Raw genomic sequence first — 339,328 nt, 5'->3', positions numbered from 1 at the left:
GCCTTCTCGCGGGTGGCGCCCTTGCCGGTCGCCATCCGCTCCTCGTTCTCCCGCATCCTGCGCAGGATCTCGTCGAGGCCGCGGGCGGAGAGGATACGGTCGCGGGCCAGCACGTCGAGGTCGCCGGTGCGGGGGTCCTGCGGGAGGTAGCCCACCTCGCCGGAGCGGGCGATGGTGCCGCCGACGGGGTTGCCCTCACCGGCGAGGCACTTGGTGAGCGTGGTCTTGCCCGCTCCGTTGCGGCCGACGAGGCCGATGCGGTCGCCCTTGGCGATACGGAAGGAGGCGGACTCGATGAGGATGCGGGCGCCGGCACGCAGCTCGATGCCGGAAGCGGTGATCACGGTAAAACTCCAGGGCGGGTCGGACGGCTGACGGGACGAGGGCGGAGGTGTCTCGACGCCGCTAATGCACAAGGAGAATTGCCATACGGGCCATTCTACTGGCGGTGTGCAACTGCTTTTCCGCATGCATCCACGGCACCGGCCGGACGGTCACCCCGCGTCGCCTCCCCACTCCACCGCGCAACGTAAAAGGGCATAGCGGTGTGAACTATCCGATACTCGGCGGAGGTGCGGAGGCGGTGGGAGCACCGCGGCCGGAGCGGAGGGTGGTGCCCCATGCAGTTCGACGACGACGCCGACCTGGACACGTCCGAGGTCCAGGACGTGCGCGGCAGCCGGATCCCGGGCGGCAGGGCCACCGTCGGCGGCGGCATCGCCGGCCTCATCGCGCTGATCCTGGGGCTGCTCTTCGGTGTCGGCCCGGAGCAGCTCGGCCTGTCGGACGGCGGTCCGGACACGACGCCGACCGCGTCGACGGCGGCACAGGTGCAGCAGTCCTGCCGGACCGGGCAGGACGCGAACACCAGGGACGACTGCCGGACCGTGGCCGTGGTCAACAGCGTGCAGGACTTCTGGCGGCAGGAGTTCCAGCGGCGCCGGGCCACGTACACGCCGTCGCGCACCGTCCTGTTCAGCGACCGGATCGGCACCGCGTGCGGCTCCGCGACCTCGGCGGTCGGGCCGTTCTACTGCCCGGGTGACCGGCAGGTCTACCTGGACCTGGGGTTCTTCGACGAGCTGCGGACGAAGTTCGGCTCCAGCGGCGGCCCGTTCGCCCAGGCCTATGTCGTCGCCCATGAGTACGGACACCATGTGCAGGACCTGATGGGGACGCTGGAACGGTCGCAGGACGGCCGGACCGGCGAGAACAGCAACGCGGTCCGGGTGGAGCTCCAGGCGGACTGCTACGCCGGGGTCTGGGCGCATCACGCGACGACCACGCCGGACGAGTCGACCGGGCGGCCGCTGATCACCTCGCTGACGCAGGCGGACATCCGGGACGGGCTGGACGCGGCGGCCGCGGTCGGCGACGACCGGATCCAGGAGAAGTTCCAGGGCCGCGTCACGCCGGAGTCCTGGACGCACGGCTCGGCCGCGCAGCGCCAGCAGTGGTTCACCACCGGCTTCCGCAGCGGCGACATGGCCGACTGCAACACCTTCCGCTGAGCCCCGGGGCCGTGCCCGTACGGATGCCGTGCCGGGCCGTTGTCAGTGGCGGATGGAAGACTGAGACGCAGATCACAGAACCGGGTCACGGGAGTACGAAAAGAGGTGAGCGTCATGGCAGGCGCACCGGCCGGCGTTCCGACGATCTATCCGACGATTCTGTACGACGACGCGAAGAGCGCGATCAGGACCTTGACGGAGGGCCTCGGCTTCACCGAGGAAGCGGTGTACGAGGGCGAGGGCGGCCAGGTGCTCCATGCCGAGCTGTCCTGCGGCAACGGCAGGGTGATGCTGGGCTCCAAGGGCCGTGAGGGCGTCTTCGCCAAGGCGATGCAGGGCGCGGGCCCCGCCGGTGTCTACGTCGTGGTCGACGAGGTCGACGCGCACCACGCCAGGGCGGTGGAGTACGGGGTGGAGATCCTGATGCCGCCCACCGATCAGGACTACGGCTCGCGCGACTACATGGCGCGGGACGCCGAGGGCAATGTGTGGAGCTTCGGCACGTACGCACCGGGGTCGGCGGACTGACGGCCGGACGGGCCCGGGGCAGGGCCTGTCCGGCGCGGGGTCTCAGACTCCGCCGGTGTGCACCTGGAACGCGGCCCGGCGCACCGCCTTGGCCAGCGCCGGGTCCGGGTGTGCGGCGGCCAGGGCCACCAGCACCTGCACGGTGCGCGGATGGCCGACGGCCCGGACCTCGTCCAGCAGGGCCGGCACCGTGCCCTGGACGGCCGAGTCGAGATGGCGGACCAGCAGCCCGGTCTCGCCGTGGTCGGCGACGGCCGCCGCGGTGTCGACCCAGAGCCAGGTGGCCTCCTCCCGGCTGAGGACGTCCTGGGCGTCCTCGGGGTCGGTTCCGTCGTACTCGGCCAGCCAGAGCAGCGCGTAGGGGCGCAGCGACGGGTCGGCGACGACGGAGCGCACCTCGGGCTCGGCCGGGGCGCCGACGACCCGCAGCGCCTCGAAGGCGAGCCCGCGCAGGAGCGCGTCCTCGCCGCGGGCGACGGCGAGGAGTTCGGCGACGGCGCTGCCGACGGGGCGGGCGGCCAGCCAGGCCCGGTATTCGTCGCGGGCCGGGCCGGGGGTGAGCCGGGCGCAGCCCAGCAGCATGTCGGCGGCGGACTGCTCGATGTTCCCGGCCGGGCTCTGGGCCGCGACGCAGATCTGTTCCAGCTTGACCCAGACCGCCCAGTTGCCGAGCGGGGTGAGGGTGGCGTGGCCGGTGCCGAGGGTCAGCGCCCCGACGGCGGCCAGGCCCTCCAGGGCCCAGTCCAGCAGGAGCGCCACCAGGGCGGCGGGGTGTGCGGCGGGTGCGGTGTCGGCCGGTGCGGGCAGCGGCTGGGGTCCGTAGGGCACCTCGCAGCGCTCCTCGCGCAGTTCCGCGACGCGCTGGCCGAGCAGGTCCAGCAGGGCGGGCACGGTGACCGGGCCGGCCGAGAGCTGGAGGAGGGAGAGGACCTGCGGCACGGCCTCGACGGCCTCGGCCACCGCGGTGGACTCGATGTCCGCGGGTGCCGGGTGGACGAGCGACCAGGCGTCGAAGAGCGCCACCCAGCCGCGGAGCACGGCGGAGTCGTCGCGGTCCCAGGCGCGCAGCCGCCAGCCGGGGCGTGCGGTGTCGCCGTGGAGTTCGACGAGGCCTGCGAGCCTGGCCCGGTCCCAGCCGGAGCGCACCTGGGCCGGGGACAATTCCAGAGCGGTCGCGGCCCGTTGGAGTGCCTGGGCGGCGAGCGGTGGTGCGCCGGGGATCGCGCCGTCGGCCGCCCAGCGGGCGATCCGTACGGCATCGGCGAGGGCCGTCCTGGCCTGTCGGGCCAGTTCCGACCGGGGCGGAGTGCCCTCCGGTGGGCGGGGTGCCGGCCTGGTGCGCCGGGTGGTCACGGCCTTGCGAGCGGTCGCAAGGGGTCGCGGGCGGACAAGTCGCAGCCTGGAGTCGCGCGGGTTACGGGACGTCACGGGAGCAGTCTTGCCCCTGACGGCCCGAAAGCCCAAACGGAACCCGAATTCCCGGTGGAGGGGCTGGTGGACGGGGCCCTGCACCAATCGGCCGAACCCTCGCATCACCTCACATCAGGGGCGTGAGGAAGCGGCGCAGGGCCTCTTCGTAGTGGGCCGGATCGGCATTCCACATTGCCGCATGCGGAGCCTGCGGTACGGCGTGCAGCGCGATCAGCTCCGGGCGGCGGGCGGCGAGGTCGCGGGAGGGCTGCCAGGGGGCGAGCCGGTCGTCGGGTCCGTGGAAGATCAGGGTCGGGGCGCGCAGTGCCGGGGCGAGGGAGCCGTCGAGCAGCCGGGCACCGTGCAGTCCGGTCTGTCCCTCGGCCGCGCGGACGGCGAGCGGCAGCAGGGCGGCCGGGACGCCGCGGGCGAGGGCCAGGGCGCGCAGTGTGGTGGCCCAGTCCAGCACCGGGGAGTCCAGGACGAGGCCGCAGATCCGGTCGCGCAGCGCGGAGTTGACGGCCGCGAGCAGCGCCATGGAGGCGCCGGTGGACCAGCCGTGCAGGACGACCTTCTCGGCTCCGTACCGCACGGCGAAGCGGATCGCGGCGTCCAGGTCGCGCCATTCGGATTCGCCGAGATGAGCGAGGCCGTCGGGGGACCTCGGGGCTCCGGCGTCGCCGCGGTAGGCCAGGTCGAGCACGGGCAGCCGCAGGCCGTGCAGGAACCCCATGACGTTCATGGGGTGTTCCCGGGTGGTGCCGATGCCGTGCACCGTGATGACCCAGGTGTCGCGGGGGCCGGGCAGGAACCAGGCGGGCAGGGTGCCGAGTTCGCCGGGGATCTCGACGTCCCGGTGGTCCAGGCCGAGGGCCGAGGACGGGTCGCCGCTGTGCAGTTGCGGGGTGACCCGGACCTTGGCGCCGGTCTCCAGGCTGCCGCGGTCGACGCGTTCCAGTCTGCGGACGACGGTGTCGGGGGCGTGGTGGGCGTGCTCGATCACCGGGCCGACCACGGCGTGGACACCCTTGCCCGTCAGTCCGTACGTGCCGGGCCGCAGGGAGGTGAAGGAGCGGGTCAGGGTGACCTGCCCGGCCGCCGTGGCGTGCACGGTGAGTCTGCGGTCGGCGGGGAGGGGCCGTCCGGACGGCGCCCTGAGGGCGGCGTCGCTGGCGTACCGGCCGGCCGCGACCGCTGCCGCACCGACGCCGAGGATCGTGGTGACGGCTGCTGCCGTAACTGTTGCCGGGCGCACCGCTTCAGTGTCGTGGCGGGTGCGGGACCCTGCCAGCGGGCGGGGCGGCTCCTACGCCGTCCGGTGGACCGGACCGGCCGGGTCAGCCCGGCTGTCCGTACCCCTTCAGCGCCTCCTGCACATCGTGCAGCTGCTCCGGGGAGAGCAGGCTCGGGCCTCGTCCGGGGACGGAGCTCGCGGCGAGCCAGAGCCGGCAGAGCCATTCCAGCTGGGCGGTCCGGTCGTACGCCTGGTCCAGGGTGGCTCCGTAGGTGACGGTTCCGTGGTTCTTGAGCAGGCAGCCGGTGCGGTCGCGCAGGGCGGCGAGCATGTTCACGGCCAGTTCCTCGGTGCCGTAGCGCGCGTAGGGGGCGACGCGGACGGGGCCGCCCAGCATGGCGGCGGCGTAGTGGACCGGGGGGACCTCGGGAACCAGTGTGGAGACGGCGGTGGCGTGCACCGCGTGGGTGTGCACGACGGCGGCCGCGTCAGTGTTCCGGTAGACGGCGAGGTGGAGGGGGAGTTCGCTGGTCGGGGCGAGTTCGCCGAGTACGCGGTTGCCGTCCGGATCGACGCCGACGGCGTCCTCGGGGCCCAGCCGGTCGTACGGCACTCCGCTCGGCGTGACCAGGATGGTGTCGCCGACCCGTGCCGACACGTTTCCCGAGGTCCCGACGACCAGGCCCTCGGCCGCCGTCCGCCGGGCGGTGGCGACGACGCCGTCCCAGGCCTGTCCGATCGCGTCCCGCTGCTGATCGCTCATGCGCCGATCCTGTCAGCCCCGAGGGCGAACGGGTATGCGATCGGCCACAGCGGCGCCCCGCCGCAAGCCGCCATCGCGCCCCTCCGAAAGCCCCCGTCACTCCTCGTCGGAAGGCCCGACCACTCCCCCGCCGGCAATAAGCGGAATACCTTGACTCCAGTTTGGAACACCACAGCGACCTGCCCAGTTCATCTTCCGTTCACCCAGGTTGCCTACGGTCCACATGCCAATGACGTCGAACGATTGCCTGGGTAAATGGAACACATCACGCTGCTACTCGCGATTGTGATCGTGACAGCTCTAGTGTTCGATTTCACGAACGGTTTCCATGACACCGCGAACGCGATGGCGACCACCATCTCGACCGGTGCACTCAGACCGAAGACAGCGGTGGCCATGTCCGCCGTTCTCAATCTCGTCGGCGCGTTCCTGTCGGTGGAGGTCGCCAAGACGATCTCCGGCGGGATCATCAACGAGGACGGGCTGCGGACAGAAGTCATCTTCGCGGCACTCGTCGGCGCCATTCTGTGGAACCTGCTGACCTGGCTGGTCGGACTGCCGTCCAGCTCCTCGCACGCCCTGTTCGGCGGCCTGATCGGCGCGGCAGTGATGTCGGCCGGCTGGTCGTCCGTCAACGGCGGCACCGTCGTCACCAAGGTGCTGCTCCCCGCGGTCGCCGCCCCGGTCGTCGCCGGTCTGGCCGCGCTGCTGGCCACCAGGCTGACGTACCGGATCGGCGGCAAGGTCCGCAACGACGCCCAGGAGAAGGCCACCGCCAAGGGTTACCGGGCCGGCCAGATCGCCTCGGCCGGACTGGTCTCGCTCGCCCACGGCACCAACGACGCGCAGAAGACCATGGGCATCATCACCCTGGCCCTGGTCACCGGCGGCGTCCTGCACCCGGGCGCCAACCCGCCGGTCTGGGTCATCGTCAGCGCCGGTACCGCCATCGCGCTCGGCACCTACCTGGGCGGCTGGCGCATCATCCGCACCATGGGCAGCGGCCTCACCGACCTCAAGCCGCCGCAGGGCTTCGCCGCCCAGACCAGTGCGGCCACGGTCATCCTGGCCTCCTCGCACCTCGGCTTCTCGCTCTCCACCACCCAGTCCTGCTCCGGCGCCGTGATGGGCGCGGGCCTCGGCCGGCAGGGCGGTGTGGTCCGCTGGTCCACCGCCACCCGGATGTTCGTCGCCTGGGGTCTGACCCTGCCGGCCGCCGGTCTGGTCGGCGCGGGCGCGGAGCTCCTCACCAAGCAGGGCACCTGGGGTGTCGTGGTCGTCGCGGCGCTGCTGGTCGCGGGCTCCGGTGCCATCTGGCTGGTGTCGCGCCGCAAGCCGGTCGGCCACGGCGACGTCGCCCCGTCGGACGGCGTCGCCGAGCCCGCGGGCGTCGTCACCCAGGCCATCGCCGCCGTCAGCCCGCCGCCCACCGCGGCCGCGGCCCAGACGCCGGACCTGAACCTCATGACCACCATTCCGGCCCCGGCCGGAACCACCCAGGACCCGGCGCGACCCGCCACCGTCTGAGCCGGCCGTCTAAGGAATCAGCATGAACATCGACTGGGCAGCCCTCGGCTCCGTATTCGGCGTCTCCCTCGTTGTCACCGTCGCGCTGGTGGGCCTCTTCACCCTGGGCATCGTCGGCCTCTCCAAGCAGCCGGAACCGGCGGCGCAGGGCGGCTCCGGCGGCTCGCTGCTGCTGGCCCGCGCCGGCGCGTACGTCTGCTTCGGGCTGTGCGCGGCGGCCGTCGCGTACGGGATCTATCTGATCGTCGCCTGAGCCGCTCCCGCGCACGCTCTCCCGTCGGGCCGGACACCACGTGTGTCCGGCCCGATGTGCGTCTCAGCACACTGCGCCGTCGCAGGTCAACGGCAGGTTGACGGGCGTTCGCAGAGCGTGGTGGACTGCCGGAGCCAATTACGGCGACAGCAGAGGAAGCCGGTGCGAATCCGGCGCGGTCCCGCCACTGTCACCGGGGAGCGGTCCCCCACACCGGAAGTCACGGCTCGCGCGAGCGGGCTGGAAGGCCGGGGGAACCGCGGATCCGGGAGCCAGGAGACTCTCGTCGCCGGTCACGTCGAACCAGGGCGCGGACCCTGAGTGAGGACATATCGCCATGCCCGGCTGCCGTGCGTCCGCTGTCCCGGTGCTCTCCACGAGAGCCTTTTGTACAAAGGTCCGCCGAGGCGCGACGGCCGGCTGAGCCGTGCGAGCCGACCGCATCTTCGCGTACGGCGCCACGGCCGGCCTGATCGGCGACCTGCTGCTCGGTGACCCCCGCAGGGGACACCCGGTCGCCGCCTTCGGGCGGGCCTCGGCGGGCGTCGAGCGCCGTCTGTGGCGCGATCACCGCGGCTGGGGCGCGCTGCACACCCTCGTCTGCGCCGGAGGCGCCGCGGGCGGTGCCGCGCTGCTCACCCGTGCCGTGCGCCGCGGCCCCGCCGCCTCCGTGGCACTGACCGCCGCCGCCACCTGGTCCGTCGTCGGCGGTACGTCCCTGGGCCGCGAGGCGCGGGCCATCGGCTCCGCCCTGGCCGCCGGTGACATCGAGCTGGCCCGGGAGCGGCTGCCGCATCTGTGCGGGCGCGACCCGCACTCCCTGGACGGACCGCAGATCGCCCGTGCCGTGGTGGAGTCCGTGGCGGAGAACACCTCGGACGCCGTGGTCGGCGCCCTGGTGTGGGGTGCGCTGGCCGGGGTCCCCGGGCTGGCCGGTTTCCGGGCCGTGAACACCCTCGACGCCATGGTCGGGCACCGCTCGCCCCGGCATCTGCGCTACGGCTGGGCCTCGGCCCGCCTCGACGACCTCGCGGGCTGGCCGGGCGCCCGGCTCACGGCCCTGCTCGCCGTGGCCGCCGGGGGGCGCCCGCGTGGCGCGGTCCGCGCCTGGCGGGCCGATGCCGCGAAGCACCCGAGCCCCAACGCGGGCCCGGTGGAGGCCTCGTTCGCGGGTGCGCTCGGCGTACGGCTCGGCGGAACCCTCGCGTACGGCGGCCGGGTCGAGCACCGCCCCGTGCTCAACGGGGAGACGGGCCGGGCGGTGGAGACCGCGGACATCGAGCGTGCGGTGCGGCTCTCGCGCCGGGTGAGTGCGCTGGCGCTCGGCGTGTGCGTGGCGGGACGGCTCGGCACGGCCCTCGCCGCACGGCGGATCGCGGGGCGCCGGAGCACCGCGACCAACCTTGCGGGACCTCGCATCACAGGACGGAGCAACGCATGAGCGGCGGGCTGCTGGTCGCCGGAACCACCTCCGACGCGGGCAAGAGCGTCGTCACGGCAGGGATCTGCCGCTGGCTCGTGCGCCGGGGCGTGAAGGTGGCGCCCTTCAAGGCGCAGAACATGTCGCTCAACTCGTTCGTCACCCGGGAGGGCGCCGAGATAGGGCGCGCCCAGGCCATGCAGGCCCAGGCCGCCCGCGTCGAGCCGAGCGCGCTGATGAACCCGGTCCTGCTCAAGCCCGGCAGCGACCGCTCCAGCCAGGTCGTCCTGATGGGGAAGCCGGTCGGCGAGATGAGCGCCCGCGGCTACCACGGGGGCAGGCAGGAGGCGCTGCTCTCCACGGTCGTGGACTGCCTGGAGCAGCTCCGGGGCACGTACGACGCGGTGATCTGCGAGGGGGCGGGCAGTCCGGCCGAGATCAATCTGCGGCGCACGGACATCGTGAACATGGGCATCGCGCGGGCGGCCCGCTTCCCGGTGGTGGTCGTCGGCGACATCGACCGCGGTGGGGTCTTTGCCTCGTTCTTCGGTACGACGGCGCTGCTCGCCGCCGAGGACCAGTCACTGATCGCCGGCTATCTCGTCAACAAGTTCCGCGGCGACGTGTCGCTGCTGGAGCCGGGCCTGGAGATGCTGCGGGACCTCACCGGCCGGCCGACGTACGGTGTGCTGCCCTTCGCCCACGGCCTCGGCATCGACGAGGAGGACGGGCTGCGGGTCTCGCTGCGCGGCGCCGTGCGCGAGTCGGTCGTCGCGCCGCCGCACGGCGAGGACGTGCTGCGCGTCGCGGTGTGCGCGGTGCCGCTGATGTCGAACTTCACCGATGTGGACGCGCTGGCCGCCGAGCCCGGCGTCGTCGTCAGGTTCGTGGACCGCGCCGAGGAGCTGTCCGACGCGGACCTGGTCGTGGTGCCCGGCACCCGCGGCACCGTGAAGGCGCTGGCCTGGCTGCGCGAGCGCGGCCTCGCCGACGCGCTGGTGCGGCGCGCGGCCGAGGGCCGGCCGGTCCTCGGCATCTGCGGCGGCTTCCAGATCCTCGGCGAGCACATCGAGGACGAGGTCGAGTCGCGGGCCGGACAGGTGGCGGGCCTCGGCCTGCTCCCCGTACGCATCCGCTTCGAACGCGAGAAGACCCTGGCCCGGCCCGTCGGCGAGGCGCTCGGCGCGCCGGTCGAGGGGTACGAGATCCACCACGGCGTGGCGGACGTGCGGGGCGGGGAGCCGTTCCTGGACGGCTGCCGGGTCGGCGCCGTGTGGGGCACCCACTGGCACGGCTCGCTGGAGAGCGACGAGTTCCGCCGCCGCTTCCTGGCCGAGGTCGCCCGTGGCGCCGGCCGGCGTTTCGTCCCCGCTCCGGACACCTGTTTCGCGGCGCTGCGCGAGGAGCAGCTGGACCGCCTCGGCGATCTCGTCGAGGAGCACGCGGACACCGACGCGCTGCTGCGGCTCATCGAGTCGGGCGCACCGTCGGGTCTTCCCTTCATCGCTCCGGGAGCCCCCGCCGCCCCCGCGGCCCCGGGAGGCCGCCGGTGAACAGCGCGTCCCGAGACCGCCTACTTCATGCCCACTCACCCGCAGGAGGGATCGCCCCGTGAGCACGCATTTCCCGTTCACCGCCGTCGTCGGGCAGCAGGACCTGCAACTCGCCCTGCTCCTCAACTCCGTCGCACCGAACATCGGCGGCGTCCTCGTGCGCGGGGAGAAGGGCACCGCCAAGAGCACCGCCGTGCGCGCGCTCTCGGCGCTGCTGCCCGAGGTGGACGTCGTCTCCGGCTGCCGTTTCTCCTGCGACCCCGCGTCGCCCGACCCGGCGTGTCCGGACGGCCCCCACGAGGCCGGGACCGGTGTGTCGCGGGACGCCCGGATGGTGGAGCTGCCGGTCGGCGCGTCCGAGGACCGGCTCGTCGGGGCGCTCGACATCGAGCGGGCGCTCGCGGAGGGCGTGAAGGCGTTCGAGCCGGGCCTGCTCGCCGACGCGCACCGCGGGATCCTCTACGTCGACGAGGTCAACCTGCTCCACGACCACCTCGTGGACCTGCTGCTGGACGCGGCGGCGATGGGTGCCTCGTACGTGGAGCGCGAAGGCGTCTCCGTACGGCATGCGGCGCGTTTCCTGCTCGTGGGGACGATGAACCCCGAGGAGGGCGAGCTGCGGCCGCAGTTGCTCGACCGGTTCGGGCTGACCGTGGAGGTCGCCGCGTCCCGGGAGACCGATCAGCGGGTCGAGGTCGTGCGGCGGCGGCTCGCGTACGACGACGACCCGGCGGCGTTCGCCGCCAAGTGGGCCGACGAGGAGGACGCGTTGCGGGCGAGGATCGTCGCCGCGCGTGCCCTGCTGCCCGAAGTACGGCTCGGCGACGCGGCGTTGCGCCAGATCGCGGCCACCTGTGCGGCCTTCGAGGTCGACGGGATGCGCGCGGACATCGTGATGGCGCGGACGGCCACCGCGCTGGCCGCCTGGGCGGAGCGTACGGATGTGCTCGCCGAGGACGTGCGGCAGGCCGCCCTGCTCGCCCTCCCCCACCGGCGCCGGCGCAATCCGTTCGACGCGCCGGGCCTCGACGAGGACAAGCTCGACGACACCCTGGAGCAGAACGGCGGCGAGGACGACGACCCGGACCCGGACGGCCCGGGTGGCGGCGGCCGCCCCCCGAGGGGCGACGGCCCCGACACGCCGCCGGACCCCGGGGGCGAGTCCGGCGACACGCCCGCTCCGTCCGTACCGGAACAGGGCCGGGAACAAGGGCAGGGGCAGTCCTCCGGGGGCGGTGAGCGGCAGCCGGTGGGCGCCACCGAGCCGTTCCGCACGAAGATGCTGAGCGTTCCCGGGCTGGGAGAGGGCGCTGCGGGGCGGCGCTCCCGGGCCCGTACCGAGCACGGGCGTACGACCGGCGCGCGGCGTCCTCAGGGTGCCCTGACCAAGCTGCACCTGGCGGCGACCGTGCAGGCCGCCGCCCCGCACCAGCGGACGCGGGGCCGGTCCGGGCGCGGTCTTGTGGTCCGGCGGGACGATCTGCGGCAGGCGGTCCGGGAGGGGCGCGAGGGGAACCTCGTGCTCTTCGTGGTGGACGCCTCCGGGTCGATGGCCGCCCGGCAGCGGATGGCCGCGGTGAAGGGTGCGGTCCTCTCGCTGCTGCTGGACGCGTACCAGCGGCGGGACAAGGTCGGGCTGATCACCTTCCGGGGCAGGGACGCCGAGGTGGCGCTGCCCCCGACGTCGTCGGTGGACGCCGCGGCGGCGCGGCTGGAGCTGCTGCCGACCGGTGGGCGCACCCCGCTCGCGGCCGGGCTGCTCAAGGCCCATGAGGTGCTGCGGGTGGAGCGGTTGCGCGATCCGTCGCGGCGGCCGCTGCTGGTCGTGGTGACCGACGGGCGGGCGACCGGGGGGCCCGATCCGGTGGCACTGGCCTCCCGGGCGGCGCGGCTGCACGAGGCGGAGGGCGTCGCGTCCGTCGTCGTGGACTGCGAGTCGGGGCCGGTACGGCTCGGCCTCGCGGGAAGCCTCGCGCGCGATCTCGGGGGCAGCGCCGTCACGCTCGACGAATTGCGGGCCGAGGCGATCGCCGGGCTCGTCAAGAACGTTCAGGAAACCAACAGGAGGGCCGCGTAATGCCGCAGGGACAGCCGACCGCCGTGCCCGACGACGGGCTCACGACCCGTCAGCGCCGCAATCGTCCGCTGCTGATGGTGCACACCGGCATCGGCAAGGGGAAGTCGACGGCGGCCTTCGGGCTCGCGCTGCGCGCCTGGAATCAGGGGTGGCCGATCGGCGTCTTCCAGTTCGTCAAGTCGGCGAAGTGGAAGGTCGGCGAGGAGAACGCGCTGAAGGTCCTCGGGGCCAGCGGCGAGGGCGGGTCCGTCGTCTGGAACAAGATGGGCGAGGGCTGGTCGTGGGTGCAGCGCGACGGCCAGATGGACAACGAGGAGGCGGCGCGCGAGGGCTGGGAGCAGGTCAAGCGCGACCTGGCCGCCGAGACGTACCGGCTGTACGTCCTCGACGAGTTCGCGTACCCGATGCACTGGGGGTGGATCGACACCGACGAGGTGGTCGAGGTGCTGCGCGAGCGCCCCGGTACGCAGCACGTGGTCATCACCGGGCGCAACGCGCCGCAGAAGCTGCTGGACGCCGCCGATCTGGTGACCGAGATGTCGAAGGTCAAGCACCCGATGGACGCCGGTCAGAAGGGCCAGCGGGGCATCGAATGGTGAGGCACCGGCAGTGAACATTCCTCGTCTGGTGATCGCCGCGCCCTCGTCGGGCAGCGGCAAGACCACCGTCGCCACGGGGCTGATGGCGGCCTTCGCGGGTCGGGGCCTCGCCGTTTCCCCGCACAAGGTCGGGCCCGACTACATCGATCCCGGCTACCACACGCTGGCCACGGGCCGGCCCGGACGCAACCTCGACGCGTACATGTGCGGCCCCGACCGGGTCGCCCCGCTGTTCGCGCACGGGGCGCGGGGGTGCGACCTGGCGGTGGTCGAGGGCGTGATGGGGCTGTACGACGGTGCGTCGGGGCAGGGCGAACTGGCGTCGACCGCCCAGGTGGCGAAGCTGTTGCGGGCTCCCGTGGTGCTGGTCGTCGACGCGTCGTCGCAGTCGCGTTCCGTGGCCGCGCTGGTGCACGGCTTCGCCTCGTGGGATCCGCAGGTGCGGCTCGGCGGGGTGATCCTGAACAAGGTCGGCTCCCAGCGGCACGAGGCGCTGCTGCGGGACGCGCTGGAGGAGTCCGGTCTGCCGGTGCTCGGGGTGCTGCACCGGGCCGAGCAGGTGGCCGTGCCGTCGCGCCATCTGGGTCTGGTGCCGGTGGCCGAGCGGCGCGGCGACGCGGTGGGCGCGGTCGCGGCGATGCGGGAGCAGGTGGTGGCGGGGTGCGATCTGGAGGCGCTGATGGCGCTGGCCGGGTCCGCGCCCGCGCTGCCGGGCGAGGTGTGGGACGCGGCGGGGGAGATCGGCGGCTGCGGCGGGCCCGTGGAGCTGTCCGCCCCCGCCGGGCGCCCGGTCGTCGCGGTGGCCTCCGGCGCCGCGTTCACCTTCTCGTACGCCGAGCACACCGAGCTGCTCACCGCCGCCGGGGCCGAGGTCGTGCCGTTCGATCCGTTGCGGGACGAGAAGCTGCCCGAGGGCACCCGGGGGCTGGTCATAGGCGGGGGCTTCCCGGAGGTGTACGCGGGTGAGCTGTCCGCCAACGCGGCGCTGCGCGGGGCCGTCGCCGGGCTGGCGGAGTCCGGGGCTCCGGTGTCCGCCGAGTGTGCCGGGCTGCTGTACCTGGCGCGGTCGCTCGACGGGCTGCCGATGTGCGGGGTGCTCGATGCCGAGGCCCGGATGTCGAAGCGGCTGACGCTCGGCTACCGGGAGGCCGTGGCGGTCTCCGACAGCGTGCTGGCGGTCCCCGGCACCCGGGTGCGCGGTCACGAGTTCCACCGCACCGTGCTGGAGCCGGGTGCCGGGGCCGATCCGGCGTGGGGCATGCACCAGCCGGAGCGGCGGGTCGAGGGGTACGTGCAGCGGGGCGTGCACGCGAGCTATCTGCACACGCACTGGGCCGCGGCGCCCGGCATGGCGCGCCGGTTCGTCGAGCGGTGCCGGGGGTGAAGCGCGTGCGGCGCTCAGTCCGCGATGCCCACCACGAGCCAGATGAAGCCCACCCCGGCCACGGTGCACAGCAGCGTGGAGCGGGCCGGGTGCCGGTGGTGTGCCTCGGGGAGGATCTCGGCGGCGGCGAGGTAGAGCAGCGCGCCGCCGAAGAAGCCGAGATAGCAGCCGAGAAGTTCCGCCGGAAGGGTGAACAGGAGCGTCGTCGCGGCGCCCACGATCGGTGCCAGCGCGTCCGCGAACAGCATGACCATGGCCTTGCGGCGGGCGTTCCCGTACAGGCTGGTGATCGTGTACGTGTTGAAGCCGTCGGCAAAGTCGTGCGTGATGACGGCGAGCGCGACGGCGGCTCCCATGCCGGCGCCCACCTGGAAGGCGGCGCCGAGTGCGACGCCGTCCATCAGGCTGTGGCCGACCATCGCCGCCGCTGCCGTGAGCCCGACCTGCGGCACCCGTTCCTCGCCCGCGCCGTGTGCCGCCTGGCGTACCGCGAGCAGCCGCTCCACGAGGTGGGCGAGGAGGAAGCCGCCGACGAACAGCAGCAGTGCGGCCGGGACGCCGAAGACGGGTTCGCCCGCGGACTCGATCGCCTCCGGCAGCAGGTCCAGGCCGACCACCCCGAGCATCAGCCCGCCGGCGAAGCCGAGCACCAGGTGACGGCGGTCGGTGACGCGCTGGGCGACCCAGCCGCCTGCCAGGGTCATCAGGAACGCGCCGAGCGCGACGAACACCGCCATGCGCTCTTGCTAGCCGATCGCCCCCGGTGCGCGCATCTCAGCACGCCCGCGCCCGCGCATTCCTTACGACCCGCGCGTTCCTTACGACCCGCGCGTTCCTGGCGACCCGCACACTCCTTGTGAACCACGCGCACTCCTCGCACCCCATGCATTCCTTGTGAACCGCGCACTCCTTGAGATCCGTGCGTTCCTTTTGAACCGCTCTCCTTGTGAAGGGAATCCGCTCCATGTCCGCATCCCCCGACGCGGCCGCCTCGGCCACCGCGCCCGGCGCGACGCTCGCCGTCGGGGTCGGCGCGTCCAGGGGCGCACCGGTCGACGAGATCCTCGGGCTGATCCGGGACACCCTGCGCGAGGCCGGGCTCTCGCCGACGGGCATCGCGGAGTTGGTGACCGTGGACGCCAAGGCGGACGAGCCGGGCATCGTCGCGGCGGCCGCGGCGCTCGGCGTACCGCTGCGGACGTACCCCGCCGGGGAGTTGGCCCGGATCGAGGTGCCCGGCCCGTCCGGCGCACCGCTCGCCGCCGTCGGGGCGCCGTCGGTCGCGGAGGCCGCCGCGCTCGCGGCGGGAGGTGAGCTCCTGGTGCCCAAGCGGAAGTCGGCCCCGCGGGGGCGGGCGGCGATGGCGACCTGTGCGGTGGTGCGCCGCGGTCCGCCCGTCCCGGCGGTCGACGCCCTCCCGGCACCGGACGTACCTCCCGGTCCCGGCCGTTGCGTGAAGCCCGGTGCCGGGCGCATAGTCGTTCTGCCGTACTCAGAGGATGAACCGGGACGGCCGCGGCAGCCGGCCCCCGTCCCCACGACGACGGCCATCACCACCATCACCCCCACGGCGGTCATGCACACTCCCACCGAAAGTCCCGACGCGACAGGCGCGGGCGCGCACGATCTGCGGCACCACGGTGACGCGGAAGTACGGGGACGGGACCGGGATCTGACCGATCTCGCCGTCAACGTACGGGCCGGTACTCCCCCGGTCTGGCTGAGGGAACGGATAGCCGGGTCGCTGGGCTCGCTCGCCGCCTACCCGGACGGCCGGGCCGCTCGGGCGGCGGTCGCGGACCGGCACGGGCTGCCGGAGGAGCGGGTGCTGCTGACGGCGGGTGCGGCCGAGGCGTTCGTGCTGATCGCGCGGGCGCTGCCGGTCTGCCGTCCGGTCGTGGTCCATCCGCAGTTCACCGAGCCGGAGGCGGCGCTGCGCGCGGCCGGGCACGATGTGGGGCGGGTGCTGCTGCGGGCCGAGGACGGCTTCCGGCTGGACCCGTCGGCGGTGCCCGAGGACGCGGATCTGGTGGTGGTCGGCAATCCGACCAACCCCACGTCGGTGCTGCATCCGGCGGCGATGGTGGAGCAACTGGCCCGTCCCGGCCGGACGCTGGTGGTCGACGAGGCGTTCATGGACGCGGTGCCGGGCGAGCGCGAGACCCTGTGCGGGCGTACGGACGTCCCGGGGCTGGTCGTACTGCGGAGCCTCACCAAGACCTGGGGGCTCGCGGGGCTGCGGATCGGTTACGTGCTGGCCGAGCCCGGGATCGTCCGCGCGCTGGAGGAGACCCAGCCGCTGTGGCCGGTGTCGGCCCCGGCGCTGACCGCCGCCGAGGCGTGCATGGAGCCGCGGGCCCTGGCCGAGGCGGCCGCCGCCGCGGAGCGGATCGCGGTGGACCGGGCCCATCTGGTGGCGGGGCTCAGGGAGTTCACCGAGGTGCGGGTGGCGGAGCCGGCCGAGGCGCCGTTCGTCCTGGTGCGGCTGGAGCGGGCCGCCGAGGTGCGGGAGCGGTTGCGGCTGCTGGGGTTCGCAGCGCGGCGAGGGGACACGTTTCCCGGTCTCGGTCCCGAGTGGCTGCGGCTGGCCGTGCGCGACCGCGCCACGACGAACCGTTTCCTCCAGGCGTTCGACCAGGCGCTGCAGACGCTGGGCACGACGGTGCGCTGACGGGGCAGCCGGTGAGAAACCGGCACCGGCTGCCCCGCTCGGGCGCCCTGCGGGCAGGTCAGCTCCGGGCGCGCCGCCTGGCCACGACCACCGCCCCGGCGCCCGCCGCCAGCAGTACGGCCGCGCCGCCCGCGAGGTACGGAGTGGTGGAGCTGCTGCCCGTCTCCGCGAGGTTCGATCCGGCGGCCGGTTCGTTGCCGGTGCCGGTCTGGGGCTTCACGCCGCCGCCGCTGGTGCCACCGCTTCCGCTGTTGCCGCCGTCACTGGACCCGCCGCCGCTCGAACCACCGCTGCCCGAACCACCGCCGTTCGACCCGCCGCCGGTCGAACCGCCGCCGGTCGAACCGCCGTCGGTCGAACCGCCGTCGGTCGAACCGCCGTTGCCCGACCCACCATCACTGGACCCGCCGGTACTCGAACCACCGTTGCTCGAACCGCCGTTGCTCGAACCGCCGTTGCTCGTACCACCGTTGTCGCCGCCACCCGGTCCGGTCGCCTTCGGCGTCTCGCAGGTCGCCTCGGCGAGCGTGATCTCGCCCTGCACATCGGCGACGTTCAGCTTGAGCGGGTTGACGGAGACCTTCAGCTGCAACGCGGTCGCCGCGGCGGTGCGCGAGGTGGTGTGCGTCTTCGAGAGGTCCAGGGTCACCTCGCCGACGGCCGGGACCGCGACCCGTGTGGTGCCGCCCGCGGTGAGGTCGATGCGCTTGCCGAGGACCGACACGTGTCCCAGCACGTTCGACTCGGCGACCGGCTTCCTGCCCACCTCGCAGACCGCCCTGGACGTGACCTTCTCCACCTCGATCAGCGAGAGCAGCGGCAGTCCGGGCACATGCACCCGGGCCTTGGCCACATTGCTGTAGCCCTCCGCCCGGTGCTTGTCGGCGGTCGCGTTCGCGGTGGCCACATCGGCGGCGAGCACGCTGACCGGCCTGCCGCCCTCCACGCCGTCGAGCCGCACGCTGAGCGCGGTCTCCTTGGCGCCGGCGGGTGCCTGCACCTCGTTGAGCGTGGCCTTGAGCGGCACGTCGACCGTCTTGTTCAGGAGCGAGACATCGAGTGCGGCACGGAGCACGACCGCGCTCGCCTTCCCGCCACCGGTGGTCGTGGTGGCCGCGGGGGCGGCCTGCGCCGGGGCGGCGACCAGCAGGGCGACGGGAGCGGCTGCGACTGCCAGGGCGGCCAGGCGGAAGGTGTTGCTGTTCAAGTTGGTGGAACCCCCACAAGAGACATGGAGCCACCGGTGCCGTCCAATGGGGGACATCGAGAGCTCCGGTGGCCTCGACCCCGAAATCTTTACGCACGGAGGGTGAACTGGCAGACACCTGACGTGAGTTCACCCCAAAGGGGGGTTTCCGTGCTTGTATTCGAATATCTCGGTACGTTCGTTCCTCCGGGTCACCCGATCCGCTGAGCGCGGACCGCACCGGAGCCGACTGCGCCGGGGTGCGCGCGAAGATGTTTCAACGACAGGGCCGGGATTCGGTAACCGCCTGTCAACACGGCGCACCCCGTCGCGGGGCCGGCGGACTCAGCCGATCACCCGCCCGTTCAGCACCACCCGCCGCGGCGCCGCGAGCACCCGTACGTCCGCCCGCGGGTCCTCGTCGTACACGACCAGGTCCGCCGGGGCGCCCTCCTCCAGCACCGGCCGCCCCAGCCACCGGCGCGCGCCCCAGGTCGTCGCGGACAGCGCGTCCAGGGCCGGGATGCCCGCCTTCACCAGCTCGGCGACCTCGTCCGCCACCAGCCCGTGGGCCAGCACACCGCCCGCGTCGGTGCCGACGAAAACCGGGACCCCGGCGTCGTACGCCGCGCGCACCGTGTCGTAGCGCCGCTCGTGCAGCCGCCGCATATGGGCGGACCAGCGGGGGAACTTGGCCTCGCCGCCCGCCGCGAGCGAGGGGAAGGTGGCGATGTTGACCAGGGTGGGGACGATCGCCACACCGCGCTCGGCGAACAGCGGAATGGTGTCCTCGGTGAGCCCGGTGGCATGCTCGATGCAGTCGATCCCGGCCTCCACGAGATCGCGCAGCGAGTCCTCGGCGAAGCAGTGCGCGGTGACGCGGGCGCCGAGCCGGTGCGCCTCGGCGATGGCCGCCTCGACGGCCTCGCGCGGCCAGAGGGCCGTCAAATCGCCCACCTCGCGGTCGATCCAGTCGCCGACCAGCTTCACCCAGCCGTCGCCGCGGCGCGCCTCCTGGGCGACGTACGCGACCAGTTCGCCGGGCTCGATCTCATGGGCGTAGTTCCGGGTGTACCTGCGGGGCCTGGCGATGTGCCGGCCGGCCCTGATGATCTTCGGCAGGTCCTCGCGGTCGTCGATCCACCGGGTGTCGGCCGGTGACCCCGCGTCCCGCAGCAGCAGCGCCCCCGCCTCCCGGTCGGAGAGGGCCTGCTTCTCGCTGGTCGCCGCGTCCACGGCGCCGTGGTGGTCGAGCCCGACGTGGCAGTGGGCGTCCACCAGACCGGGCAGCACCCAGCCGGTGACCGTCACCGCCCCGTCCGCACCGGCCGGCCGGCCGTACGAGATCCGCCCGTCGACCGCCCAGAGCTCGTCCCGGACGTCGTCGGGGCCGACGAGCACCCGTCCCTTCACGTGCAGCACCTGTGATGCCCTGTGATCACTCATGGCAGCACTGTACGAGGCGGCGCGCGGGGCCCTCGGTACGCTTCGACAAAAGCACCGACCGTACGCGGCACCGCGCACCGACCCGATCCGACCCGAAGAGAGCACCACCGTGACGCACCCCTTCCTCGACCTCGCCCCGCTCACCGCCGCGCACTTCGCGGCCATCGAGAAGCGGGTGGCCGGCCTCCTCGCCACCGAGCAGGACGTCGTCATCATGCAGGGCGAGGCGCTGCTCCCCCTCGAAGGCTGCATCCGGGGCGGCGCCCGGCCCGGCTCGACCGCGCTGAACGTCGTCACCGGGCCGTACGGGCAGACCTTCGGGAACTGGCTGCGGGACTGCGGCGCCAATGTGGTCGATCTCGCGGTCCCCTTCCACACGGCCGTCACCGCCGACCAGGTCGCGCGGGCGCTGGCCGAGCACCCGGAGATCGACTTCGTCTCCCTGGTCCACGCGGAGGCGGCGACCGGCAACACCAATCCGGTCGCCGAGATCGGCGAGGTGGTCCGTTCGCACGGGGCGCTGTTCATGCTGGACGCCGTCGCCTCGGTGGGTGCCGAGCCGCTGCTGCCGGACGTGTGGGGCGTCGACCTCTGCGTGATCGGTGCGCAGAAGGCGATGGGCGGCCCGGCCGGGGTGTCGGCGGTGTCGGTGAGCGAGCGCGCCTGGGAGCGGATCGCCGCCAACCCCGAGGCCCCGCGCCGCTCCTACCTCTCGCTGCTGGACTGGAAGGAGCGCTGGATCGACGGCGGCCGCAAGGCCCTGCTGCACGCCCCCGCCCAGCTGGAGATGCTGGCGCTGGAGGCCTGTGTGGAGCGCATCGAGACCGAGGGCCTGGACGCGCTGATGGCCCGTCACGCGGCGGCCGCCGCGGCGACGCGCGCGGGTGCGGTGGCGCTCGGCGGCGGCCTCTCCCCGTACGTGCACGAGGCCGCGGAGGCGGCGCCGGTCGCGACGACGCTGCGCGCCCCCGAGGGGGTCGACGCCTCCGAGCTGGTCGCACGGGCGCTCGCGGCCGACCCCTCGCTGCCGCTGATCGCGGGCGGGGGTGCGCTGTCCAAGGAGATGATCCGGGTCAATCACTACGGTGTGGATGCGACGCGGGGCGTGGTGCTGTCCTCGCTCGCGGCTCTGGGGGCGGCGCTGGCCGATTCGGGCCGGCAGGTCGATTTCGAAGCTGCCCGCAAGGCCGTTTCGGAAACCTGGCCGAGCGAATAAATCCGGGACGGATCAAATATTTCCCGAACACAGGGGCCAGAATGCGGGGAGCTGCTTTATTCAGAGCAGCTCCCCGCATTCTTCTGCCCGGTTTCCCGGACCCTAAACACCCGAGTTTCCAGAGACTCCGAGCAAGCCCGAACCACACAATTCCGTTGCGTCGCACGAGAGTTACAACCATGTGACCTACTCCACACGGCGACCGTTATGCCGGATAAATAGCCACCAAAACAGAAGAAAACGCTCCCTGCTCGCGCCGGGGCACGCGCCCGCGTGATAACACAGAGGGCCATCCCACCCAACCCCTCGCGTCGATGCAATTTGGAAATTTGCTGGGTAAATTCAATTTGCATGACCGCCGCACCAGCAGATTTTGCAAGTGCCCGAAACGAATTCATCACCATCGACACCCCACGAGTGGAGGACGGGGCCGCGATCTGGCGCATCGCCCGCGACTCCGAGGTCCTGGACCTCAACTCCTCGTACAGCTACCTGCTGTGGTGCCGTGACTTCGCCGCGACCTCCGTGGTCGCCCGGGGCGAGAGCGGCGAACCCGTCGCCTTCGTGACGGGGTACCTCCGGCCGGACCGTCCCGGAACGCTCGTCGTCTGGCAGGTGGCCGTCGACCACGCCCACCGCGGGGCGGGGCTCGCCGGAAAGCTGCTGGACGCACTGACCTCCCGGGTCGCCGCCGAACAGGGCCTGGCCTCGGTCGAGACGACCGTCACCCCGGACAACACCGCGTCGGACCGGCTGTTCACCTCCTACGCACAGCGCCACGACGTGGCCCTGGACCGCGAGGTGCTCTTCGACGGCGGGCTGTTCCCCGAGGGGAACCACCTGCCCGAAGTCCTGTACCGCATCGGCCCGTTCCACACCTGAGCCTCCCGGCGACCCACCCCCCTCTCTCAAGCAGGAGATCCCCTGTGACCATCACCCCGCCCGCGCTGAGTGTCTTCGAGACCCTGGAGTCGGAGGTACGGAGCTACTGCCGCGGCTGGCCCGCCGTGTTCGACCGTGCGCAGGGCGCCCGGCTGACCGACGAGGACGGCCACAGCTACCTCGACTTCTTCGCCGGCGCGGGGTCGCTCAACTACGGGCACAACAACCCGGTGCTGAAACGTGCGCTGATCGACTACATCGAGCGCGACGGCATCACCCACGGCCTGGACATGGCCACCACGGCCAAGCGGACCTTCCTGGAGTCCTTCCAGAACAACGTGCTGCGCCCCCGCGACCTCCCGTACAAGGTGATGTTCCCCGGGCCGACGGGCACCAACGCGGTCGAGGCGGCGCTGAAGCTGGCCCGCAAGGTGAAGGGGCGCGAGTCCATCGTGTCCTTCACCAACGCCTTCCACGGCATGTCGCTCGGCTCGCTCGCCGTCACCGGCAACGCCTTCAAGCGGGCCGGCGCCGGCATCCCGCTCGTGCACGGCACCCCGATGCCGTTCGACAACTACCTCGACGGCAAGGTGCCCGACTTCCTCTGGTTCGAACGGCTCCTGGAGGACCAGGGCTCCGGGCTCAACAAGCCCGCCGCCGTGATCGTCGAGACGGTGCAGGGCGAGGGCGGCATCAACGTGGCGCGCCCCGAGTGGCTGCGGGCCCTGGCCGACCTGTGCCGGCGCCGCGACATGCTCCTGATCGTCGACGACATCCAGATGGGCTGCGGACGCACCGGGTCGTTCTTCTCGTTCGAGGAGGCCGGCATCGTCCCCGACATCGTGACCCTGTCGAAGTCCATCAGCGGCTACGGACTGCCCATGTCCCTCTGCCTGTTCAACCCGGAGCTGGACATCTGGGGGCCGGGCGAGCACAACGGCACCTTCCGCGGCAACAACCCGGCGTTCGTCACGGCCGCCGCCGCGCTGGACGCCTACTGGGCGGACGGCCAGATGGAGAAGCAGACCCTGGTCCGGGGTGAGCAGATCGAGCAGGCGCTGCTCCCGATCTGCGACGAACACTCCGCTCTCGGCGCGCGGTACCGGGGCCGCGGCCTGGTCTGGGGCCTGGAGTTCACGGACGAGGCACGCGCCGCCGCGATCTGCGCCCGCGCCTTCGAACTGGGGCTGCTGGTGGAGACCTCCGGCCCGCGCAGCGAGGTCGTGAAGCTGCTGCCGCCGCTGATCATCACCCCCGACGAGCTGGACGAGGGCCTGCGCACGCTGGCCCGCGCGATCCGCGACACCGTCTGATCCCGGACCCGCCCCGGCGCGGGTTTGACGAGAAGCATCACCGCAGAGAGAAAGGTACCGACCCACCGTGATCGTCCGATCGTTCAGCGACATCGAGAACACCGACCGGCATGTGAAGGCCGCATCCGGCACCTGGGAGAGCAAGCGCATCGTGCTCGCGCAGGAGAAGGTGGGCTTCTCCCTCCACGAGACCACGATGTACGCGGGCACGGAGACGTCGATGTGGTACGCGAACCACATCGAGGCCGTCCTGTGCGTCGAGGGCGAGGCCGAACTCACCAACGACGAGACCGGCGAGAAGCACTGGATCACCCCCGGCACGATGTATCTGCTGAACGGCCATGAACACCACACCATGCGGCCGAAGACCGACTTCCGCTGCGTCTGCGTCTTCAACCCGCCTGTCACCGGGCGGGAGGAACACGACGAGAACGGCGTCTACCCGCTGCTCACCGAGGAGGGCTGAACCATGACCACCGCCGGACGCACCGATCTCTACCCCACGCGCGGCACCGCCGAGATGACCACCCCCCGCCAGGACCCGGTGATCTGGTCCCCGCCCGGCACCCCCGGCCCTGTGGCGGTGCGGGACCTCCAGGGCTTCGAGCGCGACGGCTTCCTCACCGTCGACCAGCTGATCACCCCCGACGAGGTCGCCGCCTGCCACTCCGAGCTGGAACGGCTGATCGCCGATCCGGCGGTGCGGGCCGACGAGCGCTCGATCATCGAGCCGAAGTCGCAGAAGGTACGGTCGGTCTTCGAGGTCCACCGGATCAGCGAGGTCTTCGCCCGGCTGGTCGAGGACGAACGGGTGGTGGGCCGGGCCCGGCAGATCCTCGGCTCGGACGTGTACGTCCACCAGTCCCGGATCAACGTCAAGCCGGGCTTCGGCGCCTCGGGGTTCTACTGGCACTCGGACTTCGAGACCTGGCACGCCGAGGACGGACTGCCGAACATGCGGGCGGTGTCCGTGTCGATCGCGCTGACGGAGAATCACGACACCAACGGCGGGCTGATGATCATGCCCGGTTCGCACAAGTCGTTCCTCGGCTGCGCGGGCGAGACGCCCAGGGACAACTACAAGGAGTCCCTGAAGATGCAGGACGCCGGAACCCCGTCCGACGAGGCCCTGACGAAGCTGGCCGACCGGCACGGCATCAAGCTCTTCACCGGCCGGGCGGGTTCGGCGACCTGGTTCGACTGCAACTGCATGCACGGCTCGGGCGACAACATCACCCCGTACCCGCGCAGCAATGTCTTCATCGTCTTCAACAGCGTGGAGAACGCCGCCGAGGAGCCGTTCGCGGCACCGGGGCGGCGCCCGGAGTTCATCGGGGCGAGGGACTTCACCCCGGTGCGATGAGGTGACCCGCCGGGAGGGGGAGGAGCGGCATCCCCCGCTCCTCCCCCTCCCCCTCCCCCTCCCCCTTCCCGCACCGAAATCGCTGGACCGGCACGGCGGTCGGCGGCGAGGGTGGGCCCCATGACCTCACTCGTACGTCACATCACCATCGACTGCTCCGACCCCTACGGACTCGCCCGCTTCTGGTCCGAGGTGCTCGACGCCCCGGTCTCCGACCAGGACGCCCCCGGTGACCCCGAGGTGCTCGTCGAGGCTCCCGGTACCGCGCTGCTCTTCATCCGGGTGCCGGAGCCCAGGAACGGCAAGAACCGCGTCCACCTCGACATTCAGCCGCAGGACCGGACCCGCGACGAGGAGGTCGAGCGACTGCTCGGCCTGGGCGCCACTCTCGTCGCCGACCACCGCAAACCGAACGGGCGGGGCTGGGCGACGCTCGGCGACCCCGAGGGCAACGAGTTCTGCGTCGAGTGCGGTGCGGCGGAACGGGCGGCCCTGACCGGGACCCGGCTGCCGGTCACGGCGGACGACGTGACCACCGCGGTACGGCTCGCGATCGACGCGCTCCGGGAGTCCCCGGTGGACAAGTGGCACTCCCCGGCGGGGTCGCTGGAGTGGACCTGCTGGGAGACCGCCGAGCATCTGGGCGACGACCTCTTCAGCTACGCGGCCCAACTGGGCCCGCAGCGGCCGTCGGTGGACGCGTACGTCCCGTACCGCTGGAGCGCCGACCGCGAGGGCGGTCCGATGAACGCGGTCTTCGCGGACCGGTCGGCCGGAACCGCCGGGCTGCTCCTGACCCTGGAGGCCTGCGGCGCGCTGCTCGCCTCGATGGTGCGGACGACTCCGCCCGGGATCCGCTCGTACCACTCCTACGGGGTGTCCGACCCGGAGGGCTTCGCCGCGATGGGCATCGTGGAGACCCTGGTCCACACGCACGACATCGCCACGAGCCTGGGGGCCGGCTGGACCCCGCCCGCCGGCCTCTGCGACCGGGTGCTGGCCCGGCTGTTCCCGGACGCCCCGAAGGACGCCGACCGCTGGGCCGTACTGCTCTGGGCCACCGGCCGCGGCGAACTGCCCGGCCGCCCCCGCGTCACCTCGTGGAAGTGGCGCAGCGCACCGCTGGACGAGTCCGGCCAGGAGTAGCGCGGAGCGGGGCCCGGCGGGCGTCCGGGGCCCGGGCTGCTGCGAAGATCGATGGCATGGGGCATCAGCAGATCCTGGACAAGCTGGCCGACCGGGGGCTCGTCCGGGCGATGGACGAGGATCTCGCCCGCTGGGTGAGGCATCAGATGACCTACCCGGGCCGGACGCGCGCCGAGATCGAGCAGGATGTGATCGCTCCGGTGCTACTGAGGTGGCGCTGCCTGCTCGATGCCGAGGACGTCGGTCCGGCGGCGAAGGACATCGCGCGGGTCGCGCTCGCCACGCTGCTGCACAGGTACGGATTCCAGGACCCCGGCACCACGGCCGGCGCCCTGCGGGCGGTGGACGAGCTCAACCGGCACGTCGTGCTCTCCGACGCCTTCGAACGACGTTCCCCCGAGATCAAGAAGCTCCTGGAGTCACCACCGGTCCCGCTGACACGCCGCCCACGCACCCCTCGGGCGCTGACGTTCCTGCGGACCGGTGACGTGATCTCCTTCGAGCTCTCCGGGCGTTTCCACGCCGCCTTCGTGCGCGAGCTGTCCGGCACCAGCGAGTTCCCCGTGATCGAGTTCTACGCCGGAACCTTCACCCGGCCGCCCACCTGGGCGGACCTGTCGGGCCGCGCCGCGGCCGCCGAGCGGGGTCGTGCCCGCTTCGGTGTCGTCGGCCTGACCCACCTGCCCGACCCGGCCCACCAGGTGCTGGCCGTCGAGGCACAGCAGCCCCACCCGCCGCACGGTGAGGACCCCCGGCCGGGCGAGGGCCTCTGGCAGTTGTCCGACCTCATGAGCCTGCAGGAGGACGTGCGGAGGCTCTTCGGCGACAAGGAATAGGCCGATCCGACCTCGTGGGGGCGTCCCAGGGCGCCCGGTCGTCCGGACTGCAGGTCGAGTCGGTCTGCTTGCCGAGCGCTGAGCGTATTTCTACTCCAGCAGCTTTCTCCGGGTGCAGTAGCTTGCCAACTCCCACTGGGAACGGCCAACTGCCGCACAGCAGAACGACTGGAGGATCGTGCATGCCCCGAGAAGCTCCGTACCTCGCAGTGGCCGACGTCCTGCGCGCACGGATTCTCGCAGGGGAGTGGCGGATCGGCGAGCGGCTGCCGTCCCGGGCACGGCTCTCCGAGGAGTACGGGGTAGGGCGCAACGTCATGCAGAGGGCCATGGACCGTTTGATCAACGACGGTCTCCTCGAAGGACGTGCCGGCTCGGGCACCTACGTCCGCACCCCGCGCGAGCGCCTGCGGCTGGTCCGCTCGCTCCACCGGGACCGCGGGTTCGGCTGCTCCCCCAACGCCGGAGCGAGGCAACGGGGCGACGCCGACTCCTGGGATTCACACAGCGAGGTGCGCGTCCCTGCCCCTGAAGAAGTCGCCGTGCGGCTCGGCATCACGCCTGGAGACCTCTGCGTCAACACGCATTACGAGTTCCTCGCCGACGGGCAACCCGTCCAGCTCTCCGAATCCTGGGAGCCGATGGCCATCACGGACGGAACTCCGATCGTGCTGCCCGAGATGGGTCCCCTGGCCGGAAGGGGGCTGGTCGAGCGCATGCGGTCCATCGGCGTGGCCATCTCGACCGTGGTGGAGGTTCCGCGCCCGGCTCGTGCCACCCGGGTACAGGCGAACCTGCTGGGGATCGGAGTGGGGGACCTCGTGCTCCAGATCGAGCGCACCGTCTACGACACCGGCGGACGCCCGGTGGAGACCGCCGACATGGTCATTCCTGACGTGCGTCGGGAAGTGGTCTACGAGTTCGGAGTCGACCGTCCGTAGCCGTTGAAGCCGGTGGAACGGATTTCACTTCTGACAGCAGGGGACACGAATGTCGAAAACCTCCAGGCTCGGACTCCTGCGAGACCGGGATTTCGGGCGTTTGTTCGCTGCCACCGCGCTCGGGCAGCTGGGCGACCGCATCATCTTCCTGGCCTTGCCCCTGGTTGCCGTCATGGCACTGAATGCTGACGAGTTCCAGGTCGGGTTACTGACCGCGATGACCACCGCGGGATCGCTCCTGGTCGGGCTGCCGGCGGGCGCGTGGGTGGACCGCATGCGGAAGCGATCGGTGATGATCAGCACTGATCTCGTGCGCGCGCTGGTCCTGATGACGATACCCGCCGCGTGGTGGGCCGGCCTTCTCACCATCTGGTGGCTCTGCACGGTCTCCTTGCTTCATGGAGTGCTGACGGTCTTCTTCGATGTCGCGTACGTCAGCTATCTCCCGCACTTGGTGGGCCGCAGCAATCTCGTGGAAGGAAACTCGAAACTTTCGGCAATACGCTCGGTGACCAGTATCAGCGGACCGGCGGCGGCAGGACCGCTGATCGGCCTGGTCGGAGCCCCCTCAACCCTCTTGGTCAGTTCGGCCGGGATGGCAGTGTCGGGGCTGCTCGCGATCACTATCCGCAGACGCGAACCAAAGCCGGAGCCGAGCAAGAATCCCCAACTGCGGCGGGAGATCAAGGAGGGGCTCGGGTTCGTCCTCGACCACCCCGCCCTGCGCGCAATCATGCTGGGAGATGCGATATTCAACCTGTTCCTGGTCATGTATCAGACCATGCTGCTGATCTTCTTGGAACGGGAGATGGGTCTCCAGCCCTTCGGTATCGGCCTCGTTCTGTCCGGGATGGGTTGTGGTGCCCTGCTCGGAGCGCTGATGGCAACCACGATCTCGAAGTGGATCGGACCGGGTCCGGTCATCTGGCTCGCAGCGCTGGTCACCTGTCCGTTGACCGTCCTCATGCCGTTGGCGCGACCGGGCTGGAGCGTGTATGCGGCTGCGATCGGGCTTGCGGCTCTTTCGCTGGGCGGGGTCATTCGTGTTGTGGCTCAATCGAGCTTCCAACAGGCCCTGACACCGGACCGACTTCTCGGCCGGATGAGCGCGACAACCCGATTCGTGTCCTGGGGTGGCATTCCTGTCGGTGGGCTCCTGGGTGGAGCCTCGGGTTCCGCGTTCGGGGCAACAAACACCTTGTGGATCGGTGCAGCCGGTATGACGCTGAGCGCTGTCCCCAATTTCCTGTCGCCGCTCCGGACGATGCGCAGAGTGCCCTCCGAGTGAGTGAGCCCCACGGGGAGTCGGGGAATCCTCGCGGGGCTCGGATCACTTCCGACTGGCCTTCACCTCGTCGCGCACTGCGCGAACAGACCGAATCGCTGTGATCATCTTTTGGGATAGCGCGGGGACCTGGTCGAAGAGGTGTCCCACAACAGTGAAAACCCCAACGACCGCAGCTGTCCCTACAGTCACCCAGCCCGCCAGTTCCATGTCGCTCCCTTCGGAGAGGATCGGCAGGGGCACCCGGACTCCGCGCCCGCGCCCCCGATCCGAGGTGTGCGACGTCCGGCCCTTCAGTGCCGTCCCCTCTTCATGAACTACACGGTTCCTTGGGCGACTTGATTGTATCCGTTGCGGCCCGAAGGACCCCTTCGGGCGCCCGGCCGGCAGATTCCTGTGCGGCAAGCGTGCGGTGCGCGGCGTAGAGGTACGTACCCCAGCGCGGCCCGGTCCGGGCTCGGGCGACCCGTTCCGTTTGGATCCTTGGTTCACACCCGTCAGTACGCCGTCAGCCCGGACTGTCACTGCCCGTCGCTACGGTGCCCCTTATGACCGACACCACTTTTTGGGCCTGCCCACCCGACCGAGAAGTTCGGGGATATGGCGATGACTACACCCTCACCCTCCTCCTTCCCCCCTTCCCCGCAGGCACGGTGAACTTTTCTCCCCACGACCCGGAAGAAGCCCGCCACTTCGCCGAAAACTTCGACACCGTCGACGAGATCCTCGAAGAGCTGCCCCCCGGCTCCGCATGCGACTCGCCGGCTCCGGAGACGCGGGCGGACCTGGACATCATCAAGGTGGGCTGCTGGGGCAACGTCATCTCCATAACCGACCCGGCCCTGGCCGACAGCATCGGCGATTCGCCGCTGCTCGGGGCATCCAACACTCTCCGCGAGCGCTACCCGGACGCCAGGATCGTCGGATCAGCCAGTGTTCACTGCGGAGGAGACCACACCGAAGACATCATCCGGCTTCCCGGCGGCTTGATGCTGCACGCCGAAGGCTGGTCCGGCGTGGAACCGTTGGAAGTCACCGGCGACCCTCAGGCCGTAGTACGCGCCCTCGGCCTCAGCTCTGGGACCCTCGCCGAGGAAGCGATCGACCTGGACGGGGAGTCCGATGAAGTCGACTGGCGGGCCCTGGGCCGGCTTGCGCTCGGACCGTGCGACCCGTGGGGCCGCGTGGACCTCCGGATGTCCGTCTTCCGCGTCCGCCACACCAGCAGCTCCACGTTCCGGATGGAAGAGTCCTGGTTCCTTTAACCGGTAACGATCCAGAAGCCGGCTCCAGGTCGCCCACGTGTCTTGATCGATTCGCATTCCCCTGCAGTCCGCATCAGGCGAGGTGATCTCCGGGGCTGGGTGACCGGCGACGCTCATGATCGAAACGAAACGGCCTGGGCCTGGACCTCGTCCAGCGCCGGGTAGTCGACGTAGCCCTTCGCGTCGCCGCCGAAGAAGGTCGACGGGTCCGGGGTGTTGAAGGGGCCGCCGGCCTTCAGCCGGGCGGGCAGGTCCGGGTTGGCTATGAACAGGGCGCCGTACGCGATGAGGTCGGCGGTCCCGTCGTCGACCAGCGAGTGGTCGTCCGGGCCGGTAGGGCCGTCCGTCAGCGCGTTGAGGACGAACGTGCCGGAGAACTGCTTGCGCAGCGCGAGGGTCAGCTCGCGGATCTCCACCGCCTCCAGGACGTGCAGATAGGCGAGGCCGAGCGGCTCGATCTCCCGTACCAGCGCGGTGTAGAGGGCTTCCGGCGCGGGCTCGTCGATGTCGTTGTAAGGGTTCTTGGGCGAGATCCGCAGTCCGGTCCGCTCCGCACCGATCTCGGCGGCGACGGCCTTGACCGCCTCGACGGCGAACCGGATGCGGGCCTCCTCCGAGCCGCCCCACTCGTCGTCGCGCAGGTTGGTGTTGGGGGCGAGGAACTGGTGGATGAGGTAGCCGTTGGCGCCGTGCAGCTCGACCCCGTCGAAGCCGGCGTCGACCGCGTTGCGGGCGGCCGTCGCGAAGTCGGCGATGGTCTGGCGGACCTCGTCGCCGGTCAGTTCGCGCGGGGTGGTGAAGTCCTTCATGCCCGTGCCGGTGAAGAGCTGGCCGGCGGGCCTGACCGCTGACGCGCTGACCGGGGTCAGCCCGTCCGGCAGCACGTCCGGGTGACCGATCCGGCCCGCGTGCATCAGCTGGGCGAAGATCCGGCCGCCCGCCGCGTGCACCGCGTCGGTGACCTTGCGCCAGGACGTGACCTGTTCCGCGCTGTGCAGTCCCGGGGTGGAGGGGTAGCCCTGGCCCACCACCGACGGCTGGACGCCCTCCGTGATGATGAGCCCCGCCGATGCGCGCTGGGTGTAGTACTGGGCGACGAGATCCGTGGCGGTGCCGCCCTCACCGGCCCGGCTGCGGGTCATCGGAGCCATCGCGATGCGGTTGGCGAGCCGGGTGCCGGACAGGTCGATGGGGTCGAACGCGGAGGTCATCGGGGCTCCCGAGGTATTTATGTGGTCGGCCAATTATCTGTGCGGGTGCCACTGTAACCCATTACTTGGCCGACCAATGTAAAGTGTGCGGAAAGCCGCTGGAACCCGGCATCGGATCCGGGCCGGGGCGACGCCCGAGGAGCTCCCATGAAGGCCGGATCAGCCGGACCCGCAGACCCCGCCTGTCCCGGCCCGCCGAGCGCGGCCCTCGGCGGCCCCGTCAGCCACGCCCTCTCCCGGGTCGCCCGGCTGCACCGGACCGCCGCGGGCAGGCTGCTCAAGGGGCTCGGGCTCTACCCGGGCCAGGAGTTCCTGATGATGTGCCTGTGGGACGCCGGTGCGGTGCGTCAGGCCGAGCTGATCAAGGCCGTCGACCTCGATCCGTCCACCGTCACCAAGATGCTCCAGCGGCTCGAACAGAGCGGCCACGTGTGCCGCCGCCCCGACCCGGACGACCGCCGGGCCGTCCTGGTCGAGGCCACCGACGAGAGCTGCGCACTGCACTCCGACGTCCAGCGGGCCTGGGTGGAGCTGGAGGACCACACCCTCGCCGGTCTCGAACCCGCCGAACGCGAGGAGCTGACCCGGCTGCTCGCCAAGGTCGAGGCGAACCTCTGCCGGGAAGCCGGGGAGTGCGGGGAGGCCGGGGACTGCCCCGGGCCCGGCTGATCCCCGGCGGGCGGCGTCAGCCGGCGAGCACGTCCAGGGCCCGGTCCACATCGGCCTCCGTGTTGTACAGGTGGAAGGCCGCACGCAGGCTCCCCGCCCGGTTCGAGACCACCACCCCGGCCCGCGCGAGCTCCGGCTCCCGCGCGCCGAGGCCGGGCACGGCCACGATCGCCGACTCCCCCGGCACCGCCTCGTGCCCCAGCCCGGCCAGCCCCGCCCGCATACGGGCCGCGAGCCCGGTGGCATGGGCGTGGACGGCCTCCACACCGACCTCGTTCAGCAGCGCGAGGGACTGCTCGGCACCGTGGTACGAAAGGAAGGCGGGCGGTTCGTCGTAGCGGCGCGCGGTCCGGGAGAGCTGCCCGACCGGGCCGTACGTGCTGTTCCAGGGGTCCTCGGCGGCGTACATGCCGGCGAAGACCGGCGGCAGGGTCCGCTGCGCCTCCTCGGTGACGGTGAGGAACGACGCGCCGCGCGGGCAGAGCAGGAACTTGAAGCCGCCGGTGACGGTGTAGTCGTAGTCCCCGGCGTCCAGCGGCAGCCAGCCGGCCGACTGGGTGGCGTCGAGCAGCGTCCGGGCACCATGGGTGCCGGCCGCCGCCCGTACCGCCTTCAGGTCGGCGATCCGGCCGTTGGACGACTGCACGGAGGAGAGGGCGACGAGCGCGGTGTCCGGCCCCACCGCGTCGGCCAGCCGGTCCAGCGGGGCGTAGCGCATGCTGAGGTCGCCGCGGACCGCGAAGGGGCTGACGACGGAGCTGAACTCGCCCTCCGGCGCCAGGACTTCGGCCCCCGGCGGCAGCGCTGCGGCGATCAGCCCGACGTGCACGGAGACCGAGCTGCCGACGGCGACCCGGTCGGCGTCGACCCCGCAGAGCCGGGCGAAGCCGGACCGGGCCGCTTCCACCGCTTCGAAGTCGCCGGAATCGGCCCGGCTGCCGGAGCCGACCGCCTCGGCGAGCGTCCGCACCGCCGCCACGGTCCGCCGGGGCAGCAGCCCGCAGGTGGAGGTGTTGAGGTAGGTCGTACTCGGTGCGAACTCGGCGTTCACCGCACGGCTGAGCGAAGTAGTCTCCATGCGCCCAGCCTGCGGCCCCCTCACCTCCTGGTCAATCACGAAGAGTTGAGGGGAACACCCGAGCAATGCTCATGCGTGCCGCCGGGGACGGGCCTCAGGCGCTGCCACCGGCCTGCGGGACCTCGCAGGCGCCGTCCGCGTCGCACGCCGCGGCGTCCTGGCCGATCGCGGTGAGCGGGCGGTCCTTCCACGCCTGCTCCAGCGCCTGGGCGAAGACCTCGGCGGGCTGGCCGCCGGAGATGCCGTAACGCCGGTCGAGCACGAAGAACGGCACCGCGTTGGCGCCCAGCTCGGACGCCTCCCGCTCGTCGGCCCGCACCTCGGCCGCGTACGCCTCCGGGTCGGCGAGCACGGCGCGCGCCTCGTCGGCGTCGAGCCCGGCCTCGACGGCCAGCTCGACCAGTACACCGGCGTCGTAGACGGACCGCTCCTCGGCGAAGTTCGCCCGGTAGGCGAGGTTCAGCAGCTCGTCCTGGCGGCCGCGGGCCTTGGCCAGGTGGAGCAGCCGGTGGATGTCGAAGGTGTTGCCGTGGTCACGGCCCTCGGCGAGATAGCCGAGCCCCTCGGCCTGCGCGTTGGCCGCGACGTTCGCCTCCATGGCCTGAGCCTCTTCGCGGGTGCGCCCGTACTTCTGCGCCAGCATGTCGATGACCTGCGCGGTGTCGCCCTTGGCGCGCCCGGGGTCCAGCTCGAAGGACCGGTGCACGACCTCGACCTGGTCGCGGTGGGCGAACCCCGCCAGGCCCTTCTCGAAGCGGGCCTTCCCGATGTAGCACCAGGGGCAGGCGATGTCGCTCCAGATCTCGACGCGCATTCTCTTCTTCTCTCCGTGTCCTCGTACGTACCGCTCAGGGCGCGGAGCCACCCTCCGCTCCCGTCCACAACACGGGAGCGGACTTCCTCATTCCCCGGCCGGGGAATCGGCCCGCAACGGCCCGTCGCGTCGAGCGTCACGTTCGCCGCGCCAGGTGTGGTGGCGCCGCCACTGGTGGGGGGTCGTCGCAGCCGCGTAGGATCCGGTCGGCCTTGAAAGGACCTGTCGGCCCTGCCCGGGCGTGGAGGCTGCGAGGAAGCTCTCGATGCCTTCAACTCGCGTCAGCCACCACGCACTTCGGGCAGGAACGGTCACAAATCCCATAGGGGGACCGAGTTGTGGGTTCAGCACTCCCGACAATCATTGTCGTGTTCTTCCTCGTCGCGCTGGCGGCATGGATCATCTCCGCAGTGGTGGGCGGCCGGAAGAACAACAGCGATGGCGGCGGGGGCGGCAACTGATCCGTGCGGAGGCGGCAACTGATCCCTTATGAGCCGGGTACGCGCTGTCCATGGCGCAGGGGACGTGGAGTCGGACTGTTCCGGATGGGCCGTGGGGCCGAAGGGCATCCCGGCTCGCCCTTGCCGGCCCGTTGAGCAGCGGCGGCCGACACAGCTGCGTGTCGGCCGCCCGGCCTGCGGCTCTCCCCGTTGTCACTCCCCGTCGTCGAGCTCGACGATCGGCCGGTCGGCGACCACGGCGACCAGGATCATCGGCGCGTCGCCGTCGCACTGGTTGAGGGAGACCGCGACCCAGCGGCCGTCCACCGGCCCCCACACCCGCAGATCCCCGCGACAGTCCGCGTCGCACAGGGCCCGGTACAGCGGCGGCAGGGGCTCACCCGCGAGGTCACGGAAGATCGGCACCCGCATGCCCACCGCACGGTGCGCGCCCCATCGGCGGTCCAACTCGCCCACGAGATCGGCGAGATGGCCTGATGCGGCCTCCTCGGCCTCCTCCCACTCGCGTTCGTACACGCCCACGAGGTCACCGCTCTCCCAGAGCGGCACGATGCGGAAGCCCTCGCCGGCGGTCGCGGACCACTCCCCGGTGTCCGGCTCCCCCTCGTCGACCGTCGGGCCCGTGGCGGGTACGGGCCCGGCGAGCAGCGCCTCGATGTCGGACACCGCACGGCCGGCCTTGAAGGTCTCCCCCGTCCGGACGGTCATCAGCTTCCGTCCCGCAGGTCGTCCGGACCCGTCGTGCGGAACGCGATCCGGTCGAAGGACGCCTCGCAGCCCTCGCCCGTCGGTGACTGGACCAGGAAGCCGACCGTGGCGTCGGCCGCGCGTTCCGGCTCGCCGAGGGCGAAGACGCGGACGAAGGTCCACTTCTCGCCGTCGGTGGAGGCGTGGAAGGCGAACGCGTTGCCCGTGCGGCTCAGGCGCAGCCAGCAGCTGTCGCCGTCCACGGTGAAGGAGTTGACGTCGTCGGAGTGGCCGCGGGTGACGACCGTGCAGACGGTGGGGCGGTCCGGGGAGAGTTCCAGGCAGATCTTGGCCCACTCCCTCTCCCCGACGTGGAGGTAGAGCACCCCGGCGTCGAAGGCGGCTTCGAAGCCGACCCGCACCCGGGCGATCAGCTGGAAGTCGCCCCTGGGCGCGGGGCCGAGGAGGCGGGGGGCGTCGCTCGCGGAGTCCAGGGCTTCGCCGCCCGGCGGTACGAAGCGGTCCTGGCGGGCGCCGGCGCGGCCGGTGAGAGTGCCGTTCTCGTACACCCAGTCGCCGCCGGGGCCGAACTCGTCGAGCCCGAAGGGGAGTTCGGGGAGGTGCGGGGTCATGCGCGGCGCCCGTCCACTCGGCGGGGAAGGCCCTGGGGGTTGTCCTCGCGGAGCTCCGGCGGGAGCAGTGCCTCGGGAGTGGTCTGGTAGGTGACCGGGCGCAGCCAGCGTTCGATCGCGGTGGCGCCGACCGAGGTGGAGGTGGAGGTGGAGGACGGGTAGGGGCCGCCGTGGTGCTGGGCGGGGGCGACGGCGACGCCGGTCGGCCAGCCGTTGACGAGGACCCGGCCGGCCAGCGGGGTGAGGGCCGCGAGGAGTGCGGGGGCGTCGGCGTCGGCGCCGTCCGTGGCGGTGTGGAGGGTGGCGGTGAGGTTGCCGGGGAGCCGGGAGAGCACGGCGGTGATCTCGTCGTGGGAGGTGTAGCGGGCGACGACGGTGACGGGGCCGAAGCACTCCTCCAGGAGTTCGTCGTGCGGGCCCTCGGCGGCGAGGAGGTGCGCCGGTACGGTGAGGAAACCGGCCGAGACGGTGTGGTCGCCGCCCGCGCCGGGGGTGACCGGGGCCTGGACGCCGGGGAGTCCGGCCCGCTTCCGTACGCCCGCGAGGAAGGCGTCACGCATCCGGTGGTCGAGCAGGACCGCGGCCTCGGTGTCGCTGACCGCGGCGGTCAGGGACTCCAGCAGCCGGTCGCCCGCCTCGCCGGCCGGGACCAGGACGAAGCCGGGCTTGGTGCAGAACTGGCCCGCCCCCATGGTCATCGAGGCGCCGAGCCCGGCACCGATCTCCTCGGGGCGCTCGGCGGCGGCCGCCCCGGTGACGACGACGGGGTTGAGGGAGCCCAGCTCGCCGTGGAAGGGGATGGGGCGGGGGCGGGCCGCCGCGGCGTCGAACAGGGCGCGGCCGCCGCGTACCGAACCGGTGAACCCGGCGGCGGAGACCAGCGGGTGCCCGATCAGCCCGACGCCGGCGTCGAAGCCGTGCACCAGGGTCAGCACGTCCTCGGGCAGGCCGGCCTTGACCGCCGCCCTGCGCAGTACGGAGGCGCACAGTTCGGAGGTGGCGGGGTGGTCGGGGTGCGCCTTGACGACGACGGGGCAGCCGGCCGCCAGCGCGCTCGCGGTGTCACCGCCGGGGACGGAGAAGGCGAGCGGGAAGTTGCTGGCCGCGTAGACGGCGACGACGCCGAGCGGGATCTTGTAGCGGCGCAGATCGGGCCAGGGCGGGGTCCGGTCGGCGTCCGCGTGGTCGATGTGGATGTCGAGGAAGGCACCCTCGTCGACGACCTCCGCGAAGGCCCGCAACTGGGCGGCGGTGCGGGCGAGTTCACCGCTCAGCCGGGCCGGCCCCAGCGCGGTCTCGGCGTCGGCCGCCTCGATGACGTGCTCCCCGGCCTCGGTGAGCAGATCGGCCGCGATGCGCAGGAAGGCGGCGCGCACGGTGCGGTCGGCGAGCGATTCACGTACCGCGTGGGCGGCCCGGACCGCACGGTCGACCTCCTCCGCTGTAGCCTCCACCGCAACCTGCTCGCGCGGGTTCCCGGTGCGGGGGTCGACGCTCCAGACTGGTGCTGCTGCCACCGTGATTCCTTCCACTCCACTGCCGCACATGTCAGAAGTTGTTCGGTATTCTGAACAGAGTTCCTGATCGTGAATATGCAGCGACTCTATTTCCGGGCGTTCAATGTTGGCAAGAAGCCACCGGGTTCCGGAAGTCGTCCGGTTCAAGCAGTCGTCGGGTGCAAGAAGTCTCAGGGTTTCGCAAGTGGGCTGGAAAGGGCGTAGGGCGATGTCGGTTGCCGAATCTGGTGGGGCACAGGTCAAGTCCGCCGTACGGACGGTGGAGCTGCTCGAATACTTCGCGGGGCGGCCGGGCATGCATTCGCTCGCCGCGGTGCAGGAGGCCGTCGGCTATCCCAAGTCCAGCCTGTACATGCTGCTGCGCACGCTGGTGGAGCTGGGCTGGGTGGAGACCGACGCGACGGGCACGCGGTACGGGATCGGCGTGCGGGCCCTGCTGGTGGGCACCTCGTACATCGACGGCGACGAGGTCGTCGCGGCCGCCCGGCCCACCCTGGACCGGCTCTCCGACGACACCACGGAGACCATCCACCTGGCCCGGCTCGACGGGACGAACGTGGTGTACCTCGCCACCCGGCAGTCCCAGCACTATCTGCGCCCCTTCACCCGCGTCGGCCGCCGGCTGCCCGCCCACTCCACCTCGCTGGGCAAGGCGCTGCTCGCCACCCACAGCGACGAGCAGGTCCGCAAGCTGCTCCCCGAGACGCTGCCCGCGCTGACCGAGCACACCATCACCGACCGCGAGAAGCTCATCGAGGAGCTGCACACCGTCCGCGAGCAGGGCTACGCGGTGGACCGCGAGGAGAACACCCTCGGACTGCGCTGCTTCGGCGTCGCCGTCCCGTACCGCACCCCCGCCCGCGACGCCATCAGCTGCTCGGTGCCGGTCGCCCGGCTCACGCCCGCGCACGAACAGATGGTGAAGGACGCGCTGTTCGACGCCCGGGACCGCCTCACGCTCGCCACCCGGAGGCTCTGACCGTGCGCATCGCCCTTCGCGAGGTCCGGGCGGACGACCTTCCCCTGTTCTTCGCGTTCATGTCCGACCCGGAATCGGTCAGGACGGCCGGCTTCACCAGCGAGGACCCCGCCGACCGGTGTGCCTTCGACGCCCACTGGCAGCGCCTCCTGGCCGACGGCTCCGTCGTGATCCGCACGGTGCTCGCGGACGGGGCGGTGGTCGGCAGCACCGGGGTGTACGGACCTGCGGGCGACCGCCAGGTCACCTACTGGATCGACCGGGCGCTGTGGGGCCGCGGGCTGGCCACCGCCGCGCTGTCGGCGCTGCTCGACGTCGTGCCCGAACGCCCGCTGCACGCACGTGCGGCGGCCGACAACACCGGTTCGCGCCGGGTGCTGGAGAAGTGCGGGTTCACCGTCACCGGCACGGACCACGGGTACGCCCACGCCCGCGGCGAGGAGACCGACGAGCTGCTGTTCACCCTGTCCGGATGACCGGACGGCGGTCCGCCGCCGTACCGGGGCACGCCGGTCGGGTATGAGAAACCGGTGAGAATCGACGCATTCGGGAACGGTGCGCGGCGTCCCGCTCGTCGTCCGGGCGGGATGAACAGAGCAATCAGGCGAACCTCGGTCTTCTGCCTGCTGCTGGTTCTCGCCCTGATGGGGCGGGCGACCTGGCTGCAGGCGTACCAGGCGAAGGCGCTCGCGGAAAACGACCACAACCGGCGGAAAACCATCGCGCAGTACGCGCAGCCGCTCGGCGACATCATCGTGGCCGGGAACCCGGTCACCGGATCGAAGAGGACGGAGGGCGGTGACCTCGCGTACAAACGCACCTACACACAGGGCGAGCTCTACTCGGCCGTCACCGGCTACAGCTCGCAGGCGTACGGCGCCACGCAGCTCGAAGGGATCTACAGCCATGTGCTGGACGGCACCGACGACCGGCTGAAGGACCCGCTGGACGCGTTGACGCGCAAGCAGGCGGCACCGGGCAACGTCCTGACGACGATCGACCCGGACGTGCAGAAGGCCGCGTACGAGGCGCTCGGTGACGACAAGGGGGCGGCAGTCGCGATCGACCCGAAGACCGGCCGCATCCTGGGCATGGTCTCCACCCCCTCGTACGACCCGTCGACAATCAGCGGGACGGCGGACGGCGAGGCCTGGCAGAAGCTGCTCGACGACGAGGACAAGCCGATGGTCAACCGTGCGCTGCGGCAGCCGCTGGCGCCCGGTTCGACGTTCAAGCTGGTGGTGGCGGCCGCGGCGCTGGAGGACGGGCTGTACGGATCGGTCGACGAGCGCACCGAAAGCCCCAATCCGTACACGCTGCCCGACACCAGCACCGTCCTGAGCAACGAGAATCCCTCGGCGCCCTGCGAGAACGCCACGCTGCGCACCGCGCTCCAGTACTCCTGCAACAACGTCTTCGCGAAGGCCGCCGTCGACCTCGGCCAGGACAAGGTCAGGGCGATGGCGGAGAAGTTCGGCTTCAACACCGACAAGCTCGATGTGCCGGTACGGGCGTCGGAAAGCGTCTACCCGACCGGCATGGACCGCCCGCAGACGGCGCTCACCGGCATCGGTCAGTTCGAGGTCACCGCGACGCCGTTGCAGATGGCCATGGTCTCGGCCACCCTCGCCAACGACGGCGAACTCGCCGCACCGCACATGGTGTCCGCCGTGACCGACTCCAAGAACAACCCGCTCCAGGAGTTCGCGGACGGGGACACCGAGCGGGTCGTCTCCGAGTCCACCGCCGAGCAGCTGCGCAGCGCCATGGTGACCGTCGTCGAGGAGGGCACCGGCACCAACGCCCAAATCGCCGGGGTCGAGGTGGGCGGGAAGACCGGCACCGCGCAGAACGGCGTGGGCAACAGCAAGAGCCCGTACGCCTGGTTCACCTCGTACGCGAAGGACGCGTCCACCGGCAAGGAGGTCGCGGTCGCCGTGGTCGTCGAGGACTCGGGCGCGGCGCGCTCCGAGGTCAGCGGCAACGGCCTGGCGGCGCCGATCGCCCAGAAGATGATGAAGGCGGCGCTGGCGGGCTGACGGACGGGCGGGAGCCGTCCGCCCGGCCGTCCGGCATCTGCCCTAGGCCGACGGGGGACTGCCTCCCTCGCCGGAACCGCGATAGGGCATCCTCCCGATGCCGCCGGGCCCCCTCGGTCAGCAGCCTTGTCCCATGACGAAGGCGCTGGTCGGGAGGGTGCGGTGGGTACGGTGACGGGGTCGGCGACGGTGCGGGTGCTGCGGGACCGTACGGCGGGGCTGTTCCTGGCGGCGGTCGTCGTCTCGGGTTTCGGGACCTCCGCGATGTGGCTCGCGGCCGGGGTCTGGGTCAAGTCGCTGACCGGGTCGGACAGTCTGGCGGCGCTCGCCGTGTTCGCCATGTGGCTGCCGGTGCTGGTCGGGCCGGCGCTCGGCACGGTCGCCGACCGGCTCCCGGGGAAGAAGCTTCTCGTCGGGTCGAATCTCGTCATGGCGGGGCTGCTCGCCTCGTTGACGGCGGTGGACTCGGCCGACCGGGTCTGGCTCCTGTTCGCCGTGCTCGTCATGTACGGAGCGAGTTTCGTGCTGATGGACGCGGCCGAGTCGGCGCTGGTCGCCGGGGCCGTCGACGCCCGGCTGCTGGGTGATTTCAACGGGCTGCGGATGATGGCGGGCGAGGGCATGAAACTGCTGGCGCCGCTGGCGGGTGCCGGGCTGTACGCGCGGTTCGGGGGCGGGGCCGTGGCGTTGCTGGACGCGGCGTCGTTCGTGCTGGCGGCCGGGGTCTGCGCGCTGCTGCCGGCCCCGGAGCGGGCGGCGGCCCGGACCGGTCGGCGGGGAGAACTCACCGCGGGCGTACGGCAGGTGTGGGGTTCGCCGGTGCTGCGGCCGCTGGTGCTGGCGGGATCGGTGACGATGCTGTGCGCGGGGCTCAACGGGGCCGCGCTCTACGCCGTCGTGGACGACTCCCTGGGGCACTCCCCCACGTACGCGGGAGTGCTGTACGCGGTGCAGGGCGCCGGGTCCGTCGCGGTCGGGCTGCTGGCCGGTCCGCTGCTCCGGCGGCTGCCGGAGCGGGTGTTCACGGCGGCCGGGATCGCGCTGTTCGCGGTCGCCGTGGGGGCGCGGGCGCTGCCGTACGACGCGGTGGCGCTGGCGGCGAGCGCGGCCGTCGGGGTCGGGCTGCCGTGTGTGCTGATCGCCGCGATGACGGCGGTGCAGCGGGAGACCCCGCCGTCCGTGCTGGGCCGCACCGCCGCGACGGCCAACACGCTGCTGATGGTGCCGAACGCGGTGGCCCTGGCGCTCGGCGCGGGTCTGATCGCGCTGGTGGACATCCGGGTGCTGCTGCCACTGGTCGGCGCGGCGGCACTCGCCACCGCGGCCCTGCTGGTGAAGGGCCGGCGGGGAAGGCTGACGGACTCCCCCACCGGCCCGGCTCATTCACCGGCCGAGGCGTGAGAGCGCTCCGGCGACGGCGCGAAGGTCGGGGACCGAGGCCAGTCCAGCATGGTACAGCCGCAGCTGGCCGGCGCCGAGCGACGCGGCGTGCGCGGCGTCCCGCTCCAGCGTGGCGGGGCTGCCGCCCATCCCCGTGACCACGGAGAAGTTGGCCGCGAGCACCCCGTCACGGCCGGCGAACGGGCCGAACACGGCCTCGCGCGCCGCGTCGTCGCCGGTGCAGGGCAGCACCACACCGTCCGCCACGGAGAGGATGTGCTCCGGGTCGACACCGACGTTCGCACCGGTGCGGTGGGGCTCGGGGTCGGCGTGCAGCAGCACCTGGAACCCCGGCTCCGCCGCCGCCCGCACGGCGGCGACCGCCGATTCCTGGAGCGTACGGGCGACCTTGCCGCGCCACTGGAGGGTGGCGGCGGCGAGGTCGGCGCCGAGGAGCTTCTCGATGCCCGCCCGCCCGGTCTCCGGGGAGCCGGCACCGGCCCAGGCCGGTTCCAGCGCACCGCGTACGGCCGCGGCCAGGGCGTCGGGGTCCAGGCCGTGTCCGGCGTAGCCGGTCCGGCAGTCGGGGCAGAAGCAGAGCGACATCAGATACTGCGCCGCGTCCCCGAGACCGACGCCCGCGATCTTGTCGTGGGCGTACAGATGCGCGAAGCCGTACCAGCCGCAGGACTCCAGCTCGGTGCCGCGCGCACCGCCGCGCACCGCGGCCTCCGCCGCCAGGGCGGTCAGGTACTCGCGGACCCCGGCCCCGGCGATGCACGGCGCCCAGGGGTAGCGGTCGCCGTACGCGTTGACCACGGAGGTGTCCGGATGTTCGGCGCCCAGCCGGGAGTTGTGCGCCAGGACCACCCAGGTGTGGACCTCCAGACCGGCGGCGGCGAGGGCCTCGGCGGCCTCGGCGAACGGATCGTCCGAGGCCACCCAGGACTGTTCGTAGGGGCGGAGCGGGCGCCCCGCCCACCGGGTGGCGTCCGGCGGGTAGAGCACCGCGGCGTGCTCGGCGGTGACGATGCGGTGTCCGGGGTGGCGCGGGGTCAGCGCCCGGGTGGAGTGGTAGGCGGCGGCGAGCGTCACCTGCTGGACCCCCAGGTCCGCGACGCGGGCGGCCGCGTCCGGGTCGCCGATCACGTCCCAGGGGTAGAGGAAGGCCGAGGTCTTCACCCGCGCCGCTCCTGCCCGTACTTCTCCAGCAGGGCCCGGCCGCGCGCGATGATCGCGGCGAGCTCCTCGACGTGGGCGGCGGGCGGCTCGGTGAGCGGGGTGCGGACCTCGCCGACGTCCAGGCCGCCCAGCCGGACCCCGGCCTTGACGAGCGAGACGGCGTAGCCGCGGCCCTTGGCGCGCAGCTCGACGAGCGGCCGGTAGAAGTGGTCGAGGAGCGCGCCCGTCAGTTCCTCGTCGCCGGTCTCCAGCGCACGGTAGAAGGCCAGCGCGATGTCGGGCGCGAAGGCGAAGACGGCGGAGGAGTAGAGAGCGACGCCGATGCCCCGGTAGGCCGGGCCGGTGAGTTCGGCGGTGGGCAGTCCGTTGAAGTACAGGAAGTCGCTGCCCGGCAGTTCGGTGCGCACGGCGCTGACGATGCGCTGCATCAGGTCGAGGTCGCCGTAGCCGTCCTTCAGGCCGATGATGCCGGGCGTCGCGGCCAGTGCGACGACGGTGGCAGGGGTGAAGACTGCGTTGTCGCGCTGGTAGACGATCGTCTCCAGCGAGGTGGCCGCGGCGAGCGCGGTGTAGTGGCCCAGCAGCCCCTCCTGGTCGGCGACGACGAGATACGGGGGCATGGCGAGGAGCCCGTCCGCGCCCGCTTCCCCGGCGAGCTCCGCGTACTGGATCGCGAGCGCCGTGCCGTACCCGGCCCCCGCGACGACGGGCACCTCTCCGGCGGTCTCCTCGACGGCCGCGGCGACGACGCGGCGGAACTCCTGGGGCGTGAGCGCGTGGAACTCACCGGTGCCGCAGCAGGCGAAGACCGCCGCCGCCCCGGCGTCGACCCCGGCGCGCACATGCGCGCGGAAGGCATCGAGGTCGACGGCGCCGTCCGGTCCGTACGCGGTGACGGGGAAGAAGAGCGGCCCGGCGACACGGCCGAGTCGGGCGGCAAGAGGGGCTGAGGTCACTGGCGCTCCCTGAGCGGGTTCAGGCGTGCACAATTATGATCTGCGTCCATATTCATGAACGCCCACACGCTAAGGCAGCCGCCCGGCGCAGGTCAAGGAGGGGAACGCCCCTGGTGGCCGCCCCTGAGGGCGGAGCCTGCGGCTCCGTGCGAGCGGCGCCACGCCCCGCCCGCGCACTTGACTCCGCACCCCGGGACTTCTTAGCTAGTCCACGCATATGAATGCCGTCCATGGAGGAGATCCGCGCATGCCTGCTCCCCGCACCGTCCTGCTCACCGGTGCCGCCGGCGGCCTCGGCACCCTGATGCGCGGACTCCTGCCCGCGTACGGCTACGGGCTCCGCCTCCTGGACGTCGTCCCCGTCGAGGGCGAGCCGGACGCGATCGCCGCCGACCTCGGCGACCGGGAGGCGCTGCGCGAGGCCGTGCGGGGCGTCGACGCGGTCGTCCATCTCGCGGGCATCTCCCTGGAGGCCTCCTTCGACAAGATCCTCAGGGCGAACATCGAGGGCACGTACAACCTCTACGAGGCCGCCCGCGAGGAGGGCGTGCGGCGCATCGTCTTCGCCTCCTCCAACCATGTGCTCGGCTACACCCCGCGCCCGCTGCCCGGCGACCCGCTGATCCCCGTCGGTGCCCCGCGCCGCCCCGACACCTTCTACGGACTGTCCAAGTCGTTCGGGGAGGACCTCGCCCAGCTGTACTGGGACCGGCACGGAATGGAGACCGTCTCGGTACGCATCGGCTCCTGTTTCCCCGAGCCGACCTCGGTGCGGATGCTCTCGGTCTGGATGAGCCCCGCGGACGGCGCCCGGCTCTTCCACGCCGCGCTCACCGCCGAGGACGTCGGGCACACCGTCGTGCACGGCTCGTCCGGCAACACCCGGCTGTGGTGGGACCTGACGACGGCCCGCGCACTGGGGTACGAGCCGCAGGACGACTCCGAGCCGTACGCGGCCCGGCTCATCGCCGAGCAGGGCGAACTGGACCCGGCCAACCCCGACCATGCCCACCTCGGAGGTCACTTCTGCACCAACCCGCCCATCTGGCCGCGCTGACAGGGGCAGGGTCGGCCAGTGGGCCGGAGGGAGCCCGGGGGCCACGAAAACCGTGCGACACGGCGCCCGCACGACGGGCAGGATGCGGAGCCATGCCGAGACCTTCCGGATTCCTGTACGAGCAGCACGGCGACGCGAGCGTCACCATCACCCACCACGGCCGCCCCGCGGGCACCCTGCGCGGCGGGAGGGCGGAGAAGTTCCTGGCCGAGGTGGGGTAGGGCGACGCGCAACTGGCGATGGCCCGCTGGACGGGGGCGTACAAGCACGGCAACGAGCGCACCGCCCGCAACCACCCCCGCAACCGCTGACGGACCGGCGAACGCAACCGACGGGCGCGGCAGACGAGCGCGGCCTGCGGGGCACGGCGAAGGCAAGCCGCACAGCAGGGGCAAAAGGTGCACTGCGAAGGCAAAAGGTAAGGGAACGGCAAAGCGAGGTCGTTCGTTACCCCGAGCATGACCGCTATGACCCCCGGCTCGAACATCCCTCTCTCCGCCGCCCGCGTGGCAGTGGACGTCTCCGCACCGGTGCGGCTCGACGTTTCGGGCCTGCTGCTCACCGCAGACGGCAAGGTGCGCTCCGACGACGACTTCATCTTCTACAACCAGCCCAGCGGCCCCGGTGTGACCTACCGCTCCGGCGGCGGCACCGCACCGGACGCGATCGTGGTGGACACCAGCGCGGTCCCGCCCGGCATCGAGAAGATCGTCGTCACGGCAAGCCCGGACGCTGCGGGCCAGACCTTCCAGGGCATCGAGCCCACCGCGACCGTGCGCAACGCCGACGACGGCAGCGCGCTCGCCACGTTCACCCCGCCCCGGCTGGGCGCCGAGACGGCGCTCGTGGTCATCGAGGTCTATCTCCGCAACGGCGCCTGGAAGGCCCGCGCGGTCGGCCAGGGCTATGCGAACGGGCTGGCCGGCATCGCCACGGACTTCGGCGTCTCGGTCGAGGAGGAGCCCACCCCGGCACCCGTGGCGCCCCCGGCACCCGCCGCCGCCCCGGTCGACCCCCGGATCGTCGCACCCCCGGTCCCCTCTGCCCCGCCGGCCCCGCCCACCCCGGCGCCCGCACCCGCCACCGGGAAGATCAACCTCGACAAGGGGCGGGTCAGCCTCCAGAAGAACCAGACGGTGTCCCTGGTCAAGGGTGGCCGGCCGCTGCTCTCCCAGGTCAAGATGGGTCTGGGCTGGGAGCCCGCGTTCCGGGGCAAGGACATCGACCTCGACGCCTCCGTGATCGCCTACGGCCCCAACCGGAACCACCTGGACAGCTGCTACTTCGGCAAGCTCTCCATCCTGAACGGCGCGATCAAGCACTCGGGCGACAACCTCACGGGCGAGGGCGCGGGTGACGACGAGGTGATCGTCGTGGACCTGGGCCGGATCCCGGCGGAGGCGACCGGTCTGGTCTTCACGGTCAATTCGTTCACCGGCCAGAAGTTCACCGAGGTCGCCAAGGCCTACTGCCGACTGATCGACGCGGCCACCGGCGAGGAGCTGGTCCGCTTCGACCTGACCGGCGCCGAGCCGCAGACCGGCGTGATGATGGCCAAGCTGATCAAGCAGTTCTCCGGCGAGTGGGAGATGACGGCGATGGGCGACTTCGTGAAGTCGCGCACCGTCCGCGGCATGGTGAAGCCCGCCGCCCAGGCGCTGTAAGCGCGGCAGCGGGCTCCGGAAACGGATTCAGGGGCACCTGTCGGGTGCAGGTGCCCCTGAATACGGAGAGCGTGACGGGAAAAAACGGACGCGCCGCGCGCGTGCTCGCCGCCTCTCTCAGAGCTTGGTCAGCTTGGAGTACGGGCTCAGGATCCTCCCCTGCCGCCCCGAGAAGTCGATGAGTACCGCGTCGTTGTCGCCCTCGACCGCGAGGACGCGGCCGAGTCCGAACTGATCGTGCGACACCCTGTCGCCCACATCGAACAATTCGACCGGTGGGGCCGCCTGGGCCGGGCGGTTGAAGGGACTGGAGGGCAGGTGGCGCCGGGATCCGGCTGACTGTTTCATTACCTTGAGTATGCGCCCTGGGGACGCCCGACGCCATGCCCGTTCACCGCAGGGGCCCCACTGATACCGGATTTGTGATCAGCGGATCCAGGGCCAGTCCGCGTCCCGGCCCGCTTCCAGCAGCGGCACCATGCGGAACGCGGCGTCCGAAAGCCCCCCGAAGGTGTGGCGCATCCCGTCGCCCGAGGGGGCGTGTCCGACCCGGTACCCGGCCAGGTTCCAGGTGTAGACGGGCACGGTGTCGGGCACCGCCGCGGTGGCGTCCGCGGCGTACGAGAACGACGCCTGCTCGTCGGTGACGATCAGCACCCGGTCATGGCCCCGGTAGTGCCGGCGCACCGCCGCCGCGGTGTTGGTGCCGCCGAGGTCGCCGAAGCGCTCCAGGACCTTCAGCACGGACTCGCTCCGGCGATATGCCACCGGTGCGCTGTCCGTACCGAACTGCACCAGATCGGCATCGGCCGCCCGCAGTGCCAGCGCCGTGCCGAAGATCGCGGCCGCGTCGGCCCGGTTGAGCTGCGAGCGGTCCGAGAGCGGCGACCACATCGAGCCCGAGCGGTCGACCAGGACCAGCGTCCGCCCCGGCAGGGCGGGCACGTTGTCCAGCGAGTGGCCGAGCGCCTGCTCCAGCGGGTGGGCCCAGCGCAGCGAGGGCGCGTGCTGGTAGGCGGCGAGGTAGCGGAACGGGAACTGCTGGGACGCGGCGACCGCGGCCGGGTCGCAGATCCGCTCCGCCACCCGCGCGGCGACCTCGTCCGACACGCCAGCCTCGTCGAAGTTGCGCAGGTTGCGGATGAGCGCCATCGCGCCCATCGACGGGATCATCGCTTCCCAGGCGGTGGCGTCCATCGGCCCCTGCAGCCAGCCCGCCAGGGCCTCCCAGGTCATGCCCGCGGCGGCCAGCCGGTCCGCCCCGCCGGCGCCCTCGACCACGGCCCGCCGCTCCCCGACGGGCAGCTCCATCAGCGCGCGGTGGGCGTTCAGGACCCGGTCCGAGACCGGCACCACGGCCGCCTCGGGGTGGTGGCGGCGGTCGAGGGCGTACCGGAACAGCTCGCCCTGCCACGGCTTCTGCGGGTCGGGCGAGGCGTGCACCAGGTTCAGGATGTCGCCGAAGCGATAGCCCTTGGAGGCGGTGTCGTACTTCAGCAGCGACCTGCCGTTGTAGAGCCGGCGCACGGCGTCGGCGATGCCGCGCTTGACCGGCTTGGGCACGGCCCGGCCGTAGCGGGAGGTCCAGTACCCGAGGAGTTCCCCGGGCTCGTCGGCGCGCAGCAGGACGGAGTCGACGACCTGGCGGTTGGACGGTCCGTCCTCGGCGCCCGCGTCCAGCCGCGCCTTCACGTACTCGGCGGCGCCGACGATCGAGGCGGTACGCATCCGGCCGTCGCGGCGCAGCCAGTGCAGCAGGCCGGCGGTCCACTCGGGATCGCCGACGGCGAGCACCCGCACCAGTTCGGCGAAGCGCTCGTCGCGCTGCTCGCCGTCCTCGTAGAAGGTCTGCTGCGAAACGAAATTGGCGACCGCGAGCAGGAAGAGCTCGGAGCGGTTGTCGCGCAGATATCCCCGGCCGCCCTGATGGGTCGGCGCGGTGCGCCCGGTCGTCCGCACGGGCGAGGTGGCGCGGGGCCCGGTGGTGCGGGTGTTGAAGCGTGCCATGAGAATTCCCCCGAATTCATTGGGGGAGGGCACAGCGGAAAAGGGTGCCCGAGATCAGGAGTCGGCGACGGGCTTACTGATGCTCTACCCGATTGAGCTACCGGCCGTGGCCGGGCGGGACTCGAACCCGCAACCCTCAGTTCAATGGAAGTATCCGTCGCCTGCGCACCGGGCACCCCCCGGCGTCTGTGCCTCCCGAGATCAGAGTCGGCGGCGGCGGGTTCGTGAGAGGAAGTAGCCGCAGCCTGCGCACCGGGAGGTGCCATGCAGTCGTGCTGATGAAGTTGTGGTGCCCAGAGTTCAAGGTCGGCGGAACCGACGAAGGTGCTCTGCCGACTGAGCTACACCGGACCGAAATCCGGTGGCGGGACTCGAACCCGCGACATCCCCATTATCAGTGGAAGTAGGTCCTGCCTGCGCACCTGGGCACGGACAGGACTCTAGAGGGATGCCCGGCCGGCGCGCGAGGGAATTACGCGCGCCGAGCTGATAGGGCCATTGCCGGAAATCCGGCGACGGGCCGTCAGCCGCGGTTCGGCTGGCGCTTCCACGGGCCGGTGATGGCGAGCATGATGCCCGGCGTCTGGATGTTGGCGTACAGCGTCCTGCCGTCGGGCGAGAACGTGACACCGGTGAACTCGCTGTACTCCGGCTCCTCCTCGCTGCCGATGTTCAGCTCGTTGCGCGCGATGGGGTAGGTGCGGCCGCTCTCGGTCGCGCCGAAGAGGTGCTGGATGCCCTCGCCGTCCTCGGAGATGACCAGGCCGCCGTAGGGCGAGACGGTGATGTTGTCCGGGCCGTCGAACGCGCCGTCCTTCGACGGGTCGGCGTTCACGCCGAGGAGCACCTTCAGCGTCAGGGTGCGGCGCTTGGGGTCGTAGAACCAGACCTGGCCGTCGTGCTGGACGGGGCTCTCGGAGCGGGCGAACGAGGAGACGATGTAGGCGCCGCCGTCGCCCCACCACATGCCTTCGAGCTTGCGGGCCCGGGTGATCTCGCCGTCGGCGAACTGCTTGCGCACCGAGAGGGACTTGGCGTCACGGTCGGGTACGTCGACCCAGTCCACGCCGTACACCGTGCCGATCTTCGTGGCGCGGGACAGGTCGTCGACGAACTTGCCGTTGCTGTCGAAGCACTTGGTGGCCTGGAGGACACCGGCGTCGTCGGCGAGCGTGCGCAGCTTGCCGCGGCCGTGCCGGAAGCCGTGCGGCGGGCCCCAGCGGTAGAGCAGTCCGTTGGGGCCGGAGGCGTCCTCGGTCAGGTAGGCGTGGCCCTGCTTGGGGTCGATGACGACGGCCTCGTGGGCGTACCGGCCGAACGCCTTGATCGGGTGCGGGTCACGGTTGGCGCGCCGGTCGTACGGGTCGACCTCGAAGACATAGCCGTGGTCCTTGAGCAGGCCGTTCTTGCCGGCCTTGTCCTCGGTCTCCTCGCAGGTGAGCCAGGTGCCCCACGGGGTGGCGCCACCGGCGCAGTTGGTGGAGGTGCCGGCGATGCCGACCCACTCGGCGGTACGGCCGTCGCGGCGGGTCTCCACGACGGTGCAGCCGCCGGCCGCGACCGGGTCGTAGACGAGGCCCTCGGTGAGCGGCACCGGGTGCTCCCAGCCGGCCCGGGTACCGCTGAGCTCGTGGTTGTTGACGAGCAGGGTGACACCGCGCGGGCCCTCGAAGGTGGCCGTGCCGTCGTGGTTGGAGGGGGTGAACTCGCCGCTCTCCAGCTTGGTGACCCCGCAGTGGGTGATGACCTGGTACGAGAAGCCGGCGGGGAGCGCGAGTATGCCCTCGGGGTCGGCGACCAGCGGCCCGTAGCCGGGCTCGCGGTCGTGGCCGTGGCCGTGGTCGTGACCGTGGCCGTCGTGGCCGTGCCCGTGCTTCGGGTCCCCGGCGGCGAGGGCGCCCGGCGCGGTGGCCAGTGCGGCGACGGTACCGGTCAGCGCGATGCCTGCACCGGTGAGGGCGGACTGCTTGGTGAATTCCCTGCGCGTGATGGGCATCACGTACTCCTGGGGCGACTGGGCGGGTTGTTGGCGCGCCCACAGTCGCGCCCTTGTGCCAACGCCAGTTGAACTGCGGGCGACGCCGAGGAGCATCCTTCCTGTGCAGTTGGCCTGAAGCGATGTCCCGAAGTCGCCGTCCACCCCGGACCGGGCCGCTCGCGCCGCCCGTGCGGTACCCGGCCGGGGCCGAGCCCCCGCCCCCGTGCCGTACCCGACCGGAGGTCAGGCCCTCTTGCGCGACCGGGCCTTGAACGCTGCCTTGCGGGCCTCCTTGGCCTTCTTCTTGTCGCTGTGCAGCCGTCCCATCGCTTCGAGGACGTCGGCGGTCGCCGGGTGCGCCACCCGCCACGCCTCGTCGAAGAAGCCGCTGTGCTGGCCCGCCAGGCCCTCGACCAGGCCCTGGAGCTCGTCCAGGTCGCCGTCGGTCTCCAACTGGGCCGCGATCGTGTCGATGGCGAGCCAGAAGATCATCGGCTCCGGCGGTGCGGGGACGTCGGCGGCACCCAGCTCCGCGAGCCAGACCCGGGCGAGGCCGCCCAGCTCGGGGTCGTCCAGCACCGCGCGCACCGCGGGCTCCGCCTCCGCGCCGACCAGGGCGAGGGCCTGCTGGCAGTGCAGCCGGCGCAGCGGTGCCTGCTGGTCCGTGCCGCGGGACGCTGCCAGGAGTTCGGCCGCCGCGCCGTCCGCACCGCCGCGCCGGGCGAGCCACAGCTCGACCTCGCTGCGGGCCGCCGCCTCGGGGTAGTACGCGACCCCGCCGAGCAGCGCGTCGGCGCCCTTGTCCGCGAAGTCGCCGATCGCCGGGGCGTCCACCCCGGCCTCCAGCATCCGGCTCCGCAGGCCGTAGAGGCCGAGGGGGGTCAGCTTCACCATTCCGTACCGGGTGACGTCCTCGTCGTCGGCCGGCGGGGCGGCGTCCTCGCCCTCCTCGAACAGCAACGCCTCGTCCACCGGGCGGTATTCGACGATGCCGATGGGTTCGAGGACCCGGAACTGGTCGTCCAGGCGCATCATCGCCTCGGACACCTGTTCAAGGATGTCGTCGGTGGGTTCGCCCATGTCGTCGGGGACGATCACCGACGCGGCGAGGGCGGGCAGCGGTACGGGGGCCGGGTCCGTGCCGCCGTGGCCGTCCCCGACGGTGAGCAGGTACAGATTTCCGAGGACTCCGTCGAGGAACTCCGCCTCGACCTCCGGGTCCCAGTCCAGGGATTCGAAGTCGATCGAGCCGTCCTCACCGACGAGATCGGCGAGGTCGTCGAAGACGGGCGCGGTGGCGTCGGCGTGGACGGCCTCCAGGCCGTCGAGCCAGATCGACAGGACGTCCTTCGGTGAACCACCGGTGACAAGCGCCAGGGCCTCACCGGCGGTCGCGGTCCCCTCCGCGTCCGGTCCGGCGTCCTCGCCGGGGTCCTCGACGTCGACGAGCCCCGCGTCGACCGCGAGCCGCCACGCCTCGCTCGCCTCCGCCGCCCCGTCCTCGTCGGCCGCCAGGCCGATGTGCTCGGCCGCCGCGGGCAGTTGGGCGTCGACGAGCTCGCCACCGGCGCCGACCCGGGTCTCCGGGCCCGCCCAGCGGGCGAGCCGGACGGCGCGGGCGAGCAGCGGCGCGGCGAGCGCGTCCCGAGCCAGCTCGGCCTCGGTGCGCAGCCGTACGGGCGGCAGGGTGGGGCGCTCTGCGGACATCAGGTGGTTCTCCTCGGGGACGTACGGATCGGGCGTACCGGACGTGCGGACCGGGCGGACCGGGCCTACGGGCCGGACGTACGGATCAGGCGTCCGCACATACGGACCGGACGTACGGACCGGGCATGCTGCACGTACGGATCGGGCGGCCCAAGCGTAGACGTATTTCGCCCCATGCCGCCCGGTTCATGCAACGGACAGTGGCAGTACACCCGGCAGACCTTGACAACTCCCTTGCGCACACAAGAGATTGACGCGCGTAGATCTCCGTCCCGACCCTCGATACCCCCGGAGCCCGTGATGCCTGCCGCATCGTCCAGAACCACCGCTGTCTCCGCCGTAGTCACCGCCGCCCTCGCCGCCGGTCTGCTCACCGGCGCCGCGACCACCTCCGCGTCCGCCTCCACCGCCGGCCTGCCCGTGGACGGCCAGGTCCGGATCCACGACATCCAGGGCTCCACCCGGATATCCCCGCTCGTCGGCCAGCAGGTCGCCGACGTGGCGGGCATCGTCACGGGTGTGCGGACGTACGGTACGAAGGGCTTCTGGTTCCAGGACCCGAACCCCGACGCCGACCCCGCCACCAGCGAGGGCGTCTTCGTCTACACCGGCTCCGTGCCCACCGTCGCGGTCGGTGACGCGGTCACCGTCTCCGGCACGGTCACCGAGTACGTCCCGGGCGGTCTCGACTCCGGCAACCAGTCGCTGACCGAGATCAGCAAGCCCACCGTCACCGTGGTGTCCTCCGGCAACGCCCTGCCCGCGCCGGTGCGGGTCTCGGAGCGCTCGGTCCCCTCCCGGTACACCCCCGAGGGCGACCCCGCCGCCGGCGGCTCCATCAACGCGCTGACCCTGCGGCCGTCCCGCTACGCCCTCGACTACTACGAGTCGGTCGAAGGCATGAACATCAGCGTCGGCACCTCGCGGGTGGTCGGCGCCACCGACGCGCACGCCGAGCTGTGGGTGACGGTGAAGCCGCGCGAGAACGACGCCCGCCGCGGCGGCACCGTCTACGGCTCGTACGGCTCGCAGAACACCGGACGGCTCCAGATCCAGTCGCTGGTGCCGCTGGCCCAGCAGCCCTTCCCCAAGGCCGACGTGGGCGATGTGCTGACCGGTACGACCGAGGGCCCGCTCGACTTCAACCAGTACGGCGGCTACACGCTGACCGCCCGCACCATGGGCACCGTCACCGGCGAGGGCCTGCGCCGGGAGACCACCCGCAAGCAGCGCGGCGGCGAGCTGGCCGTGGCGACGTACAACGTCGAGAACCTCGACCCCGGCGACCCGCAGGAGAAGTTCGACGCGCTCGCCGCCGCGGTCGTCGACAACCTCGCCTCGCCCGACATCTTGGCGCTGGAGGAGATCCAGGACAACAACGGCGCGAAGAGCGACGGCACGGTCGCCGCCGACGCGACGGTGAAGAAGTTCACCGACGCGATCGTGGCGGCGGGCGGTCCGGCGTACGACTGGCGCTCCATCGACCCGCAGGACAAGAAGGACGGCGGCGAGCCCGGCGGCAACATCCGTCAGGTGTTCCTCTTCAACCCGGAGCGGGTCTCGTTCACCGACCGGGCCGGCGGCGACGCGACGACGGCGACCGATGTCGCCCGGGAGCGGGGCCGCGCCGCCCTCACCCTCTCGCCCGGCCGGATCGACCCGGCGAACCCGGCGTGGGAGAACAGCCGCAAGCCGCTCGCCGGGGAGTTCAGCTTCCGCGGCCGTACGGTCTTCGTCGTCGCCAACCACTTCGCGTCCAAGGGCGGCGACGAGTCCATCTTCTCGGAGCACCAGCCGCCGTCGCGCTCCTCCGAGGTGCAGCGGCACGCGCAGGGCCAGGCGGTCAACACCTTCGTCAAGAAGCTGCTGAGCGTCCAGAAGAACGCGGACGTCCTGGTCGTCGGTGACATCAACGACTTCGAGTTCTCCGGCACGGCCGAGGCCCTGACCGCCGGGCGGGTGCTGTACCCGGCGATCAAGTCCCTGCCGCGCTCGGAGCGTTACAGCTACGTCTACCAGGGCAACAGCCAGGTTCTCGACCAGATCCTGACCAGCCCGTCGATCGACGGCTTCCACTACGACAGCGTGCACATCAACGCCGAGTTCGCCGATCAGAACAGCGACCACGACCCGCAGGTGCTGCGCTTCCGTCCGTAGCGGAGGCCCTACGCGCCCGCGCTCGGCCGGATGCTGAGCGCGGGCGTGTACCGGTTGACCCCGCCGCCGCTCACCCCCGGGTACGACCGCACCCGTTCCCACTGCGGTGTGCCCGACCCGATCCCGGCACCGGGAGCGGCCAGCGCGTCGATGTGGGCGGCCGCGCTCTCCCATTCGGCGTAGTTGAGCACCCGCGTCCCGTCGGTGCTCACGTGGAAGTGGCCGGAGATGCCTCCCGGGGCGGGCGCCGGGTCGGTGCCCAGCGCCTCGAACACGGTGTCCACCCAGTCCCGTTGCCGCGCCTTGTCCGCGCCGTCGAACTCCACGTCGACGATCACGACGCAGCCCGGCTCCCGTCCGTCGCCCTCCCGGGGCTGCGTGGAACGGTAGAGCTCCAGGGTGTGCAGCCCGAGCCGCCGGATGCCCGGCACGGCGGCGTCGACGTCCGCGTTGCGCTCGTCCCTGCCGTGCCGGAAGAAGTCCTGGTACGCCTGTTCACCACTCCACTGGCTGTAATGGAACAGGGTCCTGCCGTCCTCACCGGCGTGGACGGTGTACGAAAGAAGTCCCGGATGCGGCCAGTCCCGGCTCTCCCACGCCTCGCGAATGGCCTCGACCGTCCGCCGCATGCGCTCCGGGGTGCCCGCGTCCCAGGTGCTCGCCTTGACGAGTCCGGCGTCGTTACGGGCAAGATCGGGACCGGATTCGAATCGCACGCTCATGACGGGGCCTCCCTGACGGGCGCACCGGGGTGGCGCGCCGTTGCGGACCACCCTGATACGTCAAGTCCGCTTGAGGTCAACAGCACGCCCCGTCGATACCGTCGGACCCACCGGCAGCACAACGAACGGAGTACCGCATGGCACCGCATCTCAGGACGATCGGCCGCGAGGAGCATCTGGCGTTCGTCGCGAGCCGGCCGGCCGTGAGCCATATGCAGGTTCCGTCGTGGGGCGACGTGAAGCCCGACTGGCGTGCGGAGAGCATCGGCTGGTTCGACCGGGACGGCGCGGGCCGGGAGCGGATCGTCGGGGCCGGGCTCGTCCTGTACCGGCCGATCCCCCGGGTGAAGCGCTATCTGGCCTATCTGCCGGAGGGGCCGGTCATCGACTGGCACGACGGCGGTCTGCGTGAGTGGCTGGATCCGATGCTGGCGCATCTGAAGGCGCAGGGCGCGTTCTCGGTGCGGATGGGCCCGCCGGTGGTCGCCCGGCGCTGGGACGCCCGGACGGTGAAGGACGCCATCGCCGACCCGGCCGCCGGCCGCCTGCGCGACGTGGAGCCGGACGTGCGAGAGCCGCGGGCCGACGAGGTCGTGAAGCAGCTGAGCGGACTGGGCTGGCGGCGCGGCGAGGAGGAGAGCGAGGACGGTTTCAGCGCGGGGCAGCCCCGGTACGTCTTCCAGGTCCCGTTCGCCGGGCTGTCGCTGGAGGAGATCCGGGGCAATCTGAACCAGCAGTGGCGGCGCAACATCAAGAAGGCGGAGAAGGCGGGTGTCAAGGTCGTCGAGGGCGACTACGAGGACCTCCCGGCCTTCTACGAGCTGTACCGCGAGACGGCCGGGCGCGACCGCTTCATCCCCCGTCCGCTCGACTACTTCCAGCGGATGTGGACCGCGCTGCGGGCCGAGGACCCCGACCGGATGCGGCTCTACCTCGCCCAGTACGAGGGCGAGACGCTCTCCGCCGCGACGATGCTGACCGTCGGGAACCACGTCTGGTACTCCTACGGCGCCTCGACCGGCCGCAAACGCGAGGTCCAGCCCAGCAACGCCATCCAGTGGCGCATGATGAGCGACGCGCACGAGCGGGGCGCGGCCGTCTACGACCTGCGCGGCATCACCGACACCCTGGACGAGAGCAACCACCTGCTGGGCCTGCTGCGCTTCAAGGTCGGTACCGGCGGCCGGGCCGCCGAGTACATCGGCGAGTGGGACTACCCGCTCAACAAGGTGCTCCACAAGGCGTTCAGCCTCTACATGGCGCGCCGCTGACCGTACCGGGCCGGTGGGCCGTGGGCCGGGCGCCGGGTGCTCCGGCGCCCGTGCCAGACTCCGAAAAATGATCCTTCGCACCGCCACCCGCGCCGACCTGCCCGCCGTCCTCGCTCTGCTCGCCGACGAGGAAAGAGTCGTCGATCCGGCCTCGGTCGTGGTCGACGACGCGTACGAGAGGGCCTTCGCCGCCATCGAGAGCGACCCGCGCAACGAGATGCTGGTGCTGGTGGACGGCGACACCGTGCTGGGCTGTGCGCAGGCGACGTACATACCGGGGCTGGGCAGGGGCGGCGCGGAGCGGGTGCTGATCGAGGCGGTACGGGTCAGGGCCGACCGGCGGGGCGGCGGGCTGGGCCGGGAGCTGATGAAGCAGGCGGTGGAGCGGGCCCGGCTGCGCGGGTGCGGGCTGATGCAGCTGACCAGCGGCAAGCGGCGTGCGGACGCGCACCGGTTCTACGAGTCGCTGGGCTTCGCCCGCAGCCACGAGGGCTTCAAGCTCGCCCTCTGACCCCGCGCCGCCGCTCCGCTACGGGGTGGTCCGCCAGGCGGTCATGTTGAGCTCGTCGAGCAGCCGTACGTCGCTCCCCTCCAGCGGGAAGGTGCGCGCCTCCAGGCCGGGGGCCGGTGCGATCTCCAGGGCGTCGCCCTCGATGAGGTCGCCGCCGGTCGGGGTGGAGACCCAGGCCAGGAGCGAGCGCACGGTCTGACCCGGCTTCAGCATGACCTCCTTGGGCCCCCGGTCGGTGCCCATGTAGGAGGAACCGGGGTTCACCGGGACGGGCAGCGGGTCGCCGGCCTCGTCCAGGGCCCGGACGGACGGGTAGCCATGGACCCGGTACGGCTTGCTGCCGCAGTTGGTGAGGGTGAGTCCGACGGCCCGGTGGCCGAGCGCCGCCTCCACCTCGCCCATGTCGACGACGACGCCGGAGGACGGGCAGCCGGCCGGAACGGTGGGCGTGGGGGCGGGGCCCTGCGCGCCCGGCCGGTCGGAGACCCCGACGGAGACGCTGGGGAACGGCGTCGGCAGCTTGTCGGCGTGCACCCGGTACGGATCGCTCGGCGTCGGCTCCGGCTCGCCCTCGCCCGCCGGCACGAGGAACCCGGCGCATCCGGAGAGCGTCAGCCCCAGCACCCCGGCCAGCAGCCCGGCCGCCAGCGGCCCCCGTCTCCCGGTCCCCGCCCACGTCAGTCCTCGCATGCTCACGCACCCACCCCGATCCCGGCCTGCCGTACAGTCGTTCGATCATGTCAGACCCGTGGGCGCTGATCCGCGACTGTTCAGCCCTGCTTGCCGCTCACCCCAAGCAGATCTAAGTGGACCTTCACGGTCCGGTCGGCCGACACTTCGGGCATGACCTCACCAGTGGCCCCCTTCGGACGCGCGCTCTGCGCCATGATCACGCCGTTCACCGACTCCGGCGAGCTGGATCCGGACGCGGCCGGGAAGCATGCCGCCGCCCTGGTCGCCGACGGCTGCGACGGACTGGTGCTCAGCGGCACCACCGGCGAGTCCCCGACCACCAGCGACGCCGAGAAGACCGCGCTGCTGCGGGCGGTCCGGGCGGCGGTCGGCGACGGTGTGCCGATCCTCGCCGGGGTCGGCAGTGCGGACACCCGGCACACCATCGCCCTCGCCCGGCAGGCCGAACAGGCGGGCGCGGACGGTCTGTTGGTGGTGACGCCGTATTACAGCCGGCCGCCGCAGCCCGCCGTCGAGGCGCATTTCCGGAGTGTCGCCGACGCGAGCGGCCTCCCGCTGATGCTGTACGACATCCCCGGCCGCACCGGCACCCGCATCGAGCCGGAGACCCTGCTGCGGCTCGCGGAGCACCCGCGCATCGTGGCCGTGAAGGACTGCGCGTACGACCTGCTGGGCTCCACGAAGGTGATCGGCGCGACCTCGCTGGCGTACTACTCGGGCTGCGAGGAGCTGAATCTGCCGCTGTACGCGGTGGGCGCTGCGGGCTATGTCAGCACCGTCGCCAATGTGGCGCCCCGTGCGCTGCGGGCGGTCCTGGACGCGTTCGACGCCGGGGACACCGCGCGGGCCGCCCGGCTCAACCACCTGGTCCTCCCGCTCGCCGAGGCGATGATGGCCTCCGGGCTGCCCGGCACGGTCACCGCCAAGGCGCTGCTCGACGCCGGACCGGTCCGCGAACCGCTGCAGCCCGCCGGACGCGGGGCGACCGACGGGCTGCGGAGGGCTTACGAGGAACTGCTGCGCGCCACCGATTGAGAGTGTCCGGCAGTAGGCAGCGCGCGCGACGCCGCGAGGTCTACTGCCGGACACTCCAAGGCCGGGCGGCCTCAGTTGTGGCTGTGCAGGACGTCGTTGAGGCCGTCCCAGACCGCGTTGTTCGGGCGGGCCTCGACGGCGCCGGAGACCGAGTTGCGGCGGAAGAGGATGTTCGAGGCGCCGGAGAGCTCACGGGCCTTGACGATCTGGCCGTCCGGCAGCGTGACGCGGGTGCCGGCCGTGACGTAGAGCCCGGCCTCGACGACGCACTCGTCGCCGAGCGCGATCCCGACGCCGGCCTCGGCGCCGATCAGGCAGCGCTCGCCGATGACGATGCGCTCCTTGCCGCCGCCGGAGAGGGTGCCCATGGTGGAGGCGCCGCCGCCGATGTCGGAGCCGTTGCCGACGACGACTCCGGCGGAGATGCGGCCCTCGACCATCGACGTGCCGAGGGTGCCGGCGTTGAAGTTGACGAAGCCCTCGTGCATGACGGTCGTGCCGGCGGCGAGGTGCGCGCCGAGCCTGACCCGGTCGGCGTCGGCGATCCGGACGCCCTTCGGCGCGACGTAGTCCGTCATCCGGGGGAACTTGTCGACCGAGGTGACCTGGAGGTGCAGGCCCTCGGCGCGGGCGTTCAGCCGCACCCTCTCCACGTCGTCGACGGCGACCGGGCCGAGCGAGGTCCAGGCGACGTTGGTGAGGAGGCCGAAGAGCCCGTCCAGGTTCTGGCCGTGCGGCTGGACGAGGCGGTGCGAGAGGAGGTGCAGACGCAGGTACGCGTCGTGGGCGTCCAGCGGCTTGTCGTCGAGCGAGGCGATGACCGTACGTACGGCGACGACCTCGACACCGCGGCGGGCGTCCACGCCGATGGCCTTGCCGGCGCCCTCACCGAGGAGGTTGACGGCCTGGTCGGGGGTGAGCCGTTCGGTTCCGGCCGGGCCCGGCTCGGCGGTGAGCTCGGGGGCGGGGAACCAGGTGTCGAGAACGGAACCGTCGCCGGCGATGGTGGCGAGGCCGGCGGCGACGGCGCCGGTGGTGCGAGCAGGAGTCGTGTCGGTCATGACACGAAACCTAACCGGCGAGGCACCACCGGGGCCAACCGGTCTCGCCGGATGGGCAGGTCCGGCCCGGGAGCCCGGACCTGCCAGGTCAGCCGGGCTGTGTCTGCCGTTCAAGCACCGGTACGGCGGCCGCCTCGCGCACCGGTCCCCGCAGCCGCCGCGCCGCCAGCACCGCCGCCCCCGCGCCGCAGGCCAGCACCGCGCAGGCCGGCCAGAGCAGTCCGGGCGCATGGGCGTAGAGCGCACCGCCGAGCGGCGGCGCCAGCACCTGGCCGCTGATGGAGGCGCCCGCGTACAGGCTCTGGAAGCGGCCCTGTGCGTGGTCCGGGGCCTGGTCGGCGACGTACGCCGTCGCGGTGGTCTTGTAGAGGATCTCGCCGGCGGTCAGCGACGCCATCATGGTGACGGCGAACAGCGCCCCGGCGCCGGGGATCAGCACCGCGTAGCCCAGCCCCACCAGCAGCAGTCCGGTGCCCACGATGGACAGCGGCGCCCGGCGGCGCAGCACGTGGGCGGCGGGGAGTTCCAGCAGGAGGATGAGCCCGCCGTTGACGGCCAGCAGCCAGCCGTAGAACTGGTCGCCGTGGCCGTGTTCGGCGAGGAAGACGGGCAGGGTCGAGTACTGCTGCCGGTAGACGAGGTCGACGCAGAGGATCGCGGCGAGCAGGACCAGCACGGCGGGCCTGGCCCGCAGTTCCCGCCAGAGGCCCGGCGCGCCGGGGTCACGGTCCGGCCGGGCGTGCGCGGTGCCGTGTGCCGGGAGCACCGCCGCCGCGTACCCGGCGAAGAGCAGGGTCCCGAGTCCGTCGGCGACGAACAGCCAGCCGTACGAGAGGTGGGCGGCGATCAGCGCGCCGAGCGGCGGGCCGACGGCGAACGCGGCGTTGCCCGCGGCCCGCACCAGGGCGAAGCTCTGGCGCCTGCCGCCCTCGGGGACGGAGACCGCGACGAGTGCGGAGTTGGCGGCGCGCACGACGCCCGCCGCGTACTGCGCGAGCGGCAGCACCCCGTACATCGCCGCGACCGGGAGGACCGGCAGGGCGGCCAGCGCCGCCCCGCTGACCAGGGCGCCGGTCAGCAGCATCCGGCGGTGGCCGTAGTGGTCGCCGAACCAGCCGCCGGTGAAGTTCCCCGCGACCAGGCCGATGCCGCCGATGCCCGCGACGACTCCGGCCTGCGGGACGCTCAGCCCGCGCGGGCCGGTCAGATAGACGAAGAGGTAGATGAAGGTGAAGCTGACGACCCCGTTGAGAAAGGAACCGAAGGCCAGCAGCCGCACGGTGCGCGGCACGTCCCGCACGACCCCGGAAAAGCTCATCCCCAGCACCCTCCCCAGTGAGTTTCCTTTGGGAACGGACTATGGCATCGTGGTTTCCTGCAGGTCAATCCGGTAAGCGGCGAATACGGGAGACGGACGGAGGAGCCGATGCCCCAGCGCACCAGCCTGGCCGACGCCGACTGCGCGATCGCCCAGGCGCTCGACGTCGTGGGCGACTGGTGGACCCTGCTGATCGTGCGGGACACGGCGCGCGGGGTGCACCGCTTCGACGCGCTCCAGCAGGAGCTGGGCGTGTCCCGCAAGGTGCTGACCGAGCGGCTGCGGCTGCTGGTCGACGCGGAGGTGCTCTCCCGGGAGCCGTACCAGGACCGGCCACCCCGGTACGAGTACCGCCTCACCCCGCGTGGACGCGCGCTGCTGCCCGTACTGATCGCGCTCCAGGACTGGGGCGACACCTGGGTACTGGGAGAAGGCGAAATGATGGCGACGACCGCGGAGGCCTCGAAGGAGGCGGCCCGGGTGCACGCCCTGGTGGGCACCCGCCTGCCCGAGCTGCGGCTGCTGGACCTCGACGGCGCGCCGCGCGACCCGGTCGCCGGCACCCCGTACACCGTCCTGTACTTCTTCCCCGGCGCCTACGCCCGCCGGGACGCCTATCCGCCGGGCTGGGCCGAGATCCCGGGCGCGAGCGGCTGCACGCTCGAATCGTGCACGTACCGTGACCAGTTGGCCGAGTTCACCGCGGCGGGCGCGACCGTGCACGGGGTCTCCACCCAGCGCCCGGACGAGCAGCGGGGCTTCGCTGACGCGGAGCGGCTGCGGTTCCCGCTGCTGTCCGACGCGGAGCTGGAGCTGACGGCGGCGCTGCGCCTTCCCACCTTCCGCGCGGGCGGCATCAGCCGGCTGAAGCGGCTGACGCTGGTGGTGGACCGCGACCGGACGGTCCGCGAGGCGCTGTATCCGATCACCGACATCGAGGCGAGCGTCCGGGCGGCCCTGGCGGCGGTACGGAACGGGGGCCCGTCCGGCGAATAAGAGCCTGCTGCCGGAGGCTCCGAGGGGGCACCCCCGCGGTCGGATCCGTCAACCGGCGATCCGCCGCAGCATCTCCCGCGCGTACGCCTCGTCGTACTCGCCGCCGGTGAGCAGCACCTGCAGGCAGATCCCGTCCATCAGCGCGATCAGCGCCCGCGCGGTGACCGGATCGGTGCGCCCGGACAGCAGCTCGGCGGTGCCGTCGGTCCACTCGGCGGCGACGGGCCGCAGCGCGGGCCTGCGGAGCGCGGCGAGATACAGCTCGTACTCCAGCTCGGCCCGCCCGCGCCCGCCGGAGAAGTACTCCCCCAGCAGCCGGGCCAGCTCCTCGGCGAGGTCGGCCGCCGGATCGGCCAGCGCCTCGCTCTCCCGCATGACCTCCGCGAAGTTCTCGTTCGACCGGCGCAACGCGGCGATCAACAGCTCGTCCAGCGAGGCGAAGTGATACGTCGTCGAGCCGAGCGGCACATCGGCCTCGGCGGCGACGGAGCGGTGGCTCAGCCCCGCGATGCCCTTGGCGCCGACCACCCTGATCGCGGCATCGATGATGCGGTCGCGCCGCTCGGGGTCGTAACGGCGCACCATCAGTGGGCCCCGCCCAGGTTCAGCACCACCACTCCGGCGATGACCAGCGCTATGCCCGCCAGCTTGACCGGGTTGCCGGACTCGCCCATGAAGAGGATGCCGATGGCGGCGACGGCCGCGGTGCCGATCCCCGCCCAGATCGCGTACGCGGTGCCCACCGACAGCGTCTTCAGCGTCTGGGCGAGCAGCCCGAAGGCCACGAGGTATCCCACGACGGTGATCAGCGAGGGCCAGAGCCGGGTGAAGCCCTCGCTGTACTTCATGGCCGTCGTGCCGGCCACCTCCGCCGCGATCGCCGCGGCCAGCAGTCCGTATCCCATGTGTACGAGTGTACGCATCGCCGCCCGAACGACGGTACGAGCGCTTTCGGCCAGCGGGGACGCTACGGTGTCCCGACCAGCACACCGGACAACGACACATGACGGAGCAGCAGTGGCGCAGGACGCAGGGTGGGGCGGCGGAGCACCGTACGGAGGGCCCCCGGGACCACCGGGATGGGGCGGCTGGATGCCACCGCCGAAGCCCGGGGTGATACCGCTGGCGCCCCTGAAGCTCGGGGACATACTCGGCGGCGCCTTCAGCACGATGGGCCGCTACTGGAAGCAGTTGTTCGGCATCGGCGCGGCCGTGTACGGCGGGGCGGTGGTGATCATGGCCGCCACGGCCCTGATCGCGTACTCCGCGGTCAGCGACCAGCTGCACACGGTCATCTCGCTCAGCGCCGAGGAGGACCCGAGGTCCTCCGAGGTGGTGCCGATCGTGATCGCCCTCGGTGTCGTCTGGCTGGTCGCCATGATCGCCTTCGCGGTCGCCACGGCCATGATGTACGCGACCGTGCCCGCGATCCTGCAGGAGGCGGTACTGGGCAGGCCCACCACCTTCTCCTTCATCTGGCGCCGGGCCTGGGCCCGCGTGCCGGCGGTGTTCGGGACGGTGGTCCTGACCTTCCTGGTCGCGATGGTCCCGACGGTGCTCATGGTGGTCGGCTTCTTCGCGCTGATCATCGGCTCCATCACCCTGGAGTACGGGGGCAACCTGGCGGTGTGGACCGCGCTCGGCTTCCTGGGCGCCCTGGCCACCGCCCCGCTCGCGATCTGGCTCTGGGTGAAGTTCTGCCTGGCGCCCTCGGCCGTGGTGTTCGAGGGGCAGTCCCCGGTGGCCGCCCTGCGCCGCTCCGCGCAGCTGGTGCGCGGCGACTGGTGGCGGGTCCTCGGGATCACCATGCTGGCCCTAGGCATGGCCTACGTCGCGAGCTACGTCATCCAGATCCCGTTCTCGTTCCTCGGCATGTTCTCCGGCATGATCGGCGGCACGACCCTGGACGAGGACCCGAACCCGGCCGCGATCGCCTTCGCCATGAGCGGCTACCTGGTGATCATGGCGCTCGGGCAGCTGATCAGCCAGTTCATCGCGGCGACGTTCCCGCAGCTGGTGACCGGGCTGCTCTACGTCGACCGGCGCATGCGCACCGAGAACCTGGGCCCGGCCCTGGCCGAGGCGGCGGCCGCCGCACCGCCGCCGCCGTACGGACCGTAGGCCCGCGCCCGGGGCCCGCCCGTCCGGTCCGTCAGCCGCCGACGGCGAACCGGACGGCGCGGGACTTCTTCCACTCGGCGTGGTCGAGATCCTTCGCCTCCGTGCCGTCGCCGTACAGGTCGGCCGAACCGGCATCGGTGATCAGCTGCGTCCTGGCGCCCGGAACGGTGAGGTCGGGAACGTCCACGACGGCCTCCCAGCCGCCCGCGTCGGCGGTCGGCAGATCGGCCCGCTTGACCGGGGCGTGCGAGGCGATCCCGTCCCAGGCGTAGAGGGCGTACGGGTCGGAGTTGTCGTCGGCCGCCCAGGAACCGGCCACGATCAGGTACTGGTCGGCGGCGTTCTTGCGGATGTCCCGGATGCTGAGCCCGCCGAGGTCCAGCTCGATCGGCGCGCCCATGACCGCCTTCGCCCCGCTGCCGGCCACCTCGTCGAAGTTGGTGACGGGCACGATCAGGGCCTTGCCGCCCGACTTCGGCGGGACCAGCGGTGCCCGGAAGCCGAGGTACGCGGTGGTCGTCGAGCCGGGCGCGAACTCCAGGCCCTCGATGTTGAACCCGTCGATCTGCTTGGGCACTTCGCCGTCCGCCGTCCCCTCGTCGAAGCCGAGCCGGTTGCCGTTGACCTTGTCCCACGCGACGAGATCGTCCCGGAGCTTCCCGTACTCGCCGCCCACCGTCAGCGCGGTGGCCGCGCCCGAGCCGGTCACCGTCGTGGTGAAGACGGTGTTGCGGTCGGACTTGTACTCGCCGTCCTTGTTGTTGCCGAGCGATCCGGTCCAGTAGATGGTGTCGCCGACCCGGGCCGCGCCCTCGATGTCGACCTCCTTGTCCGCCCCGAGCTCCGGGCCGACGTCCCAGCTCTTCACGGGCGCGCCGGACGCGGAACGGTCGTACAGGCGCAGCGTGTTGGACTCGTCGTCGGCCACTACCATGTACCCGCCACCGACGTCGACGGCTGCCGAGGCGTCCGAGGAGCCGGTGAGGTAGCGGGTGTCGGCGGCGTTCTGCACGGCGGCGGAGGCGGCGTAGTGCAGCGTCCTGGTGGCGGTCTTCCCGCCGAGTCCGGTGACCTTGATCGTGAGGTCGGTGTAGCCGCGTCCGTGCGCGGCGACGGAGAGCCGCCGGGTGGCGCCCGTACCGGTCACGGTCACGTCCCCGGTCCCGGCGACGGACGCCTTGGAGCTGGCGGACGCCGCCACGCCGAGCGCACTCGCGTCGGCCCCGCTCTGCGCAACGGTGACGGTGACCACGGGGTCACCGCTCGCACCGACGGCACCGGAGAGGTGGGAGGCCGAGAAGGCGATCGTCGGCGTTCCGTAACTCGCGGCGTGCGCGGGGGTGTTGATCCCCAGCGCGGCCAGCAGGAGCACTCCGCCCGCGGCGGCGGCCATCCTGCGGTCGGGGAGCGAAAGCTGATGCAGCACGGCATGCCTCTCGTCGGCGTGGTGTCGCGGGTAGGTTCCGCTACCCGTGCCAACGAGGGACACACCTCGTGAGTACGGCAGGTGAAACAACGACGAAAAACGGCCCCCGGCGCGAAGCCGGGGGCCGTTCGTCGTCGGCAATGGGCTCAGACGTTGAAGCCCAGGGCGCGCAGCTGCTCGCGCCCGTCGTCCGTGATCTTGTCCGGACCCCACGGCGGCATCCAGACCCAGTTGATCCGCAGTTCGTTGACGATGCCCTCGGTCGCGGACTTCGCCTGGTCCTCGATGACATCGGTCAGCGGGCAGGCCGCGGACGTCAGCGTCATGTCGAGGGTGGCGATGTTGGCGTCGTCGATGTGGATGCCGTAGATCAGGCCCAGGTTGACGACGTCGATGCCCAGCTCGGGGTCGACGACGTCGTACAGCGCCTCACGGACCTCCTCCTCGGAGGCCGGCTTGGTGGTCAGTACTTCCGGCGTACCGTGATCGCTCATGCCGTCTTCCCTTCGGACAGCGCTTTGGCCGTCGCGTCCTTCCATGCCATCCAGCTCAGCAGCGCGCACTTCACGCGGGCCGGGTACTTCGAGACGCCGGCGAACGCGACCGCGTCCTCCAGCACCTCCTCCATCGCGTCGTCCGGCTCCAGCTGGCCCTTCGACTGCATCAGCTCCAGGAAGGTCTCCTGGATCTTCTGCGCCTGGCCCAGCTCCTTGCCGACCAGCAGTTCGTTCAGCACGGAGGCGCTGGCCTGGCTGATGGAGCAGCCCTGACCCTCGTACGACACATCGGCGATGGTCTCGCCGTCGTACTTCACCCGGAGAGTGATCTCGTCGCCACACGTCGGGTTGACGTGGTGCACCTCGGCGTCGCCGTCCCGCAGGCCGCGCCCGTGGGGGTGCTTGTAGTGGTCCAGGATCACTTCCTGGTACATGGAATCAAGCTTCACCAGTCAACCCTCAGCCGCTCGCCCATTATCCGAAAAAGTTCCGTACGTGCTCCAGACCGTCCACCAGGGCGTCGACCTCGGCGGGCGTGGAGTACAGATAGAACGACGCTCGCGTGGTCGCAGGAATTCCGTACCGCAGGCAGACCGGCCGTGCGCAGTGGTGTCCGACCCGGACCGCGATGCCCTGCTCGTCGAGCACCTGGCCCACGTCGTGCGGGTGGATGTCGCCGAGCGTGAAGGAGATCGTGGCGCCGCGGTCCTCGGCCGTCGCCGGGCCGATGATCCGCAGGTCCGGAACCTCCAGGAGCCGCTTCACCGCGTACTCGGTGATCGCGTGCTCGTGGCGGTAGATGTTCTCCATGCCGATCGCCGAGAGGTAGTCCACGGCAGCGCCGAGGCCGACGGCCTGGGCGATCGGGGGCGTACCGGCCTCGAACTTGTGCGGCGCGGGGGCGTACGTCGACGAGTGCATCGACACGGTCTCGATCATCTCGCCGCCGCCGAGGAACGGCGGCAGGTCCTCCAGGAGCTCCTGCCGTCCCCAGAGCACGCCGATGCCGGTCGGGCCGACCATCTTGTGACCGGTGAAGGCCACGAAGTCTGCCTGCAGCGCCTGCACGTCCAGCACCATGTGCGGGGCGGCCTGCGAGGCGTCGATGCAGACCAGCGCGCCGACCTGCTGGGCCCGGCGGATGATCTTCTCGACCGGGTTGATGGTGCCCATGATGTTGGAGACCAGGGTGAAGGAGACGATCTTCGTCTTCTCCGTGATGATCTCCTCGATGTTGGACAGGTCGAGGCGGCCGTCGTCGGTGATGCCGAACCACTTCAGCTTCGCGCCCGTGCGCTGCGAGAGCAGCTGCCACGGCACGATGTTGGAGTGGTGCTCCATCTCCGTGGTGACGATCTCGGTGTCGTGGTCCACCCGGTAGGGCTCGTCGGCCCAGCCGAGCATGTTGGCCACGAGGTTGAGCGACTCGGAGGCGTTCTTGGTGAAGATCACCTCGTTGCGGCTGGGTGCGTTGATGAACGCGGCGACCTTGTCACGGGCGCCTTCGTACAGCGCCGTGGCCTCCTCCGCGATCGTGTACACACCGCGGTGCACATTGGCGTTGTGCCGCTCGTAGTACTCGTTGAGGGCGTCGAGCACCTGGCGCGGCTTCTGCGAGGTCGCAGCGCTGTCCAGGTAAACGATCTTCTTCCCGTCATGGACCGTACGATCCAGCAGGGGGAAGTCCTTGCGGATCGCCTCGGTGTCGAGGAGGCCCGGCAGCTGTGTCACGCGGAAGCGCCACCCTTCACATATGCCTCGTAGCCCTCGTTCTCCAGCTTGTCGGCGAGCTCGGCGCCGCCGGACTCGGCAATGCGGCCGTTGGCGAAGACGTGCACGAAGTCGGGCTTGATGTAGCGGAGGATCCGCGTGTAGTGCGTGATCAGCAGGGTGCCGACCTCGCCGGTCTCGCGGACCCGGTTGACGCCCTCGGAGACGATGCGCAGGGCGTCGACGTCCAGACCGGAGTCGGTCTCGTCGAGGATCGCGACCTTCGGCTTGAGGAGCTCCAGCTGAAGGATCTCGTGGCGCTTCTTCTCACCGCCGGAGAAGCCCTCGTTGACGTTGCGCTCGGCGAACGCCGGGTCCATCTGGAGCCGGCCCATCGTCTCCTTGACCTCCTTCACCCAGGTGCGCAGCTTGGGCGCCTCGCCGCGGACGGCGGTGGCGGAGGTGCGGAGGAAGTTGGAGACCGAGACACCGGGGATCTCGACCGGGTACTGCATCGCGAGGAACAGGCCGGCGCGGGCCCGCTCGTCGACGGTCATCTCCAGGACGTCCTCGCCGTCCAGGGTCACCGAACCGCTGGTGATCGTGTACTTGGGGTGACCCGCGAGGGAGTACGCGAGGGTGGACTTGCCGGACCCGTTGGGGCCCATGATGGCGTGGGTCTCGCCCTGCTTCACGGTCAGGTCGACGCCCTTGAGGATCTCCTTCGTGGCGTTGTCGGCCTCGACGGAGACGTGCAGGTCGCGGATTTCAAGCGTTGCCATGGGTGACTCAGGACTCCTGGGTGACGGAGACGAGCACATCGTCCCCTTCGATCTTGACGGGGTATACGGGGACGGGGCGCGTCGCGGGAAGGCCGGACGGCTTGCCGGTGCGCAGGTCGAAGCTGGAGCCGTGCAGCCAGCACTCGATCGAGCAGTCCTCGACCTCGCCCTCGGACAGGGACACGTTCGCGTGCGAGCAGATGTCGTTGATCGCGAACACCTCGCCCTCGGTACGGACGACGGACACCGGGACGCCGTCGAGCTCCACCCGCTTGGGGGTGTCGTCCTCCAGCTCACTCAGCGCACAGGCTTTGACGAAGGCCATCAGACGGAAGCCTTCAGCTCGGCCTCGATCTTCTCCAGCAGCCGCGCCTCGACGTCCGGCAGACCGATCTGCTGGACGAGCTCGGCGAAGAAGCCGCGCACGACGAGCCGGCGGGCCTCCTCGGCGTCGATGCCCCGGGACATCAGGTAGAAGAGCTGCTCGTCGTCGAAGCGGCCGGTCGCCGAGGCGTGGCCGGCGCCGACGATCTCGCCGGTCTCGATCTCCAGGTTCGGCACGGAGTCGACCCGCGCGCCGTCCGTGAGGACGAGGTTGCGGTTCATCTCGTAGGTGTCGGTGCCCTCGGCCTTGGCCTGGATGAGGACGTCACCGATCCACACGGCGTGTGCGCCGTCGCCCTGGAGCGCGCCCTTGTAGGCGGCGTTGGACTTGCAGTGCGGGGTGTTGTGGTCGACCAGGAGGCGGTGCTCCTGGTGCTGGCCCTTGTCGGTGAAGTACAGACCGAAGAGCTCGGCCTCGCCGCCGGTGCCCGCGTAGTTGACGCGCGGGTGGAGGCGGACGAGGTCACCGCCGAAGGTGACGACGATCGACTTGAACGAGGCGTCCCGGCCGACCAGCGCGTTGTGCTGGCCGACGTGGACCGCGGTCTCGTCCCAGTCCTGCACGGAGACGACGGTGAGCTTCGCGCCGTCACCGAGGACGTAGTCCACGTTGGCGGCGAGCACCGCGTCACCGGTGTGATCGATGACGACGACGGCCTCGGCGAAGGCGCCCAGCTCGACGACCTGGTGGCCGTAGGCCACGCCGCCCTCGCCGTGCACCGCGATGCGGATCGGCTCGGTGAGCACGGCCTCCTTGGCGACCGTGACGACGGACGCCTGCTCGAAGGACGTGTACGCCTGGGCGGCGACGCGGTCCACCGGGGTGCCGGCCCTGCCGAGCCGGGAGTCGTCACGGCCGACGGTCTCGACGGTGACGCCCTCGGGGGCCTCGATCGCCACCTTCACACCGCCGCCGGTGGCGACGGCCGTGCCGTCGTGCAGCCCGCGCAGCCGCTCCAGCGGCGTGAACCGCCACTCCTCCTCGCGGCCGTGCGGGACCGGGAAGTCCGCGACGTCGAAGGACGGGGGCGCGCTCATGCGCGTGGCGACGGTCGACTCGGCGGCCACCGCGATGGATCCGGTGGTGGTGGAGCCCGCCGGGATGTTCTGAGCCTCAGCCATGGCTGTCGTAGTGCTCGCTTTCTCTGTCGAAATCGGGGGTCGGTCGTCGGGCCTGCTAGCCGACCGAACCCTCCATCTGCAGCTCGATCAGCCGGTTGAGCTCGAGGGCGTACTCCATCGGCAGCTCCTTCGCGATCGGCTCGACGAAGCCGCGCACGATCATCGCCATCGCCTCGAACTCCGTCAGACCGCGGCTCATCAGGTAGAAGAGCTGGTCCTCGGAGACCTTGGAGACGGTCGCCTCGTGCCCCATCGATACGTCGTCCTCGCGGACGTCGACGTACGGGTAGGTGTCGGAGCGCGAGATCGTGTCGACCAGCAGCGCGTCGCAGAGCACGTTGGACTTCGCGCCCGGTGCGCCCTCGCCGATCTCGATCAGACCGCGGTAGGAGGTACGGCCGCCGCCTCGCGCCACCGACTTGGAGACGATGTTGGAGGAGGTGTTCGGCGCCATGTGGACCATCTTGGCGCCGGCGTCCTGGTGCTGGCCCTCGCCCGCGAAGGCGATGGACAGGGTCTCGCCCTTGGCGTGCTCGCCCATCAGGTAGACGGCCGGGTACTTCATGGTGACCTTGGAGCCGATGTTGCCGTCGACCCACTCCATGGTCGCGCCCTCGTAGGCCACAGCGCGCTTGGTGACCAGGTTGTAGACGTTGTTCGACCAGTTCTGGATCGTCGTGTAGCGGCAGCGGCCGCCCTTCTTCACGATGATCTCGACGACCGCGGAGTGCAGCGAGTCGGAGGAGTAGATCGGGGCGGTGCAGCCCTCGACGTAGTGGACGTAGGCGTCCTCGTCGACGATGATCAGCGTCCGCTCGAACTGGCCCATGTTCTCCGTGTTGATACGGAAGTAGGCCTGGAGCGGGATGTCGACGTGGACACCCTTGGGCACGTAGATGAACGAGCCGCCGGACCACACGGCCGAGTTCAGCGAGGCGAACTTGTTGTCGCCGACCGGGATGACGGTGCCGAAGTACTCCTTGAAGAGCTCCGGGTGCTCCTTCAGCGCGGTGTCGGTGTCCAGGAAGATGACGCCCTGCTCCTCCAGGTCCTCACGGATCTGGTGGTAGACGACCTCGGACTCGTACTGCGCGGCGACACCGGCGACCAGGCGCTGCTTCTCCGCCTCCGGGATGCCGAGCTTGTCGTAGGTGTTCTTGATGTCCTCGGGCAGGTCCTCCCAGGACTCCGCCTGCTTCTCCGTGGACCGCACGAAGTACTTGATGTTGTCGAAGTCGATGCCCGACAAGTCGGAGCCCCAGTTCGGCATGGGCTTCTTGTCGAAGAGGCGCAGGCCCTTGAGGCGCAGCTTCAGCATCCACTCGGGCTCGTTCTTCTTCGCCGAGATGTCGCGGACGACCTCCTCGGAGAGCCCGCGCTTGGCGGCGGCGCCGGCCGCGTCGGAGTCGGCCCAGCCGAATTCGTACGTACCCAGACCCTCGAGCTCAGGGTGGGCAGTCTCCGTAGGGAGCGTCATGCGGGGTTCCTCCCGGCCGTGCTTGCAGATGCTGAATTGGTGGTCTGTGGTGCTGAGTGGCCGCTGCGCGGAATGTACGTCGTGCACACGCCGTCGCCGTGGGCGATGGTGGCCAGACGCTGCACATGCGTCCCGAGGAGGCTGGAGAAGAACTCCGTCTCCGCCTCGCACAGCTGCGGGTACTGCTCGGCGACATGTGCGACCGGGCAGTGGTGCTGGCACAGCTGCTCGCCCTGCTGCGGGCCGGGCGCGCTACGCGCCGTAGCAGCGTACCCGTCGACGGACAGGGCCTTGGCCAGCGCTTCGGTGCGGGCCTCGGGGTCCGCGGCCTCGACCGCCGTGCGGTACGCCTCGGACTGGGCCTCGATCCTGGCGCGGGCGAAAGCGGTGACCGCTTCCTCGCCCGCGGTCTCGGCGATCCAGCGCAGGGCGTCCGCCGCGAGCTTGTCGTAGGACTGGTCGAAGGCGTCCCGGCCGCAGTCGGTGAGGGCGAACACCTTGGCCGGTCGGCCACGGGTCCGCGCCCCGTAGACCCGCTGCTCACGGGCCTCCACGACGCTGTCGGTGACGAGGGCGTCGAGATGGCGGCGGACCGCTGCCTGGGTGAGGCCGAGGCGCTTCGCCAGATCGGCGACGGTGGACGGGCCGTGGTCCAGGATGGAGCGCGCGACCCGGTTGCGCGTCGAGCGCTCTCCGGTCGCGAGTTCCTCCTGCGGAGCCTCGCCAACGTATTTCACAACGCCATTGTTGCGTAATTCATCCGGCCCTGACAACCACGGTCCGAAACGATCTACGGTGCCGTCCATCACTTAGGGTTACCTAATCCGGCCCCGGGAGACGGGGGCCGTTCCACCCCTGCCTAGACTTACCCGCCATGAAGAGCGAGTCCGTCGTACAGCTCCGCGGCCTGGTGAAGCGGTACGGCCCCAAGACCGCTGTGGACGGCCTCGACCTGTGTGTGCGCGCCGGCGCCGTCACCGCCGTCCTCGGCCCCAACGGCGCCGGCAAGACCACCACGATCGAGACCTGCGAGGGCTACCGCCGCCCCGACGCCGGTACGGTGCGGGTCCTCGGCCTCGACCCGGTCGCCGACGCCGCGAGTCTCCGCCCCCGGATCGGCGTGATGCTCCAGTCGGGCGGTGTCTACTCCGGGGCACGCGCCGACGAGATGCTCCGCCACATGGCGAAGCTCCACGCCCACCCGCTGGACGTCGACACCCTGATCGAGCGCCTCGGCCTCGGCGGCTGCGGCCGTACGGCCTACCGGCGGCTCTCCGGCGGCCAGCAGCAGCGGCTCGCCCTGGCGATGGCCGTCGTGGGCCGTCCCGAACTGGTCTTCCTCGACGAGCCGACCGCCGGCCTGGACCCGCAGGCCCGCCGCTCCACCTGGGAGCTCGTGCGCGAGCTGCGCACCGACGGGGTGTCCGTGGTCCTCACCACACACTTCATGGACGAGGCCGAGGAGCTCGCCGACGACGTCGCCGTCATCGACGCGGGCAAGGTCATCGCCCAGGGCAGCCCCGAGACGCTCTGCCGGGGCGGCGCCGAGAACACCCTGCGCTTCACCGGCCGCCCCGGTCTCGACATCGGCTCGCTGCTGAAGGCGCTGCCGGACGGCTCCGAGGCGGCCGAGCTCGTCCCGGGCGCGTACCGCATCTCCGGGGACGTGAACCCGGAGCTGCTGGCCACCGTCACCTCCTGGTGCGCCCAGCACGGAGTGATGCCGTCGGGCATCTCCGTGGAGCGGCACACGCTGGAGGACGTCTTCCTGGAACTGACCGGCAAGGAGCTGCGCGCATGAGCGCCGGTACGTACACCCCCCGGCCCGGCGCCGCCCCGCTGGGCCGCATGATCGCCGCGCAGACCGCCCTGGAGACGCGGATGCTGCTGCGCAACGGCGAGCAGCTGCTGCTGACCGTGATCATCCCGACGCTGCTGCTGGTGCTGTTCAGCGCGGTCGACATCGTGGACACCGGCGCGGGCGAGTCCGTGGACTTCCTGGCACCCGGCATCCTCGCGCTCGCCGTGATGTCCACGGCCTTCACGGGCCAGGCCATCGCCACCGGCTTCGAGCGGCGGTACGGGGTGCTCAAGCGGCTCGCGGCCTCACCGCTGCCGCGCTGGGCGCTGATGACCGCGAAGACCCTCGCGGTGCTGGTCACCGAGGTGCTCCAGGTGGTGCTGCTCACGGTGATCGCGTTCGCGCTCGGCTGGTCGCCGCACGGCAACCCCCTCGCCGTCCTGCTGCTGCTCGTGCTCGGCACGGCGGCCTTCTCCGGGCTCGGGCTGCTGATGGCCGGGACGCTCAAGGCGGAGGCGACGCTCGCGGCGGCCAACCTGGTCTTCCTGCTGCTGCTGGTCGGCGGCGGGGTCATCGTGCCGCTGGACAAGTTCCCGGACGCTGTGCAGTCGGTGCTCGGGCTGCTGCCGATCGCGGCCCTGTCGGACGGTCTGCGGGACGTGCTCCAGCACGGCGCGGCGACGCCCTGGGGCAACCTCGGCGTCCTGGCGGTGTGGGCGGTCCTGGGGCTGGGCGCGGCGGCGAAGTTCTTCCGCTGGGAGTGAGCCCGGCAGCCTCCCGCACGTGAGCGCGCGGACGCGCTCCGTCGACGTTTCGGGGCAACTCGTCCCCCTCGTGAAAGCTTGCACAAGCCGCCGCCTACGATGGTGCGCGTGCCCAAGCTGACCCGAGCCGAAGTCGCTCAAGCCGCGCGGAACCCGCTCCTGTACATCGCCGAGCGATGGACCCCCTCCCCCCGTACGGTCCGCCGTGCGGCCATGTCCGCCGTGGTCATGGCCGTACTCATCGTGGTGACCGGCGGCGCGGTGCGGCTGACCGGCTCCGGCCTCGGCTGCCCGACCTGGCCCAAGTGCACCGACGAGAGCCTCACGGCGACGAGCGAGATGGGCTTCCACGGCGCCATCGAGTTCGGCAACCGGATGCTGACGTACGTGCTGTGCGCGGCCGTCGGCTGGGCGATCATCGCCGCCCGGTCCGCCAAGCCCTGGCGGCGCAGCCTGACGAAGCTCGGCTGGGTGCAGTTCTGGGTGGTCATGGGCAACGCCGTGCTCGGCGGCATCGTGGTGCTGGTCGGCCTCAACCCGTACACCGTCGCGGCACACTTCCTGCTCTCCACGGCGCTGCTCACCGTCGCGATGGTGACCTGGCAGCGGGTCGGCGAGGGCGACGAGGCGCCCCGGCCGCTGGTCGGCAAGGCGGTCTCCCAGCTGACCTGGCTGCTCGCGGTCGCCGCGGGGCTGCTGGTCGCGGTCGGCACCGTGGTCACGGGCGCCGGGCGGCACGCGGGCGACTCCAGCGACGTGCACCGCATCCCGATCGACTGGAAGATGATCGCGCAGCTGCACGCCGATCTGGCGTGGGTCGTGGTGGCGCTGACCGTCGCCCTCTGGTTCGTACTGAAGGCCGTCGACGCACCGGCCGGCCCGCTGCACCGCGCCCGTGACCTCTTCCTGGTGCTGATGGCCCAGGGCGTGATCGGGTACGTGCAGTACTTCACCGACACGCCGGAGATCCTGGTCGGTCTGCACATGCTGGGCTCGTGCCTGGTGTGGATCGCGGTCGTGCGGGTGATCCTGTCGCTGCGCGAGCGCCCCGTGGCCGTGGCCGCGGTGCCCGGCCCCGCCGCCGAGCAGCCGGAGCCCGCGGCGGCCGGCTGACCGCGGCGGCCACTGCTCCCTACGACGCACGACGACGATCGCCGGACGGTTCCGAGAAGGAACCCGTCCGGCGATCGTCGTTGTACGGGGAAGTGCTGGTCAGGCCTTGTCGGAGGGGCCGCCGATCTGGATGCCTGCCATCCGCGTCCACTCGTACGGGCCGGTGCGGACCTTCGCGGCGAACTCTCCGTCGAACTCGTCGTGCATCGTGATCCCGGCCTTGCGCGTGGCGCTCTCGGCGATCGCGTACGTGGGGGCGACCAGATCGCCCCAGCCGCCGTCCTCGCCCACGAGCACGATCCGGGCGCCCCGCTGCCCGATGTAGGCGAGCTGTCCCTCCGCGCCGCCGTGCGCCTTGGCGAAGGCGCCGATCTCCTTGGCGAGCTTCGCCGCCCTGCGCTCCGCGCGGGCCGCCTGCTTGCCGCTCTCCACCTGGGTCTCTGCCGTCTCAGCCATGTTCAGGATGCTACCGACGGGTAGCTCGACGCGCGACGGGCGGGGTACGTGGCTTGGGCCACGTACCCCGCCCGTCGGCAGGAATCGTCAGCAGGAACCGAGCAGCGGGACTACCTCAGGAAGGGGTCGACCGCCACGGCGACGAAGAGCAGGGAGACATAGGTGATGGACCAGTGGAACAGCCGCATCTCCTTGAGCTTGGCCCCGGTCACACCGGCCTTGGCCCGGTTCTGCAGGCCGTGCGCCTCCCAGAGCCAGAACCCGCCGGTCAGCAGCGCCACCGCCGTGTAGAACCAGCCGGTGTAGCCCAGCGGGGTCAGCAGCAGCGAGACGGCCACCATCACCCAGCTGTAGATGACGATCTGGCGGGCCACCACCCGGTTGGACGCGATGACCGGGAGCATCGGGACGCCGACCCGGGCGTAGTCGTCCTTCACCTTCATGGAGAGCGGCCAGTAGTGCGGCGGCGTCCAGAAGAAGATGACGGCAAAGAGGATGACGGCCGCCCACGACATGGAGTTCGTCACGGCCGACCAGCCGATGAGGACCGGCATGCAGCCCGCGATGCCGCCCCAGACGATGTTCTGCGAGGTGCGGCGCTTGAGCAGCATCGTGTAGACGACGACGTAGAACAGCAGCGCACCGAGCGACAGCGCCGCCGACAGCCAGTTGACCAGCAGGCCGAACCAGACCGTCGAGATCGCGGCGAGCGCGAAGCCGAAGGCCAGGCACTCACGCGGGCTCACCATGCCGGTGACCAGCGGGCGCTGCGAAGTACGGTCCATCAGCGCGTCGATGTCGCGGTCGATGTACATGTTCAGCGCGTTGGCACCGCCCGCGGAGAGATATCCGCCGACGGTGGTGGCGAGCACGAGCCACAGGTCGGGCACGCCCTGAGCGGCGAGGAACATCACCGGAACAGTGGTGATCAGCAACAGCTCGATGATCCGCGGCTTGGTCAGCGCCACGAATGCCTTGACACGGGCCCCGAACGGGCGATGGCCCCCTGGGCTGGGAGTCAAGGCGACCCCTGCGGGTCGGGACTCGACGGCCGTCACGCACACCCCTGACAGAGAAATCCCAGCAAGCTCCGGGCGTGAAGGCCCGGTAAAGACTTGCGCGAACCAGACCACTGTAGACGTTGGGGACAGGCCCTCCTTCGCGGGGGTGGGTCGTGTTGAGGAGGCGCGGAAGCAGGGGTCCCGCTCCCCCGTGTCGCGGCACCCGGGCCGCGGTTCCCGCCGTCGTGATACTGCGCGTGACCAGCGACCCCGCCGACCGGAGCGGCACAGAAGTAGGAGGACACGCTCATAGGAGGGCCCATAAGTAAGGAGAAGCGCTCATCGGAGTGGCGCAGAAGTGAGCCGTCGCGCTCATACGGGAGGCGAACTCAGCGGGCCGCCTGCACCCTGGAAAGCAGCGGAAAATGCTTGTTCCGACGGGGGTAGGCTCGACAACGCCCGGTGCGGTCACAGTCACCGGTTTACAACAGTGGAGAGGAGCCCTGACTCAGGGTGAGCACCAAGCCGACCACCACAGATCTCCAGTGGACCGAATTGGACCAGCGGGCCGTGGACACTGTCCGTGTCCTTGCAGCGGACGCCGTACAGAAGGTCGGAAACGGCCACCCTGGTACGGCCATGAGCCTCGCTCCCGCCGCGTACACCCTCTTCCAGAAGGTGATGCGCCACGACCCCGCCGACGCGGACTGGGCCGGACGCGACCGGTTCGTTCTGTCGGCCGGTCACACCAGCCTGACCCTTTACATCCAGCTCTACCTGGCCGGGTACGGCCTGGAGCTCGATGACCTCAAGGCCTTCCGCACCTGGGGCTCGAAGACCCCCGGTCACCCGGAGTACGGCCACACCACCGGCGTCGAGACGACCACGGGCCCGCTGGGCCAGGGTGTCGCCAACGCGGTGGGCATGGCGATGGCCGCCCGCTACGAGCGCGGCCTGTTCGACCCGGACGCAGCCCCCGGCACCTCCCCCTTCGACCACATGGTCTGGGCCGTCGCCGGTGACGGCTGCCTCCAGGAGGGCATCTCCGCCGAGGCGTCCTCGCTGGCCGGTCACCAGAAGCTCGGCAACCTGGTCCTGCTGTGGGACGACAACCACATCTCCATCGAGGGCGACACGGAGACCGCGGTCTCCGAGGACACCCTGAAGCGGTACGAGGCGTACGGCTGGCACGTCCAGCGCGTCGACCAGCTGCCCAACGGCGACCTGGACCCGGCGGGTCTGTACGCGGCGCTCCAGGCAGCAAAGGCCGAGACCGGGCGCCCGTCGTTCATCGCGGCCCGCTCGATCATCGCCTGGCCCGCTCCGCACGCCCAGAACACCGAGGCCTCGCACGGCTCGGCGCTCGGCGCCGAAGAGGTCGCGGCGACCAAGCGGGTCCTCGGCTTCGACCCGGAGAAGACCTTCGAGGTCGCCGACGAGGTCATCGCCCACACCCGTGAGGCGCTGGACCGCGGCCGCGAGGCCAAGGGCGAGTGGGAGAAGAGCTTCGCCGCGTGGCGCACCGCCAACCCGGAGCGCGCCGCCGAGTTCGACCGGATCTCCGCCGGCGAGCTGCCCGCGGGCTGGGAGGACAGGCTCCCGGTCTTCGAGCCGGGCAAGGGTGTCGCCACCCGCGCCGCCTCCGGCAAGGTGCTCCAGGCACTCGGCGAGATCATCCCCGAGCTGTGGGGCGGCTCCGCCGACCTCGCGGGCTCGAACAACACCACGATCGACAAGACGTCGTCGTTCCTCCCGGTGGGCAACCCGCTGCCGGGCGCGGACCCGTACGGCCGCACGATCCACTTCGGCATCCGCGAGCACGCCATGGCCGCCGCCATGAACGGCATCGCGCTGCACGGCAACACCCGTATCTACGGCGGCACCTTCCTGGTGTTCTCCGACTACATGCGCAACGCCGTGCGCCTGTCCGCGCTGATGCACCTTCCGGTGACGTACGTGTGGACGCACGACTCGATCGGTCTCGGCGAGGACGGCCCGACCCACCAGCCGGTGGAGCACCTGGCCTCGCTGCGCGCCATCCCGGGCCTGAACATCGTCCGCCCGGCCGACGCCAACGAGACCTCCATCGCCTGGCGCGAGATCCTGCGCCGCTACACCAAGGTGTTCGGCAAGGGCGCCCCGCACGGCCTGGCGCTGACCCGCCAGGGCGTTCCGACGTACGAGGCGAACGAGGACGCGGCCAAGGGCGGTTACGTGCTCTTCGAGGCCGAGGGGTCCGACGGGCAGAGCACAGAGCCGCAGGTGCTGCTGATCGGCACCGGCTCCGAGGTGCACCTCGCGGTCGAGGCGCGCGAGGAGCTCCAGGCGGCCGGCATTCCGACCCGGGTGGTCTCGATGCCGTCGGTCGAGTGGTTCGAGGAGCAGGACCAGGCGTACAAGGACAGCGTTCTGCCGCCGTCCGTGAAGGCGCGCGTCGCGGTCGAGGCCGGCATCGGTCTGACCTGGTACCGCTACGTCGGTGACGCCGGCCGGATCGTGTCGCTGGAGCACTTCGGTGCCTCGGCCGACGCCAAGGTCCTCTTCCGCGAGTTCGGCTTCACCGGCGAGCACGTCGCCGCCGCCGCGCGGGAATCTCTCGCCGCAGCCGCGCGCTGACGCCGATATACGACTAGTAGGAGATGCAATTCTCATGACAGACGCACTCAAGCGCCTCTCCGACGAGGGCGTGGCGATCTGGCTCGATGACCTGTCGCGCAAGCGGATCACCTCCGGCAATCTCGCCGAGCTGATCGACCAGCAGCACGTCGTGGGCGTCACCACCAACCCGTCGATCTTCCAGAAGGCGATCTCCTCTGGCGACGGGTACGAGCAGCAGCTCACCGACCTCGCCACCCGCAAGGTCACCGTCGACGAGGCCATCCGCATGATCACCACGGCCGACGTGCGGGACGCGGCGGACATCCTGCGCCCGGTCTTCGACGCCACGGACGGCCAGGACGGCCGGGTCTCCATCGAGGTCGACCCCCGTCTGGCCCACCACACCGCGGCCACCGTCGCCGAGGCCAAGCAGCTGGCATGGCTGGTGGACCGGCCCAACACGCTCATCAAGATCCCGGCGACGAAGGCCGGCCTCCCGGCGATCACCGAGGTCATCGGCAAGGGCATCAGCGTCAACGTCACGCTGATCTTCTCGCTGGAGCGCTACCGCGAGGTCATGGACGCCTACCTGGCGGGCCTGGAGAAGGCGAAGGCCGCGGGCCTGGACCTCTCCCTGATCCACTCGGTGGCCTCGTTCTTCGTGTCCCGCGTGGACACCGAGATCGACAAGCGCCTGGACACCGTCGGCACCGACGAGGCCAAGGCCCTCAAGGGCAAGGCGGCGCTCGCCAACGCCCGGCTCGCCTACCAGGCGTACGAAGAGGTCTTCGCCTCGGAGCGCTGGGCCGCCCTGGACAAGGCGCAGGCCAACAAGCAGCGTCCGCTGTGGGCCTCGACCGGCGTCAAGGACCCCGCGTACAAGGACACCCTGTACGTCGTCGACCTGGTCGCCCCCGGCACGGTGAACACCATGCCCGAGGCCACCCTGGACGCCACGGCGGACCACGGGGAGGTCACCGGCAACACGATCGCCGGCACGTACGAGCAGGCCCGCGCCGAGCTCGACGCCGTGGCGAAGCTCGGGATCTCCTACGCCGACGTCGTCCAGCTCCTTGAGGACGAGGGCGTCGAGAAGTTCGAGGCGTCCTGGATCGACCTGCTCAATTCGACCGAGGCGGAGCTCAAGCGCCTCGCTCCTTCGGAGGGCTGACCACCTTGTCTGGTGTTCCCGGAGCCAATCCGCTTCGTGACCCCCAGGACCGACGGCTCCCGCGCATCGCGGGGCCGTCGGGTCTGGTGATCTTCGGAGTCACGGGCGATTTGTCCCGTAAAAAGCTGATGCCCGCCGTGTACGACCTGGCCAATCGCGGCCTGTTGCCGCCGGGCTTCTCCCTCATCGGTTTCGCGCGCCGCGAGTGGCAGGACGAGGACTTCGCACAAGAGGTCCACGACGCCGTCAAGCAGCACGCCCGTACGCCGTTCCGCGAGGAGGTCTGGCAGCAGCTCATCCAGGGGATGCGCTTCGTCCAGGGCAACTTCGACGACGACGATGCCTTCGAGCACCTGAAGAACACGATCCAGGAGCTGGACAAGGCGCAGGGCACGGGAGGCAACTTCGCCTTCTACCTGTCCGTGCCGCCGAAGTTCTTCCCCAAGGTCGTCCAGCAGCTCAAGAAGCACGGCCTCGCGGACCAGAAGGAGGGCTCCTGGCGGCGTGCCGTCATCGAGAAGCCCTTCGGCCACGACCTGAAGAGCGCACAGGAGCTCAACCAGATCGTGCACGACGTCTTCCCGCCCAACGAGGTCTTCCGGATCGACCACTACCTGGGCAAGGAGACGGTCCAGAACATCCTGGCGCTGCGGTTCGCCAACACGATGTTCGAGCCGATCTGGAACAGGTCGTACGTCGACCACATCCAGATCACGATGGCCGAGGACATCGGCATCGGCGGCCGGGCCGGCTACTACGACGGCATCGGCGCCGCCCGTGACGTCATCCAGAACCACCTGCTCCAGCTGCTGGCGCTGACCGCGATGGAGGAGCCCGGCTCCTTCCATCCGAAGGCGCTGGTCGCCGAGAAGCTCAAGGTGCTCACGGCGGTGGAACTGCCGGAGGACCTGGGCAAGCACACGGTGCGCGCCCAGTACGAGCACGCGTGGCAGGGCGGCGAGGAGGTCCGCGGCTACCTCGAAGAGGACGGCATCGACCCCAAGTCGAAGACCGACACCTACGCCGCGATCAAGCTGACGATCAACAACCGCCGCTGGGCGGACGTGCCGTTCTACCTCCGTACCGGAAAGCGGCTCGGCCGCCGGGTCACGGAGATCGCGGTCGTCTTCAAGCGGGCCCCGTACCTGCCCTTCGAGTCCGGCGCCACCGAGGAACTGGGCGGCAACGCCCTGGTCATCCGGGTGCAGCCGGACGAGGGCGTGACCGTGCGGTTCGGCTCCAAGGTGCCCGGCACCTCGATGGAGGTCCGGGACGTCACGATGGACTTCGCGTACGGCGAGTCCTTCACGGAGTCCAGCCCGGAGGCCTACGAGCGGCTCATCCTCGATGTGCTGCTCGGCGACGCCAACCTCTTCCCCCGGCACCAGGAGGTCGAACTCTCCTGGAACATCCTCGACCCGATCGAGCAGTACTGGGACAAGCACGGCAAGCCCGCCCAGTACCCGGCGGGTTCCTGGGGTCCGGCCGAGGCCGACGAGATGCTCGCACGAGACGGACGGAGCTGGCGCCGGCCATGAAGATCGATCTGACGGAGACCACTTCCAGCAAGATCAACCAGGCGCTGGTCTCGGCCCGCCGTGCCATCGGCACGCCGGCCATCGGCATGGTGCTCACCCTGGTCATCGTCACCGACGAGGAGAACGCGTACGACGCGCTCAAGTCGGCCGGTGACGCCTCGCGCGAGCACCCTTCGCGGATCATCGCGGTGATCAAGCGGGTCAGCCGCTCGCCGCGCAGCCGCCGGGACGCCCGGCTCGACGCCGAGGTGCGGGTCGGTTCCGACGCGGGCACCGGCGAGACGGTCGTGCTGCGTCTCCACGGCGAGCTGGTCAACCACGCCCAGTCGGTGGTGCTGCCGCTGCTGCTGCCGGACGCCCCGGTCGTGGTCTGGTGGCCCGAGGGCGCGCCCGCCGACCCGGCGAAGGACCCGCTGGGCGCGCTCGCCCAGCGCCGGATCACGGACGCGTACTCGGCGGAGCACCCGGGCCAGGAGCTGGCGATCCGCGCCGACTCGTACACCCCGGGCGACACCGATCTGGCGTGGACCCGCATCACGCCGTGGCGCTCGATGCTGGCGGCCTCGCTCGACCAGCAGTCCGCCCAGGTCGTCTCGGCGACGGTCGAGGGCGAGTCGGAGAACCCGAGCTGCGAGCTGCTCGCCATGTGGCTCGCGGACCGGCTCGGGGTTCCGGTGGAGCGCACCGTCTCCGCCGGTCCCGGTCTGACGGCCGTGCGGATGGAGACCAAGAACGGCACCATCGTCCTGGACCGTCCCGACGGTTCGCTGGCCACGCTCTCGATGCAGGGCCAGCCGGACCGCGCGGTGGCGCTCAAGCGGCGGGACACCGCCGAGCTGCTCGCCGAGGAGCTGCGCCGTCTGGACCCGGACAACACGTACGCGGCGACGGTGAAGTTCGGCGTGGAGAAGCTCGGCGGACCGGCAAAGCCGAAGCCGGCCGAGCCCGCGGCGGACGCCGCCCCGGCCGCCGCGAAGAAGACCGCGGCCAAGAAGGCGGCGTCGAAGTGAGTGCTCCTCAACTTGTCGTGCACCGCGACAAGGAGCTGATGGCGCTGGCCGCCGCGGCCCGGCTGATCACGAAGATCGTGGACGCCCAGACCGCACGCGGCTACGCCTCGGTGGTCCTCACCGGCGGGCGCAACGGCAACGGCCTGCTGGCCGCGCTCGCCGCCGCGCCCGCCCGGGACGCGATCGACTGGTCGCGGCTCGATCTGTGGTGGGGCGACGAGCGGTTCCTGCCCGAGGGCGATCCGGAGCGCAATGTCACGCAGGCCCGCGAGGCCCTGCTGGACTCGGTGGAGCTTGACCCGTCCCGGGTGCACGCGATGCCCGCCTCGGACGGCCCCTGGGGCAACGACGCCGACGCGGCGGCCGCCGCGTACGCCGGGGAGCTGGCCGCCGCGGCCGGTCCCGAGGACCACGGTCCGGTGCCGACGTTCGACGTGCTGATGCTGGGCGTCGGCCCGGACACACATGTCGCGTCGCTCTTCCCGGAGCTGCCCGCGGTACGGGAGACCGAGCGCACCGTCGTCGGTGTGCACGGCGCCCCCAAGCCGCCGCCCACCCGGATCTCGCTCACGCTGCCGGCGATCCGGGCGGCGCGCGAGGTGTGGCTGCTCGCCGCCGGCGAGGACAAGGCGGAGGCCGCGGAGATCGCGCTGTCGGGTGCCGGGGAGATCCAGGCCCCGGCGGCCGGCGCGTACGGGCGCAGCCGCACGCTGTGGCTGCTGGACGCGGCGGCGGCCTCCCGGCTGCCGCGCGCGCTGTATCCGCCCGCCTCGCCCTGACCGTACGTCAGCACGGTTGCGCACAGGCCCGGTTCGCTCCTCGGAGCGGCCGGGCCTGTCGCGTGAAAGGATCGCGCCATGGTGCGTATCGGGACCGTGGTGATGGGCGCGTCGGACGTACGGCGCGCGACGGCGTTCTAGAAGGCGGCGCTCGGCTACGTGGAGCGTGAGCCGGCGACGGACGACGACTGGGTGGTGCTGGTCCCGGCCGAGGGGCCCGGCGTCGGCCTGGCTCTGGACCTCAGCGGTACGCCCGTGCAGGAGGTCCCCCGGGTCCACCTCGACCTCTGCACCGAGGAGCAGGACGCCGAGGTGGACCGGCTGATCGCGCTCGGCGCGCTGCGGGTGGACTGGGATCTGTACCCGGACGACCCGGACTTCGTCGTACTGGCGGACCCCGAGGGCAACAGATTCTGCGTCATCGACACCACGCACGCCTGACCGGGCTCACCCGGCGGGCGGGACGCGCTCCAGGAAGGGCTCCAGCAGACCGGGCACGGCCTTCGCGGCGAAGTCGAGGCCCTCGCGCGCGTCCGTGTCGTACGCCGTGTACGCACCCGCTCCGGCGGCCGTCGTCGCGGTGACGCTCAGGACCCCGGACCGCCGCTGGAAATACGTCTGCCGGAGCGTCCAGCCGATGACTCCGGCCCGCTCCAGCACGGCGGTCGAGCGCCGGACCGTGCCCGACCTCACCACCAGGTAGTCGCCGCTGACGGCGTGCCCGAGGCCGCGGTAGGCGTCGCGGGCCAGGAACACCCCGGCCGGCAGCCCCGCGACGGCGCAGCCGAGCGCGATCCAGAGCAGTACGGGTGTCAGCAGCGCGCCCAGGAGAGCCAGCACCGCCGCCGGGACCAGGACGGCCCAGAACGCCCGGCGCAGCCTGCGGCCGCGGGCGGCGCGGGGGTGGCCGGTCAGCGGGGCGCCGGTCGGGGACGTGGTCTCACGCAGCACGTCGGCGGCCACCGCGTCGGCGACGGGCCTGGGCGCGGCGGGCAGCAGGGTGTTGTGGTCGCCGTGCTGTTCCTCGTCGTCCTTGGCCAGTCCGGTGGTGATCGCGTCGACCCGGGCCGCGCCGAACGTCCTGATGCCGAGCGGTTCAACGAGCTCGACCCCGCGCAGCCGCCGTTCCTCGATGGAGACGGACCGGGAGGTCAGCAGTCCGCGCCGGATGCGCAGAGTGCCGCCGGGCTCGCGCTCCAGCCGGTAGTTCCACCACATCTCGACCCACAGGCCGAGCGCGCCGACGACACCGGCGGCCACCGCGGCGACGACGAGGATCATGATCATGGCGGTCAGCGAGGTGTCCCGGAAGCGCTCGCCGATCCACTCGATCACCTGCCCCTGTGCCCCGAACCAGTCGCTGACCTGCATCACCGCACCGGCCGCCGCACCGCCGAGCGCGGGGGCGACGAAGGAGACCGGTGCGTAGCGGATCCAGCGCGGGTCGAGGGCGACGAGCTCGCCCTCGCGGTGGGTGCCCGGGGTGCCGGTGGCCGTACGTTCCAGCAGTTCGCGGCGGAGCCGTTCGCCCTCGGCCCTGGGGACCGGGTCGAGCTCCAGGGTGGAGTCGTTGCCGGAGTGCTCTCCGGTGCCGATGCGGACGGTGACCAGGCCGAGTACCCGTTGCAGCAGATGGGCGGTGAGGTCGACGCTGCGGATGCGCTCCCGGGCCAGTGAGCGCTTCTTGACCAGGAACAGCCCGGTGTGGAGGTCGACCCGCTCGCCACCGACGCGGTATCGGGTACGGCGCCACCGTACGTAGTCGCCGGCCGCCGCGGAGCCGATCAGCAGGACCGAGCCGACGAGGACCCAGGCGACGGCGGCGGCGAGGCCGAACCGCCCGGACAGGCCGAGCGTGGTGGGAACGGCCGCGCCGGCCGCCACCCCGGCCGTGACGAGTGCGCTGACCAGGACCGTGCGCCGGTCCAGCCGCCGCCAGCCGACGGAGGTGGCCGTGCCGGGCTCCTGAGCCGGGCCCCGGCCTTCCGAGAGCGCCGTCCCGGGGCTCATGTGGCGTCCCCGGGGGTGGCCTGGGTGATCCGGGTAAGCCGCTCGGCCAGCCCGGCCGCCGTTTCGTGGTCGAGGCCCTCGATCCGGACCGCGCCCCTGGCCGACGCGGTGGTCACGGTGACCGTGGCGAGCCGGTACAGCTGTTCGAGCGGTCCGCGCACGGTGTCCACGGTCTGGATCCGGGACATCGGGGCGATCCGCCACTCCTGCCGGAAGACCCCGGTCCTGACGTACACCGCTTCGTCGGTGACCTCCCAGCGGTGGGTGCGGAACCACCACGAGGGGAGGAGGACGGCGCAGCCGGTGCCGAGGACCGCGAGGACCGCGGCGGCCGTCAGCAGCCAGAACCGGGCGGGCCCGATGAACGCGCCCAGCACCGCCAGGACGGCCACGGGGGCGGCGGTCAGCAGCAGCCACTGGGCCCGCCACCACCCCACGGCCCTCGGGTCCAGCGTGTTGTTCGGCGGCCGCAGCCGCACCGTCCCCTCCCCCGTGGTCATCGGCTCAGCGCCCCCGGCGGGCGCGGTACGCGTCGACGAGCGCGGCGGTCGAACTGTCCAGCTGCTCGCCCCCCTTGCCCTCGGTGAGCACCGGTTCGATCTTCTTGGCGAGGACCTTGCCCAGCTCGACGCCCCACTGGTCGAAGGAGTCGATGTTCCAGACGGCGCCCTGGACGAAGACCTTGTGCTCGTACAGCGCGATCAGCTGGCCGAGGACGGACGGGGTCAGCCGGTCGGCGAGGATCGTCGTCGTCGGGTGGTTGCCCAGGAAGGTCTTGTGCGGCACCAGTTCCTCGGCGACGCCCTCGGCCCGGACCTCGTCCGGCGTCTTGCCGAAGGCCAGCGCCTGGGTCTGGGCGAAGAAGTTGGCCATCAGCAGATCGTGCTGGGCGACCAGACCGGGCAGCAGGTCGGCGACCGGCTCGGCGAAGCCGATGAAGTCGGCCGGGATGACCTTGGTGCCCTGGTGGATCAGCTGATAGTAGGCGTGCTGTCCGTTGGTGCCGGGGGTGCCCCAGACGACCGGTCCGGTCTGCCAGTCGACCGGATTGCCGTCCCGGTCCACGGACTTGCCGTTGGACTCCATGTCCAGCTGCTGCAAGTACGCGGTGAACTTGGACAGATAGTGGCTGTAAGGCAGCACCGCGTGCGACTGGGCGTCGAAGAACGCGCCGTACCAGACGCCCAACAGCCCCATCAGCATGGGGACGTTGGATTCGACGGGGGCGGTGCGGAAGTGCTCGTCGACGAGGTGGAAACCGTCGAGCATCTCGCGGAACCGGTCCGGGCCGATGGCGATCATCAGCGAGAGGCCGATGGCGGAGTCGTACGAGTAGCGCCCGCCGACCCAGTCCCAGAACTCGAACATGTTGGCGGTGTCGATGCCGAAGTCCGCGACCTTCCCGGCATTCGTGGACAGCGCCACGAAGTGCTTGGCGACCGCGTCCTGATCGGCCCTCAGACCGGTCAGCAGCCAGTTGCGGGCCGAGGTGGCGTTGGTGATCGTCTCGATCGTGGTGAAGGTCTTCGACGCGATGACGAAGAGCGTCTCGGCCGGGTCGAGATCGCGCACCGCCTCGTGGAGGTCGGCGCCGTCGACGTTCGACACGAAGCGGACGGTGAGATCGCGGTCCGTGAAGGAGCGCAGCACCTCGTACGCCATGGCGGGGCCGAGGTCGGAACCGCCGATGCCGATGTTGACGACGTTCTTGATGCGCTTGCCGGTGTGGCCGGTCCACTCCCCCGACCTGACGCGGTCGGAGAACGCCGCCATCCGGTCGAGCACGGCGTGCACACCCGGCACCACGTTCTCGCCGTCGACCTCGATCACCGCGTCGCGCGGGGCACGCAGCGCGGTGTGCAGAACGGCGCGGTCCTCGGTGGTGTTGATCTTCTCGCCGCGGAACATCGCGTCCCGCAGCCCGGCCACCCCGGTGGCCGCGGCGAGCTCGCGCAGCAGCCGCAGCGTCTCGTCGGTGACCAGGTGCTTGGAGCAGTCGACGTACAGATCGCCGACCGTCAGGGTGTATTCGGTGCCGCGCTCCGGATCGTCCGCGAAGAGCTGCCGCAGATGGGTCGTCCCGAACTGCTCGCGGTGCTTGCCCAGAGCTGTCCACTCGGGCGTCTGGTTGAGCCTGGTTCGGCTTCGTGTGTTCATCCCGGAAATCAGCCCAATTCTTCTCGTGCCTGCAGATGCCCCGCTGCACCTACAAACCTAATTGATCAGAAGGGCCGACGAGGCAATGGAGGCCTGCGGCACGGCGAAAGCGGTCCGGCCGGACACCCTGTGGGTGCCCGGCCGGACAACTTCTAGATTTCGCCCCGGAGTTTCGCCAGCGCCTCGGCGAGAATGGCCTCGCCGTCCGCGTCGCTGCGCCGCTCGCGTACGTACGCGAGGTGCGTCTTGTACGGCTCGGTGCGCGGCGGGTCCGGCGGGCTGTCCCGGTCCTGGCCGGCCGGGAAGCCACAGCGCGGGCAGTCCCAAGTCTCCGGTACCTGCGCGTCACTGGCGAAGCTCGGCTGCGTCTCGTGCCCGTTCGAGCACCAGAAGGAGATGCGGAGGCGCGGCGCGGACTCACCGCGCTCGGCCTCCCCCATCGGCCCCGCTCCGACCCGGCTTCCCCGGATCGCGTTGCCACTTGCCACGGTCGTAACTCCCTGCGTGATGGTGCTCGAAGATGCCCCAGTCTACGTAAGGCCCAACGCGCGTCCAGTGAAAGGAGTTACACCGTCACCGGGAATCGCGTACGACGGGTCAGTTGTCCAGCTTGATCAGCAGACCAAGCACAACAATGCACGCGAACCATCCCAGACCGACGACCACGGTGATCCGGTCGAGGTTCCGTTCGGCGACCGAGGAGCCGCCGACCGACGACTGCATGCCGCCACCGAACATGTCGGAGAGGCCGCCGCCCTTTCCCTTGTGCATCAGCACCAGCAGCATCAGCAGCAGGCTGAAGACGATCAGGGCGATCTCGAACGCCAAAATCACGGCTGGTCCCTACTTTCCGGAATTCCTCTGGACTGCATGTGCTGATTACGGGGGCCGGGAGGTTACACCCTCCGCGGCCCCCGCAAGGGTACGACGGATCCGCGCTACCGCATACTCACTGGTCGCGGAAGCGGACGATCTTGACGAACTCGTCGGCGTCCAGCGCGGCGCCGCCGACCAGCGCGCCGTCGACGTCGGGCTGCGCCATGATCGCGGCGACATTGCCGGACTTCACCGAGCCGCCGTACTGGATACGGACCGCGTCGGCCAGCTCCTGCGAGTACAGCTCGGCCAGCCGGCCGCGGATCGCACCGCAGACCTCCTGGGCGTCCTCGGGGGTGGCGACCTCACCGGTGCCGATGGCCCAGACCGGCTCGTACGCGATCACGATGGACTCGGCCTGCTCGGCCGGGACGTCCTTCAGACCGCCGTCGAGCTGCGCGAGGGTGTAGGAGACCTGGTCACCGGCCTTGCGGATGTCCAGGCCCTCGCCGACGCAGAGGATCGGGGTCAGGCCGTGCTTGTACGCGGCCTTCACCTTGGCGTTGCAGATCTCGTCGGTCTCGCCGTGGTACTGGCGGCGCTCGCTGTGGCCGACTGCGACGTAGGTGCACCGCAGCTTGGCGAGCATCGGGCCGGAGATCTCACCGGTGTACGCGCCGGAGTCGTGCGCCGAGATGTCCTGGGCGCCGTACTTGATCTTCAGCTTGTCGCCCTCGACCAGGGTCTGCACGGAGCGCAGGTCGGTGAAGGGCGGCAGGACGGCGACCTCGACGGCGTCGTAGTCCTTGTCGGTCAGTGCGAAGCCGAGCTTCTGGGTGTGTGCGATGGCCTCGAGGTGGTTGAGGTTCATCTTCCAGTTGCCCGCCATCAGCGGGGTACGAGTGGTCATGAAAGGTCAGTCCTCCAGTGCGGCGAGGCCGGGAAGCGTCTTGCCCTCGAGGTATTCGAGGCTGGCACCGCCACCGGTCGAGATGTGTCCGAATGCATTCTCGTCGAAGCCCAGGGTGCGGACGGCCGCGGCGGAGTCTCCACCGCCGACGACACTGAAGCCCGAGGAGTCGACGAGGGCCTGGGCGACTGCCCGGGTGCCCTCGGCGAAGTCGGGGTGCTCGAAGACGCCCATCGGGCCGTTCCAGAAGACGGTGGCGGCGTCGGCGAGCTTCGATGCGTACAGCTTGTTGGTCTCGGGGCCGTTGTCCAGGCCCATGAAGCCTGCCGGCATGGCGTCCGCGGGCACCGTGCGGTGCTCGGTGGGAGCCTTGCTCCTGAGGTCCGGGAACTGCGCGGAGACCACGACGTCGACGGGGAGCACGAACTCCACGCCCTTGTCCTCGGCGCGCTTGAGGTACTCCAGCACCGCCGGGATCTGGTCCTCCTGGAGCAGCGAGCTGCCGACCTCGTGGCCCTGGGCCTTGAGGAAGGTGTACGCCATGCCGCCGCCGATCAGGATGCGGTCGGCGCGCTCCAGGAGGTGGTCGATGACGCCGAGCTTGTCGGAGACCTTGGAGCCGCCGAGCACCACGGCGTACGGGCGCTCGACGTTCTCGGTGAGCTTCTTCAGGACGCCGACCTCGGTGGCGATCAGGTCACCGGCGGCGTGCGGCAGCCGGGCCGGGAGATCGAAGACCGAGGCGTGCTTGCGGTGCACAGCCCCGAAGCCGTCGCCCACGTAGAGGTCGGCGAGTTCGGCGAGCTGGTCGGCGAACGCGCCGCGCTCGGCGTCGTCCTTGGACGTCTCACCCGGGTTGAAGCGGAGGTTCTCCAGGACGGCGACCTGGCCGTCGGCGAGACCGGCGACCGCGGCGCGGGCGGACTCGCCGACCGTGTCGGTCGCGAACGCCACGTCGGCTCCGATGAGTTCACCGAGGCGGGCGGCGGCGGGCGCCAGGGAGAAGGCGGGGTCCGGGGCGCCCTTGGGGCGGCCCAGGTGCGAGGCGACGACGACTCGCGCGCCGGCCGCGACGAGCTTCTCGACGGTCGGCTGGACGGCGCGGATGCGGCCGTCGTCGGTGATGGTGGTGCCGCTCAGCGGCACGTTGAGGTCGGCGCGCACGAATACGCGCTTGCCGGTGACCCCTTCGGCGATCAGTTCGTCGATCGTCTTCATCTTGCTGGACTCCTTGGAGGGCGGGAGAGCATGCGACGGGGCCCGAACGGCGCGGCGTTGCGCTGTTCGAGCCCCGTGCTCACATCTTGGTGCCTGCCGGTTCGACGGTCAGAGCTGGCTGCCGACGAAGACGGTCAGGTCGACGAGGCGGTTGGAGTAACCCCACTCGTTGTCGTACCAGCCGAGGATCTTCACCGACTTGCCCTCCTGAACCATGGTCAGCGAGGAGTCGAAGGTGCAGGACGCCGGGTCGCCGACGATGTCCGACGACACGATCGGGTCCTCGGTGTAGTACAGGATGCCCTTGAGGTCGCCGTCGTCGGCAGCCTTCTTGAACGCGGCGTTGATCTCGTCCTTGGTGACCTCGCGCTGGAGCTCGACGACCAGGTCGGTGGCCGAGCCGGTCGGGACCGGGACGCGCATGGCGATGCCGTCCAGCTTGCCCTTCAGCTGCGGGAGCACCAGGGCGGTCGCCTTGGCGGCACCGGTGGTGGTCGGGATGATGTTCTCGGCGGCGGCGCGGGCGCGGCGCAGGTCCGAGTGCGGGAAGTCCAGGATGCGCTGGTCGTTGGTGTACGCGTGGACCGTCGTCATGAGGCCCTTGACGATGCCGAAGTTCTCGTCGAGAACCTTGGCCATCGGCGCGACACAGTTGGTCGTGCAGGACGCGTTGGAGATGACGTGGTGGCTGGCCGCGTCGTACTGGTCCTGGTTGACGCCCATCACGATGGTGATGTCCTCGCCCTTGGCCGGAGCCGAGATGAGGACCTTCTTGGCGCCGCCCGCGATGTGCTTCTCGGCATCGGCCTTCTTCGTGAAGATGCCGGTCGACTCGATGACGATGTCGACGCCCAGCTCACCCCAGGGGATGTCGGCCGGGTTGCGCTCGGAGAGAACCTTGATCGTGTGACCATCGACGGTGATGGTGTCGGCGGTGTGGCTGACCTCTGCCTTCAGACGACCCAGGATGGTGTCGTACTTCAGCAGGTGGGCGGTGGTCGCGGTGTCACCCAGGTCGTTGACAGCCACGATCTCGATGTCCGCACCCTGCTCCAGCAGTGCGCGGAAGTAGTTGCGGCCGATGCGACCGAAGCCGTTGATGCCTACGCGGATCGTCACGAACCGATCTCCTCGTTAGGTACGCGGGGTTTTCACCCCGGCGAGTTGTATGAGATGTCCCCGACCGCCTTTGACCCTACCTCTCCGAGGCCCCCGGGGTGACATCGAGCACGGCCGTGAGAAGCGCCGAGGCCCGTACTCCTCGGTAGGAGTACGGGCCTCCGGATACCCGGCCGCACATGCTGTGCCGATTACGGAGCGTCAGCGTCCCGAGGAGCCCCGGGAGTCCGGAATCCGGCCGGATTCCGCGGCTTCGGCGGGTCGGCCAGGGGCAGCTCCGGCGGCCTCGGCGGGTCAGCCCACCAGGCCGTCGGCGAGCTCCTCGCTGAGGGTGGATTCGGTGCCCGGGATGCCCAGGTCCTGGGCCCGCTTGTCGGCCATCGCCAGCAGTCGGCGGATCCGGCCGGCGACCGCGTCCTTGGTCAGCGGCGGGTCGGCGAGCGCGCCCAGCTCCTCCAGGGACGCCTGCTTGTGCTCCATGCGCAGCCGCCCGGCCGCCGCCAGGTGCTCGGGCACCTCCTCGCCCAGGATCTCCAGCGCGCGTCCCACCCGGGCACCCGCGGCGACCGCGGCCCGCGCCGAACGGCGCAGGTTGGCGTCGTCGAAGTTGGCGAGCCGGTTGGCCGTGGCGCGGACCTCGCGGCGCATCCGCCGCTCCTCCCAGGCCAGCACCGCGTCATGGGCGCCGAGCCGGGTGAGCAGCGCGCCGATCGCGTCGCCGTCGCGCACGACGACCCGGTCCACCCCGCGCACCTCGCGGGCCTTGGCCGCGATGGAGAGCCTGCGGGCCGCGCCGACCAGCGCGAGCGCCGCCTCCGGGCCCGGGCAGGTCACCTCCAGCGAGGAGGAGCGGCCCGGCTCGGTGAGCGAGCCATGGGCCAGGAAGGCCCCGCGCCAGGCGGCCTCGGCGTCACAGGTCGCCCCCGAGACCACCTGTGGGGGCAGCCCACGGATGGGGCGGCCCCTGCCGTCCACCAGGCCGGTCTGGCGGGCCAGCTGGTCGCCGCCCGCCACCACCCGCACGACGAAGCGCGAGCTGCGCCGCAGACCTCCGGGCGCCATCACGATCAGCTCCGAGCTGTGCCCGAAGATTTCGAGAATGTCCCGCTTCAGCCGGCGCGCCGCGTTCCCGGTGTCCAGCTCGGCCTCGATCACGATCCGGCCGCTCACCAGGTGCAGCCCACCCGCGAACCGAAGAATCGCCGAGACTTCTGCCTTCCTGCAGCAGGTCCGGGTCACGGGAAGCCGAGAGATTTCGTCCTTCACCGCGGGCGTCATCGCCATGGGCCGATCCTTCCATGCATCCGAAAAATACGGTCGTACGCGGCGGCCAACAGCTCCGGATCATGGATCGGAACGCCGTCGGGTGAGGCCACCGGCGCCAGCTCGACCGCGGCGCCGAGCCGCTTGGCGGCATCGGCGAGGGACTCACGATCGGGCACAGCGGCTTCGTCGGCCAGCACCACGTCCAGGGCGAGTTTAGGGGCGTGTCGTCCCAAAACCTCCAAATGACGCTGCGGGGAGAAGCCATCAGTTTCACCGGGTTGCGGTGCCAGGTTGAGCGAGAGGACCTTGCGGGCCTTGGTCTCGACGAGCGCGTCGAGCAGTTCGGGGACGAGCAGGTGCGGGATCACCGAGGAGAACCAGGACCCCGGGCCGAGCACCACCCAGTCGGCGTCGAGGACCGCGGCGACGGCCTCGGGGACGGCGGGCGGATCGTTCGGGACGAGGTGCACGGACTGCACCTCGCCGGGGGTGAGCGCCACGGTGGCCTGTCCGCGCACGGTGTCCACGTCGTCCGGGCGGGCCGGGTCGTGACCCCGGACCAGCGCCTGGAGCTCCAGCGGAACGGCGGACATGGGGAGCACCCGGCCGTGCGCCCCGAGGAGCCTGCCGACCAGGTCGAGGGCCTGGACATGGTCGCCGAGCTGCTCCCAGAGGGCGACGATCAGCAGATTTCCGACCGCGTGCTCGTGCAGGTCGCCCTTGGACTGGAAGCGGTGCTGGATCACCCGGGCCCAGGTCTGGCCCCAGTCGTCGTCACCGCACAGGGCGGCGAGCGCCTTGCGTAGGTCGCCGGGCGGCAGCACGCCGAGCTCCTCGCGGAGCCGGCCGCTGGAGCCGCCGTCGTCGGCGACCGTCACCACGGCGGTGAGATCGCCGGTGATCCGGCGGAGCGAGGCGAGCGACGCGGACAGCCCCATGCCGCCGCCGAGGGCGACGACCTTGGGCTGTGCGCCGCGCTTGCGGCCGGGCAGCGCGGAGGTGGCTCTGCGCAGCCGCCGCAGGCGCAGATTGCGGCTGGTCACTCGCGCCCCATGTCCCGGTGGACGAGGACGGTCTCGATGCCTTCGGTCGCGAGCCGGGCCGCCAGCTTCTCGGACATGGCGACCGAACGGTGCTTGCCGCCCGTGCAGCCGACGGCGATCGTCACGTAGCGCTTGCCCTCGCGGCGGTATCCGGCGGCGATGAGCTGGAGCAGCTCCGTGTACTGGTTGAGGAATTCCTTGGCACCGGGCTGGTCGAAGACGTAGGCGGAGACCTCCTCGTTGAGACCGGTGAACGGGCGCAGCTCGGGGACCCAGTGCGGGTTGGGCAGGAAGCGGCAGTCGACCACCAGGTCGGCGTCGACCGGCAGGCCGTACTTGAAGCCGAACGACATCACCGTGGCGCGCAGCTCCGGCTCCTCCTCGCCGGCGAACTGGGCGTCCATCTTGGCGCGCAGTTCATGCACGTTGAGGCTGGAGGTGTCGATCACCAGGTCCGCGTCGCCGCGCAGCTCGCGCAGCAGGTCGCGCTCGGCGGCGATGCCGTCGACGATCCGGCCGTCGCCCTGGAGGGGATGCGGGCGGCGGACCGATTCGAAGCGGCGGACGAGGGCGTCGTCGGAGGACTCCAGGAAGACGATCCGCCGGGTGACGTGCTTGGTCTCCAGGTCGGCGAGGGATTCGCGGAGGTTGTCGAAGAAGCGGCGCCCCCGGACGTCGACGACGACGGCGATCCGCGCCACGTTGCCCTGCGAGCGGGCGCCGAGCTCGACCATGGTGGGGATCAGTGCGGGCGGCAGGTTGTCGACGACGAACCAGCCGAGGTCCTCCAGACACTTGGCCGCCGTGCTGCGCCCGGCGCCCGACATCCCCGAGATGATCACCAGCTCGGGGATGGTCATGGTCCCGTCGCCCGTCTCGTTCGTGGTGGCCGTACTCACTTGTGCTGCTCCGTCTGCTCGGTCGGTGCCGTCGTGCCCGGCTTCTTGCCCGCGCCCGGCTTCCTGCTCGTTCTCACGCTCGGTCATGTCGTGGTGCCCCCGTCGTCCTCTTCAATGATCTCTCCTGTCGCCGTGTTCACGGCGGGCGCGGCCGGGGCGGCCGACGCGAGGGCGACAGCCACTGATTCCGCCGTTCTGCGGCCTATCCCCGGAACTTCGCAGATCTCGTCGATTGTCGCTTGCCTCAGCTTCTTCACGGAGCCGAAATGCTTGATCAACGCCTGTTTCCGGGTTTCGCCGAGACCGGCGACTGCGTCCAGGGGGCCGGAGCGGATCCGTTTGGCCCGCTTGGCTCGCTGGTACGTGATCGCGAAGCGGTGGGCCTCGTCACGGACGCGCTGGAGGAGGTAGAGGCCCTCGCTGGAGCGGGGCAGGACGACGGGGTCGTCGTCATCGGGCAGCCAGACCTCTTCGAGGCGCTTGGCGAGGCCGCAGACGGCGATGTCGTCGATCCCCAGTTCGTCGAGGGCCCGCTTGGCGGCGGCGACCTGCGGCTGGCCGCCGTCGACCACGACGAGCTGCGGCGGGTAGGCGAACCGCTTGGGGCGCCCGTCGTCCTCACGGGGTTCGGCGTCCGGGTCGGCAACGGTGGTGCCGGAGGCGGCGCCGGGATCGGTGGTGCCGTTCTGCGGTGCGGGGACCGGGCCGGTCGGGGCGGGGGTCTCCTCCCACTCCCCCGTACGTTCCTTCTCCTGGAGGTACCGCTTGAAGCGGCGGCCGATGACCTCGTGCATCGACCGGACGTCGTCCTGTCCCTCGAAGCCCTTGATCTGGAAGCGGCGGTACTCGCCCTTGCGGGCGAGGCCGTCCTCGAAGACGACCATGGAGGCGACCACGTCGTCGCCCTGGAGGTGCGAGATGTCGAAGCACTCGATGCGCAGCGGGGCGGTGTCGAGGCCGAGCGCCTCCGCGATCTCCTCCAGGGCGCGGGAGCGGGTGGTCAGGTCGGAGGCGCGCTTGGTCTTGTGCAGCCCCAGGGCCTGCTGGGCGTTGCGCTGGACCGTCGCCATCAGGTCCTTCTTGTCGCCGCGCTGCGGGATGCGCAGGCTGACCTGGGAGCCCCGGCGGCCGGCGAGCCACTGGGAGACCGCGTCCGGGTCCTCGGGCAGGGCCGGGACGAGGACCTCCTTGGGGACCGAGTCGCCCGTCTCCTCGCCGTACAGCTGCTGGAGGGCGTGCTCGACCAGGCCCGAGGTGTCGACGTTCTCGACCTTGTCGGTGACCCAGCCGCGCTGGCCGCGCACCCGGCCGCCGCGCACATGGAAGATCTGGACGGCGGCTTCGAGCTCGTCCTCGGCGACCGCGATCAGGTCGGCGTCGGTGGCGTCGGCCAGCACGACGGCGCTCTTCTCCATGGCCCGCTTGAGGGCCTCCACGTCGTCGCGGAGCCGGGCCGCCCGCTCGTACTCCATCTCCTCGGCCGCCGCCATCATGTCCTTCTCCAGGCGGCGGATGTACGTACCGGTCCGGCCTGCCATGAAGTCGCAGAAGTCGTCGGCCAGTTCGCGGTGTTCCTCGGGGGTGACGCGGCCGACGCAGGGGGCGGAGCACTTGCCGATGTAGCCGAGGAGGCACGGACGGCCGGTCCTGGCGGCGTTCTTGAAGACTCCGGCGGAGCACGTACGCACCGGGAAGACCCGGAGCATGAGGTCGACCGTCTCGCGGATCGCCCAGGCGTGCCCGTACGGACCGAAGTAGCGCACGCCCTTCTTCTTGGCGCCGCGCATCACCTGGACGCGCGGGAACTCCTCGTCGAGCGTGACCGCGAGGTACGGATAGCTCTTGTCGTCGCGGTACTTGACGTTGAACCGCGGGTCGAACTCCTTGATCCAGGAGTACTCCAGCTGGAGGGCCTCGACCTCCGTGGAGACGACCGTCCATTCCACCGAGGCGGCCGTGGTGACCATCGTGCGCGTACGCGGGTGGAGCGCGGCCAGGTCCTGGAAGTAGTTGGCCAGGCGCTGGCGCAGGTTCTTGGCCTTTCCGACGTAGATCACCCGGCGGTGTTCGTCGCGGAATTTGTAGACCCCCGGGGAGTCGGGGATCTGTCCCGGCTTGGGGCGGTAGCTGGAGGGGTCTGCCATGTGTCCCACCCTACTTGCGGGCAGTGACAGTCCGGCTGCCCGGAAGTGGTGCCGTGCTCCGGGGCGCGGATCGCGGGAGCGCGCCCCGGAGCACGGGTCAGTGGGTACGGCTGCCGGTCACGGGTTCTCCCGGTGGCGGCGGTTGCGCAGGACGGTGAGCCCGCCGAGGCCGAGCACCACGAGGGCGCCCGCTCCGGCGGCGGCCGAGGCGGCGGCCGGAGCGGTGCCGGACGCCGTGCTCGCCGCGACCGTCCGGCGCTCCGGGCCGTCGTGGGCGGGGGCGGCCGGCGGGGAGTAGCCGCCCGCCTTGCCGGAGCGGGCGTATCCGGAGCCGGGGAGCTTGTCGCCGTACGCCTCCCGTACCCGGGTGCGGTAGGCGGCCAGTGTGGTGCCGCGGGCACCGACCGCGCGGACCGCGTCCTGGTCCAGCGGGAGCACTTTCGTCCCCTTCTGGACGTACCAGGCGTCCACCTGCGGCTCACGGAACACCGTCCCGCCGGGGAGTTTGCGGGCGCCGGCGGCCGCGTACCTCGTCTCGTCGTCGCCGGTGGCGATGTTCACCACCTGCCAGCCGCCCTCCTTCCCTTCCTTCGGAAGGGTCCACAGGGACGCCTTCCGGCCGTCCGAGGAGACGGCCGTGGTGGCGAGGTAGTCCAGCCTGGCGACGGACGCGCCCGGCTTCCCGGCCACGAAGTCCGGATCGAGGGTGTGCACGGGGACGGCGGCGCCCTCGATGCGCGGTGCCGCCGCGGACCTGGTGACCGCGCCCTCGCGGGCGAAGAACCGGGCCAGGGTGTCCAGGGCCGCGGGTTCGGTGGCGGCCTGCCGGGCAGCCGCCAGGGCGGACGGGCCGGCGGTGGGGCCGGTGGCGGCGGCCGCCCCGGGGGCCGCGACGGTGAGCAGGGCGGCGCCGGTCAGGATGCCGGTCGCGGCCAGGGCGGCGGCCGTGGACCGGGCGGTACGTGCGGTCCTGCGGATCATCTCCTCACGCCCCGATCCGGTAGAGGGAGTGGGTCCAGGAGAACTCGTCGTTGTTCACGTACCAGGCGTGCGAGGCCCAGTTGTAGCGGTTGCTGGAGGGCCAGGGATCGCCCCAGTAGACCCAGCTGCCGGAGTCGTCGTACCCGTACAGGACGTGCATGTGGCCACCGCCCGACGACCACTGGATGCGGGTCTCCACGGGGCGGCCCGCGGCGATCTCGGCCTGGACGGTGGGATAGCGCAGCCAGCCGGTGACGTACGAACCGGGGTTGACGCCGGCCCAGTACAGGCCGTCCTGGACATTGCCCAGCGTGGCCTGCGAGTTGGGGCACTCGTAGCCCTGCGCACGGCCGAAGGCGGCGTTGCAGAACTGGTTCTGCGAGTAGTTGCGGCCGAACCAGGTGGCGATGGTGTTGCCGGATGCCGCCCAGCACCAGTTGGTCTTCTGCTGGGCCTGCATGGTGATGTTCAGCCGCTTTGTCGCGGCGAGCCCGGTGACGGCCGGGCCGGTCGTGGTTGTGGCCGGGGCCGGGGCCGGGGCCGCCGAGGCGGTCGCCGTCGGCACGGCGAGGAGCACGGCGGCCAGGGCGGCCAGGGCCGGGAGCCGTCCTGTTCGGATTCTTCGGATACGCATGACGTTCCTCCCGAGGCGGGGGGTGTGGGATCACAGGAGCGCGTCCGGACGCTGCCCGAGGAGCATCAACCGTTGTCGGGGACGGGTCAACACGCTTCAATGCGGGGGAACATCGCGGTGTGAACGGCGTGGCGGATACGTGAACGGCCCTGCCCCGGCCACCTGCGGCACCGCCCCCGCCGACGCGTTCCCCCGCCCCGCGTCGTGAACGTTCACCTGGAGGACCTCATGCGGCACACCGAGGCCGAACTGGCACAGGTGCTGCACACCGGCCCGTTCCATCTGGCCCTGCGCACCGCGCTCTCGGTACGCGGGCTGCCGCTCCAGCGGGTGCAGCACCATCTCGCGCACCGCGGGGTCAAGGTCGGGGTGACGAGCCTGAGTTACTGGCAGCAGGGGGCCAGGCGCCCCCAGCGCGCCGAGTCACTGCGGGCCGTGAAGGCGCTGGAGGAAGTGCTGGAGCTGCCGGGCAACTCGCTGCTCCGGCTGCTGGGAAGCGGGAACGCGCGCCCGGAGGCCGACCGTCCGGCCGCGCGTTCGTACCGTTCCCTGATGGAGTCGTCCGGCGCCGTGGAGCGGCTGCTCGCCGACATGGGGTCGCCGGTGGACGGCGGACTGCACACGGTGGGCCATCACGAGCGGGTACGGATCGGTCCCGGCCGGGAGCTGCGGCGGCGCGATTCGCAGCATGTGGTGCGTGCCCACCGGGACGACATCGACCGCTACCTCGCCGTCCACCGGGGCGATCCGGGCTGCGATCCGGCGCGGGTGGCGGTGACGGCCGGGGAGAACTGCCGGACGGGGCGGGTCCGCTGGGACCGCGGGACCGGGGTGCTCGTCGCGGAGCTGCTCTTCGACACCCGGCTGAGGGCGGGCGACACCTACCTCTTCGACTACGGCTTCGGCGACGGCACGGGAGGGCCGAGCGGCGAGTACGTGCGGGGGTTCAGCTTCGGCGGCGGGCAGTACGTGCTCCAGGTGGCCTTCGACGAGGCCGCGCTGCCGGTACGGTGCCGGCGCTTCGCCCAGGTCTCGGCGGGGGCGCCGCGCGGCGCCCGCACGGACCTCACGCTGACCGGCAGGCACCGGACCGTTCACCTGGTGGAGCAGGGGGTACGGCCCGGTCTGGTCGGCATCGACTGGGACTGGGAGTGAGCCCGTCTCCGGCCGCTGTCTCCCTGACCGGTATCTCCCGGCCGGTGCCTTCCCGGCCGTTGTCTCTCCGACCGCTGCCTTCCCTGCCGGTGTCAGGCGTCGGGGCCCGCGACCAGCTTTCCGCCCTCGACCCTGACCGGGACGGCGGGCAGCGGCGCGGTCGCCGGACCGCGCATCGCCTTGCCGGTCGTCGTGTCGAAGTGGCTGCCGTGGCAGGGGCACGTCCCCACGTTGTCCTCGACCTTGTCCAGCAGGCAGCCCGCGTGGGTGCACTGGGCGCTGAACGCCTTGTACTGGCCCTTGGCCGGGCAGTTCACGATGACCCGCTCGTTGCGGAAAAGCTTGGATCCGCCGACCGGAATCTCGTCCGGCGTGCCGAGCTCGACGGGAGCGGTCGGCGTCGGCGTCTCGGCGTGGCCGAGCTTCGACTCGGTCGAGCAGGCGGCCACTCCCAGCCCGGCGGCGCCGGCGAGAGCGGCACCCTTCAGCACGGTACGGCGGGCGGCGGGCTGGCCGGACATGCGGTCTCCACTGGTTGTAGGGGTGGATGGGCACCGGGCGCGACTGAAGCGCCGCGGGTACCAGGAGTACCGCGGGCATCACAGCTGTCGAAGCCATCGGTGACAGAAGCGACGATACCGGCGGAGACGGACGGCTCTGCGGCCGGGCCGCCCGAGGCCGATCGTCCCTGGTCAGCGGCCCGGCTGTGGCGGTGAACAGGCCTTGGAGGCGAACAGGGCGAGGCAGTCGACAGGGCGAGGCGGCCCCCGGGGATCCGGGAGCCGCCTCGCCCTGTTCCGCCGGAGGCGTCAGGCCTTGCTCGCGCGGGTCGCCTTCTTCGCCGCGGGCTTCTTCGCGATCCCGTCCGTGCTCGTCCGGGCCGTGGCCGTCTTCCTGGCCGGGGCCGACTTCGCGGCGACCGCCTTCTTCGCGGCCGCCTTCCGCATCGGCTTGCGGGCCGCGGGCACCGCGGCCTCGCTCACCCGCTCCGGGTCCAGGATGCCCTGGAGGAACTTGCCGGTGTGGCTGGCCGGGACCCCGGCGACCTCCTCCGGAGTGCCCTCGGCGATGACCAGACCGCCGCCGCTGCCCCCTTCGGGGCCCATGTCGATGACCCAGTCAGCGGTCTTGATCACATCGAGGTTGTGCTCGATGACGATCACCGAGTTGCCCTTGTCGACCAGCCCGGAGAGCACCTTGATGAGCTTGCTGATGTCCTCGAAGTGCAGACCCGTGGTCGGCTCGTCCAGGACGTAGACCGTACGGCCGGTGGAGCGCTTCTGCAGCTCGCTGGCGAGCTTCACGCGCTGCGCCTCACCGCCGGAGAGCGTCGGCGCGGACTGGCCGAGCCGCACGTATCCGAGGCCCACCTCGTTGAGCGTGCGCAGATGACGGGCGATCGTCGGGACGGCCTCGAAGAACTCCAGGCCCTCCTCGATCGGCATGTCCAGCACCTCGGCGATGGACTTGCCCTTGTAGTGGACCTCCAGGGTCTCCCGGTTGTAGCGCGCTCCGTGGCAGACCTCGCACGGGACGTACACGTCCGGCAGGAAGTTCATCTCGATCTTGATGGTGCCGTCGCCGGAGCAGTTCTCGCAGCGGCCGCCCTTGACGTTGAAGGAGAAGCGGCCCGGCAGATAGCCGCGCACCTTCGCCTCCATCGTCTCCGCGAACAGCTTGCGGACATGGTCGAAGACGCCGGTGTACGTGGCCGGGTTGGACCGGGGCGTGCGGCCGATGGGCGACTGGTCGACGTGCACCACCTTGTCGACCAGGTCGTCGCCGTCGACCCGGGTGTGCCGGCCGGGGACCGACTTGGCGCCGTTCAGCTCGCGCGCCAGGTGGGTGTAGAGGATGTCGTTGACCAGCGTCGACTTCCCCGAACCCGAGACGCCCGTGACGGCCGTGAGCAGGCCGAGCGGGAAGGAGACGTCGATGTCCTGGAGGTTGTTCTCCCGGGCTCCGTGCACCGTGAGCCTGCGCTGCGGGTCGACGGGGCGCCGGACGTCGGGCATCGGGATCTGCTTCTTGCCGGTCAGATACTGACCGGTGATCGACTCGCCGTTGGCCAGCAGCTCCTTGAGCGATCCGGAGTGGACCACCTTGCCGCCGTGCTCACCGGCGCCGGGGCCGATGTCGACGACCCAGTCGGCGACCTTGATGGTGTCCTCGTCGTGCTCGACGACGATGAGTGTGTTGCCCATGTCACGGAGCCGGACCAGGGTCTCGATCAGCCTGTGGTTGTCCCGCTGGTGCAGGCCGATGGAGGGCTCGTCCAGCACGTACAGCACGCCGACCAGGCCGGAGCCGATCTGGGTGGCGAGGCGGATGCGCTGGGCCTCGCCGCCGGACAGGGTGCCGGCCGCGCGGTTGAGGGAGAGGTAGTCGAGGCCGACGTCGACGAGGAACTTCAGCCGCTCGTTGACCTCCTTCAGCACCCGCTCGGCGATCTTCTTGTCGCGGGCGTTGAGCTTCATCCGGCCGAGGAACTCGGCGCATTCGCTGATCGACATGGCGGCGACCTCGGCGATGGACCTCTCCATCACCGTCACCGCGAGGACGATCGGCTTGAGCCTGGTGCCCTCACAGGTCGGGCAGGGCACCTCGCGCATGTAGCCCTCAAAGCGCTCCCTGCTGGAGTCGCTCTCGGCGTCGGAGTGCCGCCGCTTGACGAACTGCACCGCGCCCTCGAAGGCGGGGGTGGTGTACGCGCGCTCCCGCCCGTAGCGGTTGCGGTAGCGGACCTCGGTCTGGATCTTGTGGCCGTGGAGCAGGGCCTTCCTGGCGCGCTGCGGCAGCCCGGCCCAGGGGATGTCCGTACGGAATCCGAGGGCGTCGGCGAGGGCGTTGATCTGCCGGCCGAAGTACTCCTTGGTGTGGCCGTGCGACCAGGGGTGGATCGCGCCCTCGTCGAGCGACCTCTCCTCGTCCGGGACGATCAGCTCCGGGTCGACCTCCATCCGCGTACCGATACCCGTGCAGTCCGGGCAGGCGCCGAAGGGCGAGTTGAAGGAGAAGGAGCGCGGTTCGAGCTCCTCGAAGGAGAGGTCGTCGTACGGGCAGTAGAGGTGCTCGGAGTACATCCGCTCACGCTCGGGGTCGTCCTCGGGGAGGTCGACGAAGTCGAGCACGACCATGCCGCCGGAGAGCCCGAGCGCGGTCTCGACCGAGTCGGTCAGCCGGCGCTTGGCGCTGTCCTTCACCGTGAGGCGGTCGATGACCACCTCGATGGTGTGCTTCTCCTGCTTCTTCAGCTTGGGCGGCTCGGAGAGCTGGATGGTCTCGCCGTCGACCCGGGCCCTGCTGTAGCCCTTGGTCTGCAGATCGGCGAAGAGGTCGACGAACTCGCCCTTGCGCTCGCGCACCAGCGGCGACAGCACCTGGAAGCGGCTGCCCTCGGGCAGGCCGAGCACCTTGTCGACGATCGCCTGCGGCGACTGGCGGGAGATGGGGCGGCGGCACTCCGGGCAGTGCGGCTTGCCGATCCGGGCGAAGAGCAGCCGGAGGTAGTCGTAGACCTCGGTGATGGTGCCGACCGTCGAGCGCGGATTGCGCGAGGTCGACTTCTGGTCGATGGAGACGGCGGGCGAGAGGCCTTCGATGAAGTCGACGTCCGGCTTGTCCATCTGACCTAGGAACTGGCGGGCGTACGAGGAGAGGGACTCCACGTAGCGCCGCTGGCCCTCGGCGAAGATCGTGTCGAACGCGAGGGACGACTTGCCCGACCCGGAGAGCCCGGTGAAGACGATGAGGGAGTCGCGCGGGAGGTCGAGCGAGACGTTCTTGAGGTTGTGCTCGCGAGCGCCACGGACGATGAGACGGTCGGCCACGCCGGTCCGCACCTTTCTGGAGAGAAATGGGGGAACTGAGCCCCTGTCCCAGGGTATGGGGGGCGCCACAGCGGTGTACGAAGCTTTCGACTCCGAGCGTATAGCACGCACATTCGATTTACGGACAGCCATGGGCTCCTTCACCCGAACGAGTGGTGAGGCTAGGCTCGGCCTCATGATTGATCATGCGCGCGACCTGGACGCCGTACGTGAAGCAACCGATCGACTGCTCAGCGCCACCGGGAAACTGGACGCTGCCGCGCTCGCCCAACCGTCGCGATTGCCGGGCTGGAGCCGGGGCCATGTTCTTGCGCACCTCTCTCGTAACGCCGACGCGCTCGTAAATGTTCTCCAGGGCCGTCCCATGTACGCAGACAGCGAAACCCGCGACCGCGACATCGAGCGCGACGCGCCCCGGCCGCCGGCCGAGCAGCTGGCCGACCTGGCCGGGAGCGCGGACCGCCTCGGGGCCGCCGCCGCGGTCCCGGCCGACTGGTCCCGCACGGTCACCCTGCGCAACGGCGTGACGGACTCCGCCTCCCGCATCCCGTTCCGCCGCCGGGTCGAGGTCGAGCTGCACCATGTCGACCTGGGCGTCGGCTACGAGCTGGAGGACCTGCCTGAGGATTTCGTCTCCCGCGAGATCGACTTCCTCGCCGAGCGGTTCGACGGGCACCCCGATGTCGTGTCCACGAGGATGACCGCCGACGGGGGCCCGGTGCGGACGACCGGCGGCGGCGCGGAGGGCGGCCCGGTCACGGTCCGCGGCACGGCGCCCGAGCTGCTCGGCTGGCTCAGCGGGCGCCGGGACGGCTCGGTGCTGACCGTCGAAGGCGGCCCGCTCCCTGTCCTGCCCCCGCTATAGGCTGAGACGTATGACGTACAGCGGAGCGGTCAAGGTCGGCGGGCGTGCGGATGTGCACGAGCTGACGGATCTGATGATCTCCAAGGTCGCCGTCGGCCCGATGAACAACAACGCCTATCTGCTGCGCTGCCGGGCCACCGGCGAGCAGCTGCTGATCGACGCGGCCGCCGAGGCCGGGACGCTGCTGCGGCTGATCGGTGACGACGGCATCGCGTCCGTCGTCACCACCCATCGGCACGGCGACCACTGGCAGGCACTGGGCGAGGTGGTGGCGGCCACCGGAGCACGCACCTACGCGGGTCGGTACGACGCCGAGGGCATCCCGGTCCCGACCGATGTCCTCGTCGACGACGGCGGCACGGTCCGTGTGGGTGAGGTCTCCCTGACCGCCCGGCACCTCGTGGGACACACCCCGGGCTCCATCGCGCTGGTCTACGACGACCCGCACGGCGCCCCGCACCTGTTCACCGGGGACTGCCTCTTCCCGGGCGGGGTCGGCAATACGCACAAGGACCCCGAGGCCTTCGCGAGCCTGCTCCACGACGTGGAGACCAAGCTCTTCGACCAGCTGCCCGACGAGACCTGGGTCTATCCGGGCCACGGCCACGACACCACGCTCGGCGACGAGCGTCCGCAGCTGCCGCAGTGGCGCGCCCGCGGCTGGTGAAGACGGCGGCCACGGGCCGGACCTCCCCGTGACAACCCCGGCCGGGGCGGGCAACTTGCCGTTGCCCGCCCCGGCCGGTGCCGGTTCCCGTCCGTGCCGGACGGCCCCGCCGGGCCGTCCGGCACGGTCAGGCGTCGATGCCCGCGCCCTTGTCTGCGCCCGGCACCTTGTCGGCGGGTTCGCCGGACTCCGCCAGGGTCTGCTTCTTGCTGGCGATGAGGCTGGTGATCGTGGTGATCACCAGCACGCCGCAGATGACGCCGAGCGAGACCGGGATGGAGATCTCGGGGACGTGCACCCCGGACTCGTGCAGTGCGTGCAGCACCAGCTTCACCCCGATGAAGCCGAGGATGACCGAGAGTCCGTAGCTGAGGTGGACCAGCTTCTTCAGCAGCCCGCCGATCAGGAAGTACAGCTGCCGCAGCCCCATCAGGGCGAAGGCGTTGGCGGTGAAGACGATGTACGGGTCCTGGGTCAGACCGAAGATCGCGGGGATGGAGTCCAGGGCGAACAGCACATCGGTGGTGCCGATGGCGAGCATGACGACCATCAGCGGGGTCAGGACGCGCTTGCCGTTGTTCCGGATGAAGAGCTTGGTGCCGTGGTAGCGGTCGGCCACCCCGAAGCGGCGCTCGATCGTCTTGAGGAGGCGGTTCTCCTCGAACTCCTCCTCTTCCTCGCCGGCCCGCGCCTCCTGGATGAGCTTCCAGGCGGTGTAGATCAGGAACGCGCCGAAGATGTAGAAGACCCACGAGAAGTTGGCGATCACGGCGGCACCGGCGGCGATGAAGATCGCCCGCAGCACCAGCGCGATCAGCACACCGACCAGCAGCACCCGCTGCTGGAGGTACGAGGGCACCGAGAACTTCGCCATGATCAGGACGAAGACGAAGAGGTTGTCGACACTCAGCGACTTCTCGGTGATGAAGCCGGCGAAGAACTCGCCCGAGGCCTGGCTCTCACCGAAGACCAGCAGGCCGAGCCCGAAGAGGGCGGCCAGCGCGATCCAGACGATCGTCCAGATTCCGGCTTCCTTGGTCGTCACGTCATGGGGCTTGCGCCCGATGAAGAAGTCGACGGCGATAAGGGCTGACAGACCAAGAATGGTCAGCACCCAGAGGGTCCATGAAACGTCCACTGCGCCTCCGGCAGTTCGCTACGGCTACTGATCAGCGTCGTCGCTGCCGGAGGTCTCTTCCACCCGGGCACGCGGGGTGCGCGCACGGGCCGGCGCCCCGGGACCGGTCACGGTCCGTATTGACGGGTACGCCGCGTATGGGAGTACTCCCCTCCGCTCAAAGAACAGTACAGGGAATACCAAGGAAAGGTAAAGGAGAGGGTAAAGATCTTTCAAAAGCGCTGGTCAGGGGGTGCGAGCTCGATACTGGTCTGCCCGGCACCGTGTGAGCGCGGTGCCGGTTGCCCGGCCCCTCAGGGACGCCGGGGGCGGCGGGCCGCCGCCACCTTGGCGAGCACCTCTTCCAGGACCCGGCTGCCCGGCGGCATCCGGGGCGGCTCGTACGTCCAGGCGTGCCCCACCCAGGGGTCGGCCAGGTGGTCGTCGGCGACCGGGGTGACGCGCAGCAGCGAACGCCACAGCGGGTCGAGCACCGGCCCGTACGCGCTGGCGTCCTCCCGGTCCGCGACCATCATCAGATGGACGCCGACCGAGGGCCCCTCGTCGGCGAGGTAGCGCAGCTGGGTGACGGCGCGGTCGTCGAAGCCGTGCGGGAAGTCATTGACGATCAGCAGCTGCTCGCCGGTGTCCAGGTCCGGCGGGAGCGAGTCGGCGGCGCCGGCCCGGATCGCCATCTGCACCAGATCGACGCGGCGGGTGAGACGGGCGAGGACCGAGGACACTCCCCCCGCCCCGGAGGCGGGCGGCCCGGCGAGCGCCCCGGACCGGACCAGCGGTGCGAGCGCCCCGGCGGCCGAGCCCGCGGGGTCGATGACATGGACCGAGAACTCGTCGGCCGGGTAGACGGCCAGCAGCCGGGCCGCGTGCGCGACCGCGCTCTCCATGGCGAGGGTGCGCAGCCGGGCGCTGTCCATCAGGGCCGCGGCATCGGACGTCGTGCGGCCGCTGTCTATCCACATCCCGCGCTCCAGCGGCAGCCGGACCAGCAGCGGGATGTGCAGGCCGGGGTTCTCGGGCAGATGGAGGTCGCCGATGCGCAGCGCCATGGGGATCTCCATCGGGACGCGGTAGGCGTGCCAGACGGGGTTGTCCCAGCCCGCGAACGCAGCGGGCAGCGCGGGTTCCACCACGGCGGACTCGGCGGCGAGCTGGGCGAGGTCGCGGTCGAGGGCCTCGCGGGCCCGTGCGGTCAGCTCGTCGCGCTTGGCGCGGGCCTGCTCGCGGGCCCGGTCCCCCGCGCCGCCGATCCGGCTGCGCGGGTCGGACAGGGTGCGGTCGAGCTCCTGGTCCATGCGGGACTCGGCGAAGTCGACGGCGCTGCGATAGGCGGCGGTGGTGCGGGCCAGGTCCTCGAACATGCCCCAGATCTGGTTGTAGAGGCGCTCGTCCATGGACCAGCCGGTCGCGTCCCCGGCGACGGGCTGTGCGGGGCGGCCCGGCTCGGCGGGCGGCGCGGTGGGAGGGGGCGGCGGGGGTGCGGTCGACTGGCGGCGCGGGTGCGCGTAGTTGATGGGCCCGCCCGTCGTGGCGGTGGGCGGCGCGGCGGCGGGCTCCGCGAGTGGTTCGGGCGGCTGGGGGGCGGGGCGGCGGCCGTCCGGGGGCGGCACGGGGCCGGGTGCGCCTGCGCCGGGTGCGACCCTGTCGGCGTCCGGGGTGCGCGGCGGGGGCGGGGCGACCGAGCGGGCCATCGCCCGGGTGACCGCGTCCTGGATGGAGCGGGCCAGCTCGGCGGCCCGGAGCAGGCCCTGGTCGGCGAGCATGGCGTCGAGGCCGCCCGCGTAGCCCTGGCCGACGGCGCGTACCTTCCAGGCACCCTGTCGGCGGTAGAGCTCCAGGGCCGCGACCGCGGACTCGGTGTCCAGGCCGGTGAGCGTGAAGGTGGCGATCTCGGTGCCGTCGAGCCCGGTGACGGCGACGAACGGGGAGGCGACCGCGCCGAACCGGACCGGCCCGCCGACGCCGGTCGGCAGGGCCAGCAGCACGGTGACCCGGTGGACCTGGGCGGGCAGGGCGTCCAGGTCCACGGCCAGCCGGTGGTCGGCGGCGGCCTGCCTGGACACTTCGAGCCCGGGGAGCTGCGGCGACCCCGGATGGGCGATCCATTCGGTGCCGCGCACCGTGCCGTTCTCGTCGCCGAGCGTGGCACCGGCCACGACGGGCGTGCCGGCCGATACCCGGATCTCCAGACGGGTCTGGGGCAAGGTGTGGTTCTGCCCCCGGACCAGCTCGGCCGTCATTGCCCTGTCCCCTCGACGAATTCGCTGCTGTGTGTTGTGCGTTGCGCGCCGTGTGCGGTGCGGCGCGATGCGGTGCAGCTCCCGGCGGCCGATGCCTCCGGGAGCTGCGGGTACCGATGCGCACCGATCCGGGAGTGCCCTCGCGGATCGGTCCCCTGCCTACAGGTGCGGCAGGATCGCCGGCATCAGGTCCTGGAAGGTGCGGCCGTTGGCGGGGTTGCCGAGGGCGGTCATCTGCCACCCGTTCCCCGAGCGGTGCACCTTCGCCATGATCTGGGCGGTGTACTGCCCGCCGCCGTCCAGCGTGTAGCGGGCGAGCTCCTGGCCGTTGGTCTCGTCGACGATGCGGCAGAAGGCGTTCTGCACCTCCTGGAACGTCTGGCCGGTGAAGGAGTTCACCGTGAAGACGATCTGGTCGATGTGGACCGGCACCCGCTGCAGGTCGACGAGGATCGCCTCGTCGTCGCCGCCGGAACCGGCGCCGCCGACCAGGTTGTCCCCGGTGTGCTTGACCGAGCCGTCGTCACTGACGAGGTGACGGAAGAAGACCACGTCGACCGGCTGCTTGTCGGCGAAGAGCACCGCCGACGCGTCGAGGTCGATCTCCCGTGTACGTGAACCGAACAGACCCCGGCGCGGCGCCGCCTGCCAGCCGAGCCCCATCCGCACCGCGGTCAGGGTCCCCCCGTCGCTCTTCTGCAGGTTGATGGCCTGACCCTTGGTCATATTGACCGTCACGCGCTGTCCCCTCTCCGCTTTCCCCGCAACCATCCGTGCGCGGTTTCCCAGCACCCTACGCAGTTACGCCGGTGGCGCGACCGCTCAGGGCCGTTTTGTGTCGGTCCTGCAACACACCAGGTACTGCGGGCTCAGGCGAGGCCCGCTTCCCGCATCTGGCGCAGCTCCTTCTTCAACTCCCCGACCTCGTCACGCAGTCGCGCGGCCACCTCGAACTGGAGGTCCGCGGCAGCCGCCCGCATCCGTTCGGTCATCTCCTCGATGATCCCGGCGAGCTCGGTGGCGGGCCGGTCGGTGACCGTTTCGCCGCCGCCCTTGGCCTTCTTGGAGCCGGTCGTCTTGATGCCCAGCGCGGGAACGGGGGCCTTGGCGCCCTTCGCCTGGCGGTAGCCGGTGCCGAGCAGCTGCTCGGTGTCGACCTCCTCGCGGGCGATCGTCGCGACGATGTCGTTGATCTTCTTCCGCAGCGGCTGCGGGTCGAGACCGCGCTCGGTGTTGTAGGCGATCTGCTTCTCGCGGCGGCGGTTGGTCTCGTCGATGGCCTGCGCCATCGCCGGGGTGATCTTGTCCGCGTACATATGGACCTGTCCGGAGACGTTCCGGGCGGCGCGCCCGATGGTCTGGATCAGGGACGTTCCCGAGCGGAGGAAGCCCTGCTTGTCCGCGTCGAGGATGGCGACGAGCGACACCTCGGGCAGGTCGAGGCCCTCGCGCAGGAGGTTGATGCCGACCAGTACGTCGTACTCGCCGGAGCGCAGCTCGCGCAGCAGCTCGATGCGGCGCAGCGTGTCGACGTCGCTGTGCAGATAGCGGACCTGGATGCCGAGCTCCAGGAAGTAGTCGGTGAGGTCCTCGGCCATCTTCTTGGTGAGGGTGGTGACCAGGACCCGCTCGTCCTTCTCGGCGCGTGTGCGGATCTCGTGCACCAGGTCGTCGATCTGGCCCTCGGTGGGCTTGACGACCACTTCCGGGTCGACGAGGCCGGTGGGGCGGATGATCTGCTCCACGAAACCGTCGCCCCGGGACAGCTCGTACTTCCCGGGGGTGGCGGAGAGATAGACGGTCTGGTCGATCCGGCTCAGGAACTCCTCCCACTTCAGCGGGCGGTTGTCGAGCGCGGAGGGGAGCCGGAAGCCGTGGTCGACGAGGGTGCGCTTGCGGGAGGCGTCGCCCTCGTACATCGCGCCGATCTGCGGCACGGTGACATGCGACTCGTCGAGGACGAGGAGGAAGTCATCGGGGAAGTAGTCGAGGAGGGTGTTGGGAGCGGTGCCGGGCGAGCGGCCGTCGAAGTGCATCGAGTAGTTCTCGACGCCGGAGCAGGTGCCGATCTGCCGGAGCATCTCGATGTCGTACGTGGTGCGCATCCGCAGCCGCTGGGCCTCCAGCATCTTGCCCTGCTTCTCCAGCTCGGCAAGGCGCTGCTCCAGCTCCTGTTCGATGCCGTTGACCGCCTTCTCCATGCGCTCGGGGCCCGCGACGTAGTGGCTGGCGGGGAAGACGTGGAGGGACTGGTCCTCGCTGATCACCTCGCCGGTGAGCGGGTGGAGGGTGGAGAGCGCCTCGATCTCGTCGCCGAACATCTCGATGCGGACGGCGAGCTCCTCGTAGACCGGGAAGATCTCGATGGTGTCGCCGCGGACCCGGAAGGTGCCCCGGGTGAAGGCGAGGTCGTTGCGGGTGTACTGGATCTCGACGAAGCGGCGCAGCAACTGGTCCCGGTCGATCTCGTCACCGACCTTGAGCTGGACCATCCGGTCCACGTACTCCTGGGGCGTGCCGAGGCCGTAGATGCAGGAGACGGAGGCGACCACGACGACATCGCGGCGGGTGAGCAGCGAGTTCGTCGCGGAGTGGCGCAGCCGCTCGACCTCCTCGTTGATCGAGGAGTCCTTCTCGATGTAGGTGTCCGACTGCGGTACGTACGCCTCGGGCTGGTAGTAGTCGTAGTACGAGACGAAGTACTCGACGGCGTTGTTGGGCAGCAGCTCGCGGAATTCGTTCGCCAGCTGTGCGGCGAGCGTCTTGTTCGGTGCCATCACGAGCGTGGGGCGCTGCAGCTTCTCGATCATCCACGCGGTGGTCGCCGATTTACCGGTGCCGGTCGCGCCGAGCAGGACGACGTCCTTCTCGCCGACGCGGATGCGCCGCTCCAGCTCGGCGATGGCCGCGGGCTGGTCGCCGCTGGGCTGGTAGGGACTGACGACCTCGAAAGGCGCCACCGAACGTTCGATCTTCGAAACGGGCCGCATGGAACCACCGTACGACCCGCCACTGACAACCGGGCCGGGTCAGCCGATGCGCGGGGCCGGTCTCACCATTCTCCCGGTGGCGCGGGGTCGCGCGGCCGGGAGTGGAAGGACGCCGGGTCGGCGTGCGTACCGAACCGCGGCACCTGCCGCTGGGCCGGGATTCCGGGCTTCCGGGCGGCCCCGCCCGGGCCCCCGGGGTCGTTCCAGTCCGGGGTGCCCATCACCATCAGCGGATCGAACATCACGACCACCGCGGCCAGGATCAGGAAGCAGGCGGGCCCGATCAGCAGCGGCACGAGCGGTGCGCTCGACCCGTCGCCCGCGACGGCGTCGGGGTGCAGATGGACGTTGAGCGCGGCCATGCCCGTGTAGTGCATGCCGCTCACCGCGACGCCCATGACGACGCTGGCGCCGAGGCTGGGCAGGAATCCGTGGACGGAGACGGCCGCCCAGAGCGCGGTCGTCGCGGCCACCACGGCGATGACGACGGAGAGGGCCACGGTGACCGTTTCGTACTCGAACTGTCCGTCGAGACGCATTCCGGCCATGCCCAGGTAGTGCATGGTGGCCACGCCCAGCCCGGTGATCGTCCCGCCCGTCACCAGGGCCATTCTGGTGGCGCCCCGGTAGCCGACGATGAAGATGCCGACGCCGACCATGCCGACGGCGACCGCGAGGCTGGCGAAGGTGATCGGCATGTCGTAGCCGATGGCCACCCCTTCCACGGAGAAGCCCATCATCGCGATGAAGTGCATCGTCCAGATGCCGGAGCCGATGGAGGTCGCGCCGAGAGCCAGCCAGCCGGCCTTGAAGGTGCGCTCGGTACGCAGCGAACGGTTCGTACAGCGCAGGCCGAGGGCCGCGCCGAGGCAGGCCATGAGGAAGGCCGCGACGGGCGTCACCGCTCCGTAGCTGAAACCGTCGATCGTGCCCTGCATGCTCGTACGCCCTTCGCGGAAGCCCGGGTTCGGGGTGACCCTAAGGCGCGAGTCCCGGCAAACAAACAGAAGAGCTGCATTTTATCGAGAGGGAATCCGGCCCGTTACCCGGCATCGTCGGCCGCGTTCACGTTGTGGCCATCCTTCGCCTGTCCCCCGTTGGGGCGCGACTGTCACTCTCGGCCCGTCCGCAACTTCTGACGCAAGGAGTACACGTGTACGCACGCACCGCAACCGCCGCCCTCGCCGCCACCGCCCTGATGGGCGCCGGCGCCTATCTGATGTCGACCGCCGATACGCAGACCACCGCCAGGACCACCGCGGCCGGGCACACGACCGCGGTCACCGGCGTCACCGGCGTCAGCACCGTGAGCGCCCGGACCGGGGACACGACGGCGGCCGGTGATGCGGAGCGGGCCGGGGACGCGAAGCGGACCGCGCCCGTCGTCTTCGCCCACCGGGGCGCCTCGGCCTACGCGCCGGAGAACACTCTGGCCGCCGTCGACAAGGCCGACGCCCTCGGCTTCGACTGGGTGGAGAACGACGTCCAGTTCACCAAGGACGGCGTGCTGGTGGTCGTGCACGACACCGATCTGAAGCGGACCACCGACGTCGAGGAGGTCTTCCCGGACCGGACCTCATGGGCGGTCAAGGACTTCACGGCGGCGGAGATCGCCCGGCTGGACGCGGGCAGCTGGTTCGGTCCGCAGTTCGCCGGAACCCGGGTGCCCACGCTCAAGCAGTACCTGGACCGGGTCGAGCGCAACCGGCAGAAGCTGCTCCTGGAGATCAAGAGCCCCGAGATCTACCCGGGCATCGAGAAGGAGACCCTGCGGGTGCTGCGCCAGAAGGGGTGGCTCGACCGTTCGCACGTGAAGAACAGGCTCGTCATCCAGAGCTTCGGCGCGGACAGCGTGAAGAAGGTGCACCAGCTGCGCCCGGACGTCACGACGGGCTTCCTCGGCACTCCCGCGGTGGCCGACCTGCCCTCGTACGCGGCCTTCACCGACCAGATCAACCCCTCCTACACATCGGTTTCGGCCGACTACGTGGACGCGGTTCACGCGCTGAAGGGCGCGCACGGCAAGAAGCTCCGGGTCAACACCTGGACGGTCAACGACGCGGCGACCGCCGCGAAGGTGGCGGGCCTCGGCGTGGACGGGATCATCACCAACAACCCCGATGTGGTGCGCGAAGCCACGAACTGACCGGGCGGACAAGTCCACCGTCCGTCCGGCCGTACGGACCTGTTGTCAGTGGCCGGCCGTACGGTGGTTCACATGAACAGCAACGGGGTTGCCGAGTGGGCCGTCGTCGGGAGCGACATCGGCCCGCTGCTGCTCGCCGCGACCGGCACGGGGCTGGTGAACGTGGTCTTCCACGCCCGTCCCGAGGTGCGGGAGAAGGCGGTCGGGCAGCTGCGGACGCGACTGGGCGCGGAGCCGGTGGAGAGTCCCGGCTCCGCCCGGCTCGCCGAGCCGATACGTCAGCTCGCGGCGTATTTCGCGGGCTCGGCGCGGGAGTTCTCCCTCGACCTCGACTGGTCGCTGACCTCCGGCTTCAACCGCCAGGTGCTCCGCGAGCTGGCCACGGGTGTGCCGTACGGGACGGTCGTCGGGTACGGGGATCTCGCCGGACGGGTCGGGCAGCCGGGCGCCGCGCAGGCGGTCGGGGCGGCCATGGGGTCCAATCCGCTCCCGGTGGTGGTGCCGTGCCATCGAGTGGTGGAGAGCGACGGCGGACTCGGCGGGTTCGGCGGCGGACTCGAAACCAAGCGGCAGCTGCTGGCTCTGGAGGGCGTGCTGCCCCAGCCGCTGTTCTGATCCGGACGCCGGGGCCCTGAGCCCTCGCCCGGTCCCGTGCGCCCTCGCGCCGGGGCCTTGCTGCCCGTGCCCCGCCCGACCCCTGTTTCGTACCTGTGTACGGGCTGGCACACTGCGTCAGTGACCAACGCCCTCGATGAACCTGACACCCCTGCCGGACCCGGCGGGTTCCCCGCCCCGGTCTCTGCGGCCGAGCTGCCCGGGCTGCGGCGCCGAACGTCCGCGGTGCTCATAGTCAGCCAGATACTCGGCGGCCTCGGCGTGCCCATCGGTATCGCCCTGGCCCCCGTGCTGGCCACGGAGGTGAGCGGCTCCGAGGCACTGTCCGGTCTGGCCCCGACCGCCTCGGTGGCCGGAACCGCTCTGCTCTCGCTGCCGCTGGCCGCACTGATGACCTCGCGCGGCCGGCGCCCCGGTCTCGTGGCGGCGTATCTGATCGGTGTACTCGGCGCGGGGCTCGTGGTCCTGTCCACCCTCGTGGACAGCTTCCCCATGCTGCTGCTCGGCATGGCCGGGTTCGGTGCGGGTTCCTCGGCCAATCTGCAGGCCCGGTTCGCCGCCGCGGACCTGGCCGAGCCCGACCGGCGCGGCCGGGCGATCTCCACCGTCATCTGGGCCACCACGATCGGTTCCGTGCTCGGGCCGAACATCGCCGCCCCGGTGGGCCGTCTCTTCCGGGGCTCCGCGATATCCGAGCAGGCTGGCCCGTTCGTCTTCGCGGGCGGGATCTTCCTGCTGGCCGCCGTGGTGGTCGGGGTGCTGCTGCGGCCGGACCCGCTGCTCACGGCGCGGGCGCTGGCACCGCAGGGCGACGGGTCCTCGGCCGGCCGTTCACTGCGCGCCGGGATCGCGGCGGTCCGGGCCTCGCCGATGGCACGGCTGGCGCTGGTGACGGTGGCCGTCTCGCACACGGCGATGGTCTCGATCATGGTGATGACCCCGGTCGACCTGGGCCACCACGGCGCCGGGCTCCAGCTGATCGGTCTGGTCATCAGCGGCCACATCGCGGGGATGTACGCGTTCTCCCCGGTGATGGGCTGGCTCTCGGACCGTTTCGGCCGGCTCGCCGTGATCGGTCTGGCGGTCGGGCTGCTCTCCTGTGCCGCGTTGCTGGCCGGAACCGCGGGCCCCAACCACGGGCAGACCGCGGCCGGTCTCTTCATGCTCGGTCTCGGCTGGTCGGCGGGGCTGGTCGCCGGTTCGGCGCTGCTCACCGACTCCGTGCCGCAGCCCGCCCGCGCCGCCGTGCAGGGTCTTTCGGATCTGACCATGAACACGGCGGCGGGCATCGGCGGAGCGGTTGCCGGGGTCATCGTCGCCCGGGCGAGCTACGGCTGGCTGAACGTGGTCGGAGCATGTCTGCTGCTGCCGATGGCCGCGCTGGCACTGCGCCGGGCGCTCGCCCGGTCCGGCGCTTCCGGCACGGCTTCCTGAGGAAAGCTCCGACGGGTTCCCGCGGGAGCTCCGAAGCGTTCCTGAGAAAGCTTCGCAGGGGTTTCAGAGGCTGATGTGGTACGCCTTGCGCAGCGTCTCGTGCACCGTCCATGTCGTACGGTCGCCCTCGCGCAGCACACAGGCGTCCCCTGGCCCGATCTCCAGCGTCTCGCCGCCCTCGACCACCACGGTCGCGCGCCCGCTGACGACCACGAAGAGTTCGTTGGCCTCGGTGTCGGTGACCACGCCGGGCGTGATCTGCCAGATGCCGCGCACCTGCTTGCCGTCGGGCGACTCCCAGAGCACCTTGCCGGTCACCACGGGCTCACCCGAGACGATCTGCGCTGGATCCAGCGGTTCCGGTTCGAGTTCGGCGTCCGGAATGTGCACGGCGAACGAGGCAGGGGCTTGATCAAATGTGGTCATGGCCGGTCACCTTAGCGACCGCCGGGAGGCGACTCGACAGCAGGATGCACCGGACCGGCAGGCGGACCCACGGGCGGAACGGCAGGCTGAAACCAGCCGGTCCGGCCCGTGCCGCACGGGTCCGCCGCCCCGGCCGCACGTTTGAGGCGGCCGCGCCCGCGACAGGGATGTGGACATGTCATCTAACACGTCGCACCGCGCACACCCCTGCGCCCCCGTCCTCTCCGACGAGGTACGGGCGGCCCTCGCCGCGCACCACCCCGTCGTGGCCCTGGAGTCGACGATCATCGCCCACGGTCTGCCGCGCCCCCGCAATCTGCGGGTCGCCGAGGAGCTCGAAGGGCTCGTACGGTCCGCCGGCGCGGTACCCGCGACGATCGCCGTACTCGACGGAAGGGCCCGCATCGGCCTGGACAAGGCCCAGCTGGACCGGGTCGCCGCGGACCCCGCGATGCGGAAGCTGGGGCACCGGGACCTCGCACCGGCCCTGGCGACGGGCGCGAGCGGGGCGACGACCGTGTCCGCGACGGCGTTCCTGGCCGCCCACGCCGGCCTGCGCGTCTTCGCGACCGGCGGCCTCGGCGGCGTGCACCGGGAATGGACGCGGACCCAGGACGAGTCCGCCGATCTCCGGCTCCTGGCGCGGACCGGCATCACCGTGGTGTGCGCGGGGGTGAAGTCGATCCTGGACGTCCCGGCGACGCTGCAACGCCTGGAGACGCTCGGCGTCACGGTGCTCGGTTACGGCACCGACCGCTTCCCCGGCTTCTATCTGACCAGTTCGGGCGAGCCGGTCGACTGGACGGTGCGCACGCCCGAGGAGGTCGCGGATGTGATGCGGGCACAGGACGTGCTCGGCGGCCCCGGGGCCGCGCTCGTCGTCGCCAACCCCGTGTCCGAGGCGGACCAGTTGGATCCCGCGCTCCACGACCGTGTGCTGACCGAGGCCCTGGCGGAGTGCCGGGAGCGGGGCATCGCGGGCCAGGCCGTCACGCCGTTCCTGCTGGACCGGCTGATGCGGGGAACCGGCGGCGCCTCGCTGGAGGCCAATCTCGCGGCCGTACGCGGAAACGTGTCGCTCGCCGCGCGGATCGCCGAAGCCTGGGCCGCCACGCCCCAGGCTTCGGCGACCGGACGATGACCGAAGGCCGGACGATGACCGAAGGCCGGACGATGACCGAGGGCCGGACGGCAACCGACGGCCGGGCGACGACCGACAGCCGGGCAACGTCCGGCGGCGGCCTGCTCGTCATCGGGGACGTGGTCACGGATGTGGTGGCCCGGCACGGAACGGCGCTGGTCCACGGCACGGACACCCCGGCCCGGATCCGCACCCTCCCCGGCGGCGCGGGGGCCAACGTCGCCTGCTGGGCGGCCCGTTCCGGGTGTGCCGACGTGCGGCTGCTGGCCCGGGTCGGCGCCGACAGCGCGGACTGGCACCGGGACGCACTGCGGCGGGCGGGGGTGCGCTGCCTGCTGGCCGTGGACGAGGACGCGCCGACCGCCACCGTCGTCGCGCTCGTCGATTCCACCGCCGAGCGCACCTTCCTCACCGACAGCGGCGCCGTGCTCCGCCTCTCCCCCGACGACTGGTCACCGTCGATGCTGGACGGCATCGCCCATCTCCATCTCTCCGGCTACCTCCTCTTCGCCGCGACGAGCCGCGCGACGGCCCTGCTCGCCCTGCGGGAAGCACGGCGGCGGCGGATCCCGGTGAGCGTGGATCCGGCCTCGGCCGGTTTCCTCGCCGAGCTGGGCGCCGACCGGTTCCTGACGGCCGTGGAGGGCACCGATCTGCTGCTGCCCAACGCGGACGAGGCCCGGCTGCTCACCGGGCTGCCCGAACCGGCCGATGCCGCGGCCAAGTTGAGCCTCCAGGTGGGCCGGGTGGTCGTCACGCTGGGAGAGCGCGGAGCGCTGCTCGCCGCCGCCGGTGCGGTGACCGGGCGCGTCCCGGCGGTCCGGGTGCGTGGTGCGGTGGACTCGACGGGGGCGGGCGACGCGTTCACCGGCGGCTTCCTCGCGGCGCGACTGGCGGGGGCGGACGACGCCTCGGCCGCGGCGGCGGGATGCCGGGCGGGCGCGGAGGCGGTCACCACCGTGGGCGGCCGTCCGGGACCGTGAACAGGGCCCCTGGGCCACCGCCCGCACCGTGGATCAGGCCGCCGATCCGCGCCATCCGGTCCAGGCCGGGTGGAGCGGGTCGTCGGCGCGCACGACCGCGTCCGCGCGGTCGCCCGGCGCCGCCTCGTCCTCGTACCGCGCGAAAGCGGGCAGCGTCCAGCGCTCCGCCGTCTCGGTACGCCGCCGGAGCGCGCCCGGCGACAGCCGCAGATGGACGCTCAGGTCGAACGGGAACCAGTGCCCCAGCAGCAACGGCCCGTGGACCACCAGCACCCCGCCCCCGGGCAGCGGCCGGTACGGGCTCCGCGTGGCGCGGTCGGTCACCGGATCCCAGAGATCGGGCAGCACCCGCCCGCTCCCGCCGGCCTCCAGCGGCCCGAAGACCTCGCGCCACAGCGCGCCCGTGTCGAACCAGCTGTCGTAGTACGAGTCGGGGTCCTCCTTGCCGTACTCGTACCGGAGGCTCGCCGGCCGCAGGAACCCCTCGGTGGACACGACCAGCACTGCCCGGCCCCGGACCCGCAACGCCTGTGCCACGCGCTCGGCGAGCTCCCCGGTACGGGCCGCCGGAGCACCGTCGACGGCGACCTTCAGCCAGGGGCCGCCGTCGGCGGGCTCCCGGGTGTCGGTGTGTACGGCGAAGGCTTCGGCCAGCCGCTCCCAGGTGATCGCTTCGAATCGCACCCGCCCATCATCGCCCCGGGGCCGGTGCTCAGTGCCGGGCGTCCCACCAGCGAGGGGCGTCCTCGTCGGGTTCGTCGGGGCTCGCGAAGCGGAACGGGACACCGAGCCGCTCCGCCAGTTCCCGGCCCGTCCGCGCCGCCTCGTCGGTCCCCGCCGCGCCGATCCGGAAGCCGGCCAGTACAGCGCTCTCCCACGGCTCGGCCAGGACGGCGGTCAGCACCACGATCCAGCCCCGGGTGTCGCCGTCCCAGACCGCCTCGACGGCCACGGGATCGCGGGGCAGGGCGCCGGCGGCCTCGGCCAGGGTGTCCACGTCCCGGAGGGCCGGGGGCGGCAGGCGGTCGGCGAGTTCGCGGTGGCGCCCGTCGAGCACCTCCACGCATTCGTACAGCTCGGGACGGGGGTCGATGCCGCTCTCCCGCATCGCCTGGACGGCCTGGATGTTCCGGCCCGCCAGGACCAGTTCGTCGACCCGCTCGCGTACCCCGGCGGGGAGCGTCCGCCAGAGGAGCTGTGCCCGGTGGCTGTCGGTGAGGCGCAGTACGCGGTCGGCGAGCGGGCGCAGGTCCGGTTCGCGGCCGGCCACGGTTTCGGCGAGCCTGCGGATGTCGGCGAACCACCGTCCGGATACGCCGTCCGGCGCGTCGATGCGCCGGAAGCCGCGCTCCAGCAGCCCCTGGGCGTTCTGCGGCTGCCCGCGCAGTACGGCCTTCGTCGCGGCGACCGCGTTGGCCAGCGCGCTCGCCGGGTCCGACCAGTCGTCACCGTACGACGCGGGACGGCTCTCGCCCGGTGCGGCCGGTGACGCCCCGACCTCCAGGTCCACGCGCCAGAAGAGCGGAAGCCCGCGGAAGGCGGCGAAGAGCAGACGCCGCTCGCGGGAGTTCCGCACATCGGGGTCCGTACGCAGGGAGTCCAGGGGCGCGACCGATTCGAGTACGTCGCGGACAGCGGCGAGGCAGGGGGCGAACCGGTCGCCGGGCACGGTCCAGACGATGTCGATGTCGCTGTACGCGTCCGCCGTTCCGCGGGCGAGCGAGCCCCGCAGCTCCGCCCGCGAACCGGGACAGTGCGCGGTGAGCGCCCGCAGCAGCTCCTGTGCGAACGCGGCACGCCGCGCCGGGTCGAGTCCGCCCTCGCCCGCCCCGTCCCGCGGGTTCTCCCCGTTCATGGCCGTTCCCTCCCCGTTCATTGCCGTTGTCTCCTCTTCTTGGCCGCCTACGATCTCCCCATGGACCTCGAATTCGCCCGCACGTTCGCCGCCGAGTGGCTGGAAGGCTGGAACTCCCATGATCTCGACCGCATTCTGACGCACTATCACGACGACGTGACGTTCAGTTCGCCGGTGATCGCGCAGATGACCGGCGACGCCTCGGGCACGGTGCACGGCAAGGAGGCCCTGCGCGCCTACTGGGCGACGGGCCTGGAGCGCATCCCCGAGCTGAAGTTCGAGCTGGTGGACGTCCGGGCGAGCGTCCATGCCCTGGTGATCGACTACCGCAACCAGATCGGCGGCCGGGTCAGCGAGGTGCTGACCTTCCGCGACGGCCTGGTGATCTCCGGTTTCGGGGCGTACGGCGAGACGCTCGCCAACTGACGACCGACAGCGGCGGCAGGCCCTGCATTCGCCGGTGGCCACCGCTTCGGGTGGACGAGCGGCGCGCGCTACTTCTTCGCGCCGCAGTCCACCGCCTCGGCGTCGTCGGAGAGTTCGCTGCCCTCGGGCAGCAGGTACGTCACCAGGAGCACGACTGGTTCGGTCCCCAGGTTGCGTCCGATGTGCCGGTGGTCGGTCCCGGACTGCTCGATGAGCGTCGAGCCCGCGGGCGTCACCTCGACCGAGCAGTCGCCGAAAGTGCGCGTCAGCGTCCCGGACTTGACGACGGCGACCAGCTGACCGCGGTGGGTGTGCCAGCCGGTGGAGCCGCCCGGCTCGATCGTGATGGTCCGGAAGGTCACATCGGTGCGGCCGTTCGGCGTCCGCACGTTCAGCTTCCCCGTCGATGTGCCCTTCGCGAGCACGGTGCCGCTCACCCCGCTGCCCGGCGTGGCCACGGCCGCCGACGGCACGAGGCCGAGCGCGGCCACGCAGCCCGCCAGGACCAGGGCCTTGCCGGACAGTCCCCGGCCCGCCCACCGCTTCTTCTCGCCCCTTCGCCGTGCATCACCGCTGTGCACACCCGACTCCTCTGCCTCTGCCTCGGCGTCCGGTGATCGCCCCGGACCGGCCAGCACCCATGATCCATGCGGGAGTCGGAACAGGGAACCACGCGCCATGGCGCCCCGTCAGTCGCCGCGCAGCGCAGCGGCGAGCGGTCCGTCGCCCGACACCTCGACGCGTCCGTCCCCGACGGCCTCGGCGAGGGTCAGCCCGCCCTGCGCCAGCTCCAGGCAGACCTCGACGTCGAGTGCGATGCGGGCGTCGGCACGGTCGGCGGGGCCGTCCCCGTACACCGCCGCTCCGTCCCCCGTACCGCCGGCGCGCACATGGAACTCGCCCTCGTCCAGGTGCACTTCGACGACCCCCTCGTAGGCCGGCCCGTCCAGCGCACGCAGCAGCGGAAGAGCGAACCAGTGGGCCCGCACCGCATCGGTCGTCCGCCGTTCGGCCAGCGCGGGCGCGCCCCACTCGGCGAGCGCGGCGAGCACCGGCATCAGGCCGTGGCCGCGCTCGGTCAGCTCGTAGACCGAGGCGGCGGCGGGCGGCGGGAGCCGGCGGCGGGTGGCGAGGCCGTTCTGCTCCATGTCCCTGAGCCGGGAGGCGAGCACGTCCGTGCTGACGCCCGGAAGGTCGGCGTGGAGGTCGGTGTAGCGGCGGGGGCCCGCCAGCAGTTCACGGACGATCAGCAGCGTCCACCGGTCGCCCACGGAGTCGAGGGCGCGCGCGGTGGCGCAGAACTGGTCGTAACTCCGGCGGCGGACCGGGCGCGTTGTGGGCTGTTGCTGACGTGGCATGCGACGCAGTCTAGACATGTTGTTGGACTTTCCAAGCCCGAGCTTGGTAAAACCAAGTATCGCAATCGGGTCGGGGAGGCACCGCATGGAATTCCGGCAGTCCAGCAAGCTCAACGAGGTCTGTTACGAGATCCGGGGCCCGGTCATCGAGCACGCCAACGCCCTGGAGGAGGCGGGCCACAGCGTGCTCCGGCTCAACACGGGCAACCCCGCGCTCTTCGGTTTCGAGGCGCCGGAGGAGGTCGTCCAGGACATGATCCGGATGCTTCCGCAGGCCCATGGCTACACGGATTCGCGCGGCATCCTGTCCGCCCGCCGGGCGGTGGCGCAGCGCTACCAGGCGATGGGGCTGGTGGACGTCGGGGTCGACGACATCTTCCTCGGCAACGGCGTCTCCGAGCTGATCTCGATGGCCGTCCAGGCGCTGCTGGAGGACGGCGACGAGGTGCTCGTCCCCTCCCCCGACTACCCGTTGTGGACCGCGGTGGTGACCCTCGCGGGCGGCAGGTCCGTGCACTACACCTGCGACGAGGCGTCGGACTGGAACCCCGACCTCGCCGACATGGCCTCGAAGATCACCGACCGCACCAAGGCCGTCGTGATCATCAACCCGAACAATCCGACCGGTGCCGTCTACCCGCGCGAGATCCTCGAAGGCATCCTCGATCTGGCGCGCAGGCACGGCCTGATGGTGTTCGCCGACGAGATCTACGACCAGATCCTGTACGACGACGCCGAGCACCACAGCGTGGCGGCCCTCGCCCCGGACCTGGTCTGCCTCACCTTCAGCGGCCTGTCGAAGACGTACCGCGTGGCGGGATTCCGCTCCGGCTGGATGGTGGTCTCCGGCCCGCAGCAGCACGCCCGCAGCTATCTGGAGGGGCTGACCACGCTCGCCTCCATGCGTCTGTGCCCCAACGCGCCCGCGCAGTACGCCATTCAGGCCGCGCTCGGCGGCCGGCAGTCGATCCGGGAGCTGGTCGCGCCGGGCGGCAGGCTGTACGAGCAGCGCAACCGGGCCTGGGAGAAGCTGAACGAGATCCCGGGGGTGTCGTGCGTGAAGCCGAAGGGCGCGCTGTACGCGTTCCCGCGCCTCGACCCGAAGGTGCACCGCATCGTCGACGACGAGAAGTTCGTGCTGGATCTGTTGCTGCGGGAGAAGATCCAGGTCGTGCAGGGAACCGGCTTCAACTGGCCGCGGCCCGACCACTTCCGGATCCTCACGCTCCCGTACGCTGACGATCTCGACGCGGCGATCAGCCGCATCGGCCGCTTCCTGACCGGATACCGCCAGTGATCGGACGCCCTCGGTGACCTGTTCCACCTGCCGCTTTCCCGTCCACACCCAGTTCGCCTCGTTCGGGCTGGTCGGCCCGATCGTGGAGGACGGGCTCGATCCGGCCACCGACCCGGCCTGGGCGGATTCGGGCGCGGCGTCACCGGCCGATTACGCGCGCTGGTCAGGCCATCTGTGCGGTATGACCTGCCTGCGCATGGCACTCGGCGCCGGAGCCCCGTCCTTGTTCGCGCTGCGCGACGGGGCGCTCGGATACGGCGCGTACACCGAGGACGCACAGGGGGAGATCCGGGGGCTGATCTACGCCCCCTTCGCCGAGTACGCACGCGAGGTGCACGGCGTGGACGCCACGGTGCACCGCCATCTCTCGCCGAAGGAGATCCTCGGCCTGCTGGACGGCGGCCGTACGGTCATGGCCTCGGTGCACTACGGCATCCGGTACCCGGAGCGGCCCGCTCCGGGGCGGGGCGGGCATCTGGTGCTGCTGACGTCCCGTACGGCCGACGGCGGGGGCGTCCACTTCCACAACCCGTCGGGAACGACGGCTCGGACCCGGACCGCGGAGCTCGCGCTGCCCGACTTCGAGCGCTTCTTCGCCGGGCGCGGGGTGTCGCTGCCCGCGAGCGCGTGAGCGGCGCGCCGTCCGGAGACAGGAGCGGGCCCGGGGGCGTAGCCGGCCCCCGAGCCCTGGTGTGCCACCCGTTCGGCACGCCGACACTTTTAAGGACCCGTGTCAGGTTTATGTCGCCGCGTCCTGCCTTTAGACGACCGCAGATCGAAGCTCTGCGAGCCGGAGTCGAACCGGCATCTCGACGCCCATGGGCACGGGCCCGTTTGATTCGGCGATGGGTGGCGAATGCTGAGTCTGGAGCAAGAGTCTGAGATTGATCGCGGTCTGCCTCTACCATTTGGGCCACCCCGGCCCGTTCGTGCGCCGGGGCACACGGAGTGCCGGGGGGAGGACTCGAACCTCCACTTGAACCGCGTCGTCACGACAAGCTTCAGTTTCAGCTTGCGCTCCTGGCGCACCCCGGCCGAAATGAGTCGGCCGGGGAATCAATGGTCGGTCACCCGAAGAGGTAACCGAATACCGCATCACCCACCCGCTGGTCGGTGACGTCCGCGCCGTTGGCTTCCTCGCGGGCGTACTTCACTGCCTGCTGGAGCTTCTCCACCCGGTCCAGCAGCTCGTTGACGCGCCGCGCGGGAAGGGCGCCGGAGAACTTCACCGTCGTCCAGTACCCGATCGGGACATCCTCGTAGTACACCTCGACCTGCGCCGGGTGCTTGTCGGTGGCCTCCGCCTTCACGTGGTTGCGGGGCACCTTCTTGGTACGGAGGGTCCGTACCGGCTCGGTCTTCCAGGAGTCCGTCGACGGGTCCTGGGTCCAGGCCTCCGCGGCGTCGAGCACCGGCAGCTTGCGGACAAAGGTGTTGAGGTCCGTCAACTGCTTCTCCAGGAAGAGCAGATACGAGACCGGCACGTCGCTCACGAGCACCCGCCCGTCGACCTTCACGTCCGCGCGGGCCGTGCAGTTGGCCCAGTCCTTCGTGGCGGTCACATCGAAGAGCCGGGTCAGGGTCGCCGCGGTCTCCCGCAGCACGTCCTCGGCCTTGATCTGCACCAGCGTCGACTCGGGCGGCAGCTGCTCGCCCTCCTCGTCCTTCGGCTGGTACGTCCGGGAGATCCCGGCCAGCAGGCCGGTCTTCTGGAGGCCGTGATGGGCCGCCGTCAGGTCCTGGTGAGCCTTGGACTTGACGCCCTTCTCCACTGCGATGATCTGATTGAGTTTCGCCACGTCGGGGACGCTAGCAGCGCCGACCAACCCGGGCCAAACATTTTTCATATGGCCCGCTCTTCGGACTGATTCAGGCGGGAAGCGCCACGGTGAGGTCGACCTCGACGAGCTGTCCGGAGTAGCCGAGCCCCGCGACGCCGAGGAGTGTGCTCGCGGTGCTGAACGCGGGCCCGATGACGGGCCGGTGAGCCGGCGCCAGGTGGCCCCCAGGACCGCGGCATAGTCGCTGACCACATAGAGATCACCGACCGGACGACCTGCGCCGGTCCGGCCCCCACGGCGTGGAGTGCGACGAGTGCGTTGCCCGCGACCTGGCCGATCTGGGCATCGAGGTCGCCCGGACCGACCCGTACGGGTGGTTTCCGCCGGGCGCCCATGTCCTTGCCACTGTCCGGCGGGAACCGCTTGTCACAGTGAGGCCCGCGTGTCCGCGCCGCGCGGCCCGCGGGCTCTTCCCCGGCATCGCCCATACGGACACCACGCGTGTGCGGACACCACTCGCATACGGACGCCATCCGTATCCGGACACCACCCGTCACCGCCTCCACCAGGCGCCGAACGAAGGGCCCCGCCTTGTCCCGTATCCCCCGCTTCACCGTTGCCCAGGGCCGCACCGGCCCGAAGAAGCGCGCCGCGCTGACCACGGCGGCCGTCACCCTGGCCGTACTGGCCGTGGGCACGCCCGTCGCGTCCGCCACGCTCGACGACGAAGCCCCCGCGGCCTCGCGTTCCGAGGCGTCGGCTCTTGCCGCGCACGGCAGTGCGTACATCGAAACCCGGCTCTTCTTCGGAACCGAACGCCCCGACGGCGGCCCTGATGTGACGGACCGCCAGTTCCTGGCATTCATCGACGCGGAGGTCACGCCGCGCTTCCCGAACGGGCTGACCATCCAGGACGGCCGGGGGCAGTGGCGGGACTCCAACGGGGTCATCGAACGGGAGCGCAGCTACGAACTGACCCTGCTCTACCCCGCGGCCGAGGCCCGCGTGCGCGATGCCCAGATCGAGCGGATCCGTGACGCCTACGAGAAGGCGTACGCCCAGGACTCGGTGGCCCGGCTCGAGGAGCGCACGAGCGCCGACTTCTGAACCCGGGCGTCACCCGGTCGGGGTACTGTGCCCCGGCCGGGTACGCGCCGAACGGGGGAGATCCACATGGGCACGCCAGTACGCCACTTCACGGCCACGACACCGGACGGTCAGGTGTTCACGGTCAACATCGAGCGGGACTTCCGGTACGACCCGTACCGCGACTTCCTTGTCTGCACCCACTGCGACTGGTCGCCGTCGCTGCTGACCATGAAGAAGATCGTCGACATGGCCGGGGAGCATCTGGCATCGGTGCACGGTGCCGACCAGGGCCTGTCCCAGCAGGACAACGAGGGGTTCCGCAAAGCACGGCTGATCATGCTGCCGATCATTGCCGTGCTGCTGATCGCTCTCTTCGTCTATCTGCAGAACTCCTGAGAGCGGGGCGGTACCGGTGCCGGCCGGACTCAGCCCCCGCTGAGCTCCACGAGCGCGCTCACCGGATCGGTGTCCGGAATGGCGCGGGGCCACCAGTCGTCCTCGCCCGGCTCGGATTCGTAGCCGTACCAGCGGCCGTCGTGGCCGAAGCGGAGCTGGAGTGTGCCACCGGGATGGGTGAGGTGGTTGCGCCGAGGCTGGAAGCGGGGGAAACCGGCGGCCGCGAGCGCGGGACGGGCCCGGTCGAAGGGGCCGGCCGGGGGGTCCCAGGGGGTTTCGAGGACGGCCAGCCCTCCGGCACCGCCCTGGCGCCAGGCCGCGACCGCACGGGCCAGGTCGGTGGTGGTGCGGCCGGTGGCGTATGCCAGCTCGCGGTAGAGGGCGCGGGTGGTGGCGGTGAGCCCGGCGGTGGGGCGGGACGCTGCCAGCCGTACCGCGTCCTGCCAGGGGGTGAGTCCGGCGAGCGGGTCGAGGCCGGTGGTGAGGAGCGCGTGCGCGCGGGCCGCCGCGTCCGTGGCGAGGTGGTCGAGGGCCAGCGGGTCCCGTGCGCCGGGCAGGCTCGGGTACGAGGGCGGCTGCGCGGGGTGCGGCAGCACCGGGAGCGGGGCGGGGAGCGGCGGGAGATAGCGGCCGGCGAGGGCCTCGCGGGCCGGCACGGAGGGGGTGGAGGGGGCTGCGGGGCGTTCCCGCGCGGAGTGGGCGGCGTTGCGGCGGCCCAGCTCTTCGAGGAGTTCCCGTTCGCCCCGGCCGCGCAGCAGCAGGAGGACGAACGGGTCGGTGTCCAGGAGTCGCGCCATCTGGTAGCAGAGCGCGGCCACGTGCTTGCAGGGCCAGCCGTGGTCGGGGCAGGAGCAGCCGGGGTCGAGGTCCCCCGCGGCGGGCAGCAGTGCGATGCCGGCCTCGGCCGCCGTGTCGGCCAGCGAGTGCGGCATCTCCTTGGTGAGCAGCGCGGCAAGGTGGCCGGGCCGGGCCGCGACCGCGTCGAGGAAGGTGTCCCAGTCGGGGTCGGCGAGGGTCCGCAGCCGCAGTTCGCAGCGGTAGGGGCGGGGCCGGCTGCCGTGGACGTAGGCGACGACCCGGCCGGGGGTGACGGTGATCGCGGCGACCTTGCCGCTGTCGGCGTACGTGCGGCCGCGGGAGAGCCGGGCCTCGTCCATCGAGAGGGCTTCCAGAGCGGCCACCCAGGCACGGCCCCACCAGCTGTCCGCGAAAGGTTCGTCGCCGTCCCCCGTGCGGGGCGGTACGGCCTCGAAGGTGCGCCGCAGGTCGTCGGGGCCGGGGCGCGGGCGGGCGACGGGCCGGGGGTCGTGGCCGGTGTGCGGGCGGGGGCTCATGCCGGCCTCCGGAGCGAGACGAGATCGGCCAGGTCGCGGTCGCTGAGCTCGGTCAGCGCGGCCTCGCCGGTCCCGAGGACGGTGTCGGCCAGCGCCCGCTTGGCCTCCAGCAGCTCGCCGATCCGGTCCTCGACGGTGCCTTCCGCGATCAGCCGGTGCACCTGGACGGGCTGTGTCTGGCCGATGCGGTACGCCCGGTCCGTGGCCTGTTCCTCGACGGCCGGGTTCCACCAGCGGTCGTAGTGGATGACGTGGGCGGCCCTGGTGAGGTTCAGTCCGGTGCCCGCCGCCTTGAGGGAGAGCAGGAAGACCGGGACCTCGCCGGACTGGAAGCGGTCCACCATCCGTTCCCGTTCGGCGACCGGTGTGCCGCCGTGCAGGAGCTGGGAGGGGACGCCGCGCGAGGCGAGGTGGGCGGAGAGGAGCCTGGCCATCGTCACGTACTGGGTGAAGATCAGGACCGAGCCGTCCTCGGCGAGGATCGTGTCGAGGAGTTCGTCGAGCAGGGCGAGCTTTCCGGAACGGCCGACGAGGCGGGTCGGCTCCTCCTTCAGATACTGCGCGGGGTGGTTGCAGATCTGCTTGAGCGCGGCCAGCAGCTTCATGATCAGGCCGCGGCGGGCGATGCCTTCCGATGCCTCGATGAACGCCATCGTCTCGCGGACCGCCGCCTCGTAGAGCGTGACCTGCTCGCGGGTGAGGAAGACGGGGTGGTCGGTCTCCGTCTTGGGCGGCAGCTCGGGGGCGATGCCCGGGTCGGACTTCTTGCGGCGCAGGAGGAAGGGCCGGACCAGGCGGGAGAGCCGTTCGACCGCTTCGTCGTTGGCGAGCCCGGCGGCCGTGCCGGTGTTCTCGACGATGCGGGCGTGCCGGGCCCGGAACGCCTTGAGCGGGCCGAGCAGCCCCGGGGTGGTCCAGTCGAGCAGGGCCCACAGCTCGGAGAGGTTGTTCTCCACCGGGGTGCCGGTGAGGGCGACCCGGGCCGGGGCCGGGATGGTGCGCAGCGCCTTCGCCGTGGAGGACTGGGGGTTCTTCACGTGCTGGGCCTCGTCGGCGACGATCAGGCCCCAGCTGTGGCCGGCCAGTTGCGCGGCACTGGAACGCATCGTGCCGTACGTGGTGAGGACGAAGCCGCCGCCGGACCCGGCCAGGGTGCGGTCGGTGCCGTGGAAGCGGCGCACGGGGACACCGGGAGCGAAGCGGCTGATCTCCCGGTGCCAGTTGCCCAGCAGGGAGGCGGGGCAGATCACGAGGGTGGGCTCGGGGCGGGCGCGGTGCAGGTGGAGGGCGATGAGCGTGATCGTCTTGCCCAGGCCCATGTCGTCGGCGAGGCAGCCGCCGAGGCCGAGCGAGGTCATCCGGTCCAGCCAGGCCAGGCCGCGCAGCTGGTAATCGCGGAGGGTGGCGTCGAGGCCGGGCGGCGGGGCGATGGTCGTGTGGTCGGCGGTGATGCGCTCGCGGAGCGCGGCCAGCGCTCCTACGGGCACTGCGTCGACCTGTTCGCCGTCCACCTCGGCGGTGCCGGTCAGGGCGACGGCGAGGGCATCGACCGGATCGAGCAGGCCGAGCTCCCGCTTGCGTGCCTTGCGTACGAGCGCGGGGTCGACGACGACCCATTGGTCCCGCAGCCGCACCACCGGGCGGTGGGCCTCCGCGAGTATGTCCATCTCCGCCTCGGTGAGCCGGTCGTCGCCCAGCGACAACTGCCAGTTGAAGGCGAAGAGCTGCTCGGCGTCGAAGAACGAGGTGCCGTCGGTGGCCGAGCCGGGCGCGGGCCGTACGACGGCGGAGGCGGTGAGCGAACGGGCCAGCTCCCTGGGCCAGTGCACGCTCACCCCGGCCGCCGCCAGCCGGGCTCCTGCATCGCCGAGCAGCTCGTACAGCTCGTCCTCCGCGAGGGCGAGCACATCGGGCACCGGCTGGTCGAGCAGTCGCTCCAGAGGCGCCCAGACGCGGGCGGCCCGGCGCAGGGCGAGGACGGCGTCGATCCTGGCGCGCGGGCCGAACGGCTCGCCCGCCCCGCCGTTCCACAGCGCGGCGGCATCGGTGACGTAGGTCGGGTCGGCGAGGCTGTGTATTTGGGTGACGGCCGCGGCGGCGTGCCGCGCGGCGCCGGGGCCGGAGGCGTCGGCCCCGTCGGGACCGGTGGCATCGGAGGTGTCGTACGTACCGGCCGTGTCGAAGAGCTCGTACGCCGACAGGTCCAGGCGCAGCGACACCCGTACACCCGCGTCGAGCCCGGACGCGACCTCGACCGCCCAGTCACGGGCTCCGGGCAGGTGCTGGGCCTCGCGGGCCGCGAAGGGCGCGCCCATCGCGTACGCCGCCGCGGGCGTACGGGGCAGGGTGTCGGCGACCGCGTCGAGGAAGGACCCGAGCAGCCACCGGGGGTCGGGGAGCCGGAGCGGGGTGAGATCCGGCAGCGGTACCGCGTGGCCCTCGGCCGGCATGGCGGCGGCGATCGCCCGGAGATGGGCGATGTCCTCGGCGTCGCGCGGCCCGGCCCGCCATGCGTCGTGGTCGTCGCCCGTCAGACCGGGGAGCAGTCTGCCGCGCGCCGCCAGGTTGAGCGCCTGGAACGCGGCGGCGCCCCAGCAGCGCGTGGCGGGGTGGGCGGACTCCTGGTACCGGGCCCGCATCAGCAGCGGCAGCGCATCGACGACGGGCAGCAGCACCGAGGGCACCGTGTGCCGGCGGACGCCGTCGCCCTGCCCGTGCCTACGGACGACGGTGATCTCCGCCGTGCGCACACCGGGTGCCGGACTCCCCGGGTCCACGGGGTGTGCGCAGAGGTCGCCCGGCTCCGGGAGGAGGCCGCCGGCGGGATCCCAGAAGGCGACGCTCCCGTCCCTCGGCAGCGGCGCGGGCAGGAACACGGCGGCAGAGCGCAGGAGACGGATGGCGGAGGCGTCCTGCTGCTGTTGTGCCGTGGTCATCGGTCCCCCTCCCCTCCCGCGCCGATCCTCTTGATCGCCTTGATCCTCATGACTCCTGCGAGTCTAGGCGGGGGGTCTGACAACCGGTCCTCAGTGCTTGGCCAGCGGCTTCGGACGCGAGGGCCGGGCGGGAACAGCGGCCGGGGGCGGTGGCGCGGGCATGGGCGCGGGCGCCGGGGGCGGTGGCGCGGGCATGGGCGCGGGCGCCGCGGCCGACGGCTGCGGCGATCGCGGCTGGGCCGGGCGCTGGGCCTGGGCGGGGCGCTGCGGCGGGGCAGGACGGGGCGCCTGTGCATGGCGCTGCGGCTGCGTCTGCCGCTGCGGCTTGGCGGCGGCGCTCTGCGGGGGCGGCGCCGGCTGCTGCTGCCTGGGCGTCTGCTGTTGCTGCCCGGGCGCAAGCTGCTGCTGTCCGGGCGCCGGCTGTTGCTGCTGTGCGGGCTGCTGTGCCCGCTCCAGGAAGCGGAGCAGCTCCACCGGGAACGGCAGCACCAGCGTGGAGTTCTTCTCCGCCGCGACCGCCACCACTGTCTGCAACAGGCGCAGCTGGAGCGCGGCCGGCTGGGCGGACATCTCCCCCGCCGCTTCCGCGAGCTTCTTCGATGCCTGGAGCTCGGCGTCCGCGTTGATGACCCGGGCCCGCCGCTCACGGTCGGCCTCGGCCTGGCGGGCCATGGAGCGCTTCATGGTCTCCGGCAGCGAGACGTCCTTGATCTCCACCCGGTCGATCTGCACGCCCCAGCCGACCGCAGGGCTGTCGATCATCAGCTCCAGACCCTGATTCAGCTTCTCGCGGTTGGACAGCAGATCGTCCAGATCGCTCTTGCCGATGATCGACCGCAGCGAGGTCTGTGCCATCTGCGACACCGCGAACCGGTAGTCCTCGACCTGGATCACGGCGCTCGCCGCGTCGACGACCTTGAAGTAGATGACCGCGTCCACCCGCACCGTCACGTTGTCCCGGGTGATCCCGTCCTGCGCCGGCACCGGCATCGTCACGATCTGCATGTTGACCTTGCGCAGCCGCTCGATGCCGGGGATCACCATGGTGAACCCGGGTCCCCGTACATCGTCACGAAGCCTGCCGAGCCTCAGCACGACGCCCCGCTCGTACTGCTTGACGACCTTGGCCGCCGCAGCCAGGTACAGCGTGCCCACCGAGGCCGCCGCCACTATCGCGATCACGAGATCCTGGACCATGTCGGCCCCCTGAAAGCCGAAAACTGACTGAATGCGACTGAATCAAACGAATTCCGTGAACCTCACGAATCATATGAATCAGCCGCTGTTACCACGGTATGCCCAGTCTCAATCAATAGGAACACGGACGGGCCCCCGCCCTGCGCGGCCCTCCCCCGCCCGGCCGCGCACCGGATGCCGGGGCACCGGCGAGGGGGCAGGGTTTCCGGCGTCAGCACGTACTCCGTAGACGAGGACCCGCCCATGCCCGTGATCGCTCACCGAAGCCGCCGCCTCGGCATCGCAGCCGGGACCGCGCTCCTGACCCTCACCGTCGCAGGCTGTTCCGGACTCGGCCGGACCGCGGTCGGGCCGATCACCTACACGACGGGGCGGGGCGCCGTGATCATGGTCAACAGCCCGTCCGTGAAGGGCTGCCACCGCCTCGCCCCCTCGGGCGCCACGGCGGTGAACAACAACACCCTGGTCGACATCATCCTGTACCGCACACGCGACTGCACCGGCCCGGGGACGACGTACCTCGCGACGAAGCTCAGCGATGTCAACGGGCTCTCCGCGCTGCCGTGGCGCAGCTACAGCACGGTCCACTGACCGGACAACCGAGTTCGGTCGACCACGGTCCGGCGGCTACGCGGGCACGGCGCGCACCCATATTCCGTCGTCCGTGAGATACCGGTCGACGGCCAGGCCCGCCGCCGCCAGATGCCCTTCGAACTGTTCCTTCGACAGCTCCCGCGACCGGAACGTCTGGGTCCATCGCGCGTCGTCGAAGATGTACTCGGCATGCACCGAGTCCACCCCGTCCCCCACGGGCTGGGCCGAGACGATCCGTACGGTGTACCCGCCCGGATATCCGTCCGGATAGGTCCTCTCCCTCGGCAGGTTCGTGCGGTAGTCGGCGCCCTCGCGCTGGAAGAGCACGACGCCGCCGTCCTTGACGTGCTTGCGGCAGGTCCGCAGCAGCCCGTCACGCACCCGGTCCTCGCTCGCGTGCACCAGGAACGACGCCAGCATCACCACGTCGAACCTCTCCTCGCCGAGGTCCAGCGACTCGATGGGGCTCCGCACGGTGCGGGCACCGCGGACCTGCTCCAGCATCTGAGCCGATTCGTCCACGGCGGTGACCTCGAAGCCGCGCTCGATCAGCGGATGGGTCACCCGGCCCACGCCGCAGCCCAGTTCCAGAATGCTTGCCCCGGCGGGCACGGCCGCCGCGATCACGTCCGGTTCGTCACGGACGGGCAGCCGTCTGTACAGCTCGACCGCGCACCCGTCCGGGGTGATCGCGCCGGGCCCCGTCCCTGAATATCCCTCACGCACCAGTTGTCCGCTCATGTATGGACGAACGTACGGTCGTTGACGATGGTTCCGTTCCCGTTCCCGTTCCCGTTCCTGTTCCTGTTCCTGTTCCTGTTCCTGTTCACAGCGAACGACGGGCGACCAGTGCCGCACTGATGTGCTGGAGGTCGGCCGGGCGGGCCGGGGAGAGCCCGGTCAGCCGGTCGATGCGGCGGATTCGGTAGTCGACGGTGTTGGGGTGGATGTGCAGGGCGGCCGCGGTGGCCCGCCGGTCCAGGCCCAGTTCGAGATACGTCTCCAGCGTGCGCAGCAGCTCCGGCTTCGCCTCCAGCGGCCGCAGCAGCTGCGCGAGCCCGCGCAGGGCCTCGCTGGGCCGGCTGAGCTGGTATTCGAGCAGGACATCGGCCAGCCGGTACAGGCCGGGCGGCCGGCCGGTACGGGCGACCAGGTCGACGATCTCGGTGTTGCGCGCCACGGCGGCCGGCACCGCCTCCGGTCCGGCGGTCTCCGTGGCGGCGGTGATGGGGACACCGGCGGCCCGGGTCGCCTCCTCGATCAGCTCGCACAGACCGCCGGGTCCGTGCCACGGCGGCGGCTCGGCGACGGGCAGCAGCACCGTGCCGCCGGAGGCGTCGAGGGCGGTGAGCGCCGGCGTACCGGCGAAGTGGTCGAGGGCCGTGCGGACCCGGCGGATCTTGCGCCGGGCCGCGACGCCCGCCCCCGGCCCCGGTAACTGGTTCAGCTCGTCGGGGTGCGGGCCGAGCGCGAGCGTCATCGTGAGGTAGCGGGCAGCCGGGCGCAGCCCGGTGCGGTGGGCGAAGCGGTCCAGGGGTTCACCGGTCAGCAGGGCGGCCATCAAGGCGTGCCGGCCCCCGTGTTCCTGGCTGTCGAGGATCTGCCGGGCCTCCAGATACGCGCTGCTGACGGCGGAGGTCAGTTGCTGCTGGAGGACCATGATGCGGTCCATGATCTCCAGAACGGTGGCGAGATCGCCGGGCAGCGCCCCCTTCGCGGTCTCCTGCCAGCACATCGCCGTGCCGACCTGGTAGGCGGTGAGGATCGCGTCCAGCGGCACGCCCTCCTCGGCGCGCTGGGCCGCCGAGTCCCGCTGCTGGGCGAGTTCGGCGTCCGTGGCGGGGCGGCGGTGCTCGACGACGTCGGCGAAGAGCCGCAGATTGTGCTGGACGATATCGGCGATGTCGCCGGAGATCTCCTCGTGCGGCAGATCGGCGTAGACCGGCAGATCGGCCAGCAGCCGGGCGACGACACGGCCGGTCAGGGCCGGGACCCGGGCGCGCAGCTGCGCGGCCACCGGGCGCCCGGCGATGGACAGCGGCCGGCCCTGTGGCCCGCCCGGGACACCGTGCTCCCCCGTGATCACGAGCGGCCGTTTGTCACGCGTCACAAGTTCCCCCGCAGAAGTCTGCGTTACCCACCAGTTAAACGACGGCAGTCGAGTCTGCATGATGACCGGCGTCACACGCCATGCCACGTTCCGCCCTCACCCCCCACCACCGTCGGAGGATTCCGTGAACATGCCGCAGAACAAGGACATCTGCCGTTCCGTCAGAACCATCATGGGTGCGCTCGCCCTGGCCGGCCTGGCCGTGGGGACCGGTGCGGTCCCGGCTTCCGCGGCCGGTACGGACGACACCACGTCCTATGTAGCGCTCGGCGACTCCATGGCCTCGGGACCGCTCATCCCGGACATCACGGGGCCGGTGGCCTGCGGCCGTTCCACGCACAACTACCCGCACGAACTGGCCGCGCGCCTCGGTGCGTCGCTGACCGACGTCACGTGCAGCGGCGCCTCCTCCAAGCACATGACCGAGAAGCAGTCGCTGTCGCTGCTGGACATCCCGATGGGCTCGGCCCCGCCCCAGTTCGACGCGCTGCGCGCGGACACCGACCTGGTGACGCTGACCATCGGCGGCAACGACGCCGGTCTGGTCGGCATCGCGCAGAAGTGCACCACCCTCGACCCGAACGCCACCCCGTGCAAGGAGAAGTACAACGAGGGCGGCGTGGACCAGGTGGGGCAGCGCATCGCGGAGTTCGCGCCGAAGCTGGGCGCCGTACTGGATTCGATCCACCAGCGTTCGCCGCAGGCCCGGGTGGTCGTCACGGGGTACGGCCTGTACATCAAGCCCGGCGGCTGCTGGCCGCTGCAGCCAGTCCTCCCGGTGGACGCGGACTTCCTCCAGGGCAGCGTCGACCGGATGAACGCGGTGATCGCCCAGCAGAGCGCCGCGCACGGGGCCGAGTACATCGATCTGGCCACGCCCAGCAAGGGCCACGACTCCTGCCAGGCCCCGTCGGACAAGTGGGTCGAGGGCTATGTGCCGACCGCGGCCGCCGCCCCGCTGCACCCCAACCGCAACGGTGAGGCGAACTACGCCGCCATCATCGGCGCGCACCTCCAGGGGAGCTGACCGAAGTTGCTCCATCGCCTGCTGCGCGGGCTGCTGGCGGCGGCGCTCGGCGCCGCCGCCCTGCTCGTCCCGGACGCCTCCGCGGCGCGGGCCGCCGGGGCGTCCGGGCCCGGCTGCGACCCGCTGGCGCCCGTCGAGTGCCTGCTGCCGTTCCCGAACGACTGGTACACCCGGCCCGACCCGGCCACCGACACCGGCCGCCGCGTGTCCTTCGGCGCCACCATGCTGCCGCGCGCCACGGCCGGCCGCCCCATCGACCCGACGGCCTGGAACAGGTCCGACGGCTTCTCCCCCGGCTCGACCCTGATCGCGCACGTCCCCGGCCTCGACCAGGCGGCGACCGGCATGGCCCCCATCACCGACATCGGCCGCTCCCTGGCCCCGGACGCCCCCGTCGTACTGCTGGACACCCGGACCGGCGAGCGGTGGCCGTACTGGGCGGAGCCGGACTCCAACGCCACCGACCCCGCGCGCCGGGCCCTGCTGATCCATCCCGCGCGCAACTTCCGCGACGGTCACCACTACGCCGTAGCCCTGCGGAACCTCAAGGACGGGGCGGGGCGGACCGTCCCGGCCGCCGAGCCGTTCGCCGCCGTCGCCGGGAAGCCGCTGCCCGCCGGGCATCCGCTGCACGCCCGGCAGCATCAGCTCCGCCCGGCCCTGAAGGCGCTGCGCAGGTCCGGGGTCCGGTCCGAAGGGCTTTATCTGGCCTGGGACTTCACCGTCGCGAGCACCCAGAGCCTCACCGGCGATCTCTTCACCATCCGTGACGACGCGTTCCGCCGGCTCGGCGGCCGTTCCCCCGCGTTCACCGTCACCGGGGTCACCGACTTCACGGCCGAGCAGGACCCCCGGATCGCCCGCGAGGTGACCGGCCGGATCGAGGTGCCCAGCTATCTGAACCTGCCCGGCGGCCCGCCCGGCTCCGTACTGCACCGCGGCCGCGACGGCCTGCCGCGGCGGCTCCCGTCGAACACCCAGGCCGCCACGTTCCGCTGCGAGATTCCGCGCGCCGCCTTCCGTACCCCCTCGCACCCCGCCCTCTACGGGCACGGCCTCCTCGGCCGCCGCTCCGAGGTCGGCGCGGGCAACGTCAAGGCGATGGCGGCGGAGCACGATTTCACGTTCTGCGCGACGGACTGGACCGGGATGGCCGAGGAGGACATACCCGTGGTGCTAGGCGCGCTCGCCGACCCGAACCTCTTCCCCGCCGTCCCCGAACGCAGCGAACAGGGCATGCTGAACGCCCTCTTCCTCGCCCGCGCCCTGATCCACAGCGACGGCCTGACCACCGACGCGGCCTTCCGCGACAGCGACGGCCGCCCGCTCGTCGACATCCGGCACGGCATCGGGTACGACGGGAACAGCCAGGGCGGAATCCTCGGCGGCGCACTGGTGGCCGCCTCGCCCGACATCCGGCGCGGGGTCCTCGGCGTCACCGGCATGAACTACGGCCTGCTCCTCAACCGCAGCGCCGACTTCGCCCCGTTCCAGCAGGTCCTGGACCTCTCATACCCGGACAAGCTGCGCCAGCAGATCGTCCTCCAGCTGTTCCAGATGGTGTGGGACCGCGGCGAGACCAACGCGTACGCGAACCACCTCACCGACCGCCATCAGGTGCTGATGCACATCGCGTACGGGGACCACCAGGTCGCCAACGCGGCGGCCGATGTGGAGGCGCGCACCATCGGCGCCCGGCTGATCGCCCCCGCGCTGGTACCGGGCCGCAGCCCGGACACCGTCCCGTACTGGGGCATCGGGACCGTCACCCGCGACCAACTGCCCCACCGGGGCTCCGCGATGACGGTGTGGGACAGCGGAACACCCAGCCCACCGCTCACCAACACCCCGCCGACCGTGCCGAGTTACGGCCACGACCCGCACTCCGACCCCCGCAACTCGTCGGCCGCCCGTCAGCAGAAGGCCACCTTCCTGACCACCGGCCGTGTCATCAATGTCTGCGGCAACACGCCGTGCACCGCCGTCCCCACCTCCTGACCCCCCACCTCCCACCCCCGACAGGGATGCAGACAAGGAGCACCATGCGCACGCACCGCATCACCCAGGCAGCCGTCGCGGCCGTCCTGCTCGCCGGTACGGTCCTCGTACCGCCCGCCCTCGCCGCCACACCGGCCGGCGCACCCGCGACGAGCGCCGAGGCCCGGGCGCGGGCCGCCGCCGTGCCCTTCACCGCGGCCACCGCCAAGCGCGCCGCCGACGGCGGCTACACCATCTCCTGGTCCTCCGCCGCCCGATCGGTGACCGTCACCGCCGTCACCTCCCCCGACGCCACCACCGGCACCCCGGTGGGCACCGCACCCGGCACCGGTTCACTGACCGTCCCCGCCGCAGCCCTCGCCGAGACGGGACGCTGGTACTTCCGGCTGGTACCGGACAGCGGCTCCCCGCTCGTCGTCGCCGACCGTTCGCTCGGGATCGACTCCGCCCGCAACTTCCGGGACATCGGCGGCTACCGCACCACCGACGGCCGCTGGGTGCGCCCGGGTCTGGTCTACCGCTCCAACAAGATCAACAGCCTCACCGACGCCGAACAGCAGCGGCTGCTCTCCCAGCGCCTCACCCTCGATGTGGACCTGCGCAACGCGGTGGAGCGGCACGACGACCCGGACCGGCTGCCCGCCGGTGTGAAGTACCAGGTCGCCGATGTGGTATCGCTCAGCCACGGCATCCGCTTCCACGACTCGGCCCTGATGACCCTGGCCGAGGCCATCGCGGCCGGGCTGTTCTCCGGCTCGTCCGACCTCGGCCAGTCCATCGGCTACCCGTTCATGGTCAACTTCGTCGGCGCCGACTACGCCTTCCACGACCTGCTCACGGCCGTCGCCACGAACGACTCCGGCGCGACGGTCTACCACTGCAGCTCGGGCAAGGACCGCACCGGCTGGAGCACCGCCGTCCTGCTCACCCTGCTCGGCGTCCCGCGCGAGACCGTCGAGGCGGACTTCCTCGCCAGCAACGACTACCTGGGCAACCCGAAGGCCGTCGAACTGAGCTGGCTGCGCGCGGCGTTCGACGAGGTGGACCACCTGTACGGCGACTTCGACACCTACGTACGCGAGGGCCTGAAGATCGACGACGCGACGGTGGCCGCGCTGCGCACCAAGCTGCTGACCGACTGACGCACCCTCACCACCCGGTGTGCCGACGAGCGGTGCCCCCGCCGACCAGCGGCGGACGGCCGCCCGTCAGCACACCGGGTGCCGTCGGCCCGTCAGCGCATCGGGTACCGGCCGTCCCTCAGCACATCGGGTACCGGCCCTCCGGCCAGGCGACCGCGTGCTCAGACTCCAGGCACAGGTCGTCGGCCACCTCGGTGATCACCGCGCGGCCCTCGGTCGCCACCAGCCAGGACGGCGGAAGGTGTACGTCCCCGTGGCGTGCGCCGAGCAGGTTGCCGCAGACCGCTCCCGTGGAATCGCTGTCGCCCGAGTGGTTGACCGAGAGCAGCAGCGCCCCGGCCACCTGATCGGCGCCCGGCAGCACCAGAGCGCAGTACACAGCGATGGCCAGGGCCTCCTCGGCGACCCAGCCCGCCCCCAGCGTCTCCACCTTCTCGCCGGTCGGCGCGCCCTCCGCGGCCAGGTCGACGGCGGCCCGCAGCGCCTTCGCCGTCTCCTCGTGCCCCGGGTGGCGGCGCAACAGCTCCATCGCCCTCAGCACGGCGCCCGCCATCGAGTCGCCCTCCAGGAGGTGCGCGACGATCGCGGCGAGGGCCCCGGCCGCGTACGCGCCGGTCGGATGGCCGTGGGTGATCTGCGCGCACCAGTACGCGAGCCTGAAGCTCTCCTCGGCGTCCTGGCCCACCAGCCCGAAGGGGGCGGACCGCATCACCGTGCCGCACCCCTTCGACCCGGTGTTGACGGGGCCGGGCTCACCGAGCCGGTGCGTCGGCTCGGGGACGTGGCCGGTGGCGAGCCCGGTCAGGCAGGCGTTGCCCGGAGCCCGGCGCGCGTACAGCCAGGGCTGCCGCCGGAGCCAGCCGGTCCGGATCGGGTTGTCACCACCCGCGACGGGCGGCGCGGGGTGGTTCTGGGTGTCCAGCCAGCGCAGGTAGGCGTTGCGTACGAGCGCGGTCTCGGCACCGCCGATCCCCTTCGACGCCGCCCTGGCGTGGGCCCTGATCAGCGCTTCGGCCGTGAACAGGGTCATCTGCGTATCGTCCGTGACCCGTCCGACGACCCCTTCCACGTCCGGGAGGAGCCCCTGTACGCCGTGCTCCCCATGCTCGCGACGGATACCGGCCAGGGACAGGAACTCCACCGGGTTTCCCAGCGCGTCCCCGATCGCCCCGCCCAACAGGCAGCCCCGCACCCGCGACCTGCGGCCGGTGCGGTCCTCCCACGATGTGCCGTTCACGCGCGATCCCCTCAGTCCGACGTCGACATGTCCCAAAACGCCGTCGCGGGTCCATCCTGGTAGGAGAGGCGATCGCCATGCGTACCGGGAATGAACCGACGACAGCCCGCAGTCCACTGCGGCTGCGGCTCTGGCTGAGTCTATGGGGGCTGGCCTGGGCCGTCTTCGGCCTGGCGGCCTTCACGCTGACCGGCCGGCCGGGCTGGGCCGCCGCCTGCGGCCTGCTGCTCCTGCTGGTCCTGGTGGATATGACGGTGATCGTGCACCACATCCACCAGGGCCCGCACTACCAGCCCGGCCGCGACATCCCGCCGTACGAACCCGACCACGGCGGACGCGGCAGGTACGGGCACTGAACCGGGCCGGGCGGGCGCGTACCCGCCCGGCACCGTCGCCTCAGTCCTGGGCCGGGAAACGGGCCGCCTTCAGGTACTCCGGGTTCGGGTCGAGCGCGGCGGCCAGCCGGAAGTGGCGGGCGGCCCGGTCGGTGCGGCCTGCTCGCTCGAAGGTGCGGGCCAGCGCGAAGTGCGCGAAGGCGTTGTCCGGTTCGCGCTCCAGGACGAGCTCGAATTCGAGCTCGGCGGGGCGCAGCTGGGCAGCTGCGAAGAACGCGCGGGCGCGCAGCAGCCGGGCCGCGGTGTTCTCCGGATGGGCCGCGATCACCGAATCGAGCAGCTTCACCGCGCCACGGGGATCGCGCGCGGCCAACAGCTGTTCGGCCGCGCGGAAGTCGATGACGTCGGTCTCCGGGGTCCTCTCGGGCACGCTCTCGTCCTTCCCTTCGTCACCGAGTCCTCGACTCGTCACCGGGTCCTCGACTCGTCACCGGGTCCTCAACGTCCGGGCGCGGTCCGGTATTCTGGTCCTGGCCGATGCCGGGCCGGGGCCGGCCGGCCGCGGACGCCGACGCCCGCCCGGACCGCCGGTGCCGGGGTCAGCCGGCCTCGGCGGCCCGCCCGGTCAGCTCCGACCAGACCTTGCGGACCTGCGGCTCCAGGTTCTCCAGCGGTCCGTCGTTGTCGATGATCAGATCCGCCACGGCTCGCCGCTGCTCCCGGGTGGCCTGGGCGGCCATCCGCGCGCGGGCCTCGGGCTCGGTCATGCCGCGCAGCCGTACGAGCCGGTCGAGCTGGGTGTCGGGGCTCGCGTCCACGACGACGACCAGGTCGTAGAGCGGCGCCAGGCCGTTCTCGGTGAGGAGCGGGACGTCGTGGACGACGACCGAGTCGGGGCCCGCGGCCCGCTCCAGCTCGGCGGAGCGGGCGCCGACCAGGGGGTGGACGATCGCGTTGAGGGTGGCGAGCCGGTCCGCGTCGCCAAAGACGATCGAGCCGAGCTTCGGCCGGTCCAGGGTGCCGTCGGCGGTGAGGATGCCGGCCCCGAACGCGTCGACGACGGCCGCGAGCCCGGGTGTCCCCGGCTCGACGACCTCCCGGGCGATCCGGTCCGCGTCGATCAGCACGGCTCCGTATCCGACGAGCAGCCGTGACACTTCACTCTTGCCGGCGCCGATCCCACCGGTCAGGCCCACTTTCAGCATGCCCGGCAGCCTAGTACGAGGGGTGACCGGCGGCCGGGGCGGTCAGGCGTCCCCCTCGCGCTCCGCGAGGAACCGCTCGAATTCGAGGCCGATCTCGTCGGCGGACGGCAGGTCCACCGGCTCGGCGACCAGGTTGCCCCGGGTCTCGGATCCGGCGACCGCGTCGTACTGGTGCTCAAGGCCCTCGACGAGCGAGACGAGCTCCTCGTCGCCCTGGTCGATCTGGCGGTCGATCTCGGTCTGGGTGCGGTGCGCCTCCGTGCGCAGCGCATGGGCGACGCTCGGCAGGACCAGGCCGGTCGCGGCGGTGATCGCCTCCAGGGCGGTGAGCGCCGCGTCCGGGTACGCGGAGCGGGCGACGTAGTGCGGCACATGGGCGGCGACACCGAGGACATCGTGTCCGGCCTCCATCAGCCGGTACTCCACCAGGGCCTCGGCGGAGCCGGGCACCTGCGCCTCGTCGAAGGGGCTGCGGTGGCCGGGCATGAGGTCCGTGCGGTTGCCGTGCGGGGTGATGCCGACGGGGCGGGTGTGCGGAACACCCATAGGGATCCCGTGGAAATTCACCGCGAGGCGGACGCCGAGGCGCTCGACGATCTGCTCGACGGCGGCGGCGAAGCGCTCCCACTCCACGTCGGGCTCGGGCCCGGAAAGAAGCAGGAAGGGCGCTCCGGTGGCGTCCTGCACGACCCTGACGTCGAGCGTCGGGGTCTCGTAGGCGGCCCAGCGGTCGCGCCGGAAGGTCAGCAGCGGACGCCGTGCGCGGTAGTCGACGAGACGGTCGTGGTCGAATCTGGCCACGACCTGGTGCGGCAGGGTTTCGAGCAGGCCGTCCACGATCTGCTCGCCGGTCTCGCCCGCGTCGATGTATCCCTCGAAGTGGTAGAGCATGACCAGGCCGGCCGACTCCTGCGCGAGCGCCATGTCGACGACGGCCAGGCCTTTCGGCTCCCATTCGTACAAACTCTGCGGATCAGGCACGGTTACCGCTCCTCCTCGTGTTCCTGGAGAAGAACGTCCGGCAGGGCACATGCATTCCCGGACTGTGCCCTTTCACCGGCCGGTTCATGCCCGATCCGACGTGAGAACCCGGGCGCGGCTCCCGAGGCGGACTCCCGTGACGGGCGTCCACCTTCCCTCTGGAGATACAGGCGTTGAAGTTCATGTCGATGAACACCTGGACGAGGAAGCCGAGTTCACGACCGGTCCCGGGCCACCGGGTCCCCGCGCGGGCGGGCAACGGGCCGTCAGTTTCCCGTACACCACACAGGCGTTCCTCCGTTCACCCGGTCCGCCGGTCCACCCTCGCCCGGCATTGGTCCAGACATTGACACCGCGGTACCCCGTCCCTACCGTCACTGGGCAGAAAGTTCAGAGACTCGCCCCACATTCACGTACGAGAACCTCGGACTCCTTCGACGGGAAGGCACCCCCATGCGCACCCGCACTCTCCTCCCGGCCCTGCTGGCCACCGCGCTCGCCACCGGCGGCCTCGCCCTCGCCTCCGCCACCACGGCGGGTGCGGCAACGGTCATCGACGTGAGCACCGCAGCCCAGCTCAAGTCCGCCCTCACCGCCGCCGCCCCCGGCGACACCATCCGGCTCGCCGACGGCACGTACACCGGAAACTTCAAGGCGACCGTCCCCGGCACCGCTGCCGCCCGGATCACCCTCACGGGCTCGGCCAAGGCGATCCTCACGGCCGGCGGGGGCTACGGACTGCACCTCAACGGGGCCTCGTACTGGACCGTCGAGGGCATCACGGTCACCGGCGGCCAGAAGGGCATCATGGCCGACACCGCCACCGGGGTCGTCATCGATTCGGTGACCGTGCACGACCTGGACATGGAGGGCGTCCACTTCCGCAAGTCCAGCAAGAACGGCGTCATCAAGAACTCGCGGATCTACGACACCGGGCACGACGGCCGCGGCATGGGCGAGGGCGTCTACGTCGGCACGGCCGGCGATCTCTCCGACCGGAGCGACGGGGTGCAGATTCTGCGGAACACGATCGGCCCGGGGGTCGGCGGCGAGAACGTCGACATCAAGGAGGGCACCACCGGGGCGAGGATCATCGGCAACACCTTCGACGGCAGCGGGCTGACCGGCGCCAACTACGACGACTCCTGGGTCGACGTGAAGGGCGATGACGTGCTCGTCGAGGGCAACAAGGGCTCCCGTACGACCAACAACGGCTACGAGACCCATACCCAGCAGAGCGGCTGGGGCTGCGGCACCGTCTTCCGTGACAACACCTCGGACCTGACCGGCGCCGAGGGCGACAAGCAGCTCGCGATCAACGTCACCAACTACAACACGGGCTGCCCGACCACCGTCCACAGCAGCAACACCGTGACCGGCGGCAAGGGCCTGACCAACATCACCGTCACCCCGTAACCGCCGCCCGGCGGAAACGAGTGAGGCCCGCTCCCCGAGGGGAGCGGGCCTCACTTTTCAACTACTGCGGTCGATCATCGACCGGAGGGGGTGCAGAGCGTCAGCTCTGGCCGCCCGCCAGCTTCTCGCGCAGGGCAGCCAGGGCCTCGTCCGACGCCAGGGCGCCGGAGTTGTCCGCGGACTCCGAGGAGTACGAGCCGCCACCGCTGCCGCCGGAGGCAGCCGGGGCGCCACCGGCCGGGGCGGCAGCGCCCTCGGCAGCAGCGGCCTCGTCGGCCTCGCGGGACTTGATGACCTGGGCCTGGTGCTGCTCGAAGCGCTGCTGCGCCTCGGCGTACTGCGTCTCCCACGCCTCGCGCTGGGTCTCGTAGCCCTCGAGCCAGTCGTTGGTCTCGGGGTCGAAGCCCTCGGGGTAGATGTAGTTGCCCTGGTCGTCGTAGGACGCGGCCATGCCGTACAGGGTCGGGTCGAACTCGACCGAGGCCGGGTCGGCACCGAAGGACTCGTTGGCCTGCTTCAGCGAGAGGCTGATGCGACGACGCTCGAGGTCGATGTCGATGACCTTGACGAAGATCTCGTCGTTGACCTGGACGACCTGCTCCGGGATCTCCACGTGGCGCTCGGCCAGCTCGGAGATGTGGACCAGACCCTCGATGCCCTCGTCGACGCGCACGAACGCACCGAACGGAACGAGCTTGGTGACCTTACCGGGAACGACCTGCCCGATCTGGTGCGTGCGGGCGAACTGCTGCCACGGGTCTTCCTGCGTCGCCTTGAGCGACAGGGAGACGCGCTCGCGGTCCATGTCGACGTCGAGAACCTCGACGGTGACTTCCTGGCCGACCTCGACAACCTCGGAGGGGTGGTCGATGTGCTTCCAGGACAGCTCGGAGACGTGCACGAGACCGTCGACGCCGCCGAGGTCCACGAACGCACCGAAGTTGACGATCGAGGAGACGACGCCGGAGCGGACCTGACCCTTCTGCAGGGTCGTGAGGAACGTCTGGCGAACCTCGGACTGGGTCTGCTCCAGCCAGGCACGGCGGGACAGGACCACGTTGTTGCGGTTCTTGTCCAGCTCGATGATCTTGGCCTCGAGCTCCTTGCCCACGTAGGGCTGGAGGTCGCGGACACGGCGCATCTCGACGAGGGAGGCCGGCAGGAAGCCACGGAGGCCGATGTCGAGGATGAGACCACCCTTGACGACCTCGATGACGGTACCGGTGACGATGCCGTCCTCTTCCTTGATCTTCTCGATCGTGCCCCAGGCACGCTCGTACTGAGCGCGCTTCTTGGACAGGATGAGGCGGCCTTCCTTGTCCTCCTTCTGGAGAACCAGGGCCTCGATCTCGTCGCCGACCTTGACGACCTCGTTCGGGTCGACGTCGTGCTTGATCGAAAGCTCGCGGGAAGGGATGACGCCTTCGGTCTTGTAACCGATGTCGAGCAGGACCTCGTCCCGGTCGACCTTCACGATGACGCCGTCGACGATGTCGCCGTCGTTGAAGTACTTGATCGTCTCGTCGATCGCGGCGAGGAAGGCTTCCTCGTTACCGATGTCGTTGACCGCTACCTGCGGGGTGGTGGCGGTGGTCTCGGTGCTGCTCGTCATGTGGGAAAGGGCTCCGGTACGGACAGTGAGTCGTAGGTACTGCTACGCCGGGAGCCCGTATCACCTCTGCAGAAGCCGGACAGCTCCGGAAGCACCGAACCCGCTGGACGGGAGACGCCTCGCGAACCGAGGGGACATACAACAGATGCGAGCGCGGCCTGCTAGGTCTGAGGCGCGCAGGCTCGCGGCGCAACTTGTAGCATACGGGGGCAGCCGGGCACGGTCAATGCGCGAAGGCGCACACCGGGGGCGCAACGGCTCATATCCGGCACAACTCGTGTTCCCCGAGGCCAGATCGGCCGCAGGAGACAATCCATGGGCACGGGAGCCGTACTCACAGGTACCCCCAGGTACGTACCGCGTGCGGCGGGGTGAAGGCAAACTACAACGACGGACACGATGAGCCAAGAGATCTACCCGGCCGAACCCGAGGCGACGCGCCGCGACGCGTCACAGGCCGAGAGCAGCCGGGCCAGTCGCGGCTGGTGGGACCGGAACGCCGACGAGTACCAGAGCGACCACGGCACCTTCCTCGGCGACGACCGGTTCGTCTGGGGGCCGGAGGGGCTCGACGAGGCGGAGGCCGGTCTGCTGGGCCCCGCCGGGTCGCTGAACGGCCTGGACGTCCTGGAGATCGGCGCGGGCGCCGCGCAGTGCTCCCGCTGGCTCGCCGCTCAGGGCGCCCGCCCGGTGGCGCTGGACCTCTCGCACCGGCAGTTGCAGCACGCGCTGCGGATCGGCGGCAGCGATGTGCAGGCGGTCCGGCTGGTGGAGGCGGACGCCGGAGTGCTGCCGTTCCGGGACGGCTCCTTCGACCTGGCGTGCTCCGCCTACGGCGCGGTGCCCTTCGTCGCCGACCCCGTGCAGGTCTTCCGCGAGGTGCGCCGGGTGCTGCGCCCCGGGGGCCGCTGGGTCTTCTCGGTGACGCACCCGCTCCGCTGGGCGTTCCCGGACGAGCCGGGGCCCGAGGGCCTCTCGGTCGCGGCCTCCTACTTCGACCGCACCCCCTACGTGGAGCAGGACGAACGGGGCGAGGCCGTGTACGTCGAGCACCACCGGACGCTGGGCGACCGGGTGCGGGACGTCGTGGCCGGGGGCTTCCGGCTGGTCGACCTCGTCGAACCGGAGTGGCCCGCCTGGAACCACCAGGAGTGGGGCGGCTGGTCCCCGCTGCGCGGAAACCTCATCCCCGGCACGGCGATCTTCGTCTGCGAACGGGACTGATCCGGTACCGGCACCGGGGTACGGGAGCGGGGGCGGGCCGTACGAGACTGGGGGCGTGATCCGTACCGACGCCCTGGACCAGTTGCCCGTACGCACCGCTGTGCCCGCCCTGGAGCAGGCGCTCGACGACCGCGGCGTCGCGGTGCTGTGCGCGCCGCCCGGCACCGGCAAGACGACCCTCGTACCGCTGGTCCTGGCCGGTCTGGCCGGCGGCGGTCCGGTGCGCCGGGTGGTGGTCGCGGAGCCGCGGCGGATCGCGGCACGGGCGGCGGCGCGGCGGATGGCGTGGCTCATCGGGGAGCGGGCCGGCGGCCGGGTGGGGTTCACGGTCCGCGGGGAGCGGGTGGTGGGGCGCGACACGGTGGTGGAGGTGGTGACCACCGGGGTGCTGCTCCAGCGGCTCCAGCGCGACCAGGAGCTGGCCGGGGTCGACGCGGTGATCATCGACGAGTGCCACGAGCGCCATCTGGACGCGGACACGGTCGCCGCGTTCCTGCTCGACGTGCGGGAGGCGATCCGGCCCGATCTGCGGCTGGTCGCCGCGTCCGCGACGACGGACGCGCAGGGCTGGGCACGGCTGCTGGGCGATGCCCCGGTGGTCGAGGCGCAGGGGGTCTCGCATCCGGTGGAGGTGGTCTGGGCGCCGCCCGCCGCTCCGGTGCGTCCGCCGCACGGGATGAGGGTCGATCCGGCGCTGCTGACGCATGTGGCCGCGACGGTGCGCCGGGCGCTCGCCGAGCGGGACGGCGACGTGCTGTGCTTCCTGCCGGGCGTCGGCGAGATCGGCCGGGTCGCGGGGCAGCTGGCCGGGGTGGCCGCCGAGGTGCTCCAGGTGCACGGGCGGGCTCCGGCGGCGGTGCAGGACGCGGTGCTGGCCGGGTCGTCCGGCGAGGGGCGGCGGGTGGTGCTGGCGACCTCGGTGGCGGAATCGTCCCTCACGGTGCCCGGGGTGCGGGTGGTGGTGGACTCGGGGCTGGCCAGGGAGCCGCGTACCGATCACGCGCGGGGGCTGAGCGCGCTGACGACGGTGCGGGCCTCGCAGGCGGCCGGAAGACAGCGGGCGGGCCGGGCCGGGCGGGAGGCGCCCGGGGCGGTGTACCGGTGCTGGGCGCAGGCGGAGGACGGGCGGCTCGCCCGGTTCCCGTCCCCGGAGATCAAGGTCGCGGACCTGGCGGCGTTCGCGTTGCAGGCGGCGTGCTGGGGCGATCCGGACGCCTCCGGGCTGGCGCTGCTCGACCCGCCGCCCGCGGGTGCGATGAGCGCGGCGCGCGAGGTGCTGACGGCGGTCGGCGCGGTGGACGCGGAGGGCCGGGTGACCGACCGGGGCGTACGGATGTCCCGTCTGGGCCTGCATCCCCGGCTGGCACGGGCGCTGCTGGACGGCGCCGACGAGGTGGGAGGGCGGCGGGCCGCCGAGGTCGTGGCGCTGCTGAGCGAGGAACCGCCGAGGGAGTACGGGGACGATCTGGCGGCCGCGCTGCGCGCCGCCCGGCGGGGCGGGGACGGGTACGCGGCGCGCTGGCGGCAGGAGGTGCGGCGGCTGTCCTCCTTCGTCACGGACGCGTTCGTCGCGGACGCGGGCGGGGGGTCCGGGCCGGACGACGCGGCCGTGGGCCTGGTGGCCGCGCTGGCGTTCCCGGAGCGGGTGGCTCGGGCCCGGGGCGAGGGGGCGTTCCTGATGGTTTCGGGGACGGGTGCGCAGCTGCGGGACGGTTCGGGGCTGCGCAGCGCGCCGTGGCTGGCGGTCGCGGTCGCCGACCGGCCCGCGCACTCGGCGTCCGCGCGGGTGCGGCTCGCGGCCGTCATCGACGAGGAAACGGCACGGGTGGCCGCCGGGCATCTGCGGTTCGCGGGCGAGGAGGTCCACTGGGCCGGCGGCGACGTGGTGGCCCGCCGGGTGGAGCGGCTGGGCGCCGTCGAGCTGTCGGTGCGCCCGCTGAAGCAGCCGGCACCGGAGCTGGTGCGTGGGGCGCTGGTCGAGGGGCTGCGGCGCGAGGGACCGGTACTGCTGCGCTGGACACGGGAGAGCGAGCAGTTGCGGGAGCGGCTCGCGTTCCTCCACCGCGAGCTGGGCGAACCCTGGCCGGACGTGTCGCGGGACGCGCTGCTGGAACGTACCGACCAGTGGCTGGAGCCCGAGCTGTCCCGGGCCCGGCGGCGCTCCGATCTGGCGCGGATCGACGCGGGGCAGGCGCTGCGGCGGCTGCTGCCGTGGGCGACCGGCGAGGCGGTGCGGCTGGACGAGCTGGCGCCGGAGCGGATCGAGGTGCCGAGCGGTTCCCGTATCAGGGTGGAGTACGGCGGGGCACAGCCGGTGCTCGCGGTGAAGCTCCAGGAGCTGTTCGGTCTGCGGGAGACCCCGCGGGTGGCCGGGGTGCCGGTCCTGGTCCACCTCCTCTCCCCGGCCGGCCGGCCCGCCGCCGTCACCGCCGATCTGGCGTCGTTCTGGCAGGACGGCTACCGGGCCGTACGGGCGGAGCTGCGCGGCCGCTATCCGAAGCACCCGTGGCCGGAGGACCCCACCACGGTGGAGGCGACCCGGTTCACGAAGGCACGGCTCAAGCGGGAGCAGGAGTAGGCACGGGGTCCGCTGTCGGGTCCGGGCGGCGGGAGCGGGCCTCCAGCCACAGGGCGAGGGCGAGCAGTCCGGCACCGAGGACCAGGAAGCCCCACGGCAGGTACGAGGTGAGGAGCAGGACCAGCAGGCGCTGGGACTTGACCAGGTCGACGACCGATTCGACGTAGTCCGGGCGCATCTTCACGTGCCCGGCGAACACGGTCATGGTGTCCTGCGGCATGCCCATCTTCTTGGCGTTGCGCAGCTCCTCCTTGTGGATCTCCTCGCCGTTGACGGGCGCTCCGGTGACCGGGTCGATCCAGAACATCCGCTTGGTGGTGTACCAGCGGGTCATGCCCGTCTTCGCGATCTGTTCCGTGGTGACGCCCTTGATCGGCATCTTCTTCGGCATCGGGACCTTGGTCCACGGGATGGTCTGCTCGAAGTAGTAGACGTCCATGCCATGGAAGGTGCGGGTGCCCTTGTAGTGGATGGGCGAGCTGGTGCGGGTCTGGGCGTCGAAGTACTCGTAGTCGCGCTTCTCGGTGAGGAAGGGCCACTTGAACTCGATGCCCTCGCGCCGGACCGGGTCGCCGTCGACGGATTCGCCGGTGGCGTGGACGGGGGCCTGGCTGTGGGCGTCGAAGATGTAGCGCTCGGGGATCTGGGAGACCATCTTGCCGTCCGGGCCGGCCACGAAGCTGAGGGCGTCCCAGACGACGACGTCGCGTCCGGCACTGCGCTCGATCTTCTCGGACTCCTCGACGTTGCCCTTGAGGGTCTGCACGATGGTGACCTTGGGGACCGTCTTCACCTTCATGTTGTCGTTGTAGTCGAGGAGGGTGGCGGGCTTCGCCTCCAGCACCGTCTCCTGGTACTGGCTGGGCGGGATCTTCGCCAGCCTGGGGAAGGCGTACCAGCGCATCAGTGGCGACATGGCGGCGAAGAAGACGGCGAATGCCAGGAGTACGAGGCTGGCTCGGCGGCGCATGTGGGTGCCCTCCCTCGGCTTCGGTTGCTTCCGGTGGTCAGTGCCGGTGAGGGGCACTAGTTCTTGGGGCCCGGGATGGTGGTCAGCAGGGGTTTGGGTGAGGTCTCTCCGGGCGGGGCTCCGATCGCCGTGATGGTGAAGACGAGCGCGAGGGCTGCGGCCAGCCCGATGGCGGCGGCGACGAGAGCACGCATGCCGGTCCTCCCGGAGAGCATGGATCTGATGGGTCGTCAGGGTTGGGGCACCGTAGCAACGCGGGCGCGAGATGAGAACACGTAGAACAGCCCCTCTGCCGGGTGGTGGCGGAGGGGCTGCTGCGGCGTGCGGAGGAACGAGGTCAGGCGGCGGGCGTCCCGGACGGCTCGGGCGTCTCGGAGGCGTCGGGCGTCCCGGAGGGATCGGGTGTCGCCGAGGGCTCGGACGCCTCGACCTTCAGCTCGACGACGACCGTGGCGCCGCCCTCTGTGGTGAGGCGCAGCTTGTAGGTGCCCGCGGTGCCGTCGGCGTAGATCTTGGGCAGCTTCAGAGTGCCGTCGGCGCCGGTCTTCAGCCCCGTGAGGGTACGGACCGTCTTGCCGTCGGCGTCCTTGAAGTAGGGGCCCTTGTCGTTCTCGGCCGGCTTCTCGGCGTCGGTGATCATGGTGGCGGTGACGGCGACCCCGGACGCGATCTCGCCCTTGTAGGTGGCCTTGACCTCGACGGTGTCGGCGAACTCGGCGCCTGGCGCCGCGGTCAGCGCCTTGTCGTCGGTCCTGGCGATCGCGTCGGCCTGGCGGGCGGTGACGGTCGCGTCGTAGGTGACGGGGGGCAGCGAGCGGCCGGTGGCGGTGGCCCGCACCGTGAACTTCCCGGCCTTCTCGCCCGCCTTCAGCACCGGGGCGGTGACCGTTCCGTCGGCGCCGGTCCGGAGGGTGACCGCCTTCTTCCCGCCGTCGAAGGCGGCGTCGGTGTCACCGGCGACGGTGAAGGTCACGGACACCTTGGCGAGCGGGCCGCCGAGCTTGTTCTTGGCCCGCACCTTGATCCGCTCGGCGAAGGCGTCGCCCGCGGTGGCCGCAAGTGTGCCCGTACCGGCGTTCTCCACGCCCGCGAGGGTCTCGGACGGCTTGGTGGGAGGCGTCGGCTCCGGGGTCGGCTTGGTCGACCCGCCGTCGCCCGGCTTCGAGGGGCCGGGCGACGGCTTGCCGGATCCGGGCGGCGAGGGCGACGGGCTCGGGCTGCCGGGGTCGCGGTCCGTACCGCTGCCGAGGCCGGGCGGGACGGCGCCGGTTCCGTCGGGGATCTCGTGGGTGCCGCGCTTGTAGTAGTCGAACCACGAGCGGACGGTACGCAGATAGGCGTCCGAGTGGTTGTAGCTCAGGACCGCCCGGTCGAGGTCCGCGGCGAGGGACAGATCGCGGGAGCCGGCGCAGAGGTAGCGTCCGGCGGCGAGCGCCGCGTCGTAGATGTTGTTGGGGTCCTTGCGGCCGTCGCCGTTGCCGTCCTGGCCCCAGGTCGCCCAGGTGGACGGGATGAACTGCATCGGGCCGACGGCGCGGTCGTGGGTCGAGTCCCCGTCGTACGCCCCGTTGTCGGTGTCCTTGATCATGGCGAAGCCCCGGCCGTCGAGGACCGGGCCGAGGATCGGCGAGAACGTGGTGCCGTTCGCGTCGACCCGGCCGCCGCGGGCCTGGCCGGACTCGACCTTGCCGATCGCGGCGAGCAGCTGCCAGGGCAGCCGGCAGGCGGCGTCGCTGCCGGCGACGGTCTGCTCGGCCTTCTTGTACGCGGCCAGGATCGAGGCCGGGATGCCGGATTCGGCGCTGCCGGTGACGGGCAGATTCGTGGACGTGCCCGGCTTGTTGGGGGTGTTCAGCGGGGGCAGGTCCGTGTAGTACGGCGAGTTGCCGGTGGCCGCGCTGTCGTCGGGCGGAGGTGTCGACCCGGTGGCCTGCGGGTCGTCGCTCCCGGTGACCAGCGTGGCGCCCGGGGCCCCCGAGGCGGAGAGCGCCGCCACGGCAACGGCGGCCACAGCGGTGGTGGTCGCCCCCTTGCGAAGCCGGCGACCGAATTGCGCTGCCATACCTCAGGCCCCTCCCCTTCGAGAAAGTCCCCGCTCCCCAGCGACAGGACTCAGGCGACCCTACGGCAACTTGTGCCACCGGGACACTGTGCACTGACCGGTTCTTACCTGTTTTTCACGTTCCCGACAGCAAGTTGCACGGCGGCGTACGGGCGGGACACGGCAGGCCTCGGCCGCTCGCGCATACTTGCCGCCATGCCGTTCACACTGAGTCATGCCGCCGCCGTGCTGCCCGGGATGCGGCGGGACGGGACGGCGCGTGGGCCGCTGTTCGCCTCGGCCCTCGTCGCGGGTTCGTTCGCCCCCGACATGACGTACTACGCCGACACCGCGATCCCCGGCGCCATGGAGTTCGGGCAGGTCACCCACTCGGTGTGGGGCGTGTTCACCGTCGACGTGCTGATCACCGCGGCCGTGGTGGCGTTGTGGCTGCTGCTGCGCGAACCGCTGGTGGCGCTGCTGCCGGGCAGCTGGCAGGGGCGCGTCCACGCGTTCGTACGGGGGCGGCCCGCGGCCCGGGATGTCCGGGCGGCCGTGGGGTTCGTGGTGTCGGCGATGGCCGGGGCCGCCACCCATGTCGTCTGGGACGCCTTCACCCATCACGACCGGTGGGGTGTGCGCCTGGTGCCGGTGCTCGACGGGAGCGTCGGCGGATTCCCGGTGTTCCAGCTGGTGCAGTACGGCAGTTCGGCGGTGGCCCTGGCAGTGCTCACCTGGTTCACGGCGTCGGGGCTGCGCGGGACCGGGGCCCGCCCGGCCCCGCCGTCGGTGCCGGTGCTGGACCGGCGGGGCCGGTGGGCGGCGGGAGTGCTGCTGGGCGTCTGCCTGCTGCTCGGCGTCGTCCACCGGTGCGCGCGCTGGTACGCGTACTTCGGGCACATCGACACCCCGCTGGACATCATCCCGACCGCCTGCTTCGGCGCCGGGGCGGGGCTGGCGGTGGGTCTGGTGCTGTACGGGGCCTGGATGCGGCTGCGGATGCGGCGACCGCGCCCTGCCGAACCCGCGGTCGCCGGACGCGCCTGACCCGGACACCGGGACGGGCCGGGGCGGCGTGCCCCGCCCGTCCGGCGCCCTCGCGGGGTCAGTGCGCCGCGGACTCCCAGTCCGTACCGACGCCCACCGAGACATCCAGCGGGGCGCGCAACTGCACGGCCGTGGACATCTCGTGGCGCAGGATCTCCTCCACCCGCGCCCGCTCGCCCTCGGCGATCTCCAGCACGATTTCGTCATGGACCTGGAGCAGCATCCGGGACTTCAGCTTCGCCTCGGTCAGCGCCCGGTCGACCTGGAGCATGGCGACCTTGACGATGTCCGCGGCCGTGCCCTGGATCGGTGCGTTGAGCGCCATCCGCTCGGCCATCTCGCGGCGCTGGCGGTTGTCGCTGTTGAGGTCGGGGAGGTAACGGCGGCGGCCGAAGACCGTCTCCGTGTATCCCGTGGCCCTGGCCTCCTCCACCACCCGGTGCAGATAGTCACGCACCCCGCCGAACCGCTCGAAGTAGGTGTCCATCAGGCCGCGTGCCTCGCCGGCCTCGATGTTCAGCTGCTGGGAGAGGCCGAACGCGGAGAGCCCGTACGCGAGTCCGTAGCTCATGGCCTTGATCTTGCGGCGCATCTCCGGGTCGACCGCCGACTTGTCGACGCCGAAGACCTGCGAGGCGACCGTGGTGTGCAGGTCCTCGCCGGAGGTGAACGCCTCGATCAGGCCGGCGTCCTCGGAGAGGTGGGCCATCACCCGCAGTTCGATCTGGCTGTAGTCGGCCGTCATCAGCGTCTCGAAGCCCTCGCCGACGACGAAGCCCCGGCGGATGGCCCGGCCCTCGTCCGTACGGACCGGGATGTTCTGCAGGTTGGGGTCGGTGGAGGAGAGCCGGCCCGTCGCCGCCACCGTCTGGTTGAACGTGGTGTGGATACGGCCGTCCGCCGCGATCGTCTTGATCAGGCCCTCGACCGTGACCCGCAGCTTGGCCTGCTCACGGTGGCGCAGCATGATCACCGGCAGCTCGTGCTCGGTCTGCGCGGCGAGCCAGGCCAGCGCGTCGGCGTCCGTGGTGTACCCGGTCTTCGTCTTCTTCGTCTTCGGCAGGCCCAGCTCACCGAAGAGGACCTCCTGGAGCTGCTTGGGCGAGCCGAGGTTGAACTCACGGCCGACCGCGGCGTGCGCCTCCTTCACCGCCTGCTGCACCGCACCGGCGAACTGCTGCTCCATACCTTCCAGATGGGCCCGGTCGGCGGCGATGCCGTGCCGCTCCAGACGGGCCAGCAGCGCGGACGTCGGCAGCTCCATGTCGTGCAGCAGCCCGGCCGCGCCGACCTCCGCGAGCCGTGCGGTGAACGCGTCGCCCAGGTCAAGGACCGCGCGGGCCTGCGCCATCAGGGACTCGGCCTCGGCCTGGTCGTCCGCGCCGAAGGCCAGCTGCCCGTCGGACGCCGCGGCGGGAGCCAGCTCACGGCCCAGGTACTCCACCGCCAGCGCGTCCAGCGCGAAGGAACGACGGCCGGGCTTGACCAGATAGGCGGCCAGCGCGGTGTCCATCGTGACACCTTCGACCTGCCAGCCGTGCTCCGGGAAGACCCGCATCGCGCTCTTCGCGTTGTGCATGACCTTGGGCCGGTCCGCGTCGCCGATCCACGCGGCGAACGCCTGCTCGTCGGCCTCGTCGAGCGCGGCCGGGTCGAACCAGGCCGCCGCCCCGTCCGCCGCCGCCAGCGCGACCTCGGTGACCGCGCCACTGCCCACCGCCCAGGTGTCGACCGTGGCCACACCGAGCGGCTGCCCGCCGTGCTCGGCGAGCCACGGCACGAGCTCGCCGGCACCCAGCACCGCACCGTCCAGCTCGACACCCGCGGCGGGCGCCGGCGCCTCGTCCTCGGCCGCGCCCGGGTCGACGGCCAGCAGCCGCTCACGCAGGCTCGGATTGCGGATCTCCAGCACGTCCAGCACACCCGTGACCGCCGTGCGGTCGTACGGGGCACGCTCCAGGTCCTGCGGGGTCTTCGGCAGCTCCACGTCACGGACCATCTCGGTCAGCCTGCGGTTCAGCCGCACCGCGTCCAGGTGGTCCCGGAAATTCTGCCCGGCCTTGCCCTTGACCTCCTCGGCCCGCTCGACCAGCTCGGCGAACGAACCGAACTGGTTGATCCACTTCGCGGCGGTCTTCTCACCCACACCGGGGATGCCCGGCAGGTTGTCCGACGGGTCACCGCGCAGCGCCGCGCAGTCCGGATACTGCTGCGGCGTGAGCCCGTACTTCTCCTCGACCTTCGCCGGGGTGAAACGCGTCAGCTCCGAGACGCCCTTCGTCGGGTACAGCACCGTGATGTTGTCCGTGATCAGCTGGAACGAATCCCGGTCACCGGTGACGATCAGCACCTCGAAGCCGGCCGCCTCGGCCTGCGTGGCCAGCGTGGCGATGACATCGTCCGCCTCGAAGCCGTCGACCGCGAAACGGTCCGCGTGCATCGCGTCCAGCAGCTCGCCGATCAGCTCGACCTGCCCCCTGAACTCGTCCGGGGTCTTCGAGCGGTTCGCCTTGTACTCCGGGAACTCCTGCGAGCGCCAGGTCTTGCGGGAGACGTCGAACGCCACCGCGAAATGCGTCGGCGCCTCGTCACGCAGTGTGTTCGCGAGCATCGACGCGAAGCCGTACACCGCGTTCGTCGGCTGCCCCGACCCTGTCGTGAAATTCTCCGCAGGCAGCGCAAAGAACGCCCGGTACGCCAGGGAGTGCCCGTCCATCAGGAGCAGGCGCGGTCGGTTGTCTGCCGTCTTCTTCGATGCCGTCTCAGCCACGCCCCCGATCCTGCCACGGACCACTGACATTCCCGACCGACCCGGCACGCCCTCTCCCCGTCGGTGCCACGTGTCAGTGCCGCGTGACAGGATCGGCAAAGGAACACCGGCAGCTCAAAGGGGAGCACGCAATGGCCACCAAGCCGCCCACAGGAGACCCGGTCCAGGACGCGCCGCGGGTCGGGCCGGCCCAGCACGCCGCCGCCGGGCTGCCCGCCGTCGCCCACAGCCTGCTCGTCGCACAGCAGCAGATGGGCGTGCGGCGCACCGCGCAGACCCTCCTCAAGGTCAACCAGAAGAACGGCTTCGACTGCCCCGGCTGCGCCTGGCCCGAAGGCGACGAGCGGCACACGGCCGAATTCTGCGAGAACGGCGCCAAGGCCGTCGCCGAGGAAGCGACACTGCGCCGGGTCACCCCCGACTTCTTCGCCGCGCACCCCGTCGCCGACCTCGCCACCCGCAGCGGGTACTGGCTGGGCCAGCAGGGCCGGATCACCCAGCCGATGTACCTCCCCGAGGGCGCCGACCGGTACGAGGCGGTGACCTGGGAGCGCGCCTTCGACATCATCGCCGAGGAGCTGCGCGCACTCGGCTCCCCCGACGAGGCCCTCTTCTACACCTCGGGCCGCACCAGCAACGAGGCCGCGTTCCTGCTCCAGCTGTTCGCCCGCGAATTCGGCACCAACAACCTCCCCGACTGCTCCAACATGTGCCACGAGTCCTCCGGCTCCGCACTGACGGAGACCATCGGCATCGGCAAGGGCAGCGTCTCCCTGGAGGACCTCCACCAGGCGGACCTGATCATCGTCGCCGGGCAGAACCCCGGCACGAACCACCCCCGGATGCTCTCCGCCCTGGAGAAGGCCAAATCGGCCGGAGCGAAGATCATCTCGGTGAACCCGCTCCCCGAAGCCGGCCTGGAGCGGTTCAAGAACCCGCAGACCCCGCTCGGCATGATCAAGGGCGCCGCGCTCAACGACCTCTTCCTCCAGATCCGCATCGGCGGCGACCAGGCCCTGTTCCGGCTCCTCAACAAAATGATCCTGGAGACCGCCGGCGCCGTCGACGAAACCTTCGTACAAGAGCACACCCACGGTTACGAGGAGTTCGCCGCCGCCGCCCGCGAGGCCGACTGGGAAGAGACCCTCACCGCCACCGGCCTCGACCGCGGCACCATCGAAGAGGCCCTGGCCATGGTCCTCGCCTCGAAACGCACCATCGTCTGCTGGGCCATGGGCCTCACCCAGCACAAGCACTCCGTGCCGACCATCCGCGAGGTCGTCAACTTCCTGCTCCTGAGGGGCAACATCGGCCGACCCGGCGCCGGGGTCTGCCCGGTCCGCGGCCACTCCAACGTGCAGGGCGACCGCACCATGGGCATCTTCGAGCGCCCCGCCCCCGCCTTCCTCGACGCCCTCGACGCGGAATTCGGGATCACCTCACCGCGCCACCACGGCTACGACGTCGTCCGCTCCATCCAGGCCCTGCGCGACGGCGACGCCAAGGTCTTCTTCGCCATGGGCGGCAACTTCGTCGCCGCCACCCCCGACACCGACGTCACCGAGGCCGCGATGCGCCGCGCCCGCCTCACCGTCCACGTCTCCACCAAACTCAACCGCTCGCACGCCGTCACCGGCACCCGCGCACTGATCCTGCCGACACTGGGCCGTACCGACAAGGACGTCCAGGCGAGCGGCAAGCAGTTCGTCACCGTCGAGGACTCCATGAGCATGGTCCACGCCTCACGCGGCAACCTCACCCCCGCCGGCCCCCGCCTGCTCTCCGAACCCGCCATCATCGCCCGCCTCGCACGCGCCGTCCTCGGCCCCGGATCACGCACCCCCTGGGAAGAGTTCGAGAAGGACTACGCGACGATCCGCGACCGCATCTCCCGCGTCGTCCCCGGCTTCGAGGACTTCAACGCCCGCGTCGCACGCCCCGGCGGCTTCACCCTCCCGCACGCCCCCCGCGACGAACGCCGCTTCCCCACCACGACCGGCAAGGCCAACTTCACCGCCGCCCCCGTCGAGTACCCCGAACTCCCCGAAGGCAGACTGCTGTTGCAGACCCTGCGCTCCCACGACCAGTACAACACCACCATCTACGGCCTCGACGACCGCTACCGCGGCATCAAGGGCGGCCGCCGCGTCGTCCTGGTCAACCCCGACGACGCCCACACCCTCGGCCTGGCCGACGGCGCGTACACCGACCTCGTCAGCGAGTGGAAGGACGGCGTGGAGCGCCGGGCCCCCGGCTTCCGCGTCGTGCACTACCCCACCGCCCGGGGCTGCGCCGCCGCCTACTACCCCGAGACCAACGTGCTGGTCCCCCTCGGCTCCACCGCCGACACCAGCAACACCCCGGCCAGCAAGTCCGTCGTCGTCCGCTTCGAGAACACCACCGCGTGACCGGACCGAGTGACCGACCACACAGTCCCTAAGCGTCCGCTCAGTCGTCTGATAAGAACGGTGCACACAGCAATGAAGCACTGAACCATCGCAGACGATCGGAGCCGGACCCATGGGCGAGCACACCGCACCCAAGTTCCCCCAGGAGATCATCGACGAGTACGCCGCCCTCGGCGTCGACCTGCCCGCGCTCTTCTCCGCCGGCCACCTCGGCGAACGCATGGGCGTCACCATCGTCGAAGCCTCCGCGGACCGCGTCGTGGGCACCATGCCCGTCGAGGGCAACACCCAGCCCTACGGACTGCTGCACGGCGGCGCCTCCGCCGTACTCGCCGAGACCCTCGGCTCCGTCGGCTCCATGCTCCACGGCGGCGCCGGCAAGCTCGCCGTCGGCGTCGACCTGAACTGCACCCACCACCGCGGCGTGCGCAGCGGACTCGTCACCGGCGTCGCCACCCCCGTACACCGCGGCCGCTCCACCGCCACCTACGAGATCGTCATCACCGACGAACAGGACAAGCGGGTCTGCACCGCACGCCTGACCTGCCTGCTCCGCGACGCCCCCCGCCCCGAAGCCGCCTGACGGGCCGGAACACACCGCACAGCACACCACCACACCACTGCCCGGCCGGAACACAATCCGGCCGGGCAGTGCCATACCCGCCCACAACCACCGCCGCACCGACCACAGTTGGCGACCGAATGCGCCAACACCCTTGACCCGCACCCGCGTTGTGTGGCCCACTCGGCACCCCACATACACCACACCGCGTCGACCACATCACCGCCGATGTGACAGTGCGTAATCACCGCCCGGTCCACGGACACCCCGACGCGACCCCACCCACCCGGCCGCACAGCCGCCGGGCACCTCGCCATGCCCTCGCGCACCACACCCCGCCCCACCTCGCGCGACAGCAGCATGATCGGCTCAAGCCCCTTAGCAGAGCTGCGCGTTCTCAGCATGCGGTCACTTCACCGTCCGGTAAAAAGCCGTACATGTCCGCACAGCCACCTCAAGCCTTCCTCAACGGCATAACAAGACAGTCACATCCTGCGGCGGACCCATCCCGGACCCCCACACCTGCGCCTAGAGTCACCGCCAGTCACCGCGCCGCCGGGCACGTCAGCAACACACCCCTCTACCACCCAGTACGGCCCGGCGAACGTCACGGCACCTCAAGCAGAGGAGGCCGCGCCAGGGAAAGGACCTTTCGTGCGACACCGTTCTTTGCTCATACTCACCACCGTGCTCACGACCGGAGCACTCACCCTCACCGCCTGCGGGTCGCGCGACGACAGCAAGAAGAGCAGCGACGGCGGCGGCACCCAGACCGTCGTCATCGGCGTCGACGCACCGATCACCGGTGACCTGTCCGCCCTCGGCCTCGGCATCAAGAACTCCGCCGACCTCGCCGCCAAGACGGCCAACAAGGAAAACACCGTCCCGGGCATCAAGTTCGAGGTCAAGCCGCTCGACGACCAGGCGCAGCCCTCCGTGGGCCAGCAGAACGCCCAGAAGTTCATCGACGACGAGACCGTCGTCGGCGTCGTCGGCCCGCTGAACTCCGGCGTCTCCCAGTCGATGCAGAAGCCGCTCAACGACGCCAACCTCACCCAGGTCTCCCCCGCCAACACCGGCACGGAGCTCACCCAGGGCGAGAACTGGAAGACCGGCGACAAGAAGCGCCCCTACAAGACCTACTTCCGCACCGCCACCACGGACCAGATCCAGGGCGCCTTCGCCGCGAAGTACCTCTACAACAACGCGAAGATCAAGCAGGTCTACCTCATCGACGACCAGAAGCCCTACGGCGCCGGTCTCGCCGCCTCCTTCAAGAACACCTTCACCGCCCTCGGCGGCAAGATCGCCGGCTCCGACCACGTGAACCCCGACGACCGCGACTTCAACGCCGTCGTCACCAAGGTCAAGAAGTCCGGCGCCAAGGCCGTCTACTACGGCGGCGAGTACCCCGCCGGCGCGCCCCTGAGCCAGCAGCTCAAGGACAGCGTCCAGATCCCCCTCATGGGCGGCGACGGCATGTACAGCGCCGACTTCATCAAGCTCAACAAGAAGGCCCAGGGCGACATCGCCACCTCCGTCGGCAAGCCCGTCGAGGAGCTCGACTCCGCCAAGAAGTTCATCGCGGACTACAAGACCGCCGGATACAAGGACGCCTACGAGGCCTACGGCGGCGGCACCTACGACGCCACCTGGTCGATCATCGAAGCCGTCAAGATCGCCGTCGCCGACAACGGCGGCAAGCTCCCCACCGGCGACGACGCCCGCACCAAGGTCCTGGCGGCCATGGCCAAGGTCAAGTTCGACGGCGTCACCGGCCCCGTCTCCTTCGACGAGTACGGCGACACCACCAACACCATGATGACCGCCTACCAGGTCGACGGCGGCAAGTGGACCTCCAAGCTCAGCGAGGCCTACAAGCCGTAACAAGCTCCCCGGGCCACGCCTGACCCACACCAGACCGCGCGGGAGCGCTACCAGCGCCCCCGCGCGGTGCCATATCCGAACCACTCCACGGAGGCCCTGCGGTGAACGAACTGCCGCAACAGCTGGCCAATGGACTCATCCTCGGCGCGATGTACGGTCTCATCGCGATCGGCTACACGATGGTCTACGGAATCATCCAGCTCATCAACTTCGCCCACGGCGAGATCTTCATGATCGGAGGCTTCGGAGCTCTCACCGTGTACCTCTGGATGCCGGCCGGTGTCTCCCTCCTCGCGATCATCCCCCTCATGATCATCGGCGGCGTCATATGCTCCGTCGCCGTCAGCGCAGCCGCCGAACGCTTCGCCTACCGGCCCCTGCGCACCGCCCCACGACTGGCCCCGCTCATCACCGCGATCGGACTCTCCCTCGCACTCCAGCAGGCCATCTGGAAGTGGTACCCCGACGCCAAGAAGGACCGTTCCTTCCCCCAGTTCAAGGGCGAAGCGATCGACATCTTCGGCGCCCACATCCAGCGCGGTGACCTCTTCGTCCTCATCACGGCACCCATCTGCATGCTCGCCCTCGGGCTCTTCGTCTCCAAGACCCGCTCCGGCCGAGGCATGCAGGCCACCAGCCAGGACCCCGACACCGCCAAGCTCATGGGCATCAACACCGACCGCATCATCGTCATGGCCTTCGCCATCGGTGCCGCGTTCGCCGCCGTCGCCGCCGTCGCCTACGGGCTCAAGAACGGCCAGATCGGCTTCAAAATGGGCTTCATCATGGGCCTCAAGGCCTTCACCGCAGCCGTACTCGGCGGCATCGGCAACATCTACGGAGCCATGCTCGGCGGCGTCGTACTCGGCATCGCCGAATCCCTCGCCACCGGCTACATGAGCAACGTCCCCGGCATGGACCTCTTCGGCGGCGGCGCCTGGAAGGACGTATGGGCCTTCGTCCTCCTCATCATCGTCCTGCTGCTCCGCCCCCAGGGCCTGCTCGGCGAACGCGTCGCGGATCGGGCGTGATACGGATGACCACCAACCACACCACCGCCCCCGGCCCCGCCTTCCTGCCGATCCCCGCCGCCGCGGCCCGCATCGGCACCGTCGTCGGCTCCGTCGTCGCACTGGCCGGCACCTTCCTCGCCTGGACCTGGACCGACGAATTCCCCGGCGACCTCACCGTCACCGGCTACCCCGGCGGCCTCCAGGTCCTCACCCTCATCAGCGCCGCACTCACCCTGCTCCTCGCACTGTCCGGGTACGGCATCCGAGGCCTGCGCTGGCTCACCCCCGGCGGCACCAACAGCCCCGTCCGCCTCCTCGCCCTCGGCACCCTCGGCACCACCGGCTACACCATGGGCGCAATCGCCTACGACCTCGGCGGTGTCGTCAACTTCGAACCCGGCGCCTGGGTCAGCGGCATCGGCGCACTCATCGCCGCCGTCACCGCACTCGGCCTCCCCGGCGACCAGCCGCTCGACGGGGCCGGGGCCACCGCCTGGCAACGCTTCCGCAACAGCCTCGGCGCACCCCAGGCCCCCCGCCCCAAAGACCTCCCCTCCTGGGCCGAAATCCTCATCATCGTCGCCGCGTTCGGCATCGGTCTCTACCTCTTCGCCTACGGCATCGACACCGACTACACCGAACTCTTCATCGGCTTCCTCATCACCGTCGGCTTCGCCTTCACCGCACTCCACCGGGCCGGGCTCGTCTCCCGCCTCACCGCGCTGACCACGAAGCACCGCAACATCACACTCGCCGCCGCCCTCGTCGCAGCCGTCTGCTTCCCCTTCACCCAGCAGAAAGAGGAATACGCGCTCATCGGCGCCAACATCCTCATCTTCGGCACCGTCGCACTCGGCCTCAACGTCGTCGTCGGCCTCGCCGGCCTCCTCGACCTCGGATACGTCGCCTTCCTCGGCGTCGGCGCCTACGCCGCCGCCCTGGTCTCCGGCTCCACCATGTCGGCCATCGGCGTCGAATTCCCCTTCTGGGCCGCCGTACTCACCGGCGCCGGAGCATCACTCGTCTTCGGCGTACTCATCGGCGCACCCACCCTGCGGCTACGCGGCGACTACCTCGCCATCGTCACCCTCGGCTTCGGTGAAATCTTCCGCCTCACCGTGAACAACCTCAACGGCAACAGCGGACCCGACCTCACCAACGGCTCCCAGGGCATCCCCAGCATCCCCGACCTCAACTTCTTCGGATTCGACTTCGGCCTCAAGCACAACATCCTCGGCTTCGACCTCGGCAGGTCCGCCAACTACTACCTGCTGATGCTCGTCTTCACCGCCGTCGTCGTGCTCGTCTTCCGCCGCTCCGGAGAATCCCGCATCGGCCGCGCCTGGGTCGCCATCCGCGAAGACGAAACCGCAGCCACCGCCATGGGCATCAACGCCTTCCGGCTCAAGCTGCTCGCCTTCGCCCTCGGCGCCACCCTCGCCGGACTCGCCGGAACCGTCCAGGCCCACGTCAACTACACCGTGACGCCCGAGCAGTACCAGTTCGCCGGCTCCGTACCCCCCAACTCCGCCTTCCTCCTCGCCGCCGTCATCCTCGGCGGCATGGGAACCCTCAGCGGACCCCTGGTCGGCGCCGCACTGCTCTACCTCATCCCGGCGAAGCTCCAGTTCATGCAGGACTACCAGCTCTTCCTCTTCGGCATCGCACTCATCCTCCTGATGCGCCTGCGCCCCGAAGGACTGGTCGCCGACCGCCGGAAGCAGCTCGAGTTCCACGAGAACGACCAGCCCGACGTACCCGAACCGCGACAGTCCGAAGAGACCGCCGCCGGCATCGCCAAGGCGGGGGCGTGACCACCATGACCACCACGAAGACCGCCACCACCGTCCTCGACGCCAACGGCGTCACCATGCGCTTCGGCGGCCTCACCGCCGTACGCAACGTCGACCTCACCGTCAACGCGGGCGAGATCGTCGGCCTCATCGGCCCCAACGGTGCCGGCAAGACCACCTTCTTCAACTGCCTCACCGGCCTCTACGTCCCCACCGAGGGCAAGGTCAGCTACAAGGGCACCGTCCTGCCGCCCAAGCCCCACCTCGTCACCCAGGCAGGCATCGCCCGCACCTTCCAGAACATCCGGCTCTTCGCCAACATGACCGTCCTGGAGAACGTCCTCGTCGGACGCCACACCAGGACCAAGGAAGGCCTCTGGTCCGCCCTCCTGCGCCTCCCCGGCTTCACCAAGGCCGAGAACGCCAGCCGCGAACGCGCCATGGAACTCCTGGAGTTCATCGGCCTCGCCGACAAGGCCGACCACCTCGCGCGCAACCTCCCCTACGGAGACCAGCGCAAGCTGGAAATCGCCCGCGCCCTCGCCAGCGACCCCGGACTCCTCCTCCTCGACGAGCCCACCGCAGGCATGAACCCGCAGGAAACCCGCGTCACCGAAGAGCTCATCTTCGCCATCCGCGACCAGGGCATCGCCGTCCTCGTCATCGAGCACGACATGCGGTTCATCTTCAACCTCTGCGACCGCGTCGCCTGCCTCGTCCAGGGCGAAAAGCTCGTCGAAGGCTCTCCGACCGAGGTCCAGAGCGACGAACGCGTCGTCGCCGCCTACCTCGGCACCCCCTTCGAAGGCGCCCCCGGCGCCGAAGAAGCCGCCGAGGTCGAAGCCGCCGAAGCCGACGCCGCAGCCAGCGCCGGGGCCGACGCCGACGCCGCGAAAACAGCCACCACCAGCACCAGCACCGAGGAGGAGGACACCCGATGACCGCACTTCTGGAGGTCGAGGACCTCCGCGTCGCCTACGGCAAGATCGAAGCCGTCAAGGGCATCTCCTTCACCGTCGAAGCCGGCCAGGTCGTCACCCTCATCGGCACCAACGGCGCCGGCAAGACCACCACCCTGCGCACCCTCTCCGGCCTGCTCAAACCGGCCGGCGGCCGCATCGTCTTCGACGGCAAACCGCTCAACGACGTACCCGCGCACAAGGTCGTCTCCCTGGGCCTCGCCCACTCCCCCGAGGGACGTCACATCTTCCCCCGGCTCACCATCACCGAGAACCTCCAGCTCGGCGCCTACCTCCGCAACGACAAGGCAGGCATCGAGAAGGACATCCAGCGCGCCTACGACCTCTTCCCCATCCTCGGGGAACGCCGGAAGCAGGCGGCCGGAACCCTCTCGGGCGGCGAACAGCAGATGCTCGCCATGGGCAGGGCCCTCATGTGCCAGCCCAAGCTCCTGATGCTCGACGAACCCTCCATGGGCCTCTCCCCGATCATGATGCAGAAGATCATGGAGACCATCGTCGAACTCAAGGCCCAGGGCACCACCATCCTGCTCGTCGAGCAGAACGCCCAGGCGGCCCTCTCCCTCGCGGACCACGGCCACGTCATGGAGGTCGGCAAGATCGTCCTCTCCGGCACCGGCGCGGACCTCCTCCACGACGAGTCCGTCCGCAAGGCCTACCTCGGCGAGGACTGACACATACGGAAAAGGCCCGCGCCCCGGAAATCCGGGACGCGGGCCTTCTTCGTACTCGCTCGCGTACGGCCTACTCGGCCGCCTTCTTCTTCTCCTCGGCATCCTCGATCAATGCCTCGGCCAACTGCTGCATCGACAGCCGCCGGTCCATCGACGTCTTCTGGATCCACCGGAACGCGGCCGGCTCGGAGAGCCCGTAATCCGTCTGCAGAATGCTCTTCGCCCGGTCCACCAGCTTCCGCGTCTCCAGCCGCTGCGCGAGGTCCGCTACCTCGCTCTCCAGCGCCTTCAGCTCCGCGAACCGCGACACCGCCATCTCGATGGCCGGCACCACGTCGCTCTTGCTGAACGGCTTCACCAGATACGCCATCGCCCCGGCGTCCCGGGCCCGCTCGACGAGGTCGCGCTGCGAGAACGCGGTGAGCATCAGGACCGGCGCGATGGACTCCTCGGCGATCTTCTCCGCGGCGGAGATCCCGTCGAGAACCGGCATCTTCACATCGAGGATCACCAGATCCGGCCGGTGCTCCCGAGCCAGCTCGACGGCCCGCTGCCCGTCCCCGGCCTCGCCGACGACCGCGTAGCCCTCTTCCTCCAGCATCTCTTTGAGGTCGAGACGGATGAGCGCCTCGTCCTCGGCGATGACGACGCGGGTCGTCAGCGGCGGAACGTGCGACTTGTCGTCGTCGGCGGGCTGGGGCGACTCGGGGGCGGTCACGGGGACTCCTCGTTCCAAGGGCAGGTACAGCTTCCATGAGCCTACCTAGCAGCGGAGCGGACATGTCACCCGGTACACTTTCCGGCAGCAACCTTGCCGGGTTGGTGGAATGGCATACACGGATGTCTCAAACACATCTGCCCGAAAGGGCTTGCGGGTTCGAATCCCGCACTCGGCACATGCAAGACAAAGCGGATGTCCACGTTCTCGTGAACATCCGCTTTTTGCTGCACGCAGTAGCGCGCAGTCACACATGGTGTTCGCATGAACTTTCACGGCCCCGAGTTACGGCAGAAAGCACTGACCCTCCTTCGCGGCGGAGCGAAGAACGCGGACGTGGCACGGAGGCTGAACGTCCCCGCAGGCACGATCAGCTACTGGAAACACATGGACCGCGCCAAACGCGGCGAGTGCCCGGGAGCCCATCGCCCGCTCTGCCCCCGATGCGAAGGGGAGCTGGACCGGTCGGCGTACGCCTACCTCCTGGGCCTCTACCTCGGCGACGGGCACATAGTCCAGAACAAGTCCATGCGCACGCCCAGCCTGTCTGTCACTTGCGCAGATTCGTGGCCCGGCCTCATGAGCATGTGCGAGAACGCCATGCGTGCAGTATTTCCCGAGAACTCTGTGTGCAGGGTCCCCAGAAAGGGATGCCACGAGGTAAAGATGTCCTCGAGACACCTTTGGTGCCTCTTCCCCCAGCACGGACCGGGCAAGAAGCACGAGCGCCCCATCGTCCTCGCCTCCTGGCAGCAGGAGATCGTCGATGCCCATCCGTGGGACTTCGTCCGCGGCCTCATCCACTCCGACGGCTGCCGCAACACGAACTGGACAACCCGGATGGTCGGCGGCGTGCGCAAGCGGTACGAGTATCCGCGGTACTGGTTCACCAACGTCTCGGACGACATCCGGCAGCTCTACACCGACACCCTCGACAAGCTCGGCATCGAGTGGAAGCACTGCACGCGCGCGGGCAGGAAATACAACATCTCCGTCGCCCGACGGGCGTCCGTCGCGCTGATGGACGCCCACGTCGGGCCGAAGTACTGACGACCGGCCTACTTCGGGCTGTCGTCCTCGCCGATGTGGTGCACCCGCACCAGGTTCGTCGAGCCGGGGACGCCCGGCGGGGAGCCGGCCGTGATGACCACGACGTCGCCCTTCTCGCAGCGGCCGATCTTCAGCAGCTCCTCGTCGACCTGGGCGACCATCGCGTCCGTCGAGTCCACGTGCGGGCCGAGGAAGGTCTCGACGCCCCAGGTCAGGTTCAGCTGGGAGCGGGTGGCCGGGTCCGGGGTGAAGGCCAGGAGCGGGATGGGTGAGCGGTAGCGGGAGAGGCGCCGGACCGTGTCGCCGCTCTGGGTGAAGGCGACCAGGAACTTCGCGCCCAGGAAGTCGCCCATCTCGGCCGCCGCGCGGGCCACCGCGCCGCCCTGGGTGCGGGGCTTGTTGCGGTCGGTCAGGGGCGGGAGGCCCTTGGTGAGGATGTCCTCCTCGGCGGCCTCGACGATGCGCGACATCGTGCGGACCGTCTCGACGGGGTACTTGCCCACGCTGGTCTCTCCGGAGAGCATCACCGCGTCCGTGCCGTCGATGACGGCGTTGGCCACGTCGGAGGCCTCGGCGCGGGTGGGGCGGGAGTTGTCGATCATCGAGTCGAGCATCTGGGTCGCGACGATGACCGGCTTGGCGTTGCGCTTGGCGAGCTTGATCGCGCGCTTCTGGACGATCGGCACCTGTTCCAGCGGCATTTCGACGCCGAGGTCGCCGCGGGCGACCATGATGCCGTCGAAGGCGGCGACGATGCCGTCGATGTTGTCGACGGCCTGGGGCTTCTCCACCTTGGCGATGACGGGGAGGCGGCGGCCCTCCTCGTCCATGATGCGGTGGACGTCCTCGATGTCGCGTCCGCTGCGTACGAAGGAGAGGGCGATGATGTCGGCGCCGGTGCGAAGTGCCCAGCGGAGGTCTTCGATGTCCTTCTCGGAGAGTGCGGGGACGGAGACGGCGACGCCGGGGAGGTTGAGGCCCTTGTGGTCGGAGACCATGCCGCCTTCGATGACGGTGGTGTGGACGCGGGGGCCGTCGACTTCGGTGACTTCGAGGGTGACACGGCCGTCGTCGACGAGGATGCGTTCGCCGGGGGTGACGTCGGCGGCGAGGCCGTCGTAGGTGGTGCCGCAGGTGTGGCGGTCGCCTTCGACGGGTTCGACGGTGATGGTGAAGCTGTCGCCGCGTTCAAGGAGTACGGGGCCTTCGAGGAAGCGTCCCAGGCGGATCTTCGGGCCTTGAAGGTCGGCGAGGATACCGACGCTGCGTCCGGTCTCGTCGGAGGCCTTGCGTACGTGTTGGTAGCGCTCTTCGTGTTCGGCGTAGGTGCCGTGGCTGAGGTTGAGGCGGGCGATGTCCATTCCCGCTTCGACCAATGCCTTGATCTGGTCGTATGTGTCGACGGCGGGGCCCAGGGTACAGACGATTTTTGCTCGGCGCATGGTTCGACCCTAGACCTTACCTACGGGTAATTATTCAGGGTGTCGTGACTGCTCAACGACCTTTGGATGAAGGGTTATTGACAAGTGTTGAATTGTGCGGCGGGGTGCTCGGATGAGCATTTCTTTTCACAGTTTCGGCGGTGACATGATGAAGCGGGCGTTGACCTGGGCGTAGACCGTCTGGCGTTGTGGTTCGAGGTCGAGGGCGGGGGCTGCTTCGGGTGCTGCTCCGCCGTAGCCGGCTCTGCCGCGCGGGGCGGCGGGTGAGGGCAGGGCGGCCTGGGCGGTGTTCTCCGCGCCGAGGTCGGCGAGTTCGACGAGTGCGGTGAGGTGGGCGCCGAGGGCGTCGGCGTATTCGCGGGCTCGTTGGACGGCTTCGTGGACGGCTTGGCGGCGGGCGGTCGCGTGGGCGGGTGAGTCGAGGCGCAGTCCCCACCAGGGGCCGTTGACGCGGGTCATGTCGAGGTCGGCGATTCTGGTGGTGAATTCGCCCAGTGCGGTGAAGTCGTTGAGGACTGCGGTGATGTGGACGCGGCCGTGGTAGGCGTGGATTTGTTCGTTGCGGCCCTTCTGGGTGAGTTCGGGCGTGATGGAGAATGCGCCGGTTTCGAGTTTCTCCATGGCTTGTCCGTAGGAGCGTGCGAGTTCGAGTACCTGGTTGTTTCGGCGGGTGAGGTCTTCGAGGGCGTTGCGGCGGTCCTTGCCGCGGGCGGTGACGGTGATGGTGAGGCGGGCGGTTTCGGGGTCGACCTGGAGGCGGGCTTCGCCTCGGACGGCGACGCGGGGGTGTTCGGGGGTGCCGTAGGACGGTGGGGTGTCGGTCATGGGTCCACTGTCGCATCCGGGTCGGACAACGGTCCGACGACGGGCGGTCATCAGATCGAAACCCGCGAGGGGTGTTGCGTGGTGTGGCTCCTGGGTCAGAATCTACGCGCGTTGTGCGCGGTGGTCCTTGTTGTCGGGGAGCCGTGTCGTGCGTGAACCGAGCTGTGTGAGAACTGAGATGTGGGAGACGAAATGCCGCTGAACCGTAGGACGTTCCTGGGCACATCGGCGGCTGCCGGTGCGGGTGCGGCGATCGCGGGGGCCTCTGCGGTGCCTGCTTCGGCGCACGGTCAGGGCCATGGGGGCGGGCACGGGCGTCCGCCGAAGCGGTACTCGTTCACGGTGATGGGCACCACCGATCTGCACGGGAACGTCTTCAACTGGGACTACTTCACGGACAAGGAGTTCGACGACAAGGCGCACAACGATGTGGGTCTGGCGAAGATCTCGACGCTGGTGGACCAGGTGCGCCGGGAGAAGGGCCGTCGCAATACGTTGATGATCGATGCGGGTGACACGATCCAGGGCACCCAATTGTCGTACTACTACGCGAAGATCGATCCGATCACGGCGAAGCGCGGTCCGGTGCATCCGATGGCTCAGGCGATGAACGCGATCGGGTATGACGCCGCGGCGCTCGGCAACCACGAGTTCAACTACGGCATTCCGGTGCTGCGGAAGTTCGAGGAGCAGTGTGATTTCCCGCTGCTGGGTGCGAACGCGTTGGATGCGAAGACGTTGCGGCCGGCGTTCGCCCCGTATGTCATCAAGCGGATGCGTACTCCGCACGGTCCGGATGTGAAGGTTGCGATCCTGGGTCTGACGAATCCGGGGATCGCCATCTGGGACAAGGCGAATGTGAGCGGGAAGATGGTGTTCCCGGGGCTGGAGGAGCAGGCGGCGAAGTTTGTGCCGCGGCTTCGTTCGATGGGTGCGGATGTGGTGATCGTTTCGGCGCACTCGGGTAGCAGTGGGACGTCGTCGTACGGTGATCAGATCCCGTATGTCGAGAACGCCGCCGGTCTGGTTGCCGAGCAGGTTCCGGGGATCGATGCGATTCTCGTCGGGCATGCACATCTGGAGATTCCCGAGTATTTCGTGGAGAACAAGCAGACCGGCAAGAAGGTGGTGCTCTCGGAGCCGTTGAAGTGGGGGCAGCGGTTGACGCTGTTCGACTTCGATCTGGTGTGGGAGAAGGGTCGTTGGGTGGTGGAGAAGGCGGGTTCGCAGGTGCTGAACTCCAACACCGTGGCGGAGGATCCGAAGATCACGCGACTGCTGGCGGATGAGCACAAGAAGGTTGTGGCATACGTCAATCAGGTGATCGGTACGTCGACGGCGGCGATGACGACGGCGGAGGCGGCCTGGAAGGACGAGCCGATCATTGATCTGATCAATGTGGTTCAGGCGGAGACGGTGAAGGCGGCGTTGGCGGGTGGTGCGTATGCGGCGCTTCCGGTGCTGTCGCAGGCGTCGTGTTTCTCGCGTACGGCGCAGATTCCGGCCGGGAATGTGACGATCAAGGATGCGGCGGGTCTGTATCCGTTCGAGAACACGCTTGAGGCACGGTTGCTGACCGGTGCTCAGCTGAAGGATTATCTGGAGTTCTCGGCGCGGTATTACGTGCAGACTGCGGTGGGTGCGCCGGTGGACACGGCGAAGTTGACGAATGCGGACAACACTCCGGATTACAACTATGACGCGGTGTCGGGTCTGACGTACGAGATCGATATCGCGAAGCCGAATGGTTCGCGGATCGTGAATCTTTCGTTCGAGGGGAAGCCGATCGATCCGGCGGCCGAGTTCGTGCTGGCGGTGAACAATTATCGGGCCAGTGGTGGTGGTAACTTCCCGCATGTTGCGGGTGCCAAGCAGCTGTGGGCGAATTCGGAGGAGATCCGTAACACGATCATTTCCTGGGTCCAGGCGAAGGGTTCTGTGGATGGTGCGCAGTTCGCTTCGGTGGACTGGCGGCTGACGCGTGAGGGTACGCCGGTGTTCTAGCCGGTTGGTTGCGGTGGGCGGCCGTCTTCTCCTTCGGGAGGGGGCGGCCGCCTTCTGTGTGTGGGTGTGTCAGGTGTTCCGGGCGAGGGGGATGAGGTCGGGGGTCCGGGTGGGGAGGTGTGGGCCCTGGGGGGTGAGACCGAAGGTGGTGAAGGCGGTGCGTTCGGGGAGGGGGTAGGGGTTGGTGCCGGTGAGGTCGTTGAGGATGGTGGCGCTGCGCCAGGCGGCGAGTCCGAGGTCGGGGGCGCCGACGCCGTGGGTGTGTCGTTCGGCGTTCTGTACGTAGACGTTTCCGGTGACGGCGGGGTCGAGGACGAGGCGGAACCGGTCGTCGATGCGGGGGCGTTCGGAGGCGTCGCGGCGCATGTAGGGGTCGAGGCCGGTGAGGATGCGGTCGAGGGAGCGTTCGCGGTAGCCGGTGGCGAGGACGACGGCGTCGGTGGTGAGGCGGGAGCGGGTGTTCTGCTGGGTGTGTTCGAGGTGGAGTTCGATGCGGGTGTTGGCGACGCGTCCTGCGGTGCGTACGGAGACGCCGGGCGTGAGGGTGGTGTCGGGCCAGCCGCCGTGGAGGGTGCGGCGGTAGAGCTCGTCGTGGATGGCGGCGATGGTGTCGGCGTCGATGCCTTTGTGGAGTTGCCATTGGTGGGGGACGAGTTCGTCGCGTACGGCTTCGGGGAGGGCGTGGAAGTAGCGGCTGTAGTCGGGGGTGAAGTGTTCGAGGCCGAGTTTTGAGTACTCCATGGGTGCGAATGCCTGGGTTCGGGCGAGCCAGTGGAGGTTTTCGTGGCCTTGGGGGCGGGCTCGGAGGAGGTCGAGGAAGATTTCGGCGCCGGACTGTCCGGAGCCGATGACGGTGATGTGGGGGGCTTTGAGGAGTTCTTGTCGGTGGTGGAGGTAGTCGGCGGAGTGGATGACGGGGGCGTTCTCGGCTTCGGTGAGGGGTTTGAAGAACTCGGGGATGTGGGGCTCGGTGCCGATGCCGAGGGCGATGTTGCGGGTGTGGGCGCGGCCGAGTGCTTCGGCTTCGCCGTCGCTGTCGAGTTGGGTGAAGTCGATTTCGAAGAGTTCGCGTTGGTTGTTCCAGCGGACGGCGTCGACCTGGTGGCTGAAGTGGAGGCCGGGGAGTTGGTCGGTGACCCAGCGGCAGTAGGCGTCGTATTCGGCGCGTTGGATGTGGAAGCGCTCGGCGAAGTAGAAGGGGAAGAGGCGGCCGCGGCTGCGTAGGTAGTTGAGGAAGGTCCAGGGGCTTGCGGGGTCGGCGAGGGTGACGAGGTCGGCGAGGAAGGGGACTTGGAGGCTGGCTCCGTCGATGAGGAGGCCGGGGTGCCAGTGGAAGGCGGGGCGTTGTTCGTAGAAGGCGGCGTCGAGGGGTTGGGGGTTGGCGGGTACGCCGTGGGCGAGGGCGGCGAGGGAGAGGTTGAAGGGGCCGATGCCGATGCCGATGAGGTCGTGTGGCTGGTCGGTGTCGGGGGTGGGGTGGTCGGTCATCGGGGGGTGTTGCCTTCCGCGAGGTCGTGGGTGAGTCGGGTGACGAGGTCGAGGAGTGTGCGCAGGTGTTGGGGGGTGGTGTGGGGGTTGAGGAGGGTGGCTTTGAGCCAGAGGCGGTTGTCGGTGTGGGCGCGGCCGAGTACGGCTTGGCCGCGGGTGAGGAGGGTGCGGCGGATGGTGGCGACGGTGTTGTCGTCGGTGTCGGTGGGGCGGAAGAGGACGGTGCTGATGGTGGGGCGGTCGTAGAGGTCGAGGGTGGGGTTTTCGGTGATGAGGTCGGCGAGGTGGTGGGCGGTGGTGAGGGTGCGGTCGACGAGGTCGGCGAGTCCGGTGCGGCCGAGGGCTTGGAGGGTGACGGCGATCTTGAGGGCGTCGGGGCGTCGGGTGGTGCGCAGGGAGCGGCCGAGGAGGTCGGGGAGGCCGGCTTCGGTGTCGTCGTCGGCGTTGAGGTAGGGGGCTTGGTGGTGGAGGGGGTCGAGGTGGTGTCGGTGGGGGACGGCGAGGATGCCTGCGGGTGCGGGTTGCCAGCCGAGTTTGTGCAGGTCGAGGGTGACGCTGTGGGCGCGGTCGAGGCCGTGGATCTTGTTGCGGTGGGTGGGGCTGAAGAGGAGGGGGCCGCCGTAGGCGGCGTCGATGTGGAGTTCGGCGCCGTGGGTGGTGCAGAGGTCTGCGATGGCGGTGAGTGGGTCGATGCGGCCGGTGTCGGTGGTGCCGGCGGTGGCGGTGACGAGGAGGGGCTGCTGGTTCGTGGTGAGGGCTTCTTGCAGTGCGGCGAGGTCCATGGTGCCGGTGGGGGCGGGGATGACGATGGGTTCGGGGAGTCCGAGGAGCCAGGCGGCGCGGGTGATGCTGTGGTGGGCGTTGGCTCCGCAGATGGTCTGTACGGAGCCGTTGCGTTCGCGGGCGAGGAGGAGTGCGAGCTGGTTGGATTCGGTGCCGCCGGTGGTGATGAGGGCGTCGGGGGTGGGTTGGTGTGGGTAGATCTCGGCGGCGAGGGCGGCGGTGGTGTCGGCTTCGAGGGCGGAGGCGGCGGGGGCCTGGTCCCAGGAATCCATGGAGGGGTTGAGGGCGGAGGCGGCGAGGTCGGCCGCGGCGGCGAGGGCGAGGGGTGGGGTGTGGAGGTGGGCGGTGCAGAGGGGGTCTGCGGGGTCTGCGGCGCCTTCGGTGAGGGCGGTGACGAGGGTGCGCAGGGCGTGGTGGGGGCCGGTGCCGTGGTCGGGGATGAGGGGGTGGGTGGCGGTGCGCATCCGTGGGGTGACGGCGTCGGGGCCGCCTGCTGGGAGGGGGCCGTCGCGTCGGTGGGCTCCGTCGTGGAGTGCGGTGAGGACGATTTCGATGAGGGGGCGCAGGGCGGCGGGGCCGGTGGTGGTTCCGGCGAGGGGTGGGGGTGGGGTGGGCATGGTGGTGGGGGCCCTTCGGACGCGTGTGAGCAGGCATGGGTGGACATGCCAGCTTGTCCGGGTTTCCGGTGGCGCGGCCGTGGAGCGGGGGGATGTGAACTCGAAAGGGGTATGGGTGGCGGGGTGAGGGGTGTTGCGGGGTGTTCCGGTGGTATGGGTGTGGCCCTGGATACGGGTGTGCCCGGCGTCCCCCTGGGGTGGGGACGCCGGGCACGGGTGGTGCGGGCGGTGCGTGCGTGGGCCTGCGGGCCTCTGGTTCAGCAGCCCCGCAGCCCCGCAGGCCCGTAGGCCATTGGCTCAGTGGATCAGTGGATCAGTGGGCGTTGCGTACGTTGATGGCGCGGCGCAGGTCGTCGATCTGGTCGGTGAGCTTGCGGTTCAGGGCGGGGATGAGGGCCTGGTCGGCGAGGGCCTCTTCGCCGAGGTTGAGGTTCTCGGCGTCGACGGCGTACGCGGGGAAGGCGTAGCGTCCTGCGGCTTCCGCGATGGCGGGGCCCCGGCGGGCGGCGAGGGCGGTTGCCTCGGGGTAGTAGCGGGGCACGTATTCGCGTACGAGGTCGGCCTGTTCGGGCTGCCAGAAGCCCTGGGCGACGGCGGTGAAGAGGTAGTTGGAGAGGCTGTCGTCGTTGAACAGGGCGTGCCAGGCGGTGGCCTTGGCTTCGGGGGTGGGGAGGGCGGCGCGGCAGCGGGCGGCGCCTTCCTGTCCGGTGGCGCTGGGGTCCTGTTCGAGTTCGGCGGCGATGGTGGCTTCGTCGATGGCGCCGAGGACGGCGAGGCGGGTGAGGATGCGCCAGCGCAGTTCGGGGTCGAGTTCGGGTCCGCCGGGGACGGTGCCGTTGGTGAGCCAGTCGTGGATGGTGTCGGGCTGGGTGGCGGCGTCGATGAGGTGGCGTACGGCGATGAGGCGGAGGCCGGGGTTGTGGCCGTCCTCGGTGCGGCGGATGAGGTCGCGGCACAGGGAGGTGAGGATGGCGAGGGCGGCGGGGCGCTTCTCGGGGGCGATGTAGCGGCCGGCGACGTGGGTGGCGGCGAAGGCGAGTACTCCTTGGGCGAGGGCCAGGTCGGTCTCGTGGGGGAGGTGGGTGCGGGCCGCTTCGAGGTAGGTGGTGGGGGCGAGTTCGCCGTCGCGGACCATGTCGCGGGCGGTGTTCCAGATGACGGCGCGGGTCAGTGCGTCGGGGACGCCGGAGAGGCCGTTGAGGACGGTTTCCCAGGATCGGTCGTCGAGGCGGACCTTGGCGTAGCTGAGGTCGCCGTCGTTGAGGACGAGGAGTGCGGGGCGGTTGCCGGGGCGGGTGTGGGGTGTGCCGTCGAGGGGGACGTCGATCTCGAACCGGTCGCGCAGGACGAGGCTTTCGGTGCCGGTGTGGGTGTCCGGGGCGTGGTCGTAGGCGCCGACGGCGATGCGGTGGGGGCGGCTGCCGTTGTGGTCGATGCCGAGGGTCCAGTTGCCGTCGGACTCGGCGACGCGGGGGGTGAGGGTGTCGACTCCGGTGGTGCGCAGCCAGGTGTCGGCCCAGGCGTGGACGTCGCGGTCGGTGGCCGATGCGAGGTTGTCGATGAAGTCGGCGAGGGTGGCGTTGGCGAACTTGTGGCGGGCGAAGTGGGCGTTGATGCCGGCCAGGAAGTCCTTCTCGCCGAGCCAGGCGACGAGTTGGCGCAGGGCGGATGCGCCCTTGGCGTAGGAGATGCCGTCGAAGTTGAGCATGGCGGACGCGGTGTCGGGGACGGCGGCCGGGTCGGGGGCGACGGGGTGGGTGGAGGGGCGTTGGTCTGCGTCGTAGCCCCAGCCCTTGCGGGCGACGCCGAAGTCGACCCAGGTGTCGGTGAAGCGGGTGGCTTCGGCGAGGGTCTGGTAGCCCATGTACTCGGCGAAGGACTCGTTGAGCCAGATGTCGTCCCACCAGGCGAGGGTGACGAGGTCGCCGAACCACATGTGGGCCATTTCGTGGGCGATGACCATGCCGCGGGTCTGGCGTTCGGTGTCGGTGACGGCGGAGCGGTAGATGAATTCGTCGCGGAAGGTGACGAGTCCGGGGTTCTCCATGGCGCCGGCGTTGAATTCGGGGACGAATGCCTGGTCGTAGGAGTCGAAGGGGTAGGGCTCGTCGAACTTCTCGTGGAAGCGGTCGAAGCAGGCCCGGGTGATGTCGAGGATCTCGTCGGCGTCCGTGTCGAGGTACGGGGCCAGGGAGCGGCGGCAGTGGATGCCGAAGGGCAGTCCGGCGTGTTCGGTGGTCACGGAGTGCCAGGGTCCGGCGGCGACGGCGACGAGGTAGGTGGAGATCAGTGGGGTGGCGGCCAGGGCCCAGTGGCCGTCTCCGCGGTGTTCGGCGACGGCGTTGCCGAGGACGGTCCAGCCTTCGGGGGCGGTGACGGTGAGTTCGAAGACGGACTTGAGGTCGGGCTGGTCGAATGCGGCGAAGACGCGCTGGACGTCTTCCATGAAGAGCTGGGTGTAGACGTAGGTCTCGCCGTCGGTGGGGTCGGTGAAGCGGTGCATGCCTTCGCCGGTGCGGGAGTAGCGCATGGCGGCGTCGATGTGCAGTTCGTGGGTGCCGGGGGTGAGGGCGGTGAGGGGGAAGCGGTTCTCGACGAGGTCGGCGGGGTCGAGGGGCTGTCCGTCGAGGCTGATGGAGCGCAGGGTGGCCGGCTTGACTTCGACGAAGGTGTCTCCGGCCGCGGTTGCGGTGAACTGGATGACGGTGCGGGAGTCGAAGGTCTCCTCCCCCGTGGTCAGATCGAGGTCGATCTTGTACCGGTGTACGTCGAGGAACTGGGCTCGGGTCTGCGCTTCGTCGCGCGTCAGTACGGACATGTGTCCATGCTGCCGTACGTGGTGGGCGGACCGCAGGCGGGTTCTCCCACGGCTGAGCGGCGCTGCTCCGGGGGTGGTGGTCAGCCGTGGTCGCCGCGGAAGTTCCGGTACTCGTCGTTCATGAGGTCCCAGAAGGACCGGTAGCGGACGGCTCCGGGCAGCCAGTGGGCGAGGTGCCAGGCTTCCCATTCGCCGTCGGGGGTGACGATGCGCGGGTTGAGCAGGTAGACGTCCAGTGCCTCGGGGGTGTGGCTGATCTTGAGCATGTCGGTCAGGTACTCGGTCCGGATGGCGCAGGGGTCCTGGTCGTCTCCGTAGACGAAGTAGTCCTAGTCGGGAATGCCGACCGGCTCCTGGTCGCCGGACGGGAGGTCGATCAGCTCCGGGTCGAGGTCCTTGAGCCAGCCGGTCTCCCGGACGGGCAGGAGTCGTCGGATGGAGGTCGTCGTGTCGAGCCATCCGTCGCTGGTCTGCAGGAACTCCCGGTAGCTCGGCGGGAGTACGGCGCCCAGGCGCGCTTCGAGCGCTGCCAGTTCCTCCGGTGTCGCGCCCGCCGATCCGAGCCGGCGGGCGGCGCGTACCTCGTCCGGAAAGGGTTGGTGTCTCTCCTGCTCGTGCAGGACGGGGTCGAGCCATTCCTCGCTCCAGCGCCGGAGCAGATCGCGCCAGGGGTGAGTGGCGGTACGGGACTCGGGTACGGGGGCGTCGCTTTGTCTGTCCGGCATGGCTGAACGGTACGCGGGGCCACCGACAGCGGTTCTGGCAGAATGCGCGGCTGATGAGCGAGATCACGGACTGTGTCCTGTGCGGCGGAACGGTCGCTCCCGATGGTTACTGCTGGGACTGCGGTGCCGCCCAGCCGTCGTTCCGTTCGCGGGTGGAGATCAGTACGGGCAGTGGTGCGGCGGGGGTCAGTGACCGGGGCAGGCACCGGGGTGTCAACGCGGACGCGATGGCGCTGGCCACGGTCGGCGGTTGGACGGCCGCTGTCGTGTGCGACGGGGTGTCGATGTCGCCGCGGTCGGAGCGGGCGGCCCGGGTCGCGGCCGAGGTAGGGCTGAACGTGCTGGTGGCGCGGTTGCGGGAGGGTGTGCTGCCGGAGAGTGCGCTGGGCGATGCGGCTGTGCGTGCGGGGCGCGCCGTTGTCGGGCTGGCGGCGTCGGTGGATGCCGCGCCGGCCTGTACGTTCGTCGCCGGCATCGCGGGTCCGGAGGGTGTCTGGAGTGTCTGGATCGGTGACAGCCGTGCCTATTGGCTGCCCGACGAGGGGCCGGGGATGGCGCTGACCGAGGACGACACGGGTGAGTACGAGGCACTCTCCGCGTGGCTGGGGGCCGATGCGGGTGATCCGGCTCCGCGTGTGCGGAGTTACCGGCCCTCGGTGCCCGGCCGGCTGCTGCTGTGCACCGATGGGCTGTGGCGTCATCTGCCCGGTGCCGCCGCGTTGCGGGGTGCCCTCGACCGCTGTCCGGCCGGTGGTGGCGTTCGGGAGGAGGCGCGGTCGTTGGTGGGGTACGCGCTGGAGGCGGGCGGGCACGACAACGTGACGGTGGTGCTCGTTCCCGTCGAGCCCGGCCGGCCGGGTGTGCCGGTGGCCGGGGCTGTGGAGGGTCCGTAGCGGGGCCGTGCAACCGTACGGGCGGCTGTCGCGTCCCGCGTTGGGACGGGCGGTCGAGCCCGGTGCCGGGCGGGAGCGTCGGAGCGGTGGCGGTGGCGGATGGGGCGGGCAGTGTCCGAAGCGGTGCAGGGGGCGGACGGGCAGGGTGCCGGGGGTTCCGGCGGTGGGCGGCGGTGGGTTGTGGGGGTGGCGCCGTGGGGGGTGGCCGCGGGTGCGGTCGCCTGGTGTGTCGCGGGGAGCTGGCGGGCCGCGCACACGCAGAACTATCCCTGGAACGTGTGGATCCCGGTGGGCTACGGGGCGGTCAAGGGGGTGTTCCTGGGGCTGCTGGCCGGTTGGTGCGCCGTGGTGGTGCTCCGGGTCGTCCCGGTGGACCGGTGGCGGGCGGGCGGCAGCGGGGCGATGGGGCGGTACGCGGGGCTGGTCTTCGCCGGAGGGCTGTTTGGCGGTCTGGTGCCCGGGACCGTCCGGGATTTCCTGGGTGAGCCGCAGCCGCGGACCATGTACTACTTCGACGGGCCGAGGCCGGAATCGGAGTGGTACTGGCGGCCGTTGCTGTCCGAGTGGCTGACGTACACGGTGCTTCCGGCGCTCGGTTGTGCGGTGCTGCTGGTCGTGGGTGCTCTGGTGTCGGCCCGGTGCTCGTACCGTGAGCGGTTCGGCTGGGCGGTTCCGGCCCTGGTGGGGGTGGGTCTGCTGTTCCTGCCCGACTGGGCGGCTTCCGGGGCGCCCGAACCCGTGGGCAACGGTGATCATGTCAACGAGTCGGCGGGGGCCGGGCTCGTCGTGCTGGCCACGGGGCTCGGGCTGCTGGTGAGTGCCTGGGGGGTGCGGTCGTGGCGCAGGTCGCGTCGGCCGGTGGGTCCTTCGTCCCCGGCGCTCACGCCTCCGCGTTCGTCGCAGATCCCTCCGCGTTCGTCGCCGATTCCTCCGCGATCCGCTCGTGATGGCGGATGACCTCCGCCACGATGAAGTTCAGCAGCTTCTCGGCGAAGGCCGGATCCAGGTGTGCGCTCTCGGCGAGCTGCCTCAGCCGTTCGATCTGCCTGCTCTCTCTGGCCGGGTCGGCCGGGGGGAGCTGATGGGCGGCCTTGAGGTGGCCGACCTGCTGGGTGCACTTGAAGCGCTCGGCAAGCATGTGGACAACTGCGGCGTCAATGTTGTCGATGCTCTCGCGCAGCCGGTTCAGTTCCGCGCTCACGGACTCGTCGATGTCCCTGGTGGTCATGGTCAGTGAGCTTAGGGCCTGCCCGCCCCTGATCCGCCGGGCAGGCCCTAGACGGCCGGGCCCAGCGGGGTGATCGTCGGCGGGTGCTCCGGGTCCGGAACCTGGTCGCTCCAGCCGCCGGGCACGTTGAGTCCCTGCTGCTCGCGGAAGCGGACCGGGGCGGCGCCGACCCGGCGGGCGAAGAGGCGGGAGAAGTACGCCGGGTCGTCGTAGCCGACGCGTCGGGCGACGGCGGCGACCGGCAGGTCAGTGGCGGCGAGGAGCTCCTTGGCGCGGCCGAGCCGGATGCCGAGGAGGTAGTCCTTGGGGCTGCACCCGGCGCCCCGGCGTACCGCCGTGCGCAGTTCGGCCGGGGTCATGCCGTGCCGGGCCGCGTGCTCGGCGACGGACAGTGGCTGGAAGGCGTCGCGGGCGAGGGCCTGGAGCACGGGGTCGCCGTCGGGGCTGACGTCGGCGCGGGCCCGGCGCAGGGCGACGAGGAGTTCGTGGACGGCGGCGCCGGTCTCGACCTCCAGGAGCGGGTTGCCGCGCCGGGCCGCGCGTACGATCCGTCCGATCGCGGCGCGGGGGCCCGCCGTGTCGGCGAGCGGGACGAGCGGGCGGTCGGGCTCGATGTAGCCGAGTTCGGTGTAGGTGGTGGTGGCGGGGCCGGTGAAGTCGACGAAGCTCTCGTCCCAGCCGGTGCCCGGGTCGGCGCCGTAGTGGTGCGGGGTGCCGGGGGTCAGCCAGATCAGGCAGGGGGCGGTGACGGGGACCCGGCGGCCGTCGGGTCCGGTGAACCAGCCGCTGCCGGAGTTGATGACGACGGCCACGTGGTGGTCGAGGGTGCGTGGGCCGACGGTCGGCAGTGCGCCGTGCTGGAGTCCCACGCCCAGGCAGACCAGGCCCAGCCGGTGGTGGAGCGGGCTGGGGGTGAAGAAACGCATCCAGGTGTGGTACATCAGCTTCCCTTCCTCCCCTTTCATTGCGCCGGCCCTGTTCATTGCGCTGGTCCGATTTCTTTCGCTGGTCCAAACGTTCACTGGTCCGAACAATTGTGTCCAAACAGCAGTGATCTTTGTCCATGGACGGGCCGGACGCCAGGGGGTGAAGGTGGTGGCAACATTCCTCCCGGGTTCGCCCGCTCCGTGGTGCGTGCTGTCGTACGGGCCCGGACCGTGCGGTTCCGGGGGCCGCACGCACAGAGAGTACGAGCACGATGGCTGACTTCACCGTGGGGGACGACCACTTCCGGCTCGACGGGAAGCCCGTACGGCTGCTGTCAGGGGCCTTGCACTACTTCCGGGTGCACGAGGCGCAGTGGGATCACCGGCTGTCGATGCTGCGTGCCATGGGGCTCAACTGTGTCGAGACTTACGTGCCGTGGAATCTGCACGAGCCGCAGCCCGGCCGGTTCCGGGACGTGGCGGCGCTCGGCCGGTTCCTGGACGCGGCGCAGCGGGCCGGGCTGTGGGCGATCGTCCGGCCGGGGCCGTACATCTGTGCCGAGTGGGAGAACGGTGGTCTGCCGGTCTGGGTGACGGGGCGGTTCGGCCGGCGGGTGCGGTCGCGCGACGAGGAGTATCTGGGTGCCGTGGAGCGGTGGTTCACGGCACTGCTGCCGCAGGTGGTGCAGCGGCAGATCGGGCGCGGCGGTCCGGTGATCATGGTCCAGGCGGAGAACGAGTACGGGAGTTTCGGCTCCGATCAGGTCTACCTCCAGCGGGTGGCCGGGATGTTGCGTGAGCGCGGGGTGACCGTGCCGCTGTTCACGTCCGACGGGCCGGAGGACCACATGCTGACGGGTGGCTCGGTGCCGGGGCTGCTGGCCACGGCGAACTTCGGCTCGGGTGCGCGCAAGGCGTTCGAGGTGCTGCGCCGCCATCAGCCGAAGGGGCCGCTGATGTGCATGGAGTTCTGGTGCGGGTGGTTCGAGCACTGGGGTGCGGAGCCGATCGTGCGGAAGCCGGCGCAGGCGGCCGAGGCGCTGCGGGAGATCCTGGAGTGCGGGGCGTCGGTGAACATCTACATGGCGCACGGGGGGACGAATTTCGCCGGGTGGGCGGGGGCGAACCGGTCCGGTCCGATCCAGGACCAGGACTTCCTGCCGACGGTGACGTCGTACGACTACGACGCGCCGATCGACGAGTACGGCCGTCCCACGGAGAAGTTCTGGCTGTTCCGTGAGGTGCTCGCCGAGTACGCGGAGGGGCCGCTTCCGGAGCTTCCGCCCGAGCCGGCCGGGCTTGCGGCTCCGGTGCGGGCCGGGCTGACGGAGTGGGCGCCGCTGGATGCGGTGCTGGATGCGCTGGGTGACGAGGAGGCGGCGCCGTCCGGTGTTCCGCCGACCTTCGAGGAGCTGGGGGTCGACCGGGGTCTGGTGCGCTACCAGGTGGGTGTGCCGGGTCCGCGCCGGCCCTATGAGCTGAGTGCGGCGGGGCTCCGGGACCGGGCCGTGGTGTTTGTGGACGGGGTCCGGGCGGGTGTGCTGACCGAGGAGAACTGCACGCTGGACGAGCCGGTGGCCGGGCCGGCGGAGGTCGAGCTGTGGGTGGAGTCGCTGGGCCGGGTCAATTACGGGCCGCGGCTCGGTGAGTCCAAGGGGATCACGGGCGGGGTGCGGCACGAGCGGCAGTATCTGCACGGGGTGCGGGCGCGGGCGCTGCGGCTGGAGGCGTTCGAGGAGCCGGACGCGTTGGCCGGGGTGGTGTTCGGCGGTACGGAGGAGGCCGGGTCGACCGGGCTGTTCCGGGGGACCTTCGAGGTCTCCGGGGTGGCCGGTACCGGGCATGCGGGGCTCGAACTGCCGGACTGGACACGTGGGTTCGTCTGGGTGAACGGCTTCTGCCTGGGGCGTTACTGGTCGCTCGGCGCGCAGCGGACGCTGTACGTGCCGGGGCCGGTGCTGCGTGAGGGTGTCAACGAGGTATGGGTGCTGGAGCTGGAGGGTGCGGGCGCGCCGTACGCGGAGCTGGGTCCGGGGGTGCCCGTCCGGACGGGCACCCCCGGGGATGTTCAGGTGTGATTCGGGTACCGGCCGGGGCCGGGTCGGAGCGTGGGTGCTGTGATTCGGGTACCGGCCGGGGCCGGGGTCAGAGCGTGGCTGCCGCGGACGCGATGTTGGCGGCGAAGGTCGAGACCTCGCTGTACACGCCGGGGTAGCCGGGTTCGGCGCAGCCCTGGCCCCAGCTGACGATGCCGACCTGGATCCAGGCTCCGGCGTTGTCCTTGCGGAACATGGGGCCGCCGGAGTCGCCCTGGCAGGTGTCGACGCCGCCGGTGTCGATCAGTCCGGCGCAGATCTCGTCGCCGGGGACGAGGTCGCTGCCGTAGGCGTCCTGGCAGTCGGCGTCGGAGACGAACGGCACGGTGGCCTTGAGCAGGTAGCGCTGCTGGGCGCCGCCCTCGGTGGCCGCGCCCCAGCCGGCGATGTCGAAGGTGCCGTTGTTGTACGCGGTGGTGGTGGCGATCTTCAGGGTCGGCAGGTCGATGGGCTTGGCGAGCTTGATGAGCGCCCAGTCCTTGCCCGAGCCGTTGTAGCCGGGGGCCTGGAGGACCTTGGTGGACTTGACCTTGATCGCGCTGGAGGACTGGAGGTCGACGACGCCTGCGGTGGCGGTGATGGAGGTGTTGTTGCCCGTGCCGTTCACGCAGTGCGCGGCGGTGAGGACGATGTCCTTGGCGTAGAGGGCACCGCCGCAGCCCATCGACAGCCGGACCATGAACGGGAATTCGCCCTGGGCGGCGCGGGTTCCGCCGACGACCGGCTGGGGGGCCGCGGAGGCCCCGGCGGGCTGGAGGCTGACGGCCGCGAGGACGACGGCGGCTATGACGGAACATCTCTTCACGGCACGCAGAAGCTGCTTCAAGAGACTGCCTTCTTTCGTGGGGGGTGCTTGTGGGGGGTACTTGTGGGGAGTGCCTGCGCCCGCGCCGGGTGGTGACCACGCGGGCGGCACAGCACCGCACCGCGTCGATGGTCATGACCCCGACAAAGACACGGTTCGGATTATCGGGAAATGATCACGGCGCCCACAAGGATCACTTTCCGGCCAAGATCGCCTACCGCGTTCCGGCTACAGTGAAATCCGGCCTCGTTGAGAGGGGGTGGGACGTGGCGGACGACGGCCGGAGCACCGGAAGTCCGGTGGTCCACGGTTTCCCGCATCTCGAAACGGTCCGGTCCGCGATCACGGCGCTGTACCGGCGGCTGTCGTACGACGGTGTCCGCGGCTACGCCACGAGCCTCGCCCCTGCCGACGCCGCCTTCGACGACCAGGACGACCTGTACCTCGGCACCCAGCGGGTGGCGCGTGCGGTGGTCCAGCACCTGCACCTGCCGGACGCCCGCATGATCGTCGGCTTCCGCGCGATGGAGCACGCCGCCGGGGTCGAACTGACCGCCGGGCCCGAGTACTTCGTCGAACTCAACGACCGCTTCCGCACCCACCGCAGGGACATCGGCGCCGCGCTCTCGCACGAGGTCACCCATGTGCTGCTGCACCGCCTGGGCCTGGAGTTCCCCGGTACGCGCGACAACGAGATCCTCACCGACACCGTGACCACGTACCTGGGCGCGGGGTGGCTGCTGCTCGACGCCTTCCGCGAGGACGGGGTCTCCAGCCAGAAGCTCGGCTATCTCACCCCGGAGGAGTTCGGGTACGTCCTCGCCAAGCGGGCGCTGGCCTTCGACGAGGACCCGTCACCGTGGTTCACCAGCCCGCAGGCCTACGAGGCGTACACCAGGGGGCGCGCACAGGCCCTCCAGGACATCCGGCAGCCACCGCTCACGGCGGCGGGCTGGGCGGGCCGCCGCCGCTACGCGAAGGACCGGCGGCACGCGCAGGACCATCCGGGCGCCCCCGCCGCCCCCGGCGTTCCGTACACCTTCGAGGGCGGCCCGGACGGGCTGCGGGTCTCCTTCCCCTGCCCGGCCTGCCGCCAGCGCATCCGCGTTCCGGTGCGGGGCCGGGTGCGGGCCCGGTGCGGGCTCTGCCGGACCGTCCTGGACTGCAGCACCTGAACCGCGGAGCGGCGACGGCCCCGTGGCCCCGCCTCTCCCCCGCACGGCCCGTCCGGCGGCCCCGCTCAACGTGCCGCCGGGGCCGGAGCGGCCGGAGCGGCCGGAGCGGCCCTACTTCGCCCCGTACACCGGCTGCGCCGGCTCCGCCCGGGCGAGCAGCTTCCGTACCGTCTCCCCCGCCTCCGCCGGCTCCCACCGCGCGCCCCGGTCCGCGGTGGGGCCGGGCCGCCAGCCCTCCATGACCGTGATCCGGCCGGCCTCCACCTCGAAGACCCGCCCGCTCACCCCGTAGCTCGCGGCCGAGCCGAGCCACACCACCAGCGGGGACACGTTCTCCGGGGCCATCGCGTCGAACCCGCCCTCCTTGGGCGCCGCCATCGCCTGCGCGAAGGTCTGCTCGGTCATCCGGGTCCGGGCCGCCGGGGCGATCGCGTTGACCTGGACCCCGTACCGGGCCGTCTCCTCCGCGGCGACCAGGGTCAGGCCGACGATCCCGGCCTTCGCGGCGGAGTAGTTGCCCTGGCCGACGCTGCCGAGCAGTCCCGCGCCGGAACTGGTGTTGATCACCCGGGCGACCGGTGCGCGGCCCGCCTTCGCCTCGGCCCGCCAGTGTGCGCAGGCATGCTTCAACGGCAGGAAGTGGCCCTTGAGATGGACCCGCATCACGGCGTCCCAGTCGTCCTCGTCCAGATTCACCAGCATCCGGTCGCGCAGGAACCCCGCGTTGTTGACCAGGGTGTCCAGCCGTCCGAAGCCCTCCAGCGCGGCCGCGACCAGCGAGGCGGCCCCGTCGGTCGTGGCGATGTCGCCCCCGTGGGCGACCGCCTCGCCGCCCGCCGCGACGATCTCGTCGACCACCTGCTGTGCCGGGCCCGGGGAGCCGCCGTCGCCGCCGGGGCCGACGCCCAGATCGTTGACGACCACCTTCGCGCCCTCGGCGGCGAAGGCGAGCGCATGGGCCCGGCCGAGCCCGCGCCCCGCACCCGTCACGATCACTACGCGGCCGTCGCACAGACCAGTCATCACTCGCCTCCTTGTTGGCGATGCGGGGGCAGGCTGCTACCTTCCACACCTAACAAATGTTTGGTGGAAAGGTAGCTGATTCGCTCATGGGTGTCTCCACCGCAAGTCCCGGCAAGGGCATCCGGCTCGTCACCGTCGACCATCCGCCCGTCAACGCACTGCCCGTGCAGGGCTGGTACGACCTCGCCGACGCACTGCGCGCGGCGGGCCGCGACCCCGAGGTCCGCTGCGTCGTGCTGGCCGCCGCCGGGCGGGGATTCAACGCGGGCGTCGACATCAAGGAGATGCAGCGCGACACCGGGCACGAGGCCCTGATCGGCGCCAACCGGGGCTGCTACGAGGCGTTCGCCGCCGTCTACGAGTGCGAGGTCCCGGTCGTCGCCGCGGTGAACGGCTTCTGCCTCGGCGGCGGCATCGGCCTCGTCGGCAACGCGGACGCGATCGTGGCGAGCGACGACGCCACGTTCGGCCTGCCCGAGCTGGACCGGGGCGCGCTCGGCGCGGCGACCCATCTGGCCCGGCTGGTGCCCCAGCACCTGATGCGCGCGCTCTACTACACCTCGCGCACCGCGACCGCCGCCGAACTGCACGCCCACGGCTCGGTCTGGAAGGTCGTGCCGCGCGAGGAACTCCTCGGTGCGGCACTGGAGCTGGCGGGCGAGATAGCCGCCAAGGACGGGTATCTGATCCGGCTGGCCAAGGCCGCCATCAACGGCATCGACCCGGTGGACGTACGCCGCAGCTACCGCTTCGAGCAGGGCTTCACCTTCGAGGCCAATCTCAGCGGGGTCGCCGACCGCGTCCGCGAATCGTTCGGCAAGGAGGCATGAGGCATGACCACGACCGACAAGACCATGACGGCCGACGACGTGGTCTCCCGGCTCAGCAGCGGGATGACGATCGGCATCGGCGGCTGGGGATCGCGCCGCAAACCCATGGCGCTGGTACGGGCGCTGCTCCGCTCCGGGATCACCGACCTCACCGTGGTCTCTTACGGTGGCCCCGACGTGGGGCTGCTCGCCGCCGCCGGCCGGATCCGGAAACTGGTCGCGGCCTTCGTCACGCTCGACTCGGTCCCGCTCGAACCCCATTTCAGGGCGGCCCGCCAGCGCGGCGCGTTCGAACTGATGGAGATCGACGAGGCCATGTTCATGTGGGGGCTGCACGCCGCCGCGAACCGGCTGCCGTTCCTCCCCGTGCGCGCCGGTATCGGCTCCGACGTGATGCGGGTCAACCCGGGCCTGCGCACGGTGACTTCGCCGTACGAGGACGGTGAGGAGTTCGTCGCGATGCCCGCGCTGCGGATGGACGCCGCGCTGGTCCACCTGAACCGCGCGGACCGGTTCGGCAACGGCCAGTACCTCGGCCCGGACCCGTACTTCGACGACCTGTTCTGCGAGGCCGCGGACGCCGCGTACATGTCCTGCGAACGCCTCGTGGACACGGCCGAGCTGACCGGGAACGCCGCCCCGCAGACCCTCCTCGTCAAGCGGCACTCCGTCACCGGCGTCGTCGAGACCCCGAACGGCGCGCACTTCACCTCCTGCGTGCCCGACCATCCGCGCGACGAGGCGTTCCAGAAGGCGTACGCGACCGCCGCCGCCGACCCCGACGCCTGGGCGGCCTTCAGCGAGCGCTTCCTGCCCGCCGGGGGCGACGAGAAGAGCTACCAGTCGGCCGTCCGGACCTGGCACGAGGAGCAGAAATGACCACGGAGAAAGCGATCGCGGACCCGACCGCGGCCACCCGCGCCGAGTACTGCGTGATCGCCTGTGCCGATGCCTGGCGCGACAACGGCGAGGTGCTCGCCAGCCCGATGGGCCTCGTCCCGTCCGTCGGAGCCCGGCTCGCCAGGCGCACCTTCTCGCCCGATCTGCTGCTGACCGACGGCGAGGCGCTGCTCCTCGCCCCGGACGGTACGACGGAGGGCTGGCTGCCCTACCGCCAGCACCTCGCCATGGTCACCGGCGGCAGGCGCCACGTGATGATGGGGGCGAGCCAGATCGACCGGTTCGGCAACCAGAACATCTCCTGCATCGGCGACTGGGAACAGCCCTCCCGCCAGCTGCTCGGCGTGCGCGGCGCCCCGGCCAACACCCTGAACAACCCGGTCAGTTACTGGATTCCCAAGCACTCCACCCGGGTCTTCGTCGAGCGCGTCGACATGATCTGCGGGGTCGGCTACGACAGTGCCGCCGCGGCCGGTCCCTCGGCGAGCCGCTACCACCGCATCCCGCGCGTGGTGAGCGATCTCGGCGTCTTCGACTTCGCGACCCCGGACCGCTCGATGCGGCTGGCCTCGCTGCACCCCGGCGTCACCGTCGACCAGGTCCGCGAGGCCACCGGTTTCGCGCTCACGATCGCGGACGACGTCCCGTACACCCGGGAGCCGAGCGCCGCGGAGCTGTCCTTGATCCGCGAGGTCATCGACCCGCACGGCACCAGGAACCGCGAGGTCAGGGTCTGATGCGGACGGCGCTCACGGAGCTCGTCGGCATCCGTCACCCCATCGTCCAGACCGGCATGGGCTGGGTCGCGGGCCCCCGCCTGGTCTCCGCCACGGCCCGCGCCGGCGCCCTCGGCATCCTGGCCTCCGCGACGATGACCGCCGAGCAGCTGCGGGCGGCGGTGCGGGAGGTCAAGTCCCGTACCGACGAGCCGTTCGGCGTCAATCTGCGCGCCGACGCGGGCGACGCGCGCGAGCGGGTACGGATCATCATCGACGAGGGCGTGAAGGTGGCGTCCTTCGCACTGGCCCCCTTCAAGGAACTGATCGCCGAACTGAAGGACGCGGGGGTGGTCGTGATCCCGTCGGTCGGCGCCCGGCGCCATGCCGAGAAGGTCGCGGCGTGGGGCGTGGACGCGGTGATCGTGCAGGGCGGCGAGGGCGGTGGGCACACCGGTGAGGTGGCGACCACGGTGCTGCTGCCGCAGGTGGCCGACGCGGTGGACATCCCGGTGATCGCGGCGGGCGGTTTCCATGACGGCCGGGGCCTGGTCGCGGCGCTGGCGTACGGGGCGGCGGGCATCGCGATGGGCACCCGGTTCCTGCTGACCTCGGACTCGACCGTGCCGGACGCGGTGAAGGCCCGCTATCTGGCGGCGGGCGTCAAGGACATCACGGTCACCAGGGCGGTGGACGGGCTCCCGCACCGGATGCTGCGCACGGAGATGGTCGCGGCGCTGGAGCACGCGGGCCGGGTCCGGGCCCTGGCACAGGCGGTGCGCCGGGCATCGGGTTTTCGGCGGATCTCCGGGCTGAGCTGGTCCCGGATGGTGCGCGACGGTCTCGCGATGAAGCACGGCAAGGACCTGTCGTGGAGCCAGGTCCTGCTGGCGGCCAACACACCGATGCTGCTGAAGGCGTCCATGGTCGACGGCCGGACGGACCTGGGGGTGATGGCCTCGGGCCAGGTGGCAGGCCTGATCGAGGATCTGCCCAGCTGCGCGGAGCTGGTGGAACGGGTGATGGCCGAGGCCCACGAGGCGCTGGGCGCGGTGGTACGCGCGGAACGTTCCGAGAACGCGGACGCGTAGGCGGCACCCGGAGGAATCCGGGCACGACGATCCGCGCGGAACGTTCCGAGAACGCGAACGCGTAGGCGGCACCCGGAGGAATCCGGGCACGGCAGTCCGCTCGGACGTTCCAAGAGCACGAACACTTAGGCGGCACCCGGAGGAATCCGGGCGCGACGATCCGCGTGGAACGTTCCGAAGCCGCGAACGCGTAGGCGGCGCCCGGAGAGATCCGGGCGCCGCCCTGTCCGCCGTGTGTGCCTGCGGCTACGCGGCCCTGCGGCCGCGTCCCGCCGCCGCGCCGCCGCGGCCGGCCCCGGAGCGCCCGGCACCCGTGCCGCGCGGCTCACCGTTGCCACGGCCGCCGCCCGAGCCCGCGCCGCGCGCGGAGCCGCCCGTGCCGGCGGTGCGGGAGGCGCCGCCCGTGGAGCGGGCCTCGCCGCCGCCCTGTCCGGCACCACCGCGCCGGCCCCGGCCGCGGCTGCCCGAGCGGAAGCCGGTGCCGCCCGCCGAGGTCCCGCCCGAGCGCGTGCGCTGCTTCGGCGGGGTCGGCTGCGGGGCCTCTATGACGATCGCGATGCCCGAGGGTTCACGGGCCCCGGTGATCCGGGTGAGCTCCTCGTCGCTGGACTTGATCCGGGTGGTCTTCGGGGCGATGCCCGCGTCGGCCATCAGCCGGGTCATGTCCCGCTTCTCCTCCGGCAGCACCAGGGTGACGACGCTGCCGGACTCCCCGGCGCGCGCCGTGCGCCCGCCGCGGTGCAGGTAGTCCTTGTGGTCGGTCGGCGGGTCCACGTTCACGACCAGGTCGAGGTCGTCGACATGGATGCCGCGGGCCGCCACGTTCGTCGCGACGAGCGCGGTGACCTGGCCGTTCTTGAACTGGTCCAGGGTCCGGTTGCGCTGCGGCTGCGAGCGCCCGCCGTGCAGGGCGGCGGCCCGTACGCCGCTGGCGAGCAGCCGCTTTGCGAACCGGTCGGCGGCGCGCTTGGTGTCCACGAACATGATCACGCGGCCCTCACGGGCGGCGATCTTCGTGGCGACGGCCTTCTTGTCGGTCTCGTCGATCACATGGAGCACGTGGTGCTCCATGGTGGTGACGGCGCCGGCGGACGGGTCCACGGAGTGCACGACCGGGTCGGTCAGGAACATCTTGACCAGCCGGTCGATGTTCTTGTCGAGCGTCGCGGAGAACAGCATCCGCTGACCGTCCGGCTCGACCTGCTTGAGCAGGGCGACGACCTGCGGCATGAAGCCCATGTCGGCCATCTGGTCGGCCTCGTCGAGGACGGTGATGGCGACCTGGTCGAGGCGGCAGTCGCCGCGCTCGATGAGGTCCTTCAGCCGTCCGGGCGTGGCGACGAGCACCTCGGCGCCGCGGCGCAGCGTGCCGGACTGCTTGGTGATCGACATGCCGCCGACGACGGTGGCCAGGCGCAGGTTCACGGACGTCGCGTACGGCGTCAGCGCGTCGGTGACCTGCTGGGCGAGCTCGCGGGTCGGGACCAGGACGAGCGCCAGCGGGGCCTTCGGCTCGGCGCGCCGGCCGGCGGTGCGGGCCAGCAGGGCGAGGCCGAAGGCGAGGGTCTTGCCGGAGCCGGTGCGGCCGCGGCCGAGGATGTCCCGGCCGGCGAGCGAGTTCGGCAGGGTGGCGCCCTGGATCGGGAACGGTTCGGTGACGCCCTGCGCGGCAAGGGTCTTCAGCAGGGCTGCGGGCATGTCCAGCTCGGCGAACGCCGCTACGGCGGGCAGTGCGGGGGTCATGGTTTCGGGCAGGGCGAATTCGCCCTGCGGCGGCGTGGCCCTGCGACGGGGCGACGCCTTGCCGGATCCCTTGCCGGAACCCTTAGCGGTTGCCTGTGCCGGGGCCGTGCCGCGCCCCCTCGACGGGCGGTTGCGGGCGGGTCGGTCCTGGCGTTCGGAGCGGGTCATACGGAATTGCCCTCCTGGGGGATTCCTGAGGAGTCCTGGGGATTCCTGAGAACTGCGTGGGACTGCGGGGAACTGCATGGGGCCGCCGGGGCGGGCGCCGTGGGCGGGCGCGCCTGTTCCGGCATGTCCCGGGGACAGCACAAACCGGGGCCCGCACCTTGACGGTGCGGGCCCCGGCTGCGAGGTACGCGTCCGGCGATTAGGCCGGGACGATGTTCTCCGCCTGCGGGCCCTTCTGGCCCTGCGTGACGTCGAAGGAGACCTTCTGGCCCTCCTGGAGCTCACGGAAGCCCGAGGTGGCGATGTTGGAGTAGTGGGCGAAGACGTCGGCGCCGCCGCCGTCCTGCTCGATGAAGCCGAAGCCCTTTTCCGAGTTGAACCACTTCACGGTTCCAGTAGCCATGTCATTCTCCTAAAAGAGGTGCAGTGCCGGAAATCCGCACTTTACGAATTTCAAGTCGCCGCATTGAGCCCCATCCGGAGAAAGCCGGAAAACAATAATGCGCCTGAGGAAGCATTCCCGTCAGGCGCACATAAAGTTCATGGGTACCAAAACTGCAACTCGGCAACCGTAGCACGTTCCGTCGGCGAGCGGTGGGAACACGCCGCGCGGCCGGTCGGTGTGTTCTGGTCCGGGCCCTTGCGGTATCTGGCCGGGAGCGGCGCGAAAGGCCGCCGGAATCCTTGTCGCGACTGGTGTCGCGGCGGCCCGGCGGCCGTGTCCGGACGGGTCCGCGCTCAGAGCCGTTCGATGATCGTCACGTTCGCCTGGCCGCCGCCCTCGCACATGGTCTGGAGCCCGTAGCGGCCGCCGGTGCGCTCCAGTTCGTGCAGCAGTGTCGTCATCAATTTCGCACCGGTTGCGCCGAGCGGGTGACCGAGGGCGATCCCGCCGCCGTTGACGTTGACCCGGTCGGGGTCGGCCCCGGTCTCCTTCAGCCAGGCCAGGACGACGGGGGCGAATGCCTCGTTGATCTCGACCAGATCGATGTCGTCGATGGTCATTCCGGCTTTCTTGAGCGCGTACGCGGTGGCCGGGATCGGTGCCGACAACATGCGGATCGGGTCCTCGCCGCGTACCGAGAGGTGGTGGACGCGGGCGCGGGGGGTGAGGCCGTGTTCGGCCACGGCCCGCTCGGAGGCGATGAGCAGGGCGGCGGCGCCGTCGGAGATCTGGGAGGAGCACGCGGCGGTGATCGTGCCGCCGTCCAGGACCGGCTTCAGCCCCGCCATCTTCTCCAGGGTGGTGTCGCGTCGCGGCCCCTCGTCGGTGGTGACGCCCGCGAGGGCGACGGTCTCGCGGGCGAAGCGGCCCTCGTCGATGGCGCGGATCGCGTGCCGGTGGGAGCGGAGCGCGAACTCCTCCATGTCCTGGCGGCTGATGTCCCACTTCTCGGCGATCAGCTGGGCGCCGTGGAACTGGTTGACCGGTGCGTCGCCGTACCGGGCACGCCAGCCCTCGCTGCCCGCGTACGGGCCCTCGGTCAGCCCGAGGGGTTCGGCGGCCTGGCGGGAGGCGAAGGCGATGGGGATCTGTGTCATGGACTGGGTGCCGCCCGCGACGACCAGGTCCTGGGTGCCGGAGAGGACGCCCTGGGCGGCGAAGTGCAGGGCCTGCTGGGAGGAGCCGCACTGGCGGTCGATGGTCACGCCGGGGACTTCCTCGGGCAGTCCGGCCGCCAGCCAGCAGGTGCGGGCGATGTCGCCGGCCTGCGGTCCGACGGTGTCGAGGCAGCCGAAGACCACGTCCTCCACGGCCGCCGGGTCGATCCCGGTCCGTTCGACGAGGGCCTTCAGGACATGGGCGCCGAGGTCGGCGGGGTGGACGGCGCCGAGGCCGCCCCCGCGCCGGCCGACCGGGGTGCGTACCGCTTCGACTATGTATGCCTCGGCCATGACTGCTGCTCCTTGGTGAGCGCGGGTGGGGTCAGGTGTCGAGGGCGATGCCGTCCAGGACCATCGAGAGGTACTGGCGGGCGATCTCCTCGGGGCTGTGCAGTCCGCCCGGCCGGTACCAGGACGCCGCGACCCAGACCGTGTCGCGGACGAAGCGGTAGGTGAGGCGGATGTCCAGGTCGGCGCGGAAGCTGTGGTCGGCGACGCCGCGTTCCAGCGTGCCGAGCCAGGCCTTCTCGAACTTCTGCTGGGAGTCGGCGAGGTACTGGAAGCGTGGCTGGGTGGCCAGGTGCCTGGCTTCCTTCTGGTAGATGGCGACCGCGGCACGGTGCCGGTCGATCTCCCGGAAGGACTCGGTGACGAGCGCCTCGATGGTCTGCCTGGGGGCCAGCCGGGCGGCGAGCACCGTGTCGTACCCCTCCCAGAGTTCGGCGAGGAAGGTCGAGAGGATCTCGTCGAGCATCGATTCCTTGGAATCGAAGTGGTAGTAGAGGCTGCCCGCGAGCATCCCGGCCGCGTCCGCGATCTTGCGGACGGTGGTGGCGTTGTATCCCTGGGCGGCGAAGACCTCGGCGGCGGTGGCGAGCAGTTCGCGGCGCCGCTCGGGCGAGGGGGTCACCTGGGGCTTCTTCTTGGTAGGCACCCGACCATTCTCCGCCCGGCCGCCCGACGCCCGGCCGCCGCACGCCCGGCCGCCGCGCACCCGGCCGCCGCACGCTCAGGCACGCTGGCTGCTGACGGAGACGACCTCGCCGGTCAGGTACGAGGAGTAGTCGCTGGCGAGGAAGACGATGACGTTGGCGACCTCCCACGGCTCGGCGTACCGGCCGAAGGCCTCCTTCGCGGTCAGTTCGTCCAGGAGTTCGGCGGAGGTGACCTTCACCAGGTGCGGGTGCATGGCGAGGCTGGGCGCGACGGCGTTGACGCGTACGCCGTACTCGGCGGCCTCGATCGCGGCGCACCGGGTGAGCGCCATGACACCGGCCTTCGCGGCGGCGTAGTGGGCCTGGCCGCTCTGGGCGCGCCAGCCGACGACGGAGGCGTTGTTGACGACGATGCCGCCGCGGCCCGCCGCCTTGAGGGAACGCAGGGCGGCCCGGGTGCAGCGGAAGGTGCCGTTCAGGGTGACGTCTAGGACCTTGGTCCACTGCTCGTCGGTCATCTCGGTGAGTTCGGCGGTGCCGCCGAGGCCGGCGTTGTTGACGACGATGTCGAGGCCGCCGTGGGTCCGTTCGGCGAGTTCGAACAGGGCCCGGACCCGGGTCTCGTCGGTGACGTCGCAGGGCAGTGCGGCGACGCGGTCCGCGCCGAACTCCTCGGCGAACGCCTGCTCGGTCTCCTTCAGCCGGCGGGCGTGCGCGTCGCCGATGACGATGCGGGCGCCCTCCTCCAGGAATCTGCGGGCGGTGGCGCCGCCGATACCGGCGCCCGCGGCCGCGGTGATGACGGCGGTGCGGCCGGCCAGCAGCCCGTGCCCGGATACGTACTGCGGTGCGCTCACGCCCGTACCTCCTCGGTCCCGGCCCTTCGGATCCTCGACGGTGCTCGTGCCCGTACGTTAACCTACCAAACACTTGTTAGGGAAGGATGAGCCGATGCCCTCTGCCCACGACCCCTCCGCCTCCGGCCACCGGGACGGCCCGGTGCTCTACGAGCGCCGCGGCCCGGTCGCGTACATCACGCTGAACCGCCCGCGCTACCGCAACGCCCAGAACTCGGCCATGACCTACGCCCTGGACGACGCGTTCTACCGGGCCGCCGAGGACTCCGAGGTCAAGGTGGCCGTGCTGGCGGGCGCCGGGGAGCACTTCTCCGCGGGCCATGACATCGGCACGCCGGAGCGCGACGCGCATCTGCCCTTCGAGCGCCGGGCGGGCCTGTGGTGGGACCACTCCGACAAGGCCGGCGCGGAGAGCCGCTTCGCCCGCGAGTCGGAGGTCTATCTGGGCATGTGCAGGCGGTGGCGCGAGCTGCCGAAGCCGGTCATCGCCTCCGTCCAGGGCGCCTGCGTGGCCGGCGGGCTGATGCTCGCCTGGATCTGCGACCTGATCGTGGCGAGCGAGGACGCCTTCTTCGCCGATCCGGTGGTGCGGATGGGCATCCCCGGCGTCGAGTACTTCGCCCACCCGTGGGTGATGCCGCCCCGGATCGCGAAGGAGTTCCTCTACACCGGCGACCGGATGAGCGCCCGCCGGGCGTACGAGGTCGGCATGGTGAACAAGGTGGTGGAGCGGGAGGAACTCGCCGACCGCACCCACGAGTTGGCGCTGCGGATCGCCGAGATGCCGCGGCTCGGGCTGGCGCTCACCAAGCGTGCGGTCAACCAGGCCGAGGACCTCCAGGGGATGCACACCGGGATGGACTCCGTCTTCGGGCTGCACCACCTCGCCCACGCGCACAACGCGGAGACGGCGGCCGACTCGCTCGGCGGCATGGACATCGCCTCGATGAAGAAGAAGGCGGACGGCTGATGGATCTGTCGGGCACCGAGCAGGAGGCGGCGTTCCGGGACGAGGCGCGCCAATGGCTGCGGGCCAACGTGCCCGCCGTACCGCTGCCGTCGCTGGAGACCGCCGAGGGCTTCGCCGCGCACCGGGAGTGGGAGGCGCGGCTGTACGCGGACCGCTGGTCGGTGGTCTCCTGGCCGGCCGAGTACGGCGGCCGGGGCGCCGACATCTTCCGGTGGCTGGTCTTCGAGGAGGAGTACTACGCGGCGGGCGGCCCCGGCCGGGTCTCGCAGAACGGCATCAACCTCCTCGCCCCGACGCTCTTCGACCACGCCACTCACGAGCAGCGGGCCCGGGTCCTGCCGTCGATGGCGAGCGGCGAGGTGATCTGGGCGCAGGCCTGGTCCGAGCCGGAGTCGGGCTCGGACCTGGCGTCGCTGCGTTCGCGGGCGGTGCGCACCGACGGCGGCTGGCTGCTCTCGGGGCAGAAGACCTGGTCCTCGCGGGCCGCGTTCGCGGACCGGGCGTTCGGCATCTTCCGCAGCGATCCGGGCACGGCGAAACCGCACCACGGGCTGACGTATCTGATGTTCGACCTGTCGGCGCCCGGGGTCTCGGTCCGGCCGATCGGGCGGCTCGACGGCAAGCCGGCCTTCGCCGAACTGTTCCTGGACGAGGTGTTCGTACCGGACGAGGACGTCATCGGGGAGCCCGGCCAGGGCTGGCGTATCGCCATGTCGACAACGGGCAACGAGCGGGGGCTGACGCTCCGCTCCCCCGGCCGTTTCCTGGCCGCCGCCGACCGGCTGGCCATGCTGTGGCGCACCCATGGAGACCCCTCGGACACGGCGATGCGGGACCGGGTGGCGGACGCGGTGATCGGGGCGCGCGCGTATCAGCTCTTCACCGCCGCCAACGCTTCCCGCTTCGCCGCCGGGGCGACCATCGGCGCGGAGTCCAGCCTGAACAAGGTGTTCTGGTCCGAGTACGACATCGCGCTGCACGAGAGCGCACTGGATCTGCTGGGCCCGGACGCGGAACTCGCCGATTCCGAGTGGTCCGAGGGGTATGTCTTCTCCCTCGCGGGCCCCATCTACGCCGGCACGAACGAGATCCAGCGCGACATCATCGCCGAGCGGCTGCTCGGCCTGCCGAAGGGACGGCGCTGATGCGTTTCCTCCTGGACGACGAGCAGCGGGAGTTCGCCCGCTCGCTGGACGCGATGCTGACCGCCGCGGACACCCCTTCGGTGGTACGGGCCTGGGCCGCCGGGGACCACGGACCGGGCAAGGAGCTGTGGGCCCGGCTGGCGGGGGCGGGGGTCTTCGCGCTCGCGGTGCCGGAGGCGTACGAGGGTGTCGGCCCGCTGCCGGTCGAACTCGCGGTCGCCTTCACCGAGCTGGGGCGGCACGCGGTGCCGGGGCCGGTGGTGGAGACGGTCGCGGCGGCGGTGCTGCTGGCGGACGTGGGCGGCCCGGCGGCCGAGGAGTGGCTGCCCCGGCTGGCGTCGGGCGCGGCGTCGGCGACGCTCCGGATGGACGGGCACGGGCCGTACGCGCTGGACGCGGACGCGGTGGACGCGGTGTTCACGGTGAGCGGTGACGAGTTGCGGCTGGCGCCGGGGCCCGGGGTGCTCAGCGTGTCGTCCGACCCCGCGCGGCGGCTGTGGCGCCCCGAGCCGGGCGGGGAGCTGCTCGCCTCGGGGGCCCGGGTGGCCGGGGCGGCGGCGCGGGCGGCCGGGTGGGCGGCGTTCGCGACGGCGGCGCAGGCGCTCGGCACGGGCGAGACCCTGCTGCGGACCACGGTCGAGTACGTGAAGCAGCGCACCCAGTTCGGTGCGGCCATCGGCTCCTTCCAGGCGGTGAAGCACCGGCTGGCGGACACCCTGATCGGGCTGGAGCTCGCCCGTCCGCTGCTGTACGGGGCGGCGCTCGCGCTCGCCGGTGACGCGCCGGACGCCGGTGCGCAGGTGGCGGCGGCCAAGGTGACGGCGGGCGAGGCGGGGTACGCGGCGGCCGGGGCGGCGCTGCAGCTGCACGGTGCGGTGGGGTACACGCAGGAGCTGGATCTGGCGCTGTGGCTGCGGAAGGCGCGGCCGCTGCGGGACGCGTGGGGGACGCCGGGGGCGTGCCGGGCGCGGGTGCTCGCCGACGGGCCGGCCGCACCCGCCGCCCGGCCCGCCGACAGGCTCTCAGGTGGTTTCGCTCAGTGAGCGGTCGTCGTTGCCCCTTCGGAAGGTGCGCAGCGGGTGGCCGGGGCACCATGTGCGGATGATCACGGTGTCGCCGCCTTCGAGCCCGGTGTGCACCACCTCGGTCAGCTCCACGCGGAAGAGGTGGAAGGGTTCGGGCGGCTTCACCTCCTCGATGAAGCGGGCCAGCACGGCGGGGTCGGTCATCTCCACGGCGCGGCCGGAGATCCGGACGTCGCCGTCGGCCATCTCGGCGTCCGGTCCGGGGTTGGCGTGCACCGCGAACCGCGGATCGCGCAGCAGGTCCAGCGCCTTGCGCGAGTTCGGCATCATGCCGAGCCACACCTCGCCGAAGCGGAAGTCCACCTCCAGCCCGGTCACGCGTGGCGATCCGTCCTTGCGCAGGGTCGCCAGGACGTGGTGCTTGTAGAGCTGGAAGCGGGCCCGGACCATTTCGGCGAAGTCCGGCTCGGCCGAGCGGAAGTCTTCCCAGGAACTCGATGTCATGCGCCCATGGAATCCTGGATACCCGACACCTTCCGTCCTGATTTCCCGGCCCGCGCCGACCGGTCCACCCTTCGGCCCATCCGTACCGCCCGTCTCATCGCTCCGACAGGGTGACCAGCAGCGCCCACCCGTGGGTCCGCAGCACCCCCGCCGTTTCGTCCCGTGTCAACAGCGCGTCGTAGCGGTCGAGTTCGAGCTCCGTACCGTCGAGCACCGCGCCGTCCTCCAGCGCGATGGCGAGCACCGCCCCGCCCGGGGGCGCCGCCAGCCGCACGGTGCCGCGCACCACCGCGACCGCCGCGCTCGTCCGCCCCCTGCGGCACATCACATTGAGGTTGACGACCGGGCCGCCGAGCAGTGTGCCGTCGGTCGCCGGGTCACCGGGGAAGTCGTGCGGCCAGTACGGCTCGTCGACGATGTGGTGTTCACCGTCCACCACGAGGTCCAGGCCGGCGCCCTCGACCACGGTCAGGGTGCGGTCGACGCCGGGGAACGTGGAGAACGGCCCGTCCTCGGTCACCTCGGCGAGGCTGACCCGCCAGTCGAAGGCATCCATCGGCGCACCCTCGGGGTGTGCCGCGATCTCCCGGGTGACTCCCCCGCCGTTCTTCCAGGGGGTGGCCGTACGGTCGGCCGCCCGCAGGACCCGGGCCGTCACTTGACGATGCCCTGGGTCCGGGCCGTGGCGAGCCACTGCGGAAATTCGGCGACGAGCCGGTCGTACAGCTCGGCGTCCGGCACCTTGCGTGGGTCGGGTCCGGCGTGGAAGAAGCCCGCGTTGTCTATCGGGCGCTTGGCGGGTACGGCCAGTTCGTCGAGCTTGCGCAGGAAGTCGAACTGATTGCTCCGCTTGTCGCCGAAGCCGATGAACTGCCAGAACAGGGGCAGCTTCGCCGCCTTGCAGAGGTAGCGTTCCGCCGCGTGCTTGCTGATCGGGCCGCCGTCGGTCTGGAAGACGACGAGGGCGGGCGCGGTGGAGCCGCTGTCGAGGTAGTGGTCGATGACGGCGTCCATGGCCAGGTGGTAGCTGGTCCTGCCCATGTGCCCGAGACCGGCCACGATCGCGTCGACCCGGCCGCGGTGGTTGTCCAGGGCGATGTCGGTGACGGCGTCGACCTCCGTGGAGAACAGGACGAGGGGGACCCGGCCGTCGTCGTCCAGATGGGCCGAGAGCCCCAGCACCCGGTCGGCCAGGGCCTGGACGCTGCCGTCCTTGTAGTACTCCCGCATGGAGCCGGAGTAGTCGAGCACCAGATAGACCGCGGCGCGCTCGCCGCTCATGCGGTGCTTGGTCAGCGACACCGAGGCGCTCTTGTAGAGGCTGACCAGCGCGGGGGCGCTCTCCTCGATCTTGCGGAGGCTGATGGCCGGGCCTGTTGCGGCGGCGGGTGAGCCGGCCATGCGGTTTCTCCGATCCTCGACGTCCGGGGAGGTCGAGCGTAAGCCACCCGGGCATGCCCCGGCCGGGCGGTGTTCGCTATGTTGATCTGCCGCCGTCCCCACCGGCCGCTCGTGTCCGCTCACCCGTGAAGGAGCCTGCCGTGGAGGCCGCGGTCACCACCTGTTATCGCCATCCGTCGTACGAGACGTATGTCAGCTGTACCCGCTGCGAACGGTTCATCTGCCCCGACTGCATGCGTGAGGCCGCGGTCGGCCACCACTGCGTGGACTGTGTGAAGGAGGGGCAGCGTTCGATCCGGCAGGCGCGCACCGTGTTCGGCGGCGCGGTGCCGAGGAGCATGGTGCCGATCGTCACGTATGTGCTGATCGGGCTCAACATCGCGGCGTATCTGGGCGAGTTGGTCAGTCCGGGGATCGTCGACCGGTTCGCGATGCTCGGTGCGGGGCTGGACGGCCCGGACGGCGAGCATTACGTCTACGAGGGCGGGGACTTCCCCGGCTTCGATGTGGTCGGGCTGGTCGGCGGTGAGTGGTACCGGCTGATGACCGGGGCCTTCCTGCATCTGCCGCCGGGCGGGTCGTCCTTCGGTTCGCTGCCGTTCGGGGTGCTGCACATCCTGTTCAACATGTACGCGCTGTGGAACCTGGGCCGGGTGGTGGAGGAGCAGCTGGGCCGGGCCCGTTACCTCGCGCTGTACCTGCTGTCCGCGCTGGGCGGTTCGGTCCTGGTCTATCTGATCGCGCCGTTCGACGGCACGGTGGGCGCCTCGGGCGCGATCTTCGGGCTCGGGGCGGCGTTCTACGTCATCAACCGCCGGCTGGGCCGTGACATGCGGGCGGTGAACCGGTTCATGGCCGGTTTCCTGATCTGGATGGTGATCTCGGCCGGATTCGCCTCGTGGCAGGGCCACTTGGGCGGGCTCCTGACGGGCGGCATCGTCACCGTGGCGTACGCCTATGCCCCGGCGAAGCGCCGTACGGTGGTCCAGGCCGCCTCGTGTGTGGTGCTGCTCGCCGTGCTGGTGCTGCTGGTGGTGCTGAAGACCTCCGCGCTGACGGGCTGAGCCGGGGGCCGGTGCGACCGGCCCCCGGACGCGCCGCGGCGCCTGCCGAATCGTCCGGTCGGGGACGGGCAGGCGCCGCGTTCAGTTCCGCACGCCGTTGTGCGGGACGTCGGTGTGTGCCGTGATGCCGTGATCAGACCATCAGTGCACGGTCCGTCGGGCGGATCGGGGCCGGCAGGGCGCTGGCTCCGGTCAGGAAGCGGTCCACCCCGCGGGCCGCGGAGCGGCCCTCGGCGATGGCCCACACGATGAGGGACTGGCCGCGGCCGGCGTCACCGGCGACGAAGACTCCGTCGACGTTGGTGGCGTACTCCCCGTCGCGCGCGACATTGCCGCGCTCGTCGAGCTCCAGGCCGAACTGCTGGACCAGACCGTTGGCCTGGTCGGTGCCGGTGAAGCCCATGGCGAGGGTGACCAGCTGCGCGGGGATGGACCGCTCGGTGCCGGGCTTCTGCTCCAGCTTGCCGTCCTTGAACTCCACCTCGACCAGGTGCAGCGCCTGGACGTTGCCGTCCTCATCGCCCTCGAAGTGGGTGGTGGAGACGGAGTAGACCCGCTCGCCGCCCTCCTCGTGCGCCGAGGTGACCTTGTAGAGCATCGGGAAGGTCGGCCACGGCTGGTTGGCGTTCCGGTCCTCGCCCGGCCGGGGCATGATCTCCAGCTGGGTGACGGAGAGCGCGCCCTGGCGGTGGGCGGTGCCGACGCAGTCGGCGCCGGTGTCGCCGCCGCCGATCACGACGACGTGCTTGCCCTCGGCGGTGATCGGGGAGACCGTCAGGTCGCCCTCCTGCACCTTGTTGGCCAGCGGCAGGTACTCCATGGCGAAGTGCACGCCGTTCAGCTCACGGCCCGGGACGGGCAGGTCGCGCGAGACGGTGGCGCCTGCGGCGATGACGACCGCGTCGTACCGGCGGCGGAGCCTGGCGGCGTCGATGTCCCGGCCGATCTCCGTCTCGGTGCGGAACTTGGTGCCTTCCGCGCGCATCTGCTCGATACGGCGGTTGATGTGCGACTTCTCCATCTTGAACTCGGGGATGCCGTACCGGAGAAGGCCTCCGATGCGGTCCGCGCGCTCGTAGACGGCGACGGTGTGGCCGGCCCGGGTCAGCTGCTGGGCGGCGGCGAGTCCCGCCGGGCCCGAGCCGATGACCGCGACGGTCTTGCCGGAGAGCCGCTCGGGCGGCTGCGGGGTGACGTCACCGTTGCCCCACGCCTTGTCGATGATGGAGACCTCGACGTTCTTGATGGTGACGGCCGGCTGGTTGATGCCGAGCACGCACGCCGACTCGCACGGTGCCGGGCAGAGACGCCCGGTGAACTCCGGGAAGTTGTTCGTGGCGTGCAGACGCTCGGACGCGGCCGACCAGTCCTCGCGGTAGGCGTAGTCGTTCCACTCGGGGATGAGGTTTCCGAGCGGGCAGCCGTTGTGGCAGAACGGGATGCCGCAGTCCATGCAGCGGCCGGCCTGCTTACTGATGACCGGGAGCAGCGAGCCCGGAACGTAGACCTCGTTCCAGTCCTTGACACGCTCGCCCACGGGGCGGGTCTCGGCGACCTCGCGCCCGGTGGTCAGGAAGCCCTTGGGGTCAGCCATTGGTCGCCGCCTCCATCATCTTCTCGGTGGTCTCCTGCTCGGAGAGACCGGCGAGCTCAGCGGCGTCCTTGGCGGCGAGCACTGCCTTGTAGGTGGACGGAATGATCTTGCTGAAGCGGGTCACGGCGGTGTCCCACTCGGCAAGCAGCTTCTCGGCGACCGTGGATCCGGTCTCCTCCTGGTGGCGGCGCACCACGTCGTGCAGCCACTGCTTGTCGGTGTCGGAGGGGACCTCGATGGCACCGAGGTTGCCGACGTTGACGTTGTCGCGGTTCAGGTCGATGACGTAGGCGACACCGCCCGACATGCCCGCGGCGAAGTTGCGTCCGGTCTCGCCGAGAACGACGGCGTGGCCGCCGGTCATGTACTCGCAGCCGTGGTCGCCCACGCCCTCCGAGACGACGGTGGCGCCGGAGTTGCGGACGCAGAACCGCTCACCGGTGCGGCCGCGCAGGAACAGTTCGCCGCCGGTGGCGCCGTAGGCGATGGTGTTGCCCGCGATGGTGGAGTACTCGGCGAGGTGGTCGGCGCCGCGGTCGGGGCGGACGACGATCCGGCCGCCGGAGAGGCCCTTGCCGACGTAGTCGTTGGCGTCGCCCTCCAGGCGCAGCGTGACCCCGCTCGGCACGAACGCGCCGAAGGACTGGCCGGCGGAGCCGGTGAAGGTGATGTCGATGGTGTCCTGCGGCAGACCGGCGCCGCCGAACTTCTTCGTCACCTCGTGGCCGAGCATGGTGCCGACGGTCCGGTTGATGTTGCGGATCGCGATCTGGGCCCGGACCGGCTGGGCACTCTCGGCGCTGTCCGCGTTCAGGGCGTCGGCGGCGAGCCTGATCAGCTCGTTGTCGAGCGCCTTGGCGAGGCCGTGGTCCTGCTCGATCCGCGCGTGGCGGACCGCGCCCTCGGGCAGCTCGGGGACGTGGAACAGCGGCTTCAGGTCGAGGCCCTGCGCCTTCCAGTGCGTGATCGCACGGTCGGTGTCGAGCAGCTCGGCGTGGCCGACGGCCTCCTCGATCGTGCGGAAGCCGAGCTCGGCGAGGATCTCGCGGACTTCCTGGGCGATGAACTCGAAGAAGTTGACGACGTACTCGGCCTTGCCGGAGAACCGCTCGCGCAGGACGGGGTTCTGGGTGGCGATGCCGACCGGGCAGGTGTCCAGGTGGCAGACGCGCATCATGACGCAGCCGGAGACGACGAGCGGCGCGGTCGCGAAACCGAACTCCTCGGCGCCCAGCAGTGCGGCGATGACGACGTCGCGGCCGGTCTTCAGCTGGCCGTCGGTCTGCACGACGATGCGGTCGCGCAGGCCGTTGAGCAGCAGCGTCTGCTGGGTCTCGGCGAGGCCGAGCTCCCAGGGGCCGCCCGCGTGCTTCAGGGAGGTGAGCGGGGAGGCGCCCGTTCCGCCGTCGTGGCCGGAGATCAGGACGACGTCCGCGTGCGCCTTGGAGACACCGGCGGCGACCGTGCCGACGCCGACCTCGGAGACCAGCTTCACGTGGATGCGGGCCGCCGGGTTGGCGTTCTTGAGGTCGTGGATCAGCTGGGCGAGATCCTCGATGGAGTAGATGTCGTGGTGCGGCGGCGGCGAGATCAGACCGACACCCGGGGTGGAGTGCCGGGTCTTGGCGACCCACGGGTAGACCTTGTGGCCGGGCAGCTGGCCGCCCTCGCCGGGCTTGGCGCCCTGCGCCATCTTGATCTGGATGTCGTCCGCGTTGACCAGGTACTCGCTGGTCACACCGAAGCGGCCGGAGGCGACCTGCTTGATGGACGAGCGGCGCGCCGGGTCGTGGAGCCGGTCGGCGTCCTCGCCGCCCTCACCGGTGTTGGACTTGCCGCCCAGCTGGTTCATGGCGATGGCGAGGGTCTCGTGCGCCTCGCGGGAGATCGAGCCGTACGACATGGCGCCGGTGGAGAAGCGCTTGACGATGTCGGAGACGGACTCGACCTCGTCGATCGAGATCGCCTCGCGGTCGCTCTTGAAGCCGAACAGACCACGCAGCGTCATCAGCCGCTCGGACTGCTCGTTCACCCGGTCGGTGTACTTCTTGAAGATGTCGTAGCGCTTGTTGCGGGTGGCGTGCTGGAGCCGGAAGACCGTCTCCGGGTCGAACAGGTGCGGCTCGCCCTCGCGGCGCCACTGGTACTCGCCGCCGATCTCCAGCGCGCGGTGCGAGGCGGAGATGCCGGAGGCGGGGTAGCCCTTGGCGTGCCGGGCGGCGACCTCCTTGGCGATGACTTCGAGGCCGGCGCCGCCGATCTTGGTGGCGGTGCCGTTGAAGTACTTCGCGACGAAGTCCTCGTCCAGGCCGACGGCCTCGAAGACCTGGGCGCCCCGGTAGGAGGCGACCGTCGAGATGCCCATCTTGGACATGACCTTCAGGACGCCCTTGCCGAGCGCGTAGATCAGGTTCCGGATGGCCTTCTCGGGCTCGATGCCCTCGATGAACGTACCGGCGCGGACCAGGTCCTCGACGGACTCCATCGCCAGGTACGGGTTGACCGCGGCTGCGCCGTAGCCGATGAGCAGGGCGACGTGGTGGACCTCGCGGACGTCCCCGGCCTCGACCAGCAGCCCCACCTGGGTGCGCTGCTTGGTGCGGATGAGGTGGTGGTGGACGGCCGAGGTGAGCAGCAGCGACGGGATCGGCGCGTGCTCGGCGTCGGAGTGCCGGTCGGAGAGGACGACCAGACGGGCGCCGTCCTCGATGGCCGCGTCGACCTCGGTGCAGATCTCCTCGATCCGCGCGGCCAGCGACTCGCCGGCGCCGCCGACCCGGTAGAGGCCGGAGAGCGTGGCGGCCTTCATGCCCGGCATGTCGCCGTCGGCGTTGATGTGTATCAGCTTGGCCAGCTCGTCGTTGTCGATCACCGGGAACGGCAGCGTGACGCTGCGGCAGGACGCGGCGGTCGGCTCCAGCAGGTTGCCCGAGGGGCCCAGCGTGGAGCGCAGCGAGGTGACGAGCTCCTCGCGGATGGCGTCCAGCGGCGGGTTGGTGACCTGCGCGAACAGCTGGGTGAAGTAGTCGAAGAGCAGCCGGGGGCGCTCGGACAGCGCGGCGATCGGCGAGTCCGTGCCCATGGAGCCGAGCGGCTCGCCGCCGGTGCGGGCCATCGGCGCGAGGATGACGCGGAGCTCTTCCTCGGTGTAGCCGAAGGTCTGCTGGCGGCGGGTGACGGAGGCGTGCGTGTGCACGATGTGCTCCCGCTCGGGGAGGTCCTCCAGCTCGATCTCGCCGGTCTCCAGCCAGTCTCCGTAGGGCTGCTCGGCGGCGAGGGCGGCCTTGATCTCGTCGTCCTCGATGATCCGGCCCTCGGCCGTGTCGACGAGGAACATCTTCCCGGGCTGGAGGCGGCCCTTGCGGACGACCTTCGCGGGGTCGATGTCCAGGACACCGACCTCGGAGGAGAGCACGACCAGGCCGTCGTCGGTGACCCAGTAGCGGCCGGGGCGCAGACCGTTGCGGTCCAGGACCGCGCCGACCTGGGTGCCGTCGGTGAAGGTGACGCAGGCCGGGCCGTCCCAGGGCTCCATCATCGTGGAGTGGTACTGGTAGAAGGCGCGCCGGGCCGGGTCCATCGAGTCGTGGTTCTCCCACGCCTCGGGAACCATCATCAGCACCGAGTGCGGCAGCGAGCGGCCGCCGAGGTGGAGCAGCTCCAGGACCTCGTCGAAGGAGGCGGAGTCGGAGGCGTCGGGGGTGCAGACGGGGAAGATCCGGTCGAGCTGTGCCTCGCCGCTGTGTCCATTGTCGGCAGAGCCGAACAGGCTGGAGGCGAGCTGGGACTCGCGGGCCTTCATCCAGTTGCGGTTGCCCTTGACCGTGTTGATCTCGCCGTTGTGCGCGACGAAGCGGTACGGGTGGGCGAGCGGCCAGCTCGGGAAGGTGTTGGTGGAGAACCGCGAGTGGACCAGGGCGACCGCGGTGGCGAAGCGGCGGTCGGAGAGGTCCGGGAAGAACGGCTCCAGCTGCCCGGTGGTGAGCATGCCCTTGTAGACGATCGTGCGGGCGGAGAGCGAGGGGAAGTACACCCCGGCCTCCCGCTCGGCGCGCTTGCGCAGCACGAAGGCCTTGCGGTCGAGGGCGATGCCGGTGCTCTCACCGTCCGCGACGAAGAGCTGACGGAACTCGGGCATGGTGGCGCGGGCGCCGTTGCCGAGGATGTCGGGGGTGACGGGGACCTGGCGCCAGCCGAGGACCTTGAGGCCCTCCTCGGCTGCGATCTTCTCCAGCTTGCGGACGGCCTCGGTGGAGTCGTCGGCGGGCAGGAAGGCGATTCCGACGGCGTAGGCACCGACCTCGGGGAGATCGAAGGCGGTCTCTTCGCGCAGGAAGGCGTCCGGCACCTGGAGGAGGATCCCGGCGCCGTCGCCGGAGTCGGGCTCGGATCCGGTGGCGCCGCGGTGTTCGAGATTGCGCAGCACGGTCAGCGCCTGCTCGACCAGCTCATGGCCGGCCACACCGGTCAGAGTGGCCACGAACCCGACACCGCAGGCGTCGTGCTCGTTACGGGGGTCGTACATCCCCTGCTGGGCGGGGCGACCGTCCATGGGCGCCCAGGCGTCGATGCGCATTGGCTCTCCCGTCGTCGTCGTGGCATATGCAGTGCCGAGGGACGACGTTGGCCCTCTGCGAAATTTCGTGCAGATTACATAATGGGGCGCTTCTCAAGAAGCGGATACTTCGTTCCAACATACGGACACCGCCCGAGACGGTGGGGGTGGGTCGCAGTGGAAGATCGGCGCCCGGGGAGACCGCAGAGAGCAGGCGTCGTTGCCTGCGGTGTCTACGGGTCATGCCCGGCGGCAATGGAAATGAAACCGCCGAGTAACGGCTACTTATGTGTAGCCCTGCATAGGGACTCACTTTAAGCCCGTGGTAGCGGTTCCGCCCAGAGGCGGTCACCAAGACGTACATCACACGGGTGGCGGACACGTCACGGGCACCCACCCCCACCTGCGGAGATGGATGCCCGGACCATCGAACCTGCGGACCCCTCGGACGGGGTCAGCCCCCGACGGCCACCCCGAAGAGCGTGCCCAGACCGTAGGTGATGGCCGCCGCGGCCCCGCCCAGCACCAGTTGGCGCAGCCCGCTGTACAGCCAGCTGCGGGCCGTCACCCTGGCCACCACCGCACCGCAGGCGAACAGCCCGGCCAGCGCGAGCAGCACGGCCGGCCACAGCGCGCTCGCGCCGAGCAGGTACGGCAGCACGGGCAGCAGGGCGCCGAGCGCGAAGGCGCCGAACGACGACAATGCGGCGACGAGTGGCGAGGGCAGATCGCCCGGGTCGATGCCCAGCTCCTCGCGGGCGTGTATCTCCAGGGCCTGCTCCGGGTCGCGCGACAGCTGCCGCGCGACCTCGCGGGCGAGCGCGGGCTCGACGCCACGGGACTGGTAGAGCTCGGCGAGCTCCCGCTCCTCGTCCTTGGGGTGCTTGCGCAACTCCCGCCGCTCGACGTCGAGTTCGGCCTCGACGAGCTCGCGCTGCGAGGCCACGGAGGTGTACTCGCCGGCCGCCATGGAGAACGCTCCGGCGGCCAGGCCCGCCAGGCCGGTGATCACGATCGTCTGCTGGGAGACGGCACCGCCCGCGACGCCGGTCATCAGCGCGAGGTTGGAGACCAGCCCGTCCATGGCACCGAACACCGCCGGACGCAGCCAGCCGCCGTTCACATCACGGTGGGTGTGGTTGTCCCGGTGCGCCTCGTGCAGTACGGCGTCGGTCTCGATGATGGACACAGCTCTCCCCTTCTCCGGCAGCGGGTCTTCCTCGCTCCGCCCCCGCTCAACACCATCGAAAGTACGCACGAAAAACGGCTCCCGCCAGCAAGGCAGGCCGTACTTACCACGCTCCGTGAGCAGGTAAGTACGGCCTGCCTTAGTGGTTCTGACTCTTCATCCGACTGGCCCTTTTGTTGCGATTGTCGGCCTCTGTCCGGGCTCCGCGTGGCAGATATCGAGCAGGACGAGAACTGGCTCGGTGCGAGCGGAGGGTCGACGCGATGGAGTTGATCGCAGGAAATCCGGCGGAGCCGCGGACCGGCGGCGCGGAAGCGGCGGTGCCGGACGGCGCGGGGCCGGGCGCGGTGGCTCGGGGCGGCCTGGTCGACCGGGCCCGCGGCTCGCTGCTCGGTCTCGCGGTCGGGGACGCGCTGGGCGCACCGGCGGAGAACCTGCGGCCCTCGGAGATCCGTCGCCGCTGGGGCCGGATCGAGGGCTTCGTGAGCGACGACCCCGCGGGCACCGACGACACCGAGTACGCGATCTTCTCCGGGCTGCTGCTCGCCCGGCACGGCTCCGCGCTGACCGTCACCCATGTGGAGCGGGCCTGGCACCTGTGGATCGCCGATCTCGACGAGGGGCCGTTCCGCGGTGCCGGGTTCAGCGAGCGCGGGACGCTGGAGAATCTGCGCCGGGGGCTCGCCGCCCCGATCTCCGCCCAGCACCGGCACGCCTGGAGCGACGGCCTGGCGATGAGAGCGGCACCGTTCGGTGTCTTCGCCGCCGGCCGGCCGGCCGAGGCGGCCCGGCTGGTCGCGGTGGACGGGCGGGTCAGCCACGACGGGGAGGGCATCTACGGCGGCCAGGCGGTGGCGGCCGGGGTGGCCGCCGCGATGACGGGTACCGGGGTGACCTCGGTGATCGCCGCCGCGCTGTCGGTCGTCCCCATGGACTCCTGGACGGCGCGTTCGCTGCGCCGCGCGGTGGCGGCCGCGCAGCGCGGCTACCCCGACCGGCTCACCATGGAACGCGCGGTGCGCTCCGCGGTGGTGGTCGGCGGCTACCCGTGGACGGACCTGGCGCCCGAGGCGGTGGGCCTGGCCTTCGGGGCGTTCGCGGCGGCGCGCGGCGACTTCCGTACGGCGGTGCTGACGGCGGTCAACATGGGCCGCGACGCGGACACCACGGCCGCGGTGGCGGGGGCCCTGGCCGGCGCCCTGAACGGGGCGTCCGCGATTCCGCGGCGCTGGGGGGACGCGATCGGCCCGGTCCGGGGCAGCTGCCTGCCGACGATGCGGGGTCACCACGTCCTGGAGATCGCGGAGTTGCTCACTCCGGACGAGGCGGACGAGGTGGGTGAGGGTGATACCGACGACGAGGGCCCGGCCCGTGCCCATGCCCGTGCGCGTACGGACACCGGCGAACCCCAGGAGATTCCGCGTACGACGGCCGGCGCACCGCCCATGCACGACACCCCCCGCACCTCCACCGCTCCCGTCTCCCCTTCCCCCTCCCCCGCGACCCGCACCCGCGCCCGCACCCGTCCCGCGATCGCGCACCGGGCCCGGATCGAGGGGCTGTTGCTCGGGCTGGCCTCCGGGGACGCCGCCGGATGGCCCGCCGCCCGGCACCGGGCCGCCAGGATGCCCGAGTGGACCCGGCGGCTCACCCGGGAGCTCGACACCTTCGCCGAGCAGAACGCCACCACCACGCTGCCCGTCCCCATCGCGCTCAACCAGCCGCCCGAACCGCTGCGGCTGGGGCCCTCCGACGATGCCGAATGGGCGGCCTTCGCCGCCGGGACCCTGCTCACATCGGCTGCCGGCCCACTGCACGGGCTCACCCCCGAACGCCGGATGCGGGCCGCCATCGATGTCGCGTGGAACGCCCTGGCCGCCGAGGTCGCCGCAGCCGCCGCCCGTGCGCCCGAGGTCGAATCCGCGGTGCTCCCGCTGCGCGCCCGGATCTCGGTACGGGCCGGGCTCGGCAATCTCGCCGCCGGGCTGCGCCCGCCCGCCACCGGCCACGACAACCCGCACTACTTCGACGACGCGGCCTGCGTTCGGGCCGCCGTGCTCGCCGTCGCCCACCCCGCGGATCCCGGGGCCGCCGCCGACCTCGCCGAGTTCGACGCCCGCTACACCCAGGACGGCGACGGGGTGCACGGTGCCCGCGCGATGGCCGCGGCGATCGCCGAGGCGCTGGGCGGGGCGGACGTGGACACCGCGGTGAACGCCGCGCTCGCCCAGCTCCCCGAAGGCACCGAGATCGCCCGCAACGCCGCCCACGCCGTCCGGATCGCCCGCGACTTCGTCGGGGAGGCGGCGGGCGCCTTCGCCCTCGTACCCGTGCTGGAGCATCAGATCGTCGACCACGTCTACAGCTACGGGATCGCCGCCGCCGAGACGGTCCCGGTCACCCTCGCCCTGGCCACCGCCGCCCGCGGCCAGATCGCCCAGGCCGTTCCCGCCGCCGCCTGCCTGTCCCGGGTGGCCGACTCGGCGCCCGCCCTGGCCGGCGCGCTGACCGGTGCGCTCGGCGGGATCGGTGCCGTCCCGGACGGCTGGCGGGAGGCATGCCGCACCCTCGCGGGCTGTGCGCTGCCCCGTCTCGCGGGGACCGATCTCATCGAACTCGCCGGGCTGCTGGCAGACACGGAACCGAAGCCCTCGGGTGGACAATTCGGACATGACATCCACGATGCCCACGCGGTCCGAGGCCGGACCCACGACACTCACACTCGATGAACGGATCGCCGGCGCTCTCGTCGGCGCCGCCGTCGGCGACGCGCTCGGCGGTCCGGTGGAGGGCCGGTCCCCCGAGCAGATCGTGGCCCGCCACGGCGGGCGGATCGACGGCGTCGTGGGCCCGTGGGACGGCGAGAACTGGCGCACCGCGCGTCCCATCGCCCCGTACCACAAGGGGGACGGGCACGTCACCGACGACACCTTGATGACCCATGTGCTGGTACGGGTCTACGGCGCCGTGCGCGACCATCTCGATGCCTACGCGGTCGCCGGTCACCTCGTGCCCGAGCTGATCTCCGGCCCTCGCTGGATCCCGGAGCTGGAGGCCGAGGCGCTGCCGCTCCAGCGGATCTTCCTCGCCGAGAAGTGGATCGTCGCCCGGCTGCACTACGGCCATGTCGATCCGCGCGAGGCGGGCAACGGCAACATCGTCAACTGCGGCGCGGCGATGTACATGGCCCCGGTCGGCCTGGTCAACGCCGCCCACCCACAGGCCGCGTACGCCGAGGCGCTGGATGTCGCCGGCGCCCACCAGTCGAGCTACGGAAGGGAGGCGGCCGGGGTCTTCGCCGCGGCCGTCGCCGCCGCCTGCACCCCGGGCGCGACCCCCACGAGCGTCGTCGACACCTGCCTGGCGCTCGCCAAGGACGGCACCCGCTCGGCGATCGAGGCGGTGTGCGAAGTGGCCGCCGGACACAGCGACTTCGAGTCGGCGCTGACCCCGCTGCGTACCGCCGTCGCCCCCTTCGACACGGTCGGCCCCGACTACCGCGCCCCGTCCCTCGGCGCCCGCCGCCCGTCCCGGCTGCACGCCATCGAGGAGCTGCCGATCGCGCTCGGGATGCTGCTCGTCGCGGACGGCGACTACCGGCACACGGTCCTCGGCTCGGTCAACTACGGCCGGGACTGCGACTCGATCGCCACGATGGGCGGCGCCGTCGCCGGGGCGCTCCACGGCGAGCGGGCGATCCCCGCCGACTGGGTGAAAACGGTCGCCGGGGCCAGCCGCCTCGATCTGCACGCCCCCGCCCGGACCCTGGCGGACGTCGCCCGCGAGGTGTTCGTACGGGACACCGCCCGGCGTCGCGCGCACGAGTCGGCGTTCGCCGCGCTGGCGGGTACGCCATGACCGTACGGGTGACGTGGGTGCAGCCCGAGGACCTCGTCGGGCACGAACTGCGCCAGGCGGCCGAGGACGGGCGGGACGCTCGGGACATCGCACGCCGGTGGTACGAGGCGGGCGGCGCCCCGGCCCCGGAGCGCGCGGGCGCCTCCACCCCGCCGGCGCCGGAGCTGCGCGTGCTCGCCGAGCGGCTGCTCGATGAACTCGCCCTGCTGGAACCGCCGTCGGGGATCGACGAGCCGACGGACCTGGCCGCGATCCGGGCCGCGTGCCCCGACTGGCCGGCGCCCCGCACCGACGCTCCGCCGGTGAGCCGGGACCGGCTGCACGCCGCCTGGCTGGGCCGGGCGGCCGGCTGCCTGCTCGGCAAGCCGGTCGAGAAGCTTCCGCTGAACGGCATCCGCGCCCTGGCCCGCGCCACCAACAACTGGCCGCTCACCACCTGGTTCACCGCCCGGAACCTGCCCGCCCCGCTGGCCGCCACCTACCCCTGGAACCGTCGCTCCGCACCCAACTCGCTGGCCGAGAACATCGACGGCATGCCCGAGGACGACGACCTCAACTACCCCTTGCTCACGGTGCTGTTGCTCCAGCGGTACGGGCCGTCCTTCACCACCGGGGACCTCGCGAGGCTCTGGCTGGACGAGCTCCCGGCCGGCCGGACGTTCACCGCCGAGCGGGTCGCGTACCGCAATCTGCTGGACGGCATCGAGCCCCCGCACACCGCCGGGTACCACAACCCGTTCCGGGAGTGGATCGGCGCGCAGATCCGGGCCGATGTGCACGGCTGGACCCATCCGGGCGACCCGGCGGCCGCGGCGGAACAGGCACATCGGGACGCCGTCCTCAGCCACACGGCCAACGGGGTGTACGGGGCGATGTTCACCGCCGCGGCGCTCGCCGAGGCGGCCGGGGGCGGGAGCGATGTGCACGGGTGCCTGGCCGCCGGGCTGCGCGTCGTACCGCCGCGTTCGCGGCTCGCGCAGGCGGTGCGCTCCGGCGTCGCGGCGGCCCGCGGCAGCGCCTGCTTCGACAAGGTGGCCGACCGGCTGCACGCCGAGTACGGCAGGTACCACTGGGTCCATGTGCTGCCCAACGCCGCGCTGCTCGCCGCCGCCCTCACCCATGCCGACGGCGACTTCTCGCTCTCCATCTGCCGGGCCGTTTCGGGCGGCTGGGACACCGACTCCAACGGTGCGACCGCCGGTTCGCTCGCCGGACTGCTGGCCGGGGCCCCGTCGCTGCTGCCCGACCGCTGGACCACCCCGCTGAAGAACCGGCTCGCCTCGTCCGTCCCCGGCTTCGACGCCGTCGGCTTCGACGAACTCGCCGAACAGACCCACCGGCTCACCCACAAGGAGGCACTGTGCCCATGACCGGCATCGCGGTGCTAGGCAGCACCAATATGGACCTCGTCGCATACGTCGAACGGGCCCCGGAGCGCGGCGAGACCGTCACCGGACGGGAGTTCCGCACCGTCCCGGGCGGCAAGGGCGCCAACCAGGCCGTCGCCGCCGCCCGCGCGGGCGGCGAGGTGATGATGATCGGCGCGGTGGGCGACGACGAGTACGGCGCCGTGCTCCGGGCCGGCCTGGAGCACGCGGGCATCGACACCGATCTGCTGCACACCGCCGAGGGCCCCAGCGGCACCGCGCACATCGTCGTGGACGACACGGGCGCCAACTCCATCGTGGTGATCCCCGGCGCCAACGGCACCGTCACCGCCATCGGTCCCGGCGAGATGGCCGCCATCGCCGAAGCCGATCTGCTGCTGCTCCAGCTGGAGCTTCCGATGTCCGCGGTGATCGAGGGCGCCCGGGTGGCCCACGCCCAGGGCGTCCGGACCATCCTCACCCCCTCCCCCGTGCAGCCGCTGCCGTCCGAACTCCTCGACTGCGTCGACCTGTTGATCCCCAATGAGCACGAGGCGGCAGAGCTCTCCGGCTTCACCGACCCCCATGCGGCGGCACGGCACCTGCTCAGCCAGGTGCCCGCGGTCATCATCACGCTGGGCTCGAAGGGCTGCCTGTACGCGGCCCGGGGCGGCGAACCCGTCGTCCTCCCCGCGCCCGAGGTCACCGCCGTCGACACCACGGGGGCGGGCGACACCTTCGTCGGTACGCTCGCCGTCGCGCTCGGCGAGCGGCGGCCCGTGCCCCAGGCGCTGGCCTGGGCGTCGGCGGCCGCCGCGCTCTGCGTACAGCGGCCGGGCGCCTCGACCTCCATGCCGTACCGCACCGAGATCGACGCCGCGTGAACGCGCCGGCGCAGGCCCCCCTGACCGGGCTGCGGGTCGTCGACCTCGCCACGCTCTTCGCCGGTCCGCTCTCCGCCACCATGCTCGGCGACTTCGGCGCCGAGGTGATCAAGGTCGAGCATCCGCGCAGGCCCGACCCCTCGCGCGGGCACGGCCCCACGAAGGACGGCGTCGGCCTGTGGTGGAAGCTGCTCGGCCGCAACAAGCGCAATCTGACCCTCGACCTGTCCACCCCCGACGGCCGCGACATCCTGCTCCGGCTGGCCGCCGGGACCGACGTGATCATCGAGAACTTCCGGCCGGGGACGCTGGAGCGCTGGGGCCTGGGCTGGGCAGAGCTGCACGCGGTCAACCCGCGGCTGGTCCTGGTCAGGGTCACCGGGTTCGGACAGTTCGGCCCGTACGCGCACCGCCCCGGCTTCGGCACCCTGGCCGAGGCGATGAGCGGATTCGCCGCGATCACCGGGGAACCGGACGGGCCGCCCACGCTGCCGCCGTTCGGGCTCGCCGACTCGATCGCGGCGCTGGCCACCGCGTACGCCGTGATGGCCGCGCTCGCCGGACGGGAGCGCACCGGCCAGGGGCAGATCGTCGACATGGCGATCATCGAGCCGATCCTGACCGTGCTCGGCCCGCAGCCCATCTGGTACGACCAGCTCGGCTACGTACAGCCCCGCACCGGCAACCGCTCCCGCAACAACGCCCCGCGCAACACCTACCGCACCTCGGACGGGCACTGGGTCGCGGTCTCCACCTCCGCGCAGTCGATCGCCGAACGGGTGATACGCCTGGTCGGCCGGGCCGAACTGATCGACGAGCCCTGGTTCGCCACCGGCACCACCCGCGCCGAGCACGCCGACGAGCTCGACGAGGCGGTCGGCAACTGGATCGCCCGTCACACCCGCCAGGAGGCGGTCTCGGCCTTCGAGAAGGCGGAGGCGGCCATCGCGCCGATCCACGACGTCCAGGACGTGATGGAGGACCCGCAGTACCGGGCCCTGGACTCCGTCACCGAGGTCGACGACCCGGAGCTGGGCCCGCTGCGCATGCAGAACGTGCTGTTCCGGCTCTCCGCGACACCGGGCGCGATCCGCTGGGCGGGCCGGCCGCACGGCGCGGACACCGAGGAGATCCTCACCGCACTGGGCCTGTCGGGCCCGGAGATCGCGGCGCTGCGGGCGGAGCGCGTCCTGTGACGGCGGCGGTCCCGCTCACCTGGCTGTACGTCCCCGGGGACCGGCCGGAGGTGGTGCGCAAGGCGCGGGATTCGGGCGCGGACGTGGTGATCGTGGATCTGGAGGACGCGGTCGCGCCGGACCGCAAGGAGTACGCGCTGTCGGCCACCGCCGAGCTGCTCTCCGAAGCGGCCGGGGACACGGCCGTGCCGGTCCACGTCCGGGTCCACACCGAGGCGGACGTGCTCGCCCTGGCCGGGCTGCCGGGGCTCGCCGAGCTCCGGCTGCCCAAGATCACGCATGCGGCGTCCGTCCATCACATCGCGGCCGTGGCGCCGGGGGTCGCGCTCTGTCCGCTGCTGGAGTCGGCGCTCGGCATCGAGCACGCGTACTCGGTGGCCGCCTCCCACCCCCAGGTGCGTTCCATCGCCCTCGGCGAGGCGGACCTGCGCGCCGATCTGGGGGTACGGGACGACGCCGGGCTCGACTGGTCGCGCAGCCGGGTGGTGGTCGCCGCCCGCGCGGCCGGGCTCGCCCCGCCCGCCCAGTCGGTGTTCCCGGACGTCCGGGACCTGGACGGTCTGTGGGCGTCCTGCGCGCACGGCCGGGCGCTGGGCTTCCTGGGCCGGGCGGCGATCCATCCCCGCCAGCTCCCGGTGATCGAGCGGGCGTTCCGCCCGACGCCGCAGGAGATCGAGGCGGCGGCGGAGATCGTGGCGGCGGCCGTGGCGGACGAGGGCGCGCTGGCGCTGCCGGACGGCCGGTTCGTCGACGCGGCGGTGGTGGCCTCGGCCCGCCGGACGCTGGCGCTGGCCGGCGAGTGAGACCACATGCGTGGGGCCCCGGACCGCGATCGGTCCGGGGCCCCACGAACGGGTTCACACGGCTCAGCCGTTCTTGGCCGCTTCCGCGGTGTCGTTCTTCTCCAGAGTCGTGACGGCGGCCTCGGCGCTCTTGGAGTCCGTGTCGCTCCTGGGGCCCGCGTCGGCCTTGGCTGCCACGTCCTCCTTGGCTGCCGTGCCGTCCCTGGAATCCTCGGCGCTCTCGGAATCCGCGTCGGCCTCGGCGTCACCGGTCTTCGCCGCCTCCGCAGCTTCCGCCGCCTCCTCCGCGGCGCCCGGCTCCACGATCTCCTCGCGCCCCGGCCGCAGCTTCGCCGAGATCACGAAGTACGCCACGGCCAGCACGAAGACGATCAGCGCGGTCCACACGTTCAGGCGCAGGCCCAGGATGTGGTGGGCCTCGTCGACCCGCATGTACTCGATCCAGGCCCGCCCCGCGCAGTACGCGGCGACGTACAGGGCGAACACCCGGCCGTGTCCGAGCTTGAAGCGGCGGTCCGCCCAGATCACCAGCAGGGCGGCACCGACGCACCACAGCGACTCGTAGAGGAACGTCGGGTGGTAGGTGCCGGCGACCCGGTTGGGACCCTCACTGATCTTCAGCGCCCACGGCAGATCGGTCTCCTTGCCGTACAGCTCCTGGTTGAACCAGTTGCCCCAGCGGCCACAGGCCTGGGCCAGGGCGAGGCCGGGGGCCAGCGCGTCGGCCCAGGCGGGCAGCGGGATCCCGCGGCGGCGACAGCCGATCCAGGCGCCCACGGCACCGAGCGCGACGGCGCCCCAGATGCCGAGGCCGCCCTGCCAGATCTTGAAGGCGTCTACCCAGTTCTCACCCTCGCTGAAGTACAGCTGGTAGTCGGTGATGACGTGGTAGAGCCGTCCGCCGACCAGGCCGAAGGGCACGGCCCAGACGGCGATGTCGGCAACGGTGCCGGATCTGCCTCCCCGGGCGACCCAGCGCTTGTTGCCGAACCAGACGGCGATGAAGACACCGATGATGATGCAGAACGCGTAGCCGCGGAGCGGGATCGGGCCGAGATTGATCACGCCGGTCGACGGGCTGGGAATATAGGCAAGGTCCATGGCAAGGTCGACGCTACCTTGCCGGGTGGGGCGTTCGGCAACCCACCCGACAACTTCTGGGTAACGGGCAGGTCATCGATTCCCCTGGCCGGACCCCGCTCGGGGACCAATCAGGAACCCGACGGGGCGGGGGTGACCTTGGCCGGTTTCTTGCCCTTGTTGGCCTCGGCCACCCACTTCTTCAGGTTCGCTTCGGTAATCGGCTCGTTCCCCTTCTTCGGGAAGATCGATTCCCCGTTGAGCAGCGCGGTCGGTGTGCCCTGGAATCCGCCGTTCTGGAAGGCCGTGTTGGACTTCTTGACCCAGCTGTCGTGCGTGCCGTCGTTCACACAGCTGCGGAAATCGGGGGTGTCGAGCCCGGGGACCTTCCCCGAGAGCTCGATCAGCTTGTCGTTGTCGCCGAAGGCGTCGACGGTCTCCTGCGGCTGGTTGCGGTAGAGCACGTCGTGGTAGGCGGGGAACTTGCCCGCGTCCTGTGCGCAGGCCGCGGCGTTGGCTGCCCGCAGCGAGCCGCTGCCGCCGAGATTGCCGTCGATGATCGTGGCGAGGTGGTACTCGACCTTGAGCTGTCCGCTGTTCTCCAGCTGGTGGATCGTGTCGCGGAAGGCGTTCTCGAACTGGGCGCAGACCGGGCAGCGGAAATCCTCCCAGATGGTGAGCGTGGACGGGGCTCCGTCCGCGCCGACCTGGATGGCCAGGCTGTCCTTCCCGGTCGCGCCGGACGGTGCGACCGCGGGGCCCGAAGCCTCGCCCTTGCCGCTCTTGCCGCCCGAATTCGCGGCGATCACGCCGACGACAGCGGCCAGCGCCAGCACGCCCACCACCGCGCTGGTGACGATCAGCGTGCGCCTGCGGCGCTCGCTCGCCCGCTGGCGCTCACGCTGCTGTACGAGCCGGTCTCGCGCGGCCCTTTTTCCCTGTTCGTTCTTCTCGCTCACACCCGCAGCAACGAACCGGGGAGGCACGTGCGTGCCTCCCCGGTCCAGGTCCACCCGTTCGGGTTACACCCGGTTCACCGCTTTCGAACGCCTTCGGCGAGTTCGCCCGCCAGGGAGCGGACGGCGGCCAGGCCGGCCGCCTCGTCGGGGGCGTCCAGGATGGCCTTGACGAAGGCGGAACCGACGATCACCCCGTCGGCGAAGCCCGCGACCTCGGCGGCCTGCTCGGCGTTGGAGACGCCCAGGCCGACGCAGACCGGCAGCTGAGTGGTGGCGCGGGTGCGCAGGACCAGCTCCTGGGCCTGCTCGCCGACCGAGGCGCGGGTGCCGGTGACGCCCATCAGCGAGGCCGCGTAGACGAAGCCGGAGCCGACCGCGGTGATGGTGGCGAGGCGCTCGTCCTTGCTGCTCGGCGCGACGACGAAGACGGTCGCCAGACCGTGCTTGTCGGCGTGCTCGCGCCACAGCTCGGACTCCTGGACCGGCAGGTCGGGCAGGATGCACCCGGCGCCGCCCGCCTCGGCGAGCTCGGCGGTGAAGCGCTCGACGCCGTAACGGTCGATCGGGTTCCAGTACGTCATGACGAGGATCGGGACACCGGTCGCCTCGTGCGCCTCGCGGACGGTGCGCATCACGTCGGCGATCTTCACCCCGCCGCGCAGGGCGATGTCGTCGGCGGTCTGGATGACCGGTCCGTCGAGCACCGGGTCGCTGTGCGGCAGCCCCACCTCGACGATGTCGGCGCCGCCCGCCACGACCGCCTTCACGGCCTCGATCCCGCCGTCGACGGTCGGGAACCCGGCCGGGAGGTACGCGATGAGGGCGGCCCGGTTCTCCGCCTTCGCCTGTGCGAGGGCGGAACTCAGCAGCTCCACGTTGCCGCTCACTTGGTGACCTCCTCTTCCCCGTCGGCCACATCGGCCTCGACGACACCGTCGGTTCCGTCGTACAGCCCGAAGTAGCGGGCTGCCGTGTCCATGTCCTTGTCGCCGCGGCCGGACAGGTTGACCACGAGCAGCCCGTCCTTGCCGAGCTCCTTGCCGACCTCCAGGGCCCCGGCCAGCGCGTGGGCGCTCTCGATGGCCGGGATGATCCCTTCGGTGCGGGAGAGCAGGCGCAGCGACTGCATGGCCGCGTCGTCGGTGACCGCGCGGTACTCGCCGCGGCCGATGTCCTTGAGGTACGAGTGCTCCGGGCCGATGCCCGGGTAGTCCAGACCGGCCGAGATGGAGTACGGCTCGGTGATCTGGCCCTCGTCGTCCTGGAGGACGTAGCTGCGCGAGCCGTGCAGGATGCCGGGCTCGCCCGCGGTCAGGGTCGCCGCGTGCTCGCCGGTCTCCACACCGTGTCCGGCGGGCTCGCAGCCGATGAGCCGGACGTGCGCGTCCGGGATGAAGGCGTGGAAGAGCCCGATGGCGTTGGAGCCGCCGCCGACGCAGGCGATGGCGGCGTCCGGCAGCCGGCCGGTGCGCTCCAGGATCTGGCGGCGGGCCTCGACGCCGATGACCCGGTGGAAGTCGCGGACCATGGCCGGGAAGGGGTGCGGTCCCGCGACGGTGCCGAAGAGGTAGTGCGTGCGGTCCACATTGGCGACCCAGTCGCGGAACGCCTCGTTGATGGCGTCCTTCAGGGTCCTGGAGCCGGACTTCACGGCGATGACCTCGGCGCCGAGCATCCGCATCCGCGCCACGTTCAGCGCCTGCCGCTCGGTGTCGATCTCGCCCATGTAGATGGTGCATTCGAGGCCGAAGAGCGCGCAGGCGGTCGCGGTGGCGACGCCGTGCTGGCCGGCGCCGGTCTCGGCGATGACCCGGGTCTTGCCCATGCGCCTGGTGAGCAGCGCCTGGCCCAGCACGTTGTTGATCTTGTGCGAGCCGGTGTGGTTGAGGTCCTCGCGCTTGAGGAAGATCCGGGCGCCGCCCGCGTGCTCCGCGAAGCGCGGGACCTCGGTCAGCGCGCTGGGCCGGCCGGTGTAGTTGACCATGAGCTCGTTGAGCTCGGCGGCGAAGGCCGGGTCGTGCTTGGCCTTGTCGTACTCGACGGCGACCTCGTCCACGGCGGCGACGAGCGCCTCCGGGATGAACTTGCCGCCGAACGCGCCGAAATACCCCTCGGCGCTGGGGATCAGACCCTCCGGGTCCGGAATGAAGAAGTCAGATGACATCCGACGTGCTCCTCGACATCGCAATGGGTGGATTCACCGTATGCGCCATGAGCGGAGCGCCACCGCGACCGGCGATCGGTCGGGCGGTGCGGTCGTACGTACGACGGGAGTGGTGCGGGTACGTCGGCCGGGGCTCGCTACAGCGCGGTCCCCGTGCGCCATCGCATGCCGTTGACCTGGCCGGGCTCGTCGCCGATCACGTACCGCACCCGCCGGCCGTGCACCCGGCGCGCGGGGGCGCGGCAGCCACGGGGGCGGCAGCCGCGCGCCAGCGGCGCGTGCGGGACCCGGGCCGTGGCTCCGGTGGGGCGCAGACCCCGCCGGCGACGGGACGCGGGACGTTCGGCGGACACGGGTCGGGTCAGCTCCGTCCGTGCCGAAGGGCGGGGTGGGCGCCGGCGGCGACCAGGTCGGCGACGGCGGCCCGCGGGTCGCGGCCGGTGACCAGCGACTCGCCCACGAGCACCGCGTCGGCGCCCGCGTTGGCATACGCGATCAGGTCGTGCGGGCCCCGGACGCCGGACTCGGCGACCTTGACGATGTGGTTCGGGATCTCGGGGGCGACGCGCTCGAAGGTGGAGCGGTCGACCTTGAGGTCCTTCAGGTTGCGCGCGTTGACACCGATGATCTTCGCGCCGGCGTCCACGGCACGCTCCGCCTCCTCCTCGTCGTGCACCTCGACCAGCGGCGTCAGGCCGATGGACTCGGCGCGCTCGATCAGGGAGACCAGGGCCTCCTGGTCGAGGGCTGCGACGATCAGCAGGGCAAGGTCGGCGCCGTAGGCGCGGGCCTCCCAGAGCTGGTACGAGGTGACGATGAAGTCCTTGCGCAGGACCGGGATGTCGACCTTGGCACGGACGGCCTCCAGGTCGGCGAGCGAACCGCCGAAGCGGCGCTCCTCCGTGAGGACCGAGATGACGGACGCGCCGCCCGCCTCGTAGTCCGCGGCGAGCGCGGCCGGGTCGGCGATCGCGGCCAGGGCCCCCTTGGAGGGGCTGGAACGCTTGACCTCGCAGATGACGGTGACGCCCTCGCCGCGCAGGGCGGCGACTCCGTCCTTGGCTCCCGGAGCGCGCGCGGCGCGTTCCTTCAGCTCGTCGAGGCTGACACGCGCCTGCCGCTCCGCGAGGTCGGCGCGTACGCCGTCGATGATCTCGTCGAGCACACTCACGCGAGCGGCCCCCTTCCGGGACGGTGATGAGGTAAACAGCAGATCAGGATCAGCCATATCAATGCTATCCGCAGGTGGGCTTTCGGCCCGAATCCGGCCGGCGGATGTCCCACTACCTGGGCACTCAGGGCGCCAGGGCCGAACCGAACGGCAGGTTCCGTACCACCGAGAAGACCAGCAGTACGGCCCCGATCCCCCACCAGACGGCAGGCTTCGCCGCGATGCTCATGGGACGGCCCCGCCAGGCGCGGACCACCCAGAGGGCCAAGAGGACGGCGAAGACCGCGTAGCCGGCCACCGCGAGCGCGTTGGAGCCGAGGGCGGCGGCGATGTCGCCGTGCGCGACGGCGTGGGCGCTGCGCAGTCCGCCGCAGCCCGGACAGTAGAGCCCGGTGAAGCGGAGCAGCGGGCAGACCGGGTAGTGGCCGGGCTGGTTGGGGTCGACGGCACCGACGTAGCCGAACGCCCCCACGACGACGGCCAGCACGCCCGCCGGTACGGCCAGCCGCCGGACGCGCGAGGCGGGTACGGGGGCCGGTGGGAAGACCGGCGGGAACGGGTGGCCGGGAGCGGGCCCGGGGGCCGGGGCCGGCACTGCGGCGGGGGTAGGCGATGCGTCCACCCGGTGATTGTCCCCATTGACGCGGAAAGGCGCAGCCCGGACCGGGCTGCGCCTCGTGTGCGTACGGATGCCGCGTGGTGTCAGGAGACCTGGGCCTGTGCGGCACGGGCCCGTGCCTGGGCCATCTCCGCGGACTCCTTCGGCATGCCGAGGCCCGCTGCCTTCATCGCGAGGCCGACGATGCCGCCGATGAGGACGACGGCCATTCCGGCCCAGAAACCGACGACGTTGGCCGCGACCATGAAGACGCCTGCGACGCAGAAGCCGATGAAGGAGATGATGACACCGGTCCAGGCGGCCGGGGTGTGTCCGTGGCTGCTGCCCGCCATGAGTTGCTCCTTGTTGGTGATGCGCTGTTGGTATCGCTGTACGCAAAGCTGGTGGCGCTGTTGGTGCCGCTGTGCTGAAAGCTCGACTTCATTGTCCCGTACGTACGGGTAGGACGTGAGTTGGGGGTCACATCTAGCGCGTCGGGTCCTCGCCGCGGTCCAGGGCCTTCCAGAGGTCCTCGGGCCGGTCCGGGTCGGGGGCGGTGCGGGCGGCCTTGCGGGGGCGAGGGGTGCCGTCCCGTTCGTACCGTCCCGACATGGTGGGCCAGAGCTTTCCGTAGCGCAGGGCGAGCAGCCCTGCGAGCAGGATCAGCAGGCCGCCGGCGGCGGTTACGTAGGGCCACGCGGTGTGGGTGAGCGCGTCGATGGTCGCCGAGGTGTCGCCGGTCGACTGCGCCGCCTTCTCGTCGAGCGCCGCGCTGTCCGAGGCGCCGAGGCAGGCGCTCAGTCCGGCGCCGAGGCCGCTGAGGGCGAGGAGCCCGGCGACGAGCAGCCGGCCGGTCCGGCGGACCGCGAAGACGGCGACGAGGGCGGCCAGACCGACGATGGCGAGGGCCGCCGGGAGGCCGGTGACGTCCTGGCCGTCGGCGGTCAGGGGCAGCGCGCCGCCGCCGACGGACGCCTCGCCCTCGGCCCAGGTCTGGCCGGAGGCGAGCAGGACGACGGCGGCACCCACCGCCCCGAGGAGCAGGCCGGCGGCCAGGCTGCGGCGGCTTCCCGCGCCGCCGGACGCGGTGGCGGCTCGGGCACGGGGCTGGGGTACGGGGACAGCGCTCACATACCCCACTATCCCCTACCGCCTCAGAGCGTGTGGAGCCGGTTGGCCGTATGCACCGCGCGGAGCACCGCCGCGGCCTTGTTGCGGCATTCGGTGTCCTCGCCGACCGGGTCGGAGTCGGCGACGACGCCCGCTCCGGCCTGGACGTACGCGGTGCCGTCGCGGAGCAGGGCGGTACGGATGGCGATGGCGGTGTCGGAGTCCCCGGCGAAGTCGAGGTAGCCGACGCAGCCTCCGTACAGTCCGCGGCGGGTCGGTTCGAGCTCCTCGATGATCTGCATCGCGCGGGGCTTGGGGGCGCCGGAGAGGGTGCCGGCGGGGAAGCAGGCGGTGAGGACGTCGAAGGCGGTGCGGCCCTCGGCGACCTGGCCGGTGACGGTGGAGACGATGTGCATCACGTGCGAGTACCGCTCGATCGACATGAAGTCGACGACCTCGACGGTGCCGGGTGCGCAGACCCGCCCCAGGTCGTTGCGGCCGAGGTCGACCAGCATCAGGTGCTCGGCGCGTTCCTTCGGGTCGGCGAGGAGCTCCTCGCCGAGCGCCTGGTCCTCCTGCGGGGTGGCGCCGCGGTGCCTGGTGCCGGCGATCGGGTGGACCATCGCGCGGCCGTCCTCGACCTTGACCAGGGCCTCCGGGCTGGAGCCGGCGACGTCGAAGCCGTCGAACCGGAAGAGGTACATGTACGGCGACGGGTTGGTGGCGCGCAGCACCCGGTAGACGTCCAACGCGCTTGCCGTGCACGGGGTTTCGAAGCGCTGGGAGGGGACGACCTGGAAGGCCTCGCCGGCCCTGATGCGTTCCTTCACGTCCTCGACGGCGTCCTGGTACGCCTCGCCGCCCCACAGTGCGGTGTACGGGGGCAGCTCGGACGGCGGGAGGGCGGCGGGGACGTTCTCGACGGGGCGGGAGAGGTCCCGTTCCATGGCGTCCAGGCGCGCGACGGCGTCCGCGTACGCCTCGTCGACGCCGGTCGTCAGGTCGTTGTGGTTGATCGCGTTGGCGATCAGCAGGACGCTGCCGTCCCAGTGGTCGAGCACCGCCAGGTCGGAGGTGAGCAGCATCGTCAGCTCGGGGACGTGCAGGTCGTCCTCGGCGCTGTCGCCGATCTTCTCCAGGCGGCGCACGATGTCGTAGCCGAGGTAGCCGACCATGCCGCCGGTGAACGGGGGCAGCGCGTCGTCGACGACCACGTCGTGCGGGGTGTGCAGGGTCTCGATGGTGGCGCGCAGGGCCTGAAGCGGGTCGCCGTCGACGGGGACGCCGACGGGCGGGACGCCCAGCCAGTGGGCCTGTCCGTCGCGTGCGGTGAGGGTGGCGGCGCTGCGTACCCCGATGAAGGAGTAGCGCGACCAGGTGCGGCCGTTCTCCGCGGACTCCAGGAGGAAGGTGCCGGTGCGCTCGCCCGCGAGTTTGCGGTAGAGCCCGACCGGGGTGTCGCCGTCCGCGAGGAGCCTGCGGCTGACGGGGATGACGCGCCGGTCGGCGGCGAGTTTGCGGAAGGTGTCGAGATCCATGGCGGCTGGCCCTTTACTGCGCGAGCGGGAGGACGTCGGCGTCGAAGCAGGTGCGGTCGCCGGTGTGGCAGGCGGCACCCGTCTGGTCGACCTTGACGAGGACGGTGTCGGCGTCGCAGTCCAGGGCGACGGACTTGACCCGCTGGATGTGGCCCGAGGTGTCGCCCTTGACCCAGTACTCCTGGCGGCTGCGGGACCAGTAGGTGCAGCGGCCGGTGGTGAGGGTGCGGTGCAGGGCCTCGTCGTCCATCCAGCCGAGCATCAGCACCTCGCCGGTGTCGTACTGCTGGGCGATGGCCGGGACGAGTCCGTCGGCGCCCCGCTTGAGCCGGGCCGCGATGGCCGGGTCGAGGTTGCTGGACGGCGGCGGGGTGCTGGGCGTGGGCGCGCTGGTCATGCGCCCATTGTGCCGTGGCCGCGGCGGCGTTCTGGTGCGGCGTCCACTGGGCGGACCGGGTGCGTCGGTCGTAGGCTGGCGACCATGTCGACCCATGCGAAGCGTGAACGACTTCTGCTCGCCGACCTGTTGGAGGCGGCGGGACCAGAGGCCCCGACCCTGTGCCACGGCTGGACGACCCGGGACCTGGCCGCCCATGTGGTGGTCCGGGAGCGCCGGCCGGACGCGGCGGGCGGGATCCTGCTGGGCGCGTTGAGGAACCGGCTCGAACGGGTGCAGGCCGAGTTCGCCGCGAAGCCGTACGAGGAGCTGATCCAGCTGATCCGTACGGGGCCGCCGAGATTCTCCCCGTACGCCGTGAAGCAGGTCGACGAGGCCGCCAACACCGTCGAGTTCTACATCCACGCGGAGGACGTCCGCCGGGCCCAGCCCGACTGGTCGCGGCGGGAGCTGGACCCGGTGTTCGCCGATGTGCTGTGGGCGCGCGCCGAGCGGACGGCCCGGATCCTGGGCCGCAGGTCCCCGGTGGGTCTGGTGCTGCGCCGCCCGGACGGCCAGACGGCGGTGGCGCACAAGGGAACCCCGGTGGTGACGGTGACCGGCGAGCCGGGCGAGCTGCTGCTCTTCGCGTTCGGGCGGCAGGACGCGGCCGTGGTGGGCCTGGAGGGCGACAAGGAGGCGGTGGACCGGCTGCACACGGCGGAGCTGGGGATGTAGGGCGTACGGGGGCGGCCTCAGCGCGGGAGTTCCGCGCTGCGCAGCCCGGTGATGGCCAGCCCCGTCACCGCTCCGGAGGCGCACACCGCGGCGCTGGCGACGAAGACCGGGCCGGTCCCCCAGACCGCGACGGCCGCCCCGGTGACCGGGTAGCTGAGCGGGGCGATCGCGTGGGTGAACAGGGTCGAGACCGAGGTGACCCGGCCGAGGTAGGCGGGTTCGGTGACGGTCTGGACCAGTGCGCCCAGCAGGGAGCCGCCGAGGCCGGCGAAGAGCCCGATGCAGAAGGCCACGGCCACGGCGAGGGCCACCGTGGGCATGTAGGCCAGGGCGCCGATGGCGACCGCGCCGACCAGTACCGTCAGGCACATCACCAGCCCGGCGCGCGGCACCCGGCCGCGCACGGCGAGCAGCAGCGCCGACGCACCCGCGCCGATCCCGAACGCGGCGATGATCCAGCCCATGCCGGAGGCGCCCCAGTCACGGTCCCGGGCGAGCAGGATCATTCCGAGGTTGAGCGGCCCGACGAAGCCCAGCTCGCTGACGGCGACGACCAGCATCAGCGGTCCGAGCAGCGGGTGGCGGCGGATGTGGCGCAGCCCGTCGGCCAGGTCGTGCCAGGCGGTGCCGGAGGGTTCGACGTCCTCCCGGTCGGGCAGCGGGCGGATCCGCAGCGACAGCAGCAGCGGCAGCGAAACGGCGAAGAGCACTCCGGCCGCGGCGAAGGCGAGCGTCGGCCCGCCGAGAGCCACCGTGACGCCGCCGAGCGGGGCGCCGACGACGTTGGCGGTACGGGTGGCCAGTCCGCGCATCCCCTGGACCCGGGCCAGCTGTCCGGTGGCGGTGATCCGGGGCGGCAGGGCGCCGACGGCGGGCAGGAAGAGGGCGTCGACCACGCCGAAGACGAGCGCGACGGCGATCAGCATCCACAGCGCGGGCGAGGTCAGCAGCAGCGCGCCGGCCAGGCCGAGGACGACCAGGCAGCGGGCGGCGTCGCTGCCGATGACGACGCGGCGCGGTCCGATCCGGTCGGCGAGCACTCCCCCGCCGAGCATCAGCACGGCCCGGGGTATGGAGCCGACGGCGAGGACGAGCCCGGTCTGGGTGGGGCTGCCGGAGCGGGCGGCGGCCCAGGCGAGCGCCATGTAGTAGACGCTGTCGCCGATCATCGAGGCGGTGTAGGCACCGAGCCAGCGCAGGACGTTGGCGTCGCGGTGGGCGGGGCGTTCGGCGGTCCGCGCGGGTATTTCGGTGTCGGTGACGGTCATGGGGTCGGCCTCCCGGGACGGCGGGTCAGGGGCGGAACGGGAATGTGTACAGGTGTACGGCGACGTTCTCGCGGCCTTCGGTGTCCCCGGCCTCCTCGCGGGCGCGGCCGAGCTCCTCGTACCGGTCGACCACCTGGTGCATCTCGCGGCTGAGCGCGGCGAGCTCCTCGGCGGTGAGCCGGGCCAGGTACTCGGAGCTGGAGGCGGCGCTGCGCCACTGGAGCGGCCAGCTCGGGGCCGAGTCGAGGTAGCGGCGGTACAGCTCGACGTGCTGGTCGAAGGAGAGCCGGCCGACGGCGGCGTGCGTGGCGGCCTTCTCGGGGGCGTCGGTGAAGTCCTCCTCGTGGAAGTTCAGCCCCTTCGAGGCGGGCTGCCACCAGCGTTCACGGGCGTCCGCGCCCTGCTGCTCGGCCTCCTCGATCAGGCCGTGGTCGGCGAGCTTGCGCAGGTGGTAGCTGACGAGCGAGACCGCTTCGTCGACCTGGTCGGCCAGTTGGGAGGCGGTGGCCTTGCGGGCGATGTAGAGCGCCCGGTAGAGCCGCATCCGCAGGGGGTGGCCGAACGCCTTCAGGGTCTCCAGGTCCGAGACCCGGCGTGATTCCTTGCTTGCCATGCCCCGACCGTAGATGGAAAAGAAAACTTGCGCAATATTTATTGCGCAATAAAAGCTGCGGAATCGGGGACGGTGGAAAAGCCCGACGCCGGGCGGGGCCGGTTCCTCGGCTCCGCCCGGCGTCGGGCTCGTACGTACGGCTGCTCAGCGGACCGGGTGTCCGGCCTCCCTGAGCGCGTCCTTGACCTCGGAGATCCGCAGATCGCCGAAGTGGAAGACGGAGGCGGCGAGCACCGCGTCGGCGCCCGCCTCGATGGCGGGTGCGAAGTCCGCGAGCCGGCCGGCACCGCCGGAGGCGATGACGGGGACGGTCACGTGCTTGCGCACCGCCGTGATCATCTCGGTGTCGTAGCCGTCCTTGGTGCCGTCCGCGTCCATCGAGTTGAGCAGGATCTCGCCCGCGCCCAGCTCGGCGGCGCGGTGCGCCCATTCGACGGCGTCGATGCCGGTGCCCTTGCGGCCGCCGTGCGTGGTGACCTCGAAGGTGCCGGCGGGGGTGCGCCGGGCGTCCACGGAGAGCACCAGGACCTGGCGGCCGAAGCGCTCGGCGATCTCCCGGATGAGGTCGGGGCGGGCGATGGCGGCGGTGTTGACGCCGACCTTGTCCGCCCCGGCCCGCAGCAGCTTGTCGACGTCGTCGGCGGTGCGGACGCCGCCGCCGACCGTGAGCGGGATGAAGACCTGCTCGGCGGTGCGGCGCACCACGTCGTAGGTGGTCTCCCGGTCACCGCTGGAGGCGGTGATGTCCAGGAAGGTCAGCTCGTCGGCGCCCTCGGCGTCGTACAGCTTCGCCATCTCGACGGGGTCGCCCGCGTCGCGCAGGTTCTGGAAGTTGACGCCCTTGACGACCCGGCCGTTGTCGACGTCCAGGCAGGGGATGACGCGTACCGCGAGGCTCATCGCGCACCTGCCCGGTAGGCCTCGACCTCGACCTCGACGACCAGGCTCGGGTCCACGAAACCGGACACGATGAGCATCGAGGCGGCGGGGCGCACGTCGTCGAAGAGCTCCTTGTGGGCGCGGCCGACCTCGTCCACGTCCCGGGCGTGCGTGATGTACATCCGGGTACGGACGACGTCTTCTCGGCCCAGGCCGAACTGCTTCAGCGCGTCGAAGGCGACCCTGAAGGCGGTGACGGCCTGCTCGTACGGGCCGCCCGCGGAGATCTGGCCGTTCTCCACTGCGGTGCAGCCGGCGACCAGGACGAGGCCGTTCGGCAGCTCCACCGCGCGGGAGTAACCGAACTTGTCCTCCCACGGGCCGCCGGAGGAGACGCGGTTGACGGAGTCGCTCATCAGGAGACCACCTGCAGCGCTTCTTCGAGGGTGAACGCCTTCGCGTACAGCGCCTTGCCGACGATCGCGCCCTCGACGCCGTCCGGGACGAGCGAGGCGATGGCCCGCAGGTCGTCCAGCGAGGAGACGCCGCCGGAGGCGACGACGGGCTTGTCGGTGGCGGCGCAGACGTTCTTCAGGAGCTCCAGGTTGGGGCCCTGGAGCGTGCCGTCCTTGGCGATGTCGGTGACGACGTAGCGGGCGCAGCCCTCGGAGTCGAGGCGGGCGAGCGTCTCGTAGAGGTCACCGCCGTCGCGGGTCCAGCCGCGGCCGCGCAGCGTGGTGCCGCGGACGTCGAGGCCGACGGCGATCTGGTCGCCGTGCTCGGCGATGACCTTGGCGACCCATTCCGGGGTCTCCAGGGCGGCGGTGCCGAGGTTGACCCGGCGGCAGCCGGTGGCGAGGGCGGCGGCGAGCGAGGCGTCGTCGCGGATGCCGCCGGAGAGCTCGACCTTGATGTCCATGGCGCCGGCCACCTCGGCGATCAGCGCCCGGTTGTCCCCGGTGCCGAACGCGGCGTCCAGGTCGACCAGGTGCAGCCACTCGGCCCCGGCGCGCTGCCAGGCGAGGGCGGCCTCCAGCGGGGAACCGTAGGAGGTCTCGGAGCCGGACTCGCCATGGACGAGGCGGACGGCCTGGCCGTCGCGGACATCGACGGCGGGGAGCAGTTCAAGCTTCGGCATCAGAGTGTCTCGATCCAGTTGGTCAGCAGCTGGGCGCCGGCATCGCCGGACTTCTCGGGGTGGAACTGGGTGGCCCACAGGGCGCCGTTCTCCACGGCGGCGACGAACGGCTCGCCGTGGGTGGCCCAGGTGACCCGGGGGGCGCGGATCTTGGGGTTGGTGACTTCCAGGCTCCAGTCGTGCACCGCGTAGGAGTGCACGAAGTAGAACCGGGCCTCGGCGTCGAGACCGGCGAAGAGCTGGGAGTCCTCGGGGGCCCGCACGGTGTTCCAGCCCATGTGCGGGACGACGGGGGCCTTCAGCGGGGCGACGGTGCCGGGCCATTCGTCCAGGCCCTCCGTCTCCACGCCGTGCTCGATGCCGCGCTCGAAGAGGATCTGCATTCCGACGCAGATGCCCATGACGGGGCGGCCGCCGGAGAGCCTGCGGCCGATGATCCATTCGCCGCGGGCCTTCTTCAGCCCCTCCATGCAGGCGGAGAACGCGCCGACGCCGGGCACCAGCAGCCCGTCGGCGTTCATCGCCTTGTCGAAGTCGCGGGTGATCTCGACGTCCGCGCCGACGTGGGCCAGGGCCCGCTCGGCGGAACGGACGTTGCCGAAGCCGTAGTCGAAGACGACGACCTTCTTGTTGTCGCTCACAGCTCGTTCCCTCAGTCCCAGAGTCCCTGGATCCGCAGAATGCCTGCCACCAGGCACATCACGGAGGCGAGCGAGAGCAGGACGATGACGCCCTTGGGCATGCCCTGCTTCGCGAAGGAGTAGACGCCGCCGGCCAGGAAGAGGCCGACGACGATCAGAATGGTGTTGAGGCCGGTCACAGCGCGCCCTTCGTGGAGGGGAGTATCCCGGCGGCGCGCGGGTCGTGTTCGCTGGCGTAGCGCAGGGCGCGGGCGAGCGCCTTGAACTGGCACTCGACGATGTGGTGGGCGTTGCGCCCGTACGGCACGTGGACGTGCAGGGCGATCTGCGCCTGCGCGACGAAGGACTCCAGGATGTGCCGGGTCATCGTCGTGTCGTACTCGCCGATCATCGGCGCCATGTTCTCCGGCTCGGTGTGCACCAGATAGGGGCGGCCGGACAGGTCGACGGTGACCTGGGCGAGCGACTCGTCCAGCGGGACGGTGCAGTTGCCGAAGCGGTAGATGCCGACCTTGTCGCCGAGCGCCTGCTTGAACGCGGCGCCGAGGGCGAGGGCGGTGTCCTCGATGGTGTGGTGCGAGTCGATGTGCAGGTCGCCGTCGGTCTTGACCGTGAGGTCGAAGAGGCCGTGCCTGCCGAGCTGGTCGAGCATGTGGTCGTAGAAACCGACCCCGGTCGACACATCGACCTTGCCGGTGCCGTCGAGGTTTATCTCGACGAGTACCGAGGTTTCCTTGGTGGTGCGTTCCACGCGGCCTACGCGGGGGCTCATGCGTCGTGCTCCTTCTTCAGTTCGCGTACCGCATCGAGGAACGCGTCGTTCTCTGCCGGGGTGCCCGCGGAGACCCGCAGCCATCCCGGTACGCCGTTGTCCCGGACCAGGACGCCCCGGTCGAGGATCCGCTGCCAGGCGGTGTGGCTGTCGGCGAAGCGGCCGAACTGGACGAAGTTGGCGTCCGAGTCGGTGACGTCGTAGCCGAGGGCGCGCAGCTCGGTGACGATCCGGTCGCGTTCGTCCTTGAGCTGCGCGACGTATCCGAGCAGCGTATCGGTGTGCTCCAGGGCGGCGAGCGCGGTGGCCTGGGTGACGGAGGACAGGTGGTACGGCAGCCGCACCAGCTGGACCGCGTCGACCACGGCCGGGTCGGCGGCGAGGTAGCCCAGGCGCAGCCCGGCGGCACCGAACGCCTTCGACATGGTGCGGGAGAGGACCATGTTCGGCCGGCCCTCGATCAGCGGGAGCAGCGAGGCGTGGTGGCTGAACTCGCCGTACGCCTCGTCGACCACGACCATCGACGGTTTGGCCGCCTGGGCGGCGTCGTACAGCGCGAGCACGGTCTCCGCGTCGACGGCGGTGCCGGTGGGGTTGTTGGGCGAGGTGATGAAGACGACGTCGGGGCGGTGCTCGGCGATGGCCTCGCGGGCGGCCTCGACGTCGATGGTGAAGTCCTCGTTGCGCGGTCCGGAGATCCAGCCGGTGCCGGTGCCGCGGGCGATGAGGGCGTGCATGGAGTACGAGGGCTCGAAGCCGATCGCGGTGCGGCCGGGGCCGCCGAAGGTCTGGAGGAGCTGCTGGAGCACCTCGTTGGAGCCGTTGGCTGCCCAGACGTTGGCGAGGGAGACCTCGTGCCCGGCGGTGCGGGTGAGGTAGCGGGCCAGTTCGGTACGGAGCTCGACGGCGTCCCGGTCGGGGTAGCGGTTGAGGTCGCGGGCGGCCTCGCGGACCCGCTCGGCGATCCGGTCGACGAGCGCCTCGGGCAGCGGGTAGGGGTTCTCGTTGGTGTTCAGCCGCACGGGCACGTCGAGCTGCGGCGCCCCGTAGGGGGACTTGCCGCGCAGTTCGTCCCGGATCGGGAGGTCGTCGATGCGGGTGCGGGGGGTGTTGCCGTTCGTCACTGCTGCGGGACCTTCCAGCCGAACCTGGCCTTGAGCGCGGCGCCGTGGGCGGGGAGGTCCTCCGCCTCGGCGAGGGTCACGACGTGGTGGGTGACCTCGGCGAGCGCGTCGCGCGTGTAGTCGACGATGTGGATGCCGCGCAGGAAGGACTGCACGGAGAGGCCCGAGGAGTGGCAGGCGCAGCCGCCGGTGGGCAGGACGTGGTTGGAGCCGGCGCAGTAGTCGCCGAGCGAGACCGGGGCCCAGGGGCCGACGAAGACAGCGCCTGCGTTGCGGACCCGGTCGGCGAGTGCGGCGGCGTCGGCGGTCTGGATCTCCAGGTGCTCGGCGGCGTACGCGTCGACGACCTTGAGGCCGTCCTCCAGGTCGTTGACCAGGACGATCGCGGACTGGCGGCCAGCCAGCGCGGGCTCGATCCGGTCGGTGACGTGCTTGGTCGCGGCGATCTGGGGCTTCAGCTCGGCCTCGGTGGCCGCGGCCAGCTCCTCGGAGTCGGTGACCAGGACGGCGGCGGCCATCGGGTCGTGCTCGGCCTGGCTGATCAGGTCGGCGGCGACGTGCACCGGGTCGGCGGTGGAGTCGGCGAGGATCGCGATCTCGGTGGGGCCCGCTTCCGCGTCGATGCCGATGCGGCCCTTGAGGAGGCGCTTGGCGGCGGCGACGTAGATGTTGCCGGGGCCGGTGACGAGGTTCACCGGAGGACATTCGGCCGTTCCGTACGCGAACATCGCGACGGCCTGGGCGCCGCCCGCCGCGTACACCTCGTCGATGCCGAGCAGGGCACAGGCGGCGAGGATCGTGGGATGCGGCAGGCCGTCGAAGTCCTTCTGCGGCGGGGAGGCGACGGCGATGCCCTCGACGCCCGCCTCCTGGGCCGGTACGACGTTCATGACCACGGACGATGGGTACACGGAGCGGCCGCCCGGCACGTACAGCCCGACGCGCTCGACCGGCACCCACTTCTCGGTGACGGTGCCGCCGGGGACGACCTGGGTGGTGTGGGTGGTGCGGCGCTGCTCGCGGTGGACGAGGCGGGCGCGGCGGATCGACTCCTCCAGCGCGGCCCGCACGGCCGGGTCGAGCCGCTCGACGGCCGAGGCGATCGCCTCGGCCGGGACCCGGATCGAGTCGAGCCGTACGCCGTCGAATTTCTCCCCCCACTCGATCACTGCCGCGGAGCCACGATGGCGTACGTCCTCGCAGATGGGCCGCACCGTCTCCAGGGCGGCTTCCACGTCGAACTCGGCACGGGGCAGCAGGTCGCGCAGGGCTCCACCCTCGGGGAGGGCATCGCCGCGCAGATCGATTCGAGAGATCACACCGCAATTCTCGCAGACCGGCTCCGGCGTCCGGTCGCCCGTATCACTGGCTGATACATGTCCCGGACGTCACTGCTGACCAATAGCGTTCACGTCGTCACCCAGAGGGAAGAACAGCTCCGAGCGGAAGGGGCACCCGTGACCGAACCGCACGACGGCGATTTTCCGGACGGTCTGAGCGCGGCCGAGCTGGGCATGTGGCAGGCCTTCCGGAACGGCAGCACCTACGATCTGCGCGCCCGCGATCCCGCGCGCGACGATCCGTTCGCACCGCGTGTCTGGGGACCGGAGCGCAGTGTGGACGGGCGCGTCGTCGCCCGGCTGCTGCTGTCCGGGCCGCCGCCGCGGCCGGGACGGGTGGCCGCGCTGAAGCTCCGGGGTGTGCGGATCACCGGCACACTCGATCTCGCGGGCGGGCGCGTCGCGCCGTACGTCGAGATGACCGGCTGCCGCTTCGAGAACGAGGTGGTGCTGCCGGAGTGCCACTTCACTACGTTGCGGATCGTCGGCTGCGCGATGCCGCGGCTGGAGGCGGCCCGGCTGCGCACCGAGGGCGATCTGCATCTGCCGCGCTGCCGGATCCCGCGCGGGATCCGGCTCACCGACGCCCAGATCGGCACCGATCTGATGATCAACCAGATCGAGATCGGCCCGGACCGGGGCGGGCGGGCGCTGGCCGGTGACGGGCTGGCGGTCGCCCAGGACCTCCAGGCGGAGCTGATCGAGGCGCGCGGCGAGCTGAGTCTGCGCGGGGCGAAGGTCGGTGGTTCGCTGAGCCTGCGCGGCAGCCGGCTGCGGGGCAGGGAGGGGCGGCGCGCGCTGAACGCCCCTCAGCTGACCGTGGAGCGGACGCTGTACATGAGCGAGGCGTGGGTGAGCGTCGACACCGGGATCCAAGGCACCACTCCCCCGTACGGCATCGTCATGGCCTCGACCCCGGCGAACGGCACCCGTGCGCAGGGCTTCGAGTGCCGCGGCGGGGTGCGCCTGGACGACGGGCGGTTCGGTGACGCGGTCGATCTGCACAAGGCGCGGTTCGTGCTGGCCCGGCACGAGGAGCTGTCGCTGCGCCGGATCGTCACCCCGGAGCTGCGGTTCAACGCGGAACGGCCGGAGGAGGGCCGGGTCGTGCTGAACGGCGCGAAGGTCGTCACGCTGATCGACGTGTCGACCAGCTGGCCGGGGCCCGGCGGACTGGCGATGGGCGGTTTCGTGTACGAGAACCTCGTCCCGTACGGGCACTTCCCGCTCTCCCGGCGCCTGGAATGGGTGGCGGCGGCGACCCCGGAGTACGTCCCCGAGCCGTACGAGCGGCTCGCGACGGTGCTGCGCAACTGCGGGGAGGACGCGGACGCCCGGGAGGTGCTGCTGGCCAAGCAGCGGCGACGGCGCGAGACGCTGCCGCTCGCCGGGAAGCTCTGGGGCTACCTCCAGGACTGGACGGTGGCGTACGGCTACCGGCCGGGGCGGGCCGCGCTGTGGATGGCGTTGCTGTGGGCGGCGGGGGCGATGGCCTTCTCCCGGCACGTCCCGGCGGCGATCAAGCAGGACGAGCATCCGCAGTGGAACCCGGCGCTGTACGCGCTGGATCTGCTGATCCCGGTGATCAATCTGGGCCAGGACGGCTACTGGCGGATGGAGGACGGCTGGCAGTGGGCGGCGGCCGTGCTCGTACTGCTGGGCTGGATACTGGCCACGACCGTGGCGGCGGGCGCCTCACGGCTGCTGCGGCGGGGCTGACGGGATCCGGCCACCACCGACCGGACGACGGGCCGCCCGGCCGCTCGCGGCCCGTCGTGCCGAGCGGCCTCCGGCGCCCGGACCGCAGTCGAACGGGAGCCCGAGCTACGTTCGGAGTGCCGCACACCATTGGCCGGACCAGCAGGAACAAGCCAGATTCCGGACTTTCCTTTACTTCTTCTTGACTCGGTCCGGTACAACCCATTCACTCGGCACCAAAGTTTCACAGCGAGCCTCTGGCGCCGCTCCGACCAGGGCTTTTCAATGGTCTGCACCATGCCAATCCTTCGTGCTCTGCTCCGCGCCGCGCGCGCGGTCCGGCTCCCTTCGCAGGGGCCCGCCGGACTGCCCGCGGACGACGAGGTGCTGCTCGACGCCCCCGACGAGCGGCTCTCCCCGGCACTCGTCGCCGCCGCCCTCGGGGAGTACGGACCGGCCGCGAAACTCCTCGCCACCACCCGGGACTGCGCCGAGTGGGAGAACCGCGACCGCTACCTCGGCCGGCTCGTCACCTTCGCCCGCAACCGCGACGGCTGGCTGACCGACTGGCTCGCCGCCTCCCCGCACGACCCGGACGCGCTGCTCGTCAAGGCCGAGCTGGCGGTCCGCCGGGCCTGGGAGTCGCCCGCCCGCGCCGAGCAGCTGCGCGAGGTGGGGCCGCTGATCTCGGCGGCGGCCGAGAGCGATCCGCGCGACCCGGTGCCCTGGCGCCTGGCGCTCGACCACGCCCGCGGCACCCACGCCACGCACACCATGTTCGGGGCGCTGTGGGAGCAGGCGATCCAGCGCTCCTCGCACCACTACGGCTGCCATGTCGCGGCGCTGCGGTACCTCTCCGCGGCCTGGTACGGCTCGCACCGCGAGTGCTTCGACTTCGCCGAGCGGGCCGCCGAGGACTCGCTGCCCAGTTCGCTGGTGCAGGCGCTGCCGCTGCGGGCCGCCTTCGCCCTGCTGATCGAGGGGCCCGGCGCCCGGACCACCTCGGTGCAGGAGGAGCGGATCGACGCGGCGGCCGATCTGGCCATCGAGCTGTCCGCCTCGTTCGAGCCGGGCGACCCGTGGCCCGCCGAGGTCCGCAATCTGCTGGCGTTCGTGCTGGTCGGCCGGGGGCGCTGGAACGAGGCCCTGGAACAGTTCCGGCGGATCGGACCCCATGCGGCGTCGTTCCCGTGGTCGTCGGTCTCCGACGATCCGCTCGGCCGGTTCCTGGAGGCGCGGGACGAGACACGGCTCCGGACGGCCTGCGCGGCACCGATCCCGGGACGGGCCGACCGGGGCCGGGCCCGCGGCCATTACGCTTGACCGTTGTGACCACCGCTCGCCTGCCTCTGTTCCCGCTGAACGCGGTGCTGTTCCCCGGCCTCGTGCTGCCGCTGAACGTCTTCGAGGAGCGTTATCGCGCCATGATGCGCGAACTCCTGAAGACCGACGAGGACGAACCCCGCCGGTTCGCCGTGGTCGCGATCCGCGACGGCCGCGAGACCGCCCCGACGGGCGCCGGAATGCCGGACGCGGTGAACGTCCCCGCCGAGCGCGGCCCCGCGGACGGCTTCGGCCCCGACCCGGTCCAGACCTTCCACCGGGTCGGCTGCATCGCCGACGCGGCGAAGATCCGGGAACGGCCGGACGGCAGCTTCGAGGTCCTGGCCACCGGCACCACCCGGGTCAAGCTGCTCTCCGTGGAGGCGAGCGGCCCCTTCCTGACGGCCGAGCTCGAAGAGCTGGACGAGGAGACCGGCGAGGAGGCGGGGGCGCTCGCCGAGGGCGTACTGAGGGCCTTCCGCAGCTACCAGAAGCGGCTGGCCGGGGCGAGCGAACGGTCGCTGACGACCGGCGCGGACCTGCCCGACGACCCCTCCGTCGTCTCGTACCTGGTCGCGGCGGCGGCCGTACTGGACGTCCCGACCAGGCAGCGGCTGCTCCAGGCGCCCGACACCGCGACCCGGCTGCGCGAGGAACTGACGCTGCTGCGCTCCGAGACCGCCGTCATCCGCCATCTCCCGTCCCTGCCCGCGGTGGATCTGACCCGCGCCCCGACCCACCCCAACTGATCCGAAGACCGACCGACCGAGGACCGCTCCCCGTGGCGAAGAAGCCCAAGAAGCAGCAACAGTCCGGCGGCACCCCGGCAACGGTCGCCCTGACCGCGTCCGGCACGGCGTTCACCGTCCACTCCTACGACCACGACCCGGCCTCGGCCTCCTACGGCGAGGAGGCGGCCGAGGCACTGGGCGTCTCCCCCGACCGGGTCTTCAAGACCCTGGTCGCGGACGTCGACGGCATGCTGACCGTGGCGGTGGTCCCGGTGGCCGGCTCACTGGACCTCAAGGCCCTGGCCGCCTCGGTGGGCGGCAAGCGGGCCGCCATGGCCGACCCGTCGGCCGCCGAACGCACCACCGGTTACGTGAGGGGCGGCATCTCCCCGCTGGGCCAGCGCAAGCGGCTGCGTACGGTACTGGACGCTTCGGCACGGTCCCACGAGACGATCTGCGTCTCGGCGGGCCGCCGGGGCCTGGAGGTCGAACTCTCCCCGACGGATCTGGCGTCGCTGACGGGGGCGGTGTTCGCGGATATCGGCCGGGAAAACTGAGCCGGTTCCGGCCCGCCCAGCACCGCTCGCCCGGCCCGCGCCTGTTTCAGCCACTCGCGCCCATATCAGCCCACCCGAGCCCATTCCAGCCCGTCCGGCGATTGAGGACCGGGGTCCGGGGCAGAGCCCCGGCTCCGGGAAGGGGCGGGTAGGGGCGGGTAGGGGACAAGCCCCGCGCAGCGGCCCACCCACCCGCACTTGCACACCTACGACTGCGCCGACGCCCCCGGGGCACCCGGAGCGCTCGGAGCGCCCGGCGCCGCCGGAGCACTCGGCGCCCCCGGAAACACCCCCCACTCCGGCTCCGGATCCCGCGGCCCGAACATCGCGGTCAACCCGAGATGAACCGCCATCGCCCCCAGCGGCCACGCCAGCAGCGCCCCCTTCGCCCGCAGCTGGAGCGGCGCGTCGAAGACCACGCCCTTGCCGACCGCCCGCGCGTGCGCGACCACGTCCTGCGTCGGCCCGAGCCACACCCCCAGCCGCCAGGCCAGCAGCGAACCGAGCAGCCCGCCCAGCGCGAGCCCCACCACCAGGGCGATCCCGCCGCGCCGCTGGAACCAGAAGACCAGCGCCGCGGAGACCGCGCCGAAGGCCAGGGCCAGCAGCACGAACGTACCGTCGGCGCCGATCGCCTCCTCGCCCTCGCTGTCGCTCAGGAAGACGGCGGTGCTGTCGGAGATCAGCGGAACCCTCGGCGCCAGCCACAGCCAGAGGAGCCCGAGCGCGACGCCCGAGACGGTCACCAGAGCGGCGACGACCGCGGCCCTGCGCAGTTCCGGCGCGAGAGCCTTCTCCTCGGGCGCTCCCGGCAGCCCTCCCGGCTGGTGCGCACCGATCAGGTGGGAGCCCCCCGGGCCACCCCAGTTCGGCGGGGTCTGCCAGGGATCGTTGGACGAGGGCTGGTGAGGCGGCGTCAGAGGTGCGGTCACCGTGCCATCGTGCCAGGCACCCCCGCGCCGCGCCTCACCGGACCGCTGCCCTGCGGTACGCCCACGTCGCCGCGGCCAGCGAGAGCACGCCGACCACGGCACAGACGGCGAGGTCCAGCGCGACGACCGCCCAGTCCGGGTGGGCGTCGAAGGACCGGGCCAGCGCCTCGACGCCGTAGGTCGAGGGCAGCAGATCGCGCGCCCAGCCGACCGGCGTCGGCAGCCGGTCCGCGGGGAGCACACCGAGCAGCAGCGCCGCCGACATGCCCAGCTGGCCGAGGAGCGTGGCCAGCTCCTGCCGGGGCGCGAGCAGTCCCAGCGCCGCGCCCAGCCCGGAGAGCGCCGCCCCGGAGAGCGGGATGACCGCGACGAGCACCCACAGATGCGTCAGCGGCAGCCCGAACATCACGCTGCCGGCCACCGCCGTGACGATCGTGCCGGGCACGGTGAAGGAGGCGTACGCCCCGGCCGCACCGAGCACCACCGAGGCGGGCGGCACCGGCAGGGTCGCGTAGTGGTCGAGCCCGCCGCCGGCCCGCAGCTGCCCGAAGTACTGGGCGAGGAGATTGAGCGCGACGAAGGCCACGACGAGGACGCTGGAGCCGGCGACGACGGCCCGCGCCTCGGAGCCGCCGTCGACCACCCCGCGCATCAGCACCATGATCCCGACCGACTGGAAGGTCGCGACGAAGAGCAGCGGGATACGGGCGACCCTGGCCCTGGACAGCTGGGCGCGGTAGACCGCCGCGAGCGAGGGGAACAGCCGGGCCCTCGGGGCGAGCGGCGCGGGCGCCGCCCGCTCGCCGTCGAAGCCGTCGAAGGCGACGCCGGGGCCGTCCTCCGTGGCCGGGACGGGTCCGGTCACCGCGTGCGCGGGAACGATGCTCGTCACCTGGCGCTGCTCCTGTTCGTTCCCTGCCCGGCCACGCACCCGCACCCGGTCGTCCCACTGGCCCCGGCCACCCCGTCGGCCCCGGCCACCCCGCCGGCCCCCGTCATGACTTCACCAACCCCTTGGTCGCGTCCCCGCCGAGCGCGAGATAGACGTCCTCCAGGCTGGGCGTCGCCAGCGTGAAGTCGTCGAGTGCGGCGAAGGCCGCGCCGCCGGTCACCGCGGCGACCGCCGCCCGCGCCTCGTCGGGACCGAGCCGCAGCACCCAGCGCCGCCCCGACTCCTGGGCCGAGCCGCGCAGCGCGGCCACCTCGGGCACGTCCAGGGGTGCCCGCTCGCGCCACACCAGCTCGACCCGGACCTCGCCCGCGAAGCGTTCCTTGAGCCCGGTCGGCGTGTCGCAGGCTATGACCTTGCCGTGCTCGATCACGGCGACCCGGTCGAGGACGGTCTCGGCCTCGATGACGTTGTGAGTGACGAGCAGCACCGTCGTGCCGCGCTCGGCCCGGCGCCGGTCCACGGCGGCCCAGACGGCGCGCCGGGCGACGGGGTCCATGCCGGTCGTCGGCTCGTCCAGCAGCAGCACCGGCCGCTCGCCGACCAGCGCGGCGGCGAAGCAGGCGAGCCGCCGCTGTCCGCCGGAGAGCTTCTTCAGGGGGCGTCCCGCGATCTCGGTGAGGCCGAGTTCACCGAGTACGGCGTCGCGTTCGGCGCGGGCGTCGGCCGCGGCGAGGCCGCGCAGCCGTCCGGTGGTCTCGGCGGCGAGCGAGACGGTCAGCTCGTCGAGGGCGGTGGACTCCTGCCCGAGGTAGCCGATCAGCCGGGAGGCGCGTTCCGGGTGGCGTACGAGGTCGTGGCCCAGCACGGTGACGCTGCCGGAGTCGGGGCGCATCAGCCCGGTGAGCTGCCGTACCAGGGTGGATTTCCCGGCGCCGTTGGGGCCGAGGAGGCCGAAGATCTCGCCGCGCCGCACGTCCAGGCTGATCCCGTCGGTGGCGCGCACCTCGGGTGTGGCGGGGGTGCCGCGGCGGCCGCGGGCTGCGGGATAGGTCTTGACCAGATCACGCACCGCGCACACGGTCCCGGTCGCCGGCTGCGCCTGTGCTGTGCCCGTACTCACGAGGTACGAGGGTACGGGGTCGGATGCCCCGGATTGCGCCCGGGGCCACGCCGGCCGGCCCCGGCGCGGCGACCGGTGACCGGGTCGCCCGCCCGTGGCCCCGCTGTGCCGTCAGCCGGCGGACGGGCTCGTCCGCTCCGCCGCGGGGGTGTGCTCGGCCGCCGCCCGTACGTCGATCTCCCGCCAGAATCCCGCCCGGATCGCGTAGCGGTCGTGCTCGTCGATCTGGTCGTCCTTGTGGGCGAGCAGACCGAACCGGGCGGCGTAGCGCAGCAGCTCACCGTCGATGCGGTGCGGGATGCGCGGGTACATGGTCGACAGCTTCTGCAGATGGACGGTCTCCGGGAGCCGCTCCATCCAGCGACGGGCGAAGACCTGGCCCACCTCGAACGGGTCACCGCCGACGGTGGTGATGTCCTCCTCGCGGTCCGCCCAGCGCTGCTCGGCGCTGGTGAGCTGGGCCAGTGTCGGCAGCGAGGCGGTCTCGGCGGGCTCGCCCAGCGGTCCGCCGCGCTCCGCCCAGCTCTTGTCGGAGGACCAGCGCAGGGTCGCGCCGGCGGGCGACGGCTGCGGGAGGTTCCGGTCGGGCTGGACGCCGGGGCCGCGCAGGCTGCCCGCCAGGTCCTTGGGGGTGGGGACGCCCCGGCCGCCGGGCACGGGGCGGTCGGTGGCGGTGCTCTCCTCGGGCGGTGCCGCGGCGCCGCCCGAGGCGGCCGCCGCCTGGGCCTCCGAGGCGCGCTCGGCGGAGGCGGCGAGGGCTGCCTCGGGAAGCGGCGCGGAGAGGATCGCGGCGATCTCCGGGCGGGGCACGGGGGGCGGGGCGCAGACGCCGCCGGTCTCCTTGGCCCGTACCGCCTGGGTGATCCAGGCCCGGTCGAGCACCCTTCGCTCGTCGGCCTCGGCGACCAGGTCCTCGGACTGGTTGTAGTCGCCGTCGGCGGCCTGGACGGCCCACAGATGGACGGCGACGCCGTGTTCCTTGGCGGACATCAGACCGGGCAGCAGATCGCCGTCGCCGGTCACCAGCACCACGTCGGAGCAGGCCCGGTTCCTGGCCAGTTCGGTGAGCTCGGCGTGCATCGCGGCGTCGACGCCCTTCTGGGCCCAGCGTCCGTCGCTGCGGGTCAGGGCACCGAGCCGGACGGTGACCCGGGGCATCACGCGCAGCCTGCGGTGCTCGGGCTGCGGCACCCGGTCGGGGGCGCCGTCGAACCAGTAGATCCGCAGCAGCGGCTGCTCCGTATCGGCCTCGGCCCGCTCGCGCAGGCCCCGGATGAGGGCCGCGTGGTCGACCGTGATGCGGGAACGGGCCGGTTCTCCTGCCAGCAGGCTCGCGGCTGCGCCCAGCAAGTAGCCGGCGTCCACCAGGACGACGCAACGGTCCACGCGATCCACCCTCTTCCAGGAGTTCGGGTGCGGTCTTTGCCAAGGGTTTCCTTCGAGTCTGCCCGACCGCGCAGGGGTTGACGGCCGGAACTCGATCATCGGCGTGGCGGATCCGGGAAACCACGCACCCAGCACCCCCACTACGCACGGTAATGATCCAAAATGCACGGGTTGCCCCGGCATGTGAATCTGAACGCGGTCCTGGCCCCGAGAGTCCCCATAGGAGGAAGACCATGGCCAAGAACAAGAACCGCAAGCAGGGCAGCCAGCAGAACCGCGCGTCCGGCACGGAGCGCGGCGCGGAAGAGGCGAAGACGACCGCGTACGAGTCGCAGATACAGCCTCAGTCGCAGGCCCAGGGCAGCCCTTCTGATGTTGCCCGTAAGCACCAGCGGCGCTTCGGCCACAACTGACCGGAGCCGTCTCCGGTCCGGACTGCGGCCCGATGACCGAGAGGGGCGCTCCCGCTTTCGCGGGGCGCCCCTCTCGTACGTCTGCGCGGGAGAACCGGTTCAGCCGGCCAGGCAGGACGGGCCGAGCAGCACCTTCAGGTCGCCGAAGAGCGCCGGGTCGGGCTTGACCCGGTGCCGGTCGAGCCGGAGCACCGTGGTCTTGCGCGGGCCCTGGAGCTTGATCCGTACCTCGGTGTCGCCCCGGTGGCTGCTGAGGACCTCGCCGAGGCGGCTGACCATGGGCGGGGTGATCTTGACGGTGGGGATGGTGAGGACCACGGGGGCGTTGGTGCCGGCCGACGAGATGTCGGGAACCTGCATCTCCATGGCGACCAGCCGGGGCACGTCCTCCCGCTTGTCGAGGCGTCCCTTGACGAAGACGACGGTGTCCTCGACGAGCTGGGTGGAGACCAGCTGGTAGGTGGCCGGGAAGAACATGCACTCGATGGAACCGGCCAGGTCCTCGACGGTGGCGATGGCCCAGGCGTTGCCCTGCTTGGTCATCTTGCGCTGGAGGCCGGAGATGATGCCGCCGACGGTGACGATGGCGCCGTCGGCGTGCTCGCCGCCGGTCAGCTGGGAGATCGAGGAGTCGGCCTTGTCGGACAGCACGTGTTCCAGGCCGAAGAGCGGGTGGTCGGAGACATACAGGCCGAGCATCTCGCGCTCCTGGGCCAGCAGGTAGGACTTCTCCCACTCGATGTCGGAGAACTCCACGTCGAGCCCGAAGCCCGGCTCGGAAGCGCCGTCGTCCGAGTCGCCCATGCCGCCGAAGAGGTCGAACTGGCCCTCGGCCTCCTTGCGCTTGACCTGCACCACGTTGTCGATCATCGGTTCGTGGTGGGCGACCAGGCCCTTGCGGGTGTGGCCCATCTCGTCGAAGGCGCCGGCCTTGATCAGCGATTCGACGGTGCGCTTGTTGCAGACGACCGCTTCGACCTTGTCCAGGAAGTCGGGGAACGAGCTGTACTTCCCCTTCGCCTTGCGGCACCGGATGATCGAGTCGACGACGTTCTGGCCGACGTTGCGCACGGCGGTGAGGCCGAAGAGGATCACGTCGTCGCCCTGGGCGGCGAAGTTCGACAGGGACTCGTTCACATTGGGCGGCAGCACCTTGATGCCCATGCGGCGGCACTCGTTGAGGTAGACGGCCGACTTGTCCTTGTCGTCCTTGACCGAGGTCAGCAGCGCCGCCATGTACTCGGCGGGGTAGTTCGCCTTGAGGTACGCGGTCCAGTAGGTGACCAGGCCGTACGCGGAGGAGTGCGCCTTGTTGAACGCGTATCCGGCGAACGGGACCAGTACGTCCCACAGGGCCTTGATCGCGGCGTCGGAGAAGCCCTTCTCCTTGGCCCCCGCCTCGAAGAGGACGAAGTTCTTCGCCAGTTCCTCGGGCTTCTTCTTGCCCATCACGCGGCGCAGGATGTCGGCCTCGCCGAGCGAGTAGCCGGCGACGATCTGGGCGGCCTTCTGCACCTGCTCCTGGTACACGATCAGGCCGTAGGTGAGGCCGAGGACCTCCTTGAGGGGGTCCTCCAGCTCCGGGTGGATCGGGGTGATCTCCTGGCGGCCGTTCTTGCGCTCGGCGTAGTTCGTGTGCGAGTTCATTCCCATCGGGCCCGGCCGGTACAGGGCCGAGACGGCGGAAATGTCCTCGAAGTTGTCGGGCTGCATCTGGCGCAGCAGGGAACGCATCGGGCCGCCGTCGAACTGGAACACGCCGAGCGTGTCACCGCGGCAGAGCATCTCGTACGTCTTGGGGTCGTCCAGCGGGAGGCCGAGCAGGTCCAGCTTGACGCCCTTGTTGGACTCCACCATCTTCACGGCGTCGTCCATGATGGTGAGGTTTCGCAGGCCGAGGAAGTCCATCTTCAGCAGGCCGAGCGACTCGCACTGCGGGTAGTCCCACTGCGTGATGGTGACGCCGTCGGTGTGCCGCACCCAGATCGGGGCGTGGTCGACGATCGGCTCGCTGGACATGATGACGCCGGCGGCGTGCACGCCCATCTGCCGGACCAGGCCCTCGACGCCCTTCGCGGTGTCGATGACCTTCTTGACGTCCGGCTCGTTCTCGTACATCCCCCGGATCTCGCCCGCCTCGCTGTAGCGCGGGTGCTTGGGGTCGGTGATGCCGTTGAGGTCGATGCCCTTGCCGAGGACGTCGGCGGGCATGGCCTTGGTGAGCCGGTCGCCCATCGCGTACGGGTAGCCGAGGACCCGGGCGGAGTCCTTGATGGCGTTCTTCGCCTTGATCTTTCCGTACGTGCCGATCATGGCGACCTTGTCGGCGCCGTACTTCTCCGTCACGTACCTGATCACTTCGACGCGCCGGCGCTCGTCGAAGTCGATGTCGACATCGGGCATGGACACGCGCTCGGGGTTGAGGAACCGCTCGAAGATCAGCCCGTGCTCGATCGGGTCGAGGTCGGTGATGCCCATCGCGTACGCCACGATCGAACCGGCGGCGGAGCCTCGGCCGGGGCCGACCGCGATGCCGTTGTTCTTCGCCCACATGATGAAGTCGGCGACGACCAGGAAGTACCCCGGGAACCCCATCTGGATGATGATGTCCATCTCGTACTCGACCTGCTTCTGCCGGTCCTCGGGGACACCGCCCGGGAAGCGCCGGTTCATCCCGACGCGGACCTCTTCCTGGAACCAGGTGATCTCCGTGTAGCCGTCCGGGATTTCGAACTTCGGCATCAGGTCGCGCTTCTCGAACATGCCGGTGGTGTCGATCTGCTCCGCGACCAGCAGGGTGTTGGCGCAGCCCTCCTGCCAGGCGTCGGAGGAGTCGACGCCGTACATCTCGTCGGTCGTCTTGAGGTAGTAGCCGGTGCCGTCGAAGCGGAAGCGGTCCGGGTCGGAGAGGTTCTTGCCGGTCTGGATGCAGAGCAGGGCGTCGTGCGCGGTGGCCTCGTGCGCGTAGGTGTAGTGCGAGTCGTTGGTCACCAGCGGCGGGATGTTCAGCTTCTTGCCGATTTCGAGGAGCCCGTCACGGACCCGGCGCTCGATCTCGATGCCGTGGTCCATCAGCTCCAGGAAGTACTTGCCCTCGCCGAAGATGTCCTTGTAGTCGGAGGCGGCCTGGACCGCCTCGTCGAACTGGCCGAGCCGCAGCCGGGTCTGCACCTCGCCCGAGGGGCAGCCGGTGGACGCGATCAGGCCCTCGGACCACTGGGCGATGGTCTCCTTGTCCATGCGCGGCCACTTCTGCAGCCAGCCCTCGGCGTACGCGTCCGAGGACAGCTTGAAGAGGTTGTGCAGCCCGGTGCTGTTCGCCGCCCAGATCGTCTTGTGGGTGTAACCGCCCGAACCCGAGACGTCGTCGCGCTTCTGGTGCGGCTGGCCCCACTGGATCTTCCGCTTGTGCTTGCGCGACTCCGGGGCGACGTACGCCTCGATGCCGATGATCGGGGTGACGCCCGCCTTCTTCGCCGAGTGGAAGAAGTCGTAGGCCCCGTGCAGGTTGCCGTGGTCGGTCATCGCGATGTGCGACATGCCCATTTCATTGCAGGCAGCGAACATGTCCTTGAGCCGCGCGGCACCGTCCAGCAACGAGTACTGGGTGTGGACGTGAAGGTGCGTGAAGGGCGGCTTGGTCACGGCGCTGTGCCTCCGGGAAACGGCTTTGGCGGGCTGGGGGGACAGCGTGGAAGTCTACGTCTTCGAGGTGCCTGACGACGGGCACTCCCGGGTACGGTCGCGCGTTGTAGGGCTGAGACGCCCGTCCCATTTGTCATGCACGTCTGTCATGCACGTCAGGTACCAGGAGGCACCCAGAGATGTCGGAAGCGCAGACCGGCGCAGCAGAGCGCGGGGAGCAGATTCTTGAGGTCTTCGACACCGCGTTCGGGGAGCTGCTGGCTGCCGACCCGGCTGCCTTCCGGGTCAAGTTCCGCAAGATGGCGGGCTCGGCCTTCGCCTTCTACCGGGGCACGGCGTGCCTGTTCTACAACGACCTGGAGCGGGAGCGGCACGGCGGCCCGTACCTGGACGAGCGGACCGGCCGGGTGTGGATCCACGGCGATCTGCACGCGGAGAACTTCGGCACGTACATGGACGCCAACGGCCGGCTGATCTTCAACGTGAACGACTTCGACGAGGCGTACGTCGGCCCGTTCACCTGGGACCTCAAGCGGTTCGCCGCCTCCGTCGCCCTGATCGGGTACGCGAAGGCGCTGAGCGACGACCAGATCAGCGAGCTGGTCCGGGTCTACGCGGCGGCCTACCGCGAGCGGGTCCACGCGCTGGCGACGGGCGTCAAGAATGAAGAGGTGCCGCCCTTCACCCTGGACACGGCCGAGGGCCCGCTGCTGGGCGCGCTGCGCGACGCCCGGTCGCTGACCCGGTTCTCGCTGCTGGACTCGATGACGGAGATCCGGGACTTCGAGCGCCGGTTCGCGCCGGGCGGCGGCTCGATCGACCTGGACGCGGCGACGCGCTACAAGGTGCTGGCGGCCTTCGACGGCTATCTGGAGACGCTGCCGGAGTCGAGCCTGACCCGCCCCGACTCGTACCGGGTGAAGGATGTCGTCGGCCGTCGCGGCATCGGGATCGGTTCGGCCGGGCTCCCCTCGTACAACATCCTTCTGGAGGGCAACAGCGACGCCCTGGAGAACGATGTGGTGATCTACCTCAAGCAGGCGCAGACCGCCGCGGTCTCCCGGCACATCACCGACGCGGCGGTGCGCGAGTACTTCCAGCACGAGGGCCACCGCACCGTGATCTCGCAGCGCGCCCTGCAGGCGCACGCCGACCCGTGGCTCGGCTGGACCGAGCTGGACGGGACGGGGCAACTGGTCGCCGAGGTGTCTCCGTACGCGGTCGATCTGGACTGGTCCGACATCGACGAGCCGGAGGAGATCGCGGCGGTCGTCGCGGATCTCGGCCGGGCGACGGCGACGATGCACTCCGCGGCCGATGACGAGAGCGGTCACTCGCTGGTGCCGTTCTCCACCGAGCGGGCGATCGACGCGGCGATCGCGGCCGACGAGGAGGGCTTCGCCGACCTGCTGGTGGACTTCGCCCACAGCTACGGCGCCAGGGCCCGCGCCGACCACCAGATCTTCGTGGACCTCTTCCGCAACGGCCGCATTCCGGGGCTCTGATCCCATCGGCCCCATCCCTTTAGGGCTCACTTACAGGTTCGCATGCGACACTCCTCGGCGATGGACATATCCGGGAAGCAGTTCAGAGTCGTTCGCGCGGCGCTTTTCACAGCGCTCGTCGTGACGCTCTCCGCTGCTTCCCATGTGCTGCTCTCCCGGGTCCCGCTGCCGCTGACCGCCGTCGCCCTGCTGGCCGGCGTGGTGTTCGCCGTGGCGTACGCGCTGGCCGGCCGGGAGCGCGGCTTCGGGGCGATCGCCGGGCTGCTGGTCCCGCTGGAGCTGGCCGCCGACACCGTCTTCACCACCGGTCAGCATGTCTGTTACGGCGCGGCCGGCGGCCCGATCGCGGGGCCGCTGCGTTCGGTCGGCGTCGACGTGCTGTGCGGCGGCATGGTCGGCGCCGGTGCGGCGCCGACCGGTGCCGGGGCCGACCCGTTCGCCTCGGTGACCGATGCCGGGCACACGACGGCCGCGCTGCTGGCCTCGCCCGGCCCAGCGGTGCCGTGGCTGCTGCTCGCCGCCCACGTCTCGGTCGGCCTGCTCGCCGCGGCCTGGCTCCGGCGGGGCGAGTCCGCGCTGGCCGGTCTGCTGGAGGCGGCCGCCGTCCTGGCGTTCCGGCCGCTGCTGATCGCGGTCGCCGTGGTCGGCACGGCCCGCCGCCCGGCCCGCAGCCGGATGCGGCCCGCCGGACATGGCCCGCACCCGCTCGTACACGCCCGCCTGCTCGTGCACTCCGTGGGACGGAGGGGACCGCCGCGCTCGGCCTTCGCCTGAGCACGCACATCCCCTACGACACGCCCCTCACACCATGGAGATACGGACATGAGCAAGCGCAACACCCAGGCCAACAAGGCGGCGGCCCGCGAGCGTCTGCGCGCCGAGCGCGAGCGCCAGGCCAAGAAGGACAAGACCCGCCGGCAGATCATCGTCGGCGTCTCGATCGTCGGCGTGCTGGCCGTCGTGGGTGCTGCCGCCTGGGGCGTCATGCAGCTGAACAAGCCGTCCCACTGGGAGGCGGCCAAGGACGCGAAGAACGTGACCGCGCCCAAGAACACCTCGGGCGAGAACGGCACCAGCGTCGTCATCGGCAAGTCGACCGCCAAGAAGACCCTGGAGCTGTACGAGGACTCGCGCTGCCCGATCTGCGCCACGTTCGAGCAGTCCGTCGGCGAGACGATCCGCAAGGACGTCGACGCCGGCAAGTACAAGGTCAAGTACATCGGCGCCACGTTCATCGACAACGCGGCCAACGGCGAGGGCTCGAAGAACGCGCTGAGCGCGCTCGGCGCGGCGCTCGACGTCAGCCCGGATGCCTTCCTCGACTACAAGGCCGCGCTCTACTCCGCGAAGTACCACCCGGAGGAGACCGACGACAAGTTCAAGGACGACTCCTACCTGATCAAGGTCGCCGACACGGTGGACGCGCTGAAGGGCAACGCCGCCTTCCAGAAGGACGTCAAGGACGGCACCTTCGACAGCTGGGCGATGAAGATGTCGGCGGCGTTCGACGACAGCGGCGTGCGGGGCACCCCGACGCTGAAGATGGACGGCAAGGCACTCACCGACGGCCAGAGCGAGAACGCCCCGATGACGGTGGAGGCCTTCAACACCGCGATCACGGCCGCGCTGAAGGGCTGACCGGCCGGCGACATCCCGGCAGCGGCTCCCCGACGGGCAGGCGAACTTCCTGAATTCGCCTGCCCGTTCGACTTACCGGTCAGTAGGGTGCTGCCCCGTGACCAGTCGACGTGATTCCTCGCCGCTCTCCGCCCCCAGCCGCCGCACGGTCGTCAAGGCCGCTGCCGCCACCGCCGTCGCGGCCCCCGTGCTGGGCTCCGCCACCGCCGCCCGCGCCGCCGACGGCCCCGCCTTCCTGCACGGCGTCGCCTCCGGCGATCCCCTGCCCGACGGCATCCTGCTCTGGACCCGTGTCACCCCGACCCCGGACGCGATACCCGGTTCGGGCCGCGGCGCCGATACGGCGGTGCGCTGGGAGGTCGCCGAGGACAAGGACTTCGCCCGGGTCGTCGCCCGGGGCACGACCGTCGCGAAGGCCGCGTCCGACCACACGGTCAAGGCCGATGTGCGGGGGCTGGCCCCCGCCACCGCGTACTGGTTCCGCTTCTCTGCGGGCGAGGGCACGCAGACGCTCTCCCCGGCCGGCCGCACCCGGACGGCTCCCCCGGCCGGTGCCGCCACGCCAGGCGTGCGCTTCGGCGTGGTGTCGTGCGCCAACTGGGAGGCCGGGTACTTCTCCCCGTACCGCCACCTCGCCGCCCGCGCCGACCTCGACGCGGTGCTCCACCTCGGCGACTACATCTACGAGTACGCGTCGGGAAGTTACCCGGCCGCGAAGTACGTCGTACGGCAGCACCAGCCGGTCCACGAGATCCTCACCCTCGCCGACTACCGCACCCGGCACGCCACGCACAAGACGGACCCCGACCTCCAGACGCTGCACGCCACGCACCCCGTGATCGCGATCTGGGACGACCACGAGTTCGCCAACGACACCTGGTCGGGCGGGGCCGAGAACCACACGCCGGGCGCCGAGGGCGCCTGGGCGGATCGGGTCGCGGGCGCCAAGCAGGCGTACTTCGAGTGGATGCCGGTCCGCGCCTCCACCGAGGGCACCGTCTACCGGCGGCTGCGCTTCGGCAACCTGGCCGACCTCCACCTCCTCGACCTGCGCAGCTTCCGCTCCCAGCAGGCGGGGATCGGCAGCGGCACGGTCGACGACCCGGAGCGCAGCATCACCGGGCGGGCGCAGCTGGACTGGCTGAAGTCGGGGCTGGCCGGCTCGGACGCCACCTGGAAGCTGGTCGGCACGTCGGTGATGATCTCGCCGGTCGCGTTCGGTTCCGTACCGGCCCATCTGCTGGAGCCGCTGGCCGAGTTGCTGGGGCTGCCCAAGGAGGGCCTGGCCGTCAACGTCGACCAGTGGGACGGCTACACGGACGACCGCAAGAAGCTGATCTCGCACCTGCGGGACCGGTCGATCACCAACACGGTCTTCCTGACCGGTGACATCCACATGGCCTGGGCCAACGACGTACCGGTGAAGGCGGCGACGTATCCGCTCTCCGAATCGGCCGCCACCGAGTTCGTGGTGACGTCGGTGACCTCGGACAACATCGACGACATCCTGCACGTGGCACCGCAGACGGTCTCTCTGGTCGCGGCCGCTGCGGTGAAGGCCGCCAACCGCCATGTGAAGTGGGTGGACATGGACTCGCACGGTTACGGCGTCCTGGACGTGACCGCCGAGCGCTCACAGATGGACTACTACGCCGTCTCCGACCGGACGAAGCGGGACGCTACGTCGGCCTGGACGCGTTCGTACCGGACGCTCAGCGGGACGCAGAAGGTCGAGCGGGTGAACAGCCCGGTGCACTGAGGGTCCATTTTCGGCCACCTCCGCATATGTTGACGGCGCATTGCGTCGCTACGGCGGGTGGTGTGCCCCAAGGATCGAATGGGGACACACCACCCGCCGGGGTAACGCCTACGGTTACGTCGCCATCTCAAACTCTGGAACACAGGGAAAGATTTCTTCCACTTTCCACCCTTTGACGCATACCCGATTGGGCCTGATCATTTCTCCTCGGGACCTGACATGCGCACGTAATCTCCCGGCGGCGGGTGAGGAAATGCCTCTCCCACACATCCGCGAGGAGTCCACGTGCGCGCTCTTGTCCGTATATCGCCGCGTATGCGAAACCGTGCGATCGGCACCGCCGTCCTGGCCGGAACCCTGGCCCTGGCACCGCTCTCCGCTCCTTCCGGCGCCGCCGCCTCGGCCACCTCCAAGACCTCCGCCGCCCAGAAGTGCGCGGACGACGCCGGAGCGAGCGCCACGGCGCGCGAGGCCCGCCCTTCGGGCACCGAGCACGCCGCGGACCCGGGCGAACTCACCGCGGCCCAGGCCAAGGCCATGGACTCGCAGTTGAAGCAGAGACTCGCGGACCGCCGGGTCAGCGGTTCCTCGCTCGCCGCGGGCGCGACGATCCCGGTGTACTTCCACGTCGTGCACTCCGGGACGACCGGCAAGCTCAGCGCCGCCGCGATCAGCAGCCAGATGAACGTCCTGAACGCCGCCTACAGCGGGCAGGGTTCGGGCAACACGAACACCGGCTTCCAGTACACGCTGGCCGGCACGGACTACACGGACAACAGCTCCTGGTACAACGGCGTCTCCCCCGGCTCCGCCGCCGAGAAGGCCATGAAGTCCTCGCTGCGCAAGGGCGGCGCGAACGCCCTCAACATCTACACCGCCAACCTCGGCGGCGGCCTGCTGGGCTGGGCCACGTTCCCCAGCTCGTACAAGTCCAACCCCTCGGACGACGGCGTCGTCATCCTCGACGCCTCGCTGCCCGGCGGCTCCGCCACCAACTACGACGAGGGCGACACCGCCACCCACGAGGTCGGCCACTGGATGGGGCTGTACCACACCTTCCAGGGCGGCTGTAACGGCAACGGCGACTACGTCTCCGACACCCCGGCCGAAAAGACCCCCGCGTACGAGTGCCCGACCGGGCGTGACTCCTGCACCAACAAGACCGGGGTCGACCCGATCCACAACTTCATGGACTACACCTACGACTCGTGCATGACCCAGTTCACCGCGGGCCAGGTCCAGCGGATGAGCGACAGCTGGACCGCGTACCGGGGCTGATCCGGCCCGGGGCCCCGCGCGGTGCGGGGCCCCTCACCGCGTCACAGCGTGGCGAGGAAGCCGAGCGAGACCTTCCAGGCCAGCTCGGCCGACGCCTGGTCGAAGTCGGGCAGTTCGGCGTCCGTGAAGAGATGGCCCGCGCCCGGATAGCGGTAGACCTCGACGTCGGCGCCGGTCCGCCGCATCTGCAGGTACCAGGAGTTCAGCCAGTCGTGCGTCTCGAAGGGGTCCGGGTCGGCGACATGCAGCTGTACCGGCAGCTCGTCCACGGACGCGTTCTCGGCGATGTCCGACGTGCCATGGAACATCAGCAGACCGCGGGCCTTCTCGTCGCCGAGCGCCAGGGTCTGCGCGGTGGAGGCGCCGAACGAGAAACCCGCGTACACCAGGCCCCGGTCGGAGTAGGGGGCGGCGGCCAGCACGGCCCGCCTGAGCAGTTCGTCCTTGCCCACCTCTTCCTTGAAGGCCAGGCCCTCCTCGACGGTTTCGAACGTGCGCCCCTCGAAGAGGTCGGGCACCTGCACCTCGTGCCCGGCGGCGCGAAGCCGGCCGGCCGCCGCGTGCACCGCGGGGCGCAGACCGTACGTCGAGTGGAAAAGCATGATGTTCATGAGTCCCATGGTGCCAGCTACGGTCGGGGGCATGGAGAACCTGCTGCGCCCACTGATCGTCGTCGGCGGCTCGGTCGTGATCACACTGCTGGTCGGCTGGCTGGTCGATCTGCTGCTCAGACGGGCCGACGGCCGGCACCCCGACACCCCGCTGTGGGGGCTGTTGCGGCACTGCCGGATACCGCTCCAGCTGACGCTGGGCACAGCGCTGCTGCTGGGCTCGTACACCCAGAGCCGTCTCGAAGCGGTCACCACCCACCGGACCGGGATCGGCCAGACCCTGTCGCTGGTACTGATCGGGGCCTCGGCCTGGCTGGTGGTGCGGATCGCGACGGCCGTCGTCGACTCCCTCTACGCGAGATACGCCGCGAACACCCCCGATCCGGCGCGCGTCCGGCGGGTCCGTACCCAGGTGACGCTGATCCAGCGGGTGCTCACCGCGATCGTGGCGACGGTCGCCGTCGGCGCGATGCTGCTGACGTTCCCGGGGATGCGCACGTTCGGCACCTCGATGCTGGCCTCGGCCGGTGTGCTCGGCATCGTGGCGGGCGTGGCCGCCCAGTCGACGCTCGGCAATCTCTTCGCGGGGCTGCAGATCGCCTTCGGCGACATGGTGCGCATCGGTGACACGGTGGTGGTGGACGGCGAGTGGGGCACGATCGAGGAGATCACGCTGACCTTCCTCGCGGTGCGGACCTGGGACGAGCGGCGGATCACGATGCCGGTCTCGTACTTCACCAGCAAGCCGTTCGAGAACTGGTCGCGCGGCGGCGCGCAGATGACCGGCTCGGTCTTCCTCCACCTGGACCACTCGGCCCCGGTCGAGGCGATGCGCGAGCAACTGCGGGACATCCTGGGCGAGTGCGCCGCGTGGGACGGCCGTGACTGGTCCCTGGCCGTCACCGACACCACGCCGTCGACGATCCTGGTCCGCGCGGTGGTCACGGCGAAGGACGCGGGCGACATCTGGACGGTGCGCTGTGCCATACGGGAACAGCTCATCGGCTGGCTGCGCGACCACCACCCGTACGCGCTGCCGAAGGTCGCGACGGCGGCCGCGGCGCTGCCGCCGGAGAGCGAGTGGCCTCATCCGTCCAGCTCCGCGCACGAGAAGCCGTCGGACCGGGACAGGTCCCCGCGCACGGGACGCGGCTGACCGGCCCCGGAGACCGGGCCGGGGCCGGGGCCGGGCCGGTCACCGCCTCACCGCCTCACCGCCTCACCGCCTCACCGCAGGCTGCGGACGTCCAGCTGTCGCAGCACCCGGTCGACGATCTCCGGGTCCGCCCCGGCCTCGTTGCGGGCCGACAGCACCGCGTGGCGGGCGGCCGACATCATCTCGCGCTGGACGCGGCTGACCGCCTTGAAGCGCTCGGCCCGCTTCGCGTACGCCTCGCGGCGCTCGTCGTCGACCATGTCGGGACTGATCCGTGCCCCCACGTCGTACGCCAGCCGATGGAGCCGCTCGGTGACCTCGTCCGGGAACTCCTCGACCTCCTGGATCTCCTTGAGGCGCTGCTTCGCGGCCTTCGCGGCGCGGATCGCGAGCTCCTTCTCCAGCGCCTCCTCGGCGTCCGTGTCCGCCTTGACCCGGAGCTTGCGGACCAGCCACGGCAGGGTGAGTCCCTGCACGACGAGCGTGGCCATGATCACCACGAAGGCGATGAAGACGATCTCGTCGCGGCCCGGGAACGGTTTCCCGTCGTCCGTCTCCAGCGGGATCGCCAGCGCCAGCGCGACCGAGGCCACTCCGCGCATCCCGGCCCACCACATGACGACGGTCTCCCGCCAGCTGGTGGGGATCTCCTCGCTGACGTCGCGCCGGGTGTGCAGCCGCTTGGCCAGCCAGGTGGCGGGCAGCAGATACAGCAGCCGTACGCCGACGACCACCACGACCACGGCCAGTCCCCAGCCCAGCAGCTTGAGTTCGCGCCCGTCCGCCGTGCCGAAGACGTTGTGCAGTTCGAGGCCGATCAGCCCGAAGGCGACCCCGGTGACGAGCGTGTCGACGATCTCCCAGAAGCTGCGGCCGGTGAGCCGGCCGAGGACGTCGTCGGCGTCGGCGGTGTGCTCGGCGAGGAAGAGCGCGGTGGTGAGGACGGCGAGGACGCCCGAGCCCATCAGCTCCTCCGCGAGCACGTAACTCACGAACGGCACCAGCAGGGTGAGGCCGACCTGGAGCGTGGCGTCGCCGAGCAGGCCCATGAGCTTGATGGTGAGCCAGCCGAGCACCAGGCCCACCACCACGGCCACCACCGCGGAGAGGATCAGCAGCCCGAAGGCCTCCGGCAACGAGAAGCTCCCGCTCACCGCGGCGGCGATCGCCACGTGGTAGAGCACGATCGCGGTCACGTCGTTGAACAGCCCCTCGCCCTCCAGGATGGAGACGAGCCTGCGCGGCAGCCCGACCGAACCGGCGACGGCGGTCGCCGCGACCGGGTCGGGCGGGGCGACGAGCGCCCCGAGCGCCACGGCCGCGGCGATGGGCAGCCCGGGGACGATCGCGTTGGCGACCGCGGCGACGGCGGCCGTCGTGACGAAGACCAGCGCCACGGCCAGCAGAAAGATCGGTCGTTTGTTGGCGGCGAACTGCCGCCAGGAGGTTCGCTGCACGGAGGCGTAGAGCAGTGGCGGCAGCAGCGCCGGAAGGATGACCTCGGGCGGGATGTCCACATTCGGTACGAAGCTGAGGAAGGCCATGCCGACCCCGGCGAGCGTCATCAGCACCGGCGCGGGCAGCCCGAGACGCTCGCCCAGCGGCACCGTGACCACAGCCCCGAGCAACAGCAGGAGGAGCAGTGCCATTTGGTCCACGGGATGCCTTCCGGAGCACGGGGGCGCCGACCTCCGCGATCGGCGGATCCGACCTCTGTGATCGGCGGATCTGGGGTCAAAGCCTGTCACGCAAGGCCCGCAATCCAGACAACACCCCCGATTCCTGCTCCCCTGACCGACATTCCTCCGATGTATCTACGGCGTATCTCCGGATCGAGGTACGGGACGCGCACGGGCGCCCGCTGCACTGGCGGGAGACCGGGCCGGGCCGGATCACGCTCGACCTGCCGCGCGGCTCAGCGGCGGTGATCACTCCACAGGGCGCTCCCCGCCCGCGGACGGTCCCGCGCGATGTGCCGTCGAACGGCGCCTGGACCCGGTGGGGACTGCCGGATTAGGGCGCGCCCCGGCGCCTCAGTCCCTCAGGGTGCGGCGCATCGCCCGGTGGGGGATGCCCGCGTCCGGGAACTCGGGGCCGTACGCCTCATAGCCGAGGCGTTCGTAGAAGCCGAGCGCATGGGTCTGGGCGTGCAGGTCGACGGCGGCCAGACCGAGCTCACGGGCCGCGTCCTCGATGGCCCGGACCAGCGCGGCGCCCACCCCGAGGCCGCGTGCCGCCCGGGTCACCGCGAGCCTGCCGAGCGAGCCGACGGCCGGGTCGCCCCCGGTCTTCGCGGCGGCGGCCGGGCCGTGCAGCAGCCGCCCGGTGCCGAGCGCCGAGCCGTCCGCCGCGAGGGCGATCACATGCAGGGCGAGGGCGTCGTACTCGTCGTACTCGATCTCCTCGGGCACGTCCTGCTCGCCGACGAAGACGTCCTTGCGGACCAGGAAGCAGGCCGCGAGGTCCTGCTCACCGACGGCGGTGCGCGTCGTGTACGGGGCGGGCGCGCCGGTCATTCGCTCTCTGCCGCGATCTTGTCCAGGGCCTGCTGGAGGTCGTCCGGGTAGCCGCTGCTGAACTCCACCCAGCTGCCGTCGGACGGGTGCTCGAAGCCGAGCCGGACGGCGTGCAGCCACTGCCGGGTCAGGCCCAGGCGCTTGGCCATCGTCGGGTCGGCGCCGTAGGTGAGGTCACCGACGCAGGGGTGGCGGTGGGCGGACATGTGCACCCGGATCTGGTGCGTACGGCCCGTCTCCAGCTTGATGTCCAGGAGGCTGGCGGAGCGGTAGGCCTCGATGAGGTCGTAGTGCGTCACGGAGGGCTTGCCCTCGGCGGTGACGGCCCACTTGTAGTCGTGGTTGGGGTGGCGCCCGATGGGGGCGTCGATGGTGCCGCTCATCGGGTCCGGGTGGCCCTGCACCAGCGCGTTGTACTTCTTCTCCACGACCCGGTCGCGGAACTGCGCCTTCAGCAGGGTGTAGGCCCGTTCGGACTTGGCGACGACCATCAGGCCGGAGGTGCCGACGTCGAGGCGGTGGACGATGCCCTGGCGCTCGGCGGCGCCGGACGTCGAGATCCGGTACCCGGCCGCGGCCAGACCGCCGATGACGGTCGTGCCGGTCCAGCCGGGGCTGGGGTGGGCGGCGACGCCGACCGGCTTCACGATCACGACGATGTCGTCGTCGTCGTGCACGATCTCCATGCCCTCGACGGGCTCGGCGACGATCTGCACCGGAGCGGGAGCCTGCGGCATCTCCACTTCCAGCCAGGCACCGCCCTGGACCCGCTCGGACTTCCCGACCACCGAGCCGTCCACCTGCACCTTCCCGGCGGCCGCCAGCTCGGCGGCCTTGGTGCGGGAGAAACCGAACATCCGGGAGATGGCGGCGTCGACACGCTCGCCCTCCAGACCGTCGGGTACGGGCAGGGTGCGGACCTCGGGATACGTACTCACCTGTCGAGTATGCCTTGCGCCCGTCAGTCCTTGTGCACGGTGCCGTCGGGGTCCAGGCCCTTGAAGGAAAGGATCACGATCAGGATGCCGCCGCAGACGATCGCGGAGTCGGCGAGGTTGAAAACCGCGAAGTGGGCGGGGGCGATGAAGTCGACCACCGCGCCCTCGAAGACGCCGGGGGCGCGGAAGATGCGGTCGGTGAGGTTGCCGAGCGCACCGCCGAGCAGCAGGCCGAGCGCGATGGCCCACGGCAGGCTGTAGAGCTTGCGCGCGAGCCGGGCGATCACCACGATGACGGTCGCCGCGATGAACGTGAAGATGATGGTGAACGCCTCACCGATACCGAACGCGGCACCCGCGTTACGGATCGCGCTGAGCTGCAGCCAGTCCCCGATGAGCTTGATCGGCTCGTGGTGCTCCAGCTTCTCGACCACGATCATCTTGCTGATCAGGTCGATGAGGTAGGCGAACACGGCCACGACGAAGAGCACCGCGACCTTCCGCTTGCCCTTGTCCGGGGCACTCTCCCCGCCCCGGTCGTCGGCCCGGTCCGCGGTCTCGTCCCTTTCGGCCCCCTCAGCATCGGGGATGTCCGGCGTACCGATGATGCGCTCCGCCTCTGCCACGTGAATCCCTCAACCTAGGTTCCTGACTGAGGACGAGGGTACGACACACCGCCGGGGATCAGCCTCGTCGCTCCTGCTTCTGTTTGTCCTCGACACAGAGCGTGGCGCGCGGGAACGCCTGCATCCGCGCCTTGCCGATCGGATTGCCGCAGATCTCGCACAGTCCGTACGTCCCGGCATCGAGCCGGGCCAGCGCCCGCTCGGTCTGGTCCAGCATCTCCTGGGCGTTGGCGGCGAGCGACATCTCGTGCTCGCGGGTGATGTTCTTGGTGCCCGTGTCCGCCTCGTCGTCACCCGCGCCGTCGCCGGAGTCGCGCATCAGCCCGGCGAGCGCGGCGCTCGCGGCCTCCAGCTCGCTGCGCAGCCGCATGGTCTCGCTGCTCAGCTCGGCCCGCGCGTCGGCGACCTCCTCCGGCGTCCAGGGGTCCTCGCCCGGCCGGACCGCCAGCTCGCCGGGGGCCGTCGTGACGCCCCCACGGGCCGGGGGCACGGGCGCCGCGCCCGTCCCGGCCGTGCGGGTCCGGGCCGCGCTCTTCTTGGCTACCACCGTGTGGGCTCCCGTCTTCCCGGCGGCCTCGGCCGCCACCTCGGCCGCGTCGGCGGCCTTCTTCGAAGCCTTCTTGGCTGCGCTCTTCCTCGCAGGTGCCTTCTTGGCGGCGGGCTTCTTCGCCGCGGTCTTCTTCGCGGCGGCCTTCTTCACCGCGGTCCCGGCCGCACCGGCCTCCGGGACGGTCTCCATTCCCGCGTCGCCACCCGTCTCTCCGGCTGCCGCGCCCGTGGATCCGGCTGACGCCGTCTTCTTTTCGGCGGTCTTCTTCGCCACCATGGCCGCGGCCCCTTCACATATTGTGATCTTGCACGCGAATCGTGCTGGGACGATAAATCGACCCCAGCGCCGCGGCAACGGGGCACGCCGCCGAATCGCTCCTCCCCGCGTCCGGTTCCGGACCTGCCTGCATCCGTTGTGCCCAGCTCACGGCCGGGTAATCCGCCTCCGGGCCGCCCGCCCGGACTCCGTAAGCCTCCGTCTGGCCATTCGGGTCACGCCCCGCCCACCGGGTTAAACCGGTCGGCCGTCCCCCGTACGGGCCCGTACACTGGCCTCAGCGAGAGGCGTGGATGGGACGAGTAGCGTCGTACGCAGCCAGGAGCGACCCGGGGACGGTGGGAGCCCGGGGGCGAGCGCGTCGTGAAGATCACCCGGAGCCGTCGGAAGAACGCCCGCAGGGCAAGTAGAACCGGCATCGCGCCCCAATGAGGGGGCCACGGGCGCATGCCCGGGGTCAAGGAGGGTGGTACCGCGGGAGCCGAGGAGGCCCTCGTCCCTCCGACGGAAGTGGAAAACGTCCGCCGGAGGAAGTCCGCCCATGACATCGCCGCAGTACCACCAGGTGCCCGCCCAGGTCGACCTGCCCGCGCTGGAGCACGCCGTGCTCGATTTCTGGCGCGAAAGCAAGGTCTTCGCCAAGAGCCTCGAACAGTCCGAGGGACGCCCCGAGTGGGTCTTCTACGAGGGCCCGCCCACCGCCAACGGCATGCCCGGCGCCCACCACATCGAGGCCCGCGTCTTCAAGGACGTCTTCCCCCGCTTCCGGACCATGCAGGGCTACCACGTCGGCCGCAAGGCCGGCTGGGACTGCCACGGACTGCCGGTCGAGCTCGCGGTCGAGAAGGAGCTGGGCTTCAACGGCAAGAAGGACATCGAGGCGTACGGCATCGCCGAGTTCAACGCCAAGTGCCGTGAGTCCGTGACCCGCCACACGGACGCGTTCACCGAGCTCACGACCCGCATGGGCTACTGGGTCGACCTCGACGACGCGTACCGCACGATGGACCCCGAGTACGTCGAGTCGGTGTGGTGGTCGCTGAAGGAGATCTTCAACAAGGGCCTCCTGGTCCAGGACCACCGCGTCGCCCCCTGGTGCCCCCGCTGCGGCACCGGCCTCTCCGACCACGAGCTGGCGCAGGGGTACGAGACGGTCGTCGACCCCTCGGTCTTCGTCCGCTTCCCCCTCACCTCCGGCCCGCTGGACGGCGAAGCCTCCCTCCTCGTCTGGACGACCACCCCCTGGACCCTGGTCTCCAACACCGCCGTCGCCGCGCACCCCGACGTCACCTATGTCGTCGCGACCGATGGCGAGGAGAAGCTCGTCGTCGCGCAGCCGCTCGTCGAGAAGGCGCTGGGCGAGGGCTGGGAGACCACCGGCGAGAGCTTCACCGGCCTCGAGATGGAGCGCTGGACCTACGAGCGCCCCTTCACCCTGGTGGACTTCCCCGCCGAGGCGCACTACGTCGTCAACGCCGAGTACGTGACGACCGAGGACGGTACGGGTCTGGTCCACCAGTCCCCCGCCTTCGGCGCCGACGACCTCCTGGTCTGCAAGGCGTACGGCCTGCCGGTCGTGAACCCGGTCCGCCCCGACGGCACCTTCGAGGAGGACCTGCCGCTGGTCGGCGGGGTCTTCTTCAAGAAGGCCGACGAGGCGCTCACCGAGGACCTGGCCGCCCGCGGCAAGCTCTTCCGGCACGTCCCGTACGAGCACAGCTACCCGCACTGCTGGCGCTGCCACACCGCGCTGCTCTACTACGCGCAGCCGTCCTGGTACATCCGCACGACCGCCATCAAGGACCGGCTGCTCCAGGAGAACGAGAAGACCAACTGGTTCCCGGACTCCGTCAAGAACGGCCGCTTCGGCGACTGGCTGAACAACAACGTCGACTGGGCGCTGTCCCGCAACCGCTACTGGGGCACCCCGCTGCCGATCTGGCGCTGCGAGGACGGCCACCTCACCTGCGTGGGCTCCCGCACCGAGCTCGGCGAGCTCGCCGGCACCGACCTCTCGGGGCTCGACCCGCACCGCCCGTTCATCGACGAGATCACGTTCACCTGCTCGCACGAGAACTGCCAGCTGGAGGCGTACCGCGTCCCGGAGGTCATCGACGCCTGGTACGACTCGGGTTCGATGCCGTTCGCGCAGTGGGGCTACCCGTACAAGAACAAGGAGCTCTTCGAGAGCCGCTACCCGGCGCAGTTCATCTCCGAGGCCATCGACCAGACCCGCGGCTGGTTCTACACGCTGATGGCGGTCGGCACCCTGGTCTTCGACAAGTCGTCGTACGAGAACGTGGTCTGCCTGGGCCACATCCTCGCCGAGGACGGCCGCAAGATGTCCAAGCACCTGGGCAACATCCTTCAGCCCATCCCCCTCATGGACCAGCACGGCGCGGACGCGGTCCGCTGGTTCATGGCGGCGGGCGGCTCCCCGTGGGCGGCGCGCCGCGTCGGCCACAACACGATCCAGGAGGTCGTCCGCAAGACGCTCCTCACGTACTGGAACACAGTCGCCTTCCAGGCGCTGTACGCCCGTACGTCGAACTGGGCGCCGTCCGCGGCCGACCCGGCCCCGGCGGACCGCACGGTCCTGGACCGCTGGCTGCTGAGCGAGCTGAACGCACTGGTGGACCAGGTCACGCAGGCCCTGGAGAGCTACGACACCCAGCGCGCCGGCAAGCTGCTGTCCTCCTTCGTCGACGACCTGTCCAACTGGTACGTACGCCGCTCGCGCCGCCGCTTCTGGCAGGGCGACAAGGCAGCGCTGCGCACCCTGCACGAGGTCGTCGAGACGGTGACCCGGCTGATGGCCCCGCTCACCCCGTTCATCACCGAGCGGGTCTGGCAGGACCTGGTCGTCCCGGTCACGCCGGACGCCCCCGAGTCGGTCCACCTCTCCACCTGGCCGAAGGCGGACCTGGCGGCGATCGACCCCGCCCTCTCCACGCAGATGGCGCTGGTCCGCCGCCTGGTCGAGCTGGGCCGGGCCACCCGCGCCGAGTCGGGCGTCAAGACCCGCCAGCCGCTGTCCCGCGCCCTGGTCGCGGCGACCGGCTTCGAGTCGCTCTCCCCCGAACTGCACGCCCAGATCACCGAGGAGCTGAACGTCTCCTCGCTGGCCTCGCTCTCGGAGGTCGGCGGCTCACTGGTCGACACGACCGCGAAGGCCAACTTCCGGGCGCTCGGCAAGCGGTTCGGCAAGGGCGTCCAGGCGGTGGCCAAGGCGGTCGCGAACGCCGACGCGGCGGCCCTCTCGCTGGCCCTGCGCGAGGGCACGGCATCGGTCGAGGTGGACGGCGAGACGGTCACCCTCTCCCCCGACGAGGTGATCATCACCGAGACCCCGCGCGAGGGCTGGTCGGTGGCGTCCGACTCGGGCGCGACGGTCGCCCTTGACCTGGAGATCACCCCGGAGCTGCGGCGCGCGGGCCTCGCCCGTGACGCGATCCGTCTCATCCAGGAGGCCCGCAAGAACAGCGGCCTGGACGTCGCCGACCGCATCGCCGTCCGCTGGACCTCGGCGGTCCCCGCCACGGTGGAGGCCCTGACCGAACACGCGACCCTGATCGCGGACGAGGTCCTGGCCCTGGACTACGCCCAGGGCGAGGCGGACCCGACGTACGGCGAACCGTTCGAGGACGAGGGTCTGTCCCTGACGTTCCGCCTCCGCAAGACGGAGCAGTAACCCACGAGAAGCAGGAGGGCCCGGCCGGACTGGTGTCCAGCCGGGCCCTCCTGCTGTCCCCTCGACTTCCCAGCCTGTCCCCTCGACTTCCCAGCACCGCTTTCAGCCCGCCCCGGCGCCGCTTTTCAGCCCCTCCGGCGATTGAGGAGCGGGGTCTGGGGCAGAGCCCCAGGTTCGGGAAGGGGCGGGTAGGGGAACAGCCCCGCGCAGCGCCCCCACGCCCCACCCGCAGCCCCGCACCCGCACAGCAAAAGGGCCGGGCCCCAGGGAAATCCCCGGGGCCCGGCCCTCAGCCTGCCGACGGCTACGCGCTCACCGCGCGCACCCGGCTCAGTTGTCGTCCTCGTCGATCAGGAACCCACGCATCGGCGAAGGAGCCTGCTGCATCGGCTGCGGCGCCTGCGGCCGCACCGGCGCCATCGGCTGGGTCATCGCCGGCGACATCTGCTGCTGGCCGCCGTACGAGGGCCCACCGCCCATGGACGGGTTGCCGCCCATCGGCTGGTTGCCGTGGTTGCCGCCCATGGTGTGGCCCATGGCACCCGCACCGGCCGGAGCCAGCGAGGGCGACGGCGGCAGCGAAGCGGTCGCCGGGGTCCGCGGCGGAGCCAGCGAGTCGTCCGCCTGGGTCTCCAGCTGCCGCAGCTGGCTCTCCAGGTAGGACTTCAGACGGGTCCGGTACTCACGCTCGAAGCCACGCAGATCCTCGACCTTGCGCTCCAGCGTCGCGCGGGCCGACTCCAGCGAGCCCATCGCCACGCGGTGCTTCTCCTGAGCGTCCCGCTCCAGGGCGTCCGCCTTGGCACGCGCGTCCCGCTCCAGACCCTCGGCGCGGCTGCGCGCCTCGCCGACGATCTTGTTGGCCTCGGAACGGGCCTCCGCGATCGCCTGGTCGGCGGTCTGCTGCGCGAGCGAGAGAACACGGGCGGCGCTGTCGCCACCGGGGCCCTGACCGGGCTGCTGCATCTGCGGCGGCTGCATCTGCTGCATCTGCTGCTGCGGGGCGTGACCGCCCATGGGGCCGCCCATCGGGCCACCCATGGGACCGCCCTGCATCGGGCCGGGGCCGTGCGGGCCCTGCGGACCGGGGCCGTGCTGGCCCTGGGGACCAGGACCGTGACCACTGGGACCGGCGGGCAGCTGCGGAGCGCCACCGGGCAGCTGGGGGGGACCCATCTGCGGGGGCTGCTGCTGGACCGGCGGACCCGATATGGCGGCGGGCACAGGCGCCCCGGGCCGGTCCTGCGGCTCCGGCTTGCGCATGCCCTGCTGCTGGTTCTGCGCGGCGGCACGCGTGGCAGCGGCCAGCTTCGCGCGCAGGTCCTCGTTCTCACGGAGCAGGCGGGTCAGCTCGGACTCGACCTCGTCGAGGAAGGCATCGACCTCGTCCTCGTCATAGCCTTCTCGGAGGCGGACGGTCGTGAACTGCTTGTTCCGCACGTCCTCAGGAGTCAGCGGCATCTCTTCTTCACCTCTACGTAGTCGTCGGCAGTCGGCAAGACCGTATCGCTCACAGCCTGATCACGACGTTGATCAGGATGTAGACGATGATCATCAGAACGAAGAAGGACAGGTCGAGTGCCACGCTCCCGAGACGCAGCGGCGGGATGAACCGCCGCAGAAGCTTGAGCGGTGGATCGGTGACAGTGTAGGTGGCCTCAAGTATGACCACCATCGGCTTGCCGGGCTGCCATGAACGCGCGAACTGGAAGACGTAGTCCATGACCAGCCGGAAGATCAGCACGATGAGGAAACACATCAGCGCGATATAGACAACCTGCAGTGCGACGCCCATTTCGCGCTTCCCTCTCCCCTGGCTCTCGTAGCTCCGGCCTCGCGGCCGGGTTGTTCCCGGTGTCGTGTTCTCAGCTCTGGTTGAAGAATCCGCCCTCAGCGATACGGGCCTTGTCCTCCGCCGTGACATCGACGTTAGCAGGCGACAACAGGAACACCTTCTGCGTCACGCGCTCAATGCTGCCATGGAGTCCGAAGACGAGTCCTGCGGCAAAGTCGACAAGTCGCTTTGCATCCGTATCGTCCATCTCCGTGAGATTCATGATCACCGGAGTGCCCTCACGGAAGTGTTCCCCGATGGTACGGGCCTCGTTGTAGGTCCTGGGGTGCAGCGTGGTGATGCGGTAGGGCTCCCGCTCGGACACGACCTTGGGCATGATCACCGGTGCGTTCTTCTCCATGTTCGGGCGTTCAGGTGTGATGGATGCCACGGGTGCGATCCGGGCGGGTCGCTCTCTCTCCACCGGGATCTGAACCGGCTCCCGCTGCGCGGGAGGCTGCACCGCTCGTACCGGTTCGTCCCGTTCCCGGTCCCGCTCCACCTGATGCGCGGGCTGGTGCCGCCGCCGGTCGCGCTCGGGCTCCGGCTCGGGTTCGAATTCGTCGTCGGGGTCGAACCCCGGACCGTCGTACCCATCGTCCTCCACGAGGCCGAGGTAGACCGCCATCTTGCGCATCGCGCCGGCCATGCTCTGAGTCCTCCGCTCTGTGGTGGATCGGCATCTGTCACCAAGTGCCCCGCGATCCACTGAGGCCTGCCCGCCATAGGCGGGAATGACCATATTTTCTGCTGTGGTCCGACCTGCTTGGCGACGTTACCCGAGCCCGGGTCGGACTCCGAGTACCGCCGTACCGACGCGCACATGTGTCGCTCCGGCCGCAACCGCGTCCTCGAGGTCCGCGCTCATCCCTGCAGAGACCATGTTCGCAGCCGGATGGTTCCCGCGCAGGCGGGATGAGAATTCCATCAGCCGGTCGAAGGCGGCCCGTTGGCGTCCCGCGTACGGTCCGGCGAGCGGCGCGACGGTCATCAGGCCGCCGAGCCGCAGCCCCGGCGCGGATTCGACCGCGGCGGCCAACTCGTCGATTCCGTCCGGCGCGACGCCGCCCCGGTCGCCCCGTTCGCCGCTCTCCGCGTCGAGCGCCACCTGGATGAGGCAGCCGAGTTCACGCCCTTCGCGTTCGGCGGCCGCCGAGAGGGCCGTGACCAGTCTGGCCCGGTCCACCGACTGCACGACATCGGCATAACTCGCCACAGAACGAACCTTATTCGTCTGCAATTGACCGACAAAGTGCCACGTGAGCGACAGATCCGCACATTCGGCTGCTTTGGGTGCGGCGTCCTGGTCACGATTCTCCGCGACATGACGTACACCCAGTTCGTGCAGAATCCGCACATCGCTCGCGGGATAGGTCTTGGTGACCACGATGAGGGTCACTTCTTCCCGCTCGCGACCGGCGGCGGAACAGGCGGAAACGATGCGTTCCTCCACCCGCGCCAGATTTTCGGCGAGTTGAGCCTTACGGTCCGTCATGCCCTATCAGTCCAACCAGACATATCCGGCGAGCCGCCCGGTGGTGCGGTCGCGGCGGTACGAGAAGTGATCGCCCGATTCGAGGGTGCAGACCGGCGAGGCCTGCCGGTCCTCGATGCCGAGTGCTTCGAGCTGGGCATGGACCCCGGCGGTGACGTCCACGGCCGGAGTGCCCCAACTGGTCTCGGACCAGGCGGCCGGGACGCTCTTCGCGACCTCGGCGCGCATCTCGGCCGGGACTTCGTAGCACCGACCGCAGACCGCGGGCCCGGTGCGGGCAACTGTCCGGGAGGGGTCGGCGCCGAGTCCGGTCATGGCCTCGACCACGGCGGGGACGACCCCGGCGACCAGGCCGGGACGGCCCGCGTGCGCCGCAGCCGCGATCCCGGCGACCGGGTCGGCGAGCAGTACGGGGGTGCAGTCGGCGGTGAGCACGGCGAGGGGGAGCCCGCGCCGGGCGGTCACCACCGCGTCCACCGCGGGGATCTGCGAAGCGTCCCCCCACGGCCCTTCGACGACCGCAACGTCCCGCCCGTGCACCTGGTTCATCCACACGACCCGCGCCGGGTCCAGGCCGAGGCCCCGGGCGGCGCGTTCGCGATTGGCCAGAACGGCGGCGGGGTCGTCTCCGACCGCGCCGCCGAGGTTGAGCTCCTCGTACGGAGCGGCGCTCACTCCGCCCCACCTGTCGGTGAAGGCGAAGTGCGCGCCGCCCGTCGAGGACAGTGCGTGGTGCTGAGCTATCACTTCAAGAAGTCCGGGACATCCAGCTCTTCGGCCTGCGAGTCCTGGTACGCGGGACGGGCCGGCGGGACGTGCGGCGGCGCGACCGGCGGCAGGTGGCTCTCGCTCACCACCGGTACGGGCTCCGCCTGGACCGGCGGCTCCTCGCGGATGGGCACGGAGCCCAGTCCACCGGCCTGACGCACCGGCTCCGGAGTCCGGACCGGCGCGGCGGGCTCGTCGCGCTTGGCCGAGTTGGCGCCCAGCACGTTCTCGCGACGGGCCGGCGGCTGTCCGCCGTCGAAGCCCGCGGCGATCACGGTGACCCGCACCTCGTCGCCCAGCGCGTCGTCGATGACCGCGCCGAAGATGATGTTCGCCTCGGGGTGCGCCGCCTCGCTCACCAGCTGGGCGGCCTCGTTGATCTCGAAGAGACCGAGGTCGCTGCCGCCGGAGATGGAGAGCAGGACACCGCGGGCGCCGTCGATGGACGCCTCCAGGAGCGGCGAGGAGATCGCCATCTCCGCGGCGGCCACCGCGCGGTCGTCGCCACGGGCCGATCCGATGCCCATGAGTGCCGATCCGGCCTCGGACATGACCGACTTGACGTCGGCGAAGTCGAGGTTGATCAGACCCGGGGTGGTGATGAGGTCGGTGATGCCCTGGACACCCGACAGCAGCACCTGGTCGGCCGACTTGAACGCGTCGAGCACGCTGACCTGGCGGTCCGAGATGGACAGCAGTCGGTCGTTGGGAATGACGATGAGAGTGTCGACCTCTTCGCGGAGTTCGGCGATGCCGTCCTCCGCCTGGTTCGCGCGTCGCCGGCCCTCGAAGGTGAACGGGCGGGTGACCACGCCGATCGTCAGGGCGCCGAGCGAGCGCGCGATGTTGGCGACGACGGGTGCGCCGCCGGTGCCGGTGCCGCCGCCTTCTCCGGCGGTGACGAAGACCATGTCGGCCCCCTTGAGGACCTCCTCGATCTCCTCACGGTGGTCCTCTGCCGCCTTGCGACCGACTGCCGGGTTGGCGCCGGCGCCAAGGCCGCGGGTGAGTTCACGACCGACGTCGAGCTTGACGTCGGCGTCGCTCATCAACAGGGCTTGCGCATCAGTGTTGATCGCGATGAACTCGACGCCCTTGAGACCGACCTCGATCATTCGGTTGATGGCATTGACACCACCGCCGCCGACACCGATGACCTTGATGACTGCGAGGTAGTTCTGCGGTGCTGCCACGTCGAAGGCCTCTCGCCTCGAGTTACGTGTCGTCGCTTCGCGGTAGTCCCGCCGCGACGACGGATGCCGATTGGGACGGTCCGAAACGCCGACCCAAACCCTAACGTTGAAGTTTAGGGTTACCAGTGTGTCTGTTTCATGGACTCTTCCGAACAGGACACTAAGTCGACAAGTGGCGCACGTTCAACGAACACGCCGAACCTCCCGTTTTTCTTTTCACCCTATGTGATCACCCGTAGCGCTGACCAACCAGGGTGCTGGCCAGGCCAAATGTGCGTCAACTGCCCGACACAGAAGGGGCAGTGGGTGCACTCACGTCGAAGTGTCCCGCTTTGGGAGCGGCTTTCATGAGAGCGGTGAGAACTCTTGCCTTCACCGGACCCGCTTCGCCGCTGCCCCAGATCACCGTTCGCCCCCGGGTGAGCCGCAGGGAGATCGAGTCGTACGAGGTGACCCGCACGACCTCGGTGTCCTTGGCGACGCCGCCCGGGAGTTCGCCCGCGACCCGGACCGCTTCCCGCACCAACCGGTCACTGCCGAAACGGCGCAGACTCGCGGACTGATCAGGTTTCAGTTCCAGCAGAGGTACGCGTCCGGGCGATTTGTCCACCGTTGCGAAATGCACGCCTTTCGCGTCCACTTCAATGAACTTCGCACCCTTTTTGACCAACAGGACCGGCTGTCGTTCTGTCACCTTAAGTCCGATTCCGTGCGGCCATGACCGTACGACATCCACGGAGTCGATACGAGGCAACTTCTGGCGCAACCGATCGGCGATGGCGTCGGTGTCGACGGAGATCAGCGGGGCGCCGATCGGGACCGCCGCGGCGGCCTCCACCTCGGCCGGCGTCAGTACGTCGACACCGGTGGTCCTGACCTGTTCGGCCCGGAACCAGGAGGAGCCGTAGAGCGCCCAGACGGCGCCGGAGGCGAGCAGCAGCACGAGGACGCCGATCACGATCAGCGTTCTGCGGCTGGGCAGTCGCCGCCCTTCGGAGCGCGGACGCGGCGGGCGGGCCGGGGAGTTCTCCTGCTGCGCTGCTCCGCGCTGGGCGGTCGTCGGTCCGGCCACGCTCGCTCCTTATGCCGGGTCCGGGGGCGCCGCCCCCGGACCCGTCCGCCTCACGCGCCTCGGCGTGCGGCAATCGCCTCGTACACCATGCCGACGAGCAGGTCGTCGGCGTCCCGGCGGCCGAACTCGGCGGCGGCGCGGGACATCTCGTACAGCCGGTGCGGATCCGCGAGCACCGGGAGGACGTTGCCCTGCACCCACTCGGGGGTGAGCGCCGCGTCGTCCACCAGCAGACCGCCGCCGGCGTTGACCACCGGCTGGGCATTGAGCCGCTGTTCGCCGTTGCCGATGGGCAACGGGACATAGGCGGCAGGGAGCCCGACAGCGGAGAGTTCGGCGACGGTCATCGCGCCGGCACGGCAGAGCATCATGTCGGCCGCGGCGTACGCGAGATCCATCCGGTCCACGTACGGTACCGGGATGTAGGGCGGCATCCCGGGCATGTTGTCGACACGCGGCAATTCGTTCTTCGGTCCGACCACGTGCAGGATCTGGATGCCGGAGCGCTGCAGCAGCGGGGCGACCCGCTGCACCACCTCGTTGAGGTGGCGGGCGCCCTGCGAGCCGCCGGAGACCAGCAGCGTCGGCAGGTTGGGGTCGAGACCGAACGCGGCACGCGCCTCGGGGCGGACCCGGGCCCGGTCCAGGGTGGCGATGGTGCGACGCAGCGGGATGCCGATGTAGCGGGCACCGCGCAGCTTGCTGTCGGGGGTGGAGACGGCGACGCCGTGGGCGTACCGCGAACCGATCTTGTTGGCCAGGCCGGGACGGGCGTTGGCCTCGTGGACGACGATCGGCACCCCGGCCCGCTTGGCGGCGAGGTAGCCGGGCAGGGCGACGTAGCCGCCGAAGCCGACGACGCAGTCCGCGTTGGTGCGTTCCAGGATCTGCTCGGCGGCCTTGATGGTGCCGCGCAGCCGTCCCGGGACGGTGATCAGTTCCGGGGTGGGCTTGCGCGGCAGCGGCACGGCCGGGATCAGGGCGAGTTCGTACCCCCGCTCGGGTACGAGCCTGGTCTCGAGTCCGCGCTCCGTGCCGAGGGCAGTGATTCCCACGGTCGGGTCCTGCCTGCGCAGGGCGTCCGCGAGGGCAAGCGCGGGCTCGATGTGGCCGGCGGTCCCCCCACCGGCGAGTACGACATGCACCGAAATTCACCGCTCTCCGGACGGACGCTTCTTGACGCGCCGTCTCATCGTCTTCCATCTCACCCCGGGCCTCCGCATGGCCAGGGCCGCCTTCGCTGCGGGATCCTCTCGCGCGAACGCGATCAGCAGCCCGACGGCGAACATGGTCGGCAGCAGGGCCGATCCTCCGTAGGAGAACAGCGGGAGCGGGACTCCGGCGATCGGCAGCAGGCCGAGCACCGCACCGATGTTGATCACGGCCTGCACCGTGATCCAGGTGGTCACACCTCCCGCGGCGTACCTCACGAAGGGGTCCTCCGTGCGTCCGGCCACGCGGATACCCGCATAGCCTAGAGCCGCGAAGAGGGCGAGTACTGACAGCGTCCCCGCCAACCCCAGTTCCTCCCCGGTGATGGCGAAGATGAAGTCGGTGTGCGGTTCAGGTAGTTGGCCCCATTTTTCCACACTCGCACCGAGCCCGGAACCGAACCATCCGCCGGACGCCAGAGCATAGATGCCGTGCACCGCCTGCCAGCAGGAGTCCCCCGGTCCGGGCTCGCTGGCGCCGATGCAGGCGAGCCTGGACATCCGGTTCGGACTGGTCTTGATCAGCACGAAGGCGATCAGTGCAACAAAGCCGAGCACTCCGCCGAAGAGCCGGGTGGGTGCCCCGGCCAGCCAGAGCAGTCCGAACAGGATCGCGGTGAGAATGATCGCAGTTCCCATGTCGCCGCCGAGCATGATCAGCCCGAGGAGCATGAAGGCGACCGGGACGAGCGGGACGAGCAGGTGCTTCCACTGGGTCAGCAGCCGTTTGTCCTGTTTGCGGGCGAGCAGGTCCGCGCCCCACAGGACCAGGGCGAGTTTGCCGAACTCACTGGGCTGGAGCTGGAAGGGGCCGCCCAGGTAGAGCCAGTTCTGGTTGCCGTTGACCGACATCCCTATCCCCGGCACCTGGACCAGCACCATCAGGAAGACGGTGCCCATGAGCAGCGGGTAGGCGAACGCCCGGTGCAGTTTGGCGGGCATCCGGGCGGCGAGCGCCATCAGTCCGGCGCCGATGACGGCGGCCAGGAACTGTTTGCGGAAGAAGTAGGTGCCCGGTTTGTCGAGTTCCAGCGCCTTGATCATCGACGCGGAGTAGACCATCACCAGGCCGAGCACGGTGATCAGCAGGCCGGCGCCCAGGATCAGGTAGTACGCGGTCAGCGGGCGGTCCCAGGCCCGGCGCACCCGCTCGTACATCCCCCGCAGGCTCCCGCGGGGGGAACGGGGCGCACGGGAACCGCCGGTGCGCCCCTTGGAGCGGGGCGCCGAGGGGCGCCGGGAGCCGACGGCCGGCCGGACTCTGAGGGCGGGGGCGAACGGCGCCGTGGTGCCCGCACCCGCTCCCGCGAGCAGGGGTGGGGCGATTGCCCGGCTGATCGCCGCGGTGGCCCGTGAGCGGCCCCCACGGGGCCGCGCGGAGCTCTCTTCGGCCGGCATCGTCGCTGTCCCCTCCACTGCTCGTGCGCGGAGGCCGGGCCCGTCAGGCGCTCTCGGCAGCGAGTGCGCGGACCGCGTCCGCGAACGCCTCGCCCCGCTTGTTGTAATTGACGAACATGTCCATCGAGGCGCAGGCCGGGGCCATCAGTACGGTGTCTCCCGGCCGGGCGAGCCGTGCCGCCTCGCGGACCGCCTCGGACATCGCCCCAGTGTCGGTCCGGTCGAGGTCGACCACCGGGACTTCGGGGGCGTGTCGCGTGAGGGCTTCCCGGATCAGTTCCCGGTCCCGGCCGATCAGCACGACGCCCCGCAGCCGCCCGGCGGCGCCGGTCACCAGCTCGTCGAAGGCGGCCCCCTTGGCCAGGCCCCCGGCGATCCAGACGATCGGGTCGTAGGCCGCCAGGGATGCTTCGGCGGCATGGGTGTTGGTGGCCTTGGAGTCGTCGACGTACGCGACCTGCGCGACGTTCGCGACGTGCTCGATGCGGTGCGGGTCGGGGCGGAAGGCCCGCAGTCCGTCGCGTACGGCCGCGGGCTCGACGCCGAAGGCGCGGGCCAGGGCCGCGGCCGCGAGGGCGTTGGCGATGTTGTGCGGGGCGGGCGGGTCGATGTCCTTGACCTCGGCGAGCTCCTGGGCCTGCTTCTGCCGGTTCGCCACGAAGGCGCGGTCGACGAGGATGCCGTCGACGACGCCCAGTTGGGACGGGCCCGGGGTGTTCAGGGTGAAGCCGATGGCCCGGCAGCCCTCCTCCACGTCGGCCTCGCGGACCAGGTCCTCGGTCGCCGGGTCGGCCGCGTTGTAGACGCAGGCGACGCGGTTGCCCTCGTAGATCCGGCCCTTGTCCGCGACGTACGCGGCCATGGAGCCGTGCCAGTCGAGGTGGTCCGGGGCCAGGTTGAGGACGACGGCGGAGTGGGCGCGCAGCGAGGGCGACCAGTGCAGCTGGTAGCTGGACAGCTCGACGGCGAGTACGTCGTACTCCTCGTCGCCGAGGACGGCGTCCAGGAGGGAGACGCCGATGTTGCCGACGGCCGCGGTGCGCAGCCCGGCCGCTTCCAGGATCGAGGCGAGCATCCGTACGGTCGTGGTCTTGCCGTTGGTGCCGGTGACCGCGAGCCAGGGGGCCGCGCCGGGGCCCCGCAGCCGCCAGGCGAGTTCGACGTCGCCCCAGACGGGGACGCCCGCCTCGGCGGCTGCGGTGAAGAGCGGCTTGTCGGGCTTCCAGCCCGGGGTGGTGACGATGAGCTCGGTGGACTCGGGCAGGGTCGCCCCGTCGCCGAGGCGCACGGTGATGCCCTGCGCCTCCAGCTCCGCGGCCTGCGTGCGGGAACGCTCGTCGTCCCCGTCGTTGACCACGGTGACGACGGCTCCGAGGCCGTGCAGCACCTTGGCCGCCGGGATTCCGGAGACTCCGAGTCCCGCGACGGTGACGTGCTTGCCCTGCCAGTCCTGGTTGCTCACTTGTCGGCTGCCCATCCCGCGTAGAAGAGTCCGAGTCCGACGATCACGCACATGCCCTGGATGATCCAGAAGCGGACCACGACAAGGACTTCGGACCACCCCTTGAGTTCGAAGTGGTGCTGGAGCGGCGCCATTCGGAAGACCCGCTTGCCGGTCATCTTGAAGGAACCGACCTGGATGACCACGGACATGGTGATCATCACGAAGAGGCCGCCGAGGACGGCCATCAGGAACTCGGTGCGGGAGCAGATCGCCAGACCGGCGAGGGCGCCGCCGAGGGCGAGCGAGCCGGTGTCGCCCATGAAGATCTTGGCGGGCGAGGTGTTCCACCACAGGAAGCCGAAGCAGGCGCCCATCAGCGCGGAGGCGACGACCGCGAGGTCGAGCGGATCTCGTACCTCGAAACAGGCGTTGGGGTTGGTCAGGGTGTCCGCGTTGGCGCAGGACTCCTGGAACTGCCACAGCCCGATGAAGGTGTACGCGCCGAAGACCATCACCGAAGCGCCGGTGGCCAGGCCGTCCAGACCGTCCGTCAGGTTCACGCCGTTGGACATGGCCAGGATCATGAACAGCGCCCAGACGACGAACAGCACCGGGCCGATCGACCAGCCGAAGTCCGCGACGAACGACAGCTTGGTGGAGGCCGGGGTGTTGCCGCGGGCGTCGGCGAACTGGAGCGAGAGCACCGCGAAGGCGATGCCCACGATCAGCTGGCCGGCCATCTTCGCCTTGGCCCGCAGACCCAGCGAACGCTGCTTGACGATCTTGATGTAGTCGTCGAGGAAGCCGACGAGGCCCATGCCGGCCATCAGGAAGAGCACCAGCACGCCGGAGAATCGCATCTCCTCGCCGGTGATCAGCTTCGCCGCGACGTACGCGATGATCGTCGCCAGGATGAAGGCAATGCCGCCCATGGTGGGCGTGCCCTTCTTGGACCCGTGGGTACGCGGGCCGTCGTCCCGGATGAACTGCCCGTATCCCTTGCGGGCGAGCAGCTTGATCAGCAGCGGAGTTCCGACCAGGGTCAGGAAGAGCCCGATGGCCCCCGCGAAGAGGATCTGCCTCATCGGCCGGCGACCTCGCCCTCGGACGCGTTCTCCAGCAGTGCCATGGCGACCTGCTCCAGGCCGACCGACCGGGACGCCTTCACCAGCACGACGTCTCCCGGGCGCAGTTCACTGCGCAACAGGTCGACCGCGGCCTGTGCGTCGGACACGTGCACCGACTCCTCACCCCACGAACCCTCGTTGTATGCGCCCAGTTGCAGCCAGGAGGCTTCTCTGCCCCCGACCGCGACGAGCTTGCTGACGTTGAGCCGGACGGCGAGCCGTCCGACCGCGTCGTGCTCGGCGAGCGAGGCGTCGCCGAGCTCGGCCATCTGGCCGAGCACCGCCCACGTACGCCGGCCCTTCCCCATGGCGGCCAGCGCGCGCAGCGCGGCTTTCATGGATTCGGGGTTCGCGTTGTAGGCGTCATTGACGAACGTCACGCCGTCCGGACGCTCGGTGACCTCCATGCGCCAGCGGGAGAGGGTGCCCGCCTCGGAGAGCCCTTCGGCGATCTCGTCTGCGGACAGGCCCAACTCATGGGCGACGGCGGCCGCGGCGAGCGCGTTCGACACGTGGTGCTCACCGTACAGGCGCATGGTCACGTCGCTGCACCCGGTGGGTGTGTGGAGCCGGAAAGCGGGGCGTCCGTCGTCGGTGAGACGGACGTTCTCGCCCCGTACGTCCGCATCCGCGGCTTCGCCGAAGAACAGCACCCGGGCCTTCGTGCGGGAGGACATGGCGCGTACGAGCGGGTCGTCGGCGTTGAGTACGGCGGTGCCGTCCTCGGGCAGCGACTCGACCATCTCGCCCTTGGCCTGGGCGATCTGCTCGCGGCCGCCGAATTCGCCGATGTGGGCGGTGCCCACGTTGAGGACGAGGCCGACGCGGGGCGGGACGAGGCCGGTGAGGTAGCGGATGTCGCCGATGTAGCGTGCGCCCATTTCGAGGACGAGGTGGCGGGTGTCCTCGGTGGCGCGCAGCGCGGTGAGCGGCAGGCCGATCTCGTTGTTCAGGTTGCCCGCCGGGTAGACGGTGGGCCCCTTGCGTTCGAGCAGCTGGGCGATGAGGTCCTTGGTGGAGGTCTTGCCGGCCGAGCCGGTGAGGGCGACGACGGTGGTGCCGAGGCGGCCCACGACGGCTCGGGCGAGCGCGCCGAGCGCGGCCACGACGTCGTCGACGACGATCGCCGGAACACCGACGGGGCGGGTGGCCAGCACGGCTGCCGCGCCCGCCTCGACGGCGCGCTGCGCATAGTCGTGGCCGTCGACCCGCTCACCGGCGAAGGCGGCGAACAGGCTGCCTTGCTCCACCTCTCGGGAGTCGATGACGACCGGCCCGCTGACGGTTGCTGCCGGATCGGGTATGTCGTGCGACTGCCCGCCGACGATTTCGGCGATCTCGGCGAGGGAAAGGGTGATCACTTGGTCATCCCTGACTGTTGTTCTCGTGGGTGTGGGCGCGGTGGCCGGCGCTCTCGGTGCGCTCGTGCCCCAGGGACCGTTCGATGGCCGCGCGCAGGACCACGCGGTCGTCGAAGGGGCGTACCACGCCATGGATGTCCTGGCCCTGCTCGTGGCCCTTGCCGGCGATCAGCACGGTGTCACCGGGCTGGGCGCGGGCCACCGCGGCGGCGATGGCGGCGGCCCGGTCGGCGTCGACCAGGACGTCGCCCCGCTCGTGGACGGGCACCTCGGCGGCGCCCGCGAGCATGGCGGCGAGGATTCCGAGGGGGTCCTCGGAACGGGGGTTGTCGGAGGTCAGCACGGCCGTGTCGGCGAGGCGGGCGGCCGCCGCGCCCATCGGGCCGCGTTTGGTCGTGTCACGGTCGCCGCCGCAGCCGAGGACGATGTGCAGCCTGCCCTCGGTGACCGTCCGCAGGGAACGCAGCACGGATTCGACGGCGTCGGTCTTGTGCGCGTAGTCGACGACCGCGAGGTACGGCTGTCCGGCGTCGACGCGCTCCAGCCGGCCGGGGACGCCCGGGACCGCCGCGACGCCGTCGGCCGCGATCTGCGGGTCGATGCCCGCGACGGCGAGCGTGACGATCGCGGCCAGGGTGTTGGCGACGTTGAACGGGCCGGGCAGCGGGGCGCGGGCGGCGATCCGCTCGTCCTTGGGGCCGACGACGGTGAACGTGGAGCCGAGCGGCCCGAGTTCGACGTCCTCGGCGCGCCAGTCGGCGTCCGGGTGGCCCTCGGCGGAGAAGGTGACGACCGGGACGGACGCCTCGGTGATCAGCCTGCGGCCGTACTCGTCGTCGAAGTTGACGACGCCCTGCCGGCTGCGGCCGGGGGTGAAGAGCTGTGCCTTGGCCTGGAAGTAGTCCTCCATCCCGGAGTGGAACTCCATGTGTTCCGGGCTGAGGTTGTTGAAGACCGCGACGTCGAAGACGCAGCCGTCGACCCGGCCGAGCACCAGGGCGTGGCTGGAGACCTCCATGGTCACCGAGTCGACGCCGCGCTCGCGCATGACGGCGAAGAGGGCTTGCAGATCGGTGGCTTCGGGGGTGGTGCGCTCGGACTTGATGCGCTCGTCGCCGATCCGCATCTCCACCGTGCCGATGAGCCCGGTGGCCCGCCCGGCGCCACGGAAGCCGCCCTCGACGAGGTAGGCGGTGGTGGTCTTGCCGGACGTTCCGGTGATGCCGATCTGGAGGAGACCGGTGCCGGGCCGTCCGTAGATCTCCGCGGCGAGCTCGCCCATCCGGCCGCGCGGGTCCTCGGTGACCAGCACCGGAAGTCCGGTGGCGGCGGCGCGCTCGGCGCCCGCCGGGTCGGTGAGGATCGCCGCCGCGCCGAGACCGGCCGCCTGGGCGGCGAAGTCCGCGCCGTGGAAGCGGGCGCCCGGCAGGGCCGCGTAGACGTCGCCGGGACGTACCGCCCGGGAGTCGTGGGTGATGCCGGTGACTTCGCCGGTTCCCGGCGGCTCGACGCCCAGGCGGGCTGCCAGTTCGCCGAGCGGGGTCGGCCCGATCCGGTCCGGACGGGGCGCTCCCGGGTAGTTCACAGGGGCGGCCTTCTGGGTGGTTTGGGACTGATCAGCGTGGGGCACGGCGGTGAGCGTACCGGGCGAACCCGGCCTCTCGCGAAGTGAGGGGCCGGGGTTCTGGTAGTTCCCGTTCCGGTTCCCGGGATCGGGCGTGATGGTTGTCACTGGATGGTTTCCCCGAGTTCACTCGCCGGGATCGAAGGACACCGGCAGCCGGGCTGGCTTGCTGCCGGACGGTGGGGTCTGGAGGGTCTTGAGTGCGAACTCCATGACCTGCTTGTAGATCGGACCGCAGATCTGGCCGCCGAAGTAGCTGCCCTTGGTCGGGTTCTGGATCGCGCAGTAGACGGTGATCTGCGGGTTGTCGGCGGGCGCGAAGCCCGCGAAGGACGCGGTGTACCCGTGGTAGCCGCCGCGCACCGGATCGACCCGGTTGGCCGTACCGGTCTTGCCCGCCACCCGGTAGCCCGGGATCTTGGCCTTCGTGCCGGTGCCCTCCTCGTCGCCGACCACCGATTCCAGCATGGTGGCGAGCGTCTTGGCGGTCTTCGCGCTGACCACCCTGGTCCGCTCGGGCGGGGCGGCGGCCTGGAAGCGGCCGTCGGCGTCCTTGGTGCCGCGTACCAGAGTGGGTGCGACACGGACCCCGTCGTTGGCGATCGTCGAGTAGATGGAGGCGGCCTGCATGGCGTTGAGCGAGAGGCCCTGGCCGAACGGGATCGTGTACTGCTGCGAGGTCGACCAGTCCTTGGGCTTGGCGAGGATGCCGGGGGTCTCGCCCGGGTAGTCGAGACCGGTCGGTGAGCCGATCCCGAACTTGCGCAGGTAGGAGTAGAGGACCTTGTTGGCCTCGGCCTGCGTCTTCCCCAGCTCGCCGGTGGCCAGGATGGTGCCGATGTTGCTGGACTTGGCGAGTACGCCGTTGAGCGTCAGGTACCAGGTGGGGTGGTCGATGTCGTCCTTGAAGAGCCGGTCGCCGCGGTGCAGCCGGTTGGGGACGGTGACGTGGGTGCCGGGGGTGGCGGCGCCCTCCTCCAGCACCGCGGCCATGGACATGACCTTGCTGGTGGAGCCGGGCTCGTAGACGTCCTGGAGGGCCGCGTTGCCCAGCGTCGCCGCGTCGGCCTGCGAGAGGTCGTTGGGGTCGAAGCCGGGGGCGTTGGCCATGGCGAGGACCTCGCCGGTCCTGGTGTTCTGGACGACCACGTAGCCGCGGTCGGCCTTGGACTTCTTCACCTGGTCGGTGATGGCCTGCTGGGCGGCCCACTGGATGTCCCGGTCGATGGTCAGCTCGATGTCGGCGCCGGGGACGGCGGGGACCTCCTCGGTGCCCGCGGTGGGCACCCGGCGGCCGCCTGCCTGGGCGTACCTGATCTTGCCGTCCTCGCCCGCGAGCTCCTTGTCCAGCTGCGATTCGAGGCCGCCCGCGCCCTTGCCGTCGGCGTTGACGTAACCCAGTATCCCGGCGGCGAGACCCCCGTTGGGGTAGACCCGCTTGGTGGTCGCCTCCTGGAAGACGCCGGCCAGCACATTGGCTCCGGGGCCGCCGTTCGCCCGGTCCTTGCCCGCCTTCTCCGCGAAGACGGACTTGAGGTCCTTGATCTGGTTCCAGACCTGCGGGGTCTGCCGGCGGGCCAGGACGACGTAGCGCCCCTTCTGGGACAGCTTCCGGGTCAGCTCGGTGGCATCGGCGCCGAGGATCGGGGCGAGGAGCGCCGCCGCCTGCTGGGGCGCGTCGGGGGCCTTGCTGAACCCGGGCGTGAACATCGAGGGGTCGGCGGTGATGTTGTACGCGTCGACGCTGGTGGCCAGGGCGATCCCGCTGCGGTCGGTGATCTCGCCGCGCTCGGCGGAGATCGTGTAGCTGAGGTAGCGGTTCTCCTCGGCCTTGGCCGAGTACGCGGCGGCGTCGACGGCCTGGACCTGGAGCAGCCGGACGACGAACGCCAGCATGACGAGCGTCAGGGCGAGGCTGACCAGGCGGAGCCGGGGGCGCGGGCTGCCGAGCCGCAGCGGGGTCGTACTCCGGTTGCGGGGCGCGCGGGGGCGTGGTGCCGGGGAGGAGCGGCGGGCGGCGGGGCGGGAGCGCCCCTGGCCGCCCGCGGCGCTGCGCGGGCGTGCGGGGCCGGGTACCCGGCGGCGCGGTGGTTCCTTGGGCGGCACTGTGTCACCTGCCGGGGCTCGTCGGGGGCTGGTCTGCCGGGGTACGCGTCCCGGCGGGCGGGGTCGCGGAGGTGCTGGGCCGCGCGGCGGCGCCCGAAGGCGTGGCCGATGCCGACGGAGCGGGCGGGGCCGGGGCGGTGGACCGGGGCCGGGTGCCCGCGGCGGGGGGCGCCGCCGGCGCACTGCTCTTCGGGGCCGGCGGCGGGGCGGGCTCGGCGGTGGTCTCGGCGGGTACGCCGCGGACCGTGCCGTCCGGGTTCAGGAAGGCGGGGCTGCCGCCGGGCACCATGCCCAGCTCGCGGGCGCGCCGCTCCAGGGCGTCCGGCTTGGAGTAGTTGTCGACGTCGTGCTGGAGGGCCTGTTCCTCGTCGGTGAGCTCCGTGGTCCGCTTCTTCAGCTCGCTCAGCCGGAACGACCCTTCGTTGAGGGCCGAGTTGAGCACCAGGAGTGTGATCAGGCCGCCGCCGAGCAGCACCACGACCAGCAGCACGAAGGGTGTACGGGCCGCTTTGCTGGGCCCGGACGGCATCAGCCGGGCGAGCCGCGCGGCACGCCCTTTCAACTGCCCGGCCGGTCCGCTCACCGCGCAGCCGCCCCGCACGTCACCGGTTTCCGGGTTCCCGGACGCCGGGCTCTCATCGTTCCTCCTCGCGGATCCGCTGGGCGCCGCGCAGCCGGGCGGGGGCGGCCCGCCGGTTCTCGGCGACCTCCTCCTCGGTGGGCAGCTCCGCGCCACGGGTCAGCAGCTTCAGCCGGGGCTGGTAGCGCTCGGGGACGACCGGCAGTCCGGGCGGCGCCGTGGTGGCGGCGCCCGCCGCGAACACCTGCTTGACCAGCCGGTCCTCCAGCGAGTGGTACGAGAGGACCGCGATCCGGCCGCCGACCGCGAGGCTCTGGACGGCCGCCGGAATGGCCCGCTCCAGGACGCTGAGCTCGCCGTTGACCTCGATGCGCAGTGCCTGGAAGGTCCGCTTGGCGGGGTTGCCGCCGGTGCGCTTGGCCGCCTGGGGCAGCGAGTCGCGGATCAGCTCGACGAGCCGGGCGCTGTTGCTGAACGGCTCCTTCTCGCGCTCGCGCACGATCGCGGAGACGATCCGCTTGGCCTGCTTCTCCTCGCCGTACGCGCGCAGGATCCGTACCAGCTCGCCCGGCGGGTAGGTGTTGAGCACCTCGGCCGCGCCGATGCCGGTCGTCTGGTCCATCCGCATGTCGAGCGGGGCGTCCTGGGCGTACGCGAATCCACGGTCGGCCTCGTCCAGCTGCATGGAGGAGACGCCGAGGTCGAACAGGACGCCCTGGACCTTGGGGATGCCGAGCCTGTCGAGCACCTCGGGCAGTTCGTCGTACACCGCGTGCACCAGGGTGGCCCGGTCGCCGTACGGGGCGAGCCGCTCGCCGGAGAGCCGCAGCGCCTCCTTGTCCCGGTCCAGCCCGATCAGCCGTACGGAGGGGAAGGAGGCGAGCAGCGCCTCGCTGTGTCCGCCGAGGCCGAGGGTGCAGTCGACGACCACGGGCGCCTGCGGGCCCGGCGCCTCCAGAGCCGGGGCCAACAGGTCCAGGCATCGCTGGAGCATCACCGGGACGTGTCGGCTCTGGCTCATGCGCCCTCTCAGGCTCAGGTCCCGTGTGGCCGCACGTACGGCCTGGTCCCCGCCCGCTCAGAAGGGGAGGCGGGCCGGCGCCGGGGAAGGGGCGTCGGCCGACCGCGAGCGGGAGAGGGCCGGGCCCGTACGTACGCCGCACACACAGGGGAAATCTTCGGAATGTGCAGGGTGTCGGTAACTTCCCGTCACTTTAGTCCACCCTGCCATTCGATCGATTCCCGAGCAATCAACCCGGCAGCGCGTCGCCGGGCCCCCTGTTCACCCGCTCGACGCAACGACTGTGAAGCTTGTGGGTTACCTCACAACAAGCCTCGTTGACGTTCTTTGTCCCTTCTCACAGCGCTACGGGAGCAGGTGCGGGAGCTAACGTCATAGCCATGTCGACTTCCGCGCACTCCCCCGTCAGGCCCTCCGCGACCGATGCCGACCAGGCCCGTTCCGGGGGCACGGTCACCGATCGACTCGTCGAGGCGAACGTCCGGTACGCCGCCGGCTTCGAAGACCCGGGCATGGACGCCAAGCCGGTGCTGCGCGTCGCCGTGGTCGCCTGCATGGACGCCCGGCTCGACCTGCACGACGCACTCGGCCTGGCGCTCGGCGACTGCCACACCATCCGCAACGCGGGCGGCGTGGTCACCGACGACGTGATCCGTTCGCTGACCATCAGCCAGCGGGCCCTCGGCACGCGCAGCGTCATACTGATCCACCACACCAACTGCGGCCTGGAATCGATCACCGAGGAATTCCGCCAGGAGCTGGAGGCGGAGGTCGGCCAGCGTCCGGTCTGGGCGGTCGAGGCGTACAAGGACGCCGACCAGGACGTACGGCAGTCGATGCAGCGCGTGCGCACCTCGCCGTTCCTGTTGCACACCGACGACGTCCGCGGCTTCGTCTTCGATGTGACCACCGGCCTGCTGCGAGAGATCCTTCCCGCCTCCTGACGTCCCGGACGCCACCTCCCAGGAACCGAAAACCCCACCGAAACCGGCATTTCGCCCCCAGTTGTCCACAGGCAAGTGACACGAAGCGGTAACGGCAACAAGAATGCGCGTGTGACATCCCGCCGGACGTGTCCGAGGGGGTGTCCCTGTTTCGGGGTGGGCCGGACCGCTGCGTGCGCGTCGGCCCGTGAATGGGGTACCCCACCGCTCCAGGTGAGCGTGGGGCAGGGCCGAGGAGGGCCGGGTGACGACCTATGACGATCGAGCGAGCCTCACAGATCTGACCACGACCGCGGAGCGGGTGCGCAGGTCGGTGGAGAGTGTGATCGAGGGCAAGCCTGAGGTCGTACGGCTTTCGCTGACCGTACTGCTGGCGGAGGGGCATCTCCTCATCGAGGACGTCCCCGGGGTCGGCAAGACGATGCTGGCCAAGGCGCTGGCACGGTCCATCGACTGCTCGGTGCGGCGCATTCAGTTCACACCGGACCTGCTGCCCTCGGACATCACCGGTGTGTCCATCTTCGACCAGCAGCGGCGTGACTTCGAATTCAAGCCGGGTGCGATCTTCGCCCAGATCGTGATCGGCGACGAGATCAACCGTGCCTCGCCGAAGACCCAGTCGGCGCTGCTGGAATCCATGGAGGAGCGCCAGGTCACCATCGACGGGCACAGCTACGAGCTGCCCGACCCGTTCATGGTGGTGGCCACGCAGAACCCGGTGGAGATGGAAGGCACCTATCCGCTGCCCGAGGCCCAGCGCGACCGGTTCATGGCGCGGGTCTCGATCGGCTATCCGAGTGCGGACGCCGAGCTGCGGATGCTCGACGTGCACGGCGGCCTCCCGCCGCTCGACGACCTTCAGCCGGTGGCGCACGCCCACGACATCGTGAAGCTGATCGACGCGGTGCGGACGGTCCACGTGGCCGACGCCGTGCGGCGGTACGCGGTGGAGCTCGTCGCGGCCACCCGCAGCCATCCCGATCTCCGGCTCGGCGCCTCGCCGCGGGCCACCCTTCACCTGCTGCGCGCGGCGAAGGCCTCCGCGGCGCTGAGCGGCCGGGACTACTGCCTGCCGGACGACGTGCAGGCGCTGGCGGTCGCGGTGCTCGCGCACCGGCTGCTGCCGACGGCACAGGCCCAGCTCAACCGCCGTACCGCCGAGCAGGTCGTGCTGGAGATCCTCCAGCAGACACCGGTTCCGACCGCGGGCGGCGCCACCCAGGTGCAGCCGCAGCATCAGCCGGGCCGGGCGGCGTACGGCCGGCAGCAGCCCGGCGCACGGCGGGTGTGATGGCCGCCGGGGGGCAGGCCGCAACGGACGACGGCGGCGAGAAGGGCGCTCTGCGGGCGGCTCTGAGCGGGCTGACCACGCGTGGGCGGTCCTTCCTGGCCGCCGGTATCGCCGCGGCGGTCTGCGCCTATGTGCTCGGGCAGGCGGATCTGCTGCGGGTCGGGCTGCTGCTCGCCGCGCTGCCGATGGTCTGTGTGGTGGTGCTCGTCCGCACCCGCTACCGGGTCGCGGGCACCCGGCGGCTCTCGCCGTCCCGGGTCCCGGCGGGCTCGGAGGCGCGGGTCCACCTGCGGATGGAGAACGTGTCGCGGATGCCCACCGGGCTGCTGATGCTTCAGGACCGGGTGCCCTACGTTCTCGGGCCGCGGCCCCGGTTCGTGCTGGACCGGGTGGAGGCGGGCGGCCGCCGCGAGGTGTCCTACCGGGTGCGGTCGGATCTGCGCGGGCGCTATCCGCTCGGGCCGCTGCAACTGCGGCTGAGCGACCCCTTCGGCATGTGCGAGCTGACCCGTTCGTTCAGCGCGTACGACACCCTCGTCGTCATTCCGCGGACCGAGCCGCTGCCGCCGGTGCGGCTGGCCGGCGAGGCCGCGGGGTACGGCGAGGGGCGGCAGCGGTCGCTGGCGCTGGCCGGTGACGACGACGTGATTCCGCGCGGCTACCGGCACGGCGACGATCTGCGCCGGGTCCACTGGCGCTCGACCGCGCGCTACGGCGAGCTGATGGTGCGCCGCGAGGAGCAGCCGCAGCGGGCCAGGTGCACGGTGCTGCTGGACACCCGGCGGATCGCCTACCAGGGGGCGGGGCCCGACTCCGCCTTCGAGTGGGCGGTGTCCGGGGCCGCGTCCGCGCTGGTGCACATGCTGGAGCGCGGCTTCGCCGTCCGGCTGCTGACCGACGACGGGAACGCGGTGCCGGGCGAGGGCATGGGCGGTTTCGCCGGATCGACGCAGGAGTCCGCCGACTCGGCGGGTCTGATGATGGACACCCTGGCGGTGGTCGACCACTCCGACGGCAGCGGTCTGTCACGCGCGTACGACGTGATGCGCGGCGGCAACGAGGGGCTGCTGATCGCGTTCTTCGGTGATCTGGACGAGGAGCAGGCGGCGGTGGCCGCGCGCATGCGGCAGCGCAGCGGCGGCGCCGTCGCGTTCGTGCTGGACAGCACGGACTGGGTACAGGGCGAAGTCCCGCCCGCCGGGGCGGAAGCGGCGACCGAGCGGCGGCTGCGGCTGCTGCGGGAGTCGGGGTGGACGGCCGTGGCGGTTTCGCCCGGGACCGGGCTCGCCCGGTACTGGCAGCAGGCGGGGCACCAGGGTGTGGCGGTGCAGTCCGCCACCGGCGGCACGACGGGTTTCTCCGGGGGATGGTCATGAGCGGTCGTGGTCGGCTGGCACTGTGCGCCTTTGCGGCAACGCTGATGGCGGCGGCCTCGATGCTGCCGCTGGTGGAGCCGGCCGGGTGGATCCTGCAGGCGGCGTTCCTGCTGGCGGTCCAGAGCGGAATGGGGGCGCTGGTCCGCCGGGCGCCCGTTCCCCGCGTGCTGGTCGTCGGGGCACAGGCGCTGGTCATGCTGGTCCTGCTGACGGTGGTGTTCGCCAGGCAACAGGCGATGGCCGGTCTGCTGCCCGGCCCGGAGGCCGTCCAGCGGCTCGCGCATCTGCTGACGTCGGGCACCGAGGACGTCAGCAGGTATGCCGCCCCCGCTCCTGTGACGGACGGCATCCGGCTGATACTGATCGGCGGTGTGCTGCTGGTCGGTCTGGCGGTGGACGCCCTCGCCGTGACGTTCCGCAGCGCCGCCCCGGCCGGCCTGCCGCTCCTCGCGCTGTACTCGGTGGCCGCTGGGCTGTCCGGGGGCGGGGCCGACTGGCTCTGGTTCCTGCTGGCGGCCGGTGGCTATCTGCTGCTCCTGCTGGCCGAGGGGCGGGACCGGCTCTCCCAGTGGGGGCGGGTCTTCACCGGCGCGGCCACCAGGTCCCCGGGAGGTCCGGCGGTCGGTGCGGCGCTCTCGGGCAGCCGGCCGACGGCCCCGGTCCGTACCGGGCGGCGCATCGGCGCGCTGGCGCTGGGCGTCTCGCTGATCGTCCCGGCGGCACTGCCCGCGCTCGAGGGCGGAATGCTGTTCGGCACGGGCGGCGGCGGGGGCGGCAAGGGTGGCGGCGGCACGATCTCCGCGGTGAACCCGCTGGTCTCGTTGCAGGACAACCTGAACCAGCCGGAGGACCGGCAGGTGATGTCCTACCGCACCAATTCCGGTGCCCCGCAGGACTTCTATCTGCGGATTCTGGCCCTGGACCAGTTCAACGGGAGCGAGTGGCGGCCCTCCACGCGCCGGCTGAAGGACGTGCCCGAGCGGCTCCCGCAGCCGGAGGGCCTCGGCCCGGACGTGGCGGTCACCGAGATCACGTCGAACATCTCCGCGTCCCGTTCGTACCAGCAGACCTATCTGCCGCTCCCCTACCCGGCGACCGAGGTCACGATCAGCGGGCGCTGGCGGTACGAACCGGTGGGGCGGACGCTCGTGGGCGACCGCGGCGAGACGACCCGCGGTGCGCAGTACCGGGTCTCCAGTCTGATGGTCGAACCGACCGCCGAGCAGCTCGCCGGGGCGGGCCCCGCGCCGGCCGCTCTGCGGCGCGAGTACACCCGCGTTCCCGGCTCGCTGCCGAAGGTGGTCGAGGAGACCGCGGACCAGGTGACCAGGGGCGCCGCCAACGATTACGAGCGGGCGGTGAAACTGCAGAACTACTTCGCCTCGGAGGGCGGCTTCAGCTACGACACCTCGGTGAACTCGGGCACCGGAAGCGCGGCGATCAGCCGGTTCCTGAAGGACAAGCAGGGCTTCTGCGTCCACTTCTCCTTCGCGATGGCCGCGATGGCCCGGACGCTGGGCATTCCGGCCCGGGTCGCGGTGGGATTCACCCCCGGCACCGGGCAGTCGGACGGTTCGGTCACGGTGGGGCTGCGTGACGCGCATGCCTGGCCCGAGCTGTACTTCCAGGGTGTCGGGTGGACCCGTTTCGAGCCGACGCCGACGCGGGGCACCACGCCGCCGTACACCCAGCCGGATGCCCCCACGGGCGACACGGACACCCCGGCCCAGCCCGAGAAGGGCCCCTCGGCGGCTCCCTCGATCGCGCCGTCCGTCCCGGACAGCTGCCCGGCGCAGATGCGCAAGCAGGGCGAGTGCGGAAGCCCGGCGGCACAGGGCGCGAAGCCTCCGACGGACTCCGGGACACCGGCGAGCACCGTCGCCGGTGTGGTCCTGCTCGCCGTGGTGATCCTCGCACTGCCCCTGCTGCCGCTGTTCTGGCGGCTGCGGGCACGCAGGCGGAGGCTGGGTCTCTCCGCCGGGCGTACGCCGGTGCGCGGCCGGTCCGCGGTGTCACCGACGGGGCAGGGCGCCACGGGCCGGGGCATCGAGCCGCACCCGCCGTCGCACGCGACGGCCGGAACGCTCGCGGCCTGGCAGGAGATCACCGACACCGCCTGGGACCACGGCATCGAGCCGGACGACTCCCGGACCCCGCGCAAGGCGGCGGACCGGGTGGTGCGGCTGGGCCGGCTCGAACCCGATGCGGCGGAGGCGGTGCACCGGGTGGCCGGGGCGGTGGAGCAGGTGCTGTACGCCCCGGAGCCCCGGGCGAGCGCCGGTCTTGCCGAGGACGTGGAGACGGTACGAGCCGGTCTGCGGGCAGCTGCCGACCGCTTCACCCGGATCCGGGCGATCGTGGCACCGCGCTCGGCCGTTCGGGTGATCTGGGCGGCATCGGAGCGCTGGGCGGCCTTCACCGGCAGGTGCGCTGCGGTGTTCGGCCGCGACCGGTGGGCCGGGTGGCTGCGGCGCCCGTCACGCCAGCAGGGGTGACCGGGGCGACCGGGGGCGTGGCCGCGACGTGACGGTCTGCGGCCCGCCGCCGGTCCCCGCCACGGGGCGGCTCCATCAGCCTTTCCCGGACCGACCGGCGGCTCTATCAGCCTTACCCGGACCGACCCACGGCTCCATCAGCCGTGCCCGGACCGACCCACGGCTCCATCAGCCGGGCCCGGACCGTCCGGCGGCCTTCGCCCGGCTCCGGGTGCACCCGGGACTCCCCCAAGCACGCCTGCTCGAAGCCACGCCCGCGGACCGGTCGGCCCGATGTCCGTCCGCACTCACCGGCCCGGGGCATACGTGATGGCCCGGTGCGCACATGAAGGTCCCGGGCACACATGAGGGGCGGCCGCGAAGACGCGGCCGCCCCTCACCCAAGTGTGTCCGAGGGCCTACTGGCCCTGCTCGTCGCGGCGGCGCTGCCACCGCTGCTCGATGCGGTTCATCACGGTCCGGCGTTGCCTGGGCCGGCTGCGCTCGCCACCGCCTCCGGCTGCCGGGTGCTCGCCCGGCTTGGGTGCCTTGCGCCAACCAGTGACCGCAAGGACCGCGCAGCCCAGCATGACGAGAAAACCCACCACGCTGATCCAGATGAGCTGGGCGACCATTCCGGCCATGAGGAGCGCGATACCCACCAGGAAGCCTGCGACCGCCTGGTAGACCCGTCGCCGGGTGTACGTACGCAGCCCGCTTCCCTCGAGCGCTGTCGCGAACTTGGGATCTTCGGCGTACAGCGCTCGCTCCATTTGCTCGAGCATTCGCTGCTCGTGCTCCGAGAGCGGCACGGAGTCCTCCTCGTCGTCGGCCGCGGGGGGCGGCCGGTATGCGGCCCTTCCAGGATAGGCAGGGAATCGCCCCCGTGAAACCCGCCTTCTTGCCCATCAGCCAGTCCGGGCCGCCACGACGGCTCAGCTGCTGAGGCGTTGATTCCCCAACCTCCGATCCGTCATGCCGGATGGTGTCCCCCGATCATACGGGGCGAAGCCCCCGATCGGGGGGCCCGGTGCGTACTCCGTCTGCCGCTGCGTCGCTGATCAGCAGCGCTACGGCCGAGCTACCACCACCGGACCGGGCCGGACCGGACCGCGCTCAGGCGCGCTTCGTGCCCAGAACGTGCAGCTGCGTCGCTACGGCGTGGAAGGCGGGCAGCTCGGCCGCGGCGGACTCCAGCTTGAGCAGGGCCTCCACAGCACCGGGCTCCGTGTCCACCAGGACGCCCGGCACGAGGTCCGCGAAGATCCGTACGCCGTGGACCGCGCCTACCTCGACGTCGGCGCCGGAGACCAGCTCGGTGAGCTGCTCCGCGGTGTAGCGCCGGGGCACCGGGTCGCCCTCGCCCCAGCGGCCCGCCGGGTCGCCGAGCGCCTGCCGGGCCTCGGTGAAGTGGCCGGCGAGCGCCCGGGCCAGGACGGCACCGCCGAGCCCGGCGGCGAGCAGGCTGAGCGCACCGGACGGCCGGAGCGCCGCAACGGCATTGCGTACGCCCTCGGCCGGGTCGTCCACGTACTCCAGGACGCCGTGGCACAGCACCGCGTCGTACCCACCGCGCTCGACCACCTCGAACAGGCCGTGGATGTCGCCCTGGACCCCGCGGACCCGGTCGGCGACCCCGGCCTCGGCCGCGCGGCGCTCCAGCGCGAAGAGCGCGTTGGGGCTGGGGTCGACGACCGTGACGCGGTGGCCGAGACGGGCGACCGGCACCGCGAAGTTGCCGGTGCCACCGCCGGTGTCCAGAACATCCAGGGCGTCCCTGCCGGTCGCCTTCACCCGGTGGTCGAGGGCGTCCTTGAGGACCTCCCAGACCACGGCGGTACGGAGGGAGGCGCGGGGGCGCAGCTGGTCCGACACGGCAGATGACTCCTCGGCACGGTGCCGCCTGGGACGGCGGAGCGTGAACAGTGCAGGTGGTACGAGCAATGCCCACCCTATTGCCTCACGCCGCCGCTGCCGTCATCCCGCGTCGGGCCGCTCCCTCCTGGCCTGCGGGAGCACCGGCTGGAGCACCAGCAGCCGCTCGACCAGACGCAGGAACACCGCCGCGTCACGGAGCAGGTCGTCCGCGTCCCGCCGGGTCGCGGCGCCGGGTATGCCGGCTTCCGCGCGGGCCCGGCGACGGGCACCGGAGGCGAACAGCGCACTCCACTCGGTCAGCTCGGGGGCTATTTCGGGCAGGAGCTCCCAGGCGCTGCGGATGCGCTCCCGGCGCCGCCCGGACGTCTCCGGACGGGCCCGCGCGGCGAGCACCGCGGCCGCGGTGCGCAGCGCTGCGAGGTGGGCGGTGGCATACCGCTCGTTCGGCACATCGAGAACGGCGGCCTCGTCGAGGCCGGTGCGGGCCTTGGCGAGCAGATCGAGGGCGGCGGGCGGCGCCGTGGTGCGGCGCAGAACGGGGTGGACATCGCTTGCCGGGCCGGTCAGTGAGGGGGCAGGGCCGTCTGCGCGGCGCCGGGGTGCGGCTGCTGCGGACGAGTGGGCCATGACGAAACCTCCTGTCTCGTGTAACGGCTCCGTGGCCGTATGTATCCATCGTGAGGGGCACCACTGACAGTCGACCTCGACCCCGCCCTGACCTGCTCTTTTGCTTCGTTCGCAAGTTCGGGCTACCTTTTTGAACTGACTGGTCAGTTCAAAACAGGGGGAGGGTCTGTGGACAGCCCGCACGGGGCATCCGTCACCGCCGAGGATTTCGGCCTCAAGGGGCCGCGCGGCTGGGCCTTCCGAGGCATCGGGATCGATGCCGGGCCCGGCTCGCTGGTGGCGATCGAGGGCCCCTCCGGCTCGGGCCGCACCTGCCTGCTGCTCGCTCTCACCGGCCGGATGCGCCCCACCGAGGGCCACGCGAAGATCGGCGGGCTGCGCCTGCCTCGCAAGATGGCCGCCGTACGCCGCATCGCCGCGCTGGGCCCCGTCCCCGGGGTCAGCGAGCTCGACCCGGCCTTCACCGTCGCCGAGCACCTGCGCGAACGGGCCCTGCTGCAGCGCCGCTTCGACAGTTCGCTGCGCGCCCTGCTGCGCCCGCGTGCCGAGCGGGCCGCCACGGCCCAGGAACGGATCGACGCGGCGCTGGACGCCGCCGGACTCGACCCGGCCACCCTGCCCAAGGCCGAGCGGACCTCCGTACGGGATCTGGAGCGGCTGGAGGCGCTGCGGCTCTCCATCGCCCTCGCGCTGATCGGCGGCCCCCGGCTGCTGGCGGTGGACGACACCGATCTCAAGCTCTCCGACGCCGAACGCACCGAGGCCTGGGAGCTGCTGCGGTCCGTCGCGGACAGCGGCACGACCGTGCTCGCCGTCTGCAGCCAGGCCCCCGAGGACGCGATCACCCTGCGCACGGACGCCGCTGCCGAAGGAAAGCCGGCCGGGGAAGACGCGGCCGGGCAGGGCACGACCGGAGAGAACCCGACCGGGGAGAACACGACCGAGGAAGGAACGGCCGATGCGTTCGCCGAGACTGGCCGCGCTTGAGCTCAGGCGTTTCGGCAGGGGGAAGCTGCCGCGCGCCGCGCTCGTCGCACTGCTGCTCCTGCCGCTGCTCTACGGCGCGCTGTACCTGTGGTCCTTCTGGGATCCGTACGGCCGCCTCGACAAGATCCCCGTCGCACTGGTCAACAACGACAAGGGCGCCACCGCCGCCGGCAAGCACATCGCGGCCGGCGACGAGATCACCGGCAAGCTCCTCGACTCCAAGGTCTTCGACTGGCACGAGGTGAGTTCCGCCGAGGCCGGCAAGGGCGTCGAGGACGGGACGTACTACCTCTCGCTCACCATGCCGTCGGACTTCAGCAAGCAGATCGCGTCCAGTTCGGGCGACTCCCCCGAGACCGGCGCCCTCCAGGTGCGGACCAACGACGCCAACAACTACATCGTCGGGCAGATCTCCCGGACGGTCTTCTCCGAGGTGCGCACCGCCGCGTCGACCAACGCCTCACGCGGCTTCTACGACCGGATCTTCATCAGCTTCTCCGACCTCCACGACGCGACGGCGAAGGCCGCCAAGGGGGCCGACGACCTCAAGGGCGGCATCGGCAAGGCCAAGAAGGGGTCGCAGGACCTCGCGGACGGGCTGAAGGACGCCAAGGCCGGCAGCGGCCGGCTGGCCGGAGGGATCGTCAAGCTGAACAAGGGCGCGGGCGACCTGGAGACCGGCTCCCGGCAAGTGGCCGACGGCACCCAGCAGCTCGCCGACAAGGTGAACGGGGTGGCGGCCGACGTCCGCCCGTTCCTGAAGGACAACGGCAAGTCGATCGGCGACACCGCCCAGTTGGTCTCCGACACCTCGAAGACCGTGCGGCACAACCTCGATCTGCTCGCCGAGGCGGCACCCACCGCGGCCACCGCCGCCCACACGGCCTCCGACGACCTGGCCGGGATCCACCGCACCAGTTGCGTGGACCAGCAGCCCGCCGACCCCGATCTCTGCCCGCCGCTGAAGCGCGCCATGACCGCGGCGGCCGATGTCGCGGAGGTCGCCGACGACGTGAACGTACTGATCACGAACCAGAACGGGGACCTGAAGAAGCTGAGCAACCAGCTGACCACCCTCCAGCGGCAGGCCGACGACCTGGCCGAGCGCGCCCCGCACCTGGACAAGGACCTGGAGTCCGCGGTCAAGAAGATCAACGCGCTCAACTCCGGCGCCCACAAGGTCGCCAAGGGCGCCGACGACCTGCACACCGGCCTGACCACGGCCAGGACCGGCTCAGCCGACCTGGACTCCGGCGTGAGCGACCTCAAGAAGGGCGCCACGAACCTGGACAGCGGGCTGATCCGGCTCGGCGACGGCTCGACCACCCTGGCCGAGGGACTCAACGACGGCGTCGGCGAGATCCCCGACTACGACAAGAAGGACCGCGACGCCCGTACCGGGGTCATGGCCGACCCGGTTCAGCTGGCCTCCCAGTCGCTGCACGCGGCCCCCAACTACGGCACCGGCTTCGCGCCGTACTTCATCCCGCTCTCCCTCTGGGTCGGCGCGATGGTGGCCTACATGCTGATCCAGCCGCTCAACCGGCGCGCGCTCGCCGCCGGGGCCTCCGCCTGGCGGATCGCGTTCGCGGGCTGGCTGCCGGTGGCCGCGATCGGTCTGCTCCAGGTGGCGGCGCTGATGTCGGTACTGCACTGGGGGCTCGGTCTGCAGATGGCCCGCGCCGCCGGAACGGTCGGCTTCCTGGCACTGGTGACCTGCTGCTTCGCAGCCATCGTGCAGTGGCTGAACGCCCGGTTCGGAGCCGCGGGACGGATCCTCGTACTGGCGGTGCTGATGCTCCAGCTGACCTCGGCCGGGGGAACGTATCCCGTCCAGACCAGCCCCGGTTTCTTCAACGCGATCCACCCCTATCTGCCGATGAGCTACATCGTCGAGGGGCTGCGCCGGCTGATCACGGGTGGCGACCTGGGCCCGGTCTGGCAGGGCAGCGCGGTGCTGCTGGCCTTCACGGCGGGGGCGCTCGCCCTGACCGCGGTGGCTGCGCGCCGCAAGCAGGTGTGGACCCTGGACCGGCTCCACCCGGAACTGAGCCTGTGAGCACGCCGGAACCTGTGAGAATCGGGGGCATGGAAAGCAGCAGCACCACGCGGCGCCGGGCCACCCGGCAGAAGCTCTACGAAGCGGCCGTGACCCTCATCGCCGAGAAGGGCTTCTCGGCGACCACGGTGGACGAGATCGCCGAGCGCGCCGGGGTCGCCAAGGGCACGGTCTACTACAACTTCAAGAGCAAGACCGAGCTCTTCGAGGAGCTGCTGCGTCACGGCGTGGGGCTGCTGACGGCCTCGCTGCGCTCCGCGGCCGAGGAGACCGGGGAGCAAGGCGGCACCCGGGTCGAGGCCCTGGACGCGATGATCCGGGCCGGCCTGGTCTTCATCGACCGCTATCCCTCCTTCACCCAGCTGTACGTCGCGGAGCTGTGGCGCACCAACCGGGCCTGGCAGGGCACCCTCCTGGTGGTGCGTCAGGAAGCCGTCGCGGTGGTCGAGCAGGTGCTGCGCGAGGGTGTGGGCAACGGTGAGCTGAGCGAGGAGATCGACATCCCGCTGACGGCTGCCGCGCTGGTCGGCATGGTGCTGGTGGCGGCCCTGGACTGGCAGGCGTTCCAGCCGGAGCGTTCGATCGACGATGTGCACTCGGCGCTGTCGCTGCTCCTGCACGGGCGGGTCAGCGGGCGCTGACCTTCCGGGGCCAGGGCCCGGCAGCGCAGAAAAAACGCCGGTCCGGCGAGGCTCGATCCCCCCGAGCCTGCGCCGGACCGGCGTCTTCCGTGCTGCCGGAGAGCCTTCCCCCGTGACCTCGTTCTCCCCCGTGGTCCACAAGCTCTCCGTGGTACTCCCCCGTACCGGAGGGAGCGCCGCGACCGTTCCGCCGCCCCGTGCCGGCGGTGCGGAGCCGCGCCCTCTCCGTGGGCTCCACTCTCCCGTCCGCGCAGGTGGGAACCCATCCGCACACCTACTCATCTCCTCGCCTAGGTACGGATACTCAGGGCTGCGCACCGAACCCCTCCCCCGGCGTTACGCCATCTGGTTACGATCGCGTCCGTGTCCGTACTTCCTCTGGTATTCACGAGCGGCTGGGCGAGCGGGATCAACGCCTATGCGGTGGCCCTGCTGCTCGGCCTGTTCGGCGTCACCGGTCTGAGCGACGAGGTGCCCGCGTCGCTGCAACGCACCGATGTCCTCGTGGTGGCCGGTGTGCTCTTCCTGTGCGAGGTGGTCGCGGACAAGATCCCGTACGTGGACTCGGTCTGGGACTCGGTGCACACCGTCGTCAGGCCCCTCGCCGGTGCCGTCGTGGCCGCGCTGCTGGCCGGCGAGAGCGGTTCGCTGCCGGAGCTCGCGGCGGCGGCGATCGGTGGTTCCACCGCGCTGATGAGCCATCTGGTGAAGGCGGGCACCAGGATGGCGGTCAACTCCTCCCCCGAGCCGTTCAGCAATATCGCCGTGAGCATCGCCGAGGACCTGGGCGTCGCCGGGATCGTCACCTTCGCGATATTCCATCCGGTGGCGGCCGCGGTCATCGCGGGGACGCTGTTGCTGCTGGGCATCGTCATGGTGGCCTTCCTGGCCTCCAGAATCCGCCGGTTCATGCGCCGCAGGGCCCAGCGGCGGGAGGAGAAACGCCTGGCCGGAGCAGGTTCTCCCCGGCCACCGGGGTGACTGTCGGTGGTGGCCGTTAAGGTCACTGACATGGCACGTATTGCGGTGATCGGCGCCGGGATGGGCGCGATGGCGGCGGCCGCCCGGCTCGCCGTGGCAGGCCACCGGGTGACGGTGTACGAGCGGTCGGAGACCTTCGGCGGCTCGGTCGGCCGGTATGCCCATGAGGGCTTCGCCTTCGACACCGGTCCGGCGCTGCTGCATCTGCCCGCCGTCTATCGCGACTTGTTCGTGAAGACCGGCAAGGAGCCGCTGGAGCGGTGCGTCACCATGACCCAGGTCGATCCGGCGAGCCGCCATCTGTTCGCCGACGGCACGGCGGTCTCGCTGCCGAACGCCTCACGGGCCGGGGTCGTCTCCGCGCTGGACGGCGCGCTCGGCGGCGGTGCGGGAGCGGCCTGGGGCGGGTTCCTGGACCGGGCGCGCGATGCCTGGGACCGGTCCCGGCGTCCGCTCCTGGAGGAGCCCCTGCGCTCCGACTGGCAGGTGCTCGGCCGCGATCCGTATCCGGCGCTCCGGCAGCGCCGCCTGCTGCGCTCCGCCCGGCAGGCGGGCACGGTCGCGGAGATCGGCGCGTGGGAGCTGGCGGACCCCCGGCTGGCCGCGCTCCTCGACGGGTACGCCCTGTCGTACGGGCTCGACCCGCTGCGCGCACCGGCGGCGGCCGCCCTGCTGCCGTACATGGAGGAGACGTTCGGCAGCTGGTACGTCTCCGGCGGGATGCGGGCCCTGGCGCAGGCCGTGTACGAGCGGTGCCTGGCCCGGAAGGTGGTGTTCGTCTTCGGCGTCGAGGTGGCCCGGGTCGTCGAGAAGGACGGCCGGGCGGCGGGCGTGGAGCTCGTGGACGGGACGGTCGCGGAGGCCGGTCATGTGGTGCTGGGGGCCCGGCCGTGGGCAGGGCTGGTGCCCGGTCAGGAGCTTCGGCAGGAGGGTGACGTGACGGTGCGGCCGGGGCCGGAGCAGGGGGTGGTGCCGGGCCGGTTCATGGTTCTGCTCTCGTTGCGCGGCGCCCGGTCCCCGGATGCCGTGCACCGGACGGTGGTGCACGCGGCGGACGGTGCGGCGGAGCGCGAGGCGCTGTTCGGCGGCCGGCTCGCCGAGCGTCCCACGGTGACGGTGCTGCGCCCTGACGACCCGTCGACCCGCCCCGACGACGGCCACGAGGCGGTGACGCTGATGGCGACGGTCGCCCCGCACGGCGCGGTGGACTGGGCGGACCCGGCCGTGCGCGAGCGGTACGCCGACTCGCTGATCGAGGCGGCGGCCGCGGCCGTGCCCGGGATACGGGAGCGGCTGCTGCGGGCCGAGGTGCGGACGCCGGCCGAGACGGCTGCCGACACCGGCGCCGAGGGCGGTTCGGTGCCCGCGCCCGCGCTGGCCGGGGCGGGCGGCGCGTATCTGCACCCGGGCAATCGGACCCGGCTGCCGGGGCTATACGCCGCGGGCGGCTGGTCGCACCCGGGCGGCGGGCTCGCGCACGCGGGCATGTCCGGAGCGCTGGTCGCCGGGCTGATCGTGGAGGGCGACGGCTTCCGCGGCTCGCAGTGACCCGGAAAGCCGGTGGCCGGGCCCGGCCGCGGTCCGGCGGACCCGGGCGGCCGGCCCGCCGTCAGTAGCGGTACTGCTGCTCGTCGTAGCCGTTGCCGTTGTTGTAGCCGTTCGGGTACGGGGCGGGCGGCGCGGGCGGCTCCGGCGGTGCGACCGGGTACTGCTCGCCCTCGCGCTGCTGCGGCACCCAGACACCGCCCGGCGGAGTATCAGGGCCGTACTGCTGGGCATACGGGTCGGCGGTGTACTCCTGCCGGCCACCGAAACTGTCGTGGTTGTTGCTGCCGTCGTAGTTGTTGCCGCTGCCGTTGCCGTAGCTGTCGTACGCGTCGTACTGCGGGGAGCCACCGGTGGTGCCGGTCCCGATGTACGGGTCGGAGTAGGCGGCGTACTGCTGCCGGTCGGTGCCGTAGTCGTACTGACCGGCGAGCGGGTCCTGCCCGGCGTAGGCGTCCTGGCCGGCGTAGCTGTCCTGGCCCTGGCCGGCGTAGGTGCCCTGGCCCGGCGCACCGTACGCGGCGGATTCGGCGTACGGGTCGTAGGCGGCGTACTGGGGCTGGGGCTGCTCCTGCCGGGACCGGTGGTGGTCGGAGTAGATGCCGTACTGCCCGGTGTCGTCCGGCATCGGCTCGGGCTCGTAGACCGCGGCGGCCGGAGGCCCGGGGGGCGGGGTTCCGGGGGCCGAGGGCTGCGGGGCCCCCTCGTCGTACGCCATCTCCAGGTCCGACACCTGGAGGGTGGGCCCGCGGCCCTCCCGGTCGCCGCCGCCGCGTCGACGACGGCTCTCGCCGGGGCTGCCCCCTATGGCCCAGCCGGTGGAGAAGCCGCGCCGGAAGGAGAGCGTGACGTACGTCTGGCCGGTCGCGAAGGCGATCGTGCCGAGGACGATGACGAACACCGACGGCATCAGCACGCCGACGACCACGATGCCGAAGCCCGCGAAGGCGAGCAGCCGCCATCGAAGGCGCGCCTTGTACTGCAGGAGCACCTCGCCGAGCAGCCACAGCGCGACGATTCCGAACGCGATGTAGAGGACCGTCCAGCCCATGCCCGCCCCCTCCTACGGCCACCGCCCGGGTCGCGGCGGGTACGGCCGGTCACGACTGCTTGTGCAGTCCGAGATTCTCGTAGATTTCGAGCGTCGCAGTCGAGTTGTTGAGCGTGATGAAGTGCAGTCCGGGCACACCCTCGGATCGCAGCCTCGCGCAGAACTGCGTTGCGAAGTCGATGCCAATGGAGCGTACAGCGGCGGGATCGTCCTTGGCGGCGAGGATGCGTTCTTTCAGGGACGAGGGGAAAGACGCGTTGCTGAGCTGCGCGAATCTGTCCAACTGCTTGACGCTGGTCAGCGGCATGACTTCGGGAATGATCGGGGTTTCGCAACCCGCAGCGACCACTCGGTCACGCATACGCAAATAGTCCTCCGGATTGAAGAACATCTGGGTGATCGCATAGTCGGCACCGGCGCGGCACTTGTCCACGAAATGCCGGATGTCGGTGTCCCAGTCGGTCGATCGCGGGTGCATCTCGGGAAATGCCGCGACGCCGACGCAGAAATCACCGGATTCCTTGATGAGCCGGACGAGATCGGCCGCGTACCGCACGCCCTGCGGGTGCTTGATCCATTCGCCCATCGGGTCGCCCGGCGGGTCTCCGCGCACGGCGAGGATGTTCCGGATCCCGGCGTCCGCGTACTGCCCGACCATGTTGCGCAGCTCGGCGACGGAGTGGTTGACCGCCGTGAGGTGGGCGACCGGGGTGAGGGTGGAATCGGCCGCGATCTGCTCGGTGGCCTTCACCGTCCCGGCCCGGGTGGAGCCACCGGCCCCGTAGGTCACGGAGACGAAGCTCGGCCGCACCGCCTCGACCCGGCGCAGCGCGTTCCAGAGGTTCCGCTCGCCCTTCTCAGTCTTGGGCGCCCAGAACTCGAACGAGTACGAGGTCTTGCCGGTCGCGAGAAGCTCACGCACCGTGCGCGCGTGATCTGTCCTGGTGGATGGTGTGCCAAGGGCCATACCGGCAGGTTAACCAGAGCGCGACGGCCGATGGACCGGACCAGTGCGAATTGCCCGAATTGACTGGTTGTTTGTCCATCCCTCGGACAGTCGGCCAAATATCGCCTCCGGCAGGTCCGCCGGATCACTCCGCGACGCGCGCCCGCACCCTCCTGGCCAGGTCGGCGGTGGCGGCGGCCGGGTCGGCGGCCTCGGTGATCGCCCGGACGACGACGACCCGGCGGGCCCCGGCGTCCAGCACCTCGTCGAGATTGCCGGCGTCGATCCCGCCGATGGCGAACCAGGGGCGCGGCTGGTCGAGCGAGGCGGCGTACCGCACCAGGTCCAGGCCGGGGGCGTGGCGTCCGGGCTTGGTCGGGGTGGGCCAGCACGGGCCGGTGCAGAAGTAGTCCACGCCGGGCTCGGCGACGGCCGCGTCGACCTCGGACCGGGCATGTGTGGAGCGGCCGATCACCACGTCCTCGCCGATGACGGCGCGGGCGGCGGGCACCGGCAGGTCCCCCTGGCCGAGGTGCAGCACGTCGGTGCCGATGGCATGGGCGACGTCGGCCCGGTCGTTCACCGCGAGGAGCTTGCCGTGGCGCCGGCACGCGTCGGCAAGGACGGCCAGGTGTTCGAGCTCTTCGGCCGCCTCCATGCCCTTGTCGCGGAGCTGGACGATGTCCACTCCCGCGGCGAGGACGGCGTCGAGGAACTCAGGGAGGTCACCCTGACGCCTGCGGGCGTCCGTGCACAGATAGAGCCGGGCGTCGGACAGCAGCGCGCGAGGCGTGGACATGGTGCGGTTCCCCCTGGGAGAGCGTGGTGGAGCGGCTGCCGCCGGACGGTGCGGGGCGCGGGCCACGCGGTGTCGCGCGGCCCGCCCCCCGCATACGGCCGGTCGTCAGACGGCGAGCGCCTGGGCGCGGCGCTTCACCTCCGTGCCGCGATTCTCGCTCAGCGCCTGGGCGGGGGTGCCCGGCAGGGTCGGGTCGGGAGTGAAGAGCCACTCCAGCATCTCTTCGTCGTTGTAGCCGTCGTCCCTCAGGAGCGTCAGGGTGCCGGAGAGGCCCTTGACCACCTTGTCGCCGTCGATGAAGGCGGCAGGCACCTGGAGCGTCCGGTTCTCACCACGTCGTACGGCGATCAGCTGGCCCTCCTTGACCAGCTGCCGCACGCGCGTCACCTCGACACCGAGCATTTCGGCGATGTCGGGCAGGTGCAGCCAGTCGGGGACGAGAGCATCGATCTTTGCGTCAATCTCGGTCACGAGGACAAGCCTGCCATCCCGCGCTGACAGCCGATACCTGGACTCAGCCCTTCAGGGCCTCGCGGACCACGTCGGCGAGGCGGCAGTGGCTCTGCCGGTCGCCGGTGACCCAGCCGTGCGCGGTCGTCAGGGAGCGCGAGTAGCAGGCTCCGGTGTCCGTGGTGCCCCGGTACTTCTCGGACGAGGCGCCGTCGGCGGCCCGGACCGCGCCGTTCTCACGGGCGAGACTGCCGGTCGAGTCCACGGTGTCGTCCGTGACCGCGTCCGTGCGCCACGCGTGGGCGGAGCCCTTCCTGGACGTGTCGAGGAGCACCCGGCGCTGGGTGACGGCGGCCCTCAGGTCGTAGTTGTTGTAGTCGCCGTAGAACGGGATGTCCATGTCGACGTCGATGGGGTAGGACCAGGCGTGCCGCCGGGCCTCGGTGCGTCCGCCGGTCCTCGTCGTCACCGTGGTGGCGCCGTGGTCGCGCTGGTGCACCGTCTGCTGCCGGCCGGTCCTGGAGACCGTGTCCTCGTTGCTGTACGAGAAGTCCTGCTCGACGGTGGTGGTGACCCGGCCCTTCGAGGTCTCGACATAGCCCGAGATCTTCCAGGAGCGGCCGGTCGACACGGAGACGTCCGTGGAACCGTCCTCGCCCGGGGTCTGTACGGTCTTCACGACCGGGGCGTGACTGAGGGTGTTGGTGGTCACCCTGCCGCGCGTGCGGGACGCGTGCGCGTCCGTGTCGAGGAAGAGCGAACCGTCGACGGTCCAGCCGTCGGCCGCACCGTACGGGGTGATGCTGATGGCGTGCGGCTTGCCGTCGGCCAGCAGACCCGCGAAGGGGGTGAGGTCGATGTCGTACGCCTCGGTCTTGAACTGGTCGATGGCCGGGATCGGGCGCCACAGGGTCGGCACGATGCCGCCGGAGTACACCACGGGGTACGGCTGGGCGAGGCCGGCGGGCTGTCCGTCCACCGCGACCTGCACCTCACGGTAGGGGCCGCCGCCGCAGAGGTAGTCGGGGGCGGTTTCCGCCAGGTCGCTGGGGACCGCGTCGAACCACTGCTCGTCGCAGCCGCCACCGCGTGCGTAGACCTCCAGGCGCGCCTTGGTCAGGTTGCGCGGGAAGGTGACCTCGGTGCGGGTGGAGCCGCCCTTGCCGACGTTCATCCAGGGGGCGCTGTCGGAGCCGGTGTTGCCGAGCGGGACGACGCGGTCGGCCGTGGTGGCCGCCGGGTGACGCTTGTCGGCCTGGTAGTACGTGATCTTCAGCTTGATCCTGTACACCCCGGTGTAGGTGTCGTTGACAACGTTGCCCAGTTCGAGCTGGAGCTTCTGCGGGTCCTTGAGGAGCGGTGCGAAGTCGGTGATGTCCTTGGCGACGTGCCAGCTGATGCCGTCGTCGTCGGGCTCGGCGGTGCTGGTGCGGAAGACCTCGGCGCCACCGATGAAGACCGCTGCGAGGCGGTCGTACTGGCGCCCCTTCACGCTGCCCGACCAGTCGAGGACGACCTTGTTCCACGGCCCCTCGCACCGCTTGGGCGGGGTGAGCGTGGTGGTGTACGGCGGTCCGCCGAGGGTGTAGCCGAAGTCGTGGTCGACGGCCGTCACCGAGCAGCTCTTGGTGTCCGGACGGGAGACCGGCGGCAGCGCGTCGATCGGGTCCTGGTAGTCGACGGCCGGGTTGGAATCGGGCTTGGGCGTGGCGCCCGCGTAGGCCGGGGCGGCAAGTCCGCCGCCGACGAGGGCGGTCAATGCCGAAGCCGCGGAGACTCCACGCAGCGCGCGGGTCCATCTGTGCCGGAACATGTGCATCCTTCGAAGAGTATGAAATGAGCACTCCAAAAGATGCACAGTGCACTAATTTTTGCCTTCCTCCAAGGGGTCGTCCAGACAACGGACACCAACGTTCGTTGTCCGTGCACCTACTGACGGATCGCCGACTTCAGCGGTACGGACGGGTCACCGGCCTTTTCCGGATCGAGCCGCGCCCCCGCCTCGATGAGTTTGCGGCCCTGTGCCAGATCGCGCGGCCGGCCGACGGCGAGGACCGCGACCAGGACGCCGTCGCGCAGCCAGCACACCGACCAGGCGGGCCCGGCCGGATCGCCGCGCCACAGCAGGGTGTCGGCGCTTCCGTGGTGGCCCGCGTACTGCACGAACCGGTCGAACTGCTCGGACCAGAAGTACGGCACGGGGTCGTACGTCACCGGCTCCGGGGCGCCGCCGGCCGCCGCGCCGATGATGTTGGCGGCTGCGGTGCGCGGGCCCTGGAGCGCGTTGTCCCAGTGGTGGACGAGCAGGCGTTCGCCGTACCGGGCGGAGGGGAACGAGGCGCAGTCGCCGACCGCGTACACATCGGGCGCCGAGGTGCGCAGCGCCCCGTCGGCGGTCACCGATCCGTCGGGGCCGAGTGCGATTCCGGAGCCGGCCAGCCAGCCGGTGGCGGGCCGGGCGCCGATTCCGACGACGACCGCTCCGGCCGGGACGGTGCGGCCGTCCGCGAGGACCACCCGGCCCGGCTCGACGCTCTCGACCCGGGCCCCGGTGAGGAGTTCGGCGCCGATCTCCGCGTACCAGGCGGCCATCGGGGCGGCGACCTCCGCGGGCATCGCGCCCGCCAGGGGCCGGTCGGCGGCCTCGACGACGGTGACGGCGCAGCCGGCGGCGCGGGCCGCGGTGGCGAACTCGGCGCCGATCCAGCCCGCGCCGACGACCACGACGCCGTGCTGCTGGTCGAGGACCGGCCGCAGCCGTGCCGCGTCGTCGAGGGTGCGCAGCAGGTGGACGCCGGGAACGCCCTCGGCGCCGGGCAGGACGACGGGTTCGGCACCGGTCGCGATCACCAGGCTGTCGTAGGGAACGGGCCCTGCCGGGGTGTCCAGTTCGTGCGCGCCGGGCCGCACTCCGGTGACTTCGCGGCCCAGTTGCAGATCGATGTCCAGCGCCTCGAAGTCGATGTCGAAGGCGGAGTCCTCGGCCTTGCCGAGCAGCACCGCCTTGGACAGCGGTGGCCGGTCGTAGGGCTGGTGCGGTTCGGCGCCGATCAGGGTGACGGGGCCGGTGAAGCCCTGTTCCCGCAGGGCCACCGCGGTCTGCACCCCGGCCATGCCCGCACCGACGACGACCACGCGGTGTCCTGCCCGCCGGTCCGGCTGCTCTGACTGCTGCTGATCGCTCACCCGTACACCATAATCACCTGACGGACCGTCAGGAAAGGGTGAGTTCCTCGACCGTGCTCGCCCCGCTGCCCTCCTGCGATTCCCACGCCCACCGCTCGTCCAGCCGGACCCGGCCGTCCGGGAGGTCGACGACGGTGGAGACGCAGTGGCCGCTGGACGTCGTTCCGTCCTGCTTCAGCTGGACGTAGCGGAAGTCGAGGGTGTCACCGTCCCGGGTGCCGACGAGATGGCCGCGCACCACGTCGCCGCCCGCGTACTCGGCCCAGATCCGGCCGTCGTCCTCGTGGTACGTGAAGCGGGTACGGGTGCCGACCTGGCCGGGCGCCTGGTCGGCGACCGGGGCGAGGACGAGTCCGTCGAGCGAACGGGCCACGGTGCCGCTCCCTACTGGTCCGATGGGACTGGGTTTAGGGTGGCCAACGTAAAGCACTCGCGGGAGCCCGGACGCACCGGGCTGAGAGGGAGGCTGGGCGGCCTCCGACCGTACGAACCTGATCCGGGTCATGCCGGCGAAGGGAGGGGCCGGAAGCCCATGCGTTCTTCTCGGAACGGATCCGACGTCCTGGTCATCGGGGGCGGGATCATCGGCCTGGTGACGGCCTGGCGGGCCGCTCAGCGCGGACTGCGCACTGCGCTCGCCGACCCCGAACCGGGTGGCGGTGCCGCCCGGGTGGCGGCCGGCATGCTGGCCGCCGTCACCGAACTCCACTACGGCGAACAACTGCTGCTCGGCCTCAACGTCGCCTCGGCGGCCCGCTACCCGGCCTTCGTGGCCGAGCTGGAGGCGGCGAGCGGGCGGGAGACGGGCTTTCGCGCCTGCGGCACCCTGGCCGTCGCGCTGGACTCCGACGACCGCGCCCATCTGCGGGAGCTGCACGCCCTCCAGCAGCGTTCCGGCCTCGAATCGGAGTGGCTCACCGGCCGTGAGTGCCGCCGCCTGGAGCCGATGCTCGCGCCGGGCGTCCGGGGCGGTCTCCGGGTCGACGGCGACCACCAGATCGATCCCCGCCGGCTGGCCGCCGCCCTGCTGACCGCCTGCGAACGGGCCGGTGTGGTCTTCCACCGCGGCTGGGTGGAGCGCCTGAGCGTGGCGGGCGACCGGGCCGCCGGGGCGGTGCTCAACGACGGTACGGAGCTGGCGGCCGACCAGGTCGTGCTCGCCGCGGGCAGCCTCAGCGGGCGGCTGCCGGGGCTGCCGGACGAGGTGGTGCCACCGGTCCGGCCGGTGAAGGGCCAGGTGGTGCGGCTGACCGTGCCCGCCGGGTACGCGCCGTTCCTGAGCCGCACGGTCCGGGCCGTGGTCCGGGGCGGCCACCTCTATCTCGTACCGCGCGAGAACGGCGAGCTGGTCGTCGGCGCCACCAGCGAGGAAATGGGCTGGGACACCACCGTCACCGCGGGCGGCGTCTACGAGCTGCTGCGCGACGCCCACGAACTGGTCCCCGGCATCACCGAACTGCCGCTCACCGAGACCCTGGCCGGCCTCCGCCCCGCCTCCCCCGACAACGCTCCGCTCCTCGGCCCCACCGCCCTGCCCGGCCTCCACCTCGCCACCGGCCACCACCGCAACGGCGTGCTGCTCACCCCCATCACCGGTGACGTCATGGCGGAGTTCCTCACCGGCGGCGAACCGCCCGAGCCGGCCCGTCCCTTCACCCCGCACCGTTTCTCCTCCGCCGCCTCCGTACGTCAGGAGCAGCCCGCATGACCGAGCCCGCACCGCCCTCCGGGGCGGCCGCCCTCTCCGTCTCCGTGAACGGCGAGGTCCGACGCCTCGCCGGGGGCACCACCCTGGCGGCTCTCGTCGCCACGCTCACCACCGCGCACTCCGGTGTCGCGGCCGCCGTCAACGAGACCGTCGTACCGCGCGGCCAGTGGTCCGCCACCGCGCTCCTCGACGGTGACCGCGTCGAGGTCCTGACCGCGGTCCAGGGAGGCTGATCATGTCGGACGACCTCTTCACCCTCGGCGACACCACGTTCGGCTCCCGGCTGATCATGGGGACCGGCGGGGCGCCGAGCCTCGACGTGCTGGAGCGCTCCCTGACCGCCTCCGGGACCGAGCTGACGACCGTCGCGATGCGCCGCCTCGATCCGACCGTGCAGGGTTCGGTGCTCTCCGTCCTGGAGCGGCTCTCCATCCGCGTGCTGCCCAACACGGCGGGCTGTTTCACCGCGGGCGAGGCCGTGCTGACCGCCCGGCTGGCCCGCGAGGCGCTCGGCACCGACTGGATCAAGCTGGAGGTGGTGGCCGACGAGCGGACCCTGCTGCCCGATCCGATCGAGCTGCTGGACGCCGCGGAGATCCTGGTGGACGACGGCTTCACCGTGCTGCCGTACACCAATGACGACCCGGTGCTGGCGCGCCGGCTCCAGGACGTGGGGTGCGCGGCGGTGATGCCGCTCGGCTCCCCCATCGGCTCCGGGCTCGGTATCCGCAACCCGCACAACTTCCGGCTGATCGTCGAGCAGGCCCGGGTGCCGGTGATCCTCGACGCGGGCGCCGGGACGGCCTCCGACGCGGCGCTCGCGATGGAGCTGGGGTGCGCGGCGGTGATGCTGGCGTCCGCGGTGACCCGGGCCCAGGAGCCCGAGCTGATGGCCGCGGCGATGCGTCACGCGGTGGAGGGCGGGCGGCTGGCGTACCGGGCCGGCCGGATTCCGCGCCGCCACTTCGCGGAGGCGTCGTCGCCGGTGGAGGGGCGGGCGGTGCTGGACCCGGAGCGGCCGGCCTTCTGAGCCGCCGGTACGGAGGTGGATCGCATGTCCCTGTCACGGCTCGGCTGCAGTACGGCCCCGGGTCCGCCCCGGCCGGTGGGCCGTGTCCGTGGCGGCTCGTAGACTCGCCTGCGTGGATACGACCCTCCAGGACCCTCTCGTCGGGCAGCTGCTCGACGGCCGCTACCGCGTCGATGCCCGTATCGCCGTGGGCGGCATGGCCACGGTCTACCGGGCCGTGGACACCCGGCTCGACCGGGTGCTCGCCCTCAAGGTGATGCACCCGGCGCTGGCCACCGACGCCTCGTTCGTCGAGCGCTTCATCCGCGAGGCCAAGTCGGTGGCCCGGCTCGCGCACCCCAATGTGGTCGCGGTCTTCGACCAGGGCGCCCAGGGGCAGTACGTCTACCTCGCGATGGAGTACGTCGCGGGCTGCACCCTGCGCGACGTGCTGCGCGATCGCGGCGCGCTCCAGCCGAGGGCAGCCCTGGACATCCTGGAGCCGGTCCTCGCCGCGCTCGGCGCCGCGCACCGGGCGGGCTTCGTGCACCGCGACATGAAGCCGGAGAACGTCCTGATAGGGGACGACGGCCGGGTCAAGGTCGCCGACTTCGGGCTCGTACGCGCGGTGGGCGCCGTCACCAGCACCACCGGGTCCATCCTGGGCACGGTCTCCTATCTCGCCCCCGAGCAGATAGAGAACGGCACCGCGGACACCCGCACCGATGTGTACGCCTGCGGTGTCGTCCTGTACGAGATGCTGACCGGCTCCAAGCCGCACGGCGGCGACACCCCCGCCCAGGTCCTCTACCAGCACCTCAACGAGGCCGTGCCGTCGCCGTCGGCCGCCGTCCCGGGGCTCCCGGCCGAGCTCGACGGCCTGGTGGCGAGCGCCACCGCCCGCGATCCCGAGGCCCGCCCGTTCGACGCGGTGGCGCTGCTCGCCGAGACCCGTGCGGCCCGCTCCGGCCTCACCGACGCCCAGCTGGACGCCGTACCGCCGCAGGCCACCGCCGAGGTGCACGACGCCGCCGAGGACCGCACCAGCGTGATCCCACGGCTGCTCCCGGCCGGGCAGGGCGTCTCGCACCACACCAGCCGGCTGGAGATGCCTCCGCCGGTGCCGCCTCGGACCACGCCGGAGGACCGGCGCCGCCGCGGACCGAGGCGCTCGGTCATCGCCTTGGTCGTCGCCGTGCTGCTGGCGCTGGGGATCGGTACCGGTGTCTGGTACATCAACTCCGGACAGTTCACCCGGGTCCCCTCGCTGCTCGGCCAGACCGAGAAGGACGCCCGGCAGCGGCTCACGAAGGCCGGTCTGGAGCTCAAGGACGTCGACCGGGCCTACAGCGACACCGTGGAGCGCGGCAAGGTCATCAGCAGCGACCCGGGGTCCGGCGACCGCGTCAGGGGCAACGACGCGGTGAAGATCGTCGTCTCGCGCGGCCCCGAGATCGTGAAGGTGCCCGACCTCCGGGACCTCTCGATCGCCGACGCCAGGCAGGAGCTGAAGAAGGCCGGTCTGGTGCCGGGCATGATCACCAAGGAGTTCAACGAGGAGACGGTCCGGGGCGACGTGATCCGCACGGACCCGGTGGCGGGCACCGAGCGCCACCCGGACACGGCGGTCGCCCTCCATGTCAGCAAGGGCGCTCCGGTGGACGTCCCCGACGTCAGCGGGCTGTCCGTCGAGGACGCCACCGCCGCGCTGGCGGACGAGGGGCTGAAGGCCAAGGTGCTGCCCGACCGGGTCAATTCCCCCGAGGTCGCGGGCGACATCGCCCGGCAGTCGCCGGGCGCGGGCTCCGAGGCCGCCGAGGGCGACACCATCACGCTCACGGTCTCCGACGGGCCGCGGATGATCGACGTCCCGGACATCACCGGCAAGGACGTCGACGAGGCCACCGGCGAGCTGGAGGCCGCGGGCTTCGAGGTGAAGGTCGACCGCCCGTTCCTGTCCTTCAGCGACACCATCGCGAGCCAGTCCGTCGACGGCGGCGAGAAGGCCCCCGAGGGCAGCACCATCACCATCAAGACCAAGGGACTCTAGATCCATATGCGCAACCCAGTCGGCGGCCACATCCCGGTGGCCGGCGGCCTCGCCAAGGTCGGCCTCCCCTACGCCCGCGAGATGGGGGCGGAGGCCGTCCAGGTCTTCGTCGCCAACCCGCGCGGCTGGGCGACACCCGTCGGCAATCCGGCCCAGGACGAGCAGTTCCGCGCCGAGTGCGCCGACGCGTCCATACCGGCGTACGTCCACGCCCCGTATCTGATCAACTTCGGGTCGCACACCGAGGCGACCGTGGAGAAGTCCGTGGAGTCGCTGCGCCACTCGCTGCGCCGGGCCCGTGAGATCGGCGCCCTGGGCGTCGTGGTGCACACCGGATCGGCGACCGGCGGCCGGCCGCGCGAGCAGGCCCTCGCGCAGGTACGCACGCACATGCGGCCGCTCCTGGACGAGCTGACCCACGACGACGACCCGTGTCTGCTGCTGGAGTCGACCGCCGGGCAGGGGTTCTCGCTCTGCTCGCGGACCTGGGACTTCGGCCCGTACTTCGACGCGCTCGACGCCCACCCCAAGCTCGGCATCTGCCTGGACACCTGCCACATCTACGCGGCGGGCCACGACCTGACCGGCCCGGAGGGCATGCGGCAGACCCTGGACCTGCTGGTGGCGACGGTCGGCGAGGGCCGGCTGAAACTGATCCACGCCAATGATTCCAAGGACGTGGTGGGAGCCCACAAGGACCGGCACGAGAACATCGGCTCCGGGCACATCGGCGAGGAGCCCTTCCGTGAGCTGTTCTCGCATCCGGCGACCGAGGGCGTACCGCTGATCATCGAAACGCCGGGCGGCAAGGAAGGCCACGCTGCGGACGTGGCACGGCTGAAGGGGCTGCGCGACAGCTGATTCCCCATGTGATTCCCCGTTGAGGAATACCCCGTAGGGGTATACGGTTCCTGCTGTCGGCAGGAACCGTTACTCGGCTTTGGGGGATCGCCATGCAGCACGACACACACCACGGCCAACACGGCCGGCACGGCCACGACACGGACCACGCGGCTCATGTGGACCACTCGACTCACGCGGACCACTCGACCCACGCGGACCGCTCAGACCACTCAGATCACGCCAGTCACGCAGACCACACTGGCCACTCCACCCACAGCGCAGGCAAGGTCGACTGGGCCATGGCCGCACGGGCCACGCTGCACTGCCTCACCGGATGCGCCATCGGCGAGATCCTCGGCATGGTGATCGGCACGGCACTCGGCTGGGGCAACATGGCGACGATGGTGCTCGCGATCGTCCTGGCCTTCTTCTTCGGCTACACGCTGACCCTGCGCTCCATCCTGAAGGCGGGCGTCGACCTCGGCACCGCCCTGCGGGTCGCCTTCGCCGCCGACACCCTGTCCATCGCGGTGATGGAGCTGATCGACAACGGAGTGATCGCGCTGTGGCCGGGCGCCATGGACGCCACGCTCGCCGACACGCTGTTCTGGGGCGCGCTCGCGATCTCGCTCGCCGTCGCCTTCGTCGCCACCACACCGGTCAACAAGTGGATGATCGGCCGGGGCAAGGGGCACGCGGTGGTGCACCAGTACCACCACTGAGGAAGCGGGCGGCGGGCCACCGGCCCGGCCCGGGAGCCGTCAGGTCAGAGCTCGGGGCCGTCCCCGGGCTCTTCCTGGTAGGAGTACCGCTGCTCGCTCCACGGGTCACCGATGTTGTGGTAGCCGCGCTCCTCCCAGAAGCCGCGGCGGTCGGCCGTCATGTACTCGACGCCCCGGACCCACTTGGGCCCCTTCCAGGCATAGAGATGCGGCACGACGAGGCGGAGCGGGAAACCGTGCTCGGCGGTGAGCAGTTCCCCGCCCTTGTGGGTGGCGAAAAGTGTTCGGTCCGAGGCGAAGTCGGAGAGCCTCAGATTCGAGCTGAATCCGTACTCGGCCCAGACCATCACGTGCGTGACGTTCGGTGCGGGCGGTGCCAGTTCCAGGACCGTGCGGGCGAGCACTCCGCCCCATTCGGCACCGATCATGCTGAATTTGGTGACGCAGTGCAGGTCGGCGACGACCGAGGTGAACGGCAGTACCGAGAATTCCTGGTGGTTCCAGCAGTGCTTCTCGCCGTCCGCAGTGGCCCCGAAGACCCGGAACTCCCAGCGGTCCGGCTTGAACTTGGGCACGGGCCCATAGTGGGTAACCGGCCAACCGCGCTGGAGTCGCTGGCCCGGCGGAAGCTCGGACTGCTCTGACGCGCGGTGTTCCCGGCTTTCCGGCTGACCCATGCCTCCATGGTGACAGACAGGCAGGGGTGGTCCTGACCAGGGCAGGGGGCGATTCGGACAACTCACAGTAAGCCTGCACTTACTGGACGACCATCGGGTGCGATGCGAAGATGCGGCCAACTTGCCAGTTCACCGGTTGGAAGGAGCCTCTGCGATGCAGGGCGACCCCGAGGTCCTTGAGTTCCTGAACGAGCAGCTGACCGCAGAGTTGACTGCCATCAACCAGTACTTCCTGCACGCGAAGATGCAGGACAACTTCGGCTGGACGAAACTCGCGAAGTACACCCGCTCCGAGTCGTTCGACGAGATGAAGCACGCCGAGATCCTCACGGACCGCATCCTCTTCCTCGACGGACTGCCCAACTACCAGCGGCTGTTCCATGTGCGGGTGGGCCAGACCGTCACCGAGATGTTCCAGGCGGACCGCCAGGTCGAGGTGGAGGCGATCGACCGCCTCAAGCGCGGGATCGAGCTGATGCGGGGCAAGGGCGACATCACGTCGGCGAACATCTTCGAGTCGATCCTGGCGGACGAGGAGCACCACATCGACTACCTCGACACCCAGCTGGAACTGGTCGAGAAGCTCGGTGAGCCGCTCTACATCGCCCAGCAGATCGAGCAGCCGGACAGCTGAGGGCCATGCCGGGGGCCGGCTCGGGGGTCAGGCCGCGTCGGGAAGCAGAACTCCCGGCGCGATCCCCGGTGCGGTGCCGGGGGCGATACCCGGTTCGGCGCCAGGTCCGGATCCGGCATCCGTGGCGGTCTCGTCGGCGGCGCCGGGCATCCGCTTCTGGTCCAGCAGTTCGCGGCGCGGGCAGGCGCCGCGGCCGAGCATCGCCTGGATGGCCCGGACGCAACCGCCGCAGTCCGTGCCCGCCTTGCAGGCGGAGGCTATCTGCCGCGGCGTGCACGCCCCGGCGTCCGCATGCTCCTTGACCTGCTTCTCCGTGATGCCGAAGCAAGAGCAGACGTACACGCGGTTCACCTCCCGGCGGGATCGGTCGTTCACTGCCACCCCGTTTATCGGTGAGGCTAACCTAACCTTACCCGGCCCTCAGAGGCGTTAAAAGCCTCCGGACGCCCTGTGGGGCACGGATCACATCGATCCGTGCCCCACAGTCGTACGCGCGCCACCTGCGGTGATGCCTACTGGTCCCGGTACATCTCGGCGACCAGGAACGCCAGGTCCAGCGACTGGCTGCGGTTGAGCCGCGGGTCGCAGGCCGTCTCGTAGCGCTGGTGCAGGTCGTCCACGAAGATCTCGTGTCCGCCGCCGACGCACTCGGTGACGTCGTCACCGGTGAGCTCGACGTGGATGCCGCCCGGGTGCGTACCGAGGCCCTTGTGCACCTCGAAGAAGCCCTTGACCTCGTCCAGGACGTCGTCGAAGCGACGGGTCTTGTGGCCGGAGGCGGCCTCGAAGGTGTTGCCGTGCATCGGGTCGGTCACCCACGCCACGGTGGCACCGGAGGCGGTGACCTTCTCGACCAGGGCCGGGAGCTTGTCACGGACCTTGTCGGCGCCCATGCGGACGATGAAGGTCAGCCGGCCGGGCTCGCGCTCGGGGTCGAGGCGGTCGATGTAGCCGAGCGCCTCGTCGACCGTGGTGGTCGGGCCGAGCTTGATGCCGATGGGGTTACGGATCCGCGACGCGAACTCGATGTGCGCACCGTCCATCTGGCGGGTGCGCTCACCGATCCAGACCATGTGGCCGGAGGTGTCGTACAGCTCGCCGGTGCGCGAGTCGGTGCGGGTCAGCGCCGACTCGTAGTCCAGCAGCAGGCCCTCGTGCGAGGCGTAGAACTCGACCGCCTTGAACTCGGCCGGGTCCGTGCCGCACGCCTTCATGAAGTTCAGCGCGTTGTCGATCTCGCGGGCGAGCGCCTCGTAGCGCTGGCCGGACGGGGACGACTTCACGAAGTCCTGGTTCCAGGCGTGCACCTGGCGCAGGTCGGCGTAACCGCCGGTGGTGAAGGCGCGGACCAGGTTCAGCGTGGAAGCGGATGCGTGGTACATCTGCTTCAGCCGCTCGGGGTCCGGGACGCGGTCCTTCTCGGTGAAGGCGAAGCCGTTGACGGAGTCGCCGCGGTAGGTCGGCAGGGTGACGCCGTCGCGGGTCTCGGTCGGCTTGGAGCGCGGCTTGGAGTACTGCCCGGCGATCCGGCCCACCTTGACGACGGGCACGGAGGCCGCGTACGTCAGGACGGCACTCATCTGGAGCAGCGTCTTCAGCTTGGCCCGGATGTGGTCGGCCGACACTGCGTCGAAGGCCTCGGCGCAGTCACCGCCCTGCAGCAGGAACGCCTCGCCCTTGGCGACGGCTCCCATGCGGGCGCGCAGCTGGTCGCACTCACCCGCGAAAACGAGGGGCGGATACGACTCGAGGTCCGCGAGTACATCGCGCAGAGCCTCGGCATCGGGGTACTCGGGCTGCTGCGCCGCGGGAAGGTCTCGCCAGGTGTTGCCACCGGCGACGGAGGTATTGGCGTTCACGGTCACAACCCCAACATTACGGGGTTCGGCGGTGGGTCCGGCCACAAGCTCAATAGTTGAGACACGCGCTCGGACGAGACCGGCGTCCGCTATGGTTCGGAACATGTTCGCGCTGACAAACCAGAACTGGTGGTGGACCGCTCATCCGGCGGCCCACTGACAATCGCGCGCGACAGACCACGCGAAGGCCGCCCGAGGGGCGGCCTTTTCCGCGTTTTCGGGAGCCGTTCCTCCGTCCGGAAGGAACAACCCCATGCCTCACCGCACCGATGTCGTCATCGACAGGCTCCTGAGTGACGACTGCCCGCCGTTCGCGCTGCTGCGCAGGCGCACCCCCGGCCGCGACCAGGACACCGTCGAGGTGCTGATCGGCCGGGTCCGCGAAGCGGACCGGCTCGCCGATCTCCCCGTCGGTGAGCTGCCCTCGCTCGCCCTGGTGCCGTTCCGGCAGATCGCCGAGCGCGGCTTCGACGTGCGCGACGACGGGACCCCGCTGTCCGTGCTGGTCGCGGAGGAGTCGTACGAGCTGCCGCTCACCGAGGTGCTGGACCGGCTGCCGGTCCGGGAGGTGCGGGTCGAGGGCGGCGCCTTCGACGTCGGGGACGAGGAGTACGCCGGGATCGTGCGGCGGGTCATCGAGGACGAGATCGGGCAGGGCGAGGGCGCGAACTTCGTCATCCGGCGGACCTTCCGGGGCGAGATCCCCGGCTTCGGGCGGGCCGACGCGCTGGCCCTCTTCCGGCGGCTGCTGGCCGGTGAGCGCGGCGCGTACTGGACCTTCGTCGTGCACACCGGGGCCAGGACGCTGGTCGGCGCCAGTCCGGAGGTGCATGTGCGGATGTCGGGCGGGACGGTCGTGATGAACCCGATCAGCGGTACGTACCGCTACCCGGCCGAGGGCCCGACCGCCGAGAGCCTGCTGGCCTTCCTCGCCGACCGCAAGGAGACCGAGGAGCTCTCCATGGTGGTCGACGAGGAGCTCAAGATGATGTGCACCGTCGGCGACATGGGCGGGGTGGTGGTCGGACCGCGGCTCAAGGAGATGGCCCATCTCGCCCATACGGAGTACGAGCTGCGCGGGCGTTCCTCGCTGGACGTGCGGGAGGTGCTGAAGGAGACCATGTTCGCGGCGACGGTCACCGGCTCCCCGGTGCAGAACGCCTGCCGGGTCATGGAGCGGTACGAGCCCGGCGGGCGCGGCTACTACGCGGGAGCCCTGGCGCTGCTGCGGCAGGAGCAGGGCGGGGCGCAGACCCTGGACTCGCCGATCCTGATCCGTACCGCCGACATCTCGGCCGGCGGCGAGCTGCGGGTACCGGTCGGGGCGACGCTCGTACGTCACTCCGATCCGGACGGCGAGGTGGCCGAGACCCATGCGAAGGCGGCCGGGGTGCTCTCCGCGCTCGGGGTGCGGCCCGGCCGGCCGGTGGACGAGGCGGCCCGGCCGCGGCTGGCGGGCGACCCGCGGGTGCGGGCGGCGCTGGATGCCCGGCGGGACGGTCTCGCGCCGTTCTGGCTGCGGATGCAGGAGCGTACCCACGAGCTCTCGGGCCGGGCGCTGGTGATCGACGGGGAGGACACCTTCACCGCGATGCTGGCGCATCTGCTGCGCTCCTCGGGTCTGGATGTGTCGGTGCACCGCTACGACGAGCCGGGGCTGCGCGAGCTGGTGCGGGCGCACACCGGTCCGGTCGTGCTGGGTCCCGGGCCGGGGAATCCGGGCGACACCGCCGATCCGAAGATGCGGCTGATGCGCGGGCTGGCCGCGGAGCTGGTCCGGGATCACCGGTACGGCCTGCTGGGGGTCTGCCTCGGCCATGAGCTGATCGCGGCGGAGCTGGGGCTGGACATCGTCCGCAAGACCGTGCCGTACCAGGGCGCGCAGACCCGGATCGAGCTGTTCGGGCGGCCGGAGACGGTCGGGTTCTACAACAGCTTCACCGCGCGCTGCGACGGGCCGGTGGCCGACGAGCTCGCGGCGCACGGTGTCGAGGTGAGCGTGGACGCGGCCACCGGTGAGCTGCACGCGCTGCGCGGTCCGGGCTTCGCCTCGGTGCAGTTCCACCCGGAGTCGGTGCTGACGCTGCGCGGTGCGGCGATCGTGGCGGAGCTGCTGGCGGGGCTGCCGGTGGCCGGCTGAAGGCGGGGCGGACGGGATCCCGGGGCGGGCCGGGGTCTCAGCTCGTCGGGAGCGCGGGGACCAGGACGTTGTCGCTGCGGCGGCCGGCCAGGTAGTCGGCGACGTTCTGCACGGTGGTGTCGATGATCTGGCCCACCGCGTCCTCGGTGTAGTACGCCTGGTGCGAGGTGACGATGACGTTCGGGAAGGTGACGAGCCGGGCCAGGGTGTCGTCGTCGACGCCCTCCAGCGACTTGTCGACGAAGAAGAGCCCGGCCTCCGCTTCGTACACGTCGAGTCCGACGCCCAGGAAGCGGCCCGCGCGCAACTCGGTGACCAGTGCCTTGGTGTCGATGAGTCCGCCGCGACTGGAGTTGATGAGGATCGCGTCGTCCTTCATCCGGGCCAGGGCGTCCGTGCCGATGATGTGGTGGGTCGCGGGCAGCAGCGGGACGTGCAGGCTGATCAGGTCGGACTCGGCGAGCAGCCGTTCCTTCTCCACGTACTTCATGCCGAGGGCGAGGCAGGCGGGGTTCTCGGCGACGTCCCAGCCGAGCAGCTGCATGCCGAAGCCGTGGGCGATCCGGGTGAAGGCCTCGCCGATCTTGCCGGTGCCGATCACACCCACCGTGCGGCCGCGCATGTCCCGGCCGAGGAGGCCGTCGAGGCGGAAGTCGAAGTCGCGGGTGCGGCTCGCGGCCCGGATGATCCGGCGGTTGACGGCCATCGCGAGGGTCCAGGCGAATTCGGCGACCGAGTACGGCGAGTAGTAGGAGACCCGGGCGACCCGCAGGGCGAGGCGTTCGGCGACGTCCAGGTCGATGTTGTTGAAGCCGGTGGAGCGCTGGGCGATCATCTGCGTGCCGCCCGCCGCGAGGGTCTGCAGAACACCTGCGCCCAGGTCGGCGTTGACGCTGGTGGAGATGATCTCGTAGCCCGCCGCGATGGGGGCGGTGTCCTTGTTCAGGAAGACGTCCAGGCAGCGGACCTCGTGCTGTCCGGCGAAGGCCTTCTCGATCAGCGGCTTCTCGTCGGACTGCACACCGAAGGCCAGGATTTCCACGACTTCTCCCGTTCATCGCGCGGATCTGCCGGTCCGCGGATCGGCAGATCCGGGACATGGGCAGATCAGGGGCATGGGCCGGTCATCGCGAATATACGGCCCGTGCCCCTGCCCCGCCGCCCGGCCGGGGCCGCCGGCTCAGACGTCGTCGAGACCGCGCTCGATCGCGTACCGCACCAGCTCCACCCGGTTGTGCAGCTGGAGCTTGCCCAGGGTGTTCTGCACGTGGTTCTGCACGGTGCGGTGCGAGATGACCAGCCGCTCGGCGATCTGCTTGTACGAGAGGCCCTTGGCGACCAGCCGCAGCACCTCGGTCTCGCGCTCGGTGAGCTGCGGGGCCTTGGGCTCGTCGGACGCGGCGGGTGCGGGGTCGGAGGCGAGCCTGCGGTACTCGCCGAGGACCAGTCCGGCCAGGCCCGGGGTGAAGACGGGGTCGCCGACGGCGGTGGACCGCACGGCCTCGGTCAGCTCCTGCGTACTGGCCGACTTGAGCAGATAACCGGTGGCGCCGGACTTGACCGCCTCCAGCACGTCGGCGTGCTCGCCGCTCGCGGAGAGCACCAGCACCCGCAGTCCCGGGTGGGAGCCGACGAGTTCCTTGCAGACCTGGACGCCGGGCATGCCGGGCAGATTGAGGTCGAGCACCAGGACGTCGGGGGTGGCGGCCTTCGCCCGGCGGACGGCCTGCGGTCCGTCACCCGCCGTCGCCACCACGTCGAAGCCCGACTCGGAAAGGTCGCGGGCGACGGCGTCGCGCCACATCGGGTGGTCGTCGACCACCATCACCCTGATGGCCCGCTCCTCGGCTGCCTGGGTGTTCTCCGTGCTCATCTCGCTGAACCTGCCTTCCCCCGTGAAACCTTCGGAACCTTCAACTCGACCTCGGTGCCCTGGCCGGGCACCGAGATCAGATCGGCCGTGCCGCCCAGGTCGCGCAGTCTCCCCCGGATCGACAGGGCCACCCCCATCCGCCCCTCCCCCTCGGCCTGGGCGAGCCGCCCCTCCGGGATTCCCGGGCCGTCGTCCCGGACCGTCACGATCACCTCGTCCGGCCAGTCCTCGACGAGGATCCACGCCTGGGCATTCTCCCCCGCGTGGACCCTGACATTGTCCAGGGCGGCACTGACAGCGGCGGCCAGCTCCGTCGCCGCCGCGGGGGCGAGCAGCACCGGAGCGCCCGGCTCCGCGAAGCTGACCCGGGAGCCGGCGTGCGGGGCGAGCAGGGAGCGCAGATCGCAGTCGGCCAGGTCGGACGGTTCGTCGTCGACCTCGACGCTGCGGACCACGGCGCCCTCGGCGGCGTCCTCGGAGACCCGGGTGGTGGGCACCAGACCGCTGGAGACCAGGGTGCGCAGGGCGACCTCCTGTTCCCCGGCCATCCGGCCCAGTTCGGCCGCCTCCCCGCCGAGCGCCGTGCCGCGGCGCTGCACCATCGCGAGGACCTGGAGCACGCTGTCGTGGATGTCCCGGGCCAGTCGTTCCCGCTCGCGGGTGGCGGCCTCGATCTCCAGGGCGCGGGCCAGGGTCCGCTCACTGGCCCTGGCGACCTCGATGACGTACCCGATGGCGATGGAGGCGACCCAGACCAGCAGCACGTTGTGGAAGGTGTCCCGGCTGGGATGGCCGCGCTCGACGATGTTGGCGACGGCGACGAAGCTGGACGCGAAGGCCGCCCACCGCCAGCCGCCCTTGATCGCGAAGGCCAGTACGGAGCCCGCCGTCCAGATGGACGGCAGTGTCGGGCCGTCGACCCGCTGGGCCTCGAAGTCGGCGAGCGGGGTGAGGAGTATGCCGGTGAGCGCGATGGTCAGATCGGCGCCGAGGAAGCGCTTGGTGCAGGCGGTGGCGCCCGCGACCTTCGGGAGGGTGGCGAGCGTCCAGACCACCATCACCACCAGGAAGGCGATGGCCACCCACGGCCGGTCGTACTTCTCCCGGCCGAAGACGGCGAGCAGCACCGCGTACAGCATCGTGAGAACGCGGTACGCCCTCAGCGCGCTCCACAGCGGCTGCTCGACCGACATCCGTACGACGCGCTCGCGCCTGGCCACTTCCCCCACCCCCTGGACGGAACGGGCGCGTTCACGCGCCGTGCCGTCGCGTCACGCTTGTGTTCCGGACCCGGTGTCCTTGTGCTTCTCGGCCTCGGCGCGGCGCTTCGCCTCGTCCGCGATCTGCCGCTTGGCCGCCGTCGCGTAGATGTCGACGTACTCCTGGCCGGAGAGCTTCATGATCTCGTACATCACCTCGTCGGTGACCGAGCGCAGGATGAAGCGGTCCCCGTCCATGCCGTGGTAGCGGCTGAAGTCGAGCGGCTTGCCGATCCTGATCCCCGGGCGCATCAGTTTGGGGATCAGCTGGCCGGGCGGCTGGATCTTCTCCGTGTCGATCATCGCGACGGGGATGACGGGCGCCCCGGTGGCCAGCGCCACCCTGGCAAGCCCGCCGGGCTTGCCGCGGTAGAGACGGCCGTCGGGCGAGCGGGTGCCCTCCGGGTAGATGCCGAAGAGGCCGCCGCTCTCGATGACCTCGATGCCCGCCTTGATGGCCGCCTCACCGGCGCCGCGGGCGCCCGAGCGGTCCACCGGGAGCTGGCCGACGCCCTTGAAGAAGGCCGCGGTCAGCTTGCCCTTCACGCCGGGTGCGGTGAAGTACTCGGACTTGGCGATGAAGGTGACCTTGCGGTCCAGGACGGCAGGCAGGAAGAAGGAGTCGGAGAACGACAGATGGTTGCTCGCGAGGATCGCCGGTCCCTGCGCGGGGATGTTCTCCAGGCCCTCCACCCATGGCCTGAAGGCGAGCTTCAACGAGCCGCCGATGGAGAACTTCATTGCGCCGTAGATCAACTCGGGTGCCTCCTGTGTGCTGTCGGACAGACCTTAACCCGTGGGGCGCCCGCGCTCCCGCCCGGCACGGAGCGGCCGCGACGGCCGGAGCCGGTGACGACCCTGGTCGGTGTCAGTCCGGTCGCGTACGGTGAAGTAATCCTCTGCACTCCCCCCTTTCGCTCCCCTGTGAGCCTCACGAACAGGAGACCCTGGTGCCGGTCCTTCCTGGAGCCGAGCCGTTCCGCCACGAGGGCGGAGAGGTCGGCGTCCTCCTCTGTCACGGATTCACCGGTTCCCCGCAGTCGATGCGCCCCTGGGCCGACCATCTGGCGGAGCGCGGGCTCACCGTCTCGCTGCCCCTGCTGCCGGGGCACGGCACCCGCTGGGAGGACCTGCAGCTCACCGGCTGGCAGGACTGGTACGCGGAGGTGGACCGGGAGTTGCGCGCCCTGCTGGAGCGGTGCAGCCAGGTCTTCGTCTTCGGGCTTTCCATGGGCGGCGCGCTGACGCTGCGGCTGGCGGCGAAGCACGGGGACGCGATCAGCGGTCTGGTGCTGGTCAACCCGGCCAACAAGGTGCACGGCCTGTCGGCGTACGCGCTGCCGGTCGCCCGCCATCTGGTGCGGACGACGAAGGGGCTGGCGAGCGACATCGCCCTGGCGGGCTCCGACGAGGTGGGGTACGACCGGGTGCCGCTGCACGCGGCGCATTCGCTGCGGAATTTCTTCCGTCTGGTGGATGCCGAACTGCCCCAGGTCACCCAGCCGATCGTGCTGCTGCACAGCCCGCAGGACCATGTGGTGCCGCCCGCCGACTCGGCCCGCATCCTCAGCCGGGTGTCGTCGACGGACGTCGAGGAGATCCTGCTGGAACAGAGCTACCACGTGGCGACGTTGGACCACGATGCGGAGCGGATCTTCGACGAGAGCTACCGGTTCATCGGCCGCCTCGCCCCGAGCGTCGGAAAGAAGGGGAGCACATCAGGTGGCTGAGCACGACGCGGAGCGCGCGGGCAGCGAGGAGGAGCGCGAGCCCCTTCCCGCGGAGGGAGCGGCCGTGCCCGACGACGGCACGGGCCCGCAGGACGCCGCCGCCCAGCAGGCGGCACCGGGCGGTGACGGCAGTCGGCCCGAACCGCCGGTCGACGAGGACGCGGTGTGGAAGGCGATCGTCGCGGGGTACGGCGAGGAGCCGCCGGACCCGCCGGGCGCCAGACCGTTCAGGTCGATCGAGGATCTCGCGCTGCCGGAGGACGACGACGACCGGCCCGGCGTCCTGGATCCGGACAAGGGGCTCGGCAAGAAGTCCGTGAAGCCGCCGGAGAAGCCGCTCGGCAGCTCGGTCGTGTTCGCGCCCGGAGTGGTGGGCCCGCGCGACTACGAGGTCGAGGAGCCCAAGGACGACGACCTCGACGACAGCGACGAGGGGCACTTCGTCCCCCCGGAGCCGCCGCCGCTGCCGGAGGCCGATGTCACGGCGAAGTTCGCCTGGCTCGCGGTCGTCGGCGGTCCGGTGCTGATGCTGATCGCGGTGCTGCTGCGGTGGGACATGACCTGGTGGCTGACGACGGTCTGCGTCGGCGGTTTCCTGGGCGGTTTCGTCACGCTGGTGGCGCGGATGAACGATGACGACGAGGACGACGACGACCCCGGTCGCGGGGCGGTGGTCTGAGAGAGCCTGCCGGGGCGGCGTTGCGGGAGGTGCTCAGGGCAGCATCGCGGGCACCCGTAGCGCCGCCAGCACCGGCAGGTGGTCGGTGGCCGCCCGCAGGTCCGCCTCGGTGACCCCGGGCAGCCCGGCGGGGACACCGCAGCCGAGCACCTCGATCCCGTCCGTCGCGAAGACCGCGTCGATGCGCCGTCGCGGGTGGTCCGGCGAGTAGGTGTGCTCCCCGCCCCACGGCCGGACCGCCCAGCAGTCCTGGAGCCGCCCGGCCAGCCGCTGGAACGCGCTCCCGGTCGGTACGTCGTTGAGGTCGCCGGCCGCGATGGCGTGCTCGACGCCCATCTCGTCCAGCCGTTCCAGCAGCATCTCGGTCTGGGCCAGGCGTTCGTCCCGTTGCAGGCTCAGGTGGAAGCTCAGCAGACCGATCCGGGTGCCCGCGATCCGTACCACCGATGTGGCGAAACCCCTGCGGTGCAGCCCGGGGGTGAGCGGCAGCAGCACGTCCTGCGTCCGCTCCACGGTGGCCCGCAGCGAGCAGAGCAGCAGCGGCCCGGCCGCCGTGGCGCCGCCGCTGAGCACGACCAGGTCGGTGCGGGCCGCGAGCCAGGCGGCGCGCTTGCGCCAGCGGAAGAAGCGCGGGGCCTCCTGGATGAGGACCAGGTCGGGGGCGCAGGCGGTGATGACGCGGGCCAGCGCCTCGCAGTCGTCACGCATCGACCGGATGTTGTAGCTGAGCACTCTGATGACGGCCGAACCATCCGGCTCGGTACGGGAGTCGGGCAGTGGCGTCAGAACCATGCGCCTCACGATACGACGGACGCCCGCCGCTGCCACAGGGGCGCGACGGGCGTCCGGGTCTGACCGGTCGTGGTCGGTTCAGCCCTGGCGGGCGAGGTCCGCCGCGCCCACCAGCCCTGCCTCGCCGCCCAGTTGGGCCGCGAGCACCTGGGCGTGCGGGCGCCATTCGCCGCCGATCAGCCAGCGCCGGAACGACTTGCGGATCGGGTCGAGCACCAGCTCGCCCTCGTCCGAGACACCGCCGCCGACGATGAACGCGGACGGGTCGAAGAGCGAGGCGAGGTCGGCCAGTCCGGCGCCGGCCCAGCGGGCCAGCTCGCGGAACGAGTCGATCGCCACCGGGTCGCCCTGCCGGGCGGCCTGGCTGATGTGCTTGCCCTCGATGCCGTCCACCGTGCCGTCGCCGAGCGAGAGCAGGATCGTGGCATTCTCCGGAGTGGCGTTGGCGCGCTGCTTGGCGTACCGGACGAGCGCGCGTCCGGACGCGTACTGCTCCCAGCAGCCCTGGCTGCCGCAGCCGCAGAGCAGACCGTCCGGGACGACCCGGATGTGGCCGAACTCGGCGGCCACGCCGAAGCGTCCGCGGCGCAGCTTGTTGCCGATGATGATGCCGCCGCCGAGGCCGGTGCCGAGCGTGATGCAGATGACATCGTCGTGGCCCTGGCCGGCGCCGAAGCGGTATTCGCCCCAGGCGGCGGCGTTGGCGTCGTTCTCGACCACGACGGGAAGGCCGACGCGCTGTTCGACCTTGTCCTTCAGCGGCTCGTGCCGCCAGTTGATGTTCGGCGCGAACAGCACGGTGGCGCGCTTGTCGTCGACGTATCCGGCGGCACCGATGCCGACGGCCTCGATCTGGTGGCCCTCGCTCGCCCCGGACACGGCCGTGGCGATCGCGTCCACGATGCCTTCGGCCGTCGGCGGGGTCGGCACCTTGTGCGTCGAGAGGATGCGGCCCTCTTCGTCGACCACTCCAGCCGCGATCTTCGTGCCGCCGATATCGACGCCGATGGTGAGTCCCATGAATCCCTCAGTTCCGGTCGAGCCCCGCTGGGGCCAACCGTACCCGAGCCGGGGGCCCGGCCCTTCGGTGCCGGTCAGTCCAGGTCGATGTGTTCGCCCGTGGCGGGGCCCTCGTCGCGGGGGTCGGAGGGGTCGTCGGCCTTCTTCTCGGTGCCGGCCGGGTCGCCGGCGTCCTGGGTCCAGCGGCGTTCCTGGCCCTCGACGGCGGAGCGGTAGGCGGCGAGGAGTTCGCTGCCGGCCGCGGCGATGTGGTCGAAGACGTCCGGGTTGCGCTCGATGACGGGCTCGACCGCGGACTTCGCCTGCTTGATGATCTGCTGCACGGTGCCCTGGGCCGCCGCGCCGAACAGCGGCGACTGGAGGGACGAGAACTTGTCGGCCACGGCGTCGACCAGCTTGCGCAGTTCCTCGGCGGCGGAGCCGGGCGGCGGGCCGTTCTGGGCCCGGCGGCGGGCCTTCTCCGCTTCGAGGTCCTCGGCGCAGGCCTTCGCCCACGCGTCGTCGTCGACGGGACGATCGGTGGCATCGCTCATGGCGGACTCCTGCGACGTGGTGTGCCGGCGGCCCGGCATACGGGGCACGTACTACCGACGTTACCCGAAGCGTGACGCGCCGTTCAGCCCGTCCTCGGCCATAGCCCGGGGTCCGGCGTGAACCGGACCCGGAGCACCCCGTCGGTGAGGGCGGCGCCGGAGACGGTGCAGCGGCGCAGTCCGGACTCCAGCGGGACGATCCGGTGGAACGGGCCGACGGTGAGCAGCAGTTCGTCGCCGCGGCGGACCAGCTGGAGGTCCTTCTTGGCGGCGCCGGGGAGCGGCAGGCACCAGACGAGGACCGGGTCGCCGTCGCCGGCCGGCGGGCCGGTGGTCACGATCCGGGCGCCGGGCAGCAGCCCGTCGAGGCCGTCCGGGGTGTCGGGGCTCTCTATCCACCAGGGGTCGTCTGCCCGGCCGGGGCCACGCCCGTCCAGCCCTCCCGCGAGTCCGTCGTCCCCGGCGGCGCCGTCGGCCGCGGTGTCGAGGCGGGCGAGGTCGTCGAGGCCACGCGGGTCGCGGCCGAGGTGGGGCACCTGGCAGAGCGCGGTGCCGGGCGCCCACTCCTCGTACCAGTGGTCGACGGTCTTCTCCTGCTGTGCGGCGAGCCCGGCGAACCAGGGGTCGCCGGAGTGCCGGGGCAGGACCCGGTTCACCGCGAGGGCGTCGACCCGCAGCCCGTGCAGGGCGAGGCCGGTGCGGGCGGTGCGCAGGGCGTCCTCGGCGGCGGGGCCGGGCTCCGCGACCAGCCGGAGCGTGGTGTCGCGGTCCTCGATCAGGGCCTGGACGGCGGCCAGCTCGGCGTCCCTGCGGGCGGCCGCCTCGTACAGCCACTGGGCGGGCATGGGCACCCCGGCGAGCTGGGCGAGCATCGGGCGCAGGGCGCGGGCGGCCTGGCGTTCCGGGGGGAGCAGCCGGCGCAGATAGCGGCGCAGCTGCTCGGGGAGGGCGAGCAGGGCGAGTGCCTCGCTCAGCGGTGGCAGGTCGACAACGAGTAGGTCGTGGCCGGCTCGCGACCAGTCGCCCCGGGCGGCGCGGCGCAGTGTGTGCAGGAGGGCGAACTGGCTGCTGCCGGGGAGTTCGGTCAGCTCCTCGCCGTCCAGCCGGTTTCCGCCGAGCAGGTCGAGTACGGCGGAGGCCTGGTCCTGGAGGGCGAGGAGTTCACCGCGGAAGTGTTCGCCGGAGTCGATGCGGGCGGACCACAGCCCGTCGGTGACCTCGGTGGGTTCGGTGTCCCCGGGGAAGCCGGGTATGCCGTCGGCGGTCAGCAGCAGGGTGCGCCGGCCGCGGCGGGCGGCGGCCAGCGCGGTCGCCGCCGCGACGGTGGTACGGCCGGCGCCGCCGGGGCCGGTGACGAGGACCGTACGCATCCGGGTCAGACCTTCGGGACGGACTCGACGCGCTTTTTCAGTCCGGCCAGGGCCCGGTCGATGATGACCTTCTCGGCCTTGCGCTTGATCATGCCGAGCATCGGGATCTTGACGTCGACGGTCAGCCGGTAGGTGACCTCGGTGCGGTCGCCGTCGCCGAGCGGGGCCAGTGCGTAGGAGCCGTCGATGGCGCGCAGCATCTGGGACTTGACGAGGGTCCAGCTGACCTCGTAGTCGCCGATCCAGGTGTAGGCGAGGGTGTGGTCGTCCTTGATCGCTCCGGCGTCGAGGACGAGCCGGACCTTCTCGGCGCGGCCCCGGTCGTCCTCGGCGAGGACCTCGGCCTCCTTGACCTCTCCGGTCCACTCCGGATAGCGGGCGAAGTCGGCGATCACTCCCATGACGTCGGCCGGTGCCGCCTCGATCGTGATGCTCGAGCTGGTGTGTTCAGCCATCGCCGTGGCTCCTCCAGTGCGGTGTACCGGTGCGTCGGCAGATGCCTGCCGTCAGAAGGCTATCGCGTGTGCGCGGCGCCTCGTTCCAGGGTCCGGTGCCGGTGTGGTCACCACTCCAGGGCCCAGGGCCTGCCGGTGGACGCGAAGTGGCCGACGTTCACACATTCGGTGGCGCCGATCCGCATGCGGCGGACCAGCGGCTGGTGGACGTGGCCGAACAGGGCGTACCGGGGGCGGGTCCGGCGGATGGCGTCCAGCAGGGCCCGGCTGCCGCGCTCGAAGCGGCGCGCCACCGTGTCGTAGGTCAGCTCGGGCACGTCGGGCGGGATGTGGGTGCAGAGCACGTCGACCGGGCCGATCGCCTCGATCTTCGCCGCGTACTCCTCGTCGCCGATCTCGTACGGGGTGTTCATCGGGGTCTTCAGCCCGCCGCCGACGAAGCCGAAGACGCGGCCGCCGATCTCGGCCCGTTCGCCGTCGAGGACGGTGGTGCCGGGGTGTGCGTACTCGGACCACAGGCCGGGGATGTCGACGTTGCCGTAGGTGGCGTACGTCGGTGCGGGGAAGGCCGCGAAGAGCTCGGCGTACTGCTTGCGCACCGCCGAGACGATCGCGGCGTTGCGGTCCCGGCCCTTCCACAGGCCCCGGCCGAACTCACGGGCCTCCTCGAAGCGGCGCGCGGTGCGCAGCGCGACGATCCGGTCGGCGTTCTCCACACCGAAGAGATCGGGGAAGATGCCGCGCGAGTGGTCGGCGTAGTCGAGGAAGAGCACCAGGTCACCGAGGCAGACCAGCGCGTCGGCGCCGTCCCCGGCGCGGGCCAGCGCCTCGGCGTTGCCGTGCACGTCGCTGACCACATGGATACGGGTCCGCTGTCGGGTCGATGTCCCTGGGCTGTCCGGTCCGGCTCGCATGACGATCACCCTAGGGGCTGCCCGTCGGGTCAGGAACGGGGCCGCGACGCCTGGCACGGCACCTCGCGGCGTTGCCGAAGCGCCCGCTCTCCCGGTCACCTGGGTAGAGGCCGCCGGACCTGCGAATATCGTCGCCCGGTCACACGGGTGGACTACTGTGCGGCCAAGGGTCGACGTTATGTGTGACGCATAAGACATCTGGCCGGAACCCCCTATCGGGAACCCAGTACTGGTGGGTAACGTCCGGGCAGTCCAGTCGTGCTCACCCCACTGAGCACCCGCCAATCTTGGACCGCAGCCGGTGCGTCACACAGAGCCGTGGCACCGGAGCCCGATGAGGAGCAGCAGTCTTGCGCGAGTTCAGCCTTCCGGCCCTGTACGAGGTCCCCTCGGACGGCAACCTGACGGATCTCATCCGCCGCAATGCCGCTCAGCATCCCGATGTCGCGGTGATGAGCCGCAAGGTGGGGGGCGTGTGGACCGATGTCGGCGCCGCCCAGTTCCTGGCCGAGGTCAGGGGCGTCGCCAAGGGCCTGATCGCCGCGGGCGTCGAAGCCGGTGACCGGGTGGCTCTGCTCTCGCGCACCCGCTACGAGTGGGTCCTGCTCGACTTCGCGATCTGGAGCGCGGGCGCGGTCACCGTCCCGGTGTACGAGACCAGCTCGCCCGAGCAGATCCAGTGGATCCTCGGTGACTCCGGTACCGCCCTGTGCCTGGTGGAGTCCGCCGCGCACCAGGCCTCCGTGGTCTCCGTCCAGGCGGACCTGCCGGCCCTGAAGGGCATCTGGCAGATCGAGGACGACGCGATCCGCGGGCTGACGGCGATCGGCGAGGACGTCTCGGACGAGACGCTGGACCTGCGGATGACGAGCGCCAAGGCGGACGACCCGGCCACCATCGTCTACACCTCGGGCACCACCGGCCGCCCCAAGGGCTGTGTGCTCACGCACCGCAGCTTCTTCGCCGAGTGCGGCAACGTGGTGGAGCGGCTCAAGCCCCTCTTCCGTACCGGCAACTGCTCCGTACTGCTCTTCCTGCCCGCCGCCCACGTCTTCGGACGGCTGGTCGAGGTGGCCTCGGTGATGGCCCCGATCAAGCTCGGCTGCGTACCGGACATCAAGCACCTCACCGATGAACTGGCCTCGTTCCGGCCGACGTTGATCCTCGGTGTGCCGCGGGTCTTCGAGAAGGTGTACAACGCGGCGCGCGCCAAGGCGCAGGCCGACGGCAAGGGAAAGATCTTCGACAAGGCCGCGAACACGGCGATCGCCTACAGCCGCGCGCTGGGTACCCCGCAGGGCCCGCCGCTGGGCCTGAAGCTGAAGCACAAGCTCTTCGACCGGCTGGTCTACAGCAAGCTGCGGGCGGTGCTCGGCGGGCGCGGCGAGTACGCGATCTCCGGCGGCGCGCCGCTGGGCGAGCGGCTCGGCCACTTCTACCGCGGGATCGGCTTCACCGTCCTGGAGGGCTACGGCCTGACCGAGACGTGCGCGGCCACCGCCTTCAACCCGTGGGACCGGCAGAAGATCGGTACGGTCGGCCAGCCGCTGCCCGGTTCGGTGGTGCGGATCGCCGACGACGGCGAGGTGCTGCTGCACGGCGAACACCTGTTCACCGGTTACTGGAACAACGAGTCGGCGACGGCCGAAGCCCTGGCCGACGGCTGGTTTCACACGGGCGACATCGGCACGCTGGACGAGGACGGCTATCTCGCGATCACCGGCCGCAAGAAGGAGATCATCGTCACGGCGGGCGGCAAGAACGTCGCTCCCGCGGTGATCGAGGACCGGATCCGCGGGCACGCCCTGGTCGCCGAGTGCATGGTGGTCGGCGACGGACGGCCGTTCGTGGGCGCGCTGGTCACCCTGGACGAGGAGTTCCTGGGCCGCTGGGCCGAGGAGCACGGCAAGCCGGCCGGCTCGACAGCCGTGTCGCTGCGCGAGGACCCGGAGCTGCTGGCCGAGGTGCAGCGGGCGGTGGACGACGGGAACGCGGCCGTGTCCAAGGCGGAGTCGGTGCGCAAGTTCCGCATCCTGGACTCGCAGTTCACCGAGGAGGCGGGCCACATCACGCCGTCGCTGAAGCTGAAGCGGAACGTGGTGGCGAAGGACTTCGCGGACGAGATCGAGTCGATCTACCGCGGCTGACGCCCCGGAGGACGTACGCGCGAGAGGGGCCCGCACGGCGTGTGCGGGCCCCTCTCGCGCGTACGCGGCTCAGAGCAGCGCCCGCAGCCGCTCGGCGAGCAGGTCCCAGCGCCACTTCTCCTCGACCCAGGCCCGGCCCCGCTCCCCCATCCGCCGCCGCAGCTCCGGGTCGCGCAGCAGCGTGACGATCCGGTCGGCCGCCTCCTCGGGGGAGCCGCCGCGCACCACCCACCCGGTCTCGCCGTCGAGCACCGCGTCGGGCGCGCCGCCCGAGTCGCCCGCCACCACCGGCAGACCGGTCGCGGACGCCTCCAGGAAGACGATGCCGAGGCCCTCCACGTCGAGGCCGCCGCGGCGGGTGCGGCACGGCATGGCGAAGACGTCGCCCGCGCCGTAGTGGGCGGGCAGCTCCTCCCACGGCACCGGTCCGGTGAACCGCACGGAGTCGCCGACCCCGGTCTCCTCGGCCAGCCGTTCCAGCTCCTTGGCGTACGGTCCGCCGCCGACGATCAGGAGCACCGCGTCCGGGACCTGCGCCAGGATCGCGGGCATCGCGAGGATCAGCGTGTCCTGGCCCTTGCGCGGCACGAGCCGGGACACGCAGACGACGACCGGCCGGTCCGAGAGCCCGAGCCCGGCCCTCGTCCGGTCGCCGCCCGAGTCGGGGTGGAAGGTCTTCTCGTCGACGCCGGGCGGCAGTTGGACCATCCGCTCCGCGGCCCGGGAGGTGAGCGCGGGGGCGATCCGGGAGCGGGTGTACTCCCCCAGGTACGTGATCGTGTCCGTGCCCTCGCCGATCCGTCGCAGCAGCTGCCGGGCCGCGGGCAGCTGCGCCCAGCCCGCCTCGTGCCCGTGCGTGGTGGCGACCAGGCGGCGGGCGCCCGCCCTGCGCAGCGCCGGTGCCATCAGCCCGAGCGGGGCCGCGGCGCCGAACCAGACGGAGGTGCAGCCGTGCTCGCGCAGCAGCCGCACCGCGCGCCGGGTGACCCGCGGGGTCGGCAGCAGCATCGTCGTCGGGTCGCGCACGACGGTGAACGGCTGCTCGGCGTCGAAGGCGGCGGTGGCAGCGCGGCCCTCGGGGGTCCGCTTCCAGGTGGAGGCGTACACGACGACCTGTTCGGGGTCCAGGCGCAGCGCCATGTTGTGCAGGAACGCCTGGATGCCACCGGGGCGTGGCGGGAAGTCGTTGGTCACGATCAGGGTCTTGTCCATCCCGGCCGACAGTACCGGGCTGTCCGGCCCCGATGGCTCCCGCACCGGCCGGGCGGGCATCATGGCTCCTCGTACCCGCGGAGTACCCACCGAGTACCGGCCGGGCAACCACCGGGCGACGACCGACGAATGACGGATGACGAACACGGATGAGGCGTTCATGAGGGGATCGGCCGGCGCACGGCTCGCCGCCGCGGCGGTGTGGGCACTGACCAGGGTCGCGCTGCTGTGCTTCGTCACCAAGGTGATCACGCTGCCCGGACCGGACGTGACCAGCGACGTCTCGGTGATCTACCACGGCTGGTCCGAGGTCCTGAAGACCGGTACGTATCCGGAGTCCGACGTCACCTGGCAGTACCCGCCGCTGGCCGCGCTCGCCATCCTCTCCCCCGCGCTGCTGCCGTTCCTGGACTACGCCTCGGCCTTCTTCGTCCTCGCGTTCGTGTGCGACGCGCTGGTGCTGGGGCTGCTGCTGTACGCGGGCCGGGGCGGCGGCCGGTCGGTGGCGGGCGCCTGGGTGTGGGTGGCGGGGGTGCCGCTGCTCGGCACGACCGCGTACGCCCGTTACGACGTGATGGTCACGGCGGTCGCGGTGGCGGCGCTGCTCGCGGGGGTGCGGCATCCGCGGGTGATGGGTGTGCTGGCCGCCGTCGGTGCGCTGCTGAAGGTGTGGCCGGCGCTGATCCTGGCCGGTACGGCGCGCGGCCGGTACACGCGGTCGGCGTGGACGGCCGCGGCGGTGACGGCGGCCGGGCTGCTGGTGGTGTGCACCTTGGCGATGCCCGGTGCGCTGGCCTTCCTCGGCTTCCAGCGCGACCGGGGCACCGAGGTCGAGTCGCTGGGGGCGCTGGTCTTCCATGTGGCGCGGCAGTTCGGCTGGGAGGGCCGGGTGGAGTACCACTACGGCTCGATGGAGTTCCTGGGGCCGCACGTACCGCTGGTGAGCACGCTCGCCCTCGGTCTGTCCGTCCTGGCGTTCGGCTGGCTGCTGGTGTGGCGGCTGCGGGCCCGCGAGTTCGGTGCGAGCACCCCGGCGGACGCGGCGTTCGTGGCGGTGCTGCTGTTCACGACGACGAGCCGGGTGATCAGCCCCCAGTACATGCTCTGGCTGGTCGGTCTGGCGGCGGTCTGCCTGGTGTTCCGCGACAGCCGGATGGTGCTGCCGGCCGGACTGGTGCTGCTGGCGACGGGCGTCACCCAGTGGGAGTTCCCGCTCGGGTTCACGCACGTGGTGACCAGCGACGCGACGGGCGTGACGCTGATGTTCGTGCGCAACGGCCTGCTGGTCGCGGCGACGCTGATCGCCTGTGGCCGGCTGTGGCGGCGGACGGTCACCGGGGCGGCGCGCGACGGCGGGTCCGCCGCCCGGTCCGGCCTCGGCCGTGAGACGGAGCCGGTCGGCTCCTGAGCCGTGCGCGGGGCTCAGCCGAGCGCGGAGCGCAGATACTCCCGCCAGAGCACGGTGAAGTCCTGCTCAGTCGTGTCGAGCACCTCGTGCATGGCCTGCTCCACCGCCCCGTCGCGTCCCGAGTGCCCTCCGACGGCCCGGTAGAAGGCGAGCAGCTTCTGCTCGCCCCAGCGGTCGGCGATCAGCTCGCAGGCCGCCCAGCCGCCCTCGTACGCCCTCGCCAGGCGCGCGGCGTCGCCCGCGAAGCCGAAGTCCTCGTCGGTGGGGAGGGCGGCCGGCGGTTCGCCGCGCGCGACGGCGTCCGCGAGTTCGGGCGCGATCCGGGCGGCGGTGCGGTCCTCGGCGCGGTAGGCCGCCCAGTCAGCAAAGCCCTCGGAGAGCCAGGTCGGGGTCGCGGAGGAGGTGTGGGCGCGGGTCGCGACATGGGTGGTCTCGTGGGTGAGGACGACCCGCTGCCCGAAGGCGCCCAGCGTGCCGTACGCCTGCGGGTTGACGATCACCCGGTCCGCGGGCGTCCGGCCCGCGCCGCCGGTCCGCCCTGTCGTGACGGCGGCGATCCCCCGGTAGTCCGCCGCCGACCCCAGCAGCTCCGCCATGTCGTCCACCGTGCGCGGCACGAGCACCACCACGCGGCCCGCCCAGCGCTCCGGCCAGGCGTCGGACACGGCGGGCACCGCGCGGTCTGCGGTCCTGGCGACGGCGCGCAGCTCCTGATCGGTGCGGCCCACCCCGAGGACGAGGCTGCGCTTCCCGCTCACCACCTGTACGTCGCCCTGCTGCCAGAGCTGGCGGGCGCCGTCCCCGCCGGCCCGGTCCCCGACGACGTACCAGCGGCCGGCCGCCCGGTCCCGTCTCAGGTCGAGCACCCGGTCCGCGGCGACCGGCGCCGCGTCGTAGCCCTTGATCCGGTAGCGCAGCTCGACGTCGGCGGTGGCCCGGTCGGTGCCCTGAGCGGTCACGTCGCGCAGCCGGTACGTCCAGGAGCCGAGCGGTACGTCGGCGAGGTTGCCGAGTTCCCGGCGCTGGGCCGCGCGCAGCCCGGTGGCCCGGGGGTCCGTGGTGGCCAGGAAGGCGTCCGTGTCGTGGGCGAGCACGGCGGCGGCCCGGCGGTCCAGCGTGGCGCGGACGGCCCGGGTGGTGGATTCGGGGGCGGCGCCGTCGTCGGGGGCCTCGCAGCCGGAGGCGAGCAGCAGCCCGGCGAGCAGCGCTCCCGCCGCGCTCCGCCCGCCATTCCGTCCCCGCCGCTTCATCACCCGATCGAGGGTACGGTCAGACGCGGGTGACCGACGAGACGGGCATCATGCCGACGGGGTCGTAGCGCACCGGGGCCCCGGGGTACGGGGCGTGGATCACCTGGCCGTTGCCGACGTACATCGCGACGTGGCTCGCGTCCGCGCGGTAGACGACCAGGTCGCCGGGGCGGGCCTCGGAGAGCGGCACCATGTGTCCCGCGTACCGCTGGGCCTGCGAGGTGCGCGGCAGGCTGACCCCGGCCTGGGCGTACGCCCACTGCATCAGCCCGGAGCAGTCGAATCCGGCCGGTCCGTTGGCTCCCCAGATGTACGGGCGGCCCAGCGCCTGCCGGACCGCCGCGACGGCGGCCGCCGCGCGTGCGGAGCCGGCCGGCAGACCGGCCATGGCCGGGAGCCCGCCGTCTCGGCCGGAGCGCGAGGCCCGCTCGAACTCCGCCCGGTCGGCGCCGGGCAGCGCCGCCAGCAGCTTCCTGGCCTCGGCGAGCTTGCGTTCGACGGTCCGTTTGTGGCGGGTGGCGGCCGCCCGGTTGAGCTCCAGCTCGGCCAGCGCGCGGTCCGCCTCCGCCCGGGTCTGCTCCAGCCCCTGCTGGGCCTTCTGGAGTTCCCGCAGCTCGGCGGCCTGGACCTCGTTCAGGCGCTCCAGCACGGCCGCCCGGTCCAGGTAGCTGTCCGGGTCGGAGGAGAGCAGCAGGGCGAGCGAGGGGTCGATGCCACCGGAGCGGTACTGCGCGCTCGCCGCCGAACCGAGCACCGTACGCATCCGGTTGACCTGCTCCTGGCCACGGGCCGCCCGGTCCTGGGCCCGGTCGACCTCGCCGCGCAGCCGGCCGGCGTTCTCACCGGCCTCGTTGTACCGCTCGGTGGCCCGCTCGGCCTCGGTGTACAGCCGGTCGATGCGGGCCTTCGCGGTCCGGGGGGAGTCCTGCGGATCGGCGTTCGCGGTGGCCGCGCCGAGAGTGGTGGCCGCGGTCGCCGCCGCGGCGGACAGAACGGTGGCCCGGACGCTCAGGTTGAGGCCGGACTGTGTGGAACGGCGATGGGACACCACAGGACGCCGCACTCCTTCCGCTGTACGCAGACGCGCGCAGCCCCTGCCGCCCGGGGCGGGCGGACCGACGACCGGGAGCCGCACAGCAGGCAGACAGTAGTCGGACGATCACGGAGCGACGAACGGCCGCGCCGCGAGGAAGAGTGCCAGAAACGACGGCGCCCCGCCGGTGACCTGTGGTCTCCGGCGGGGCGGACTGTCCGTGCGGGCGCGGGAATTCGCCCGTTCGGGCGTCGTCAGCCGACGCGCACGCCGAACTGGAAGCTGCCGATGGTGTCCATCGACTCGTAACGGACGAACGTGCCCGGGTACGGGGCGTGCAGGACGGTGTTGTTGCCCGCGTAGAGGCCCACGTGCGCGGTGTTGTTGAAGAAGACCAGGTCGCCCGGCTTCAGCGCGCTGCGCCCGATGTGGACGCCGTCGTTGACCTGGGTGTAAGTGACCCGGGAGATCTGGACGTTGGCCTGGGCGTAGGCCCACTGGGTCAGCCCGGAGCAGTCGAAGGAGCCGGGGCCGGTGCCGCCGCGGCCGTACGGCTTGCCCACCTGGGTCTTGGCGGCGTTCAGAGCGGCGGCGCCCCAGGCGGAGGCGGGGAGCTCGTTGCCGAGTTCGACCCGGTCGCCCGCGGAGCGGCTGGCGCGCTGCTGGTCCTCGCGCATCTTCGCGCGCTCGGCGGCGGTCATCGAGTTGAGCAGCTGCTGCGCCTTGGCCAGCTTGGTCTGGAGGTCCTTCTTCTTCTCGCCGAGCGTCTTGCGCACGTCCGCGAGGTCACCGAGCTTGTCCTGGGCCTCCTTGCGCTGCTGCGCGAGGACCCGCTGCTTCTCCTGGATCTTGCCCAGGGTCTCGGTCTGCTTGGCCGTCAACTGGTCGAGGGCCGAGGCCTCGTCGAGGAAGGTGTCCGGGTTGGACGAGAGGAAGAGCTGCACCGACGGGTCGATGCCACCGGAGCGGTACTGCGCCGCCGCGAGCGAACCGAGGCCGTTGCGCAGGTTGTTGACCTCCTGCTGGCCGCGGGCCACCTTGTCCTGCAGCGCGGCGACTTCCTTCTCCAGCTTCTGCTGCTTCTCCTTGGCGCCGTAGTACTTCTCGTTGGCATCGCCGGCCGCGTGGCTGAGCTTCTCGACCTCTTCCCGGACTTCGCCCTTGGAGGGCTTCGGGTCGGCGTGGGCCGCCTGGGAGGTCAGGGCCACGGCCGCGGCGGCGGTCGCGGTGAGCACGGTCACACGGGCGCGGCTCGGCTGCTTGGGACGACGGTGGGACGCCACGGAGGCGAGCTCCTTCTTCCTCGAGCCGCCTACCGGGCTGTGGGGGATCTGAATCCCCGGCTCCGTGCATGTTCACGGACTCGGCGGTGCCCTCGCAGTCACCCCGGATGGGTGATCAACCGTGCGAAGGTTCGAAGCCTGACCCTAGTGACCAACTTGTGATCAGTTCAAATCCTCACCCGAAAAATCTGTCACGGAACGCACTTCTTTACCCACGACGCACGGGGTGTAGTGGGAAACTGACGGTCCGTTCCCCGATTTCCACCGAGACCCGGCAAGTGCCACTAGACGCGCGAAAGGCGCTTCAGGAGCAAGACGGACGCAACGGGCCTGGCGCCCGCCTTCGCCACTCCGTCGGCGACTTCGCGGTCGGTGGAGACCACCACGACCGGCCTGCCCGGAGGTTCGGCGCGCGCCAGCTGGCGGATGAGCTCGTCGGCGGTCACCCCGGGCTTGCTGAAGAGCACCCTGACCCCGCGCGGCGGCGCCAGCAGCACCGGGGCCGCCAGCTCGGCCCCGTCGAAGACACAGGTCATCTCCGCGCCGGTCTGCGCGGCGAGCACCGAGAGCCCGCCCAGCAGCCGCAACCGCTGCTTCTCCAGCGGCAGCTGCGGATAGCCGGTCTTGGTGACGTTGTAGCCGTCGACGATCAGATGCGCCTGCGGCAGCGCGAGCAGCTGGTCGAGCAGGGCCGGGTCGGTCTCCGAAAGGGCCCTGGCGGCAATGTCCTTGGGCGACAGCCGGCCCGGCTCGACCGCGTCCACACTGTCCGCGGGACGCATCGAGGAGGGCGGCAGGGCCAGTTCACGGCGGAGTCCGCTCGCCGCGTCGAGCACCGTGTCGAGCAGCAGCCTCAGCCGCATGTCCTCGACCGAGCGGCCTTCCCTGGCGGCCCGGCGGCCCGCCTCCACGGACGCCTCGGCCTCACCGAGCCGCGCCTTGAGCCGCCGGCTCTCGCTCTCGGCCGCGGAGACCTGGGCGGCCGCCTCGGACCGTACGGCGTCGGTCTCGGCCCGGCTGCGGCGCAGCGCGGCCTCGCCGCGCTTGACCTCGTTGACGGCGCTGCGCAGCTTGCGCTGGAGGGATTCGGCCTCCTTGCGGGCCGCATCCAGCTCGACGCGCAGCCGCTCCGTCTCGCTCTTCGTCTGGGAGCGGGCCTGGGCCAGCTCCTCGCGCAGCCGCTCCAGCTCGCGGCGGCTCTCCTCGTCGACGCGCTCGGCGTCCGCGCGCTGGGCCTCCTCGCCGGCGGCGGCGACCAGCTTGACCCAGCCCGCCGGGCGCAGCACATAGGCCGCCGCGGCCACGTCGACCGGGTCGGCGGCGGCGGGCGGCGCCCCGGCCTCCAGGGCGGCGGTCAGCTCCGGCTGCCCCTCCTTGAGCCGATCACCGATCCGCTGCCGGAACAGCGCGTCGCCCTCCAGGGCGGCCGCCATCGCGTTCCCGGCGAACTTGGCCCGCCGGGTCGGGGTGAAGCGGGCGTACTGCCGCAGCTGGGCCGGGAGTTCGCTGACCGTCAGGCCGCCGAACGCGTCCGAGACCAGCGCGACGACCCGCCGCCGAACGCCTTCGGGCAGCGGGCGGTCGAGCGCCTCGACGGCACCGTCGGCCGCCTCGGCCGACTCGGCGCCGCTAGCGGGCTGCTCCACCATCCGTCACCCCAAATGTCTGTGGGCGCGGCTCCGTCAGGAGTCGGCACCCGGCCTGTCCACCAGTTCGATCTGGTCCACCGCGTTGCACCAACGGCAGCGCACCGACTCGATGGTCTCACTGACCACCTCGCGTTCCTCCACGCTGGACTCACCGGCCAGGTCGAGATGGACATATTCGACGACCTTCGAGGAGCGCGTCACGTCGAAGCGCGTGAGATTTCCGCAGAGCGTGCAGCGCCAGCGGGTCCCGTCGGTCGGCTGGGGAACCGTCGTCATCGTTGCGTCCTCTTTCGTCGAGTCTCTTGCTGCCTTGCTTCAAGGATCTCGCGGTGCGCCGTCGAACTGCGGATGTCCTGCCGTAACCCTACGGCCTCGCTGTGTCCCCCCGACACGGCGAGGCGGTCTGTCCCGTTCCCTCCGCTTGCGTCATGCTCTGTTCATGATCGATCGGCGAGCTGTTACCGGCAGGCTGACCGGTGGGCTGCTACGGACGGTCACCTCGGGCGGGCCAGTGGTGACCCATGCCCTGATCGCGGCCTGTGTCCTGGTCTTCTTGATCAGCCCGCTGTCCGGCTTCAACCCGGTCCCCGGCACCGCCGACGCCCTGCTCGCCGCCCAGGCCGGGTACTTCGAACGCTGGGGCGTGATCCCCAGCGAGCTGTGGGACGGCTCCGCACACGCCCTGCTCACCCCGCTCACCGCCCTCTTCGTGCACGGCAGCTGGCTGCATCTGCTCGGCAACGTGCTCTTCCTGTACGTGTTCGGCGCGATGACCGAGGAGCGCATGGGCCGGCTCGGGTTCACCTTCTTCTACGTGATCTCCGGCTACCTCGCCCTGGTCGCCTACGCGGCCGCGCACGCCACGTCCGACCAGACGCTGGTGGGCGCCTCGGGGGCGATCTCGGCGGTGCTCGGGGCGTTCCTGTACCTGTTCCCCAGGGCCCGGGTCACCAGCCTGTTCCCGTTCCTCTTCTTCCTGCCACTGCGCTTCCCCGCCTGGATCGTGCTGGTCTTCTGGTTCGCCCTCCAGTGGCTGGCCGTCCAGGGCGCGGGCAGCGGGGGGCCGGGTGTCGCCTATCTGGCCCACGTGGTGGGCTTCGCCCTCGGCTTCCTCTACGCCTGGGGGCGTTACCGGCGTACGGATAGAGTGAAGGGACCAGCCACGGCCACCGAGGGAGAAAGCCAGCCGTGATCACCGCGATCGTGCTCATCAAAACCAGCGTGGACCGGATTCCCGAGATCGCCGAGGCCATCGCCGCGCTGGACAGTGTCAGCGAGGTCTTCTCGGTCACCGGTACGTACGACCTGATCGCCATGGTCCGGGTGCCCAAGCACGACGATCTCGCCGATGTCATCCCCGGCCGGATCAGCAAGATTCCCGGCGTCGAGGCCACCGACACCCATGTGGCGTTCCGTACCTACTCGCAGCACGACCTTGAGGCCGCCTTCGCCATCGGCCTCGACGCGTAGGCACGCACCTCACCACCCCGCAGCACTTCGGCGGGGGACGGGCCCACAGGCTGCCCGTCCCCCGCCGAAGTGCTGTGTGCCTCAGAGCTGCGCCGCACCCCGGTCCGGGACGCAGCGGCCGTCCTCGGTGCGGTACTTCCACTGGGCGCCCTCGCTCACCAGCTCCTTGACCGCCCGGACGAACCGCTCGATGTGCTCGTCCGGCGTACCGGCGCCGAAGCTCACCCGGATCGCGTTCAATGAGCGCTCGCCCGGCTCGGCCTCCGGCGCACCGCACTCGCCGACCTCCTGCGGGTCGCTGCCCAGCAGGGTGCGGACCAGCGGGTGGGCGCAGAACAGGCCGTCGCGGACGCCGATGCCGTACTCGGCGGAGAGCGCGGCGGCGAAGTGCGAGCTGTTCCAGCCCTCCACCACGAAGGAGATGACGCCTACCCGTGGGGCGTCGTCGCCGAACAGCGAGAGCACCTTGACCTCGGGGATCTCGGCGAGGCCGGTGCGGACCGCGTCGACGAGGTACTGCTCCCGGGCGACCAGGTTGTCGAAGCCCGCCTCGGTGAGCGCCTTGCAGGCGGAGGCGATGGAGTACACGCCGATGACGTTGGGGGAACCGGCCTCGTGGCGGGCGGCGGTGGAGTGCCACTCGACGTCCACCCCGCCGTCGGTGCGACGGGCGACCTTGCGCGAGGCGCCGCCGCCCGCGAGGTAGGGCTCGGCCTCCTGCAGCCAGTCGGCCCGGCCGGCGAGGACGCCCGAGCCGAAGGGCGCGTACAGCTTGTGCCCGGAGAAGGCGACCCAGTCCACGTCCAGCTCGGCGATGTCGACGGGGTGGTGCGGGGCGAGCTGGGCGGCGTCCAGGACGATCCGGGCGCCGTGCGCGTGGGCGGCGGCGGCCAGCTCCTTCACCGGCCACAGCTCGCCGGTGACGTTGGAGGCGCCGGTGACGCAGACCAGCGCCGGGCCGTAGGGCTCGCGGTCGGCGAGCGCCCGCTCCAGCGTCTCGACCGCCTGGGCCGGGGTGCGCGGGGCGTTCAGGTACGTCACCCGGGCGTCACGCCACGGCAGCAGCGAGGCGTGGTGCTCGGTCTCGTAGACGAAGACCTGGCAGTCGGCCGGGACGACCGCGGCCAGCAGGTTCAGCGAGTCGGTGGTCGAACGGGTGAAGATCACCTGGTCACCGGCGCGGCAGCCGAGGAACTCCGCGACGGTCGCGCGGCTGTTCTCGAAGAGGTCGGTGGAGAGCTGCGAGAGGTAGCCGGCCCCGCGGTGGACGCTGCCGTAGTACGGGGCGTACGCGGCGACGTCGTCCCAGACCCGCTGGAGCGCGGGGGCGCTGGCGGCGTAGTCGAGCGCGGCGTAGGTGACCTCGCCACCCGTGACCAGCGGAACCGTCACATCCTTGCCCAGAACCGGCAGAGGGGCACAAAGCGACTGGTCGGCGGCAGCGGTGAAGACAGACATGGCGAACTCCCGTAAGAGGCAGGCGAATCGCATGCGCCGGCGGATACGCGGCAGCGCAGCGGAAAAGATGAAGAGGGGTGTGCGGAGGAGGGCCGACGGCCCTATCGCATTCGCGTGCTCACAAGAGGCTCCCTAGGGACCAGGACCCCGGGGGTTGGCATTCACAGATGCCGAGGGGCCCGCGCTTGCCGCAGACCTCGCTGCCTACGGCCTGGTCTTCACCCGGGGCACCCCGCCACGGACGGAGGGTTGCCGGACAGCGGGCCGGGGCCGTAGTCGCTGTCACTCATGACCTGACCTGCATCTTGCCATACGTGCGAAGACGCGCAAGGCGCAGTCCAGGATCCGGACTGCGCCTCGCACCTCATCTGCGCCCGTTTCAGGCGTTGCTGGCCGCCACCCAGCGCTCCAGCGCACGCGCCGCCGCCCCGGAGTCGATGGACTCGGCGGCCTTCGCGATCCCGGCCGCGAGCTGCTCGTTCAGCGTGCCGTCCGTCGGGTCGAGAGCCGTCAGCGCCGCCGCCGAGTTGAGCAGCACGGCATCCCGCGCCGGCCCCCGTTCGCCGGACAGCACCCGCCGGGCGACGTCGGCGTTGTACGAGGCGTCCGCACCGCGCAGGGCCTCGACGGGCACCAGTTCCAGACCGACGTCGCGCGGGTCGAAGACCTCCTCGCGCACCGCTTGGTCCCGGACCACCCAGACCCTGGAGGTCGCGGTCGTGGTCAGCTCGTCCAGGCCGTCGTCACCGCGGAAGACCAGTGCCGAATTGCCGCGCTCGGCAAGGACACCGGCGACGATGGGCGCCATCTTCAGATCGGCGACACCTACGGCCTGGGAACGCACCCGGGCCGGGTTGGTGAGCGGCCCGAGGATGTTGAACGTGGTCGGCGTTCCGAGCTCCTTGCGGGCCCTTGCGACGTACCGCAGGGCGGGGTGGAACTTCACCGCGAAGCAGAAGGTGATGCCGGCCTCCTCGGCGACCTCGACGACCCGCTGCGCGGAGAGGTCCAGGTTGACGCCGAGCTTCTCCAGCACGTCGGAGGAACCGCTCGCCGACGAGGAGGCGCGGTTGCCGTGCTTGACGACCTTGGCGCCGGTGCCGGCGATGACGACCGCCGACATGGTGGAGATGTTGACCGTCTTGGCGAGGTCGCCGCCGGTGCCGACGATGTCGACCGTACGGCCGGGTACGTGGATGGTGTTGGCGTGCTCGTACATCGTCCGGACCAGGCCGGAGACCTCGTCGATGGTCTCGCCCTTGGCGCGCAGGGCCACCGCGAATCCGGCGATCTGCACATCGCTCGCCTCGCCGCTCATGATGCGGTCCATCGCCCACGCGGTGTCGTCGGCGGTGAGGTTCTCGCCGCGCAGCAGGGGGTTCAGCACGCCGGGCCAGGTACGGTCCGCCACGCTGTCGCCGCCGATCGGGGTCACAACGTTCATGGTCCGCTCCTGGGGTCCACAGCCGGTAAAAGGG

At 71.2% G+C, this 339,328-nt stretch carries 307 protein-coding genes, 3 tRNA genes, 4 pseudogenes and 3 riboswitches; of the genes and pseudogenes, 132 read left to right on the top strand and 182 right to left on the bottom strand.

The window, feature by feature from the left end:
- On the bottom strand, nt 1–344 hold a 344-nt coding region (locus ACFYY7_RS04935; protein ID WP_388657039.1), incomplete at its 3' end, for an ATP-binding cassette domain-containing protein.
- A 276-nt stretch (nt 345–620) separates the two neighbouring features.
- On the opposite strand from ACFYY7_RS04935, the gene ACFYY7_RS04930 reads away from it, so the two are divergent.
- Both ACFYY7_RS04930 and ACFYY7_RS04925 read left to right on the top strand, forming a co-directional pair.
- A complete protein-coding gene (locus ACFYY7_RS04930; RefSeq protein ID WP_388657036.1) occupies nt 621–1,511 on the top strand; it encodes a neutral zinc metallopeptidase in 891 nt (296 codons plus the stop codon).
- Between the two features lie 114 nt (nt 1,512–1,625).
- The gene (locus tag ACFYY7_RS04925; protein WP_376415380.1) at nt 1,626–2,039 is read left to right on the top strand and encodes a VOC family protein; all 414 of its coding nucleotides are present in this window, start codon (nt 1,626–1,628) and stop codon (nt 2,037–2,039) included.
- A gap of 42 nt (nt 2,040–2,081) precedes the next feature.
- On the opposite strand, the gene ACFYY7_RS04920 is transcribed toward ACFYY7_RS04925, so the two are convergent.
- From ACFYY7_RS04920 to ACFYY7_RS04910, 3 genes are all read right to left on the bottom strand, one after another.
- A complete protein-coding gene (locus tag ACFYY7_RS04920) occupies nt 2,082–3,392 on the bottom strand; it encodes a hypothetical protein (protein WP_388657134.1) in 1,311 nt (436 codons plus the stop codon).
- Nucleotides 3,393–3,576: 184 nt separating this feature from the next.
- Nucleotides 3,577–4,704: an alpha/beta hydrolase gene (locus ACFYY7_RS04915; protein ID WP_388657032.1), complete on the bottom strand. Its 1,128-nt coding sequence runs from the start codon at nt 4,702–4,704 to the stop codon at nt 3,577–3,579.
- A gap of 82 nt (nt 4,705–4,786) precedes the next feature.
- On the bottom strand, nt 4,787–5,446 hold the full coding sequence (locus tag ACFYY7_RS04910) for a class II aldolase/adducin family protein (protein ID WP_388657029.1): 660 nt from the start codon (nt 5,444–5,446) through the stop codon (nt 4,787–4,789).
- Nucleotides 5,447–5,701: 255 nt separating this feature from the next.
- Here ACFYY7_RS04910 and ACFYY7_RS04905 point away from each other — a divergent pair, with 255 nt between their 5' ends.
- The 7 genes from ACFYY7_RS04905 to ACFYY7_RS04875 all read left to right on the top strand — a co-directional run bounded on the left by ACFYY7_RS04905 (nt 5,702) and on the right by ACFYY7_RS04875 (nt 14,259).
- Nucleotides 5,702–6,973, top strand: a complete 1,272-nt coding sequence (locus tag ACFYY7_RS04905; RefSeq protein WP_388657026.1) for an anion permease — start codon at nt 5,702–5,704, stop codon at nt 6,971–6,973.
- Nucleotides 6,974–6,995: 22 nt separating this feature from the next.
- A complete protein-coding gene (locus ACFYY7_RS04900; protein ID WP_124718378.1) occupies nt 6,996–7,226 on the top strand; it encodes a hypothetical protein in 231 nt (76 codons plus the stop codon).
- Nucleotides 7,227–7,377: 151 nt separating this feature from the next.
- Nucleotides 7,378–7,509: riboswitch (cobalamin riboswitch) on the top strand.
- A 144-nt stretch (nt 7,510–7,653) separates the two neighbouring features.
- Entirely contained in the window at nt 7,654–8,667 is a 1,014-nt protein-coding gene (locus ACFYY7_RS04895) for a cobalamin biosynthesis protein (RefSeq protein ID WP_388657023.1), read from the top strand.
- Complete coding sequence (locus ACFYY7_RS04890) at nt 8,664–10,199, top strand: cobyric acid synthase (protein WP_388657021.1); 1,536 nt, start codon at nt 8,664–8,666, stop codon at nt 10,197–10,199. The genes ACFYY7_RS04895 and ACFYY7_RS04890 overlap by 4 nt, the downstream gene beginning before the upstream one ends.
- A gap of 58 nt (nt 10,200–10,257) precedes the next feature.
- Complete coding sequence (locus ACFYY7_RS04885; protein ID WP_388657018.1) at nt 10,258–12,276, top strand: putative cobaltochelatase; 2,019 nt, start codon at nt 10,258–10,260, stop codon at nt 12,274–12,276.
- Nucleotides 12,276–12,875, top strand: a complete 600-nt coding sequence (cobO, locus tag ACFYY7_RS04880) for a cob(I)yrinic acid a,c-diamide adenosyltransferase (RefSeq protein ID WP_388657015.1) — start codon at nt 12,276–12,278, stop codon at nt 12,873–12,875. Before ACFYY7_RS04885 ends, cobO begins: the two co-directional genes overlap by 1 nt.
- A 10-nt stretch (nt 12,876–12,885) precedes the next feature.
- Complete coding sequence (locus tag ACFYY7_RS04875; protein WP_388657012.1) at nt 12,886–14,259, top strand: cobyrinate a,c-diamide synthase; 1,374 nt, start codon at nt 12,886–12,888, stop codon at nt 14,257–14,259.
- Between the two features lie 14 nt (nt 14,260–14,273).
- On the opposite strand, the gene ACFYY7_RS04870 is transcribed toward ACFYY7_RS04875, so the two are convergent.
- The gene (locus ACFYY7_RS04870) at nt 14,274–14,996 is read right to left on the bottom strand and encodes a ZIP family metal transporter (RefSeq protein WP_388657009.1); all 723 of its coding nucleotides are present in this window, start codon (nt 14,994–14,996) and stop codon (nt 14,274–14,276) included.
- A 227-nt stretch (nt 14,997–15,223) separates the two neighbouring features.
- Between ACFYY7_RS04870 and cobC the strand changes: the two genes are divergently transcribed.
- Nucleotides 15,224–16,930, top strand: coding sequence for an Rv2231c family pyridoxal phosphate-dependent protein CobC (cobC, locus tag ACFYY7_RS04865; protein ID WP_388657006.1), 1,707 nt, complete (start codon nt 15,224–15,226; stop codon nt 16,928–16,930).
- 58 nt (nt 16,931–16,988) lie between these two features.
- Here the strand turns inward: cobC and ACFYY7_RS04860 are convergent, their stop codons facing one another.
- Together ACFYY7_RS04860 and ACFYY7_RS04855 are read right to left on the bottom strand one after the other, a co-directional pair.
- A complete protein-coding gene (locus ACFYY7_RS04860) occupies nt 16,989–18,137 on the bottom strand; it encodes an SCO1860 family LAETG-anchored protein (RefSeq protein WP_388657003.1) in 1,149 nt (382 codons plus the stop codon).
- Between the two features lie 324 nt (nt 18,138–18,461).
- Complete coding sequence (locus tag ACFYY7_RS04855; protein WP_356080714.1) at nt 18,462–19,538, bottom strand: amidohydrolase family protein; 1,077 nt, start codon at nt 19,536–19,538, stop codon at nt 18,462–18,464.
- Nucleotides 19,539–19,671: 133 nt separating this feature from the next.
- Between ACFYY7_RS04855 and ACFYY7_RS04850 the strand changes: the two genes are divergently transcribed.
- The 10 genes from ACFYY7_RS04850 (at nt 19,672) to ACFYY7_RS04805 (ending at nt 29,809) form a co-directional block, all read left to right on the top strand.
- The gene (locus tag ACFYY7_RS04850; RefSeq protein WP_388657001.1) at nt 19,672–20,778 is read left to right on the top strand and encodes a pyridoxal-phosphate-dependent aminotransferase family protein; all 1,107 of its coding nucleotides are present in this window, start codon (nt 19,672–19,674) and stop codon (nt 20,776–20,778) included.
- 417 nt (nt 20,779–21,195) lie between these two features.
- Nucleotides 21,196–21,660 (top strand): diaminobutyrate acetyltransferase, encoded by a 465-nt coding sequence (gene ectA, locus ACFYY7_RS04845; RefSeq protein ID WP_388657130.1) that lies wholly within the window; start codon nt 21,196–21,198, stop codon nt 21,658–21,660.
- Between the two features lie 44 nt (nt 21,661–21,704).
- Nucleotides 21,705–22,973, top strand: a complete 1,269-nt coding sequence (ectB, locus tag ACFYY7_RS04840) for a diaminobutyrate--2-oxoglutarate transaminase (RefSeq protein WP_376415388.1) — start codon at nt 21,705–21,707, stop codon at nt 22,971–22,973.
- Between the two features lie 67 nt (nt 22,974–23,040).
- A complete protein-coding gene (locus tag ACFYY7_RS04835) occupies nt 23,041–23,439 on the top strand; it encodes an ectoine synthase (protein ID WP_093539722.1) in 399 nt (132 codons plus the stop codon).
- A gap of 3 nt (nt 23,440–23,442) precedes the next feature.
- The gene (gene thpD / locus ACFYY7_RS04830) at nt 23,443–24,336 is read left to right on the top strand and encodes an ectoine hydroxylase (RefSeq protein WP_388656998.1); all 894 of its coding nucleotides are present in this window, start codon (nt 23,443–23,445) and stop codon (nt 24,334–24,336) included.
- Nucleotides 24,337–24,456: 120 nt separating this feature from the next.
- Nucleotides 24,457–25,482 (top strand): VOC family protein, encoded by a 1,026-nt coding sequence (locus ACFYY7_RS04825; RefSeq protein WP_388656995.1) that lies wholly within the window; start codon nt 24,457–24,459, stop codon nt 25,480–25,482.
- Nucleotides 25,483–25,538: 56 nt separating this feature from the next.
- Complete coding sequence (locus ACFYY7_RS04820) at nt 25,539–26,318, top strand: hypothetical protein (protein ID WP_388656992.1); 780 nt, start codon at nt 25,539–25,541, stop codon at nt 26,316–26,318.
- Between the two features lie 182 nt (nt 26,319–26,500).
- Nucleotides 26,501–27,259, top strand: coding sequence for a GntR family transcriptional regulator (locus ACFYY7_RS04815; RefSeq protein ID WP_388656989.1), 759 nt, complete (start codon nt 26,501–26,503; stop codon nt 27,257–27,259).
- Between the two features lie 49 nt (nt 27,260–27,308).
- Entirely contained in the window at nt 27,309–28,547 is a 1,239-nt protein-coding gene (locus ACFYY7_RS04810) for an MFS transporter (protein WP_388656986.1), read from the top strand.
- A gap of 545 nt (nt 28,548–29,092) precedes the next feature.
- Nucleotides 29,093–29,809, top strand: a complete 717-nt coding sequence (locus ACFYY7_RS04805) for a DUF6333 family protein (protein WP_388656983.1) — start codon at nt 29,093–29,095, stop codon at nt 29,807–29,809.
- 113 nt (nt 29,810–29,922) lie between these two features.
- Here the strand turns inward: ACFYY7_RS04805 and ACFYY7_RS04800 are convergent, their stop codons facing one another.
- A complete protein-coding gene (locus tag ACFYY7_RS04800) occupies nt 29,923–31,020 on the bottom strand; it encodes an alkene reductase (protein WP_388656980.1) in 1,098 nt (365 codons plus the stop codon).
- 147 nt (nt 31,021–31,167) lie between these two features.
- On the opposite strand from ACFYY7_RS04800, the gene ACFYY7_RS04795 reads away from it, so the two are divergent.
- On the top strand, nt 31,168–31,689 hold the full coding sequence (locus ACFYY7_RS04795) for a MarR family winged helix-turn-helix transcriptional regulator (protein ID WP_388656978.1): 522 nt from the start codon (nt 31,168–31,170) through the stop codon (nt 31,687–31,689).
- Between the two features lie 16 nt (nt 31,690–31,705).
- Here ACFYY7_RS04795 and ACFYY7_RS04790 read toward each other — a convergent pair whose 3' ends face one another.
- The 5 genes from ACFYY7_RS04790 to ACFYY7_RS04770 form a co-directional block, all read right to left on the bottom strand.
- Entirely contained in the window at nt 31,706–32,767 is a 1,062-nt protein-coding gene (locus tag ACFYY7_RS04790; RefSeq protein WP_388656975.1) for an aminotransferase class V-fold PLP-dependent enzyme, read from the bottom strand.
- Between the two features lie 94 nt (nt 32,768–32,861).
- The gene (locus ACFYY7_RS04785) at nt 32,862–33,581 is read right to left on the bottom strand and encodes a DsbA family oxidoreductase (RefSeq protein WP_388656972.1); all 720 of its coding nucleotides are present in this window, start codon (nt 33,579–33,581) and stop codon (nt 32,862–32,864) included.
- 653 nt (nt 33,582–34,234) lie between these two features.
- Nucleotides 34,235–34,750: a hypothetical protein gene (locus tag ACFYY7_RS04780; protein WP_388656970.1), complete on the bottom strand. Its 516-nt coding sequence runs from the start codon at nt 34,748–34,750 to the stop codon at nt 34,235–34,237.
- Entirely contained in the window at nt 34,750–35,361 is a 612-nt protein-coding gene (locus tag ACFYY7_RS04775; protein ID WP_388656967.1) for a DUF1349 domain-containing protein, read from the bottom strand. Before ACFYY7_RS04775 ends, ACFYY7_RS04780 begins: the two co-directional genes overlap by 1 nt.
- Nucleotides 35,358–36,878 carry an aldehyde dehydrogenase (NADP(+)) gene (locus ACFYY7_RS04770; protein WP_388656964.1) on the bottom strand — a complete coding sequence of 507 codons (1,521 nt, stop codon included), beginning with the start codon at nt 36,876–36,878 and terminating at the stop codon, nt 35,358–35,360. The genes ACFYY7_RS04775 and ACFYY7_RS04770 overlap by 4 nt, the downstream gene beginning before the upstream one ends.
- A 208-nt stretch (nt 36,879–37,086) precedes the next feature.
- Between ACFYY7_RS04770 and ACFYY7_RS04765 the strand changes: the two genes are divergently transcribed.
- The 4 genes from ACFYY7_RS04765 to ACFYY7_RS04750 all read left to right on the top strand — a co-directional run bounded on the left by ACFYY7_RS04765 (nt 37,087) and on the right by ACFYY7_RS04750 (nt 41,297).
- A complete protein-coding gene (locus ACFYY7_RS04765; protein ID WP_266736428.1) occupies nt 37,087–37,857 on the top strand; it encodes an IclR family transcriptional regulator in 771 nt (256 codons plus the stop codon).
- Between the two features lie 2 nt (nt 37,858–37,859).
- Nucleotides 37,860–38,333, top strand: a complete 474-nt coding sequence (locus tag ACFYY7_RS04760) for a GNAT family N-acetyltransferase (RefSeq protein WP_388656961.1) — start codon at nt 37,860–37,862, stop codon at nt 38,331–38,333.
- Between the two features lie 111 nt (nt 38,334–38,444).
- The gene (locus ACFYY7_RS04755; protein WP_388656958.1) at nt 38,445–39,896 is read left to right on the top strand and encodes a peptidoglycan D,D-transpeptidase FtsI family protein; all 1,452 of its coding nucleotides are present in this window, start codon (nt 38,445–38,447) and stop codon (nt 39,894–39,896) included.
- Between the two features lie 171 nt (nt 39,897–40,067).
- Nucleotides 40,068–41,297, top strand: coding sequence for an MFS transporter (locus ACFYY7_RS04750; protein WP_388657127.1), 1,230 nt, complete (start codon nt 40,068–40,070; stop codon nt 41,295–41,297).
- Here the strand turns inward: ACFYY7_RS04750 and ACFYY7_RS04745 are convergent.
- Together ACFYY7_RS04745 and ACFYY7_RS04740 are read right to left on the bottom strand one after the other, a co-directional pair.
- Nucleotides 41,280–42,458, bottom strand: coding sequence for a hypothetical protein (locus tag ACFYY7_RS04745; protein WP_388656955.1), 1,179 nt, complete (start codon nt 42,456–42,458; stop codon nt 41,280–41,282). The genes ACFYY7_RS04750 and ACFYY7_RS04745 overlap by 18 nt on opposite strands.
- Nucleotides 42,455–43,414, bottom strand: a complete 960-nt coding sequence (locus ACFYY7_RS04740; protein WP_388656952.1) for a 5-dehydro-4-deoxyglucarate dehydratase — start codon at nt 43,412–43,414, stop codon at nt 42,455–42,457. Before ACFYY7_RS04740 ends, ACFYY7_RS04745 begins: the two co-directional genes overlap by 4 nt.
- A 247-nt stretch (nt 43,415–43,661) precedes the next feature.
- Between ACFYY7_RS04740 and ACFYY7_RS04735 the strand changes: the two genes are divergently transcribed.
- The 3 genes and pseudogenes from ACFYY7_RS04735 to ACFYY7_RS04725 all read left to right on the top strand — a co-directional run bounded on the left by ACFYY7_RS04735 (nt 43,662) and on the right by ACFYY7_RS04725 (nt 46,135).
- On the top strand, nt 43,662–44,471 hold the full coding sequence (locus ACFYY7_RS04735) for an NAD-dependent epimerase/dehydratase family protein (RefSeq protein WP_388656949.1): 810 nt from the start codon (nt 43,662–43,664) through the stop codon (nt 44,469–44,471).
- A 92-nt stretch (nt 44,472–44,563) separates the two neighbouring features.
- A pseudogene (locus ACFYY7_RS04730) lies at nt 44,564–44,782 on the top strand (hypothetical protein).
- Between the two features lie 147 nt (nt 44,783–44,929).
- Nucleotides 44,930–46,135 carry a TerD family protein gene (locus tag ACFYY7_RS04725; RefSeq protein WP_388656946.1) on the top strand — a complete coding sequence of 402 codons (1,206 nt, stop codon included), beginning with the start codon at nt 44,930–44,932 and terminating at the stop codon, nt 46,133–46,135.
- Between the two features lie 117 nt (nt 46,136–46,252).
- On the opposite strand, the gene ACFYY7_RS04720 is transcribed toward ACFYY7_RS04725, so the two are convergent.
- The 5 genes from ACFYY7_RS04720 to ACFYY7_RS04700 all read right to left on the bottom strand — a co-directional run bounded on the left by ACFYY7_RS04720 (nt 46,253) and on the right by ACFYY7_RS04700 (nt 51,827).
- Complete coding sequence (locus ACFYY7_RS04720; protein WP_037711258.1) at nt 46,253–46,483, bottom strand: hypothetical protein; 231 nt, start codon at nt 46,481–46,483, stop codon at nt 46,253–46,255.
- Nucleotides 46,484–46,561: 78 nt separating this feature from the next.
- Nucleotides 46,562–48,142, bottom strand: a complete 1,581-nt coding sequence (locus tag ACFYY7_RS04715; RefSeq protein WP_388656943.1) for a TROVE domain-containing protein — start codon at nt 48,140–48,142, stop codon at nt 46,562–46,564.
- 356 nt (nt 48,143–48,498) lie between these two features.
- Nucleotides 48,499–48,568, bottom strand: a tRNA-Ile gene (locus ACFYY7_RS04710).
- Between the two features lie 97 nt (nt 48,569–48,665).
- Nucleotides 48,666–50,138, bottom strand: coding sequence for an alkaline phosphatase PhoX (locus tag ACFYY7_RS04705; protein WP_388656940.1), 1,473 nt, complete (start codon nt 50,136–50,138; stop codon nt 48,666–48,668).
- A 225-nt stretch (nt 50,139–50,363) separates the two neighbouring features.
- On the bottom strand, nt 50,364–51,827 hold the full coding sequence (locus tag ACFYY7_RS04700; protein ID WP_388656937.1) for a hypothetical protein: 1,464 nt from the start codon (nt 51,825–51,827) through the stop codon (nt 50,364–50,366).
- Nucleotides 51,828–52,127: 300 nt separating this feature from the next.
- Here ACFYY7_RS04700 and ACFYY7_RS04695 point away from each other — a divergent pair, with 300 nt between their 5' ends.
- Entirely contained in the window at nt 52,128–53,984 is a 1,857-nt protein-coding gene (locus tag ACFYY7_RS04695) for an endonuclease/exonuclease/phosphatase family protein (RefSeq protein WP_388656934.1), read from the top strand.
- A gap of 8 nt (nt 53,985–53,992) precedes the next feature.
- On the opposite strand, the gene ACFYY7_RS04690 is transcribed toward ACFYY7_RS04695, so the two are convergent.
- A complete protein-coding gene (locus tag ACFYY7_RS04690; protein ID WP_388656931.1) occupies nt 53,993–54,706 on the bottom strand; it encodes an antibiotic biosynthesis monooxygenase in 714 nt (237 codons plus the stop codon).
- 137 nt (nt 54,707–54,843) lie between these two features.
- Between ACFYY7_RS04690 and ACFYY7_RS04685 the strand changes: the two genes are divergently transcribed.
- Both ACFYY7_RS04685 and ACFYY7_RS04680 read left to right on the top strand, forming a co-directional pair.
- Nucleotides 54,844–55,977 (top strand): lipid II:glycine glycyltransferase FemX, encoded by a 1,134-nt coding sequence (locus ACFYY7_RS04685; RefSeq protein ID WP_388656928.1) that lies wholly within the window; start codon nt 54,844–54,846, stop codon nt 55,975–55,977.
- A 67-nt stretch (nt 55,978–56,044) separates the two neighbouring features.
- Nucleotides 56,045–56,488, top strand: coding sequence for a GNAT family N-acetyltransferase (locus ACFYY7_RS04680; RefSeq protein ID WP_388656925.1), 444 nt, complete (start codon nt 56,045–56,047; stop codon nt 56,486–56,488).
- 18 nt (nt 56,489–56,506) lie between these two features.
- Here ACFYY7_RS04680 and ACFYY7_RS04675 read toward each other — a convergent pair whose 3' ends face one another.
- Complete coding sequence (locus tag ACFYY7_RS04675; RefSeq protein ID WP_388656923.1) at nt 56,507–57,178, bottom strand: DUF4232 domain-containing protein; 672 nt, start codon at nt 57,176–57,178, stop codon at nt 56,507–56,509.
- Nucleotides 57,179–57,331: 153 nt separating this feature from the next.
- Here ACFYY7_RS04675 and dapA point away from each other — a divergent pair, with 153 nt between their 5' ends.
- Nucleotides 57,332–58,216 carry a 4-hydroxy-tetrahydrodipicolinate synthase gene (dapA, locus tag ACFYY7_RS04670; protein WP_388656920.1) on the top strand — a complete coding sequence of 295 codons (885 nt, stop codon included), beginning with the start codon at nt 57,332–57,334 and terminating at the stop codon, nt 58,214–58,216.
- A gap of 71 nt (nt 58,217–58,287) precedes the next feature.
- On the opposite strand, the gene dapD is transcribed toward dapA, so the two are convergent.
- Nucleotides 58,288–59,277, bottom strand: coding sequence for a 2,3,4,5-tetrahydropyridine-2,6-dicarboxylate N-succinyltransferase (gene dapD, locus ACFYY7_RS04665; RefSeq protein WP_388656917.1), 990 nt, complete (start codon nt 59,275–59,277; stop codon nt 58,288–58,290).
- An 88-nt stretch (nt 59,278–59,365) separates the two neighbouring features.
- Entirely contained in the window at nt 59,366–60,595 is a 1,230-nt protein-coding gene (locus ACFYY7_RS04660; protein ID WP_388656914.1) for an MFS transporter, read from the bottom strand.
- 108 nt (nt 60,596–60,703) lie between these two features.
- On the opposite strand from ACFYY7_RS04660, the gene ACFYY7_RS04655 reads away from it, so the two are divergent.
- Nucleotides 60,704–61,591: a winged helix-turn-helix transcriptional regulator gene (locus tag ACFYY7_RS04655; RefSeq protein ID WP_388656912.1), complete on the top strand. Its 888-nt coding sequence runs from the start codon at nt 60,704–60,706 to the stop codon at nt 61,589–61,591.
- A 48-nt stretch (nt 61,592–61,639) separates the two neighbouring features.
- Here the strand turns inward: ACFYY7_RS04655 and ACFYY7_RS04650 are convergent, their stop codons facing one another.
- Both ACFYY7_RS04650 and ACFYY7_RS04645 read right to left on the bottom strand, forming a co-directional pair.
- A complete protein-coding gene (locus ACFYY7_RS04650) occupies nt 61,640–62,176 on the bottom strand; it encodes a TetR/AcrR family transcriptional regulator (protein ID WP_266736459.1) in 537 nt (178 codons plus the stop codon).
- Nucleotides 62,176–62,496, bottom strand: coding sequence for a DMT family transporter (locus ACFYY7_RS04645; protein WP_388656909.1), 321 nt, complete (start codon nt 62,494–62,496; stop codon nt 62,176–62,178). The genes ACFYY7_RS04650 and ACFYY7_RS04645 overlap by 1 nt, the downstream gene beginning before the upstream one ends.
- A 187-nt stretch (nt 62,497–62,683) precedes the next feature.
- Here ACFYY7_RS04645 and ACFYY7_RS04640 point away from each other — a divergent pair, with 187 nt between their 5' ends.
- Nucleotides 62,684–63,712, top strand: coding sequence for a hypothetical protein (locus tag ACFYY7_RS04640; protein ID WP_388656906.1), 1,029 nt, complete (start codon nt 62,684–62,686; stop codon nt 63,710–63,712).
- 31 nt (nt 63,713–63,743) lie between these two features.
- On the opposite strand, the gene ACFYY7_RS04635 is transcribed toward ACFYY7_RS04640, so the two are convergent.
- The 9 genes from ACFYY7_RS04635 to ACFYY7_RS04595 form a co-directional block, all read right to left on the bottom strand.
- Nucleotides 63,744–65,138: a DUF3616 domain-containing protein gene (locus tag ACFYY7_RS04635; protein ID WP_388656904.1), complete on the bottom strand. Its 1,395-nt coding sequence runs from the start codon at nt 65,136–65,138 to the stop codon at nt 63,744–63,746.
- A gap of 146 nt (nt 65,139–65,284) precedes the next feature.
- On the bottom strand, nt 65,285–65,632 hold the full coding sequence (locus ACFYY7_RS04630; RefSeq protein ID WP_266736465.1) for a metal-sulfur cluster assembly factor: 348 nt from the start codon (nt 65,630–65,632) through the stop codon (nt 65,285–65,287).
- Nucleotides 65,629–66,084 carry a Fe-S cluster assembly sulfur transfer protein SufU gene (gene sufU / locus ACFYY7_RS04625; protein ID WP_388656901.1) on the bottom strand — a complete coding sequence of 152 codons (456 nt, stop codon included), beginning with the start codon at nt 66,082–66,084 and terminating at the stop codon, nt 65,629–65,631. Before sufU ends, ACFYY7_RS04630 begins: the two co-directional genes overlap by 4 nt.
- Before the next feature lie 25 nt (nt 66,085–66,109).
- Entirely contained in the window at nt 66,110–67,366 is a 1,257-nt protein-coding gene (locus ACFYY7_RS04620; RefSeq protein ID WP_266736466.1) for a cysteine desulfurase, read from the bottom strand.
- Nucleotides 67,363–68,127, bottom strand: a complete 765-nt coding sequence (gene sufC / locus ACFYY7_RS04615; RefSeq protein WP_266736468.1) for a Fe-S cluster assembly ATPase SufC — start codon at nt 68,125–68,127, stop codon at nt 67,363–67,365. Before sufC ends, ACFYY7_RS04620 begins: the two co-directional genes overlap by 4 nt.
- Nucleotides 68,128–68,134: 7 nt before the next feature.
- Nucleotides 68,135–68,452 (bottom strand): bifunctional 3-phenylpropionate/cinnamic acid dioxygenase ferredoxin subunit, encoded by a 318-nt coding sequence (locus ACFYY7_RS04610; RefSeq protein ID WP_148834126.1) that lies wholly within the window; start codon nt 68,450–68,452, stop codon nt 68,135–68,137.
- Complete coding sequence (gene sufD / locus ACFYY7_RS04605) at nt 68,452–69,633, bottom strand: Fe-S cluster assembly protein SufD (RefSeq protein WP_376635796.1); 1,182 nt, start codon at nt 69,631–69,633, stop codon at nt 68,452–68,454. Before sufD ends, ACFYY7_RS04610 begins: the two co-directional genes overlap by 1 nt.
- A gap of 55 nt (nt 69,634–69,688) precedes the next feature.
- On the bottom strand, nt 69,689–71,110 hold the full coding sequence (sufB, locus tag ACFYY7_RS04600; protein WP_266736472.1) for a Fe-S cluster assembly protein SufB: 1,422 nt from the start codon (nt 71,108–71,110) through the stop codon (nt 69,689–69,691).
- On the bottom strand, nt 71,107–71,847 hold the full coding sequence (locus tag ACFYY7_RS04595; protein ID WP_376415417.1) for a helix-turn-helix transcriptional regulator: 741 nt from the start codon (nt 71,845–71,847) through the stop codon (nt 71,107–71,109). The genes sufB and ACFYY7_RS04595 overlap by 4 nt, the downstream gene beginning before the upstream one ends.
- A 137-nt stretch (nt 71,848–71,984) precedes the next feature.
- Here ACFYY7_RS04595 and ACFYY7_RS04590 point away from each other — a divergent pair, with 137 nt between their 5' ends.
- The 3 genes from ACFYY7_RS04590 (at nt 71,985) to ACFYY7_RS04580 (ending at nt 74,788) form a co-directional block, all read left to right on the top strand.
- Nucleotides 71,985–72,911 (top strand): ABC transporter ATP-binding protein, encoded by a 927-nt coding sequence (locus tag ACFYY7_RS04590; protein ID WP_388656896.1) that lies wholly within the window; start codon nt 71,985–71,987, stop codon nt 72,909–72,911.
- The gene (locus ACFYY7_RS04585) at nt 72,908–73,675 is read left to right on the top strand and encodes an ABC transporter permease (protein ID WP_388656893.1); all 768 of its coding nucleotides are present in this window, start codon (nt 72,908–72,910) and stop codon (nt 73,673–73,675) included. The genes ACFYY7_RS04590 and ACFYY7_RS04585 overlap by 4 nt, the downstream gene beginning before the upstream one ends.
- 99 nt (nt 73,676–73,774) lie before the next feature.
- Nucleotides 73,775–74,788, top strand: coding sequence for a heme A synthase (locus ACFYY7_RS04580; protein ID WP_376635805.1), 1,014 nt, complete (start codon nt 73,775–73,777; stop codon nt 74,786–74,788).
- A 99-nt stretch (nt 74,789–74,887) separates the two neighbouring features.
- Here the strand turns inward: ACFYY7_RS04580 and ACFYY7_RS04575 are convergent, their stop codons facing one another.
- Nucleotides 74,888–75,244: a hypothetical protein gene (locus ACFYY7_RS04575; protein ID WP_388656890.1), complete on the bottom strand. Its 357-nt coding sequence runs from the start codon at nt 75,242–75,244 to the stop codon at nt 74,888–74,890.
- Between the two features lie 110 nt (nt 75,245–75,354).
- Nucleotides 75,355–76,308 (bottom strand): heme o synthase, encoded by a 954-nt coding sequence (locus ACFYY7_RS04570; protein ID WP_266736482.1) that lies wholly within the window; start codon nt 76,306–76,308, stop codon nt 75,355–75,357.
- A gap of 450 nt (nt 76,309–76,758) precedes the next feature.
- Between ACFYY7_RS04570 and tkt the strand changes: the two genes are divergently transcribed.
- From tkt to ACFYY7_RS04540, 6 genes and pseudogenes are all read left to right on the top strand, one after another.
- Nucleotides 76,759–78,861 (top strand): transketolase, encoded by a 2,103-nt coding sequence (gene tkt, locus ACFYY7_RS04565; protein ID WP_388656887.1) that lies wholly within the window; start codon nt 76,759–76,761, stop codon nt 78,859–78,861.
- 34 nt (nt 78,862–78,895) lie between these two features.
- On the top strand, nt 78,896–80,014 hold the full coding sequence (gene tal, locus ACFYY7_RS04560) for a transaldolase (RefSeq protein WP_388656885.1): 1,119 nt from the start codon (nt 78,896–78,898) through the stop codon (nt 80,012–80,014).
- Nucleotides 80,015–80,019: 5 nt separating this feature from the next.
- Complete coding sequence (zwf, locus tag ACFYY7_RS04555) at nt 80,020–81,552, top strand: glucose-6-phosphate dehydrogenase (protein WP_388656882.1); 1,533 nt, start codon at nt 80,020–80,022, stop codon at nt 81,550–81,552.
- Nucleotides 81,549–82,562: a glucose-6-phosphate dehydrogenase assembly protein OpcA gene (gene opcA, locus ACFYY7_RS04550; protein ID WP_388656879.1), complete on the top strand. Its 1,014-nt coding sequence runs from the start codon at nt 81,549–81,551 to the stop codon at nt 82,560–82,562. The genes zwf and opcA overlap by 4 nt, the downstream gene beginning before the upstream one ends.
- Nucleotides 82,559–83,341, top strand: a complete 783-nt coding sequence (pgl, locus tag ACFYY7_RS04545) for a 6-phosphogluconolactonase (protein WP_388656876.1) — start codon at nt 82,559–82,561, stop codon at nt 83,339–83,341. Before opcA ends, pgl begins: the two co-directional genes overlap by 4 nt.
- 78 nt (nt 83,342–83,419) lie before the next feature.
- Nucleotides 83,420–83,782, top strand: a pseudogene (locus ACFYY7_RS04540) (VOC family protein).
- A gap of 6 nt (nt 83,783–83,788) precedes the next feature.
- On the opposite strand, the gene ACFYY7_RS04535 reads toward ACFYY7_RS04540, so the two are convergent.
- The 14 genes from ACFYY7_RS04535 to ACFYY7_RS04470 all read right to left on the bottom strand — a co-directional run bounded on the left by ACFYY7_RS04535 (nt 83,789) and on the right by ACFYY7_RS04470 (nt 98,538).
- Complete coding sequence (locus ACFYY7_RS04535; RefSeq protein WP_388656874.1) at nt 83,789–85,351, bottom strand: PH domain-containing protein; 1,563 nt, start codon at nt 85,349–85,351, stop codon at nt 83,789–83,791.
- Complete coding sequence (locus tag ACFYY7_RS04530; RefSeq protein ID WP_266736494.1) at nt 85,348–85,851, bottom strand: PH domain-containing protein; 504 nt, start codon at nt 85,849–85,851, stop codon at nt 85,348–85,350. Before ACFYY7_RS04530 ends, ACFYY7_RS04535 begins: the two co-directional genes overlap by 4 nt.
- Nucleotides 85,852–85,855: 4 nt before the next feature.
- Nucleotides 85,856–87,508: a glucose-6-phosphate isomerase gene (gene pgi, locus ACFYY7_RS04525; protein ID WP_388656871.1), complete on the bottom strand. Its 1,653-nt coding sequence runs from the start codon at nt 87,506–87,508 to the stop codon at nt 85,856–85,858.
- A 152-nt stretch (nt 87,509–87,660) separates the two neighbouring features.
- On the bottom strand, nt 87,661–87,996 hold the full coding sequence (locus tag ACFYY7_RS04520; protein ID WP_072483070.1) for an RNA polymerase-binding protein RbpA: 336 nt from the start codon (nt 87,994–87,996) through the stop codon (nt 87,661–87,663).
- Nucleotides 87,997–88,105: 109 nt separating this feature from the next.
- Nucleotides 88,106–88,342 carry a preprotein translocase subunit SecG gene (secG, locus tag ACFYY7_RS04515; RefSeq protein ID WP_072483071.1) on the bottom strand — a complete coding sequence of 79 codons (237 nt, stop codon included), beginning with the start codon at nt 88,340–88,342 and terminating at the stop codon, nt 88,106–88,108.
- Nucleotides 88,343–88,457: 115 nt separating this feature from the next.
- Entirely contained in the window at nt 88,458–89,234 is a 777-nt protein-coding gene (gene tpiA, locus ACFYY7_RS04510; protein WP_388656868.1) for a triose-phosphate isomerase, read from the bottom strand.
- Between the two features lie 6 nt (nt 89,235–89,240).
- Nucleotides 89,241–90,452, bottom strand: a complete 1,212-nt coding sequence (locus ACFYY7_RS04505; protein ID WP_388656865.1) for a phosphoglycerate kinase — start codon at nt 90,450–90,452, stop codon at nt 89,241–89,243.
- Nucleotides 90,453–90,560: 108 nt separating this feature from the next.
- On the bottom strand, nt 90,561–91,571 hold the full coding sequence (gap, locus tag ACFYY7_RS04500; protein ID WP_388656863.1) for a type I glyceraldehyde-3-phosphate dehydrogenase: 1,011 nt from the start codon (nt 91,569–91,571) through the stop codon (nt 90,561–90,563).
- 294 nt (nt 91,572–91,865) lie between these two features.
- A complete protein-coding gene (gene whiA / locus ACFYY7_RS04495) occupies nt 91,866–92,855 on the bottom strand; it encodes a DNA-binding protein WhiA (RefSeq protein WP_266736503.1) in 990 nt (329 codons plus the stop codon).
- The gene (gene yvcK, locus ACFYY7_RS04490) at nt 92,846–93,880 is read right to left on the bottom strand and encodes a uridine diphosphate-N-acetylglucosamine-binding protein YvcK (protein WP_266736504.1); all 1,035 of its coding nucleotides are present in this window, start codon (nt 93,878–93,880) and stop codon (nt 92,846–92,848) included. Before yvcK ends, whiA begins: the two co-directional genes overlap by 10 nt.
- Nucleotides 93,877–94,866, bottom strand: a complete 990-nt coding sequence (gene rapZ, locus ACFYY7_RS04485) for an RNase adapter RapZ (RefSeq protein WP_388656860.1) — start codon at nt 94,864–94,866, stop codon at nt 93,877–93,879. The genes yvcK and rapZ overlap by 4 nt, the downstream gene beginning before the upstream one ends.
- Nucleotides 94,863–96,923, bottom strand: a complete 2,061-nt coding sequence (uvrC, locus tag ACFYY7_RS04480) for an excinuclease ABC subunit UvrC (protein ID WP_388656858.1) — start codon at nt 96,921–96,923, stop codon at nt 94,863–94,865. Before uvrC ends, rapZ begins: the two co-directional genes overlap by 4 nt.
- A 117-nt stretch (nt 96,924–97,040) precedes the next feature.
- A complete protein-coding gene (locus tag ACFYY7_RS04475) occupies nt 97,041–97,904 on the bottom strand; it encodes a hypothetical protein (protein ID WP_388656855.1) in 864 nt (287 codons plus the stop codon).
- A 4-nt stretch (nt 97,905–97,908) separates the two neighbouring features.
- Entirely contained in the window at nt 97,909–98,538 is a 630-nt protein-coding gene (locus ACFYY7_RS04470) for a papain-like cysteine protease family protein (RefSeq protein WP_388656852.1), read from the bottom strand.
- Nucleotides 98,539–98,766: 228 nt separating this feature from the next.
- Between ACFYY7_RS04470 and ACFYY7_RS04465 the strand changes: the two genes are divergently transcribed.
- Nucleotides 98,767–99,693, top strand: coding sequence for a hypothetical protein (locus ACFYY7_RS04465; RefSeq protein ID WP_388656849.1), 927 nt, complete (start codon nt 98,767–98,769; stop codon nt 99,691–99,693).
- Between the two features lie 92 nt (nt 99,694–99,785).
- Here the strand turns inward: ACFYY7_RS04465 and ACFYY7_RS04460 are convergent, their stop codons facing one another.
- Nucleotides 99,786–100,214, bottom strand: coding sequence for a Rieske (2Fe-2S) protein (locus ACFYY7_RS04460; protein WP_388656846.1), 429 nt, complete (start codon nt 100,212–100,214; stop codon nt 99,786–99,788).
- Between the two features lie 288 nt (nt 100,215–100,502).
- Nucleotides 100,503–103,523, bottom strand: a complete 3,021-nt coding sequence (gene uvrA, locus ACFYY7_RS04455) for an excinuclease ABC subunit UvrA (protein WP_388656843.1) — start codon at nt 103,521–103,523, stop codon at nt 100,503–100,505.
- Between the two features lie 175 nt (nt 103,524–103,698).
- Between uvrA and ACFYY7_RS04450 the strand changes: the two genes are divergently transcribed.
- Entirely contained in the window at nt 103,699–104,388 is a 690-nt protein-coding gene (locus ACFYY7_RS04450) for a maleylpyruvate isomerase family mycothiol-dependent enzyme (RefSeq protein ID WP_388656840.1), read from the top strand.
- Nucleotides 104,389–104,398: 10 nt separating this feature from the next.
- Nucleotides 104,399–105,055, top strand: coding sequence for an MBL fold metallo-hydrolase (locus tag ACFYY7_RS04445; RefSeq protein ID WP_266736516.1), 657 nt, complete (start codon nt 104,399–104,401; stop codon nt 105,053–105,055).
- A 127-nt stretch (nt 105,056–105,182) separates the two neighbouring features.
- On the opposite strand, the gene ACFYY7_RS04440 is transcribed toward ACFYY7_RS04445, so the two are convergent.
- From ACFYY7_RS04440 to ACFYY7_RS04420, 5 genes are all read right to left on the bottom strand, one after another.
- Nucleotides 105,183–106,193 (bottom strand): TerC family protein, encoded by a 1,011-nt coding sequence (locus ACFYY7_RS04440; protein ID WP_388656837.1) that lies wholly within the window; start codon nt 106,191–106,193, stop codon nt 105,183–105,185.
- A gap of 293 nt (nt 106,194–106,486) precedes the next feature.
- Nucleotides 106,487–108,430 (bottom strand): TerD family protein, encoded by a 1,944-nt coding sequence (locus ACFYY7_RS04435; RefSeq protein ID WP_388656835.1) that lies wholly within the window; start codon nt 108,428–108,430, stop codon nt 106,487–106,489.
- Nucleotides 108,431–108,589: 159 nt separating this feature from the next.
- A complete protein-coding gene (locus tag ACFYY7_RS04430; RefSeq protein WP_388656832.1) occupies nt 108,590–109,168 on the bottom strand; it encodes a TerD family protein in 579 nt (192 codons plus the stop codon).
- A gap of 131 nt (nt 109,169–109,299) precedes the next feature.
- Nucleotides 109,300–111,420, bottom strand: coding sequence for an excinuclease ABC subunit UvrB (uvrB, locus tag ACFYY7_RS04425; RefSeq protein WP_388656830.1), 2,121 nt, complete (start codon nt 111,418–111,420; stop codon nt 109,300–109,302).
- Nucleotides 111,421–111,482: 62 nt separating this feature from the next.
- The gene (locus tag ACFYY7_RS04420; RefSeq protein ID WP_388656827.1) at nt 111,483–112,358 is read right to left on the bottom strand and encodes an MHYT domain-containing protein; all 876 of its coding nucleotides are present in this window, start codon (nt 112,356–112,358) and stop codon (nt 111,483–111,485) included.
- A gap of 215 nt (nt 112,359–112,573) precedes the next feature.
- On the opposite strand from ACFYY7_RS04420, the gene ACFYY7_RS04415 reads away from it, so the two are divergent.
- The 3 genes from ACFYY7_RS04415 to ACFYY7_RS04405 all read left to right on the top strand — a co-directional run bounded on the left by ACFYY7_RS04415 (nt 112,574) and on the right by ACFYY7_RS04405 (nt 115,615).
- Nucleotides 112,574–113,566 carry a glycerophosphodiester phosphodiesterase gene (locus ACFYY7_RS04415; RefSeq protein ID WP_388656824.1) on the top strand — a complete coding sequence of 331 codons (993 nt, stop codon included), beginning with the start codon at nt 112,574–112,576 and terminating at the stop codon, nt 113,564–113,566.
- 72 nt (nt 113,567–113,638) lie between these two features.
- The gene (locus ACFYY7_RS04410; RefSeq protein ID WP_388656821.1) at nt 113,639–114,181 is read left to right on the top strand and encodes a methylated-DNA--[protein]-cysteine S-methyltransferase; all 543 of its coding nucleotides are present in this window, start codon (nt 113,639–113,641) and stop codon (nt 114,179–114,181) included.
- Nucleotides 114,182–114,301: 120 nt separating this feature from the next.
- On the top strand, nt 114,302–115,615 hold the full coding sequence (locus ACFYY7_RS04405) for an MFS transporter (RefSeq protein WP_388656818.1): 1,314 nt from the start codon (nt 114,302–114,304) through the stop codon (nt 115,613–115,615).
- 63 nt (nt 115,616–115,678) lie between these two features.
- Here the strand turns inward: ACFYY7_RS04405 and ACFYY7_RS04400 are convergent, their stop codons facing one another.
- A complete protein-coding gene (locus tag ACFYY7_RS04400) occupies nt 115,679–116,041 on the bottom strand; it encodes a cupin domain-containing protein (protein WP_266736531.1) in 363 nt (120 codons plus the stop codon).
- 175 nt (nt 116,042–116,216) lie between these two features.
- On the opposite strand from ACFYY7_RS04400, the gene ACFYY7_RS04395 reads away from it, so the two are divergent.
- Both ACFYY7_RS04395 and ACFYY7_RS04390 read left to right on the top strand, forming a co-directional pair.
- A complete protein-coding gene (locus ACFYY7_RS04395) occupies nt 116,217–117,182 on the top strand; it encodes a pseudouridine-5'-phosphate glycosidase (RefSeq protein ID WP_388656815.1) in 966 nt (321 codons plus the stop codon).
- Nucleotides 117,183–117,214: 32 nt separating this feature from the next.
- Nucleotides 117,215–118,165, top strand: a complete 951-nt coding sequence (locus tag ACFYY7_RS04390) for a carbohydrate kinase family protein (protein WP_388657124.1) — start codon at nt 117,215–117,217, stop codon at nt 118,163–118,165.
- 33 nt (nt 118,166–118,198) lie between these two features.
- On the opposite strand, the gene ACFYY7_RS04385 is transcribed toward ACFYY7_RS04390, so the two are convergent.
- Together ACFYY7_RS04385 and ACFYY7_RS04380 are read right to left on the bottom strand one after the other, a co-directional pair.
- Nucleotides 118,199–118,849 (bottom strand): uridine kinase, encoded by a 651-nt coding sequence (locus ACFYY7_RS04385; RefSeq protein ID WP_388656812.1) that lies wholly within the window; start codon nt 118,847–118,849, stop codon nt 118,199–118,201.
- Nucleotides 118,850–118,877: 28 nt separating this feature from the next.
- On the bottom strand, nt 118,878–120,041 hold the full coding sequence (locus tag ACFYY7_RS04380; protein ID WP_388656809.1) for a nucleotidyltransferase domain-containing protein: 1,164 nt from the start codon (nt 120,039–120,041) through the stop codon (nt 118,878–118,880).
- 39 nt (nt 120,042–120,080) lie between these two features.
- On the opposite strand from ACFYY7_RS04380, the gene ACFYY7_RS04375 reads away from it, so the two are divergent.
- A complete protein-coding gene (locus ACFYY7_RS04375) occupies nt 120,081–120,446 on the top strand; it encodes a nuclear transport factor 2 family protein (RefSeq protein ID WP_388656807.1) in 366 nt (121 codons plus the stop codon).
- Nucleotides 120,447–120,514: 68 nt separating this feature from the next.
- Here the strand turns inward: ACFYY7_RS04375 and ACFYY7_RS04370 are convergent, their stop codons facing one another.
- Together ACFYY7_RS04370 and ACFYY7_RS04365 are read right to left on the bottom strand one after the other, a co-directional pair.
- Nucleotides 120,515–121,027, bottom strand: a complete 513-nt coding sequence (locus ACFYY7_RS04370; protein ID WP_388656804.1) for a cupin domain-containing protein — start codon at nt 121,025–121,027, stop codon at nt 120,515–120,517.
- Between the two features lie 108 nt (nt 121,028–121,135).
- Nucleotides 121,136–121,804: a winged helix-turn-helix transcriptional regulator gene (locus ACFYY7_RS04365; RefSeq protein ID WP_388656801.1), complete on the bottom strand. Its 669-nt coding sequence runs from the start codon at nt 121,802–121,804 to the stop codon at nt 121,136–121,138.
- 85 nt (nt 121,805–121,889) lie between these two features.
- On the opposite strand from ACFYY7_RS04365, the gene ACFYY7_RS04360 reads away from it, so the two are divergent.
- Nucleotides 121,890–123,101: a pyridoxal phosphate-dependent aminotransferase gene (locus ACFYY7_RS04360; protein ID WP_388656798.1), complete on the top strand. Its 1,212-nt coding sequence runs from the start codon at nt 121,890–121,892 to the stop codon at nt 123,099–123,101.
- A gap of 13 nt (nt 123,102–123,114) precedes the next feature.
- Nucleotides 123,115–123,732: a peptidase gene (locus ACFYY7_RS04355; protein ID WP_388656795.1), complete on the top strand. Its 618-nt coding sequence runs from the start codon at nt 123,115–123,117 to the stop codon at nt 123,730–123,732.
- A gap of 318 nt (nt 123,733–124,050) precedes the next feature.
- Here ACFYY7_RS04355 and ACFYY7_RS04350 read toward each other — a convergent pair.
- From ACFYY7_RS04350 to ACFYY7_RS04340, 3 genes and pseudogenes are all read right to left on the bottom strand, one after another.
- Nucleotides 124,051–124,136 (bottom strand) — tRNA-OTHER (locus tag ACFYY7_RS04350).
- Between the two features lie 32 nt (nt 124,137–124,168).
- Complete coding sequence (locus ACFYY7_RS04345; RefSeq protein ID WP_072483100.1) at nt 124,169–124,900, bottom strand: hypothetical protein; 732 nt, start codon at nt 124,898–124,900, stop codon at nt 124,169–124,171.
- A gap of 70 nt (nt 124,901–124,970) precedes the next feature.
- A pseudogene (locus tag ACFYY7_RS04340) lies at nt 124,971–125,247 on the bottom strand (RidA family protein); the annotation flags it as partial.
- 226 nt (nt 125,248–125,473) lie between these two features.
- Between ACFYY7_RS04340 and ACFYY7_RS04335 the strand changes: the two are divergent.
- Nucleotides 125,474–125,989, top strand: a complete 516-nt coding sequence (locus ACFYY7_RS04335) for a DUF3574 domain-containing protein (protein WP_388656792.1) — start codon at nt 125,474–125,476, stop codon at nt 125,987–125,989.
- A gap of 66 nt (nt 125,990–126,055) precedes the next feature.
- Nucleotides 126,056–126,367, top strand: coding sequence for a hypothetical protein (locus ACFYY7_RS04330; RefSeq protein WP_388656789.1), 312 nt, complete (start codon nt 126,056–126,058; stop codon nt 126,365–126,367).
- Nucleotides 126,368–126,396: 29 nt separating this feature from the next.
- Here ACFYY7_RS04330 and ACFYY7_RS04325 read toward each other — a convergent pair whose 3' ends face one another.
- The 3 genes from ACFYY7_RS04325 to ACFYY7_RS04315 form a co-directional block, all read right to left on the bottom strand.
- Complete coding sequence (locus ACFYY7_RS04325) at nt 126,397–127,701, bottom strand: SWIM zinc finger family protein (RefSeq protein WP_388656786.1); 1,305 nt, start codon at nt 127,699–127,701, stop codon at nt 126,397–126,399.
- Nucleotides 127,698–130,637: a DEAD/DEAH box helicase gene (locus ACFYY7_RS04320; RefSeq protein WP_388656783.1), complete on the bottom strand. Its 2,940-nt coding sequence runs from the start codon at nt 130,635–130,637 to the stop codon at nt 127,698–127,700. The genes ACFYY7_RS04325 and ACFYY7_RS04320 overlap by 4 nt, the downstream gene beginning before the upstream one ends.
- 90 nt (nt 130,638–130,727) lie before the next feature.
- Nucleotides 130,728–131,834, bottom strand: coding sequence for a slipin family protein (locus ACFYY7_RS04315; protein ID WP_388656781.1), 1,107 nt, complete (start codon nt 131,832–131,834; stop codon nt 130,728–130,730).
- 243 nt (nt 131,835–132,077) lie between these two features.
- On the opposite strand from ACFYY7_RS04315, the gene ACFYY7_RS04310 reads away from it, so the two are divergent.
- A complete protein-coding gene (locus tag ACFYY7_RS04310; RefSeq protein WP_388656779.1) occupies nt 132,078–132,425 on the top strand; it encodes a hypothetical protein in 348 nt (115 codons plus the stop codon).
- 36 nt (nt 132,426–132,461) lie between these two features.
- Here the strand turns inward: ACFYY7_RS04310 and ACFYY7_RS04305 are convergent, their stop codons facing one another.
- Both ACFYY7_RS04305 and ACFYY7_RS04300 read right to left on the bottom strand, forming a co-directional pair.
- Nucleotides 132,462–133,169, bottom strand: coding sequence for a class I SAM-dependent methyltransferase (locus ACFYY7_RS04305; RefSeq protein ID WP_388656776.1), 708 nt, complete (start codon nt 133,167–133,169; stop codon nt 132,462–132,464).
- Nucleotides 133,170–133,254: 85 nt separating this feature from the next.
- Entirely contained in the window at nt 133,255–134,466 is a 1,212-nt protein-coding gene (locus ACFYY7_RS04300) for a PucR family transcriptional regulator (protein WP_388657122.1), read from the bottom strand.
- Between the two features lie 202 nt (nt 134,467–134,668).
- On the opposite strand from ACFYY7_RS04300, the gene ACFYY7_RS04295 reads away from it, so the two are divergent.
- Genes ACFYY7_RS04295 through ACFYY7_RS04285 form a run of 3 tightly spaced genes read left to right on the top strand, consistent with a single transcriptional unit; the run spans nt 134,669 to nt 138,705 of the window.
- Nucleotides 134,669–135,565: an SGNH/GDSL hydrolase family protein gene (locus tag ACFYY7_RS04295; RefSeq protein ID WP_388656773.1), complete on the top strand. Its 897-nt coding sequence runs from the start codon at nt 134,669–134,671 to the stop codon at nt 135,563–135,565.
- A gap of 6 nt (nt 135,566–135,571) precedes the next feature.
- Nucleotides 135,572–137,563, top strand: coding sequence for a hypothetical protein (locus ACFYY7_RS04290; protein ID WP_388656770.1), 1,992 nt, complete (start codon nt 135,572–135,574; stop codon nt 137,561–137,563).
- Nucleotides 137,564–137,607: 44 nt separating this feature from the next.
- On the top strand, nt 137,608–138,705 hold the full coding sequence (locus tag ACFYY7_RS04285) for a tyrosine-protein phosphatase (protein ID WP_388656767.1): 1,098 nt from the start codon (nt 137,608–137,610) through the stop codon (nt 138,703–138,705).
- Nucleotides 138,706–138,823: 118 nt separating this feature from the next.
- Here ACFYY7_RS04285 and ACFYY7_RS04280 read toward each other — a convergent pair whose 3' ends face one another.
- Complete coding sequence (locus ACFYY7_RS04280; RefSeq protein WP_388656764.1) at nt 138,824–139,942, bottom strand: ADP-ribosylglycohydrolase family protein; 1,119 nt, start codon at nt 139,940–139,942, stop codon at nt 138,824–138,826.
- Between the two features lie 77 nt (nt 139,943–140,019).
- Between ACFYY7_RS04280 and ACFYY7_RS04275 the strand changes: the two genes are divergently transcribed.
- Nucleotides 140,020–140,298, top strand: a complete 279-nt coding sequence (locus ACFYY7_RS04275; RefSeq protein WP_351255443.1) for a DUF6343 family protein — start codon at nt 140,020–140,022, stop codon at nt 140,296–140,298.
- A gap of 40 nt (nt 140,299–140,338) precedes the next feature.
- On the opposite strand, the gene ACFYY7_RS04270 is transcribed toward ACFYY7_RS04275, so the two are convergent.
- From ACFYY7_RS04270 to ACFYY7_RS04260, 3 genes are all read right to left on the bottom strand, one after another.
- The gene (locus ACFYY7_RS04270) at nt 140,339–140,707 is read right to left on the bottom strand and encodes a tetratricopeptide repeat protein (RefSeq protein WP_266736563.1); all 369 of its coding nucleotides are present in this window, start codon (nt 140,705–140,707) and stop codon (nt 140,339–140,341) included.
- Between the two features lie 169 nt (nt 140,708–140,876).
- Nucleotides 140,877–141,482 (bottom strand): dephospho-CoA kinase, encoded by a 606-nt coding sequence (gene coaE / locus ACFYY7_RS04265; protein WP_388656760.1) that lies wholly within the window; start codon nt 141,480–141,482, stop codon nt 140,877–140,879.
- A gap of 42 nt (nt 141,483–141,524) precedes the next feature.
- Nucleotides 141,525–142,463: a PAC2 family protein gene (locus ACFYY7_RS04260; protein WP_351255448.1), complete on the bottom strand. Its 939-nt coding sequence runs from the start codon at nt 142,461–142,463 to the stop codon at nt 141,525–141,527.
- A 453-nt stretch (nt 142,464–142,916) separates the two neighbouring features.
- Between ACFYY7_RS04260 and ACFYY7_RS04255 the strand changes: the two genes are divergently transcribed.
- The gene (locus ACFYY7_RS04255; protein WP_388656757.1) at nt 142,917–143,879 is read left to right on the top strand and encodes a right-handed parallel beta-helix repeat-containing protein; all 963 of its coding nucleotides are present in this window, start codon (nt 142,917–142,919) and stop codon (nt 143,877–143,879) included.
- A gap of 100 nt (nt 143,880–143,979) precedes the next feature.
- On the opposite strand, the gene rpsA is transcribed toward ACFYY7_RS04255, so the two are convergent.
- Nucleotides 143,980–145,491 (bottom strand): 30S ribosomal protein S1, encoded by a 1,512-nt coding sequence (rpsA, locus tag ACFYY7_RS04250; RefSeq protein ID WP_072483117.1) that lies wholly within the window; start codon nt 145,489–145,491, stop codon nt 143,980–143,982.
- Nucleotides 145,492–145,890: 399 nt separating this feature from the next.
- On the opposite strand from rpsA, the gene ACFYY7_RS04245 reads away from it, so the two are divergent.
- Nucleotides 145,891–146,715: a class I SAM-dependent methyltransferase gene (locus ACFYY7_RS04245; RefSeq protein ID WP_388656754.1), complete on the top strand. Its 825-nt coding sequence runs from the start codon at nt 145,891–145,893 to the stop codon at nt 146,713–146,715.
- Nucleotides 146,716–146,770: 55 nt separating this feature from the next.
- Nucleotides 146,771–149,293 carry an ATP-dependent helicase HrpB gene (gene hrpB / locus ACFYY7_RS04240; RefSeq protein WP_388656751.1) on the top strand — a complete coding sequence of 841 codons (2,523 nt, stop codon included), beginning with the start codon at nt 146,771–146,773 and terminating at the stop codon, nt 149,291–149,293.
- Here the strand turns inward: hrpB and ACFYY7_RS04235 are convergent.
- The 3 genes from ACFYY7_RS04235 to ACFYY7_RS04225 all read right to left on the bottom strand — a co-directional run bounded on the left by ACFYY7_RS04235 (nt 149,274) and on the right by ACFYY7_RS04225 (nt 152,325).
- Complete coding sequence (locus tag ACFYY7_RS04235) at nt 149,274–150,263, bottom strand: DUF3068 domain-containing protein (protein WP_388656748.1); 990 nt, start codon at nt 150,261–150,263, stop codon at nt 149,274–149,276. The two genes, hrpB and ACFYY7_RS04235, sit on opposite strands and share 20 nt — an antisense overlap.
- Before the next feature lie 56 nt (nt 150,264–150,319).
- Nucleotides 150,320–150,457 carry an SPW_0924 family protein gene (locus ACFYY7_RS04230; RefSeq protein ID WP_266736577.1) on the bottom strand — a complete coding sequence of 46 codons (138 nt, stop codon included), beginning with the start codon at nt 150,455–150,457 and terminating at the stop codon, nt 150,320–150,322.
- 143 nt (nt 150,458–150,600) lie between these two features.
- On the bottom strand, nt 150,601–152,325 hold the full coding sequence (locus ACFYY7_RS04225) for a lytic murein transglycosylase (RefSeq protein ID WP_388656745.1): 1,725 nt from the start codon (nt 152,323–152,325) through the stop codon (nt 150,601–150,603).
- 195 nt (nt 152,326–152,520) lie between these two features.
- Between ACFYY7_RS04225 and ACFYY7_RS04220 the strand changes: the two genes are divergently transcribed.
- Nucleotides 152,521–153,351, top strand: coding sequence for a DUF4184 family protein (locus tag ACFYY7_RS04220; RefSeq protein ID WP_388656743.1), 831 nt, complete (start codon nt 152,521–152,523; stop codon nt 153,349–153,351).
- 58 nt (nt 153,352–153,409) lie between these two features.
- Here the strand turns inward: ACFYY7_RS04220 and polA are convergent, their stop codons facing one another.
- Nucleotides 153,410–156,121, bottom strand: coding sequence for a DNA polymerase I (gene polA, locus ACFYY7_RS04215; RefSeq protein WP_388656740.1), 2,712 nt, complete (start codon nt 156,119–156,121; stop codon nt 153,410–153,412).
- Between the two features lie 131 nt (nt 156,122–156,252).
- Between polA and ACFYY7_RS04210 the strand changes: the two genes are divergently transcribed.
- The 7 genes from ACFYY7_RS04210 to ACFYY7_RS04180 all read left to right on the top strand — a co-directional run bounded on the left by ACFYY7_RS04210 (nt 156,253) and on the right by ACFYY7_RS04180 (nt 165,438).
- A complete protein-coding gene (locus tag ACFYY7_RS04210; protein ID WP_388656737.1) occupies nt 156,253–158,529 on the top strand; it encodes an FdhF/YdeP family oxidoreductase in 2,277 nt (758 codons plus the stop codon).
- Between the two features lie 112 nt (nt 158,530–158,641).
- Nucleotides 158,642–159,112, top strand: coding sequence for a hotdog fold thioesterase (locus ACFYY7_RS04205; RefSeq protein WP_358946745.1), 471 nt, complete (start codon nt 158,642–158,644; stop codon nt 159,110–159,112).
- A 648-nt stretch (nt 159,113–159,760) separates the two neighbouring features.
- Nucleotides 159,761–160,978, top strand: coding sequence for a branched-chain amino acid ABC transporter substrate-binding protein (locus tag ACFYY7_RS04200; protein WP_388657120.1), 1,218 nt, complete (start codon nt 159,761–159,763; stop codon nt 160,976–160,978).
- Nucleotides 160,979–161,079: 101 nt separating this feature from the next.
- Complete coding sequence (locus ACFYY7_RS04195; RefSeq protein WP_326764999.1) at nt 161,080–162,009, top strand: branched-chain amino acid ABC transporter permease; 930 nt, start codon at nt 161,080–161,082, stop codon at nt 162,007–162,009.
- 5 nt (nt 162,010–162,014) lie between these two features.
- Nucleotides 162,015–163,805 (top strand): branched-chain amino acid ABC transporter permease, encoded by a 1,791-nt coding sequence (locus ACFYY7_RS04190; RefSeq protein ID WP_388656732.1) that lies wholly within the window; start codon nt 162,015–162,017, stop codon nt 163,803–163,805.
- Complete coding sequence (locus ACFYY7_RS04185) at nt 163,802–164,725, top strand: ABC transporter ATP-binding protein (protein ID WP_388656729.1); 924 nt, start codon at nt 163,802–163,804, stop codon at nt 164,723–164,725. The genes ACFYY7_RS04190 and ACFYY7_RS04185 overlap by 4 nt, the downstream gene beginning before the upstream one ends.
- Entirely contained in the window at nt 164,722–165,438 is a 717-nt protein-coding gene (locus ACFYY7_RS04180; protein ID WP_351255484.1) for an ABC transporter ATP-binding protein, read from the top strand. The genes ACFYY7_RS04185 and ACFYY7_RS04180 overlap by 4 nt, the downstream gene beginning before the upstream one ends.
- Nucleotides 165,439–165,508: 70 nt before the next feature.
- Here ACFYY7_RS04180 and ACFYY7_RS04175 read toward each other — a convergent pair whose 3' ends face one another.
- A complete protein-coding gene (locus tag ACFYY7_RS04175) occupies nt 165,509–166,156 on the bottom strand; it encodes an ANTAR domain-containing response regulator (RefSeq protein WP_266736593.1) in 648 nt (215 codons plus the stop codon).
- A gap of 95 nt (nt 166,157–166,251) precedes the next feature.
- On the opposite strand from ACFYY7_RS04175, the gene ACFYY7_RS04170 reads away from it, so the two are divergent.
- A tRNA-Leu gene (locus ACFYY7_RS04170) sits at nt 166,252–166,334 on the top strand.
- Between the two features lie 86 nt (nt 166,335–166,420).
- Nucleotides 166,421–167,206, top strand: coding sequence for a helix-turn-helix domain-containing protein (locus tag ACFYY7_RS04165; protein WP_388656726.1), 786 nt, complete (start codon nt 166,421–166,423; stop codon nt 167,204–167,206).
- Nucleotides 167,207–167,214: 8 nt separating this feature from the next.
- On the opposite strand, the gene pyk is transcribed toward ACFYY7_RS04165, so the two are convergent.
- Nucleotides 167,215–168,648: a pyruvate kinase gene (gene pyk / locus ACFYY7_RS04160; protein WP_388656723.1), complete on the bottom strand. Its 1,434-nt coding sequence runs from the start codon at nt 168,646–168,648 to the stop codon at nt 167,215–167,217.
- Between the two features lie 126 nt (nt 168,649–168,774).
- Nucleotides 168,775–169,473: an SIMPL domain-containing protein gene (locus tag ACFYY7_RS04155; RefSeq protein ID WP_388656721.1), complete on the bottom strand. Its 699-nt coding sequence runs from the start codon at nt 169,471–169,473 to the stop codon at nt 168,775–168,777.
- Nucleotides 169,474–169,665: 192 nt separating this feature from the next.
- Here ACFYY7_RS04155 and ACFYY7_RS04150 point away from each other — a divergent pair, with 192 nt between their 5' ends.
- Complete coding sequence (locus ACFYY7_RS04150) at nt 169,666–171,477, top strand: bifunctional metallophosphatase/5'-nucleotidase (protein ID WP_388656719.1); 1,812 nt, start codon at nt 169,666–169,668, stop codon at nt 171,475–171,477.
- A 69-nt stretch (nt 171,478–171,546) separates the two neighbouring features.
- On the opposite strand, the gene ACFYY7_RS04145 is transcribed toward ACFYY7_RS04150, so the two are convergent.
- The 5 genes from ACFYY7_RS04145 to ACFYY7_RS04125 form a co-directional block, all read right to left on the bottom strand.
- Nucleotides 171,547–172,965: a lysine N(6)-hydroxylase/L-ornithine N(5)-oxygenase family protein gene (locus tag ACFYY7_RS04145; protein ID WP_388656717.1), complete on the bottom strand. Its 1,419-nt coding sequence runs from the start codon at nt 172,963–172,965 to the stop codon at nt 171,547–171,549.
- Complete coding sequence (locus ACFYY7_RS04140) at nt 172,962–174,365, bottom strand: pyridoxal phosphate-dependent decarboxylase family protein (protein ID WP_388656715.1); 1,404 nt, start codon at nt 174,363–174,365, stop codon at nt 172,962–172,964. The genes ACFYY7_RS04145 and ACFYY7_RS04140 overlap by 4 nt, the downstream gene beginning before the upstream one ends.
- Before the next feature lie 313 nt (nt 174,366–174,678).
- Complete coding sequence (gene pepN, locus ACFYY7_RS04135) at nt 174,679–177,183, bottom strand: aminopeptidase N (RefSeq protein ID WP_388656707.1); 2,505 nt, start codon at nt 177,181–177,183, stop codon at nt 174,679–174,681.
- Between the two features lie 80 nt (nt 177,184–177,263).
- Nucleotides 177,264–177,449: a hypothetical protein gene (locus ACFYY7_RS04130; protein ID WP_388656704.1), complete on the bottom strand. Its 186-nt coding sequence runs from the start codon at nt 177,447–177,449 to the stop codon at nt 177,264–177,266.
- A 63-nt stretch (nt 177,450–177,512) separates the two neighbouring features.
- The gene (locus tag ACFYY7_RS04125; RefSeq protein WP_388656702.1) at nt 177,513–177,908 is read right to left on the bottom strand and encodes an SMI1/KNR4 family protein; all 396 of its coding nucleotides are present in this window, start codon (nt 177,906–177,908) and stop codon (nt 177,513–177,515) included.
- Between the two features lie 53 nt (nt 177,909–177,961).
- Here ACFYY7_RS04125 and ACFYY7_RS04120 point away from each other — a divergent pair, with 53 nt between their 5' ends.
- Both ACFYY7_RS04120 and ACFYY7_RS04115 read left to right on the top strand, forming a co-directional pair.
- Nucleotides 177,962–178,801 carry a PP2C family protein-serine/threonine phosphatase gene (locus ACFYY7_RS04120; RefSeq protein WP_388656699.1) on the top strand — a complete coding sequence of 280 codons (840 nt, stop codon included), beginning with the start codon at nt 177,962–177,964 and terminating at the stop codon, nt 178,799–178,801.
- Nucleotides 178,802–178,912: 111 nt separating this feature from the next.
- Nucleotides 178,913–179,758: a hypothetical protein gene (locus ACFYY7_RS04115; RefSeq protein WP_388656696.1), complete on the top strand. Its 846-nt coding sequence runs from the start codon at nt 178,913–178,915 to the stop codon at nt 179,756–179,758.
- Here the strand turns inward: ACFYY7_RS04115 and ACFYY7_RS04110 are convergent.
- Together ACFYY7_RS04110 and ACFYY7_RS04105 are read right to left on the bottom strand one after the other, a co-directional pair.
- Nucleotides 179,682–180,029: a chorismate mutase gene (locus ACFYY7_RS04110; RefSeq protein WP_356080275.1), complete on the bottom strand. Its 348-nt coding sequence runs from the start codon at nt 180,027–180,029 to the stop codon at nt 179,682–179,684. The genes ACFYY7_RS04115 and ACFYY7_RS04110 overlap by 77 nt on opposite strands.
- 47 nt (nt 180,030–180,076) lie before the next feature.
- Complete coding sequence (locus tag ACFYY7_RS04105) at nt 180,077–180,970, bottom strand: AraC family transcriptional regulator (RefSeq protein WP_266736612.1); 894 nt, start codon at nt 180,968–180,970, stop codon at nt 180,077–180,079.
- Between the two features lie 257 nt (nt 180,971–181,227).
- Between ACFYY7_RS04105 and ACFYY7_RS04100 the strand changes: the two genes are divergently transcribed.
- Nucleotides 181,228–183,033 (top strand): beta-galactosidase family protein, encoded by a 1,806-nt coding sequence (locus ACFYY7_RS04100; RefSeq protein WP_388656693.1) that lies wholly within the window; start codon nt 181,228–181,230, stop codon nt 183,031–183,033.
- A 67-nt stretch (nt 183,034–183,100) separates the two neighbouring features.
- On the opposite strand, the gene ACFYY7_RS04095 is transcribed toward ACFYY7_RS04100, so the two are convergent.
- Complete coding sequence (locus ACFYY7_RS04095) at nt 183,101–183,877, bottom strand: S1 family peptidase (RefSeq protein ID WP_388656691.1); 777 nt, start codon at nt 183,875–183,877, stop codon at nt 183,101–183,103.
- A gap of 245 nt (nt 183,878–184,122) precedes the next feature.
- On the opposite strand from ACFYY7_RS04095, the gene ACFYY7_RS04090 reads away from it, so the two are divergent.
- Nucleotides 184,123–185,031: a hypothetical protein gene (locus tag ACFYY7_RS04090; RefSeq protein WP_388656688.1), complete on the top strand. Its 909-nt coding sequence runs from the start codon at nt 184,123–184,125 to the stop codon at nt 185,029–185,031.
- Nucleotides 185,032–185,142: 111 nt separating this feature from the next.
- On the opposite strand, the gene ACFYY7_RS04085 is transcribed toward ACFYY7_RS04090, so the two are convergent.
- The gene (locus tag ACFYY7_RS04085; protein WP_388656685.1) at nt 185,143–186,054 is read right to left on the bottom strand and encodes an SDR family oxidoreductase; all 912 of its coding nucleotides are present in this window, start codon (nt 186,052–186,054) and stop codon (nt 185,143–185,145) included.
- Nucleotides 186,055–186,140: 86 nt separating this feature from the next.
- Between ACFYY7_RS04085 and ACFYY7_RS04080 the strand changes: the two genes are divergently transcribed.
- Genes ACFYY7_RS04080 through ACFYY7_RS04065 form a run of 4 tightly spaced genes read left to right on the top strand, consistent with a single transcriptional unit; the run spans nt 186,141 to nt 189,591 of the window.
- On the top strand, nt 186,141–186,884 hold the full coding sequence (locus ACFYY7_RS04080; protein WP_266736617.1) for an enoyl-CoA hydratase family protein: 744 nt from the start codon (nt 186,141–186,143) through the stop codon (nt 186,882–186,884).
- 3 nt (nt 186,885–186,887) lie between these two features.
- Nucleotides 186,888–187,763 carry a CoA transferase subunit A gene (locus ACFYY7_RS04075; protein WP_266736619.1) on the top strand — a complete coding sequence of 292 codons (876 nt, stop codon included), beginning with the start codon at nt 186,888–186,890 and terminating at the stop codon, nt 187,761–187,763.
- Complete coding sequence (locus ACFYY7_RS04070) at nt 187,760–188,521, top strand: CoA-transferase subunit beta (protein WP_388656681.1); 762 nt, start codon at nt 187,760–187,762, stop codon at nt 188,519–188,521. The genes ACFYY7_RS04075 and ACFYY7_RS04070 overlap by 4 nt, the downstream gene beginning before the upstream one ends.
- On the top strand, nt 188,521–189,591 hold the full coding sequence (locus tag ACFYY7_RS04065) for an NAD(P)H-dependent flavin oxidoreductase (protein ID WP_388656678.1): 1,071 nt from the start codon (nt 188,521–188,523) through the stop codon (nt 189,589–189,591). The genes ACFYY7_RS04070 and ACFYY7_RS04065 overlap by 1 nt, the downstream gene beginning before the upstream one ends.
- 246 nt (nt 189,592–189,837) lie before the next feature.
- Here ACFYY7_RS04065 and ACFYY7_RS04060 read toward each other — a convergent pair whose 3' ends face one another.
- The 5 genes from ACFYY7_RS04060 to ACFYY7_RS04040 all read right to left on the bottom strand — a co-directional run bounded on the left by ACFYY7_RS04060 (nt 189,838) and on the right by ACFYY7_RS04040 (nt 194,899).
- A complete protein-coding gene (locus ACFYY7_RS04060; RefSeq protein WP_266736623.1) occupies nt 189,838–191,502 on the bottom strand; it encodes a DEAD/DEAH box helicase in 1,665 nt (554 codons plus the stop codon).
- Between the two features lie 199 nt (nt 191,503–191,701).
- Nucleotides 191,702–191,905 (bottom strand): cold-shock protein, encoded by a 204-nt coding sequence (locus tag ACFYY7_RS04055; protein WP_003969786.1) that lies wholly within the window; start codon nt 191,903–191,905, stop codon nt 191,702–191,704.
- A gap of 335 nt (nt 191,906–192,240) precedes the next feature.
- Entirely contained in the window at nt 192,241–193,398 is a 1,158-nt protein-coding gene (locus tag ACFYY7_RS04050; protein WP_358941841.1) for an acetyl-CoA C-acetyltransferase, read from the bottom strand.
- Between the two features lie 31 nt (nt 193,399–193,429).
- Nucleotides 193,430–194,041 carry a TetR/AcrR family transcriptional regulator gene (locus ACFYY7_RS04045; protein ID WP_351257727.1) on the bottom strand — a complete coding sequence of 204 codons (612 nt, stop codon included), beginning with the start codon at nt 194,039–194,041 and terminating at the stop codon, nt 193,430–193,432.
- A 75-nt stretch (nt 194,042–194,116) separates the two neighbouring features.
- On the bottom strand, nt 194,117–194,899 hold the full coding sequence (locus tag ACFYY7_RS04040; RefSeq protein WP_388656674.1) for an SDR family oxidoreductase: 783 nt from the start codon (nt 194,897–194,899) through the stop codon (nt 194,117–194,119).
- A 94-nt stretch (nt 194,900–194,993) separates the two neighbouring features.
- Between ACFYY7_RS04040 and ACFYY7_RS04035 the strand changes: the two genes are divergently transcribed.
- Genes ACFYY7_RS04035 through ACFYY7_RS04025 form a run of 3 tightly spaced genes read left to right on the top strand, consistent with a single transcriptional unit; the run spans nt 194,994 to nt 198,057 of the window.
- A complete protein-coding gene (locus ACFYY7_RS04035) occupies nt 194,994–195,869 on the top strand; it encodes an enoyl-CoA hydratase (RefSeq protein WP_388656672.1) in 876 nt (291 codons plus the stop codon).
- Nucleotides 195,869–197,014 carry an acyl-CoA dehydrogenase family protein gene (locus ACFYY7_RS04030; protein WP_388656669.1) on the top strand — a complete coding sequence of 382 codons (1,146 nt, stop codon included), beginning with the start codon at nt 195,869–195,871 and terminating at the stop codon, nt 197,012–197,014. The genes ACFYY7_RS04035 and ACFYY7_RS04030 overlap by 1 nt, the downstream gene beginning before the upstream one ends.
- Complete coding sequence (locus tag ACFYY7_RS04025) at nt 197,014–198,057, top strand: acyl-CoA dehydrogenase family protein (RefSeq protein ID WP_388656666.1); 1,044 nt, start codon at nt 197,014–197,016, stop codon at nt 198,055–198,057. The genes ACFYY7_RS04030 and ACFYY7_RS04025 overlap by 1 nt, the downstream gene beginning before the upstream one ends.
- Here ACFYY7_RS04025 and ACFYY7_RS04020 read toward each other — a convergent pair.
- The 3 genes from ACFYY7_RS04020 to ACFYY7_RS04010 form a co-directional block, all read right to left on the bottom strand.
- A complete protein-coding gene (locus tag ACFYY7_RS04020) occupies nt 198,037–198,543 on the bottom strand; it encodes a pyridoxamine 5'-phosphate oxidase family protein (RefSeq protein WP_388656663.1) in 507 nt (168 codons plus the stop codon). The genes ACFYY7_RS04025 and ACFYY7_RS04020 overlap by 21 nt on opposite strands.
- A gap of 94 nt (nt 198,544–198,637) precedes the next feature.
- On the bottom strand, nt 198,638–199,201 hold the full coding sequence (locus ACFYY7_RS04015) for a HutD family protein (protein WP_388656660.1): 564 nt from the start codon (nt 199,199–199,201) through the stop codon (nt 198,638–198,640).
- Entirely contained in the window at nt 199,198–199,944 is a 747-nt protein-coding gene (locus tag ACFYY7_RS04010; protein ID WP_376312110.1) for a VWA domain-containing protein, read from the bottom strand. The genes ACFYY7_RS04015 and ACFYY7_RS04010 overlap by 4 nt, the downstream gene beginning before the upstream one ends.
- A 140-nt stretch (nt 199,945–200,084) precedes the next feature.
- On the opposite strand from ACFYY7_RS04010, the gene ACFYY7_RS04005 reads away from it, so the two are divergent.
- Nucleotides 200,085–201,008 (top strand): rhomboid family intramembrane serine protease, encoded by a 924-nt coding sequence (locus ACFYY7_RS04005; protein ID WP_388656657.1) that lies wholly within the window; start codon nt 200,085–200,087, stop codon nt 201,006–201,008.
- A 133-nt stretch (nt 201,009–201,141) separates the two neighbouring features.
- On the opposite strand, the gene ACFYY7_RS04000 is transcribed toward ACFYY7_RS04005, so the two are convergent.
- The 3 genes from ACFYY7_RS04000 to ACFYY7_RS03990 all read right to left on the bottom strand — a co-directional run bounded on the left by ACFYY7_RS04000 (nt 201,142) and on the right by ACFYY7_RS03990 (nt 208,346).
- Nucleotides 201,142–202,602: a glutamate synthase subunit beta gene (locus ACFYY7_RS04000; protein WP_388656654.1), complete on the bottom strand. Its 1,461-nt coding sequence runs from the start codon at nt 202,600–202,602 to the stop codon at nt 201,142–201,144.
- Nucleotides 202,595–207,178, bottom strand: coding sequence for a glutamate synthase large subunit (gene gltB, locus ACFYY7_RS03995; protein ID WP_388656651.1), 4,584 nt, complete (start codon nt 207,176–207,178; stop codon nt 202,595–202,597). Before gltB ends, ACFYY7_RS04000 begins: the two co-directional genes overlap by 8 nt.
- A gap of 433 nt (nt 207,179–207,611) precedes the next feature.
- On the bottom strand, nt 207,612–208,346 hold the full coding sequence (locus ACFYY7_RS03990) for a VIT1/CCC1 transporter family protein (protein WP_388656648.1): 735 nt from the start codon (nt 208,344–208,346) through the stop codon (nt 207,612–207,614).
- A gap of 263 nt (nt 208,347–208,609) precedes the next feature.
- Here ACFYY7_RS03990 and ACFYY7_RS03985 point away from each other — a divergent pair.
- From ACFYY7_RS03985 to ACFYY7_RS03955, 7 genes and pseudogenes are all read left to right on the top strand, one after another.
- Nucleotides 208,610–209,515, top strand: a pseudogene (locus ACFYY7_RS03985) (ADP-ribosylglycohydrolase family protein); the annotation flags it as partial.
- A gap of 276 nt (nt 209,516–209,791) precedes the next feature.
- The gene (locus ACFYY7_RS03980; RefSeq protein WP_388657117.1) at nt 209,792–211,075 is read left to right on the top strand and encodes an ADP-ribosylglycohydrolase family protein; all 1,284 of its coding nucleotides are present in this window, start codon (nt 209,792–209,794) and stop codon (nt 211,073–211,075) included.
- A complete protein-coding gene (locus tag ACFYY7_RS03975; protein WP_388656646.1) occupies nt 211,017–212,204 on the top strand; it encodes an ADP-ribosylglycohydrolase family protein in 1,188 nt (395 codons plus the stop codon). Before ACFYY7_RS03980 ends, ACFYY7_RS03975 begins: the two co-directional genes overlap by 59 nt.
- On the top strand, nt 212,201–213,574 hold the full coding sequence (locus ACFYY7_RS03970) for an ADP-ribosylglycohydrolase family protein (protein ID WP_388656643.1): 1,374 nt from the start codon (nt 212,201–212,203) through the stop codon (nt 213,572–213,574). Before ACFYY7_RS03975 ends, ACFYY7_RS03970 begins: the two co-directional genes overlap by 4 nt.
- Entirely contained in the window at nt 213,571–214,455 is an 885-nt protein-coding gene (gene rbsK / locus ACFYY7_RS03965) for a ribokinase (protein ID WP_388656640.1), read from the top strand. Before ACFYY7_RS03970 ends, rbsK begins: the two co-directional genes overlap by 4 nt.
- On the top strand, nt 214,452–215,651 hold the full coding sequence (locus ACFYY7_RS03960) for a CaiB/BaiF CoA transferase family protein (protein ID WP_388656637.1): 1,200 nt from the start codon (nt 214,452–214,454) through the stop codon (nt 215,649–215,651). Before rbsK ends, ACFYY7_RS03960 begins: the two co-directional genes overlap by 4 nt.
- The gene (locus tag ACFYY7_RS03955) at nt 215,648–216,454 is read left to right on the top strand and encodes an HpcH/HpaI aldolase/citrate lyase family protein (RefSeq protein ID WP_388656634.1); all 807 of its coding nucleotides are present in this window, start codon (nt 215,648–215,650) and stop codon (nt 216,452–216,454) included. The genes ACFYY7_RS03960 and ACFYY7_RS03955 overlap by 4 nt, the downstream gene beginning before the upstream one ends.
- Nucleotides 216,455–216,517: 63 nt before the next feature.
- Here ACFYY7_RS03955 and lgt read toward each other — a convergent pair whose 3' ends face one another.
- The 11 genes from lgt to hisI all read right to left on the bottom strand — a co-directional run bounded on the left by lgt (nt 216,518) and on the right by hisI (nt 225,471).
- Complete coding sequence (lgt, locus tag ACFYY7_RS03950) at nt 216,518–217,555, bottom strand: prolipoprotein diacylglyceryl transferase (protein WP_388656631.1); 1,038 nt, start codon at nt 217,553–217,555, stop codon at nt 216,518–216,520.
- A 110-nt stretch (nt 217,556–217,665) separates the two neighbouring features.
- A complete protein-coding gene (locus ACFYY7_RS03945; RefSeq protein ID WP_388656628.1) occupies nt 217,666–218,493 on the bottom strand; it encodes a thioredoxin domain-containing protein in 828 nt (275 codons plus the stop codon).
- Between the two features lie 74 nt (nt 218,494–218,567).
- Complete coding sequence (gene trpA / locus ACFYY7_RS03940) at nt 218,568–219,380, bottom strand: tryptophan synthase subunit alpha (protein WP_388656625.1); 813 nt, start codon at nt 219,378–219,380, stop codon at nt 218,568–218,570.
- Nucleotides 219,377–220,657 (bottom strand): tryptophan synthase subunit beta, encoded by a 1,281-nt coding sequence (gene trpB / locus ACFYY7_RS03935; RefSeq protein ID WP_351257677.1) that lies wholly within the window; start codon nt 220,655–220,657, stop codon nt 219,377–219,379. Before trpB ends, trpA begins: the two co-directional genes overlap by 4 nt.
- Nucleotides 220,658–220,794: 137 nt before the next feature.
- Nucleotides 220,795–221,010: a tryptophan biosynthesis modulator TrpM gene (gene trpM / locus ACFYY7_RS03930; RefSeq protein WP_373302390.1), complete on the bottom strand. Its 216-nt coding sequence runs from the start codon at nt 221,008–221,010 to the stop codon at nt 220,795–220,797.
- Between the two features lie 8 nt (nt 221,011–221,018).
- A complete protein-coding gene (gene trpC, locus ACFYY7_RS03925) occupies nt 221,019–221,828 on the bottom strand; it encodes an indole-3-glycerol phosphate synthase TrpC (RefSeq protein WP_266736658.1) in 810 nt (269 codons plus the stop codon).
- 124 nt (nt 221,829–221,952) lie between these two features.
- Nucleotides 221,953–222,450 carry a DUF2752 domain-containing protein gene (locus ACFYY7_RS03920; protein WP_388656621.1) on the bottom strand — a complete coding sequence of 166 codons (498 nt, stop codon included), beginning with the start codon at nt 222,448–222,450 and terminating at the stop codon, nt 221,953–221,955.
- Between the two features lie 80 nt (nt 222,451–222,530).
- Entirely contained in the window at nt 222,531–222,779 is a 249-nt protein-coding gene (locus ACFYY7_RS03915) for an HGxxPAAW family protein (RefSeq protein WP_388656618.1), read from the bottom strand.
- Between the two features lie 133 nt (nt 222,780–222,912).
- Entirely contained in the window at nt 222,913–223,566 is a 654-nt protein-coding gene (locus tag ACFYY7_RS03910) for a TIGR02234 family membrane protein (protein WP_388656616.1), read from the bottom strand.
- Nucleotides 223,567–223,580: 14 nt separating this feature from the next.
- On the bottom strand, nt 223,581–225,152 hold the full coding sequence (locus ACFYY7_RS03905; protein WP_388656613.1) for an anthranilate synthase component I: 1,572 nt from the start codon (nt 225,150–225,152) through the stop codon (nt 223,581–223,583).
- Nucleotides 225,088–225,471, bottom strand: a complete 384-nt coding sequence (gene hisI / locus ACFYY7_RS03900; RefSeq protein ID WP_351257662.1) for a phosphoribosyl-AMP cyclohydrolase — start codon at nt 225,469–225,471, stop codon at nt 225,088–225,090. Before hisI ends, ACFYY7_RS03905 begins: the two co-directional genes overlap by 65 nt.
- An 84-nt stretch (nt 225,472–225,555) precedes the next feature.
- On the opposite strand from hisI, the gene ACFYY7_RS03895 reads away from it, so the two are divergent.
- On the top strand, nt 225,556–226,188 hold the full coding sequence (locus tag ACFYY7_RS03895; RefSeq protein ID WP_266736668.1) for a TIGR03085 family metal-binding protein: 633 nt from the start codon (nt 225,556–225,558) through the stop codon (nt 226,186–226,188).
- A 17-nt stretch (nt 226,189–226,205) separates the two neighbouring features.
- Here ACFYY7_RS03895 and ACFYY7_RS03890 read toward each other — a convergent pair whose 3' ends face one another.
- The 10 genes from ACFYY7_RS03890 to hisD form a co-directional block, all read right to left on the bottom strand.
- The gene (locus ACFYY7_RS03890) at nt 226,206–227,456 is read right to left on the bottom strand and encodes an MFS transporter (protein WP_388656610.1); all 1,251 of its coding nucleotides are present in this window, start codon (nt 227,454–227,456) and stop codon (nt 226,206–226,208) included.
- Between the two features lie 25 nt (nt 227,457–227,481).
- Nucleotides 227,482–228,069 carry a winged helix-turn-helix domain-containing protein gene (locus ACFYY7_RS03885; RefSeq protein ID WP_388656607.1) on the bottom strand — a complete coding sequence of 196 codons (588 nt, stop codon included), beginning with the start codon at nt 228,067–228,069 and terminating at the stop codon, nt 227,482–227,484.
- Between the two features lie 144 nt (nt 228,070–228,213).
- Nucleotides 228,214–228,969: an imidazole glycerol phosphate synthase subunit HisF gene (gene hisF, locus ACFYY7_RS03880; RefSeq protein ID WP_266494637.1), complete on the bottom strand. Its 756-nt coding sequence runs from the start codon at nt 228,967–228,969 to the stop codon at nt 228,214–228,216.
- The gene (locus tag ACFYY7_RS03875; protein WP_388656604.1) at nt 228,966–229,364 is read right to left on the bottom strand and encodes a RidA family protein; all 399 of its coding nucleotides are present in this window, start codon (nt 229,362–229,364) and stop codon (nt 228,966–228,968) included. The genes hisF and ACFYY7_RS03875 overlap by 4 nt, the downstream gene beginning before the upstream one ends.
- A complete protein-coding gene (gene priA / locus ACFYY7_RS03870; protein ID WP_358941800.1) occupies nt 229,364–230,086 on the bottom strand; it encodes a bifunctional 1-(5-phosphoribosyl)-5-((5-phosphoribosylamino)methylideneamino)imidazole-4-carboxamide isomerase/phosphoribosylanthranilate isomerase PriA in 723 nt (240 codons plus the stop codon). Before priA ends, ACFYY7_RS03875 begins: the two co-directional genes overlap by 1 nt.
- Nucleotides 230,086–230,727, bottom strand: coding sequence for an imidazole glycerol phosphate synthase subunit HisH (gene hisH / locus ACFYY7_RS03865; RefSeq protein WP_266736677.1), 642 nt, complete (start codon nt 230,725–230,727; stop codon nt 230,086–230,088). Before hisH ends, priA begins: the two co-directional genes overlap by 1 nt.
- A gap of 11 nt (nt 230,728–230,738) precedes the next feature.
- On the bottom strand, nt 230,739–230,906 hold the full coding sequence (locus ACFYY7_RS03860) for a hypothetical protein (protein WP_164493121.1): 168 nt from the start codon (nt 230,904–230,906) through the stop codon (nt 230,739–230,741).
- Nucleotides 230,903–231,499, bottom strand: a complete 597-nt coding sequence (hisB, locus tag ACFYY7_RS03855; protein WP_317865871.1) for an imidazoleglycerol-phosphate dehydratase HisB — start codon at nt 231,497–231,499, stop codon at nt 230,903–230,905. The genes ACFYY7_RS03860 and hisB overlap by 4 nt, the downstream gene beginning before the upstream one ends.
- Complete coding sequence (locus ACFYY7_RS03850) at nt 231,496–232,623, bottom strand: histidinol-phosphate transaminase (RefSeq protein WP_388656599.1); 1,128 nt, start codon at nt 232,621–232,623, stop codon at nt 231,496–231,498. Before ACFYY7_RS03850 ends, hisB begins: the two co-directional genes overlap by 4 nt.
- On the bottom strand, nt 232,620–233,942 hold the full coding sequence (gene hisD / locus ACFYY7_RS03845) for a histidinol dehydrogenase (protein WP_388656596.1): 1,323 nt from the start codon (nt 233,940–233,942) through the stop codon (nt 232,620–232,622). The genes ACFYY7_RS03850 and hisD overlap by 4 nt, the downstream gene beginning before the upstream one ends.
- A 138-nt stretch (nt 233,943–234,080) precedes the next feature.
- Here hisD and ACFYY7_RS03840 point away from each other — a divergent pair, with 138 nt between their 5' ends.
- The 4 genes from ACFYY7_RS03840 (at nt 234,081) to ybaK (ending at nt 238,272) form a co-directional block, all read left to right on the top strand.
- The gene (locus ACFYY7_RS03840; protein ID WP_388656593.1) at nt 234,081–235,682 is read left to right on the top strand and encodes an oxidoreductase; all 1,602 of its coding nucleotides are present in this window, start codon (nt 234,081–234,083) and stop codon (nt 235,680–235,682) included.
- A gap of 264 nt (nt 235,683–235,946) precedes the next feature.
- Nucleotides 235,947–236,984, top strand: a complete 1,038-nt coding sequence (locus ACFYY7_RS03835; protein WP_388656590.1) for a hypothetical protein — start codon at nt 235,947–235,949, stop codon at nt 236,982–236,984.
- Between the two features lie 5 nt (nt 236,985–236,989).
- Nucleotides 236,990–237,733 carry an LON peptidase substrate-binding domain-containing protein gene (locus ACFYY7_RS03830; protein WP_266736688.1) on the top strand — a complete coding sequence of 248 codons (744 nt, stop codon included), beginning with the start codon at nt 236,990–236,992 and terminating at the stop codon, nt 237,731–237,733.
- Between the two features lie 32 nt (nt 237,734–237,765).
- A complete protein-coding gene (gene ybaK / locus ACFYY7_RS03825; protein WP_388656587.1) occupies nt 237,766–238,272 on the top strand; it encodes a Cys-tRNA(Pro) deacylase in 507 nt (168 codons plus the stop codon).
- 206 nt (nt 238,273–238,478) lie between these two features.
- Here ybaK and ACFYY7_RS03820 read toward each other — a convergent pair whose 3' ends face one another.
- The 4 genes from ACFYY7_RS03820 to ACFYY7_RS03805 all read right to left on the bottom strand — a co-directional run bounded on the left by ACFYY7_RS03820 (nt 238,479) and on the right by ACFYY7_RS03805 (nt 242,611).
- A complete protein-coding gene (locus ACFYY7_RS03820) occupies nt 238,479–239,204 on the bottom strand; it encodes an ABC transporter permease (RefSeq protein WP_388656584.1) in 726 nt (241 codons plus the stop codon).
- 34 nt (nt 239,205–239,238) lie between these two features.
- Entirely contained in the window at nt 239,239–239,967 is a 729-nt protein-coding gene (locus tag ACFYY7_RS03815) for an ABC transporter permease (protein WP_358941859.1), read from the bottom strand.
- A 232-nt stretch (nt 239,968–240,199) separates the two neighbouring features.
- Nucleotides 240,200–241,174: an ABC transporter ATP-binding protein gene (locus ACFYY7_RS03810; RefSeq protein WP_388657114.1), complete on the bottom strand. Its 975-nt coding sequence runs from the start codon at nt 241,172–241,174 to the stop codon at nt 240,200–240,202.
- Nucleotides 241,175–241,327: 153 nt separating this feature from the next.
- Entirely contained in the window at nt 241,328–242,611 is a 1,284-nt protein-coding gene (locus ACFYY7_RS03805; protein WP_388656581.1) for an NYN domain-containing protein, read from the bottom strand.
- Between the two features lie 224 nt (nt 242,612–242,835).
- Here ACFYY7_RS03805 and ACFYY7_RS03800 point away from each other — a divergent pair, with 224 nt between their 5' ends.
- Nucleotides 242,836–243,015 (top strand): hypothetical protein, encoded by a 180-nt coding sequence (locus ACFYY7_RS03800; protein ID WP_266736692.1) that lies wholly within the window; start codon nt 242,836–242,838, stop codon nt 243,013–243,015.
- A 99-nt stretch (nt 243,016–243,114) separates the two neighbouring features.
- On the opposite strand, the gene dnaE is transcribed toward ACFYY7_RS03800, so the two are convergent.
- A complete protein-coding gene (dnaE, locus tag ACFYY7_RS03795) occupies nt 243,115–246,660 on the bottom strand; it encodes a DNA polymerase III subunit alpha (RefSeq protein ID WP_388656578.1) in 3,546 nt (1,181 codons plus the stop codon).
- A gap of 179 nt (nt 246,661–246,839) precedes the next feature.
- Here dnaE and ACFYY7_RS03790 point away from each other — a divergent pair, with 179 nt between their 5' ends.
- From ACFYY7_RS03790 to ACFYY7_RS03770, 5 genes are all read left to right on the top strand, one after another.
- Nucleotides 246,840–248,165: a DUF2252 domain-containing protein gene (locus tag ACFYY7_RS03790; protein WP_388656576.1), complete on the top strand. Its 1,326-nt coding sequence runs from the start codon at nt 246,840–246,842 to the stop codon at nt 248,163–248,165.
- A gap of 60 nt (nt 248,166–248,225) precedes the next feature.
- Entirely contained in the window at nt 248,226–248,939 is a 714-nt protein-coding gene (locus ACFYY7_RS03785) for a hypothetical protein (protein WP_388656573.1), read from the top strand.
- 48 nt (nt 248,940–248,987) lie between these two features.
- Nucleotides 248,988–249,803, top strand: a complete 816-nt coding sequence (locus ACFYY7_RS03780) for a DsbA family protein (protein ID WP_388656570.1) — start codon at nt 248,988–248,990, stop codon at nt 249,801–249,803.
- A gap of 97 nt (nt 249,804–249,900) precedes the next feature.
- Nucleotides 249,901–251,562 carry an alkaline phosphatase D family protein gene (locus ACFYY7_RS03775; RefSeq protein WP_388656567.1) on the top strand — a complete coding sequence of 554 codons (1,662 nt, stop codon included), beginning with the start codon at nt 249,901–249,903 and terminating at the stop codon, nt 251,560–251,562.
- Nucleotides 251,563–251,877: 315 nt separating this feature from the next.
- Nucleotides 251,878–252,840, top strand: coding sequence for a zinc metalloprotease (locus ACFYY7_RS03770; protein ID WP_388656564.1), 963 nt, complete (start codon nt 251,878–251,880; stop codon nt 252,838–252,840).
- A 41-nt stretch (nt 252,841–252,881) separates the two neighbouring features.
- Here the strand turns inward: ACFYY7_RS03770 and ACFYY7_RS03765 are convergent, their stop codons facing one another.
- Nucleotides 252,882–253,460 (bottom strand): dienelactone hydrolase family protein, encoded by a 579-nt coding sequence (locus ACFYY7_RS03765; RefSeq protein ID WP_358941778.1) that lies wholly within the window; start codon nt 253,458–253,460, stop codon nt 252,882–252,884.
- A gap of 22 nt (nt 253,461–253,482) precedes the next feature.
- On the opposite strand from ACFYY7_RS03765, the gene ACFYY7_RS03760 reads away from it, so the two are divergent.
- Nucleotides 253,483–254,607 carry a mechanosensitive ion channel family protein gene (locus tag ACFYY7_RS03760; RefSeq protein WP_388656561.1) on the top strand — a complete coding sequence of 375 codons (1,125 nt, stop codon included), beginning with the start codon at nt 253,483–253,485 and terminating at the stop codon, nt 254,605–254,607.
- 71 nt (nt 254,608–254,678) lie between these two features.
- On the opposite strand, the gene ACFYY7_RS03755 is transcribed toward ACFYY7_RS03760, so the two are convergent.
- The 5 genes from ACFYY7_RS03755 to ACFYY7_RS03735 form a co-directional block, all read right to left on the bottom strand.
- On the bottom strand, nt 254,679–256,265 hold the full coding sequence (locus tag ACFYY7_RS03755) for a Na+/H+ antiporter (RefSeq protein ID WP_388656558.1): 1,587 nt from the start codon (nt 256,263–256,265) through the stop codon (nt 254,679–254,681).
- A gap of 375 nt (nt 256,266–256,640) precedes the next feature.
- Nucleotides 256,641–257,123, bottom strand: a complete 483-nt coding sequence (locus ACFYY7_RS03750; RefSeq protein WP_388656555.1) for a GNAT family N-acetyltransferase — start codon at nt 257,121–257,123, stop codon at nt 256,641–256,643.
- On the bottom strand, nt 257,120–258,061 hold the full coding sequence (locus tag ACFYY7_RS03745; protein WP_388656552.1) for an RluA family pseudouridine synthase: 942 nt from the start codon (nt 258,059–258,061) through the stop codon (nt 257,120–257,122). Before ACFYY7_RS03745 ends, ACFYY7_RS03750 begins: the two co-directional genes overlap by 4 nt.
- Nucleotides 258,062–258,084: 23 nt before the next feature.
- Complete coding sequence (gene lspA, locus ACFYY7_RS03740) at nt 258,085–258,687, bottom strand: signal peptidase II (protein WP_388656549.1); 603 nt, start codon at nt 258,685–258,687, stop codon at nt 258,085–258,087.
- A gap of 58 nt (nt 258,688–258,745) precedes the next feature.
- The gene (locus tag ACFYY7_RS03735) at nt 258,746–259,513 is read right to left on the bottom strand and encodes a TraR/DksA family transcriptional regulator (RefSeq protein ID WP_388656546.1); all 768 of its coding nucleotides are present in this window, start codon (nt 259,511–259,513) and stop codon (nt 258,746–258,748) included.
- A gap of 541 nt (nt 259,514–260,054) precedes the next feature.
- On the opposite strand from ACFYY7_RS03735, the gene ileS reads away from it, so the two are divergent.
- The gene (gene ileS, locus ACFYY7_RS03730) at nt 260,055–263,204 is read left to right on the top strand and encodes an isoleucine--tRNA ligase (RefSeq protein WP_388656542.1); all 3,150 of its coding nucleotides are present in this window, start codon (nt 260,055–260,057) and stop codon (nt 263,202–263,204) included.
- A gap of 330 nt (nt 263,205–263,534) precedes the next feature.
- Here the strand turns inward: ileS and ACFYY7_RS03725 are convergent, their stop codons facing one another.
- The 16 genes from ACFYY7_RS03725 to rsmH form a co-directional block, all read right to left on the bottom strand.
- Nucleotides 263,535–264,665 carry a DivIVA domain-containing protein gene (locus ACFYY7_RS03725; RefSeq protein ID WP_351257586.1) on the bottom strand — a complete coding sequence of 377 codons (1,131 nt, stop codon included), beginning with the start codon at nt 264,663–264,665 and terminating at the stop codon, nt 263,535–263,537.
- Nucleotides 264,666–264,714: 49 nt separating this feature from the next.
- A complete protein-coding gene (locus ACFYY7_RS03720) occupies nt 264,715–264,999 on the bottom strand; it encodes a YggT family protein (protein ID WP_266736718.1) in 285 nt (94 codons plus the stop codon).
- A 70-nt stretch (nt 265,000–265,069) separates the two neighbouring features.
- Entirely contained in the window at nt 265,070–265,687 is a 618-nt protein-coding gene (locus ACFYY7_RS03715; protein ID WP_136206845.1) for a cell division protein SepF, read from the bottom strand.
- Nucleotides 265,688–265,813: 126 nt separating this feature from the next.
- Entirely contained in the window at nt 265,814–266,533 is a 720-nt protein-coding gene (locus ACFYY7_RS03710) for a YggS family pyridoxal phosphate-dependent enzyme (protein WP_388656539.1), read from the bottom strand.
- A 6-nt stretch (nt 266,534–266,539) separates the two neighbouring features.
- Nucleotides 266,540–267,280: a peptidoglycan editing factor PgeF gene (pgeF, locus tag ACFYY7_RS03705; protein WP_388656537.1), complete on the bottom strand. Its 741-nt coding sequence runs from the start codon at nt 267,278–267,280 to the stop codon at nt 266,540–266,542.
- Nucleotides 267,277–268,494: a cell division protein FtsZ gene (ftsZ, locus tag ACFYY7_RS03700; protein ID WP_266736724.1), complete on the bottom strand. Its 1,218-nt coding sequence runs from the start codon at nt 268,492–268,494 to the stop codon at nt 267,277–267,279. Before ftsZ ends, pgeF begins: the two co-directional genes overlap by 4 nt.
- A 277-nt stretch (nt 268,495–268,771) precedes the next feature.
- A complete protein-coding gene (locus tag ACFYY7_RS03695; protein WP_388656533.1) occupies nt 268,772–269,566 on the bottom strand; it encodes a cell division protein FtsQ/DivIB in 795 nt (264 codons plus the stop codon).
- Nucleotides 269,567–269,616: 50 nt separating this feature from the next.
- Nucleotides 269,617–270,711 (bottom strand): undecaprenyldiphospho-muramoylpentapeptide beta-N-acetylglucosaminyltransferase, encoded by a 1,095-nt coding sequence (gene murG, locus ACFYY7_RS03690; protein ID WP_388656530.1) that lies wholly within the window; start codon nt 270,709–270,711, stop codon nt 269,617–269,619.
- Between the two features lie 6 nt (nt 270,712–270,717).
- Nucleotides 270,718–272,175: a putative lipid II flippase FtsW gene (gene ftsW, locus ACFYY7_RS03685; protein WP_388656528.1), complete on the bottom strand. Its 1,458-nt coding sequence runs from the start codon at nt 272,173–272,175 to the stop codon at nt 270,718–270,720.
- Between the two features lie 43 nt (nt 272,176–272,218).
- A complete protein-coding gene (gene murD, locus ACFYY7_RS03680; protein ID WP_388656525.1) occupies nt 272,219–273,652 on the bottom strand; it encodes a UDP-N-acetylmuramoyl-L-alanine--D-glutamate ligase in 1,434 nt (477 codons plus the stop codon).
- A complete protein-coding gene (gene mraY, locus ACFYY7_RS03675; RefSeq protein ID WP_388656522.1) occupies nt 273,634–274,704 on the bottom strand; it encodes a phospho-N-acetylmuramoyl-pentapeptide-transferase in 1,071 nt (356 codons plus the stop codon). The genes murD and mraY overlap by 19 nt, the downstream gene beginning before the upstream one ends.
- On the bottom strand, nt 274,701–276,107 hold the full coding sequence (murF, locus tag ACFYY7_RS03670) for a UDP-N-acetylmuramoyl-tripeptide--D-alanyl-D-alanine ligase (protein WP_388656519.1): 1,407 nt from the start codon (nt 276,105–276,107) through the stop codon (nt 274,701–274,703). The genes mraY and murF overlap by 4 nt, the downstream gene beginning before the upstream one ends.
- Nucleotides 276,108–276,111: 4 nt before the next feature.
- Nucleotides 276,112–277,839 carry a UDP-N-acetylmuramoyl-L-alanyl-D-glutamate--2,6-diaminopimelate ligase gene (locus tag ACFYY7_RS03665; RefSeq protein WP_388656516.1) on the bottom strand — a complete coding sequence of 576 codons (1,728 nt, stop codon included), beginning with the start codon at nt 277,837–277,839 and terminating at the stop codon, nt 276,112–276,114.
- Nucleotides 277,840–277,857: 18 nt separating this feature from the next.
- Nucleotides 277,858–279,837 (bottom strand): penicillin-binding transpeptidase domain-containing protein, encoded by a 1,980-nt coding sequence (locus tag ACFYY7_RS03660; protein ID WP_388656513.1) that lies wholly within the window; start codon nt 279,835–279,837, stop codon nt 277,858–277,860.
- 4 nt (nt 279,838–279,841) lie between these two features.
- Nucleotides 279,842–280,420: a septum formation initiator family protein gene (locus ACFYY7_RS03655; protein ID WP_388656510.1), complete on the bottom strand. Its 579-nt coding sequence runs from the start codon at nt 280,418–280,420 to the stop codon at nt 279,842–279,844.
- Between the two features lie 52 nt (nt 280,421–280,472).
- Entirely contained in the window at nt 280,473–281,438 is a 966-nt protein-coding gene (gene rsmH / locus ACFYY7_RS03650; RefSeq protein WP_388656507.1) for a 16S rRNA (cytosine(1402)-N(4))-methyltransferase RsmH, read from the bottom strand.
- Nucleotides 281,439–281,818: 380 nt separating this feature from the next.
- Between rsmH and ACFYY7_RS03645 the strand changes: the two genes are divergently transcribed.
- The 4 genes from ACFYY7_RS03645 to ACFYY7_RS03630 all read left to right on the top strand — a co-directional run bounded on the left by ACFYY7_RS03645 (nt 281,819) and on the right by ACFYY7_RS03630 (nt 287,544).
- Nucleotides 281,819–282,382 carry a beta-class carbonic anhydrase gene (locus tag ACFYY7_RS03645; protein WP_388656505.1) on the top strand — a complete coding sequence of 188 codons (564 nt, stop codon included), beginning with the start codon at nt 281,819–281,821 and terminating at the stop codon, nt 282,380–282,382.
- Nucleotides 282,383–282,626: 244 nt separating this feature from the next.
- Nucleotides 282,627–283,673: a MoxR family ATPase gene (locus ACFYY7_RS03640; protein WP_351257549.1), complete on the top strand. Its 1,047-nt coding sequence runs from the start codon at nt 282,627–282,629 to the stop codon at nt 283,671–283,673.
- Complete coding sequence (locus ACFYY7_RS03635; RefSeq protein ID WP_388656502.1) at nt 283,673–285,049, top strand: DUF58 domain-containing protein; 1,377 nt, start codon at nt 283,673–283,675, stop codon at nt 285,047–285,049. The genes ACFYY7_RS03640 and ACFYY7_RS03635 overlap by 1 nt, the downstream gene beginning before the upstream one ends.
- Entirely contained in the window at nt 285,046–287,544 is a 2,499-nt protein-coding gene (locus tag ACFYY7_RS03630) for a DUF3488 and DUF4129 domain-containing transglutaminase family protein (protein ID WP_388656499.1), read from the top strand. The genes ACFYY7_RS03635 and ACFYY7_RS03630 overlap by 4 nt, the downstream gene beginning before the upstream one ends.
- Before the next feature lie 398 nt (nt 287,545–287,942).
- On the opposite strand, the gene ACFYY7_RS03625 is transcribed toward ACFYY7_RS03630, so the two are convergent.
- The 3 genes from ACFYY7_RS03625 to ACFYY7_RS03615 form a co-directional block, all read right to left on the bottom strand.
- Nucleotides 287,943–288,335, bottom strand: a complete 393-nt coding sequence (locus ACFYY7_RS03625) for a DUF3040 domain-containing protein (RefSeq protein WP_360918633.1) — start codon at nt 288,333–288,335, stop codon at nt 287,943–287,945.
- A gap of 304 nt (nt 288,336–288,639) precedes the next feature.
- Nucleotides 288,640–289,398 (bottom strand): class I SAM-dependent methyltransferase, encoded by a 759-nt coding sequence (locus tag ACFYY7_RS03620; RefSeq protein ID WP_388656496.1) that lies wholly within the window; start codon nt 289,396–289,398, stop codon nt 288,640–288,642.
- Nucleotides 289,399–289,500: 102 nt separating this feature from the next.
- Entirely contained in the window at nt 289,501–290,028 is a 528-nt protein-coding gene (locus tag ACFYY7_RS03615) for an SAV_6107 family HEPN domain-containing protein (RefSeq protein ID WP_388656493.1), read from the bottom strand.
- Between the two features lie 168 nt (nt 290,029–290,196).
- On the opposite strand from ACFYY7_RS03615, the gene ACFYY7_RS03610 reads away from it, so the two are divergent.
- The 5 genes from ACFYY7_RS03610 (at nt 290,197) to ACFYY7_RS03590 (ending at nt 296,244) form a co-directional block, all read left to right on the top strand.
- On the top strand, nt 290,197–291,015 hold the full coding sequence (locus tag ACFYY7_RS03610; RefSeq protein ID WP_388656491.1) for an ATP-binding cassette domain-containing protein: 819 nt from the start codon (nt 290,197–290,199) through the stop codon (nt 291,013–291,015).
- A complete protein-coding gene (locus ACFYY7_RS03605; RefSeq protein WP_388656488.1) occupies nt 290,987–293,074 on the top strand; it encodes a YhgE/Pip family protein in 2,088 nt (695 codons plus the stop codon). The genes ACFYY7_RS03610 and ACFYY7_RS03605 overlap by 29 nt, the downstream gene beginning before the upstream one ends.
- Before the next feature lie 29 nt (nt 293,075–293,103).
- Nucleotides 293,104–293,715 carry a TetR/AcrR family transcriptional regulator gene (locus ACFYY7_RS03600; protein WP_388656486.1) on the top strand — a complete coding sequence of 204 codons (612 nt, stop codon included), beginning with the start codon at nt 293,104–293,106 and terminating at the stop codon, nt 293,713–293,715.
- 363 nt (nt 293,716–294,078) lie between these two features.
- Nucleotides 294,079–294,696 (top strand): DUF4126 domain-containing protein, encoded by a 618-nt coding sequence (locus ACFYY7_RS03595; RefSeq protein ID WP_388656483.1) that lies wholly within the window; start codon nt 294,079–294,081, stop codon nt 294,694–294,696.
- 30 nt (nt 294,697–294,726) lie between these two features.
- Nucleotides 294,727–296,244 carry a phytoene desaturase family protein gene (locus ACFYY7_RS03590; protein ID WP_388656482.1) on the top strand — a complete coding sequence of 506 codons (1,518 nt, stop codon included), beginning with the start codon at nt 294,727–294,729 and terminating at the stop codon, nt 296,242–296,244.
- A gap of 61 nt (nt 296,245–296,305) precedes the next feature.
- On the opposite strand, the gene ACFYY7_RS03585 is transcribed toward ACFYY7_RS03590, so the two are convergent.
- The 7 genes from ACFYY7_RS03585 to ACFYY7_RS03555 all read right to left on the bottom strand — a co-directional run bounded on the left by ACFYY7_RS03585 (nt 296,306) and on the right by ACFYY7_RS03555 (nt 303,046).
- Nucleotides 296,306–297,292: a hypothetical protein gene (locus tag ACFYY7_RS03585; protein ID WP_388656479.1), complete on the bottom strand. Its 987-nt coding sequence runs from the start codon at nt 297,290–297,292 to the stop codon at nt 296,306–296,308.
- 49 nt (nt 297,293–297,341) lie between these two features.
- Complete coding sequence (gene metF / locus ACFYY7_RS03580) at nt 297,342–298,259, bottom strand: methylenetetrahydrofolate reductase [NAD(P)H] (RefSeq protein ID WP_388656476.1); 918 nt, start codon at nt 298,257–298,259, stop codon at nt 297,342–297,344.
- A 124-nt stretch (nt 298,260–298,383) separates the two neighbouring features.
- Complete coding sequence (gene thiE / locus ACFYY7_RS03575; RefSeq protein ID WP_388656473.1) at nt 298,384–299,037, bottom strand: thiamine phosphate synthase; 654 nt, start codon at nt 299,035–299,037, stop codon at nt 298,384–298,386.
- 105 nt (nt 299,038–299,142) lie between these two features.
- Complete coding sequence (locus tag ACFYY7_RS03570) at nt 299,143–299,508, bottom strand: Rv2175c family DNA-binding protein (protein ID WP_351257514.1); 366 nt, start codon at nt 299,506–299,508, stop codon at nt 299,143–299,145.
- 43 nt (nt 299,509–299,551) lie between these two features.
- Entirely contained in the window at nt 299,552–301,300 is a 1,749-nt protein-coding gene (locus tag ACFYY7_RS03565; protein ID WP_388656469.1) for a peptide-N4-asparagine amidase, read from the bottom strand.
- Between the two features lie 116 nt (nt 301,301–301,416).
- A complete protein-coding gene (locus tag ACFYY7_RS03560; protein ID WP_388656466.1) occupies nt 301,417–302,673 on the bottom strand; it encodes an NAD(P)/FAD-dependent oxidoreductase in 1,257 nt (418 codons plus the stop codon).
- A 28-nt stretch (nt 302,674–302,701) separates the two neighbouring features.
- Nucleotides 302,702–303,046, bottom strand: coding sequence for a hypothetical protein (locus tag ACFYY7_RS03555; RefSeq protein WP_388656463.1), 345 nt, complete (start codon nt 303,044–303,046; stop codon nt 302,702–302,704).
- 49 nt (nt 303,047–303,095) lie between these two features.
- A riboswitch (TPP riboswitch) is annotated at nt 303,096–303,208 on the top strand.
- Between ACFYY7_RS03555 and thiO the strand changes: the two genes are divergently transcribed.
- From thiO to ACFYY7_RS03525, 6 genes are all read left to right on the top strand, one after another.
- Nucleotides 303,206–304,381 (top strand): glycine oxidase ThiO, encoded by a 1,176-nt coding sequence (gene thiO / locus ACFYY7_RS03550; protein ID WP_388656460.1) that lies wholly within the window; start codon nt 303,206–303,208, stop codon nt 304,379–304,381. Its footprint overlaps the riboswitch before it by 3 nt.
- A complete protein-coding gene (gene thiS, locus ACFYY7_RS03545; RefSeq protein WP_388656457.1) occupies nt 304,378–304,614 on the top strand; it encodes a sulfur carrier protein ThiS in 237 nt (78 codons plus the stop codon). The genes thiO and thiS overlap by 4 nt, the downstream gene beginning before the upstream one ends.
- 2 nt (nt 304,615–304,616) lie before the next feature.
- Entirely contained in the window at nt 304,617–305,411 is a 795-nt protein-coding gene (locus ACFYY7_RS03540) for a thiazole synthase (RefSeq protein ID WP_266736764.1), read from the top strand.
- A 112-nt stretch (nt 305,412–305,523) separates the two neighbouring features.
- Nucleotides 305,524–307,440 carry a Stk1 family PASTA domain-containing Ser/Thr kinase gene (pknB, locus tag ACFYY7_RS03535; RefSeq protein ID WP_388656454.1) on the top strand — a complete coding sequence of 639 codons (1,917 nt, stop codon included), beginning with the start codon at nt 305,524–305,526 and terminating at the stop codon, nt 307,438–307,440.
- 6 nt (nt 307,441–307,446) lie between these two features.
- Complete coding sequence (locus ACFYY7_RS03530) at nt 307,447–308,301, top strand: deoxyribonuclease IV (protein ID WP_360918609.1); 855 nt, start codon at nt 307,447–307,449, stop codon at nt 308,299–308,301.
- Between the two features lie 92 nt (nt 308,302–308,393).
- Nucleotides 308,394–309,005, top strand: a complete 612-nt coding sequence (locus ACFYY7_RS03525; protein ID WP_388656451.1) for a DUF4396 domain-containing protein — start codon at nt 308,394–308,396, stop codon at nt 309,003–309,005.
- A 44-nt stretch (nt 309,006–309,049) separates the two neighbouring features.
- Here the strand turns inward: ACFYY7_RS03525 and ACFYY7_RS03520 are convergent, their stop codons facing one another.
- The gene (locus ACFYY7_RS03520; RefSeq protein ID WP_266736771.1) at nt 309,050–309,682 is read right to left on the bottom strand and encodes a sulfite oxidase-like oxidoreductase; all 633 of its coding nucleotides are present in this window, start codon (nt 309,680–309,682) and stop codon (nt 309,050–309,052) included.
- Nucleotides 309,683–309,836: 154 nt separating this feature from the next.
- Here ACFYY7_RS03520 and bfr point away from each other — a divergent pair, with 154 nt between their 5' ends.
- A complete protein-coding gene (bfr, locus tag ACFYY7_RS03515; RefSeq protein WP_266736773.1) occupies nt 309,837–310,316 on the top strand; it encodes a bacterioferritin in 480 nt (159 codons plus the stop codon).
- Between the two features lie 27 nt (nt 310,317–310,343).
- Here the strand turns inward: bfr and ACFYY7_RS03510 are convergent, their stop codons facing one another.
- Together ACFYY7_RS03510 and ACFYY7_RS03505 are read right to left on the bottom strand one after the other, a co-directional pair.
- Nucleotides 310,344–310,658 (bottom strand): bacterioferritin-associated ferredoxin, encoded by a 315-nt coding sequence (locus tag ACFYY7_RS03510; protein ID WP_388656446.1) that lies wholly within the window; start codon nt 310,656–310,658, stop codon nt 310,344–310,346.
- Between the two features lie 170 nt (nt 310,659–310,828).
- Complete coding sequence (locus tag ACFYY7_RS03505; RefSeq protein WP_266736776.1) at nt 310,829–312,175, bottom strand: class II 3-deoxy-7-phosphoheptulonate synthase; 1,347 nt, start codon at nt 312,173–312,175, stop codon at nt 310,829–310,831.
- 91 nt (nt 312,176–312,266) lie between these two features.
- Between ACFYY7_RS03505 and ACFYY7_RS03500 the strand changes: the two genes are divergently transcribed.
- Both ACFYY7_RS03500 and ACFYY7_RS03495 read left to right on the top strand, forming a co-directional pair.
- Entirely contained in the window at nt 312,267–312,335 is a 69-nt protein-coding gene (locus ACFYY7_RS03500) for a trp operon leader peptide (RefSeq protein ID WP_351257743.1), read from the top strand.
- A 93-nt stretch (nt 312,336–312,428) separates the two neighbouring features.
- Nucleotides 312,429–314,315 (top strand): anthranilate synthase family protein, encoded by a 1,887-nt coding sequence (locus ACFYY7_RS03495; protein ID WP_388656443.1) that lies wholly within the window; start codon nt 312,429–312,431, stop codon nt 314,313–314,315.
- A gap of 37 nt (nt 314,316–314,352) precedes the next feature.
- Here the strand turns inward: ACFYY7_RS03495 and ACFYY7_RS03490 are convergent, their stop codons facing one another.
- The 4 genes from ACFYY7_RS03490 to ACFYY7_RS03475 all read right to left on the bottom strand — a co-directional run bounded on the left by ACFYY7_RS03490 (nt 314,353) and on the right by ACFYY7_RS03475 (nt 318,203).
- The gene (locus ACFYY7_RS03490; protein ID WP_388656439.1) at nt 314,353–315,357 is read right to left on the bottom strand and encodes a 2-hydroxyacid dehydrogenase; all 1,005 of its coding nucleotides are present in this window, start codon (nt 315,355–315,357) and stop codon (nt 314,353–314,355) included.
- A gap of 138 nt (nt 315,358–315,495) precedes the next feature.
- Nucleotides 315,496–316,188 carry a response regulator transcription factor gene (locus ACFYY7_RS03485; protein WP_266736780.1) on the bottom strand — a complete coding sequence of 231 codons (693 nt, stop codon included), beginning with the start codon at nt 316,186–316,188 and terminating at the stop codon, nt 315,496–315,498.
- A complete protein-coding gene (gene macS / locus ACFYY7_RS03480) occupies nt 316,185–317,408 on the bottom strand; it encodes a MacS family sensor histidine kinase (RefSeq protein ID WP_388656436.1) in 1,224 nt (407 codons plus the stop codon). Before macS ends, ACFYY7_RS03485 begins: the two co-directional genes overlap by 4 nt.
- A gap of 51 nt (nt 317,409–317,459) precedes the next feature.
- Nucleotides 317,460–318,203 (bottom strand): lysophospholipid acyltransferase family protein, encoded by a 744-nt coding sequence (locus ACFYY7_RS03475; RefSeq protein ID WP_388656433.1) that lies wholly within the window; start codon nt 318,201–318,203, stop codon nt 317,460–317,462.
- A gap of 194 nt (nt 318,204–318,397) precedes the next feature.
- Between ACFYY7_RS03475 and ACFYY7_RS03470 the strand changes: the two genes are divergently transcribed.
- Nucleotides 318,398–319,177: a carboxylesterase gene (locus tag ACFYY7_RS03470; protein ID WP_266736784.1), complete on the top strand. Its 780-nt coding sequence runs from the start codon at nt 318,398–318,400 to the stop codon at nt 319,175–319,177.
- Nucleotides 319,170–319,856 carry a hypothetical protein gene (locus ACFYY7_RS03465; RefSeq protein WP_388656430.1) on the top strand — a complete coding sequence of 229 codons (687 nt, stop codon included), beginning with the start codon at nt 319,170–319,172 and terminating at the stop codon, nt 319,854–319,856. Before ACFYY7_RS03470 ends, ACFYY7_RS03465 begins: the two co-directional genes overlap by 8 nt.
- Nucleotides 319,857–319,889: 33 nt before the next feature.
- On the opposite strand, the gene ACFYY7_RS03460 is transcribed toward ACFYY7_RS03465, so the two are convergent.
- The 6 genes from ACFYY7_RS03460 to ACFYY7_RS03435 all read right to left on the bottom strand — a co-directional run bounded on the left by ACFYY7_RS03460 (nt 319,890) and on the right by ACFYY7_RS03435 (nt 324,940).
- Nucleotides 319,890–320,648: an endonuclease/exonuclease/phosphatase family protein gene (locus ACFYY7_RS03460; RefSeq protein ID WP_388656427.1), complete on the bottom strand. Its 759-nt coding sequence runs from the start codon at nt 320,646–320,648 to the stop codon at nt 319,890–319,892.
- Between the two features lie 78 nt (nt 320,649–320,726).
- Entirely contained in the window at nt 320,727–321,668 is a 942-nt protein-coding gene (locus tag ACFYY7_RS03455) for an ROK family glucokinase (protein ID WP_388656424.1), read from the bottom strand.
- Nucleotides 321,669–321,742: 74 nt separating this feature from the next.
- Nucleotides 321,743–322,201 (bottom strand): DUF5304 domain-containing protein, encoded by a 459-nt coding sequence (locus tag ACFYY7_RS03450; protein WP_388656421.1) that lies wholly within the window; start codon nt 322,199–322,201, stop codon nt 321,743–321,745.
- Between the two features lie 83 nt (nt 322,202–322,284).
- On the bottom strand, nt 322,285–323,571 hold the full coding sequence (locus ACFYY7_RS03445) for an ArsA-related P-loop ATPase (protein ID WP_388656418.1): 1,287 nt from the start codon (nt 323,569–323,571) through the stop codon (nt 322,285–322,287).
- A 5-nt stretch (nt 323,572–323,576) separates the two neighbouring features.
- Nucleotides 323,577–324,026, bottom strand: coding sequence for an SRPBCC family protein (locus tag ACFYY7_RS03440; RefSeq protein ID WP_266736791.1), 450 nt, complete (start codon nt 324,024–324,026; stop codon nt 323,577–323,579).
- Nucleotides 324,027–324,133: 107 nt separating this feature from the next.
- A complete protein-coding gene (locus tag ACFYY7_RS03435; protein ID WP_376628751.1) occupies nt 324,134–324,940 on the bottom strand; it encodes a metallophosphoesterase in 807 nt (268 codons plus the stop codon).
- A gap of 350 nt (nt 324,941–325,290) precedes the next feature.
- Here ACFYY7_RS03435 and ACFYY7_RS03430 point away from each other — a divergent pair, with 350 nt between their 5' ends.
- The gene (locus tag ACFYY7_RS03430) at nt 325,291–327,087 is read left to right on the top strand and encodes an AMP-dependent synthetase/ligase (RefSeq protein WP_388656415.1); all 1,797 of its coding nucleotides are present in this window, start codon (nt 325,291–325,293) and stop codon (nt 327,085–327,087) included.
- A 69-nt stretch (nt 327,088–327,156) separates the two neighbouring features.
- On the opposite strand, the gene ACFYY7_RS03425 is transcribed toward ACFYY7_RS03430, so the two are convergent.
- On the bottom strand, nt 327,157–328,299 hold the full coding sequence (locus tag ACFYY7_RS03425) for a glycosyltransferase family 4 protein (protein ID WP_388656412.1): 1,143 nt from the start codon (nt 328,297–328,299) through the stop codon (nt 327,157–327,159).
- Between ACFYY7_RS03425 and ACFYY7_RS03420 the strand changes: the two genes are divergently transcribed.
- Both ACFYY7_RS03420 and ACFYY7_RS03415 read left to right on the top strand, forming a co-directional pair.
- On the top strand, nt 328,292–328,432 hold the full coding sequence (locus tag ACFYY7_RS03420; protein WP_388656409.1) for a hypothetical protein: 141 nt from the start codon (nt 328,292–328,294) through the stop codon (nt 328,430–328,432). The genes ACFYY7_RS03425 and ACFYY7_RS03420 overlap by 8 nt on opposite strands.
- A gap of 27 nt (nt 328,433–328,459) precedes the next feature.
- Nucleotides 328,460–329,707, top strand: coding sequence for a glycosyltransferase 87 family protein (locus tag ACFYY7_RS03415; RefSeq protein WP_388657109.1), 1,248 nt, complete (start codon nt 328,460–328,462; stop codon nt 329,705–329,707).
- Between the two features lie 14 nt (nt 329,708–329,721).
- On the opposite strand, the gene ACFYY7_RS03410 is transcribed toward ACFYY7_RS03415, so the two are convergent.
- The 5 genes from ACFYY7_RS03410 to ACFYY7_RS03390 form a co-directional block, all read right to left on the bottom strand.
- Nucleotides 329,722–330,957 carry a hypothetical protein gene (locus ACFYY7_RS03410; RefSeq protein WP_388657106.1) on the bottom strand — a complete coding sequence of 412 codons (1,236 nt, stop codon included), beginning with the start codon at nt 330,955–330,957 and terminating at the stop codon, nt 329,722–329,724.
- Nucleotides 330,958–330,976: 19 nt separating this feature from the next.
- On the bottom strand, nt 330,977–332,008 hold the full coding sequence (locus ACFYY7_RS03405; protein WP_388656406.1) for an NlpC/P60 family protein: 1,032 nt from the start codon (nt 332,006–332,008) through the stop codon (nt 330,977–330,979).
- A 236-nt stretch (nt 332,009–332,244) separates the two neighbouring features.
- Complete coding sequence (locus ACFYY7_RS03400) at nt 332,245–333,273, bottom strand: NlpC/P60 family protein (RefSeq protein ID WP_351257454.1); 1,029 nt, start codon at nt 333,271–333,273, stop codon at nt 332,245–332,247.
- Nucleotides 333,274–333,557: 284 nt separating this feature from the next.
- Nucleotides 333,558–334,919 (bottom strand): NYN domain-containing protein, encoded by a 1,362-nt coding sequence (locus tag ACFYY7_RS03395; RefSeq protein ID WP_388656403.1) that lies wholly within the window; start codon nt 334,917–334,919, stop codon nt 333,558–333,560.
- Between the two features lie 36 nt (nt 334,920–334,955).
- A complete protein-coding gene (locus ACFYY7_RS03390) occupies nt 334,956–335,198 on the bottom strand; it encodes a hypothetical protein (RefSeq protein ID WP_014156692.1) in 243 nt (80 codons plus the stop codon).
- A gap of 163 nt (nt 335,199–335,361) precedes the next feature.
- Here ACFYY7_RS03390 and ACFYY7_RS03385 point away from each other — a divergent pair, with 163 nt between their 5' ends.
- Together ACFYY7_RS03385 and ACFYY7_RS03380 are read left to right on the top strand one after the other, a co-directional pair.
- On the top strand, nt 335,362–336,114 hold the full coding sequence (locus tag ACFYY7_RS03385; protein ID WP_351257449.1) for a rhomboid family intramembrane serine protease: 753 nt from the start codon (nt 335,362–335,364) through the stop codon (nt 336,112–336,114).
- On the top strand, nt 336,111–336,392 hold the full coding sequence (locus ACFYY7_RS03380; protein ID WP_124718123.1) for an Lrp/AsnC family transcriptional regulator: 282 nt from the start codon (nt 336,111–336,113) through the stop codon (nt 336,390–336,392). The genes ACFYY7_RS03385 and ACFYY7_RS03380 overlap by 4 nt, the downstream gene beginning before the upstream one ends.
- 81 nt (nt 336,393–336,473) lie before the next feature.
- On the opposite strand, the gene ACFYY7_RS03375 is transcribed toward ACFYY7_RS03380, so the two are convergent.
- Nucleotides 336,474–337,850: an aminotransferase class V-fold PLP-dependent enzyme gene (locus ACFYY7_RS03375; RefSeq protein WP_388656400.1), complete on the bottom strand. Its 1,377-nt coding sequence runs from the start codon at nt 337,848–337,850 to the stop codon at nt 336,474–336,476.
- 176 nt (nt 337,851–338,026) lie between these two features.
- Nucleotides 338,027–338,144, bottom strand: a riboswitch (SAM riboswitch).
- 85 nt (nt 338,145–338,229) lie between these two features.
- Nucleotides 338,230–339,294, bottom strand: a complete 1,065-nt coding sequence (trpD, locus tag ACFYY7_RS03370) for an anthranilate phosphoribosyltransferase (protein WP_376315526.1) — start codon at nt 339,292–339,294, stop codon at nt 338,230–338,232.
- Between the last annotated feature and the right edge of the window lie 34 nt (nt 339,295–339,328).

The organism is Streptomyces sp. NPDC001933, assembly GCF_042890955.1.
GTDB lineage: Bacteria > Actinomycetota > Actinomycetes > Streptomycetales > Streptomycetaceae > Streptomyces.
The sequence above is the reverse complement of the archived record's forward strand: the minus strand, read 5'-3'. Positions and strand labels throughout refer to the sequence as shown.

Bases quoted from the DNA above. Each gene is read 5' to 3' on its own strand.
- ACFYY7_RS04930 (WP_388657036.1), top strand. From the start codon at position 621: ATGCAGTTCGACGACGACGCCGACCTGGACACGTCCGAGGTCCAGGAC.
- ACFYY7_RS04925 (WP_376415380.1), top strand. From the start codon at position 1,626: ATGGCAGGCGCACCGGCCGGCGTTCCGACGATCTATCCGACGATTCTG.
- ACFYY7_RS04910 (WP_388657029.1), bottom strand. From the start codon at position 5,446: ATGAGCGATCAGCAGCGGGACGCGATCGGACAGGCCTGGGACGGCGTC.
- ACFYY7_RS04905 (WP_388657026.1), top strand. From the start codon at position 5,702: ATGGAACACATCACGCTGCTACTCGCGATTGTGATCGTGACAGCTCTA.
- ACFYY7_RS04900 (WP_124718378.1), top strand. From the start codon at position 6,996: ATGAACATCGACTGGGCAGCCCTCGGCTCCGTATTCGGCGTCTCCCTC.
- ACFYY7_RS04890 (WP_388657021.1), top strand. From the start codon at position 8,664: ATGAGCGGCGGGCTGCTGGTCGCCGGAACCACCTCCGACGCGGGCAAG.
- cobO (WP_388657015.1), top strand. From the start codon at position 12,276: ATGCCGCAGGGACAGCCGACCGCCGTGCCCGACGACGGGCTCACGACC.
- ACFYY7_RS04870 (WP_388657009.1), bottom strand. From the start codon at position 14,996: ATGGCGGTGTTCGTCGCGCTCGGCGCGTTCCTGATGACCCTGGCAGGC.
- cobC (WP_388657006.1), top strand. From the start codon at position 15,224: ATGTCCGCATCCCCCGACGCGGCCGCCTCGGCCACCGCGCCCGGCGCG.
- thpD (WP_388656998.1), top strand. From the start codon at position 23,443: ATGACCACCGCCGGACGCACCGATCTCTACCCCACGCGCGGCACCGCC.
- ACFYY7_RS04825 (WP_388656995.1), top strand. From the start codon at position 24,457: ATGACCTCACTCGTACGTCACATCACCATCGACTGCTCCGACCCCTAC.
- ACFYY7_RS04820 (WP_388656992.1), top strand. From the start codon at position 25,539: ATGGGGCATCAGCAGATCCTGGACAAGCTGGCCGACCGGGGGCTCGTC.
- ACFYY7_RS04815 (WP_388656989.1), top strand. From the start codon at position 26,501: ATGCCCCGAGAAGCTCCGTACCTCGCAGTGGCCGACGTCCTGCGCGCA.
- ACFYY7_RS04810 (WP_388656986.1), top strand. From the start codon at position 27,309: ATGTCGAAAACCTCCAGGCTCGGACTCCTGCGAGACCGGGATTTCGGG.
- ACFYY7_RS04805 (WP_388656983.1), top strand. From the start codon at position 29,093: ATGACCGACACCACTTTTTGGGCCTGCCCACCCGACCGAGAAGTTCGG.
- ACFYY7_RS04800 (WP_388656980.1), bottom strand. From the start codon at position 31,020: ATGACCTCCGCGTTCGACCCCATCGACCTGTCCGGCACCCGGCTCGCC.
- ACFYY7_RS04795 (WP_388656978.1), top strand. From the start codon at position 31,168: ATGAAGGCCGGATCAGCCGGACCCGCAGACCCCGCCTGTCCCGGCCCG.
- ACFYY7_RS04790 (WP_388656975.1), bottom strand. From the start codon at position 32,767: ATGGAGACTACTTCGCTCAGCCGTGCGGTGAACGCCGAGTTCGCACCG.
- ACFYY7_RS04785 (WP_388656972.1), bottom strand. From the start codon at position 33,581: ATGCGCGTCGAGATCTGGAGCGACATCGCCTGCCCCTGGTGCTACATC.
- ACFYY7_RS04780 (WP_388656970.1), bottom strand. From the start codon at position 34,750: ATGACCGTCCGGACGGGGGAGACCTTCAAGGCCGGCCGTGCGGTGTCC.
- ACFYY7_RS04775 (WP_388656967.1), bottom strand. From the start codon at position 35,361: ATGACCCCGCACCTCCCCGAACTCCCCTTCGGGCTCGACGAGTTCGGC.
- ACFYY7_RS04765 (WP_266736428.1), top strand. From the start codon at position 37,087: ATGTCGGTTGCCGAATCTGGTGGGGCACAGGTCAAGTCCGCCGTACGG.
- ACFYY7_RS04755 (WP_388656958.1), top strand. From the start codon at position 38,445: ATGAACAGAGCAATCAGGCGAACCTCGGTCTTCTGCCTGCTGCTGGTT.
- ACFYY7_RS04735 (WP_388656949.1), top strand. From the start codon at position 43,662: ATGCCTGCTCCCCGCACCGTCCTGCTCACCGGTGCCGCCGGCGGCCTC.
- ACFYY7_RS04725 (WP_388656946.1), top strand. From the start codon at position 44,930: ATGACCGCTATGACCCCCGGCTCGAACATCCCTCTCTCCGCCGCCCGC.
- ACFYY7_RS04720 (WP_037711258.1), bottom strand. From the start codon at position 46,483: ATGAAACAGTCAGCCGGATCCCGGCGCCACCTGCCCTCCAGTCCCTTC.
- ACFYY7_RS04715 (WP_388656943.1), bottom strand. From the start codon at position 48,142: ATGGCACGCTTCAACACCCGCACCACCGGGCCCCGCGCCACCTCGCCC.
- ACFYY7_RS04705 (WP_388656940.1), bottom strand. From the start codon at position 50,138: ATGCCCATCACGCGCAGGGAATTCACCAAGCAGTCCGCCCTCACCGGT.
- ACFYY7_RS04700 (WP_388656937.1), bottom strand. From the start codon at position 51,827: ATGTCCGCAGAGCGCCCCACCCTGCCGCCCGTACGGCTGCGCACCGAG.
- ACFYY7_RS04695 (WP_388656934.1), top strand. From the start codon at position 52,128: ATGCCTGCCGCATCGTCCAGAACCACCGCTGTCTCCGCCGTAGTCACC.
- ACFYY7_RS04690 (WP_388656931.1), bottom strand. From the start codon at position 54,706: ATGAGCGTGCGATTCGAATCCGGTCCCGATCTTGCCCGTAACGACGCC.
- ACFYY7_RS04685 (WP_388656928.1), top strand. From the start codon at position 54,844: ATGGCACCGCATCTCAGGACGATCGGCCGCGAGGAGCATCTGGCGTTC.
- ACFYY7_RS04680 (WP_388656925.1), top strand. From the start codon at position 56,045: ATGATCCTTCGCACCGCCACCCGCGCCGACCTGCCCGCCGTCCTCGCT.
- ACFYY7_RS04675 (WP_388656923.1), bottom strand. From the start codon at position 57,178: ATGCGAGGACTGACGTGGGCGGGGACCGGGAGACGGGGGCCGCTGGCG.
- dapA (WP_388656920.1), top strand. From the start codon at position 57,332: ATGACCTCACCAGTGGCCCCCTTCGGACGCGCGCTCTGCGCCATGATC.
- dapD (WP_388656917.1), bottom strand. From the start codon at position 59,277: ATGACCGACACGACTCCTGCTCGCACCACCGGCGCCGTCGCCGCCGGC.
- ACFYY7_RS04660 (WP_388656914.1), bottom strand. From the start codon at position 60,595: ATGAGCTTTTCCGGGGTCGTGCGGGACGTGCCGCGCACCGTGCGGCTG.
- ACFYY7_RS04655 (WP_388656912.1), top strand. From the start codon at position 60,704: ATGCCCCAGCGCACCAGCCTGGCCGACGCCGACTGCGCGATCGCCCAG.
- ACFYY7_RS04650 (WP_266736459.1), bottom strand. From the start codon at position 62,176: ATGGTGCGCCGTTACGACCCCGAGCGGCGCGACCGCATCATCGATGCC.
- ACFYY7_RS04645 (WP_388656909.1), bottom strand. From the start codon at position 62,496: ATGGGATACGGACTGCTGGCCGCGGCGATCGCGGCGGAGGTGGCCGGC.
- ACFYY7_RS04640 (WP_388656906.1), top strand. From the start codon at position 62,684: ATGCCACCGCCGAAGCCCGGGGTGATACCGCTGGCGCCCCTGAAGCTC.
- ACFYY7_RS04630 (WP_266736465.1), bottom strand. From the start codon at position 65,632: ATGAGCGATCACGGTACGCCGGAAGTACTGACCACCAAGCCGGCCTCC.
- sufC (WP_266736468.1), bottom strand. From the start codon at position 68,127: ATGGCAACGCTTGAAATCCGCGACCTGCACGTCTCCGTCGAGGCCGAC.
- ACFYY7_RS04610 (WP_148834126.1), bottom strand. From the start codon at position 68,452: ATGGCCTTCGTCAAAGCCTGTGCGCTGAGTGAGCTGGAGGACGACACC.
- sufD (WP_376635796.1), bottom strand. From the start codon at position 69,633: ATGGCTGAGGCTCAGAACATCCCGGCGGGCTCCACCACCACCGGATCC.
- sufB (WP_266736472.1), bottom strand. From the start codon at position 71,110: ATGACGCTCCCTACGGAGACTGCCCACCCTGAGCTCGAGGGTCTGGGT.
- ACFYY7_RS04590 (WP_388656896.1), top strand. From the start codon at position 71,985: ATGAAGAGCGAGTCCGTCGTACAGCTCCGCGGCCTGGTGAAGCGGTAC.
- ACFYY7_RS04585 (WP_388656893.1), top strand. From the start codon at position 72,908: ATGAGCGCCGGTACGTACACCCCCCGGCCCGGCGCCGCCCCGCTGGGC.
- ACFYY7_RS04580 (WP_376635805.1), top strand. From the start codon at position 73,775: ATGGTGCGCGTGCCCAAGCTGACCCGAGCCGAAGTCGCTCAAGCCGCG.
- ACFYY7_RS04575 (WP_388656890.1), bottom strand. From the start codon at position 75,244: ATGGCTGAGACGGCAGAGACCCAGGTGGAGAGCGGCAAGCAGGCGGCC.
- tal (WP_388656885.1), top strand. From the start codon at position 78,896: ATGACAGACGCACTCAAGCGCCTCTCCGACGAGGGCGTGGCGATCTGG.
- opcA (WP_388656879.1), top strand. From the start codon at position 81,549: ATGAAGATCGATCTGACGGAGACCACTTCCAGCAAGATCAACCAGGCG.
- ACFYY7_RS04535 (WP_388656874.1), bottom strand. From the start codon at position 85,351: ATGAGCCCCGGGACGGCGCTCTCGGAAGGCCGGGGCCCGGCTCAGGAG.
- ACFYY7_RS04530 (WP_266736494.1), bottom strand. From the start codon at position 85,851: ATGACCACGGGGGAGGGGACGGTGCGGCTGCGGCCGCCGAACAACACG.
- pgi (WP_388656871.1), bottom strand. From the start codon at position 87,508: ATGAACACACGAAGCCGAACCAGGCTCAACCAGACGCCCGAGTGGACA.
- tpiA (WP_388656868.1), bottom strand. From the start codon at position 89,234: ATGACCACTCGTACCCCGCTGATGGCGGGCAACTGGAAGATGAACCTC.
- ACFYY7_RS04505 (WP_388656865.1), bottom strand. From the start codon at position 90,452: ATGAAGACGATCGACGAACTGATCGCCGAAGGGGTCACCGGCAAGCGC.
- whiA (WP_266736503.1), bottom strand. From the start codon at position 92,855: ATGGCGATGACGCCCGCGGTGAAGGACGAAATCTCTCGGCTTCCCGTG.
- rapZ (WP_388656860.1), bottom strand. From the start codon at position 94,866: ATGACCGAGCGTGAGAACGAGCAGGAAGCCGGGCGCGGGCAAGAAGCC.
- uvrC (WP_388656858.1), bottom strand. From the start codon at position 96,923: ATGGCAGACCCCTCCAGCTACCGCCCCAAGCCGGGACAGATCCCCGAC.
- ACFYY7_RS04475 (WP_388656855.1), bottom strand. From the start codon at position 97,904: ATGATCCGCAGGACCGCACGTACCGCCCGGTCCACGGCCGCCGCCCTG.
- ACFYY7_RS04470 (WP_388656852.1), bottom strand. From the start codon at position 98,538: ATGCGTATCCGAAGAATCCGAACAGGACGGCTCCCGGCCCTGGCCGCC.
- ACFYY7_RS04465 (WP_388656849.1), top strand. From the start codon at position 98,767: ATGCGGCACACCGAGGCCGAACTGGCACAGGTGCTGCACACCGGCCCG.
- ACFYY7_RS04460 (WP_388656846.1), bottom strand. From the start codon at position 100,214: ATGTCCGGCCAGCCCGCCGCCCGCCGTACCGTGCTGAAGGGTGCCGCT.
- ACFYY7_RS04450 (WP_388656840.1), top strand. From the start codon at position 103,699: ATGATTGATCATGCGCGCGACCTGGACGCCGTACGTGAAGCAACCGAT.
- ACFYY7_RS04445 (WP_266736516.1), top strand. From the start codon at position 104,399: ATGACGTACAGCGGAGCGGTCAAGGTCGGCGGGCGTGCGGATGTGCAC.
- ACFYY7_RS04435 (WP_388656835.1), bottom strand. From the start codon at position 108,430: ATGACGGCCGAGCTGGTCCGGGGGCAGAACCACACCTTGCCCCAGACC.
- uvrB (WP_388656830.1), bottom strand. From the start codon at position 111,420: ATGCGGCCCGTTTCGAAGATCGAACGTTCGGTGGCGCCTTTCGAGGTC.
- ACFYY7_RS04420 (WP_388656827.1), bottom strand. From the start codon at position 112,358: ATGCAGGGCACGATCGACGGTTTCAGCTACGGAGCGGTGACGCCCGTC.
- ACFYY7_RS04410 (WP_388656821.1), top strand. From the start codon at position 113,639: ATGAACAGCAACGGGGTTGCCGAGTGGGCCGTCGTCGGGAGCGACATC.
- ACFYY7_RS04400 (WP_266736531.1), bottom strand. From the start codon at position 116,041: ATGACCACATTTGATCAAGCCCCTGCCTCGTTCGCCGTGCACATTCCG.
- ACFYY7_RS04395 (WP_388656815.1), top strand. From the start codon at position 116,217: ATGTCATCTAACACGTCGCACCGCGCACACCCCTGCGCCCCCGTCCTC.
- ACFYY7_RS04390 (WP_388657124.1), top strand. From the start codon at position 117,215: ATGACCGAGGGCCGGACGGCAACCGACGGCCGGGCGACGACCGACAGC.
- ACFYY7_RS04380 (WP_388656809.1), bottom strand. From the start codon at position 120,041: ATGAACGGGGAGGGAACGGCCATGAACGGGGAGAACCCGCGGGACGGG.
- ACFYY7_RS04375 (WP_388656807.1), top strand. From the start codon at position 120,081: ATGGACCTCGAATTCGCCCGCACGTTCGCCGCCGAGTGGCTGGAAGGC.
- ACFYY7_RS04365 (WP_388656801.1), bottom strand. From the start codon at position 121,804: ATGCCACGTCAGCAACAGCCCACAACGCGCCCGGTCCGCCGCCGGAGT.
- ACFYY7_RS04360 (WP_388656798.1), top strand. From the start codon at position 121,890: ATGGAATTCCGGCAGTCCAGCAAGCTCAACGAGGTCTGTTACGAGATC.
- ACFYY7_RS04330 (WP_388656789.1), top strand. From the start codon at position 126,056: ATGGGCACGCCAGTACGCCACTTCACGGCCACGACACCGGACGGTCAG.
- ACFYY7_RS04325 (WP_388656786.1), bottom strand. From the start codon at position 127,701: ATGAGCCCCCGCCCGCACACCGGCCACGACCCCCGGCCCGTCGCCCGC.
- ACFYY7_RS04320 (WP_388656783.1), bottom strand. From the start codon at position 130,637: ATGACCACGGCACAACAGCAGCAGGACGCCTCCGCCATCCGTCTCCTG.
- ACFYY7_RS04315 (WP_388656781.1), bottom strand. From the start codon at position 131,834: ATGGTCCAGGATCTCGTGATCGCGATAGTGGCGGCGGCCTCGGTGGGC.
- ACFYY7_RS04310 (WP_388656779.1), top strand. From the start codon at position 132,078: ATGCCCGTGATCGCTCACCGAAGCCGCCGCCTCGGCATCGCAGCCGGG.
- ACFYY7_RS04305 (WP_388656776.1), bottom strand. From the start codon at position 133,169: ATGAGCGGACAACTGGTGCGTGAGGGATATTCAGGGACGGGGCCCGGC.
- ACFYY7_RS04295 (WP_388656773.1), top strand. From the start codon at position 134,669: ATGCCGCAGAACAAGGACATCTGCCGTTCCGTCAGAACCATCATGGGT.
- ACFYY7_RS04285 (WP_388656767.1), top strand. From the start codon at position 137,608: ATGCGCACGCACCGCATCACCCAGGCAGCCGTCGCGGCCGTCCTGCTC.
- ACFYY7_RS04275 (WP_351255443.1), top strand. From the start codon at position 140,020: ATGCGTACCGGGAATGAACCGACGACAGCCCGCAGTCCACTGCGGCTG.
- coaE (WP_388656760.1), bottom strand. From the start codon at position 141,482: ATGCTGAAAGTGGGCCTGACCGGTGGGATCGGCGCCGGCAAGAGTGAA.
- ACFYY7_RS04255 (WP_388656757.1), top strand. From the start codon at position 142,917: ATGCGCACCCGCACTCTCCTCCCGGCCCTGCTGGCCACCGCGCTCGCC.
- rpsA (WP_072483117.1), bottom strand. From the start codon at position 145,491: ATGACGAGCAGCACCGAGACCACCGCCACCACCCCGCAGGTAGCGGTC.
- ACFYY7_RS04245 (WP_388656754.1), top strand. From the start codon at position 145,891: ATGAGCCAAGAGATCTACCCGGCCGAACCCGAGGCGACGCGCCGCGAC.
- ACFYY7_RS04235 (WP_388656748.1), bottom strand. From the start codon at position 150,263: ATGCGCCGCCGAGCCAGCCTCGTACTCCTGGCATTCGCCGTCTTCTTC.
- ACFYY7_RS04230 (WP_266736577.1), bottom strand. From the start codon at position 150,457: ATGCGTGCTCTCGTCGCCGCCGCCATCGGGCTGGCCGCAGCCCTCGCG.
- ACFYY7_RS04225 (WP_388656745.1), bottom strand. From the start codon at position 152,325: ATGGCAGCGCAATTCGGTCGCCGGCTTCGCAAGGGGGCGACCACCACC.
- ACFYY7_RS04220 (WP_388656743.1), top strand. From the start codon at position 152,521: ATGCCGTTCACACTGAGTCATGCCGCCGCCGTGCTGCCCGGGATGCGG.
- ACFYY7_RS04210 (WP_388656737.1), top strand. From the start codon at position 156,253: ATGGCCACCAAGCCGCCCACAGGAGACCCGGTCCAGGACGCGCCGCGG.
- ACFYY7_RS04205 (WP_358946745.1), top strand. From the start codon at position 158,642: ATGGGCGAGCACACCGCACCCAAGTTCCCCCAGGAGATCATCGACGAG.
- ACFYY7_RS04190 (WP_388656732.1), top strand. From the start codon at position 162,015: ATGACCACCAACCACACCACCGCCCCCGGCCCCGCCTTCCTGCCGATC.
- ACFYY7_RS04180 (WP_351255484.1), top strand. From the start codon at position 164,722: ATGACCGCACTTCTGGAGGTCGAGGACCTCCGCGTCGCCTACGGCAAG.
- ACFYY7_RS04165 (WP_388656726.1), top strand. From the start codon at position 166,421: ATGAACTTTCACGGCCCCGAGTTACGGCAGAAAGCACTGACCCTCCTT.
- pyk (WP_388656723.1), bottom strand. From the start codon at position 168,648: ATGCGCCGAGCAAAAATCGTCTGTACCCTGGGCCCCGCCGTCGACACA.
- ACFYY7_RS04155 (WP_388656721.1), bottom strand. From the start codon at position 169,473: ATGACCGACACCCCACCGTCCTACGGCACCCCCGAACACCCCCGCGTC.
- ACFYY7_RS04150 (WP_388656719.1), top strand. From the start codon at position 169,666: ATGCCGCTGAACCGTAGGACGTTCCTGGGCACATCGGCGGCTGCCGGT.
- ACFYY7_RS04145 (WP_388656717.1), bottom strand. From the start codon at position 172,965: ATGACCGACCACCCCACCCCCGACACCGACCAGCCACACGACCTCATC.
- ACFYY7_RS04140 (WP_388656715.1), bottom strand. From the start codon at position 174,365: ATGCCCACCCCACCCCCACCCCTCGCCGGAACCACCACCGGCCCCGCC.
- pepN (WP_388656707.1), bottom strand. From the start codon at position 177,183: ATGTCCGTACTGACGCGCGACGAAGCGCAGACCCGAGCCCAGTTCCTC.
- ACFYY7_RS04130 (WP_388656704.1), bottom strand. From the start codon at position 177,449: ATGCTCAAGATCAGCCACACCCCCGAGGCACTGGACGTCTACCTGCTC.
- ACFYY7_RS04125 (WP_388656702.1), bottom strand. From the start codon at position 177,908: ATGCCGGACAGACAAAGCGACGCCCCCGTACCCGAGTCCCGTACCGCC.
- ACFYY7_RS04120 (WP_388656699.1), top strand. From the start codon at position 177,962: ATGAGCGAGATCACGGACTGTGTCCTGTGCGGCGGAACGGTCGCTCCC.
- ACFYY7_RS04110 (WP_356080275.1), bottom strand. From the start codon at position 180,029: ATGACCACCAGGGACATCGACGAGTCCGTGAGCGCGGAACTGAACCGG.
- ACFYY7_RS04105 (WP_266736612.1), bottom strand. From the start codon at position 180,970: ATGTACCACACCTGGATGCGTTTCTTCACCCCCAGCCCGCTCCACCAC.
- ACFYY7_RS04100 (WP_388656693.1), top strand. From the start codon at position 181,228: ATGGCTGACTTCACCGTGGGGGACGACCACTTCCGGCTCGACGGGAAG.
- ACFYY7_RS04085 (WP_388656685.1), bottom strand. From the start codon at position 186,054: ATGACTGGTCTGTGCGACGGCCGCGTAGTGATCGTGACGGGTGCGGGG.
- ACFYY7_RS04080 (WP_266736617.1), top strand. From the start codon at position 186,141: ATGGGTGTCTCCACCGCAAGTCCCGGCAAGGGCATCCGGCTCGTCACC.
- ACFYY7_RS04075 (WP_266736619.1), top strand. From the start codon at position 186,888: ATGACCACGACCGACAAGACCATGACGGCCGACGACGTGGTCTCCCGG.
- ACFYY7_RS04070 (WP_388656681.1), top strand. From the start codon at position 187,760: ATGACCACGGAGAAAGCGATCGCGGACCCGACCGCGGCCACCCGCGCC.
- ACFYY7_RS04065 (WP_388656678.1), top strand. From the start codon at position 188,521: ATGCGGACGGCGCTCACGGAGCTCGTCGGCATCCGTCACCCCATCGTC.
- ACFYY7_RS04060 (WP_266736623.1), bottom strand. From the start codon at position 191,502: ATGACCCGCTCCGAACGCCAGGACCGACCCGCCCGCAACCGCCCGTCG.
- ACFYY7_RS04055 (WP_003969786.1), bottom strand. From the start codon at position 191,905: ATGGCTACTGGAACCGTGAAGTGGTTCAACTCGGAAAAGGGCTTCGGC.
- ACFYY7_RS04050 (WP_358941841.1), bottom strand. From the start codon at position 193,398: ATGGCCGAGGCATACATAGTCGAAGCGGTACGCACCCCGGTCGGCCGG.
- ACFYY7_RS04035 (WP_388656672.1), top strand. From the start codon at position 194,994: ATGCCCTCTGCCCACGACCCCTCCGCCTCCGGCCACCGGGACGGCCCG.
- ACFYY7_RS04030 (WP_388656669.1), top strand. From the start codon at position 195,869: ATGGATCTGTCGGGCACCGAGCAGGAGGCGGCGTTCCGGGACGAGGCG.
- ACFYY7_RS04025 (WP_388656666.1), top strand. From the start codon at position 197,014: ATGCGTTTCCTCCTGGACGACGAGCAGCGGGAGTTCGCCCGCTCGCTG.
- ACFYY7_RS04020 (WP_388656663.1), bottom strand. From the start codon at position 198,543: ATGACATCGAGTTCCTGGGAAGACTTCCGCTCGGCCGAGCCGGACTTC.
- ACFYY7_RS04010 (WP_376312110.1), bottom strand. From the start codon at position 199,944: ATGGCCGGCTCACCCGCCGCCGCAACAGGCCCGGCCATCAGCCTCCGC.
- ACFYY7_RS04000 (WP_388656654.1), bottom strand. From the start codon at position 202,602: ATGGCTGACCCCAAGGGCTTCCTGACCACCGGGCGCGAGGTCGCCGAG.
- gltB (WP_388656651.1), bottom strand. From the start codon at position 207,178: ATGCGCATCGACGCCTGGGCGCCCATGGACGGTCGCCCCGCCCAGCAG.
- ACFYY7_RS03980 (WP_388657117.1), top strand. From the start codon at position 209,792: ATGCACGACACCCCCCGCACCTCCACCGCTCCCGTCTCCCCTTCCCCC.
- ACFYY7_RS03975 (WP_388656646.1), top strand. From the start codon at position 211,017: ATGACATCCACGATGCCCACGCGGTCCGAGGCCGGACCCACGACACTC.
- ACFYY7_RS03970 (WP_388656643.1), top strand. From the start codon at position 212,201: ATGACCGTACGGGTGACGTGGGTGCAGCCCGAGGACCTCGTCGGGCAC.
- rbsK (WP_388656640.1), top strand. From the start codon at position 213,571: ATGACCGGCATCGCGGTGCTAGGCAGCACCAATATGGACCTCGTCGCA.
- lgt (WP_388656631.1), bottom strand. From the start codon at position 217,555: ATGGACCTTGCCTATATTCCCAGCCCGTCGACCGGCGTGATCAATCTC.
- trpB (WP_351257677.1), bottom strand. From the start codon at position 220,657: ATGTCATCTGACTTCTTCATTCCGGACCCGGAGGGTCTGATCCCCAGC.
- ACFYY7_RS03915 (WP_388656618.1), bottom strand. From the start codon at position 222,779: ATGGCGGGCAGCAGCCACGGACACACCCCGGCCGCCTGGACCGGTGTC.
- hisI (WP_351257662.1), bottom strand. From the start codon at position 225,471: ATGACCAGCGCGCCCACGCCCAGCACCCCGCCGCCGTCCAGCAACCTC.
- ACFYY7_RS03895 (WP_266736668.1), top strand. From the start codon at position 225,556: ATGTCGACCCATGCGAAGCGTGAACGACTTCTGCTCGCCGACCTGTTG.
- ACFYY7_RS03890 (WP_388656610.1), bottom strand. From the start codon at position 227,456: ATGACCGTCACCGACACCGAAATACCCGCGCGGACCGCCGAACGCCCC.
- ACFYY7_RS03885 (WP_388656607.1), bottom strand. From the start codon at position 228,069: ATGGCAAGCAAGGAATCACGCCGGGTCTCGGACCTGGAGACCCTGAAG.
- hisF (WP_266494637.1), bottom strand. From the start codon at position 228,969: ATGAGCCTCGCGGTACGCGTCATCCCCTGCCTGGACGTCGACAACGGC.
- ACFYY7_RS03875 (WP_388656604.1), bottom strand. From the start codon at position 229,364: ATGAGCGACTCCGTCAACCGCGTCTCCTCCGGCGGCCCGTGGGAGGAC.
- priA (WP_358941800.1), bottom strand. From the start codon at position 230,086: ATGCCGAAGCTTGAACTGCTCCCCGCCGTCGATGTCCGCGACGGCCAG.
- hisB (WP_317865871.1), bottom strand. From the start codon at position 231,499: ATGAGCCCCCGCGTAGGCCGCGTGGAACGCACCACCAAGGAAACCTCG.
- ACFYY7_RS03835 (WP_388656590.1), top strand. From the start codon at position 235,947: ATGGTCTGCACCATGCCAATCCTTCGTGCTCTGCTCCGCGCCGCGCGC.
- ACFYY7_RS03800 (WP_266736692.1), top strand. From the start codon at position 242,836: ATGGCCAAGAACAAGAACCGCAAGCAGGGCAGCCAGCAGAACCGCGCG.
- ACFYY7_RS03790 (WP_388656576.1), top strand. From the start codon at position 246,840: ATGTCGGAAGCGCAGACCGGCGCAGCAGAGCGCGGGGAGCAGATTCTT.
- ACFYY7_RS03785 (WP_388656573.1), top strand. From the start codon at position 248,226: ATGGACATATCCGGGAAGCAGTTCAGAGTCGTTCGCGCGGCGCTTTTC.
- ACFYY7_RS03780 (WP_388656570.1), top strand. From the start codon at position 248,988: ATGAGCAAGCGCAACACCCAGGCCAACAAGGCGGCGGCCCGCGAGCGT.
- ACFYY7_RS03770 (WP_388656564.1), top strand. From the start codon at position 251,878: ATGCGAAACCGTGCGATCGGCACCGCCGTCCTGGCCGGAACCCTGGCC.
- ACFYY7_RS03765 (WP_358941778.1), bottom strand. From the start codon at position 253,460: ATGGGACTCATGAACATCATGCTTTTCCACTCGACGTACGGTCTGCGC.
- ACFYY7_RS03760 (WP_388656561.1), top strand. From the start codon at position 253,483: ATGGAGAACCTGCTGCGCCCACTGATCGTCGTCGGCGGCTCGGTCGTG.
- ACFYY7_RS03750 (WP_388656555.1), bottom strand. From the start codon at position 257,123: ATGACCGGCGCGCCCGCCCCGTACACGACGCGCACCGCCGTCGGTGAG.
- ACFYY7_RS03735 (WP_388656546.1), bottom strand. From the start codon at position 259,513: ATGGTGGCGAAGAAGACCGCCGAAAAGAAGACGGCGTCAGCCGGATCC.
- ileS (WP_388656542.1), top strand. From the start codon at position 260,055: ATGACATCGCCGCAGTACCACCAGGTGCCCGCCCAGGTCGACCTGCCC.
- ACFYY7_RS03725 (WP_351257586.1), bottom strand. From the start codon at position 264,665: ATGCCGCTGACTCCTGAGGACGTGCGGAACAAGCAGTTCACGACCGTC.
- ACFYY7_RS03720 (WP_266736718.1), bottom strand. From the start codon at position 264,999: ATGGGCGTCGCACTGCAGGTTGTCTATATCGCGCTGATGTGTTTCCTC.
- ACFYY7_RS03715 (WP_136206845.1), bottom strand. From the start codon at position 265,687: ATGGCCGGCGCGATGCGCAAGATGGCGGTCTACCTCGGCCTCGTGGAG.
- ACFYY7_RS03710 (WP_388656539.1), bottom strand. From the start codon at position 266,533: ATGACGGACCGTAAGGCTCAACTCGCCGAAAATCTGGCGCGGGTGGAG.
- ftsW (WP_388656528.1), bottom strand. From the start codon at position 272,175: ATGCCGGCCGAAGAGAGCTCCGCGCGGCCCCGTGGGGGCCGCTCACGG.
- murD (WP_388656525.1), bottom strand. From the start codon at position 273,652: ATGGGCAGCCGACAAGTGAGCAACCAGGACTGGCAGGGCAAGCACGTC.
- mraY (WP_388656522.1), bottom strand. From the start codon at position 274,704: ATGAGGCAGATCCTCTTCGCGGGGGCCATCGGGCTCTTCCTGACCCTG.
- rsmH (WP_388656507.1), bottom strand. From the start codon at position 281,438: ATGAGCCAGAGCCGACACGTCCCGGTGATGCTCCAGCGATGCCTGGAC.
- ACFYY7_RS03645 (WP_388656505.1), top strand. From the start codon at position 281,819: ATGTCGACTTCCGCGCACTCCCCCGTCAGGCCCTCCGCGACCGATGCC.
- ACFYY7_RS03635 (WP_388656502.1), top strand. From the start codon at position 283,673: ATGGCCGCCGGGGGGCAGGCCGCAACGGACGACGGCGGCGAGAAGGGC.
- ACFYY7_RS03630 (WP_388656499.1), top strand. From the start codon at position 285,046: ATGAGCGGTCGTGGTCGGCTGGCACTGTGCGCCTTTGCGGCAACGCTG.
- ACFYY7_RS03615 (WP_388656493.1), bottom strand. From the start codon at position 290,028: ATGGCCCACTCGTCCGCAGCAGCCGCACCCCGGCGCCGCGCAGACGGC.
- ACFYY7_RS03605 (WP_388656488.1), top strand. From the start codon at position 290,987: ATGCGTTCGCCGAGACTGGCCGCGCTTGAGCTCAGGCGTTTCGGCAGG.
- ACFYY7_RS03600 (WP_388656486.1), top strand. From the start codon at position 293,104: ATGGAAAGCAGCAGCACCACGCGGCGCCGGGCCACCCGGCAGAAGCTC.
- ACFYY7_RS03590 (WP_388656482.1), top strand. From the start codon at position 294,727: ATGGCACGTATTGCGGTGATCGGCGCCGGGATGGGCGCGATGGCGGCG.
- ACFYY7_RS03585 (WP_388656479.1), bottom strand. From the start codon at position 297,292: ATGGGCTGGACGGTCCTCTACATCGCGTTCGGAATCGTCGCGCTGTGG.
- metF (WP_388656476.1), bottom strand. From the start codon at position 298,259: ATGGCCCTTGGCACACCATCCACCAGGACAGATCACGCGCGCACGGTG.
- thiE (WP_388656473.1), bottom strand. From the start codon at position 299,037: ATGTCCACGCCTCGCGCGCTGCTGTCCGACGCCCGGCTCTATCTGTGC.
- ACFYY7_RS03565 (WP_388656469.1), bottom strand. From the start codon at position 301,300: ATGTTCCGGCACAGATGGACCCGCGCGCTGCGTGGAGTCTCCGCGGCT.
- thiO (WP_388656460.1), top strand. From the start codon at position 303,206: ATGCGTTCTTCTCGGAACGGATCCGACGTCCTGGTCATCGGGGGCGGG.
- thiS (WP_388656457.1), top strand. From the start codon at position 304,378: ATGACCGAGCCCGCACCGCCCTCCGGGGCGGCCGCCCTCTCCGTCTCC.
- ACFYY7_RS03540 (WP_266736764.1), top strand. From the start codon at position 304,617: ATGTCGGACGACCTCTTCACCCTCGGCGACACCACGTTCGGCTCCCGG.
- ACFYY7_RS03530 (WP_360918609.1), top strand. From the start codon at position 307,447: ATGCGCAACCCAGTCGGCGGCCACATCCCGGTGGCCGGCGGCCTCGCC.
- ACFYY7_RS03525 (WP_388656451.1), top strand. From the start codon at position 308,394: ATGCAGCACGACACACACCACGGCCAACACGGCCGGCACGGCCACGAC.
- ACFYY7_RS03520 (WP_266736771.1), bottom strand. From the start codon at position 309,682: ATGGGTCAGCCGGAAAGCCGGGAACACCGCGCGTCAGAGCAGTCCGAG.
- bfr (WP_266736773.1), top strand. From the start codon at position 309,837: ATGCAGGGCGACCCCGAGGTCCTTGAGTTCCTGAACGAGCAGCTGACC.
- ACFYY7_RS03495 (WP_388656443.1), top strand. From the start codon at position 312,429: ATGCCTCACCGCACCGATGTCGTCATCGACAGGCTCCTGAGTGACGAC.
- ACFYY7_RS03485 (WP_266736780.1), bottom strand. From the start codon at position 316,188: ATGAGCACGGAGAACACCCAGGCAGCCGAGGAGCGGGCCATCAGGGTG.
- ACFYY7_RS03460 (WP_388656427.1), bottom strand. From the start codon at position 320,648: ATGGTTCTGACGCCACTGCCCGACTCCCGTACCGAGCCGGATGGTTCG.
- ACFYY7_RS03455 (WP_388656424.1), bottom strand. From the start codon at position 321,668: ATGGGACTCACCATCGGCGTCGATATCGGCGGCACGAAGATCGCGGCT.
- ACFYY7_RS03450 (WP_388656421.1), bottom strand. From the start codon at position 322,201: ATGAGCGATGCCACCGATCGTCCCGTCGACGACGACGCGTGGGCGAAG.
- ACFYY7_RS03445 (WP_388656418.1), bottom strand. From the start codon at position 323,571: ATGCGTACGGTCCTCGTCACCGGCCCCGGCGGCGCCGGCCGTACCACC.
- ACFYY7_RS03440 (WP_266736791.1), bottom strand. From the start codon at position 324,026: ATGGCTGAACACACCAGCTCGAGCATCACGATCGAGGCGGCACCGGCC.
- ACFYY7_RS03435 (WP_376628751.1), bottom strand. From the start codon at position 324,940: ATGCGAGCCGGACCGGACAGCCCAGGGACATCGACCCGACAGCGGACC.
- ACFYY7_RS03425 (WP_388656412.1), bottom strand. From the start codon at position 328,299: ATGGACAAGACCCTGATCGTGACCAACGACTTCCCGCCACGCCCCGGT.
- ACFYY7_RS03415 (WP_388657109.1), top strand. From the start codon at position 328,460: ATGAGGGGATCGGCCGGCGCACGGCTCGCCGCCGCGGCGGTGTGGGCA.
- ACFYY7_RS03410 (WP_388657106.1), bottom strand. From the start codon at position 330,957: ATGAAGCGGCGGGGACGGAATGGCGGGCGGAGCGCGGCGGGAGCGCTG.
- ACFYY7_RS03390 (WP_014156692.1), bottom strand. From the start codon at position 335,198: ATGACGACGGTTCCCCAGCCGACCGACGGGACCCGCTGGCGCTGCACG.
- ACFYY7_RS03385 (WP_351257449.1), top strand. From the start codon at position 335,362: ATGATCGATCGGCGAGCTGTTACCGGCAGGCTGACCGGTGGGCTGCTA.
- ACFYY7_RS03375 (WP_388656400.1), bottom strand. From the start codon at position 337,850: ATGTCTGTCTTCACCGCTGCCGCCGACCAGTCGCTTTGTGCCCCTCTG.
- trpD (WP_376315526.1), bottom strand. From the start codon at position 339,294: ATGAACGTTGTGACCCCGATCGGCGGCGACAGCGTGGCGGACCGTACC.